A 461,373-nucleotide genomic window follows, 5' to 3' on the forward strand; every position below is an offset into this window, starting at 1 on the left:
GGAAGAGAATATTTTTTAGGCGGTATAAGGCATGGGTGATGAAATTTAGTGATTCTAAATAAATCAGCCATAACGCTATAGCGGCAAAAAATATTCCTACCCCGAAGAGTTATGGTTGAAATTCCCTCACTCTTCGTTATGAAACTTAGTAATAGGGTCGCTATTACTTTCGTTTCATGCCTTGATTGATGAAATTTTAGCCTATAACGCAACCCAGATATAAAGTGTCAACAGACCCTTATACAGTTTAAGGAATTTTTATGAGCGATACATCTGCTCCTCAACACCTTCAGCGTCAGCTCGGAGCACGTCACCTGAATATGATTGCCATTGGTGGATCTATTGGTACAGGCTTATTCCTTGCCTCGGGTTCGACCATTGCAACAGCAGGTCCTGGTGGTGCATTATTGGCCTATGCCCTCATTGGGATCATGATTTATTTCTTGATGACCAGTTTAGGCGAACTAGCCACACATAATCCAACCTCTGGCGCATTCTTTACCTATGGCAATCGCTATGTCGAAGATGGTTTCGGCTTTGCCTTAGGTTGGAACTATTGGTATAACTGGGCAATCACTGTTGCTTTTGAACTGGTCGCAGTTCAATTCATCATGAAATTTTGGTTCCCCGATATTCCAGGGTTCTACTGGAGTGCAATCTTCCTTGCGATTATTTTTGCGATTAATGCATTGACGGTAAAAGGCTTTGGTGAAAGTGAATTCTTATTTTCTTTGATTAAAGTGATTGCAATCATTGTGTTTATTATCATCGGTATCTGGATGATTGCTAAAATTATGATGACACCGAATGTATCAACCTTTCAACACTGGCATTATAAAGATGCACCGTTTGTTGGCGGCTTACAAGCCCTGATTGGTGTTGCCATGATCGCTGGGTTTTCCTTCCAAGGAACTGAAATGGTTGGTGTTGCAGCAGGTGAATCTAAAGATCCAAAGAAAACGATTCCTTTAGCCATTAAACAAATCTTCTGGCGTATTTTACTGTTTTATATCTTATGTATTTTTATCATTGGTACATTGGTGAGCTATGATGATCCGCTTCTATTAAAAGCTGCACAAAGTGAAGATATTGCACTCTCACCATTTACCTTACTTTATGAAAAAGCAGGCTTTGCCTTTGCTGCAAGCTTGATGAATGCAGTTATTCTCAGTGCGATTTTATCTGCAGGTAACTCTGGAATGTACTCATCTACACGTATGCTGTTCGATATGGCAAAAGAAGGACGAGCGCCAAAATGGTTCTCAAAACTTGATGCTCGTGGTGTACCCATGAATGCACTTTATGCAACCACTGCCGTTGCTGCTCTGTGCTTTTTGACCACATTTATCGGCGAAAAACAAGTATTTAACTGGTTATTAAATATGTCTGGGATGTGTGGTTTTATCGTTTGGTTAGGAATTGCAATTTCACATTATCGTTTCCGTAAAGGTTATATTGCTCAAGGTTATAAATTAGAAGATTTGGCTTACCGTGCCAAGTTTTTCCCATTTGCGCCATGGTTTGCCTTTATTCTGTGTTCAATCATTATTTTAGGACAAAACTATCAAGCTGTGCTAGGTGGTAAAGTTGATTGGTTAGGCTTAGTTTCAACCTATATCAGTATCCCATTATTTTTGGCGATCTGGTTGGGCTATAAATGGAAGCACAAAACTAAGTTGATTGCATATAAAGACATGAACGTGAAAGAAGGCGAATAAAAAACCAAAAATTCACTTGACCCTTAACTAAATATCAGTAGAATTAGTAGCTCATATTTTCAGCTGCACTATTATATAGGAGTACGACATGATGCCAGCACTACAAGGAACAACACTCTAAGATTTGGCATTGTCGACTCACGGACAAGTGTACAAATCCAATCATCACTTGTCCGAATGCTCTACTTAACCTAGCATTCGCTAGGTTTTTTTATGCCTATTCGGACGCAATATTAAAATACCCGAGAAAAGAAAATGGGCATACAAAAAATACTTAATGCTGATGCTGAATATGGCGTTCCAGTAAAAATATTCACGACTGATATTGATAGCGACAGCATTGAACAGCTAAAAAAAATGGCACAACTGCAATTTGTTTATTCACATATTGCTGTTATGCCTGATGTACATGTTGGCAAAGGTGCAACTGTAGGCAGCGTCATCCTCACAAAAAATGCAATTATTCCAGCTGCTGTCGGTGTTGATATTGGTTGCGGCATGAATGCAATTCGACTCAATCTCAAAGCATCACAGTTGCCAGATAATCTCGCACCTTTACGTCATGCAATTGAACGTAAAGTCCCTGTGGGTTTTGAGTTACATAAACAAATTAAGGCGAAAGCCTCAAGTATTATTCCACTGGAAAAACGCTTGCAACCCATCATCAAAAAGCATTCTGGACTGGTTCGGATGCTGCGAAAATTTGATGCGACATGGCAAAAACAACTCGGTACCTTAGGCGGTGGCAATCACTTTATCGAACTCTGCCTTGATGAAAACCAAGATGTTTGGGTCATGCTCCATTCAGGCAGCCGCGGCTTAGGCAATGTAATTGGGACTTATTTTATTGAACTGGCAAAGAAAGAAGCTCAACACCGTTTTGGACATGTGCCAGATAAAGATTTGAGCTATTTTGCTGAAGGTTCAAATAGCTTTGATGACTATGTTGAAGCAGTTGAATGGGCACAAGAATACGCTTTTGAAAATCGGCGTGAAATGATGCGCTTGATTTTAGAGGCTATTCGCCCTCTACTTCCCCCCTTTCAAATGACCAAAGAAGCAATTAATTGCCACCACAATTATGTCAGTCGAGAAAATCATTTTGGCGAAGACCTTCTGATCACACGTAAAGGTGCAATTCGAGCAGGTTTGGATGAATTTGGAATTATTCCTGGCTCAATGGGGGCACGCTCTTATATCGTGAGAGGCAAAGCCAATCCCGAATCCTTTTGCTCATGTTCACATGGTGCAGGACGAAAAATGAGCCGTAGTAAAGCCAAATTACTCTTTGGTCAAGAGGATTTGATTCAGCAGACCCAAGGTATTGAATGTCGTAAAGACAGTGGTGTAATTGACGAAATACCAAGTGCATATAAAGATATTGATCAAGTCATGGCAAACCAATCAGATTTAATCGAAATCGTGCACACCCTTAAACAAGTTCTATGTATAAAAGGTTAAATAGATGAAACTTAAAGCAATGCCTAAAATCAAAGTTCGTAATCCTGTTGCACTCTCCCCTTTACTACAAAAAGGAGGAATCCATGAAACGGAAAAACCTAGAGCTCAACACCGTCGTGAAAGACAAAATACCAAACAACAGCTTAGAAAAGAAGTTTGGTAAATTCTAGAAAATATTAATCAAACACATCAGTCAAATCATTTTGCAGGAGTAATCAAAATGTTTATATATTCAAATCACTTGTATACAAACCCATATAAAAAAGCGACTCATCAGAGTCGCTTTTTTATTCAGTTCAAAAACTCAAATTATTGAGCTTGTTGACCTGGTTGTACTAGAACAGTACGGCTACCAGTGATCGCAGCAAATACGCGACGGTTCATAGCACGACCTTCTTTAGTTTTGTTGTCAGCAATCGGTTGATCCCAAGCAAAACCTTGAGTCGTCAAACGAGTTGCATTCACGTTGTATTCATTTACAAGTGCAGACTTAACAGAGTTAGCACGCGCTAAAGATAAACGTTCGTTTAACTTACGTGGACCAGTGTTGTCAGTGTGACCTTCAATACGTGCAGTCGCATTCGGATATTCAGCTAATTTCTCAGCTACTTTCGCGATTTCAGACTTGTATTGTGGCTTGATGTCAGACTTGTTCGTATCAAAGAATACGCGAAGTTCCATGTTAAGATCTTCAGTCAACTCTTGTGGTTGTGGAGCAACTGGAGCAACTGGAGTTGGTTCAACTGGAGCAACTTCTACAACTGGAGCAGCTGGCTTCAAATGACCACCAAGAACGACATTTAAACCAGCAAGTGCTGTATAGTTCCAGAAGTTTTCATCGATGTTATAAGTACCACGAGCTTCTGTACGAAGAGATAAAGCATCATTTAAACGCCAGAAAGCACCAAAACCTGCATTACCTAAAGTACCTTCTTCTTTGTCACCACGAACACCGCGGTTAACATCATCAAAAGTATATTTATAATGACCAGCACCTAACAATACATATGGCTTAATTTTGCTGTCATAGTTTTTAGTGATTAAATCAGAAGTAACATAGAAGTTACCATTGATTTGCTGTTGTTTGTATTCAGCATTAGGACTAACTGCGTCTACATCACCTTTCACTTGGTTATATTCAGTTTCAAAACCTAACCATGGAGTCAATTCAACACCAATAGCAGCCCCAACGAATAAATCGTCTTGGATTTCAGGGCCATGTGTTAAATTTTCTGTGCTGTTGTTGTGCTTAGAATCTTGGAATGTGTAACCAAGCATTAATGGAGTTACTGTTACACCCGCATTAGCAGCAGCTAAAGGAGCAGCAACAAGCATAGCAAGTGCAATACGACTCAATTTCATGGATATCCTCCAGAGATAACAATTGTTTGTTGTTCAAGCTTAGCCTATGAGTTTTGGCCCTGCGAACATAAAAATGTTTACAGTATTATTTTTAAGCTATTCACTTCACTTTGAATCATACAAACACTTGATGAATTTTCCAAGTGCTTGATAACTTTAACCCCGCAAATTATTGACAAAATTTCTTACAATTTCCGTTGTAGTTCAGTAAATTTTCAATTCAACTTTAAAGTTCGAATAGCTTATTGTTCGCTTTCTTCAATTTTAGCAGTATTTGCTTGATGAAGTAATGGTTAGTTTTTCTAATACTAAACTTAATTTAATAAATACAGTAATTACTTAACACTTTGTTAATAAAAAAATTACAAAATTATCAAAAGGTAAAAAAATGTTAAAAGTTAGAGGATTCACTCTGAGTGAATTAATGGTCACACTTGCTATTTGTGCGATTCTAGCGTGCCTCAGTTTACCTTATTTGAATCAATTATTGATTTCAAATGAAGTAAATCATATGAAAAGAACACTCACAATTTACATACAAAAATCCAAATCTGACGCACAGATTCATCATACAAATGTGACTTTGTGTGCAAGTAAAGACTTAACTAGCTGTGATTCTGATTGGAACAGTGGACTAATTGGGTTTCTTGATTTAAATGCTAATCGGCAACGTGATTCAAATGATCCTTTATTGTATTCCACAGCATTTAATTATAAGTATGGGAGATTAGATTGGAGAGGTACATTAAGAATAAATTCACTTACATTCCAAGGTGATACAGGGCTCCCGAGAGGCTCAAATGGAAGCTTCTTTTATTGTATGAATGATTCTAATCAGCACACTCAACTCATTCTCAGCAATATGGGACAAATACGTAGTAAGGAAATTACCACGTGTTAAAAACTCTTCAGTCTAGCTTAAACGACGTAAAATACTTTATTCGCATGCTTTTTTTAATATACTGCATAGGTTTTGAACATTCTCTGCAAATTATAAGTCTGGAGACACACAATGACTGACATCGTAATTGTCAATGGCGCTCGTACAGCAATGGGCGGCTTCCAAGGCGCATTATCAAGCGCAACTGCACCAGAATTAGGTGCAATCACAATCAAAGAAGCAATTGCTCGTTCTGGTCTACAGCCAACTGACGTAGAAGAAGTGATCATGGGTTGTGTTTTACCAGCAGGTTTAAAACAAGGTCCAGCTCGCCAAGCTATGCGTAAAGCAGGTTTGCCTGATTCAACTGGTGCAGTAACCATTAACAAACTTTGTGGTTCAGGCATGAAAGCTGTGATGCAAGCTGCGGATATGATCAAAGCTGGTAGTGCTGAGATCGTCGTTGCGGGTGGTATGGAATCCATGACCAATGCTCCTTATGTTTTACCTAAAGCACGTGCAGGTTATCGCATGGGTCATGGTGAAATTAAGGATCATATGTTCCTTGATGGTTTAGAAGATGCAGAAACTGGTCGTTTGATGGGATCATTTGCACAAGATATGGCAAATAAACGTAGCTATACACGTGAACAAATGGATGATTTCGCTATACGTTCTCTACAACGTGCACAGAAAGCAATTACTGAAGGTTATTTCAAAGATGAAATCGTTCCAGTAACTGTGTCTAGCCGTAAAGGTGATGTTGTTGTTGATCAAGATGAACAACCTTTAAGTGCAAAAATTGATAAAATTCCATCGCTAAAACCTGCTTTTGCAAAAGACGGTACAATTACTGCGGCAAATGCGAGTTCAATTTCTGATGGTGCATCTGCGCTTGTATTAACCTCAAGTGATGTTGCTGCTCAACGCGGTTTACAGCCTTTAGCGAAAATTATTGCAACCGCATCAAATTCTCAACATCCTTCTGAATTTACGATTGCTCCTGTAGGGGCAATTGAAAAAGTTTTGAAAAAAGCTGGTTGGGATGCACAAGATGTTGATCTTTGGGAAATCAATGAAGCTTTTGCAATGGTTACAATGTGCCCAATTGATGACTTCAAATTAGATGCAGAAAAAGTGAACATCAATGGTGGTGCTTGTGCACTTGGTCATCCTGTTGGCTCTACGGGGTCACGTATCATTCTTACATTAATTCATGCACTTAAACGCACTGGTGGTAAAAAAGGTGTTGCGGCGCTTTGTATTGGTGGTGGTGAAGCAACAGCAGTTGCAATTGAATTGATCTAAACATTAATTCGATTAACTAAAAATCCTGCCAAGTGCAGGATTTTTTATTTTCATAATTACAAAAAATAATGCACCTGTTATTAAAATCCCGATAAGTTATGCACTGTATAAAAAAACAACAAGGAGTTCCCTCATGCAGCTCAACCATTATCTAAATTTTAAAGGACAAGCTGAACAAGCATTTATTTTTTATCAATCTGTTTTTGGCGGTGAATTCACAATAATCAGTCGCTATGGTGATATGCCACCTACAGAAGGGGTTATGTTATCAGAAGCAGATAAATGCTTAATTCTGCATGTTTCCTTACCTATTAATGAATATACCGTACTCATGGGTTCAGACGTTAATGATCAGTTCTGCTCTCCGAATAGTGTTTTCACCCAAGGCAACAATCATTATATTTCAATCAATATTGAACACGATGAAATGGAGGCACGACGTTTATTCAACCAGCTTTCTGTACGTGGTCATATTGAAATGCAATTAGAAAAAACCTTTTGGGGCGCACTGTATGGTGCTTTCACTGATCAGTTCGGAATCAAATGGATGGTCAATTGTCAGCTTGAAGAATAAGATAATTTTGTTGATGCAATATAAAGCCTATATTGCATCAACCACATCATTCACTTAAAGACTTCCGAGTATTTTCTTGACGTCTACATCTTCAAAAATCTCAGAATATTGCTTCATAAAAACTGGCAATTGCTGTTTCATTTGGTCTTTCTGAATCACTGTCCATCGTGGCGGATAGATTTCATAACTTAGAAACTGTAGACGGCATCGTAAATGATAATAAAAATCCTGCTGATCTTTTTCTGTCTGTATATATTCTTGTTGAGTAACAAACCAATATAGCTGATCCCATAAACTATAGCCTTGTGTTAAATCGAGTCTCTGCTGTAATGACAGATTATCTTTAACTAAAGATAAGTACTGTTTGAGTTCATCCAAAGTTGGTTGAGTATCACTACATACCTTTGCTTTAATAAAGTTGTGCGGTAATAACTTCTGTTGGGTTAATGCAAAATAATCTAAATACTGGTGAAATTGAATAAACTTTTGCTTTAACGCAAACAAAACCAAAGCATTCGCAATCGGTTTAATTTCAATTTTTTCAATGATCTCAAAAAACTGTGCTTGCTCCCCTTTAAATAAAACCCATTGATATGCTCGAATTTTCACCTGCTGTGGACTGAGCAACTCGATCGGATACTGATTAAAATAATTTTCAAAATCAAAATTTTGTTGTCTTAATGCAAAATAAGCATAATCCATAACGGATAAAAAACGACTATGCCATAATTCAATAATATCATCAGTATTTAAAATTTTTCTTTGATATAAAACATCAAATAAATAATATTGAACATCTCTAAATTGACTATGTTTTAATTCAAATAATAATGTTTGGTCTGATTCATTTTGAGCAATATGATCTAACCAAAATTTACGCACGATTTGATCTTTCGCAATTTTAGATAATTCAAGTAATTGCTCCTGCTTAATCCATTGATTTTCTACAATATAATTCAATAGTACACGAGGTAATTGACCTTGTTCAGAAATAACGGTGCGCTGCAAATAATCTTTATTTTTCGCTACAGTATTCAGTAATAAATTTTCAATTTCAGGGACAGTACGTACACGTTGTTGTACTGCAGCAATCTGTAAAAAATGATCTATACACAATTGAGTAAATTCAGGACGCTGACTCCAACATTGAATATGTTGTGCTGCCAACTCTCGATTGATTTCCACATAATCACTTAAACGAAATAATAAGGCAGGAAACAGTTCTTGTTCGTAGCAATCCTTTAAATGTTCTAATGTTCGTTGTCGCGCATAACCATCATAATCTCTCAGTAACCATATCAACTCATCCAAACTCTTTCTAATAAATGGAATGTCTACGATTTCTGGTTCAGGCTGAGGAATATTCGATATACGTGTTTGTTCAAGCGCTTGGCGTTCTGCCAATATTTCGGCTGTATTTATATATGGCTCAGATGAACAAAATATCTTTTTTAAAAATTTAAACATGTTCTTTCTAAATAAATGTTTTAATTTTTTATAACAAATTTAAAAATAGCTGTCATTCTATATTCATTATTAAACATCAATATTTGAATACTGGGCAATAATCATTAATCCTATTGTAATAAATCCAATCCCAACCCACCCTGCTACATCAATATGCTGTCCTAAAAAAACTTTTGCTAAAGCAGCTGTCGCAATAACACCTAGTCCAGACCAAAGCACATATAAAATCCCAGCCTGCATATATTTCAATGCAATCGCAGCACAAGTAAAAGAAACAAGATATAAAACCAAGGCGATTCCTTGATCGAGCTTATTCACTAATCCATTTGCTTTGGCAGAATAAAAAGTTGAGAGTACATCCGTTGCGATGGCGAAAAGCAGCCAAATCACCCCAGGATTTATTTTTGTAATAAAGGTCAGCATTGTTATTCTTCAATCTATATTAATACGCAATAAAAAAGCTGAACCTGAGTTCAGCCTTTTTAATTAAATAAGCTTAAGCACCTGTTTGGTAACTTGCTTGTGGCACAGCCGTGGATGCTTGATAAGGATTGGTAAAATCTTGAAGTCCAGCAGCGGCTTCATGAATGTCTTTACCTTCTTTAACCACAAAACTATCAAAGCCAGAACGTTTTAAATAATTCAAAACATCCTTGAAGATATCACCAACAGCACGTAACTCGCCTTGATAACCTTGACGGCGTAATAATGCTGCAAATGAATAACCACGTCCATCATTGAAACCAGCAAACTCTATGAAGATTGTATCCAACTCATTCAATGGAAATTGATGAGTTTCAGGTGAATCATTGACAGTAATGTATAACGCTTTTTTAGCTTGTACATTTGCCAACTGATCAAGTTGAGCAGTTGTTACAACCACATCACCTTGTGGAATCACGCCATCTTCAGCAATCACTTGATAAGTATTATCAGCAATCGTGCCATCTTTGAACAGCACTTGTAGCGATGTATTAAGCATAAGCACGCTCCTTAAATGGTTGGATACCTACACGGCGATACGTATCAATGAAACGCTCACCTTCAGTGCGTAGATCAAGGTAAGTATTGAGGATTTCTTCAATGACATCAGGTACTGCATCAGCAGCAAAAGATGGTCCTAAGATATCACCGATAGATGCATCATGATTCGCGTTGCCACCTAGCGTGATTTGATAGAATTCTGCACCTTTTTTATCTACACCAAGGATACCAATGTTACCCACATGGTGATGACCACAAGCATTCATACAGCCTGAGATATTCAGATCAAGTTCACCAAGATTATAGATGGTATCTAAATCATCAAAACGACGGCTAATCGCTTCTGAAATTGGAATTGATTTGGCATTTGCCAATGAACAGAAATCACCGCCTGGACAGCAAATAATATCGGTAATAAAACCAATATGCGCACGTGCCATATTGTTCTGTTCTAAGGTTTGCCACAATTCAAATAAATCTTTTTGTGGGACATCCACTAGTGAAATATTTTGTTCATGTGTGGTACGGAACTCACCAAAAGTATACTTATCCGCTAAATCCGCAATTAAGTTCATTTCTTCAGTGGTGACATCGCCTGGAGCTACCCCTGCACGTTTCAAAGAAATCGTCACAATACGATAACCTTTGACTTTATGTGCATTGGTATTCACGTTGAACCATTGTTTGAATTTAGGATATTCAGCAAACAATGCTGTGAAATCTTGATCTTCTAAATCTTGATAATCAAATGGAGTGAATTCTTCATCTAATTTTTTCAAGATCTCAGGCTGAATCTTCAATGCTTCACGTGTGTGTTCAAATTCGGCTTCAACTTTTTCAGCAAATACTTGTGGCGTTAATGCTTTTACCAAAATTTTGATACGTGCTTTGTATTTGTTGTCACGACGACCATGCAAGTTATACACACGTAAGGTCGCTTCTAAATAAGCAATCAAATCTTCACGTGGTAAGAACTCACGGATTATACTACCAATAATTGGAGTACGACCTAGACCACCACCCGCCATGATTTTATAACCGATTTCGCCTGCTTCATTGCGAACGATATAAACACCAATATCATGGAATGCAGTTGCAGCACGATCTGTTTCTTCTAAAGCAGAAACTGCAATCTTGAACTTACGTGGTAAGAATGCAAATTCAGGGTGGAACGTACTCCACTGACGAATTAATTCACATGTTGGACGTGGGTCAGCAATTTCACCTGCAACCACACCTGCAAATTGGTCAGTCGTTGTATTACGAATACAGTTACCAGAGGTTTGTACGGCATGCATTTGTACTGTTGCTAGCTCAGCAAGAATATCAGGTACATTTTCTAAAGCAGGCCAGTTCAACTGAATATTTTGACGAGTTGAAACGTGGGCATAACCACGATCATATTCAGTCGCAATTTCAGCAATTTTTCTAAGTTGTTTAGTATTCATCAAGCCATACGGCACAGCGATACGGAGCATAGGTGCATAACGTTGCACGTACAGACCATTTTGCAAACGTAATGGACGATATTCGTCTTCGGTCAATTTTCCTGCTAAATAGCGTTCTGTTTGATCGCGAAACTGGGCAACACGTTGGTTAATCAGTTGTTGATCGAAATCCGTATATAAATACATGGCGTATGGCTAGTCATTCATTATAAAGGCGACTAGCATAGCGAGCTTTTATTCATCAACAAAATGCTTTTTTTGCATATTTAATAACGATTTTATTGATAAGCCTATCTAATTGCCACAAATAGAAAAAGCTCAGATAAATCTGAGCTTTTACAATCATTTTCTAAATGAAATTAGTTCTTATCTGGCAATGTGTAAGCGACTAAATAATCACTCATTTTAGTCCCAAATGAACCATGCCCACCCGCAGGTAAACGTGCTTCCCATAACTTATCGCTATTTGAAACATTGAATGCACGAAGATAATTATCTTGGGTTGCTGCAACGAACATCACTGCGCCTTAGTATCTTACCAACCTAGAATTTTATTGAGATCGAAGTGTGTGCCTAAAGCCAATTGCCCAGTAAATTCATTACCGTGACTAGAAGACTGTTTAGCATCTAAAACTCCTGCAAATTCACCTGTGTAATCCGCAGAAAAGCGATAACCCTATTCTTGTAACGCAGTGCGTTGACCGTTCCAATCACCAAACAACCACTGACCCTTTGGATCAAATGCTGAAGTTGCTTGAGCATGTTGTACAACTAAACTTAATGATAGAAAGGATAAACAAGAAACAATCTGAACGTGAGAGATTGTCATGTTTATGTAACCTTTTATATTCTTATTTATAAAAGGTTACTCTGATTTTTTTGATAACAATTTATTTAAAACGTTAACAAACTGTACGACATCTTAACAATCAGTGATAAATATCACATATTATCTACCACTTACCCTCACCTAGACCCTGACCAATAAAGGCATATTTAATTTGTGAACGTGAGAATTTAATTGGACATGCCAATTGCGCTTCGGTTTGTTCACTATTTTCAGATAATGGTACATCCACAACCCAACCACGTTGTTCAGCAATTGGAGAAACCAATGCTTCGTCAAGGCTCAAAACAGGTTCCACACAAATATCTAAGGTTTTAAAAAGTTGCTGCCATACTACAAAATCTTGGGTTTTAAACTTTTCTTGTAATGCTTGTTTCACCGCTTGGCGGTCTTCTGCATCAAATGATGTGCCTTTGGCAAGAAGTAATGGTAATTCTAAAGCCGCAGCCAAACCTGCCATAAATTGTGGTTCTAAACTACCGACTGAGAAATAACGCCCATCTTGAGTCTCATAATAATCATAGAAACTTGCACCATTGAGCATACCCGTTTCAGGGGCTTGTGGTGTTTGCCCTGCCAAACTTGCAGAAGCAGCCATACTATTTAAACTTGCCACACAATCTGTCATGGAAATATCAATATATTGTCCAAGACCACTACGTTGACGCTCAACAACCGCAGCTAAGATACCAATCACCGCATGCAAAGAGCCACCTGCCACATCCGCAATTTGAATTCCAAGTGGTGGTGGGCCACTATCTTGACGACCACTATGACCAGAAACACCCGCAAGTGCCAAATAGTTAATGTCATGTCCTGCCCGATCTTTATAACTTCCCGTTTGACCATAACCCGTAATCGAGCAATAGATGAGACGCGGATTAATCTCTGCCAAAGTCTCATAGTCCAAACCTAAACGGCGCATGACATCAGGACGGAATTGTTCAAGCACAATATCAAACTCAGAAATTTTATTTTTGATCAGTTCAATATTACTTGGATCTTTTAGATCAAGTGCAATCGACTGTTTATTTCGATTCAGATAACTGTGCGCAGTGGCTTGCCCATTGGCATAGGGTGGCATAATTCTCACGAGATCTGGACGCGTTGGTGATTCAACATGGATCACTTCTGCACCCATGTCAGCAAGATACATACTTGCAAATGGTCCAGGTAATAAAGTAGAAAAATCGAGGACTTTCAATCCTTTTAAAGCAGATGGCATAATAATTTTTACTCAATTTGTTTAAATTTTCTTTTATACTAGGTACTGATAAACACAAAAACAATGTCATGTTCAGCCATTTACCTTGATAGTTTCGGCAATTTAACATGTACGTATTGAGCAATTATTTTTCTTGTCAATTGCCCAATTTGATATTTTAGACGGTTATTTAGGTCAATTATCGTGAATAGTAAAGAAACTGAAGGATTCAATATGAGCCGTGATACGATCAGCATCCACTTCGTGAATGCGGCTTTAACAGGTGTGAAACGCCTAGGCATGGACGTTGAAACATTACTTTCACATGTCGGCATAGAAGCAGAACTGTTACGTCAGCCAAAAGCGCGTATCTCTCCCGAACAATATACCCGCTTTGTTAAAATGTTATGGATGGTCACTCAAGACGAACATGTGGGTTTTGATGTACAACCCCGCCGTTTAGGTACATTTGCCATCATGTGCCAATTGATCATCCACTCCAAGACGCTTGGGCAAGCACTCGAACTTTCCTCACAATTTTACAAATTATTCGGTGATGAATGGTCTGTAAGTTTAGAGCGCGATAAACACGAAGCTCGTTTAGTGCCTCACATTCCTAAAGCGCTTGACCCTGATCATTTCATTACTGAAAGCATGCTGATGATTTGGCATGGACTTGCTTCATGGTTAATCGAACGCCGACTACCTTTGGAACGTGTACATTTTGGCTATGAACGCCCTAACCACGCCGATGAATATGATGCGCTATTTTTTGCGCCTGTGATGCAATTCGATGCACCACGTACAGAAATCACTTTTGCTGCTGATTATCTCGATTTACCGATACGCCAAGATGACAAAACCTTAGAAGAATTCTTAAAAGCTGCGCCTGCACAATTATTGGTAAAATTTAAGAATACCAACTCCCTAACTTCACGTATTCGTGATGTGTTGAAAAGCCAAATTGGCGAAGAAATGCCAACACTGAATGATGTTGCATCAATGTTGTATTTATCACCACAAACGTTGCGCCGTCGTTTAGCTGCGGAAGGAAAAAGCTATCAAGGTGTGAAGGATGCGTTACGTCGTGATGCTGCAATTCACTTATTACTCACCCCTAATCTCACCCTTGAAGATGTCGCTCAACAAGTCGGCTTCAGCGAAACCAGTACCTTCCACCGTGCCTTTAAAAAATGGACGGGAGTTACGCCTGGTTTATATCGCCAACTGCATGGACAGCATTTGTAAATCAAATGTTCTACTAGATAGTCTGAAAACTCAGGCTATCTATTCTGATGATTGAGCAAATAACCATTGCTCTATCCCTTTGGGATAAACAGGAAATCGGCTAAATTCGATCTGCTCTCGGCTCAGCCATTGCGCAATGTATGTGAAGCCATTGGTTTCGTGACCCTGTATCTCGGCTTCGTTATATAATGCGGAGTCCACAAATTCAGCATCATATACAAAAACAATTTCATGCCCTTGTTGACCATCAAAACTGAATAGATTTTCCAGTACGCAAATAAGTTTAGGCTGAGCAATCTGTTGCTGAATTTCTTCTAGAACTTCTCTTTCAATCGCTTGTACAGAAGTTTCGCCAAACTCTATTCCACCGCCAATTGGTCTGAAAAAATATTCATCCTTATTAGGATCATAGCCTTTGGCAAGTAGTACCTTATCCCCATAACGAAATAAGCAAAGGGCTTTTGCTCCTATACGTGTCATTGTACAACCTTAATTTGCTGTAAAAATTCTGCTGCTTGTTTCGGTGAAGTTAGATGAATAAATTGAATATGTTGATACTTTTGATCCTGCATCATCATTTGATATTTTGTTTTATTTCTAGGATATTGCTGAATCAACCAAATAAAAATTGATTGTTTAGAAAACAATAGCTTTAAACTCTCCCGATTATTAGAGTTTTCCCATAATTTTCTTTGGCTTATAAGATTGAATAAACTCCGTTTCATTAAATGAAAAAAATTTCTAGAAAACGAGTAATCCAACCAAACTATGGTATCTATTTTCACCAATTTTAACGACATAGTACGAGTATAATTACCATCCAATACCCAACCACCTGGAGTACGATCCATTTTATTTTTTAATTTTTCAAAAAACACCTCATCCGTTGGTTCTTGCCAATCGTCTAGCCAAAACAAATCATCCATTTCGATGTATTGTAATTGTTGCTTTTGGGCCAACAGACGAGCAAATGTCGATTTACCTGAACCAGTCGTACCAATGACATTGATAAACTTCATTTTTTATGAGCACACTAAAAATGGCAGACAAGTTTAACGAACTTGCATCTGCCCGTGAAGGATCAGATGCAAGTTATTCAAATTATTATCTTTCTCGTGCAGCTTGAATAAGTTTCCCTGCATTTTCACCTGCCACTTGCCAAGTCAGACAACGTACACTACCTCCCATTGGACAAACACTTTCCGCATTGATCGGAATCACTTTCTTCGAGGTATTTTGCTTAATAATACTCAATGCTTTTTGGTCATGTGGCATATTAAAAGTCGGTACATAAATATTGTTATGCGTGACCGTGGCATTCAGATTCACGCCACATGCCGATTCAAAACCATCCCACTGACCTTTTGGATTGGTCTTATACTCAACAGGCACTTCCACAATTTTTGCACTTGGAAATGAAGTTTTCAACTCATCCATCACCGTTGTTCTAAATGATGGTGTTTTTGAATAATCATTCACAAGCAACGTGTTTTTATCAACCCAACTCACCATCCCATCTGAATGTGCAAGTACCTCTTCATCGGGTTCTAGGATGGCAACTTCTTTCGCACCTAAAACCATTTTTAATTCTTGTTTCGCCTCATCATAACTCAGCTCATTATCTTCCATAAAACGAGTAGTGGTGATCACTCGACCTGCATAATCATCAACCAGATTGCCGCCATCAATCATCAGATCAGTTTTCGCTCTTTGAATTTGATAACGGCCTGCAAAACGACTAAAACTTTTCTGCACTGCTTTACTTTGCTTCTCACTCATCGAAGCCCATGTATAGATAAATTGTACAGGTTTAATTGGATTGACTGTGGTGAAGTCACGCATCCAAATATCTCGTACATCATCCACCAATAAAATGTCTTCAGGAACTTTACCCGTGAAATAAGGCTTAGTATCTTCATCGACCAAAATCACCACATTATCATTGCCGAGAATGGATTGAGCATAATTAATTTGAAAGTCCACAATCCGTTGAAAAGCGGGTTTATAGTAAAGATCATGGATAGAGGGTGCAGACAAAACTAAAAGCATTTTGTCATCAGCGGGCTGATTTGAGTAAGTTTGGCTCACTTTATTTTTATCCTCTACTACTTTGTTATTTTCAATATTCCGTCCAGATGAATCGCATCCACAAAATGGCAGCATGAATGCTATCAGGGCATAGTAAGACTTTGGTTTTATCATGTGCTTTCGCCCATCTTTTCTATCAATCATTTCCAAACATTAGTCTAATCGAAGATGTCGCTAGACATGTAAAAGAGCACCAAAGTTAACAATTTGATGGATCACTTGCTTAACCCATCAAATTGGCGAAAAACATCAAACTTGCCAATGTTTATCATCATTGCACTGCCACTTAAATTGAGTACACTCGAAGCACAATGATTTTTAATTTAAGGCAATACAAGGAACAGCTATGAGCGAGGCCTATATTATTGATGCCATTCGCACACCACGCGGAAAAGGAAAAAAAGACGGCTCATTACATGAAGTAAAACCAATTACTTTACTCACAACATTATTGAATGAATTACAACAACGTCACCAACTCGATACCTCTAAAGTCGATGATATCGTTTTAGGTTGTGTTACACCAATTGGTGATCAAGGTGGCGATATTGCCAAAACTGCTGCGATTGCCGCAGGTTGGAATGATGATGTTGCGGGTGTACAAATCAACCGTTTCTGTGCTTCCGGTTTAGAAGCAGTAAACTTGGCGGCACAAAAAGTTCGCTCAGGCTGGGAAGATGTTGTGGTTGCTGGCGGTGTAGAGTCCATGTCGCGTATCCCGATGGGTTCAGATGGTGGACCGTGGGCGCTTGATCCTGAAACCAACTTAAAATCTTCTTTTGTGCCACAGGGTGTGGGTGCAGACTTGATTGCAACCTTGGATGGTTATAGTCGTGCAGATGTCGATGCTTTTGCAGTTGGCTCACAACAAAAGGCTGCTGCTGCTCAAGCAAATGGTTATTTCGATAAATCAGTTGTGCCTGTGAAAGATCATGCAGGTGTAACAATCCTAGAAAAAGACGAATTTATCAAAGGAACGACCACTGTTGAAGGTTTGGCAAAACTGAATGCTAGCTTTGAAATGATGGGTCAAATGGGCTTCGATGCTATTGCTTTACAGAAGTATCCTGAAGCGCAAAAAATTAACCATGTGCATCATGCAGGCAACTCATCAGGCATCGTCGATGGTGCTGCGGTGGTGTTATTGGCTTCTGAAAAAGCAGTCAAAGAACAAGGTTTGAAACCACGTGCAAAAGTACTTGCAACTGCATTGGTGGGTACTGACCCAACCATTATGTTGACTGGTCCTGCTCCTGCTACACGTAAAGCATTAGAAAAAGCAGGCTTAAGCATCGACGATATTGATTTATTTGAAGTGAATGAAGCTTTTGCTGCTGTGGTGATGCGTTTTATCACTGAATTGAAAGTTCCTGCCGAGAAAGTCAATGTCAATGGTGGTGCAATTGCGATGGGACATCCTTTAGGCGCAACGGGCGCTATGATTCTAGGTACGTTATTGGATGAATTAGAACGTCAAGGCAAGAAGCGTGGTCTAGCAACATTATGTGTGGGTGGTGGTATGGGCATCGCTACCATTATCGAGTTGGTGTAAATCACTCAAAACCTCCCTGAAATATGAGACTCGGAAACGTCATTCGCAACCTGCATAGTATCTACAATATATTGTTTCTGCGATAAATTGTATAAATGAAAGAATTGAACAGGTTTTGCGAATGACAATGGTTTTGCCTACTTTTGACGAAACAAAAGTAGGTCGAACCGAAGGTTTATCCTAAAACTAGATGAGAGCTTAACAAGACGCTGCGATGCTTATATTTACTTATGCAGGTCACTTACGATTAAGCTCATAAAATATTGGACGATGATGTATGAGCGCTATTAAATACGAAAAAAACGCTGACAATATTGTAATTCTTACCCTTGATTCATCGGGTCAATCTGCAAATACCATGAATGCAGAATTTCGTGACTCACTCAATGAAATCAGCCAAAAGCTGAAAGCTGAAACTGATCTAAAAGGCATTATTTTCCGTTCTGCGAAGAAAACCTTCTTCGCTGGTGGTGACTTGGATGAACTGATTCAAGTGCAACCTGAACATGCGACTGAATTTTTCAAAATGATTGAAAAACTCAAAGGTGACTTACGCACGATCGAAACTTTAGGCGTACCTGTCGTTGCCGCTTTAAACGGTACAGCACTTGGTGGTGGTTGGGAAATCGCTTTAGGTTGCCATTATCGTATTGCGATTAATGATCCAAAAACCAAGTTTGGTTTACCTGAAGTGACTTTGGGCTTACTCCCAGGCGGTGGTGGTATCGTCCGTATGGTACGTTTGCTTGGCTTACAAAATGCATTCCCGTTCCTCATGGAAGGTAAGCAATTTGGTGTCGATAAAGCAAAATCACTGGGTTTGGTACATGACACGGCTGAGAATGAACAAGAGCTTTTAGAAAAAGCGATTGCTTGGGTGAAAGCTAATCCGAAATCACAGCAACCATATGATGTGAAAGGCTACAAAATCCCAGGTGGCAGTCCAAGCACTCCTGCGGTTGCACAAGTGCTTGCGATCGCCCCTGCCATGCTGCGTGACAAAACCAAAGGCTGTTACCCTGCGCCTGAAGCAATTATGGCTGCCGCAGTTGAAGGTGCGCAAGTCGATGTGGATACCGCTTTACGTATCGAGTCACGTTACTTCACTCAACTGACTGTCGGTCAAGTTTCTAAAAACATGATCGGTACATTTTGGCATGGTCTCAATGCTATTAAATCAGGTGCCAGCCGCCCTGCTGATGTTGCAAAATGGCAAGTCACCAAAGTCGGAGTGCTGGGTGCAGGCATGATGGGTGCAGGGATTGCCTACTCAACCGCAATCAAAGGTATTCCTGTCGTACTCAAAGATGTGTCTGTGGAAAATGCAGAAAAAGGCAAAGCTTATTCACAAAAACTTCTTGATAAGCGTGTTTCACAAGGTCGTATGTCAGCGGAAAAACGCGATCAAGTGTTAGCAATGATTACTGCAACAGCGGATGCGGCAGATTTGCAAGGCTGTGACTTAATCATTGAAGCAGTATTTGAGAATCAAGAACTCAAAGCTAAAGTGACTCAAGAAGCTGAACAATATTTAGTTGAAGGTGGTATTTTTGCTTCAAATACCTCAACTTTACCAATCACAGGTTTGGCAACTGCAAGTAAAGATACCAAGAACTTTATTGGCCTACATTTCTTTAGCCCTGTAGACAAAATGCAATTGGTAGAAATCATCAAAGGTAAAGAGACTTCTGCTGAAACATTGGCTAAAGCCTATGACTTTGTTCAGCAAATTGCCAAGACTCCAATTGTTGTCAATGATAGCCGTGGCTTCTTTACCAGCCGTGTCTTTGGTACGTTCATTCAAGAAGGTATGCGTCTTCTTGCCGAAGGTGTTCATCCAGCGAAAATCGAAATGGCAGCGCTCAAAGCAGGTATGCCTGTGGGGCCTCTTGCGATTCAGGATGAGGTTTCTTTAACTCTCACTGAGCATGTTGCAAGCGAAACCCGCAAAGCGCTACAAGCTGAAGGGAACGACTTACCAAAAACCCCTGTAGATGAAGTGGTTCACACCATGATTCACGAGCTGAATCGTAAAGGTAAAGCAGCAGGTGCAGGCTTCTACGACTACCCAGAAAATGGCAAAAAACATTTATGGGATGGACTCAGCCGTTGGAGCAAAGACAATCAGATTCCTGAACAGGACATCATTGATCGCTTCTTGTTTGTGCAGGCACTCGATACCTTACGCTGTTATGAAGAAGGTGTTTTGGAGTCTGTCATTGATGCCAATGTCGGCTCGATTTTCGGAATCGGTTTTGCGCCGTGGACAGGTGGTGCGATTCAGTTCTTGAATCAAAATGGCGTTGCGAAATCGCTACAACGAGCAGAGGAATTAGCAGCTAAGTACGGTGAACGTTTTACAGCACCTAAGTTACTCAGAAAACATGCTGAATCAGGTGAAATATTTAAATAGTATGACGCTTTTACACTAAGCTGTTTGTATTTCCTCCCTCTTTGATCAAAGAGGGAGGAATATTTATTTTAGACTTTTAAAAATTAAGGTTTAACCTAAGAACCAAACTCTTTGAGGCTCAGGTCTTTCGACCACTTTTTTAGGTTGTTCCGCTGCGGCAACAGGCGCTTTCACGATATTAAAAGACCGTGTTAAATGATTTACATGACTTTGCAGTTCGGTATCATCAACTGTTTTTGCATAATCAATTAGGTGCTGAGCATACTCTTGATTTTCTACCATATAAAGAACATCAACCACACGCCCTGTTACTCGTCTTAAACGTACATAAAATTGTGTAACAGCTGCAAAAACATCCGTATCTGTTGAATCCAAAATCATTTTTTTCTCCATCATATTTTGTTTTTCATCAATCTTGTTATGACCTTCAAAGTAGACCATTATCCTGATACTGCTCAGCTTCTTATCTACCTTGAAAGAATCTGTCTTCATTGGATTGAATACTCTTCCTATTTTAACAATCTCATAATGCAATCCATATTCGACAAAAGTCGATTTTTAGCAGAGTAATTAACATCTACACAATCAGTTGATAATATTTTTATGTTATAAGGCTATTTATTTTCTCTCTTTAGGAAAAATCCTATGTCTGAAAAACTCTGTCCAGAAACCTCCCCTTGGGGGTGGAAAGCACTCATTATCACATGTATTTTAAGTTTTCTTTTTATGGTGATTTTTTACTTGGCAATGAATAACGAACCAGATTATATGCCAATGAATCAGAAGAAAGCAGCAGCTCAATCTGAAATGTCAGAGTCATCGATGACAACCGAAACAATGCATGCTGAGCATGAACATCATCACTAAAATATTATTGTCGATCATGATGAATCCGTGTTAAACAGGGATTTATCATGTTATTCGAGATTTTCAATGCTTCACCAAAATCGTCAGGCACTGGTTGTTGAAGGTGGTGGAATGCGTGGTGCATTTACCAGCGGTGTCTTAGATGCATTTTTACAGCAACAATTTAATCCTTTTGACCTTTGTGTTGGTGTTTCTTCTGGTTCAACCAATGTCGCAAATTACTTAGCTGCTCAGCAAGGTCGTACTTTGCAAATTTATTTAGACCACTCACTTCGTTCTGAATTTATTCAATATGGTCGTTTCTTTAAAGGTGGCGATTTACTGGATTTAAAATGGATGTGGGATGTAGTTGAAAAAGAATATCCTTTAAATCAGACACATCTATTTGAAAATCATCCTGAATTTTATATGGTGCTCACCCATGCAATTTCAGGCGAAGCTACTTATATCAAGGCATCTAAAGACAATATTCTAGATGGATTAAGAGCATCTAGTTCGATTCCAGTTTTGACACGTCAAGCAGTTGACGTATTTGGTGAACCCTATTTTGATGGTGGTGTTGCAGATGCCCTACCCGTACATTGGGCAGCTCAACAACATGATGTTTCAAAACTCATGGTACTGCGAACACGTCCTCAAAATTATTATAAAGCTAGCAGCAAAGGTGATCAGTTACTCGCTAAATATATGTTTCAACAAAAGCGTGGTTTTGCAAAAAGCTTACTTTCAAGAACTCGACGTTACAATGATTCTGTACAATTTGCACGTTCAGCATTAGGACAAAAAATCCTTGAAGTTTGTCCACCTGATTTAAAAAACATGGCTGGTCGACTTTCTAAAAATAAAGCAAAAATCCGCTATAGCTATGATGTCGGGATCGAAACCGGCTTAAAAGCAATTGAAGATTGGAAAAATCTTTAAATAAAGTAACAACCAAGTCTTGAATGACCCAAATTTAAGACTTGGCTTTCCCACCCACTTGATCAAATCATTTACTTTCTGTGATTTTTTATCTTAGATGGAATTCAAAGCACTGACTTTTGTAAATCCATGCTTTTAATTCAGTCAAAATATAAATGGATAAACGCCACTCAAATGAATCAGAAAGCCATATAATATTTAAGGTTTTATTAATTTTATTGATTAATGCTACAACCTTAAAATTTTAATTTTTGGAATTTATGATGAGCAACCAACCATCACCACAAAAAAACTCAAATGAAGAAACGGTATTAGGATGGAAGTTTGTCATCATTGTCGGTGTACTAAGTACGATTTTTCTCAGCTTTTTCTATCTAGCGATGTCTCAAGAGCCTGATTATATGCCGGGTGCGCAACGTAAAGCCCAACAACAAAAAGAGCTTGCTCAACATGAACCTGCTTCTGCTGCATCAGAAGTTATTGAGGATAAGCAACAAAAGTAGCATCAGAATATGGGCTTACATGATCTTGATCACACTCCATAGATAAGCCCTTTCAACACGATTTTCATTTATAAAGTATTTAGATTCATCGTCATTTCAATATGCGGAATTCCGCACTCATCATATTCATCACCTTGCACGATAAAACCAAGCTGTTGATAAAATGAAACTGCATGGATTTGTGAGGAAAGTCGCAGATGAGATCGAGCCTGTTGTTGTGCATAGGCAATAATCTCTAGCATGATCATTCGTCCAATGCCTTGCCCCCGATAGGCTTTAACAACAGCCACTCGCCCTACACTGTGATTCTGCAACAAACGTCCTGTGGCAATCGGCTGATCTTGATCATAAATCACAAAATGTTGTGAAATGGCATCGTGATCATCCCATTCCTCTGCTTCAGGAATCTGTTGTTCAACAATAAAAACCTGTGTTCGGATCAATTTGGCATCTTGCTGTAATTGATCCCAACGTCCCTGTTTAAAATGATACATCTTATTCTCAGAGTCGATTAACACTTACAGCCCAAATTTTCGATCGGCATTTGATCTTGCAACAATAATTCTAGACTTTGTTTTTCAATGCCATACATCGCTTTTAAAGCTTGGATTTGCTGCATGATCTGAGGATCTGGTTGCTGAAGTTCTTTACGTTTGGTCGCCAAAATCATTTTATTTTTACTGGTATGCTCCAAAGCCACAAACTCAAAGACTTTTGTTTCATAGCCATACGCTTTCAGTAATAAAGCACGTAAGGTATCGGTCAACATTTCCGCTTGTTGCCCTGCATGGATACCAAATTGCAGCATCGGTTGTAATACTTCTGGGCTGTGCAATTGGGGACGCAGCTCTTTATGACAACATGGCGCACACATAATCATGGATGCATTGAGGCGAATACCCGTATGAATCGCAAAATCCGTGGCGATATCACATGCATGTAGTGCAATCATCACATCCAATTTCTCAGGCTGATAGCTACGTACATCACCTTCAAAGAAATCGAGATGATTAAAGCCTACCTGATCGGCAACATTTTGGCAGAACTCAACCAAGTTTGAACGTAATTCAACTCCCGTAATCAACGGTGTTTTCTGTTGTGCTTGTAAATAATCATACAACGCAAAGGTTAAATAGCCTTTACCTGAACCAAAATCGACAATATTCAATTCTTGTTGTGATGCATCAATCTGCTCATACGCATGCGAAAAAATTTCAATAAATTTATTAATCTGTTTCCATTTCCGCGCCATACTTGGGACAATCTGCCCTTTTTCATCAGCGATACCCAAATGTTTTAAAAATGGACTGTGCTGCTGTACATAGCGTTGCTTTTCACGATCATGTTGTTGCTTTTCAACTTTAAGTGTTGTGGCTTGCTTTTTTTGGCGATTCAACATGGCTTTCTTTTTATTCTTCTTGAGCTGAATATCTTGATCTAAGCTAAATAAATTGGCTTGCTTAGACAATTGCAAAAGCTCGGCAATTTTTTCCAAGCCCTCCGCAATGGTATAATTTTTGGTAATATCTTGGGTCGTATAATGGTACAAACAAGAGAGTGTTGCCTGTCCTTGCAATGCAATCACCCGAAAAGTCATCTTTTCTAATTCTACCTGTTCACCTTTGTATTGACTGATGATCAGCCGATCAAAGCCTTTATTTTCAATAGATTGCTGAATATCCAAGAAAAACTGCTGTTCTTGTTCAAAAGAAAAGTTTGGCGCAAACATAATGAAAACCTAGCAAATAGAAACTAAATTCTAAAGCGTCTTACTTTAAAAGGGAAATTGCATTACGATACAGTTGTATTTTTATGCAAACTATAAATCTGATGACTGCAAATACCCTCTTAAGCTATGACCCCAAAGAAGAACTCATTAATGCCTATAGTCATGGTATTGGGGCGGTATTAGCACTGGTTGCCTCTATTTTACTGATTATTAAAGGGCAAGATTTAGCACTAGGGCAATGGATCAGTTTATGGGTCTATGGATTTAGCTTAGTCTTATTACTCAGTAGTTCAATGCTCTATCACTTTGCTCAAGATCAACGCAAACGCTATTGGTATAAAAAATTAGATCATACTGCAATTTATTATCTGATTGCAGGGACATATACCCCCTTTCTCAGTATCGCAATTCCAACTGCCAAAGCACACTATTTACTGATCGCTTTATGGGTGATTGCACTGATTGGCACGCTGTTTAAGCTCGTTTTTATCCATCGCTTTCAAAAAGTTTCATTGGCAGCTTATCTCTTGATGGGATGGCTAGCGGTTTTGGTCATGGATGATATGCAACGTTATCTCTCTAAAGATGCGGTACAACTCTTGATTGCAGGTGGACTCGCCTACACTGTCGGCACATTGTTTTATGCGTTAAAAAAGGTAAGATATACCCACGCAATTTGGCATGTTTTTGTGCTATTAGGGGCAGGTTTACACTTTTTAGCGATCTATTGTTATGTATTATAAGGTAATACATCACATCAGGTTTGTTAAGTAAACCCCGCATTTGAAAGGGCTTTTCAAGGTCGTGATCGCTCTGCATCTTGAATAAATAAAATTAAGGTTATGTATGTCGTCAAGTACTACGACAGTCACTACAACAGTGGCTAGCAACTCAAAAGTACGGGTATTATTTGCCAGCCTTGTGGGCACTACGATTGAGTTTTTTGACTTTTATATCTATGCCACTGCCGCTGTACTGATTTTTCCACATCTCTTTTTCCCTGAAAGTAGCGATAGCGCTGCGGTACTCAAATCACTGGCAACTTTTGCCATCGCCTTTATTGCTCGTCCAATTGGTGCAGCAATTTTTGGGCATTTAGGTGATCGAATTGGGCGTAAAGCAACATTGGTTGCAGCCCTACTCACCATGGGAATTTCAACCGTGTGTATTGGGCTATTGCCAACCTATGCACAAATTGGACTTGCAGCACCACTACTGCTCGCCTTATGTCGTTTAGGGCAAGGTTTAGGTCTGGGTGGTGAATGGAGTGGTGCTGTTTTACTTGCCACTGAGAATGCCCCTGAAGGCAAACGTGCTTGGTATGGCATGTTTCCACAATTAGGAGCCCCTATTGGCTTTATCCTTGCAACAGGCTCATTTCTATTACTGAATGCCTTTATGTCCGAGCAAGATTTTATGGCTTGGGGATGGCGTATTCCATTTATTTCCAGTGCTGTATTGGTTCTTGTTGGTCTCTACATTCGTTTGAAACTGCATGAAACACCAGCCTTTCAAAAGGTGCTAAATAAGCAAAAAGAAGTCAATGTGCCATTTAAAGAAGTCATGACCAAGCATCTACCGATGTTAATTCTCGGTACGATTGCGGCAATCTGTACTTTTGTGGTGTTTTATCTCACGACAGTATTCGCTCTAACATGGGGAACAACTCAATTAGGCTATACACGAGGTGAGTTTTTGCAACTACAACTGGTTGCAACCTTATGTTTTGCAGCCTTTATTCCTGTCTCAGCAATCTTAGCAGAGAAGTTTGGACGTAAAACTACATCAATCGCTGTCTGCGTATTATCAGCACTATTTGGCTTATGCTTCGCTCCATTGCTTGGTTCGGGTAGCCCGATATTGGTCTTCTTGTTCTTATGTATCGGACTCTCGATTATGGGGCTCACCTATGGGCCTATTGGAACCGTGCTTTCAGAGATTTTTCCAATCTCAGTCCGTTATACGGGTTCAGCATTAACTTTTAATTTAGCGGGTATTTTTGGCGCATCCTTTGCACCATATATCGCCACTAAACTTGCAGAAAGTTATGGTCTAGGCGCTGTAGGCTTATATCTTAGTTTAGCGTCAATTTTATCTTTGATTGCATTTTTACTGATTCGTGAAACCAAAAATGATGATGTAAATAACCAAATTTAATCACACCTCTTATTCTCGGATGATTTACTTAATTAATCATCCGAAAACCATTTATCGGGCAATCTCAAGCCTTTTACACTTGGTCTAACAACATTCTGCAAAATATTTTTTATGCTAAAATAGCTCCCTCCTATTTTTTAGACGACTGTATTTATGTACGCAGTGATTATCGTTGCCGTATTTTTAGTCAGCTTCCTATACACTTATTATCGTGGCAAGGAACGATTAAAAGCATCTCGACAATTATTCGACCATTCTACATTCCTAGCACCAGTGAACATGTTTATGACTGGTTTCTCTAAACTGCCAAACCAACCGTTCTTTGATGTGGCACAGTTCCCAGAACTGAAACCATTACAAGATAACTGGCAAGTGATTCGAGAAGAAGCGATCCAACTTCAAAATCAAATTAAAGCTTCAGAAAAAAATAATGATGCTGGTTTTAATACTTTTTTTAAACGTGGCTGGAAACGCTTTTATCTGAAATGGTATCAAGATAGCCACCCATCAGCACAACAACTCTGCCCTAAAACAGTCGCTCTGTTGGAAAGTATTCCTTCAGTAAAAGCAGCCATGTTTACTGAACTACCATCTGGGAGTTATCTTGGTAAACATCGTGACCCTTATGCGGGTTCTGTCCGCTACCACTTAGGTTTAGTCACCCCGAATAGCGATGATTGCTTTATTGAAGTCGATCAAGAGCGTTATTCTTGGAGAGATGGCGAAGCAACTGTTTTTGATGAAACTTATGTCCATTGGGCACATAATCAAACTGATGAAACTCGTATCATCCTGTTCTGTGATATTGAACGCCCGATGAAATGGGGTTGGGCGCAGAAAATAAATCATTGGTTTGGACGCAATGTCATGTCTGCTGCAAGCTCACCCAATGATGATCAAGATAAAACGGGGTTCATTAACCGTATCTTTAAATATGGTTATGCAGTTCACCATTATGGTCGTGGATTAAAAGAGCGTAATCGCCGCTTGTACTATGTTTCTAAATGGCTCTTATTCGGTATTATTATTGGCTTAATTCTACTTCCAAGTTTTTTATAATCAGATTTTTACATAAAAAAAGAGATGCTAAGCATCTCTTTTTTTTGATATTAAATATTTATTTAGGTGCTTGAACACTGGCTGTTTGTACCGCAGCTTCGCCAATCAGCGCAACTTTGGCTTTTTCTTGGCTTCTTGCCGACAATGCTGGATTTGATGCCACGATACGATTGATATTGGCAGAATTTGCAGGGGCAATTGCCGCTGTTTGCAACACAATTGGGCGATTACCTGTATCACCTAAAGTATAGCGAATACCTGTGCGTGGACTAATGACGGTAGTCACTTCACGTTTCACTTGAGCTTCAGCAGTAGTCGCTCCTTTTGCTGCAAGAACTTTATCGACCGTAGTCGTTTGAGGAACGTTGTCTGCAAGTGCAACGCCAGATAATGCAGCACTCGCTAAAATTAAAAGTTGTAATGGCTTTTTCATTGTCTTCCCGCTTTTAATGCGAATCCAATCAAGGAGGATAATTCTCATAATAAAACTACAAAGTTGCTCTAGACACAAGTTACTTCTCGTAAAAAAGCAGAGCGAATGCTCTGCCTTTCATTTGAATATAAACTAAGTCAAAATTTTAAATCTTACCGTGGCATTGTTTATATTTTAAACCTGAACCACATGGACATGGCGCATTACGGCTTTCTGGTACTGGAAATACTGCATTTCCAGATAAGCTACCACTCTCTTCAGAAATCGTCACTTCACCAGTTAAACCATCAACATCATCATGTTCAAAAGAAAGACGCATAGATTCAGCTTGACGTTGTTGTTGAGCTTCTAATTCAGCTAACTCTTCTGCTGTCGGTACGTGAACGCGGGATAGATCAGTTACAACATCTGATTTAATAATACCCAGCATATTCACAAACAAATTAAACGCTTCTTTCTTATACTCTTGCTCAGGATTTTTCTGAGCATAACCACGTAAATGGATGCCTTGACGTAGATAATCCATCGCAGCTAAATGATCTTTCCAATGACGATCAAGTGAGTTCAACATAAAGTGACGTTCAAGCATTGCAGCAGACTCATCACCCATTTGCTCACGGCGTTGACGATAACGTGCAATTACTTCATCAGAAATACGTGCGACCAAGCCTTCCTCGTCTAAACGACGATCTTGATCAAGCCATTGCTGAACAGGAAGCTCAATACCTAGATCTGTACGTAGTGCATTTTCTAGACCTTGAATATCCCATTGATCATGAATTGATTCAGGTGGGATAAAGTTAGCAATCACCCCTTTAATAACTTCATGATGCATTTCTTCGATATAGTCTTGTAAGGTACTTTCTGCCAAGACTTCATCACGTTGAGTATAAATAATCTTACGTTGTTCGTTATTGACATCATCGTACTTCAATAAGTTTTTACGAATATCAAAGTTACGTGCCTCAACTTTACGTTGTGCATTTTCAATCGAGCGGCTCACCATTTTATGTTCAATGGCTTCATTTTCTTGTAGGCCCATTGCACGCATCATGGCAACCACACGATCACCCGCAAAGATACGCATCAAATCATCTTCAAGTGATAAATAGAAGCGTGATACACCTGGGTCACCTTGACGACCTGCACGACCACGAAGCTGGTTATCAATACGGCGTGATTCATGACGTTCAGAACCGATGATATGTAAACCACCAGAACTTAAAACATCTTCGTGGTCTTTTTCCCACTGCGCCTGTAAACGAGTTTCATCTTCAGATGTTGGATTTTCAATTTTGGCAAGTTTCGCTTTCCAGTTACCACCGAGCAAAATATCCGTACCACGACCCGCCATATTGGTTGCAATCGTGACAGCATTTGGGCTACCAGCTTGTGCAATAATATCTGCTTCACGCTCATGTTGTTTTGCGTTTAAAACTTCATGATGGATGCCTGCTTGCAGCAATTTTGAAGATAAAATTTCACTGGCTTCAATCGTCGCAGTACCAATCAAAATAGGTGCAACACCTTTCTGACGAATATTGCTGATCTCTTCAATGATGGCATTGTATTTACCATTACGATTCAAATAAATTAAATCGTTATGATCTTGACGTACCATCGGACGATGGGTTGGAATTAACACCACATCTAAGCCATAAATTTCTTTCATTTCCGCAGCTTCAGTATCAGCAGTACCTGTCATCCCTGAAAGCTTTTTATACAGACGGAAATAGTTTTGGAATGTTGTGGTTGCCAATGTCTGGTTTTCTGGTTGAATTTCCATGTTTTCTTTGGCTTCAACCGCTTGGTGCAGACCTTCAGACCAACGACGACCTGGCATAGTACGACCAGTACTTTCATCCACAATAATGACTTCTTCTTTTTGAGTCTGTGGATTTACGCCAATAATATAATGTACGTTCTTTTGATATAAGTAATGCGCGCGAATTGCAGCAGTCACATGGTGAACCAAATTCAAGTTGGTTGCTGAATAAAGGCTTTCACCTTCAGCCAACAATCCCATACGAATTAATTCTTGTTCAACAGTCTCGTAACCGACTTCCGTCATTTCAACTGAACGTTGTTTCTCATCTACCCAGAAATGCCCACCATCAGCTACTTTTTCTTCTTTCTGTGGGCGTAATGTTGGAGGGATACTGTTAATCAGCTGATAAAGATGAGATGAATCTTCACTTTGTCCAGAAATGATGAGTGGTGTACGTGCTTCATCAATCAAGATTGAGTCAACTTCATCGATGATCGCATAGCTTAAGCCACGTTGTTTTTTCTCTTGTAGAGAAAATACCATGTTGTCACGTAGATAATCGAAACCAAATTCGTTGTTGGTACCGTAAGTAATATCGGCGAAATAAGCTTCAGCTTTTTCGGCTGGCATTTGCATTGAATAAATCACGCCAATGCTGAGACCTAAAAATTCAAATAACGGACGATTCAGCTCAGCATCACGTTGTGCCAAGTAATCATTCACCGTAATCACATGAACGCCTTGACCACTCAATGCATTGAGATAGCATGCCAAAGTACCCATGAGGGTTTTACCCTCACCTGTACGCATTTCAGCAATTTTACCTTCATGTAAGGTAATACCACCGATCAACTGCACATCATAGTGACGCATACCCATGACACGTTTCGCTGCTTCACGGCAAACCGCAAAGGCTTCAGGCATCAATTTATCTAAACTTTCACCGTTATTAAAACGCTGTTTGAATTCTGGAGTTTTTGCAGAGAGGTCTGCATCGCTAAGAGCAGATATCGTCGGTTCAAGCGCATTAATTTGTTCAACAATTTTACGCATGCGTTTGAGCTCACGCTCATTTTTTGTACCGAAGATACCTCCGATCAGACTTGCCAACATGAATAAACTCTCTAATCCTGTTTGTTTAAATAAGTAATTTTTTCTTAGGTGTTATTATGGAGTCAGAAATAAGAACTACAAGGGCTTTGCATCCAAACAGGTAAAAAAACTGCGAGGCGACTCTGACATCACACAACTAAGCAGCGTTAATGTAGCAAATTTGCATTTAACTTACACGGCTTTACATGTGAATTTATGATCAATTTTTTAGCTTCACTTCATTCTATTATCTTAAATCTTCATAACAAAATGAAAAAACAATAATTTTATTTATAACGTGATTCCTGCATATTGAATATACACAGAAAACATTAAGAATATATTGAGGATGAATCATGACACTTCGTTTAGGCGACATTGCCCCCAATTTCCAACAAGACTCAAGTGATGGCTCTATTGATTTTTATGAATTTTTAGACAGTGATTGGGGGATTTTATTTTCACATCCAGCGGATTTCACCCCAGTTTGTACCACTGAGCTTGGTTTTACCGCTAAACTGAAAGATGAATTTGCAAAGCGTGGCGTAAAGGCAATTGCACTTTCTGTTGATGATGCTGAATCTCATAAAAGCTGGATTCAAGATATTAATGAAACACAAAATACTACCGTTAATTTCCCAATTATTGCCGATAAAGACCGTAAAGTTTCTGAGTTGTACGGCTTCATTCATCCGAATGCCAGTGAAACCTTAACGGTACGTTCGTTAGTGATCATTGACCCCAATAAAAAAGTCCGCTTAATTATTACCTACCCTGCGTCAACAGGTCGTAACTTTAATGAAGTACTGCGTGTTGTTGATTCATTACAGTTGACCGATAAACATAAAGTGGCAACACCTGCCAATTGGCAACATGGCGAAGATGTCGTCATTGTACCGTCGTTGAAAGATGAAGAGGAAATTAAACAACGTTTTCCTCAAGGCTATACCGCAGTGAAACCTTATTTACGCCTAACACCACAACCTGAGCAAGATTGAAGCCGACTAAAGGCTTCAAGCGCAGCGCAAGACAAACGAAGTGCGTCGTACACAAAACGAGCAACGCTCGTTACGAACGCAAGTCGAACAGCGATGCTGTGAGTTAAAAGATTGAAGCCGACTAAAGACTTCAATCACAGCACAAGACAAACGAAGTACGTCGTATTGAAACGATCCCTTAGATTCAATCAAATTTAGGGGATTTTTAATCTTGGTATTTTCACATCAATACGTTATAAAAATAATTATCTTCAAAATAGAATAACAATCACGATGATCTATAACATCCATCATCTCCATTGCGGAAGCTTCTGCCCTGTTTGTGCGCCCCTATTTGGACAGAAAGGCTGGAAAGCACATCTAGTTTGTCATTGCCTACTTATTGAAACTGATCGAGGTCTGGTTTTAATTGATACAGGCTTAGGTACACAGGACTATTTGCACACTGAACAACGTCTAGGTTCATTACTGACTCAATTTGGTTCGATTGTGCCCAATCTCAAATTAAGTGCCATCGAACAAATTCAAAAATTAGGTTTACGCCCTGAAGATGTGCAACATATCTTTGTCACACATCTTGATTTTGATCATGCAGGTGGTATCTCAGATTTTCCTAATGCAACCGTGCATATTTTAGCTTCTGAGTTTAATGCAACGCAATCGCTCTCTGCTAAAGGAAAGCTCCGCTATAAAACAGAACAATTTAAACAACATCGCCATTGGAATTTTGCCGAACATACAGATGGTGAGGCGTGGTTTAATCTACAAAAAGTCCAAGGTCTTCCTTTTTTCCAAGATGAAATATTGATGATTCCATTGATTGGTCATACTGCTGGACATTGTGGTATTGCAATTAAAAAAGCTGAAGGCTGGATTTTATTTTGTGGCGATGCGTATTACACCCATTTAGAACTCAATCCAAAAAACAAATTGAGAGCCTTAGATCTTACTGAACGTTTATTGGCAGAAGATAATCGACAAAGGTTACATAACCTTAAACAGTTACAATATCTTGCTCAACATGAACCGAGTATTGAGTTAATTTGTGCGCATGATCCTGTTGAATTTGATCGTTATCAATAATATGAAAAAAGTGCTTACCACCGTTGTTCTTTTATCAACGCTTAATGTTTCAGGGTGTATGCAGCATTCGAGTTTAGAAAAAGACCAACGTCCTCAAAATTGGGGAACTCTTATTTCTAACAGCCATAATTTTTATCAAATTAGTTCAGATGTTTTTCGTAGCGAACAGCCGAATATTGATTTGATCCCAAGCCTTGAAGCTCATCAAATTAATACGATTATCAATTTGAGAGCTAGAAATGAAGATGCCAAAGTTTTAAAAGATCAGCCTTTTAATATGGTACACATTCCAATCAATACTTGGGCAATCAATCGTAAAGACTTGTTAGAAGCAATGCGTGTTATTCAAACTGCTAAACAACAAAACCAGAAAATCTTAGTGCATTGCTATCATGGCTCAGATCGAACTGGTGCCACAATTGCGATGTATCGAATTATTTTTGAGCATTGGGCAATTGAAGATGCGGTTAAAGAAATGAAACAAGGAGGCTACGGCTATCATATCATTTGGAAAAATATTGATCAGCTCTTTACCCCTGAAAATGTAAAATGGATTCAACAACAACTTTCGAATCCAGCACCTATTTAGTTTGCGAGATGAGCTTTAGATTAAATCCAATTTTTAGAGAGATAGATGTTGGACGTGTAAGATCTGTTTCTTTAATTTTTGGATTTTATACATTTTTTATTGGGCTTTAAAAACCCTAATTTTATAAGTTGAATGGTAAGCCAAGAAATACGAACTAACTTGAAGAATTTGCAAAAACAGAGTTACTAAGTAATATTTTAAAAACTTCAGAATCACCACCATCGCTATCCGTGACCAATAAAAATACTTCACCATCGGATGTTGATTCTAGCCAAGTAATCCCTTCTACTTTAATAGCAAGAGTTTGTCCTTTCGTATCTTGAATCAAATGCTTATATAACGTTTCACCCTCAGGTGAGATCAGTAAAATAAAACTGCCTAGCACCGTGCCATCATCATACGTATTTAATGTTTGCTCAACCGCAGCGGTGGCGATAATTAGATTTTTCTCCACCAGAAAATAAGCATCAGAAATACCACTTGCTGCCCCTTCAAGCTCTGGTAATGTCAGATTGAATGAATTTTTCAGCGCACTTTCTAATGATTTTCCATTTTGAAGTTTTATTAAATCAAAGACTAAAACACCATGAAAGCGATTAATATTGCCACGTTGAAAAATGTATAAATTGTTTTGATCTGAACAAACTGCTTCTATATTGAGATCAGTGCCACCTGTCAACGCCAAACAATGTTCTAAAAAATGGTAATCAGCGGCATCTAGCAAAATTCTAATTTGATGATTGACTGGATTATACAATAATGCCTTTTTTCGATTTTCTGTAGAACCCGACCCCATAACTAATAGCTGGGGTTGTCCATCAAAAATGATCAAGCTTAACGCTTCAAAGTCTGGCTTAGCTTCTTTACTAAATGCACTCAGTGATATTTGCTTAGATGATTCAAATAATGGAATTTTTTCAAAAACAGTCGCACGACTGATATTATTTTTTTGATTAGTTTTGAGTAAGTAACCCACATCATCTCCAACCAAGTAGAGATCATTTCCCACACAAGCCGCGCCAGAAAGCGCACTAACGTTAGAATCCTCTGAAAATATAAAGTGTTCTAAGATCTTAAAGCCGCTACTCATTTTGTACTCACTGCCTGTAGAAGATAGAACACTTGTAATAAGATCAAAACCAGACGCTTTCCAGTTTTGATCTCGTCGCCTATCTTTTGTTATCGCTGATCAAGCGGAACCCAATCAATTACCCAAGCGGATTTCATGTTTAGACTTTCATCAGAGGTAATTTTCTTACGTGCTGCATCTGCAACATCTCGGTCCTTCGATGGCCCAACCATGATACGAACTCCTTTTGAAGTCGGGCTTGTTGTAACCTTATAGCCTTTAGCACGCAATTTAGATACAACTGCATCTGCATTGGCTTGGTTGGCAGCCAATGCCACTTGTACCATCCACTTTTTATCTCCATTTTCCATGAGATCACGAGCCTTTTCAGCTTCGGCTTTTTTCTCAGCGTCAGCTTTACGCTTTTTCTCGTCAGCCGCTTTTTTATCAGCTTCTAGTTTATGCTTTTTCTCGTCAGCCGCTTTTTTATCAGCTTCTGCTTTACGTTTATCTTCGGCAACTTTCTTATCTGCCTCAGCTTTACGCTTTTCTTCTAACGCTTTTTTATCTGCTTCAGCTTTACGTTTATCTTCCTCAGCCTTTTTTTCAGTTTCAGCCTTACGCTTCTCTTCGGCTAACTTTTTTTCAGCGTCTACCTTACGTTTATCCTCAACTAACTTTTTTTCGGTCTCCATTTTCTGCTGATCTACTTTTTGTTGTTCAGCTTTTTTCTTTTCTTCAACAAGCCGTTGTGCTTTGGCTTTATCATCTTCGCCAAGCTCTGGAGGAATGTTATCAGAGCTTTCCTGTTCGGCTGTACGGCGTGCATTAATTGCAGCATATTCTTCCGCAGCCTTGCGTGCCGCAGCTGCTTCTGCTTCTTGCTGCATTTTTAGAAAATCAGCTGCACGTGCTTCTTGTTCAGCAACGGCTTTCTCACGAGAACGGCGTTGTTCTTCAAGCAATCTTTTTTCTGTCTCGACATCTACGGCTAATGGTTGTAATGAAACCATTTCACCTTCTTGGGTCGATTGAGCTGTTTGAGTTTTAGGTTCTGTTTTAGGAATTGGGTGTGCAATTGCCGTTTGTGTTTTGTCATGTCCTATTTCGTCATTACCTTTAAGGAGTAATGCTGCCAATAAAACACCTCCACCCAATAGAACAACGCCTCCCATCCAGCGTTGTTTGTTATTCATTGACATTGTTCTAAATACTCCCAAACCGCTTCTAAGGTATGAAACGATCCACAGACTAAAATCAGCTGATTGTTATTACTTTGCTTCAGCACATCTTCAAAGGCTTGCTGGATATTACCGTACTCATGTACTTGTTGACCTTGTAATGCATCATGCAACTGCGACAACACTGCTGCTCTAGGTACATTTAAAGGAGCAATAAACCAATCTTTTACGGTTGTTTTAAGTAAATCAGTGACAGATGAAATATCCTTATCTGCCAGCATTGAAAATACTGCGACAACATCTGTGTACTGTTTATTGTATTTTAAGAATTTTCGCAACTGATTCAATAGAAATTCGACACCATGTGGATTATGTCCAGCATCAAAAATAACTGTTTTATCTTGAATTTGCCGTATTTCAAAACGACCTTGCAAACGTGCTTGCTGAATACCTGTTGCAATCGCTGCCTGAGAGACCTCAATACCACTCACCAGTACCGCTGCAACAGCAGTCGAAATATTATCTAATGCAAGCTGACCGATTGGCAGTTTTAACGTTGTGCCAGAGGATGCAAATGACCATGTTTGACCATCGTCATTAAGTTGATAAAAATAATCTCGATTCAGCGCATATAGATCTGCTTGAGTTTCAGCTACTTTAGCTTGAATCGCTTGGGGTAATTGTTGTTGACCCGCAAATACCACTGGAATATTCGGACGAATAATCCCTGCTTTCTCAAAGGCGATTTTTTCTATCGTGTCACCTAACCAATCGACATGATCTAAACCAATATTGGTAATCACAGCAATATCAGGATCAATCACATTCACGACATCCAGACGACCACCTAAGCCAACCTCAAGTACCCAGACATCACATTGTTTTAGTTTAAAAATAAGAAAAGCAGCCAAAGTGGTTGCTTCAAAGAAAGAGAGTGATAAACCACATTCTCGACGGGCTTGATCCACCAACACAAAGGCATCAACTAAGCTTTGATCATCAACTTCCAATCCTGCAAGTTTTACCCGCTCATTAAAACGATAAATATGCGGTGATTGGTACAAACCGACTTTATAGCCTTGCGCATTTAAAATTGCAGCCAAAGTCGTTGTGGTTGAGCCTTTGCCATTGGTTCCTGCCACAGTAAAAACTTTTGCTTGAGGTTGCATAACTCCCAACTTTTCAGCAACGGGAATTACGCGCTCTAAACCTAAATCAATGCCTGTAACATGAACATGGCCCCAATAATCGAGCCATGTTATTAATGTATCTGTAGAATGTGGTGCGTCCAGTTTCAAGGTAAATTCATCAGTTTAGCTACGAGTCGATATACAGTATCACGTAATGCATGACGATGAACAATTTGATCGACCACGCCATGATCAAGCAAATATTCTGCACGTTGGAACGGTTCTTCCAACTTCTCGCGAACTGTTTGTTCAATGACGCGTTTACCTGCAAAACCAATCATCGCTTTCGGTTCAGCAATATGTACGTCACCTAACATTGCTAATGATGCGGTTACACCTCCATAAACGGGATGAGTCAATACAACAAGATATGGAACACGAGCTTCTTTCATTTTTTGAATCGCAGCAGAGGTACGTGCCATTTGCATTAAAGACAACATGCCTTCTTGCATACGAGCACCACCTGAAGCAGCAAAACAAATTAACGGTTGATGTAGTTGAATTGCTCGTTCTGCCGCTTGGATAAAACGATCCCCAACAACAGTACCCATTGAACCACCCATAAAATCGAACTCAAATGCGCAAGCCACCAAGTCCAAACCTTTCAATGAACCTTGCATTACAACTAATGCTTCAGTTTCACCTGTTTTATCTTGTGCTTCACGCATACGCTCTGGATAAGGTCTGCTATCCACAAACTTCAATGGATCTTTCGCGCTAAATTCTTGACCTAACTCTGCATTGACTTGATCAAAGAACCAATTCAAACGATCACGTGCACGCATACGCAAATGCTCATCGCATTGTGGGCATACATAGGCATTAAATGACATTGCCGTACGTGTTACTAAGGCATGACATTCAGGACATTCAATGGTTGGTTCCGTAAATGTTGCTTTGAATGTTTGTTGTTCATTCGCAACTTGAATACCAGGAACTTGACGCTCTGTCCAAGGCGTTGATGGGTTCAGAACCTTCCCTGCTGTTAACTCTTGACTCATACTAACTCATCGAGCGCGGCTCGAAGCTCCTTCACTTTATTCACCGTCTGTTGCACAGCTTCGTCTGCTGGCAATGTCGCAAAAGATTTAACGAAAGCACTTCCTACGATTACGGCATCAGCAACTTGACCCATTGCTTTTGCAGAAGCTGCATCACTAATCCCAAAACCAACCCCAACAGGAACGTTGGTCATGCTCTTAATTTTCGCAATACGAGCTGCTGCTTCAGAGGTATCTAGTGTTGCTGCACCTGTCACACCTTTTAACGACACATAGTAAACAAAGCCACTGGCTTGATTTACAACATGCTGAATACGTTTATCAGTTGATGTTGGTGCGAGTAAGAAAATTTGATCCATCTCATTTTGTTTTAAGACATCACCAAATTGCTTTGATTCTTCAGGCGGTAAGTCCACCAAAAGTACACCATCAACACCACAATCTTTCGCATAAGCAACAAACTTTTCATAACCAATCACTTCAACAGGGTTTAAATACCCCATTAAAACAACGGGTGTCGTTTGATCTTTTTCGCGAAATTCTTTCACCATATTCAAAGCATCGAGTGTGCTCGTTCCACCTGCTAAAGCACGTTCAGCAGCTAAGGCAATCACTGGACCATCCGCCATTGGGTCTGAGAATGGCAAACCCAACTCAACCACATCAACACCTGCTTCAACCATCTGGTGAAGCAATGGAACCGTGACTTGTGGATGCGGATCTCCTGCCATAACATAAGAAACAAGCGCTTTACGGTGCTGAGATTTAAGCTGTTCAAAACGAGTGGCAAGACGTGACATAGGATTATGCTTTCCTTGATTTATATAAATTGAGGAGTTGTTTGTAGTCATACAATAACACTGCATTGTAACGCTATTTTTTGTTCATTGAACAGAGTTTGACGTGATTGCAACAGTGAATGTTGCTACTTACAACTGCCCTGCTACATTTATCTATATTTTCAGCTTTTTCTCAATGATCAAAGCTTCCTAATTTTAGCTTCATCGAGGCTGATTTTAGAAATGAGCTCAGCTCCTTTATACTACCCGCAATTTTTAAGTTTTCTTTTTATTTTTATGTCTGCCCACACTCAGAAAAAAGTACAAAGCAATGCCCTTGCTTTGCTACCACTATTGGTATTTTTGATCATCTTTCTCGGGAGTGGTCTCTATCATTCGATGATCGGGACAGAATTTGCATTCTATCAAGTCAAAGCACCTATCGCAGCAATTCCAGCCGTTATTCTGGCATTACTACTTTATAAACAAAAACTAAATACGGCGATTGAAGAGTTCCTACAAGGCGCTAGCCATCCAAATTTGATTTTAATGTTTATGGTATTTATGTTGGCAGGTGCTTTTGCCAGTGTATCCAGTGCGATTGGTAGCGTGGATGCGACAGTACAGTTGGGACTTTCACTGATTTCGCCTGAATTTGTGTTACCCATGTTATTTATTATTGCTGCATTTATTGCAACAGCAATGGGAACATCTATGGGCACCATCGCAGCTTGTGCACCAATTGCATTCGGTTTTTCCCAAGCAACAGAGATAGCACCTCTCTATGCCATAGGTGCAGTCGTGGGAGGTGCAATGTTTGGTGATAATTTATCCATGATCTCTGACACTACGATTGCGGCAACACGTAGCCAAAATGTTGAACTTCGAGATAAATTTAGAGTTAATGTCTGGATTGCATTCCCCGCGGCTATCATTACTTTAATGGTTTATATTTCAATGAGCCATCAAGCAGAAGCCATTCAAGCAAAGCCTTATGATTTATTGCTTATTTTGCCTTATTTAGCTGTTTTTTTTCTTGCCTTTACACGATTGCACGTACTTGCTGTATTAATGATTGGTGTTATTTTGTCAGGTGTGATTGGTCTTATTGAAAAACCTGAATTTGATTTATTAAAACTCAATAACTCAATTTATGATGGCTTTGTTGGCATGTTTGAGGTGGCATTACTTTCCATGTTGCTAGGTGGTTTGTCTACTCTGATGCAAAAAGAAGGCGGTTTGCAATGGCTTATTCAACGTATTTATACGATTACGCGTCTATTCAAATTTGGCAAACAGCGTGCAGGTGAATTAGGCATTAGTTTTCTGGTCATATTCTCAAATTTATTTGTCGCCAATAATACCGTTGCGATTATTTTATCTGGAGATATGGCACGTGAAGTAGCAAAAGAATATGGTGTTGCCCCTAAGCGAAGTGCAGCTTTACTTGATATTTTTTCTTGTGTGGTTCAAGGGATTATCCCCTACGGCGCACAATTGCTGTTGGCCTGTTCGATTGCCAAACTCTCACCCGTTGAATTGATTGGCAATATTTATTATTGCTGGATTCTTGCGATTTGCGCAGTCCTTGCCATTGTCTTTAATTATCCACGTTTAAAAACACGCTAAAAGTAATCCATAAATCTCTTTAGTTTGCTTTAAAGTTAAAGAGATTTTAAAAATTGCTTGGGTGTAATGCCTGTCCAGCGTTTGAACGCTCGCCCAAACGCACTTTGATCTGCATAATTCAAGCGTTCAGCAATTTCAGAGAATGATTTCCCTTGTTGCAAATACAGTTTACTTTGTTCCAAACGATACTGATCTAAAATATCTTGAAAATTAAGCTGATAGGTTTTGAGTTGGCGTTGTAATGTTCGTTCTGAACAATGCAAACGCTTTGCCACATAGCTGAGCAGTAGTTCTTCTTGCTGCAAAAGCCCTTGTTCAATATGCGTTTGTATTTTTTGACGGAACTGTTGTTGCTGAATCTCAAAAGAAGTAATGCTATTCAGTGATTGCTGAGCTTGAGTAGAGAGTACATAGTTTAATTGTTGGTCTGCCGCGATACTTTTTGCTTTTAAAATTTGATTTGAAAAGCGAATGGCATATTGCCCAGCTTGAATTTGAATCGGACAGCCATAAAATTTTTCAAAGTGATATAAAGCTGTATGTGGTGCGTAACCAAATTGAATCATCTGTGGCGGAACGAGGGCATCTTGCACAATTGACTGCGCAATTTTAAAGATCAGCGCTAAATTCAGCTCATACATTTCCCGATAATCACTATAAGATGCTCCCCAAACAATTTGAATATATTCAGAAAACTGCTGAACATTCAGTTGTTCTAAATTGGTCTGTTTAAAAACCAAAGAATAATAACGTTGTAAAAGCTGTAACGCCTGTTGCAGATCTAAACTGGTTGAAGCCAAATATCCCATTAAACCCAAATCTTGCAAATTGGCATGTTCAGCCAATACTAATGTAATCGGTCGAGGGAAATAAGCTTGTGCCGATTGCAAAAGCAATGCATAACGTTCGACATCAAAATCATGCTCATCTGGATTTTCCAAGCAAGTATGAAAAGCTTGCCAAAGCTCAGGCGCAACAACTTTAGACAAATCAATTTGTTCTTGTTGTAAAACACGATTAAATAATCGCAGGTATCCAATAATAATTTTAACTGACATATGCCGATCTCATCCTGATCTGTCGTTATTTGTATAAAACTTGGCTGTAACTGTCAAAACATTTCATCGAACTTTTTTCATACTGAGTTTAAGAAAAGACAAGGAATGGTAAAAATGAATGCACACGTTTCCTATCAAGTTGAACCTGTTGTAAGAACAAAATTAGATTTTCATTTAGATCAGGCACCACGTTTTTGGTTTGGTGGTGATCCGTTCCGTACTCGTATGTTTGATGCGTTGAGCCTAACTTTCCCTGATGGCGAACGCTATTTTATTGAATGTGTGCGTTTATTCCGCGACAAAATTAATGATCCTGATTTGCAAGAACGTGTGGCTGATTTTATCCGTCAGGAAGCACAGCATGGTATTGCACATGACAAAATGAATCAGATCATGAAAGAGCAAGGTATGCCTGTAGATCAATTCACTGCTCGGTTGAAAAAGATTTTTAGATTTGAATTAAAAAACCGTTCAGCTCAATACAACATTGCCATGACCGCAGCCGCAGAGCATTTAACCGCATTAATGGCAGATACCTTTTACAGTAAAAAGGAAACTTTAGCGGAAGCCGATCCTTTTGTTCGTGCGTTATTTGCTTGGCATGCGATTGAAGAAATGGAACATCGTGATGTGGCTTTTGATGTGATGCGCGAAGTCGGTGAAGTACCTGAAGCAACACGTCGCTTTGCACTCGTTTTCACTACCGTGATGATGTTTGGCTTTACCTTATATCGTACTGATGTGATGCTCAAAACCGATGGTTTTAACCTAAGACAACGTTTTGACATGGCACGTAAAGGTTTGCCTTGGTTCTTTGGTCGTAATGGTATTTTGACTGCGAAAAGATCTCAATACAGTGATTGGTTTAAAAAGGACTTCCATCCAAATCAACATCCTGTTATTCGTCAATACGATGTCTGGATTGATACTTTAGCCAAGACCAATGATCCTATTGCTGCGGGTGAAGCTTTTTGGCAAGCGGGGCTTTAGTCCACTTTAAATAAAAATCTTCTGAGACGTTCCACTGCGATTGATCTGCTATGCAGTGGAATGTTGCGGAATAATACCCTTATGGTTAGCATCTGATTGATAAAAAATATCTTAAAGACCCAACCCAATTAACTAAAAAAACCCTTACTCTATTTTCTTCACGATGGAGTACCAAACTGGCTTGAGCAAATTAAACAAATCTCATTTAAAATCATATCATCAACCAGTTTGACATTACGCCCTACAAGAGCGCTACGAGGTATATTCCTCATGGTTAATATTTAACTCACCTACAATTGCACTTGCTTATACGTTTGCTCTTTTGGTGAAAAAAGATATAACTTGTTCATTTTATACCTAAAAAAATACCTATCTTTATTAAAAAAACCAGCTTTAATGTATTTATTCCTGAACTCCTTATTATTTAAATTAAAATAATAATTATATTCCACCTCCTTATCAACAATAGAGATCATAAACCCATCTCCTTTTACCTTATCAGTAAATAAATCATTTAGTTTTACGTCTAATTTAGAATTTGGAGCTACTTTAATAAAAGCACCATCATCCTCATGGATATATATATTATAATTAGATTTATTTTCCAACTGCACATATTCCAAAGAATCCATACAGCCAGTTAGTAAAATAGTGATCAAAAATACCATATATTTCATTATATCCTCCATCCCTATCTACTATACTGTAGGATACCAACTACTTGATTTTATATCTTTTATCCAATCAACCTAGATATAAAATATTAAACAGACTCATATTCTAATAATCACCACTTTGCATAATGCTGTTCTAACAACCCATATTCGTTGTTCAATAACACCAATTCAACATTTTCATGTTCAATCGTACCACTGACTTTCGCTTGCCATTGATTAAACTGGCTGCCAATCAAGCGTAGGTTAATATTCTCAAAACGACACCACCCAGTTTCAACTAGCAAATTTAATCGCTCATCTAAAGAACGAATTGACCAACAATTTTCATTTTGTTGCTCAAATAAAATATCAGTGAGTGGATATAAACGACCATCGACCCACAACGCATTTTCATTACCAAAACTTTCATTCACACCTGAAGCTAAATTCAAGCCAATACGGCGATCATTTGCATCACGGAACTGACAAGATAACCAAAACCAAGCCGTTTCAGGTCGTAAAAAACCACAGGTATCATCGAGTGCAGCGAGACTATGCGCATTAAATTCGATCTGCTGTTGATCTGGGCTAATGAAAAAGCCTTCTACTGCCAAAGTGGTTTGTTTTTGTGTATATGTCCAACCATTAATCCCAGTTGGGCTACATAAACTGAGTGCATCCGTACCTGCACAGAAAATCCGTGCTTTCAGTTGCACTTCACCATGTTTGGTCACTTGGAGATAACGCACACCATTGGCGTGTTGCATATCAAATTGATAAGCCGATTTTTTAAAATAGCTTTGACTAAATAAAGGTTGTTCATCGAGTTGAGTTTTCAACGCCAATGGCTGAATCGCATTCCATTCGATTACTTTTTCAGAAAGGTGATCATAAACATAGAAAAAGCCATGCCCTGCCCATGATAGATCGACAATCGCAATACCAATACTGTAATGCTCATGTTGTAAACCACAAAACTTAAATTTTTTATACTTAAGTTGCTTACGCCAACCTTTTAGCACCTGACCATAAGGTGTTTTATAAATATAGTCATCTAGATTAATTTTTGAGGGTATCTGATCAAAACGCCCATAACGAGGCTGACCATTCTCTTGTATTAATTTCACAATATTCCCCAAAATAGATTAACGTGCATGGACTGTTCTGACCTGATTTTTACCATTATGTTTGGCTTCATATAATGCTTTATCTGCTTGTTCAAATAAACGCATATAATCAAAACCGCTATGAACTGTACTACTTACCCCAAAGCAAGCTTGAACATAAATAAATTCCGTTTCATTAACTTCAATTGCACTTTGCTCTAATGCTTTACGACAGACTTCTGCTACGGCAACCGCATTTTCAATTAAAGTAAATGGCAATAAAATAACAAACTCCTCACCACCATAACGTCCAATCACATCACTAGCTCGCAAATTTCTTCTTAATATATCGGCAACATGCCTTAAAACCAAATCACCTTGATGATGTCCATATTGATCATTAATTTTTTTAAAATTATCAATATCGACCATAATTAATGATGTTTCACGATGAGTAATTTTTGCCTGCTGCATCTGTAAATCAATAATTTGATTCACCCCACGACGATTAAGCAGACTCGTTAATTCATCAGTGCAACTCAGTTTTTCTATTTTTGAGTTATATCTACGCCAACGCTCTACACTAATATCAAATAAAGTAATCGTAAATGCTGCATATAATGTTGTATAAAACATGGAATAAATGATCTGAGCATTTTGCACATCTTTATGCATCAAGGTATAAGGTTTATACGCAATTGCATAATCCAAATACCCAGCAACCGTTAGTCCTGCTAAAAGATAATATACAATGATGTAAGAAATTAGACCGAAATAAACAACAAAACGAGGAAATAACAATAATGCCGTGAAGGCAATCCCCATAAAAATAATTCCATTAAGAATATTGAGCAAACCAATACCAATCGGCAAGCCTAACAATGAAAATGGGTAGTAAACAGATAAAAATAATACATAATACATATGGGTATTTGGCTTATTTTTAATAAAAAAGCCAAACAGAATTAAAAATGCATTTAAAAAAAATATACTAGGATACAACCACTGAAATTTAGTTAATAACTCAGTATTTGCTAAAGGATGATACATATATTTTATTTGCATAAAATAGATGATCACAGCAGTAAAACTAGCATAAAGTAATATAGATTGGGATTTTTTAACTAAATCCCAATCCAAAATGACAAGAAAAACTTTACTTATATATTTGGGTAAGGAGTATTTCATCCCCTACAATCCTGTATGATTATTATCGTGTTATACGTCCATGTATAGCTAGTCAGCGCATAAAAATCAATGCTGCTTTAGCACACTATTTATTCAATAATATCACACAATATTCAGTTTTATAAGTCGACCATCGGAATACCATCAATTTTAGCAACGGTCATCAAGTCTTTATCGCCACGACCTGAAACCGTTGCAATAATGATTTGATCTTTCGACATCGTTGGCGCAAGTTTAGTGACATAAGCCATCGCATGTGAACTTTCAAGTGCCGGAATGATGCCTTCAATCTGAGTTAAATCACGGAAGCCTTGTAAGGCTTCATCATCTTTAATCGGAACATATTCAACGCGTTTCATATCTTTCAAGAAACTGTGTTCTGGTCCGACACCTGGATAATCCAAACCTGCTGAAATACTGTGTGTTTCAATGATTTGACCTTGTGCATCAGACATAAGGTAAGTACGGTTACCATGCAATACACCAACATGACCTGCATTCAATGGAGCAGAATGTTTGCCTGTTTCAATACCGTAACCAGCAGCTTCAACGCCATACATTTTGACATCTTGATCATTCAGGAATGGATAGAACAAGCCCATCGCATTTGAACCACCACCGACACAAGCAACCAAGGCATCAGGAAGACGACCTGCTTGCTCAAGGATTTGGCGACGCGCTTCGCGTCCAATAATCGACTGGAAATCACGTACAAGCTGTGGATATGGGTGTGGCCCAGCAACCGTACCAATGACATAATAAGTCGTATCGACATTGGTTACCCAATCACGCATCGCTTCATTCAATGCATCTTTTAATGTTTTTGAACCGCTTTGCACAGGAACTACCGTCGCCCCAAGCAAACGCATACGATATACATTCATCGCTTGACGCTTTACGTCTTCAGCACCCATGTACACCACACATTCCATACCCAAACGTGCTGCAATGGTAGCCGTCGCCACACCGTGCTGACCTGCTCCTGTTTCTGCAATGATACGTTTTTTACCCGATAGTTTTGCCAATAACGCTTGACCAATGGTGTTGTTGACCTTGTGTGAACCTGTATGGTTCAAGTCTTCACGTTTCAGGTAAATTTGCGCACCGCCGAGGTGCTGAGACCATCGCTCAGCATGATAAAGAGGACTAGGACGACCAACATAGTACGCGAGATCACGGTCAAACTCTGCTAAAAACTGAGCATCATTTTTCATACGACCATAAAGACTTTCTAAGTCTTCAAGTGCAGCCATAAGCGTTTCTGACACAAAACGCCCACCATGAATACCAAAATGCCCCTGAGCATCTGGAAACTGGGTGTAGTCAATCGCCTGATTTTGTTGACTAAGGTTTTGCTGATCCACGTTGGACTCCTTGCATAAATTTTTCAATGAGTTGTTGGTCTTTTATACCTTTAGCGGACTCTACGCCTCCGCTGACATCCACAGCAAAAGCTGCTGTAGTATCAATAGCGTCACTCACATTTTCAGGGGTTAAGCCCCCTGCCAAGATTAGTGGAATATCAAGTTTTGGAAATTTTTTCCAATCGAAACAGTGGCCTGTTCCACCTTTTAAATCAGGATGCCACGCATCAAGTAGAACCGCACTGGCTCCCACAGCTTGATAGCGTTGAATTTCGGTCAAAATGTCTAAATCGGGTTTAACCTGAATGGCTTTATACCAACGGCGTTTGCAATACAACGCAATTTGTTGGCATTGTTCAGGTGTTTCATCACCATGTAGTTGTAATACATCCAACGGAACTGAATCAAGCACTGTTTGGATTTCTTCTGCGCTTGCATTTACAAATAAACCAACCAACTGAACATAAGCAGGTACTGAGCTTGCCAAGATTTGCGCTTGTTCAATACTGACATGACGTGGGCTTGGGGGAAAGAATACAAAACCAATTGCATCTGCTCCTGCTTGCACAACAGCATCAATATCTTGAGTCCGAGTGATTCCACAAATTTTGGCACGAGTTCGGAGTTGGGTTTGGCGCATTTGATGTCCAATCTGAGATGGCTATTTACTACTCTTACATTGTAAAGCAATTTGACATACTTTGGTCAAAGTTCATTTCCAAATGCAATTGTTTAAAAAACGTGAACACTCTATACTTCGCGTCATCTCGCAACAAGTCTAAAGCAAATTCTTTTGCTTATAGGGAAGTTGGTGTAAGTCCAACACTGCCCTCGCAACGGTAACACCGAATTATTAATCTTAGCTAAGCGCCAAATCACTGCATCTGAATGATGTGGGAAGATGATTAATAGCATCACCATTGTGATGATATAGTGAAGTCCGGAGACCTGCTTGTTGTTTATTTCCACTTTAACATTCACGACGGGTGAATGTATGGAGCGACATCATGTCTACTATTTTTCAACCGACACGCTTAGTTGGTGCTATCGCTATTGCGATGGGGTTTTCTTCAACTACTTTTGCTCAAGATCAATCAAGTACTAAAACTGCGACGCTAGATACGATTGTTGTAACGGCATCTCGTACTGAACAAAAAGTCAGTGAAGTTCCTGCTCGAATCAATATTATTGAACCAAAGATTCTAGAACAATCTCCAATTGCCTCTTTACCACAATTACTCCAAACCGATGCTTCGATCAACATGGTACAAAGCGGCGGATATGGACAAATGGCATCTATCTTTTTACGTGGTGGTAATTCAAACCAAACGCTTGTTTTAAGAGATAGCGTCCGTCTAAATTCAAATACTTCTGGTACAGCATCATTACCATTTATTGATACAACTGATATTAAGCAGATCGAAGTATTAAAAGGTCCTGCATCAGTTTTATATGGTACTGATGCAATCTCAGGTGTAGTTCAATTGATTTCTAAAACACCAGAGAAAAGCGCTGCTTTTGTAACAGGTGAAATTGGTGAAAATAAAACTTATAAATCTGTAGTCGGTGCAGATCTGGCTGAAAATGGTTTCTATGCACAGATTCGTGGTCAACGCCTTGAAACTGATGGAACACCTGTCAAAGATATAAAAAATGCAGCCGATGCCTCATTTGATCAAAAAGGCTATAGCGCAAAAATTGGTGTAGAAAAAGAACAGTACGCAGCTTCTGTTGATTATAGTGAGAACCAAGGTTATAGCGATTACGATAGCTCTGGCAAACTCGTTTCTCAAGATTTTAAAAATGAAATCATTAACATTAAAGGACGTTTAAATATTCTTGAGAATTTAGCTCTACATGCCCGTTTTTCTCAATTCAAAGATGAAATAGATCAAAATAATTCAACAGATTTTGTCCATAGTAAAACGCAAGAATCTGAAATCTATGGTCAATGGGGCTTTACACCAAATCAAAAGCTTCTAGTTGGTGCAACACATCGAAATATTGATGGTGATGTGATCTCCTATGGAACACCATATCAAGAAGATATTGATTCAACAGGTTATTATATCCAACACAAATATGATCAAGCAGGATTAAACACTCAGGTTGGTATCCGTGTAGAAGACAATGAAAAATTCGGCACACATACTGTTGCTCAAGGATCTGCTCGTTATCAAGTGCTACCTTTAACCAGTGTTTATGCAAATATCGGTTCAGCATTTAAAGCACCAACTTTAAATGATATGTATGCTTTTGGTGGAAATCCTGACCTTAAACCAGAAGAAAGCTTGTCTTATGAAATCGGTCTAGACCAAAAACTGGCTTACAATATTTCAACAGGTTTATCTCTTTATACAACAGAAGTAGATAACCTGATTGCTTTTGATGGCGTTCTGAATCAAATGAGTAACGTTGAAAAAGCTAAAATGGAGGGTAGTGAGCTATATGTGAAATGGCAAGGTGAAAACCTATTTACAAATTTAAGTTATAACTATGTTCGCGCTAAAGACAAGAAAAATGATGAAGATTTAAGTCGTCGCCCTCGTCAGAAAATTTCCTTGACTGCTGGTTGGGCAGATGAACAATATACTTTCTCGACCACAATGTTAGCGAATGGTGATTATGACAACAGTGCCTTTGACAATGTTCAAATCCCTGGACACTTCCGTGTAGATATGCATGGACAATATAAAGTGAATAAAAATGTAGATGTTTTTGCGAACATTCAAAATGTCGGCGATTCAAAATATCGTACAGCCTATGGTAGCGGTAGTTACTACATCAACGGTGGTCGCCAAGCTTCTGTAGGTGTCACTCTTCGTTATTAATCGTGCAATCTAGACAATAAAAATATTTTCTTAACTCCAATTTCGGGGTAATGTTCTGACCGACATTATCCCCTTTTTATTTATAGGACAGCTTGATGGGACATCGTTTAAGTAAAATCTATACGCGCACAGGCGATTCAGGTACAACAGGTCTTGGGGATGGCTCACGTGTCGCTAAAGATGACTTACGAATTAATGCGCTAGGTGATGTAGATGAACTCAATGCCACGATTGGCGTGCTTCGCGCACAAATCAGCACATCTCAAATTGGAAACAAAGCTGATTGGGATAAAAGTTTAAGCTTGATTCAACATTGGCTGTTCGATTTAGGCGGTGAAGTTTGTATTCCCAACTACCACTTACTCCAACCGATTTGTATCGAGTTTCTCGAAAAAGAAATTGATCACATGAATGAATCTCTGCCAATGCTCAAAGAGTTTATCTTGCCTTCGGGTAGCCTAGCATGTAGTTATGCACATCAAGCTCGTGCTGTATGCCGCCGCGCAGAACGCACTTTAATGTCAGTGCACAATCGTGATCAAAATATTCAATCTACTGCATTACAACTCTTGAACCGTTTATCCGACTGGTTATTTGTTGCCTCACGTGCTTTGCAACGTGCAGAAGGCGGTAGTGAAGTGCTTTGGCAAAAAAACATTAATGATAGTATTGATCAAGCATAATTATTTTAAGGTAATCAAAATGCGAATCATTGGTCATCGTGGTGCACGAGGCGAAGCTCCTGAAAATACGTTAGGAGGCTTCCGTTACTTGCATGATTTAGGTGTACGTGCAGTTGAGTTTGATGTGCGTCAACTCAAAGATGACCAATTGGTTGTGATTCATGATGATGATTTTGTTCGTACTACGGGTAAATCACGTCATGTTGAAAGCTGTAATTTATCTGAAGCTCAGCAATTTGATCATCGCCATCAATGGCAGGCGTGGGGATTTGAAGAATACACTCCTAGCCTGCCCCAAGTAATGGGTTGTTTAACTGATTTTGAACATATTGAAGTTGAAATTAAAGCAGTTGCAGATGAAGCAGCGGCTGAGCGTTTAATTCTGCAATTACATCAAGATTTACTCGACTTTGAACAGGCTGCTACGATTACCAGTTTTGATGTGAAAATTTTAGCGGCATTGCAACAACATCAAAGTCATTTTAAACGTGGCTTGTTAGTTGAAATTCCGATTGGGGAATATGCCATCGAACTCGCACATCAATACGGATGCTGCCAAATTGGTTGGAAAGATCAACTGGCAACCGATCAAATCATTGAGTTTACACAGCAAGCCGAACTTGCTGTGAGTGTTTGGACAGTTAATGACGTTGAACGTGCCAAACATCTACAACAATTGGGCATTCAAGGGTTAATCACTGATTTCCCGAGCACCATGTTGCAACATCTAACTTTATAAAAGTATGGAATTTATTCCGGCAACTAATTTTATTTTTTAGATTGCGCCTGAATTAAACGCTGTCCTTTTGCATCTAATAAATACAAATTCGTCCCTTCAATTTGAAAACGTTCAATCCGCTGCATCGCATCCATCAGATCTGCTTCTTGTGCTAATGCTTTATCACAACTAAAGTGCTGCGCTCTCACATCAAAATTCATTTTCCTTTGGCTAAGATCATATTGATACGTCCCATAAATAATATTGCAGCCTGTATGACCTGAAACGGTTTTAGCAATAGAATTCAGCGAAAAACTTGGATATTGATTGAAGAATAAAGCACGTTTATTTTGAATCATGGTAATTTGCCAACTTACATCTTGAACGCCATCGTTACTCTTGCGAATTTGCATGGGTGGCAATTGATTTACACGCTTTGGCTGTAGGCTATTTTTGTTGACTTTAGTTGGTTGGCTTTGACATGCAACAAGCATGAAAGCAACAGATAATATTAAAGTTTTGTGAAAAAACTTATTCAAAGAATAAATTGTATTTTTCACGCTTATTTGTTCTGACATTGATTTATTTCGCCTTTTAATTTATTGATTAATTCAACAAACGAATTCTGTTACTGTTCTTTCAGTACAACTGTAGAATAATACTAGTGTTATCTAATATGAGCATGCTAATATCGAGCATAAAATAGCAATATATCGTCATGATTGGTTTTGCTATCTCGTTTGGTTTTTATATCTTGTGTAAACAAGGTTTTTAGGAGCGCTGACGGATATGACTTCCGCCCCACTCAAGAAAGCACCCATTAATTGGATTGCAATTTTCGCATTGGTATTTTTACCAGTTGTTGCACTCATTTCGATTCCAATTTATACCTATTATCATGACTTTAGTATGGGCGCATGGATTAGCATGTTTGTCTTACTAGGTGTAAGCAGTTTAGGTATCACTGCTGGCTATCATCGCTTATGGGCACACCGTGCTTATGAAGCAACCCTACCTTTAAAAATCATTCTTATGATTATGGGTACTTTTGCGGTTCAAAATAGTATCTTATTTTGGGCTTCAGGTCACCGTACCCATCATCGTCATGTTGACGATGTAGACCAAGATCCATATTCGATTAATAATGGTTTCTGGTACGCACATATGGGTTGGATGTTACGTAACTATCCTGCCGCTGAGCCAGATTATAAAAATGCGCCTGATTTGTTGAATGACAAATTAGTCATGTTCCAAGATAAATATTATGTTCCCTTAGTCATTGCTGTTCATGCAGGTATTTTATTACCGATTGGATGGTTAGTGAATGATATTTGGGGCGTGTTGCTTTTAGGCGGTTTAGTTCGTCTATTCCTCAGCCACCATGTCACTTTCTTCATTAACTCACTCTGTCATATGTGGGGTAAACGCCCTTATACTGACGAAAATACTGCACGTGATAATTTCATCTTAGCCATCCTCACTTGGGGCGAGGGTTATCATAACTATCACCATATTTTCCAATACGATTATCGTAACGGCGTAAAATGGTGGCAATATGACCCTACCAAATGGCTAATTTGGACAAGTTCAAAGTTAGGCTTAGCGAAAAACTTACGTCGTATTCCAAGCTTTAATATCCAAAAAGCAGAGCTTGCGATGAAGTTTAAATATGCTGAACAAGACCTCGCAATTTATGGCCACGATGTGAACACTGATATTGCTCAGATGAAACAACGTATTGCTCAAGAATATGAAGCTTTTACATTGACTCTAAACGATTGGGCGAAGTTAAAAGAGCAAGAACTACAAGCAAAAAAAGCGGCAATGGCTGAAAAAATCCATCAAATGGATCATAAACTTAAAGTTGATTTCCAACTGCTTGAACATCGCCTTGCACACCATCGTGAATGTCTAGAAACTTTAGTGCGTAATATCAAAAAAGCACCAGTTTCAGAATAAAAAATACTCAATAAAATGGTCTCTTTAGAGGCCATTTTTTATGCCTATTTAAAGACTCAGTTCATAATCACAATTCACTATTTTAGACTTATCTTTGTTATAGTCATCATTCAGCTTCTTGCCATGATATTGACCTATGCATTTCAATCCTCGCTATTCATCTCTCAATTCAAAGCTTTATCACCAGCAACAGCCCAGCCCTTTACGTGGTGCAAAGGCAGGTCACTTTAACGAAGCGTTAGCTGATGAATTGCAATGGAGTGATGAAGACAAAGCCAATTGGGTCGAGATTTGTAGTGGGCAAAAAACTTTTGCTAAATTCACGCCATTAGCAATGGTGTATGCAGGTCATCAATTTGGTCAATGGGCAGGTCAATTAGGGGATGGGCGTGGTTTATTGATTGGACAAATTCTAAATCAACATGGACAAACCATTGATCTACATCTGAAAGGTGCAGGTTCAACGCCCTACTCTCGTATGGGTGATGGTCGTGCGGTACTGCGCTCAGTGATTCGTGAATATCTAGCAGGTCATGCACTGAATGCGCTTGGCGTAGCATCTAGTCATGCAGTCGGTTTCACTACATCAGCACAAGGCGTACAGCGTGAGACTTTAGAACTTGGCGCAATGCTATTACGCACTTCGGATTGTCATATCCGTTTCGGGCATTTTGAGTGGATCAATCAATATGCACCTGAACTTTTAACTGAATTTACGCAAAAGTGTATCGAATGGCATTATCCAGAATGCCTAGAAGCTGAGAACCCTGTTCTGGGTTTCGCTAAAGCTGTCATTGAACGTACAGCAATCATGATCGCCAAATGGCAATTAGTCGGTTTTGCGCATGGTGTAATGAATACCGATAATTTAAATATTACAGGCTCAACCTTAGATTTTGGTCCTTATGGATTTATGGAACGCTTTCGACCAAACTGGATTAATAACCACTCCGATTACCAAGGTCGTTATACCTATCAAAACCAACCAAGTATTGGACATTGGAATTTGTGGACATGGTTAAACAATCTCATATCGTTAGCCACACCTGAGCATAAAGAACAATTCAAACAAGATTTAGCGACTTGCTTAGAACAATTTGAACCAATCTTTTTACATCATTATGGTCAAGGACTCTGCGAGAAGATGGGACTCCCCCATTTTCATAAAGACAGTTTAGATTGTAGTTTTGCATTCTTGCGAATTTTGCAAGCGGAACAACTCGACTATACGCAAAGTTTTATTCGCCTACAGAACAAGGAATATAAAACACTCCGTGATGATTGCTTAGATCTACGTCAGTTTGATGCTTTTCTCCATCAATATCAGGAAATTCGCAAAACTCAAGATACAGATGAGTTAGATCGAGTTATGCAAAGCGCTAATCCTCATTATATTTTACGCAATCACATGGCACAAAAAGCGATTGAACAAGCTGAACGTGGTGATTTTAGTGAAGTTGATCGTTTATTTAAGCTACTCAATCAGCCTTATCAAAAACAGCCTGATTTGGAAACTGAACAAGATACTGCACCTTTACCAAGTGATGTGCCTGAGGTGATGGTAAGTTGTTCATCTTAATTCCGAATAATTTTGATTTACTTAGTGCCGCTATCGCGGTTCAGGTAAGTTGTTTATCTAAAATAGATTGATAAAGCACATCACCCTTACTCAGAATTCATCAGAAATTACCCACAATTTCTGTGGATAATGTTGTGGTTATCCACAGGATAAAGTAAAACTACTTACTCATCAGGATATTCAAAACGATAACCTACGCCATAAACCGCCTGAATCCATTCATGACGATTACCTGTTTCGGCAGCTTCAGTAATTTTCCGACGAAGATTTTTAATATGACTGTCAATTACACGATCTGCCACATCAAAACTATCTGGGTTAATATGATCTAATAATTGGGCACGTGAATAGACTTGACCGAGATGCTCCAAAAATAATTCCAATAAACGGAATTCAGTCGGTGTTAAAGTTAATGCTTTTTGTTGATACCAAATACGTTGCTGTGCTTTATCGATACGAAATAAATCATTTTGATCAGGTTCTGCCTTACGCTCTAAACGACGCAAAACAGCTTGTACACGTGCAACCAACTCTTTCGGACTAAATGGTTTACAAATATAGTCATCTGCTCCCATATTTAAACCTAAAACACGATCAATTTCTTCAGTACGCGCAGTTACCATAATAATCGGTAAATCAGATTGTTCACGTACTTTACGGCAAATGGTTAAACCATCCATACGAGGAACCATCAAGTCTAAAATCATGAGACTAGGTTTACGTTGTTGAAACTGGGTATAAGCATCCTGACCATCATGAAACATACTGACTTCAAAACCAGCCGCCTCTAAATAATCACGAACCAACTGCGCTAGTTCAACTTCATCTTCAACCAACATAATATGCTTCATGGTTTTCATCCTATCCATCGTCCTCAAGCAAAGAGGATCAAAAAAGTTATTTAATTAATTTTGGGAAAGTCAGCACACAACGCAATCCACCTAAAGGTGAATGATTAAAAGTAAGTGAACCACCTAAAGCCTGCGCAAGTTTACAAGACAAAGCCAAACCTAAACCCGTTCCGCCAGTGCTACGTGTGCGTGAATCATCCACACGATAGAAACGCTCGCCTAAACGCGCCAACTGCTCATCACTTACCCCAAATGGGCTATCATCCACATACAATATCCATTCATGCTCATTTTGTTGAGTATGAATCTGTATTTTTCCACCTTGTTCTGTGTAACGTACACAATTTCCAAGCAAGTTAACAATGATCTGTTTAAAACGATCTCGATCTAAAGATAGGCTTATTCCTTCGCCTGAGAGTGAAACATCAAACTGCTTTTGTTCAAATGTAGGTTTAAAATTCTCAACTTCTTGCAGTACGACATCCCATGGATTGACTTCAGCAAAATAGCATTTCAACTGCTGCGCATCTGCCTGTGCTAAATCAGCCAAATCTTGTGTTAGCTTCTTTAAACTACTCACTTGACGCATCATTGCATCAAGATGCTCGGGTGTTGCTTTACGAATTCCATCCTGCATTGCTTCAATCTGTGCTTGTAACACAGCCAAAGGCGTTTTTAATTCGTGAGAAGTATCTGCGACCCATTGACGGCGAGACTCTTCATGCTGATGCAAAATATCAGCCAAATGATTCAGTTGATTCGATAAATCTCCCAATTCATCATTTCGCTTAATCACAACCTGATGTTGGTAATTTCCACGCGTTAATTCCAAAGTCGCATTGAGCAAACGTTGAATTGGCTTTTTAAAATAAGTTGCCATCAATAATGCCGCCACCAGACTAGAAAGCACGGTTAAGGCATAAACTAAAAGTAAATAACGCTTTTGATTACTAAAGAAATTAATACTCGATGCATCATCTTGATCCAATACGGGTTTTAAGCCGAGATAACCCACAACTTTTTGATCGACCAGAATTGGACGGTAGGCTATTTGATCAGTTGCAGGTTCACCCACAATAAATTGGTGTTTTTCATCATATAAAGACAGTCTTGAACTTAAACCTAAACGATCTGGAATTGATACAAAACGCTTTTTAACGTGTTCAGATGATGAACTAGATTTGGTCTGTTGCTTGTCATCTTTCGCATCTTTCTTTAACCGAAATTGGCTCGGACTCAAAGGAAAACGTAAGCCTTCAAAGGGTTGATATTCTGAGGGTAAATTTTGTTTAAGAATCTTTAATTCTTCATCGTTAAAAATCTGACGATTTTTTATTTCGGTGTTGTTTTGAGCTAAAGTGGGGGAAAGCGTTAATAAGGTATGGTCATTAAAATAACGTTGTTGTAAGGCAATATCATACTGACGGCGCAACCACCACTGAGACAAACGATCATAATCGTCAGGTGCTGCGTTCCCTTCAATTTGTAAAATCTGCGCCTGAATGGCATTCCCCCAGTCATGATAAACCGTATAAACATTACCTAGATTCGCAATCAAACGATCTAATTTTTGCATTTCCACATCAGCAACATAACGTGCGAAGTTCTTTTGCATGGTCCAATGCAATACTCCTAAACTGATTGTTGCAATCACTAAGGTAGTCAGTAATACCGTTAAAAATAAACGTATGGCTAAAGGCATGCGACGAACATTCAAAAGCGAAATCTCAATAGTGTTCTATTTGTGGATTGTAACCAACATGGTTCAAAAAAACTCTCCATTCTTTCTTCATCTTTATTATCTAATCTTTAACAATCGAATCTTAACTGACTAGGCATGATAAAATAATGAACAAGACAAAAATCGTATTAATGACAACGCTTCTCGGTTCTGTTTTAGGTTTGGCTGCCTGCCAAGTAACACCTTCAGAACAAGCAATGAATCATGACCGCCACCACCACGAAATGCAACGTCAACCGCTAACCCATGAACAACGTGCAGAATGGCAAGCTAAACGCGAACAACGTGAAGAACAACGAGAACAAATGCGTGAAGAACATCGACTACAGAGAGCACAGATTGAGAAAGCCTGTCAGGGTAAACGCATCGGTGAGCGTGTGAATGTTCAGTGGAATAATCGTGTAATTGAAGGTACTTGTGACGTTCGCTTTACACCAGAAAAATCACAATTCAAACGTTAAACCTATGTAAGAACATAATATTATTTCGTTATCTAGGCGCTTCAAGCGCCTTTTATTTATTTGCCGAATCAATTATTTTTAATTACACAGCTGCTTACGATTTTTTGCATATTATTACGAGCGAATTCAACGCAAACTGCCTACAATCAATACGCTTTAAAATAATTTAAGCATTATCTTTGACTTTACAGTCACTAAGAAATGCCCTGTTAAAGCTTGTACGGAACTATAACTTGTTGCACGATTAGCAACACAAAATGATACCCTTTGGGTATATTTACTATTGACTAAGATTATAACTCTGGTTTAACCAGTATTGAGGAAAATGCTATGCCACAATACAAAGCACCCTTACGTGATATGCAGTTCGTATTGCACGAATTATTAAATGCTGAAGCACATTACGCAAAACTTCCTGCATTTCAAGGCACCGTAAGCCGCGAATTGGTTGATCAATATTTAGAAGCAGCAGCTGATTTCTGTGAGAATGAACTTTCTCCTATCAACCAATCAGGCGATCGTGAAGGTTGTACTTGGAATGACGGTGTTGTTACTACGCCTACAGGCTTTAAAGAAGCGTATCAAAAATATATCGAACTTGGTTTCCCATCTCTTTCTGCTGATGAAGAATTTGGCGGTCAAGCATTACCAAACTCTCTAGGAATCACAATTTCTGAGATGGTTGGTACAGCCAACTGGTCTTGGGGTATGTACCCAGGTCTTTCTCATGGTGCTGTTCGTACAATTGAACACCATGGTTCTGATGAACAAAAAGCGACGTATATGCCAAACCTTGTATCAGGTGTTTGGACAGGTACAATGTGCTTAACTGAATCTCATGCAGGTTCAGACTTAGGTATTACCCGAACCAAAGCTGAACCAAATGATGATGGTAGCTATGCAATTTCTGGCGAGAAAATCTTTATCTCTGCTGGTGAACATGACATGGCTGAAAACATCATCCATATCGTACTTGCTCGTTTACCTGGCGCACCTAAAGGTACTAAAGGTATTTCGCTGTTCATCGTACCGAAATTCAATGTAAATGCAGATGGCTCTATCGGTGAGCGCAATACTGTTCGCTGCGGTTCGATCGAACACAAAATGGGTATTCATGGTAACGCAACTTGTGTGATCAACTTTGATAAAGCAAAAGGTTACTTGATCGGACCAGAAAACCGCGGCCTAAACTGCATGTTCACATTCATGAATACTGCACGTATTGGTACAGCCGTTCAAGGTCTTGCTGCATCTGAAGGTTCTTTCCAAGGTGCTTTAGCATATGCGAAAGATCGTTTGGCAATGCGTTCACTTTCAGGTCCTAAAGCACCTGAAAAAGAAGCAGATCCAATTATTGTTCACCCTGCTGTTCGTAATATGCTTTTAACTCAAAAAGCATTTGCTGAAGGTGGTCGTGCACTTGTTTACTTATTGGCTCAGTATGCAGATATCGTTGAAAAAGGCGAAACTGAAGAAGAGCGTAAGTTTGCTGACAACATCTTATCTTTGTTAACGCCAATTGCTAAAGCATTCTTAACTGAAACTGGTTATGAATCTGCAAACCACGGTGTGCAAGTATTTGGTGGTCACGGATTTATTTCTGAGCACGGTATGGAGCAAATCGTACGTGATACACGTATTGCTTGCTTATACGAAGGAACAACTGAAATTCAAGCACTTGATCTTTTAGGTCGTAAAGTATTGCAAACTCAAGGTGCAATGTTGAAAGACTTCACCAAGATCATCCATAAATTTGTTGAAGCAAACAAAGACAATGTTGCAATGCAAGAATTCCTTGCACCATTGGCTGCTGCAAACAAAGAATGGGGCGATATCACGATGCAAATCGGTATGCGTGCAATGCAAAACCCTGATGAAGTTGGCGCAGCTGCGGTTGACTACATGTACTTCTCTGGTTATGTAACACTTGCATTCCTATGGGCACGTATGGCACTTGTTGCTCAAGAGAAATTGGCTGAAGGTTCAACAGAAGTTGACTTCTACAATGCGAAAGTAGCAACTGCTCGCTTCTACTTCAAGAAGATCTTGCCACGTGTTCGCTCGCACGTAGATGTACTTTCAACTGGTGTTGCACCATTGTTTGAACTTGATGCGGAACACTTCGCGTTCTAATCATAGATTAGAATGAGATGCAACGTTCATCACAGAAAAAGGACTGGTCAGTTTTGACCGTCCTTTTTTTGTTTAATCAATGCTAAATTTACACTATTCAATTTATTTGTTCGTTTTATTTGATCACTTTGCACATGACCTGTGCGTAAAAAGGAACGATTATGCCAATTTACAATGCACCTTTAGCAGACATGAAATTCATCTTAAATGATGTATTTAAAGCTGAACAATTTTGGCAGTCTAATGAGAATCTTGCTCATGTAGATGCTGCAACAGCTGAAGCAATTTTAGAAGAAATGGCTAAATTTGCTCAAAACGTAACTCACCCACTTAACCGTACTGGTGATGAAGAAGGTGCGCGTTGGGTTAACGGTGAAGTTTTCACGCCAGCAGGTTTTAAAGAAGCATTCCGTCAATACGCCGAAGGTGGTTGGATTGGCTTAGGTGCTGATGAAGAATGGGGCGGTCAAGGCATGCCAAAAATGCTGACAGTATTGTCAGATGAAATGCTCTTTGCCACCAACCCATCATTCTTGTTGTATCCACTACTGTCTGTCGGTGCAGGCATGGCGTTAAGCAGTTATGCATCACAAGAACAGAAAGAAACGTATTTACCTAAAATCTACTCTGGCGAATGGTCAGGTACCATGTGCTTAACTGAACCGCATGCAGGTACAGATTTAGGGATTATTAAAACTAAAGCTGAACGTAACGAAGATGGTACTTATAACATTACAGGTACTAAGATCTTCATTACAGGTGGTGATCACGATCTCGCTGAAAACATCATTCACTTAGTTCTTGCAAAAACACCTGATGCACCTGCGGGTTCACGTGGTATTTCTTTATTCATCGTACCGAAATACATTGTAAATGCAGATGGTTCTTTAGGTGAGCGTAACCCTGTTGGCCCTGGTTCAATCGAACATAAAATGGGGATCAAGGCATCTGCAACTTGTGTCATGAATTTTGATGCTGCAAAAGGTTATCTCGTTGGTAAAGAAAACGAAGGTCTTGCAGCAATGTTCGTAATGATGAACTACGAACGTTTATCAATGGGTATCCAAGGTCTTGGTGCTTCTGAATTTGCTTACCAAAATGCAGCTCAATATGCGACTGATCGTTTACAAGGTCGTAGTGCTTCTGGTGTTAAATCTCCAAGCAAACCTGCGGATAGCATCTTAGTTCACGGTGATGTTCGTCGTATGTTATTGAATGTACGTGCAAATAATGAAGCATCTCGTGCATTTGCAGTATATGTAGGTCAACAGCTTGATATCACTAAATTCTCTACTGATGCAGAAGCAGTGAAAAAAGCCAATGACCGTGTTGCGCTGTTAACACCAATTGCAAAAGCTTACCTCACAGATACTGCATTCCAAGCAACTTTAGATGCGCAAATGGTATTTGGTGGCCACGGTTATATTCGTGAATGGGGTATGGAACAGTGCATCCGTGATCTTCGTATTTCTCAAATTTACGAAGGAACAAACGGCGTTCAATCTCAAGACTTAATTGGTCGTAAAACGATTAAGTGTGGTGGTGCTTTCATCGCTGAATATATCACTGAGATTCGTGATTTTGCCAATGCATTAGACACTGACTTAAACTTCATTAAAGATGCGACTTTAGATGCTGCAACTGAAATCGAAGCAATCACTCAGTTCATCATTGAACAAGCGGCTGAAAATGTAGAGTTCCCGAACTCTACTGCAGTAGATTACTTAAGCGCAGTTGGTCTACTTAGCTTTGCTTATATGTTTGCTAAGATTGCTGCTGCTGCAAAAGACAAGTCTGGTGACTTCTACCAAAACAAACTTGCTTTGGCACAGTACTTTGTTGACCGTATTTTGCCAGAACTTGATTCTCGCCTTGCGAAGATCAAAGCAGGTTCTGACTTAATCATGAACTTCAGCGAAGATTATTTCACAAACCAAGCTTAATTCTAGTTCGGTTTTAAAAACTGCCTAAATCAGTTGGTTTAGGCAGTTTTTTTATGGCTATAATAAAATCAGCATAAAACTTGCATAACATTTTAATGATCATGTTGAGAATATAAGTCGGTATGTCAAACTCCAAAGATAAACTCGAAAATTTACAACGTTTATTTGACCGTCTAGGTCATTATGCGGTTGAAGCCTTTCACTATTTAGCTCTGTTTATTATTGGCTGTATGATTGCTTGGTCAGCAGTACATACCGTCATTGAAATTTTGACGGTTAAACAATACGCTACCATTGATGACATCCTATTGTTGTTTATCTATTTAGAACTAGGGGCAATGGTTGGTATCTACTTTAAAACCAATCACATGCCTGTACGCTTCCTCATCTATGTGGCAATTACTGCACTAACTCGTTTACTGATTGCTGATATTCAACACAATCATAAAGCCTCTATGGATTTGGTCATCATTACGGGCTCTATTCTGATCTTAGCTTTGGCAATTTGGGTGGTACGTTTTGCTTCATGGAACTACCCATCTGTTATCCGAGGTAAAGACCATGAACAACAACTCCCTGCAAATAAAACACCAAGACCACAAGATGATGAACTAGCATAAATAAAAAAGCAGGCGAGATGCCTGTTTTTTATTACTTAGTTTAAGCCACTCTCAACACGCGATATTTCGAGTCGACTAAAACATATTTACCTTGTACCTGCATCCAGTTATAGCCGCGTGGTGGTTCATACAAACGGTGAATCCGATAGTTAGAAATCACATAGCGGTTACTACGGAATTCTGACGGTAAACGCTCGCCACGTTTAAGGCTGATACGTTGACCATAATGATGACCACGGTCGCCATTTGACCAGCGTGGTTGTTCACGATGATCGTAACGGTGATCATAGCGATCTTTATGATCTTGATTCCAACGATTTGAATCTGCCATTGCTGAAGCAGATACACCAAGTATCATCGTTGATACCAATAACACGACTGTCTTCTTCATTGTTTGATCCTCTGTTTTTCGATCTAAAATTAGATTAAGAAAAACTCAAGGAGAAAGCATGAATAAAACCCACGACATTGCAAAGCTTTGTAATGAAAGCCAAGAAATTATGGAGATTTCTATTTTGAATAAAATTCAAAAAAACATTTAAAATCAGCGAATAATTTCAATCCTAAAATTATCATCTGTCACTAAAAGATAACGACCATCAACGATCACCCAGTGCCGACCTCTTGGTGGTTCACGCAATGAATATGAATCCCAATCTCGAATCACATAACGCTCACTTCGAAATTCACTAGGTAACTCATTTCCAACCACAAAAGACTCACGGCGATAGCTATGCTCATATTGAGTTTCGGGATAGTATTCAATACGAACACTGGGTCGATGGCTCGGATAAGGATAATAATTATTTTGATTCGGTTGATAATAATAGCCTTTCGGCGGTGCAGTCGGCGTGTAGCGCTGATTTGAAAATGCAAAAGGATCTTGTGCGGGTGGCTGATAAGTAGGTGTTTGGGGATATGAACGTCGTTCGACACCACTATACCCTCCCCATGTATTATCGGCATAACTCATGATAGGGAGATAGCCCAAAAGACCTGCCAAGCCATAAATATACAATTTAGATTGCTTCATCCTTATCGCCCTAGATTATCAGAGTATTTTTATATTTTAGAATAAAAACTAAGCATGACTGTTGTAATAATATTTTTTCAGATCAATTGTTCTTTTCCCTCGACCGATTACATCGGCATATACATCCAAAGAGATATGTTAAAATAACTTTTTTGGTTTTGAGACAACATCTGTGGCTGAAATGAATTTTGATCGTCTTTATCAATTCTTCTGTAAAGTGCCAAGTGTGCAAGAGGCTCGTATCGTTGCACATGGTACAGATGGTCAACATGCGTGGTGGTTTAAATTTAATATTGATGTTGCTCATCCACTTGCATGGCAAACCGTTCAAGAACTTGGTCATGTGCTCAACTATTTGTCTACCAATGAGCGCTTACCCACTCAATTCTTCCCTGTCTCTCCTCCTCCTTATATGAATGGTGAAGCGAAAGACTTTTTAGCTTGGGTAATTCAATGTAATCATCCTGAATTTAATCCTGATACAGTGTGCGATTGGTTAGAAGCTCGTCTGCCTAACCCAGTCGAGGATAAAACTCAGTGGAAAATCAAAACAGATTTAAGTGAACTGGATCAGATGGCTGATAAAGATTTAGATCAGTTGATTCCACCAAATCCGCAATAAAAAAGAGGCTTAAAGCCTCTTTCTTTTAGAAAGTAGATAAACCCGACCATTCCATAAAGCGATAGAGCCAGTATTTCACGTTTGACTCATCCGCATATTTTGCATAATCAACCGTGATCTGACGACCGTTTGCATTAGTCCATGACGAGTTAAAATAAGTTGTTGCATCTTGAAACACAGGCGCTTGAACGGAACCAATGACACGCATATCCGTTTCAAGATTATAATTTTTAAGATTTCGTGCAGTAAAGTTTGCTGAACCAAGCATCAGCTCCGCTTGTTGAGCATTATATTTCAACAGCATTTTACTGTGACACTGTTCACCACGCGTATCACACCAACGAATTGGAATCCCTGCGGCATTGAGTTCTGAAGCTACTTGACGGTTTGGAATACCATTCTTTTGACGACCAAATGCATCTTTATTTGGATCAAGCATGATACGGATACTTACACCACGCTGTTTAGCCTGTTTTAATGCCTCAATAATATTTCGCTCCGACAGATAGAACATAGCTATGTCCAAATGCTCTTCACTTTTTGCAGATTGAATCATCTTCAACACAGCGTCATAAATGGCTTTTTCAGTCAGTAGCTGTACCTGTGGCAAGCTTTTATCTTCAGCCAATCCCCCCATGATCACAAATGGGCTTGAACCTTGTGACATATTGGCAACGGTTTGCTCAGTTTGTAATACATCAATCGCGGTTGGGCCATCCACGATCAGTGCAACATTACTATGATGTGAACTTCCATCATGAGGATTCGCTGAGGTCACTAAACTCTTCCAACCTTGAGCCGTATCTACCACCAAGGTTTTACGATGATTGGCTTTAAAATTGAGTAACTCCAAATAACTCCGTATTGTTACTTTATCTTTTCCAAAAGGATTATTTAGCCAACCGCCTTCTGGATTATTGCCTAAATTTTGACAGCAGATATACCAAAAACCCGACCACAATGGATTTGAAGCACGCAAAGGTTTTAAATCTGTTTCAATAACATCTACACCTGCTTGGCGAAGCTGACGATAGTGCTGAGGCGTTATACCACCATAAACTGAATTAATTGGATCGGTAATCACCACAATTTGAACTGTCGGATAAAGCTTCCGTTTCAGAATCAGTGCATCTGTTAATTGCTGCGTCAATGGAAATTGCTTAACCTTAGACGCACCCACTTCCTGATTAAATAAGAACATATCCAACACAATCGTGGTCTGTGCTTCATCAATCAATTGAAAAATTTCTTTGAAAATGTGTTGATCAACTTGCTGTTGACCTTGTGCATCAAGATAGGTCTGATCGGCCAAAAATTTCACATTGGCATGGCGAAGTTGCCCCGTAAAATCCAGTCCTTTTGGGAGTGGTTTTACAGTGTGATAAATTGCAGAAGCAATATACCCAATCGCAAAAATACTCAATATGACTGCCATGTAACGTCGACCTGACCAGTTTAATTTTTGATGAATTCTTTGGAAGATACGCATATAAACAGAAAAAGCCCTAGCCTAATGGACTAAGGCTAGAGCTTATACTTTGATTTTTCAATAAGATTTGAGTGACAAATTAGAAACTAAAATTCACACCAACTGTAAAGTTACGTCCAACTTGTGGAATCGTCGATAAGAACGATGCATGTTGATAAACCTGATCATCCAGCAAGTTATTAGCATTTAGGAATACACGATAATCACCGACATTGCCATAATTACTTGAATACGCCACACCCAAATTTAACATGTTATAACTTTGTGTATCTGTTTCATAAGCAGCGATCTTATCTTGTTGGAATACATGATAATACTCAGCTGAACCGCTAAAACCATCGCCAAAGTCTGCATTCACTTTTGTACCTAAACGGCCCGCTGGTACACGTGGTGCATTGTCATTGTCGATCTTGCCGCGTACATAATCACCAAATGCACTGAGTTTATAAATTGAAGAGACTTGATAACCTACTTCTGCTTCAGCACCGTAGAACTTGGCTTTATCTTGTGCATACTGAACCAAACGAAAATCTTTATAACGATCTAAGGTTTGGGCATAGATGTAGTCGTCAAACCAGTTGTGGTAGACATGTACATGGTAATCAAACTTGTTATCATCGTAATGAAAACCAAGTTCGACATTATTTGACTGCTCTTTTTTAAGCTGATCATTCCCTAGTTCATAGGTATTGGTGGCGAAATGGCCTCCATTGGCATATAACTCTTGTGCTAAAGGTAAACGCTCTTGGTGTGACGTAACCAAAGAAAGTTTGTAGTTCGGTGCAAACTCCCAATTGGCGGCACCAGAAACAGAAAAGGCTGAACCGTCGAAATCTTTTTTCGTTGCATCATCAATATTAATTTTTTGCTGTTCTGCACGAGCAGCTAATTCAACATGCACATCATTAAATTGCGCATGTTCTAATGCAAACACGCTCCATTTTTTAGTGGTGTTTGGTGCTAAAAATGCCTCTTCACCTGTAAGTTTTAATTTTTGTTGTCCATATTGTGTACCAATGACCCCTTCCCATGCACCCAGCGGGTTGTGTACTAACTCTAAGCGTCCATCATAACCTTTATTTTTAAAACGAGTCGCGATGCTCTCTTCTTCAATCTCATCATGTTGATAATCGGTATAACTGGCTTGCGCACGTAAAGTTTTAAAACCTGCAAATGGATTATCTAACTCAGTACGAACATCATAACGCTCCGATTTTAAATCAATCCAAGGACCTGCATCATGTGCATGCTCATGTTCCTCATGGTCATGATCATGTCCATCATCTGGATCGTGATCACCACAATGTAAATGTGGTCTACCACTCAAATGTGCATCGCAGCTTTCATATTCATGGCTATGTCCAGGCAAGCCATACTGATCCTGACGATTGCTATATGAAATTCCCGTAAAGCCACGATCATAAATCCAAGACAAACCAACATTCACCGTTTCACCTTTGGCAAAAGTATTATCGACTCGACGTTCTTTTTCGCCTTCATGGAAATAATCAGATGCAATATAATCATTGGCTTCACGTTTGAGCCCTTCAACACGTAATGCCACTTGATCACCTAAGCCAACAGTAACACCCGTGCTTGCTAATTTTTCATCACTACCCGTGTTATAGCGTAGCCCAACATTTCCCTCATAACCATTTTCTGGCATCTGTGTCGGAATTTTGCTGTCTGTGACATTAACTAAACCACCTACAGTACCAGCACCGTACAATAAAGTAGATGGTCCTTGAATAACTTCTATTTTCTTTGCTAATAATGGATCAACCGTGACCGCATGGTCGGGCGATAATGTTGAGACATCAATATTTTCAGAGGCATTTTGTAAAACTTTGACTCGGGCACCATCTTGTCCACGAATGACAGGTCGACTTGAGCCAGCGCCAAACTGATTGGTATGTACACCAACCTCACCGCTCAAAGCATCTCCTAAAGTTGCACTTCTTTCAGCTAAATCCTTTTGTTCAATTACATGATCTGCGACAGCAAAATCGGCCGCATTTCGCTCTAAAGGGTGCGCTTTAATTTCAATCGTAGCAAGTTGTTGAACCTTTGCTTGTTCTTCTGCAAAGGTAGCGCTGCTCGCTACTGCTAGAATAGATAAAGTCAAAATATTTTTAGGAAATGACATGCCACGTCTCAAATTAGCTTAAACATAATTTGTTATATTATAACGTTTCAATCATTTTGCAATAAAAAACATCTCAACAAAAAACATTTGCTACACTGCTGATCCATTATTCAATATTTATAACGCTCCAAGAATATGCCATTTACTCTTTCTCACGCTGTTCTTGCACCACCTCTATCAAAATTGAGTAAAGGTCATTTGCCTGTCGCAGCGCTTGCAATCGGCTGTATGACCCCAGACCTGCATCGTTTATTTACTCAAGAAACAATTGCATTAACACATCAGTGGTCTGGCATATTACTCCCCAATCTTCCGATTGGATTATTCTTTTGTGTATTGTGGTATTTGATCTATCGACCTGTTAGTTATCGCTTTTTGGGTATAAAAGACCCCATAAAGATTAGCAATTTTGATGATGCAGTGGGCTTTATTCTTATGAATTGCTTTGCGATTATTCTAGGCACAGCAACACATTTAATCTGGGATGGATTAACCCATCTGGACTTTCGGACCTTCGCTTTTAAAGATTTACTCGCACAAGATATTTCTCTCTTTGGTTTGCATTATCCATTACATTTCATTTTGCAGATTGGTTCATCCATTTTTGCCTTACCTTTTATCTTCTGGATGTGCAAAAGCTATTACATCAAACATAAACTAGCTCAACCTGTACCGATTAAAATCAAAGGATTTATCACGACAAGCTTAATCATTTCAACAGTTGCTGGATTGTTGTCGATTTGGGACTATAGTCGTCATATTTCATCAGAACTCTGGTACACCGAACGATATTTTTTTATTGGTAAATCAATTAACGAATTTACTCAAACAGCACTTTGTGTTTTTACAGCAGCATGTCTGTTGCTACTATTATTTGATCGAAAAGGTCAAACAAGATCGTTTTTTTAAAAAAGCGTCGCTTTAAAATTCTGTTGAAAACATTAAGACTTGAGACAATATGTTCAACAAGGCATAATCTCCCCTTCATTGGTGATGCGCTGTTTACGCATTCACCTTCTAGCCAATATAGTTTGGATAAATAATTCAATATGATGCGCACTCATTACTGTGGCTCTTTAACTGAAGCCCAAATCGATCAAACAGTTACTTTATGCGGATGGGTTCATCGTCGCCGTGACCATGGTGGTGTAATTTTCCTTGATATGCGTGACCGTGATGGTTTAGTTCAAGTCGTAATTGATCCTGATACACCAGAAGCTTTCTCAACTGCGGATAAAGCACGCTCTGAATTTGTGTTAAAAATTACAGGTCGTGTACGTCGTCGCTATGAAGGTACTGAAAATGCCAACATGGTGAGTGGTCAAATCGAAGTTTTAGCGAAAGAAATCGAAGTTTTAGCTGCTTCTGAAACACCTCCATTCCCATTAAATGACGAAAATACTAATATTTCAGAAGAAATTCGTTTGAAATACCGTTTCTTGGACATTCGTCGTCCAGAAATGTTAGATCGTTTACGCTTCCGCTCTAAAGTTACAAACTTAATTCGTAACTATTTCGAAGATCACGGTTTCCTTGACGTTGAAACACCGATCTTGACTCGTGCAACACCTGAAGGCGCACGTGATTATTTAGTTCCAAGTCGTGTTTCAAATGGCAGCTTCTACGCGCTTCCACAATCACCGCAATTGTTCAAACAGTTGTTGATGGTCGGTGGTATTGATCGTTATTACCAAATCGCGAAATGTTTCCGTGACGAAGATTTACGTGCGGATCGTCAGCCTGAATTTACTCAAATCGACGTTGAAACATCGTTCATGAGTGACGATGACATCATGGATTTAATGGAAGGCTTAACGGTTAAGATGTTCAACGAATTATTGAATGTAAAATTCGATAAATTTGAACGTATGACCTATAACGATGCAATGCGCGACTATGCTTCTGACAAACCAGATATGCGTATTCCATTGAAACTTGTTGACGTTGCAGACTTAATGCAAGACGTTGAGTTCAAAGTATTCGCTGGTCCTGCAAAAGATCCTAAAGGTCGTATTGTCGCTTTACGCGTTCCTGGCGCGGGTTCATTGCCACGTAGTGCGATCGACGAATATACTAAATTCGTAGGTATCTACGGTGCGAAAGGTTTGGCTTACATCAAAGTCAATGAACTTGAAAAAGGCATCGAAGGTTTACAATCACCTATCGTTAAATTCATCGAGCCAATCGTACTTGATCTACTCAAACGTGTTGGTGCTGAAAATGGCGACATCGTATTCTTCGGTGCGGATAAAGCTAAAGTTGTAAATGATGCGATGGGTGCACTTCGTGTAAAAATCGGTCATGACTTGAATCTTTCAACTTGTGAGTGGGCACCACTTTGGGTTGTTGATTTCCCAATGTTCGAAGAAACTGATGATGGCAAATGGACTTCTGTTCATCACCCATTCACACTACCAAAATCAAGTGTTGAAGATGTGAAGAACAATCCAGGCGCTGCTCTATCAGTTGCATATGACATGGTATTGAATGGTACAGAAGTTGGCGGTGGTTCACTGCGTATCTATACTTTAGAGATGCAAAAAGCAATCTTTGAAGCATTAGGTATTGGTGAAGAAGAAGCAGAGGAAAAATTCAGCTTCTTACTCAATGCATTACGCTACGGTGCTCCTCCTCATGGTGGTTTAGCATTTGGTCTTGACCGTTTGATCATGTTAATGACAGGTGCATCGTCGATTCGTGATGTGATTGCATTCCCGAAAACCAAGACGGCTGAATGTCCATTAACTCAAGCGCCAGCGCCTGTTGAAGCGAATCAATTACGTGACCTCGGTATTCGTTTACGTGAAAAAGCAAAAGCTGAAGAAAAGTAATTTTTTCAATTGATTGCTGAATAAAACCCTGCTTAATGCAGGGTTTTTTTATATTACATGGTTTTACTTTGCGATCATGCAGCGTAATGGCATAATAAGCTGCTTTTTTATTGAGAGGTCAGTCTTATGGCAATGCGTCCTGATGTACGTCGACACACAATTGTGATTATTGTGTTTTCACTTGCTCAATGGTTTTTTATGCGTTACATCTTGGCAAATGAACTTTTCAATATGACCACCAATCAACGTATTTTATATTTCTGCGTCAGTAGTCTTGTAGGTGCGTTATTGATTTTTGTAGCACTGATTTATATGGTGCTCAAAGGCAATACAGATAAGTAAGATTAATTGCGATGTCGTTTTACAGTACTTTACTCCGTATTCTCCCTCTAACATTTTTGCGTAGTATTGCAAAAGTGGCTGCCTACTTTATCAATCAAAATCCTGATAAAAGTATGCTTTGGAAAACCATAATTAATATTGGTTTAGCCTACCCAACACTTTCTTCCGAGCAAAAAGAACAGCTTGCTCGAGAAAGTGTGACCAAGCAATGTTTGAGTTATATTGAATCAGGGAAATGCTGGGCAATGCCTCCTGAATGGAGCATTCAGCAAATTCGTACTGTACATAATTTAGAAGTATTAACAAATGCTTTAAGTAATCCGCGTGGTGCTTTGATTATTACTCCGCATTTGGGTACATGGGAAATGATGAATGCATGGGTCAATCAATATGGTAAACCTACCATTATGTACAAACCCATGAAAGATTCAGGATTTAATGCATTTGCTTTGCATGCTCGCCAACGGTTAAATGCCACCTTAGTTCCAACGGATGCAAATGGTGTAAAAGCCTTGTTTAAGAATCTAAAACAAGGTGGTTTTAGCGTAATTTTACCTGATCATGTCCCTCAACCTTCAGGCGGGGTTGTCGTTCCTTTTTTTGGAATTCCCTGTTTAACCAGTACACTTGCAAGCAAAATGGCGCAAAAAACGCAATGTCGTCTGGTGGGATTAAGCTGTTTCCGTCGTGAAGATGGTGAAGGATTTGAGGTGTATTGCGATGATTTGAATGATCCTCAACTCTATGATCGTGATATCGAAATCGCAACAACAGCGCTTAACAAAGCCGTTGAGAACATGATCAACCGCTTTCCTGCTGAATATATGTGGGGATATAAGCGGTTTAGAGGGGCTGATCATACAACGTTTTATGAGTGACTATTTTTTATTTTATCGATAAACAATATAAATTTTAGAAAGTAACTTTTTAAATAATTTATGAATTTAACCATTTAAATTATTGAAGGAAAATATTTTATGCGGATTATAGTTACAGGTGGGGCTGGATTTATTGGTTCAAGTGTCATACGTCACATTATTAAAAATACAAATGATGAAGTTCTTAATATAGACAAACTTACATATGCGGGTAATCTAGAATCACTAAAAGAAATTGATCAGAATCCACGCTATCAATTTCAACAAGTTGATATTTGTGATGCTTCAAAACTAGAACAGATTTTTGAACAGTTTCAACCTGATGCAGTCATGCATTTAGCTGCCGAGTCACATGTTGACCGTTCTATAGATGGGCCAAGTACATTTATTCAAACCAATATTGTGGGCACATACACCTTATTAGAAGCAGCACGTAAATATTGGCAGCGATTAGACGAAATTAAAAAAGTAAATTTTCGCTTTCACCATATTTCAACAGATGAAGTTTATGGCGATTTGGATGGGACTACGGATTTATTTACTGAAGCAACTCCATACGCACCAAGCTCACCTTATTCAGCAAGTAAAGCCAGTTCAGATCACTTAGTTCGGGCTTGGCAGCGTACTTATGGCCTACCCACTATTGTAACAAATTGCTCTAATAATTATGGTCCATATCACTTTCCTGAGAAATTAATTCCTTTAGTGATTCTGAATGCCTTAGATAGTAAAGCACTCCCTATCTATGGAACTGGTAATCAAATCCGTGATTGGTTATTCGTTGAAGATCATGCAAGAGCCTTATATCAAGTTGTCACTCAAGGTTCGGTTGGAGAAACTTACAATATCGGTGGGCATAATGAAAAACAGAATATTGAAGTGGTGAAAACAATTTGCAGAATTCTGGATCAATTAAGACCACAAAATAATGCTCAACCTTATGAAAACTTAATTACTTTTGTAAAAGACCGTCCAGGACATGATTTACGTTATGCAATTGATGCCTCAAAAATAGAAAATGAACTTGGCTGGAAACCTTTAGAGACATTTGAAACAGGTATTCGTAAAACAATTGAATGGTATTTAAATAATTTAGAATGGTGTCGCCACGTTCAAGATGGCAGCTATCAACGTGAAAGATTAGGGGTAAATCTATAATGTCGACGAAAGGTATTATTCTTGCTGGCGGTTCAGGTACTCGTCTCTACCCAATTACCAAAGGCGTTTCTAAACAGTTACTCCCAATTTACGATAAACCGATGGTGTACTATCCACTTTCAGTATTAATGTTGGCAGGTATTCGTGAAGTTCTCATTATTAGTACACCTGATGATATTGACGGATTCAAACGCTTACTTGGTGAAGGTTCTCAATTAGGGATTGAACTGAGTTATGCAATTCAACCTAACCCAGATGGCCTCGCCCAAGCCTTCATTATTGGTGAACAATTTATTGGTAAAAGTAATGTATGCCTTGTTCTTGGCGACAATATTTTTTATGGTCAGGGCTTTACACCGATGTTACGTCAAGCAGTTGCTCGTCAAAAAGGTGCGACCGTCTTTGGATATCAAGTTAAAGACCCTGAACGTTTTGGTGTGGTTGAGTTTGATGAACAAAAACGTGCCGTTTCTCTGGAAGAAAAACCTAAACAGCCAAAATCACATTTTGCTGTAACTGGTCTATATTTCTATGATAATGATGTTGTGGAAATCGCAAAACAAGTTAAACCATCTGAACGTGGTGAATTAGAAATCACGACTGTGAATCAAATGTACTTAGAGCGCGGCGACTTAAATGTTGAGTTACTTGGTCGAGGTTTTGCTTGGCTCGACACAGGCACACATGAAAGCTTACTTGAAGCAGCACAATTTGTCGAAACCATTGAAAAACGTCAAGGCTATAAAGTGGCATGCCTTGAAGAGATTGCCTTTAATAATGGCTGGTTAAGCAAAGAACAAGTTCTACAAATCGGCCAAAGTATGAATAAAAATGATTATGGTCAATATTTGATTTCTTTGGTGAATGAAATATGAGCTTAAAGAAACTAATTGATTTACCAAACTTAGGTGATGAGCGTGGAGGGTTGGTTGCGATTGAAGCCAATCAGCACATCCCTTTTGATATTAAACGTATTTATTATATTTTTGCTGCATCTAAGGATAAGCCTAGAGGATTCCATGCACATAAAGATTTAAAACAGCTTGCAATTTGTCTGCATGGGCAATGCCGCTTCATTCTAGATGATGGGCACAATAAAGAAGAAGTTATACTCAACTCAGCAACGCAAGGCCTGATCATCGAAAGTATGACTTGGCGTGAAATGCATGACTTTTCAGAAGATTGTGTATTATTAGTGTTAGCAAGTGAACATTATGACGAAAGCGATTATATCCGAAGTTATGATGAATTTCTCAGCGTTATAAATCGTCCATTTATCCATCCTTTATCCGATGTACACAGCACCCACATCGGTCAGAATACACGAGTTTGGCAATATAGTGTGATTCTAAAAAATGCAGTGATTGGTGCTGGATGTAATATTTGTGCCCATACATTAATCGAGAATGATGTCCAAATCGGTGACAATGTCACCATAAAATCAGGTGTCTACATCTGGGATGGCATTACCCTAGAAGATAATGTGTTTATTGGTCCATGCGTCACTTTTACCAATGACAAAAAGCCACGATCTAAACAGTATCCTGAAAGTTTTGCCAAAACTATTGTGGAACAAGGTGCAAGTATTGGAGCAAATGCTACGATTCTACCTGGTGTTCGTATTGGAGCAAATGCATTAATTGGCGCTGGAGCTGTAGTGACTAAGGATGTTCCAGAAAATGCAATTATGGTCGGTAATCCAGCAAAACTTAAAGGTTATATTGAGCAATGATCCCTTTTCTTGATCTAAAAAATGTTAATCAACAATATCGTGAACAATTGATTGAGGCTTGTGCTCGGGTAGTCGACTCTGGCTGGTATATTGGCGGTAAAGAACTTGAAAAATTTGAGCTCAACTTCGCCAAATTTTGTGGTACGAAATACGCTATTGGCGTCGCGAATGGTTTAGATGCTCTTATTTTGACATTAAAAGCTTGGAAAGAGTTAGGTAAATTAAAAGCTGGTGATGAAGTTATTGTTCCTTCAAACACTTATATTGCCAGTATTTTAGCCATTAGCGCTAATCAGCTTAAACCTGTCCTTATTGAGCCTGATCCAGATACTTTTAATCTTGATCCTACAAAAATTGAAGCAGCTATCACAAATAAGACAAAAGTTATTTTACCAGTTCATCTATATGGTCAGCTTGCAGCAATGCCTGAAATTATGCAAATTGCAGATCAATATGATTTGTTAGTTTTAGAGGATTCTGCTCAAAGCCATGGTGCAGAAGTTAAAGGTAGAAAAGCTGGGAATTGGGGACATGCATCCGGATTTAGTTTTTATCCTGGTAAAAACCTTGGTGCATTAGGTGATGCTGGCGCAATAACAACGAATGATCTAGAGCTTGCCAATATGCTTAGAGCATTACGCAATTATGGTTCACATGAAAAATATAAAAATCTTGTACAAGGTGTAAATAGTCGTTTAGATGAAATTCAAGCCGCTATCTTGGATATTAAACTTAAATTTCTAGATCAAGAGACTTTACACCGTCGTAAGATTGCAGCACTTTATTTAGAAAGTATTAATAATTCTTTAATTCAACTTCCTAAAACGCAAATTAATGCTTTAGATGATAAGCAACATGTTTGGCATTTATTTGTGATTCGAACCGAACATCGTGAAGCTTTACAAAAGCACTTAACTGAACATGGTATACAAACTTTGATTCACTACCCTATTCCCCCACATAAGCAACAAGCTTATGAGGAATTGAACAACTCAAGCTTTCCAATTTCAGAAAAAATTCATTCTGAAGTATTGAGTCTACCTATGGGCCCCACCCTTAGCTTAACGGATGCTCAATTCATCATAGATGTCTGTAATGGATTTAAATTATCATGACATCAATGAATACCACGCCTTTAGTAACAATTGCTATTCCTTGTTATAACCATGAGCAATATGTTCAAGATAGTATCCAAAGTATTATTGATCAATCTTATTCAAACATTGAACTAATTATTATAGATGATGGTTCTAAAGATAACTCTGTATTAAAAATACAAGAATTAATTTCAATTTGTACAAATAGATTTAGTCGATTTGAATTTAGATATAGAGAGAATAAGGGGTTATGTAATACTCTAAATGAAGCATTAAAATGGGCAAATGGAGAATATTTTTGCACATTAGCTTCTGATGATATGATTCAACCTGAAAAAATTGAATTACAAATTCAGGCTTTGCATGAATATCCTGAAGCTATTGCTTGCTTTGGAGGTGTAAATATTATAGATAAACATAACAAGATTATAGACCAACGTGTCAGAAGTTTTAAAAAAACTTGCTTTAGTGAGATCTTTTTAAATCAGCATGATCTACCTGCTTCGTCGCAAATGATAGATACTGCAACTCTTCAAAAGGTAGGTGGATTTAATCCTCAAACAAAAATTGAAGATTGGGATCTATTATTACGTCTATCGAACTTGGACAAAGAAATTATCTACATCCCTTATCCGCTTGTAAATTATAGATCTCATGAAGAAAATATGAGTAAAAATCAAGATATGATGTATGAAGAAATGTTAAAAATCGCAATGCAATATCGAGATCATAAATTATATCCATCCGCTGTTTATACCATACAAAAAATAATAAAAATTAGGCCACTAAGAAAAGAAAGTACTATCAAATCATTAATGCTTCGTTGTAAATATTATTTGATTTATCTCCAAAATAGATATTTTTCAAAACAAAGTTAATCTATAGCAATATTCTTGACAATTTTTGCAGGTATACCTGCAAAAATTGTCAATGGCGACACATCTTTCACAACAATTGCGCGATTTGCAATGAGTGCACCTTGATCAATCATTACACCTTTCAGTATTTTCACATCAGATCCAATAAAACATCATCTCCAATTTCTACTGGTAAGCATTCATAATTCCCATTGGTTCTATTATTAATAGCCAAGCCATGAAAATCTGAGTCAGTGACGAAAAAATTAGTACGGTAATCCCCCCTAAAAATAAAAGGATTTAAAAGTAGAATTTTCTCTTAAGATACAAGCAGTAGTATTTCAAGCTTCTATACACGCCTCTCCATTAAGACAATATGGAGATGGAAAACGCCTAACTCTAGATTCTAAGCAAAATATCTCCAGTTCCGATAAATTGTGTAGCTTGTAATATTTCCCCCGTAAATTTCAATTTACGAATATTAGAAAATATTTTCTATAGAACTATATTCTTAATTTAGTATTGCAATACATAAATTTCATGAGATCACCTTAGTTCAAACTAAATATTATCTTTTAAATAATTATAAAAAGAGTTCTGGGGCGAATTAGCAATATATGTCATTTTATGAATATTAATTAGACTAAGAATTCTATTAAATTCAGTCTGATCATAAAAATTATTGGCTTTAGATTGTAATAAATGGGGCAAAGTATCGTCTAAAACTATAGATTGTTGATCTGAAAAATACTTATTTATTAAAACATCAAATAAAATTTGGAAGAAAAAGTAATGAGGAATATTATTTTGCGTTTTCCAAAAATTCAACAATAGATCTAAACATGTATGTATAACAATATTTCCTTTTTTCCCAACAATAAAACTATTTAGAACATTAATACGGTGATTAATATCCCAACCAAAGTAATCAGAATTATACTCAGACCAATAACGTTGATTTTTAGCTTCTGATGATCTTTGAAACATAAAAAAATCAGAATTAGCAATATTTTCTTTAATTGGAGACGTTAACATAATAGTTGCATCCAACCAAATACCCCCATAAACATCAAGTAATGCTAATCGAATTAAATCCGCAAAAAAAGCATGTTTAAATTCAGGGTTCTGTTTCTTTAAATATACAAAGTCAGGCAAATCCAAATAATCATTTATATTACTATCATCCAATCGGATAATTTTATAATCAGCACAGTATTTATCTACTGATTTAAAGCATAAATTAACAATTTCAGGTAGATGACCGTGATTAACACCTTGGGCCCAATATTGCCAAATTATTTTTTGATCCAGAAAGGCCTTCTTTGGTTTTAGTTGAAAATGCTCAACTTTATTATCTTGATACAGATTAATTATTTTCTCCCAAGCATCAGCCACTGATGCTTGTTTAGATCGGTCTGCTATCAGATTATATTTCTTTCTTAATTTTTTTGGGATGAATCCAAAGTACAAAATTCGCCAAGGCTTTTTATGCAACTTATAGATTAAACGAACAAAATCAGTCTCATAAGAAAAGAGATTTGATAAATTGTTTGAATCTAACTTTGTAGAATTTTGATTGTTTTGTGTTTGCATTTTCCCATTCTACCTGACTAATTTTATACTCACTCTCACCACGTAAATATGCATGTCCGCCAAATCGATAATGTGATTTGTCTAGGAATACTACTTTTGATGTTTTTTTCCAGTATTCATACTCACCACGACTAAAAATAGGTGGTAAAATTTTTACATCATCACGGTTTAATGCATATTTATTTAAATGACTTTCATCATGCCATAACGCAATAACGTCTTTCTCTAAATCAGATTTTATATTCTGATTTAATTTTTCACACATTTCTAAGTATGCTGATGTCCTTCCCCCATTAATCCCACCCATAAAATAATATTGACCTTGACCGTTTGGAATATAGGCTGAAGATTCAGGATTTCTATCATATGTAAATTTACGTTTGGATAAATGAAACATATGTGGCTGATGAGCAAATACTAACTTTTGATCTTCTCTTAATGGTAGTAGATCATCCGAAGTGATTTCAGATACTATTTCAGAATTTCCATTAAAGAAAAATACATAATCAAATGCTTCTAGCTGATCCTTAATCGACAAAAAAATATCAAAGCGCATTAATGTATCATAAGGCCAGCCTAATTTATTTTGCTGTATACAAGTAACATTACCTTTACTTTTACAAGCAATATCCTCTGAATTATCTGTAAAAACAAAATAATGCTTTAAACAGTTATTTAATAAATTTTTCTCAGCAGATTCATAGAAATATTTCCAAAAAACAGTGTATCGTCCAGTTGCGATGTATAAGACGGCTACAGTTTTTTGATTAATATCATTCATAATTATATTTCTCATTATTTAAACTTAATAGTTTTATAAGCAATAATGCTAAATAATTGCATATATATTCGATAAATTTCTAATTTTATTTTAGACCACCCTTTCTTTTTATTATTTTTCATTCTTTGTTGACGCTCATTATATAAATCACTAACCAAAGAGGTTTTGCTCTTTTCAGGATATAAAATCATTTCCTGAATACATAGCGCTGGATTCATTTGATAAATATTATTTTTTTTATTTAAAATATACTGATTAAACATCAATTGATCCAAAGGTATTAATTCAATAGATTGAATGTATTCTAAATATTCTTTTGCACCTTTTATAGAAAGTATATAACCAGCCGTACCTAAATTACAGCTTTTTAATTTAGATATAGACCGACTCCCCTTTTTCAATTGGATATATGGTTTCCCGATCAAAACACGCTCATTAAATGCTTCAATCTTTATTATATTCCAATCTGGATCAATCCAGTCATGACTATTCAAATAAAAACTTGCATCATCACCTAAATAGATATCATCTTCAAAAATTGCCATATAACTAATATTTTCATCGAGCATTTTTTGCCAAAGCGCAACGTGGCTCATAAAACATGCTAATTCAGTTTTCGCTAAAAATTTTTCATTTACATTTAATTTTAATTTATCAGCCATGGTTGCCGCTAAATCTGGCGTTAATGCGTTAAAAAATTGATATTCAACTTGATGATGACTAAATTGATTTTCAATATGCTGTCTTCGATCTGTGGCTGTTTTTAAACTTATGACATAATTTTTCATCGTAAAATAACCTAACAAATCTCCAGCATTATTGTAGATGCAGTGTATTCAATATCATTTGAGTATACAATGAATTCGTCCTACAATCACAAATATCTACAATCATATTGGCTATGAACTGTTCTGGAGAATGATCGTTGAAAGCACAAGATATTACACTTTGCCTTACTATTGGCCGACGCCCAGAACTATTACGTCAAACTCTCGAAAGCCTATTCAACCAGATTAGTTTTGAACATATTATTGCAATCAATGATTTTCGTGATGAGGAAACCAATCAAGTTTTTCGAGAACTATGTCCTACAGGGATACTGATTAATCTTGCAGAACAAGTTGGACATCACAAAGCCGTGGATGTAATGTATGCTCAAGTTAAGACGAACTACATTTTTCATTGTGAAGATGATTGGCTATTTGATCAACCTATTCAAATTGAAGAATATATAAATATTTTAAAAAATGACTCTTCAGCAACCTCTATTGTATTAAGAAAGTTATCTGACTTTTCTTTTACAGAGGAAGAATTTAATAAGATCCAATTTATTCAAAATAGTGATATAACTACTGCAAAACTTACTAAACTGCATGATCAATGGCACGGTTTCACTTTTAACCCCCATATTTCACCGATTACTATGTGGAAAGCAACACAAGGATTTAAAAACTTTAAAAAAGAACGACATATTTCACGTTGGTTCCGAAAAAGAAACCAATATAATCTTTTCTTAAAAAATGGTGTGTGTCACCATATTGGCTGGGAAAATAGCTTAGCGAATCCACCTAAAATAACATGGTGGCAAAAAACTAAAGCAAAAATTTTTGGTTAATCAAATCGCTTAGGTTCAACCTTAATTTCTCTTTTGACAGCACCTTTACACATAAATAAGAGATAATAATAGCCCAAAATAATTTGAGCTATTATTCTTCTGTATTTAAATTGAATTTTTTCTATTACAGATAATTCAAAAGAAACTGTATTTTTAACTTGCCCGATAATTGAATGCATATCGTCCATCGGCTTGACACCATAAATTTCACATTTATCGCTCTGAAGTAAAACTGCTGGCTCAATTTGATAAGCTTCTAATGATCTACAACTATAAATAAACTCATCAGCTAAACCAACTGCTCTCTTTTCCATGAAATCTAGAAGTTTTTTTGCACCACTTGGGTACAGAATATATCCCCCTGTTCCACTTCTATCTTGATATAAACTAAATAATCGAAAATGATCATCAGTTAAATCAAATGTAGCAGATTTTGCAATTAACTTTTTACGTCCATGCACCTCTAAATTTATAAAATCGATATTTTCCAAATTAGTTACTACATTAATAATTTGTTTAAATTCTCGTACTAAAACAGCATCGTCCTCTAAAACAACACAAGGTTCATTTAATGTAACAACGTACTCCCATGCTTTTTTGTGACTCAAAAAACAAGCTAACTCAGATTGTTTCATTGGTCTTTGACCATTGAAAGCTAATTTTTGATAATCACCTTTGCTAAAATCAGCAATTGAAACTGCAGGTAAACGCTCAAATACAACTTTTAATTTATCAAATTGTTCATTTTGCTGCTGTAAACGATCTTTGGAACCATCTAAATTGATCATTAAAACTTTCATTTTTAATACCCTAATTCATTTCTCTAAAAGTTTTTTACATGCATTCCATTTATTCATCCACATCCGTTTCTGGCGAGGAAAAAAACGATCTGCACGTAAACTCTTTTGCTGATTTATTAAGGTTCCAGCATCAATATCACTCTCCGAACCATTTTGTAGTACTAATGCAGGGTAAACTGATAAGCCTTTACCATTTTTACTTAGCCATGCTTGTAACTCTACATCAATGGGCATAAAAATAGGCTGATCATTAATCTTTTCTAAAAAATCCTGTGCACCTTTTCTTGACCAAATTAATCCTATAGCTAATATTGGAAAATAATAAGCATTTAATAGCTCATAGTTACCGAATTCAGCAATTTTAGATGTTAGTTTTTTCTTTTTTGCACCTAGGTTAATAACATTCCAATCTGTATATTTATTATTTTCCAGCCATTTTATAATTTCTATAACTTTTTGATTAAAATCCTCATTTAATCTTAAATCATCTTCTAAAATGACACCATAATCTGAACCAGACAATAAAAAATTTTCAATTGCTTTTTTATGACTTAAATAACAACCTATTTCAGCACCTATTAAATCTCTTCCAGTAAAAATATGAGATCTTTTACTATCATAATTTGAATATGAGGAAAGTTCGAGTTTACGTCCATCAACAGCTGAAATACGAGTATAATTAATTTTTTGTTTACTCAATTCTGTATCTGCTTTATCTAAACGTTCTACACTTGAATCCAAATTAATTAAATAAAAAGAAATTTTCACGATTTGACCTAATATATTAATAAATGTACAGATTATCTAATTACTGCCAAGCATCTTTAATCCAGTCAGAGGGCAATACATAACGATACCATTTACCACCACCACCATTTACGGCATCGGGCGGATTAATTTCGCCATGGAAAATAATAATTTTTGCACCTTTCGGTTTTACTGGCGGCTTCACATATGCTAATGGAATCTTTTGTAAACAATGATATTTATAACTTTTACACCAATCTTCGTTCCAATAACTCAAAGTTCCATGTGCATCAACGAACCATGATAAATAAGCTTGCTCATTACGAAACTTTTGACGAATCTCATCAAAATGCTCACGGAAATACGGTAAAATTTCAGGAAAACTACCTAATTTAAACCGATAAACAGAACTATTGCCCGTGATACGCCAAGGTCGCTTCCAATCATGAATAATTAAAAACTCGCCTTTCTCTTGAAAAAAGCAGTCAATATTATCCACAATCACAACATCAAGGTCTAAGAATAAAGCATTACCTTTTAAACCATATAAATCTGGTTCAAAAGTGGAAAGTTTGTTCCAACCACGTTCTGGGCTACCCGCAGGCAAATCCAAAGGCGGTATCGGAAAGCACTGCACATTTGGATCAATACCCTCGCTACGATCTGTCAAACAAACCATTTTAAAGGGTAAAGTCAGATGACGTTTGACCATGTTATAGAGACGATTAACATATTCTGGACCGTACTTCGTTCCCCATTTCATGCACAAAATAATATTGTCTTCATGAGTTGCTGAATCTTGTTGAATGTCTGCCATCTGATAACCTTAATGCCTTAGATATTATTTTCGCGTTGCGATTTTCGTACCAAGCGTTTTAAAACAATATGCACTGAATATTGGGCTATCTTAGCATAGGCATTATCAAAAAAATTATTATTAATTCACCAAACCAGGAGGATTGTTTATAGTTTTGTTTAACAATTACAGCTCTAATTTATTCCAAATAAATCTCGTGTATATATTTTTTCCATGACATCACTAAACATCGGTACCATACGATTGACAATAATCAAATCAGAGATTGCTTTAAATTTTTGTAGACTCGACACCAAAGGATGACCGAGGTACGCTTTTGCACCCAATGTTGGTTCATAGATCACGATTTGGATTCCCGCATCAGCCAAACCACTCAGCACATCATGTACAGCAGATTCTCTAAAATTATCTGAGTCGGCTTTCATGGTCAGTCGATAAATACCAACACAAGTGACATTCCGACTCAGAATATCTTCAATAATCGCTTGCTTACGAGTCTGGTTAGAACGGATAATTGCCGAAATCAACTCTTGTGGTGTGTCATGATAATTGGCTAAAAGCTGCTTGGTATCTTTTGGCAAACAATAACCGCCATAACCAAAGGATGGATTGTTATAGTGATCACCAATACGTTGATCTAATCCTACCCCTTTAATTATATCTAAAGCACTCAACTTATTTTTTAGACAATAGGTATCCAACTCATTAAAAAAAGCCACTCGCATCGCCAAATAAGTATTTGAAAACAGCTTAATTGCTTCTGCTTCCGTTGAGTCAACACATAACAGTACCGCATCTTTTTTTATGGTTGCTTTCAAGTAAAGCTTGGCAATTTTCTCAGCTCTCTTTGACTTTTCCCCTACAATAATCCGTGACGGATATAAATTATCTTGTAAAGCTTGCCCCTCTCTTAGAAATTCAGGAGAAAAAATCAGATTTTTTAACGCAAGTTTTTTAGAAAGTTCCTTGGTATAGCCGACTGGAACTGTAGATTTGATCAGCATCAACGCTTTAGGATTTATTTTTTGAATATCATGAATAACGGTTTCAATACTCGATGTATCGAAGTAATTTGTTTCAGGGTTGTAGTTGGTGGGTGTTGCGATAATGACCAATTTAGCATATTGATACGCCTGTTCTTGATCACAAGTCGCTTCAAGATTAGATTCAGATAAATAGCTTTGAATACAGGTATCACTCATCGGGGATACGCGCTGATTAATGTTCTTTACGCGTGTTTTATCAATATCGAAGACCATCACATCATGTTGTTTTGAAAATAATAAAGCATTGGATAAGCCGACATAACCTGCACCTACGACAGTAATTTTCATTGCTTCTCTATTGTTTTAATTGCACTTAAAGTTCACCGTAATCAAGTTCAATGAAAGATTGATGATGATTTAGTTGCAATCTATTGACAGCTCAGCAATAAAAAAGCGAAGCCTGAGCTTCGCTTAATTGATCTGGTTTGATCTTATTTTACGTAAGTCAACCAATGTGCATATTTATCGTTACGACCTTGTACTGCATCAAAGAAGGTTTTTTGAATAACAGTGGTAATCGGGCCACGTGAACCACAACCGATTTCACGATCATCATATTCACGAATTGGCGTTACTTCCGCAGCAGTACCGGTAAAGAATGCTTCATCAGCGATGTAAAACTCATCACGTGTGATACGACGCTCAACAACTTCATAACCAAGGTCTTTAGCAATGGTAATTACGGTTTGACGGGTAATCCCTTCTAACGCACCGCCTGCCAAGTCAGGTGTATGCAAAACACCATCTTTGATTAAGAATACGTTTTCGCCTGCACCTTGACAAACAAAGCCTTGAGGGTCAAGTAACATTGCTTCGTCATAACCTGAACGCGCAACTTCTTGGTGTGCCAAAATCGATACGGTATAGTTACCACATGCTTTTGCTTTACACATCGTCACGTTTGGATGGTGGTGCGTAAATGATGATGTTTTAACACGAATACCACGTGCCATCGCTTCTTCACCAAGGTATGCACCCCATGACCAAGCCGCTACAGCAGCATGGATGGTATTGTCTGTTGCAGCAATTCCTAGTTTCTCAGAGCCAATCCAAATGAGAGGACGCAAATAAGCTGATACCAATTTATTTTCACGCACGACATCAATTTGTGCCTGCTCTAAAGTCGCTTGATCAAATGGTACATTCATTTGATAAATTTTTGCTGAATTTAATAAGCGTTTAGTGTGGTCTTGCAAACGGAAGATTGCTGTACCATTTGGGGTTTCATAAGCACGGACGCCTTCAAAAACACCCATACTGTAATGTAATGTGTGTGTTAAGACGTGAATTTTTGCATCACGCCAATCAACTAATTTTCCATCTTGCCAAATAAAACCATCACGATCAGCCAAATTCATGGCACATACTCCAAATTTTTACACAATCATTCACTTTCCAATGCTATTGCAGTTGGATCAATTAACCTTTGCCATAACTTGCAAACGATCTCTCGGGTATCGTGCCAATCCGCAGCATTGACTTGCATAGATTGATTTGCAAGCGCTAAACGGTGGCTCTCAGCTCGTTCACGGAGATAAGCATGGATGAGTGCTGTGGCATCTTCACTGGATAAGCAGCCTGCTCGAGCAGCATCTTCAAGAATTCTTACGTTATCAGAATAATGGGCGAGATCTGGATTCGTCCCGCCCCATGCAAGCACTGCATACTGTGCCATAAATTCGATGTCAACGATACCACCTGCATCCTGTTTTAAATGAAAAATGCCATGTTTTTTTTGTTCAGAAGACGATCCTAAATGGTCTTTCATTTTTTGACGCATTTTCAGCACTTCATCACGTACAACATTTTCATCACGGGTTTGGGTCAAAATTTGGCAACGGATTTTTTCAAACTGCTGACATAATTCTGCCTCACCTGCGATTGAGCGCGCACGAACTAAGGCTTGATGTTCCCATAACCACGCACTTTTTTGTTGGTATTGTTCATAGGCTTTTAAGCTAGTGACTAACATGCCTGCTTCACCCGATGGACGTAATCGAGTGTCAATTTCATAAACTCGCCCATCTAAGGTTTGTGTCGTCATCAAAGACATAAACTTTTGTGCCACACGAATTGCAAACTCAGCTCCGCTAATGCCTTTACGACCATCAGTTTCACTATGCTCTTCAAAAGCATGGATAAAAACCAGATCTAGGTCTGAACCATAACCTAATTCGATTCCTCCAAGCTTGCCATATCCAATCACGGCGAAGCCTTTGTTATCTAAACTGCAGCGCTGACCATTATTCCCCAAAGGATAGCCATGGCGCTCGGCAACCGCTTCATAAGCTAAATTAAGAGTCGCTTGGACGCTAACTTCAGCAATATCCGTCAATGCATCTGACACTTTCATTAATGGACTTTCAGCTAAGACATCGCTTGCAGCAACAGTTAAAACATTGCTCTTTTTAAATAGACGCAAAACCCGCATTTGATCTTCAACTTGATCAATTTCGATGCGCAATAATTGTTGACGTAATGAATCTTCTAAGTCTTTACGCTGCGGTAAACCAAAATCCATCGATAGAAATTCATCTAATAGCACTGGATATTGTGCTAACTCTTCACAAATCCACGGACTAACCGTCGCCATCTTAACTAATCTTTGTAAAGCACCACGGCTTTCCATGAGCATGACCAAATACACAGTACGGCGAAGTACAGATTCAATCAAAGGCATTAATCGCAACAAAGCAACTTGTGACTGATCTGACTGTAAAATCGCTTCGATCAAGTGTGGCCAGAATTTCTTTAAGCGCTCTAAAGCACTCGCTGGAATTTTTCTTAGTGCTTGTCCATGCCAAAAGTTTTGAATTAGATTCTTTGCACCATCATCCAATACAGTATTCAGTTTTTGCTCAAGTTGAACAAAGTCATCTACAGGCTCAGCAAATTCCTTTTCCTGAATAAGTTGTTTAAACTGAACTTTAACTTTGTCGCGTTTTTGATTCAAAACCGCTAAGAAAGCAGACCAATCGTTAAATCCTAAAGTATCTAACATGCGTTGTCTTAATTCAGGTTCTGTCGGCAGAGATTGGGTTTGCTGGTCATTGAGTGCTTGAATCGCGTGCTCAATCCGTCTTAGAAATAAATAAGCATCTTCAAGATCAATTACAGCCTGTTGGTCAAGTAATTGAGCATTTCCCAAATGATGTAGACTTACCAAACATTGACGATCTTGTAATTCACGTTTCGAGCCTCCGTAAATTAACTGAAAAACTTGAACAATAAATTCAATTTCACGGATGCCACCCGCACCCAATTTAATATCATCTTCAATATTACGGCGCATGACTTCACGCTCAATCATCGCTTTCATTTCACGCATCGCAGCGAAAGCAGAATAATCGACATAACGGCGAAAAACGAATGGACGCGACATTTCCATGAGTTCTGCGCCAGCTTTCTCACCTGTAATCACACGTGCTTTAATCCAAGCATAACGTTCCCATTCACGCCCATGCTGACTTAAATATTTTTCTAACCCGCTGTGGCTAATCGCTAAAGCTGAACCATCGCCCCACGGACGTAAGCGCATATCGACACGGAATACAAAACCATCTGCAGTAATGTGATCAAGCAGATAAATCAGCTTCTGCCCCCATAGAATGCAGAACTGCTGTACATCAATAGATTTACGACCATTGGTTTCACCTTGCTCATCAAAGGCAAAAATTAGATCAATATCACTGGAAAGATTGAGTTCCTGCGCCCCCAGTTTCCCCATACCAATCACGATCAAATCTTGAAGCTGACCTGAATAACCCATTGGTTCGCCATGTTTGGCTAAGAGAGGCGGTAATGCAAAAGCCTTTGCAGCGCAAATACTGGCATCAGCAAAATCTGAAAGTTCACGTGTTAATGTCACCACATTGGTCAGTTGATTAGCATCTTGCCAAATCCAACGAAACATCAACTTGGCACGCAAAGCACGTAATGCTTTCATCCAAGCGTGCTCATCTGTTACATCGGCAACAGCTTGTTGAACTTTTTCATGAATACTTTCAGTAGAAAGTGATTGGAGAAATTGATCTTCGCAATAATCTTGTTCTAATTGTATTTGATATAAATTTAAAACTTGTTCAGCATATTGACTGGCGACTAAAGTTTTCTGTAGCTGTTCGGCATTCATAAAAAGGCTCGACTGATGTCATCTAGATTAGTTATATCAGTTACAAGCTTATCTTTAAAATCTCTTTAGGCTAATTTCGCTTTACTTTTATGCTGTTCTACACATAAATCTATTGGTTCATTTGCAGCAGGCAATACAACTTTAAAGATTGTGCCCTCACCCTCATTCGAGCTAACACTAATTTCACCATGATTTAGATCAACGAATCGTTTACATAAGCTCAACCCTAAACCAGCACCCTTTTCTCCAGCAGTGCCTTTAAAGCTCATTTTAACGCGAGGTTGGAACAAATCTTTGATTTGCTCTTGGGTCATGCCCAGACCCGTATCTTTAACATAAACCTCAATATAAGTCCCTTTGTTTTGTGCTTGGATATAGACTTTCCCAGAGCCATCAACATCAGTAAATTTCAGCGCATTCGAGACTAAATTTTGAATGACCGAAGTGATCATATTCATATCAGCATAAACTTTAAGATTTTCATCAACTTCATTGATCAACTGGATATTTTTCTTGATCGCTAGTGTTTTTAAAACATCTGTAACAATATTGGTAATCTGTCGTAGCTTAAAATTCATCGGGTGGTAAACAAAGCGCCCACCTTCAGCCATCGACCAATTTAATAAACTTTCCAACAAGTTATAGGTCGACTGAGAAGTATCGTAAAGATAGTCCGCTATATTCTGAATGCTAGATTCATCCAAAGTGTCACGCTCTTTTGCCAATATTTCAGAGAAACCTAATAGACCATGAAATGGTGCTCGTAGATCATGAGATATTATCGAAAAGAATTTAGTTTTACTAAAGTTTAATGCAGCTTCTTGCTCGTATAGTTCTTTCAATTCGTCATGATTGACCTTTAACTCCAGTTTCTGCATAAAACTCATACAGTGCTCTTGAAGTAATTGTTTTTGTAATTCGCTGAAATCTTGTGCAACATCATCAAATAAAACCAGATACCCTAATGAAGTTTGATCTGGATGCCTTAAGTGTATTGCAATTGCAGTTTGTATTTTACGTTTGAATGGCGCTAGAAAGGCCAATAAACTCTGATACTGATATTGAGGGTGTTGTTGATCGATCAAATCACAATTTACAAATAATGTATTTAGACTTTTACTAATTTTTGAAATATCAATTGCTTGCAAATTTTCTGCACAACAATGCCAAAGGTAGGGTTCCTGATGGAATGCGAGCAAAGCAGTATCTACTTGCATCAATTTACGGTTAAACTGTAAAAATTGTTCAAGTAAATTTTGCTCAGAATTCAAGCCTAAAGAAAGCGAAATTTTACAAGCACTTAACTTATCGGCTTGCTCTAATTCTAATAATTGAATAGCCATGCTCGCCTCTCGTATATTATCGTTATACGGTTATTTACAAATCACTAAGAAAAATGTCAAAACCATCACTTACTCTTAACAAACTTTAACATAAAAGGCAATCCATTATGGAACCAATTCGCAACAAAACGTGAACTTTCATGAAATTTAAACTTAAATTAAATTTCAAGATAAGGGTTAGTTTCTAGGGACATACTGTACTTTTAAGTCATCATAAATCTCAATCAATGCATCCACGCTCAAAAATAATATTCCTGAAATAAAAGCTACGAAAATTCCAATAATAAGTGCCGCCAATATTGCTTTTTAAAGAAGCCAAGAATCAACATTAAACGCTTTAGAAACAATTATGATTTAGAATATCTAAAGAATTCAAAATTATAAATGCTTCTAATATAAAATCTAAGATTCAACTCCATGTTATCCTTTATTGTTAATAACATAATTTTTAATTAAAAAATTATAAGCATTAAAAAACCCCAAGCCTTTAGTACTAGCTTGGGGTTTTTGAATCTTGGTCCCGAGGGTCGGACTCGAACCGACACGTCATCTCTGACAGCGGATTTTGAGTCCGCCGCGTCTACCAATTTCACCACCTCGGGAAGAGTGCGATGCTTTGTGTTGCGTATCATAACCTGTTTGATTTTATTGTCAAACACTAACTATCGCTTATTGCTCACTTTTAAATCACTCAGATATTTTTCTGCTTATAAACACGTGAACTCAGCGATAAAATACAAAAAAGACTATACTACACCCAATTTTTTGCAATGTTTTAGATGTATGCAACTCTCCGACTTTTCATTTGATCTTCCTGATGAACTTATTGCTCGCTACCCACTAGATAGTCGTAGCGCATCTCGCCTACTCCATATTGATACTCAAGGTCAGTATCACGATCATGTTTTCACCGATATTATTGATTTACTTGAAGAAGGTGATTTGCTGGTACTGAATGATACTAAAGTCATGAAAGCACGCTTAAAAGGCAAACGCGCTACAGGTGGCGCAATCGAAGTACTGGTTGAGCGCATGCTGGACACCCACACCGCACATTGCCATATCAAATCAAGTAACTCACCTAAAGCAGGCGCAGAACTGTATATCGGTGAAGATGCCGTTCCTGTCACCGTACAAGGTCGCCATGAAAATCTGTTTGTGGTGAAGTTTTCACAACCAATTTTGTCGGTACTGGATCAATACGGTCAACTCCCTATTCCACCATATTTCAACCGTGAAGCCGAAGAGATTGATACTGAGCGTTATCAAACTGTATTTCATGATCCTGAAAAAATTGCCAGTGTTGCTGCCCCGACTGCAAGCTTACATTTCGACCAAGACTTATTAGAAAAGTTAGCCGCTAAAGGCGTGCAAAAAACGTTTGTGACTTTGCATGTGGGCGCAGGAACTTTTATGCCTGTTCGTACCACGGACATTAGCAACCACATTATGCACAGTGAATGGTGTGACGTACCACAAGCCACGATTGATCTCATCTTAGAGACCAAGGCACGTGGTAATAAAGTGATTGCGGTGGGAACAACTGCGACCCGTGCCTTAGAGAGTGCTGCACAGGCCAATCAAGGACAAATTGCAGCTTGGACAGGTGATACGCAAATCTTTATTTATCCAGGTTATCAATTCTGTATCGTAGATCGTTTGATTACTAATTTCCATTTACCAGAATCAACTTTGCTGATGCTAGTTTCTGCATTATCAAATCGAGACCACATTTTAGCGGCTTATCAACATGCTGTTGAACAACGCTATCGTTTCTTTAGCTATGGTGATGCTATGCTAGTGGATAAATTAAACAACTGATTTAAATAGAACAATGCCGATCGATACTGTAGAACAAGCCTTACATATAAGACGAAAAAAAAATGCGCAGGTTTTCCGCAATATTGCTCGGCTTTGGGATATAGGGCAAAAATCACATAGTGATCAAGATTTGCTGGATGCTTTACATCCGTGGCGTGATGATCATAGCTTATGCTTTTTTAATGTATTGCCTTTTATTTTAGGCATTGTGAGCGTCTGCACATTAGTATTTGGCTATTTTTTTCACCCACATATTCAGTATATCTTTAGCCTTCTCGCTGCCTTTTTGACTGGCTTTTTAGCGTATTTACTGTATGAGCCGAAAGAGCCACTCACACAGGTCATTACATATCTCGAACAACGCATGACCGTCTTACGCTATGGTCTGCAATTTCAACAGCTACCCGCTTATTTACCCATTCAAGCACAACCATTATTGGTGATCAGTAAATTAAAGCAATTCTTTCCATTGTTTAATCGTGGCACTGAATCTAACGAAATCACCCAATTTGCTTCAACTACATGGCATGATGGTACGACAGAACATCAAGTTTTATTGTTTCAATATCACTATGTCAGTGAACTACCCATTTTTCAGGAAGAAAATAGCAATCAGAAAATTGCCAAAGAAATTCACAAAGATCTATGGGGCGCTTTTATTTTTCAAATACCTGCTTCAGGAATCGCAGTCAGCAATAAACGTTCACGTTTTTTTGAACCATATACCAGTTCATGGCAAAGCAGCGATATTTTAATTAATCAAGAATTGAATATTTTTGGGGTCGATCAACATCAGTTGGCAAAAGAAATTAGCCCGAGTTTGACCTTAAAGCTACATGATTTTTTTCAACATTTTACTGGTGATTTAATTTATCATCATGAAGAGCAAATTTTGTGTTACCTCGGCGAACAAAACCTTTTCCAAACCGCCAGTAAACGTAGTGAAATCCATGATATTTCAGCATTACGTGGACATTTACGTACCATGACCATGCCGCAATATCAAAAGTTTCAACAGCTCATGCTGAATTTAATTAGCTAATCATTTAGCGATAACAATAAGGGGAATAGCGATGACAGGTTTACTGATTTTTTTGGGAATTTTTGTGGTGCTGATCGTATGGGGCGTTTCTATTCGCAACAACATCGTACGGTATTTTAATGCCACCAAACGGGCATGGTCAGAAGTTGCTAACTTTGAGCGTCAAAAAGTAAAGACTTTAGAGGCATTGGAAGCAACATTAGATCAATATACTCAGTTTGAAAAATCAACTTTGGAAAAAGTAACTGAATTACGCCAACAAATTCTGAATCTGAATGTCAATGATACCGATATTTCTCAATTACAACAGATTGAGAAAATGAGTAAGGAACTGATTCGTAGCCTCAATGTAGTGGTGGAAAACTATCCTGAACTGAAAGCTGATGCACTGTATAGCAAAATGATGGATGATATTCAGGAGCAAAACGAAAATGTTGGTGCAGCAATCACGATCTTTAACCGCAATGTTGAGTTATTTAATAACCAAATCGAAGTATTCCCAAATAACTTGATTAACACCCTAACCTTATCTAAAAAAGCCATTCGCCCATTTAAGGATAATCTTGCAACTGAAAATTTTGACTATAAACCGAATTTTTAAATATCAAACAAAGCCCTCCTCTTATCGTCATAAGGTATTCGCTATCGTGAAGCGGCATGGATGCCGCTGGTAGGGCTGCTGTATATGGATATACCGTCAGCCCTACAAAGGATTTTTGTTACTTTTCATCCTTGAAAAGTAAGGTCTACCTATACAAAAGATATCTTTTCTTGGAAAAATATTGAGGTTATGCCTTTTTTTAATTATCGGAAAGAAAATTAAAATTTTATCAATTTCATTTCTAGCTACATTTAGTAGTAGAACTACACGCCATAATCAAGGAAAATAGCCGCTTTTGATCAGCGAACTGTTTTTTCGCCTTGATGGATAGTGTCATGAAATTTGAAAAATTAGGTCAGTCGGGACGTGCCCGTCGTGGTCGACTTACGTTAGAGCATGGTGTGGTTGAAACACCTGTGTTTATGCCAGTGGGTACTTACGGTACGGTTAAGGGTATGTTACCTCGTGACATTGAAGAAATTCAGGCACAAATTATCTTAGGTAACACCTTCCATTTATATTTACGTCCAGGCTTGGAAGTGATTAAAGAGCATGGCGGTTTACACGAGTTTATCCAATGGGATAAACCAATTTTAACCGATTCAGGCGGTTTCCAAGTATTTAGCTTGGGTGCAATGCGTAAAATCAAAGAAGAAGGTGTTACCTTCCGCTCTCCTATTGATGGCTCAAAAGTGTTTTTGTCTCCAGAAATTTCAATGGAGATTCAACATGTACTCAATTCAGATATCGTGATGATCTTTGATGAATGTACCCCTTACCCTGCAACACATGAAGAAGCGCAAAAATCTTTGCAACTGTCTTTACGTTGGGCAAAACGTTGTAAAACCCACCACCATGATGAGCTTAAGAATAAAAATGCCTTATTCGGTATTATTCAAGGCGGTATGTATGAAGATCTTCGTGATGAATCACTTAAAGGTTTATTAGAAGTTGGCTTTGATGGCTATGCAATTGGTGGCTTATCGGTGGGTGAACCCAAAGATGAAATGATCAAAGTACTTGATTATTTACCAAACAAAATGCCACAGGACAAACCACGTTATTTGATGGGTGTTGGTAAACCAGAAGACATCGTTGAGGCAGTTCGCCGTGGTGTCGATATGTTCGACTGCGTCATGCCAACCCGTAATGCACGTAATGGTCATTATTTTGTCACGGATGGTCTGGTAAGAATCCGTAATAGTAAATATCGCCATGATAAAGGACCTTTAGACCCTCATTGTGATTGCTACACTTGTAAAAACTTTACGCGTGCCTATTTATATCATTTAGAGAAGTGTGGTGAGATGTTGGCATCAATGCTCGGCACTATCCATAACTTGCGTTACTACCAACGCCTCACACAAGGGATGCGTGATGCATTGGATAATGGCACATTTGATGAATATGTTCAGGACTTTTATGCACGTCGTGGCTTAGACGTTCCAGCGTGCCCTGAAGACTAATGTGAATGAATTGCATCAAGATTTGCGCCTGATCGCAAGACAAGGTACATTGCAAAACGAATTGGGATTTATTATTAATTTTTGACTTTTTAATTTTAGGAAATCGAAATGAGCTTTTTAATTTCTACTGCTCACGCTGCTCCTGCGGCAGCTCAACCTGCTGGCGGTATGGCAATGCAATTTGTCATGATTGCAGTATTTATCGCAATTTTCTACTTTTTGATCTGGAGACCTCAAGCGAAACGTGCCAAAGAACACCGTTCTTTAATCGAAAGCTTAGGTGTGGGCAGTGAAATCGTATTTGCTGGCGGTTTGATGGGAAAAATCACCAAACTTGATGGTGACTTTGCAGTAGTTGAACTCAGCCGTGGTGTCGATGTAAAAATTCAACGTGCGAGTGTCATTTCAGTATTACCTGAAGGCACACTAAATAACCTTTAATCATAAGATAGTCGTGCCTCAGCACGACTTTTTCATTTAAGAAGAAAGCGAATGCGTTACCCTGCATGGAAATATTTACTGATCCTTGTGGTACTTGTGATCAGTACGTTATATGCACTTCCTAGTTTGTATCCAGATGAACCTGCTGTCCAAATTTCAGGCGCGAAAGCAGGCACAAAAATAGATCAAACCATTGTGCAAAAAGCGGAGCAGATTTTAAAAACTGCCAACATTAGCAGTCACGACAATAGCTTCACCAATAATGCGGCATTATTACGATTAAACTCTTCAGAAGCACAGTTAAAAGCCAAAGAAGTGTTGCGCCGTGACTTAGGTGATGACTATGTGGTTGCACTCAACCTTGCACCAACAACACCAGAATGGTTGCGAAAGATTGGGGCTAAACCGATGAAACTCGGTTTGGACTTACGTGGCGGTGTACATTTCTTGCTTGAAGTCGACATGGATAAAGCGATTGGTCAGCGTATGGAAACATCTGCGACTGATTTGCGTCGTCAATTTCGTGACAACAAAATTAAATTTAATAACCTTGCTTTAAGTAATAACACCATTACGATCCAATTTGCTGACAATGCAGATCGTGATGCCGCGGCAGATTTTTTACGTCGTAACGGTAATGAGTTTACTCAACAAGCCGTTGCAACGACATCTGGCGCGACTCTAAAACTGAATTATACAGATACTCGTCGTCAAGAAATTCAGTCTTATGCAGTCAACCAAAACTTAACTACATTACGTAATCGTATTAACGAACTTGGTGTAGCAGAAGCATTGGTACAAACGCAAGGTAGTAACCGTATCGTGGTTGAGCTACCGGGTGTCCAAGATACTGCTGAAGCAAAACGTGTATTAGGTCGTACCGCGAACTTAGAATTCCGTTTAGTTGCTGACAGTAATGATCAATATATTGATCAATACACTGGCAAATATAATGGTCAACCACTTCCACCGGGTACTGAGGTTTTTGCTTACCAATCTCTAGACAGCGGTCGTCAACTTCTTTTACAACGTAATCGTATTTTGACAGGTGAGCGTGTTCAAAATGCAAGCTCTGGTTTTAGTCAAGATTCTGGCGGTGCTGAAGTAAATATCACCCTAGATACCGCTGGTGGTAAGCTGATGGCTGATGCGACGCGTGGTGCTGTAGGCAAGCGTATGGCGGTATTGTTTATTGAAAATAAACAAAAAATCTCTTACGTTGCCGATCCAAATACAGGTGCACAAACTGAGGTTCGTACACCATATACAGAATCTGTGGTCATCAATGCGGCAACCATTCAAGCTGTATTGGGCTCACAATTCCGTATCACGGGTCTTGACTCACCTCAAGAAGCTGCTGAACTTGCATTAATGCTACGTGCTGGTGCATTGGCTGCGCCAATGTACTTTGTTGAAGAGCGTGTCGTTGGTCCAAGTCTTGGTCAAGAGAATATTGATAAGGGTGTGTTATCAACTCAAATCGGTTTCTTACTCGTTGCGATTTGGATGATCGTATTCTTCCGTCTCTTTGGCTTAATCGCAAACTTTGCCTTGGTGTTCAACCTTGCCATGATTTTGACTTTCATGTCATGGATTGGTGCTTCCCTCACCTTACCAGGTATTGCGGGGATCGTCATTGGTATTGGTATGGCAGTCGATGCCAACGTACTAATCTGCGAACGTATCCGAGAAGAAATGCTCTGGGGTGCATCACCGAAACAAGCCATTATCGCGGGTTATGATCGGGCCTATAACACCATTTTTGACTCGAACTTAACCACTTTCATCGTGGCATTTATCTTGTTTGCGATTGGTACTGGCCCAATCAAAGGCTTTGCGGTTACCTTGATGATCGGTATCGTATGTTCAATGTTTACTGCGATTACTGTGACACGTGCTGTCGTACAGCTCATTTATGGCAAACGCCGTAATTTGACTAAGTTGAGTATTTAAGGAGATTCACATGACTGATCTGACTCAACAAGACTCAAAACAATACGGTCGCCCAGATGATCTAAAAATCATTCCATTTATGAAGATTGCTAAGCCTGCTGCAATCTTCTCAATCTTGATTACCCTTGCGAGTGTTTTCTTTATTGTGACCAAAGGCTTAAACCTCGGTTTGGACTTTACAGGTGGTGTGTCTGCCGAGTTGAACTATAAACAAGCAGTTCAACCAGCTCAAGTTGCTCAAGCACTCGATAAAGCAGGCTTTAAAGATGCCGTTGTACAAACATTAGGAAGTAATAAAGACCTGATTGTACGTATGCCAGTGCAAGAAGATCTTAAAGTTGAAGATCTAAACGATACCATCACTAAAGCAGTCCAATTGCCAAATAACCAAGCAGAAGTTCATAAAGTTGACTCTGTTGGCGGTCAAGTAGGTAATGAGCTTTATATCCGCTCTGCAGGTGCGCTTGCACTTGCTTTGATCTTAATGCTGATCTACGTCACCATTCGTTTCGAGTTTAAACTTGCAATGGGTGCCGTAATTTCATTATTTCACGATATTGTAATTATCATCGGAACGTTTGCATTGTTCCAATGGCAATTTGATTTAACCGTGCTTGCAGCAATACTTGCGGTAATGGGTTTCTCACTCAACGATAATATCGTTGTATCGGATCGTATCCGTGAGAACTTCCGTAAAATTCGTGGAGCAACACCACGTGAAATTGTAGATATCGCATTAACAGAGACCTTGCGTCGTACAATCCATACCTCAATGACTCTATTACTTGTGGTTCTTGCCATGATGTTCTGGGGAGGTGATGGTTTACATTGGTTCTCAATTGCTATGTGTGTAGGTGTCTTTATCGGTACGTACTCATCTATTTATATTGGTACTGCATTTGCTTTATGGCGTGGTTTAAATCGTCAAGATTTTATTGTCCAAGTTAAACCTGAATTTGATGAAGAAGAAATTCCTTAAATCTAAATCATCGTAAAGTTCAAATCAAAAAAGCCAGCATAATGCTGGCTTTTTTGATTAAGATTAGAGCATGGGGTTGTACGTTCTTCATTTATCAATGTTGAATAATTTGAATCTGTGGAAACTGAAATCCGCGACAAGACTGCTCTGCACGCCATGCGATAGTCAGCACGATCTTCTGATTTAAAACAAAATTTTGATAAGCAAATGTTCCAATCAAAGGATGAGTACACATTCCACCATCATTTGATGGATGAACTTGTGTATTTAGACTATTTAAATCCAGTCTAATTCCAAAACCTGATGCCTTTAAAACCGCCTCTTTAGTGGTCCATACACGTAGCCAATATTCCGGATCTTGATCTTGTTGCTGCCAAGTTTGATATTCTTCAGGATGAAAGGCATGTTGAGCCAAGGCATCAAAACGGACTTTACGATCCAGCTCTTCCACATCAACACCAATCTCTTTCATACGTTCACTCATCGCCAAAGCATAGTATTGCTGACTATGTGAATGGTTAAATTCCAAGGTATGAGAGCTTAAAAATGGCTTGCCATATTCATGTTTTGAAAACTGTAAATCCTTAGTTAAACAATTTAATTGATCTGCCAAAAGTTGATTGCGATAGGCTTTGATCTGTTGTTTTTGATAATCATTAAACGATCTAAAATCTGAGAAATCTGCTTTATCTCGTTCAAGAAGTGAAGCCAATGCTTGAACATGGATCTGAATAATTCGTGCAGCCATCCCTATCATCTCTTATAAAAAAAGCCCAACGTAACGTTTGGGCTTTTGATATCAAAATCAGCTTAACGCTTGAATTTTTTCTCAGCCTTTTTAAACTTCTGTACATAACGACGTTTACGTGCTGCAACACGCTCATCAACTTGAGATTTACGACCTTCAAATGGGTTTTCTGAGGTTTTAAAATCAATACGCACAGGTGTACCTTCAAGCTTGTACACTTTACGGAACACATTTTCCAAATAGCGACGGTAATCAGCAGGGGTTTTATCCACTTTGTTACCGTGAACCACGATTGTTGGTGGATTTTGTCCGCCCATATGTGCATAACGCATTTTAATACGCTTACCACTAATCATAGGTGGTTGATGCGCGTCAGTCGCGTCATTCAAAATCTGCGTTAATTTTGCTGGTGAAACTTTTAAATGCGATGAATCATAAGCACGATGGATAGTTGGGTATAAATCACCCACACCAGTTCCATGTAATGCAGAGATTAAATGTACTTTCGCCCAAGGAATAAAGTCAAAACGACGATCAACATCAAGCTTACATTGCTTACGATCATATTCGGTCATGTTGTCCCATTTATTAATGGCAATCACCATGGCACGACCAGCTTCTAATGCATAACCAATTAAATGTAGATCTTGCTCAACGACCCCTTCACGCGCATCGAGCACAACAACAATCACGTGAGCATCTTTGATCGCTTGTAATGTTTTCACGATTGAGAACTTCTCAATCATTTCATCAACTTTACCTTTACGACGTACGCCAGCGGTATCAATCAACGTATATTGACGACCATCACGCTCATAAGGAATATAAATTGAGTCACGCGTAGTACCAGGCTGGTCAAATGCAACTACACGCTCTTCGCCAAGCAAGCGGTTGACTAAAGTCGACTTACCCACGTTTGGACGACCAATAATCGCCAAACGCAAACCTGTATTTTTGTTATGTTCTTCAGGATTTTCATCTTCTGGCACTTCAGCTAATACTTCCTCAAGCATTTGCTGTACACCACGACCATGGCTGGCTGCAACTTGAATAGGTTCTCCCATACCAAGTTTATAGAATTCAACTAGCGCGGCTTCTGCATGAACACCATCAACCTTATTGGCAACTAAATAGACTTTCTTACCTAAGGTACGTAATTCACGAGCAATCTGTTCATCTGATGCCAACAAACCTGCACGCGCATCCACAACAAAAACAATAATGTCTGCTTCATGGATGGCAGTTTTTGACTGCTCCGCCATGTATGAGTCAATACCACCTTCATTCTCACCAATACCGCCCGTATCAACGACAATAAATGATTTATTTTGATACACCGCATCGCCATATTTGCGGTCACGAGTTAAACCAGCGAAGTCAGCAACCAAAGCATCACGACTTTTAGTGATTTGGTTAAATAGCGTTGATTTTCCGACGTTTGGACGACCAATAAGCGCGATAACGGGTTTCATAAATTAACCTTAATTCAGACGAGCCATCGTTGATGACATCGTATCAGAAACAGTATGGAAGATTTTGGTGATCAAATAATCACAATAAAAATTCGGGGTTTTGTTCAAACAAATACCCCGATCATTCTTTTATTAGCATTTGCTAATTAAACATTTTACCACAAGCTAAGGCAAAATTAACGATTCTGCCAAATGCTTAATGCACCTTTTCGAGTTGCAACGTAAAGCTGATTATCAATTACACGCAGTGAACGGACTTCACCACTGGTTTTCGCACGACCAATCAACTTCCCTGTATTTGGATCAATCAAATGAATAACTCCATCTAAATCGCCAACCACAAGGTTCTGTCCAAGCATCACAGGATTACTCAATTGACGGTTAAGTAATTCCTCATTCTGCCAAAGAAGTTCGCCTGTCGCTAAATTATAAGCTTTCAATTTTCCATCTGCAGTCGAGATAAAAACTTTATCACCTGAAACTTCAGCGCTATTGGTACTACTTGCTTCCTCACTCCACACCACACGCTGTGTTGCAAGATCAGTAGTTGTGACTTGTCCTTGGAAACTGGTTGTTACCAGATATTGGCCTGCAACAACTGGGTCACCGACAACATCAATCAGACGTTGAATATCCGAACGACCATCACTTACTGCAACTCGACGTTGGAAACGCGGCACGCCACTAATTACATCCAATGCATAAACATAAGCATTCGCGGATGCAACAACAACAGTGCGTTCATCTAAACGAACGGGTGCAGGTTGACCACGTAAACTAAACTGAACATTTGGTAATTTATATGCCCACACCTGCTGTCCAGTAACAGCATCATGCGCAAATACAGTCCCGTCATTTGCAATCGTAATAACCCGTCCCGATTGAATGAGTGAAGGAGACAAAATCGCACCAGATAATTTGGCAGACCATTTTTGGCTACCAGTAGCCTGATCTAAAGCAAATAACTCACCTTTACGATTACCAATAATGACAATACCCTCACCCGCTTCTACACCGGCAGTGAGTTCTTGCTTAGTAACCTTACTTTTCCAAAGACGCTGCTTATCTTTATAAGCAGAAACCTGACCATCTGGATCAATCGCAAAAATTACACCGTTATCTGTATCTAACTGCAAGCGCAAAGCTTCTGCTGCATTTGTTGACGAAACACTTTGAGAAAAGACCAGATTTAAGCCTTGCTGTTGCGTAATTTTTGGCAACGGATTCGGTTTCACTTCTTTTACTTTATTGGTTGAACATCCAATTAATAAAGCTGAAGCAATTGCAATTGCCAAAGGTAATTTTAGTTTGTTCTGCATTAAGACTCATCCACTTTGGTATCTAAGATCGGGCGCTCAATTTCAGGATCATCTACTAAAATACCAACGCTTTCGAGTTTAATTTGTAAAAGCTGACGCTCTTGTTTACGTTCAATAAGGCTATCCCAAGCACTTTGATATGCTTTTCGCGCCGATGCAGTATCTTTCTTTGCAACAAAAATATCACCACGTAACTCTTCTGCAGTTGCTTTAAACGCTGGTTCAGTCACGTTTGATAAGGTTTTCAGCGCCTCATCATATTTCTTTTGTGCTAATTGTGAATCCGCTAAACGTATTTTTACAATTTGCAGCAAACCCGCATCTTTAACTTTTGAGTTTTCAACTTTCTTTAATGCTTTTTCAGCTGCAGCATAGTCTTGTTTATCATAAGCAAGCTTCGCCAAGATAAATTGGGTCTGAATCGCCTGAACCGAGTTAGCATCATCTTTCACAATTTTATCTGCTGCTTCAGATACTGTAGCGAAAGCATTTGGTTGACCTGATGCAGCCTTAGCTTCGTCCATCAATTTTTGTACTTTCGCCGTTTGGCTCTGTGCCTCAGCTAAATTTTTCTTTTGCCAATATTCCCATCCGAAAAAGGCAATCAAGGCAATCAGAATCCCGCTAATCATGGCAGAACCATATTTTTTGCCAAAAGACTTTAATTGGTCGAGCTGTTCTTCATCACTTAAACTCATGTGATTGTCCTTTCCCTAAATATTGTGCAATTTATTGTTTAAATTTTTCGATAAAAAAAGATGTCAGCTCAGTTAAAGCGACCTGCGCCTGCTCACCCGTTGCTAGCTTTTTGACCAAAAGCTGTTGTGATTCCCACTCGCGCTCACCCAAAATCACTGCATAGATTGCACCCGATTGATCAGCCTTTTTCATTTGGCTTTTCATACTGCCTTGTGAACCTGTTTTCAGACGAATTGAGCTGTTTGCTGCTTCTAACTGGTCACGGATTTGTTCTGCTAATACTAAAGCTTTAGCTTGAAATGCAGGCTCAGCCAATAAGAAAACTTCACAATCACGTACTTCTTGGGCTTGTTCAACCTGCTCAAGCAACAACAGTAAACGTTCCATACCCATTGCAAAACCAACTGCAGGTACAGATTGATCTGCTTTACCTTTCAGTTGTCCTACCAAGCCATCGTAACGACCGCCTGCACAAACCGTTCCTTGTGAACCCAACATGGTTGTCGTCCATTCAAATACAGTTTTGTTGTAGTAGTCCAAACCACGCACTAACTTCTGATTAATTACAAACTCAACGCCTGCATCAGTGAGGTACTGTTGTAACTGTTGGAAATGATTGATCGAATCTTCTTTTAAGAAATCATGCAACTTTGGTGCATTTTCTAAAATCTTTTGTGTTGATTCAATTTTAGAGTCTAAAATACGTAATGGATTAGTACTTAAACGGCGTTGTGAGTCTTCATCTAATGCATCTTTGTGCTGATTTAAAAACTCAACCAAAGCAGCACGATATTCCGCACGCTCATCCGTCTCACCTAAAGTATTGAGTTCTAGACGAACATTTGCTGCTACACCCATACGTTTCCATAGGCGAGCCGTCATTAAAATGATTTCTGCATCAATATCTGGCGTTGCCACACCAAAAGTTTCAACACCAAATTGATGGAACTGGCGATAGCGACCTTTTTGTGGCTTTTCATAGCGGAACATTGGACCCACATACCAAACACGCGGTGTTGCGCCACGCAATAAGTTATGTTCCAACATCGCACGCACACATCCAGCCGTACCTTCTGGACGCAAAGTTAGCGATTCAGGCGGAGTACCTTTATCAAAAAAGGTATACATTTCCTTTTCAACGATATCGGTTGCATCACCAATGGCACGCTTAAACAAACCCGTTTGTTCAACGATCGGTAAACGGATTTGTTGATAGCCATAAGCATCCATTAAAGATGCTAATTGTTGTTCCAGACTTCTCCAAGCAGCAGTTTGTGTTGGAAGGGTGTCATTAAAACCTTTGATCGCGACAATTGAACTCATGATGAACTACGAATAATTTCTTTAGATTTAGCTTCTTCAAGCTCTTGAACACGTTGACGAACCATTGTTTCAATTTCATCAACCAACTGATTTGTGTCAATTAAATGACTTTTTTCACCATTACGATAGACCAGTGAACGTGGTGATGCGCCAACGATACCGATATCCGCCTCTTTAGCTTCACCAGGACCATTCACTTTACATCCAATCACAGATAAATCCATCGGTGTACGGATATCTTCTAAACGCTCTTCCAAAGCCTGCATCACTTGAATCACATTAAATTCCTGACGTGAACAGCTTGGGCAAGCAATAAAGTTAATCCCATTTGAGCGTAAGCCCAACGATTTTAAAATATCAAAACCGATTTTAATTTCATCCTCAGGTTCAGCCGCGAGCGAAATACGCATGGTATCGCCAATGCCTTCCATCAACAGTCCGCCCAGGGCAATTGCTGATTTGACTGTACCCGTACGGTAAATACCTGCTTCAGTCACACCAAGATGCAGTGGATTATCTATCTGTTGAGACAGCAAACGATAGGCGTCCATGGTTAAAAACACGTTTGATGCTTTGACGCTGACTTTGAACTCATGAAAATCTAAACGATCTAGAATATCAATATGACGCATTGCAGATTCAAGCAAAGCTTGTCCTGTTGGCTCACCATATTTCACTTGTAAATCTTTTTCCAATGATCCTGCATTCACACCGATACGAATGGAAATACCATGATGTTTTGCCGCAGCAACAACTTCACGTACTTTCTGATCCGAACCAATATTGCCTGGATTAATGCGCAAACAATCTGCGCCATAGTCCGCAACTGCTAAAGCAATACGATGATCAAAGTGAATATCGGCAACTAATGGTACAGAGACTCGTTTTCGAATTGCCCCAAAAGCTTCTGCTGCTTCCATTGACGGTACAGAAACACGCATGATATCCGCACCTGCATCTGCACAGCGCTGGATTTGCGCTACAGTTGCATCCACATCACAGGTTTCAGTATTGGTCATACTTTGAACACTGATCGGGGCATCACCACCGACATACACTGAACCAACACGAATTTTACGTGTCGGACGGCGTTTAATTGGATTCACAATCATCGTATAGCTCTACTCTTTGGCATTAACGAGACAAACGGAATTCTGCTTTTCCATTAACCGTATATGGAGACAAAGATATTTGCTCCTGATTCAAGGTCAAGGATACAGCTGTTGCATCATCTAAACGAATTTGGAATGGTGATTCACCACTCAAAGTTAACGTAGATGCTTGACGACCTGTTGCCAATACTTTACCTGTTGCATCAACAATATGCACAGATGTTGGTCGACTAAAGTTCAAAACTAACTGATCGCCAGAAGTTGGGTTCGTTGTGGTTCCCATCGGTATAATTTCGACATCAGAACTTTTTGCTTTAGGCGCTTCAACTTCATCATCTTTGTGGCTAGATGTCCAATTTTGTACAGCCATCACTGCCAACCAACCCAAAACTAAAACAGCAGCTAAAATAGCAATACGCTTCAACCATTTACGGTTACGTACACTTTTCGAACCAGATAGTTTACCCATGATCTTGATAGGAGAATTATTCAAGGCATGGTTTGCTTTAAGGCCAGTATCATTAACATAAATTTCATCAAAACGCTGAATAATCACACTTGCGTCTGCATGTAAATATTTTGCATAAGCTCGATAGTAACCTTTGATAAAGGTCGCCTCAGGTAATGATTTATAATCATCTTGCTCTAATGCCGTTAATGTTTTAACGGGCATATTCAATACGCTTGCAATTTCTTCAAGTTCTTTCTTTTGTGCAATACGAATTTGACGCAAATACTCACCAGGTCGTTGAATATTTCCTAACGTTGACGATGGCGAGGTTGAGCCAGTTGGCTGATGTGAATTTGGATTTATTTCCATACGGCCTCAGTACTGTACTGTAATTGCAAATAACGTTGATATTCTGGACTATCAGGAAATAATGCTCGTAATTGATTCACTAACACTTGCATTCCTAATTGATCCGCACTCGATCGAGCAATGCGTATACCAATCCAAAGTGCACGCGCACCTTGGTTTTTTTGCCCCACATTACGAACATACTGTTCGTATAGTTGCGATGCATCTCTATTATTCTGTTGCAAATAGAAAATTTCTGCCAACTCTAACATTGAAATAGTTGCGTTACGATTTGCTTGTAGCGCTTGTTTGAATGCTTTTTCAGCATTCGCAACATCGCCTAACTTTAAATAGATTCGCCCTAAGTTTTCCAACGATTGAAATCGCTGTTCATAACCTAAGGTTGCACCTGCACGGGTAAATTGCTCAATCGCTTCATTATAACGTTGCATTTGATACAAATATGTACCGTAATTATTACGAGCTTGTGCATTATCTGGTTCTGAAGAAATCGCACGCTTAAAATAAGCATCTGCTTTTTCCATATTGGACTTACTGCCTTCTTGTTGCAGTAGAATCCCCATCATCATATTGGCGTTTGCATCACGCGAATCAATATTTAAAGCTTGATCAAGAGAACGTTTAGCGGAATCCAAATCACCTGTACGAATATATTCAGCAGCCAGTTGAGAACGAACTTGCACTGCCTTTTCTGGATCTTTTTTTAATCCTGTAGCAGATTGGCAAGCAGTTAACCCTAGTACTGTAAACACAACAGTTGGCACTATAATCGTTTTTAGTCGAGTTGTATTCAACGCTATATCCCCAAGTTTTATCCTTGTGTGCGCAAAATTTCTTGTCGTTGCGCCACTTTCTTCTTCCACTGTTCCGCACGACGCGTACGGTCAGCAACCTGTCCTACCAATTGACCACATGCAGCATCGATATCATCGCCACGTGTCTGACGAATCGTACACACAAATCCGGCGTCAGACAAAGTTTTTTGGAATGCAATAATTCGATTACGACTTGAACGCCCATAAGGTGCATGTGGAAATGGATTAAATGGAATCAGATTGATTTTACTTGGCAAGTTTTTCAATAATTTTAATAACTGTTGTGCATGCTCAGGGTGATCATTTACACCCTCCAACATCACATATTCAATCGTGACATGGCGACGTGAGCTTTCATTACCATCTTTAGCTAAATAACGTTGGCACGCAGCAATAAGTTGCTGTAATGGATATTTTTTATTAATTGGAACAAGTTCATTACGAAGTTCATCATTTGGTGCATGCAGTGAAATTGCCAATGCAACATCAATATCTTGTGCCAATTGGTCAATTTTCGGAACAACACCAGATGTTGATAAGGTCACACGGCGTTTAGACATTCCGTAGGCAAAATCATCTAACATTAACTGCATTGAGCTGAGTACTGCATCGTAATTAAGTAAAGGTTCACCCATACCCATCATGACCACATTGGTCACGGTACGTTCTCGCTCAGCAACAGGCACATCTTCCATATAAGAATAATTTGCCATCCATAACTGACCGATGATTTCTGCTGGCGTCAGATCACGCTGAAAACCTTGCTTACCCGTCGAACAGAATGAACAATCCAGTGCACAACCCACTTGTGATGAAATACACAAGGTTTTACGTGCACCTGTTTTATCTTCTGCAGGAATCAGTACCGTCTCGACTAAAGAGCCTTCACCTTCACCAACACGGAACACCCACTTACGCGTACCATCTTTAGAATAATTACGGTGTACCACTTCAGGCGCTTTAACTTCACAAATCTTTTCTAATTTTTCACGTAACTTGCCTGAAATATTACTCATCTCAGCAAAATCAGTGACGAAAAACTGATGTATCCATTTCATGACTTGACTCGCACGAAACTTCTTTTCGCCTAAGTCTTCAAAGAACTTTTCTAATTCAGCTCTAGACATGCCAAGTAAATTTACTTTCTTATCGGCAGCTTGAACGACAGACGTAGTTAAAGACTGTTGTTTTTCATCGACATTCTCAGATGAAACGACCACTACAGAACTCATGTATATTTACCTAAACGATATCAGCGCTAGAAAATGCTGTGCAGTTTTCACACAACTCAATCTATAAAAAATAAAAAACCAGATAAGTAGTATACCACTTATCTGGCTTGAATACTTTGGATTAACGAGTGCGTGGGCAGATCTCGTTATCAGCAAAGAAGTAAGCGATTTCACGCTCAGCAGAAGCAACTGAGTCAGAACCGTGAGCAGCATTTTCATCGATGCTTACAGCGAAGTCAGCGCGAATTGTACCTGGAGCCGCTTCTTTAGGGTTTGTAGCACCTAAGATTTCACGGTGAGCAAGAACTGCGTTTTCGCCTTCAAGAACTGAAACAACAACTGGACCAGAAGTCATGAATGCAACTAAGTCACCAAAGAAACCACGTTCTTTGTGCTCAGCATAGAAACCTTCAGCATCAGCTTGAGAAAGGTGTTTCATTTTAGTCGCAACAATTTTTAAACCCGCTTTTTCAAAACGAGCAAAAATGTCACCAATGTGGTTTTTAGAAACTGCATCTGGTTTTACGATAGATAAAGTACGTTCAATCGCCATGATTGACTCCTATTTATGGTGTAAACTAAAAAATTTGCCGCATTATACCGATGTCATCGCTAATAATCAGCTTGAATCTGTAAAAGTTCAGTGATTTCTGATGTTTTTTTAACGAACTTCATCCAACCAAGCCATTTGAATCGCTTCAAGCAAACCTTCAGTCGACTTATTTGGGTCATCATTAAAGTCTGGTAAAGCACAAACCCAAGCATGTAAATCAGTAAAACGAATCCATTGAGGATCTACATCTGGGTGTGCTTCAGTAAGTTCGATTGCGATATCAATCGTATCTGTCCAACGTAAGCCCATTTGATAACCTAATTAACAGTTTGTGATTGAGCGTACTTTAACAAATCCCAAGATTTAAAAAATAGTCTTCTATCATTAAAACCCGTTAAATTATTTAAAGAATGATATTGAAGCTTGGTGCCAACAAAATAATACAGCTAGCAACGGATGCACCAATCACAGCACCCACAATCACATCACTTGGATAATGTAATCCTAAAATCATGCGGGACAATGCAACCAGAATCGTAAATGGCAACATCAAAATTAATAACAACGGTTGGATATAGCCTAATGTAATGGTAACCATGACCGCATGCAAAGTATGACCTGATGGGAAACTAAAATGATCCAATGGTCGCTCGCCCAGTACAATCACTTGGTGAACTTGATAAGGGCGTGGTCGAGTCGTTTTATGTTTTAAAAACTTATAAATCCCTGTACCAACAGAACCTGCAACGAGCAAATATAGAATTTGCAAACCGTATGCCAAACCTTGTGCGATCCATACTGATAACAACATGGCATACCAAAATGGTCCATCACCCAAACGACTAATCGTTTTAAAAAATAAGGCAATGCGTTGTGACTGGGAGAGATGATTAAGGTATACACACCCTTTTAGATCTAAATCGAGCATTTTTATTTTTGCATTTTGAAATTTCATACTTTTCTCCTTTCTGAGGATACTTTAGGTAGAGTTCATAAGAGGTTCCTTCACTACCTGATAAAGTGCTTGTTCTAATTGTTGTACAGGAAACTGCCAACTGGTTTCTTGCACACTTTCACTCGCCATTTGCCCCATTTGCCTCAATTGTGGCAATTCAGGAAGATCGCAAATGGATTGAATTAATGCATCAGTCTGTCCGAGTGGCGTCAACCACCCTGTCACGCCTTGCTTAACATGCTGATGCGCGCACACATAATCATAGGCAATCACAGGTAAACCACTCGCTATTGCCTCTAAAACCACATTACCAAAAGTGTCTGCTTGGCTTGCAAAGGTAAATACATCTGCGCTTGCGTAAGCCATTGCAAGTTCACGACCGCTCAGGCTTCCTGTAAAAATCACATCATGAGATGTTGTCAATTTGCTCAACCGAACGCGATCAGGCCCATCCCCGACAATCAAAAACTTAATATTTGTACCTTGTTGTGCCTGTAATGCATGGAAGCCTTTGATTAATACATCCACTTCCTTTTCTGGTGATAAACGTCCGACATACAGCATTACACGGGTATCAGCATCTACACCCCATTGTTGGCGTAATTGCTGTGAACGATGTTTTGGGGAAAACTTCGCAGTATCAACACCCCGTCCAACAACAACTAAAGGACAAGTCACACCAAATCCACGTAGTGCTTGTTCCGTGTATTGACTGGGTACACACGTGACATCTGTACTATTATGGAACCATGTTAAGTAACGTTGAATCGGTTTGACTAAAAAAGCCAAGTCAAAGAAACGGCTAAAATCTTGGAAAGCTGAATGGAATCCACTCGATACTGCGATTTTTTTTGACTTTGCAGCTTGTAGCGCTGTTAAACCTAATGGACCTTCAGTCACTATATGCACCACGTCAGGTGCGAACTGTTCAAATGCTTTAGAGACTTTAAGATATTGTGGCCAACCAAATTGAACACTTGGGTATTTTGGAATAGGCTGAGACATCACCAAGCATTCTTGTTCAGGCAAAAATTCTGTACAAATCGCTTTTTGTATAGGTCTGACCAATAGAATTTTATGTCCAAGCCGCTGTAGCCCCTGACATAATTGCATCATAGATAATGCTACACCATTAATTTCAGGTGGCCATGTTTCAGTGACGATTGCAATTCTTAAACGTGGACGAACTAAATCACGAAGTTCAGCCAATTCATTTTGTTTATTTTTAAGTTGTTTCCTTTTAAAATAAAACTTAAAACTTTCTGGAAACGGTTCTTGCTTTAATAGAGATGTCGCGTATGTACTTTGCATATCGCCATCCATTTGTGTCGTTATTTTCATGCTTTTAGCTTATAAGTATTTTTTGACACTTTAATGATCAGCACATGACAGTTTCATGAATCAAATGATATGATTTATTGCTTTCGGCAAAAATAAAAAGATTTTAAAATCATGCAAATATTAAAAGCTCAGTCACGTTCTGAATTAGCAGACCGCCTTCGCCCCACTATTAAATATAAAAGCAAAGCTCTTGTTGCTTATTTTGTATTTTTTATCACTTTTTGTCTTTTGTTTATAGTCTTTCTCTATCTGTTAGGCTGGGTAAGAGGTCAACCCTATCAACTACATTGGGGCTATTTTGCTTTGATCTGTATTTATGCAATTACATTTCCAATGGGATATAAATTCAGCGATTATCGCATCCCCTTTTTTTCATTTGAAAAATATTTTATTGACCCAGCATTAGTTCAGGATTTAAACAAACGAGAATATATAAAAGCAACAGCAACAATTATTGATGTTCAAATTCCATCAAAACAGTTTTTTAAACCTACATTGCATACTTTAACCCTACAATTGGACGAAACAAATGAAGTCATCACGGATACGTCTGTTCATTTAAATCTATTATTTAGAAATATTTATTTTACCAATTCAAATTACACTCAATTTTATGCTGATCCAGCATGGATTGGTACAAAAGTAGAATTTTGTTTTTTACCCAAATCTAAGCGCATCATTCAATTGATTGCGGATACTGATCAACATGATTTTCAAGATTTGACCACTGAATCTGTTAATAAACTCACATTACATACAGTTCCCTCTCGTTTCACCCAAGAGTTGTTTGCGGTTCAAAGTATTGAAGCTATACGCTCAACAAACAGTACATGGCAATATGAATTAATCATCACAACAATATTTCACAATCAATATCATATCCCTGCTAACAGTCAGGGCTTTGCTAAACTAGAACAGATACTCTCAAATCGAATTGATTTTTTAAAATACCGTCAGTTTAAGCAAAACTCATCAATCAGGTCGGAAGTTGTTTATCGACCTAAAATAATTAAACCTCAACAGTTTCTACACAAAATTATGTCAATACCCTATAAAGTTTTTCTTTAAACCAAAGGATTATCAACCGCAAATAACTGTTGATCTTCTAAACGATAGGCCACCAATTGTTGCCCCCAAACACAACCACCATCGACATTTTGAATTTTCTGGCTAATGGTTTTACCCTGCAACGCAGCCCAATGCCCAAAGATCAGTTGATGGGTTTGGGCTGCTTGGCTTTCAAACTCAAACCATGGCTTAAACCCTGTTGGCATCGGTGCGTCTAACGCATCTTTAAATTCAAACTCTAGCCGCCCATCAACATCCGTCAAACGCATACGTGTTAAATAGTTGGTGATACAACGTAAACGAGCTGAGCCTGTTAAATCATCCGACCACAAATCAGGTTGAGCACCATACATTTCAACCAAAAATGCATCTAAAACAGATAAATCCTCATGTCCTACCGCGTGTTGAACTTCCTGAGCAAGCGCAATAGTTTTTTCTGCATTCCAAATACATGGAACACCTGCATGGGTAATCAAAGTTTGTTCATTTGGGGTTAGGCTTAACGGCTGTTTACGCAGCCAATCAATCAACTCATCGCCATCAATCGCATCGATCACGTCCTGAGTACGATCTTTGGCTTTGGCTTTCTTAAATCCACGGGCGCAAGCAATCAAGGTCAGGTCATGATTACCCAGTACAGTTGCAGCAGCGCCACGATCAGCCAGTTTTTTAATAAAGCGCAATGCACCGACCGAATTTTCGCCACGTGCAACCAAATCACCCGCAAACCATAAAAAGTCTTGGTCTGGGTCAAAACGTATTTCTTTCAATAATGCTTTTAATGCCTCGAAACAGCCTTGCACATCACCAATGACATAGTTATAGCGTTTAGACATTAAGACACCATCTGATCAGAAAGTGCGACAAAATCAGCCAAACTCAAGGTTTCTGGTCGTGCCATCGGATCAACACCAGCTTTTTCAAAACCATCTTCAGCCAACATACCTTTTAAGCTATTGCGTAAAGTTTTACGACGCTGGGTAAAAACATGTCCAACCAAGCGAGCTAATGCCTTTTCATCTTTTGCTACGATCGGTTTAACGTCATAAGGTTCCAAACGAAATACGGCTGATGTCACTTTTGGTGGCGGATTAAATGAACCTGGTGGCACTTCAAATAAGAAAGTTGGTTTACAGTAATACTGGATCATCACCGATAAACGACCATATTCTTTCGTATTGGGTACAGCCGTAATACGATCAACCACTTCCTTTTGCAACATGAAATGCATGTCTTTAACTTTGTCGCCAAACTCCAAGAGATGGAACAACAAAGGCGTAGAAATGTTATAAGGCAGATTACCAACGACACGAAGTGGATGACCGTCTTGAAATAATTGCGTGAAATCGTATTTTAATGCATCAGCTTCGATAATGGTTAGACGTTCAGGATGTGGCACACGACCTGGTAAACCTGCTGCTAAATCACGGTCAAGTTCAACCACAGTCAGAGCGTCACACTCGCCAATTAAAGGTGAAGTCAATGCGGCTAAACCCGGTCCGATTTCGACAATATTCTCGCCCGCACGCGGATTCACTGAACGTACAATTTTGGCAATCACACGTTGATCATGTAAAAAGTTTTGACCAAAACGTTTTCGAGCCTGATGCCCTTCATCTTTAGGGTTTAGGGCATTAATTTGATACATAATAATTCCAACGTGAATAATTTACCCGCCCATTACTGACGGGCTAAATCAAGTGCTAAATCCACTGCAACATGCAAACTTGATGCTTTTGCCTGTCCAGTGCCTGCAAGAGAAAGTGCTGTACCATGATCGACCGAAGTTCGAATAAATGGCAAGCCTAATGTAATGTTTACTGCTTCACCAAAGCCTTGTGATTTTAACACAGGTAAACCTTGATCGTGATACATTGCTAAAACAGCATCCGCATCTTTTAGATTTTCTGGGGTAAATAAGGTATCTGCAGGCAAACAGAGACTCATCCCTATACCTTGTGCACGATAGCTTTCTAGCACTGGATTAATCACGTCGATTTCTTCTCGACCTAAATAACCATCTTCACCTGCATGTGGATTTAAGCCACAGACTAGAATGCGTGGTTGTGCGATTTTAAATTTGCTTTTTAAGTCTTGAATCAGAATATCAATCACTTGATGCAAACGCTCTTTAGTAATCGCATCAGGTACATCCCGCAACGGTAAATGTGTGGTTGCCAACGCAACACGCAATGTTTTAGTCGCCAACATCATTACCACACGATCCACACTTGCAAACTCTTGGTAATACTCAGTATGTCCACTAAATAGAATGCCTGCATTATTAATAATCGACTTTTGCACTGGCGCTGTAGCAACCCCTACACTCCGCCCTGACAAGGCATAGTCAGCTGAACGGCGTAATTGCTCTAACACATAAGCTGCATTGGCTGAATCTAACTGACCTAGAATAACAGGTTTTGCTAAAGGCACATGCTCAACGAAAAGCTGCCCTGCTAAATTCGACTTTTTCTCGCCTTGAAATGGAATGAGTTCAACATCAATATTTAACTGTTTGGCGCGCTGTTGCAACATCTGGATATCAGCCAGAATAACGATCGGTCGCTCATCAACACGGTTTGCTAGACTTAGACAAATATCTGGTCCAATTCCAGCTGGCTCGCCAGAAGTGACATACAAAGGCAACATGACTCACCAATTCTAATTTAAGTATTACATTATAGTTTACCGAAAGTTTTTTATTTAGAAAGTTTTGCAAATGTATACCCATAAGATTGGCTAAATATCCAATAGACAAACCAACACCAATAAAAAACAATCCACTAAACATATAAGCAAAAGTTTTTGAAAAAATATGAAGTAAAATTTACAAGCTGACAAACAATAAATTTATTTTTATCAACAAATACAACAACATAAACTATAAAAATAAAATTTAAATACGAATAAAGAAAATAAATAGGAATAACATTAGAGCGATTAGATGCCCAACATAACGCTGATGAAGCACTTGAAATAATTATTCATCAAATTCTACTCTCGCTCAGCACGCCCCTCCTACATAAGAAACAATAAACAAAGAGAATAAAATTAAAATACTGAACAATTTAAAATTTTTAAGGCTTTTTCGTTTTAGGCAAATTTTCAGGCACTAGATTAGAAGGCACAAATTCAACTTGACGAGTCCACGGGTTAATTTTTGGTTGTACCTTTTTCTCAGGTTGAACAACCGCTATCTCTTGTTTCTTTTCTACCGCAACAACCACAGCACTACTCGGCTTCTCTACAAATGGATTTGCAATCGGCTCTTTTTTGTCTATAGGTTGCGGCTGCTGTACGAGTTGTGGTTCTTTCTTCTCTGGTAATGGAGCTGTATTTACTGGATGAGAAGTATAAGGAGAAGCGATTGCACCTTGTTTTACCACAGTCTGCGATGATTGTTGATGTACTTGAGGATTTGGCTGAACCGACGAACTTGGTGATTGAGCTAAAGGGTTCGTCTGATCATCAGGAATTTCAATCGCTTTCATTTCAGCAGTCACCATCATGGCGGGATCAACATGCTCGCCACGACTTTCCAAGACTTCAACTTTACGACTTTCCCCCTCTTTAGGTTGAAATTCTGAATAATTGGTCACACTCCCCTGATCGACCCATTTATATAAACGTCGTGCGTTCGCTTGTGTAGAACTAACACCTATTAATATGACAACTACAACAATTTTTGTAGAAAACGATAAATTCATCAAATTCCCCAAAAGAAGAGGTAAATACTTCTATTTATTTCAAATAATTGATTCAAAAATAATAGGTCAAATACCACCGCCTCTCAAGCCAAAAAATGTAGCTCAAAATTAACGGTTATATAGTTACAAAATCAGTCACATTGCAGCAAAATATGACATTAACAATGAATTGTTCTTGTATGGTTTTAGAAATTCATATAGAATTCGGTCTCCTTTTGTTTGGGCGATTCCTTGCTCAAACCAACTATAATAGGTAGTGGTTAATGAAAACTCTCAGCGCTAAGCCTGCTGAAGTTCAACACGACTGGTATGTTGTTGATGCTTCTGGCAAAACTTTAGGTCGCCTTGCGACTGAAATCGCTCGTCGTTTACGCGGTAAGCACAAAACTTCTTATACTCCTCACGTTGACACTGGTGACTACATCGTTGTGATCAATGCTGAACACGTTCAAGTGACTGGTAATAAATCACTTGATAAGAAATACTATCGCCATACTGGTTTCCCTGGTGGTATCCGTGAGACTAACTTTGAAAAGTTAATCGCTCACAAACCTGAAGCAGTTTTAGAAAAAGCTGTTAAAGGTATGTTACCAAAAGGTCCTCTTGGTTATGCAATGATCAAAAAAATGAAAGTGTACGCTGGTAGCGAGCATCCTCATACTGCTCAACAGCCACAAGTTTTGGACATCTAAGGGATACAGCACATGGCTACTAATTATGGTACAGGTCGCCGTAAGACCGCAACTGCACGTGTTTTCTTATCAGCTGGTACAGGCAAACTCGTAATCAACAATCGTACTTTAGAGCAATATTTCGGTCGTGAAACTGCTCGTATGGTTGTACGTCAGCCTTTAGAGCTTTTAGAAGTTACTGAAAAATTTGACCTTTACATCACTGTTAAAGGTGGTGGTATTGGTGGTCAAGCTGGCGCTATCCGTCACGGTATTACTCGTGCATTGATCGCTGCTGACGAAACTTTAAAACCTGCTCTTCGTCAAGCTGGTTTCGTTACTCGTGATGCTCGTGAAGTTGAACGTAAGAAACTTGGTTTACGTAAAGCTCGTAAACGTCCTCAATTCTCTAAACGTTAATCGTTTTACGAATTGGACAAAAAACCTCGGATTTATCCGAGGTTTTTTTATTGACCTAATCATCATATTAAATTTCTACATAAATCTCATAAACACACTTCAATTGATCATGTTGCCCAGTCTGCTCATCTATACTTTTCAATTCTTCAATATAGTATGAGATGTGAATTTCCTTTCCGACTCGATAATATTTTTTTTGCGACTTAACATTTAGATGCATCCATTCCATAAAAATCTCATTCGACCCATCGACTTTGATATCAATAACATTTGGTTTACGGCATCCATCCATATTATTGGTTGCATAAACTCTTACAATACGCCCCATAATTGTCTGTCGTGGAATCACACCCTTCTTGAGATTAGATATCCACACGTCGGAACCAAATAAACCAAAAGTGCCTTTTAAGCCCACGTCAGGAAATTCAGGATCCAATGTTAATTCTTGGGCACCTTTCACATATTCAGGATCCTGCTCAATACAGGGAATAGCTGAATACAGTTGTTTTATTGTTTTTGACATGTTTTTAATTGGCATAAAATTTATCTGAGTATAATTTTTTATCACTCAAAATTATAGATCAAAGAGATATAGTCAAACCACTTTATTATCCATACATGATTCGAAAAAAACTCGAAATAACTCATCGACTGAGTTGTATTAGTTTTATAATGATTTGACTATATCATTAAAGTCCCAGTGATTTTACTGCTCAGTTTTAGTATTCTATCCGATTGACTCAGCTCAATTTTGGTAAATGAACATCGAAAATACGCCTATTCAAGGCATTACGCTTTACAGTCATGCAGATGATTTCCGCTCACACTGGATTCGTTTCTTATTAGCAGAAAAACAAATTAAATATCAGCTCATTATCACTGATCATGAAGATGAAGATTTGGCTGATCTCAACCCTTACAATCAACTTCCTATGTTGATTGAACAAAATCTAAAACTTTTTTCAACAAATATCATTAGTGAATATCTGGATGATCGCTATCGTCAAAATAAGCTTTATGCGGATGCTCCAATGGCCAGAGCGGAGCAACGTCAATATATTTGGCGTTTTGAACAAGATTGGTTCAAGCTTGCAGATCAAATGCTTAGACATGCCGATACGCTGAACCCGCAAGAAAAACAAAAAGCCCAGAAAGAACTTAGAGATACGCTTATTTCACTTACCCCATTATTTCAACATTTTCCTTTTTTTATGTCTGAGACATTTTCAATCTTAGATTGTGTACTGGCACCAATTTTTCTCAGATTAAAAAGTATGGGAATTGAACTTCCACCGCAACATTGCCGACCTATTTTTTTATATTGTCATCGTGTTTTCAGTCGCCCATCTTTCATTAAATCAATGACAGCTCAAGAAAAAAACAGCTACAATGATTTAATTCCTATGATTAAATAAGCTTGTAAATTATGTCAGATCAATTAAATGTTACGCCCACACGCCCTTATCTTGCACGTGCCATTTATGAATGGATTTGTGATAACCAATTGACGCCTTATTTACTCGTTGATGCAACACAACAACACACAGATGTTCCTCAACAATTTGTAAAAGATGGACAAATCGTTTTAAATCTAGCACCACATGCAATCCATCAATTTCATATGGATAATGATGCTATTTCATTTTCTGCTCGTTTCGGTGGGGTCGCAAAAGATATTTATGTACCTATTCGCGCTGTTTTAGGGCTCTATGCTAGAGAAAATGGACAAGGTTTATTTTTTGATCCAAGCGAATATGGTGATATTCAAGAGACTATAGAAACTCCAATAGAAGATAAAAAGCAAGAAGCCGAACCAAATAAGAAAAAACCTTCTCTCAGGATTCTAGATTAAAAGCGAGGAAATGCACGATGGCATTTGACTTAGTTCAATACTTTTCTGAACAAATTAAACTCCAAAAACCACAGCTCTTTGATCAATACTCATCAAAAGAAAGACTTTATTTTATTGATGAAGTGAATATGCTTGCTCTTGGACAGTTGGTCAGTCTTTGGAAAAAAGATAATAAAAAACTTTATCAGGAAATAAAAGCATCTGATCCCCTTTATATCCAAGGAATAGCTAGACATCTTACAACCTCTGCATATAATCAATCCGCTTTAAGCGCTTCTGAGTTAGAGTCAAGTATTTCAGAAATACTCACTTTACAATTCGTAGAATTAAATCAATTAGACCAAACAGGTAGCTTTGGTCAAACAGGTTTAAGTGAGCTTCTCTTAGGTCAAATAGAACATCTATCTGGACAAGCAGAAGATTGGGTTTGGTCAACCAACCAACTCACTGAACTTTTAGGTTCAAAACCAGTCATACAGCAAGAAGTTTCTCTAGAGACAACGATACAGGAATTTAATCAAATGGTACATCAAGCACAACATACTGAAGAAATTTCAACTCCAGAACCAACTACACCGACATGGTCTTTTATTATTGCACCTATAACAGCACTTATTATTTTATTATTTTTATATTGCAGCTACATTCAGCTGACGACTATTTAAACATATTAAAAATGATAAAGAAAGTATATTACTTTCTTTATCAAGTACTTAAATATATTTAAATCATACTAAAATAACAGAAACTATATAATTATAAAGATTTACATTTATTTACAATCAAAAAAATAATTTAAATCACCCTATTTTTGTGACAAAAATCACTTTTTTTGTTTAAAATATAGTTTTATATACGTTTTTGATTTATTTTTTTGACAAAAACTGTCATTTATTACCAATTGTATTATTTTAAGTCTGTTTAAGTATTATTGATTTAATAAAAGAGTTTCCTATAATGAGATCAACTGCTTTTGAAAAATAATCTAAAACAAAAGCAGGGAATATAAATTCATAAACAAAGATGCATAAGTAGAGATAATATCATGGCTAAAATTTCACTAGAAAGCTTGACAAATATTGATGGTTTTGTGGCAGCGGCATTAGTAGACACTGAAAGTGGCTTAGCGCTTGCAACTCAAGGTGGGGGCGCAATTGACTTAGAATTAGCAGCAGCAGGTAACACTGAAGTGGTTCGCGCAAAACGTCGTGTTGCAAACTCACTCAAACTTAATGATGATATTGAAGATATTCTAATTACACTTGGTAAAGCATATCACCTAATTCGACCATTAGAGAGTAACGGAAATTTATTTCTTTACCTTGTATTAGATCGTAGCAAATCAAACTTAGCAATGGCACGCCACGAATTAAAAACGTTCGAAAAAGAATTAGACTTTGCTTAATTAAAATCTTAAGTTTTTTTAAATTAGACTTCTTATATTTATTTTAATTATAAAAATTAGAATTATATAAGAGGTCTTTTATTATTCTTAAGTAAAAGTATAATTTCGTTCAATGCAATATTTTATAAAACATTAAAGTGATACTATGAATGGACATTGCATTAATATCGCAATTTCAGGTATAAGTTTAAAAGTTTCAGATGAACTAAAAATAGAACTTAGAAAAACAATACCTAATGAGTTTGGCATCAACTGGATCAATATTTCAGACCCAAATCTCGATTTATTATTAATAAATGAAAACTTTTTTGATACTGAAGGTATCCAACGTATTATTCAACAAAAACAATTACCATGTTTAAAAATTTCTAAGGGGCAAGGTTCTTGCCAAATCGACGAGGACAACACACTCTACCTTCCCTTTCAACAAACCGATGCCTTAAAGAATTGGATACAACTTAGATTGCTAAGTTATATTTCTAATCAACAACCTAAAAATGATTTTCTACCTAATCACAACCCTGTAAGTGAAAAGTTTTTAAAGGATATGCTAAACCCTGAAAATGCTCGTCTTCATCTTTTTGATGATCATGGGACTTTAGCGATCATTGATACGCGTAGTCAGATTGCATGGTTAGAACCAACTCGCATACACACGCAAACCAATCATAGCTTTAAATATGAATTTGCGACCACTTTTGATTGCACAAAAGTTTCTCGTAAAGTTGAATATGACTTACAGGATTGGTTATGGAATTTATTTTGGCATTCTTTAGATTTTCAAAGACTTGCGCCGAATGAAAATGAATATTTTAAAATTGAACATTGGCCTCAACCTAGTCAAAGTACGGATCGAAAAATTATACTTTTGCTTTCAGCATGTTTTATACAAGGAGCTCAACTTTCACAAGTGGCAACGCAATTAAAAATCCCAATTCAAACGGTTCAACAATTTATTGCTGCCTGCATCATTTCAAATAATGGAGACATTATTCCAGCAACAGAAAGTCATTATTTGAAATCAGAAGCAGCCGAACAGCCTGTTGAAGAACACAACTTTTTTAATAAATTTTTCGGCAAAATTAGACGCCGATTTGGGCTTTAAGGAATTATATGATTTTACAACAATATAAGATTGTATTTGCTGGAAGTATGGGTGCTGGAAAAACTGAAGCGATAAGATCACTTTCTGAAGTTCCAGTACTCGCAACTGAGGCATTCAATACAGATAGCCAGGCTCATAATAAAATGCAAACTACGGTTGGCATTGATTATGGTGAAATTACCTTAGATGATGGTGTCAAAATCGGACTATATGGCACACCAGGTCAAACCCGTTTTGATTTTATATGGCCAGTGATTTGCCAAGGTGCTCTTGGTGTTATTATTTTAATAGATCATAATAGTAAACTCCCACTTGATGAACTTGAAGGGTATTTAGATACATTTAAAGACTATACAAAAAATATATCAATTGGTATTACTCATATTGATGAGAACAAAGGTCAAACAACTTCAATTTATAGAGATTGGTTGATTCAAAATGAATATCAATACCCTTTGTTTTTTATCGATGCCCGAAAACAAGAACACATATTGCTGATGGTTGAATCCTTAATTGCAGCATTGGAAGTCAATCTCAAAGCAACGAACTAAATGACTTAATAACTTTAATAAAGAGAAAAATTATGTTCAGTATCCCAAGCCAACAACGCACTGCGCCAAAAGAACTCATTCAATTAGCAAAAACACAGGCGAATGACATTTTAACGAATATCCGTGGTATTGATTACATTATGCTTTGTTCTACGGATGGCTTTGAATTGGCATCAATCTATAAAAAGAATCCTTATAACAGCACCAAGTTAGCTGCTGTAAGTAGTTCAATTTTAGCAATGGTTAGTGCATTTTTAAATGAAATTCAATTGAATGGATGTCAGAGTATCACGCTTGATGCTGAAAATGGTAAAGCAATCCTGACTTCGATTCCTGCACCACACCATCCAATGGTGATGGTGACATTAAGTAATAAAGATGTTCTTTTAGGACAGTTACTTTATAGCTTAAAGCAGGCTAGTGCAGCAATTATGGATGCAGATCAAGCTTAATTTTTCTTCTAAAAAATCTGAAAGTGAGATGCACTTTCAGATTTTTATTTTCAAAATCGAAAATACTTGCCTCACTCGCCTACTCTATCCATATGATTAAAAAATACCATTGATAAATTTATGCATTCACTTGCTTAATTTTTAATTATATATTTTTATAAAAATTTTTTTCATAGAGATAAAAAATACTATTTTTTCAATAAATAAAAAAATAGCACCAAAATAAATCATTTTTTTAAGCACTTATTTGATAAAAATCACATTTATATAATTTAAAATGAATCAATTATCAATAAGTTCAGATAAATGGTTGGTTTTTTACATGCGTTGGCAATATATTTTCATTATTATAAATTTCGAACAAATAACAATCATTAAATTTTCGAAAATGAATGTTTTATAATTATTGATTGTCCTTTGTTCATTTATCATTATGCACTATGGAGAGATGTATTATGGGGCTGAGAAGCTTAAAGTTTGGCGCAGGGTTTGCACTACTTTTAGGAGGTCTTGCTTCGCAAGATGCAGTTGCTGATTCTTATGTATTTGTAACCAATACCACACCACAAACTGTTTCTGTTCAAATTAATCAAACAGGGACACATATTTTACAACAAGGAAATGAATGGGCACAGGAAGCAACACAAATTGCCCCATACGAAACTAAACGCGTACTTCGTATCAATCGCTATACGGGTCTAAAATCAGGAAAAACCTATAATTTCGATACAGTTGTAAGTACAGGTAATTCACAAGTCACGTTGAAACAAACAATGACGGGAACTTGGTCAGGTAGTACGATTAAGCATGGTATTCAAACGGCGACCACCACATCTCCTTGGTATTCAGACCGTGATATTCATCGAATCAATACAACTTACGCTGGTTTATCTGCACAAGCCGCAGTAAAAGCTGAATATACTGGAGGCTATGATGATTTCCATTACACCATTCATCAAAATACAGTACAAGAACCTGTTTCAAGCAACGCCAATGAACTAAAAGTACTGACTTATAATGTATATGCTCTGCCAATGGTTGCAAGCAAGATCAGTGAACGTTTGGCTGAGTTACCAAATCATTTAAATGGCTATGATGTGATTATGATGCAAGAAGCTTTTGCTTCTTCTCGTACAGGTATGCTGAATCAATTAGCACAACAATATCCATATCAAACTCATATCCCTGTTGGTTCAGGTTATAACTTATTTGATAGTGGTCTCGTCATCGTCAGTCGTTATCCAATCGTCAAAACTGCACAATTGATCTATCCAGATTGTACAGGAACGGATTGTTTTGCTGATAAAGGCGTGTTGTATGCTGAAATCATTAAAAATGGTAAAGCCTATCATGTGACTTCAACACACACTGCATCATTTGATACCGATGAAGCACGTGCCCTTCGCCAAGTCCAATTCAAGCAAATTCGCCAGTTAGTCAATCAACAAAATATTCCAAGTTTTGATGCAGTGTTGATGGGCGGTGATTTCAATGTCAATAAACTGTTATGGCCTCAAGATTACCAAAATATGCTGACTAATCTCAACGCAACAGCAGCTCCAAGTACAGGTTATACCGCATCGACATTTGATCCACGTGTCAATAAATTAGCAGGTGCGGCTGGTTCAGGTGGCACTGCCGTTGAATATTTAGATTATGTGGTGGCTTCAAATACACATCGCCAACCTACACAATCTCGTAACGATGTGCGTATTTTACGTACCACAGCAGATCCTTTGTATATGACTTGGGATCTCTCAGACCATTTCCCAGTCATGGGACAATTTAATTACAGTCCATAACAACGGAACGCTGTATGAACAAAAGACTATTGCTGACAATTATTATTGTTTTAGTGGTCTTGGTCGGAATTGTAGTTTGGAAGAGCACCGCCTCTTCCGCTGCAATTCAGCAAACCAAATCCACCTCATCATCTGAAAATTCATCTATACAGATGAACGATCCAAATATCTCAAATAAAAATAAGGATGAATTGCTGCAAGACGCTTTATTAAAGCAACTGAAAGTATTACAGCAGCAGCCTGGCAATATCACAGAATTCCTTAATAATTTTAAGGAGAATTGTACAGTGACTGATTGTAATGCAGCTTTAGCAAAAGCCTTAGCGAATTACCCTGATCAGAAATTTGCGCATTTGGTTGAAAATTTATTAAAGCGTATGCCGCAATATGAGCAACAAATGCAGAGTACGGTCTTATCGACTTCTTTATCGCCTAAACAACGTTTCGAAGCATTGTGGAAACTCAGAGAACAGACTTTAGGGCAAGCCGAAGCGATGCTTGGTTTTGGGCAAGAACGTCATTATGCAGACTATCGTTTTGCCTATAATGATTTGGCTCAGAATCAAAGATTGAGTGCGGAACAGCGTCTAAAAGCTTTTGAGGAATTACAGCGTCAATATCCTGATGCAACGAAACAGGAAAGCAAAATGGGGCTTTATGAACAAGCGATTCAATTACTGAATCAAAGTTCAAATAATCCTGCTGAGATTGCAAGTTTGAAACAGAAATTGCAGCAGCAGTATTTAACCGAACAAGAACGACAAGATATTCAACTTCGTGATCAACGTGAAGTTCAACAGCAGCAGCAGGTCAACCAATATCAGCAAGCCGTGCAACAGCTCCAACAAGAAATGCAGCCATTAAAATTGCAGCTTTCTGATGCAGAATGGCAAAAACAATATGAAACCCGTTTGCAAGATTTACGTCTCAAAATGTTTTCTTAATCATCATTTTTAAAACCATCTGTATCATGAACACGGATGGTTGAATATACGTTTTAATCAAATATTGTGGTATTTATAAGAAGGAAAACTAAGATTATTGATGGAAATCAAAGGAATGAACTATCCAAAATTTCAACATGACTTAAATATTGCACTGGAATCAGAAATCTTAGGAGAATTAATTTTTCTGAATGCTGCTCAACATGCTCGTTCCATAGAACAACAGCAAAAATGGAAAAGATTGGCACAACTGGAAACTCAAACGCTTCAACGGCTGAAGAATTTCTTAGCGCAACAGGGTCACACTGCTTCAATTCGACCACACATTAAGTTGCAAGCGAAAGTATCAGGTATCGCGATGGCAAAGCTTCCTTGGAAAGTTGCGATGCATTTACTCAAACAAGGTACAAAACCTTTTATGGAAACGTTTGAGCGAATGCATCAACATGCTGACGCAACGACTCAAGAATTTCTTCGATACTTATGGGTACATGAACAAGCATTAGCTGAATTTGCAACCCAAGAATTAAAGGGAAATTCCTCACACTCACTCGTCGCGGTTGAAAAGCTATTAAAAAGCTAGGCGTAGATCCTAGCTTTTTAATTTACACATTTTTATGCAATCGCGACATTTAACAGTAATTGTCGTTTTTTCACTTGTTGACCGACTTGACCAATCAGCTCATCCACCACGCCGTCAACATCCGACTTGATTTGTTGCTGGATTTTCATGGCCTCCAAGATCAATAAGGTTTGTCCCTTAACAACTGTGTCTCCAGCATTAACCAATAGATTCACAATCGCCCCATCCATCGGCGCACGGATTTTACCATCCCCTACCACTTCAGCAGCTTCAGGTGCGGCATAGGTGATATTTTCAATCACTAAATTACCATTCGCTGTATCTAAATAGAGTTGATTTTTATCAAGTACATAACTCAACTTTCGACGCACACCATCAACGTTATAAATGATCTGAGTATCAGTTATTTCTACAACCTGAATCGTACAGTGTTGATCACATAATCGCACGGTGACTTGCTGTTGATCCATTTCGACTTGTAGTGACAGTTGTTGATCTGCACATTTCAATTTTAATGGTAGTGGCGTTGCAATACCTGTTTGCCATGCCGTTTTTGAAGCCTTGTATTGCGCAAATAGTGTTGCTGCAATCGCTAGACTTTCAAGAGTTGGAACTTGTTGATGTAGGCTGACGTCATCCTGAAAATGCTGCTGGATAAATGCAGTATTGGTATCACCCGCCACAATAATCGGATGACGCAATAAATTTACCAAAAATTGTTTATTGCTATTTACACCAAGCAATACACAATCATCAACAGCACGCGCCAATAGACGAATGGCATCTTCACGGGTTTTACCATAGGCAATCACCTTCGCCACCATTGGATCGTAGAATGGGCTAATTTCGCCCGCCTCTAACATGCCATGATCAATACGGACATTCGGCAACGCCGCAGGCTGCCAACGTAATACTTTTCCCGTTTGTGGTAAGAAATCCTGACGTGGATCTTCTGCATATAAGCGCACTTCGATCGCATGTCCATTTAAACTAAGTTCATGTTGATGCAATGGCAAAGTTTCACCATTAGCGACACGGAGTTGCCACTCGACCAAATCTAGTCCCGTAATCATTTCTGTCACAGGATGCTCAACTTGCAAACGAGTATTCATTTCAAGGAAATAAAACTCACCTGATTGATCAAGTAAAAATTCAACTGTACCTGCGCCGATATAATCACAGGATTTTGCCGCTGCAACGGCTGCTTCTCCCATTTTTTGGCGTAATTCAGGTATCATCACTGGACAAGGTGCTTCTTCCACCACTTTTTGATGACGGCGTTGAATTGAACAATCTCGTTCAAATAGATAAACATAGTTACCATGCGTATCACCAAAGACTTGGATTTCCACATGACGAGGAGCAATTACCGCTTTTTCAATGATCAGCTCACCTGAACCGAAGGCATTTTCAGCCTCTGAGCGTGCGGTTTTTAAAGCTTCGAACAAATCAACAGACTGATGCACCAAACGCATACCACGTCCACCACCACCAGCAGATGCTTTGACCATCAATGGAAAACCAATTTTTTCCGCTTGCTCAGCCAAGTATTCAATATCTTGTTGATCACCCTCATAACCAGGTACACATGGCACACCTGCCTCAATCATGGCAATTTTAGATAAGCGCTTGCTGCCCATTAAATGAATCGCAGCGGCGTTTGGCCCAATAAAGGTGATACCGTTGTCGCTACAAGCTTGGGCAAAATCGGTATTTTCAGACAAGAAACCATAACCAGGATGGACCGCATCTGCGCCTGTCTTTTTGCAGGCTTGAATAATATTGGTGATCGACAGATAGGATTCTGAAACTTTGGACGCACCGATGTAAACTGCTTCATCTGCAACCTTAACATGGCGGGCATTGGCATCTGCATCCGAATACACGGCTACCGTCTGATAACCCATCGCTTTGGCCGTTTGCATCACACGAACTGCGATTTCACCACGATTTGCGACTAAAACTTTTGAAAATTTCATTTTTAAATCTCCCCTAGCCCCTCTTTAACAAAGAGGAGAACAATGGTACTTAATCAAATCCCTATTGTGGGAGATCTCAGTTAAACCAACTCGGATTACGTTTTTGAATAAATGCCATCGTGCCTTCTTGACCTTCTACGCCGCCAACCGCTTGAGCAAACTGCTGTGCAGCATCATCAAGTAAAGAATCTAGAGGCTCATTTAACGTCCGATGTAGCAATGCTTTGGTATTTCGAGATGCCAACGGCGCAGCACGTTTGATCTGTTGAATAGTATCCGTAAGCAATTGCTCAAGCTCAATATCATCACGCACAACTTCGTGTATCACACCTAACTTCTGTGCAGTCTCACCATTAAAACGTGAACCTAACAATGCCAAACGACGCGCTTGGGTCAACCCAATCCGTTTCACTACGAACGGTGCAATTTGTGCAGGTAATACCCCAAGACCTGTTTCAGGTAGACCAAATTGAGCATTATCACGGCTAATCGCAACATCCGAGACACAGGCTAAGCCAAAACCACCGCCGAGCACTGCCCCTTCTAAAATTGCAACAACCGTTTGCGGAGCTTGATCAACTTGCTCAATCATCGCACCAAAACGGCGGTTAAAATCCACATAGGGTTGCAAGCTACCTACATTGGCTGCTTCGACACGCAATGCCGCCATGTCCTTAATATCACCACCTGCACAGAAATGCCCGCCTTGACCACGCAAAATTACCGCACGAATAGACACATCATCAGCAATAACAGCAAAGACCTGTTGAATCGCATTGACCATGTTTAGACTCATGGCATTACGGCTTTCAGGTCGATTCAGCCACAGCGTTAAAATACTGCCTTGTTGTTCAAGCTGGATACTTTCATCTACTTGTAAATCAGTAAGAGAAGTTGAAAGTGTCATTTTTCTTCTCCTATCTTATTTCTGTTTCTTCGGCAAAATATCCATCAATTTACAGATGATCCCGAGCATGATTTCGTCTGCACCACCGCCAATCGAGCCAAGACGACCATCACGATACAACTGTGATGCGGGGTTCTCCCACATAAAGCCATTTCCACCCCAATATTGTAGGCAGCTATCAGCGACTTCTCGAGTTAAGCGGCCTGCTTTGAGCTTTGCCATCGAAGCCATCATGGTGACATTTTCACCTGCAATATGTTGTTCACATGCTTGATAAGTGAGTGCTTTTAGCGCTTCAACTTCAGTCATCAATTCAGCAAAACGGAAATGTACATATTGGTTATTGATGAGTGGCTGACCAAATGTCGTCCGTTCTTTAGTGTAATCAATGGTTTGTTGAATCACATTTTCCAAACCACCGACAGCATTTGCACATGCCCACATACGTTCTTCCTGAAACTGCATCATCTGCATCATGAAGCCCATACCCTCAGCACCTACAAGATTGCGCTGTGGTACACGTACGTTATCGAAATAAACTTGAGCCGTTGTGGTGGAGCGCATTCCTAGCTTATTCAATGGTTCTGAGAAACTAATGCCTGCGGTTTTAGCAGGAACAATAATCATTGATTTATTGACATGCGGTTTGTCATCAGAGGTATTGGCAAGTAAGCAGAAGAAGTCCGCTTGCAGTGAATTGGTAATCCACATTTTGCTGCCATTAATCACATAATCATCGCCATCTTTTTTTGCTGTGGTTTTGACTGCTGCAACATCTGAACCTGCATGTACTTCTGAAACTGCAATTGATGCAACATATTCACCACGAATCGCAGGATTCAGAAACTCTTCTCTCAGTTCCTTACTACCAAAACGAGCAAGTGCGGGTGTTGCCATATCAGTTTGCACACCAATCGCCAACGGTACACCACCACATGCTGCACGCCCTAATTCTTCTGCCACCACAAGGTTATACGAATAATCTAAACCCAAGCCGCCATTTTCTTCGGGCTTACAAATACCTAGCAAACCTAAATCTGCCATTTTCTTAAAGACTTCATGAATCGGAAAGCGTCCTGCTGCTTCCCACTCAGGAATGAATGGATTAAGTTCGTTTTCTACAAACTGACGTGCGGTACGGCGTAATGCTTCATGCTCTGCGGTAAATTTCATTATTTTTTTCCTTAAATTTAATCTCCCCTAACCCCTCTTTGAAAAAGAGGGGAACTCCTCCCTTTTAAAGGGAGGTCGGGAGGGATTTTTAAAATCTAGACACACCAAAACGAGTTGGATTTAACTCACGTTGCTGTGCTTCATAAATGGTTTGTAACAAGAAGATCAATACTTTACGCGTGTCTCGTGGGTCAATGATGCCATCGTCATGCAACATCGCTGTATTAAATAAAGCGGTCGATTGCTGTTCCAATTTCATCGAAGTACTTTGTTCTAGAAAATCCAACATCTGTGGATTCGGTTCCATGCCTGAAGCTTTCTGTTTACCCTCAGCTACGATACGTAACACTTTTCCTGCCTGTGCTGAACCCATCACCGCCACATGTGAATTTGGCCATGCAAAGATAAAGTTAGGCGACAAACTACGGCCACACATGGCGTAGTTACCTGCTCCATAAGAACCAGCAACAATGATCGAGATTTTAGGTACAGTCGCGTTGGCAACTGCTTGGATCAGCTTAGAACCATGCTTAATAATGCCGTTTTGTTCAGCATCCGTTCCGACCATAAAACCCGTGGTGTTATGCAAGAATAAAAGTGGACGTTGGGTTTGTTCACAAAGATGAATAAACTGTGTGGCTTTCACTGCACCTTGTGGTGTGATTGGTCCATTATTGGTGATAATTCCAATATGTACCCCACCCATTTTTGCCCAACCGCAAACAGTAAGCGCATCATATTCTTGTTTGAATTCTAAAAAATCTGAATCATCAATAATCCGCGCCACGATTTCTTTCATATCCAAAGGTTGCTTTGGATCTTGCGGAATAATACCTAACAATTCCTCGGCTGAGTAACGAGGTTCTTTATAATCCTGATCGAGACTTTTGGTTTGTTCTTTCCAGTTCAAATGCTCAAAAATTTCACGAGCAATACGAATGCCATCAGCATCATTTTCAGCTAAATATTCAGCTACACCAGAAACCTGAGTATGCATTTCAGCACCACCGAGTTCCTCAGCCGTTGCCACTTCACCTGTTGCTGCTAACAATAATGGTGGACCAGCCAATAACATTTCTGTTTGCTTACGGACGGCAATCACATAGTCAGATAGACCTGGTTGATATGCACCACCTGCGGTGGCATTACCATGCACAACTGATATTTGTGGAATCCCTGCCGCAGACATTCGTGCCTGATTGGCAAAAGTCATCCCACCATAAGTAAACACTTCTGCTGCATAATTTAAATTTGCGCCACCACTTTCGGTCAATGTCACAATCGGCAACTTTTGCTCAAGCGCAATCTTTTGTAAGCGTAAGGTTTTTTGTACACCCATCGGTGACATGGTGCCACCTTTGATTGCACTATTACTGGCAGTGACCAAAGCACGAACACCACTGACAAAACCAATTCCCGCAATAATACCCCCACCCGCTTCAGAGCCATCTTTATCATCATGCATGTTGTAGCCAACGAGACTACATAACTCCACAAAAGGTGAATCAGCATCGAGTAGTAACCGCACACGTTCGTGTGGAAGAATTTTGCCTTTCTTATCAAACTTCGGTTTTGCTGCATAAGACTTATCAATGCCTTTTTGCTGTACGGCACGCACCTCTGCAATTTGGCTTAATAAAGCATCTCTATTTTGTTGATATTGTTCACTACCGACTGCAATTTCAGATTGAAGAATAGTCATGATTTAATCCTTATTTGCATCTTGCGCTTGGGCAGATTGTTGCTCTGCTTTTTCAATCTGATCTTTGAGTACATCGGGAATAAATGCACGATGGAAGCCATTAAAAGACTGGCTATTCGTTGCATCTGCTAGCGGATACATTCGTGTTCCTTGAGAAGCAGCGCCATCAACTCTTAATGTCACTCCAGAAACAAATGCAGCAGCATCAGAGAGTAAATAACAAATCGCTGAAGAAATTTCCGACTCTGTCCCCATCCGTTTTAAGGGCACATTACCTGCCAAACTTGGAATAATAAATTTGGCAAAGTCACCACTGTAGTTATCCATACCAGAAGAAATAATCCAACCCGGTGCGACACAATTGACCCGAACGCCTGAACGCCCCCACTCAACTGAAGCGGTTTTAGTCAGGTTATCCACACCTGAACGTGCTGCACCAGAATGCCCCATTCCTGGCATACCGCCCCACATATCGGCAGCCATATTGACAATACTACCGCCGTGTTTTGCCATCCATTGATTATAGGCTTCACGCATCAGGTAAAAAGTTGAATGCAGGTTATTACGTACTACAGCATCAAAGCCATTGGCAGAAATACTTTCAAGTGCAGATGGAAATTGCCCCCCTGCGTTATTCACTAAACCATCCAGTTTGCTGAACTTTTCAATCACTTCAGCAATCATGTTTTTGACTTGTTCTTCATCACGGTTATCACAGACGATGAAATGGACTTTGCCACCATCTTCTAAAATTTCTTGGCTAACTTTTTCTAACTTTTCAATTTTGCGGCCAGTGATCACCACCTGAGCGCCTAAAGAAGCCAATTCGTGTGCGGTACAACGGCCAATACCCGAACCTCCGCCTGTCACGATAATCACTTTGTCAGTAAATGCATCTGCCCTGAAAATTGATTGGTAAGCCATTTTGATAAGATCCATTCATGTATTATTTTTGAATGCCTATACACTACCAAGCAAGTGCTTGGTTTGTAAAGTACATATTGTGACTTAGCGTAGAAGTCGTAGTATTTTAAGTAATTGATTATTTTTGATGCTAAGATATTGTTCAATCTAAGATTTTTAAAATTTAAAAACTCACAATGAATACAAGTTATTATCAAAGTTCGATAGATTCTTTTTTAAACGAAAATAAAAATACAATTTTTGGACAACTGGCACGCCATCATCAACATGATTTAGAAGATTTGCAGAAAAATGCTTGGCTAGAACAAATTGAATTTCTACAACAAGAGCTTAATGATGTTTGTGGACATTTATATTTCGAGTTTTCTATCCCCAGAATGGGAAAACGAGTAGATAACATTTTAATTATTAATAATTTGATTTTCGTAATCGAGTTCAAAGTAGGTGACAGAAGTTATTCAAACTATGCTCAGAATCAAACAATCGACTATTGCCTCGACTTACAGAATTTTCATGAAGGCAGCTATAATAAAACGATTGTCCCCATTCTTATTGCTACAAATGCTCCAAGTAAACCCTCTAATATCAATGATTCATTGAACCTGACAACTTGCATTTTATGTAATAAAGAAAATTTCAAAGAGATATTGCTTCAAATTTTAGACCAAGCAAAAACTACGGAAAGCTTAGATATTCATAGTTGGGAAAATAGCGTTTATAAGCCGACACCAACGATTATTGAAGCTGCTCAAGCCTTATACAAAGGCCATAGTGTCAAAGAAATTTCCAGGAATGATGCAGGTACAATTAACCTAGCCAATACCTCTCATTTAATAAATAAAATTATCGAAGACTCTAAAACCCAACATAAAAAATCAATCTGCTTTTTGACAGGTGTTCCCGGGGCTGGGAAAACTCTTGCGGGTCTAAATATCGCGAATGAGCGACTTAAAGCAGATGAATCAGAACATTCAGTATTTTTATCTGGCAATGGTCCGTTAGTAGATGTGTTGAGAGAAGCTCTAACCAGGGACTCTGTAGAATCTGCTAAAATAAGGGGCCAGAAAATTTCACGTACAGAGGCTGAACGGAAAGCAAAAGCTTTTATTCAAAATATTCATCATTTTAGAGATGATAATTTAAGAACAGATAATGCCCCGATTGAAAAAGTTGTTGTTTTCGATGAAGCACAAAGAGCTTGGCAGAAAGAACAGGTCTCTAAGTTCATGCAGCAGAAAAAAGGAATCCCAAACTTTGATATGTCTGAACCCGAATATTTAATCAGTGTGATGAATCGACATGATGATTGGTGCACAATTATATGTTTAATCGGCGGTGGTCAAGAAATTAATACTGGTGAAGCTGGTGTCTCAGAGTGGATCAAGTCGCTAAAAACAAAATATCAAGCTTGGAATATTTATTACTCCGATAAGATTTTGGCTGAACCAAATACCTACCTAAATGATTTAGATTTATCAAATTGGGTCAGAGAACACGGGCATCAAAGAAGTGATCTACATTTATCGACATCTATCCGCTCATTTCGAAGTGAAAAAGTTGCGTCATTAATCCAATCTATTTTAGATAATCAAAATGATCAAGCTTCTAAAATTTATCAAGAAATTAAACATAATTATCCAGTTAAAGTCACTAGAGACTTAGCCAAGGCAAAAACCTGGTTAAGAAATCAAGCTAGAGGTACTGAGCGAATTGGGCTTATCGCAAGTTCAGGCGCTAAAAGACTAAAAGCAGAAGGCATCTATGTTAAGAATGATATATCTCCAACTGATTGGTTTCTAAATCATCAGGATGATACTCGATCCTCTTATTACTTAGAGGATATTGCAACTGAGTTCGATATCCAAGGGCTTGAAATCGACTATACTTGCGTAACTTGGGATATTAATCTTTATTATGATGAAGGTTGGCAATTTCAAAACTTTAAAGGCTCAAAGTGGCAAAACATTAAGAAAGATGCTACGAAAAGTTATCTTCTTAATGCTTATAGAGTGCTATTAACCCGAGCCCGACAAGGTATGATTATTTTTATTCCGGCTGTAGATGGAACAGACCCTACAAGACCTCAAAAACACTATGACTCAATCTATAACTATCTCATTTCTTGTGGACTAGACATACTATAAAAAGACATACTGATTTCGCTTGCAGTGTCTCATGCAAGCGAAAATGTAGGCTAAGCGAATGTGATCAAACTATTAGTTTTCTAGGTACCTTCACTGGCATATCCAATAATTGCTGTGCAAATGCCTTACCTTGTGGATCAATCCGCAGACTGGCAATCCCACCACCACCTAATGCATTTTCAAGCATAAAGTTCAGTGCATGCATGGCTGGCAGTTCATAACGAATGACTTTTGATTTGTCTGGATCAAGTACATGCTGCATATAATCAGCAACATTTTTCTCAGTTAATGCTGCTCGAATCCAAGGTAAATACTCAGTCTTTCGGGCAATCACCCCGATATTACTGTGATTGCCTTTGTCGCCACTGCGCGCATGTGCCACCTCGATCAAAGGCACTTCAATTTCATCACCTTGATAGATTGCAACTTCACCCACTGAATGCAGGTTAATATCTTGTGGAGTTAAGCCAGTTGGAATCTCAACAGCATGACGTTGCCCTGCAAAATCGACCTCAACCTTGATTTGATCTTTATCAATAAGGAAAGAGAAAAGCTTCACTACTGCCGAAGCTTTAGGACGACCACCAACAATCCCCGCCAATGCAGGTGCCATACCTGTGGAGGCTTGTGCAATTTCCGAGGCAAAGAACATACAAGCTTCTTTAAACATATGTTTCACAGCAATTTTGACGACCACCTCACGACTATCTTTCACTCTGGCATGCGGGCCATAAGTACTTTCGATACCCAGAATTTCAATTGATTTTTCACTAAATGGAGGAACAGAACGTAAAGCCAATACACGCTCACATTTATTGATAATGGCATTGGCAATGGTTTGTGCTTTCTCTGGTGCTTCTCGACCTGCGATCAAGAAACTGACTAAAACACGATAACCATCGGCATAAGTGGCGCTGACTTTGTATTGCTGCGTTGGTGCACGACCTTTTGCACCTATCACTTTTACTCGATCTTCACCGACTTGCTCTAAATGAACTTGACTAAAATCAGCCGTCACATCAGGAAGTAAATAAGCTTGAGGATTACCAATCTCATAAACAATTTGTTCTGCGACTGTTGCTGTTGAAACCAAACCACCTGTACCTTGTGGTTTAGTCACGATGAAAGAAGAATCCGCACTGACTTCCACGATTGGGAAACCCATATTGTCAAAGCCCTGTACTAAGCGCCAATCCGTAAAATTACCGCCTGTACATTGAGCACCACATTCAATCACATGCCCTGCCAATGAGCCTTGAGCCAACTTATCATAATCATCGAGTGACCATTTATATTCATGCAGTAATGGTGCAAGTACCACAGCCGAATCAACCACTCGACCTGTAATCACAATATCCGCACCTAAATCCAAGGCATCACGGATCGCAACCGCCCCTAAATAGGCATTACTGCTGGCTACATGATGTGGTAAAGCCTCACCATTAAACATTTCCTGAACATTTTGTTTCAGTAACTCAGCATGTTGAGGTAATACATCATCCCCAAGTACCACAGCAACTTTTAAATCTAATCCTTTTTCATCAATGATTTTTTGTAAAGCATCACGACAAGCGAGAGGATTAACACCCCCAGCATTACTAATGACTTTGATTTTTTTCTCAGCAATTTTCTTAATCAGTGGCGACATCACACGGCTAACAAAATCTAAAGCATAACCATGATCTGGATCGGTCATCATTGCCTTTGCCATGATCGACATAGTAATTTCTGACAAATAATCAAAGACTAAATAATCAATATCACTCAGATGCACCAACTGAAAAGCGGCTGTGTTGGTATCCCCCCAGAAACCTGATGCACACCCAATTTTGATTAGCTTCTGATCATCCTGCTTGACACTTGTCATGAGTTTTCTCATTTTTATTTCTAAGTTGCTCCAACATTACCAAGCAAGTGCTTGGTTTGTAAAGTGCATAATGATATGCTGTATTGACAAAAACAGAAAAAATCAAGCAAATGCTTGTTATAAAAAGATAAGACAATTCATGAAATGAATTTTGTTACAATGCTCACCAAATTTAATAGGATAGACGGACTGGCATGATCGCAACTTCAATTGAGCAAATACCTAAAATTGTATGTTTTGACGATAGTCCACGTGGGCGTTTATTGCTGGGTGCTGCTTATCTATTTTATAAACAAGGTTATGACAAAACCACGGTTCGACAACTTGGTGAATTTATTGGTATTCAGTCAGGTAGTCTTTTCCATCATTTCAAAAGCAAAGATGACATTTTAGCGACTGTCATGGAACAAACCATTATTTATAACTTTGCCCGCTTAAAAGAAGCAGCCGAACGTTCAAATGAGCCAGAACAACAATTACGTGATTTAATCAAAGCTGAACTGATTTCGATTACTGGGGATACAGGTGCAGCAATGGCCGTATTAGTCCATGAATGGTTTGCCCTATCTAAAGAGAAGCAAGACTATCTTTTAAAGATGCGTAATGAATATGAGCAAGTTTGGCTGAATGTGATTGAAAAATTACGTGCTCAAGGAAAAGTTAAACATGATGCATTTATTTGGCGTCGATTAGTTGGTGGTTCTATTTCTTGGTCGGTCACGTGGTATAACCCAGATGGTAAAGTCAAAGTTGATGAACTGACTGAAATGGTTTGGGAGATGGCACTGAAATAATGAATAATTTCCTCTTATATTTTTGAGCAAAATATATGCAACGAACATTTATAATCTTACTTTCCAGCCTAATACTCGGTTGTACAGATGATATCGTTACAACCAAATTTACAGATTTGCGGCATGCGAAAGTTGAACATGCTTTTGAACGCGGTTGGTTACCTCCAATTTTACCGCCCAGTACAAAAAATATTGTTGAAACAAATGATCTAGACTTGAATAAAGGTAACGGCTCTTTTACTTTTTCACCAACAGACCTAAAGTATTTTAGCGATCAAGGTGCAATTCCAATTAAAATAAGTACTGTAAATCATGGTACAAAAAAGGAAATGCAGGATCAGGGGTTTCAAATTTTCGTATATGCTAAAGATTCATCACTTTGGTATATAGCAGTTCATCCAGAAGGGAAAGGAAACTATTGGATTGAGTTAATAAGATAGTCTCCCAAATATAAATATCTGTAACCAGACTGTTTACTAATCAAGTCTTTGATAATTTCTTCAGCGCTACCGCCACTTATATATTCAAACTATCAGCAATACATGGTTAAAATAATTCAGTTAAATGATGACTTTTACTTTAATAAAACAAACGACACAACTTAACGCCTAACCATTTTCATCTATTCTCGTTCAAATTAAAAACTGCTATTCTGCTAAACATGAAACGATTATAAGAATCATTAAAATGAATCCAGTCCAACATGCCAATATTTCGGTGAAACGTCGCGGGGGCGAGCTTGAAGATTATATTGATATTCATGCGCTCATCGACAGCACTAAAATGCTCTGTACCGACAATCGCCATCGTATCCTGCATACTTTTTGGGGCGTTCAAGAGGTGATCATTCCGATTTTTGGACATCACTTTGAAAATAGTGCGGGAAATAGCATTGAAGTTAAAGACCTTTGTGAAAAGGATCATCTGTTAGTGGATTTCCATCACCGCTTTATTCCAACGATAGGAGACTTCGTTGCTGCAATGCAGGATATTCCGACTGATGGACTGGCTAAACGCCTCGAAAAATTCCATTCAGATGTGATTGATGACCCAAAGCTATCAGCAACACTACTCTCTCCATTATCAGTGACAGGACAACTAAAATCTTTACTGATCACTCACAATAGTTGGTTTATCAATACCATTCTTCCCATGATGGGAAAAAGCGAAGCTAAATTTATTGATTTTGATATTAGTCCAGACTTTTTTTTCAATCCAATGCGTTTTGAACTCTGGATGGACAATGGGATGGCCGTCCCGCCAAGTGCAGCCAAACTACAAGACTTAAAAATGAAAATCGCTTAATTTTAAGGGGAAATAAAAATGAGCAATATCCAATACGTGATTCGTCAAAATGACTTTGCATATAATGATGAATGGCATCTGACCAATTGTGTTTCAACTGGGGCGATCAAGCAGATTTATACAGATAAAGCTGAAGCTGAAAAGGCATACAAATCATTAGTCGTTGAAGGCTTATACTATGATGAATTATGTAACTATGATATTGGCAACGGTGAAGCAGATGATGAAATCTACGAAAAACTTGAAGCTTTAATTTTAGAAAAAACAGGAAAAACTTTTAATATAGATGATGGTGAAATTCCTAAATTGAATGAAGATGATGCTTTTGAATTTGCTAAAATCTCAGGTATTGTCTGGTACCAATTATTGGAAGTTGATGCATCACAACCCTGCTATGTGCTTTGGATCAACTCTGAAGAAGACTATTTTAGTGGCTATGAAACTGGTAGCATCATTTCAAGTCAAGATGAAAACTTTGGTGATGTTTCTTGGGAGTCCAATATTTATGCGATGGACTATGAGTTTGAAGCTTTGATGGACAAACCACTTGCAGAATTAAGCGATAGTCCACTGTTATTCAAACAATTTATCGAACAAACTCCAGATATTCGTTACGATGCTGAAAAAGACAGCATTGAGGGTATTGCCCTAGATAATATAAAATTTATCGATATAAAAACTTTGAACTCATTTTTGAAACAACCTATATTTGAAATCCGCCAAATCTCTTTAGAAGAATTAGCTGAACTCGAATAAATTTGAAAATAAAAAGTGCGGAAATTAACCGCACTTTTTATTCGCCATGAAGGTATTAATAGCCTAACTGCTTACTAATCAAATCCTTCATGATTTCTTCAGCACCACCGCCAATCATATTCACTTTCACTTCACGATAAATTCGTTCGGACTTGGTTCCACGCATAAAACCCATTCCACCCAAAGTTTGCACAGCAGCATCCGCACAAAATTGCATGGTACGTGTCGCTACATTTTTTGACATCGAAATTTGTGCAATGAGGTCTGCCCCTTGCTATGCGCATCGACCAATAACATAGAAATCCCTTTGGCACCTTGGGCATTCTGATCCGTCTTTACAGCAACCGTATAATAATCAGCACGAATCCCTGAGGTAATAAAGGTCTTTTCACCATTCAAAATATAATGATCTCCTTCTCGAACTGCTTTGGTTTTAATTGCAGCTACATCAGAACCGCCACTAGGCTCTGTAATTGCCAAGGCTGAGATTTTTTCACCTGCAATAATCCGCGGCATAACTTCATCACGAATCTCAGGTCGAGCAAAATGATGAATGGGTGGTGTTCCAATACTATGAATCATAAGCGAAATATGTACGCCACCAGATCCAGCTTTTGCCATCTCAATTGCTGCCAACATGACATAAAATGCGTCTGCATCAGGAATACCACCATGTTCAGCATCATAACCTAAGCCCATTAAACCGATATTTGCAGCCTTTTGATAAAGTTCTCGTGGAAATGATCCTGCTTCATCCCATTCATTCACATAAGGTGAAATTTCTTTCTCTACAAAACGTTTGACACTGTCTGCAAAAGCCCGATGTTCAGATGTGTAATAAATCGGGTTAAGTGATAAACCATCCATGCTATTTTTCCTAAATTATTATTTAACTAATTGTTCTTTTATAAATACAGCTTTAGACCAATCTCATAATGATCTAAAGCCTTAAAATTTCGCTTAATAACCGAGTTGGCGGCTGGCAAGGTCTTTCATAATTTCCTCTGCACCACCACCAATCATGTTCACTTTCACTTCACGATAGATACGTTCAGATTTTGTACCACGCATAAAGCCCATCCCTCCTAGAGTCTGCACTGCGGCATCAGCACAGAATTGCATGGTTTGTGTAGCCACATTCTTGAGCATACAAATCTGAGCAATCAGTTCATTACCCTGCAATTCTGGTTTTCCTAAACGATAGGCTGTATCTTCCAATAACGCACGAGTTGAAGTTAAACGTGTCGCCATATCTACTAGCTTATGACGAACAACTTGATGATCAATCAAACGCTTACCAAATGTTTGTCTCTGCTTTGCCCAATCCAAAGCCTCCTCATAGCAAACCAACGCATAACCATAGCTACTGGCTGCAAGAAAAAATCGCTCCATGTTAAAGTTGTTCATGATGACGAAGAAACCCATATTTTCGGCACCAAGTAAATTTTTGGCTGGCACTCGTACATCATCAAAGTGCAAATGCGCTGTATCCGATGCCCACCAACCCATTTTATCTAGCTTTGATTTTGTAATGCCTTCACTATGCGCATCAATCAACAGCATTGAAATACCATTAGCACCCTTCGCATCGGGATCAGTTCTTACTGCAACAGAATAGTAATCCGCACGAATACCCGATGTAATAAAGGTCTTTTCACCACTGACAATATAATCGTCACCATCCCGAACCGCTTTGGTTTTTAAAGCTGCTACATCAGAACCTCCACTCGGTTCAGTAATTGCCAATGCTGAGATTTTCTCTCCAGATAAAATTTTTGGTAATACTTCAGCTTTTACTTCTTCTTGAGCAAAATGCTGAATTGGTGGTGTCCCAATCGTATGTGAAAGCAATGATGCCGCCAATCCACCTGACGCACACTTCGCTAATTCAACAGAGGCAAGTAAAGTATAAAATGCATCCGTTCCCGCAATACCACCATAATTTTCATCGAAGCCAACACCGAGCAAGCCTATATCAGCTGCCTTTTTATAAAGCTCACGAGGAAAGGTTTCCGCTTCGTCCCATTCATTGATAAAAGGACTAATTTCCTTTTCAGTAAAGCGCCTAACACTCTCAGCAAAGGCTAAATGTTGCTCAGTGTAATATAAAGGATTGAGTAGCATGCTTACTTCCTAGTAATTATTGATCATTGTTTTCGAGTATTTAGTGAGAACTAAGGTATCAAAACCATAAAAACCAAGCAAGCGCTTGGCATAATTTAAAATTAAAAAATTTTAAAAGCTTGATATAAAATACAAAATTATATTTTTAGTCGGCCACGAAAACCACGAGTCGCATAATAAGACTGTGCACCATTGTGGTAAGTAAAAACTTGTCCATAACAACAATCACAAAAAATAGCTCCTCCTTTTTCCCGAATATCATCTGGCGTTTTCACCCAACTCGAAGTCTTTAAATCAAAATATTCAACAGACTGTAATTGTTTATATTGCTCTTCTGTTAGCAATTCAATTCCTATTGTCTCTGTAACCTCAACTGCATTGTTTTCTGGCTTATGTTCTTTACGTGCATCCAAAGCAGCACGATCATAACAAAGGCTTCTACGCCCTTTTGGTGTTTCTACAGCACAATCATAAAAGACAATTTCTGATAATTTTGAGTCAAACGAAACGATATCTAGCTCTCTGCCTGTCTCTTCCATTTGATTCAACCCCCATAGCTTTTGAGGTTTCTGTTTCAACTGATCTTCAATATCCACCCAATTTAAAGCTTGATGCCGATACATATTTTCTTCAAAACGTTTTTTAGGATCTCGAACAACACCATCATCTGTTCAGCATTTAATTGCTTTTTCTTGGTCATTTTTATTCTCTAAATTTAAGCGTTAAACCGAACGACCATCAAAATGATTAATTTTAATACTTTCTAAATCTTTGATACATCTGATATTAATGGCATACATCTAATTGGCTTTTGGGTCAATACCAGTTGCATAAGGATGGATATTGTAGATCTTACAAAAATGATGGTCGATCACATGCTTATTAAATTGGTAACGAGTTAAAATATCTTCTTGAACTGAGATATCAATTTTATCTGTCGGTAAGAACCACAATAAAGAACCTTTTCTTTGGCAGATCGAGCAGTTACACGACATTGCTTCAGTCAAATCACCTTGTGCAACAAAAGTGATTTTTCCACAATGACAACTTCCTTTATATTCCATCTTATTGTCCTTTTTCTTTGTACACGACAAATTTCACAGAACCCTTATCCTATCAGGATTCTGCTTTCTTAAAATTGCCAAAATTTCCTTAAACTCTTCTTTTTTCCCAAAACCAATTAAACGCTGAATCGCCATTTGAACATAGTCTAAACCATAGCGAAATAAACTCATTGAGAGTCGTCCATGCTTCTTTATTATTATCGCTTTTTTTTGATTATGTTGCCATTCACCCGTTAAGTAACACCAACAGAAGCTTATAGCTAACACCGCAATCAATTTTTTCACTCGTCTAGGGTCTGTCAAGCGCGTATTTTCAAGATTAAACCCGCGTCCTTTGAGACAACTGAATAAGGTTTCAATTTCCCAGCGTAATGCATAATCCTGAATAGCATTGGCATTAAACTGAGGAGAAACGACGAGTAAAAGCTCTCCATTTTCTAACTGTAGTGCACTTATATATAGTTTCACCCGACCAACCAAAATCCGTCGTTTACGACATTCAATTTGACCAACTTTAAGATGGCGAAATAAATCACTAATTTTATGATTCTTTCCTAAATGATTGGTGACAATGAAGTTTTTTTAACACGAATGCAGAAGTTGATGTCTTGTTCAATTAACCATGTAAACCACTGCTCACCGATAAACTCTCTGTCTGCGAACACATTCACAATACGGTCTTTACCAAAAATGGCTATAAAGCGTTGAATCAAAGCAATACGCTCTTTCGTATCTGAATTTCCACGTTTATTAAGCAATGTCCAAAGGATAGGTATCGCTATTCCACGATAAACGATTGCGAGCATCAGGATATTAATATTTCGTTTTCCCCATTTCCAATTGGTTCTATCTAAAGTCAGTTGCACTTGGTCGAATGAAAACATATTGAAAATCAACTGAGAAATTTGACGATAATCAAAATACTGACCTGCAAAGAAGCGCTGCATACGTCGATAAAATGATTGTGGTAAGCACTTGATGGGCAAGGCTTTAGATGCAGAAGAAAGATTACATGTTTGCTTTAAAATGATCACAAGCATGATGAGCGCAAAGCACTTTAAATGTGACTTGTTCCATTTTAGAGATTTGTTTAAGATAAGATATAACTCATTGAGATGTGTCATAGTATTCGTCGTTAGAAAACAATTATTGTGACATTATTTCAATGAGTTATCTATTTTTGTCGTGTACAGAGGTCCTTTTTATAATGTTCTACTGTATTAAACAAAGCTGGTTAAATGATGTCCACTTAATTTAGTTATTTCTTTAGCAATACGAAAATGTAAGTTGATGCCGCCATTTATATTCCAATCGAGCTAAAGCACCAACAAAGACAGCCTCTCCAGCAATATGGATCACTGCAAAGATTGTCATTTCCTGCCAGAATCGCCAAAGCATAACCAGACAAGCCAAGAGCCAGATGCTATTTGCAATCACCAAAATATTGATGAGGAACAGTGCGCGTTTTTTATAATTGGCGAGTGTAAATGAATAACATGCGTATAAGAGATTCACGCAACCCACAAAAAAATAAACCCTTTGAGTAAATGATAAAGTTGACTTAACCATGGTGCAGCAAGCAATACAATCAGCCCAGCAAATGCAGCCGCAGTGCAATCTACCCATAAAATATTTTTCTGAATATTTATAACTTCAATGCTCTTTTTATTTTAATTTGAGCATATACAGATCATTGGTGATTTAAAACATCTTGCTGATTTGCTATACGACATTAACTCCAGAAATGCTGGCACTGCCGACACTTCATTCCATTTTTATAAGAAAAGAGCGGAAAACTCAACAATAGGAAAACCACATAAGCGGGGCGTTTACTTTCTGTATAAGGTTGTATATCGGTACTGCCACACTTAGGACAGCTTTCACTTGCTCCAAATTGTTGTTCTACTTCTTGGCTAAAATCTTGAGCCAGTAATGCTTTAGCCTCTTCTGCATAGCTTTCAGGAACTAACAGTCGAACACCACCTAAAGCATTGGAGTAAAGCCAATCCATATTAATAGTATGTTCATTTTCAATACGTGCTGGAATTTCAGCTGCTTCTAACTGAGTTTTAGCAATTTGAGCTTCATATGGAAATGAAAAGCTTTGTACTACGATCCAAGTCATATCAGAAAGTTCTTAAATAAAGACCAGTATATAAAACTCTGGATGATAAAAAACACCCCTCAACCGTCAGGTTAAGGGGTGTTTATTATTTAAAAGCTGGCGATGACTTACTCTCACATGGCAAACGCCACACTACCATCAGCGCTAAGAGGTTTCACTTCTGAGTTCGGGAAGGGATCAGGTGGTTCACTCTTGCTATTGTCGCCAGCAAACTGTTTATGGATACTTGCTTTGGTCTTATCTATGCCAAGGCTTTTTCCAAATGAGTTATTAACGGATTAGATATTGAGTCTAACTTTGTGTTCAGCATTTTAACTAGTTTTCACACTAAATCAAGTTATGTATTGAATTTATCTTGAATACAACAACTGTTTGGGTGTTGTATAGTCAAGCCTCACGAGCAATTAGTATTGGTCAGCTTCACACGTCACCGTGCTTCCACACCCAACCTATCAACGTCCTAGTCTCGAACGGCTCTTTAGAGGAATAAATTCCTAGGGAAATCTTATCTTGAGGTAGGCTTCCCGCTTAGATGCTTTCAGCGGTTATCCCTTCCGAACATAGCTACCCGGCGATGCGACTGGCGTCACAACCGGTACACCAGAGGTTCGTCCACTCTGGTCCTCTCGTACTAGGAGCAGATCCTCTCAAATTTCCAGCGCCCACGGTAGATAGGGACCGAACTGTCTCACGACGTTCTAAACCCAGCTCGCGTACCTCTTTAAATGGCGAACAGCCATACCCTTGGGACCTGCTTCAGCCCCAGGATGAGATGAGCCGACATCGAGGTGCCAAACACCGCCGTCGATATGAACTCTTGGGCGGTATCAGCCTGTTATCCCCAGAGTACCTTTTATCCGTTGAGCGATGGCCCTTCCATACAGAACCACCGGATCACTAAGACCTACTTTCGTACCTGCTCGACTTGTGGGTCTCGCAGTTAAGCGCGCTTTTGCCTTTATACTCTACGCGTGATTTCCGACCACGCTGAGCGCACCTTCGTACTCCTCCGTTACTCTTTAGGAGGAGACCGCCCCAGTCAAACTACCCACCAGACATGGTCCTCGCCCCGGATTACGGGGCAGAGTTAGAACCTCAACATTACCAGGGTGGTATTTCAAGGACGGCTCCATTGGAACTAGCGTTCCAACTTCAAAGCCTCCCACCTATCCTACACAAGTAAGGTCAAAGTTCAATGTCAAGCTGCAGTAAAGGTTCACGGGGTCTTTCCGTCTAGCCGCGGGTACACTGCATCTTCACAGCGATTTCGATTTCACTGAGCCTCTGCTGGAGACAGCGCCGCCATCATTATGCCATTCGTGCAGGTCGGAACTTACCCGACAAGGAATTTCGCTACCTTAGGACCGTTATAGTTACGGCCGCCGTTTACTGGGGCTTCGATCAAGAGCTTCGCTTACGCTAACCCCATCAATTAACCTTCCAGCACCGGGCAGGCATCACACCCTATACGTCCACTTTCGTGTTTGCAGAGTGCTATGTTTTTAATAAACAGTTGCAGCGGCCTGGTTTCTGTGGCTGCCAATAGCTCAGGGAGCAAGTCCCATCACCGTCAGCAGCGTACCTTCTCCCGAAGTTACGGTACCATTTTGCCTAGTTCCTTCAGCAGAGTTCTCTCAAGCGCTTTGGTCTACTCGACCTGACCACCTGTGTCGGTTTCGGGTACGATTCCTGTGTAACTGAAGCTTAGAGACTTTTCCTGGAAGCATGGTATCAGCCACTTCACTGTACAAGTACAGCTTGCTATCAGTTCTCAGCATAGAGTACCCCGGATTTGCCTAAGATACATGCCTACAACCTTCCACCTGGACAACCAACGCCAGGCTGACTTAACCTTCTCCGTCCTCTCATCGCATTACACAGAAGTATTGGAATATTAACCAATTTCCCATCGACTACGCCTCTCGGCCTCGCCTTAGGGGTCGACTCACCCAGCCCCGATTAACGTTGGACTGGAACCCTTGGTCTTTCAGCGAACGGGTTTTTCACCCGTTTTGTCGTTACTCACGTCAGCATTCGCACTTCTGATACCTCCAGCATACTTCTCAATACACCTTCATCGGCTTACAGAACGCTCCCCTACCACTTGACTAATGTCAAATCCGCAGCTTCGGCACATAGTTTTAGCCCCGTTACATCTTCCGCGCAGGCCGACTCGACTAGTGAGCTATTACGCTTTCTTTAAAGGGTGGCTGCTTCTAAGCCAACCTCCTAGCTGTCTATGCCTTCCCACATCGTTTCCCACTTAACTATGATTTTGGGGCCTTAGCTGGCGGTCTGGATTGTTTTCCTCTTGACTACGGACGTTAGCACCCGCAGTCTGTCTCCCGGATAGTACTCATTGGTATTCGGAGTTTGCATCGGTTTGGTAAGTCGGGATGACCCCCTAGCCGAAACAGTGCTCTACCCCCAATGGTATTCGTCCGAGGCGCTACCTAAATAGCTTTCGGGGAGAACCAGCTATCACCAGGCTTGATTAGCCTTTCACCCCTATCCACAAGTCATCCCCTGGCTTTTCAACGACAGTGGGTTCGGTCCTCCAGTTAGTGTTACCCAACCTTCAACCTGCTCATGGATAGATCGCCTGGTTTCGGGTCTATACCCAGCAACTAAACGCCCTATTAAGACTCGATTTCTCTACGGCTCCCCTATTCGGTTAACCTTGCTACTGAATATAAGTCGCTGACCCATTATACAAAAGGTACGCAGTCACCGAACTAGTCGGCTCCCACTGCTTGTATGCATGCGGTTTCAGGATCTATTTCACTCCCCTCACAGGGGTTCTTTTCGCCTTTCCCTCACGGTACTGGTTCACTATCGGTCAGTCAGGAGTATTTAGCCTTGGAGGATGGTCCCCCCATATTCAGACAAGGTTTCACGTGCCTCGCCCTACTCGTCATCATTGTGTGTGCCCTTTCGTGTACGGGAATATCACCCTCTACGTTCGCACTTCCCAGAGCGTTCCACTAAAACACACACAACTTAATGGGCTGCTCCCCGTTCGCTCGCCGCTACTAAGGGAATCTCAATTGATTTCTTTTCCTAAGGGTACTGAGATGTTTCACTTCCCCTCGTTCGCTTCATAAGCCTATGTATTCAGCTTATGATACCCGCCTTATAGCGGGTGGGTTCCCCCATTCAGAAATCTCCGGATCAAAGGATATTTGCCGCCTCCCCGGAGCTTATCGCAGGCTATTACGTCTTTCATCGCCTCTGACTGCCAAGGCATCCACCACATGCACTTAATTACTTGACTATACAACCCCAAACAGTCGTTAACACATACAAGTCAGTGTTAGCGTTGCAAACTTAATTGCTACTATTCGTTGTCTGTGAACTTAATCACCATACAGCTTCAATCTAAATTCATATACCAAAACGCTTGATTCAGTGTTTTTGCTAGTTCTCAGATTAAATATTAATTTAACAATTACTTGTTATCTTCCTATTTAATCGAGTTTGAACAATTTATTTCAGACTCAAATTCTAATCTGTTAATGATTAACTACAGCCTCGTCAGCTTGCAGTAAACTGTGATAAATCACAGAGATTAATAAACCAGTCAAATTAGACTGTATTCACTAAACTCTATAATCTTCTTAGCTTGTACTCTGTAAAGTACATGGTGGAGACTAGGAGAGTCGAACTCCTGACCTCCTGCGTGCAAAGCAGGCGCTCTACCAACTAAGCTAAGTCCCCAGCTTATCACTTAATGAACGATATATCTTTCAGATTTGGTGGGTCTGACAAGACTTGAACTTGTGACCCCACGCTTATCAAGCGTGTGCTCTAACCAACTGAGCTACAGACCCTCAGATACATCTTCGAAGAACAACTTGTTGTGGATTCTTACCGATCGTCAATCTTTCGTTAAGGAGGTGATCCAGCCGCAGGTTCCCCTACGGCTACCTTGTTACGACTTCACCCCAGTCATCGGCCACACCGTGGTAAGCGTCCTCCTTGCGGTTAGACTACCTACTTCTGGTGCAACAAACTCCCATGGTGTGACGGGCGGTGTGTACAAGGCCCGGGAACGTATTCACCGCGGCATTCTGATCCGCGATTACTAGCGATTCCGACTTCATGGAGTCGAGTTGCAGACTCCAATCCGGACTACGATCGGCTTTTTGAGATTAGCATCCTATCGCTAGGTAGCAACCCTTTGTACCGACCATTGTAGCACGTGTGTAGCCCTGGCCGTAAGGGCCATGATGACTTGACGTCGTCCCCGCCTTCCTCCAGTTTGTCACTGGCAGTATCCTTAAAGTTCCCATCCGAAATGCTGGCAAGTAAGGAAAAGGGTTGCGCTCGTTGCGGGACTTAACCCAACATCTCACGACACGAGCTGACGACAGCCATGCAGCACCTGTATCTAGATTCCCGAAGGCACCAATCCATCTCTGGAAAGTTTCTAGTATGTCAAGGCCAGGTAAGGTTCTTCGCGTTGCATCGAATTAAACCACATGCTCCACCGCTTGTGCGGGCCCCCGTCAATTCATTTGAGTTTTAGTCTTGCGACCGTACTCCCCAGGCGGTCTACTTATCGCGTTAGCTGCGCCACTAAAGCCTCAAAGGCCCCAACGGCTAGTAGACATCGTTTACGGCATGGACTACCAGGGTATCTAATCCTGTTTGCTCCCCATGCTTTCGTACCTCAGCGTCAGTATTAGGCCAGATGGCTGCCTTCGCCATCGGTATTCCTCCAGATCTCTACGCATTTCACCGCTACACCTGGAATTCTACCATCCTCTCCCATACTCTAGCTGACCAGTATCGAATGCAATTCCTAAGTTAAGCTCAGGGATTTCACATCCGACTTAATCAGCCGCCTACGCACGCTTTACGCCCAGTAAATCCGATTAACGCTCGCACCCTCTGTATTACCGCGGCTGCTGGCACAGAGTTAGCCGGTGCTTATTCTGCGAGTAACGTCCACTATCCAGTAGTATTAATACTAGTAGCCTCCTCCTCGCTTAAAGTGCTTTACAACCAAAAGGCCTTCTTCACACACGCGGCATGGCTGGATCAGGCTTCCGCCCATTGTCCAATATTCCCCACTGCTGCCTCCCGTAGGAGTCTGGGCCGTGTCTCAGTCCCAGTGTGGCGGATCATCCTCTCAGACCCGCTACAGATCGTCGCCTTGGTAGGCCTTTACCCCACCAACTAGCTAATCCGACTTAGGCTCATCATTTAGCGCAAGGTCCGAAGATCCCCTGCTTTCTCCCGTAGGACGTATGCGGTATTAGCATTCCTTTCGGAATGTTGTCCCCCACTAAATGGCAGATTCCTAAGCATTACTCACCCGTCCGCCGCTAAGATAAGGTGCAAGCACCTCATCTCCGCTCGACTTGCATGTGTTAAGCCTGCCGCCAGCGTTCAATCTGAGCCATGATCAAACTCTTCAGTTTAAAATCATTAGTAGCTTATGGCTACAAATCTTGGCTCATCAATTTTCTGACTAAAAATTCGCTCAAATAAACTTCGAGAAATTTCTACCATTCAATCAATGAAATATTTTCGATTGATCAACCAGTAAAAATCCACACAAGTTGTTCTTCTATTCTCTTAATGATCTTCTCGATGATTCGTCATCATCAAGCTAGGTCGGCTATGTTACTCTAATCTAAACTAAAGTCAACAGGTAATTTCGATATTTTTAAAACCTATCAATCAACCCAAGAATCCAACCCTTCTAGCCAAATCCTTGTTTCTCAACAAGTTTTTATCTGCATCACCGCCGATGGATGTGCATTCTACAGCATTTCACATCAGGTGCAAGCACTTTTAGAAAATTTATTTCACTTATCGCATCAACCGATCATTTTTTACACAAATAAGGCTGAAAATGTGCGATTTGGTCGATTATTTGCTCAGTTTTATTTTTTTCTTGCCAGTGTAGAGGTCTGCAATCGATATATTCACAGTATCCAGTGCCCTCATAACGTTCATTGTTCCAGAAGAGTTGATAGTGAAAGCTGCCCACATAACCTGCTGCCAAACCAAATTTATAATCACCTCGACTTTGTGCTGTTAGTTGAAAGACAACCGCATCCTTTTCTGAATATTGCCAAATGAATTCCCTAGGTAAATACATATCACGACCATTAGGTGTCTGAACTTTTGGATAAACACGGCTGACATCAAAAATGACTTCATCATCATAAAGTCGAGATTGCTGTTCATTCGACTGAATTTCAATGCGAGAAAAAATAATGCTATTCCACTGATTTCTGAGTTCGGACAAAATAATTTGCAAATCTGCATTAATCTGAATGATTTGATAGGTAAAAAAATGGAAAGCTATAAAAGGCAAATAAATGGCTCTAGCATGTTTTAAAATACCCTGTGCTTCAATTTGATACTTTTGTTTTTTATAGGTGATTTCCCCTTCACATTGGCAACGCACATACCAATAATCGCCAACTCCCCATTGTAAAGCTGAATGATTTTCTATTTCAGAACCAATATTCACTTTGAGTTGACAACTGAGCTCCTCATCATCACGCTTAAAATAATAATTTGGGAAATCAACTTGGATTTGATCTACATCTAAAAACTGATAACGGTCTTGTTCTAATTGACAATGCTCTTTGGCACTATAACTTTTGAGATGCCCAACAGTTGATACACTACTACTGACCAAAACTGTCGCAGTATCAATTGCCGTCGTAGTAATAGCACTGGCGTTATAACAAATCGGAATGCGAGGTTGACCGATTAGACTAATAAAATTTAAGTAATGAAAGGGCTCAGGTAAATTCGGCAGAATTAAAGCTTGATAAACAATTTTAAATAAGCCTTTTGGCGGATAAAATGTTAAAGCTTCTGACTTATTGAGGTTCAGCCGCTTTAATTGATTGTTATTCATCAATATTGGCATACTGAACCTCTCTTTTCTAAGTTATTATTTTTGCTTCATTCTTTTTTGCAAATAAAGTCGTTACAAAGCCTGAAAGTACATAAATAATGCATACAATCAAGATTCCTACTGGAATGTTGTACGTGATTGCGGCAAAAATCAAGACCACAGGTAGCATCACAACAAAAGGTACACGTTTACGATCCATTTGTTTAAATGAATAGTATTTGATATTTGAAATCATAAGTAAACCAACACCAACCATCACAACGGAGTTGATTACTTGAATCACAATATCTTTTAAATCAAAAACAAATGGGAAATCACGACCGACCCACACCACTGAAATCACAGTAACAGCAGCTAATGGGCTCGCAATTCCAATAAAGTAACGCTTATCCACCACACCAATTTGTACATTGAAACGTGCTAAACGAAATGCAGCACACGCGGTATAAATAAAACAGCAGGCTAAACCGATACGTCCAAGGTCATGTAAACTCCAGCTATACATCAGAATCGCTGGTGCAACACCAAAAGCTAATAAGTCAGAAAGTGAATCATACTGCTCACCAAATGCACTTTGTGCACCGATTGCGCGTGCAACTCGACCATCTAATCCATCAAGTAATGCAGCTAAAAAGATTGCGTAAATCGCCTGATTAAAATTGCCATTCATACTCGCAATAATGGAGTAAAAACCAGAAAGTAATGCTGCTGTAGTAATAAGATTAGGCCATAAATAAATACCACGGCGTTTTACTTTTTGCCCTTCATGCGTTTGTTCTTCTTCTTCTACTTCAAAGGTGATGCCATCAAAAGAATGATCTTCTTTATTTAAATCAGCATCAGGTTTAAGAGAATTTGTCATTATTTTCAATTCCTCGAGAATATTTTGACTTCTTTAGTGGCGAGATGGGTTATTCACCCACCAACCAACGCACAGCGGCATGACCACCATTTTCACTCATACGTAAATGCGGAAATAGCCATTGTAAGGCTTGGTCTGCATCTTCAGAGAATTTCCAAGGCGGGTTAATCACAAGTAGACCACAACCATTCAAGCCAACTGGCGTGTCATCAGGCCAAACACAAATTTCACAAATTAATTGGCGACGAATTCCTGTTTTGAACATTTTCTTTTCAAAACGTTCAATCATGGCGCGATCTTTGATTGGATACCACACTGCAAATACACCCGTCGGCCATTTTTTATGAGCGGCTTGAAGTATTTCAACCAATTGCGGAAAATCTTTACGCTCGATTTCGTATGGTGGGTCAATCATGACCAATCCACGTTTTTCTTTAGGCGGAATAACACCCATCAGACCTTCATAAAAATCACGCTCATGCAAGCCTGCACGTTTATCGCGAATATTAAAATACAATTGTTGAAACACATCACGCTGCATTTCAAATATAGTTGCTTTATCAATATCACGCATGCCTTCAAGCGCAAACCAAGGTGAACCTGGATAAGCGCCTTTACCTGAACCTGCACGCATATCTTCAACAATTTTAAGATATTGTTTTATGCCTTCAGGTGCATTACGTTTAATCGAATCATCAAGCTTGACCAAACGGTGGATACCCGTTAAAAACTCACCTGATTTTTGTGCTTCAGACGTAGATAAATCATATTTACCTGCACCACCATGGGTATCGATATATCGATAAGGTTTATCTTTAGCATTTAAACGAGCGAGCAGTTGAAGCAAAAGTACATGCTTCATAACATCGGCAAAGTTACCCGCATGGAAATGGTGACGGTAATTCATGTTGACAATTATTCCTCAATTCAAAGGATAGTTTAACATGAAAGAAAAAAGTATTCTTTAGCGTTGATGTGATCATCTAAAATTGCACTGTAATCAACTTATTAATGAACTGGAGTTCTATGCAACAAACCTCTTTCACAAGTTCATGGAACTTAAATCAAATTTTAGATGATTTAAATGAATTTGGTTTTGCTCTAATTGATGATGTCTACTCGGCTGAATATGTGGAATCTCTAGTACAAGAATGTAGCACCCATCTTGCTGAATTCAGAGCAGCAGGAGTACAAAACGGCGTTGTCAGTCATATCCGTAGTGACCATATTCTATGGATTGATGGTCAGTTACCGATTGCCCAACAGCATATCCAAGCTTTAGAAGAGTTCTCACAAGCGTTAAATCAGGCGTTTTATCTTGGGATTAAAGAAGTAGAAGCACATTTTGCCTGCTACAACGCGGGTGAATTTTATGCTTTACATCGTGATAATCCTCAACAAAAAAATGACCGAATGATTTCGACCGTTTTTTATCTACATAAAGATTGGCAGGAAGATTGGGGTGGACAATTACGCTTACAGGACAAAAAAGATCAGTGGCATATTATTCAACCAATATCAAACCGCCTTGCAATTTTCCAAAGTGACTTATTGCACGAAGTTCTGCTTTCTAAACAACAACGTCTATCGATTACTGCATGGTTACGCAGTGGAGGCTCAATCTGGAATCAGGGCCAAGCCCTTTAAATTCCTGAAAACAGCCTTATATAACTAGGCATAACTGATGATTCTGGATCAATACATGTCAAATGAGACGAAACAAGTCATTGCACGAATTGGTGAAACTGACCAACTCTTTTTAGAGAACAACCGTCCTGAACTTGCTTTAGAGCGTGCTGACCTGCGTTTACAGCTGGTCGTACTCAGCCATGTACGTCAGGAACAATTACACTTCTTACAGGAAGCAATCGTACTGTTGGAACAAGCACGAATTGAATACGACGAAATGCCATTAAGCTTGTATTTGAATTTGTCTTTATGTTTAGCTAAAGCATATATGATTTACTTCGAGCTCACTAAAGAGCAGCGTTTTGCTTTAATTACACAGCAAATTCTTAAACCTTTGGCATATACAGAACACCTAGAGATTTATTTCTTCTTGGCTTACGCTTCAGCTGCGAAGCAAGAACCAGCATTAACACGGTATTGGCTAACGAAATACGTATCTTGCTTAGAACATGATTTAGAGTTATTGCAGCTTCATCCTGCTTTTGGTGAAGTCCGCAAAGAAGAATGGTTTAGTACCCTATTACGCAATAAAGCTCACTGATGTGAGCTTTATTTTTATTGAATCATTACTTGGTACTGTCTACATGCAACTGTTGATTCAGTTCATCAATCACAATGGCCCATTCATCATCTTTGCCCCAATGACTTTTTAGAAAATCTCGCTGACCCGCGCTCCAGAACTCAGCTTCATGCAATTTCTGATCAGCACTAAGCTGATGCGTTTTCACAAAACTTTCAATTGCAGCATCATCTGCCCCAAGCCCTAATTGTTCAAATAAAAGCTCCAATGTCGGTTGTTGTTCAAACATTATTATTCTCCAAGACAAGTTACTTAATAGAAATAATTTAACAGTAATACTGCTAACATACAGAAAGATGCCTATATTTTCTTGTTGTTTTTTGTGTGTTCTTAGCATAAAAAAAGCACCTTATGAAAGGTGCTTTTTCAATCTATCAAACTGATAAATTAGTTCAACATGTCTGCAATTGCAGCACGTTCTTCTTCAAGTTCATTTAACGTGAAGTTGATACGCTCACGGCTGAACTCGTCGATTTCTAAACCTTGAACGATTTTGTATTCACCGTTTTCAGTTGTTACAGGGAAACCAAACATAACGCCTTCTGGAATACCATAAGAACCGTCAGAAGGAATACCCATAGTTACCCATTGACCATTTGTACCTAATGCCCAATCACGCATATGGTCGATTGCAGCATTTGCAGCAGAAGCAGCAGAAGACAAACCACGCGCTTCGATGATCGCAGCACCACGTTTACCAACTGTAGGAAGGAATACATCTTTATTCCATTCTGCATCGTTGATTTTGTCTTTTAAGCTTTCGCCATTTGCAGTTGCAAAACGGTAGTCAGCATACATTGTTGGAGAGTGGTTACCCCAAACGGTCATTGTTTCGATATCAGAAACAGCAACACCCGCTTTTTGAGCAAGTTGAGTTAACGCACGGTTGTGGTCAAGACGTAACATTGCTGTAAAGTTTTTCGCTGGAAGATCTGGAGCAGATTTCATTGCAATATAAGCATTTGTATTTGCAGGGTTACCTACAACCAATACTTTAACATCACGGCTTGCAACTTCGTTAAGTGCTTGACCTTGACCAATAAAGATTTCGCCATTTACTTTTAATAAGTCAGCACGTTCCATACCAGGACCGCGTGGACGTGAACCAACTAATAAAGCATAGTCAGCATCTTTAAATGCAACTTTAGGATCATCAGTCCCGATCATGCCTGCCAATAAAGGGAAAGCACAGTCATCAAGTTCCATCATTACGCCTTTAAGCGCTTGTTGAGCTTTCTCAAAAGGAACTTCAAGCAATTGTAAAATTACAGGTTGATCTTTACCTAACATTTCACCGCTTGCGATACGGAATAATAAGCTATAACCAATTTGACCTGCAGCGCCTGTAACGGCAACACGAACGGGTTGCTTCATGTGATATTCTCCAATGAGATGCGTTTGCACAATTGAACGCTAAAGTGGTTCAATCGAATTATCATAAACGGCAAATATTGTACTCTAAAGCAAACACAGATGCATTTAAAAGAGAATGGATTTCAACAAAAGTCTGATAGAAAATACAAATTAATTGAAGAAAAAGCTTAATAACTGCCTTTAATTGTAAATTCATTTGGACATCCCGTCACAATATGACTTGCACATTGTTTGTATTGCCCATTTTTTTGATAACACACCCGAATCTCAGTCAAAATAGAATCAAATTTTGAAGACTGACAAGTAAAGCGAATTCCTGTAGGAGGTAATGAGGGGTTTAGTTTCATGAATTGTTGTCGAAGGTTTTCTTTTTGAACTTCAATGGTATTCGGACTCGTTAAATCAGCAGGTACTTTTAAGCGCTCAGCAAAATTAATAATCGTTCTAAAATATTGACTAGCATTCATCGACATACATCCTCCAACATCTTTCCAAAGTTGCACACGTGCATTTTCATCGGGCATTACACGCGCCACAACTTTAGCTTGCAAGGGAGATAATTTCGCAGAAGTTTTAGTGGAACAATCCCGATTTAAAGGAACTTCTGGCAATAAGCTTGCGATAGTAAGAGAATAACCCTCTAAACATTTACGCTGTTTTTGTCTTGATGAATCAAAGGAACAAGCTGCGGGAGTCATTTGAACATGCATCACATAACCCGAAATATCAGGGTTCTCTGCAGCATGTAACGGAGCAGCAAGTGACATAACCAAGTAACAGATCAAGATCTGCAATGATCGAACTAACCGTCCCTTGAATAAATTCATAAATTTCATCAAATATAAAAACTTCATTATTTCAAATTAAATGTCTTTGCTTCTTTAAGGTTCATTGCGCACTGGTATTGTCCCCATCCTTTTTTCTAAGGATTGCGCGCCTAACCCTAACACAACACCATAATGCGTCGCATTGGTCATCACATGTTTGACGTAATCACGTGTTTCCAACAATGGAATAGTTTCTGTGTATTGATCAGCCGCCATGGTTTGAAAATCTGGCTGCCATCGTTTTGCACGATTTGGGCCAGCATTGTAACCTGCTGTTGCTAATACAGCATTGCCACTCAGCTGGCTTTGAATCATTGACAGATAGTATGTCCCATAACGAATATTGATATTCATTTCACTGAGAGCCGCTGGGTTATAAGTTTCACCCATTTGTCGTGCAACTAACTTTGCAGTATTCGGCATAATTTGCATTAAACCACCTGCACCCACATGTGAACGTGCTGATGTAACAAACCGACTTTCTTGGCGCATTAAACCATATGCCCAAGCTGGATCAATACCAGCATTGTAACTGTGACTCGTGACATTACTACGGTGTGGTGTTGTATAACGGTAAGTATCATTATGGCGCGAGGTTGTACGGTCTGCGGCATAGATTGCTCGGTCATACCAACCAATATCATGCGCTTGCTTAGCGGCAGCTAAAAGTAAACCATCATCATGCTGCAAATACGCTTGGCGGACTGCCCAATTCCATTCGCGATTAATGTAATTTGCTGGTGCATCAATATTTTTTAACGCGAATGCACGTTTAAAGTGGATATTTTGGTTTAAACGTTGAATATCTTGTGAACTTGGTTGCTCGTTATAAGGCTGATGATTATAACGTTCACCTAAACGATCTTTGGCTAGCAAGTTATGATAATCATCTCCACTTTGTGCCAGCTTACGGTAAATCTGTTGAGCAGCTTGCTTTGAAGGAGCATCTGAGCGCTGCTCAGACGCACGAGCAAGCCAGTACTGCCAACGATCTTCTTGTTTCTGCGTGATTGACATCGCATCAATTGCACGAATTAAACTTTCCCAAGCACCAAAACGAATCGCTTGGCGCGCATAAATTTCTGCTTCTTCTGGACTAAACGGATAACCATAACTTTGATCATAGGCATTTAACACTTCTCGGTTAAAGCCATTCTTCATGACCGTCGTTCCACCCACATAACCTATCGTACGATATAAATATTTTTGTACAGATTGAGGAGTATCTTGTGCAACACGCTGAATATTTCCTAAAGCATTGGTGAAATCACTGTCTGCGACACGTCCCAATGCAAAAATTAGATATGCATAATCAGTATCGCTAGCTTTAGGAGCATTCCATAAATATGCCAATGGATTCGCTTGGATCTGATTCAACTGAGCCAAGGACAAATCCAGACCTATAGTTTGAGCAGTCGCAATCGCTAAACCAGATTGACCTGCTCTTAGTTGTCCCCAAAGTCGTTGTTGACGATCTTGAGCAGTCATCAGAGGACTAGATAACATCAGTCGCCCTAAACCATTACACGATTCAGGCTGTGTACTTGTCGTTAACCAAATATCTTTATATTCAGCAAAAACCAGACTATCACCCGTTTTGGCACGGACTTGTGCAACCGCACAACTCTCTTCTTGGTCAGGATTAGTGACATAGCTGAGTACAGGTTTTACTTCATTAAAACTGGCTTGTTTTACTTTTTCCTCGACATAATCTGCTGCTAATTTTTCAGCCATCGCTGATTGCGGATAACGTTGCGCAAAAGCGATAATTGAAGATGCGGGTTGTAATCCAAGATTGTTATTGAGTTTCCAATATTCTGGATAATAGCCTAGCGCATCATTTTGCATTTCATATTGGTATTGATCGAGCAATGCAACATTGCCAGAACTTGCAGCACGTAGAGCATCATTAAATTGTTCGTCTAGAGCATATACTGATGAGCAGATCACCACACCTCCCATCGCAACAAGTCGACGGAAGCTTTTCTTATTATTCACTTTATTGCTAACCATTGTTATAAATTGGGGATGTTTATTCATCTTCATCAATACGTTTGCTCAATTTTGCCCGCCATTATAGTGTAATAAGTCTAAGTTCCAACTATTGTTGTGTTATGTAACTTACTGATTCATATTCATTAAAATTTATCCATTTTTATTCACAAACTGTCCATTTTTGTCAGTTTTTTATTCTCTGCGTTCTTGTAAAAATACTGCTATAATCCGCGGTTTGTTTAAATCCACCTTGTTTAGGAGCCTGCATGACGGTTCAAACATTCATTCCAAGTGCTGTAAAAGCTGCTTCAGAAAACACTGTTACCCAGCCAACGCACACCACTGATGTTTCAATTAAAAAGTTATATATTGAAACGCAAGGGTGTCAGATGAATGAGTATGACAGTCATCGTATGGCAGACTTATTGGGTGATTCACATGGTTATGTACTCACCGACAATCCAAATGATGCAGACATTCTGCTCATGAACACCTGCTCAATTCGCGAAAAAGCACAAGAAAAAGTGTTCAGTGGCTTAGGTCGCTGGCGTAAGCTGAAAGAACAAAATCCTGATCTGGTGATTGGTGTCGGTGGCTGCGTTGCCTCTCAAGAAGGTGACAACATTCAAAAACGTGCACCATACGTCGATATGGTATTTGGTCCACAAACCTTGCATCGTTTGCCACAAATGTTGGATCAACATCAAGCTCAAGTTGAAAAGCCAAAGAAAGAAAAAATCAAGCTGGTTGATATTTCTTTCCCAGATATTGAAAAGTTCGACTTTTTGCCTGAGCCACGTGTGGAAGGCTTTAAAGCATTCGTTTCAATCATGGAAGGTTGTTCGAAATACTGTTCATTCTGTGTCGTACCTTATACTCGTGGTGAAGAGGTTTCTCGTCCACTCGATGATGTATTGGCTGAAATCGCGGGCTTAGCTGAAAAAGGCGTGCGTGAGATCAGCTTGCTTGGTCAAAACGTGAATGGCTATCGTGGTGAAACGTTTGAAGGTGAAATTTGCACTTTCCCTGAACTGCTGCGTTTAGTTGCAGAAATTCCGGGTATTGGACGTTTACGCTATACAACTTCTCATCCGCTTGAATTTTCTGATGATTTAATTCAATGCTATCGTGATTTACCACAAATGGTTTCACATTTACATCTGCCAGTACAAAGTGGTTCAAACGATGTACTGCAAGCCATGAAACGTAACCACACCATTGATGTCTACATCGATAAAATTGCCAAATTACGTAAAGTCCGCCCAGATATGCATTTATCGAGCGACTTTATTATTGGTTTCCCAGGTGAAACAGATCAGCATTTTGCTGAAACCTTACAGTTCATTAAAGATTTAGATTTCGATCATTCTTATAGTTTTGTGTACTCAAAACGTCCAGGTACACCAGCTTCTGACCTACCTGATAGCACCCCTGAACAAGTCAAAAAAGATCGTTTAGCACAAGTACAGCAAGTGATCAAACAATCTAGTATTGATAAAACAGATGCCATGCTCGGCAAGATTGAACGTGTGCTGATTGAGAAAGTTTCGGATAAAGATCCAAATGTATTGGTTGGCACAGCAGACAATACTCGTTTGGTTACATTTATCGGTGATGCGACATGGGTTGGACGTTTCGCAGAGATCGAGATCACTGAAATTAAAACTTTAAATTTAGTTTATGGTGAACTCTTGAATCTTGAACCTGACGTGGCGTAATGTAAGGGTATTCTTACAAGTCAACAAAAAGGGTTTCTCTTGACTGCAGCGATTCGACGTACAGTAACGTTCCCTGAAATTTCCATGGAACGTTTGAAAAGCATGCTCGGTGCGTATAACGGGCATTTAAAACAAATCGAACAACGTTTAGATGTCAAAATTACTCACCGAGGCGATGCCTTTTATCTAGACGGTGATATAGAAACAGTTGAAAGAGCCGAAGCACTATTGCAACGGCTTTATCAAGAATCAGAAATTTCCTCACAAATCAGTGCCGATGTTTTACATTTGATGATCCAAGGTTCACAGACAGATCGTGATTTCATGGATGATTCGGAACAAGAACATACAGGCTTAGATAGCGTTTGGTTACAGACCCGCAAAGGGCGAATCAATCCTCGTGGTGCCAATCAAAAGCGTTATGTACAACGTATTTTACAAAGTGATATTTCCTTCGGTATTGGCCCAGCAGGGACAGGTAAAACCTATCTAGCAGTTGCTGCTGCTGTTGATATGTTAGAACGTAATGAAATCCAACGAATCTTACTGGTTCGTCCTGCGGTTGAAGCTGGCGAGAAACTTGGTTTTCTACCGGGTGACTTGACCCAAAAAATCGATCCCTACTTACGCCCACTTTACGATGCTCTATATGAAATGCTGGGTTTTGAAAAAGTGGCCAAACTGATTGAACGCCAAGTGATTGAGGTTGCTCCGCTTGCCTACATGCGTGGACGCACGCTGAACCATTCATTCGTCATTTTAGATGAAGCACAAAACACCACACCAGAACAGATGAAAATGTTCCTTACCCGTTTAGGTTTTGGTTCACGTGCCGTGATTACAGGTGACGTTACACAGGTTGACTTACCGCGTGGGCAACAATCGGGCTTAGCACAAGCATTACGTGTACTGGAAAATGTTCATGAAATTCATATCACCCGTTTCCATTCACGTGATGTGGTTCGACACCAATTGGTACAAAAAATTGTTGAAGCTTACGAAGGTTGGGACAGTGAACAGCAACGCCTGTCTGCTCAAGCTCGTGCTGAACGCAAAGCCAAACAAGAAGCACTGATTGCAGAAAATGATTCTGCGGCAGATGCACAACACATTTAAAAATCCCCCTCACTCCCCTTTTTATAAAGTAGTGCTGGCAAGTTCTTATAGAACCTCTCTCTAAGTCTCTCTCCTAAAAGGAGAGAGACTTTTACGAATCCAATGATTATATGATTCGTGATGTTCCCTCTCCTACAAGGATAGGGTTAGGGAGAGGTCTGAAATTAAGCAAACTTAGAACTTGATAACCTTACTTTTTATAAAGAGGGACGATTTTAAGGATCTATTTTGAAAATCAATTTAAGTCTTCAGCAAGACTTTCAAGCGAATGAATTACCACTAAAACGTGGTCAAATTAAAAAGCAGATTGAAACCACACTCCGTCATGTCGGTTTCGACGTAGACTGCGAAATCGGAATTGCCTGCGTCGACCTCGCAGAAAGCCATGAGCTGAATCTGCAATATCGTGAAAAAGATAAACCGACCAATGTGTTATCTTTCCCAAGCGACATTCCTGAAGAAATGCTCAACTTACTGGATGCTGAACCTTTAGGTGACTTGGTGATTTGTATCCCTGTGGTTTTACAAGAAGCCTCTGAACAGCAAAAAACACCTATTGATCATTTCACCCATTTACTGGTTCATGGCGTTTTACATTTACTTGGCTACGATCATGAAACCAGTGAAGCTGAAGCTGAAGAAATGGAAGCCTTAGAAATTGAGATTCTAAAAAAACTAGGGATCGCCAACCCTTATCAAGCAGATGAAAGCTAATTTAAGACACTATGTATATCGTTATTTTTAAAGCTACGATCAAACAACTTGATGCAACTTACTCTGAAATGGCACAGAAGCTGAGAAATAAAGCCTTGAGTCAATTTAACTGTGTCAAATTTGAAGTGTGTAGTGAAAATGGTTTTGAAATCGCGTTGTCTTACTGGAACAGTCTTGAAGATATCAAGCAGTGGCAACGCGATGCAGAACATTTAGTTGCTCAGCGTTTGGGCAAAGAAAAATGGTATCAGGATTTTAGTGTGGAAATCTGCACAGTTGAACGTGCTTATTCAAATCAAAATAGCTTGTGAATAGATGCAAACTTATCCACATCTTCAATAAAAAACGGCTGAATTCAGCCGTTTTTTTATTTCTCAAGATAATTAGAATTGGTAGCGTAGCGTCAAAGTCACGTTACGAGGTGAACCATAGACCATACTGTTACTCCCAATACCCGTATAATATTTTTTATCAAATATATTATTCAAGTTAACCTGCGCTTTGATATTTGAATCAATATCATAGCCCACCATTAAGTTTACTAAAGCATATGCATCTTGGCTAATACGTTGACTGCCTTCTCCAGTATAAAATTTGCTCTTATAGTTTAGCCCACCACCAACACTCCATTTATCGAGCGTATATTTGGTAAAGAGATTGGCACTGGTTCTTGAAGACATAGTTTGAACTTCTTCACCTTTTGCATCTTTGGCATTGAAATGTGCAACACCAAAACTCAGGTTCCAGTTATCTCTAATTTCCCCATCTAATTCAAACTCAACCCCTTTACTTTCAACACCATCCACACTGCGATAAGCTTTTTCATTGGTAGGGTTACCATTTGCATCGGGTACAAAAACACCATTAATCTCTTCTGCAACATTATCTTGTTGAGTTTTAAATACTGATAGAGCTGCATTCAGCTTCCCATCCAAAAACTCGCCTTTTAAACCAGTTTCATAGCTTTCACCTTCTCTTGGATCAAGGTATTGGCGATTAACATCTCTTTTATCTTCTGGCTTAAAGATACTGGTATAACTTGTATACCAAGAATAATTATCAAGGAAATCAAAAACTAAACCTGCATACGGCGTGACTTCATTATTAAATTCTCGATTGCCTACACCATCGTCACTTTCATATTTCCAATTAGATACACGAACACCTGTAATTAACTTCAATGGCTCTAATAAGCTAAACTTGCCTGCAAGATAAGCACCTGTTTGTGTGGTCTTATTTGGAGGTTGATACAAGTTATTATTCTGAATTGCGCCAATTAATGGAATATTTGGATGATCAAAATCGAGTACAGCACCTGATCCAATCGGCGGCGTTCCTGAATACCACTTATCTTTCTTGCTTTGGTTATACATAAAACCTGCAACAATTTCCTGCTTTACCCCCCCCAGCATAAAAGGTGCTGAGAGATAGGTATCAATATTATTTTCTTTGGTCTTTGTTATATCTGACCAAGTCATCAATGAACCAAAACCCGTATTGGTTGCTTTATCTACTCGCCCAGAGTTTGGAACAACGTTTCCGTCACTGTCATAACTTGAACCTAGATATAATAAAGCCGTGTCTTGTTTTACTTCGCGGTAAGCGTAGTTCACATTCAAATTGATATCGTTAAATAGATTCTGCTTCAATGTCGCAAAAGCCGTGGTGGTATCCGTATCCCAAAACGTCCAATCAGAAGAAACTGTTTTCGAACGGTCAAAATTAGTTCGTGTACCATCGGTATAGAAAGCTGGTAACCCTCCCCAACGTACACCATCCCTCTCTAGGTTTTGATAACCAGCACCTACAGAAACATAGGTTTTATCCGTGATATCAGCATCAACCACCACATAAGCAACATTATTAGTTTTTTCGTAGCGATCCATATACGAATCCGTATCCTCGTGCTTCACGACGACACGACCACGGACACTGCCATCGGCATTTAATGGTGTGGAAATATCTGCTGAACTTGACCATGCATTCCATGAGCCCAAAGAAGTGCTGACATTCCCTGTCAACTCTTTCGCATTAGCATGTTTTCGAATCATGTTAATTGCAATTGCAGGATTCCCAGCACCTGTCATCAAACCATTTGCGCCTTTCACCAGTTCAACCCGATCGTACATGGTTAAATCAGGATCATTGGCTTCCATTCCAACATTGCTTGGAACACCATCAAACAGATAATAGTCAACATCAAAACCACGTGCTGTTGGGTACTGACGTTCATCCCACTGGTTCACAGTCACGCCTGTGACGTTATTTAACAAGTCCTGAAACGATGTAATATTTGCATCATCCAAATACTCACGGGTGAGAACTTTGACCGATTGTGGTGTTTCTCTAAGCGATAAATTGAGTTTGGTCGACGTATTGGTACTTTTAGCTGTATAACTTTTCTTTCCTTCAGTTACAGCAAAAGCCCCTTCTTCTGCTTTGATGGTAATCGTTGGCAATTTTGCATTTTCTTTAGCTTCTTCTTCTGCAAAAGCCAATGAAGGTAACAGGATCGCAGCCATTGCCAATACCAGTGGGCGGGCTTTAAACAGGTTTAAAGTTGGAGGTTGATGCATGAAATATGTCCTTATTGCAAGGGAACGGTCTTGAAAACATGCATCTCATTCCCCCGATAAATTTAAAGAAGGATGCATTCATTTTCAAAAGGAGAATTAGCTCAAAATATAATGCAAATGATAATTGTTTTTGTTATCAATTCAAGCTCTAACGATTAAACTCAATTATTTGTTTTTTATCTAATAATCTAAATTATATGTTTTTCTAAAAATTAATACATTGATTTTTATTATTTTATTTATTTTTATAAAATACAACAAAAAAGAAGTACACTCTTTTAATGTACTTCAAATTCCGCATCGACAGGATCAAAGCGCCATGTTCGAATAATTCGTAATTCAGAAATGTCCTTTTTCATATTGTTATCAAAGGGTCCAAAAGGTGCTCCACGGCGCACCGAAGCTTTTGCCGCTTCATCTAAAATGGGATGTCCAGAACTTTCTATAAGACGAATTGCTCGAATTCCACCTTCGGCATTCAGAATGACCATTAAACGCACTTCACCCGATAAATGTCGTTGTTTCGCTTCATCTGGATAATAACGATTACCATATAGTTCAACTTTCTGACGAAATTTATCAAGATAAGCTGCTGATGCATCTTGTTTTGCCTGAATCCCATCTACTGTTTTAATACGTTGTTTACGACTAAAATTTTGCTGATGTTGTAAATATTGTGCTTCCAAGCTCGCAACCATCGCGGCTTTGGCTTGAAATTGACTCTGTAACTCATCTAAGGTTTTTTTACGTTCAGTTTGCTCTGCTTGCTTCTGCCAGCTTAAAACCGTCATGAGCACTTTTTCTTCAAATTTTAATTCTCGTTTTTGCTGGACTTTCTCTAAACTCTCGAGCTCTGACTCTCCTGTTGTCGCATCTGCTTCCATCGGAGCTGGCATATCACTCGACATACGATGTGCTTCACGAAAATCACCTGAACCTTTTTGATCAGCTTGCGCCAAGAAGTCGGCATCTTTGACTTTTTCTTGACTTGTACGAACCGTAACTGCGATTTCTTTGGTTGATGTATCTGTAGGTGATGGCATTGCGAACTGAATTGCAAGCACAGCACCATGTAGAAGCATCGCTAACGCAACTGCCCCGATAAAAATTGGATCTTGCCACCAGTAAGGGGACAGTACTGAACGAAAATTTCTTTTATTCCACATGGCATTCAAGCGACAAAATATGTCTCATCCCCAACAGCAATCACCGTATAAAACCAAACTAATATTCAAAATATTAAAAAAATGTGATCCACTTATAGTCACAGTGTTTCCGTACCATCATTTTATGAAAATGTATCAATTAATTTTGCTACACTGCAAGTCAGAAATTTATTTTTATTTTTTAGCTAATACAAAGATCGTGGTATTGCCGTCAGATTTATTGATGATTGAGTTCGGTTAGAAACATCAAAAAATCTATAATCAATTCACTTTCTGGAACAACTTTTATGCAAACGCTAATTTCATCCGTTGTTAAACGTCTACGTAAAGTTTACCAAAAAGCAGAAGAATTCATTGAAGAAGAAAGAGAATTTGCACTTTCACAAGTTTTTGTCAATGCGACAATGGAGCGTTATGTCACAGAAAAAGTTGGAATTATTCAAGACCTACACGCTGATCTATATGATGGATGGCTACGTTTATATGCCACGATTGATGTCAAAGGGCTGCATACCACCTTATCCGTTGATTTAAAACTTATTCAAATGGAAATGAATAAAGATGTTCAACTGATGGTATTCGAACAAATTAGTAATACACAAGTGATTGAAGCATCATTTAAGAATATTTTCCAAAAATGGGGATTTTATATTGCGATTTGGTATTACCAAAAATTTCGTGATGAAGATCCTCTAGGAAAAATCTTAGAGCATTTTGAAGTTGTTTCAGTCAAAGATGAATTGCTTTATTTAGATTTAAATCGCTGGTTTAAAAAGAAAGCAAGTATTATTGAAACACTGAGTAAAGTTCATGTGAACCGCGCGAGAGTCCGTCCAGCCGAACTGATTGTTTGGGGGAACGTCAATTTGGCTGCCATTTTGTATCCGCCAAATGAAGATGACTTTGATGAAGAAGGATTAGATGACACAGAAGTCACGCCAATTCAGCAAAAAGACACTAGAAAATAATCGTATTGAACAGGGTGGTATGAATTTAAGATTTATGCCACTTACTCAAATACCATCATGATTTATACGAAAAATTAACAAGCATTGAGTAAAAAACCTGATTTTTTCTTCATAATCTACAGGCATAATAATCACAAATCTTAATGATAAATGAATGATTGCTCATTGATGATCATTCAAAGGATATATAGCGTGATGACAAAGAAATTATTGAAAGTAGTGAGTATTACGTCGGCTGCCCTGTTCAGTGTCAGCATGTCTAGCCATGCTCTAGCAATGGCACCTTTCCAAGCAAGCTATCAATTTAGCTACAACAACAAAAACCTCGGTTCAGCGACACGTACACTTTCGCAACAAGGAAATAATTGGACCTATCAGTTTAGTGCAAAAGCAGGCGGAATTGCTTCAGCCTCGGAAACAAGTCAATTTAGTTTTGCGGATAATAAAATTACTTCACAAAAATTTAGCCGTAGCAGTAAAATTTTAATTCACAACAACACCATGAGTATTAACTTTAATCCAAACACTAAAGTTGTGAATACGAAAAAAGATGACACCGCCCGCTCATTCCCATGGCAAGCAGGTGCGTTAGATGAGTTGAATGCTGAATTGCAAATCCGTGAGGATTTAAAAAGTAATTCACTTAGAACCAAATATTTAATTGCTGATGCAAAAGCCTTAGATGAACGCCGTTTTGTTAAGCAAGGCACTGAAAACATCAAAACCAATTATGGGACGTTCAGTACCATTAAAGTCGTTATGCAACACGATAAACCAGAACGTAATACCGTATTTTGGTTAGCACCAAAACTGGATTATCTCCCTGTAAAAATGGCACATAATGATGGGAAATCTTCTTATGGCTTATTATTAACAGGCTATTCAGGTAAAACCAACTAACCATCTGGTCAATTTTAACTTGCAATTTTTTAGATGCTTTTTAAAATATGCCTTTGCTTGAATAAGCATCCGTTTAGAGGATTCTCCCGTGTACGCTTTAGAACAGAAAATCTTAAATGAAGGTATCGTTCTATCTGATCAGGTTTTGAAAGTCGATGCTTTCTTAAATCACCAAATTGACCCTGTGTTAATGCAACAGATTGGTAAAGAGTTTGCTGCCCGCTTTAAAGATGCTGGCATTACTAAAATTATTACCATCGAAGCATCAGGGATCGCACCTGCGATCATGACAGGTTTAGAACTCGGTGTTCCTGTGATTTTTGCTCGAAAATACCAGTCATTAACACTCAAAGATGATCTTTACCGTTCTAAAGTGTTCTCGTTCACCAAACAAACTGAAAGCACCATTGCGATTTCAAACAAGCATCTTAACGCAACAGATAAGGCGCTTGTGATTGATGATTTCTTGGCCAATGGTCAAGCGGCATTAGGTTTAATCGACTTGATTCATCAGGCAAATGCTGAAGTTGTTGGTGTAGGTATCGTGATTGAAAAGTCATTCCAACCTGGTCGTGATGTATTACTTGAAAAAGGCTATCGTGTTGAGTCTTTAGCACGTGTTGAGTCTTTGACTGATGGCAAAGTTACTTTCATCAGTGAATAAGTTTTTAAAATAAAAAAGCGGATGAGTGATCATCCGCTTTTTTATTTAGTAACAATCCCAGTTATACAATACTTTAGAAAAATCTCGCTTCTTTAAGTCTTCAGGGTGAATAAAGAAATTCCCAACACCTGAATCTCCCCACATAATCTCATTCTCTGCATCTTCGCTATCCAACTGAAATAGTAGAATATAATCCTGAATATTTGCATTATATTGACGTGGATCAGTTTGGGTAAAAAATGGATAACCGCCTAAACGGTGCCCACTTGCAGATAAAAGTTCATGATAAGGTTCAATGAAATCATTTTCAAAATCACCACCCTCAAATTGATCTTCAAAACCATAAAGGTCTTCAGTCCCTAAGATTTTCGGCGCAAAAGCGAAATCACCCAAACTGATTGGTTGCTTGGTTAAGGTAAATTCAATCGAGTATTGTCCAGTAAAAGGTAAATAATCCTCTTCGCCCAACTCAAACTCAGAAAAGTCCTGTTTTAATTGTGATGCATCCTCAATCACTTGATCAAAGTACAAAACCCTAAAACCAGATTGCTGCTGTTGGTCGTCGAAATTCATCCCGTACAAATCATCTGCAGCAATATAGAACTGTAAAATTCCCTTGTCTGGGAAATTAGGTAAACTTGGAATTTCCGCAAAATTAAACTGAGCCAATAAAGCAAGAGGATTACCATTAGAATCTAAAGGATAAGCAGTATCCAAAGGTAAGTACGGTTCTCCCCCAATCTTACTTTGCCATACAGTCAAGGCATCGTTTGAACTGAGCTGTAAAGTTACTGTTGGCAAAATAGTAGCTGAAATTTTTTCTAAGAATGGCTGCAAACTGTTCGGCAAACTTTCTGGTTTAAAATTCATTGTATTCATTACCCATGTCGTTATTTATAGAATCTAATATAAAACAATCGGCTATACTCGAACAGAGCATAAAGATTCGACTGCGACAATCAATGTCGCCAAATTGAAAAGATATTTATCACATAAATTCTGATAAAATCAGCGCGTTCAAAAGCAAAGATAGGCGTGAAGATGCAAACATACCTGAACCTCTTACAACATATCCTCGACAATGGTGGCGATAAAGGCGATCGTACAGGTACGGGTACACGTTCAGTATTTGGTCATCAAATGCGTTTTGATCTTTCTAAAGGTTTTCCACTATTAACGACCAAGAAAGTACACTTTCGCTCTATCGTGATTGAACTACTATGGTTCCTGAAAGGTGATACCAACGTTCAATATCTCAAAGATAATAAAGTCAGCATTTGGGATGAATGGGCAACCGCGGAACAAACTGCACGTTTTGGTCGCCCTGAGGGTGAACTTGGTCCTGTTTACGGGCATCAATGGCGCAACTTTGGCGCAACCCAAAATGAAGATGGTAGCTATCAGCAAAATGGTTTTGATCAGATCCAATGGCTTGTGAATGAAATTAAAACTAATCCAAATTCACGTCGTTTGATCGTTTCAGGTTGGAACCCAAATGAAGCTGCTAAAGTTGCTTTACCACCTTGCCATACCCTGTTTCAGTTTTTCGTACAAGATAACAAACTGTCATGCCAACTGTATCAACGAAGTGCTGATGTATTTCTTGGTGTGCCATTTAATATTGCCAGTTATGCCCTACTTACACATATGATTGCTCAAGTTTGCGGCTTAGGTGTAGGTGACTTTGTTTGGACAGGCGGTGATACTCATTTATATGCCAATCACTTTGAGCAAGCACAATTACAACTTACCCGTGAGCCTCTGCCTTTGTGTCAATTAAAGCTCAATCCTGAGATCACTGATATTTTTGACTTCAAATTTGAGGATATCGAAATTATTGGCTATGAGTCATACCCTGCTATTAAAGCACCCGTCGCAGTTTAAATAGATCAGAGAGAATACAAAATGGCATGGCAAGGTCTTGAAGTTGTACACGTAGTCGCAATGGATAAAAATAACTGTATTGGCAAGGGCAATGCTTTACCGTGGCATATCTCCGCTGATCTCAAACACTTTAAGGCAATTACCCAAGGTGGTGTTGTGATCATGGGGCGTAAAACCTTAGAGTCAATGGGACGCGCACTTCCAAATCGTGTGAATTGGGTCATCACGCGTGATTTAGATTGGCAATTTGAGGGTGTTAAAGTAGCACATAGTATTGAAGATGCTTTAACTCATGCACTTACAGACGTACAACACTCTGAAAAAGCATCTTTATTTATTATTGGAGGTGGAGAGATTTTTACTCAAACCCTTGCGATTGCCGATCGTCTTGAATTAACCCATGTTGATTTAGATGTACAAGGCGATGCACATTATCCAAAAATCTCTGAGGATTTTCGCAAAGTAAACTCAGAACAACACATTGATGAAAAATCAAATATTGCTTTCGAGTTTGCGACCTACCAAAAATAAAAAATGGATCGCGCGTCATCATGCATAATATTGGATCACGTGAGTTTTTACTGGCGTTAGGCATTGGGCTATTACATAGTTTTTTTGCCTTATTTGTGATCCTCTCCAGTATCTGGTTATGTCTGGCATTCTGGATTCAACATCCTTTTGGAACAATCTTTAGCCGAATCATTATCATTTTTTGGGCACTGTTTGCACTCAGCCTACTTGGTGTTTATGTCAGTGGGCATATTTTTAGTCGCCGCACTGATATTTTAATTTACTGTGTTGCCTTTGCCTGTTCACTGGTCTGGTATTTTTCATTAGAGGCTCGCCAAGATCGTGACTGGAACCCTGAAGTCGCTGAGCAGCTTACTTACCAAAAGCAAGGCAATCTAGTACAGCTACATAATGTGCGTAATTTTAATTGGCATAAAGACGGCACTTATGACATTCGCTGGGAAAATCGTACAATTGACCTAGATAAAATTACAGGCGTCAATGTCATCACATCCTACTGGATGGGACCTCAAATCGCGCATACGTTGGTGAGTTTCGATTTCTCAGATCAAAAACCTTTGGTTTTTTCTATCGAGATTCGCAAAGAAAAAGGAGAAGAATTTTCCGCGATTGGTGGCTTTTTCCGTAAATATGAACTCAATTTAGTGGCTTCTGATGAAAAAGATTTGATTTATACGCGAAGTAATATTCGTCATGAACAAGTTTATTTATTTCCAATAAGAATGCCTCAAACCGAACGTAAAGCGTTATTTATCGAATATCTACATAAAGCAGATGAATTACGTGCTGAAGCAAAATGGTACAACACGCTTACAAGTAATTGTACAACGCTCGTTTTTGACATGATCCAAGCGATCAACCCACAAACTTTACCTAAAGATTATCGTTTACTGGCTTCAGGCTATTTACCCAACTATCTTTTTGATCTAAAAGCACTTAATCAAAATTATAGTATGAAAGAATGGTATCAATTGGCATGGATTAATACACGTGCTGAAAAATATGAACAACAACCAGATCAATCCAGTGAATATTTTTCGAAAATCATTCGACATGGATTACCAAAAGCAAATTAGTCCATTTCGCTTTTTTAACAAAACAATACTCAATCTCCTTCTATAGTCCATCTTGATTGATTTAAATCAATCAAGATATATGCATTCACTTGATGATCACGAATCCACAATAGCACTCGCAAATTATTGCAAGATCGTGGATAGAAATGCCACATCATGAATACATAGGAAAATATGCTAAGGCTTAGGTGAATTTTTATGAAATTTATAAGGGATACTGAATCAGTTATTTGATTTTGTGACATAAAAAGCTAAATCTCTGATTGATAATGGGCTTTTACTTTTCAGTGACTTCGTATACTTTATTAGTATTCTTAGAATTAAAAATTGGGAAAATTTATGCAACAAGCATTATTCGGTGGTGGTTGCTTTTGGTGTGTAGAAGCTGTTTTTCTACAACTAAAAGGCGTCGAAAAAGTTGTGAGTGGTTATGCTGGTGGTATCGTTCACAATCCAAGTTATGATCAAGTTTGCCAAGGTAATACTCAACATGCAGAAGTTGTATTGATTGACTTTGATGAACAGCAAATCAATTATACTCAACTTCTAAATGTTTTCTTTACCACCCACGATCCAACTACGTTAAACCGCCAAGGTAATGATATTGGCACTCAATACCGTTCTGTTGTCTATTATTTTAATGATGAACAAAAGCAGCAAGCGGAGAAAATTATTCAAGATTTAGAAAATGATGGTCTCAATATCGTAACTGAACTTAGCCCAGCACCAACATTTTACCCTGCTGAAGAATACCATCAAAATTTTTATGCCCGTAATCCATCACAAGGTTACTGCAATTTTAGCATTCCCCCAAAACTGTCAAAATTACGTTCAAAATATCTCGAACTACTCAAAACAGAGTAAGCATAAAAAAAGCAACTCACTGAGTTGCTTTTTTTATGAAACAAATTTTAGTTTTCACTCACAAATGCAATATCACTCAGCCCTGCTTCACTCGCCCGTGACATGACTTGCGCTACTGTGTCGTATTTTGATTCTTTATCAGCACGTAACTGTACTGTCGGTTTTGTTTCTGCTTTTCCTGCTTCTTGGAAACGCGTCTGTAACTCATCCAAACTAATAATTTGAGCATCCCATGCCACTTCACCTTTTTCATTAATACTGATGGTGATTGCTTTTGGTGGTGGATCTACAATGTCAGCGGTCGTTTTTGGTAAAGCTAATGGAATTGATGGGTTAGCAACCGTTGCTGTGACTAAAAAGATAATCATCAATACCAACATAATGTCGATCAGAGGAATGAGATTCATCTCATTCATGCCACTGTCGTGGTCTTCACCCAATTGAAAGCCCATCTTAAGCTTGACCTCCAACTAAACTTTGTTGAGTCGCTTTAGTTTCTGTCTTTACAGGTGTTTCTTGCTGCAACATCGTATCAATTAACAAGCTATGTGCTTGATCTTGTAAATCATGCGCTAAACCACGATTAAAACGTACACAAATGTTGTAAGCCAATACCGCAGGAATCGCCACAGATAAACCCAAGCCAGTCATGATCAATGCTTCACCAACAGGAGTTGCAACTTGAGCTAAACCCGCCTGACCACTTGTACCTACCGCAACCAATGCATGGAAAATACCCCAAACTGTACCAAATAAACCCACAAATGGCGCAAGTGAAGCAATCGTTCCAAGAACAGATACACCTTTTTCTGCTTGAGATTTTTCTGCCGAAATTTGGCGAAGCAATACTTGTTCAGCAACTGCTTTACGTTGTTCAAATGATAAAGGCTGTAACTTCGCTTTAAGTGTCGCCAAAGCTTGAACAAGTTGACCATACGCCTGTTGCTTTAATTGGCGTGTTCCTAATAGACGTAGAATAAAGATCGTCCACGTTGCAATAGACATTGCTAAAAGGATGAAATACAGTGTTTTACTTACTGCATCTGCATGTTGCCAATAAACTGAAAAGTTCATATACGAACTCCTGATTTAATCTGTCACTAGGACGCAAATTTATTAAGGATTAAACTCAAACGGCTGCTCTGTTTTGATTGGATAAGCAATACCATTTTCCATATACGGTTTAAATTTCGAACTTCGTATCGCACGCAAAGTTTTTTCATCAATATTAGGCAAACCACTACTACGTGTAATACGTACATTCGTGATTTTGCCTTTCTCATCAGCCTCAATATACACACTAATTAAACGAGTTTGATTCTCTAAATCTTTAGGTGTAAATGATACTTTTGGAGATCGACTCCACTGAATACCTGACCCACCAATTGAAACTCGTTTTGGCGAAGAATCAGCAGCTGGCTGTGCTTTTGGCACCTCTGGTTGTACAACAGGCTGTGGTTTTTCCACTGGCTTTTCTGTCACAGTTGTATTAACAACCTTCGTTTCAACTTTGGATTCGACTTTAGGTTCAGTCTTTTGCACTACTTTTTTTGGTGTTTCTGCTTTGACCTGTTGTACTTTTTCAACTTTTTTTGGTGGCGGAGGGAGTTGTTTTTCAACGATTTTAACCTCTTTCACTTCTTTTTTAGGTTCAGGCTTCGGTTTTTCCTTCGGCTTAGGTAATTCTGGTTTAGGTGGTTCCGTAATTTTAACGAACTTGACCTTAAGTGGTTCTTTCTCAATTGGTTTCAACTTAATCGGTTTCATGTGGTTAAGTGTCCACAAAACGCCTACGTGTCCAATCACAACCGCAACTAAGGCAGTGATGATTTTATTTTTCATCGAGTGTGGCATGTTGAATATCGCAGGAGATTGACTCATAAGAATCTAAGTACCTATATAGATGGTGACGTTTTACAAAGTAAAAACGATTTCACGCATCGGATAGAACAATAAAAGTGGCATAATAATAAATGAGAAGTGTTTTCATTTGCAACTGGTTTTTTGTGAATCATGCTCAACAAATTGATAAATATACACTTAATAAAATAAAATGTTATAACATAGCAATATCAATGTAAAAAAAGCATGCTTTAAAGCATGCTTTTTTAAAAATTCTATTTGATTTAGAAAACAACCGTTTTATTACCATCCACAATAATACGATCTTCCAAATGCCATTTTACAGCGCGAGCCAATACGTTACGTTCAACATCTTCACCTAGCTCACGTAATTGCTCTACATTGTAATCGTGGCTAACACGTTCAACATCTTGCTCAATAATTGGACCTTGATCAAGATCAGCAGTCACATAATGTGCTGTTGCACCAATCAATTTCACCCCTTTCTCATACGCTTGCTTATATGGATTTGCACCAACGAAAGCAGGTAAGAATGAATGATGAATATTGATAATCTTCATTTCCCACTTGGCAACAAAGTCTTCACTCAAAATCTGCATATAACGCGCCAAGATCAATAGATCATTGCCCTGCATCATGTCATTAATTTGTGCATAAGCTTCGACTTTATTGTCTTTATTGACTGGTACTACATGGAATGGAATACCAAAATTTTCAACTGATTCACGCAAATCTGGATGGTTTGAGATGACTTGGGTAATTTCACATGGCAATGAGCCACGTGCATGGCGCCATAATAATTCCAATAAAGCATGGTCCACTTTAGAAACGAGAATACCCACTTTCTTTAGTTCACCCACAAAAGTCAATTTCCATTGCATTTCATAACGTTCAGCAACGTTGGCAGCAAAGGTTTGCATCAATGCTTCTTTACGAGAATGTAAATGATCAAGTTCAAACTCAACACGCATGAAATAACGTCCGCCTTGAGCTTCTGTAGCATACTGATCAAGTGCGGTAATATTTGCTCCCTGATGATACAAAAAGCTCGATACGGCTTGCACGATTCCTGGCTTGTCTTCGCAAGTAATCAATAATCGTGCAGTGTGGGCGGTCGTCGTGTTCATGTGGTTAATATCACTTATTGGAATCAAAATTAAAAATCAAGCCGAGCATTCTAGCTCTTTTTTGCTTGTGACTAAATACCTATCACTTATTCATCACTATCATTTTTCAGATTAGATAAACTCGCAAATAAGTCAGATGGGCCTAAAGACTTTAATAATTGTTCATACGTTTGACGACTTTCACCCATTAAATACGGGCCTTCCAAGAACACCATTTGTCGTAAAGCTTGCCATACCCATTTTTCTTCCAAATGGTTGTTATCACTGATATGCCCTGACATATACAAAAAGTTAGTCCAGTTGGTGAGTACAATCCACAAGTTGATAATCAACGCTTCAATTTCCGAATCGGTCATTTTCATCAAACCAGCATCCACAAAGGCACGATAAATTTTTTGCCCTTGCTGCATCACCTGCCCCGCAAAACGCGGATATATTTTTCTGAAGTCTTCATTATTTTCAACAAGGTGATAAACATCACGGTGAATAAAGCGATAAGCCCACAATTGATTGCTTAACACTTGAAAATAACTAATTTTATCATTGGCATTTAAAGGTCGATCTGTTGGTAATGCCAGCATTTCCAAGGTTTCAGCCTGATACTGCTGTGCTAATTCTTTAATAATTTCCTGTTTATTACGGAAGTGATAGTACAGATTGCCTGGGCTAATTCCGAGTTCAGCAGCAATATGATTGGTTGTGACCGAACGTTCTCCACGCTCATTAAACAACTGCAAACTGATTTGCAGAATTCTATCTTTTGTTTTATTCGGTTTAGCGTGCGACATTGAGTTTAACCATCTATAACATTATCAATAGGTTATAAAACAAACCTATAAAGCGACTTGACACTTTAGAGTATTTACTCTAAAAATTAAAAAATAATAAGCTTTCTTTTGGTCCACTCCTATGAACAGTCAAACAAAAACAACCGCTATGACACCTCATGTTGATGTGAAACGGCTACATGATTTGCTTGAACAGCAAAAAGCAGCTTACCAACGCCATCCTGTGCCAAGCGCCAAAGAACGTATTGAACGCTTAGCTCGACTTAAAAATATCTTGGTAAAATATCAAGATCAATTTGCTAACGCAATTAGTCAAGATTATGGCAATCGTGCCATTATGGAAACCAAAATTGGCGAAGTTCTAACATGTTTAGAACATATCAAATACTATAGCAAGAACTTAACTGAGTGGATGAAACCCTCTAAGCGCCATATCAGCATGTTACACCAACCTGCAAAAGGCTGGGTACAATATCAACCATTAGGTGTCATCGGAGTCATTGCTCCGTGGAACTATCCATTATTGCTCTCTGTTGGTCCACTGATCTGCGCATTAGCTGCGGGTAATCATGCCATGATCAAGATTTCGAGTGCATCTTCTCAGTTTGGTGCTGTATTGGAAAATGCACTTGCTGAAGTGTTCCCTCAAGAACTGGTTACGGTTGTCAATGGTGGTGGCGCAATTTCAGATGCATTCAGCCACTTAGCATTTGATAAATTAATTTTTACAGGTTCAACGTCTGTCGGCAAAACCGTGATGGCAGCAGCATCACAGAACTTAGTCCCTGTGATTTTAGAGTTAGGTGGAAAATCGCCTGCTCTTGTACATTCGGCAATGAATATTCGTGATGTGGCACAACGGATCGCGGTAGGTAAACTTTGGAATGCAGGGCAAACTTGTGTTGCGCCAGACTATATGTTTATTCCGAAGGGTAAAACAGCGGAATTCACCAAGCATTACAATGACTTTGTCAACACGATGTATCCAACCCTACGTGATAACAAAGACTACACTTCAATTGTGAACGATAAACAATACAATCGCTTACAAGGCTATTTAGAAGATGCACGTGAGCAACGTGCAACGATTGTAGAGTTGAATACCAAGAAAGAATCATTAACTGAAGTTCGTAAAATTGCGCCAACCTTACTTACAGGCGTAACCACTGAAATGGAAATTATGAAGAATGAGATCTTTGGTCCAATTCTTCCTATTTTAGAATATGAACATATTGAAGATGCTATTCAGTTCATTAATAGTCGACCACGTCCACTGGCATTCTACTATTTTGATATTGACATGGCTCGTGCTGATTATGTTGCAGGACGTACCCATTCAGGGCATTTTGGTATTAACCAAACCCTCACTCATGTAGCGCAAGATGATCTCCCATTTGGTGGTATTGGTGCATCGGGTATGGGCAAATATCATGGTAAAGAAGGCTTCTTCAGCTTCTCTCATGAGCGCTCTATGATGTCAAACCCTGTAAGCCCTAAACTCTACAGTTTAAAATTCATTCTACCACCGTACAACAAACCAACACATAAACTGCTTTTGAAAACACTATTCCGCTAAGCTGATCAAGGCATGATCTATCACACCAGATCATGTCCTGTTTTTACCAAATTCGCTTGTCTTTTAATCGTATTTTTGGTATAAAACGCCCCTTGAATGATTTCATCCGTTTACTTGAATGGCTAGTTGCACGAAACGGTGCTATATAAACTAGCAATGGAGTTCACCATGTCTAAGGTTTGCCAAGTTACCGGCAAGCGTCCTATCGTTGGTAACAACGTATCGCACGCAAACAACAAAACCAAACGCCGGTTCGAGCCGAACCTGCACCACCACCGTTTTTGGTTAGAAAGCGAAAAGCGTTTTGTACGTCTTCGTTTAACCACTAAAGGTATGCGTATTATTGATAAATTGGGTATTGAGAAAGTTGTTGCTGATCTCCGTGCTCAAGGTCAAAAGATCTAAGGAGTCTGAACAATGCGTGATAAAATCCGCCTCGTTTCTACAGCTGGTACAGGTTATTTCTATACCACTACTAAGAACAAACGTACTATGCCGGAAAAAATGGAAATCAAAAAATTTGATCCAAAAATCCGTCAACACGTAATCTTCAAAGAAGCTAAAATTAAATAATTTTAGTTTTCTTAAAAAAACGACTTCAACTGAAGTCGTTTTTTTTGCTAAACAAAATGTTTTAGCTAAAATAAAATGAATCACTATCTCATAATTTTTTTTGATAAATAAAAAAATTGTCATCAACAAATCCGATTTTACTTGTTACAATTTATTCGCTGTTTTCTTGGCATGTTTTATGCTGAATTATTTGTACCTTAACCGCAATGATTAAGGAGTTTCAATGCCTCATGATGTTGATTTAATTATATTACTTGCCGTCGGTTTCGGTATAGCACTTATTTTTGGCTATATAGCCGCACGTTTACGTCTACCACCATTAATTGGTTATTTGGTAGCAGGTATTATTATAAGCCCTAACACCCCAGGTATCGTGGCAGATATACATCTCGCCAATCAACTTGCCGAACTCGGGGTAATGTTCTTAATGTTTGGCGTAGGGATGCATTTTTCCCTCAATGATCTATTACAAGTCCGCCGTATTGCGTTACCAGGTGCAATTCTACAAATCGCCGTCGCAACTTTACTTGGTATCGGTGTGTCTATGTTTTGGGGCTGGAGTTTTGGTTCAGCACTCATTTTTGGTTTAAGTCTTTCTTGTGCCAGTACTGTTGTTTTACTTAAAGCCTTAGGTGATCGCGGTCTACTCGACTCTGTAAACGGTAAAATTGCTGTGGGTTGGCTGTTAGTTGAAGACCTCGTTATGGTCTTGGTCTTGGTACTGTTACCTGCAACAGCTGTTTTACTTGGCGGACATCCATTAGCGGGGGCTGACCCATCTCAAAATATTTGGATTACTATTGGACTGACATTACTGAAAGTAACAGGCTTTATTGCCTTTATGCTGATTATTGGTAAACGTCTCATACCGATGATTATGCAACGTGTTGCTCGTTTAGGTTCACGCGAGTTATTCACGCTCACAGTCGTTGCGTCAGCTGTTTCAGTTGCTTATGGTTCTTATGCTGTTTTCGGCGTTTCTATGGCATTAGGTGCATTCTTTGCAGGCATGGTGGTGAAGGAATCTGATTTTAGTCATAGAGCAGAAGAAGAGACGCTTTCATTACGTGAAATCTTTGCGATCTTATTTTTTGTTTCAGTGGGAATGTTATTCGATCCAAAAATCTTGATTGAACAACCTTTACATATTTTAGCTGTCGTTGCCATTATCATGATTGGTAAGACTTTAGCAGCGATGGCTTTAGTTTTATTCTTCCGCTACCCAATTAATACAGCTCTCACTGTAGGCGCTAGTTTGGCACAAATTGGTGAGTTTTCATTCATTTTAGCAACATTAGGCTTGTCACTCGGTCTACTCACCCTAGATGCACAAAACTTGATTCTTGCTGGCGCATTATTTTCAATAACTTTAAATTCATTTGTATTTTCAGCGATTGAACCCGCTCAACGCTGGATACGAGAACGCTCACATTTAGCTCGCTTATTAGAACGCAGTAGCGACCCGCTTGCCATGCTTCCAGATGAAGTTGATCAAGCTTATTTACGTGATCAGGTAGTGATCATTGGCTATGGTGGTGTAGGACGCCGCATTAGTGAAAACCTGATGCAACAGAATATCAAGGTCGTGATTGCTGAAGAAAATCGTGAGATTGTTGAAAAACTGCGTGCCCAAGGAATGGCTGCTGTAAGCGGTGAAGCGACTGAACCTTATGTACTCATACAAGCCCATATTCAACATGCTCGTTTATTGGTTATTTCCCCTATGGATATTTTAGATATTCATCGTATTGTCGATATTGCAAAGCAATTGAATCCTGAGATTCAGGTCTTGATCTGTGCTGAAAGCAAGGAAGAGGCTGCTGTTATTCGCGATGAAAATATTGGTGAAGTTTTCTATGCGAAAGAAGAAATGGCGAAGAATATGAGCCATCATATCTTGAACCAAATTGAGCTTGCTCATCAAAGTACGTTACATTAACAATCTATTTTCAAATTAAAGCATCTAATACCAATTATTCAGATAGTTGGTATTTTTATCTTTTAAATTTCAGTCTTATGATTTAAAGCTAAAATCCACATACTTAATAACATTTAACCCTCGTATTTGCTAAACGCTTTTGAAAGCTGGCGAAGTGTTTTGATTTGTTTGCCATAACGGCGACAAGAACGACAAGCAAATAAATGTAATTGTAGATTGCTCTGCTCTATAAACTGAAGTGGTCTATCCTGTTTCTCGGATATTAACTGTGTTGCTTGTCGGCAAGTTAGCATGAGCAATCCTCCTTAAGTAACCATTTATTTTCTAGACATTCACGTAATCTAGTTCGGCTTCTATACATCAAGACATTAAAATTTGAGACAGTAATCTCTAGCCTTTCGCAAATTTCATCTGAACTGAGTTCATTTACTTCTCGTAACATAAACACCTGCGCATATTTAGCAGGCAAATGATTCAAACAAGCATCAAAAACAATCCAAAAATCTTGCTGTTCCATCATTTCTTCAGGGCTTTGCCACGCTTTAGGTGCTTGATATTTATGCCAGTGGCCCGAAGCATCAAATAACTCGTCGATACTCAACTCATTATCTTGTTCATCAAATAATTCAGTCATCGTCACCAATCGAGACTTTTGTCGGATCAGATCAATGATCTTATTTTTTAAAATCGCAAAAACCCACGTTTTAAACGCCGCTCTTCCTGAAAAAGAGTCTAGATGTTGCAAAGCACTCACTAATGCTTCTTGAACCACATCTTCAGCTTGCTGAAATGAGGACAGTTGTAAAACAGTAAACTTCAACATCTGTTGTCTTAAATCCATTAGAAATTCAGGATTTTCAAGCTGATGCAATATCTCTTGATTATTATTCAATTCAGCCTCAGACATGATCACTTCCTATTACTGTTCTGAGAATGATTTAACAAACCTAAATTCGTGAGTGTTGCTGCCAACTGATGCAGTTGTATTGTAATCTCTTGCTCAGAAAAAGTTGGTGCAATTAATTTAATTAAGTCATGAAGCTCAAGCTCTGAGTATATCTTTAGGTTCATTTGCTCAATCAACATCGCAAATAAGGGAGACAATCTTTCCAAACAAATCTTATCCTGATGGTCTCGCCAAACCATAATTGCGCTTGGCATTACTTCAATATCTGTCAGCGTTGTATCAACCGTCCAAGCATAAACAGGATATTGATAGACCAAGATCCACACTTTATGTCTGAGTTGCCAACTTGTCTTTTCAACAATGTTAATGTCTTCAATTTCAAGCGTATCTAAATACAACTCCAGCCACTCAAACTGTAACAACTCTTCTAGCCAAGGATATTGGCTTAAAACTGGATGTCGGTTTTCAGTCAAATAATCTCTAAATTGCAACGAAATATCATTATAGAAAGGTGACTGGCATTTAGCTTTTTGAAAAAATTCTTCCAATAAAAGCTGCCATTGATCCGCAGGTAAAATAGAACGAGCTATGGGATAAACTAAATTTATAAATGAACACATATTGTTGAACAATAAATCTCGATAAATCTGCATTCGCTCAAGATCACATATTTTAGTGTGTTCAGCATTTGGTACACGAATCCAATTACAGAATTGCTGCTGAGTGGTTTGGAAAGTGCTTTCTTTGAGCACCATAACCGTTCTCCTGTTGCTGCATCGTTTTAATTGTTGTCAATTCTTGCTGTAATTGTTGCCATGATGGAATATTAAAATCTCTTTCCAACAAGGTTGGTTTAACGCCACAATGTTGATAACTAAATTGCAATAGCTGCCATACAGGATCACAAATTTCGGCACCATGCGTATCAATCAATAAGCTTTCATTCATTTGTTCATGCCCAGCAATATGCATATAACGTATGCGTTCTTTAGGCATCGCTTGGATAAAGCCATGAGCATCACTGCCATGATTGATACTATTCACATAGACATTATTAACATCAAGTAATAATTCACAATCTGCTTGCTCAAGTACTTCACAAACAAACTCAGCCTCACTCATTTCTGCATTTGGCATTAAATAGGTAGATACATTTTCAATAACGAGGCGCTGCCCTAAAATGTCTTGAACACGTAAGATACGCTCAGCGACATATTTGACCGCAGCTTCAGTCATCGGTATCGGTAATAGATCATATAAATACCCCCCATCAGAGGTATAACTGAGATGCTCAGAATAGATGGAAACTTGATACTGCTTTAAAAATGCTTTGATCTGTTGAATAAATTCAATATTTAAAGGATGAGGTCCCCCAATAGAAAGGGACAGACCATGACACACCAAAGGTGATTTTTCAGTACATTGAGCCAACAACTTGGCATGTCGCCCACCAAAACCCATCCAATTTTCTGGTGCAACTTCAATAAAGTCTGGATGTGATTCCGCATTTAAAAAGGTATCAATAAAATCACGCCTTAAGCCTAAACCAACACCATTCAATGCAGTCATGCTGTTTTCCTTTTTGAATTGATACCGACAATTTGAAATATATCGGTATCATTCGGCTGATCTAAACTATTTAGCACCACACTTGCCATCTGCAACTTTTTTATCTGCACCACATTTTGCATCAGCAGTTTTCTTAGCTGCCCCACACTTCCCTTCTGCTGATTTTTTATTTGCCCCACATTTTGCATCAGCAGACTTTTGTTGTTGTTTTGCCTTATTTGCACCACATTTGGCTTCGCCACATTTCCCATCAGCAGCTTTCGATGCATGAGACTCAGTTGTAGTCGTGGTTGGTGCAGCAGATACGTGAGTGATGCCTACAGCAGATAAAGCCAATAATGCAGCGACTGATGTGATTGAGTTTAATTTATTCATTTTTGTATTCCTTGTAAGATAATTGCTCGGTTTGTACGGAGGTACATTAAGTTAGACGGAGTAAAAGACGATTTATTACAGATCAAATGAAAAAAATATGTAAGAAGTTCCATGTTCATCCGACTAATAACTATTCAACAGTACTCAATGTGAAATTCCCATGAAAAACTTTATTTATTTTCTAACACAACATTATCAAAAAATTTCTCACTGTATAAAACATTTCGATGGAATTGCTGCACTAGCACTCAGATTATATTTAGTCCCCATTTTTTGGATGGCAGGAAGCAATAAACTCATGCATTTCCAAGACACGATTGAATGGTTTGGTAATCCTGATTGGGGGCTCGGTCTACCATTCCCGACATTGATGGCAGCTCTAGCAACCTCAACAGAATTGGCTGGTGCAGTATTATTAGGATTAGGTTTATTCACTCGCTTTATCAGTATTCCACTCATCATCACAATGTTGGTAGCAATTGTAACAGTCCACTTACCCAATGGTTGGCAAGCCATTGCCGATCCAAATGCACCATTTGCAAATGCCCAAGTTCTCGCATCCGCTGAGAAGTTAGAAAAAGCCCATGAGATTTTACAAAACTATGGTAACTATGATTGGCTCACTGCCAGCGGATCATTTGTCATTTTAAATAATGGTGTTGAATTCGCAGTGACCTATTTAGTGATGTTACTCGCTTTAATCTTTATCGGTGGTGGGCGTTATATCAGTTTAGATTTCTGGATGAAATATCATTTAACCAAACGCTTATAAGCCCTATGAAAGGCTTAGAATATTCAATTGATTTCATGTATTCGAATATTCTAAGCCACAGAGCTTATTTATGTTTCCAAGGTACTGCTGGTGAGCCAATCCATGCTGATTTGGCAGGAATATTTTCACCTTTCATCACTAAAGTTAATGGTCCTAACACCGCATGATGACTGACATTGGCATTATATAAAATGATACTTCTCGCATTCACGACCACATCACTTCCAACATTTACTTGACCGATCTTCATAATACGATCTTCAAATAAATGTGTCTGTGGACCTGAAAAACTATTAAATTCAGCGCGATCTCCAATATCAACACAGTCGAATTCTGTAATATCTGCAGTATCCATATAAACGTCTTTCCCTATTCGAACCCCCAAAATACGCAAAAAGAATGGCAGCATTGGTGTTCCTCTTAAATAATTCAGGAAATTTGGAATCGCGACTGATTCATATAAACTTGTAATTCCTTCACTTAACCAAACAAACATAGTCCACATTGGCGCTGAACGAGCTTGGTAGCGTCCAATTAAAATCCACTTCAATAAAGCCACGATGATAAAGCAACCCACACCATATAATAAGCCTGCGAGAGTTAAAGCCAATAATCCCATTGGAATCGTATAGTTATTAATGACATCTATCACTTCTAGCACAATCATATACCCCACACCAATCGCAAGCGCTGCGGGTAATACAATCCGTAGACCCTCAATAAAAGCACGCATGGAACGGCGTTTGTGACTCGGTTTAAAAGTAAGATGATCTGGGTATTTCTCTGCGGCTTCTCGTGCTGGTAGAAGTAGCGCTGGAGAACCCAACCAAATTTGTCCTGAATACATTTCTCGATTATCTGGCGTTTTAGACTGCACACCAATTAAAATATTATCAGGTAATACCGTACCATCTGCGATATAAGCGCTGTTCCCAACAAAACTACGATGACCAATTTTTGTTGATTTTAATGACATCCAACCGCCTTTGATCTCCTCATCACCCAACATCACCGCATCAGCAATAAAACTTTCTTCACCCAAGCTGAGCATTTCAGGAATAACGCCTATTGCGGTTGATATTTCAGTATTTTTACCAACCTTTGCGCCTAACATACGAAACCAAGTTGGTGCATAAATTGTTGCAAATAGACCATGTAGCGTTTGTAAACTGGTTTCTAAAATTTGGGCTGCGAACCACTTCCGATAATACGTAGCACCATGAATCGCATAAGTACCCACCTCTAAACGAGGTAATACTATTTTACGTAAAGCTGAAGAAATCAAGGCGGTAATGATCATCATCATCGCACTCGCAGGAATGGCCAATAGGAAATAATAAAGCGCTGTTTGAATATGGTTGTTCGGGTCAATATTGAAAACATTCACATCTAACCAATCAACCAATAAGAAACTCGGAAAGATTGGAATAAAGAAAATACAAGCGATAATTAATGCACTCACTCCATAGTAAACATATTCTGAAACTTTACGCATTAAAGAAAGTTTTGGGCGCGGTGCCAATTGTTCTAACTGATCCACATGACCAATCTTCTTCGCAGGCGTGCCATCCCAAATTTCACCAGCAGGCACAGTCGTATCATATTCAATCGCAGTCAAAGCATTGACATGAGCAGTTTGTTCTAACACAGTATTTTCTTCTAATATCGCATAAGAACCCACATAACTATCACGTTTCAAATGAATTGAACCTAAGACCAAATGCCCATGTTCAACTTTAGCATTCTCTAAATTCACCTGAGAACCAATACTGACACCATCTTCAATCGTCAATAAAGATGGCATACGAATATGCACTGAACTAATTGAAACATCATGTCCAATTTTCGCCCCAAGTGCTTTGAGATATAAATTCAGTAAAGTTGAACCTGATAAGAGATAAACAGGTGAAATACTACTCATCCGATCAGCCAACCACCAACGGAAATAAGTCATTCCCCATAACGGATAACGACCCGCATCCACGCGAAACATTAGCGCCCGTTTAACCGTGATAGAAAGGGCAAAACTAGCAATAATGACACTGACATAAACCAATAAAGAAAGCAAAATTGCAGAAGGAATACTGTCTCGTGCGCCGCCAGTAAAATAATGATAGGTAAAGAATGGAGCGAGCCATTGCATAATGTTAATTGAAATCAACACTGGAATTGTGACTACCTGCGCAATACCGCAGAGCCATTTATAGGTTTGATTCCGTGGATTGTCTTGACCAATTTGGCTATCAAATAATGATGGTTCAGGTTGCTCAAGCATCAAGGCAGCAATTGCTCCCACTCTCCGTGCTTGGTATAAACTTTGAATCGTGAGGTGACTATATTCAGGATGTTCACGTAAATTTGAAATTAAAACTGCAGCTAATAAAGAATGTCCACCCAAATCATCAAAGAAATCGGCATCCAATTTAATCGGAAGATTCGGAAACAGTCGATTTAAGATTTCAAATAAAATTTCTTCAGCTTCATTTTGAGGTTGATCTGATTCACTCCGATCGACCACACTTGTTAAAGGTCTTGCTTTTAGTGCTTTTCGATCAATTTTCCCAGAAAGTAGTCTCGGTACTTCTTCAATAATTTCAAAACGATTAGGTACCATGTATGGCGGTAAGCGCTGACCAAGATGATGCCGAAGCTGTTTAATTTCTATGGATTGTTTTGCATCAATTTCTGCGGCTATAAAGGCGATCAACTGATCAATACCATCTTCATTACGTAAAATGACAGCAGCTGTGCCAATACCATCGAGATCACATAATGCAGCTTCGATTTCGCCAAGTTCTACGCGGAAACCTCGAATTTTTACTTGATCATCCGCACGTCCTAAACAATGCACTTGACCAAATTCATCGATTTTAGCTAAGTCACCCGTCCGATATAAACTTTCTTCATCAGGACTCGTTGCCCATGGATTCTGAATAAACTTATCCGCTGTTAGATCTGGGCGACCTAAATAACCTTGTGCCACGCTTGGCCCAAAGATACACAATTCTCCCGTTTCGCCTTGTGCCAATAGCTCTCGATCAGCATTAATCACCAACATACCGTAGTTAGGTAATGGTTTGCCAATCGTGACAGGCTTACCCTGCTGTAACAATTCAAGACTCGCAGAGACTGTGGTTTCTGTCGGTCCGTAAGTATTAAACATTTGATGGTGTGGCAATGCCCAACGCTCAACCAATGAGTCTGGACACATTTCCCCTCCTAAATTGATGATGCGTAAATTAGCAACATCTTCAGGGAACAAAGCGAGCAAAGTTGGTACAGCATGCAAAACGCTAATTTGCTCTTGTTGCAAGGTTTTACATAACCGTTCTGGATCACTAACCAAAGATTTTGGTGCAATCCATAAAGTTGCTCCAACCAAATAAGACAACCAGATTTCCTCGAAAGACATATCAAATGCAACTGAGAAGCCTTGATAAACTTTGTCTTGTTCTTGGATACCTAAAATACTGTTTTCACTGCGCAGAAAATGACAAATATTCTTCTGAGTAATGACAATACCTTTGGGTTTTCCTGTTGAGCCTGAAGTATAAATAATATAAGCAGGTTGCTCAGGAGTCGATTTTGCCAACTCGACAGTTTCATGTAGCGTTTTTTGTAGTTCGGTATTGGTCCATTTGCTTTGTGGCACTTCCAACACGTGCTCATACCACTCATCAGTGGTAATCATTCCTACAGCCGCTGCATCTTCAAGACAAACTGCGATTCGATCTGCGGGGGTATCCATGTCAAATGGTAGCCAAGCAGCACCACTTAAGCAGATTGCTAATTGAGACTTTAATAATTCAATACCACGTGGCAACCACAATCCAACGATTTCGCCAGCTTTAACGCCTTTGATGGTTAAATGTTTGGCCATAAGTTGAGCTTGCTGATATAACTCACCATAGCTAATCGTTTGATCTGCTTCGATTAAAGCTATTTTTTCTGGTAGGCGTTGTGCTGTCTGAATAAAAATATCGGTTAAAACTTCATTCTGCAAAAACTCAGGGTGGTGTTTACCACGAATAATATTTTTTGCGTTCATCACACATTGGTTCATTTTTATACTCTCTTTAATGTTCTGATTTCGCTAGAATTTAGACCTATCTTAATTTCTGCTTACGAATCAAATTTAGTCGTTATGCTGTAAGTTAAAGAGCTGAACTTAAAAACAGATTAAATTGAACTCATGAGAAAAGTGAATATAAGTAACGAAGTGGACAAAAAGAGATTTTAAAATATGGAAATATAATTAAATCAAAATATTAAAAATGAAAAACTGAACAACATTTAAACAAATACTCTTCACAGAAAATAAATCATACAATTATTTCTAAATCCACAAAATGCTATGGTAAATTTCCTATGGTTTAAACACGGTCGTTATTTAGGGAAGCGATCACAATGTATCGCTCGTTTTTCACACAAGTCATCTATCAATTTATAGATCTACAGCTTGTACAGTAATCGGTTGCTTTGATTTTGAAATAAATCGTTCAGTCAAAATATTGACGCTGAATACAATTAGAAAAGCCACAATAAAAGAACCTAATACATCAAAAGGAAAATGAACTCCCATATAAATCCTTGACCATCCTACAACCAAACTTACAAATAATCCGAAAACACCAATTTGACGATACTCAGACATCAGAAATGAAAATGCGATAATTGCAACAGTGAGTGTATGTTGGCTAGGCATAGACGAACTGGAACTGTGGTGAATCAAGGTGTGCCCTAGTCCAAGATCGAAAGGTCTAGGATGATGATAAAATGCGTGTAATAACTTCACAACAAATGAAGATAGAACGACCATTACTACGGTTTTAAAATACTGAAATTGATATTTTTTATCCTTAAATAGCAATAAAACCGTTAGAAAAATCAGAAAAGTCCCTATCAGATTATATGATGAGAACATAGCGACTTTCGCAAAAAATGAGTTTTCTATAGCACCAGAATTAATCCAGTTAAATATACGAATATTGATCTCTTCAATAGACATTGCCTATCAATCCATAAGGGCTTTATGCGAGATAGACTAAAAACACGAACTTAAACCAAAATTAAGTCTTATCAAATAGATGAAAATAGAAGCTACGCCCACCCTAGACACAATTAACAGAATTAAAGACGCTCTAATTAGTTAACACCTGAACGATGCTAAATAGCATTTAAAAAAATCTCAACGGGTGTGCGGCATCAATACCGTCCGAAATGTATAGATTAAATATTTGTGGTAGTATTGCGCGCGATTGGAAATCTCTTAATCAAGCTAGAAGAGTTTCGTTCTTTGATGCTCACTCTCAATGTATCCCAATATTTAGTCATAGCGTCTGTTCGATCAGATCAATCGGTTGCGTTTTGCCTAAAAATGTTTGGACATACATCAGTGATGAATTCTTGCTTTAAGTTTATTTCCCACTATTTGTCATAAATAGTCTATTTTCTAATCCGCTCCATCATTTCATTAGTTGTTTAACACTGAATAAAGGCATGATTTTTTATGAATATTGAAAAAACTCAGACACCACGAATCAGTGTTGCCCCGATGATGGATTGGACAAGTGAAATTTTCTTTAAAAAATAAATCAAAAACTTATCAAAAAAATTTAAATTTTTAGGCGTAAAATAGGCGCAAATAACGTCCATATTTTGTCCAATTTTAAGTACCTATTATTTTTATTTCAATTGGTTATTTTTCATCCAAATCAGTGGCTCATTTGGGATTGAGCCGCCTATTGAGTCGCCTAGCTTCATAAACTCAATCTATATCTTTGCTTCGGACTTTTTGGTTTGTCTGGAATGGTACATTCAACCAGCCCTGCCACTATTGCTGGATTAAGGTAATTCTGTTGGATAGTGGAATAAGCCCAGTAAAGACATTAATTCTATCAAACTATATTCTCTCTGCTCCATAACCACAATCTAACGTTGAGCATGATCACCAGCTTGTACGGTAGCTTGATCGGTATCATGTACGGTGACTTGATCGGTTGCTGATGAATTCTAAAATGACATCAAAAATCATTTTTCAATCCAAGCCCTTAATAAGGAGCAGAACAACCTACTCCTTAACCTTATATCAACTTGTCCAAGCATTAGATAACATTTCAGCCTGCTTCATAACTAACTCAATAGCCTCTGCCGCTTTGTCAGGTGGATACTTCCATCGCTGTAAAGTACGACGTACCAAGATTTTAAGCTGAGCACGTACACTATCTCGAACTTGCCAATCCACAGTTGTCGATTTACGTAATTTCTCAGTGATTTCACGTGCAATTTTTTTCAACGTATCATCACCCAATTCACGCACCGCACTTTCATTATTTGCTAAAGCATCATAGAAAGCGATTTCATCAGGGTTCAAACCTAGCGAAGCTTCACGTTCCATTTCAGCTTGGAACTCTTTCGCCATCTGGATCAACTCCTCAATCACTTGGGAGGTCTCAATCGCACGGTTGTTATATTTCCTTAAAGTTTCCTGCAAACGATCAGAGAAACGTTTTTCCTGTACGAGATTATTCCGTGTTTTTGCCTTGATACCATCATTCAATAATTTTTCTAATAATTCGACCGCCAAGTTACGATATGGCATTTGTCGAACATCTTCTAAAAATTCATCTGACAGTAAACCAATATTTGGTTTATCTAAACCACATAGCGCAAATACATCTGCCACACCATCAGCAACAACAGCATTATCCAGAATTTGTTTAAGCGTACTATCCTTTTCTGCTTGCGATAATTTACGATCCACAGAAGTATGCTTACTAATGACTGCTTTAATGGCTGAATAAAACGCAATTTCCTTATGCAATGTCTTGGCTTCATCCAACGTACCACACAATGAAAAGGCTTTATTGACTGCAAGTACTAAATCCAAGAAGCGTTTTTTGCCATCTTTCAAACTCAGCACATAGTTAGCTGCTGGGATAATCAATCGATGTGCTTGTGTTTCATAACTGCTTAAATCCAACCCAGTTTGGTCAGTGGTCTTGGCAAACATCCCACGAATGGCATCCATTTTTTCAGCAAGCACGGCATAGGCTTCTTCCGCACGTAAGGTTGGCTCACCTTTTCCTTTGGCATCAGTATAAGTTTTTAATGCCTGCTTTAACTCATTGGCAATCCCAATATAATCAACAACCAAACCACCTTGCTTGTCTTTAAAGACACGGTTGACTCGTGCAATCGCCTGCATCAAGTTATGACCCTTCATTGGTTTGTCGATATACATGGTATGGGTACACGGTGCATCAAAACCTGTCAGCCACATATCCCGTACAATCACCAACTGCAAAGGGTCATTCACATCTTTAAAACGTTTCTCTAAGCTTTTCTTCACTTGCTTATTGTAAATATGAGGCTGTAGCAATGGCTTATCCGATGCTGAACCCGTCATCACAATTTTGATTTTTCCTTTTTTCGGGTCATCATCATGCCAATCTGGGCGCAAAGCAATAATTTCATTATACAAATGCACACAGATTTCACGGCTCATAGTCACAATCATACCTTTGCCTGCTGTGGCTTCGGTACGAGCTTCAAAGTGTGTCACCAAATCCACAGCAATCTGTTTCAGGCGTGGTGTTGCACCAACCAACTTCTCTAATCGACTCCATTCACCCTTTGTCTTTTCACGACTACCGACATCTTCCTCATCTTCTACCACTTCATCAACTTGATCAGAGAGTTCCTCGATTTCAGCCTTATTAATATCCAATTTTGCCAAACGGGATTCATAATAGATCGGCACAGTTGCGCCGTCCTCTACCGCATCTTGGATATCGTAAATTGAAACATAATCGCCAAAAACGGCTCGAGTATCTTTATCTTCACTGGAAATTGGCGTACCTGTAAAGCCAATGAATGCCGCATTCGCTAAAGCATCACGCATGTGCTTGGCATAGCCAAATTTATAAGTCCCATCATTCGATAGTTTGGCTTTGAGTCCATATTGGCTACGATGGGCTTCATCAGACATCACCACAATATTGTGTCGACCATTCAGCAATGGATGTTCAGTTTCTCCATCAAGCAAAGCAAACTTTTGTACCGTGGTAAAGATAATTCCGCCTGATTCACGTTCAGCAAGGAGTTGTCTCAGCTCATCACGATTATTGGCCTGTACTGGCGTTTGCTTTAATAATTCTTGTGCCTGACTAAAGGTTTCAAATAGTTGTCCATCCAAGTCATTACGGTCAGTCACAATCAATAAGGTAGGATTCTGCATGGCGGGTTGTTGTAAAAGTTTACCTGCATAGCAACACATTGAAATACTTTTACCTGAACCTTGGGTATGCCAAACCACGCCTGCTTTTTTATTACCAATTGGATTAGCTGCGGCAATAGTGGCTTGAATAGCTTCACGCACTGCATGAAACTGGTGATAACCCGCAATTTTTTTAATGATTCGTTCACCATCAATTTCAAATAAAATAAAGAAACGGATGTAATCGAGGAATAACTCACGATCAAAGAAACCTCGAATAACCGTTTCGAGTTCCCATTCTAACTGTGGTTTATCATCTTCATTTTTAATGGTACGCCACGGCAAAAAGCGTTCCTGATTCGCCGTCAGTGAACCGACACGGGCTGTTACACCATCACTGACTACCAATGCTTCGTTAAAAACAAACAAATCAGAAACTTCTTCTTTATAGGTTTGTAATTGATTAAACGCATCCCAAATATCTGCATTTTCATCGGTAGGGCTTTTTAACTCTAATACTGCAAACGGAATACCGTTGATAAAGCAGATAATATCAGGTCGTCTGGGTTGCTTTGTACCTTGAATGGTGAATTGATTGATGGCGACAAAGCGATTTTGATACACATGATTAAAATCGACCAAAAACGCATGGTCATTCACCCAGTCATCTTCTTTTTTATAACTGACGGGCACACCTTCCAGTAACATGTGGTGAAAAGCACGGTTATTGGTGATTAAATCCAGACTTTCAGGTTTACTGAGTTTCTGTAAAACCTGCTCAAAACAGCTCACTGGCAAATGTGGATTTAAGCGTTCAAAGGCGGTTTGCAAGTCCGCTTCAATAAGAACTTGCTTATAGTCTTTACGTAAAGGATTGTTACTGTCAGGTGCAATATCGACACCATGAACAACTTCCCAGCCATTTTCAGAGAACCAGTCTAGGCATAGGTTTTCGAGTTGTGTTTCATTCATTTTTATTTCCTACACCTTTGCCCGACCATTTGCACAATCAATCGCAAAACTTAACAATTGTTCTAATTGAATATGATTTTGCGAACCATCCACATTCCAAGCGACTTGATACCAGATAGGTTTAATATTTGCTCCAGAAATTAAAGTTTCTTTGTGAACTTTAGCTCCCCCGTCAACTTCAGGTAAAAATGCAAAATGATTTGGTATATCAAATACATTAGAGTTTACAACATCTAAAAACAATTCTAATGTTCTATCTTGTTCTAAACTACACCCAATAAATACCAAAGAATGGCTAATAAAAATTTGTCTTAAAACTTTAGCTAAGGGTTTAGTATAATCTAAACAGCCATGACCATAAGCATCGTCATATTGCTGCTTCGAAAAAATATATGTTTCATTGGCATCAAATGTACCATGAAGTTTTAAAATACAACGGGAGCCCTGAACAAGTTTGGATGCAAAACTACTATGTAGTTGTATACCATGCATAAAACCCTGAAACGGTTTATGTCTCACTTCAAAAACAGTTTCTAGTAATTTGTCAAAGTTAGTTGTTATTACACATCCATCGGTGAGTTGTGGTACTAATTCAAGAATTCCTTTTAGAAGCCGATGTTCTGCGCCATCAAATTTAGAGTTAATCGTATTGTCTACAATTACTTTATTATGTTCATATAGTTTCTGAACAGTCGCTATATAATCTTTTTGAGCAAATAATTCTTTAATTTCGTTTAAACTGTTATTTATAGGTTTGCCTGCTTTCTCTTCGGATGCTGAAATTCCCTCTAATTTTTTTATAATGTCGTGAATCGCTTCGCCCCACAAAGGATAATTATAAGGTTTAGAGACACCTGCACCTATAAATGGAGCTACTCTTTTTTTCTTTAATACATCGACAAATCTATTAAAAATATTAATTTGGTCTGATTCATGCAGATAATCTTTGATCGCTGAATGTTGGTCTAGAATCTCTTGCCCCATCCAACGCCCTAATTCATCAAGATAAGCTGTAGGATCATGCCAAAATAAAATATCACTTGGATCAACAAAATATTCATTCGCTTCATCTTGCATGGTGGTTAAACCATGAAAACCAATAGGAGATTCTCCATTTAAGGCTTGATGAAATTCAGCATTATTTTTATCTAAGACGTCTTTCAAACTTGTTTTGAATTTTTGAACAGTAGCAGCCAATCCCTCCAATTCTTTAGTCATCAATCGTCTCCTGTAAAACCTAAAAGATCAATCTCACCCGACAACAACTTTGGTAATAAAGTATCTCTTAAATTAATTAAATTATGATTTTCTTTTGCCTTTGAGCTAATTTCATCATAAAGCGGTTTAACTATTTTCGTATAACCAGCAACTATTTTTTCATCGGGACAAATAAAATCGATTTCTCTAAAATTTTTCTTACTTATTTCCTGAAATGTTGTACCTGATGCTCGTCCTTTAATTTCGGACATATTAGCTTCACACCACTGAATCAAATATTCAGCCGAATATTTTGTATTTGGTAAAATTGCTATATAACCTTGGTTAATAGCTACTTCAATTTTCGCCAAAGCCAAATAACCAACTGGCGCACGAGATGACATCAATACAGTATCTTTTGGCAATAAACCTGAGCTGATTTTCTTTAGCCCAGCATCAGTTATTTTTCTGTCTGTATTTAACAAAATTTTATTGGTTAAATTGGATAAATCTTTAGGTGTTGTCCAATTGTGTTCTCCATTATCCCAAAATTCAGCATTTTTAGTTGATGGTGTTGCTCCACCTACTGTTTGAATTTGATCACCAACTGTCGAGACTCCCCACCCCTTCGGTACTTCCCCCAATTCACTTTCAACCAACTCATCAGGAAACAGTGCAGCAGTTGCGTGTAACTCTGCAAAATCTTCTTTAACCATTTGTTCAAGTTCGGCTTCACTTTTTCCACTAATCGCACACATCGCAGCACGTTCAGGGTCTTGCCCTGTTTGTTTTGCTGCAATTTTGGCACGCACAGGTTCAAAGTCGATAAACCAACTTTTAAAAATGGCTTGAGCAATAGATTCTAGGGTTTGGTTGATTTGGTTGTTGAGGTGGATTTTATCATCTAGGTCAGAAAGGATTTTTCCAATACATTTTTGCTCTGCAATTGGAGGAATAGGTAAAATAATTTTTCTAAGCTCTGACTGCTTAATTCCCTTAACAGTTGAACCAGTCGCTCTTGCTTCTAATTGATTTTGTACAAAATCAGATTGCATTAAAAATAATAAAAAATCATTCTCTAAGAAATCAACTTTTCCACGTAAAGTAACTATTCTCTGTGCTAAAGCAACATTTGCATTCTTAATTTGTGCAACTTCACCTAATGGTGCTTCTGTCGTTACAACAATATCACTTACTTGAGGAATACCTCTGACCATCCAGCTTTCATAATCCTCATCAGCAATAAATTCATCCATTGGCAATATTCGACCAGATTTGACAACCTTAGCGGTAATCAAGGGAATACCCTTATCCACTTTTTTGGGCGTTTTTCCCCTGTAATCGATTAAGGCATCTAAAGCATCTTCTAAAACTACTTGTTTCCAATTTTTAGGAAAATCAATGCTCACACCTCACCCCCAAACTCTTTCTTAATCGCCCAATAGCCACGAGTTCCACCGATACGCTCAAGCCAGCCTGCATCTTTTAAATGATTCAGATGCTTTTGTAAGGCAGATTGATTAATACCAAGTTGTTCTGCCAAAGAACGATAAGAAACTTTCGGATTACGCTGAATTAAAACTAAAATTTCCTGTTGGCGTTCAGTGAGTTGGCTTACTTCGATTGCACCACCTAAATCATCTATTACACCACTTGAATGATCAATTGCACCACCTATTGCACCACCTTCCAAATCAATCACAGGACGATATAACTTCACATCAAAAAAATCACCTGTTTCCACAAATTCAGGTGTTAGCAAACTCTCTGCTTCACACATTTGCTTGATCCTTTGCAGACCACTGCCCCAATGCTCAATATAACCTAGCTCTCGAAACACACGAGCCAATACCCGATTCCGAATTTCCGAACGCCCCTGTAACAAGTCCGCTTCGGTTAAACCATTTGGTAATCCACCTGGGGAGACGATATTGACCAAATCATCATACACAGCGACTTTGATATTCCGCCCAAAGTTACTGTAATCACGATGTACATAGGCATTGACTAAAGCTTCACGAATGGCATTTTCTGGAATTTCTAAATAGTCATAACGCTTTAAGCCACGAATTTCTGCACGTAGTGACAAATGATTTTTAATAAAAATTTCGGCTTGCTCAATTTGTGCAAACAAGTCACCTGTATATTCTTTACGATCTAAAAACACACTCATATTGGTGCCTTTAAATCGGGCACATTGGGTCATCACATGCTCATATTGACCGAGTAAGATCAATAAACCGTGACTGGCATAACGCTGTCCCTGCTCTTCAATCACTAACTTTAGATTCAACATCTTTTCTAAAGTCAGTGTCTTATCAGCAGCTTTGAACGCTGCTTCCAAAACCGTTAAATCGAGCTTTTTCAATGGATATTGATAATTGGCTAAGGCATCAAAACTTACATTCAGCCGTTGCAATTCCAGTTGTTGAATATGCTCAGGCGATGCCACACGGTTACTTGCACCTAGACGGATATATGTGCCTTGCTCACGTCCTACAGATTTAAGGTAATACGGAAATAAACTACCTCGTGCGACCTCCACAACCAATAGCTCAACACCATCTATATTCTCAATATAGATTTGTGCTGCAAGTTGTGGGGCACACAACTCATAAATCATCGAAGTGATTTTATCTTGCAACTCGAAAATATCATCTTGAATCCCAACCAACTGCCGATCATCAGTGACACCAACGATCAACTTACCGCCACTACCGTTTGCAAAAGCAATTAATGTTTTAGCGATCTGCTGTCCTTTCGGTAACTGCTGTTTAAACTCTAGCGTTTTGCTTTCGCCTTTTTGAATCTCAAGCAGCAACTGTTGATCAGAACTCATAACCTAAGCCTTTTAAATTCTTTTTGATTTCAATTTCCAGTACAGCACTTTCAGCAAATTGCTGTTTCAGTTGTCCTGTTAAGCGTGTCATCTTCTCAGCAAAAGGTTCTCCATCATCTTCCTGCTCGACTGCACCTACATAACGCCCTGGGGTCAGTACATAATCATGCTTTTGAATATCTTTTAACTCAGCCGAGAAACAAAAGCCTTTTTCATCGTGATAAGCTTCACCTTCAAAATTTTCTCCTTGTTGCCAAGCATGTAAAGCATCGGTAATTTTGGCAATGTCTGCATCGGTAAAGTCACGCAGTACACGATCTTTCATATAGCCCAAGTTGCGAGCATCAATAAATAAAGTCTTGCCTTCACGATTGGCTTTCTTTTTATCTAAGGACAAACCATTCTTTTTGTCCTTGGTCAAAAACCAAATACAGGCAGGGATTTGCGTATTGGTAAACAGTTGCCCTGGCAATGCAACGATACATTCCACCAAATCTGCTTCAATCAGATTTTTACGAATTTCACCTTCATTGTTGGTATTGGAACTCATCGAACCATTGGCAAGTAAAAGTGCCATACTGCCTGTTGGTGAGAGATGGTGCAGCATGTGCTGCATCCAAGCAAAGTTGGCATTACCCTGTGGCGGTGTGCCATATTTCCAACGTACATCACTTTCCAGTGAAGCGTGCCACCAATCCTTAATATTGAATGGTGGATTTGCCATGACAAAATCAGCACGTAAGTCTGGATGCTGATCATCTAAAAATGTATCGGCATTCTTTTTACCAAAGTTAAAATCAATGCCACGAATTGCCATATTCATGGCAGCAAGTTTCCAAGTAGTTGGGTTGCTTTCTTGTCCGTAAATCGAAATATGCTTTTTCTGTTCAGATGCTTTGTAATGCTTTTCCTGTGCATGTTGTTCGATGAACTTTTCACTGGAAACAAAGAAGCCACCTGAACCCATTGCAGGATCGTAAACACGACCTTTATAAGGTTGCAGCATTTCTACAATCAAGGTCACGATACTTTTAGGTGTGTAATACTGCCCGCCTTGTTTACCTTCAGCTAAAGCAAACTGCCCTAAAAAGTATTCATAGACATGCCCAAGAATATCTTTGCTATGCAGACTCAGTTTTTCGCCGTTGTATTCAGGTTTAATAAAACTGGTATCTGAAAAAGTATTGATCAAATCAAGTAATTTGTCATTGTCGAGCTGATACTGACCTATTCGATTCAAAATGCCTTTTAGTTTGGGATTGGCTTTCTCAATTTCATCAAAAGCATTATCGACCAACCAAGAAACAGAGCGCAATTTTACATCTTGCCCTTGCTCATCCTGCCAAATAATCGAGCCAATCGCTAAGGCTGCGGTATTTTGGAGGGTGATCCAACGTGCTGCTTTAGGCACCCAAAACACATTTTTTTCTTGATAATAATCAATAATTTCTAATTCATCAGCGATTGCTTGTTGATATTCTTCTTCTGTGTCGTATTGATCACGAGGCATGTAATAGATGTTGTGATCATCCGCTTGTGCAAATAAATCCTTGAGTTCAGACTGACGTTCATCAAAAGCATCTGATACATATTTTAGGAAAATTAATCCAAGCACAATATGCTTGTAGTTGGCAGCATCTAAACTACTACGTAATTTATCAGCGGCTTTCCAAAGCTTATCATCCAAGTCATTTAGAAACTTTTGTTCCAATGAGTTCATTCTTTATCCTCGATCAATGGTCAACCGCTGTGGTTTTATACTTAATGTTCAATAGTTTATTACGTTAGCACATCTAAGACGAATGAAAAGTCGTGTACTACACAAAAAATAAAGATAGATACTATTTTATATTTTAATCCCCTACCAAAGTACAAAGCTAGGCACCCTTGGATAGGTACGACTATATATGTCGCTGACAGGTATAATAACTTGTAATTAACCAAAAAAATAAGAGAACTATAATTCTCTTATTTTATCTCATTGATATTATTAGCTTGGTACTCATTACAAAACCGAGTTCTGTATTTTTCTGCCAATTGGTTTGGGCTAATTTACAGCCCTTACACTTTGTCTCAGACTCTGTTTTATCTCCGTGGCATCATTGACCGCTTGAGCAATCGATGCTGCTGATACGACATCAGACCTCACCTCAACAGCATTTTGCTGATCACTATAAAACTCCTCAACAATATCCAGTCCCTCTTCACCGCCAACCTCAAAACTGGCATTAGCATAGCCCTGTCGTGCCACATGATCCAGCGCCTCCTGATAAAATCCTGCTGCCTTGCTCTGTTCATCGATCTGTTTGGCTGAGCTAATCGCATCTTTTAGATTTGTGCCATCACGTAAAGTTAAATCCACATAATAAATTGGAGTGCGGTAACTCTGTGTTGTGCTTTTACCTCGTAAAGTCAGTTGCAATGGTAAACATGAAAGCAAGTCACCTGATGCCGCACTGTAATAACGTAGTCGTGCTGCCAGAGTACGGATGCTATTAAAGCCTGTGGTTCTAAAGATAAATGTACCAAACTCATCGGATTCATCTAAATTGACGTAGAGTCTGCCATAGGGTTTACATAATCCACCTTGCGCCAATGGACATAAGTCAGGAGATGGGCATGGATGTTGTTCAATACCGTTTTGTCCGAGTCGCTGGCAGGTTTCTCCATTACCTGAACAGATTAAACGTCCTGTTTGTCGATCAAATAGGCTGTACTCTGCCCGTAGATTCAGTTCAGGATCATTAAAAATCATGCGAACTGGAATGCTTCTAAGTTTTTGGTTCGGTGCTTTGGCTCGTAGCTGTTCATCTAATGGATGCCGAACCCATCCATCTTTTCCTTGAATTTGGCTGGTAATCGTAAATTGATCATCCTTTTCAGGCAGACGTTTCCCATTCTTTTCGACAATTTTGCCAATACTGATACGACCCAACACAGGTGGGGTAATAGCTAAACCTTTAATCATGGTGATGTCCTCTATATAGAAGTTTAAAATTTTGGGCATAAAAAATCCCATACCTGTTGCGGTATGGGATCGGTTGGTTTTGGTGTTAGTTGATTTGATACGTTTGTTTGAGAAATAAATGCTGGATATGCGTTTCTGCCTTATCCACCATTCGGATAAATCTGAAATCTTCGTGTTCCCACTTTTGTCTGTGGAAACTGCTGTAGATATTCAGGGTGCTGTTTAAGCAGGGATTTACTGTCTAGGCTGATGGAATCCTGTGATTTCTTCCATGTCACTGATCCCCCTGTAAACACTGCTCGTTCTGCTTCTTTCATCATCATTTGTAGTTGATGTTTGAGTTCATCGAAATACTGTTGGTGTTGTTCAACCTTATGTCGCTCTTCTAACAGTTGGTTAAATAAGTAGTTGGCTTGTTCGTTTTGGCTGAGGTCTTCTACCTGTAATGGAATCTGTGCTGGATAAAGTTGTTGCAAGGCTTTGGCTGCTGAATCCGAGGCATCGACACTCGGCGGAATATCCGATTCCACACATTGCCAGAAGTGTCGTTCAGCATTAATGATGTGCTGAATCACGGTTTCATTACGGGTCACTTTAAAGATTTTGCTTTCATGCCCACAAACCAAGGCACAGATATGCGCGGCTTGTTTACCTGTGACTGCAAGTTGATGTTGCACTTGGCAGAGGACATAAAGCGGTACGCCATCCCGCCAGAGTTTTGAGCCATATTCCCCTACGGTTTTGCACTCCAAGATTTGAACTTCGCTATTTCCCACCACGGCATAATCCAAATTGGCGAGCATAAAGTGTTTATCTTCATCAGGGTGTTGTAACACTGCATTGACTCGACGCACCTTATTATTGGTGTGCATGCTGTAGTATTCAGCCACCAATGGTTCGAGTTGCTTACCCCAATATAAAGGTGCGTAGCCTGCACTTTCGTCCTCGATGTTTTGTTGCATCCGACCTGTTTTAATCATCCACAGTTCCAGCATTGACATATACGGATTGAGTCCACAAGCGGTGGCTGCATCACTACTACCAATGCCCTGTTTTCTGACTTCGAGCCATTGTTGGTAATTCATCTGTTTGGTGTTGGCAAGTCGTTTGGCGGTGAGTGGCTTGGTTTTGCGTGGCTGTTTGTTTGGTCGGTCTCGTTTGGTTCGAGTTCCTACTTCAACCTGCTGAGTCGGTAAGTTTTGGATGGTTGGATTCAGGTTGAGTGAATACGGCTGTAGCGGTGGATGATTTAAGGCATTTTGAATTTGAGTATGACTATTCATTGCAATTATTCCTGTATGAGTAAAATCGTAAAAGCTGAATTTTGGGCATAAAAAAAGCCGCATCTGAGGGTGCGGCTAAAGGTGTTGCTGTGCTTGTACGGTGTTACCGTATTCTTAGGCTAAATGGATGAGCTTAAATAAAACTGAATGAATGGTATGCTTTTCTTAACTAACCATTCTCAATGCCTGTTCTAAACCACGTTGCTTGATTACTGCCCCTGCACCAAACCAAGCTGAATCAAGTCTGTGATCAGTACTCATAGCACGACGTTCGTGGTCGGTGAATTCCGTAATTGCGCACAGTAAACCATAAGCCGTATCTTTCGCTGAGCTGAGTTCTGCTCCTCGCCCATGTCCATTGAACATGGTCATCACTTTAGACATGGCTCGCCCATTCGGTTCTGTTTTATTGTCGGCTTTGGTTGTTGTGTTGATGCCTTGATTCGGCATGGCTGCATTGCGATAGAATTGAATAATGCTTTCATCCTGTTCCGCACTACTCAAGTTGGTGTTGTTAAATACCGCATCAAAGTAGGCTGCCGCTTCTTGCTGTGTCACTTTACGTTGACTCAGTTGCTTCATTTCATACATGTGCTCATCCCATGCACGAACTGAAATACCGAGTTGCTGTTTAACTTTATCCGCATCGAACTTGGTACTGTGTGGGACTTTAACCACACCTGAACTATTATTCTGTCCTTTGAGTGCAATGGCTAAGGTGTTGTTACACACCACGCGAATAGAAGTGAATTGAGCAGTGGTGGCGAGTGTGCCATCACAAGCCGTGGCAAGAAGAATATAGCCATTACTGACATCCTTACCCTTTAGAGCGGTGCTTTGTCCTGTCTTCGCCAATGCCCAGAATTTCTTACCGCCTTTGAGTACCCCTGCGGTTTCCAGTTCAAAGCCTGATTGCTGCGTCAGGTCTTTATAGAAGTGTAGGATTTCCATGGGTTGGACTTCCTGAAAGCGTTGACTCACCACAGATAAAGGCTCGTGCGTGTCTGAGCGATACAACACTCGTTGCTCTTGATAAGGCAAGATCAGGTTTTGTTGTTTATGGTTTTTAGCCATATAACTGACATCCGAGGATTCAATCCGCCAGTCCATGCCTGCCTGTTTTGCCCAGACCTCAATCGGTTGGTTTGGGGTCAGTTGGTTGCCTAAGCCATGCCAAGGGGTTTGTCCAACAAATGCCATTGTTTCAACTAAATGCGCCATAGAAATAATTCCTCTATAAAAGTAAAAATGTTTAAAAATAAAATTGAGTGAAGTCAGGTTGTATAAATCGACGATTGGGTAATGAAGCTTAAGCAGCCACTGCAAAGTCCTGTCCGCATTGCAGACAGCGGTAATGTTGAGCGGATTTATAATGGCGATAGAAATAATGCTGACTGACTATGATCAGTGTTCCACCGACCACTACCCCAATCAGCCCACCGATATACGGAGGGATACCTGCTTCTTTTGCCAGTTTGATACCCAGTGCAGCCATCGCAGGCGGGGAAAATGCGTCTAGGATTTTTTCAAAATACTGTGGACCATTCGGTTGGGATTCTCTAAGAATCACCTGTTCTGAATGGCAATAAGGACAATGTACGGTGCTCATCACGAAAGTCCTGTCAGTGGAGGTGAATATTGATTTTGATGTCCGAATCTTGAGATTTTCAGGCATAAAAAAACCATGCCCGTATTGGGCATGGTCTGTGTCTTTGTAGTGCGTTGGTTCAGTCTATATTTGGGTTTTAGCCTGCTTATTTAAAGCTATAACTTGCTGCACCTTGATCAGTCTCAATATCAACCTTCACCACAGCATCGTAGGAACATCGCAAGTAAAGCTGTAGGGATTGTCCAATCTGGAAATAGGCAGGTAGCTTGATTGGATCATTGTATCGACCTGTATAACTACAGCGCCCATTATTTACATCGACTTTATTTAGTGTGATCGGTTCAGAATCCAGTGAACGTAATGTCAGAATCACATAGGTACGGTCATACAATCCCCCTTGACTGTATTCAGTATTAAGGTTGACTTCCATGCGATCAGGGTTAAAACCTGAACCACATCCAGTCAACATCAGTGGTAGGGTAATTAAGGCAGGTAGTATCAATTTCATTAATCGTTTCACAATTATTTTTCCTTATTCGGTTTAGCTTCTTGAATGTTAATCAGCACCACATCAGCTTGTGTCTTGGCTGGGTACTGGGTCTTCACAGAGGTAATATGTATTTGAAATTTCTTTATTTTGATTCAATATTCCCTGCTATAAATGCTGGGAATTGCGCAAGAATGCTTGTGGCAGTTGCTTGATCAACATTTAAAGCGGTACTGATCTGAAAGAAATGGTTCCGTGCTGTTTCAACTTCAAAGTTCCTTTTTTCCATCAACATCAACACTTCCTCAAGCAGGTTGTGACATAGTTGGGGTGGCAGGCTGTTTTGAATCGCAGTGACTTCATCAAGGAGGTCAAAAAAATCAAACTGCTGATCTTGTTGCATCAATCGTTCTAGAAATGCCTGATCCTGTGGATTGACAAATTCACGGTCGAATAACTGTTGCATCAACGCCCTCACCTGATTGCTCCACTCACCTCGCCAGCCCAATAATAAATAGGCATACAGTTTGATGATCGGTTGTAAGTTTGGGATCGTTGTGGCTTGGCTTTGTTGATATTGTTGCTGCGTAGATGCAGATGACAATGAATCAGTCTGGGCTTTCTGAAGCGCACAATATTGGTTTAGAAAATCTGCCAATAGCCGTAGCCCTGCTTTTTCAGGCTGAGCCAAGGTCACTTTAACTGTGCCATTGATCACCAACTGTTTACTGAGCATTCCCATTGAATAACCTACAGATGTAATAGCTTTCATTGGATAGGTATTTGCATTGGCAAAGGCTTCCTTGAAATAGATGCCTTGGGTAGTGAGACACAATCCATTCTTGCCATGACCAAATATGGTTTCATCCACCAAGATCAATACCTGTTCAGGTTTGGTTTGGGGAGGTAGATAACTCATCGCCCCCAGGATCTTGTTCATGGGAATTTGGGGTGCCAAGAAAATGGCAGGATCAGCCTGTAATAGATCCAGTTGCGGAAACTGTTGTTTAAATTGATTAAAGTCCATCATTATTTTTTCACTCTTGGGCAAGTTAAGGCTTTAATCAAAAAATAAATTTCAATAATTGGAACGGCTACATCAGGGCACGACCGAATAGATAGGCTGCAATTGGACCGCTGTCTTCAATACGCCATAACAGACTGAACCAATACAACACCGCGATACTGAGGTAAGGGATTACAAATTCTTTTTTCATGTTTGGTTATTCTCTTCATCTTTGTGATGGCGCTTAGTTCGATGCAAGCAATTGCCAGCCTGTCTCTGAGTCATAGGGACGTAAATCTACGACCTGATCTTTGAGAAAGGATTGCTTATATTCACCATCAAAGCGTTCAACCGTGATCTGACAGCGATAGAGATCGTATTTGGAACTTGTCCCTTCTTGCCCTGCAAACAGATTCCCGACCTGACATTGCTGTAACTTGATCTGAATCACTGAAGCATCTTGAGCATGTAAGAGCTGAAGCACCGCATCTGCTTTGGGAAGTTCAGTTGGCATATCCTTATTGCCACATCCATACAGGCTGCCAAGGAACAACAGACCACACAAAAATTGGATGTTTAGAACGGATTTATTTTTAAAGAGCTCTAACATTTACAGTGCCCCCTCAACATCACTTGCCCCAGCATTTAGGCTAAGTTGTGTCAGTTCTTCTTCAGTTGGTGGTCGAACTTCGAGTTCAGGCTCAGGTGGTTGCTGTTCAGGATTACGGTAATGCTTAAGACCAAACTGGAAAGGCAGTTTTTGGTTGAGTGGGTATGGCTGTTCAGCATTGAGATTCTTGTTTGACTCATCTGCATTTAATGGACGCGTGCTCAAATACAGTTGTGAGGGATTGATGGTGGCTAGACGTAGGTAGCGATCATCATTGTTATTGTGCTGATATAGGATGGCTTGTTCTAAAACCAATTGCCCTTGCTGCATACTCAAGATAAAACCGAGATAATTCCGCTTGTCTCGTTCATCACGTAGATTGCCTAGGATTATTTCAGCATCTTTGGGTGATGCACTAAATACTAGATTGAGCTTAGATACGGTTGAATCGTAGTAGCCCGCAGGGTTGCTAATGGATACCTGCACTTGTATATGCATCACCTGTCGATCCGCATCATACTGGGCTGAATCCTCGCTGGATGGGTTGAGTACATTAATGGGGATTGGATAAGCCAAATAATTTAAGGCATCTTCCAGTCGTCCAAGATCAACATTGAGATTGGCTGTGGCTTTTTTTAAAGTGCCTTGTTCTGCCTGAGTGCGTTGCTGGTATTGCTCAGTCGTTTCAAATTCGCCTTTGCTCTCTCCTGCAATTGGAGTCTTCAACATTCGGGCATGGTTAATCACCAAATCGTTGGCACTGGCAAATAAGTCATTGTTTGGAAATTCCAGTAAGGATTGCTGACTTGTTTTTTCTACCCCCAAGACCAAGATTTGATTCGGTTTGAGTTGCAGTTTGTCTCGGAATTGTAGCAATGCAGATCGATTGCCTGCTTGGCTATGCAGATAGTCACGGAAGCCTGAGACATCGGCTTCGGGCAGTTGTTGTAGATTGATAAATGGTTGTAATGCTTTGGCTTCGACCAGAACTGGTCGATGTGTTGGTTCAAGTCGTTGGCTGAGTGCTGCATTTTCGTCAGGGCGTAAAACTTCAGTGGAAGCATTTTTATTTCCACAGCCGATCAGTAAAAATGATCCGAGCACACAGACAAACAGAGGATGGATATCCTTCATTTGTTTACCCCAGATAAAATTATTGTTTTATGTATGCTGTTATTGGTCTAGTGATGACAAAGCCACACACAGCACTGGGTTATAGAGAAGAACGGGAAATTAAGAATTTGTAGACGCATGATGTCAACTCCTTGGAATCAAAAAAGAAGTTCTACCGAATCACTGTCAATTGATTATGGTGGCAGAACAAAAAGGGGGTTGACAGACTAGGATCCAAGGAACTAGCACGCGTAAAGCGTCCCCCTTCTTGCCCTACCATAAAGAAAAAAGGGGACACAAGGGTGCTAACGATTTATAGAAATCTATAAACCGCCATGGATCTCGGTCTGTCAAAACCGACTGGCAATGTAGGCCAGCATCGAAAGGATAGCCCCCACTCTGTCTGCCGTCAAGCCAACTATATTAAATAAAATTCTATATTTATTAAAAATTAAACATATAAATTAAGATTAAAGAAGACCTTCAAATAAAAAGTTTTTGCTTTAGCAAAGGTCAAACTTAAATATGGATTTTAAAATTCATTGACCCTTTTTTTAAATAGTCATAAAAATTCTATCAACTGGACTTTAAGAAAAATAAATCATGTATCTTATTACCATCTAGATGATATATTTATCGAATAAATTTTTGTTATTAAGCAGATCTTCTGCTAAAGAACCTCGCTTAAAAGTTATCACTTTAATGAATTTTTTACTATTTAGGAGTAAAAGTAACCAAACACAAGCTTATCAGACTAAATTTTAAAAATCATTTTAAATTCAATACGAAACTATTAAGTCTGTGCTCTAGAAAGTGGCAAGTCCGTTATTGTTCCTATACGGTTTCTTATAATTTTTATATGGTGCGTTCCATTAAGGAATAAAGGTATGACTTCTGAAAATAATTTTGTGCCCTCACAAGCTGAGCTTATTAAAATAATAGAAAGTTACGTGATCTTCAATATCACTAACTCCTTTACCTCTCCTCATCGTTTCAATCCAAAAATCTATAAAGCAATAGATGAGATAACGCTTAAAGCAGCTATCTATCAATTACACGATGCAGGTGATTTCAGAGAACCCGAAGAACAAAGAATTAAAAGATTAGATAATAAACCTATTGTGATTCGTTCTGCTGAAGAATCAATGAGTGGATTTAATGATCAATATGAGAAAGACTTGTCTCATTATAAACCCACTCATTATCATGAAGTACTTACATCCATTCGTCATTTTTGGAATGCATTTGAATTAAAAAATGAAAAGAAAACCAACATTTTTTTCAATGAAACTCTTTCAATTTATGCTAAGCATTCTGATTGCAATAATCCAAAGATTTTTTTATTTGAATTAAAGAGTTTTCTCGAAAAGAAAATTGGCTTGGAAAAATTAACTGAACTCACAGAAGAGAGAAACGTCTCTAACACAATAGCTTCATCAAATTTAGCACGATGGCTAAACTTGTTGGACAAGAAAGAATTAAAAAAATTGCTCGTTCTCATAGAAAAGAAAAGCTTATTAAGTTATGAAGAAATGCAAGACATGTATGGTCTATTAGATTTGTATTCTCGAATTCAGAAAAAACATGCGAGATCTACTACTGATTACAGCTTCAATCGAATTTTTAAACAGCCTTTCTTTGATTTCGTAGAAAATTTCATAAGAACAAACAAAAATAAGTTTTATAGAGTCGGAGACTTACACAAACACCTTAATGAGTGTTGCCACCCAATTATAAAAAAAAATATTAAAAGCGAAATAGAACGGTTAGAACAAATAGAAAAAAATATTGGTGTAAATATAAAAAATACAAATGAGTTAATTTCACTTAATCAAAAAGATAGAACATCTCCCTTACAGTCTCACCCAATATTGAATATTTTTGAACCTACTCCCTCTCATCATATTGATGAGTTAAAAAATATTCTCAGATCGCAAAATTATCAATTAGAAAATTTGATAGATACAAGGATAAATTTAGAGAATCAATATAAAAAATTCGACAATGGAATTGATATTGTTAACGATGCAGGGGAAATCATTGGATGTGAAATCCGAGAAGTGAGAAGTCGCCAATGGTTAGAAGATAGGCCTGATTTAGCGCAACAATTAAAAGAGCTATTTATTATAAAAAAATCAAAAATTTAAGTTTTTTTCGCCGTGGGCGAAATTTTCACTATCACTTTTTTATTATTTTTGTTCCTACCGCAACCAAAGCGGTTTGTTTAACCACATTAAACGTAGGTAGGATCTATGAATACGTTATTAACACAACATCAAATGATTAGATGTCCTGAGCTTGAACAGCTCACAGGTCTTTCACGATCATCAATCTATGATCGCCTTAATCCGAAGTCTGATCGTTATGATTCATCTTTTCCCAAACAAATCAAACTTGGACATTCTACTCGCTGGAGATTGAGTGAAGTTCTTGAGTGGATTGAATCCAAAGCAGCATTACGAAATTAGCCTGATTCGGTGAGCTAACTCTGTGTTTTAACACTTCCAAAATCTCGCGCTGTTCTGCAGCTTTTGGGCTTTAGCTTAACAATGATCTCGTGATACTGAATAAAGGTCTTATATCATTTATGTTTAAATAATATTTAATATATTAATTAAATATACTAAATAACAACCAACTGATGTGCTGGTTATCGATTAATACCTATTCAGTCACTCACTGATTGGTAGATGCAATGTGTACTTGATCTCACGGTATCCCTGCTCTCCAATCCGTCATACGTCATCAACATATACTCCTTTGTGGACACTGCCTTAAACAGTGTCTTAGGAAAAGCTATGCCTAATTTCTGTGCTGATCATGCGACTCTCCTAATAGAGGAACATACGATGAATATTAAACGTAACCCTAAAATCAAACTGAATCAAACTCAACCCGCTCATGAGCCTTTAGCTCATCTAGCTTTGCTCAATCAAATCGAAGAAGATCAGCAATTCGTCACTTATAGCGATGATGCCCAACAAGCACTCATCCAATGCCATTCTGATTATTGGACTGGGCAAATCATCAAAGCCGTTGAAATAGTTTTTAAATGGCAAAATCGTGAGGACGATGTGATTCGTATCAGAGAGCATCATCTTTCTCCTCACAAAGTTGTCCACCGCTTGGAATGCGACCAAGACACCCAAATACTTCTCAGACATTTAAGTGAACTTATGTATTACATTTTGCCTGCTTTCTTGATTGGTGGTGTTGAATGGTCTGCTTTTGAGTCAGCCCGCAGCCAACTCACAGCAGAAGAAATTGAAGTCATTCATCGGGGTGGAAAATCTATACATCCCGAAGATCAAAGTGGCTTAGAGTGCTACGTAAAACTCGTAAACCAATTTGCTCATTCAATTCGTCGTTATATGAGCGATCCCATAATCAAGCGTAAGCTTCGGGACCGTGCCGCAAATTGTCAAGAAAATAAAGTACGCTGTATTGAGCTTACTCAATCGATTTTTGACAACTACTCCAAAGTATTGGTTTTACGCATGGACTTTGCACTTAAACGCGATCCAGAAACTTTACTCAAAAATTTTTATCGTATAGATGAAATTCATTCGAAAGATGACCTTGCCTACCTCAAAGAGTGTATTCAGAAGCTACTTGAAATGAAACGCTACAATCACATTCTCAAGGAGGTGATTGGTTATATCTTCCGTTTTGAGTATTCAGTACGCACAGGCTTCCACATACATGGCTACCTATACTTCAATGGGAACAAACATCGTGAAGACATTACGCTTGCGCAGGGAATTGCCGAAATCTGGAATGAAGACATTACCAAGGGACAAGGGACAACTTATATCTGCAATATGAAGAAAGATTCATACCGTCGTTGTGCCATAGGCATGATTCATCATTCAGACAAAGTAAAACAGGAATACTTATTTCAAACTTTTGATTACATCTGTAAAGCCGATCAGTTCTTCATCTTTTCAAATCTCAAAGGTGCCCGACGTTTTCAGTCTAGTGAAATTCTTGGAGAAAAGTCCAAGCTGGGTCGCCCACGTAAAACATCACAATCACAAGACGATAAATCTTCCGTGAATAAAAAAAGCGGAGGTAAATAATATGTTTAAGAAAAATGATGCTCCGCTGCTACATTCAGCGTATATGAGCAAAATTGCTAGAATCACTCAACCACACCCAAGCCCAGTTGAGATCGGACAAATTATTAACGAATTATCGAAAGTTCGTTTGCCCAGTCAACCTGTGTTCCCAGCGTACCGTTTGCCCCCTCAAACTTTACCTGAAAATGTAGATAAACTAATAAAGTCAATACAATGGGTACATCACTTACCATGGGTGAATGGTGTCATGAAAGTAATGCTACACCCCCAACTAAATCTCGGAATTGGATTAGCAAAGCGACATGGGTTAATTGATCAACAGCACTCTTGGAAAACTGATCCTATAAGAGGCTCTAATTTCATTCGTGAATTTCAAGATATTCTGCTAACTCATCATTTTAAAGAGTTAAAAGAAGGTTGGGATGATGCTCATAAGTTTAGTGATCAAGAGCTTAACGATGCCCTAAAAGCAGTCCAGAAAGAATCAAATGGGTTCGCATTCTATGAGTTCATATCCGTAATGGATTCATCTTACCTGCATTCTCCTCAATTAGATCAATTTATTGAGGATGTAAAAACTGGCTTCATCAATAATCTGGATAGTGAGCAATTACTGGCGGTTCTTTTGAAAAAAGAACCATTACCCAATAGACAGATGAAATTACGATTCATCATTCTTTTCAAACGTGATTTCTTGGACAGTCCTGCGCACCTGACAGACTTAAGTTTTTTTGAAAAAATAAAACTATCTGTTGAACAAACTCACGGTTACCAAATCTTCTATGACCCATCGCTGTTAAATGGCTATATGCAGAGTAACCTTTTTCACAAAAAAACTCAGTCATTCAAAGAGCAGATAAAGCAATTGAGAATTTACCTTACAGGGACTGATGCTCTATACAGGATTGGGAGTGTAGAACCGACATTTAGTGTTTTGTATACGAAAGTCAAAGTTCAAAGTTTGGAGGGTTTGTAAGATGGGTGCATTCCAGCTTAATACAGCTGACTATCTATTTATGAAATATCGTTCAATGACAGTTCTGCTAGATGAGATAGTACGAGACTACTACCCTCACCTCAGCAAAATAAAAGTCCTAGAAAAAGCGCGTAATCAGGAATTTCCTTTTTCTTGCTTTAAATTGGATAAAAGTCAAAAGGCGCCATATTTTGTTCACATCCAAGACCTAGCAAAGGTCTTGGAGCAACGATATACATTAGCTCATAAGGATCACGTTACTCTTCACCTATAAAGGGTAATACTTCTGCTAGCTCTATCGTCTTTTTCCGTTTCTTAACAGAAACATATCTTTCCAAACTTCCCCACGAATCATGCAGGCTTACCCGCTGAATCTGGGGAATGGTAAAGCCCTGTTCTGCAAGACGTGTACACCCCTCATGCCTTAAATCATGAAATCGTAAATCGTCAATACCCAGTAATTTACAGGCATTTCTAAACTCACCACCGATGGTTCTAGGGCTAAGTGGTATCAATAAATCCTTATCGTATCCCCTTTTAAGCATACGTTTCCTGACATCTTTACGTTGCAAAAGCTCAATCATCTTTCGACATGGTTCAAGGACATTAAACTCTTTATGATTTCCTTTGGAGCCCTTGGGATTCTTTAGGTCTCTAACTTTCCAAACTTCATTATCCACATCATGATCAGCCAGAAGCATCTCTGTGATTTCCGCCTCACGACGACATGAAAATATAGCAAACCACATGATCAAGTGCATGGGATAACTATATACAGGGTTCTGCCATTTTCGATAAAAGTACTCAGTCAGTTTTTTTAACTCCGCCGTGGTCGGCAATCTGTCACGCTTGCCACTGGAGGAAATTTGCCTTGTTTTTCTTAGTTGAGCTGTAGCCTTATCAAAGCCAGCCAAATCCACATTCACATCCCACATGACTGAGGCATGGGACAATACACCACGAATATGTAATAGCTCATGTTGCAAGGTGCTGGTTGCAATTGGCTTTAAATCCAGTTTGTCATAGCCATTCTTACGCAAAGCAACATGATCTGAAATATCTGCTGGTTTTATTTTTGTGATAATATGCTGCGCTATTGGAAATTTCTGAATTAGGCGAAGACAGTAGGTTTTAGTACGACCATATTCATTGCCAACTTCATCAAGATATTTCTCTATGGCATTGGCTAAAGTGATGTTGGTCACATCCGATCTGCCTAATAGAATCTCTGGATTTTCTTCGATTTCCTCTTCACGCATTGCTAACCATTTTTGGGCAAGTCGCATTGAACTAAACGTTTTACTCTCTTTGAAATTTGCAAGGCCTTTACGGCTTATTCTAATTTCAGCTCGAAAACGTATTGTTCCATCCGCCAATTTGCGTTGTGAAATTGTCCCCATAATTTACGCCTTATCTCTTTCCAAAGACCATAATGGCGTAATTTGGTGTAAATTTCAAAAATAATGGTGCGAAATGAGGCGTAAAAAATCGAAATAGTCCAAAATATGCAACACTGTAAAGGTATGTTTTTTAATATGAATATCAAAAAAACCATTGAAAGTACGAAAGAACCTCGCATCAGTGTTGCCCCGATGATGGATTGGACCACAAAAGACTATCGTTTCTTTGCCCGTTTATTTAATCCCAATGTCGTGTTGTATACCGAAATGGTCACTACAGGCGCGATTATTTACGGTGGTGCTAATCGCCATCTCGATTTCAATCAGCAAGAGCATCCAATTGTGCTACAACTTGGCGGCTCAAATCCACAAGAGCTTGCTACCTGCACCAAAATGGCCGAAGACTGGGGTTATAACGAAGTTAATCTGAATGTCGGCTGTCCAAGTGATCGCGTGCAAAACAATAAAATTGGGGCTTGCTTAATGGCTGAACCCAATTTAGTTGCAGAATGTATTCATAGTATGCAAAAAGCAGTATCGATTCCTGTAACTGTAAAGCATCGTATCGGGATTGATGACATGCAATCTTACGAAGAAATGCTGCATTTTGTTGATACGGTGGCATCAACAGGCTGCACACATTTTATTGTACATGCACGTATTGCGATCTTGCAGGGCTTATCGCCGAAAGAGAATCGCGAAGTTCCACCATTACGCTATGAAGATGTCTATCGTTTAAAGCAAGAACGCCTACATCTAACCATTGAGATTAATGGCGGTATCAAGACCTTTGAAGAAACACAACAACATTTACAGCATGTTGATGGAGTCATGATTGGTCGTGAGGCATATCATAATCCGTACTTATTGGCGGAGATGGGTGACCTTTGGAATTTGGAAGCACCTAATCGTTTTGAGATCATGCAGCACATGATGCCTTATATTCATCAACGCGTTGCTGAAGGTGCTCCACTTTCGATTATCACTCGCCATATTCTAGGTTTATTTCAAAATCTACCAGGCGCACGTAAATGGCGTCAGGCTCTCAGTGGTGGAAATGCCAAAACGATTGCTGACATTGAAAATGCAATCATCAATATCCAAACAGCGATGCAACGTACTGAAGATTACGTTCGAGAACATCAAAGTTAATTTGATGTTCTACGCATAACTTTTGCACATCGGAATATAGCGTAATCCGAAATTTTCATAAACGGGCTGTGCATAACAACTAGAATTCACAGTAATTTTTGAATGTTGCTGAGAAAGTTTATCTTCTAAAAACATCCAAAGCTGACGACCTATTCCTTGCTGTTGTGAATCCTGCTTAACAAAGAAATGAATCAAATGAGAAGGTTGTTTATAAGCAATCACACCAATAATGGATAACTCTTTCTCGAAAACAAAATATTCAATGCTTTGCATTTCAAGTAATTTCTTAATCATATCCTGACTAAATTTTGCTTCACCCTCTGCATTCAGTGCAAAATCTTTTATATATGGCTGAATTAATTCTACTATTTGCTTGATATCTGTTGCTTGTGCTGGACGTATCACTTGTTATTCTTTCCATTTTTCACTTTAATAAACAATAGTTTATTATTTTTTAAATCACAAAGCTTTGTTTCTTTGAATCAGCGCTTGCGTATATTTTTCAATCAAAAAAGAAATATAATCTTACAAATCATTTTATTCAAACTAATTAACAACTAAATTCATGATAATAAAAAAGATTCTTTATGTGATTTTTACGCTAAGTTCCTCACAACACCCTCGAAAAGTTACATTATTACATTGCAAATAAGTTTTTTTAAGATTTATCGCTTAATATCTGCGAGCCACGGAATTTGGCGACCGTTTTAAAGTTGTTTTAGGATTGGTTGAGATTGAACTATGATTTATGATGCACCCTCATTAGATTCGATGATGCATGCACAGACTCAAAATGCAGTCATTATGCTCAGAGAAACTCCCGCAGATATTACACCGCCATACGCATTATCCAAGAATTCGCAGCAAATTAACTTACAGAAGTTTTCAGATAAACTTTCTCGTGTTTCCTCATTTCATAGTTCAGCAAAGTGTGCCAAATCAATTCGTATCGCATTACAAACAGCGGGCGCGAAAATTGCACAACATCCTATAGCAGCCTCAGATTGGGGTGGAACGCTACAAAAGATTGGCTATAAGCAAATAGACCCTGCTTTTGATAACCCAATGCCAGGTGATATTTATATTATTCATCGCACCAAAAAACATGTGTATGGTCATATTGCTGGTTTTACAGGCTCACAATGGGTTTCTGATTTTAAGCAGACTAGCTATGACGTTTATAAAGACAAAAACGTCACTTATACTTATTACCGCCTTGGTTAATAAAAGACTGAATCAAAGCCTAAACGAACATTATGTTTTAGGCTTTTTAGCATCTAATTTTTTCAGCACTTCAGCCACCGCCACCATCGCAAAGCTTGAAGTCACCACCACCGCAGAACCATAGCCGCCACAGCGCAGACCCGCACTTGGACAAACATCTGCACTGGAAAATGGGTTATCGATCGAATACACGCAAGTGATTCCGAATTTCTCTTTTGGTTTTTTACAAATCCCTTTTGAACGCAGTTGCGTGCGTAACTTTGCCAACATTGGATCTTGTTCGGTCTTGGACAAATCTGCCACGCGAATCTTCAGTGGATCGAGTTTTCCTCCTGCACCACCCGAAACAATTAACGGGATTTTGTTAAAACGACAATGCAGCATTAAGGCAAGTTTGGCTTTGACGTCATCAATGCAATCCAGAACAATGCTGGGTACTGGATTTAAAATCTCTTTGACATTATCAGGCGTCAGATAGTCATCAATCACATTCACTTTCATGCGTGGATTGATCTGGCGACAACGCTCCGCCATCACTTCGATTTTTTCTTGTCCGAGTGTCGAACTCATCGCAGGTAATTGACGGTTAATATTCGATGCTGCTACCACATCCATATCGACCAAAGTCAACTCACCGATCCCTGTACGTGCCAGTGCCTCAACCGCCCAACTGCCAACGCCACCAATTCCAATCACCATGACATGACTTTGTTCATAATGCGAAAATGCATTTTCTCCATAAATTTTGGCAACACCAGCAAAACGGCGCTCATATTCATCATTTACAGGAACATCGGTCATCACAGTCGTGGTCTATCTTTTAAATCAAAGCACTATTTTACCGTGTTTAACTGGTTTTAGGTTAACCCGCTGAAACTTTACTTGAAGGTTGATCTCGGCGAATTAAAATCACCAACAAGATAAAAACGATCAGACTCATGCATAGAGCCAACAGGTTTGCATTGATCCATCCGAGACTACTCAAAATCGGTGCAGGTAAAAATGCCCCTAAGGTCGCAAATAAGGCAATTCCTGTTTCATTGATGCCTTGGACACGATGTTTTTGCTGCTCGTTAAGACCTGCTAACAAGGTTGATGCACCTGAATAAGCAAAATTCCAGCCCACGCCCAACACGATCAAGGCAGCATTAATATAGATGCCGACCTGTCCAAACATTGGAATTAAAGACGATAACATCAACAAAGCAAAACCAACATAAATCGTGGTGTATGTGCCCCATTTTTGAATCAGTTTAGAGACAAAGAAGGATGGAATAAACATCGCCAATACATGTAGCTGAATCGATATCGAAGCATAATGAAATGAGTGATGCTCCTTGAGATGCAAGGAGGACATAATCATCATGACATTCATAATATAGTAGGCAAATGCACCGCTGATTACGGCAGCAATAATTAAAGTGCTTGGCAGTTTGCTACGCTGGGTTGGTTCAATCAGCACTTGCTGTATCTGCTGGCGTTGGAATTTTTTGTTCCATAGATACAAGATCGGAGAAAGCAACAAGGCTAAGACACTAAAGATGAAATAGATCGCAGTGAAATCGGGTAAACCTGCTACCTGCTGAAATTGGATTGCCAACATGGGTGCAATAACCGCAGCAACCACACCACCCGAAATGACCATCGCGGTGGCTTTCGGAATTAAATCTGTTGCTAGCCGATCAGAAGCAGCAAAGCGATAAAAATTCGCAGTTGAGATAAATAAACCCAGTGAAAAATGGCTCAGGCATAATAGATAAAACTGTTGCTGCTGTAGAGCCAGATAGCCCCAAATACCGGCCAAGAATAGGCAGACACAACCAAATTGAAATACCACATGCCGACCAAACTTTTTCATTAAAAAAGAAAAAATAAAGGTGGTCAGTAACATCGCTAAAAACTGCAAACCATACGGAACCGTAGCCAAAGCCTGTGTTGGCGCTAATTTCAATCCCACAATTGCAGCTACAGTAACAGACAGAACAGCAGCAATTAAGTTAAATGCCTGCGCAGCCAAAAGGTAATAAACATAGCGTGGTAACTGATTCAAAGCCTTTATCCAATTTAATCGGGCTTGACTACCTTAACGCTGAATGCTTGAAATTCAAACAAAAAAAGATGAAAGACCAGCTTTCATCTTTGATTTAAGAGTGTGTTTCTTTATGCAGCAATCAGATTGCGTAATACATAATGCAAGATACCGCCTGCTTTAAAGTATTCCACCTCATTCAAGGTATCAATGCGGCATAACACTTTGAATTGGTCTTGACTGCCATCTTCTCGTAGCACCTGAATATCTAGCGTTTGATGTGGTTGGATATCATCAGATAGGCCATGAATCGACAGTACTTCACGGCCAGTGAGGTTCAAGGATTGACGGGTTTGACCATCTATAAACTGCAATGGAAATACGCCCATGCCGACCAAATTAGAACGGTGAATCCGTTCAAAACTTTCAGCAATGACCGCTTTAACACCTAAGAGATTAGTCCCTTTTGCAGCCCAATCTCGTGACGAACCTGTGCCATATTCCTTACCTGCAATAATCAGCAACGGTGTTTTCTGTTGCTGGTACAGCATGGATGCATCATAAATCCCCAGCTTTTCACCTGTTGGAATGAAAATGGTACTTCCACCTTCTTCACCACCCAGCATTTCGTTCTTAATTCGGATATTGGCAAAAGTTCCGCGCATCATCACTTCATGATTACCACGTCGAGAACCATAAGAGTTGAAATCTTTCGGTTCAACTCCCTGCTGCTGTAAATAACGTCCTGCTGGGCTATCTTTTTTGATATTCCCTGCTGGAGAGATATGATCGGTGGTGACTGAATCGCCCAATACCGCCAAGATGCGTGCCTGTTCAATATTGCGAATGGCCTTCGGAGGCTGATTAATTTCTTCAAAAAATGGCGGATGTCGAATATAAGTCGAATTATCCTGCCACGCATAAGTTTGGCTTTGTGGAATCTGGATCGCCTGCCAAGTTGCATCACCATCAAACACCGCTGCATATTCTTTATGGAACATGTCAGTATTCACTTTTTGCAGTACTTGATCAATTTCAAACTGACTTGGCCAAATGTCTTTCAAATAAACATCTTGTCCATTTTGGTCTTGCCCAATCGGTTGTGTGGTTAGATCAGTTCTGATATTCCCTGCTAAACCATAAGCCACGACCAAAGGTGGAGACGCCAACCAGTTGGTTTTTACCAATGGATGGACACGTCCCTCAAAGTTACGATTGCCTGAAAGTACGGAAGCAACATTTAAGTCATGGCATTGAATCGCTTCTTCGATGGGTTCAGGTAAAGGCCCTGAGTTACCAATACAGGTGGTACAACCATAACCAACCAAATTATAACCCAACTCATCCAAATACGGCGTTACACCTGCAGCAGCTAAATAATCAGTGACCACTTTAGAACCCGGCGCCAATGAACTTTTCACCCATGGTTTACGTTGCAGACCTTTTTCAATTGCTTTTTTAGCCAATAGCCCCGCAGCTAACATCACACTTGGATTAGAGGTATTGGTACATGAAGTAATCGCGGAAATCACCACATCGCCATGATTCAATGGATAAGATTTACCTTCAATGCTGCAAGAGGGTTCTTCATGCGCTAAATTCGCTTTCTTGGCTTCAACAGCCGTACCTCCGCCGCCTTCATTCTCTAAACGTTCTTTGGCTTCTTTCGCAGGTTTTAAATTCAGCTCCATCAATGCATTAAATGTTTTCGGAACATCACCCAACAAAACCCGATCTTGTGGACGTTTTGGCCCAGCCAGACTGGCTTGTACGGTACTCATATCCAGACTCAAGGTATCGGTAAATACAGGTTCATCGCCTGCATGACGCCACAAGCCTTGTTGTTTACTATAGGCTTCGACTAAATCGATACGTTCTTGTTTACGACCAGTTAGGGCTAAATACCCCAATGTCACGTCATCAATCGGGAAGAAACCACAGGTTGCTCCATATTCAGGTGCCATATTGGCAATGGTCGCACGGTCAGCCAATGGTAAATCAGCCAATCCATCACCATAAAATTCAACGAATTTACCCACCACGCCTTTTTGACGCAGCATTTGGGTAATGGTCAGAACCAAATCGGTCGCAGTAATACCTTCATTCAACTTGCCTGTGAGTTTGAATCCAATCACTTCTGGAATCAACATGGATACAGGCTGCCCGAGCATTGCTGCTTCGGCTTCAATACCCCCCACACCCCAGCCTAAAACCCCTAGTCCATTGATCATAGTGGTATGTGAATCTGTTCCAACTAAGGTATCTGGAAAGGCAAACACCTGACCTTCATCATCACCTAACCAGACAGCTTGCGCTAAATATTCTAAATTGACTTGGTGGCAAATCCCTGTACCAGGTGGCACCACACTAAAATTATTAAAGGCAGATTGTCCCCAACGCAGGAATTGATAACGCTCACCATTCCGTTGCATTTCAATTTCAACATTCTCGGCAAACGCATTTTCATCAGCAAAATGATCCACCATCACCGAATGGTCAATCACCAGATCCACAGGAGATAAAGGATTAATCAGATTGGGGTCACCGCCAGCCTGTGCCATTGCGGCACGCATCGCAGCCAGATCGACCACTGCTGGAACACCCGTAAAATCCTGCATCAGTACCCGTGCAGGTCGATATTGAATTTCTTGATCTGAACTTTTGGTTTTCTGCCAATCGACCAAGGCCTGAATATGCTGCACTTTTACACTTTTTTGGTCTTCAAAACGAAGTAAATTTTCGAGTAAAACTTTTAAAGACTTTGGCAATTTATCAATATTGCCAAGTGTTTCGGTTGCTCTAGCTAAACTATAAATTTGGTAGGATGTCGAACCAACGGTGAGTGTCTGTAATGCATTAAAACTATTGATTTTGCTATATCTAGCCATTCGGTTACCCTCCCAGTATTGGCGAGTTTATTTATTATGATGTTCTTCCTTTAATGTAAGCCTGTTTAGAAAAGAGTGTGTTCCCTTTTGGTTATCTTATTTTTAACGAGATTATTTGCTTATTCTCTTAAAATTTAAGTCGCAACGCAGTCAGTGAATTTTGCCAAAGTTGTGCAGCCAGCTGTAATTCAGGCTGGTTAAGGGACTGAGCCAAACTCTCCAGCACATAAGGTAAATTCACAGGGGTATTACGGGTACGATGCTCGCTCGAAGTTTGGCAACACAACGGTGTCATATCTGGACAATCGGTTTCGATCACCAGATTTTCACTGCCTATCGCTTGTAGCACTTGATGCAGCTTTTTGGCATTCGGATTGGTGATTTGTCCTGTCACCCCAATTGCAAAGCCCAATTTAACCAAGGCTTTGGCTTCTTCGACACCACCACTAAACGCATGGGCAATGCCACCCAATTTGAATTTTTGTGTTTTTAAAATGGCAATCGTTTCTGCATGCGCCTTACGGATATGCAATAACACAGGCTTTTGATATTGTGTTGCCAATGCCAATTGCTCACTAAAATAGTGCTGTTGCTTGGCAAACAGTTCGGGTTGTTTATGTTGTTTTAAAAAAGTATCTAAACCGATTTCACCTACAGCCACACAATCATGCTGCTGTAGGACTTGCTCAAGCCGCTGTAAATGTTCTGGCTGATGTTGTTCAATATAAAATGGATGTAAGCCAGGCGCCAGATAAGAACATGGCACATTTTCCCAAGCGTGTAATTGTTGATGGGTGTGGATCAGTTCATTGAATCGTGATTCAACAAAACCGATTAGCACTAAAGCATCGACACCCACCCGTCTTGCTTGTTCGGCTAGATGTTGCCGATCATGATCAAAATCGGCAACATCAAAATGGGTATGGGTATCGAACAGTTGCATTAACTTTGACTTGGCGTACTTGCAGCAGGGGTAGACGCTGCTGGCGTATCAATTTTTGGCAAATATTCAGGTTTTAAAACACCCTGCAATTCACTAAATGGAATCACTAACCGCGGTAAACCGACCACATAAGGACCAATCTCATATTCGCCATATTGCAGAATTAAACCCTGTTCACCCAATAAGAAATTATCAGTGACTTGGAATGGCCAAGCCTGTTCATATTCTTTTGGATCAGTTGCTAGTTTTGAATCGACAATCCACATTTTAAAGGCTTCGTGCGCCAGTTTGTCTAAAGTTGCTTTTTGCTTCGGTAATAATAGGTCATGCAATTGAATCTGTTTTTGGTTCGCTAAATCAAAGTTATAGTAGCGTTGTGAGGTTGAACCATGCGCTCCACCCAAATAACTGCTGCTATTTAACACTACAGTTGCCAGCTTGCCTTTCGGTTGCAAAATTTTAGGCTTAATCATCAGACTGATCTGATGACTACTACTGAGCGCTTTTAACTCTTCATCAATCTTTACAAAAGCATTCGCATAGGCTTGTGCTTGAGTATCTAAACCTGTTTTTTGTTCAGCCGTTTTGGGTGCGGATGCTGCTGCGGTATCAGCATCAACGACATCGAGCATTTTACTCAGTTGATTGAGAATCTGTTGATCCAGTAACTGATCAATAAATGGGAAATTACTTTGTAATCGTTCAACTGTGAAATCTGGACAAGTATTGCCTTTACATTCAGGTAAATTTACCTGCAATTTCACGGTTTCACCACGCAGAATTGGCTCAGCAGTTTGCTGTACCACTGGCGGATCTGTCGGTTTATCCTGTGATTCTTTCGGCTCTGATTTCGGCTGGCAAGCAGCAAGCAAAATCGCACCTGCAAGAATGCTATATTTATAAAATGCTTTCATTTAAAACCTATCAGTATTGTTATTACACAAGATTTTTAAATGCTATCGAAGTTAAAGCAAAACCGCTATAAGCGCATGCAATTTCTATACGAAACTCAAGCAAGTAGATTAAAACATTTGCTGATAAATTTCAGGTTGTAGCATCTGTTTGCTTTGTTCGGTCGTTAAATAAATATCTAACTGCGGTGCATCTTTACTTATTTCATTGGCACGATAATGCAAACCGATTCCTTCTCCATCGAAGAACCAATCTGCCTGCCCCCAATACAGTTTTTTAGGAACTTGTTTCTTCACTTCTGTACTTTGTTTTTCAATCCATTGTTGATAGTGTGCTTGAATAATATTATTTAATTCATTTTGCTGATTTTTCTGTATCACATCGAGTATTGTTAGATTTTTCTGTAACTTACGATCAGCAACGAAAAAGTAAAATCTGTCTTTAACCGCAATATCTTCTTGCTGTGTATCAACGCCAATTTGCAACAACACATACTGATTACGCTGTGAAGCAATACGTGTCGTTAAGCGCAGCTCATACGCTTTATTTTTAGAATATTTATCTTGCCATTCATCTGACTTTTTCACATAAGCATTCACGGCTTGCTGTAAGGTTAAATTCTTGTTTTGCTCAATTTGTTGTTGAATCACATTGGCCTGATTTTTTGCAATCCATGTGTTAAGCCACGCATCTTGGGTTTTGATAGTTTGAATATCAACATCAATACAGTTCTTCTTTTCACAGAACGGTAAGGCATAATCGGCTTTGGCTTCTTGCATATTGAGGTATGGCAGGACTTCGGCTTTTTCAGTATGAGTTGATACTTGATTTTTGTTTTGAGCTGTATCAGTCTCATTGTTTTTAGGATGATCGCATGCCGTTAAAGCCATCATTCCAATCATTATACTGACAGCAAAAAGTGGTTTTAAAGTATTCATCTCATCATCCTTTATTTTAATCCCTCCCTTACGCTGCTACAACCGCAGCTCACCCTTTATAAAAGGGAGGAGCATCACGAATCTAAATAGTTATAGAACTCATGAAAAAGTCCCTCTTTTATAAAGATGGGTGAGGAGCGTTAAAGCTACGCAAGGGAGATTCTAGTGTTCTCGTGTGTTACGGAACTGAATATCTGGCCAGCGTTCTTGCATTAACTGCAAGTTTACACGGCTTGGTGCAAGATAAGTCAGATGACCACCGCCATCTACCGATAACTGATCATGCGCTTTTTTCTTGAACTCATTGAGAATTTTTTCATCATCACAATGGACCCAACGTACCGTATGAACACTGACAGGCTCATAAATACAGTCAACTTTATATTCTTCTTTCAAACGATAAGCGACCACATCAAACTGTAACACACCGACTGCACCGACAATCAAATCATTACTAATTTGAGGCATAAATACCTGTGTTGCACCTTCTTCAGATAACTCTTTCAAACCTTTTTGCAATTGCTTAGATTTGAGCGGATCACGTAAACGAACTCGGCGGAACATTTCAGGTGCAAAGTGTGGGATACCTGTGAAATGTAATTTTTCACCACTGGTAAATGTATCGCCGATCTGAATCGTACCATGGTTATGCAAACCGATAATGTCTCCAGGCCAAGCTTCTTCCAAATGTTCACGTTCACCCGCAAGGAAGGTTAATGCATCGCTAATACGTACATCTTTACCGATACGCACATGATTCATTTTCAAGCCTTTTTCATATTTACCTGAGCAAATACGCATAAAGGCAATACGGTCACGATGTTTCGGATCCATATTGGCTTGAATTTTAAAAACAAAACCAGTGAAACCCTCTTCATTGGCATCTACTGTACGTTCTTGTGTTGGGTGTGCTTTTGGTTCTGGCGCCCAATTGATAAATGCATCAAGCACATGATCTACTGCAAAGTTTCCTAAGGCCGTACCAAAAAGTACTGGCGTTTGTTTACCTTGTAAAAATAATTCACGATCAAGTGGTTCATTGGCCATTTGAACTAACTCAAGTGATTCTTCAAAAGAAGCCCAAGCTAATTCACCCACTTTTTCACGAATATCAGCATGATCATAACCATCACGCACCTCAATGTCAGTAATCGTCGAGCCAAAACCTGCTTTATAAACATATAACTTGTTTTCAAGTAGGTTATAAACCCCTGCAAAGTCACGCCCCATGCCTAAAGGCCATGTAATTGGGACACAGCGAATATTCAAAACGTTTTCAATTTCGTCAAGCAATTCTAGAGGCTCGCGAATTTCACGGTCCATCTTGTTGACGAAGGAAATGATCGGTGTGTCACGCATTCGACACACTTCCATTAATTTAATGGTTCGTTCTTCGACACCCTTAGCACCATCAATCACCATTAATGCAGAATCCACTGCAGTCAAAGTACGATAGGTATCTTCAGAGAAGTCTTCGTGCCCCGGTGTATCAAGTAAGTTGATAGTGTGACTTTTAAAAGGGAATTGCATGACAGAAGTGGTAATCGAAATTCCACGCTCTTTTTCCATTTCCATCCAGTCAGATGTCGCAGCACGATCCGACTTACGACTTTTAACCATCCCAGCAACCTGAATAGCTTTGCCCCATAACAGAAGCTTTTCGGTCATCGTGGTTTTACCCGCATCCGGGTGGGAAATGATCGCAAAGGTACGTCGTTGGGCAACTTGTGCCGCTAATTCGTCTTTAAAACTCATGAGAAAAATCTTCAATATGTACACAGTTACGTACACATGACTCGATATGTACCATAACTGAAAAGTGAGAATTCGAAATTGGCACAATTGTAGCAGATTTAGTGAACTTGTTTATTGATTGTTGATATGTACCAAGTTATCCACACAAAGCTTTATTTGTTAACAACCGAATGGCTTTGTTGTACAAAGCTATTCTTGAAGGCTTCATCAGCAATATAATTTCTAGATGAAGAAGTCTGCACCTAAAATCTACCGTACAACCAATTGGTCCTCGTATAACCAAGCTTTAATCAAGCGAGGAAATATTTCAATCTGGTTTGATCCTAAGACCCAATGGTATGCACAGCCACAAGGCAAATACGGACGAAATCAAACTTATTCCGATACAGCGATTCAATGCTGTTTAATGATCAAATCTCTATTCCGTCTTTCTTTACGCATGGTCACAGGCTTTGCTCAAAGCCTGATTAAACGCTGTAGTTTGAATTGGACAGCACCAGATTACTCCACCCTCTGTAGACGACAACAGCATATTGATATTGCGATAAGCTATCAGAAAAGTCGTGATGGGTTACACCTACTCGTCGACTCTACAGGGTTAAAATTTTTAGGTGAAGGCGAACGGAAGCGTAAGAAACATCAGCCTGAATATCGTCGCTAATGGCGCAAACTTCATATCAAATACGAGCATTCCAGCTCACAACAAACAATGTGAGTAATTCACAGGTGCTTGATGATTTGCTTGATCAAATTCCGTTGGATGAACGAATTGATTCAGTCGATACAAATGGTGCTTATGACACAAAGCACTGCCGACACGTCATTTTAGATTGAGAGGCACATGCAGTCATTCCACCTAGGAAGAATGTAAAGCTTTGGAAAGATAAGAAATTGAGATATTTAGAGAGAGGAATGAATTATTAAAAACAGTCAAACGGCTAGGTAGGTCACTTTGGAAAAAATGGTCTGGTTATCATCATCGAAGTTTAGTGGAAACCAAAATGCATTGCATCAAATTATTAGGTGATAAATTAACAGCAAGGAGTTTTCCTAGTCAGGTGAATGAGATTTATGCACGTGTAGCAGTTTTGAATAAATTCACAGTATTTGGTCGACCACATACCCAAGTTGTGACTTGAATTTAGCTCAATTACGGTAGCATTGTCTTTCAAACCTTTGTGCAACAAAGCCTATGTACGACGACAACTTATTTGTACATAAGGCCTAGACCTAAGTTCTCTCTTCTTTTACCTCCTATCCGACAAATAGTTGACTTATCAATTGAATTTGGGATTAAGAATCATTACTATTCTCACAATTTTTCTCATATCTGAGTGAACGATTATGTCTTTTATCAAATCACGTAAGAAATTAGTATCTTCCGCAATTGCATCTTCACTATCTGTGATTGCAGTACCAGCCATCGCTCAAGATCAGCCAGTACAACTCCCAACGATTCATACGCAAGCACAACAAGAACAAGGTTTAAAAGTAGACCAATCATCTAATAGTAAATTCGTTGCTCCTCTTTTAGATACCCCAAAATCAGTTTCAGTTATTTCAAAACAATTGATTGCGGATACCCAAGTAACGACTTTAAGCGATGCACTTCGTACAGTTCCAGGGATTACTTTAGGTGCTGGTGAAGGTGGTAACCCAAATGGTGACCGTCCATTCATTCGTGGCTATAACTCAGAAAGTTCAATGTATGTAGACGGTGTCCGCAACGCAACTTCTCAAAACCGCGAAATGTTTGCTGTTGAACAAGTTGAAGTCACCAAAGGTTCTGCTTCCTCTTTAGGTGGTGCTGGTTCTGTTGGTGGTAGTGTGAATATGATTTCTAAGGTTGCTAAAAAAGGCGATGCTTTAGAAGGCTCGATCTCAGGGGGTACAGATAATTATGCACGTATCACTTTAGACGGAAATAAAGATTTCGGTAATGGTATCGCAGCACGTGTCGTTGTGATGGGTCATCAAAACGAAAAAGCAGGTCAACAAGATGGTGCTGAATATAAACGTGCAGGTATTGCACCAAGCATTACCTTTGGTCTAGATGGTGATACAAGAGCAACTCTAAGCTATTACTATTTAAAATCCGATGATACGCCTGACTCTGGAGTACCTTATAATTATGATGCTATAAAAAAAGCAACAGTAGGCAAACCAGTAAATGTTAAACAAGGTATTTATTATGGTTTACATAGTCGCGATTTCCAAAAACAAGAAAATCAAATTGGTACTATTAAAGTAGAACATGATTTAACAGACAACCTAACGCTAAGTAATACGGCTGTTTTTAACAAATCAACTAATGACTACCTTTGGACTCAACCAGATGATTCTAAAGGTAATGTATTAAATGATAAAGTTTGGCGTCGCATTAACTCACGTATTACCGATACTGATATTTTTACTGATCAGCTTTCTTTAACTGGTCGATTTAATACTGGTGCAATCAAGCATAAATTTAGTACTGGCGCGGAATATAGCGATCAAAAATCAGATAAAGGTAGCTATACAACAAAGTACCCAGGTTATACAGGAACAACAACAGGTGGTTTTAATAGTGATTGCAAAATCAATGATGCATGGTGTACATCTTTAACAAACCCTAACTCAAAAGATGAATGGTTAGGTTCTATTATTGCAAACCGTAATACAACAACGACCACAACTAAAGTTACATCTATCTACTTATTAGATAATATTGAATTTAGCCCACAATGGTTACTTGACTTGGGCGCACGTTGGGATAAGTTCGATACCAAACAAGTAACTAATGCAACTGGTGCGAAGATTGAAAACAAGAAAGATTTTTTTACGTATCAAGCTGGTATCACTTTTAAACCTGTTGAAAATGGTTCGATTTATACAAGCTATGCAACATCAGCTAACCCTGTAGGTGTTGATGGTGGTGATGGTTCTGAAGCTATCGGCCAAGCATATATGGATTTGAAGCCTGAAGAAGCACGTACCATTGAATTAGGAACGAAATGGGATCTTCTCAGTGATCGTTTAAACCTGACAGCTGCAATATTCCGTACCGAAAAGCAAAATACACGTATTCAACTTGATGCTGGTACTTATACGAATGGTGGTGAAAGTAAAGTTGATGGTATTGAACTTACCGCAACTGGTAAAATCACTGACAAATGGGACATTACTGCTGGATATTCTTATTTAGACAGTGAAATGACCAATCCAGGCCCATCATGCACCCGTACTGGTGTATGTACTTATCCAAACCCAGCTCAAGGCAAACAATTACCAAACGTTCCAAAAAATAGCGCGACGCTTTGGACAACTTATAAAGTATCACCTCAACTAAGCCTAGGTGCTGGTGCATTAGGTATGGATAAAGTTTATGGTGATACAGCTAATACTAAATATGTGTCTGGTTATGTTCGCTATGATGCAATGGCACGTTATAACGTAAACAAGAATGTTGATTTACAGTTAAATGTAAATAATTTATCTGATAAACGTTATTTCACTAAAGCTTATCAATCACACTATGCAACTGAAGCAGAAGGACGTAGTGCAGTATTATCAATTAACTTCAAATACTAAAACCTAAAAAGTCCATCGTTTAACGATGGACTTTAATGAAAAAATAGCCTCATGATGAGGCTATTTTTTTAATCACCATATAATGGATAAACATTATAAATTGCGTTGATTGACACGTTTCGATAACGCTTCAGCAGATTCTTTTCGTTCAGAATAACGGTCTGTGAAATACTGACTCTGCCCTCGCGTCAATAGCGTGAATTTATACAGTTCTTCCATCACATCCACGATACGATCATAGTAAGACGATGCTTTCATACGACCATCTTCTTCAAATTCTAAAAATGCTTTTGGAATTGAAGACTGATTCGGGATGGTAATCATGCGCATCCAACGTCCTAAAATACGCATTTGATTGACACTGTTAAAGGACTGCGAGCCACCACTGACTTGCATCAACGCCAAAGTTTTACCTTGTGTTGCGCGAATCGCACCACCTGCCAGTGGAATCCAATCAATTTGCGATTTGAAGATGGAACTCATCGAACCATGACGTTCAGGCGAACACCACACCATGCCCTCTGACCATGCTAACAACTCATGTAATTCTTTGGCTTTTGGGTGTTCCATATCCGCATCTTCTGGTAAGGGTAAACCTTTAGGATGAAAGATTTTTACTTCCGCCCCAAAATGCTCCAAGATGCGCCCTGCTTCCATCACGGCTAAACGACTATACGAACGCTCACGGTTAGAGCCGTACAGCAATAAAATACGTGGTGCATGATTCAAGGCTTGTGCTTGCACTTTTTCTAAAGTGGGTTGATCAAGCAAATTCATATCTACATTTGGAAGAGTCATCACAATTACACCGACTTAAAATACTTTTTTCTGAGCCATAAAGACACACTGACCAAAGCAATCAGCACAGGCACTTCAACCAATGGGCCAATCACTGTGGTAAATGCCACAGGTGAAGCTAAACCAAAGGTTGCAATAGCGACCGCTAATGCCAATTCAAAGTTATTCCCAGCAGCAGTAAACGAAATTGCGGTGGTTTTAGGATAATCATTGCCCATCCATTTACTCATAAAGAAGCTGATGAAGAACATCACAATAAAGTAGATGGTCAAGGGAATTGCTATACGAATCACATCGAAAGGCAAGCTCACGACATCAGCACCTTTTAGGCTAAACATCGCAACGATCGTAAACAGTAATGCCAACAAACTTAAAGGACTGATCTTCGGCAAAAAGACATCTTGATACCAAGCGAGACCTTTGGCTTTCACTAAAATCAATCGCGTCATGAAACCAAGAAAAAAAGGAATGCCCAAGTAAACCAGCACCGCATGGGTAATCGTCCAAAAATCTACATGAATGACTTGTCCTGCAATACCCAAATAAGGTGGCAAGAAAGTGAGGAATAGCCAAGCATAACTACTAAAGAATAAAATCTGGAAAATACTGTTAAAAGCCACCAATGCCGCAACATATTGGTTATCACCACAGGCTAAGCCATTCCACACCAAAACCATCGCAATACAGCGTGCTAAGCCAATCAGAATTAAACCTGTCATGTATTCTGGATAGCTGTGTAGAAAAATAATCGCTAATACAAACATCAAAACAGGCGCAATAATCCAGTTCTGAACCAAAGATAAAGTTAAGGTTTTTTTATCTTTAAATACCTGTGGCAAAGCCGCATAGTCAACCTTTGCTAAGGGTGGATACATCATCAAAATCAAGCCAATCGCAATTGGAATATTGACGGAATCCACACTCATTTTGTCTAAAGCAACAGAAGCTTGAGGTAAAAACACACCGATCGCAATTCCCATCCCCATGGCAATAAAAATCCATAGGGTTAAGTTACGATCTAGAAATGACAATCTTTGCTGAGCCATGATGTTCTCATTCAATATCTGAAATGTGATTGATTGCAGCAATCAATTCAGGACGAGACATCTTGGCGGTATCCAATGCAAATAGAGCATCTAAACGGCGGTTGATATGATCTACAGTCACTTGGAATGCTTGTAATTTTTCTGGTTTAGGTAAATCTAAATGTGAAGGATCAGCCAAGCCCCAATGTGCTTTGATTGCACCACCTAAATAAAGAGGGCAAGCTTCCTTAGCCGCAGAATCACAGACCGTAATCACCACATCCGCTTGATATTGTTCACAATCATCAATGGTTTTACTCCACAAACCATCGGTTGAAAGGCTTAATTTTTCAAGCGTTTCAATCGTCAATGGGTGAACCTGTCCAGAAGGCTTACTGCCTGCGCTATATGCTTTCCAATTTTCAGGTGCACGACTGTTAAAAAGTACTTCGGACAAAATGCTGCGACAACTATTTCCAGTACATAGGAAAATAAATTTCATGCGGTATTACTCACAATAACTTTTAATTTGGAGAGGCTGGGATTGGCTACTTGCGAAGCTTTGTTCACGTACCAAGATATTGAGTAGTTCATGACACCAAGCAGGTAATTGTGGATTAATGCTGTAGTAGACCCACTGGCTTTGTCGCCTATCTTGCAATAAACCTGATGAACGTAATAAAGCTAAATGTCTAGAAATCTTGGGTTGACTGAGTTGTAACTTCTCAGTCAAATCACAAACGCATAACTCTTTGTGCTCGGCAACTAAAGTGACGATATTGAGCCGTGTTTCATCTGATAAGCATTTAAAAAAATTAACTCGATCCATCTTCACTTCCCATCTGCTTATTTGAATATGCAGATCATCATATATAAAACCTAAATTTTTAATTTACTCTTTTTCCATTTTCATCAATCACCTGCTCACCATCCTCTTTGGTAAAAGCACCCTGCTGTGCCAATGGCAAAATATCCAAGACAGCTTCGGATGGACGACTCAAGCGAGTTCCTAACGCCGTCACCACAAATGGTCGATTAATCAAAATAGGATGCTCAAGCATAAAACTGATTAGTTGCTCATCCGTCCAATCTTCACGATCCAGTTCTAGATCACGATAAGGATCTACATTTTTACGAATCGCTGCTCTGACCGTTAAATTGGCATCTTGAATCAGTTGAATCAACTCACTACGCGTAGGCGGTGTAATCAAATATTCAATAACATTTGGCTCAATGCCTGCATTACGAATCAAAGCCAATGTGTTACGTGAAGTTCCACATGCTGGATTGTGATAAATCGTCACATCTGATGAAGTTGTCATCGAATTAAGCCTTTATTGCTATCTTTTGATTCTTTATATATGAATTAACATATATATGCAATTCCACATATTAATAAACTGAAGAAATGAGATGAGTCGATAAACTCATTTTCTCAGCTTTTTAGCAGAGCTTAATCCTCCATATTCGGGGTTATTGTCTTAAGTTGATCATTTTGGAATATAAGTTAAGCAAATGAGTCACTGAGCTTAGGGACTTTTTCTTCTAATATGCGGCTACACAGTTGTAACCATAGAGTTCTTGCACGATGACTCAATTGCCTAAAGTTAAAAATACCTTTGTTAACGCTAAAACAGCCCAATCAATCTTAAAAACGCGTGCGGGTAAGCAAGCTGCACAAGTATTTTCAAATGCGGCAGATCGTTTCTTGAGGGGACATCAACTGGCATTGTCAGGAAAGACACCTTTTGAAGTCGTTTATGAACGTGAAATTATTAGCTTACGGTTTTACAAGGCAGATGTAGAATCAGGTGAAAATAAACACCGTGTACCACTCGTTATTATTCCCCCATTAGCAGCGAATACCTTAGTGTTCGATTTGTTTCCTGATCGTAGTCTCATTCGTTACTTTCAAAGCCAAGGTTTTGATGTCTATATGATTGACTGGGGCACACCAAGCCGTAAACAAGCTAGATATAATTTCGGTACATATATCAAAATTTTTATGCCCGACTTTATCAGCAAAATTCGTGAACATAGCGGACAACAACAACTATCACTGTATGGCTGGAGTCTCGGTGGAGCTATCTCACTTTGCTATACCTCATTATTTAAAGACAAAAATATTAAGAATTTAATGATTTTGGCATCACCAATTAACACTCATCAATCAGGTTATATTGGCAAGCTTTATCAAAAGTTAAACACACCAGCACAATGGGTGCGGACCAATACTAATTTCCGAATCCGTCAAATTCCGAGCCGCTATTTCCATATTCATGGTTGGCAAAATACGCTTGGATTTAAGCTCACAGATCCAGTAGGTAATTTTAAAAATTATTGGCAATTACTGAAAAATTTGAACGATCGACAGTTTGTCATTAATCACGCAACATCAAGTTCGTTTGTTGACAATATGCTCGCCTATCCTGGCGGTGTAATGCGCGATATTATTTTACGCTTCTGGATTGATAACGAACTTTCGACAGGTCTCGTTAAATTTGGAGATCAAACTGCTGATTTTAAAGATATTGAATGTTCAGTACTTGCGATTGGTGGGGATACTGACATTATTGTGACTGCTGAAGCTGTACGACCATTAATGGATTTGATCAGTAGCCAAGATAAAACCTTTGAAATTGTCTCTGGTGGTCATATGGGTTTGGTTTCAGGTAGCCAAGCACCACAAGCAGTTTGGCCTGTAGTTAGCGCATGGTTACAACAGCGCTCAAATTAAGTGCTTATAATTGCTAAAATAATCAAGGCTGTGAATCTCTTTTACTTGAAAAGATATGAGCAGCCTTTTTCGTGAATAGATGATATAGATATCGTTAAATCAAAATAAATTAAGCAAAGTTGTGACGATTCAACACTAAATTTTCAACATTTACAGGTATACCCAATAAATAACCTTGTAATTGATTGCATCCTAAATTCGTTAAAATATCAGCTTGTTGCTGTGTTTCTACACCTTCAGCGGTGACGATTAAGCCTAACTTAGCGGCAAGATGAATGATACTTTCTAAAATTGCTTCTTCTTTCGAGTTTGGTTGTAAATCTATGAGAAAACCGCGATCAATTTTAAGTTCATCAACAGGCAGATCTTTTAAATATAAAAAGCTTGAGTAACCAGTTCCAAAATCATCAATGGCGATCCGAATACCCAACTTACGCAAACGTTCTAAAGTACGAATACTTGAATCAATATGATGCATTGCTGTTGATTCAGTGATTTCTAAAATAAGATTGTGGGGTTGAATTTGATATTGTTCTAAGAGCTGTTCTAATACGCTAAAAAGTTTTTTATTTTCAAATTGTAATGCAGATAAGTTGACGGCAATCGGGTAGAACGGACTATTACTTCGTTCCCATTTTTGAATCTGCTGACAAGCTTGCTCCAATGCCCAATAGCCCATTGGAATAATTAACCCTGTTTTTTCAGCACCTTCAATAAACATTTGAGGAGTCAACAAACCTAAACTTGGATGCTTCCAGCGAATGAGCGCTTCAACACCACAAACTTGATAATTCGCAGTGAATTTAGGCTGATAAAATAAAACAAATTGCTGCTCATCTACCGCTTTATACAAATCATTAATTAATTTGGATTGACTACGGACATCTTGCTGATCTGTAACGGAATGGAAAACCGTAAACGTATTCCGCCCCTGTTCTTTAGAGGCCAACATTGCTACATCTGCATTAATTAATAAGTCCTGAACATTCGTACCGTGCTCAGGATACATCGCGATTCCCAAACTTGCAGAAATATTAATTTCTTTTGTCGCGATCAGATATGCTTCTTGAATAAAATGCAGAACTTCTTCTGCCAGTAACATCGCTTCATTAAGATCAGTGTTTTCAGAGACCAGTACAAACTCATCACCACCAATACGAAATAGCTTATGGCTTGAACTTAATTTTTCATGTAACCGATTAGCCATTTGAATTAAAAGTTGATCACCAATATGGTGTCCAAAAGCATCATTTACCGATTTAAAGCGATCTAAATCTACATATAAAAATGCTGCTTTTTCTTCTCGTAAACGATGATGGCTGAAGATTACTTCTGCATAATCTGTCAAATATAATCGATTCGGCAACTTTGTTAATGAATCATGTAGTGACTGAGTTGCTAATTCTTTATTTATTCTAACTAATTGTTGATTACGCTCTTCTAATCGGGCTTCTAAAACTGCGACAGCAAAACCAGCGACAAACACTAAACTGGTAATAAAAATAATGGTAAATAATAAAACGGCTTGCTCTGTTTGTGCTGAACCAAGTGCTTCCACAAATCCTGTATCAAAATAAGTGGCTGCCATACCCGTGTAATGCATACCTACAATACTAAAAGCCATCAATATTGCAACGACAGCCTTTAATGCAGTTTTATATTTAACAGCGGTTTTATATTTAAAAACGAATAAACAGCTCAAACCAGAACCACATACAGCGATGAGTACTGAACAAATCACGAGTAATGGATCATATCTCAATTGATGGTGCTCAACTGAAAGCGCCAACATCCCCGTGTAATGCATTCCAGATATCCCTAGCCCTAAGAATAATGCACCTAAAATCAGACGTGGCATAGGTAAAGTAGGTCTAGTCGTTAGCCAAACAGCAAATACCGAAGCAGTTGCGCCTATCAAATATGAAAGCACAGTCAAACTAATATCAAAATGATAGCCTTCAGGCAAATGGCTCGCAAGCATTCCAATAAAATGCATTGCCCATATTGCCAAGCCTAAAGTCAACCCACTCGTTACTAAAATGCTTTTCTCAAACTTTTTATAAGCAGCTTTAAAAACGAGTTCTTCCATTGAAACTGCAGCATAACAAGTCGCTACTGCAACCAAAATGGAAACGATGACCCATGTGCTATCGTAATCAACGTGAACCATAAAGGACTTCCATGATTATTCAGTACTTTTTTTTATTTGTTGAGCGAATTGCTCGAAATCAGAACGATCCTTAACACTCAAAAAAGATACAAATTGTGTATTCATAAACTTTCCTTAACAATAACATCATCTAGCATAAGGTCAAGTCTTTTTCATTTTATAAATCAATAGAATAAAAACATGTAATCATTTCAAACCAATGAAAAGACTTGCTTTTTTATTGTACTTTTTTACCGAAAGACCAATTTATTTTTGCTAGGTGTTTTAGTATTTAAGTAGTTACTTCTTATTTGTTTTAAACTGCACGATGAACTTAAGTCTCATTGCAGTTTTGTTGTTTTTGTCATGTATTAAGTACGATGTAAACTGCTTATTTGAGATACATATTAAGCCTTTTTTAATTTTTATACTGTTATAACTCTGTTATCAGCAGCATTAAAAAACTTCATTTATCAACAAGAGGGTTCTTTTAACTCAGAGATAAAACTTAGTTTTCTCTTTGTCTCCGATTTTGTTCGCTTGAATCCTGAGTAGGGTCTCCTACGCAAGGAGCAGGGAAATAGAAAAGCATCGCTTTTCCCCTGTGCAAGAGTAGAGCTATGTTTAACCAATGCGTAACATTAGAATAATCCAATAAAAAACCCTTGTAAAAACAAGGGTTTTTTTAAAGATTAAACTAGAACTTAGTTTTTCTCTTTATCAACGATCTTGTTCGCTTGAATCCAAGGCATCATCGCACGTAACTTATTACCCGTTACTTCGATACCATGCGCAGCGTTTTGACGACGACGAGCAGTCATAGATGGGTAATTTAACGCACCTTCTTGAATGAACATTTTTGCATATTCACCAGATTGGATACGTTTCAATGCATTACGCATTGCTTCACGAGACTGTTCGTTGATTACTTCAGTACCAGTCACATATTCACCGTACTCAGCATTGTTAGAAACTGAGTAGTTCATGTCAGCGATACCGCCTTCGAACATTAAGTCAACGATTAACTTAAGTTCATGTAAGCATTCGAAGTAAGCCATTTCTGGTGCATAACCAGCTTCAACTAAAGTTTCGAAGCCCATTTTAACCAATTCAACCGCACCACCACAAAGAACTGCTTGCTCACCGAATAAGTCAGTTTCAGTTTCTTCACGGAAAGAAGTTTCGATGATACCTGTACGACCACCACCTACACCTGAAGCGTAAGAAAGCGCTACGTTACGTGCATTACCAGAAGCATCTTGGTGAATTGCGATTAAGTCAGGAACACCTGAACCACGTTGATATTCAGAACGTACAGTATGACCTGGTGCTTTTGGAGCAACCATGATTACGTCTAAATCTTTACGTGGAACAACTTGGTTATAAAGAATAGAGAAACCATGAGCAAATGCTAAAGTCGCGCCTTCTTTAATATTCGGCTCAATCACATCACGATAAAGTTGAGATTGGAACTCATCTGGAGTCAAAATCATCACTAAGTCAGCTTGAGCAACAGCCGCTGGAACTTCAGATACTTTAAGACCAGAATTTTCAGCTTTTTTCCAAGAAGTAGAACCTGCACGTAAACCAACAGTTACGTCAACGCCAGAGTCTTTCAAGTTAAGTGCGTGAGCATGACCTTGTGAACCATAACCAATGATTGCAACTTTTTTGCCTTGGATGATTGATAAGTCACAGTCTTTATCGTAAAAAATTTGCATCTGTTTTCTCCGCTAAAATTTTTGTCATTTCCCTTGTTTTACAAGGATAGATCCTTTGAAACTTCCCAATTCTTGCATTTCTATATGAAGAATTGGGGAAGCGATTAAATACTTAAAACTTTTTCACCACGTGCGATACCAGACACACCAGAACGTACAACTTCTAGAATGGTATTTTCAGCAAGTGCATCAATAAAACCATCAATCTTTTCAGTTGTACCTGCGATCTGAATCGTATAAGTGGTTGGTGTTACATCAACGATTTGGGCACGGAAAATATCAGCTGTACGCTTAATTTCCGCACGAGCGGCACCTAAAGCTTTCACTTTAATCAACATAAGCTCGCGCTCAATATGTGCACCTTCTGACAAATCAACCACCTTAACCACTTCAACTAATTTATTCAGTTGTTTTGTGATCTGCTCGATTTTGTGATCATCGCCATAAGTTGTCAGCGTCAAACGAGATAAAGTTTCATCTTCAGTTGGCGCAACGTTTAAAGTCTCAATGTTGTAACCACGTTGAGAGAATAAACCGACCAAACGAGAAAGCGCGCCTGCTTCATTTTCTACAAGTACAGAGATAATGTGTCTCATGCCGTGCGCTCCCCTTTACCTAACCACATATCTTTCATCGACTGACCTGCAATCAACATTGGATAAACATGTTCTGTACGATCAACCATGACATTAATGAATACACATTTATCATTAATTGCCATTGCTTCAGCCAGTTTAGATTCCAATTCATCTGCATGATTGATTTGAATACCTACATGACCATAAGCTTCCATCAATTTTGCAAAATCAGGTAAAGAATCTACATAAGAGCTTGAATGACGCCCTTCATAGTTCATGTCTTGCCACTGCTTCACCATGCCTAAAGCTTGGTTATTCAAGCAAAGAATTTTTACATTTAAGCCATATTGCTTACATGTTGATAATTCTTGGATACACATCTGAATTGATGCTTCACCTGTAATACACACGACTTGTTGATCTGGGAATGCAAGCTTCGCTGCCATTGCATACGGTAAACCAACACCCATCGTGCCTAGACCACCCGAGTTAATCCATTGGCGTGGACGTTTGTATTTGTAGTAGTTTGCACCAAACATTTGGTGCTGACCTACGTCAGACGTAATGATCGCTTCACCATTGGTCACACGATCAAGCGCTTCCACCACTTGTTGTGGTTTCATTTCACCATTTTGAGCTGCTTCATAGCGTAAGCCATGAACTTTACGCCACTCATTAATCTGAGACCACCATTCAGCAATTGCTTCAGGATTTGGCTTAGACACATTCATTTGTTTAAGCTGAGCTAACATTTCTTGAAGAACTGGCTCAACGGCACCCACAATTGGAATGTGCGCCATGATCGTCTTAGAAATTGTTGCTGGGTCTACATCAATATGAATTACTTTCGCATTGAGACAGAATTTTGCAGGGTTATTAGTCACGCGGTCATCAAAACGTGCACCAATGGCCAAAATCACGTCTGCATTATGCATTGCCATATTGGCTTCATAAGTACCATGCATCCCTAACATACCCACAAATTGTGGATCATTACCTGGGAAAGCACCTAAGCCCATCAATGTATTGGTTACTGGATAGCCTAATAAATGCGCAAGTTCAGTCAATAGTGCAGAAGCATTACCTTGAACAACACCACCGCCCGTATAAATCATTGGCCGTTTAGCAGTGATCAGCTCATCAATTGCTTTGCGAATTTGACCTGAATGTCCACGTGAAGGCGGTTGATATGAACGCATCTTCACTTTTTCAGGATATTCGTAGGCAAATTTTTCTGCTGGATTGGTGGCATCCTTAGGAATATCAACAACCACTGGACCTGGACGGCCAGAAGCTGCGATATAGAATGCTTTCTTAATAATTGCAGGAATTTCGCTGGCATGACGCACTTGGAAACTGTGTTTTACGATTGGACGAGAAATACCAACCATATCTGTTTCTTGGAATGCATCTTCACCAATTAGGTGACTTGCAACTTGTCCTGACAAAATCACCATTGGGATTGAGTCCATATAGGCAGTTGCAATAGGAGTAACAGTATTTGTTGCACCTGGACCAGAAGTCACAAGAACAACACCTGTTTTACCAGTTACGCGCGAGTATGCATCTGCCATATGACCAGCAGCTTGCTCATGACGTACAAGGTAATGATTAATTTTGTCTTGTTGAAAAAGCGCATCATAAATATGTAAAACTGCGCCGCCTGGATAACCAAAAACATGCTCTACGCCTTCGTCCGCAAGCGCACGAACGAGCATTTCACCACCAGATAAAAGTTCCAACGTGATTCACCCTAGTGTTAGTACAATTTATGGGAGACATAAATTGTATTTTCATTCATTAACTTATGCACTTTTCTAAGTGTGCGTATTCTACTCGTTTTTGCTGCAATAGGAAAAATTTTCTGACTCATCAGCCGTATAAGCTGTTATTACATCTCGAATCAAAACATGTTGGGATAAACATATTTCAAAAAATCATTCTCTCGGCTAGAAAGAATGTCCATTGCAAACCATGACATTTATTCGAAGGGTGATCAAATAAGCGCATATAAAACTAAGCAAGCATTTTTGTTGCTTTCATACACAAAGTCAAGAATAAAGAAAAGGTTTTTTTAGAATAATTTTTAGCTGTTGTTTTTTTAATCTCTCAGTTCAAGGTGATTTATCGATCCAAATGCCCATTTATCAAAAAACTATTTTCTTTTTATACAAAAATAGGCATTGTGATTGGCTAATTCAAACATTTTGATCGAATATAGACGGAATTCTTTTGGGGAGATCAAATTATGAAACCATCATATTTAAAAACAAGCTTATACGCTGCCGCAACTACAACTCTGCTTCTTTTTTCTAGCCAAAATTATGCTCAGCAGTACTACAAATGGATGGATGCTAATGGTTCAACCCATTACACCACAACACCTCCACCAAAAGGAGCAAAACGATTAGATAAAATTTCCACTTATGGAAGTAGCACTCAAAATACAAACCCACCGAAAGCACAGCAACCTCAAAACGAAAATCAACCATCTGAAAGTCAACCCAATCAAAATATGACTCGACCACCAATAGATGAAATACCTCAAGCTCCTGCTGCTGCACCACCTATTCAAACACCTGTCACAGCGCCAGTGAGAGTAAAACCAAATCTTTAGACTGTTTTAGTCGGTTCAAACAAGGTGACTATTTTAGATTTGCCACCTTGTTTGGGTAAAATAAAAATATTATTAAAAAACAAATTAATATATCAATACTGTTTCAATATTTACAGATTATTATGAGGGCTGTATTGAAAGCATCTTCATCTAAAAAAGAGAGCCTTTAACAAATTCAAAGATACTCACTTTTTAAAAATACCCCAACTGGTTTCCACTCGCATCATTTAGAAGATAAAATCCTCAGCTAAAAACTGACATCCCGCCCTATTTTGCGCTATGCTGTGCAGCAATCTTAACTTTAATTTTTGTTGTATCGCATATCCCTATGACGACTTCTCACATTGACTCCGAATATCAAGCAAGTGCCATTGAGCCTCAAGTTCAACAAGACTGGGACAATCGCAAAGTTTTTAAAGTTGCAGACACTGTAGAGGGTAAACATCGCTATATCCTGTCGATGTTCCCTTATCCGAGTGGCAAACTGCACATGGGGCATGTGCGTAACTACACCATTGGTGACGTGATCAGCCGTTTTTATCGTTTAAAAGGTGAAACGGTATTACAACCTATGGGTTGGGATGCGTTTGGTTTACCAGCTGAAAATGCAGCAATAGCCCATCAAGTTGCACCTGCAAAATGGACTTTTGAAAATATTGCCTACATGCGTGACCAATTAAAAAAGTTGGGCTTGTCTGTGGATTGGGATCGCGAATTTGCGACCTGTACACCAGAATACTATCACTGGGAACAATGGTTATTTGTTCAGCTTTATAAGAAAGGCTTGATCTATCGTAAGCTTTCAACCGTAAACTGGGACCCAGTTGACCAAACTGTACTTGCGAATGAACAAGTTGAAAATGGTCGTGGTTGGCGTTCAGGCGCATTGGTTGAAAAACGTGATATCCCAATGTACTACTTCCGCATTACCGACTATGCACAAGAATTATTAGACGATTTAGACACCTTAAAAGACGGCTGGCCACAACAAGTTTTGACCATGCAACGTAACTGGATTGGTCGTTCTACAGGGATGGACATTACTTTCCCTTCTGCAAATACTGAAATTTATGCTGATAGTTTAACTGTTTATACCACGCGTGCTGATACCTTAATGGGTGTGACGTATGTTGCGGTTGCAGCAGAACATCCAATGGCACTTAAAGCAGCAGAAAATAATCCTGAACTTGCGGCATTTATTGAAGAATGCCGTATGGGTTCTGTTGCAGAAGCTGACTTGGCAGTTGCTGAAAAGAAAGGTATGGCAACTGGCTTATATGTGAAGCACCCAGTGACAGGTGAAGACCTTCCTGTTTGGATTGCCAATTACGTGTTGATGTCATACGGTTCAGGTGCGGTGATGGCTGTTCCTGCACATGACGAGCGTGATTTTGAATTTGCTAACAAATTCAACTTAGCCATCAAGCAAGTGATTGATGCCAAAGGCACAGACGATGCTGAATACTCAGCAACTGAATGGCAAGAATGGTATGGCTCTAAAGAAGGCAAACTGGTTAATTCAGGCGAGTTTGATGGTTTAGATTTCCAAGCCGCTTATGATGCGTTCCTTGCTAAATTGGAACCACAGACTTTAGCAAATTCTAAAGTTCAATTCCGTTTACGTGACTGGGGTGTTTCTCGTCAGCGTTACTGGGGATGTCCAATTCCAATGATCAACTGCAATACTTGTGGTCAAGTGCCAGTACCAGAAGATCAATTGCCTGTGGTATTACCGACTGACGTCGTACCAGATGGTTCTGGTAATCCATTGAACAAAATGCCTGAATTCTATGAAACCAAATGTCCAAGCTGTGGTGGCGATGCTCGTCGTGAAACAGATACCTTAGATACCTTTGTAGAATCATCTTGGTACTATGCTCGCTATGCATCTCCAGACTTTACAGGTGGTATGGTAAAACCTGAAGCGGCGCAAAGCTGGCTTCCTGTGAATCAATATATCGGTGGTGTAGAGCACGCAATTCTGCACTTACTTTATGCACGTTTCTTCCATAAATTGATGCGTGATGAAGGCGTAGTACAAGGCAATGAACCATTCACCAACTTGCTCACCCAAGGCATGGTGTTGGCAGACACCTTCTACCGTGAAGCAGAGAGTGGCAAAAAAACTTGGTTTAACCCTGCTGATATCGAATTAGAACGTGACGAAAAAGGTCGCATTCTATCTGCGAAATATTCAGGTGATGGTCAGGAAGTTGTGATCGGCGGACAAGAAAAAATGTCTAAGTCGAAAAACAATGGTATTGATCCACAAGCCATTATTGATCAATACGGCGCAGATACTGCTCGTGTCTTCATGATGTTTGCTGCACCACCTGATCAATCATTAGAATGGTCAGATGCAGGTGTTGAAGGCGCAAACCGTTTCTTGAAACGTGTCTGGCGTTTAGCAGCGGGTTTCCTTGAAAAAGGCAATCAGGCGACTGCAATTGATACAGTAAACCTATCGAAAGATGCGCAAGATTTACGTCGCAAAACCCATGAAACCATCCAAAAAGTGGGTGATGACATCGAACGTCGTCATGCGTTCAATACTTCTATTGCAGCATTGATGGAATTATTGAATGCGACCAACAAATTTGAAGCAAAAGATGACAATGATGTAGCTGTTACACGTGAAGCAATTACAACTTTATTGACTTTACTTGCACCATTTGCACCACATTTAAGTCAAACACTTTTAGCACAATTTAGTATTGATATTAATACGACACTGTTCCCACAAGTGGATGAATCAGCGTTAACCCGTAATACGCAAACGATTGTTGTACAAGTGAATGGTAAACTTCGTGGTAAGTTAGACGTCGCAGTCGATATCTCTAAAGATGAGTTATTGGCTTTAGCAAAAGCACTGCCAGAAGTGCAACAATTCTTAACTGGTCCAACCAAGAAAGAAATTGTCGTTCCGAATAAACTTGTTAATTTAGTGGTTTAATTTTCTGCTTAGACTCCCTCTCCTCTCAGGAGAGGGCTAGGGAGAGGTTATTAGCGTCATCCTAACCCTTCTTTAAAAAGAGGGGGGATTAAAAGCAATAAACAAAACCTCATCAAAGCCCGCTGTTATTCAACGGGCTTTGATTCTAAAATGTGGTCAATTTATCAAGATTAAATCTTCCATATTTGTTGGAATATCATAAGGACAAAGCATGCATTTAGTTCAACGTGTTGCAGCAGTTGTATTAACTTTAGGTCTAAGTGCAGGCTTAGTTGGCTGTGGCTTTCATTTAAAGGGAAGCTATCCAACGGCAACACCATTGGTTTATAACAAACTCACTTTGGTTTTACCTGACAATACCGATGAACTCGAAAATCGTTTAAGTATCTATCTTAGTGCTACAGGCGTACAACTCAGTAATGCCAATGATGCCTATGTACTTCGTATTTTAGATTACACGCCTCGTCGCCAGTTATTGAATGGTAAATTGACTGAAGTGCTATTGCGTTTAACCGTGACTTTCCAAATCGAAGATCGCCAAGGTAATAAAATTACTGAACCACGCACACTCACCGCATCACGTACTTACCAATATGATGTGGCAACAGTAAACACCGATAACCAACAAGAAGCTTATTTGAATCGCATCGTGATTGATGATATTGCTCAGCAAGTGACACGTCAGATTGCAGCCAATCGTTTACCCAAAGCTCAACCATAATTACTTTTTATGAAGTTAGATTATGTTCAAGCATTAAAACGTATCAATGAAGCCCGTGGTGCATGGATCATTCATGGGCAAGAACCTTTGCTTGAGCAAAATCTACTTGATGCATTCCGTAAAAGTTGGCAACAACAAGAAGTTGAACGTCAGCGTCATGACATTAGCAGTGTTAATGACTGGAAGAATGTCTTTAATGCGCTGAATAGTTTATCGCTATTTTCACAACAACTCGCCATTGAAGTACATGGCAATATCAAGCCTGATGCCAACGGCCTAAAACTGCTGAAAAACTATATTCAACATAATGAACATAACTTATTGCTGATCGTTTTGCCTAAACAAGACAGCAGCAGTTTAAAGTCTGCCTTTTTCCAAGTCGTGGAGGCCAATGGTGTTGTAGTTTCTTTGACCGCAACCTATCCACAAGACCGACAAAAAATCTTAAATTTAGAAGCAGAAAAATTAGGCATTCAGCTGAATCATGATGCTTGGCAATGGCTGATGCAGCACCATGAACATAATCTATTGGCTGCGAAAAACAGCCTAATGCGTGTGGCAGATACCTTTCCTGATATACAAAAAATTCAGATTGAACAGCTATATGCTTGTTTGCAAGATCAGTCACGTTATACAACTTATGATCTGAGCGATGCACTACTTGCTGGTAACTTGGCGCAATCCATTAAGATTTATCAATATTTAATTGCGGCTGGTGAACCTGACAGTCTAATTTTGTGGACATTAAATAAAGAAATGCGTCTTTTGATGCAACTCTTTGAGCAGCCCCATAATGCGATACAAATTGGTATTTGGAAAACTAAAGTATCACAATATCAACAAGCTTTACGTCGGCTGAATCCAAGACAGTTCTTGCTTTGGCCTGAACTGTTGTTACGCATTGATGCTGCAATTAAAGGGATGTCTAAAGAAAACTCAGAGCATCTTATGCTACAGGCGGTCGGAGAGTTATGTGGCAACCGCCTGTTTCCATCATAATTTTAGCTAAATATACGAGAGAACCAGCTCTTTCCTTTGGTTTGTTCTTGGGTGCGTAAATATCGAATCATATTATCACGCACAGCATCGACATAATCCTGATCATCATGCTGTATATGATTAATCAACCATTTTGAGAGTAATCGATATAAATCATTTTCAACTGCTTCCCCTTTTTCAAAGCGTTGACGATAATCATTCAGTCTTTTGACAAATAAATCATGTATACCTTTATGCGAAGGTAAATATTGATAATTAACCTGCATTAATAAGTTTTCTTCAAAGCTAAAATGTGATTGCGTGTAATCAATTAGATCTTCCAATACTTCTTGAATCTTGGAGCGATGACCACTCACCCGAATTTCTTCTAATCTATTGATATAATCTAATATTTGGCGATGCTGATGATCAATTACATCGATACCAATATTAAAGCTTTCTTGCCATTCCATTTTATTTCCCCTGTGAATTTTCCTATCAAATCACTTGTACTTATTTGCATATTTTTTATGACTTTATTACTTAGATTAAAACCATAAAAAAAATATGGCATTAGATCTTACAATTTTTACAATCTTAAATCCATAAAAAAATTAAGGTTTTATTAAATTTATTTACCTCATATTAAAAATAAATATAAGAAATTGAAATTTATAATTATTATTTTAAAAAAACTATCCTAATAAAAATATAGGGGGTGAATTAGAGACCTAACTCATTTTGAATGAATGATATAATTCAACCTACTTTAAATACATAAACGTGATCTTTTCTGAATCAAGATCGTCTCATCTATAGAACTCAATAGGTCATCAATCACCGTTAGATCAATCATCAGCAGTAAGTCAAAATTCACTCAATATTTCTCAATTTTTAGGGTAAATTATGCTGAGATCATCTCAATAAAATATAATGACATAGGATAAGAATACTGATCATGCAGCAGCTCAGCCCCATCGAAATTGGAAGAATTAAAAGTTTATTCTCAAAAGCCGATAGCCTAATTATCAGTGCGGGTGCAGGTATGGGCGTTGATTCAGGTCTGCCCGACTTTCGAGGCAATCAAGGCATGTGGCGAGCTTATCCAGAACTCGGTAAACAACGTATCGACTTTACCGAAATAGCCAATCCAGCAGCATTTAAATTTCAGCCACATTTAGCATGGGGTTTTTATGGACATCGTTTGGCACTATATCGTCAAACCATGCCACATCAAGGTTTTAATTTACTCAAACAACTGGCTGAAAGGTTAGCACTACCCTACTTTATATTTACTTCGAATGTTGATGGGCAGTTTCAAAAAGCAGGTTTTGATCCAAACCAAATTTATGAGTGTCATGGCTCTATCCACCATCTTCAATGCTCAGAACCTTGCCAACTCAAAACATGGTCAGCAAATGAATTAACGCCTGAGATTGATCATCAAAATTGTCAATGGCTAGGAAAACTTCCACTATGTCCACATTGTGGAACGTTATCCCGTCCAAATATTCTGATGTTTAATGATTATGCTTGGGTCAGCCAAAGACATACTCAACAAGCAAGACGCTTAGAAATTTTTTTAGAAGCCCACAATCACCCTATCGTCATTGAAATAGGTGCAGGTACAGCGATTCCAACAGTCCGTTATTTTAGTGAGCGTTTCGCACCACAACTCATCCGAATCAATCCTCGTGAAGCAATGCTTCCATCCAAGGGAGGAGTCTCAATCGCAGAAAATGCAGTCATTGGTATTCAAAATATTTATCAGATTCTAATCAAATAATTCCAATAAAATTTGATAATAATTATCATTCTAGATTAAAAATATCCACGTTTTATCCTTATTTCGCTTTTATACTGGTTTGAGTTTCTAAATCTCGATCTGTTGCCATGCCAAAAACAAGTTCTAAAAAAATACCATTCAGTAAAATAATAATGATCGCTATCGGTGTCGCGATTATTGCAGCCGTTGCATGGTTTTTCTTTAAACCTAAAGATCAAGCACCACAATATATTAGTGCTGAAGTCTCTAAAGGTGATATTGAAAATTCGGTATTGGCAACAGGTGTGCTTGAAGCAACCAAAATGGTCAGCGTCGGCGCACAGGTTTCAGGTCAAGTGAAAAAAATGTATGTACAGTTAGGCGATCAAGTCAAACAAGGTCAACTGATTGCACAAATTGACTCGATTCGCCAAGAAAATGAGTTGAAAACAGCCAAAGCCAGTATTCAAAATCAACAGGCTCAATTGGCGGTACAACAGGCCAATCTAGCCAAAGTTGAAGCTGAATATAAACGTCAACAAGCCATGTTTAGCCAAGATGCAACTTCACGTGCAGAACTTGAAACAGCACTAGCGAACTTTAAAACAGCACAAGCTCAAATTGCAGCAATCAATGCGCAAATTGAACAATCTCGTTTAACCCTCGCAACTGCGCAAGAGAATTTGGGTTATACCCGTATTGTTGCTCCGATGGATGGGACAGTGGTTGCCATTGTGACCGAAGAAGGTCAAACGGTGAATGCCAATCAAACAGCACCAACGATTGTGAAATTGGCAAAGCTCGACAACATGACCATCAAAGCCCAAATTTCTGAAGCCGATGTGATGAAGGTTGAAAAAGGTCAAACGGTTTACTTCACCACATTAGGCAATAGCGATAAAAAACATTACGCACAGCTACGTCAAGTTGAGCCTGCACCAAACTCAATTAACACCGAAACAACCAATACCAGTTCATCTTCATCAAGCACAGCCGTGTATTATAATGCTTTGTTTGATGTTCCAAATGAAGACGGTAAGTTACGTATTGATATGACTGCACAGGTCTATATTGTTTTAGCTGAAGCGAAAAATGTGCTGACGATCCCTGCTGCTGCGATACAAACCAAACGTTCAAACAAAAAAGACAATAGCAATAATTCAACGGCGACAAATCAAGCGAAAACTACCAATACTCAAAAAATACAACAACCGAAACGTCTCGATTTAACTGAAGCTGAAAAAGCCTTGATTGCTCAAGGTAAAGCATCCACAGGCATCGTACGAATCTTACAAGCAGACGGGACTGCTCAACCTCAACCTGTGTTAATCGGCCTTAACAATCGTGTGACTGCACAAGTGCTTAGAGGTTTGAAACAAGGCGATCAAGTGGTGATTGCAGATGCAACTGATAGCTCAAACGAATCAGCAAAACGTAGCAATCAACGTGCAATGAGAATGTAATATGACCCAAGATCAAATACGTTCTTCACAACCATTACTTGAAGTCAGCAACCTCACTCGTGAATTTCCCGCGGGCGAAGGAACAGTACAAATCCTCAAAGGCATTAATTTAAAAATTTATGCCGGTGAACTGGTTGCAATCGTCGGGCAATCAGGCTCAGGTAAATCGACCCTCATGAATATCTTGGGGTGTCTCGATAAACCAACGGCAGGCAGCTATCAAGTCAGTGGTCGAGAAACACGTCTACTCGAAGCAGATGAACTAGCACAACTTCGCCGTGAATATTTTGGCTTTATTTTCCAACGTTATCATTTACTCGGTGATTTAAGCGCCGCAGGTAATGTCGAAGTTCCTGCGATTTATGCAGGCGTAGACAGCCAACTTCGCCAACAGCGTTCGGCTGAGCTACTCTCAGAACTAGGACTTGAAGAACGCTTACATCATCGACCAAGCCAGCTATCTGGTGGTCAGCAACAACGTGTGTCGATTGCACGTGCGCTGATGAATGGTGGTGATGTGATTCTTGCCGATGAACCCACAGGTGCATTAGATAAGAATAGCGGTGTCGAAGTGATGCGCATTTTGCGTGAGCTGAATGCCAAAGGCCATACCATTATTCTGGTCACGCACGATCTCAATGTTGCCAAAAATGCGACCCGTATTATCGAGATCAGTGATGGTAATATTATTTCAGACCGTGCCAACGTACCTGAAAATGCAGATACCGATTTAGAACATCAAACCCTGCAACGCTCATCACAAAAGAAAACCTCGGCTTGGCGGTCTTTTTTCGATCGTCTCGGTGAAGCATTCCGTATGGCACTGCTTGCCATGAATGCCCACCGTATGCGGACTTTCTTGACCATGCTTGGGATTATTATCGGGATCGCATCCGTGGTCTCGGTGGTTGCGCTTGGGAATGGCTCACAAAAGCAGATTTTAGAAAATATCAGTAGTTTAGGCACTAACACCATTAGCGTTTATCAGGGTCGTGGCTTTGGTGACAATTCACGTGCCTCCCAAGTGAAAACACTAGTGCCTGCCGATGCGGATGCGCTAGCTGAACAACCTTATGTCGATGGGGTCAGTCCATCCGCCAATACCAGTGTGACGCTACGCTACAAAGATACCGAAGCATCGGCAACCGTAAATGGTGTCAGTGCTGATTTTTTCTATGTCAAAGGCATGACCTTTAAGTCGGGACAAGCTTTCGATAAAGACAGCGTCACACAACGTGCGCAAGATGTGGTGATTGATACCAATACTGAAAAGACTTTCTTTGCAGATGGTACTAATCCTGTTGGTCAAGTACTGCTGTTAGGTAGCGTACCAAGTCGAATCATCGGCGTGATTGATGCTCAACAAGGCTTCATGGGTAGTTCTGACAGTTTGAATGTTTATTTACCTTATTCAACAGTGATGAGTCGCATGTTGGGGCAATCCAATGTTCGTAGCATCATTGTTCGCATTAAAGATGAATATCCAAGTAGTGCGGCTGAAAATGCAATTCTAACCTTGCTGGAACAGCGTCACGGCGCACAAGATGTTTTCACTCAGAACTCTGACAGTATCCGTGAAACCATCCAGCAAACCACAGCCACAATGACCCTGTTAATTTCTGCAATCGCCGTGATTTCTCTTGTGGTTGGTGGAATTGGCGTGATGAACATTATGTTGGTCTCTGTGACTGAACGAACCCAAGAGATTGGGGTACGTATGGCGGTTGGCGCACGACAAAGCGATATTTTGCAGCAATTCCTGATTGAAGCAATTCTGGTCTGCTTATTGGGCGGTGTACTCGGTGTGCTGCTTTCTTTAGGGATTGGGCAAATTATTGGACACTTTGCCAAAGGCATCATTGAGATGAGTTATTCAACCACCTCAATCATAGCGGCTTTTGTCTGTTCTAGTCTGATCGGTATTGTATTTGGCTTCTTGCCAGCACGAAATGCAGCACAACTCGACCCAGTTGCTGCTTTAGCGAGAGAATAAAAATCTCCCCCTACCCCCTCTTTTTAAAAGGAGATTGGGAAGGATTTTTAAGAATAGATCAAGACGATAATATTTTTCAAATTATTAAAGGAATGACGATCAATGTTATTCAAACAACATAAAATCGCACTTGCACTTTGTCTCAGCACAACACTCGTTGGCTGTTCTGCTGTCGTCAAAACGCCCTATAACGCCCCAACAGCCCAAGTGCCACAACAGTTCCAATATGATACGCAAAAAAATAAGAATGTGAATCTCACCGATCAATGGTGGACGCTATTTAATGATGCTCAACTGAATCAATTGGTCGATCAAGTGTTGGCTAAAAATAGTGACTTAAGTGTTGCAGGAATTACCCTTCAACAGGCTCGACTACAAGCAGGCTTGGCTGAAAATAAACAAGGCATTCGTACCAGTTCGAGTGTTTCCACAGGTCATAACTATGACCTCCGTTCAGGCAATGGAAATGATCGTGGTTTATCGAACAGTGTTGGCGTTAGCTATGAACTCGATTTATTTGGCAAGCTCGCCAATCAAACCGAAGCAAGCCGTTGGGAAGCCTTAGCCAGTGAACAAGACTTGCAAGCCACCGCACAAAGTCTGGTTGGTACCACAGCAAAGCTATATTGGCAACTTGGCTATCTGAACGAACGCTATCAAACCATTCAGCAAAACTTGGCTTCGACCCAAAAGATTTATGCTTTGGTACAGTCGCAATATAAAGCGGGTGCGGTTTCAGGTTTAGATTTAACACAAGCGGAACAATCGGTACAAAGCCAAAAAGCCAGTTTAAGCCAAATTGAGCAGCTTCGTGTTGAAACGCGTACTGCGATTGCTGTATTGCTACATGAACCTGTTCAACAACTGAATATTCAAGAGCCTACACAACTACCTCGCAATACTCTGCCGAATATCGCGGTTGGACTCCCTGCTGATATTTTATCGCGTCGCCCTGACTTACAAGCTTCTGAATTACGCTTGCGTAAGACTTTAGCCAATAAAGATGCGACCAAAGCCAGTTACTACCCTTCGATTAATCTCACAGGTAATCTAGGTTCTTCGAGCACTTCATTGACACAACTGTTAAAGAACCCTGCTTTAACTTTAGGTGCGAGTTTAAGCCTACCCTTTCTTCAATATAATGATATGAAGAAAGAGATTGCGATTAGTGATCTTGAGTATGAAAAATCCATTACTCAATATCGCCAAACGCTGTACCAAGCTTTTGCCGATGTAGAAAATGCCTTGTCGAATCGCACTCAACTGAATCAGCAAGTAGAATTGCAACAACGCAATGTCGAACTTGCGAATAAGACCGAAAGATTGACCGAAGTTCGTTATCGCAATGGTGCAATCACATTAAAGAGCTTACTCGATGCGCAAGAGACTACACGTAATGCACGACTCAGCTTAGTTGAAACCAAGCAGAGTCAATACAATGCTTATGTGACTTTAATGCAAGCACTAGGAGGAAGTCCTGTGAAAGAACTACCTGAGCAATAACACACGAGTTGCTATTGTTTACTCACTTACAGTTTTTGGCTCATTTTTAATGAGCTGAGAACTTTCGATTTTACTCATCAACCGCTTTATATTGATTTAACTATTACGGTTTTATATGCTGATCAAAATATAATTATACTGGGTAAGCACAGAATTGCTTATATGGCATCTTAATTTTGGTTATGCGTCAAATATGCCTTGTAACTATAATTATGCAATTCATAAAAAGGAGAATTCATGGCAATTTTTGACCTGTTTTCAAAGAGGCAAAAAGCCTTGAGGGGAGACGTACCAGATGTTTACACCTACGATAACTTACCAAGTGCTTTGAGAGTGCAAATCGTTCATATTTGGTCAGATGCACTTGGAAGTAATGAAAACTACTACGAAAGTTACGGGTGTGGCCCTCAAGTCAAATCCGCATATAAGTTTATCGTGGATACTCTTTGCAGAGAGTATGGAATGTTTCAGCTTCCCACAGCAGAAAAGCATGGCCAGAGAATGTACATAAATGAACTGGCAAATTATTTGTTGCAGGTTGACGATGTCGAAAAGCAATTAGATGTAGTCGAATTAAGCTTTAGGTATATTGATCGACTTACTCGAAACTATGAATACCTGCATAAACAAAATGCTTCGAAAAGCGTTGATGATGCAATTGAAGAACTGAACGCTAGATTCAAAGAACATGGAATAGGCTTTCAGTTCATCGAAGGAGAAATTGTTAGAACCTATCCAGAATATTTTCTATGCAAAAGTAGCCTTAAAAAGGCTAAATTAATGAACTGCAGGCTCGTATTTAGGTGCTTTTCACAGTTTTTCCAAAGCCTTCTACATTTTTCTAACCAAGCAAATGATCTTTCCACAACCCAGCGTTGTGGTATGACTGCAAATTTATGTAATTCACTTCGTTTAGCAACTTCAACTCGCGCTCTGATTAAATCATTAACAGCCAAAGAAAAGGGTTCGCCTGTATAACCACCATCAACAAGTACAACCTCTACATTTTGTAAGGTGTCTCTATGTAAAGTTATGGCATCTAATGCACCTTGACGATCTGTTTTATCTGCTGTCGTAATAAATATTCCATGAGGCAGACCTTGAGTATCAACAATGATATGTCTTTTAATCCCTGAAACTCTTTTACCAGCGTCATAGCCTTTATTACGTGCGGTATCTGTGTTTTTTACACTTTGTGAATCAATGATGATAAAGCTCGTTTGTTCTTTCCGTCCATTGTTGATACGGGCCTCGCCAACCACATTTTTTTAAAGCCTGCTCAAGTATGCTAGGTTCAGTTTCTGATGGTTTTCTATTCCAAATCGAGAAGTAATAATGCACAGTGCTTTTAGGTGGAAAGTCTCGAGGAAGCATACTCCATTGACATCCACTTTTTAGAATATAGAGCAAGGCGCAAAACACTTCATAGACATCAACGACTCTTGGACGTGTTTGTTTTCTTCCGCTCAATAGTAACGGTTCAATTTCTTTAAAGGCTTCTCGACTAATGTCGCTGGGATATGGTTTTCTCATGGGGGAGAATTTAACAAATTATTTTTCCAATTGCCAAAAAAGAATGAAATTAATATTGGATAGGTTCTTAGAGTTGATTCTGAGCTGCTTCACTCAGAAGCAGTAAAACCAGCTTTGAGACTTCTAAATGAGAAAAACTATCAAGGTGCGCAGCAAGAGTTTCTAAGTGCTTATGAGCATTACAGACACGGTAAAAATAAAGAAGCACTCAACGATTGTTTGAAATCGTTTGAAAGCACTATGAAAGCTATATGTAATAAAAGAAATTGGTCATACCAGCCTAATGCTACAGCAAAGACTTTGATTCAAGTGTGTTTTGATAATGATCTCGTCCCATCTTTTTGGCAGCAGCAATTAAATTCATTGCGTAGCATGTTGGAAAGCAGTATTCCCACTGGACGAAACAAATTGAGTGGTCACGGGCAAGGAACAAGTCCAACAACTGTGCCAGATTATCTAGTTGCATATATGCTGCACATGACGGCCTCAACATTGGTGTTCTTAACTACCGCAGAGAAAAACCTTGCATAACAAGGTGCTGCTAGGGGCAAACTTGCGCTCTGGTTCGCCCCAGAGCACTGCGTTATAATTTACTCCCTCCTAAAAAAAGCCGCTATAAAAGCGGCTTTATTAAATAATTAGATTAATCTAATTATTCATCATCCATCATTGACTGGCTCATACCAACCGTATTAAAGCCACCATCAACATAAAGGATTTCACCCGTAATACCAGAAGCCCATGGTGAGCAAAGGAATAATGCTGCATTACCCACTTCTTCAATCGTCACATTACGTTGTAATGGAGCGATTTTTTCATTGGCATCCAACATTTTACGGAATGATTTAATACCAGAAGCTGCCAAAGTACGGATTGGACCCGCAGAGATCGCATTCACACGAATCCCCTCTTTACCCAAGCTTAGTGCTAAATAACGCACACCCGCTTCTAACGATGCTTTTGCCATGCCCATCACGTTATAGTTTGGCATCACACGCTCAGAACCTTGATAAGTCAAGGTTAATAAACAACCTTTACGTGCTTGTAATAATGGTTTAGCCGCACGAGCCATCGCAACAAAGCTATACGCGCTAATGTCATGTGCAATTTTAAAACCGTCACGATCCGTCACGTCGGTAAAGTCACCATCTAGCGTATGTGCAGGTGCAAAACCAATCGAATGCACAACACCATCTAAACTATCCCAGTGTTTTGCTAACTCAACAAAAGTATTGTCAATTTCGGCATCAATTGCTACATCACAAGGGAAAACGAGGGTTGAACCAAACTGTGCTGCAAAGTCATCAACACGCTTTTTTAGTTTTTCATTTGGATAAGTAAATGCTAACTCTGCGCCTTCGCGGTGTAATGCTGCCGCAATACCGAAAGCAATTGATAATTTACTTGCAATACCAGCAATTAAAAAACGCTTACCAGCTAAAAGTCCTTGTGACATCTTATTCTCACTCGAAAAATTTTCACCACATCATGCCAACATTCCAGATTTTTCGGAATTGCATAATCCACCTTTTTACAATCTTGCATAAAAAAATCGCCTGATAAAAGGCGATTTATATTTTATTTCAGTTTTGACTTAGTCATCACCTTGAATCAGGCTCAATAAACGCATGAATGAATAATACATCCACACTAAAGTCGCAAGTAAAGCAATCGCACAGACCCATTCAAATGCTTTAGGAGCGCGTTGTTCAGCTGCATTTTCAATAAGATCAAAATCTAAAATCAGATTAAGTGATGCAATTACTGCAACAAATGCAGCAAAACCAATACCTAACCAATTGCTTTCAAAAATATAAGGAATACTTGAACCGAAGATCAAACTCAAAACAATTTGAACAACGAAAACCAGAGCAATCGCGACAGAAGCCGAAATAACGACAGCCTTAAATTTTTCAGTCGCACGAATAATTTGGAATTTATATAACGCAAATAAAACTAAGGTTGTAACAAAGGTCGCAAGCAAAGCTTGTAAAGGAACACCAGGAAATTTCAACTGAAAAATAAAAGACACACCACCTAAAAATGCGCCTTCAAATAAAGCATAAGGAATTGCTAAAGCTGGTGCAGTATTTGACTTAAACGTGGTAATCAAAGCGAGAATAAGACCACCAATTGCACCAATGATTGTTGCAGCATAAGCAATTGAAAGATTAGCAGTGATTGCACAATAGAAAAATAGTGCCATTCCCAATGCGGCTGCAATCACTGTCAATACCACTGACTTTTGAATCGCACCTTGAATGGTCATAGGCTCGGATAAATTACTATAGGTTTCAACCCGAGTTAAAATTGGATTATTACTTTGCATGTAAGCTCTCTTTTTATAGTAAGCAAATAAAAATTGAGTTTATGATATTTTTTATTCAATCCCAATATTTTTTACATTTAATAAAGCTTTAATTTTTTTGCAATTTATTGATAGCTAATCCATTAAAAATATATGAAACAAAGTACTTGATTGCAAAATTAAAGCACATTTTATGGCTATAACTTTCATTTCGTAGCGAGAACCATAAGCTTTTATTTACAATCTAGATCTCTTTATACCAAGTGAATTAATTGTAATAAAATCTGAAAATCTGTATTCATCTAAGTCACATAAGCAATAAAAAAAGGAGTCGCATTTTAGGACTCCTTTTTAAATCATTTTTAGATTAGAGTGAAATATTACAGTCCTTTTAGCTAAAGTGCTGCGGTTGCTCATCAATAACTTCTGCTTGTAACTGATTCATCTGTTTTTCCAACAAACCAAATAAAGCGGCTTGGATCATATGCTGTGCAACGGTTGGTGTCTGATCACCCAAAATCTTTTTAACATCTTCACTAAATTGAATTTTAACCAAAGGCTCTGCTTCCGAACCTGCATTACGCAAGGCAAGCTCTCCGCCTTCAAGTTGAACTAACTCGAGAACGGCTTCTTGGCTACCAAATAACTCTTTTAACTGTTGCATTGACATACAATTACTCCATGTTTCTACATGGTGGCAAAGCGCTACTGCTCTTTGCAATCTCACGTCTTATTTATATAAGTGCTATTCACTCATATTTCAAGTCTATGTTCTACTCGAATTAAAACTCAACCATTTCATTACGAAAACCATCTATCAAATGGCTTAAATCTCTATGCCATTCTCGTAATATTTTCGCATCGGGTAACCATGCTTGCGGGCTTTGAGTCACCTTAATAATCAAATTCGATGAGGTCTCATTTTCAGGCTCTGGTGCTGTTGGTTCTGGTGCATACTGACATAAACGATACGCACGTTTGAGTTCTGCAATAAAACCATCTTTAGCAAGTTGCTGTAATACTGAAACTTCTGGTGAGACTTGTCCTTTAACTGCCATCTGCTCTTCAATCGACTTAAAGGTCGGTTGCAAATCATTTAAACGATAATAGCGTACCAATTCTTGTAAAAACGCTAAAATTGCCCCGTGTAAATGAAATACTGCTGCCTCACGATATGCCTGCGCTTGTTGAATATGGTCTGTTTGCTCAGCTTGTTGACATGCAAGTCGGGCAAAATACAATTTTTGATTGGTACGATCAGCATGGTAGCGAGCAACACGAGACATAATAAATCCCTTTTTCAGTTCATTTAAATCAAGACTGATTGTAAAGCGAATTGATGCTGAAACAAATAGCACTCACAATATCAATTCAATACGATAAAGTTTACGTTTTGCTATTGTATGTAGTGGTTGGGCGAAAGGGCGAATATTACTGATGAGCCAAGCAAAATAGCCTTAAGTCCAATAAGAGGCACATGCAATTTCCACTTCATGTGCTTGCCAAGGACGTACCACTTCGATATCAACCAAAGCAACCGCCCTCCCCATTTCTTCATCCCCATCCTTTGTTAAAAAATTCAAATTTTCAACAATGACCAGATTTTTCAGTGGCAACATTTCAGGTTGCCATGAGCGAACTTCAAGCGTTTTAATTTTCTTGGCTATTCGCTCGGCATTTGGCGCAACAATTGATAAAGCTTGATATTGCTTTGACACGAGGAGTTAAGCTTTATCTTCTGCTACTTTTACTTTAATGCCAGAACTTTTGACTTTTAAAGTATTTAGTCCTTTAACTGCCTTAATTGCTTCACGTGGATTTGGCATTTCAACAAAACCAAAACCTTTCGATTTACCCGTTGCTTCGTCTTTGACCACGACACAAGACTCAACTTTTCCATATGCTTTGAATAAGTCGAGAATTTCCGCATCAGTCACATTACGGTCTAAATTACGAACTAAAATTTTCATGCTAAAACCTAAAAGATGATTCATTGTAGAATCAATGAATCAAAAGAAATTGAATCTGCCTAGTTTAATCGAAATCAATCCCAAAACCTAAATTGATTGCAGCCGTGCGAGAACGATTGCTTTGGCCATAGCCACGTGGAATATCTCGATGAATCTGAACATCGACTAAATGTTGAGGTAAATCATTGAGGAAGTAACTTTCTATTTTTCTTCCTAGCTCATCATATTGATCTTGTGACCATAAATTTAAATTCTGTTTGGTCAAAATCAATTCATCTTCTGCACGTGTTAAGGCCACATACAGCACACGACGCTCTTCTTCAACATCATCAAAATCGCCTTGTGCACGTGCATGAGGATATTGATTTGGAGAAACATGTGGCACATAACAGACTTTTTGTTCAGCACCCTTGGCTGAATGGATGGTAATCAGCGTCACTAAATCTTGGTCAGGCGTTTTATCAATTTCTGAGATAGAAATTGGATCAAGTACGTATTCCTCTAAGAACTCCCCAAGAGCACTGTGTTTACGTGCCAATTGCTTGACCAAATCAAAGTCTTTAACACGGCGTGACCAATCTTTAGTTTTATAGTTATTTTCCAGCTGTTCATTTAGCGCATCCAGTGCAAGGCCTATACAAGCTTCAACATGCTGCTGCAATACATCGAGCTGCATCAAAATTAAAATCGCCTGTTGTGGTACTTTGCCATGTCGCTCTAAACGTTGGCAACGGGCTTCGATATCAGGCAGTTGAATCAGTTCTTGCGCCAATTTACTCGCACCCACATCACCCACGCCATCCCAAAGCGTCAGGAAGCGCATCCACGCTAAATCATCCTGAGGGTTAACACTCACCCGCAGTAAGCTCAATACATCTTTAACATGCGCAGATTCCAGCAGTTTTACCCCACCAACAAAACGATAAGGGATATTGGCTGCAATCAAAGCACCTTCCAAATAACGCCCACTAAAACCTGAGCGCAGCAACACCATATGTTCTGCCCAAGCCGCACCTTGCATATGACGACGATTCAAGTCCTGAATAATCCAATTGGCTTCTTCAAACTCATTGCTCAAGATATGCAGTTGTGGCTTTAACCCTTTGCCCCGATAAGCCTGTAGATGCTTGTCATATTCAATTTGGCTCTGCTCCAGCAGCCAATTGGATAAATCTAAAATACCTTGGGTCGAACGATAATTCATTTCCAAAGTCAGCACGTCTGCATCGGGTACACGTTTTTTAAAATGATGAATATTTTCAAAATCTGCGCCACGAAAGCCATAAATGGATTGTGCATCATCCCCTACGCAAAATAGTTTCACCTTGCCAACTAAAGGCTGAAGCAAAGCCCATTGCAGTGGATTGGTATCCTGCATTTCATCAACCAATAAGGCAGAACAAAAACCAGTGACCCACTTCACTAACTCTGGTGAACTTTGCAAATGCACGGCAACAATAGATAGGATGTCATCATAATCTAGAAAATTACGTTCTTGCTTGCGTTGCTCATAGGCTTTCATCAATTCAGCAATTTGAGCTTTATACTCAAGCGCTTGGGGTAACTGCTCAACCAATGCATCTGACAATTTGGTTTTGGTATTACGCGCATAGGAATAGAGATCACACAATTCTGCAGCCTTCGGCAACACATTGCCCTTGTCTTTACCCCGTAACAGACGGAACATCAGCAACTGATCATCTCGATCAATAATACTGAATTGGCTCAGCCCAAAAGCACGTGGATTACGGCGCAATAGATACATACAAAAAGTATGAAAGGTTGATGCACGTAAACCTTTGGCCTGTGCGCCCATATGTTGTTCAACACGCGTGACGATTTCACTTGCTGAACGTCGGGTAAAAGTTAGAATCTGAATTTGTTGTGCTGGCAAACCTTGATCAATTAAATATGCTGCTCTTGCCACGATGGTTTTGGTTTTACCACAACCTGCTCCAGCCAAGACCAAACAATTTTGTGCCGTGGTTGTGGCTGCTTGTTTTTGTTGTGGATTCAGTTCATCAATTAGCTTGGCAAGCGTCATACAATCGGTCAATTAAAAACGAAATGCTATTCTAGCAGACTCAAGCGATTGAAATGTTTTCTGCTACAAAAACAAAAAAGAGCATGTGTATTACATGCTCTTAGTTTTAACTTGATCGCTTAAACTGTGGTTGAGCTATGTGGTAACTGTTTAATTGCACCAGCAAAAGTTAAATAATTAATCCCTTGGAATAAAATATCAATTGCAAGGAATATCCCCAACACCCAAAACGGTGAATCAGGTGATGATAAAATCAGAACCCCAGTTAATAAAGTCAAGATGCCTGAAAACAGTACCCAACCCCAACCAGAAATCGGTCTAAGAATAAATGCATTTGCAGTTCGGATCACCCCTGCAATAATAAGCGCAATCGCTAAGAAGCTGGTTAAGACCACCGCAGTAATCACAGGTGTGGTAAAAGCAAAGTAACCAGCGGCTAGATATAGCACACTAAACAAAGCCCACAACCAACGTGTGCCCCCTTTAAATACCATAAATGCGGCAATAAAATGTAAAATGCCACCAAGCATCATTAAGACACCAAATAAAAGTACAGCAGATAAAGTTGCGAATGGTAAAGCTGCTAAAAGAATTAAACCGAAAACAACCAATAACACACCCAATAACAGATACCATTTACGGTCAGCGTGGAGCTGATTACGAATCAAATCATTACCCACGGTTTTCATCATTATTTACTCTTTTATCATCAATGTTCTATTTATATTTTGAGCGTCTTTGAAATGTTTTTCTGTATAAGGCATGTTGATAATTAATGATGGAATGTCAGAAAAACATGTGTTTTATTTCATTATTTTTCTTTTAGTAAGTTATGCGATCCCATGTGGGTAAAGTTAAACTTATCCACAATTTATTTGATCCAGCCGATTTCTTTTGCAGTCAGCACACTGATCACGGTTTGTTCTAAATCATTTGGCATTTTACTTTTATGTTCTGATAAAGCAATTCTACCGCCCATAATTTCAGCTTCAGTCTGTGGATAGAGCGGCTGTTTATCTGCCTGTGCATAGCCAATCGGAAAAATAGGTTCACCATTGGCTACGTTATATTTATCGGTCGCGCCAAAACCGTGCAATAACTCATGCACCAACACTACATTATTTTGCTGTGTCTGTTTAGCTGAGGCAAACAGATTGACTGAACCAATTCGTCCACGTTCCAGCGCAGTTGAGTGCTTGAGTTCCCGACTCTGCTTCGGATCATAGTAATTTAGATACAGGGTTAAACTTGGTGATCCATCAACCGACTCATGCTGTTTCCATGCATAAAATCGGAACGTGAGACTCCATAGAATATTATCCAGAATATTCGCCTGCTCAGACATTTTCGGCGGGGTTTGTTTTAATTCGCGTCCAATCTGGATCATAAAATCACTACTTTGCCCTCGATATTGCTGGCTATTTTTTTCTAAATATTGCTTGACCTCGGAAAAGTTATCTTGCTGTAATTGTTGAATATACTGCTGTGTTGTAGCTAAACCATCGGCATTAATCGGATGCAACAATACATTAATCGGCTGATTCCAATCCTGATTTTGATCACGATAAGTATTGATCGCAACAATTAACAACACCAGCAATAAGCATGCAACTCGGATATTTTTCCACATGAACTTCTTCCCCAACCCAAAGTCATTATTATTTTTCTTTACTCAATAAAAAATGCCAGCAATTGCCAGCATTTTCTTAACACTTAAATCACTAAGCTTCTACCCATTTCCCATCTTGGAACACTAGACTCCACTTGGTTTGCTTGCCTTCAGCGGTTTCAGAACCTACATACTGTGCTTGGTTCTTACGGCTGAATTTCACTACCGTTGGATTACCTTCTGGATCGACATCTGGTGCTTCTAACAAGAACTGATATTTCGGATCAAGCTGCTCAGCAACACTACGTAATTCAGCCACTTTCGGTGCACGTGTTTCACGAATTTTCGGAAATTTGCTGGCTGCTAAGAACAGACCTGCCGCACCATCACGTAACACGAAGAAATCATCATGCTTGGCTGAACGTAAGTGTTCCATTTTGATTGGATCAACACGCGGCGGTGCTGGTTGACCGCTCTTTAATACTTTACGGGTATTGTCACAGCTTGAACAAGCGAAGTACGGACCAAAACGACCTGTCTTTAACTGCATATCACCATCACATTTATCACATGGAATGGTCGGACCATCATAGCCCTTGATCTTGAACTCACCTTCTTCAACTTCGTAGCCATCGCAATCTGGGTTATTACCACAGACATGCAATTTACGACCACCATCGACCACATAGCTGTCCATTGCGGTACCGCACTTAGGACAACGATGTTTCGACATCAAATCAGCAGTTTCAGCCCCATCATCATCAGACAAGGCTGCCAAAGACTCCACTGGCGTTAAGTTAAGTGTGCCTTTACAACGCTCTTTCGGTGGCAGGTTATAACCCGAGCAACCCAAGAATACCCCTGTCGTCCCCGTACGCACTTGCATTGGGCGTGAACATTCAGGACAAGGCACATCAGGCACTTCGACAGGTTGATTACGGCGCATACCGCTTTCACCCTGTGCATTGGTCAAACGCTTTTTAAAGTCACCATAGAAGGTATCGAGTAACTCTTTCCAGTTCCGCTCACCCATAGCGACACGGTCTAACTGGCCTTCTAAATCAGCGGTAAAGGCATAATTCATCAGGTTATTAAAACTTTCATCCAGACGATCGGTGACAATCTCCCCCATCTTCTCAGCAAAGAGACGGCGGTTTTCCAGTTTGACATAGCCACGTTCTTGAATGGTCGAGATAATCGCAGCATAAGTCGATGGACGACCAATACCTTTTTTCTCTAATTCTTTGACCAAAGACGCTTCTGTAAAGCGTGCAGGTGGTTTGGTAAAATGCTGGCTTGGATCAAGCTTTTCTAACTTAAGCACTTCACCCACTTTCACTGCAGGCAATAAAATATCATCGTCCGATTTATTGGCACCACGCACACGGGTAAAGCCATCAAATACCAAAGTACGGCCTTTCGCCTTTAACTCAACATTTGACGCTTCAACAGTCAAGGTTGATGATAAGTATTCTGCTGGCGTCATTTGACAAGCCACAAACTGACGCCAAATCAAATCATATAAACGCTGCGCATCACGCTCAACCCCAGCCAGCTTATCCCCCGTCAAAGCAACATCAGATGGACGAATCGCTTCGTGGGCTTCTTGTGCCCCCGCTTTATTGCCATAACGGTTTGGTTTGGCTGGTAAATATTTATCACCAAAGTTTTGCTGAATATGATTACGCACCATATTCACTGCGTCATCGCTCAAGAAGGTTGAGTCGGTACGCATATAGGTAATAAAACCACCCTCATACAAACGCTGCGCCAACATCATGGTTTTCTTTACAGAGAAACCTAAACGTGTACTCGCTGCTTGTTGTAAGGTTGAGGTGATATACGGTGCACTTGGATTAACTTTGGTTGGCTTATCTTCGCGTAACGCAACTTTATATTCAGCATCTTTTAATACGCTCAATAGCGCATCAGTTTCTGCTTTATTTTTCAGTTTAAGGGTTTTGCCTGCTTGCTTAACCGCTTCGAGACGAATGTCATCTTTCTTGGAAATGGTATCCGCAAACACTTGCCAGTATTCTTCTGGAATAAAGGCACGAATTTCACGCTCACGCTCAACCACCAGTTTCACTGCAACCGATTGCACACGACCAGCCGATAAACCACGGGCAATCTTTTCCCACAGTAATGGCGACACCATAAAGCCCACCACACGGTCAAGGAAACGACGTGCTTGTTGTGCATTAACACGGTTTAAATCGAGGCGTGTCGGCTGTTTAAAGGCTTCCTGAATGGCATTCTTGGTAATTTCGTTAAACACCACACGGTGATAACGACTGTCATCGCCACCAATCACTTCTCTTAAATGCCAAGCAATGGCTTCCCCTTCTCTATCCAAATCCGTTGCGAGATAGATAGCGTCAGCATCTTTGGCGAGTTTTTTAAGTTCGGCAACCACATGTTCTTTGCCTGGAAGCACTTCATAATGGGCAATCCAATCATGTTCTGGATCGACACCCATACGATTAATCAGTGCAGACTGAGCTTTTTCAGCTTTCTGTTGATCTGTGAGTTTGGCACGGGTTACCGGCTTCTTTTCTGTAGATTTCGCCCCGCCTCCTGTCGGTAAGTCACGCACATGACCCACCGATGACTTCACCACATATTGTGAACCCAAATATTTATTAATTGTTTTCGCTTTTGCAGGCGACTCCACAATCACTAAGGCACGTTTCTTTGCAGCAGATGCGGGAGCTGCTGTGCTTTCTGAAGCAGAGCGTGGAGTATTCGCCATAATAAATCGTTTTTCCTATAATTAATCAAATAATTAGCGCTGAGCTAATTCATGTAAATATGCTTTCATTGCTTCAAGCTGAGTGGCTCTTAAATCAGTTTCTTCATCCCAATATAGCCCGACACAGTTCGCCTGCATATCAATAGCATAAACTCCTGTTAATGCAATGGGTGAATCATTAAATTTCTGATCCCCTTGAACAACTTGAAGTTTGCCATCCACGACTCTTGCACGCATTAAAGCTAAACGACCTTCTGGAATCAGTACACTATAATAAGCCACCATACTGGCACGCTTTTCAGAAGCCATTGGAATTTTTGTCCAGTCAGGTGCGACGATTAAACGTGGATGTAATCCCATTTTCCGAGCCTGATCACGCATCATACCTAACGCTTTTTCTCGAGGACTCACACGCAGACCAAAAATTGAGCCTAATACAAATAATACAATCGCAACTGTAATCCAAATTCCAACATTACTCATAAACTAGCCCAAAACTTTCTTTTATTAGCGTTACATAACTTGAATCAAAAACGCAAGTTTTCCTTGCTATTCTATTCAGAATAAGAAGTTAAACCTGACGATATAATCGTAATTTCACGTTGTTATTCTGAAATTTAAAAATATTTTTCCCTAAGAGCATGACTAAGTTTTAACTCAGATCCTTATTAGACCTCTTGCAAAAGTCAAAAAATAATCAGATGTAAGTATTGATTTTATTAAGTTTGATCAATTCTAAAATCATTGAAAATAGCACTTACGCAAGAGGTCTAATCAATAATGCGGTGGTTTATTACTCATTGGATCAAAAGGCGCAATCCCTTCCGATAAATCTGATGATTCAACTCGACGATATAAGAGTTGCATTTGTTTTTTTAAAATTGCAATTTCTTGAGTCTGAATCGCAAGCTGTTCATTCAATTGTTCAACTAAATCGTCTAAAAATGCAATTCGGACTTGCAAATCTTCAATGGGTGCGGACAATGACGCGTGATCATCACAATTTTGTTGTTTAGTCATTTCAGACCTCATCTGAGCTTTTAGGAAACATTATGGCCTATATTACTTTAAGGGATGTCCACCTCGCATTTGGTGGGCCTGCCCTACTCGATGGCGCACACTTTAACCTAGAACGTGGCGAACGAGTCTGTTTAATCGGTCGTAATGGTGAAGGTAAGTCTACTTTACTTAAACTGATTGAGGGAAGCTTATTGCCTGATACAGGTGAAGTTTCAATTCAAAATGGTTTAACTGTTTCAATGTTAGCCCAAGATGTACCAATGGACTCAGGTAAAGTGGCTGATATCGTGGCAGATGGCGCAGGTGAAGCGGCGGCTGTACTTAAAGCGTATCACGAGGCAAGTGATGCTTGTGTGTTGGGTGATATGGAAGCCTGTGATCATATGGGAATGTTACAACACAAGCTTGATCAGCTTGATGGTTGGGCATTAGAAAATAAAGTAAATTCGATTCTCAGTAAAATGGGACTTGATCCAAATGCCGATCTTGCAGATTTATCGGGTGGTCGTAAACGTCGCGTATTATTGGCGCGTGCCTTACTGACTCAACCAGATGTACTATTACTCGATGAGCCGACTAACCATTTAGATGTTGAAAGTATTGAATGGCTAGAGAAATTCCTGCTTGATCAAAATAATCTAACCTTATTATTTATCTCACATGACCGTTCATTTGTAGACAGCATTGCAACCCGTATTGTTGAACTAGATCGTGGTATTTTACGTAGCTATGAAGGTAACTATTCACGCTATTTAGATCTTAAAGCACAGCAAATGGAAGCAGAAGAAAAACAAAATGCTTTATTTGATAAAAAATTAGCTGAAGAAGAAGCATGGATTCGTCAAGGCATCAAGGCTCGTCGTACACGTAATGAAGGTCGTGTTCGTGCACTAAAAGATTTACGTGAGCAATCTAAAGCTCGTCGCTCGCAACAAGGCAAAGTCAGCATGGCGACCCAAGATGCCAATCGTTCAGGTAAATTGGTATTTGAAATTGAACATTTAAGTGTCACCTTTGGTGATAATGCGCCGATTATCAAAGATTTCTCAGCACTGGTTCTTCGTGGAGATCGTATCGGTTTAGTGGGCGATAATGGTGTCGGTAAAACCACACTGATTAAAGCTATTTTGGGTGAAATCGAACACGCAGGTTCAGTTAAAACAGGTACTCAATTAGAAGTTGCTTATTTTGATCAACTACGTAACGCCTTAGACCTTGAAAAAACAGTGATGGCCAACGTTTCTGAAGGTTCTGATTTTGTTGATGTAAATGGTAACCGTCGTCATATCTATAGTTATTTACAAGACTTTTTATTCTCACCAGAGCGTGCACGTACACCAGTGAAAGCACTGTCGGGTGGTGAGAGAAACCGTATCTTATTGGCAAAACTGTTATTGAAACCATCGAACTTAATCGTGATGGATGAGCCTACCAATGACTTAGATATGGTGACACTTGAGTTGCTTGAAGAGATGTTATCTGAGTATAAAGGCACTTTGTTATTGATCTCACATGACCGTGCCTTTATGGATAATGTCGTGACTTCAACGTGGGTTTTTGACGGCAAAGGTAATATTGATGAATACGTTGGTGGTTATCAAGATTACTTAGAACAACGCCCAGATGACAAAGTTGTCGATCAAAAAAGTGATGTTAAGAAAGCGCAAGCCAAAGCAGAAGCGGCTGCCGCCGCGGCATCAGCGCCTAAAAAAGTCAAACTCAGTTATAAAGACCAACGTGAGTTAGAACAACTTCCTGCTGAAATGGAAAAACTTGAAAAAGAACAAGCAGAACTTTCAGCAAAGCTTGCAGATGGTTCTTGGTTTGTCTCTGACGCTAATGCTGCAACTTTGGCGAGTCAACGTTTAGCAGAAATTGAAGAATCTTTGCTTGAGAAGTTGGAACGTTGGGACATCTTAGAAAATATGTCGAAAGGCAATTAATCAGATGATGAGCATCTATCCATAAATGATAGATGCTCTATTAAAATCCAATGAGTGCTTAGATTTCAAAATCATCTTTTAATGAATGATAAATATTAAAATTTTCATCATCAAAACAAACAAAAATTACTTCTTGGACTGACTGACTTTGTTTTAACTCGTCATTAATCACTGTAAAAGCGATTTGAGCAGCACGCTGTTTAGGAAACCGATAAATTCCTGTTGAAATATTTGGAAAGGCGATTGTTTTTAAACCCAGATGATCAGCGAGTTTAAAACTATTACGATAAGCATTTTCTAATAAAATTGGTTCGTTTTTCTCACCATTTAACCATGTTGGTCCAACAGTATGAATCACATATTTTGCTGGTAGATTCCCCGCGGTGGTCATGACCGCTTCGCCAACTGCACAACCACCTTGCTTGGCACGAATCTTTTGACAATCTGCCAAAATCGCTACACCACCACGACGATGAATTGCACCATCTACACCTCCACCACCTAATAGTGAAGTATTGGCCGCATTAACAATTGCATCTACCGTGATTTGGGTAATATCTCCTTTCATTATTTTTATACTTTTCAAAATCTTCTCCTCTTTATCAGAGCTGTTTAATGGCTGATTTACGCTACAACAACTGCGGTTTTATTTAACATTTAAATTACTAAACCGACTTCATGCTACACTGCTTCAAAATTCAACGTTATTCATATTTCGAGTTTATGAGTCAAAAGCAGTCTTATATCCCTGGCGAGTTTCAATGGGAATTTTTACTCCCTAAGTATTGGAAAATCTGGATCGCCATCACTTTTCTCATGCTCTTAGCAATCTTACCTTGGGCAATTCAATGGCGCTTGGCACATGGTTTAGCCTCATTATGCTGGCACTTGCTCAAATCACGTCGAAAAACCACAATCAGAAATCTGGAAGTTTGCTTCCCTGAATGGTCTCCTGTTGAGGTTGAAGTACAAGCAAAACAAGTGTTTGTCGACATGATGTTGGGTGTATTTGAAACATTAAATGCTTGGTATTGTCCAAATTGGTTTAAAGGACGCCATAGTATTGAAGGTCTAGAGCACATCAACTCAGCCAAAGCACAAGGCAAAAGTATCTTATTGCTAGGTACACACAGTACTTTATTGGATGCAGGTGGTTATATTTGTGCTCAATATTTTGAGCCTGATGTGGTCTATCGTCCACAGAATAATCCGATGTTGGATATGCTGATTTATCGTTGTCGCGCAACCATTTATCAACAGCAAATTGATCATGATGATATGCGTGGCTTGGTTCGTCGCTTAAAAGATGGCGGTGCGATTTGGTATAGTCCAGACCAAGATTTTGGCTTAAAACAAGGTGTCATGGCGCCTTTTTTCGGTGTTCCTGCTGCCACTGTTACTGCACATCGTCGTCTATTAAAAATCTCCAAATCTGTTGCAATCCCGCTTTATTTTTATCGTTATGGTGATGTTCGTAATCCACAATACAAAGTTCTGATTGAGCCTATTGTTGAAAATATGCCCAGTGAAAATGAACTCGATGATGCAATTCGGGTGAATAGAATCATTGAGGCTCAATTGCGTATCGCACCAACTCAATGGATGTGGTTTCACCGTAGATTCAAAACCCGAGCAGAAGGTTACGAGAAAATTTATTAATAATTAGAGAAAATTAAAACCCGAGTTTCGCATCCTGCAAAACTCGGGTAAATGAGGTTGTGCTTTCACATCATTTTTTATTATCTTGCTTCCATCTCATGCATCATATCCATAATACGTTTTTCCATTTCAGCGTCGCTATCCTTAATCGGAAATCCTTTCCTGCATCCTTGTGCTGATGTATTTAGAATAAACCTTTTGATCAAACTCGACTATTCGCCGTAGACTTAAATCAATGTACGATATTGCTTACATCACGATATTTGCCATTTCATTCTATTGAGTCACTTATAAGGCTGAGCCAATTCATCAACAACTTGCTTGTGCTCTTGTTCTGCTTTTTCTATACCATCCCGAATCGCTTCTTCAGCCTCTTGCTCATCTTCAGCGCTTTGTTCTAGTTCTTCCTGCTGTTGCTCAAAAATACGACCCGTCTGTAAAACGACATATATTGGAAAATGATCAGAACCTATATGAGATAATCGTTTCATTTCCACTAAGCCAAAGTCGGTACTATGAAAGATATGGTCTAAAGACCAACGTAAAAGTCGATAGTCTGCGTGAAAAGTATTCATGAAATAGCGACCTACCCGTGGATCTAGCAAGCCACTGATTCGTTGAAATAATCGCGTGGTGCGTGACCATGCCACATCATTAAGATCTCCCATGACAATACAACTTTCATCTAAATCTTTAATTCGATCACCAACCATTAAAAGTTCAGCATCTCTTAGAGTTGAATCTTTGGCTTCAGTTGGGCTTGGTGGTTTAGGGTGCAAACAATATAACTGTACTTGGATACCTGAACGTAATGTTACCGAGGCGTGTATAGATGGAATTTCATCGCTTAAAATAAATTTAATTTCAGAATCATCTAAACGTAAACGGCTATACAAATGCATGCCATATAAATTATCCAATGGCACTGCAACACGGTAAGGATATTGTTTTTCTATAGGCTGTAATGCATCTTGCCAGTTTTGATCCGACTCTAATGTCAGTACTAGATCTGGTTGTAAATCATCAATATGTTTCAACAATAAATCATATTGATGATTAGGTGTAAGCACATTAGCAACCAACAAAGAAATTTGCTGCTCTGGATTTAATTGCCCTTGTTTCACCTGCTGAACTTGTTTACGCCATATTGGCGTGTAAGGCAAAACCATTTTTAATTGGAATGCGACCGCTGCGATAAGCCCCAAAAGTAGTACTTCTCGCGTTAAAGTCCATTCTGTTTGCATAAATAACAAACCCAATAGGGCGATTATTCCTATTGCCAATATTTGCAAACGAGGAAAATCTGCACCGCGAAACCACCATTCATCACGAGGAATCAAAGACCACAGGCTCAGCCAAATAACCAGTACCGCACAAAATTCGATCCATATCATGTTAATTGTACTCTTAGGGTTATCTTGGATTTTTTAAAGAAGTTATAGCTTTATCAATTTTTTATCTAATACAAACAAGTTATTCCACTCAATAAAATTATCGTTTTATTTACGTAAAGCTTGCAGTTGTGGTCGCTTTTGATACACTCAAACCCCTTTAAAGTTTTTTACATACCGAGGCACAATGACATGAAAGTAGGTCTGGTCGGTTGGCGTGGGATGGTTGGTTCTGTCCTCATGCAACGTATGGTTGAAGAGAATGATTTTGCTCACATTGAGCCATTCTATTTTTCTACCAGTAATGCAGGTGGCGAAGCACCTTCATTTGGTGGTAAGACTGCACCAGCACTTATGGATGCGTCAGATATTAACAGTCTGAAGCAAATGGATGTCATTTTAACCTGTCAAGGTGGTGATTATACATCTGAAATTTTCCCTAAGCTAAAAGCTGAAGGTTGGGATGGTTACTGGATTGATGCAGCATCTACACTACGTATGGCAGATGATGCGATCATCGTACTTGATCCGGTCAATTTAAACGTGATTAAAGATGGTTTAGTCAACGGCACTAAAACTTTCGTTGGCGGTAACTGTACCGTTTCTTTAATGTTGATGGGTTTAGGTTCTCTGTTCCAAAATAATTTAGTGGAATGGGCAACTTCGATGACTTATCAAGCAGCTTCTGGTGCGGGCGCGCAAAACATGCGTGAATTGATCACTGGTATGGGTTATTTATATAACAATACTAAAACGTTATTGGATGATCCAAAATCTGCAATTCTTGATATTGACCGTCAAATTGCCGAGTTGCAACGTGGTGAAGGTTTTCCAAAATCTAACTTTGGTGTGCCATTAGCGGGTTCATTGATCCCATATATCGATAAACAGCTTGAAAGTGGTCAATCAAAAGAGGAATGGAAAGGTCAGGTTGAAACCAACAAGATCTTAGGCAATCAACAGATTGTTCCTATTGATGGTCATTGTGTTCGTATTGGTGCAATGCGTTGTCACTCTCAAGCCATTACTTTGAAGTTGAAAAAAGATGTTGCGCTTGATGAAATCGAAGACATGATTCGTCAATCAAGCCAATGGGCGAAAGTGGTTCCAAATACCCGTGAAGCCTCTATGACTGACCTTACTCCTGTTGCTGTAACTGGTACTTTAACTGTTCCAGTTGGTCGTTTACGTAAGCTCAATATGGGTAAAGAGTATTTAGGCGCATTCACTGTGGGTGACCAATTACTTTGGGGTGCTGCTGAACCTTTACGTCGTATGCTTCGTATTTTGGTTGAATACAAGAACGCTTAAGCAAAAACATTTAAAAAACAAAAGCCGATCACATTTGATCGGCTTTTGTTTTTTATCAAACATGAATATTTTACAATTCATTTACATCACGGTAATGTATACTTTTGAATTGACTAAAACATCACTTTTTCATGGATCGAGATGACTGTTTATAACAAATTAAAAGTTGCCATTTTAGCCATCATTTCTTCGCAACACCTTTATGCGATTACACTCGATCCATTGCAAATCCAATCTGCACCTGGTGAATTACTCTACGCAGAAATGAGTTTTCATCAAGCCGATCCTACCGCAAAATTAGATGTAGGTTTAGCAACACCTGAAGATCTTTTAATGATGGGTGCTGCTCATCAGCCTCCGAGTGGCCTAAATTTTTATACACGCCGTAATTCACAAGGTGAAGGGGTGATTGTGATTACCTCTACACGTCCAATGACAGACAGTGAACTTAATATTATTCTTAAAATACAAGAAAGTGGTGCAGCACATTTAAAGCATATTAAGCAGCCTATAGGACAAAGTTCAAGAGCGATATCCGCTAAAGCAGCTGCAAATGAAAAAACGCTTTCACCTAAATATATTGTCAGTGAAAAAGATATTGCACTCAATTTGCCCGAAAGCACTCGCTTCAGTTCACCAATTGCAACAAATGCAAAAGAGCTTAATTTAAAGCAAGAAAATTTATTAAATGTCTCCTCAGCTTTACCACCAATATTAAATAGCTCACAATCAAAGCAAAGCTCTCCAGTAGCAATATCTGTTGTTACAACGCCGATACCAAGCCAAAATCAGGACACTGCAACTGCAAAAATTAACCCTAGAATCGAAACAAATAATATAAATACGACTGCACCAGTAAAAATTGAATCAAATCCAACGCCTACCATGACTAAACAGCCTATTGTTCAAGTCGCAGCTCAGCCAGTTCAAACTGCGAGCCAACCACCTACACCAATCGAAAAAGAATCAAAACCACTCGACAAAAAACCAGTTGAACCACAAGAAAAAATTAAGAAACAACAACCTACGCAAGATACACAACAAGTTAAAAAGAAAGTACCAGCCACAAATAGCAACTCCATGACTGCATCTAATAACTCAGCTCAACAGCATGTCGTGCAGCGTAACGAATCTTTATGGAGTATTGCGCAACAAATCGCATCACAAACACAACAGCCTGTTGCTAAAGTTATGAATCAGATCAAAGCACAGAATAAGCATGCTTTTATTGGTGGTAATGCAAATCGTTTAAGACAAGGGTCTCGCTTAAATTTCAATCTAAATACAACACTATCCCGTCAAAATACAGCAATAAATCAAATAGCAGCACAAGCAACACATCCTCGATCAGGTCAAGCCAAATATCGCCTACAGCAAGCTGAAATGTCACTAGTCGCTGAAAGTAACCAAGATTCAAGCAATGGAAGTGCGAAAAAAGACACATTACAGCAAAAAACCAGTGCAGATTTATCATTAAAAGTTATGACAGCACGAGAAAAAACCGTTACATTACAAAGAAACGTAACACAGTTAGAATTGGCATTACGTAACAAGGAACAACGTATTCAGCTATTAAATGCTCGGCTTGCAGAGTTACAAGATCAGTTGAAAGTGCAGCAGGAAACTAAAAAGCCAACACGCTAGGTTACGAGAAGATTCTCATAAATTTGCACCAAAGCGGCTCTATCTTTAAGGGGTATAGATCATGTCAACTATAATAATTGTACTGCTAATCGTTGCATTAGTTGTTGCAATCGTTTTAAAAAAACGCAGTGACAACCAAAATACTGCAACACCTAAAAAAGGTGCTACAGCAAAATCAGCGAAAAAAGCAGCGACAACTAAAACTTCACGTACGACATTAGCACGTGAAGAACAGGAATCTGTTCCAGCCGCCGCAACCGCGATTCCAGAGTCTTTACGCCAGAAAATTGAACAGCAAATTCAAAGTGGCAATTTTCAAGGCGCGGAAGCACAAATCAATCAGATTTTAAAACAAGATAACTCCCAACATGAGTTATATTTATTTCTCCTTGATATTCACTTAGCTCAAAAAGATGATTTTGCAATTGATCAATTGATCAAACATATTCATGCTTTGAAACTTGATGATATTGCTGAAGCTGCTGAAGCAAAGCAACGTGAATATGAAAAAAATAAACAACCTGATGCAATTGAGTTCAATTCAGGCTCAAGCCATTTCCAGCAAACCAGTACATCAGATAGTTTAGCAACAGAGCAAAACAACGCAGATTTTGACGCATTAGCGGCATCAAAAACGTCACAATCATTTGATGACTTACAATCTGGATATGTTGCACCAGCAGAAGAAGTTAAACCAGTTGAACCAGTCCCAGAAGTTCAGCCATTAGATTTTAATTTTTCCTTTGAGAAAAAGGAAACAACCGAAGCTACGCCAACAATCGAGCAACAAGAGAATAAAGAGCCTGCTCCTTTAGAATTCTCATTCAATTTAGATGCTGCACCTGCAACTCCTCCTGTAGTTGAAGAAGCAAAGCCTGAATTAGATTTCAATTTTTCAAACTTAGAAGTTACAGAACAAAAAACTGAAGCAGCACCAACGTTAGATTTTAGTTTTGAACCGACAGAAAACAAGCAAGTTGAAGTTACAGAAACAGTTACGGAATCAGTTGTTGAACTTGAACCTGTTCAAACCACGCCTCAAACTACATCTGTTGCAATCAACGACCCTCTTGTACAATCATTTCCTGATTTACAACAACTTGATGAAGCACAGCTCAATCTAGAACTTGCTGAGCAATATATTGAATTGGGCGCTTATGATTCTGCACGTGAATTATTAAAAAATAGCCCGTCATTTAATGCAGAGCAACAACAACATTCACAAAGTTTACTGAATAAAATAGCTTCCTGAATTTGATCGGTCTAATATAAGCAGTCTCTCAGACTGCTTTTTTTATGATGAAAAAAATCGCTTTAATTTATATGGGTGGGACGTTTGGTTGCGTTGGTGAACCATTGATGCCGATGCCAGAACAGGATTTTCTACCTTTACTAGCTAAGATCATTCCACATCATTTACAGGTCGAATGTTTCGCTGCGCCTAGTATCAAAGACAGTAGTGCCTGCACCGCAACGGATTGGCTAAAGTTGGTACAACAAATCCAGCAATTGCAACTCAATGGTTTTCAACATTTTGTCATTATTCATGGGACAGACACTTTAAGTTACGCTGCAGCAACACTTGCTCGTTTCTTGGGACATTCTTGTCATGCCATCATTACAGGTAGCCAATATCCATTATTGAATGTTGAAGGCAATGATACCCGTGAATTTACAGATGCCACAGGCAACCTATATTTGGCATTAGAGCAAGTCCTCTCTTTGCCAACTGGTGTTTATCTGGCATTCCATGAACAAGTTTTTCACGCACAAACGACCTTAAAAGCACATACCACTGAGTTGGATGCTTTCGTCGGTGTTAAAGCAGATCAAAGTTGTCAAACCACAGCAGATTTTCTTGTTGTTCAAAATGAATATATTCAGCAAGCAACTGAACTCAGCATCTTAAATTTGATGTTGCAGCCGATTGCAAAAGAACAACTCATTCTACAGTTAAAAAATATTCTGCTTAACCCACCAAATTTCTTGATTCTACAAGGATTTGGCACAGGCAATATTGCAGTAAATGACGAAATTCTGATGTTGTTTGAGCAACTGTATCAAAAAAAATGTCTGCCTATTATCAGCACCCAAGTGACCTTTGGGCAACTAGATCAACGTTATGCCGTCAGTTCATGGATTCAATCTGCCAAAGTTTTAATCAATGATTGCCATAGCCATGCTGATTTATATGCAAAAGTCTTGCAAATCTATTTAAAATATCCGAGCCACGAACAATGGTTCGCGAATTGGCATCAGCATTAATATTTGAGGTTAAAACATGCAACGTTATGCAATCGGTATTGAATTTTGTGGCACGCAATACCGTGGTTGGCAAACTCAGCAGGCTGGTGTTGTAACTGTTCAAGAAACCATCGAGAAAGTGCTGAGCCGTATTGCCAATGAGCCCATTATTTTGCATGGTGCTGGCCGTACGGATGCGGGTGTGCATGCAACCAATATGGTGGCTCATTTCGACACCGAAGCCATTCGCCCAGAACAAGGTTGGATTCGTGGTGCCAATAGTCAACTTCCAAAAGATATTTCAATTCAATGGATTAAACGCATGGATGAGAATTTCCATGCACGGTTCAAAGCGATTGCTCGACGTTATCGCTATGTCGTCTATAACGCACCCACCCGTCCTGCACTATTGTATAAACAAGTCACTCATCTTTATCAAAAATTAGATGTACCGAAGATGATTGTCGCTGCATCCAAATTTGAGGGAACGCATAACTTTGAGACTTTCCGAGCTGCTGCATGTCAATCCAACCAACCCATACGTCATGTAAAACACTGTCGTCTATTTGAACATGGACGCTATTTAGTATTAGATATTCAAGCCGATGGATTTTTACATCATATGGTACGGAATATCATGGGATGCCTGCTTGAGATTGGGCAAGGTATGTACGATATTGATCATATCGATACCATGTTTGCCGCAGAAGACCGTACCGCTGCAGGCATTACCGCCCCACCTGATGGTTTATATTTTATTCAGTCCTATTATCCTGATGAGTTTGATTTACCACAGCTGCCTTTAGGTCCCCAATGGTTAAATCTGCCTAAATAAAAAAAGCCTTATCGAGAGATAAGGCTTTTTTCTTAGAAAAATTAGCGCTGTTTACGCTTACGATATTCGACAGGGGTTTCATTCGTCCAACGCTTAAATGCACGATAGAACGTACTTGGTTCAGAAAAACCCGTTAAATACACAATTCTTTCTACACTTTCATTGGTATTCGCCAATAATTTCTTCGCTAGACGGCAACGATAATCTGAAAGGATTTGCTGGAAGCTCGTATTCGCCTCGCTAAGCTGTGTTCTTAAGCGGCGTGGCGTGATGCTTAATTGAGCTGCAACTGTTTCTAACGTAGTTTCACCACTTTCTAAAGTTGAACCAATCGCGCGGCGAACTTCACCAACCAAATCATACCGCGCAAGCTCTTGTAGTTTCTCAATCGCTAGTTGTTCATGTAATTGTAATAGTTCTGGTTCAGCTTGCCACAAGGGGTAATCAAGCACTGCCACATCAAAATAAAGACGTGTCGCTTTTTGTCCTAAACTAACAGGACAACCATATACTCGGAAATATTCATCATCATCAGCACCATCACTAAAATTAAAGTCGATGTAAATTGGCTGAAACTGACCTTCAGTAATAAATTTAAAGAAACGTAAGATGCCTGACATAGCACATTCAGAGAAATGGCGATTGACTAAATTATCTGACCAAAACTGTTCACCGTTGGTGAGATAACAACGACCATCTTCAACTACGAGTTTTGCATCAAAAGCATCACTGATCAGACGCTGATAAGCTAAAGCTCGTTTCAGGCCCTCACCAAATGTTTCACTACTAATAAATAGATGCTCAATCACCTGACCACGATAGAGTGGTAAATGCTCACCTAAATGCAATCCAATATCAGGATCATTGCTGACTTCCTGTGCAGCAATCCAAAATGCATTTTGCGCACTTAATGGCGTTCTGGCATTGGTATCAATTTGATTTAGCGCTACCCCTGCTTTTGTTAGAATCTCTTCAGTTGGCAATCCTGCTTTACGAATTGCCTGATAACCAAAGCGCAATACAACTGATGCATCTGTTAACTGACCCACTCAGTGCCCTTCCCTGTAGATACGTTCTTGTAACAATAACAACAATTTTAGATTAACGTTGATTGACCAAACTGACAACAATATTCTGCTTCTTTTGTTAAAAAAAATTGTCAATTGTCCGACAGTTTTTATGAATAAAGATCTAAAAGGTTTACATACGCTTCACCTTGTAAAATTCAAATAAATTGACTATAATTTGCCCCTTTCCAATTTGATCATCAGGTAGGCTATGGCCAATAAAGAGGAACTCATTGAGTTCGAAGGCGTTGTCACCGAAACGCTTCCTAATACGATGTTCCGTGTACGTTTAGAAAACGGTCACGAAGTTATTGCTCACATTTCTGGTAAAATGCGCAAACACTATATCCGTATTTTGACGGGCGACAGTGTAAAAGTAGAAATGACACCTTATGACTTAACAAAGGGTCGTATCACTTATCGCGCGCGCTAAGAGATTCGTGAATGCAAAAAAGCCACATTTTGTTTGTGGCTTTTTTTATGCTTGATTCTTATTACTCACTCAAACGTGTTGTTTTACACCCTACCGTTTGACACTCACGCAATCTTTCCTCTAACCAATGATTACGCTCTTGTGTCGTCGTAAGTCTACATTGCACGCTTACGCTATTTTTTTGATCATCAGTACATTCTGCATCTCGATGATGAATCCATGCGAGCTGAGACTTTTTAAGAATCTTTTGTTGTGTCTCATCGAGTTGGTGACGTAATTGCTGGTAATTTTTATTTAAATCAGCATCAGCACTCGCATAAATTTTATTCGTGCAATAAATATCATCATACGTATTGCGTGCCTTATCACAATTATCTGCATGACTGAATGTTGCTAAAATGCCACACATCAGTCCAAATATAAATTTGTGCATCAAGTTTTCTCAATCGCTTAATATGCTATCTATCTAAGCATATTTGAACTCAATTGAATATTGCCTAAAAATAGACTAGTTTGTATATTTTTATCAATTCACACAAATGAACTCGACACCAACATAATTTAAGGATTGAATAAAAATAGATGAGAGGATAAGGATTGATCAAAATTAAAATTTAAGTATTTGTTATTTATAATTATATTATCTTTATAAGCATGTACCACAGCATACCAAAATCGAACCAGCCTACCTGATTATTTACAACTTTTTATTGGGCAATCTGCAACCATAATCCAACAGCAGTTCGATTTAAAACCTCTAGGTTTTCAGACTATCGCCCAACCAATCAAACAAAGCAATCAGCTGATTTACACTGTCATTCACCCAATTCCTATTGCTCAATCGGCTGAACTTAGTGTTCAAAATATACCAATTCAAAGTGCTGGCAATACAGATAGTACTTATGATCTCAATTTAAAATGTCACATCATTTTTGAGCTAGACCAACAGCAAATTGCTCACTCTATTCGCTATGAAGGCAAGGCTTGTTAGTTCGCCCATATACATTAAGTTATAAAAAAACGCAGCCTAAGCTGCGTTTTTAATTGGCTATAATTCTTAGTTAAGTGCTGAAACTACAGCTTCGCCCATAGCATCTGTACCAACTTTTGTCATGCCTTCAGACATAATATCCGCTGTACGTAAACCTTGATCTAATACTTGACCTACAGCATCTTCAATTGCTTTTGCTGCAGTTTCTTCACGGAAGGTATAACGTAACATCATCGCAACTGAAAGAATAGTTGCCAATGGATTAGCAACATTTTGACCAGCAATATCTGGTGCAGAACCATGACATGGCTCATACATGCCTTTGCCATTTTCATCTAAAGATGCAGAAGGCAACATGCCGATCGAACCTGTCAACATTGCTGCTTCATCCGATAAGATATCACCAAATAAATTACCTGTAACGATCACATCAAACTGCTTTGGTGCACGCACTAACTGCATCGCAGCATTGTCAACATACATATGTGAGAGTTGAATATTTGAATATTGTGCTTGCTGTAAATCAGTAACCGTTTGCTTCCACAATTCAGTCACTTCCAATACATTGGCTTTATCAACCGAGCATACTTTGCCACCGCGCAAGCCTGCTAGCTCGAATGCAACTTTGGCGATACGCTTGATTTCACTTTCAGAATAAACGTCGGTGTTATAACCTTGTTTCTCACCATTTTCTAATTCACGAATACCACGTGGTTGGCCAAAATAGATCCCCCCTGTTAATTCACGAACAATGAGGATATCCAAACCAGCAACGATTTCTGGCTTCAAACTTGAAGCATCAGCCAATTGCGGATAAAGAATCGCAGGACGTAGATTAGCAAATAAGTTCAATTCACTACGAATTTTCAATAAACCACGTTCTGGACGAATCGAACGTTCAATGGTATCCCACTTAGGACCACCAACCGCACCCAATAAAATAGCATCTGCATTTTTTGCTTGTTCGCTTGTTACAGTTGGATACGGTTCACCGTGAGCATCAATTGCTGCACCACCCAGTAAACCTTGTTCCCATGTCAAACCTAAATTAAATTTTTGATTCACCTTAGTTAGTACTTGCTCAGCTGCACCAACAATCTCAGGACCGATACCATCGCCTGCTAAAATTAAAATATGTTTAGACATTTATTCTTCCAGTTTCATATATGCAGCGTTCATACTGCAAGCCGATTAAATTTTTTTCTCAACAAACTCACCCAAACCTGTGCTCACATCATATGGGCGACAGAATCGACGAATCGTATGCTGTTCTTGTTGCAAATCTACACATAAAGGTTCAGGTATAGAAACATTGAGTAAACTACCCGAACGATATGCACGGTCTCGGTACATTTTAAAGGTATAGCTTTGATGCGGCTTGAACGCATGAATCACATGGAAGGTTTCAGCTCGGTCTGGTGAAATAGGATAAAAGCGAATGACTACTTCATATTGTTTGGCTGGGACATTTAAGTAGACTTGTTGATTTCTACTAAAAACCGAACCATGCAATCGTACAATCCCTCGCTCCATCGCCTGTTGGCTAATACGGTGCGATTTGGCATCGATCACGGCAATATCATTGATTCGTTCAAACTCACAATTTTCGACGCCAGAACAATACAAAGTTGCATTTTCCGCTTTATTGCCTACTGTATTTTGGGCAATACGAACCTGATCAACCATATTCGTAGAATTCTGACATGCGGTTAATGTCATACCAACACCTAAACACAGCAAAATACTGCGAGCGAGTCTTCTTTTCATTGTTCAAGCCCAGTCCTATATCATGCAAACATGCAAGCGAATATATCTACTCGCATGTTAACAAGACTTCCATGTCTGCGCTATGGCTATATTTAAAATGTACTAAAACATTAAGCTATGCTTATATTGATGAAATATAAATAAAACTTAAGCTTCTATCTCTTGAAACACCCAAGGACGTACTTGTTTTGCCTTGGCTTCAAAAGCGCGAATATCATCTGCCACTTGTAAAGTTAAGCCAATATCATCCAAACCATTTAATAAGCAGTGCTTACGGAATGGGTCAATTTCAAATTTAAATGCTTCACCTGTTGGCGTGCGCACTTCTTGTGCTTCTAAATCAATCGTAAGCTGATAGCCGTCTTCAGCACATTCTTTGAATAACTGATCCACGATCTCTTCAGATAAGATCACAGGCAACATGCCATTTTTAAAGCAGTTATTAAAGAAAATATCTGCAAAGCTTGGAGCAATCACCGTACGGAAACCATACTCATTCAAAGCCCAAGGTGCATGCTCACGGCTAGAGCCACAACCAAAGTTCGTGCGTGCCAATAAAATCGTTGAACCTTGATAACGCGGTTTATTCAACACAAATTCACGGTTAATTGGACGTTTGCTAATATCTTGCCCTAAATAGCCTTCATCTAAATAACGCAATTCATCAAATAAGTTATCGCCAAAACCTGTGCGTTTAATTGACTTCAAAAACTGCTTTGGAATGATTAAGTCGGTATCAACATTGGCACGATCTAAAGGTGCAACAATACCTTGTTCTACAGTGTATTTTTTCATGATCTTGCTCCTTTAGAATGAACGTACATCAACAAAATGACCTGCAATTGCAGCCGCTGCAGCCATTGCTGGGCTCACTAAATGTGTACGACCACCGTTACCCTGACGACCTTCAAAATTACGATTCGAAGTAGATGCACAATGTTCACCTGGTTGTAATTTATCAGCGTTCATTGCTAAGCACATCGAACAACCCGGTTCGCGCCATTCAAAACCTGCTTCTAAGAAAATTTGATCCAAACCTTCTTGTTCAGCTTGTTGCTTCACCAAACCTGAACCCGGGACAATCATCGCCTGTTTAATACTAGATGCAACTTTACGCCCTTTCACGACATCTGCCGCAGCACGAATATCTTCGATACGAGAATTGGTACATGAACCAATAAAGACACGATCCAATTGAATATCAGACAATGCTTGACCAGCAGTTAAACCCATATATTGATAAGCACGTGTCCAGTCATTACGTTGCACATCATCTTTGGCTTGTTCTAAAGTTGGTACAGCTTGTGAAACTGGAATCACCATTTCAGGAGAAGTTCCCCAAGACACTTGTGGTTCAATCTCTGCACCATTTAAGACGACAACCGCATCAAATACTGCATCTTCATCCGAATGTAAGGTATTCCAGTATTCTACGGCTTGATCCCACTGCTCACCTTTCGGTGCATAGTTACGATCTTTCACATAAGCAATGGTTTTGTCATCAACAGCAACCATACCTACGCGAGCACCCGCTTCGATTGCCATGTTACATACGGTCATACGACCTTCAATCGACATATCACGGAACACTTGACCGCCAAACTCGATGGCATAGCCTGTACCACCAGCTGTTCCAATCTTGCCAATAATCGCCAACACTACATCTTTCGATGTCACGCCATTGCCTAACACGCCATCAACACGAACCAACATGTTTTTTGATTTTTTCTGTACTAAACACTGCGTTGCCAACACATGCTCAACTTCAGAAGTTCCAATACCATGCGCTAAACAACCAAAAGCACCATGTGTCGCAGTGTGTGAATCGCCACATACCACGGTCATACCCGGCAAAGTTAAACCCTGCTCTGGCCCTACCACGTGGGCGATACCTTGACGAATATCATTAATACCAAATTCAGTGATATTAAAGGTCTTACAGTTATCATCTAAAGTTTGAACTTGGATACGAGACGTATCATCTTCGATTCCAGCAATGCCTTGCTCACGCTCTTTTTTAGAAGTTGGAACGTTATGGTCAGGTGTTGCGACATTGGCACTTAAACGCCATGGCTGACGATCAGCAAGTTGTAAGCCTTCAAATGCTTGAGGACTAGTCACTTCATGTAATAAATGACGATCAATATAAATCAAGCTTGAACCATCATCACGTTGCTTAACTAAATGGTCATCCCACAATTTGTCATATAATGTCTTGCCTGCCATGTCGTCGCTCTCCAACGTGCTTGTCATAGGACTGGGTAACTAAATCTTAAATTTATTATAGCAATGCTTTCACATAAATCTAATTTATCATTTTTATTAGTTATCAAACTTTTTGGAATGATTTTATTGATAAATTTTAATGTGCTTTATATAGATCAACCATTAGATAAAATGCACATGCGTCTATAATAACTCATAAAAATAGTTAACCCCGAAATAACTAACTTTGTATAATCCTTCAGAAATTTATAAAACAACTTACGCTTTCAGGATACAAAATCAATGCAAAAACTTATACTCCCATCTTTTCTTATATTTGTAGCCCTATCGACTGGATGTGCAAGCACCCAAACTCAAAAACTTAATATAAATGCTGTAAAAGCATCAAATCCCACATCCGTGATTATCTCTAAACGAGAGAAACCATATTTCTTAGCAACTACGGCATTAAATGTACAGTTTGGTCTTCTTGGAGTAGCTGCTCAGATATCTAGTGGCAATAAGATCATTAATGAAAATCAAGTAGAAGATCCTGCGATCTATATCGCCAATGAACTAGCAAAAACACTAGAGAATCAGCTAGGAATAACGCATATCACAACAAGCACATCTATGACGAATACGAATAATGTTAAAACACTTGCTGAACAATACAAAGGTGCAGATATTTTATTAGATGTTCAAACAACCTACTGGCAGTCTATTTACTACACTTCAGATTGGAATAACTATCGAGTTTTATACGCTGCAAAACTAAGACTAATTGATACCAAAAGTCAAAAAGTCCTTGCTGAGAGCAGTTGTTCAAAAAACCAAGATGACAAAAAAAATTCACCATCTTATGACCAGTTAATTGCAAATAATGCTGCTGTATTAAAAGCTGCACTTAAATCACATGCAGATGAATGTATCAGCGAGTTTAAAACAAATGCTTTAAGCTCAATCTAAAATTTCATATTAAAACTAACCCAAAACACGCGTTTGGGTTAGCCTGTTACAAGTAGAATTAAATTTTCCTTAATATAAATGGTTTTCCATATTCATTTTTTATAAGACGACTCAACAAGGAATTGCTAAATATGGGTATTTATAAATATTACCTCTCTTGATGCATTCGTAAAAGTCATGGAAACAGGTTTGATCTCCATTACAACAGAAAAACTGTTTATTCCCCAGTTTACGGTTACTAAACGTATTCATAGTTTAGAAGCATACTCTGGTGCAAAATTATTTGAATCTGCAAGTCTAGGCACGTAATCCACTCTCTATTGCCTAATAGGTAAAGTTTAACAGAATAAACAAGGTGAAATTCAGCTTATCCACTCTCCCACTTCAAATGAAAGATCTAATCTTTCACCATAAGTATTTAGTGACTCATCTCGTTATTTATAAATCCAATCATCATAAATCGAAATTTCCTTTTTACATTTCAAATGATAATGATTATTATTTATATAAATAAAATTTATTTGGTGAGCATCATGTCAAACATCCAGCAATTTGTACTCAACAATCAACGAACGTTAAAGAAAACCTTGAGTTACTATATTCTCCATATTAGTGTTGCCATGTTGGTCGCCTATGCCATTACAGGAAACTTGCTCATGTCTGCAACCTTGAGCTTACTTGAACCGACCGTACAGGCATTTGCTTTTTTCTTCCATGAAAAGATTTGGAATCGTTTTTAGTTGAATCTCACTCAATAACGACTTACCTTAAATTTTAGAATGCTCTTGGATAAATCAATATGAATCTCGCTGCTTTTGAAGCATTTGTCAAAGTCATGGAAACCAGTTCAATTTCTTTAGCAGCTGAACAACTTTTTATTACTCAACCTGCGGTAACCAAACGCATTCATACGCTTGAAGAATATTTTGGAGTAAAACTATTTGAATCCGCAGGACGCGGTATTCAACCGACCCATGCAGCACATTCTTTATTACCGAAAGTGAGAACATGGCTCAATGAACTGGGCGAAATTCACCATACTCTCAGCCATGAGCAGAATCAGGTACAGGGTCGTTTAAAAATTGGGACGAGCCATCATATTGGACTACATCATTTGGCAGAACCATTGAAGAACTTTGTGCAATGTTTTCCACAAGTCAGGTTAGATGTGCATTTCGTTGATTCAGAGCAAGCCCATGAACTAGTTTTAGCAGGTGAACTCGAATTGGCATTTTTAACTTTGCCGCCAGTTGGAGATGATCGCCTCAACTATTTGACAATATGGAATGACCCTTTGGTTTTTGTCGCATCACCCTTTCATCCATTGGCTCAACAAACACAACTCACATTAGAAGATTTAATCGCTTATCCAAGCCTCTTACCCGCCGCACATACCTATACCAGTCAGATCACATTGGCTGAATTTGAAAAAAAAGGCTTAAAACCTAAAATCAGCATGAGCAACAATCCTTTAGAATCAATCAGGATGTTAGTTTCTATTGGTTTAGGTTGGTCGGTATTACCTAAAACATTGGTGAATCAAGATTTAAAACAACTTGATCTGAATCTCGATATGCAACGCCAACTGGGTATGGTGTGGCATCCTGCACGGATTCAATCTAAAGCGGCGGAAGAATTAATTAATATGATGCAACTTGGCTAGGCTAGCTAAAGCTAAGTTAATCACCGCCTCCGCCACAACTGCTACAGCTACTGCCACAACTGGATGAAGATGATGATTGATCTTGCATATATTTTGCAAAATCTTTGGTCATTTGCGCCAGTTCAAACGATTGTCCATTTTCCCAACCCAACACCTGATCAACCGTAAATAGTCGTGGCAATTGCATTGTATTGCTTGGATTATATCCATGTAACATACAGCTATATTTCCAAGCTTCAAATAATTGCTTTGCTTGTTCTTCTGGTCTCGTTGTTCCGTCATAAGGGCTATGATTCAACGTTCGACCTATGGTTTGCTCACATAATTGCTGATATTGGATCGGATATTGCAACATCACATGCCATAAAGCATCGACTGCATGTGATGGCATGGCATAGGCTTGTTTTTGCATCACATGTAATGCTAAGTAATCTTTAAATCCAAGTTCAATCAGTCGACGTTGTTTTAAGCTCAGTTCGGGATACTGTTGTTTTAATTTATTCCAAAACATCGGATCAATTTTGAGTTGCTCAATCCTCTCTAATTTGTCTCGTCTCGTTCGAGCAATTAGCGCCTGATTCACAACAATCACGGTCCAAATGAATGGAATTAACACCCAAGCCGTAAAAAATTGCTGTTGCCAGCTATACATGACCAATAAGACTAAGATGGGTAACATGATCCAGCGTGTTTTGATCGTAGGTTGCTGGCGTTTTAATTTGAGTAATGCATCAAGCATATTGGAAGTCTGTTCTTCCTGATTTGTTTTTATTTTCATACTGTCATCTTAAGAACAAAAGATGACAGTTATATGACATTAAAACCTCCCAATAATTATGGGAGGCATCGATGATATAGATTATCCTATTTTTAACAAACGGCGAATTTGTTGCGTCACTTGATCCACATCTAATTGCTGATTTGGAAGTGTCATTGTCAATAGCTGATCTGAACGCAAGGTTCGATCCACTTCTAACATCACATGCGTTTGATGTGCTTCTGCAACAAATGACACTTCAACCTCATTAAAGCCACTAAAAAGATGTGAAGAAACAAACTCTAATTCTTGGTAGCAACCAATCGTTGATCGAAAATTACGTGCCGTGAGTTGTCCTTTTTCTACATCTACACTCGATAAGACAAAGCCACATTGTTGCATTGCTTGTAAAAACACTTGCATGGTTGGTGTTGGTAACACGCTTAAATAATCACGATCAGTTGCATCTAGTCCCCAATCAACATCCATATGTGTATTGATCCAAACGCGAGTCCCATTACGGCGACAAGATACCTCTGTTATCGGCGTCTCCTCAGGTAACTGCATCGTAAATGGAATATGATGGGATTGATGTGCAGCTAATAAAAAATTTGAACTGATTAACCACTGATCCAAGATCAAAGGCTGATTAAATTCATGATCTCCTGACTCAACTTCGGCGATGGTCATCAATTGTAAATACAAACTATTGATTTCTTTATCAGATGAGCCGCCTTTAAAACTAATTTCCCCTTCTAATGTTCCACCCGCTTGTAAAGTTGGATTATGCAAACGTGTTTCCACAGTCACACCTTGCACACCCAAACCTGACATAATTTTATTAAACATCTTCTTAAACCTTTTAAATTATTTCGATAAATCTATAACTGGCTACTTATTTTTAAAGTGCTTCATCCCCAGCGATTTGAAGCTTGCCATCTGCTATCTCGTTCATAAATTGCTGATAATCATTCAAATTGCGCTCTGCATATTGTGTTGCATACTGTTGTAAGACTTCTACAATGGTGCTTCCCTCACCGAGATAACCCATCAAAACATCAGCATTTCCTGCTTTTGCATGCGCATGCGCTAAAGCTAAGCCACAACTTTCGGCATATTCATAAAAATAGTCATCATCCATATCCGCTAAATCAACTGAGATTTTCATATCACGGAGCTGACGCACATGGAAATGTTTTTCTAAGGTAGAAAAACCGAGGAAAATGTCGCTTGCCGCTTGCATCAACTGCTGACCATGTATGACACGCTCACCTTCATGTTTCACTTTTTCAAGGAATAAAGGGCTCAAGATTGAAGGATTAGCTTCTTTCATTTGCAAGATCAAAGGCTCTCGATCTGCATCCTGAAATAAAGCAATCGCCGATCGTGTTCCAACACTCCCCACCCCAACCACTTTGAGTGCAACGTCTGTACGTTGATAACGATCAAGTAAAATTTGTCGATCAAATTTCAATGAATCTCGATAACATGAAAAGAATTGATCAAGATTGTGGGCAAAAGGTTCATTTGTCTGAGGGTGCCATAAAAGTGGTTTGTCATCAATAAAATGCCTAAAACCTGTATCCTCATTTTTTTCAGTTAACTTTGGCAAAACCGAATGTGCATTTCTCTTTTGTGCTGAATCAAGATGCTTCTCTCTTTTCTTTCTGAGCTTTCGGCATTCCGTATTCTCTAGTAATGTCGTGGCATCGACCTTGTCATACCAAACTTGTAGCGGTGATAATTCAGTATTTTGCAGTAGATGTTGGCGATAACTATTCAGCATGGTTTTAATGGCTTTTAAACCCACTTTATCAGCAAGATCAATATCACGTGCTGCAATCACAAAACTGGTTGCTAAACGTTTTAAATCCCACTCAAATGGCGCAACTAAAGTTTCGTCAAAATCATTAATTCCAAATAACAGATTACGTTCAGGGCTAGCAAAACCACCAAAATTGCTTAAATGACAATCCCCACAAATTTGCTGGAATAAACCTGAGTTAAACTGCTCCCATGCTTGATCAAACAACATTAAAGAAGGCATACCACGATAATAGGTAAATGGAGAAACACTCATACGCTTGGCACGAATTGGTTTAAGTTGCTCTAAACGTCCTTGGTTACTCCAATCATAGATATTTAAAGCCGTTAGACCTTTAGGTCGTTGCGATAGTTGTGACAACTGTTCACGTGAAACTTTTTGACGTTGCGCTTTTCCTAATTTAAAACCTTCGGTTTTTGTCAGTAACTTACCTTGATAACTATGCCGAGTAAGATCGATGCAGTCTTCTGTCCAAAGTTGTTTTGGCAGTTTAATTTGTTGTTTTTTCATAACACCCCCGACATAAATTCAGTAGTGTTATAACAATAAATTGAATGGATCAGATAAATAATTTTTATTTTTCACTCAATTTATGATTTTTGTCATGTGCATTTTGTTTTTGCACATACTTTTTTGCTGCATAATAAATCAGCATTGCAAAAGGTAAAATTAAAAATAATGCGCCGACACCAAAAACAATATAAGCAAAATAAACATTGGCGATGAGAAAAAAAGCGCCGTATGGTAGAAGTTGTCCCACCAATTCACCAAAAAATGCTGCGCAAACCTGTTTACATTTTGGCTGTTTGCTAGGTTCGTTTTCCTGTGGATGATCTTTCATTTTTTATATCCAATACATTGTTCTTATTTACTATATTAAACATATCGAACAGCTCAATATGTTTAACATTTTTTATATTCTTCGCTTAAATCGACCAGTCTTGAATATCCCAATCTTGATCTTGCGCCAATTTTTCTAAACGATCATCAGGATTCACTGCAATTGCATGAGTTGCATATTCAAGCAGGAAACGATCATTGATTGAATCTGAATACGCCCAAGACTCATCAACTGCTCTTCCCTGTAACCATTGATCTAAACGAGCAAGCTTACCTTTCTGATAACAAGGTAAACCTGTCACCTTACCCGTATACTTCCCATCAAGAACTTCGGCATTGGTGGCAATAATTTCAGTAATACCAAATTCACGAAAAATCGGAGCCGTAATAAAATCACTGGTTGCAGTAATCCCAACAATCGCATGACCTAAATCTTGATGCTTTTTAATTGCATCAAAACCTTTCGGACGCATTTGGGGACGAATCACTTTTTGCATAAACAACTGGTGTAGTTCAGTTAAATAAGTATTGTCATGCTTGGTCAAAAATTCAAAGACAAATTCATTATAGGCAATCGGATCAAGTTGTCCTGCCTTATAGTCCTCGTAGAATTTATCATTCATTTGACGATGATGAACTGGATCAACCAAACCTTCATTCACTAAAAACTCACCCCATGAGTGGTCAGAATCGGTATTTAACAGGGTGTGATCTAAATCAAACAAAGCCAATTTCATATAAATACTCATTTAAATGCAAATTAAAGAAAAAAAACGTAAATCTATTTCCGTAAGTCACTAAAAATTCGTTAAGATCATAGCAATTTTAAACATTTTACTTTGACCTTTTTCGAGTTGGACGTGAAGAGTGACTGTCCCCGAGATCAAAGTCAACGATATAGACAAAATTTAGGTAGCCAAATGATCGACTCAGAAGGTTTCCGACCCAACGTCGGGATCATTTTGGCAAACGATGATGGACAAGTCTTATGGGCAAAGCGCATTGGTCACAATGCCTGGCAATTTCCACAAGGAGGGATCCAGTTTGGAGAAACCCCTGAACAGGCACTTTATCGTGAACTGAGAGAAGAAGTCGGTTTATTGCCCGAACACGTCCAAATAGTAGCGCAGACTAAAAGTTGGCTGCGTTATCGTTTGCCACATCGGTACATTCGGTCAGATTCTGATCCGGTATGTATTGGACAAAAGCAAAAGTGGTTTTTACTGAAATTAACGGCATCGCCGCATCATATTCAGTTAAATCTATCAGACCCACCCGAGTTCGATCAATGGCAATGGGTGAGTTACTGGTATCCATTAGGTCAAGTAGTGAACTTCAAAAGAGATGTTTACCGCAGAGCCATGATGGAATTGTGTTTACAATTACCGTAGCGTTAATCGTCAACAAATCATCACTTTAAGCAATGATTTTTGATCATAGAGCTGTTATAACTAGACCGATAACGATTTATAAATTGGAGTAAACATCCATGTCAAACATGCAACTCGACACGCTTAGACGCATTGTGCAAGAAATTAATGCGTCCGTCAGTTTGCATGATTCTTTGGACATTATGGTCAATCATGTAGCTGAAGCGATGCATGTAGATGTATGCTCCATTTATTTATTGGATGAACGAAACAAACGCTATGTGCTCATGGCTTCAAAGGGTTTAAAACCTGAAGCTGTTGGACACGTTTCTTTGAGTGTTGGTGAAGGCCTCGTCGGTTTAGTCGGTAAACGTGAAGAAATTGTAAACCTAGATAACGCACCTAAGCATGAACGCTTTGCTTATTTGCCCGAAACAGGTGAAGAGCTATTTAACTCATTTCTTGGCGTACCCGTGATGTATCGCCGTAAAGTGATGGGCGTTTTAGTTGTTCAAAATAAAGAGTCTCAAGACTTTAGTGAAGCGGCTGAATCATTTTTGGTCACCTTATGTGCGCAACTCTCAGGGGTAATTGCCCATGCGCATGCGGTCGGAAATATTGATGTTTTCCGCAAACCGACCAGTGGTTCATCTTACAAAACATTCCAAGGGGTTTCAGGTGCTGGAGGGATTGCATTAGGTCGTGCCATCGTGCTCTATCCCCCAGCCGATCTTGCTGCAATTCCCGATCGTGAGGCTGAAGATATCAGTGATGAACTTGACCTATTAGATCAAGCGATTGCAGCAGTACGTTTAGATATCCAATCTCTAGATGAGAAAATGCAAGATTCATTGATGTCAGAAGAACGCGCATTATTTAGCGTATTTTTACGAATGTTAGATGAAAATGTATTGCCAAGTGAAATCAAAGATCATATTCGTGCAGGTAGTTGGGCACAAGGTGCGGTTCGTAAAGTCATTGATAAGCATGTAGCGCTTTTTGCACAAATGGAAGATGATTACTTACGTGAACGCGTCTCTGATCTCAAAGACCTCGGTCGCCGTATTTTAGCCTGCTTACAAGAAAATGATTCGAGTCACCGTGAACTTAGCCCAGACAGTATTTTAATTGGTGAGGAAATTAGCACGGCGGCTTTAGTTGAACTTCCTGTTGATAAAATCGCTGCGATTGTGACTTCTGAAGGTGCAGCGAATTCACATATGGTGATCGTTGCACGTGCGTTAGGTATTCCAACTGTTGTCGGTGTGACTGAGTTACCCATCACCACGCTTGATGACATTGAAATGATTGTCGATGCTTATCAAGGGCGTATCTTTGTTAATCCACCACGTCGTTTGCGTCAACGTTATAAAGAAGTCCAGAAAGAAGAAGAACAAATCGCAAAAGATTTAAAGCAATACGAAACCAAGGATGCAATTACACCTGATGGTGTTTCTATTCCGTTGTTCGTCAATACAGGTTTGATGATTGATGTGGTTCGTGGGGTGCAACGTGGTGCAAAAGGCGTTGGTTTATATCGTAGTGAAATTCCGTTCATGCTACGCGAACGCTTCCCAGGTGAAGAAGAACAACGTGCCATCTATCGTCAGCAGTTGAGCCATTTTGCCAATAAGCCCGTGATTATGCGAACTCTCGATATCGGTGCTGATAAAGATTTGCCTTATTTTAGTATTGAAGAGGAAAACTCGGCATTAGGTTGGCGTGGTCTTCGCTTTACTCTGGATCATCCTGAAATTTTCTCAGCGCAAATTCGTGCGATGCTAAAAGCCAGTATTGGTTTAAATAATTTACATATCTTATTACCCATGGTCACCAGCGTCAGTGAAGTTGAGGAAGTTCTTTATTTATTAGAACGTGACTGGATTGCTGTTCAAGAAGAAGAGCAAGTCAAAATCACTAAGCCTAAAATTGGGATCATGGTTGAAGTACCGAGTGTACTTTTACAAATTGGTGAGTTTGCGGAGCTGGTCGACTTCTTTTCAGTTGGTTCAAATGACTTAACCCAATATTTATTGGCTGTTGATCGTAACAATCCTCATGTTGCTAACGTATATTCGCACTTTCATCCGTCTGTATTACGTGCTTTAAACCGTTTGGTAGAAGATTGCCATATCTATCAAAAACCAGTCAGTGTCTGTGGTGAAATGGCAGGAGATCCATTATCTGCCATTCTACTGATGGCGATGGGTTTCAATACACTTTCCATGAGTTCTAGCAATATATTAAGAGTTCGTAAAGCGATTTGTCATGTCCCAATGAGTGATGCAAAACAACTCTTAGATGATGTTTTACACATGAATAACCCTCTGGTCATCAAAAGTTGGCTTGAACACTACTTTAAAACTCATGGCCTTGCAGATATGGTCAAATCAAATCGTTTAGTCAGTTAACATGATTGTAGAAAATAAAAAAGCGATCATCATTTAGTTGATCGCTTTTTTATTTTTCAGTATTTATTAATTCTGTCGTAAATAGATCTGTTGTTTGGTTTTATTCAGGCTAACCGCTGGGAATTTACGATCATAATCAATTGCAATCAGATCTTTACCAGTTAAATTTTTAACATCAGGTTCCCATGTAATATAGTAATTCAATTCTGTATTATCTCGAACTGATGGCTGAATAGTTTGACGATGATTTGCAGGAATATTCAAATCAACTGTAAAAGGCACCTGAGATACTTGTATTTTCTTTTGTGTGATTAAGGTCGCTGGAACATCTGCCATACGGTTTTCAACCGCATATAAACGAACCGTACCTTGTTGTTGCACAACGTTATAAGTACCTTGTCCCACAAATTCAACACTGAGTGATTGAGCTGCATCCGCTTTAGTTTGATCTGACTGCGGCATAATAGATGTACATCCTGCTAAGACGGTTAAAGATAGCCCTAAACCGAGCACTAATTTCTTCATTTGTTTTAATCTCTGCAAAATTAAGCTCAAAATAACATAGCAAATTTTAATATCATGGGGTTTTACATATCTCCAACCGAGTTTATGTTCTTAGATATCAAAACTGAATATAAAAACAGGTACTAAATCGGCTCATTTACGTCAAAAAAGATTAAACGAACGCATTCTCAAATGGCTATTTTTAGGTGATTTTACATAACTCCAACATGGCAAAGATGTCTCTGAATGAAAGAAATTAATCAAAGCTTGTTTCTGAATGTCAGCTTTTTTCCTACTTCTAGTTAAAACCTAGCAATCCAGTAAGTCTTTATTTTTCCATTATCTTTTATCTATTCTTAACAAATTTCATATCTACAAAAACTCAGTTGATCTTTAAGCTTTAAACAGCTTCAATCGGATAAAGCATTTATGACATCAACTTTAATCCATTGGAAAAAAAACTTTCATCAACCTAGAGTAAAAATACAAAGGATGTAAACCTCATCATTAAAAATCAATTTAGGCATCTTCATTTTTGATACCCATTTTGTAGCTGATACGGTTAAACATTCATATCTTTGAACGGTCAAACAGTTCGGATGACCCAGCTCACAGGTCATCTTGATGGAGATAGAACATGAGCCAAGACGATAAAAAATGTCCTTATAGCCACTTAACCACTGATTTTGGTGCACCCGTGGTGGATAATCAAAATAGTATGACAGCAGGTGCTCGGGGTCCTTTATTAGCCCAAGATTTATGGCTAAATGAAAAACTTGCCAACTTTGTCCGTGAAGTGATTCCTGAACGTCGTATGCACGCTAAAGGTTCTGGTGCATTCGGTACATTTACAGTTACCCATGATATTACTCAATATACTCGCGCTAAAATCTTTAGCGAAATTGGCAAAAAAACAGAAATGTTTGCTCGTTTTACCACTGTTGCAGGTGAACGTGGCGCAGCAGATGCTGAACGAGATATCCGTGGTTTTGCCTTAAAATTTTATACTGAAGAAGGTAACTGGGATATGGTGGGTAATAATACCCCTGTATTTTTCTTACGTGATCCACGCAAATTCCCAGATCTCAACAAAGCAGTAAAACGCGACCCAAAAACCAATCTCCGTAGTGCCACCAATAACTGGGATTTCTGGACGTTATTGCCAGAAGCCCTGCATCAAGTCACGATTGTAATGTCAGATCGCGGTATCCCTGCTAGCTACCGACATATGCATGGTTTTAGTAGTCATACCTATAGTTTCATTAATGCAGCCAATGAACGTTTCTGGGTGAAATTCCACTTTAGAACGCAACAAGGAATTAAAAACCTAACCGATGCAGAAGCAGGTGAATTGGTCGGTCAAGACCGTGAAAGCCATCAACGCGATTTATTCGATGCCATCGAACGTCAAGACTATCCAAAATGGACGCTTTTCGTACAAGTCATGCCAGAGCAAGATGCAGAGAAAGTGCCATATCATCCATTCGATTTAACTAAAGTTTGGCCTCATGGCGACTATCCACTGATTGAAGTTGGTGAGTTTGAACTCAATCGCAACTCTGAAAACTTCTTCCTAGATGTTGAACAGTCGGCTTTTGCACCAAGTAACTTAGTGCCAGGTATTAGCGTTTCACCTGACCGTATGTTACAGGCACGTCTATTTAACTATGCGGATGCGCAACGTTACCGTTTAGGTGTGAACTATCAACAAATTCCAGTGAATGCTGCTCGCTGCCCTGTTCACAGTAATCACCGCGATGGTCAAGGTCGCATTGATGCCAACTATGGTGGTTTACCACATTATGAACCCAACAGCTTCGGCCAATGGCAAGAACAGCCGCAGTACAAAGAACCACCATTGGAAATCAATGGCGATGCAGATTTCTGGGATTATCGTGAAGATGATCATGACTATTTCAGTCAGCCTCGTGCTTTGTTTGAATTGATGACATCTGAACAGCAAGATGCCTTATTTGGCAATACTGCACGCGCGATGGGCGACGCGTTGGACTTTATCAAGTATCGTCATATCCGCAATTGCTATACATGTCACCCTGCTTATGGTGAAGGTGTTGCAAAAGCACTTGGTATGACTGTTGCTGATGCGCAAGCTGCCCGTGAGACTGACCCTGCTCGTCACTTACCAAGCTTTCTTTAAACCCTAAAACATCCAAATAAAAAGCTATCTTCGGATGGCTTTTTTTATGAACTTGGGTAACAATTTAGTCAATTTCTTAAGAAAAATAATCATGTCAAAACAATTAGATCAACTCATCCAAAGCTATAATCTGATCTTATTCGATGCGAAATGTGTTCTTTGCTCAGCATGGGCAAATTTTATGATCAAGCATGATCCACGTTATCAATTCAAACTCGTTTCTGTGCAATCAGATTTGGGGCAACAGATCTTAAAAAAATATCATTTTCCAACTGACTATTTTGAAACCATGCTCTTACTTGAGAAGGGACAATTATTCACTGAATCAACGGCTTTCTTACGTGTGATGGAATCCCTTGATTTTCCTTACAATACATTACGATATGGCAAGTTTGTTCCAAAATTTGTACGTGACTTTACTTATCGACGTATTGCCCTTAATCGTTATCAACTTTTTGGTAAGACTGAAGATTGTTATGTGATTCAAGCGAGTGATAAACAGCATTTCTTATTGGATGATGTTTTAAGATGAGAAATGCTGAACTTACAATTGCACAGATTTTAAAATTCTGTCAGCTGATTATTGCCTTTCTTTGGATTTATCAAGGTTTAATTCCTAAATTAATTTTTCAGGTAGAGGGTGAACAATACGTTTGGCAACAATTACATATTCCTGATGTGTATATACCATGGTTAGTCTCGCTTTCAGGGATTGGCGAGATCATTTTTGGTATTCTCTTTCTGTTTATAAGACATCAATATTTGCACTGGCTCAGCATTTTGAGTTTAGTTGGGTTATTTATTTTGATTCTATTCATTTACCCAAATCAAATTTACCAAGCATTTAATCCCGTCGTGATGAATATTGCATTAGGGAGTCTTTCGCTGATTTCAATCTGGTGTCTCAACGCAAAGACTCACACTAAGCCCGAATGAAATGTCCTTCACGAATACAATAAAATGGATTGACTAATTTAGATGAGGATTTCATTGCTTGTTGTAACTCATGTTCAGGAGCATTGCGGTCTTCATCAGTAAGTTGGAAAGTACGAAAATGAATGGCCAATGAACGATGCGCATGTAAATCTAAATGAGCGTGAAAAGCATCTTGTGGATTCATATGCACATATCGCATTAACTTTCGTGGCTCATAAGCACCTATGGGTAATAATGCAATACGTGCATCACCATAGCGTTCATGAATTTTTTTGAAATGCCCTGCGTAACCTGTATCACCCGCAAAGAAGCAATGTCCTGTCTTTGCTAGAAGCGAAAAACCACCCCACAAAGCTCTATTTTGATCCCGTGCTCCACGTCCAGAAGCATGTTGTGCTGGGGTATAGGCTATCTTGATTTCGTCATGAAAAGGAATTTCTTGCCACCAATCCATTTCAATCACATGTAAATGTTTTGCTAAGTAGTAACCATTACCTAAACCCGTATAAATCGGCATTTTAAATTTCTGATGCAGCCACTCCAACGTAGCCAAGTCCATGTGGTCATAATGATTATGGCTTAATAGTACTGCATGAATCGTTGGAAGCTTTTCTAAAGCGATCCCTGCTGGGCAAACTCGTTGCGGGCCTTGACCTTGCTTTGGGCTAACATAGTCACACCAAACAGGATCGGTTAAGAAGTTGTAAGGGCCTATTTGGATCAGAACCGTTGCATGTCCTACAAACCAAATCTGCCAATTATTTAAATCTGCGTGTGGTCTATTCTGTGGTAACTCAAGCATTTGATTACGCAAATTAGCTTCATGCGCACGATCAACATTCCAAGTATAAGATTTTCGTGTCGCTAGCCATTTAAATAAACCCTTACGATCAAAAGGCGTGAGCGGTTTTTCCAAGTTATAAAAGCGATCAATGCCACAATGGTCAGAAGACTCATGCGGAAATGGAGGTTTTCCCCAAGTATGGCTCAAGCAAGATTTGGTCGGCAATTGATAGGTTAATGTCGGCTTATCTTTCATGTACTTCTTCTTTGCTGGAATTAAATCGCACAAAATTCCGATAGAATTGGGATAATGAGCAGTCCTTTACTCTAACTTTTAAAATCAATCTAATTGTATGATTTTTTTAGAGGGTTTAACCACCTCTCAACAATCGAACTTGATCCTAACATAAGCTTGTTAGTTATGCTGATTTTATCTAGTCGAGTCAATACAATTTTAGGGTACATATCAAACTTTTCCACTATTTAGCTTATATAGTTTTTTTATTTTTCTAATACATTTTTTATATTTTAAGATAAAGTATATTGTTTACAAAAACAGCTATTATATAATGGACATCGAGAAGTACTTTCTAACACCCATACTTTACAATAATAGTAAGACATATTTGGATCAGTCTAATGGAATTACGTCATTTACGCTACTTCATTACGGTTGCAGAAGAGCTTAGTTTCAGCAAGGCTGCACTAAAGTTACATACAGCTCAACCCTCTTTAAGCCAACAAATCAAAGACTTAGAGGATGATATTGGTGTTCAATTATTTTATCGCACCAAACGTAAAGTTGAATTAACTGAGGAAGGTCTGGTTTTTTTAGAACAAGCACGCTTAACCTTAACCCAAGCGGACAAAGCCATTACTATGGCGCGACAAGTTGCGGCAGCAAAAGTACAATGCCTAAGAATCGGATTTGTACCTTCTGCTGAAATTAGAATTTTTCCCTACATTTTCCCTAGGTTACGTATAAAAACCCCTAAACTGCAAATCAACACATTAAACTTAAAAGAAAGTGATCAAATCGCAGAATTAAAAAAAGGTGATTTAGACATTATTTTTATTAATCAAGACTTTCAAAATGAATATTTTGCCAGTCAATTGGTTTTGAAAGAACCGTTAATTTTTATCTTGCCGAAACAGCATCCTTTAGTGGAGTTTAATGCATTAAATATTGAACAACTGAATGGATTGGAACTGACCATTCTATCACATAAAATTTCTCAACCATTGGCTCAAACGATTCTGAAATACAGCGATCAGCATCGAATTAAATTTAAATCGGTCAACGAAACCAACACGATCGCTGAATGTATTCAAGCAGTACATAGTGGTTTGAGTTGCGCGATTTTACCTTCTTATATGCAAGCACTTGCGACGGATCAAATCGTTGTTCGCCCATTAAACTACCCTCTGCCGAGTCTCGATGTATTTATGAGTTTCCATCGAACCTCACCAAGCCAAGCAGCAGAACAATTTTTGGAAGAAATTAGACAAGTTTTCGAGCTAGAACAGTTAGCACTTTATGCAAGCTAAGAAAAAAGCCGATTTAAATCGGCTTTTTATTTGTCTACTTAGGCTGGATCACTAAAAAACGCTACAAATTTTTGATAACTTTCACGCTGTTTTACATTTTCTAAATATTGTTCTATTACGGGATGAGTCTGTATTTGACCAATTTTCAACTGCCAAAATAACATTGCTGCAACCATCACATCTGCTGTGGTAAATTGTTGCCCACATAAATATGGATCAGCCTCATTTAAGCCCTGAATAAAGGCATGATAAGCTTCTTCATAATCACCATAACCAACAAACATTTTCTGATCAGATTTTATCTCTACACCCAACATTTTGTTGGTCGATGCTGCTTCCCAAGGTCCAGAAATAAACATAAGCCAACGATAGTACAACCCTCGCTTAGGATCATTGAGTGCTGGTGCTAAGCCCTTATCCGCGAACTTATCTGTCAAATATGCACACACTGCTCCAAGCTCATAAATCACTATATTTCCATCGACTAGAACAGGAACTTTTCCAAAAGGGTTTATTTTTAAATATTCTGGTGCCTTCATTTCTGTCTGGTAAGCCACTTCTATTCGCTCACAGGCAACCCCCAGTTCTATGAGCAACCAATCAACAACCATACCGCGAGACTGAGTATTTGTATAAAATTTAAGTGCCATTTTTCATATTTCCTTGTTTATTGGTGTTATTAAAATTTAATCGTTCTTATTGTCAGTTTTTGTCAGTAGTCGAACGGCATACTTCCTGAGTCCACCATTGTTGAAAAAGTTGTTGTTTGAATTGTGGATAGAGCTCTTGGCTTAAACCTAGATTTTGCATACGATCAAGTCGAAAATTTCGAAAAGCATTGCGTAATTCACACCAAGCAGCGAGCACAATCTTGTCATTAAAATACCCAAGTGCAAACGGCCAAACGGTTCTCGCACTGGTACGTTGCTGTTCATCAACATAATCAAAGAAAATTTTAACTTGAGATCGAATCGATACTCTGACTTGCTCAACCAATATTTGATTGACAGGTAGCCATACGTTAAAGGCTCTTAATGTGGTTTGCTGCAATAAATTTTGCCGATGTTCAGGTAATACCGCATTTAATTTTGCTAACACTGAAATTGATGCTTCATTCAAAGCTTGGTCAGGAATACTTTTGAGCCAATATAGGGCTAAAAACATGGCTTCAATTTCATTTTCATTCAAGGTCATTGGAGGAAGCAAAAAATCTTCTTTAAGCTGAAACCCCAATCCTGCCGCTGCATCAATTTGAACGCCTTGTTCACGCAAAGTTTCTATATCACGATAAACGCTACGCTGACTAATCTGCAAACGCTCAGCCAAAACTTGTGCGGTGACTGGATAACGATATTGTCGAAGTAGTTGTAATAAATTCAGTAATCGAATAGAACGACTCATGCTATCCCTATTGTTATTATTGATGATGAGAAAATCAGCTTTCTCACCATCTTATCTTTGCAAATAATGTGAATCGCTTAACTTTCAGTAATCGCTGCGCGTTCCAATATACTTTGCAAATAAGCATGTAAATCCTGCACATTATGAGCAATCGTTAAAGGCTGGTATTGTTGCAAAGTTTCAATACTATGCACCCCATAGCTGACGCCAATACGTGGCATATTCAGATTTTCTGCCATTTCTAAATCGTAACTGGTATCCCCCACCATAATGGCGCATTCAACTGCTACATCCAACTCAGCAAGAATCTCCTGCAACATCAATGGATCAGGTTTAGACTTGGTCTCACTAGCTGCACGGGTAATATCAAAAATCTGATGACTATTGGTTTGACTTAATACACGATCTAAACCTTTACGACTTTTACCCGTCGCAACTGCAAGCTTGATCCCTTGTTGTTTTAAGTCAGCCAACAACTCTGCCACACCACTAAACCATGCATCGCCTTTTGAGTTTGCAACATAATGATCTGCATAGCATTGCAAAATATCTTGCTGCAAATCTGGAACCTGCGGAAATAAGATTTGCATCACTTCAGGTAAACCCAAGCCAATGATACTTTTTGCAGCTTCATTCGTTAAAGGCTGCTCAAACTGCTGCGCCGCATATTGCAAACTCGCCACGATTTGTCCAACCGAATCGAATAAAGTGCCATCCCAATCAAAAATCACCAATTCGATATTTTGACTCATTTCTGCTTTCTCAATTCATTGATCACTTGTTGCATATCTTCTGGCATTGGCGCTTCAATGCTTGGATAGTTTGGAATGTCTAAACGCATGGCATGTAGGCATAAACGACGTGCTTCAGGACCTTTATAGTCTGTATTGTGTCCGTATTTATCATCACCAACTAAAGGATGACCAATACTTAAACCATGTACACGGATTTGATGGGTACGTCCCGAAAGCGGTGACGCATGCACCAAAGTCGCTGTCTTAAAACGTTCAACCACTTTCCAGTCAGTCTTACTCGGCTTACCGTCTTTGGTCACACGGACACGACGTTCGCCATTCGCCAGTTCATAACGCAATAAGGGCGCATCAATCAATTGCTGATCCAAACTGACTTGTCCTTTGACAATCGCCGCATACGTTTTTTGAATTTTATGCTCGCGTAGTAAATCCTGAAGCAGTTTTAAGGTACTACGTTTCTTACTGATCATAACCAAGCCCGAAGTATCTCGGTCAATACGATGGATCAGTTCCAAATATTTTTTACCTGTCGCAGCACGCAAGGCTTCGATTAAACCATATGCCACACCACTGCCACCATGGACGGCAATACCAGACGGTTTATTCACGACCAATAAGCCTTCATCTTCGTAAACCACACGACTAAGCAGGCTTTGCGCCACGCCATCACTCACTGGTGCCGCGCTTTCATCCTTTTGTTCATAACGAATTGGTGCGACACGAATCTGATCGCCAATATTCAAACGTGTTTCCGCTTTTATTCTTTTTTTGTTTACACGTACTTGTCCTTCACGAATCAAACGGTAGATTCGACTCTTCGGTACACCTTTTAATCGGGTAAATAAAAAATTATCTATTCGCTGCCCGTCTTGATGCTCATCCACGTCAAACCAAGTGACACTTTGCCATTGTTGTGTAGAATTCATACGCTCGATTAATCCAAGATTTGCTAAATATGATTAAAAATTGATCATTTAGCTAAGTTATTTCACAAGAAACCTAAACTTAGCCCATAGGCAGATGCCGCAAGGTTTGATATATTCAGCGCACGGATACCACCGTAAGTGAGCATCAGATCAGAAATTTTATTTAGATAAAATTTTAAATCGACGAGATATTCACCAACAACTCGGATAGGTCCTAAAGAATTATGCCGACGCCGAAGGCTTATTATATCGGCAAAATGGCAAACTGTTGCGTTTAATTGTGCATCAGCACATACAGTTTGTTCAGAAAAAATATGTTGCCAACAAATTTGTTGGTTATTAAACGTAAACTGATCCACATCAGACAATTTGCTCCCTGATGTCGCATTCAGGCTAAAGCGTTGATGCATTGGAACTGCTAAGCAGAGATACGATGATCATTCCGTATCACGAGACTTCCAGATGGATCGACTTCAATGCTTAATGACAGTGAAAGTCACCATCCAATGCACCGCTCACCCGCCAGTGAAGCGTCTAGGAACTTTGATTATGCTGGGTCTAACGATATTTCACAGATGCAAAACATGGATGAAATATCATTAGGCTGAAGATTAAGGCACTATTGCTGACATCGAAATAAACGTATCAAAGCACAAACTGAATATTTACAGTCAGTGGTTTCAGAGCATCATATACAAAGCTGCTTCTGAATCTTGATCGCGCCAATTTGATGTTTGCTCAAAAGTATCGGGCTAGTTGTTTGTGTGCATCACTATTAGGTGTCACACCCATGAAACGTATGTTGATTAATGCAACCCACGCCGAAGAAGTTCGCGTTGCACTGATTACTGGTAATCGTCTTTACGATTTCGATTTAGAAAATCGTACTCGTGAACAAAAAAAATCAAATATTTATAAAGGTCATGTCACTCGCGTTGAACCTTCTTTAGAAGCAGTTTTCGTTGAGTACGGCGCACAGCGTCAAGGCTTTTTATCTATGCGAGAAATTGCAAACTCGTATTTCAAAGCAGATCCTCGTCAAACTTCAAATATTCGTGAACTCATCACTGAAGGCACAGAATTATTGGTTCAAGTTGAAAAAGAAGAGCGTGGCAACAAAGGTGCTGCGCTTTCTACTTTTATTTCTCTTGCAGGTCGTTATTTAGTACTTATGCCTAACAACCCGAAAGGTGGCGGTATTAGCCGTCAGATTTCAGGTTCTGTGCGCGAAGAACTCAAAGAAATTCTATCTTCTTTAAATGTACCTCGTGGCATGAGCGTCATTGTTCGTACTGCGGGTATTGGTCGTACACAAGAAGAATTGCAACTTGATTTGCAACATTTACTTGACCTTTGGGCTCAAATCCAAGGTTCAGCAGGTTCTGGCCCATCACCAATGTTAGTTCACCAAGAAGCAGGTGTAGTGACACGTGCGATCCGTGATTATTTACGTGATGATGTTGCAGAAATCCTGATTGATAGTGAACAAGCCTACAACGAAGCGTATAACTTCGTAAAAGCAGTGATGCCACGTCAGTTAGACAAATTAAAAACTTATACCTTGAATGAGCCTTTATTTGCTCATTTCGGCATTGAAAGCCAAATCCAAACCGCTTATGAACGTGAAGTTAAACTTCCATCTGGCGGTTCTATCGTGATTGATCAAACTGAAGCTTTGGTTTCAATCGATATTAACTCGGCGAAATCAACGCGTGGTCATGATGTCGAAGAAACGGCTCTAAATACCAATTTAGAAGCAGCAGAAGAAATCGCACGCCAACTTCGTTTACGTGATATCGGTGGTTTAGTGGTCATCGACTTCATTGACATGACTAAAGACCGCAACCAACGTATGGTTGAAGCGAAACTACGTGAAGCGACACAAAGTGATCGCGCGCGTATTCAGTTCGGTCAACTGTCACGTTTTGGACTCATGGAAATGAGTCGTCAACGTTTACGTCCTTCTTTGGAAGAAGCAACAGGTTATGTCTGCCCACGCTGTCATGGCACAGGTATGGTACGCGACTTACGTTCGCTGTCACTTTCAATCATGCGTAAAGTGGAAGAAATTGCTTTGCGCGAGCGTCAAGGTGAAGTTCAAGTTGAAGTTCCAGTTGAAATCGCAGCATTCTTATTAAATGAAAAGCGTCACAGTCTGGTATATCTTGAGCAAACATCAAATGTTCGTGTGACCATATTGCCTCACCCGCACTTAGAAACCCCACATTATCAAATCCAGTACAATCCTGATGGCTTTGCACCATCAAGCTATGAACGTACCGAAGCAACACGTTCAAGCGAAAAAGAACTCGGCTATGAGTCTTCTGACTGGCATTTAGAAGAAGCAGAGCACACGCATGCTGCACCTGCACAAAACAATGCCGCAGCGCAGCAAAAGAAAGCTGCACAACAGCAAGCAGCTCAACCTAAACAAACACAACAAGCAGTTGCACAAAAGTCAGCTAGTCCTTGTGCTTGGTTAGAAAATTTATTTGTTCAAAAGCAAGCGCAAACCACTGATCAATCACGTTCAGCACAAAATGCAGCAGCATCAATTGAACAAATGATTAATAACGGTGCGGTAAGCCGTGGTCAATTTGGTCAGGTCAAACCTGTTACAACGACTGAAGCAGTCGCACCCGTTGCAAATAATGCTTATATTTCACAATCACCAGTGAAACAAGAAGCACGTGAATCATTTGAGAAGGATGAGAAATCTCATCGCCCAAATCAATCGCAAAATCCGAAGAAACGTAAGCATAAAGAACAACGTGAACATCATTCACATGCACATGAGCAACAAAATCAAGTGCAGGAAGAAAATGTTCAAGCTTCTTCTCGTCAAGAGCAACCATCACGCCAAGAGCAACGTGAGTTAAAGCGTCAGCAAAAACGCCAACAACCACAAGAACATCAAAACCAACAGCAACATCATGATGCTGTACATGGTAATGATACAAACGCGTTACCACGTCGTGATCGTAATAACCAACAGCGTCCAAATCGACCAAACCGTCATCGTGACCAAAGTGTTTTAAATGAAACTGCTGCGGTTACACCTGAAACTGTAGTGAATCCTCAACAAATTAAAGTTGATGTGATTGATGCACCTCGCGCAGAACCAATGAACACAGCATTGATCGTAAATATTGATCAAGGTCAGAGTGAAATTGTTGCATTAAACCAACAACAGGCTAATCCAGTTACAAAAACTGAAACAGCACCTGTTGCTGTAGAGCAAGCTGAAGTCCTTGAACCTGTTCAAACAGAACAAGTGGCTACAGAAGTTGAAGAAGTGACATCAACTGAAGCTGCTCCAGCACCTGTAAAACGTGCTAGCAATGATCCACGTTCACGTCGTCGTCATCGTGATTCGCAATCATCGCCTAAAGCCATTGTGCCTAAAGTTGTACCGTCACAAATTCCAACGTTAGCTCAGTACACGATGAGTAGTCTGATTCGTCATGTATATGGTGAAGACTGTACTATTTTGATTGAGCAATTCGGCTTAGTGACAACATTTAATCGTGCATTACAGAAGTTTGCTGAGCAATATGCAAACACTTTAGTGGTTGAAGCTGTTACTGAAGAAAAACGTCCCGTAACCCGTGATGCTGAACTTCCAACTCAAAAGCAAACTGAAGAAGTTGAACCTGCACCTGTATTGGCACTAACTCCACCTGAAGCACCTGCTACTCGTGTTGCAAATGATCCTCGCGAACGTCGTCGCTTGGCTAAACTTGCAGCTGAACAAGCTAAGGAAGCTCATATCGCTGCAAATACGACTGCTGCACCTGTTGAAAGTACTGAATCGAAAGAAGAAGTGCCAGAAACAGTCGTTCATATTATTGCAGATGAAACAGTAGCGACCACACCAGCGCAACAACCACTAGAACTAGACAGCACTGATGTTACGCCAGCAGAAGCCGCACCAGTTGAAGTTTCTGAGCCAGTAACATCGACTGAAACAGCTGAAGTTGAAATTGTAGCTGAAACGGTTTCTGAAACGACTGAAACTGTTCAAGCGGTTGAAAAAGCTGAGCCAACTGAAGCAGAACTAGAGGATGAAGCAGCGAAGGCAGAAAAGGAAAAATCTAGCCGCCCTCGTCGCCCTCGTGGAAGACCACCTAAAAAGAGCACAACTGGCAATGAATAATTTGCTAAATTGCACTCAATAAGGCAAAGCCTAGTCATTTCGATGACTAGGCTTTTTTGTTATTTTGTCAGATTAGGTTGATTGCTCTAGGAACTTACCAGTAAAAATAGCATTAACAACAATGATGTTAATGGTTGTGTTCTAACAGATAGCCATTTTTGGACTAATCGAAAAATAAAACAGGATTGATATGAGCCAAACTACGCAGACCGATATTATTACCCTTAGTGATGTCGCTACTAGACTTCCAAACTTCATCACCAAAGTACCTCATATTCTCAATGGACTTAAACAAGCATATATACGAACGCCAACTTCACCTGCTGGTTTAGGCATTGCCTTTGAAAAAGCAGTCAAGCGTAACCCTCAAGGCATCGCTCTGTTATTTGAAGATCAAAGTTACAGCTACCAAGCACTGAATGAATGGGCAAACCAAATTGCGCATTACTATTTATCGCTTGGCGCTAAAAAAGGTGATGTAATTGCAGTGATGGTTGAAAACCGTCCTGAACTGATTGCTACGATTGTTGCTTTAGCTAAAATTGGTGTCACGATCGCACTCGTAAACACATCACAAGTCGGTAAGGTCCTTGCTCATAGCATTAATTTGGTTAATCCAATTGCAGTGATTGCAGGTGAAGAAGTCCGTGCTGCGATTGATGAAGCTCGCCCAGAATTAAAAGTGCCACAAGATCGTTTCCACTGGTTTGCTGATCTAGAAACACGAAAAAATGCAGGCATTGCACCTAAAAGTTATGTCAATCTGGCGCAACAAATTGATCAATTTCCTAAATTCAATCCATCTACCACACGTACAGTAACGGGTAAAGATGGTTTATTTTATATTTATACCTCTGGTACAACGGGCCTACCAAAAGCTGTTATTTTCACACACAGCCGTTGGACTCTAGCTTACGGCACGTATGGACATATCCTTAACCTCGGTAAAAATGATGTGATGTACGTTACCTTACCGCTTTACCATGCAACGGGAGTGGTGGTGTGCTGGTGTGGTGTAATTGCAGGTAGTGCAACGCTTGCTGTACGTCGTAAATACTCGACCAGTGCATTTTGGAAAGATGTTCAAAAGTTCAATGCTTCGGCAATTGGCTATGTTGGTGAACTCTGCCGTTACTTAATTGATGCACCAGTCACCGAACAAGATCGCGCTCACCGTGTCACCAAAATGATTGGTAACGGGATGCGTCCAAATATTTGGGGTAAGTTCAAAGAACGATTTGGTGTAGAAGAAGTACTTGAACTTTATGCATCAAGTGAAGGTAATGTAGGTTTTAGTAATATCTTTAACTTTGACAATACAGTTGGCTTCTCTCCTACTCCATATGCAATTGTTGAATTCGATAAAGAAAAGAATGAGTTGGTTCGCGATAAGAAAGGCAACTGTAAAAAAGTCAAAACAGGTGAAGTCGGCTTACTCGTCGGTAAGATCACTAGCCGATCACCCTTCGATGGCTATACAGACCCAGAGAAGAACAAATCTGTTATTTTAAAAGATGTGTTTAACAAGGGCGACTCATACTTCAATACTGGAGACTTGGTTCGTGATATCGGCTTCCGTCATGCGCAGTTTGTAGACCGTTTAGGCGATACTTTCCGTTGGAAAGGTGAAAACGTTTCTACAACTGAAGTTGAAAACATGGTCTGCGAATATGACAAAATTGTAGAGGCAGTGGTGTATGGTGTTGAAATTCCAAATACCAATGGTCGTGCAGGTATGGCAGCAATCACGTTGGTCGATGGCGCAGAACTCAATGATGCTGATCTAAGCGCTATGGTGAATGTATTTAAAAAATGCTTACCATCTTATGCAATTCCAGTATTTTTACGCATTCAAGCAAAAGTTGAAACCACTGGTACATTTAAATACCAAAAGAATAAACTTAAAGAAGATAGCTTTAACCCAAGCAAAACATCTGAACGTTTATTGGTTTTATTACCAGGTACAAACAGCTATAGTGATGTAAATACTGAAATCTTTGATAACATTCAAAGCTATCAGTACCGTTTCTAGTTTATTTTTTAGCTAAACAAGAGGAAATCGTGCTTTTTATAAACAATCATGCAGATGTTTTTAAATTTCCTCTTGTGTTAGCTGAATAAGTTGCTAGAATACGCAACATCAAAACGAGATGGGTCGTTAGCTCAGCTGGTAGAGCAGCGGACTTTTAATCCGTTGGTCCCGCGTTCGAATCGCGGACGACCCACCATTTAATGTTTTGAACCCTTATCGGGTCGTTAGCTCAGCTGGTAGAGCAGCGGACTTTTAATCCGTTGGTCCCGCGTTCGAATCGCGGACGACCCACCAAATTCTAAAAAGCCCCATCATGAATGATGGGGCTTTTTATTTTGTGCTAAATACCTTTCTAAAAGATGACAACAATATTTACTTACTTTAAGCGTCCTTGCTCAAAGTAAGCTTGTACTTAAATTACAAAAAACTTTCCAACACCGAATTTAAAAAGATATGTCCCTGCTCTGTGCAAGCAATTCGATTTACATCATCGACCAAAAGTTTTTTGTCACGTAATTGATTCAGCGTCTCACTGATATCTTGTAAATCAAGCCCTGTGCGTTGAGTATAAAATTTCGCATCTACCCCATCATTTAAACGCAAAACATTCATCATAAATTCAAATGGCAATTCATCTGCATCAATACGTTTCATTTGTACATGATCAGCAGGCACTTTGGCTAAATAATCTTTCGGCAAACGGGTTTTCTGAAAACGATAAATACCATCAGGGCGTGTTACCTTACCGTGCGCACCTGCACCAATCGCTAAATAATCACCAAATTTCCAATAATTCAAATTATGTGCTGAGGGTTTTTCTTTACGCCATGCTGAGACTTCGTAATTGATATAACCATTCGCTTTTAAATAAGCCTCACCCAATTCTTGGATATGTTCTAAAACTTCATCTTGTGGCAATACGGGTTGGGTTCTAAAGAACACCGTATTTGGCTCAATGGTCAGTTGATACCAACTAATATGTGTTGCACCCTGTTCTACAGCTAATCTAAGGTCATTTAAAGCCTGTTCTTGCGTTTGCTGTGGTAAACCATGCATGAGATCAACATTAACGCGCTCAAAGCCTGCTTGACGCGCTTGTTGGATTGCATCTAAAGCATTATTCGCTGTATGAATACGACCCAGTCGCTGTAAATGCTCAGGATCAAAACTTTGTACACCTAATGATAAACGGTTGATGCCAACGGCAAGATAATCCGCAAATGGATCATGTTCAACCGTTCCAGGATTGGCTTCCAATGTGATTTCACAATCTACTTCAAAGTCTAATCGCGCATTTAATTGACTAAATAACCACTGATAACCTTGTGCTGAAATTAAAGACGGTGTTCCACCACCAATAAATACGCTATGAATTGACCGACCTTGCGCCATTTCAATTTGAGTCTCAAAATCAGCCACCAGTGCCTCAAGATATTGTTGCTCTAAATCCACAGACAATCCCCCATCAGGAACAGCATGTGAATTGAAGTCACAATAAGGGCACTTACGCACACACCAAGGCATATGGATATAAAGTGAAAGTGGAATATTTGCTGGATTTAAATGACTCAAAATGGAAGCTCAACAACAGAACCCTTTTATTTTAACATGACTCTATCAATCCGCTTATTATCATCACCTCGCTATTCGGTTAGACTGAGACAATGAAGAACAATTAGATTGATAAAATGATCAAAATTACCAGCCAATTGCTATTTATTCTTCCTCTTGCATTAGGTGTTGGTATTGCAATGGCATTTCAAACTGCAATTAATTCACAACTTAGAGAACATTTGCACTCACCTCTTCAAGCTGCCTTACTCTCTTTTTTGGTAGGGACAATTGTGCTTGCATGTATGGTTTATTTTCAAAGCACAGCAAAACCAAGCTTAGGGGAACTGGCTCAAATTCCATGGTTTCTGTGGATTGGTGGCTGCCTTGGGGTTTATGCCATCAGCATGAGCATTTATACTGCACCCAAACTAGGATTATTGACTTTTTCAGGCTTAGTTATTTTCGGCCAATTGACCATTTCAATGTTACTTGACCATTTCGGCTGGTTAGGTACAGAAAAAACACCTGTCAATTGGCAACGTCTTGTCGGCAGTATTGTCATTTTTATTGGTGTTATATTCACTCTACAACGCTAATTCTCCCTCAATTCAATAAGAGTATTTTTTGTGTCTCACGCGACAACCAAGCGGTTTGAACTTAAGCAATTATTTCATTTAATGTTTCCGATCTTGATCACCCAATTTGCTCAAGCTGGGCTTGGTCTTATTGATACCATCATGGCAGGTCATCTTTCTGCTGCTGATTTGGCAGCCATTGCTGTCGGTGTTGGTTTATGGATTCCAATTATGTTGTTATTTGCAGGAATCATGATCGCAACAACACCTTTAGTCGCTGAAGCACGCGGTGCAAGAACACCAGAGAAAATTCCGACTATTGCACGTCAATCCTTATGGGTCGCGGTCATCCTCGGCATCGTTGCTATGTTGATTTTGCAATGTATGCCGATGTTTTTACCCCTCTTTGGAGTACCTGAAAGTTTATTACCCAAAGCAAGCCTGTTTTTACATGCGATTGGCTTTGGTATGCCTGCGGTAATGATGTATGCAGCATTGCGCAGTTATTCAGAAGCCTTAGGGCATCCACGACCTGTGACTGCAATTAGCTTAATTGCATTATTGGTATTGATTCCACTGAACTTTATTTTTATGTATGGCTTTGGACCTATTCCAGCCTTAGGCAGTGCAGGCTGTGGTTTTGCAACCGCAATCCTACAATGGCTGATGTTTATTACACTCGCGGTTTATATTTCAAAAGCCAAGGCTTATCAACAAGCGCCCATTTTCACACAATGGGAAAAAATTGACCCTGTATGGGTAAAACGCATCTTAAAGCTGGGTCTACCGATTGGTCTAGCTGTATTTTTTGAGGTGAGTATTTTCAGTACAGGCGCGATTGTGCTGAGTCCACTCGGTGAAAATGCGATTGCGGCGCATCAGATTGCAATTTCTGTGACTTCACAATTATTTATGATCCCATTATCTCTTGCCATTGCACTCACGATTCGTGTAGGTACTTATTATGGAGAGAAAAATTGGTATGCGATGCGCCAAGTTCAAAAAGTGGGGTTGATTAGTGCAACCGTTTTTGCTGCTTTGACCATGACACTGATTGCTGTAGCGCGCCCCTATATCGTGGCAATCTATACCAATGATATTCACGTTATCCCAGTCGCCATGTACTTGCTCTGGTTTGCGATGGCATATCAATTGATGGATGCATGGCAAGTCAGTGCCGCAGGCTGTTTACGGGGTATGCAAGACACCCAAGCACCGATGTGGATTACCTTAATGGCATATTGGGTGATTGCTTTCCCAATTGGTTTATATCTTGCACGTTACACAGTTTGGGGTGTTGCAGGCGTTTGGCTCGGATTGATTATCGGTTTAAGCATCGCCTGTATATTCTTGATTGGTCGTTTATATTTAAACAATAAACGATTAGCACAAATGATCAGTGCTAAGTTATAAGAGAATCAAGAAAATTTACGAGGGGGAACATCGTTCACCCTTACCACCCTAATGAATAGACTAACAAAACGACATTCTTTACATGATTGATCGCATTTAAAATTGATCTTTGAGTAATAACCAATCAGCCCAGTCAACGCCACTTACTCGGATATGATTACCCATGCTTTTACTTAAAACGGCACTGGGATCATCATTAATATTGCCATAGATACTCCAACCACTCCCTAAGCGTTGACCAAGTGCAATTATTTCCAACACAAGTTCCGACCAAGAATAGTTTTCGTCATGTGCAAGTTCCAACGTTGCCATGTAACCGCCTTTATTATATTTTTCAATCTTTAAGCTTATTGGTACTCTTTCAAATACATCTATACATTTCTGTATGATCTTTTGAGCAGAACGTTCTGATGTCGCATTTAAATGTAATTTCCATATGGATTTTGGCATTTTATCTCATAGACCTAGAGCTAAATATTTTAACTATATCCGATTATATTCTTACATCACTTAACATTATTTGTTATAGGCAATTTAAGTTTTGTCACCTATGATCAGGGTATCACTTTGAAACTGAATCGAATGAGGTCAAGCGAATATGGCAAAACATGCAAGCTCTCCCAGTAGACGTTTTTTAAAACTGGCTGGTATGACCGCAAGTATTGCCAGTAAAAGCGTTGCCAACTCCATTCGTAATCTCACCGCAGATGAAGAACAAAAAGACGCAGCACGCAGCCAATTGTTCCAAGACATCGGTCTACAAATTGCCGATACATTGGGTGAAATGAAAGGTGCTGTGATGAAAGTCGGGCAAATTGCCTCACAGTATAAAGATATCTTTCCACCTGAAGTCGCCAAAGCAATTGCCAAACTACAACGCCAAGCCCCTGCCATGCCTTTTGCTGCGATCCAACAACAAGTTGAAAAAGAACTGGGAAAGCCCTTAAACCAAATTTTTAGCTCTTTTGAAACCGAACCATTTGCAGCAGCTTCGATTGGTCAAGTACATCGTGCGGTACTTCCAAATGGGCAAGCAGTTGTGGTGAAAGTACAATATCCAGGGGTTGACCAAGCCTGTGAAAGTGACTTAAAGCAAGTCCGCCTCGCATTGCGCTTAATGGGCGTACTTAAGATTGATAAGAAGCTACAAGATCAACTATTTCAAGAAATTCAGGACAGCCTTTCTGCTGAATTGAACTATGAAATCGAAGCACAAAATCTTGAAGTCTTTAAAATCTTCCATGAGAAATTAGATGCTCAAGTCATCATCCCAACTGTTTATAAAGACTACTCATCTCGTCGCGTACTGACGCTCAGTCTTGAACAAGGCGATTCGATTGAAACCGCAAGTACATGGTCAGTTGAAACCCGTAATCAAATCGGTCGTCGTTTGATTCGCGCTTTAGGACAAGAAATGTTTTTCTTGAAGCGTTTTCATTGTGATCCTCATCCGGGCAACTTCGCTTTCCGTGAAGATGGCAGTGTGATTATTTATGATTACGGTAGCGTCAAAACACTATCCTCTGAAATCATTCAACACTTTAAAGCATTGGTCAATGCAGCTCGCCAAGAGGATATTGCTCAGGTTGAGGATTTATTGGTTGCACTGCATTCGATTGCTGAAAAGCAGAAATTTCCAACAGAACTGTATACGCAATGGATTGAAATCCTATTGCGCCCATTAAGCACGCATTATGACTTTGCCGAAAATTCATCGCATCACGATGGAATGCGACTTGTTAAAAAATCGCTTAAATATTGGGATGTATTTAAACCCTCCCCAGATACACTTATGGTCAACCGTACGATTTCAGGACATTACTGGAACTTGATTCACCTTAAAGTTCACGACAACTTAAATGATTTATTTGAAGAGCTTGTTCCAAATTACTAAAAACCACCCCCTTTATTTTGAATAAAGGGGGTGAAATATTTTACCTACAATTTATAGATCACTCACTTGAAAGCAGTAGAATTGACTCCATATATTGTTATGTTATAACATACCCTAAAAATAGGAGTCATTTAAAATGCGTAAAGATATCCATCCTGCTTATCAACAAGTCTTGTTTCATGATACCAATGCTGATGCCTACTTTTTAATTGGTAGCACACTACAGACCAAACAAAGCAAAGAATATCAAGGAAAAGTCTATCCATACGTTACCCTAGATATTTCAAGTGCATCGCATCCGTTTTATACAGGTGAAGTACGCCAAGCAAGTAATGAAGGTCGTGTTGCCAGCTTTAACAAACGCTTTGCACGTTTTAATCGCAAAGGTTAATCTTGTTTTAAGTTTCATTCATTAAGCTATTAATATTGGAAGTCTAAGGTTATATCTCCTCCGCTTAGACTTCTTTTTTTATGTCTAGATTCTATAGATCCTAGCGATCAGTTGATTTACCCACCATGCCAAACTCAATCGGTGTTTTCACATAAAATAAAGAAATCTCTTTACTATTCAGATAACTCAATAATTCGATTGCCTGTTCAGAGCTTACTGCAAATTGAATTTGTATAGGTCGATCCGCTAATTCAAAGAAACGAGCAGAATGAAATAAACCCTGATAATCAACACCTTCCAAACCCGCTAATACTGTCGCCCCACGCAAATTCATTTGACTTGCGACTGCCAACAGCCATTCGCTAATCGGTTTTCCCTAAACATTATGGTTTTGTGTCGTATAAAAAGTAATTAAAAATCCATTCATTTCATCACTCCTTGGCTATCTATGTAGCACTAAGCCATTGATGCAGGCTCATACCTAAGATGGTAAACAGCAATGATCCAAGCACATGAATCAAAATCGCAGCACAGGCATAACCCAATTTACCACTTTGTAATAAGGTAATAATCTCAGCCGAAAATGTTGAGAACGTGGTCAATGCACCACAAAAGCCCGTGATCACGAACAGTTTGTAATTGGGACTCAATGAGCTTTGAGAAAAATAGGAAATTGCAAAACCAATAATAAAGCCACCAACAAAGTTGACGGTGACCGTTCCTAAAGGAATATTGGGAAAAATAGGATTCAGCTTTAAACCCAAAAACCAACGTAACCATGCACCGAGTACCGAACCTAAAGCAATCGAAAGTAATGGATAATACATAACTTACTCCAAACCTGAGGTTGGAGGTAAACAGACATTAAACATAGATTGATAAATATTTTTCTGAAAATTTGTCATCTGCGAACTCCAAAAATGAGAACAGAGCACGCACAAACCTACGCCCCCTGTTCAGGGTAACGTAGGCATCATTAGCCAAAACGGCGGTTTGTAATAGGAGGAATGCCATCTCCTTTGCTCTAAAATAACATAATTTTTAGACAACTCAACTGCTGTGTATAAACACAAAGTTATCCACAATTTATTGAGATTCTGGCAATACTTTTTCTCCCACCACATAAAAATCCAGTTTAGGAACCACAAAAGTGAAAGCTGCGGCATCATCATCTAAACCAAATTGTTGCAACAATTGAGGAGCCTGTAATTTATCAATCTCAGCAGCCTGAATTTGTTGAAATTGCACAGGCATGTTGATATCCCCTTGCGACATCCGAGTCGGTTGGTCAATCCATTCAGCCCACGCATGATCTTGATCCACCAAAAATTGAACGGCCTCCTCCCATGAGGAAAATAAGCTTTGCCAAGCCGCAGTTAAACGTTTCTGCGTGGTGATGTGTATATCACTACTAAAAGAATAATCTTCATCCATACGAATACAAGTATGAATCACGTTTTCATCTCGTTGATGCTGAAAATGTGATGCATATTGTGCAGGCATCACATCACTGGCGAGGCGACCACCGATCGCATACAAAGCTTGATCAACGATCACTTGTTCAAAGATTACGGTCTTGGGCTTTGATTCATTTAAATAAAAGCGCCAATTACTTTGCCGAGGTGAAGGCATTAGTTGGCGTAGTATTCCAAGAAAAGTAAAGCCAAAATGCTGGTGCTGATAAGTTAAAATAGTAAAGATGGTTTTGCCCTGCTTTTCCCACAACACAACAGGATCTGGATAACGCTGGCGAACTTGCTCAACATCCACCAACCAAGACAAATAAACCACATTGCTCACCTGACTTTGTAAATGCATAAAAGGAAGTGTGCGCATCATCATACGACGGAGTTGCAAGATAAAACGACAACTTAATATCGGCGCGAAAAATCGCAATACAGACCTTGATGAGGACCACTTTAAACGGTGTCTATTCATTATTATTTAAAAGATTCATGCTCGCTTTGAGCATAAACTGCCAAGATTACAACGTCCAGTTCAAATGCGATGCTGTATTTTAAATGTTATGATGCCCGCATTACTTCATCAAACATGGAATTTTGAAATGGCTCAAAGCTTATTGGCACAACTTAAAGATGGTTCAGCAAAGTTTGCAGACGTATTGGCATTTATTGAAGCGCGTTATCAACATACGCCAACAGCCTTTCAAAATGGCGCACAATCAAATGCTGAAACCGAAAACCAAGGCAGCGCAAAAGTACTCAGCTTTGCTCAAATCGAAGGCTTAAATCAAGCGGATACGCTCAGTTTATTTGCGGAACATTATGCATCTGTATTGGCGACACCTGAAGCAACAGATCATCAAAATATTCGTCAGTTTATGCAAAATGGTTGGGATGGCGTGAAGTTTGAAGGTAAAGCACTGACTGCAAAATAAGATAAAGGAGGTCTTTAACCTCCTTTTTTATCATCATTTTCTATTGTAATGTTGGGTCTAACTAATTTAGATAAATCTGTCGTTAAACTATAAAAATCGCCACCCATTTTCCCAACACTATCGAGTTGCTGTTGATCAATCATCTGTCCATCCCATAACCTATCATCAACATAAATCGATTTGACATCCAGCAATACGACTGTACCTCCAGATGCTAAGCTACTGAATTGAATGACTTCTCTTAATTCGCATTCATATCGCACTGGTGCATATTTTACTGCCAAGGCTGCGACTGCATGGCTCGGTTCAAACTCAATCTCAGCAAAATCAAACTCACTTTGCTCTGGTGGCAATAAAGCACAAGATAAATTCATCTGTTCAAGTAGTTGTGAATTTACAATATGAATCGCACATTGTTGAGTCTCGATTAAATTTCTCAAAGTGTCTTTATCTTGCCCATTTCTTGGATTGACTTGTGAATACCAAAGGATGGGAGGATTACAACTCGCAACGTTAAAGAATGAATAAGGGGCTATATTGGCCACGCCACTAGCAGAGATTGTACTGATCCATGCGATGGGTCTAGGCGTAATTCCCCCAACCAACAAACGATAGATCTGATTGGCATCTAACTCAGAGGTTTCAAAAATCATGATGCTTGCACTACCTACTTATGGACGTTCAGTATATTGTGGTAAATCATCTGTAATGCAGTCCCATTCTGCTTTTGACGCCGCGAAAATATGCATGCTTGGTTTTTGCTGTAAAGGTGTATCTAATGTACCAATTCTTAAACGATACAATTCTGGCTGCGCATCACGTGAGCTAATGAGTGGTGAACCACATTCGCCACAAAACCAGCGATAAACACCTGAAACAGCAAATTTTTTAACGAGGTGTTCACCTTGTACAATTTTAAAATCTCTACTACTAATCGGTGCATTAGTGGCATAAGCCGTCCCGTTAGCTTTACGGCAACGCTGACAATGGCACTGAACTATCTCACCAATTTCACCCTGAATTTCGTAGCGAATGCCCTGACATAAACAACTCCCTTGATATACTGGCGATTGTTCAGACATACCATCATGCATCCTATATTGATTAACTACTCAAAACTAACACTATTCACATATCAAACAAAGTACAAAAAAGCGTATTTATATGCTTAAAAAATGTTGTACGCCTTGCCCTGCTGCTCGCCCTGTGGCAAAACAAGCCGTCAGCAAATATCCGCCTGTTGGTGCATCCCAGTCCAGCATTTCGCCACAGCAAAACACATAAGGATTAGATTTCAATTGCAATTGTGGAGATAAAACATCTTGCTTGACCCCGCCCGCACAGCTAATTGCCTCTTCGATTGGACGGAAGCCATCTAAAGAAATACTGAGATGTTTGATCTGCTGCACTATTTGCTTGGCATCTGACCATAAGCTTTTATCAACGATTTCCCGAAGCAGATTAATTTTGACCTGATCCAACCCTGCTTTACGCCAAAGATTGGTGAGAGACTGCTTTTTATTGGCTTGTAGCTTCTTTTCTAATTGTTCAATACTGATATCTGGAAGTAAGTCTAGGTGAAGTTTTAGGTTTTTCTTTTGGCTCAGCTGTGTTCTTAAATCACGCCCCAGCTTATAAATCACACCACTCTCAAAACCATAATGCGTAATGATGATATCGCCATGTGTCTTTCGCTCAGATGTAACCCACGCATCAACTCGTTTGAGTGGCTGACCAAAACAATCTTGCATAAACGGCGACCATTGTTTCAAAACCCCAGCATTGCTAGCCTGAAATGGTTCAATCTCATCGGAAGGAAGCCATTGCTGCCAAGCGCCATCACTGCCTAATTGTGACCATGACACTGCTCCACAGGCCAACACAATCGCATCATAAGTTGCACTAAATTGCTGAGTCTGATTCTCTATCGTGAGTTGATTGTTGGATAAATCCACACAACGATGACGATAATGAAATTTTACGCCATCATTCATCAATCGCTTTAACCAAGCACGAAGTAAGGGGGCTGCTTTCATTTCTACAGGAAACACACGCCCCGAACTTCCCACATAGGCATCAATACCCAGACCTCGCATCCAGTTTTGAATCCATTGAGCATCCCATTGTTTCACCCACGGGCTCAACCAATCCACACGATCATAGCGCTGTACAAAAGTCTCTACAGGTTCAGCATGTGAGATATTTAAACCCGTTTTTCCCGCCATAAGAAACTTACGGGCAGCCGAAGGCTTTTGTTCAAACACATCAATTTGATAGTTGTATTGACTCAACACTTCAGCAGCCATCAAGCCCGCTGGACCTGCACCAATAATCGCAATGCGTTTAGACATCAAGGTTCTCTTGAATATTCTGCCCTTGCAAAGGTGCAAAATCATCAAAACGGGTTCTATAGCCTTCTGGTTTTCGAATGATCAGTTGTTGGCACAACTCGCCACGTTCTAAGTACTTAATTTCAAAATGAGTACGTGCAGAATCTGCTGCAATTTTTTGTTTTTCATACGGTAATTTCCACAGCTCAAGCAACTGCTGTTCTGCTTCATCAATATATTCAGGAATATTGCTTGCGAGCGTAATAGACCCATTGGGCTGAAGACGAGAAAGTAGGAACTCAAAGAATGGCATATTCAGCCAACGTTGTGCAGGATTATGCGGTTCTGGATTTGGATAGAGAATAAAAAATTGTTCGACCTGTGCAGGATATAAGGCATGCACAATCCAAGGTAAAGCATCGGCATGAATCGGATTGAGATATTCACGCGATTCTAGTTGATGCTGTTTTTGCATAGCCAGAAATTTTTCTTTGGTTCGTTCAATCGCATACAACGTGGTGTGTAGATTTTGCCCTGTAAACAACAAGGCATGTTTGCCTTTTCCAGCACCAATTTCGACACAAATCGGCGTATTAGGAATGGCAATAAAATCACGAGGGGCTTGCATACGTTGTGCTTGAAATTGACGAATCGACATAATCTCATCAAACTATCTAGAAATCGGCATAAGTCTAACAACTCACTTTACTTTTGCCTAATCTATTTGTTTTATGTTTTAGGAATTTTCTATGCCACGTACATTTCCCTGTCCTCGTTGTGGTGAAGCCAGCACTTGGGAAGCTAATGAATTTCGTCCTTTTTGCTCAGAGCGTTGTAAATTGATCGACCTAGGTGCTTGGGCAAGTGATGAATATAAATTACCGACTCAAGATGCTCCTCAAGCAGGCTTACAACGCCAAGAAGATGATTATGAGGACTAACCTGCTTTGCTTGCAACAAATGGGTTAAATTGCTTTTCATAACCAATAGTACTGATAGGTCCATGACCTGAAATAAACTGAGTTTCATCAGGCAAACTAAAACATTCACGTTGAATTGAATCCAGTAATTGCTGATGATTACCTTTTGGAAAATCAGTACGCCCAATCGAACCTTTGAACAATACATCACCGGTCCAGAGCAAACCATGTTTGGCATTATAGAACATCACATGACCTGGGGTATGACCTGGTGCAAAACGGACTTCAAATTCATCTTCACCTAGTTTCAACGTTTCGCCCCCCTCTAACCACTGATCAACTTTGACAGGTTGTGGGATCGGGAAACCATAGCGTGCTGAGACTTCTTGGATCATATCAAGCCAAAACTGATCTTCTTTATGCGGCCCAATCACTGGAATATTCCATGTCTTAGCCAGTTCACCTACCGCACCTGCATGATCAAGATGCCCATGTGTTAACCAAAGTGCTTTAACATTTAAACCGAGTGCTTCTACTTGTTGTTTAAGTACAGCAGCATCACCACCTGCATCAATCAAAACAGCATCTTTACTTTCACTATCCCAAAGAATAGAACAATTTTGGGCAAATGCAGTAACGGGTACAATTTTGACTTGCAACATAAAAAACCTCTGGCGAAATAAAACGTCAATTTAACGATGGGCTAAGGTATGAGTGAGAGCGTCAAGATTAGCCTGAACCAGACTAGCAAGCAAATCAATATGCGCTTGATCGCTGTTCAAAGCAGGAATATAAGCATATTCCCCACCACCCGCATGTTGAAACAGTTCTTTATTCTGGATGGCCAACTCTTCCAATGTTTCTAAACAATCCGCCGAAAATGCAGGGCTCAACACTTGCACTGATTTAACTTTTTGCTCACCCCATTGCTGTAAAATCACATCTGTATATGGCTTAACCCATTCCTGCTTACCAAAGCGAGATTGGAAACTAATAGCCCATTCTCCTTCATTTAAATGCAAGGCTTCAGCGACGAGTTTCGCTGTCATACGACAACGATCAGCGTAGGGATCACCCTTATCCGCATACGGCTGCGGAATACCATGAAAAGACATCAATAATTTTTCAGGTTTACCATATTTGGCTTGATAAGCGACAACACTATCCGCCAATGCCTGAATAAACATGGGATGTTGATAATAATCTTTGATTAACGTCAGACCGGGTAAATGGCGTTGTTTAGGAATCCATTTTGCAAAAGCATCATAAAGGGGTGCTGTTGATGTTGCGGAATACTGCGGGAATAAAGGTAAAAGGATAACGTGCTCTTGTGGATTTTTTTCAAGTTGCTCAAAAACACCATATATGCTGGGTTGCCCATAGGTCATAGCAGGAACAACCGTCAAGTCAAAATGCTGATTTTCCGATTGTAAGCGTTGCTTCACCAATTCAGTTTGCTCAAGCACAATTTCTCGCATTGGTGAATCTTTTGACCATACGGAAGCATAAGCTTCAGCCACTCTTTTAGGACGGAATGTCAATACAAATAAATGTAAAATAATCCACCAAATCGGTTTCGGGATTTCAATTACACGTGTATCGGATAAAAATTGTTTTAAAAATCGACGTACTGCTGGCACAGTGGCTTCGTCTGGCGTACCTAAATTTGCTAAAACCACAGTCACTTTTGGTTTTGGTGTAGCTGACATAGATCGCTTCCGCTATAGCTGAATTTCTTCAATTACTTTAGCAGCTTTATGATTATTTTTTAAATTGAATTAATGCATAGTCTTAAATTGAAAAACCCGATTACTATCCAAAATATTACTTTCTAATAACTTCTGCCCTTTTGAGGTCAATTGCCATAACATCCGTTGACGATCATCACGGCCAGTTGGAATGATCCATTCATTTTGACGCATTTGTGTTTTAATTTCATGGAGTGCACGAATATTGATTTGCGCGCGAGAAACAGCATGCGCTCTTGGCATTTCTACACGTGCATCATCGAGACCTGTTTCATTTAAATATTCATTCATACGTTTAGAAAAATATTCTTCAGGTGTAGGAATTACAAATGAGGCACCTAAGACATTCAGTAATTGTGCCCATGTCATTTTACGGAATGGTTTAACTTCTTTGAAATTACCATCTTGATAAGCATGCATACGATATTCAAATGAATAAATCTCATGCATTGATACCTTTGGAACAGTTGCAATCGGATCGACTTCTCGACTTCCAACTTCAGTTTCAAGTTGTTTTACTTTTGCACGCAAACTGTCAATTTCATCTTGTAAAACTTGGGTATTTTGCGGACGCACCCAACCGACTACAGGATAACGTTCTAACATTTGCGGCATATTCGAACGTACCGCAAGTTCTAAATCACGCAAAGTCCGATAAGTAAAAACTTGATCAACTTCATGTTGAAGCTGTTTTCTAAACTCTTTGAATTTTTCTCTTAATTCTAATTTATGATCATGTAATACAGCATCACGTGATTCAGGATCTTCATGCATGAATACAATCACGGGTTTCTGCTTCGTCATGGCGTAAATATATTCCAAATGCATGTAACCAACACCTGAAACGGATTGTTCGCCATACTGGCTACCTAATAAGATTACGACGTAATCACAGTCATCTATTTGACGACGAGCAATAGAGGTACTTAATGGTGTGCGCTGTTCTAAGCCCCACGAAAAGAACCCCATCCCAACCAAAGTTTGAGTCAAGACTGCTCGCTCTGGTTGCATTTCATTGCCAGACGTAGAAATAAACACTTGATAACGGGTATCTTGCATAGGCTAAGCCTCAATTCACTGATCAATAATTTTAAGCTATTTTGCTTAAATTTTATTAATAGATAACCTAGATAAAACCACAAATATGATTAGATTTTACGCAATTAAGCAGTAATTTCATCCAAATTGCGAATCGTCCATGTTATTTGTTCTGGTACTAGATGTTTGAGCACTAATGATAACTCAATCGCATTATTACCACTGACATAACATTCAATACGTGTAATATTATGACTTATTTTGTCACATAATAACCTATTTTTTATCAAAATGTATGCTGTTTGTCGTGCAACCGCTTGCCCAGAGTCAATTAACTTTAACTTTTCACCAAAAACCTGACGAATCGCATCTTTAAGGAAGGGATAATGGGTACAACCCAACACTAAAAAGTCCGCACCTTGAGCAACAACAGGCTGTAAAATCTCTTGCAATACATTCAAACAACCTTGACTCATTTGCTGGCCTGACTCTACAAAAGGTACAAGTTTTAAACTGGTTACAGCGAGAACTTTCACCCCAGCAGGTTCAGCAAATTTGAGCATGACATCTTTAATCAATTGACCACGAAAAGTTGCTGGTGTTGCTAACACTGCTACAACTTTAGATTGGGTTTGGATCACAGCAGGCTTCAACGCAGGAACTAAACCTACGATTGGAAAACGTTCGCCATAATAATCTCGCAAATAATCCAAACTAAAAGCTGAAGCAGTGTTACAAGCGACAACTGCAATTTTGCAACCTTGTCGATACAACCACTCAATTGCTTGAGCAGTAAGCTTGCGAATCTCTTGATCTGAACGCGCACCATAGGGAACATGTGCTGTATCTGCATAATAAAGAATGCGTTCATTCGGTAAATGTTGTGCAATTTCTTGTGCAATCGATAATCCACCAATACCCGAATCAAAAACCCCAATTGGCGCATCAGCAGATGCGTGTGGCATAGGATCCAATAAGAGAGGCATAGGTTGAACAGCTGTCATACACACGTGAGCACTAATTTATCTAATCTTTTAAGCTTAAACCTCAGGTGCTCAAATGCAAGATCAAATCACCACTTTTTAACGTTAAAACAGCCTCACCTTGAGCATTTTCAGACAAAGAACCATAGTTCACGAGATGATAAAAACTTTGTCTCTGGATTAAAGCATTGATACCGAAACGTATATGTACATATGGGCGTAATTCACCTGCATATTCACGCATAAAAATAGGGTGTGTTTCATCCAGAATCACGACGTCCTGATTGGTTGTAGAGACTTGCAAATAAGATTTTCCATCGATTTCAATTTGATCCACATGATTGATTAATAAAGGCTCATCTTCCACCTCAATTTCAATCTGCTCTACAGGTGTTTTAAGATAAAATTTATCCTCTTCTTTCCAAAGCACTTTAGTAAACAAATCCAATAGCGCCTGCCGCTTGATCAATTGACCTTCGTGCCACCATTCGCCATTGGCTTTTACTTTCAAATCCATTTTGCCACAATGCTTTGGATGCCATTGGTCTAAAGGTGGAATTGACCTTTTGTGACTTTGCTGTACATCTTTTAAGTATTGTGAAATGTTCATTAAGTTTCTATCATCAGGAAACACGATTTTTCCCTGATTTTCTAAAGGGTTTTGTGAAGAATCATTTTCATTTATCATAGTTTATGCCTTGCTGACGAGAAAATATGACCGCTCAGCCAATTGGCGAGCCCAAGGTTTAAAACTATACTATCCCAAACGTTTGCAAGCACAATAGTAGCATTTGTGTTTGGCAATTCAGAACACTCATGGCAGCACCGAATCGCAATATTACGGTTGCCACCCTTAAAAATATGAGGAGTCCTACATGGAACACATCGAACGTGAAGCGATGGAGTTTGACGTAGTGATCGTAGGCGCAGGGCCTGCGGGTTTATCTGCTGCGATTAAAATTCGTCAATTAGCGATTGAAAACAACCTACCTGATCTTTCAGTGTGTGTTGTTGAAAAAGGCTCTGAAGTAGGTGCGCATATCCTTTCTGGTGCTGTACTTGAACCACGTGCCATGAATGAATTGTTCCCGAACTGGAAAGAAGAAGGTGCGCCACTCAATGTACCTGTAACGGGCGACGAAACCTATTTCTTACTTTCTGATACGAAAGCACAAAAAATGCCGTATTGGATGGTACCAAAATCAATGCACAACGAAGGGAACTATGTCATTTCCCTCGGTAACGTTGTGCGTTGGTTAGGTCAAAAAGCTGAAGAATTAGAAGTTTCGATCTTCCCAGGTTTTGCTGCTTCTGAAGTGCTTTACCATGAAGATGGTACTGTGAAAGGGATTCAAACAGGTGATATGGGGATTGGCAAAAATGGTGAGCCAACACATAACTTCACGCCTGGTTATGAACTCCATGCAAAATATACGCTATTTGCTGAAGGCTGCCGTGGTCACCTCGGTAAGCGCCTAATTGCAAAATATAATCTTGATAAAGATGCTGATCCGCAACATTACGGTATTGGTATTAAAGAACTTTGGGAAATCGACCCAGCGAAACACAAACCAGGTCTAGTCATGCATGGTGCGGGTTGGCCTTTATCTGAAACAGGTTCTGCGGGTGGTTGGTGGTTATACCACGCTGAAAACAACCAAGTGACTTTGGGTATGATTGTGGATTTATCTTATGAAAATCCAAATATGTATCCATTCATGGAAATGCAACGTTGGAAAACTCACCCAACCATTAAGCAATTCCTTGAAGGTGGTAAACGCATTTCTTACGGCGCACGTGCAGTTGTAAAAGGTGGCTTTAACTCTTTACCTAAACTGACTTTCCCAGGCGGTTGCTTAATTGGTGATGATGCTGGTTTCTTGAACTTTTCAAAAATCAAAGGCTCTCACACTGCAATGAAATCAGGTATGTTGTGTGGTGAGGCTGTTTTTGAAGCAATCGCTGCTGGCGTAGAAAAAGGTGGTGATCTTGCAATTGCTCGTGTCCTTGAAGGTGACGATCATTTTGCTAAAGAGTTAACTGCTTATACAGATAAGTACAATAATTCTTGGTTAAAAGAAGAGTTATATCAAGCACGTAACTTTGGTCCAGCAATGCACAAGTTTGGTACTTGGATTGGTGGCGCATTTAACTTTATCGATCAAAATATCCTTAAAGTCCCATTTACGTTACACGATTTAAAACAAGACTTTGCTGCGCTTAAAACTGTAGATGCATCAACGTTCAAACCAAACTATCCAAAACCAGATGGTAAGTTGACCTTTGACCGTTTATCTTCAGTCTTCGTGTCGAATACAGTACATGAAGAAAACCAGCCTGCTCACTTAAAGCTAACCGATCCATCAGTGCCAGTGAATGTAAACTTACCGAAATGGGATGAGCCTGCTCAACGCTACTGCCCTGCTGGTGTTTATGAAATCATGGAAAATGATGATGGTTCTAAGCGCTTCCAGATTAACGCAGCAAACTGCGTACACTGTAAGACTTGTGATATTAAAGACCCTTCACAAAACATTACGTGGGTAACGCCTGAAGGCGGCGGCGGACCGAACTACCCGAATATGTAATTAGTATCCAAACATGTAATCTATTACATAGTCATTACTCAAAGCCCTGATTGAAAGATTGGGGCTTTGTTACTTTTAACATTCAAGCTAAAATCAATGCAATTTTTTCTTTTTATGGATATAAAGGAAAGGTGTTTAAGCAACTCAAACATCAGAATATTCAATGGCGTGAAATTACTGAGATAGCCAAGTTGGAAAATTTGCTTAAAAATAGCCTGATCAAGGAAGCATAATAAATATATCACCCTGTCCCAAAATGTCAGAGCTTATTCATAGCATGACTATATATTGGCCAATAAAAACTCATAAGTGGGGCTTCCATATTGCCAAAGATGACCAAACTCTCTCCAGTAAACAAATGCCTGATCTTTCCCACCCACAGTGATATATCCCTCCTCAAATTCAGCAGGTTTAGGATGACGTTTTTTCTTGAGTTCTCGAGCAACCAGTGGAAAAGCGGCTTTTGCTTCAGAAAATGTGGCTTTAGCTCTATCGATATCTTGCTGCATTAATGCAAACAATACTTTTCCATATAAAAATTCAGGGCTATGGTCTTCTGGATACTTGGTATCCAGCCATTGCAATTTTAATTTATTCTCTGTTTCAAGAAAGCGTTTTAATAACAGATAGCGTGCTCCCTGATTATCATTTGGGGATATCTTCACTAATCTTGTAAAAATCTGCTCCGCTTCAACAGCCATCGGTGTATCAGCCATGTGTAAAGCTAAATTAAAGCAAGCCCTTAAAAATGGGCGGTTCTCAATAAAGCCCCATTCCAATAAATCTTTATCCCAGTTAAATGTAGTGGGAAATGCTGCCAGTCCAATACGATGAGCCTCACGCAAAGCGAGATAAGATTCCATTTTTCGACTAGAATATTCATAAACCAACCCAAGATGAACCCAAGCATCAATATGTTGGGGATACTCAGAAAGTAGCCTAGTTAGAGTCAACTCTGATGCAAGTAAACTGCCTTGAGACAAGTACTCCAATGCTTCATCAAATTGCTGCTCTATATCCTTATCAATCAAAGTTTCAAAAACCCACATGTGTTTTTCAAACTGTTTTAATTTCACTGAACCATTTCCTCAAATTTAATTCAATATCCAGACTACCCTTTCTGCACTAAATATCGATATTCAGTATTACTGTTTTCATCCAGACTTTCTTCTTTTAATACCAACTCATGCCCAAGATGCATACAGAACTTTGGAATATCCCATGATGTTGATGGATCTGTAGCTAAGACTTCAACAATATCGCCCGACTTGGCTTTGCGAATGGCTTGATGCAACATCATTACAGGCTCAGGACAACGTAAACCTCTAGTATTAAGTTGAACAGTGGGAAGTTGAGGTCGTTCGGACATCATCATACTCATATATTTTAATATTCACATTTTAACATAAAGTAAGTCGATAAAAATTATCAACAGCTTTTTGAAAAACTGTACATTTTTCGCATCGTTTTATTGATGCATATCCGCTTTTTCTTCGGTATGATGAAAATCATCTAATTGATATAGAGAGTCTTTAGGAAAGATCATGGTCGAGGAATCCAGTCCGTCGTGGGGTATGCGTGGCTTAAGAAAATGGTTAGGTACTGCACCTGAAACCCGCGATGAATTACTCAAGTTAGTTCAAGACTCACGCCGCTTTTTAGAGCCAGATACCGTTGCTATGCTTGAGGGTGTACTTGATCTCCCAGCAACAAAGATTCGAGAAGTAATGACGCCACGCACAGCGATTATCAGCTTACAAGAGGATGATCAACTGTTAGATATTTTGGATGTACTGATTGATTCTGCACATTCACGCTTCCCTGTGTTTTCAGCAGATCAAAGCGATAATGTGGTCGGTATTTTATTAGCGAAAGACCTTTTACCTTTCCTAACCGAGCGTAATGTCAAAGTTGATATTCATTCACTGATGCGCCAACCTGTCTTCGTGCCTGAAAGTGCTCGTTCAGATCAAGTCTTGCGTATGTTAAAAAATACACAAACACATATTGCAATTGTCATCGATGAATATGGTTCAACTTCTGGCCTAGTCACCCTTGAAGACATTCTCGAAGAGATCGTCGGTGAAATTGAAGATGAACACGATATTGCCGATGAAGAAGCGCTATATATCGTACCTGACAATGATCCAACTACAGCCAATACATGGGTTGTGCAGGCACTTACACCAATTGAACATTTCAACACAATTTTAGATGCAGATTTTTCTGATGATGAAGTTGAAACTATGGGCGGTTTACTGCTGCAAGAGATTGGTTTAGTGAGCGATTTACAAGGTCAAACCATTGAGCTTGGAGATTGGCAATTTACCATTATTGAAGCAGATGCACGCACTATTCATCTGATTCGAGCTGTACGTCAATGAGAGCCTATTTTGAAAAGCTGTTAAAAACTTCTCAACCGCAAAAACAGTTACCCTTTATTTTTCCCCTTTTGATTGCACTCATTTCAGGTGCAATCTTTAGTTTAGCTTTAGCACCTTATTATTTTTGGTGGCTGGCGATTCTATCACCAGCTCTGTTATATGCTGTATTACGTCAACGTAGCCCACGCCAAGCTTTTGCGCTAGGTTGGGCCTATGGTTTTGGTTTATGGTTTGTCGGTGCGTTCTGGCTCTACACCTCTATCCATACTTATGGTGATACCAATGCATTTTTAAGCATTTTGATGATTGCATTTATGGCGGCAGCCATGGGTTTATTTACAGCTTTTCAAACATGGCTGTACCGTCGCTTTTTCCCAGAAACACCGTTAACCTTCGCCCCACTTTGGGTGTTATTTGAGTGGGCGAAAACTTGGGTATTCACAGGTTTTCCATGGTTATTTGCAGGCTATGCTTTCACTGAACGCTTACTCGATGGCTATGCCCCTTTATTCGGTGTCTATGCAGTTTCTTTCGTCGTCATAGTATTGGCTTGTGCATTAGTCGAAATTTTAAATCGTCGCTGGTTTTGGGCTATTCCTTCTGCACTACTGATAGTGGGTGCATGGGGTGCTGGGTTGATTCAATTTGTGCATCCTAAAGCAGCTAAACCTCTGAGTGTTTCACTGATTCAAGGGAATATTCCACAAGACCTGAAATGGTTGACTGAGTATCAAATTAAAACTTTAGAAATCTATGCCACTTTAACCCGTGCGGAATGGGGGCGTGATCTGATCGTTTGGCCTGAATCATCTATTCCCTTATTTCAAACGGATATTCCAGACTTTTTAAAAGCAATGGATATTCAAGCAAAAATGGCAGATAGCGCTTGGGTGACTGGAATCCCTTATTGGGATATGCCAAAGTCTCAACAAGTGGGTGAACCCTTGTATTACAACAGTATTATGGCATCAGGCAGTGATTCGCATGGCTTGTATAAAAAACAACGTCTTGTTCCATTTGGCGAATATATTCCTCTTTCAGGAATGCTCAAATGGGTTTTACCTGCGATGCAAAATGATATTAGTATGAGTGGTTTTTCACGTGGGGAATCCAATCAAAAGCCTCTAACCATCAAAGGACATGCGCTTGCAGCAGCCATTTGTTATGAAGTCGCTTATCCTAATCTGACCCGTCGTAATGCGATGAATAGTGACTTTTTAATTACTGTTTCAAATGATGCTTGGTTTACAGGTACAGCAGGTCCTTGGCAACATTTACAAATGGTACAAATGCGTGCCAAAGAAAATGGTCGTTGGTTTATTCGCGCGACTAATACGGGTGTAACTGCATTTATTGATCACAATGGGCACATTGTGAAACAAGCTCCTTTAGATCAGGAATTTGTATTACGTGGTGATTTACCTGCCATGCAAGGACAAACGTTATACAACCGTTTAAGTGATTATCCAATCTTGATTTTCTCACTATTATTGTTAGTAATGGGATGGATTTATCGCCCACGTAAAGTTGATATTTCGTTTAAATCACGGCGGTAATTGTTTAATAAATTAAGATAAGCATTTGGATGAATAATAGATTTAAGTGCTTGTTTTATTAATATTTTTACAGAATAAATCTAAAGAAAAGACTTTTTCTAAGTACAGGTCTCCTTAAATGGTTCAGCCACGATTTGAAACTGATCTTCATATACAACATACCCTGGTCGTTCTGTACTCAAGATTTCTACATTAATCCCATGCGCTCGAAGAAGATAAGTAACTTCATACATTTTTGATATATGTTCATCAGCTGTGTCTTTAAACCAACTAAGAGCAACATTCTTCGCATGGGGTTTAGATGATCGAGCAAAGCTATCTGGTTTCTTTAGATTTTTTCTAAACCAATCATATATTTCATCATAATAAGTTTGTTCATAATCATACAATTCACCAGACTCTTCTAAATCTGACATTGCTTGAAACAAGCCCTGCCTCTTATTTGAACCCTCATCCTTTACATGAATAATAAAACGGATAAACATCATATACCCTAACTAAAATTATTTACATCAAAGTACCATAGATACTTGCACCGATAAATAAGCCACGAGACTCGATAAAAACAGCATCGGAATATAGCGATAGGCTTTAAATACAAGCTGCTCATATTTAGAAATCAGCTCATGGTTATCCCAGACACTGGTTTTTAAGGCACTTAAAAAACACAATACAAACCATGCGCTCAACATACTCAGTGCAAAGAAGCCGATCATGATTTGGCTACTACCCTCAGTCGTTTGCCATAAGGACAAAGCACCTTCACTCATCGGTAATAGGCTTAAAATAAACAACACAGATTTCAGCATTGCCCAATGAAACTGATTGAGTTCATCCAACATAAAGAATGCTTTCATCTGATTTCTCCACATCTTATTTTTCAAAGGCTTGAATTTATTATGCAAAGCTTTGATCTAAAGAAATAGTCTATTTTTCTGCATAATTTCTTTTTGTTGTAACTATCAAATATGGGAATAATTCTTATTATAACTCTCACATATTCAATATTTTATTCATTTTATATTTTTCAAATAGTTATGCTATTTTATTTAATTAAGAAATATTATCACTTCACTTTCTATTTATTTAATTCAAAAGTGAAGTGATATTTTATTCAAACATTATGGCTGATAATAAATATCCGCATCATTGCCTTCGCCACCTTCTTTACCATCCGCGCCAAACGAATATAAATCAAATGAACGACCTTCACGACCTGGAATCACATATTGAACATCATTTTCCCAACTGTCTTTTGGATAACCACCTTTAACATAACCACCTGGCAACCAGTTTTTAGCGGCCGCAGGTTTGTTGACCAAAGCATCTAAACCACCATCTTGCATGGATGGGTAACGACCATTATCCAATTTATACTGATCCAAAGCGCCAGCAACACCTTTTAGCGTAATACTCGTCGTATCAACTTTGGCTTTTTCACTTCTGCCCATTACGCTAGGAACAACTAAAGCGGCCAAAACACCTAAAATTACAATAACAACCATCACTTCAATGAGTGTAAATCCTGAGACCCGATTAAACCGAGCAACGCTCGGTCGGGTCGCAAGACGAGAAGCTATGCTTCGAGTGGCAGGATTAAGATTATACTCGAACTCTGAGTTGCAAGATTCCGCAAGGGTAGAAGCATTCAAGCTACGTCCAGCATTTTGTTTATCTATTAAATTATTCATATTCATCTCTTACATCTTACTCATCAGATCATATTGTTCATATTAATAATTGGCAACATTACCGCAATCACAATCACCAATACAATTGCTGCCATAAAAATCAGCATCAAAGGCTCGAGTAAAGCCAATAAAGTTGAGATAAACGTTGTCACCTCACGATCTTGCATGGTTGAAGCTCGATCTAACATTCGATCTAATTCACCAGAAGCTTCACCACTTCGAATCATTTGTACCATCATTGGGGGAAAATAACCGCAACGCTCCAATTGTGTTGCCAAATTACCACCTTCTGTTACACGCTCCATCGCCACTTCAATCGCATCACGAATCACCCAGTTATTACTGACTTCAGCGCCAATGCGTAAGGCTTCAACCAAAGGCACCCCTGAACGAGTCAAAATAGACAAAGTACTGGCAAAACGTGCTGCATTTATACCACGCGAAAGTTTACCAAATAGTGGCAATCTGAGTGTTAATCGGTCAAACGCATAATGCCCTGCGGTTGTTCTTAGAAAGCGGGTAAATAGAATGATCGCAATAAAAGCGAGAATCAGCATAGCAATCCAAGTATGCCGAATAAAAGCACTGGCTTTCATGAGCGCTACGGTAATCCAAGGCAAGGCTTCTTTACTTTGCTCAAAAGTCTTGACAATTTCAGGCACGACATAGGTCATTAGACCCATGACAATTCCGAAAGACATCAACATCAGTACGATCGGATAAATCATCGCACCCTGAATTTTCTTTTGCATGGCAAAACGATTTTCGGTGTAATCCGAAAGCTGATCTAGAATCAGATCAAGATGACCTGAACGCTCACCCGCAGCAACCGTTGCAATATACAGCTCAGGAAATCGCCCCGACTGCTGCATACTTTTCGCCAGTGAGTGTCCTTCCAAAACCTTGGATCGTACGGCGATTAATAAATTTTGGACATGTGATTTTTCACTTTGTTTACTCACTGCACGCAGTGCTTCTTCAAGTGGAATTCCTGCAGCGACCAAGACTGAAAGCTGACGGGTCATCAGGGCAAGATCATAGGCGCTAAAGCTTTTTTTAAACCATGAGCGTTGTTGCTGTTTGTCTTTTTGCTCAACAGCATCAACCGCAATCGGTGTCCATGCTTTATCGCGTAACTGTTGACGAATTTGGCGTGCGGAATCCCCTTCCAGCACACCTTTATGTTGCTTTCCAGAGGCATCAAGCGCGGTAAATTGATAAGCAGGCATGGTTCTGTTCTAATTGTCCCAAAATAGTTGTTGTTACAGTTGCATCCGTGTTTGAAATGAAACCTGATACTTTCACAAGAAATTCATCGACATAACACTTTGCACTTTAGCATAATTCCATGACATGCAGTCATGCCATTTTACTCATGAATGAAGCCTATATGCCTAGCCAAAATTCTAACGCTATTTTGTACCGTATTCGAGTTGCAATACCCGTTTATGTGTATGACACGTTTGACTATACGGTCAGTGCTGAGCAATACGATCAAGCACAGGTTGGCGCACGTGTTGCGATTTCATTTGGACAGCAAAATCTGATTGGAATCATTACTGAAAAAGTTGATCCCAATGACCTATTCACAGGGCAATTCAAACTTAAGGCCATCACAGAATTACTCGATCAGGAATCAATTCTAGATCAACAAGTTTTAACTTTGTTGACATGGTCAGCCCAATATTACCAATTCCCGATTGGTGAAGTGATGCAAAGTGCCCTGCCCAGCTTATTAAGACAAGGGCGCGCCTTAGACATTCTGTTTCATTTATGGAAAATCATCCCATACGATGACCCAAATGCCTTATTAAAACGCTCTCAAAAACAATATGATGCCTATCAGGTTTTAAAGCTTCATCCACATGGTTCTACGGAGAATGTGCTCAATCTTAGTGGTGTAGAAACCTCAACTTTAAAGGCATTAGAAAAAAAGGGCTTGGTTGAATGTTGTCTAGAACCGCATGATTTCACCCCAACGCCTGTGCAGCTGGCTCAAGTGCCTTTGACACCAAACAAAGATCAAAAGAAAGCCATTCAACAGATCCTCAAAGCACAGCATCACTATCAAGCATTTTTACTCGATGGTTTGACTGGTAGTGGCAAAACTGAAGTCTATTTGCAAGTCATGCATGAGGTGCTAAAACAAGGCAAACAAATATTGGTACTGGTACCTGAAATTGGCCTAACCCCACAAACGGTCGCCCGTTTTAAATCACGGTTTCATTGCGATGTGGCTTTACTGCACTCAGGCTTAAATGACTCAAAACGTTTACAAGCATGGCAACATGCACAAACGGGCAAAGCTTCCATTATTATTGGCACACGTTCAGCAATCTATACCCCACTGCCGCATTTGGGCTTAATCATTCTAGATGAGGAACATGATCTTTCGTATAAGCAGCAAGAAGGTTTCCGTTACCATACCCGTGATGTGGCGTTGTATCGTGGTCACTTGCAAGGCTGTCCCGTCATTCTCGGTTCAGCCACCCCAAGTATCGACAGTTATCATTTGGTAGAATCGGGCAAGTTACATCTACTTGAGTTGAATCAGCGTGCGGGCATCGCTGTACTGCCGAAAATGTATGTGGTGGATTTAAAAATCGCAAAAAAGAAGCACGGACTCAGCCAAACACTCATCGAACAAATCAAGCATACGTTAGAACGTAAAGAACAAGTACTGATCTTTTTAAATCGACGCGGTTATGCGCCAATTCTGATGTGTGAAAGCTGTGGCTGGCAAGCCAACTGCCCACACTGTGATGCGCACTTTACCCTACATTCACAGCCTTATCATTATTTACATTGCCATCATTGCGGTACCATCAATCGTCTGCCCGATCATTGTCCTGCATGTCAGAAACAAAGCTTAAAAACTATTGGAGCAGGAACAGCAAAACTTGAAGAACATTTACAGGAGCTGTTCCCACATCATGAAGTGATTCGGGTCGATCGTGACAGCACCAGTCGAGTCGGTAGCTGGCAAAAAATCTATGATCGCATTCAGCAAAATAAACCGAGCATTTTGTTGGGCACACAAATGCTGGCAAAAGGTCATCATTTTCCGCATGTTACCCTTGTTGCGATTTTAGATATTGATGCAGGACTGCTCAGTGTTGATCCACGTGCACCTGAGCGAACCGCACAGCTGATTGTGCAGGTCGCTGGCCGTGCTGGTCGTGGTGAGCATAAAGGCAGTGTTTATTTGCAAAGTTTGCGTCCAGATCATCCGATGCTGACCACATTGATTGAACATGATTATCGTACTGTCGCCAAACAAATGCTAGCTGATCGCAAAGTTGCCCTGCTACCGCCTTATCGTTATGCAGTATTGGTTCGGGTTGAATCTAAAGATCGCGACTATAGCCAACAATTTTTAGCTGATATTGCCCAACAATTGAGAGTGATAGCAGGCGATATCGTGGATATTTGGGGGCCCATTCCCGCACCGATGGAACGTAAAGCTGGTCGTTATCGCGCGCATATGGTGATTTTATCAACTGATCGCGCCAAGCTGCACTTTTATTTACGTCAATGGTGGCAACAAGTGGTACATTTACCACGTCAGCATTTGCTCAGACTCTCGATAGATGTTGATCCACAAGAGTTTAGTTAAAGCTAAACGTCCGTTGATTCAAATGACCAAGGGCGTTTCCGAATATCATCTTTGCAGATCATATTTTTACAGGCGCTTCATTTGAGTTAGTCTAAATAAAATAGAAAAATTGAGGCATTCAATGTCTTTACTGCTCCCGATTATTTTTTTACTGGCTGCGGCTTTAATTTTTGTTCCTTTGACAAAACGCTATGCCTCCACCACTGTTTTAGGTTATCTGATTGCAGGGATTTTGCTTAGTTCAAGCGTTTCTGGTTTGATTGAAGATCCTAAACTGATTAATCAACTGCTGCATTTCGGTATGATTGCCGTGATGTTCTTTATTGGCTTTGCTTTTCGCCCGCTACAACTGTGGGGAGAACGCAGAGGCATCTTAAAAAATAGTGGCCTACAATACTTCATCATCACGATCCTTCTAGTTGGAGCATGTTTCTTACTGGTTAATCAAGTGTTGCACAGTCTGATTCTCGGATGTACTTTAGCACTCTCCGCGTTGATTCTTCCACAACAACTACTCCAACAAAAACAACAGAGCAACCATAAATTAGAACAAGCTACTTTAGCCACCTTACAATTTCAGGCTTTTATTACCGTCATTCTGATTGCACTCTTTCCTTTACTAGAAGATACAGCCTCTACTCGACATGGAATCGCCTATTTTGCAGCGCTCATCGCTACGATTTCAGGCCTATTTTTAGCCAATCGTTATTTAGTTCGTCCTATATTTCGTTTCTTGGCGCATAAAAACAGTCTTCATCTCATTCCTGTACTCAGCATATTCATCCTGCTTTCAGTCATCCTGATTATGGATATTTTAAATCTTCATATTTTGATTGCTGCATTTTTAGCTGGACTTTTACTTGCTGAGAGTGAATTTAAAGTTGAGGTGGAACGTATTGTCGAACCCTTTAAAGATGCGGCGACAGGCTTGTTTTTTCTGGCGATTGGCTTAGGTCTTTCATTGACACCTTTAAGCCAATCTCCACTCTTGATTCTAGGTTTAATCTTTGCACTGGTCTTAATTAAAGCAGTTGTGATAGGTGCGATCAGCTATTATCAACAACGCAATACCAAATTTAGTACCTTATTTGCCGTAAGCTTGGCACAAAGTGGTGAATTTAGTTTTATTCTGCTCAAGCTAGCTGAAAGCGAAAATTTACTGAGTACAGAATTATTAGCACCGACATTTCTCATTATCTTGGGTTCGATGCTATTCACACCTTTACTTTACGCCCTGTTTAATCGGAAAATTTTACCGATGCTGCAAAAAAATAAAGTCGCTGTGGCTGATGCTGATATCCCACAACATCCAATCCTCATTATTGGATTCGGCCGTTTTGGGCAAGTCATTGCACGTGCTTTACATGCGCAAGGGAAACACTTTAACGTGATTGATAGCAACCAACCTGATGCTGATTTTATTGAACAATATGGACATCGTTTTATTGATGCCGATGTTACACAAATCGAAAACCTACGGGCTACAGGTATTGAATACTGCAAGTTACTGATTATTGCGATTGATGATGTCGAGGACAGCATGAATCTAGCACGACATCTGCGTTTAAATTATCCAGAGTTAACCATTTTGGTTCGTGCTCGAGATCGTCATCATGCACGATTACTTCATGATTTAGGGATTTCACAGATTTGGCGTGAAACCTACGCATCTGCGTTAAGTATGGCGCAGCAAGCCTTAGTTGAAACAGGTCTTTGCGAAAATGAAGCACAAAATTTGATGATGCATTTTAAACAAGAAGATGAACGGCTTATCCAGCAACATTGGAATTCTAATCAACAAGAGATCATTAAAAATCATCCAAGTGCTATTGCCGAGCTTGAGTATTTATTTGCAAATACAAAAACTTTGATTTTAGATCGTGCGAGCAATGATCAAAACACACAAAGTGATGCAAAATCACTCAATGAAACATCTTGAGTTTTGGCAAACTGACACCATTATTGACTGCATAACCATGCACCTCTTTATAAAGTCTGAAGTGCGTTACAAAGCAAAGCGTTGCTTTGCGCTCCCTCGAAGGAGCACTGGAGAAAAATATGTCTGATTTACGCCAACGCTTTTTTATCGAAGACTGCCCTGTTCGTGGTGAAGTGGTTCATTTGGAAGAAGCACTACAAACCATTTTGGCGCAACGTGAATATATGCCTGCGGTACAAAGTCTCTTAGGTGAAATGCTGAGTGCAACCGCCTTACTTGCAAGTACACTCAAGATTCGTGGTCGTATTAGCTTACAAATTCAAGCAAGTGGAACATTTAAATGGGCTATGGCTGAATGCAATCACTTAGGTGAAGTTCGTGCGCTCGCAGATTACGAAGAAGATCCGCGCTTCGCAGAAGGTAAAGATAGTCGTACCGTGCTTGCTGCCCTGACCAACCCTGTGCTGTTCATCAATATTGAACCTGAACACGGCGAACGCTACCAAGGTATCGTACCATTTGATCAACCGACATTAGCAGGTTGCTTAACGCAATATTATGATTTGTCTGCACAGATTCCAACACATATTGTATTGGCAACTAATGGTCAACGTTCAGGTGGTTTATTAATCCAACTACTCCCTCGTAATAACGAAGAAGAACAAAAGTTGGTTGATGAAGACTTGTGGCCTCGTTTGACCATGTTGACTGAAACCCTTAAACCCGAGGAATTGACGGATCTTTCAGCCAATGAAATTCTCTATCGTTTGTATAACGAAGAAGAAGTTCGTCTACCTGAAGTTGAGCAGTTAAAGTTCGGTTGTACTTGTTCGAAGGAACGTTGTGCCCACGCTTTGATTCAAATCGGTGTGGATGCAGTTCATGAAACACTAGAAGCACAAAACCCGATCCAAATGGATTGCCAATTCTGTAATGCACGTTATGAGTTTAGTGCAGAAGAAGCTTTAGGCTTATTTGGTGAACATTTAAGTTAATTGAAAAGTAAAATAAAAAAAGACGGGCTTCCGTCTTTTTTTATTTTGTATTAAGGTCTATCAGATAGAGCAATTTTCAAATCTCCCAATAACATAGACCTTAATTTTGACTTATGAATTACTTTGAATATTTCTTATTTATTATTAGCGTTATTGTCTTGATTGCTACCCCAGGCCCCGTAATGATCTTAGTGGCGAGCGCTGGTCTGAAAGGGGGTTATAAAAAAGCATTAGAAACTATTTTTGGTACCAATTTCGCTTCTTTAATCCTGATTTTTATTTCTGTACTCATTCTCAAAGGCTTTCTCACCATTGATGAGAACTATCTAAAAGCCATTCGTATATTAGGTTGCCTTTATATTGCCTATCTAGGCTATAGCATTATTAAAGAAGTGCTTCAGGCACCACATCCAACTGCCATTCAAACCTTATCCACACAAAGCGGAGGCTTTAAAAAAGGCTTTCTAGTGGGAATTTCCAATCCAAAAGATATTATTTTCTTTTCAGCTTTTTTCCCACAGTTTATTAACATCTCACCGAATATCAATTTCAGTTTAAGCTTACTTACGGTCACATGGATCATTTTGGACTTCTTAACCTTGTCTTTAGTGTATCTGTTCTTCAGTCGTCTCTCTCAAAGCAGAATCTATCCAAAGATTCTAGGTCTGTGTGGTGCTCTGCTCGTGTTGATTGCACTCTATGGGCTGATTGAAACCTTTATCTAAAGTGATCTTAGAAAACCGAAAGTACCGATACGTACTCTAAGCTTTTAGCTAAACAAAACAACTCTTATACAATCGAATCCATTGAAATCTCTTGGATTCGTTTCATAATGAAAGAAACAGCTCATTATTATATTTAAGATCATGGCAAAAAATTATTATGAAGAGCTAGGTGTTTCAAGAGATGCCTCAGCAGATGAAATTAAAAAAGCTTATCGAAAACTAGCACGTAAATATCATCCTGATGTGAGCAAAGAAACCGATGCGGAAGCTAAAATGCAGGCGATTAATGTCGCCTATGACACCTTGAGTGACGCTACAAAAAAAACTGAATACGATCAGATGTTAGATCATCCACAAGGTTTTTCTAATTTTGGACAAGGCAATCCAAATGGGTTTGACGGCTCACAGTTCTATCGCCAAAGCTCAGGTGAAGGCGCTGACTTTAGTGGCTTTGAGGATTTATTTGGTCGATTTGGCTCAGGTTTTGGTGGCGGGCAACAACGTTCGCAACGTCAACAACGCAGCTATCGGGGTGAGGATCAACATGCCAGTATCCAAGTCGATTTAGATATTGCCTATCACGGTTCAACAGAGCAAATTACGCTTCAAATTCCAACCTACAATGTTTATGGTGAACCTGAAGTACAGCGAAAAACTTTGCAGGTTAAGATTCCAAAAGGAATGAAAGAAGGTCAGCAAATTCGCTTAAATGGTCAAGGACAAAGTGGTATCAATGGCGGTGAAAATGGTGATCTTTATATTGAAATCCAATATAAAGATACCGACCGCATTCGTATTGAAGGGACTGATGTCTATCAAACTATTGATGTGAGTCCGTGGGAAGCTGCTCTAGGACAAAGCATTGAAGTCAATACTCCCGCAGGACAACTCAAGGTCAATTTACCTAAAAACGCTAAGAATGGACAACAACTACGTCTCAAAGATAAAGGGATACCAAACAAAATCGCAGGGCATTTATATCTAATTATTAATATTGTTTTACCACCAACACACAGTGAGCAAGAGCAACAGGCTTATCAACAGTTTGCAAATGCTTTTGCTTCATTCAGACCTCGTGCCTCATAAGGAGTAAGATCATGACAACTATTCAATACAAAGAAATTCAATATGATGGTCACTGCCAAGTTGAAATTATTGATGAACAATTGGCACTTGATCTCGAACACTTTGCAGAAGCATGTGGCCAAAGTACAGATTGGGTTTTAAAACTGATTGATTATGAAATTTTACAAATCCAAGTCGATCCACAAAGTTATCAGTTTATCGGTGAAGATGTAGCCCGAGCACGTCGAGCTTATCGTTTACAACGTGACTTCGATGCTAGCTTATCAGCAGTTGCGGTGATGTTGGATCTGATTGATGAAGTACAGCAACTGCGCAAACAGCTCAAACATTTTCACTAAGGTAACATCCATATATATGACTAAACGCTTTATTTAAGTTTAGTCATTTTTTCTACTTCTTTGAGTGTTTGCTTAATTGGTTCATAGTCTAAGAACCAAAGTAAATTTACATTTCGTTGTTTATGCTGTTGTGCCAATAAATCAATTACGCTCCGTTCACCACGCCCTACTAGATGTTGCTGGTAAAAATAGTACAACAGTGCCACCGTGCTCATTAACATGACTGCAAGCATAATCCAAAAACCAACAGGTGACTTTAACCCTGGGATAAATTCAAAATTCATCCCATAAATCCCTGTTAATAAGGTCAACGGGGCAAATATTGCCGTAATAATTGCTAAAATACGCATATTTTCATTGGTTTGATTCGCAATAGCTGAAAAATGTAAATCAATGGCCGATTGAATCGCATTTCTTAAACGCAAGGTATGTTTTTGAACACGCTCTATATGGCTCATTAAATCATTGAGACGAACCAAGAGAATGTCTTGATTCTTATGCTTATGCTCCCCCATCACATGATGATAATTATCAACTAACTCATCTCGAAACTCCTGTAAGGTCTCTATTTGTTCCTCACATAAATTTTCGATTTGTTGGAATGCCATATCTTCATGAAAGAGTTGATGCCACTGTTTAAAACGGCGGTTGCCCTGCAAAAGTTGCTGTTGCCAATATTCAACACGACGTGTCAGTGGTGTACGCAAATTCAAATAGCCATCAATCATGCTGTTCAGCAAACGTAAGCATAAATCGGCAGGTGTGCTGGCTAATTTTCTCGGTTTATTTTGTTCAGCAATCGGACGACCCATAATTACTTGAATACGTTGAATATAGCTTTCGATTGCTTTATTGCCCTGCTCCCTCACACTCACCAAAATATTCGGCGTTAGGATAAAACTCATCGGTGTAGTCGCTAGGCCAAAAATACTTTCATGAGATTCTAAAGCATTGTCACTTTCATAAATTTGATCGTCTGGACTGATCAATTTCCGCAATACTAATAGGTCATATTCTTCAACTGTATCAAAAGCACAAGGATGTTCAATATTGAGCAAATCACGCATATGAAATTCGTTAAGCACTACACCCGTATGCTCATAAATATTTTTTTGCCAAGAATCGGTATGATTAACCAAATCCTGTCTCAAACTATCAACCCACAAAAACTCAAGCGTATGTTCTGTTTGTTGTTCCACGCTAATAAAAATCGTATTTTCACTGTTATGACGATAAAAATAATAAAGCTGCATAGAGTCGAGATAAGTTTGAAAATCTATAGAAATGCTGCCATGAAGCACAATAAAAAGCTATGTTTATTCTATTATCAAAATCAAATGACATGAAAAAGCCTCGTATGCGAGGCATCGAGGCTTTTTCAAATTAGGCGGTATTAAACTTCTTTGTTTAGTACCACGCCATGTTTTAAGGCTTGGTCGAGTTGCTCTTTATCTAATGCCTTATCCCATTTTGCAACAACAATTGTTGCGCAAGCATTACCAACTAAATTGGTTAAAGCACGGCATTCAGACATAAAACGGTCAATACCAAGGATCAACGCCATCCCCGCAACTGGAATCGCAGGAACAACCGAAAGCGTTGCTGCCAAAGTAATAAAGCCTGCGCCCGTAATCCCCGCAGCCCCTTTAGAACTGAGCATAGCCACCAATAAAATTGTCACTTGTTGAGTGAGTGTCAATTCAATATTACATGCTTGTGCAATGAATAATGCAGCTAATGTCATGTAAATATTAGTACCATCTAAGTTGAATGAATACCCTGTCGGAATTACTAAACCCACAACCGATTTTTCACAGCCTGCTTTTTCCATTTTCGCCATCAATGATGGGAGTGCTGCTTCTGATGAACTTGTACCAAGAACCAACCACAGTTCATCTTTGATATAACGAATCAGGTCGATAATCGAAAAACCGTTATATCGAGCGACTGCACCCAAGATAACGATAACGAAAAGTAATGCGGTGATGTAGAAGGTTGCGATTAATAACATCAAGTTCCCAATTGAACTAATCCCATAAGCACCAATGGTAAATGCCATCGCACCAAATGCACCAATAGGTGCAAACTTCATTAACATACCCACTAGAGTGAATACAGGATTGGTTAATTGTTGCAAGAAATCAGTAATTGGACGGCCTAAATCGCCTGATTTAGCAAGTGCCAAACCAAATAAGACTGCGACAAACAAAACTTGAAGAATTTGACCTGATACAAATGGACTCACCAATGTATCTGGAATGATATTCATCAAGAAACCTGTAATAGTTGATTCATGTGCTTTAGCTGCATATTCATCAACTTTAGTACTGTGTAATGTACTTGGATCAATATTTAAACCATGACCAGGTTCAATTAAATTACCAACAATCAGACCAATGATCAGCGCAAGTGTTGAAAAGGTCAGGAAGTAAATCATTGCCTTACCTGTAACACGACCCACACTGCCAAGATTTTTCATCCCTGCAATACCAGTCACGACAGTCAAGAAAATCACAGGCGCAATAATCATTTTCACCATTTTAATAAAAGCTTCACCAAGCGGCTTTAAGCTTTCACCAAACTCAGGAAAGAAATGACCTAATAGTATCCCCGCAACAATTGCGAAGATCACTTGTACATAAAGAATTTGATAAAACTTGGGTTTCTTTGGTGGCTGCTGGTCATCTTGACCTGCGGCTACATGGTCGACGTGCATGTGCGATATTCCTTCATATTGGGATAACAAATAGACTTCCGACTGTCTATCTAAAACCTTATAAACACAGGCAGGAGCGGAAATTTGGGGAATTCTACGTTAATTGTAATCCTCACAATTTAAGCACTCGACTAATGTCTAATATAAAATAATTTTATGTTTATTGTTTCGCCAATTTATATTTATAGTTTTCATCTAGTTAATAAAAAAGCGCATTGTAAAAACAATGCGCTTTTTTTAAGCAAAAGTATTGCTATTATTGAGCTTGCTCAATATCTTTCATTGTCAACTTAATACGACCACGATTATCGACATCAGCAACTTGTACTTTTAGTTCCTGACCTTCTTTTAACACGTCGGTCACATTCGCAATACGCTCATTTGAGATTTGTGAAATGTGAAGTAAACCATCCGTACCAGGCATGATATTTACGAACGCACCAAATTCAACGATACGAATCACTTTACCGTCGTAGATTTTTCCTGGCTCAACTTCAGCAGTCAGTGCTTGGATTTTTGCAATCGCAGCACGAGCAGCAGCTTTAGTTTCACCAAATACACGAACTGTACCATTGTCTTCGATATCAATCGCAGCTTTGGTCTCTTCTGTAATGGCACGAATGGTAGCACCACCTTTACCAATCACATCACGAATCTTATCTGGATTGATGTTAATCACTTCGAAAGTCGGCGCATTCGCACTGATTTCTGCACGCGCACGTGAAATGACTTTATTCATTTCATTCAGGATATGCATACGACCAGCAAAAGCTTGGTTTAATGCAACTTCCATGATCTCTTCAGTAATCCCTTCGATCTTGATGTCCATTTGAAGCGCAGTAATACCATTTGCAGAACCTGCTACTTTAAAGTCCATGTCACCAAGGTGGTCTTCGTCACCTAAGATGTCTGAAAGAACTGCAAAACGCTCACCTTCTTTTACTAAGCCCATTGCAATACCTGCAACTGGTGCTTTAAGCGGAACACCTGCATCCATAAGTGCAAGAGATGCACCACAAACAGACGCCATAGAAGATGAACCGTTTGATTCAGTAATATCAGATACGATACGAAGTACGTAAGGGAAACGATCAACAGGTGGAAGAACCGCTTGTACACCACGACGTGCTAAACGACCGTGTCCAATTTCGCGACGCTTAGGACCTGATTCACGACCCGTTTCACCTACAGAGTAAGCTGGGAAGTTATAATGCAACATGAAGTTGTCAGTTTTCGTACCCGCTAAGGTATCAACCATCAATGCATCACGTGTGTTACCTAAAGTTGCAGTTACAAGTGCTTGTGTTTCGCCACGTGTAAACAATGCTGAACCATGAGCACGACCTAATACACCCACTTGAACGTCGATACCACGAACTGTTTTGGTGTCACGACCATCAATACGTGGCTTACCAGACAAGATGTTGTCACGTACGGTACGGTATTTAAGATCTTCGAATAAGAAATCAACTTCATCAGCGATGCCATCAACATCTTCTTCAGGAACGAATTGCGCTTTTGCTTCTGCATAAAGTGCATCTAAAGCTGCATAACGTTCTTGTTTTACCGCAATCGTATACGCTTCTGAAATTTTTGCTTCAAATGCTTCTTTTAATTTAGCACGTAATTCTTCATTGTGCGTTGGAGCAACCCACTCAGATTCTTTCGCGCCAACTGCAGCAGCAAATTCTTTGATTGCTTGTACAGCAATTTGCATTTCGTCATGACCGAAAAGTACTGCGCCTAACATTTGGTCTTCTGAAAGTTCTTTCGCTTCAGATTCAACCATTAACACTGCTGATTCTGTACCTGCAACGACAAGATCAAGATCAGATTGTGCAAGTTGTTCTAACGTTGGGTTAAGAACATATTCACCATTGATCAAACCAACACGTGCACCACCAATTGGACCACGGAAAGGTGTGCCCGCAATCGACAATGCAGCAGATGTACCTAACATCGCAGCAATATCAGCATCCATTGTTTTGTCAGAAGAAACAACTGTTGCTGTGACTTGGATTTCGTTGAAATAACCTTCTGGGAACAATGGACGAATCGGACGGTCAATCAAACGAGAAATTAAAGTTTCAGCTTCAGACGCACGACCTTCGCGCTTGCCATAACCACCAGGGATACGACCCGCCGCATATTGTTTTTCTTGATAGTTAACAGTTAACGGGAAAAAGTCTTGACCCGCTTTTGCTTTTGGCTGTGCAACAACCGCAACAAGCACAGTTACACCACCCATGGTGATTAAAACTGTATTTGCTTGACGTGCAACACGACCCGTTTCTAAAACAACTTGGTGCTGACCAAATTGGAATTCTTTACGAACGATATTAAACATTGACATGTATTATATTTTCCTAGTTTTATTCTAGTGAGACCCCTAAGGTTTGGCATTCAGACTACAACTCATGTGTAGATAAATGACAAAGCTTAGAAGCCATCGCACTAGATCAAAATTTTTACATAAAAGTTAAACACAAAGAAGGAGCGAACAAGCGCCCCTTCTAAAATCACCTAAACCAAATCAGGTGAAACTCTCTTTTCAGCGATAAAGCATTGCAACATGCGAAATAGCGAAAACAAAGTAAAATCGAATTAACGACGTAAACCTAATGCGCCGATCAAAGCAACATAACGACCGTGATCTTTACCATTTAAATAGTCAAGTAATTTACGACGTTGGTTAACCATACGAATCAAACCACGACGGCTGTGGTGGTCATGTTTGTGTTCTTTAAAGTGACCTTGCAAATCATTGATTTGAGCAGTCAATAAAGCAACTTGTACTTCAGGTGAACCAGTGTCGTTTTCTGCACGAGCAAATTTAGCAATGATCTCTGCGCGATCTGCGTTAGTTAAAGCCATTCGATTTCTCCGAGATGCTTAAAAAATAAAATGATAATGATCAGTTGCAAGCAACTGACTGCCGTGCATCACTACAGCAAGTCGCCTATTTTAAGTGATCTATCACCATATTGCAAAAATGTTTTAACTTTGCTGGCATTTCGGCAGCTGACAGCATTGAACAAAATAGGCACACTATCGTATATCTGTTTTCAATTTATGACAGAGACGAAAGAAAACGAAAATATTGCGAGGGAATCGTGAAAATTTTATCAACCAATACTTGTTATGTACCAAATGACTTAAATCAAGTGATTCGCTCAAAAGATGAAGTTGCAGCTGAATTGGGTGGAATGACTGAAAAGCAGATTCAAAAGATCTGGAATAGCGTTGAATGCCTGTATAAAACAGGAAACTATCCACTTGTTACATTATGTTTGCGACGTCAAGGACAAATCTTACTGAACCGCAGTATTGGTTATGCACAGGGTAACTCTCCAGATGGCTTAGCCGCGGATGCAAAAATTGGTACGCCTGATACGCCTGTATGTTTGTTCTCTGCATCAAAAATGGTTACAGCAATGCTGATCCATATGTTGGATGAGCGCGGTGATTTAAATCTGCTCGATCCGATTAGCTACTATATTCCTGAATATGGGGTCAATGGTAAACGTCGTGCGACTATTTTCCATTTGCTTTCTCACCGTGGCGGGATTCCACGTATTGATACAGAAGTCACACCAGAACTTTTATTTAACCAAGAAGAAATCTTAAAAGTACTTTGCGCAGCTAAACCTGTTTCGCCATCAGGGACACATCTTGCTTATCACGCTGTTACCGCTGGTTATATCCTAGGTGAAATCGTTCAGCGTGTAACTGGACAAAGCGTACGTGAGTTTTTGGCTGAAAATATTGAAAAACCAATGGGGCTAGATTATTTCAACTATGGTTTGAAACCAGAATATCGAGACAATGTTGCACTAAACTATGCCACAGGAATTCACCCAAGCTTAGGTACAGACCATTATCTTAATCATGTACTCGGTGGTGGTTTACAACTTGCAGTGGATGTCACCAATGATACTCGTTTCATGGATACTATTTGTCCTGCTGGAAACATTTATACCAGTGCTGAACAAGTTGGTCGCTTTTTTGAAATGTTACTCAGCGGTGGTGAATATCAGGGTAAAGAAATCATGAGCGCAAAAACTGTATTTCGCTCAACCCTACCAACATCAGGAACAAGCCTAGACCGTACTCTACTCGCCCCAATGCGTTATGCGTTAGGTCCAATGCTTGGTAGTAATCCAGTCGGTTTATTTGGTCCAATGACTGGTCAGGCTTTTGGGCACATTGGTTTTTCTAATATTTTATGTTGGGCAGATCCAGAGCGTGATGTTAGTGTATCGTTGCTTACCACAGGAAAATCTGTCGTTGGGACACACCTCCCTGCTCTTGCCAAAACATTATATCAAATCTCAACAAACTGCCCTAAGATTCCAAAGAATCAACGTCGTTCATTATTTGCAACAGATCGACACGAAGCAGACATCGTCTAATTCATTTGATCGCAGCAAAAAAAAAGAGCCCAAGTCAGACTTGGGCTTTTGCGCGTTATTCAAGGTTCTTTTCAGTTTTCTATTATTATTCTTTATGTTTCTTATTAAGCTACTTTCAGACCCTCTGAACGTATTTTACACATCACTTTTTATGTTTTTGCTTTGAGTGTGTATCTTCTTTATACGGACTATTCTGTCAGAACTAATTATGGAGAAAAATAGCATTTTTCTTATCTCTATGTAAGCAAAAACGTACAGGTCTGTATAACATTTAACTTAATAATACAGGAAAATTGTCAAACAATCATATTTTTAATTTAAACTTTTGGTTCTCTGTACACGACAAAAATAGATAACTCATTGAAATAATGTCACAATAATTGTTTTCTAACGACGAATACTATGACACATCTCAATGAGTTATATCTTATCTTAAACAAATCTCTAAAATGGAACAAGTCACATTTAAAGTGCTTTGCGCTCATCATGCTTGTGATCATTTTAAAGCAAACATGTAATCTTTCTTCTGCATCTAAAGCCTTGCCCATCAAGTGCTTACCACAATCATTTTATCGACGTATGCAGCGCTTCTTTGCAGGTCAGTATTTTGATTATCGTCAAATTTCTCAGTTGATTTTCAATATGTTTTCATTCGACCAAGTGCAACTGACTTTAGATAGAACCAATTGGAAATGGGGAAAACGAAATATTAATATCCTGATGCTCGCAATCGTTTATCGTGGAATAGCGATACCTATCCTTTGGACATTGCTTAATAAACGTGGAAATTCAGATACGAAAGAGCGTATTGCTTTGATTCAACGCTTTATAGCCATTTTTGGTAAAGACCGTATTGTGAATGTGTTCGCAGACAGAGAGTTTATCGGTGAGCAGTGGTTTACATGGTTAATTGAACAAGACATCAACTTCTGCATTCGTGTTAAAAAAACTTCATTGTCACCAATCATTTAGGAAAGAATCATAAAATTAGTGATTTATTTCGCCATCTTAAAGTTGGTCAAATTGAATGTCGTAAACGACGGATTTTGGTTGGTCGGGTGAAACTATATATAAGTGCACTACAGTTAGAAAATGGAGAGCTTTTACTCGTCGTTTCTCCTCAGTTTAATGCCAATGCTATTCAGGATTATGCATTACGCTGGGAAATTGAAACCTTATTCAGTTGTCTCAAAGGACGCGGGTTTAATCTTGAAAATACGCGCTTGACAGACCCTAGACGAGTGAAAAAATTGATTGCGGTGTTAGCTATAAGCTTCTGTTGGTGTTACTTAACGGGTGAATGGCAACATAATCAAAAAAAAGCGATAATAATAAAGAAGCATGGACGACTCTCAATGAGTTTATTTCGCTATGGTTTAGACTATGTTCAAATGGCGATTCAGCGTTTAATTGGTTTTGGGAAAAAAGAAGAGTTTAAGGAAATTTTGGCAATTTTAAGAAAGCAGAATCCTGATAGGATAAGGGTTCTGTGAAATTTGTCGTGTACAAAGCTTTTGGTTAAAAGCTTTTATAGAAAAATTAATGTTTACTTCACACAGTCAGAGGTAGATATTCTTCATTAAAATCATTTTGATTAAAATAAATACAATAACTATCATGATGTTAGTAAGATTAAAAATAAAAAAGCCCTGTAGTCTCTCCCAAAACTACAAGGCTTAGCGGCTGTAAGTTTCCTCTTTTATCACTTACCTCACTGTAAGTTCGCTGTCTCATTGACTTTATTATTATATTTGTGCGATTTACCTAGCTTTCCTTGCTAGGCTCTTTGTGTGTACATGATCTCAAAAACAGTTATTTCACTCTAGCGACAATATCTCGAATTCGTGTAAGCTTTTACTTACAAAACAGTGAATTTTAAAGAATAAGTTCATAATCACCCTAAATTGATCTTTTGCACTAAACCACTACGACGAACGGTTCTAGTAATCAATGACTGTTGTAATGCCTTCCGATCAGACAGAATACTCACTACTTTTTTAGCACGTGTCACTGCGGTATAAATCAATTCCTGACTCAATAGTTTCTCGGCATGTGCATCTAAAACAATCGCAGTATGGGTAAATTCCGAACCTTGTGATTTATGAATGGTTAAAGCAAAAGCGGTTTGCATACTGCGTGGGAGTCGGTGCGCTGCAATCCATTTATTTAAGCTCGGGAAAAAGACTTCGAATTGTTGTGACTGGGTGCGATGCTTAAAACAGATGCCGATATCACCATTAGAAATTCCAAGCTGATAGTCATTATAGGTCATCATGACAGGACGTCCGATATACCAGTCTCCAACAGCGATTTGTTTGAGTTGCTGATTGAGCCAATGCCCCGCATAACGATTCAGTTGCTCAATCCCCAATGACCCATGTCGAACTGCCGTTAAGATTCGATAATCATCAAAGGCTTGAACCACATGCTGGATTTGCTCAGCAGACTCATCTGCCTGTATATAATGTTTTAAAGCCTCGATATAGCCGTGAAATCCTGCCATTAGCTTCTGCTGATAAGGCTCAACATCAACCTGCTGTTGCTCGGGTAAATATTCCAGCTGAATCAGGTCTGGCATATCCTTACTCAAGGAAATTGTTTGCAAAGGTGCAGCAGGAACAATGTCCATCTCTAGTTTTGATAAGACTAAATCGGGATCGCTTAGATCTTGCTGGGCCTGAATAAATCGTGCGAATTGCCCAATCTTGGCTTCACCAGAGAAACGGCGGCTAGTCTGTAGCTGGACTCGGTTTTCAGCCAATCCCTGTACTTGCTGTAAATCAGCCAAAACCGAGCCGACATCAACCGAAGCCAACTGATTGGCATCACCGAGCAAAATAACTCGGCATTGATCTGGAACTGCCTCGAATAACAGGGTTGCCAAATTCAAATCCAGCATGGAGGCTTCATCCACCACAATCACGTCATATGGCAGAGGTTGTTTGAGATGAAAGCGTGGTATTTGTCGATTGCCCATGCCCAGTAAACGGTGCAAGGTCTGTGTGGTTTGATTACGCAACTCATCGGTGATGAGCCCTGATTGCAATAATTTTGGATCATTAAAAGAGTTTTGTAATGCTTCCTGCATACGCTGTGCGGCTTTGCCTGTCGGTGCTGCCATGGCAATACGAATATCAAGTATGGTCTGGTTGAGGGCTGCAATAATACGTGCCAAAGTATAGGTTTTACCTGTCCCTGGCCCGCCGGTAATAATGCTCAGACCTTGTTGCAACACCATTTTCAGTGCAGCCTGCTGGTGTTCATCACTGAGTAAGTCTTGATAATGTTCGGTATCAACAACCTGAATCGTTTGTCGCTTTAATCGACAAATCTGCTGTGCAAGGCGTTGCTCTAAGTACCAATATCGGTATAATGCCAAGCCCTGCTGATCATAGACACATGGGGCAACCTGTGTGGTTGCGATTTCGCTAGAAACAGCCAAATCACCCAATGCTTCAAGCTGTGTCGTATCGACTTCGATACAACTGTCACCTTGCAAGCTGGCTTCAACCAATTGCTGTAAAATATGCGCAGCGTTAACTGCTTGAGCAGAGTGAGAAAAGGGTGCTTGTGTGAGGTAGTTACTCCACATATTCAACCAAGTCATTTGTTCTGACTGACCACTGATTAGCTTGTCCACAGAGTTATCCTCAAACTTACCCACACGATTGTCCACAAGGTTATAAACACTCTTATCCACATGATAAGTTTTTGTTTAATCTAAAATCATCTATTTTATCTACACTATTTTTCCTACTTTATCCTCAGCGAAATATCCAAGAATCGCATCTAAGCGTAAAATAAACTCATCCTCAGGTTTCCAGTAAAAATAACCCTGCTGCGTCTGCCCATTCATGCCGCGCAAATACAAATAAGATGCGCCACCCAAATGCAGTTGCATATCATAATCCTGCAATTTGACTGACAGATAACGATGCAATGCCACTAAATATAAAGCGGCTTGTAACCAATAGCTCGACAGCGACATACTTTCTGCAATCTGAGCAGGCTGATAATCCAGTTGCGCTGCCCCCAAATAATTACTCTTATAATCGGCAATATGGTAACGCTGTCCATCGAAGTAGACTAAATCGATTGAACCATTTAAATAACGGGCAGATTTAGCTTCAAGTAACTCAGGCATTTCGATGCCATATTCCTCAAATAGCTGCTGTACACGCTGCATCGCCAGCACTCGATCAGATAACGCCAAATAAAATGGACATTCCGACAGATATTGTCCTGCAACTAATTGCTTTAACTGAAAACCCTGATTCAGTGGCGTGTGTAATACTTCACTAAGCCAATCAGCAATCCATTGATAGAGTTGCTGCTCAGCATTTTCTTGTTCAGGGAAATGCTGTTGATATTGAAATAGTAGCTCTGACCATAAACTTTGATAGGTATTTTTAAAACGACGGCGAATTTCTTCTACCCACATGTGGGGTTGCTGAAAATCAATCTGCTCAAAAATCTCATGTAAGAAATTGCCCGCCAAAGTCCCTTTCGGGAAATACTGTTTAATCCAGGCAATCGGCTGGGACGTGGTTTTATTTTCCAATTCTGCAAGATTCAACTCATCTTCTGCTTGCTCAAAATCGGTATCGATATTAGCCAAGCGATCAGCCCGAGTCGCTTTGTGCTTTAAATGTTGTGCCAAATAGCTAAAACTGGTTTTTCCGCGTGCATAAAAACGTTGTGTCGGCAATGCTTGGGCCAACAGTACGCGCTGTTGTTGAGTTTGTTGCATCTGTAAGGCTTGTGGTCGCGCTAAGATCAGCGCAGCATCGGCACTATAGGGATGTTGAAAGTTATCGCCCTGATTCTTCCAAAAAGCCAAACCTGAAAACTTATTCTTATCGCCTTTTTCCGGTTCAAACACAGCATAAACACGGTGACTGGCACGTGTTAGTGCAACATACCACAAACGATTTTGTTCCGCTAAAGCGCGTTGCTGATGTTGATCCAGCTCAGTTTGCTGTAAAAAATTTTTATCCGCCACGGCTACCACCCGTTGCGTCCGTATTTGGCCTGTCTCAGGCAACTGGATTTCAGTGGTAGAAAAATTCAGTGTTTTCTGTACTTCAGTAAAGGCCTTATTCGCCCCCAGTAAAAAGACGATTTTAAACTCTAAGCCTTTGGACTGATGAATGGTCATCAGTTGCACACCCGCCTCACTGGACAGCTTGTGCTCAAGCTCCCAATCGCGATCACTTGGTGAATTTAATTGTTTTAAATACCAGTGATACAGGTTTTGCATCCCTTGTACATGTTCACTGTGCTGACTCAAGAGATCTGTGAGGTGGCGTAGGTTCACCACGGCACGTTCATTGTCTTTACTTTGTGTAGCCACCAGTTGCTGCCAAAGACCAAACTGATTTAGGCAACGCTGCCATGCCGATAAAAAGCCCTGATTCAGCCACATTTCGCGTATGTCATCAAACTGCTGAATATAATCACTCAAGCCTGCTGCACTTTGTTCTAAGGCCAACAGTCGAGCCAGATCAAAGCCAAATAAACGGCTGAGCAAAGCCCGTTTGAGCTTGGCTTCGTCATAAGGATGAAGCAACGCCGTCAATAAGGCCCCCACATCCTGTGCAATGGGGGAATCAAACACACTACGTTTCGACGGTCGGTTGACCCGAATTCCCATACGTTCCAATACATATTGCACTTCATCCAGTTGGCGATGGCTACGCGAAAGAATAGCAATATCATCTTCATCAATCGCAGTCGGGACATCACCTTCTAAGTACAATTGCTTTAAATACGATTGATTGAGTAAGTGCTGAATCTGCCACGCCACTTGTGTGGCCTGTTCATTGCCCTCTTGCAAATGCAACCAGCGTAAAGGCATTGGATTGGGTTGGGCATTTTCAATCAAGGCAGGGTGCGGACGTGAACCCGATTGAATCGGGTCATAGCTGACCTGCTCACCAAAATCGATCTGGCGCTGAAATAGCACATCCACCACTTCAACCAGCTCTTTCACCGAACGGTGGTTATGTACCAACTTATACTCACGCCCCTGTTTGGCCATAATATCCTGATAGGCATTCAGGAAGGTCAACATATCTCCGCCACGGAAACCATAAATCGCCTGCTTACGGTCGCCCACCATAATCATGCAGCCTTTTTGGTAACGCTGCGGATGGCGCCAGATACTGGCCAACATATCGTCTTGGTCTTGGTTGCTATCCTGAAACTCATCCACCAGAATCAATGGATAGCGTGACTGTACAAATACCGCAAAAGATTGTCCTTGCTCACCTTTTAAAGCTTCAGACAACGTCTTAATTTGCTGAGCAAAGGTGGTCTCCCCTTTTTGCTGTAACATTTGCGGCAAACGCTTTTTGACTTCAACACACAAATAAGCTTTTAAATAGACCTGTAACTGCTCAAATTCTTGCTGAGTCTGCTGTACAGCTTGAAACAGCTTTTGCAGTTGCAGCACGCATGGATGTTGATAGAAGCCTTCGGCAATTTCCGCAGGACATTTCTTAAAAATTTTTTGTGCTTCGAGTTTGTCTAAAAACTTAAATACCGCATCACGTGCATCGGCAAAATAGGCATCAAAGATCTGTATATTCTCAGGACTGTTGAGTGCAGTTAATAATGGTGGCAAGGATTCTGTAAACAGTTTATGAAAGGCATTGTTACGGAAAGAAGCACCATTGATATGTGCATAATAGGCGCCCTCTAACTGAAAGTATTCAGCCAAGCTGCTCAGGTCAATCTGCTGCGCTTGCTGTTGCCACTGCTGCAACTGATCCAACTCAATTTCAGGCATGACAGGCAGTTTAAATTGTGCCGAACTAAAATTCAGCGAGCTTTCCACCATCCCGACAAAATGATCGACACTCTTCAGTCCACCCACGCTATACATCGCATTGATCACTTGCTGGGGTTGGGTCTGAATCCATTCCCGCAACACATCATGAATCAATTGACGGGTATAACTTTTAGCATCCTCTGTGATTTCTGCGCGTTCAATTTTGCCACTTTCAAAGGCAAACTCTCGCAATAGCTTTTGGCTAAAACTATCCAAGGTTCCAACAAATAATTCATCCAATTGATCGATGACCAATTTTAGCCGTTCACAGGCATAGGCAATTCGTGGCGCAAAGTTTTGTAAGACCTGTTGTTTTAAGGGATCAGACTCTTGTAATGCTTTGGCATGAATATCTTGTTCTAATACATCACGAAAAGGCTCCAAAAACTCAAGGATTTCGACCAGACGCAAACGAATACGCGTTTTGAGTTCTGCGGCTGCGGCACGGGTAAAGGTAGTGGCAATCACCTGATTGGGTAGATATTTTTCTAAGAAAATCCGCACCATCAAACTAGAAAGTGTATAGGTTTTCCCCGTTCCTGCTGAGGCTTCGATTAAATGCAGCCCTTCAAATTGAATATCACTAATCGGCTGATAAGACACTGGGTACTTTGAGTTCATGTCTTACTCCACCCGTAAAAATTCAAAAATCGGTTGATACAAATCATAAGAATAATGATCACAGGCATATTGTAATAAAGCGGTTGCATCTTGTTCCTGCAAAATGAATTGCCAATCACGGTGCAATTTACAAGCTTCATTCTGGGTCATATCAAAACCCGAGAAATCCCCCGTATCATTCCAGTCCTTCAATACTTGCTTTTGACTCTCTTCAGTTAACACCTGAGTTGAATCCAGCTCAATCCACTCATATTGCTTGCCTTTTTCCAAAGGCTTTAATACTAAGGCCGCAGGCAAAACCACAGGCTGCTGCTGTGCATCGTGCCAAAGCTGTAACCATGCATTTAAATAATGTTGTGCCTGTTGTGAATTTAATCCTTCACAAATCACCGTCTGATCGCTAAACACCACAATTCGGCGCTTCGTTGTGACAGTCTCACTATTCAATACCGCCAACCAAAGCAAGTATTCCAGCCAGACTTTGGCAAAGCGCTTGGCACGTGCACTGGAAGCATCCAAACTGACCCAATCTTGGCTCAGTTGCTTCGGGGTCACACAGGCGATTTGTAATTGTTTCGAGACCCGCCAAACCCGTTGCGTGGTTTCAGTCGGCGCTGGGGCATACTGCTGCAAGCGCTCCAGCAAACGCTGCTGCTCTAAACGACTTTGCTGCCAAGCACTGTGCTGAACTTTGCCAACGGGCAACTGATCTTGCAACAGACTTGGAGAGAGCTGGTCATCCTGCTGCTGTAAAAAATGCCGAATGGCATATTTACCGAGACCATCGAGTAATAATGGTTCAGCTTGATCAAGCGATGCTTGTGCAGTTAAATTTTCCACACCTAAGGTCTTTAAATACAACCGTGCAGGGAAACTAATATCCTGAATCCATTGCTGACTCTCCAAAATAATCATTTCATTTTGTTCAACGGGATAGGTGATATTGGCCCACGCCTGTCGCTCACCCTTCACCTGCTGAATCTGTGAGGCCACCTTAAACCATTGGTCTTGAAAGCGCACAGGACGATCCGAAATAAAGCCGAGTGGATCGAACGGTTGTAACCGATGTAAATGATACAGTGGATAAACCTGTGGCGGGATTTGTAATGCATACAATCCAGCTAAATCCACTTCTGATAAAGGAAGACTATCTTCGCCGCTAGTCGGTTTTACAATCAAAGCCAAATGCTCGCGGAAGCCCTGCAACACACTGGATGGTTCTCTGACTTCGCCATCATTAAGATCAAAGCCATTATAAAACAACCAAACTTGTTCTTGCGCCAGCAGGACTGCATCTAAAAATGCTCCCTGATCATCTTCCAAACGAGAGCGATCACCTAATTGCTGACGTAGTGCATCCATCAAGTCAAACGGAATATGACTGTCCCGATTTGGAAATTTACCTGTATCCAAGTTCAACATCACGATCAAACGATAAGGAATCGGGCGAATTTGTCCAATCTGACTAAAGGTAATTTGTCCTGTCGGTTCAACTTGCGCAGACTGACTTTCCAATGTGCGCTGAATTTCTTCAATAATATAAGGCAAAGGTAAGATAATTTGGCGCAACTGCATTTCTGCATCGTCATAATAGCTGGCCAGAGTCAGCATCCGCTCCTGCTTCTGAATAATTTCACGGATTGCTTTTAATGCCACCACATCGGCTTGTTCAAACTCTTGTACATCCTGTTTGATCCGTTGCAACCATACCTCAACAGGCAAACGCTGTCCTTGCTCATGTGCCACCAGCCAATCTCGTCGCGCTGCTAAATCTTGATAGATCTGAATCAGAATACCTATCAGTTCAAAATCACTTGGCTGCACCAAGGCATAACTAAGCATATCCTGCACCATTACATGGGCAGGCACAGCAATTCCTAAAGCCAAACGGTCCAAAGCAAATTTAAAACTATAACGATAGTCTTGATCATCGTCACTCAAACTTTGCTTTAAGTGTTGTTCGTCTAAACCACGCTTAAAGCCAGCATCATCGAGTAAACTCAGAATCCGTTGTACCTGTGTATAATCCAAGCCATAACGTTGTTGCGTCGCGGAAAGATTGAGCCAATCCGCAAAATCATCTTGATTAAATCGCCCTTGTGTCAGTTGCAAACGTCCGAGTACAGCACGCCATGCATTTAACGCATCTAATTGCGCAACGCCAGCAATTTTAACAGGTAAAAATATCTCATGTTCATTGGCAACCGCTGGAAACACACTACGGATCAAAGGCTCTAGTTCAGCTAGGTTCGGAGCCAAGATCAATACGTCATTTGGACGACGTGGCTGACCATCCGCCTGAGATAGCCAATACAGTAACTGTTCTTTTAAAACTTCGAGTTGCCGCACACTGGAATGGCAAACATGGATCTGAATGGATTTATCCTCAGATGCAAGTTCATATTGCTGGGGCTGAGGTTCTGCCAAATAGAAAATATCTGACTGAATTTTACCGAGTAGCGTTTCAGGGAAATGCTCTACAAAGGCATCGACCCACTTTCCTTCTTCTCCTGTCGCCAGTTGCGACAACAGCGAAAAGTGGTCACGCGCTTGCTTACCTAGACGTGTCAGCAAAGGATGCCGAGATTCTCGATTTAAAGCATTAAAGCCCAAACTAAAACTGTCAAAGAATGCAGCAATGTCTGCATCACTGGCATGGGGATGTTTGGCGATATAGCGCTCTTTCACGCCGAGGTCATAACGCTTTTTCCAGAGTGGATCGACACTGTCGGCCCAATATTCCTGCGATGGGTTATAGTGCAGAATCACCACATCTAAATATTGTCCCAAACGACGTAAAAATTGCAGTTGGCTCGGTGGTAAATCTAAAATCGTAAATACAATCACCTGATTCGGCAGTTGTGCCAAAGCTCGGGATCGTGTCTGCTCATTGTCTAGAAGCTGCCAGAAATCAGCATCAATGCTTTGTATTTCAACAAAATCATCATGAAAATAGTTTTGCCACAACCAACGCTGCCAAGCTTCCAATTGTTCGGTTTGTTGTAAACTAAAGGCTGAAGTTTGTTGATCTGTTTGAGCAATCAATTGTTCGATATTTAAAGCTTTATTCTGCCCCCAAGTCGATAGCCAATTACTGCTACAGGTACAATTGCTTTGGCAGCCACGTTGACAATGACCGCGATAAATCATGTAGTTATTAAACAGTTGTGAAACCTGTTCCGCCACCCAATACAACATACTTTGTTTTTTAAGTTGTTTTTCCGTGCCTTGCTGCAGTTGATCAGCACTAGCATAAATCCGTTGCACAATCGAATATAAAGGGTGTTCTTGTGCAAGGCTATTCTGTTCAGATTGAATAAAAGGCTGTAAAGCTTGATGAATACGCCACTTTAAAATCAAACGCGGAATATTGGCTTTACGCACTTGTTCTTTATTTTCTAATACTTGCTGGTATGCATACCACTGAAAACCACGAATGCGTTGATGATATTGATAGTTGGCAGTCATGCCTTGTTGTTCGGCAATTTTCTGCGTCAACCATTGTTCTTGTGCAGGACTGGGAACAATAAAATGCTGAGTTTTAAACACCTGAAATGGAGAAGAACTCGGTTGGGTGATTGATGCCATCACACCTTGTAATAACACTTCAAGGCGTTGACTTTGAATAACATGAATACCCATCTACGAATATGACCTCATCAGGAATGCTTATTGTATTGCACGAAAACGTACATATTTATCACTATACAACTTCATATAACTATGTCACGTTAAACACACAAGGAAATAAATAAATTGTTTTGAAATTCACCACTCAATACGATTGAATGTACTATCGAGGGATAGACTTTAGGTATAACTTTATGAAAATTGAAAAAATTCCTGATTCGATTGATCCAAGCTTAAATTTGGAGCAAATTCGCGAAGAGTGTTTGGCACTTACCAAAAATCGTGCATATTGGTCTGCAGGCGCAGCGATTGTACCCATCCCATTTTTTGATGTGGTCGTTGATTTGGGGATGCTCACTCAGATTATTCCTTATATTAATGCGCGTTTTGGTTTAGCACCTGAACATATCAGTGTCTATGATCCTGAAACCAAAAAAGTGCATTGGGATGAACTACGTAAACGTGGTTTCGAATTTTCAGGTTTTGTGGTGGCGCGCACTGCAATGAAAAAATCTTTTAATGGCTTTTTCACTAAAATTGCCACCAAGCAAGTGACGAAGTTTATTCCTTTAGGTGGACAATTGGTTGCTGCAAGCCTTGGTTATTTCATGATGCGTAAAATTACTGAAGCACATATTCAAGATTGCTATAACCTTGCTAAACGAATTCAACAAAAAAGTCGCAATACTATTGTGGCTTAATAATAATATTTGATGACGACAAGGCGGTTTAATCCGCCTTGAGTTGTTTTAAAATCGCCTTTAAAACTTCGATTCGTGCTGTATTTTTATCATCGGTAGCGATTACATACCATGGTGCATAATCTGTGTTGGTTCGTTCGAACATATCTGCAGCAGCTTTTAAATAATCGTCCCATTTATCACGATTACGCCAATCTTCTTCAGTAATCTTGAAACGCTTATGTGGGGTTTGTTCACGATCTTTAAATCGAACTTCTTGTTCATCCTTACTGATTGCAAGCCAAATTTTTACAATCACGGTTTGACTATCAACCAAATTTTCCTCAAACCGATTAATTTCATTATAAGCACGTTGCCATTCAACGACTGAAGCAAAACCTTCGATCCGCTCAACCAAAACACGACCATACCATGTACGATCAAAAATGGTAATTTTCCCGCCATCATTCAGCTTATTCCAAAAACGCCACAAATAAGGACGGCGTAATTCATAACGTTCAGGTGCAGCAATACTATGAATTTCATATTCACGTGGATCTAATTTTTTAACAATTCTTTTTATCGCTCCCCCTTTACCTGCAGCATCCATACCTTCAAAAGCAACAATCACTTTTCGTTCATCGTAACGTAATGCATCAGCAACTTTTTTGGTTAATTTGTTCAATTCCTCTTTGTAGTCATCTTTATCTAAGCTTTGTTTTGAAGGTTCTAACAGTGCTGTGGAAATCTGTGCTTGTTGCCATTTTTCCGTGACTTTAGTTTGATGGTCAGGCAACTCTTGCAAGGTTTGTAATATGTATTGAGCAAAACATTGATCACGTAGAGCTTCATCTTCACCGTCAATCACAAACCAATCATCGGTAAATCTTTGGCTTAACTCCTGCAAAGTATCGTATTGTTTTTTATTGCGCCAATCTAAACCATGTAATTTATGCCAATGTTGTTCGGACGCATCGATTTGGTCTAAGCGTTTTTGTAAAGACTTCCAAGACAGATCAAACCAAACTTTGACCACATGTACATTATTATGCTGTAAGTCATGTTCGAATGAACGCATCTGATCAATATAGGCATCAAACATTGTTTCATCCAATGGTTTTGACACATGCATCGCGGTTGAAAGCAAGTCACTGTACCAATTCCCAAACATCACCACGATCTGACCTTCGGCAGGAATAAAACGCGTATAAGACTGCCAAAAGGTTTGATAGGTCGTTAATAACCGTGGTGCATCTGCTTTAACTCTTAAATAGCGTGGATCTAACCATTCACGTAATTGCTTAACCGCCTCGCCTTTCCCTGCTAATTCAATCCCACTTACTAAAATCAGAACACTTTTTGCATTTTTTTTATCTTGGCTATCTTTTAAGGCATATTGTGCTTCAATCAAATCTAAAGAAAGCTCATCTTCATCGCGCAATTCAAATTTTGGTTGTTGTACACTCATGTTCTGCTCTAAATGGCTCATTATTAAGAATAAGTATAGTGAAATCTATTTCACTGAATGCAAAACCCTTGTACAGTTTCTGTAGAGAAAAATCAGTGTATAAACATACTGACCGATTGTTAGACATTTAGGGTTTAAGCTGTCATGGTTCTTGGTTATGATGCAGCCTATGATTTTCTGGTTTTATTTTCTTTGAGTTCGAATATGTCAAAACTCGCTGCATTTGATTATCTTTTATTACAATACCAAACTCTGAATTACCACCAAAATCCAGCACTTAAGCAACGTCTGCATGAAGTACAAGCGTGGATGAAAGCACGCATCGCAGAAACCCATAAAGATTTTTTTGCTCTGCCTGAAAATCAACTGATGGCACAATATTTTCTCAATCGCTTGTATGGTGGTCCTGATTTTGATGCAATTGCACAACAAATCGAACGCCTGTTGAAATATGCACATAAAGCAGAAAGCTTACTCCCTGAAAATGCAATTAAAACAGGAACAAAATCGGTCAGTCTTGCTGTACTTGCCACTCAACTTGATGAACAAGTCGCAGAACAACTACTCAAAGATTATCCTTTAGAAACACCACTAACTGATGAAATCATGCGCCAGACCTTAGTCAAACTCGATCAAGGCGATGCACGTTATGAACAATTACAATTACTTGACGAGCTTGGTCTCACATTAGATAAATACATGCGCTCTACGATGATGTATGCAGCTTTTAAAATGTGTAAAGGCATTGCAACCAAATATCAATTTGAACGTATGTACGAGTTTATCCAAGAAGGTTTTGCAGCAATGAAACCAATGAAGTCTGCTGCAACGTTTATCAAAACATTTACGGCAAAAGAACGTGAAATCATCGAAAAAGTGCACGCTGGTCACCCAAACCCATTTCGTGACTAAATTGAATTGATCGCCATCCCTCTTCGTGTTAGGAGGGATTATTGAATTCAAAAACAAAAATTAAAAATGCTTTTGAGCGTGTGACTTTCTGTATATTATTCATAACAATGATATGCTAAACCCTGTAAAAAAATACAAAATCTGTCATCATGCTTGCTGATTCGTGCCGCTAGAGCGAAAGTTTAGGAGAAAACAATGTCTAACGAAAACCAACAGCCTACCCCAGAAGTTGAGCAAAACCCAAGTTCAGACAAAGTCAGTCCTTTCCTCAGTTCTCCACTTCCTCAAGGAGCACCTCAAGGTCAACAGCAATCGTTACAACAAGGTTCAACATCAACACCGAATACATCAGTACCGAAATATAATTTGCCACGTGGTGCCAACACGGGAAATGTTGGAGCAACCACTCACTTTGGCTATCAAACCGTCAGTAGCGATGATAAAGCACAAAAAGTTGCTGAAGTTTTTCATTCGGTTGCAAGTAAATACGACATTATGAATGACCTGATGTCATTCGGTATCCATCGTATTTGGAAACGTTTTGCGATTAATATGTCAGGTGTTCGCCGTGGTCAACATGTACTTGATATTGCGGGTGGTACAGGTGACTTGGCTAAAGTATTTAGCCGTGAAGTCGGGCCACAAGGTCATGTCGTACTGTCAGATATTAACGAATCTATGTTAAATGTAGGTCGTGATCGTCTGCTTGATGCAGGCTGTACCAATGTTGATTTCGTACTTGCCAATGCTGAAACTTTAGAACCCTTTGCCGATAACAGTTTTGATTTAGTGACCATCAGTTTTGGTTTACGTAACGTGACCGATAAAGATGCCGCACTACAAGCCATGTATCGTGTACTTAAACCAGGTGGTCGTTTATTGATTCTCGAATTCTCTAAACCTGTGTTCGAACCATTCTCTAAGCTTTACGATCTTTATTCATTCACTGCATTACCAATCATGGGTAAACTCGTTGCAAATGACTCTGAAAGTTACAAGTATCTTGCAGAATCTATTCGTATGCATCCAGACCAACGTACCCTCAAAGGTATGATGGAAAATGCAGGCTTCCAAAGCTGTGACTACCATAACCTCACTGGTGGTATTGTTGCAGTTCACCGCGGATTCAAACTTTAAGGCTTAAGATATGTGGTCGATTTTAGCACTCGGTGCAGTCGAACGTATCATTCATCATGTGATTGATTTGGATGCGATTACACGCATTCAACTCAATCAACTGCAAGGGCAATTATTACGTGTTGTGATTGATAGCCCACAACTCTCAGTTGATGTTTTTTTTGATGAAAATAAAGTTCGCCTAGAACCTACTGTCACAGGACAGGCTCAAACGCCTTCAATTTTCGAACAACGTCCTTTCGATAATCAAAATAAGATTACCGATGCTACTGCGACTTTAAAAGTTGCGAATGTAGTCGAGCTAATAAAGCTGCTGTTGAGTGATATGGATCAGATCGGTAATATTCCTTTACAGGGTGATTATCATCTTTTGCAAGACATTCAAAGAATTATGCAACAGGTCGAGCCTGATCTTGCGGCGCATTTATCCCCTTGGATTGGTCCACAACTGGCACATGAGTTGGGCAGAATTCAGCTTGCACCTCAACAAATAAAACGCTCGTTGCAAAGTCATTTGTTCTTTGTCGAAGATGCACTTAAAGAAGATAGTGGTTTATTTGCACCACGTTGGCAAATGGATGATCTGAATCGAGAAACTCGCCAGCTCAATCAAGAGCTAGATCGCTTAGAAGCTAAGTTTCAGCAATTACAGGCTTCTTTCAACCCACAAAAACAATCCTCTCAAGACTAGGTAAGATTTTATATGATTCCGCATGTTACACGGTTACTCGAACTCTGGCGTATAGCAGCACACTACCGCCTTGACACCTTGTTCCCTGCGGAAGAATTACCAGTTAAAGCACGCCATGCCCTAAACATTATCAAAACCCACCCTGCGGCATGGTCAAGCCGTGAGAAAAAGAATCCGCTCAAGCTCAAAGAAGCTTTAGAGGATATGGGACCCTTAGCGATTAAACTGGGTCAGTTGCTTTCTACTCGTCGTGATTTGATTCCACCAGAAGTATTATCACAATTGGTGTTGTTACAAGACCGTGTCAAACCCTATGACACCCAATTGGCAAAACAACGCATCCAAAAATCGCTCAAAGCAGATGTATCCACATTATTCTCTCGCTTTGATGAGCAACCCCTTGCTGCGGCATCGATTGCACAAGTCCATACTGCTGCCTTACACGATGGTCGTGAAGTAGTGGTTAAAGTCACTCGCCCTGATATTCGCAATCAAATTTTACAAGATTTTGAAATCTTGGCATGGCTCGGTGACTGGCTTGAAAATCGTTTAGAAGCAGCACGTGCGCTGCATTTATCTGAAATCATTCAAGACTATCGTCAAATTATCTTGAATGAACTTGATTTGAGTCTAGAAGCGGATAATACCCGCCGTATGCGTCATTACTTTACAGGCTCAAGCATGATGTACGTGCCTGAAGTCTATATGGACAGTAAAGATGTCATGGTAGCCGAACGCATCACAGGTGTGCCTATTTCAGATATCGCAACCTTTGATCGTTTGGGTATGGATCGTGCTGATTTGGCTGAAAAAGGTTTAACCATCTTCTTTACCCAAGTGTTTCGTGACAATTTCTTCCATGCCGACATGCATCCGGGTAATGTGTTTGTTGAAACCATTAACCCAAGCAACCCACGCTTTATTGCGTTGGACTGTGCCATCATGGGTGAATTGTCTAAGCATGATCAAATGACGATTGCACGGATGTTGCTTGCAGTGATGAACAGCAACTTTATGCAATTGATTCAGATTGTACATCAAGCAGGTTGGATTCCGCCGGGGACTGACCAAGATGCCTTGTCGCGTGAAATGCGCCGTACCGTTGGTCCGATGGTTTCAAAACCAATGGATCAACTGGATTTCGCAGGAATTTTAATTCAAGTCATGGATATTGCGCGTCGTTTCCATTTAGAAATTCCACCGCAATTGATGTTGTTACTCAAAACCTTGGTACATGTTGAAGGCTTAGGCACAGATCTTTACCCACAACTTGATATTTGGAAACTGGCAAAACCGATTTTGACCGAATGGGTCAAAGCCAATATGAACCCAGTTAAAAATATCAAAGAACTCGGGCAACAAATCCCAGACTTGTTATTAGGCGCTCAAGACTTACCGACCCTACTGATCGACAGTTTAAATGGTTTAAAAAACCAATCCGCATGGCAGGACAAACAACTCCGCGAAATTCAGCAAATGCGTTTGCAAATGCAACAACAGCAACGCCGTAGTTGGATGTTTGGCAGTACCATGTTGATTTTACTGACCATTGCCATCATCAGCCCTTGGTTTGTCTCAGTGGTCTTGATTGGATTGAGTGCGCTGATCGCACTTTGGCGAATTATGAAATAAGTTCTAAATCCCTTGTACTGACAAGGGATTTTTTATAAGCAAGATTTATTTTCAGAAATTGCCGTGATTCAATTAAGATCATAGCTAAACAAATTTATAGATCCTTAAAAAGAATAAATAATGAAAACACCACACTTTGCCATTATTGGTGCAGGTACAGCGGGACTGGCGACTGCGATTTTGCTCGCACGAGAAGGTCATCAGGTCACGATTTTTGAACAGGTTGAAGAACTATCGCCTGTTGGCGCAGGCTTGTTACTACAACCTGCGGGTTTGGCTGTTTTTGAACATTTAGGCATACTCGATCAGGCATTAAAACTCGGGGCAAAAGTTACAGGTTTAGAAGGACAACTTGCAAATAAACGTCTATTGGTCAATAGCCACTATCATCAGGCAGGCAACAACCTTTATGGTCTCGGCATCCATCGTTCTACGTTGTGCTATATCCTCACTCAAAAACTCGCTGAATATTCAAGTCATGTCACGTGGCGAATGAGCCATCATATTGAACGCATTGAAGAACAGCCGCATGAAATTCGATTATTTGGCACTGATCAACAACACAACTTTGATGACTGTTTCGATGCTGTACTAATTGCCAATGGCGCGCGCAGCCAACTTCGCCCTAAAGCATGGGTCAAAGTTGATCAAGCTTATCCGTGGGGTGCAGCATGGAGTATCGTGCCTGAATGCCTAAATTTAAATCCTGAGATCCTGCATCAATTCTATGATCGTTCTAAAATCATGATGGGCGTTCTGCCAACAGGTGCTATCCCAACTGCTCCTCAGCAACGACTTTCCAGTGTGTTTTGGAGTTTACCAACATCACAACTGCAATCATTCTTAAAAACTGAACAATCAAAACAAGATTGGTTAAAGCAAGTATCAGATCGTTGGTCTGATGTCGCTGAATGGCTAGAACAACTTTTATTGGATGAACACAATCAACCGCAATGGTTGTCTGCTCAATATCGTGATGTGGTGATGTCTCGATACGGACAAGGTCGAATCGGGGTGATTGGTGATGCTGCACATGCCATGAGTCCACAATTGGGACAAGGTGCGAATATGGCACTTTTAGATGCGTGGGCTTTTTCCCAATCATTACGCGCCGCTCAGAAAAATCAGCAAATTGACTGGTCAATGTTATGGCAACATTATCATCAACAGCGTCGTTCCTCGACTCAGTTCTATCAATTCCTTAGTCGTTTACTGACTCCACTTTATCAATCTGATCATTGGTGGGCGGGTGGCATACGTGATCTTACTTTTCCTTGGATGTATCAAATCCCCTATTTCCGTAAAGAAATGGCGATTACCATTTCAGGTTTAAAAACAGGTATGTTCCAACATATGAGCTATCAAGAGATTGCGACATATCCGCACAATCAAAATGTCTTGATTCAAAACAATCAATCATTGCCTGAATATGACTAAGATCAAAAATAGGATTTGAATTAAAAATGAAAATAAGTTATTTAGATCATTTAGTTCTGACAGTCGCTAGTATTGAAACAACTTGTCAGTTTTATCAATCTGCTCTGAATTTTGAAGTGATTACTTTCGGTGAAAATCGTAAGGTACTTCAATTTGGTCATCAAAAAATTAATTTGCATCAAGTTGGCAAAGAGTTTGAACCTAAAGCACTTCGTCCGACTGCAGGTTCTGCGGATTTATGCTTTATTGCTGAAACACCTTTAAAGGACGTGATTGCACATCTTCACGCATTAAACATTGAGATCATTGAAGGCCCTATCGAAAGAACTGGGGCAATAGGAAAAATTCTTTCGATTTATTTACGTGATCCAGATCAGAACTTGATTGAAATATCGAACTATCTCAATACTTAAAAATTAAAATTCATCAATAAAAATAGGGTTAGACATGAAATATAGTTTTCTATGGGCTTTGTATCGGCAGGATAAAGGCAAGGCGATTCGAAAAGGATGCTGGTTTTTATTTCCTAGCCTTTTTAACTTGTTTTGTTTTCTAAATTTTCACCATCACTTTATTGAATGGCAAATAAATCCTAAATCAACGATAGGACGATTGGTGATCAGCCCTCTATTTCCGTGGGTGATTTTATGGGACAGCTTGCCCTTTATATTTCTTCTATTGATCCATCAAAAATATTTGCCTCGAATTTTAAACATTTGGCTTTATATCACAGGCGCTTATTTTTTAGTTGATGCTTGGTTTTGGTCAAGCTATCCTTGGGGTATGCTGATCATTGTTGCTTCTGCATTACCCTTTCTCGAAATAGAAAACAAAAAACTCATGGGTACTTATATCCAACCAAGCACCTAAAGCATTTTTTACCCAACAAGCATAGCCAACCCTAGTCACAACCGCTACACTAACGGCTTTCCGCTCAATGGATTTTTCACTCATGTCAAACTGGTTAGATGAAGTTAAATTTGATTCCAATGGTCTTGTTCCTGCCATTGCACAACATCATCAAACTGGTCGAGTGTTAATGGTTGCGTGGATGAATCGTGAAGCCTTACAACTGACTGCTGAAAAAAATCAAGCTTTGTATTACTCACGTTCACGTCAAAAATTGTGGCACAAAGGCGAAGAATCAGGGCATTTCCAAACAGTGCATGAAATTCGTTTAGATTGCGATGCTGATGTGATTATTCTGCAAATTGAACAGCATGGTGGAATTGCTTGCCATACAGGTCGTGAATCTTGTTTCTATCGCAAACTGACCCCTCAAGGTTGGGAGATTGTAGATGCTCAACTGAAAGATCCAACTGCAATTTACGGCGCATCTGCAAAAGTCGAAGCACACGATCATGGTCAAGCTGAACAAGTTGACGTACTCAGTCACTTAGGGCGTTTGATGCAAGAACGTAAAAAAGCTGAAGCAGATAATTCTTATGTTGCCAGCCTATACAAAAAAGGCATTAATAAAATTTTAGAAAAAGTCGGCGAAGAAAGCATCGAAAGCATTATTGCAGCCAAAGATTATGCAGCACATGCTTCTTTAGAAAATAAGCATGATCTGATTTATGAAGTTGCAGATTTATGGTTCCACACGATTGTAATGCTCGGCTACTTCGACCTTGATCCACAAGAAGTTCTAGATGAACTGGCTCGTCGTCAAGGTCTTTCTGGTTTGGTTGAAAAAGCCAACCGTAGCCAAGAAGCGTAACCCCTGCCTGTGTCGAATATCGAGAAACCCAAAGCCACCTATGAGCAAGCGATTGCGATAGACAATGCACGTTTAGGTCAGTCCTTTAAAGTGATTGCGTATGCTGGCACAGGTAAAACCACGACTTTACAAATGATCAGTGATGCCATGCCCGAACGGCGTGGTATGTATTTGGCTTTTAACAAAGCCATTGCAGCTGAAGCACAGAGTAAATTTCATGGCAATGTAAATTGTCGTACCTTTCACTCTCTTGCCTTTCGTAGCGTACCGCGTGGAGTGACTGATAAATTACGACTACCTCGCTTAAGCCCAAGTTTTATTGCTAAAGAATATCGTTTAGAGCCTATTACGCTCCGTCGTTTAATGGGTGGACGTTACGAAAAATATGTATTGATGCCAAGTCGTCTTGCGAGTTTGGTTGCCAATGCCGTCAGCTATTTCTGCTCGACCAGCTCACAATACCCTGCCCCTCGTCATATCCAAGCACCTAACTGGTTGCATCAAGATGATATTGAATCGTTACAACAGCACTTATATCCAGCAGTTGAACGCCGTTGGTTAGAGTCGATTGATCAAAATCATCAAGCAGGCATTGGTCACGATATTTACCTCAAACTTTGGGCATTATCAGAACCCAATATTCCAACAGATTATGTTCTGTTTGATGAAGCACAAGATGCTGACCCATTGATGCTTGGCATTTTACTACGCCAAAAAAGCACACAAGTGATTTATGTCGGTGATGCACATCAACAAATCTATGCTTGGCGTGGCGCAGTCAATGCCATGCAACAAATGCCATTACATGAAAGTCGCTTAACCACCTCTTTCCGTTTTGGCGATGCAATTGCTGATGTTGCCAATAGTCTGCTGGGTGCATTAAACGAAACTGTTCCGCTACTTGGCAATCCAAATGTTAAATCGAGTGTGGTGAATAAACCGCATACCAAAATGCGTGATGCAATTCTATGCCGTACCAATGCAAGAGCAATGGAACTATTACTCTCAGGTTTAGTACATGGTGACAAAGTCGGTTTGCAAGCTGATCACCAAAAACTCAGTCGTTTTGTTGATGCAGCCAGTTTACTCAAACAAGGCAAACGTATTACCGATGTACCCGAATTGGCTTGGTTCAACTCTTGGCATGATGTGCATGAATATTGTGAAACCAATGATGGTAGTGATATTAAGCCCTTAGTTAAACTGGTTGATGATCACGGTACTGAGCCACTCAAAAAAGCGCTTGCTAAAATCACGCCCATTGAACAAGCAGATTATGTGATTTCCACCGCACATAAAGCCAAAGGCTTGGAATGGAATCGTGTGCATATCGAAGATGATTATCAATTTAAAATCAATGGACTAGAACACAAAATTACAGATGAGGAATTAAGATTACTTTATGTTGCCTGTACTCGTGCTAAAGTAAGTTTAAATATTCATCATCTTTACGATTTGATACAACAATTAAAACGGGGCGCTCCCTCAAGTCTTCGCCAGTCCGTAGGTTAAGCGCTTATGTTCAGGGGGAGCTTATGCAACTTGAATCAGTGCTATTTAAACATGTTGGGATGTTTCGAGATTTAACCATTGAATTTCAACCTGCAAAACGTCCCATCACGCTTATTTTAGGTGAGCAAGCCACAGGCAAAACTACAATTTTAAGAAATATCTATCAAGCCTTAACGTGGTTCTCCGCACGTTATAAAGATATTCGCACTGCTGGTGTTGTGATTGCTGATCAAGATATTTTGTTGACACGCTTACAAGCCAAAGTTCAAGTCCAAGTTAGAATGAGCAGCGAATTAAATCATCATCTACCAGAAAGTAGCTCTGCACAAATGACTGACACTCAGAACTGTAGTTGGAAATTATTTAAAACATTTAACAGTCAAGGCGTGGGCATTAGCCAAGTTGAAACTCAACAATTGGATCAAATGGTGTCGTTGTATCAAAAAACCAGTCTTCAAGACCCGTTATTTGGTTTACCGTTCATTGCCTACTATCCTGCTGAACGTTTTGTGCAAGAAGTCAATTTACAAAGTAAGAATGCACCAGGAACATTACAAGATATTGCTGCCTACGATTTAATGGCGATTCCATACACAACTTTTGCGCGTTTCTTTGAGTGGCTACGAGAAATTAGTGATGTTGAAAATGCTCACTCTGCCCACATTGTCAGACGTATTATTGGCAACGATTTCAGTCAGCAGAATCAATCAGAGGTTTTGCAGCAATTACAACAAGAACTGATGAATCATCCTAAACAACTTTCAGCACCTAATTTATATGCGCTGAAAAAAAGCTTACATACCATTTTTCCAGAATTGAATGATATCTATATTCAATATATCCCTAAGCTTCAATTAATGGTGCGTTACAAAGATCAGACCATTCCATTTCAGCAATTATCGGCCTCTCTTAAATCATGGATTGCATTGGTAGGTGATATTACACGTCGTTTATGCTTGCTTAATCCACATTGTTTCGACCCTTGTTTAGAAGGTGAAGGCATATTATTAATTGATCAAATTGAGCATCAGTTAGATCAAAATATGAGTGCTGAAATTTTAGAGCGTTTACATCAAGCATTTCCAAGACTGCAAATTATTGCTTCAGGCAATCGCGATGAATTATTAGAACATGCTTTAGAATATCAATGCTTAAGGTTAGGTGATAAAGAAATTTATGAGATTAATCTTGAGAAATCTCAACAACAACTTTCACAACTCTATAATGAGTTAAGTCAATCAGAAAGCATTCTCTTGCAGCAGAATCAACACTTATTAGAATCAGAAACTTTGATCAGTAAAGTTGATGAACTCTTTCATCAAATCCAAGCGCTTGATGAGCAAGAAAAGAGTAATTTGCTTCATCTACTTAAAATTGATGATACCCCTCAAGAGACATCACTTTAATATTGGGGTTTAAGCTTGATTGCATCATTAATCCTCATAAACTAGAGATCAATTTTTTCTTTTGAATAGGTCTTATATACCTGAACACTAGATTGTAGGGACAAGCATTTGATCCAAGACCAGATCTCTATCCCTCTTATGTATACAGATAATTGAATGGAAAATATTCAATTAAATAGCGAACAAAAAACATTGATAGACAAGTTTTAGCGACAAAGATGTTGTTATTTTCATGTAATAACATCAGATTTTTGTTGATTTTTTATAGTAAAATAAAATTCATTTTTTACTTTCAAGTTGTGCAATACAACTTGCCCTTTCCGTTAACTTGATTGGGTTTCGAGACTTGAAAATTTGGCTTTCTCTTTGAATGCCTTAAGTCTTGGAAGAAAATCCACCATTAGGTCTCTCTCGACCTAAATCATCGACATGGATATCAGTGTGCTACCGATTATTATTTTATTACCACTCATACTTGGCACAACCCTTGTCTCACAATTGCAACGTATTTCACGGGGTATGACGGCAATTGGAGCAATTGGCATTAGCCTGAGTTGTTTTATTTTACTGCTTAGCCAAGCTGAAACGGTTTTACAGGGTAATGCCCTGCAACAGAGTTGGGAATGGCTTCCACAACTAGGCATCAATCTTAGTTTTCGCCTTGATGCGTTAGGATTATTATTCGGCTTACTGATTAGTGGGATCGGCACACTGATTTATATTTATGCCTATTATTATCTCAGTCCCAAAAACTCACTCAGTAAACTGTATCAGTTGCTCATGCTATTCATGGCGGCTATGCTTGGAATTTCACTCTCCAACAATTTGATTATCTTACTGGTATTTTGGGAACTGACCAGTATTTCTTCATTCTTGCTCGTGGGCTATTGGAGTCAATATGATGCCGCCCAACGTGGCGCACGTATGGCACTCACCATCACAGGGATGGGCGGTTTGGCGATGCTAGGGGGCTTTGTCCTCTTAGGACAAATCACGGGTACTTACCAGATTGACCAATTGGTGTTAATGAAAGACTCCATTCAACAACATCAGTTATTTATTCCAACGCTACTTTTAATTTTATTAGGTGCATTTACCAAAAGTGCGCAATTTCCTTTTCACTTTTGGTTGCCAAATGCAATGGCAGCTCCCACCCCTGTTTCAGCCTATCTACATTCAGCAACGATGGTAAAAGCAGGCATTTTCTTATTAGCACGTTTAGCCCCTCTATTTATTGGTGCTGCGCTGTACCACAACATTGTGACCTTTGTTGGTCTATTTACCTTGTGTATGGCAGCAGGTTTCGCCATATTCAAAGAAGATCTCAAAGGGCTTTTAGCTTATTCAACCATCAGCCATTTAGGTTTGATTGTTTGTTTACTCGGCATTGGTTCACCACTCGCTGTTGCAGCAGCAATCTTTCATATCATTAATCATGCAACATTCAAAGCTGCTCTTTTCATGATTGCAGGCATTATTGATCATGAAACAGGAACACGTGATTTACGTAAGCTCAGTGGTATCTGGCAACTCCTTCCGTTCACAGGTACCCTAACCATGATCACCGCTGCTTCGATGGCTGGTGTACCGCTGACCAATGGCTTTATTTCCAAAGAGATGTTCTTTACGGAATTACTGGCAAACCTATCAGGCCCAGTAATGATAATTGCAGCCACCGTAGCAACTTTATCCGGTATTTTTGCTGTTACTTATTCTATTCGTTTGGTACATGGTGTGTTCTTTGATGGTGGGATTGGTAAACACATTCCTAATAAAGATGCGCACGAACCACCTCTCGGAATGCGCTTACCAGCGATTATATTAGCGACATTATGTATTCTGGTCGGTATTCTGCCTGCACTATTGGCTGGAACAGTCGTGAATAGTGTAATGCGTGCGAGTTTGGCTCAACCTGAATTTGAGGGTGTTCACTTAGCGATTTGGCATGGTATTAATGCACCTTTAATCATGAGTCTGATTGCATTGATGGGTGGTGGTTTATTTTACTTTAGCCTCATTAAAAATGAGCGTTTACGTAAAATTGACTTAGACCCTTATTTAGGTAAATTCCAAGGCAAACTTTTATTTGAATCATTCCTGAAGCATCTCTTACTTACCAGTCGAAAAATCAAACAAAAGACAGAAACTGGTTCTCTACAAAGTTATCTTCTTTGGATTGTTTTCTTTAGCATCATCATGGTGGGTTTACCCCTATTCAATCAGGGTTTAACAACTGGCACACGTGAGCTTACCCATGCTCCATGGATTGCTGTGGTCTTATGGCTCACATTATTCTCTGGCTGTTGGATGATGTTGTGGTTCCACCACGAACGGATTAAAGCTGTTTTAATTAGTGGTGCTGTTGGACTTGTTGTCACCATGGTGTTTGTCACCCTATCTGCACCAGATCTTGCACTTACTCAGATCACAGTTGACGTTGTTACTACTGTTTTATTGTTGATGAGCTTATCGTTATTACCGCAGTTAACCCCTTACGAATCGAGTCGTCCACGCCGCTGGCGAGATGCAAGCTTAGCAATCGCAGGTGGTATCGGTATTGGTTGGATTACATGGCTAATACTAACACGAGAACATAATTCAATCTCATGGTTCTTCTTACAACAATCCCTCCCATTAGGCGGTGGTTCAAACGTCGTCAATGTCATTCTTGTTGATTTCCGTGGTTTTGATACCTTCGGTGAAATTACAGTATTGGGTATTGCAGCAATAGGAGCACTGTGTCTCATGGATGGTATGCGTGCGCATGGCACTACCATGACACAAGGTTTATCTTATCGTTTTAACCCTTCACCATTGATGTTACGTATTTCAGCCTCATGGGTACTTCCTCTTGCCCTTGTCGTCAGTATCTACATTTTTATGCGTGGGCATAACTATCCCGGGGGTGGATTCATTGCAGGTCTGATCACGGCAATGGCACTCATCATTCAATATATCGTATTGGGTCAAGATCAAGCTGAGCAATTGATTAAAGCAAAATCTGGTCGCTTATATGAGATTTGGATTGGCTCAGGTTTAGCAATTGCAGGTTTAACGGGTATTGCAGCTTGGTTTTGGACACGCCCATTCTTAACAACAGCACATATTTATATAGAACCACCATTATTGGGGAAAATGCATTTAGCTTCGGCTGTCTCATTTGATCTCGGGGTTTATATGACCGTTGTTGGCGCGACAATGCTGCTAATTTCAGTCTTAGGTGATTCGCGTCACTCAAGTATGTCTGGACCTGTTCCAAGTGGAGATAAATAAAAATGGTTAGTATTGAATTTTTGCTCGCTTCGGGAATTGGTCTTCTAACAGCAACAGGCATCTATTTAATTTTACGTGCCAGAACCTTTCCTGTCGTACTCGGTCTGGCCATGATCGGTTATGCCGTAAATTTATTTTTATTTGCAGTCGGTCGTATTCAAATTAATGCACCTGCAATCATTACAGAAACAACTAAAGTAACAGATCCGTTACCGCAAGCGTTGGTACTGACTGCGATTGTGATTGGTTTTGCAACAACCGCTTTTATTGTACAGCTTGCTTTACGTAGTCGCTATGAATCTGGAACAGATCATGTTGACTCCAAAGAAGAACCAACGGTAACTTATGACCCACGTGAGGATGAGCCATAATGTTTGATTTCAATAATTTTTGGCATGCTCATACTCCTATTTTAAGTATTTTGATTCCAGCATTTACGAGTTTTTTATTACTTTTATTAGGCAATCCTGGTTCCGGTTCTCTAAAACAGGATTGGCGCCAACCTTGGCGACGTGGCATTAGTTTAGGTTCTGCACTTCTAGGCTTAATCACAGCAATCAGTTATTTGATGATCGCCAATACAGGTCAAGTTACCGTTTACCAACTTGGTGAATGGTCTGCTCCTTTTGGAATTGTTTTAGCTCTCGATCGTCTCGCTGCATTCATGTTGGTGCTCACTTATGCACTTGCAGTGCCTGTCATTTGGTATGCAAGTGATAACTGGGACACACGTGGGCGCTATTTCCACACCATGTTCCATTTTTTATTAATGGGTATAACGGGTGCATTCCTGACAGGTGACTTATTTAACTTATTCGTGTTTTTTGAAATCCTGTTAATGGCATCTTATGTATTGCTATTACATGGTCAAGGGCGACCGCGTTTCCAGCTAGGCATACATTACGTCACGATTAACTTACTCGCATCAGCGCTATTTTTGATTGGTTTAGGGATGATCTACAGCAGTGTTGGTAGTTTAAATATGGCTGATGTGGGTCGCCTTATCCCAACCCTAGACAGCGATCAACATAAACTTGCTATCGCGGGCGGCTTGTTACTGTTTGTAGTATTTGGAATCAAAGCAGCAATGCTACCTGTCGGCTTTTGGCTACCAAAAACCTATGCTGTTGCAAGCACACCCGTTGCTGCAATTTTTACTATTATGACCAAAGTTGGTATTTATGCCATTCTACGTGTCAATGGTACTGTTTTTGATGATGCAATGGCACAGAGTATTTTCAAAAACTGCTTATTAATGATTGGTTTGATTACTTCATTATATGGTGTAATCGGCGCAATTGCTGCTGAACGCTTACGCCGTTTTGTTGGCTTTATGGTGTTGTCATCGATTGGAACATTACTCATCGCTATTGCCATGTTTAATACCCAAGCATGGTCAGCAGCCTTGTATTATTTAGTACATAGTACGCTGGTTGCCGCTGCATTCTATTTATTCTGTGGTTGGATGACCTCACAACGTGGTTCTTTCAAAGACCACTTAAAAGTTGCACCTAAAATCAAACAGGAAAAAGCGGCTGCTTTTACTTATTTTACCATTGCACTCATGATGGCAGGTCTACCCCCTTTCAGTGGTTTCTTAGGTAAAGTTTTTATCTTACAGGCTACTGCTGAAACGCCTTATAAAGGTTGGATTATTGCTGTTATTCTGATTGTTAGCTTACTCAGCATTATCGCATTCACACGTGTTGGTTTTATCCTTTTTTGGCGTGCTAGCCCACCCGAAGAAAATCCTAAAGAATCAGCATATATCGCTTATCAATCACTACCTGATACAGCACCTAATCGGAATGACAAAGCAATCTATATATTACTGACTGCTTTGATAAGTTATGTTGTATTTGCAGCACCAATTCAGAGTTATACAACTTCAACTGCACAACAAATTCAAAATCATGCGCTTTATCAACAAGCGATTCTAAAACATGATAGTCAAGGTCGTGCCATTAGCGTGCAGCCATTTGATGCAGCGTATTTGCCTGAAACTAAATATGGTGGTGAGGTTGAGGATCATAATGCGGTATTAATTCCAGATGTTATCTCAAAACCGACGTTACAAGGCGAGCATATTTCGGAATATAAACAACGTCAAATTGCAGAGCAAACTTTATCAAATCCAACTATTCCAAATGCTACACAATTAAAACCGATGGAGGAACACTAATGCAAAAACGTGCTTTGCTTGATCGTTGGTTTCCCCACCCCTTTGTGTCATTTTTAATTTTCGTGACTTGGCTCATGCTGTCACATAGTTTAGACATCACAGATATTTTTATTGCAATTCTATTAGGTATCTTTGTTTCACGTTTGGTAAGCCCTTTTATTGCACATACACCACATATTCATTGGTTTCCTGCAATCAAACTTTTTTTTGTGGTGTTATGGGATATTGTGATTTCAAACTTTCGTGTAGCTAAAATGGTACTTGGGCCAATGGATGAGTTGCATCCAAAATGGTATCGCGTGCCATTAGAAACTGAGCATGAGCAAGTAAATACTTTACTCGCAATGATCATTACAACGACGCCAGGTACGGTATCCGCAGGGATTGATCAAGAGCGAGGAGATATTTTAGTTCATGCACTCAGTACCGATAATGCTGAATTAGATATTCAAGACATCAAAAATCGTTATGAGCTACCTTTGCTCGAAATCTTTGATGTAAAGATTGCAGAAGGAGCAGCGAAATGACCATTTTACCTTATGCACTTGCGATTAGTTTAGTGGCAATCACGATCTCCATGTTTCTTTGTCTCATCCGCATGATCATTGGACCATCTGTTGTTGATCGCTTGTTAGCACTCGATACTCTTTTTCTTAATGCAATATGCCTGATTGTGGTGTTAGGTATCTATTGGGCAAGTAACAATGTATTTGAAGGTGCTTTATTGGTGGCGATGCTCGGTTTCGTTTCAACTGTTGCACTGGCTCGCTATTTTACCACTGGACATGTGATTGATTAAGGAGAGAGGTTATGCAAATAATTTTTGAGATTATCATTTCGTTCTTTTTGATCTTTGGTGCATTTTTTATGCTCGTAGGTTCAATCGGAATGATTCGCTTACCCGACTTATTTATGCGCCTACATGCACCGACTAAATCAAGTACGCTAGGCTTAGGGAGCTTTTTAATTGCGGCTATGATATTTGGAGCGACTCAAGGTCATTTCGGTTTTGCTGAATTATTGATTACTTTATTTGCATTTATTACTGCCCCAGTATCTGCAAATTTGATGGCACAAGCTGCAATTCATTTACGTTTGCGTTCAACCAGTGGTGATGTTCCAGAAGCTTTAAATCGTCCGCTACCATGGCAACGTTATCGTCGTAATGCAGAAAAGAAAGATCAACTTTAAGTTGGTCTTTTTATTGAGCTCAATGTGTTTTTAAGTTTCAGAAAGCCTAAACTAATTAACTAGCTGAAAGATATAATTTTAATAGAAAAAATCATATCAATCACAATGATCTATAGCACAAAAGAAAGCCACCCGAGGGTGGCTTTCTTTTAAAACTTATTCTTTATCGTCTTGCCCTTGTTCAGGCAGATCCTTCACAGCTTCCGCGATCAGACCAAACATATAGTTACCATAGGCATTGGTTTTATCGTAATGGAAACGCAATCTTGGCGTAATACGTGTCTTGATACGACGGCTCAACTCATGACGCAAGAAACCAGAAGCTTTATTCAATACATCTAAAGTTTCTTTATTTGCGACTTCACTTTGCTCATCACCAAGTTCACGTCCCATCACAGTGACATAAACTTCAGCATAACCCATGTCTGCACTGACTTTCACCGCAGAGATGGTCACTAGACCACCTAAGCGAGGATCTTTAAGCTCTTGACGGATCAGCTCAGACAACTCACGTTGTACTGAATCCGCCATCCGCTTTAAGCGTTGGCTACCCGCCATTAAAGACTCCGTTTAATCAATTGAACATCATAGACTTCGATCTTGTCTTTGACTTTGATGTCTTTATAGCCTTTCACCGCAAGACCACATTCCATACCGGCACGAACTTCTTCAACCACTTCTTTATAACGACGAAGAGATTCAAGTTCACCTTGGAATACAACCACGTCATCACGTAATACGCGAATTGGTTTATTACGGTGTAACATACCTTCAAGTACCATACAGCCTGCTGCTGCACCAAATTTACTTGAGTGGAAGACTTCACGCACTTCTGCAACACCTAAGATCGTTTCACGATGTTCAGGTGCAAGCTTACCGCTCATTGCAGCTTTTACATCATCAATTAAATGATAGATGACGCTGTAATAACGAATATCAATGCCATCTTGATCAGATTTTTGACGAGCAGTGTTATCTGCACGGACGTTGAAACCTAATAATACTGCTTCTGAAGATTCAGCTAAAGTCACATCTGACTCAGTGATTGCACCAACACCAGAACCAATGATGCGGACTTTAACTTCATCTGTAGAAAGTTCGTCAAGCGCAACATGTAATGCTTCTAAAGTACCACGCACATCAGTTTTGAGTACGACATTCACATAAGGAATATCTTTTTTACCCATAGATGCCATGATGTTTTCAAGACGCATTGCACTGGCACGCTCTAGACGCTTATGACGCTCACGGTCAGAACGAGCATCAGCAACTTCACGTGCTTTCTTCTCATCATTCACTACAAGAACTTCATCACCTGCCATTGGTGCATCAGGTAAACCTAAAATTTCAACTGGAATTGAAGGACCTGCTGAAGTGATACGTTGACCATTTTCATCAACCATCGCACGTACACGACCATAAGATGAACCCGCAAGAACCAAGTCACCAATGTTCAATGTACCATTTTGTACAAGAATTGATGTTACCGCACCACGACCTTTGTCAACACGTGCTTCAATTACTACACCTTGCGCCGCACCTTCTGCTGAAGCTTTAAGCTCCATCAGTTCAGATTGGATCAAGATAAGATCAAGTAACTCATCAATACCCGCACCAGAATGTGCTGAAACTTTAGCGATAGGTGTATCACCACCCCATTCTTCAGGTACGATTTCTTTATGTGCTAATTCGTTTAATACGCGATCGACATCCGCAGATTCTTTATCCATTTTGTTGATAGCAACAATAATTGGTGTACCCGCTGCACGTGCATGGTCGATTGCTTCAGCAGTCTGTGGCATTACACCATCATCAGCAGCTACAACAAGAACCACGATATCCGTTGCTTTTGCACCACGTGCACGCATAGACGTAAACGCTGCATGGCCCGGTGTATCTAAGAAAGTAATAATTCCTTTCTCAGTCTCAACGTGATAAGCACCGATATGCTGTGTAATACCACCCGCTTCACCCGCTGCCACTTTAGAGCGACGAATACGATCCAGCAATGACGTTTTACCATGGTCAACGTGACCCATGATTGTTACTACTGGTGGACGAGTCGTTTGTTCACCACGTGCTTCTTCAGCTGCTTCTAATAAATTATCTTCAGCTTGTGTATCAGAAACTAATACTGGGTTATGACCCATTTCTTCTACAACGAGTACCGCAGTATCTTGGTCAATTGCTTGGTTTTGAGTGACCAACTCACCCATTTTCATAAGTGTTTTGATAACTTCACGAACTTTAATCGCCATCTTTTGTGCAAGATCGGCAACTACAATTTTCTCACCAATTTCAACATCATAAACCTGTTTTTTAACAGGTTTTTCAAAACCATGCTTGTTTGCCTGACTGGTTTTCAAGCCGCGCTTATTATGGCTCTTACTGAAGCTTTGCTCAGACTGAGCATCGCCACCACGACCACCTTTCTTACCAGCACGAGGATTTGCAGTTGCGCCCCCACGTTTGATTTCACGGTCTTCTTTATTGAAAGAATCTTCGTATGCCTGACCAACGAGACCCGCAGCCAAAGGCGAATCATCAATAACACGAATCGTTGTCGTTGCATCATCACTTGAATATTTTGATGCCATCTGACGCATTTGCTCAAGTGTACGCTGTTGCGCTTCTTCAGCTGCTTTACGACGCACTGCTTCTTCAGTTGCTTTCAACTGAGCTGCTTGTGCTTCACGTGCTTTTTTCTGTTCAGGGGTTTCTGTAGGCTTAACAACAGGTGCTTTAATCACCTTGTCACTACCACGTTTTTTCACCACAACAGCCGTTTTAGCTGGTGCTTGCGCTGCACTATTAGACGTATGCGCTGCACGCATTGCATCTAAAGTTGCATTGGCTTTTTGTTCAGCTACATCACGTGCATTTTGAACAGCTACATCACGTGCATTTTGCTCTGCACGTACTTTAGCATCTGCTTCTACACGTGCTTTCGCTTCTGCTGCAAGTAATTCTGGATTCGGTTTAGCAAAAACTTGTTTCTTGCGAACTTCAACATTAATGTTTTTTGCTTTACCCGAGGTACTTGTTACTTTAGCAGTACTGGTTGTTTTACGTTTCAACGCAATTTTTCCTGTGTTACCACTGTCCTGACCATGTACTTTTTTCAAATGATTGACCAAAGTATTTTGTTGTTCAGCGGTAATAATGTCATCTGCTTTACGCTGTGGTAGACCTGCTTCGCGAACCTGCTCTAGGAGTTTCTCTACAGGACGTTCTACGCTGAGCGCTAACTCTTGAATCGACTTGTCCGTCATCTATTATCTCCTAGTTAAACCATGATTCACGTGCTTTCATGATCAATTGACCTGCTTTGTCATGACCTAAACCTTCGATATCTGAAATATCATCAGTCGCTTGATCAGCCAAATCATCAATTGTAATCACACCACGCGCCGCCAATGCATAAGCAATCTCAGTGGTCATACCATCCATACCGAGAAGTTCTGCACTTGGCTCTTGAATATTTTCTTGCTGTTTCAGTGCATCAGTTAAAGCAGCTTCTTTCGCACGGCTTTGAAGCAATTCAACTAAATCTGCATCTAGTTCAATTTCATCAAATGTTTCAGCTGGAACATAAGCAATCTCTTCTAATGAAGTAAAGCCCATTTCCACCAATGCCATTGCTAAATCTTCTTCAATATCGAGACGTGTAACAAACATATCTAAATACTGTTGTGCTTCATTTTGCTGACGAGCACGATACTCTTCTTCTAACATCATGTCGAGTTTATAACCCGTCAATTCCGATGCTAAACGAACATTTTGTCCTTGCGAACCAATCGCACGTGCTAACTGATCATTGGTTGCGAAGATGATATCTGCACTGCGTGCATCTTCATCTAGCACAATACCTGATACATCAGCTGGTTCTAATGCGCTTGCAATATATTGTGCTGGATCATCAGACCACACCACTACATCAATACGCTCACCGTTCAACTCTTGTTGTACTGCTTGAATACGTGTACCACGCATACCAATACATGCACCAACTGGGTCGATACGATGATCATTGGTTTTCACTGCAATTTTAGCACGAACACCCGGTTGACGAGCAGCTGCTTTAATTTCGATGATTTCTTCAGAAATTTCTGGAATTTCTTTTTTCATCAATGCAATTAACATTTCAGGACGGGCACGAGACAATAATAATTGTGCGCCACGACCTTCGCGGTTTACGCTGTATAAAATGGCATTGATACGTTGCTTAGGACGCAAAATTTCTTTATGAATGGTTTCTTCACGCGCTAAGTAAGCTTCAGCATTGTCACCTAGATCAATGATAAAGCCATCTTTAGTTTGCTTTTTCACTTCGCCGTAAATCAACTCACCCACTTTAGATTCATAAGCATCTGCAACCAAAGCACGCTCAGCTTCACGAATCTTTTGCACAATGACTTGTTTCGCAATTTGAGCAGCAATACGACCAAACTCAATTGACTCAACTTCTAGCTCACGCACATCACCGATTGACCATTTTGATGGATCAACATCTGAGATTGCATCTTGGCAAGCTGGCATTTCATGATCTTCATCCGCCACAACTGTCCACTGACGGAAGGTGCGATAATCACCTGTTTTACGGTCAATCTCAATACGAAGCTGTGCTTCTTCTGAATGTGTTCCTTCGTAAAACTTTTTCTTCGTTGCTGCAACAAGTGCTTGCTCTAATGCTTGGAAGATCGCCTCACGACTAACACCTTTTTCATTACTAACCGTTTCTGCAACGGTAAGAATTTCGCGGCCCATAAGTCACCTACCGATTTCTTATAAAATTAAGTTAATATTAGTCTTGATAGATTAAATTTGCTTTATCAATATTATTACTATCAATTTCAAGCACATGTTTAGCTTCCACTTCAACTTGAATGATTTCATTTTCTAAGTCTACAGAAAGTAATTTCGCTTGAAACTTACGACGATTTTCGACGGCAGCAATTAATCGTAAAGCCACTTGTTGCCCAACATAAGCAGGCAATTGATTGAGTTGAAAAAATGGACGATCCCAGCCTGGTGAAGAAACTTCTAAAGCATATTCACCTGAAATTGGGTCATGAACATCAAGCATTGCACCCACTTGTTGTGTCACTAAAACACAATCTTGAACGCCAATACCACGCCCTTGTTCAACTTCGCCATCTTCATTTAAGATAGGTTCAACATTCTCATCAACTACTTTATCAATATAAATACGTAATAAAGAACGTTTACCTTGAGGTAGGAATTCAATCCCCCATAGATCTACACCACACGCAGCTACTGCTGGCGCGATTAGATCATGCAATGCTTGAGATTTATTTGATAATTTCATTTACTCTCGTCGCTCTCATGCGAGCCAATCAATCTTAACCGTATAGTGAAGCACGACTATTTGACCAATTGATGTCGAACACTACACGATAGCTAAACAACCAATAAAAAAGGGCGTAAATCGCCCCTACATTACACAGAAAACCGAAGTCCACTGTGCAAAAAGGCCCACCTTATCGTGAGCCTCTTTTAGAAACTTGGTAGCGGGAGCTGGATTTGAACCAACGACCTTCGGGTTATGAGCCCGACGAGCTACCAGACTGCTCCATCCCGCAACAACGTGCAAAAATTATATACAAATATGAAAAAAAGTCAATTTAAGTTTTCTTCACACCTGCTTGATTAAGTTGCACCTTAATCAAATGGTAGCGGGAGCTGGATTTGAACCAACGACCTTCGGGTTATGAGCCCGACGAGCTACCAGACTGCTCCATCCCGCAACAACATATACACTGCATACACCAAACTTACTGGTTATTAAGCTTGGTGCGGAAGGGGGGACTTGAACCCCCACGCCCTAAAGCACTACCACCTCAAGGTAGCGTGTCTACCAATTCCACCACCACCGCAGCTTTGTGGGACGCATTCTATTCCTTTAAATATAAAAAGGAAAGCACTAATTCAACTTATTGAGTTGTTTTAGGTGCGTTTGATGAAGTTTCAGGCGATGTTACTGGTGCAGAGGTCGTGGTTTGAGCGGATTTTAAGCTATACGCATCCGCTGTTTGTTTTTTTGCAAAAACAGCCAAAGTTAAACTCGTAGCAAAAAACAAGGCTGTAAAAATCGCGGTTAAGCGTGTTAAAAAGTTACCCGCTCCAGAAGCACCAAATACCGTAGCAGCACCACCGCCACCAAACGACGCTCCTGCTTCAGCACCCTTACCTTGTTGCACTAAAACCAATCCAATAATCATAATTGCTAAAATGATATGTACAACGAGTATAAAACTATACATTTCTACTTCCTATTATTTGCTTTGAGCAAATGCTTTTGCAATTTGATAAAAAGATTGTGCATTGAGTGATGCACCTCCAACCAAAGCGCCATTAATATCAGGACATGCAGCCAACTCAACAGCATTGTCGGCTTTGACACTACCACCATACAATATAGCCATGTTTGTACCGAATGATGTAATTTGTTTTAAGCCTTCACGTATTTTTGCATGCATTGCTTGAGCATCCTCAGGTGAAGCTGTCTTCCCTGTTCCAATCGCCCAAATCGGTTCATACGCTATCACAATATTTTGCCATTGTTCAGCTTTAACGACCGATGCAATATCACAAATTTGTTGTAATACCACTTGCTCAGCAGCGCCTTGCTCACGCTGCTCTAAACTTTCGCCAACGCAATAGATCACGGTCAAACCTGCATTTAATGCATTTTGCAGTTTTGCTTTTAAAATATTGACGTTGTCACCAAATAATTCACGGCGCTCAGAATGTCCAATCAATACATATTCAATCTGGCTATCTTTTAACAGTTCCGCACTCACCTCACCTGTGTAAGCACCAGTACCGGCCACACGAGAAAGATCCTGAGCCACAGTATAAACAGCTCTGGTTGCATCTTTTAACTGAGCGTGAACACCAGTCAACGCAATCGTTATTGGCGCTACACCAATATGACATTGCTCAGGAGAAATATTGTCCTGTTGTAGTAACTGCTTAAATTCTTCTATTAATTGGAAAGCATTCGCATGCATTGGATTCATTTTCCAATTGCCAATAACCCAAGGGGTAATCGCCGAATTCGACATACTTCGCCCACCTACGACTAATTTATAAAAAATGCTGCATATTTTACACGTATTTTTATAAAATTCAGTTTTTCTTTTCAGTTTAAGTTTCAACCAAAAGAAAATAGATCTAAAAAACCATCAACTTTTTTTACATGTATATGTCGATTTTTTACAATCGTTTGCTTTATTTCTAGCGAACGCTACTCACTGAATCTGAAATTAATTTGTAAAAAAATCGATCAGTTCAAGTTTTTCAATATGAACCAAGTAAAAAACAACACTTTCTATAGTGGTATTTTTACGTAACAAAAGTATAATTTTGAGGATAGCTATTATAACCATATTGTCAGTAAGGCGGACAGATGTCAGGATTACATACGTCTCCAAAGTTTTCGGGGTTCATTCGACGTTTAGTTGAAGATGGTCATATGACTGCTGCAAATATGCAGAATGCAATTGATGCAGCCAAGAAAGCCAAACAAGATATTGTTGCTCATTTGATTGAACAACATCGTCTTTCTCCACTTACCATTGCAGAAAGCATCTCCGTAGAATTTGGCGAACCACTTTTTGATTTGGCGGTTTACGATGTTGGATTATTACCTCGAGAATTAACCGACAATAAACTCATACAAAAACATCGTGTTGTTCCGTTAATACAACGTGGACAAATTTTGTATGTTGCTACGAGCAACCCAACCAATATTGATGCATTAGATGCAATCCGGTTCAATACGAAACTTAATATTGAACCAATTATTGTTGAGCATACGAAACTTGAAAAGTTAATCGAACAACATTTCGGTGATTCAGGTAGTTTCGATTTTGGTGACAGTGAAGACTTCGATTTAGATATCGATGTTAATCAAGATTCTCCTCAAGAAAATGACGATAATTCATCTCAAGGTGATGAATCGCCTATTGTTAAATATATTAATAAGCTTTTAATTGATGCAATTCGCATGGGCGCATCAGATTTACATTTTGAACCTTACGAAAAAACGTATCGTGTACGTTATCGTGTAGATGGCGTTCTACGCCAAATTGCTACCCCACCATTACAAATGGCAAATCGCTTGGCTTCTCGTTTAAAAGTTATGTCCCAAATGGATATTTCAGAAAAACGAATGCCTCAAGATGGTCGTATTAAACTCAAGTTATCAAAAACCAAAGCAATTGATTTCCGTGTTAACTCTTTACCTACTTTATTTGGAGAAAAATTAGTACTACGTATTTTGGATCCATCAAGTGCTATGCTCGGGATTGAAGCATTAGGTTATGAAGATGATCAGAAAGCATTATTCATTGAAGCACTTGAAAAGCCTCAAGGAATGCTATTGATTACAGGTCCAACAGGTTCTGGTAAAACCGTATCGCTATATACTGGTCTAAATATTCTAAACACTGAAGATACCAATATTTCAACAGCAGAAGACCCTGTTGAAATTAACTTGGAAGGCATTAATCAGGTCAACGTGAATCCAAAGACGGGATTGACTTTCTCTGCTGCATTAAAGGCTTTCTTACGCCAAGACCCGGATGTAATTATGGTCGGTGAGATTCGTGATTTGGAAACAGCCGAAATTGCAATTAAAGCAGCGCAAACAGGTCATATGGTGATGTCAACACTACATACCAACAGTGCGCCAGAAACTTTAACTCGTTTACGCAACATGGGTGTACCTTCGTTTAATATCGCAACATCAGTTAATCTTGTTATCGCACAACGTTTAGCACGACGTTTATGCTCACAATGTAAAATACCTCTTAATGTACCTAAGCAGAGTCTCATTGAACTAGGATTTACTGAACAAGATTTAGCCAATCCAGATTTACAAATATTTCAGCCTATTGGATGTCCTGAATGCCGTGAAGGGTATAAAGGGCGAGTAGGTATTTATGAAGTCATGAAGGTCACCCCTGCAATCTCTAAAATTATCATGGAAGATGGAAATGCACTGCAAATTGCAGCAGCATCAGAACAAGCAGGGTTTAATAATCTCCGGCGTTCTGGTTTGAAAAAAGTAATGCAAGGAATTACCTCATTGCAGGAAATTAACCGAGTAACAAGTGAATAAAATTAATAATAAGGATTAATAATCATGGCAGTTAAAAAAGCGCAAATGATGCCTACTTTTGCCTATGAAGGAATAGATCGTAAAGGGGCTAAAATCAAAGGGGAAGTTCCAGCACGCAACATGGCTTTAGCCAAAGTCACGTTACGAAAACAAGGAATTACCATTAAAAATATTCGAGAAAAACGCAAAAATATTCTCGAAGGTTTAATGAAGAAAAAAGTATCAACATTAGATATTACGATTTTTACTCGTCAATTAGCAACCATGATGAAAGCAGGCGTACCCTTAGTACAAGGCTTTGAGATCGTCGCCGAGGGTTTAGAAAATCCCTCTATGCGTGAAGTTGTACTAGGAATTAAAGGGGAAGTTGAAGGTGGCAATACATTTGCTGGCGCGCTAAAAAAATATCCCCAACATTTTGATAATCTATTCTGTTCATTAGTTGAATCGGGTGAGCAATCGGGTGCATTAGAAACTATGCTAGATCGTGTTGCGATCTATAAAGAAAAAAGCGAATTATTAAAACAAAAAATTAAAAAAGCCATGAAATATCCAATTAGTGTTCTTATTGTAGCCGTGATTGTAACTGTGATTTTAATGGTTAAAGTCGTTCCAGTGTTTCAAGACCTATTTAGTTCCTTCGGTGCAGATCTTCCAGCATTTACTCAAATGGTTGTAAACATGTCCAATTGGACACAGAAATACTGGTTTATCTTAATTATAGTAATTGCAACATTAATTGCCTGCGTCTTAGAAACAAAAAAACGTAGTAAAAAATTCAGAGACTTTTTAGATAAAATGGCACTCAAAGCACCTATTTTTGGTGATCTAGTCTATAAAGCGATTATTGCTCGTTATAGCCGTACACTTGCAACCACTTTTGCCGCTGGTGTACCACTGATTGATGCTCTCGAATCTACAGCTGGTGCAACGAATAATGTTGTTTACGAAGAAGCTGTGATGAAAATTCGTGAGGATGTCGCAACAGGTCAACAGCTACAATTTGCGATGCGTGTGTCAAATAAATTCCCGTCCATGGCGATTCAAATGGTTGCAATTGGTGAAGAATCTGGAGCATTGGACACGATGTTAGATAAGGTCGCAACACATTTTGAAAATGAAGTGGATAATGCAGTCGATGGCTTAACATCAATGATGGAACCACTGATCATGGCGGTATTAGGTGTACTCGTGGGTGGTCTAGTTATCGCGATGTACCTTCCTATTTTCCAAATGGGATCAGTAATGTAATGCATCAATTTTTATCTTACTTTATAGACAACCCAACTGCGTTATATGTCGCAGTTGGACTTTTAAGTTTATGCATTGGTAGTTTTTTAAATGTCGTCATCTATAGAACACCAAAGATGATGGAACAAGAATGGCATCATGAATGCCAAATGTTGTTACACCCAGAACAACCTATAATAGACGAAACTAAATTAACCTTAAGCACCCCACCATCTACATGTCCAAAATGTAAATCTGCTATTCACTGGTATCAAAATATTCCTGTAATGAGTTGGTTAATGCTTCGTGGCAAATGTGGTGCTTGCCAAAATCCAATTAGTATTCGCTATCCACTTATTGAACTATTAACAATGATTTGCTCATTAATAGTAGTTGCTATATTTGGTGCGACCGTACAAATGTTATTTGGCTTAATACTCACTTGGGTCTTAATCACATTAACGTTTATTGATTTCGACACACAGCTATTACCCGATCGCTTTACCTTACCACTTGCCGCACTAGGCTTGGGAATCAATAGTTTCACTATTTATACTTCTGCTGGTTCAGCGATTTGGGGCTATTTGATTGGCTTTCTATGCTTATGGATTGTTTACTATATCTTTAAACTCGTCACAGGCAAGGAAGGTATGGGCTATGGTGATTTTAAACTACTTGCAGCTTTAGGTGCTTGGATGGGACCATTGATGCTCCCCCTAATTGTGCTACTCTCTTCAGTTGTTGGTGCAATTATTGGAATTATTTTGATAAAAATGCGTGGTGAAAACCAACCATTTGCATTTGGTCCTTATATTGCAATTGCTGGCTGGATTGCATTTTTATGGGGAAATCAAATTATGAAAATATATCTAGGTGGATAATATGAGTTTTATCTTGGGCATTACTGGTGGCATTGGTAGTGGCAAATCCGCCGCGACACAATGGTTTGAATCCCAAGGAATTGTTGTAGTCGATGCAGATATTGTAGCTCGTGAGGTGGTTGAGCCGGGTCAACCTGCTTTGAAAGAAATTCAACTTTCTTTTGGAGACTGGGTATTATTAGAAGATGGCAATCTGAATCGACGTGCACTTCGTGAACACATATTCCAGTTTCCAGAAGCGCGAGAAACACTCGAAAAGATCACTCACCCTGCTATACGCCAATCCATTATTCAACAATTACAACAAGCAGAAAGCCCTTATGTCATTTTAGTTTCACCTCTTCTCTTTGAAACCAATCAACATGAACTTGTGCATCATACCCTACTCATCGATGCAAATGAACAAACACAACTACAACGTGCAAGTCAAAGAGATGGACAAAATGAAGAACAAATCCGCAAAATTATCGCGGTACAAATGCCTCGCACCCAAAAGCAATTACTCGCAAATGATATTGTTATGAATGATGGTTTACTTGAGCACCTTCATCAACAACTAAAACCATTACATCTAAAATATCTACAAACTGCTGAACAGGCATTTTAATCCTGCTTCTGTTGCGCGAGTCGTTCACTCAGCGTGTCTTTTTTAAACCAGCGCCATGGCTGTAATGCACCAATACCCATTCCTACTAAACCACAAGCAATCGCTGTATTTAAAGGCTCATCAAGCAGTGGAACAGCAATCACAGCGGCAATAAAAGGTGCCAAAGTAACAATACTACCCGTTTTAAATGCACCTAAACGCTCAATCGCAGCAACATAGGTCAAAGTTGCAATAATTACGACCAATACACCATGAAATAAACCTTGAATGACTAAATGAATGGGTTCTGCTTCTTGAAAATGTTTTGGAACAAATAAAATATAGACAGGTAAATAAATAATCGCCGACCAAATTGCCACGCTTGCCATGGAATGCCAAGCCGATAATTTCCATTGTTTAAGCAATACTGTAAAAACTCCCCACCAAACAGCACTGATAAAAAAAAGTAAATCGCCTAAGCCAAAAGCGGCCGCTTGATCATGCAGCATCAGATAGCTCATTAATACAAGCGCACTTAACATGATGCTAAGACTTAACCAAGTATGTTTATCAAAAGGCTGTTTAAACAATAAATAAGCAGCAACCGCCGTACATAGAGGAATACAGCCATTTAAGAAAATTGCAGCATGAGCTGCTGGTGCTTGCAAAAAAGCCGTATAAACGGTTAGACAATAGGCTAAACCACCTGTTAAGGCTAAAATGACTGGACGTGGATGCCATAAAAAAGCTAAATCTTTTTTATAAATGAGCACAGGCATTAAAATAAGAAAGGCTATCGCAAAACGCATTGCCACCAAATCCCATGCACTCACATGCCAATGTAAATTTAAACGGGAGAAAATGGTAAATCCCCCCCAAATACACATTGTAATTAAAACAAATAGATAACCTTGTGTACGAGCAGTCATTTAAGATTACATTGGCAATACTTGCATGAATTATACAACACTACGCTGGCGACATGCTTCATAAAGTGCCATACCAGTTGCGACACTCACATTTAGACTTTGTAAATCACCAGACATCGGAATATATACCGTGTGATCACATTGAGACTGAGTAATCGGTCTTAAACCTGTGTCTTCCGCACCCATAACAATGACAACTGCACCCTTAAAGTCACATTGCTGAATTGGCAATGCTTTTTCATCTAGCATTGTGCCAACAACACGTGTATGTGTGGTCTCTTTTAAATGAGCTAAGGTTCGAGCTAAGTTAGTCACTTGAATGAACTTAACTTTTTCCGCCCCACCTGCTGCAACTTTACGTGCCGTCGGGGTTAAACTAGCTGAACGATCACGTGGCACAATCACCGCCTGAACACCCATCGCAGCTGCAGTACGAATACATGCACCGAGATTATGCGGATCAGTCACTTGATCTAATGCCAGTAACAAAGCGTCCGGTGACTGCTGCATCAATTCGTCTAAATCTTTTTCATTTAAGGTTGGATGTGGTCGAACTGCAGCCACTACACCTTGGTGAAAAGGTAAGCCTGCAAGCTTTTCCAAGCTATCCCGACTCGCCTTTTGGACGCTAATACCAAAAGGTTCTGCGAGTTGCAAAATCTTTTGTAATCGCTGGTCATCACGACCTTTTAAGGTAAATAAAGTCAAAACGCGTTCAGGCTCTAACTCCAATAATGACTCAACCGAATGAACGCCATAATAATATTCAGGTTTTGCCATGAACGACCTCTTGCAGTATTCCCGATCTATAAAGGGAGATTTTGAAAAATAAAAATCCTGCAAAGTAGCTTTACAGGTGAGGAGCGAATAGCTCCACAAGGGAATTTAATAAAAAAATCCTGCAAAATGAATTTACAGGATTCTCTTTAGGTATAGTGTACCCGATTTAAGAAGCGATCAGTTAACCTTCTAAATGACATACATAATCAAGTACTTCATCAGTCTCGATGTGGAAAACACTATTTCCTGGGACATAAAAAGACTGACCTGCGCGGAATAACTCACTTTCTGTACTATCTGCGATTTTTACACGACATTCACCAGAAATGATTTCCATACGTTCTGGCACATGTGTTTCAAAAGTTAATGCCTGTTCAGTAGGTAAAATCACACCTAATGTCTTTTTAGTACCATCTTCAAATTGTACAGTATGGCTGATACATGCCCCACCAAAATATACATTTGACTTTTTAATGACCGTAACATGATCAAACTGCACTGAACTCATGCCTACTCTCCAAATAATGCAGCATTTATATTAGGTTATGATGGACGTAGTTTAATTGTGCCTGCGTCACTAATCAATCCATTTTTATCATGCTTTAACAGCAATTTTTATGCCTTTCTACTAAAGTAATGTTCAACTCACAAGCGCTTTTAGATCAAAGCATCCGATCTAAACTACAATAGAAAAAATCTTATAAATTGATAGATAAGCTTTACATCACTAAATTATTCAAAACAGCTCCAAAAATAAAACATGATTTCATCAACACAACGCTGCTCCTCTTGTTCGATTAGCAAAATTTCTCTATCTTTAAGCAAAAGATTACGTGCACTGGATGCATATATGCTCACCCATTTAACTTTAATTAATTTTGCACTTGCAGACCATTTAGCTTTAGATATTGAACAAGGTTTCAATGTTTTGACTGGGGAAACTGGTGCAGGAAAATCGTTATTGTTAGATGCACTGTCTGCATGCTTGGGTGAACGTACCGATACCAACTATGTCCGTTATGGTGCAGATAAAGCAGACGTCACTGCTGTGTTTAGTTATCAAGCTGAAAGTGCGGAAGCAAAATGGCTTACAGAACATGAACTAGATGATGATTCTGGTGAGATTCATTTAAGACGTGTCATATTTGCGACAGGTCGAAGCAAAGCATGGATCAATGGGCGCCCAAGTAGCTTGTCTGAGTTAAAAGAAATTGGACGCTTACTGGTACAACTTTATAGCCAGCATAGCCAACAGCAATTACTTGAGCCCCCTTATCCGAAGCACTGGTTAGATCGTTATCATAATTTTGCCGAACCAGCAGATGCAGTACGTGAAGCGTATAGCACATGGCAAAAAAACATTCGCCAACATCAAGCCGCTTTAGATGCGCAAGCCACACGTATTCAAAAAATACAAAATTTAGAATCTCAAATTGAAGAACTTGAAGAGATTGTCCAAACGGATTATCGAGAGATGGAACAAGAGTTTGATCGTCTCAGCCATCATGAACATATTATGCAAGACTGTAGTTACAGTCTAAATGTCTTGGATGAGGCGGAACAAAATATCACTCAAGAAGTTGCTTCAATCATTCGTCGTTTAGAGTCTCATGCAGGACGCAGTGAACAGTTATCAAATATTTATAATTCGTTACTCAATGCGCAAAGTGAGATTGAAGATGCAACCGCGAGTTTACGCCAATTTATTGATCGCCAAAGCTTTGATCCTGAAAGAATGGAACAGCTCAATACAACCTTAGAAATTTTCCATCGTCTCGCGCGCAAACACCGTACCCAACCTGAATTACTCAAACAAGAATATGAAACTTGGCAACAGGAATTAGAGCAATTACATCTATTAGAAGATCCTGCAACCTTAGCGGAACAAGTAGAAATTTCTTATCAAATTTTTATGCAAAAAGCTGAACATCTAGATCATATTCGTCGTGCAGCCGCAGTTCCATTGGCGAAGCAATTGACTGAACAAGTGAAGCCGCTTGCTCTACCAGAAGCATATTTTGAATTTAAATTCGAGCCAATGGAAGCAAATGCCGAAGGCCTCAGCTTTATTCAGCTTCTTTTCACTGCCAATAAAGGGATTCCTGCACAACCGCTGGCTCGCGTTGCTTCTGGCGGTGAACTCTCTCGTATTGCACTGGTCATGCAAGTGATGAATGCCGAAAAAACAGAATCCGAAGTTTTGGTCTTTGATGAAATTGATGTCGGAATTAGTGGCGGTACGGCCGAAGTGGTTGGTCGTTTACTCGCCGATCTAGCTCAGCATGTACAACTACTCTGTATCACCCACCAAGCTCAAGTTGCTGCACAATCTGACCAACACCTATTGGTCAAAAAACAACAAACAGATCCAGCAAGCAGTACTATTATTGAGTTAAATGAAGAACAACGTATTCTAGAACTAGCACGTATGTCTGGCGGCGTTGAGATTAGCGAAACCACCTTGCAACATGCCAAACAACTGCGTCAACTAAAATTTCAATCCGCTTAAAACGCATAACAAAATGTGAGAAAAAGATTGGCGAAATCCGATTAACTCTTGTATGTTGATAAGAAGAACCTATATAGATAGATCAGCATAATATTTTTGATGGAGAATCGCCTAGGTGACGAAACAATATCTAACTCACCGTTGTCTCATCGCTCCACCAGACATAACAGATGACTTCTTTGCCAATACTGTTATCTATGTGGCACGCCATGATGAAGATGGTGCACAAGGCATTATTATCAATCGCCCTTCTGAGTTACAGATCAAAGAATTATTGAATGATTTAGAGATTGATGCAGATAATGTACAACCTCATGCCGTGTTGCAAGGTGGACCATTACGCCCAGAAGCAGGTTTTGTCCTACATACAGGTCAACCTACTTGGCATTCATCAATCGCAGTCGGTGAAAATGTTTGCATTACCACCAGTAAAGATATTTTGGATGCAATTGCACATAACGAAGGTGTCGGTCGTTACCAAATTGCCCTAGGCTATGCCAGCTGGGGCAAAAATCAGCTTGAAGAAGAAATGGCACGTGGTGACTGGCTGATTTGTGACTCAGATATGGATTTAATCTTTAATCTACCTTACGGCGATCGTTGGGATGCGGCATACAAAAAAATGGGGGTAGACCGTACATGGTTTGCTTCAGAGATTGGTCATGCCTGATTTTAAAACTTCGCAATCTATTATGGCCTTTGATTTTGGTACTCAAAAAATGGGGATCGCAATTGGTCAATCAACTATTGAGAGTGCTAATCCTTTGCCATTATTCGTCATGAAAGATGGTATCCCTGACTGGAACCAGCTATTAAAACTCGTCAAAGAATGGCAACCCAATCTTTTTTTAGTCGGTTTGCCATTAAATATGGATGATAGTGAATCTGAACTCTCCGCTCGCGCACGAAAATTTGCACGACGTTTGCGTCATCAAACCAATATTGCAACGTGGATGGTGGATGAGCGCTTGACTACACGCGAAGCGAGAGAAGAACTTGAGTCTTATCAAAACAAAGGCCAAGCAAAACGATTATCGGCTGATAGTTTCGCAGCTGCACTACTCATTCAAAGCTGGTATCGTGATCCTAATGGAATAACACCTTAATCATTTATATTTAAGCGCTTTATCACGGTATAGCACACTGATGTACCGTGATAAAATCAGATCCAAATGCTCAAAATAACTGCTTTAGCACGTCTATAACCCAAACCATTTGAATAAAATTTAGAATGCAATTCTTAAAAAATAAATCAGCTCAGACTATGCCTGATTATTTCTCAATAATTCTCACGGTTGCAGTTCGCCCTGAAACAAAAGCCAATGGATTCTGAGGTTGTTCATCTAAAACAATTTTTACAGGCACACGTTGCGCTAAACGTACCCAACTAAAAGTAGGGTTTACATTTGCCAATAGATTAGAACTACCAGAACGCTCACGATCTTCGATCCCTGTTGCAATACCTTGAACATGACCACGAATTAACTGGCGATCCCCCATCAACTGTACCGTTGCAGCATCACCGACATGAATACGATTCAATTTGGTTTCTTCAAAATAGCCCACGACATAAAGCTGACGACGATCTAGCAGCGCAGCAACCGCTTGCCCAACTTTAACATAATTCCCAACACGTAAATCAAAGTTAGCTAAGGTCCCATCCGCAGGTGCAACGACTGCCGAACGACTCATATTGAGCTGAGCTAAATGTAAATTGCTATTCGCCACTTCGATCAAAGCTTGCTGTTGTTGAATAGCAGCCTCGGCCTGTTCAATACTCGCTGCTAGCTGCTCTTTTTCCGCAATCGCCTGATCGCGTGTAGCAAAAACCTGATCTTGCTCTTGCTTAGAGATTGCACCATCCATCAAACTGGCATAACGTGCTGCATTCTTCTCAGCCAATTTCATATTAGCTTCAGTCTTGACCAAATTTGCCTTTGAACCGACTAAGTTTGCACGCGCCTGAGCCAAACCAGCATTGGCTTTTGCTAAATCAGATTTAGCTTGTTCAACATCAAGCGCTTGACGTTCAACATCAATCTTGAAAAGAACTTGTCCTTTCTTTACCGTTTGATTGTCCTGTACCAGAACCTCAGTTACTAATCCATTCACATCCGAAGCCACTTGAATCACATCACCACGCACACGACCATCACGTGTCCACGGTGCAGCATTGTAGTAATTCCATAAATGCACGACTGCATATATCGCAATCAAAACCGAAAGTACTAATACAATTGGACGTATGACTTTTCGTACATCAAATGCATTCATGTTCATCACCTTTACCACATATTTTTAAATCATTAAATTTCGGAGAGAGCTACTTAAAGGCTTGTACCTTGTAAATAAAGACATAACCAATGCATACACAGCAACAATCCCAAGTACAAACACAAGTTGAAAATGTTCGGTAGTACAACCCAACCTCTCATAACTAAACGATCGATCAGTGGACTCATCAGCTTAAAAAGCACGTAGGCGATGATGGCTTGCACCAAAAGAATTGGAATATAGATTCCATAAACGTTAATCTCACCCATGCAATACACCTAAATCATATATTTCTGAATCCATCTTTTGTGTTGAGACGTGCCCTATGCTTTCACGAATATTATTCAGAGAAATCAACATTCTTTGAGCGAGTTGCTCATCTTCAATTTGCACTGTAATCCGCTGTAATAGATCAATCTGCTGTACAATTCGAATTGGAAAATGGTTTAGAGAAAGTTGTTTCTCCTGCATTTGAAAATATTCTGTCAGTTGCTGTTGCAGTACATTGACTTCATTTTTCAAACTGACCAATTGGGGGAGTTTTTGGCTGATTTCTTGCAATCGGACTAAGTCAATAATTGAACTACTTTCAATCAGAGCATTCTGAATCGAGATCTTAACTTCAGGATTTTGAACCATTTTGGTATTCAATACTCCAACTCGGTCCAACATACTGCGTAGATGAATTTTGAACTCACTACCATAAGATAGATTTAATGCCTGACGCATCGCCTGATAATGTAAAGTTAAAATTCGCGTTGCACTGGTATCAGGTGAAACAGCTCGAACTAAATCAATCACAATGAGTGAAACCAATACGCCCAGAACCATTGCAAATGAACTATCTAAATAAGAAACAGCATCCATGCTGTATTTATTATGCAGATTCAGTCCCATCATGGTGTTAATCCCAAGTACCATTCCTACAGGCATTAACATTTGATTTGCCATCATGCTGACAGCCACTAAAAACACAGGGAATAGCACCAAAGCCAATTGCCAAAAATGAGTCACATGCGGAAAAATACCAAATGCATATAAGAATACTAAGCCTGCGGATACAATACTGCCCCAAATAAAAATCCGCAGCACAGGTACTGGGTTATCCAAAGCCGTTAAGATACACGCCGTAATTGCACCCATTTGCGCCATCATAAAACCCGCTTTCCAACCTGACAGAATCCAAGCTGCAGTGACAATAAAAGTAATCAGTACCGCACTAATTCCACCTCGTATCGCAATACCATGATCACGATGTAAACTTGGATATTTCGTCGTAATGGCTGTAATTTCTATTGGAATCTCTTTATTGCCTTGTTGAATTTGTTGCCAAAGTAGTTTTACTGCCAAGATATTGGCTATAAAATGACGAACATCCATCTTTAATGCAGCCAATACAACTTTCTGTTCAGACGTTACTTTAGAAATCAGCTCAGCGAAATCCTCTTCAAATCCAATTGGCAAAGTCTGTAAATCAGCAGGTACTAAACTTTTCTCTTGTTTTAAAAATGTCAAAGTATGCTGACGAATCATATCCAAATGCGAAACAAGATTAACTAAGTGCAAATGTTCGAGTTGTTTCACACGTTGAGACAATGCAACCAAATTCGCAACCACCAATGACACTTGATGTAGCATTTCTTGTAAAGGTTTGGTCATGCCTTTCAACTCACCTTTCTCATAAGCCAAATGTACAGCTAAGGCATGAATATCAGAGGCATCACGAGTAATCACAGATAAAAATTGCGTGTAATTTTCAGGTGTTTCTTGAACTGCAATCAATTTTTCAAAGGTTGCTTCTAGATCGTTTAACGTTTTATTGACACGTTGCTTAATCATTGCGCCAACATGAACTGGAAAAAAAGTTGCCGAAACAACGGCGGAAGAGACCACCCCAACAGAGATTTCAAGTACACGTGCAACAGCGATATCAAAAATATTGTAGGTATCGATATAGGTAATTGCATTGTAAACAATCATGGCAGTTGAATATCCTGCCAACATAAATACGTAGCTACGCGGCGTGCGGTCTAGTAATGACACATATAAAGCAAAGCCCACCCAGAGAGATAAAATAACCGTAAATAGCCACGGCGTATTAATAAAATGTGGGGTCAATAACAGTGCTATGACTGCCCCTGCTACAGTCCCAATCAAACGATACACACATTTCGAAGACACCATTCCCGAATAAGGATTGGCAATAATCATGACCGTTCCAATCGACCACATCGGATTAATCAAATCTAATTCAAAAGAAATAAACAGCGCCAGCATGCCTGCTACAAAGGTTTTACAAGCAAAAATAAGATCAAGTCGGCTCGGTCTGAAAGCTAACAGCTGTTTAAGTAACATGAATATGTCTCAATTCTAAGTCAGCCTGATCTAATGACACATAACAATGTGGCACGAAGTTAGACCGATTTGGAGTATTAAATCAGTTGACAAGAAAAAGCTGATTATGGGGAACAAGGCATAGTGTCTAGAGCAAATGGAGATAATTTAACTAATTTCATTATCCAATAAAGACACTACATCTATAATTTTTTCAAAACAAAGCAAATTAGTCAACATAAATTATCACTATTTGATAATTTTTCATTTTAATTTAAAATATTTTCAATAAAAACCATATCTTTTCTCAATTCAATGCCTAATTGATTGAGCAAAAATATTCCGACCTAAAAGTCCATACACGATCTCGGGCTTTTCTGTTATAAAGCAATAAAAGTTCGATTTTCACGTTATTTTTAAGGAGTAGACAACGGATCATGGCAATTTCGAGTTTTGGTAAAATTCTCACCGTGCTGGATTTATTTTCAGTTTCACGTCCGATTATCAATGTCGATATCATTTGTGATGAGCTTGGTCTGTCAAAACCCACAGCCTATCGTTATCTTAAAGAACTTGTTTCAACAGATATTTTAAAACGCATTAGTGGTACATCAGGAGACTACACTTTAGGGTCTAAAATTGCCGTTCTTGATTATATTTCTCATAGTACAGATCCATTGGTTCAGATCAGTATTCCTTTTATGCGTGATATCGTAGATCGTACTGAACTCTGTTGTTTATTAACCTATTTAAACCATGATTATTGTATTGATTTACACCATGAAACCTTTAAAGAAGCAGAACTTATTTCTTACGGAAGAGGTTGTCCACGCCCTGTTTATGTAGGTGCTTCACCCAAAATTGTGATTGCTCATCTCTCGAAGCAGCATATTCAAGCTTATTATCATCAGTTTACTCAGGAACTTGCTCAGGTAGGCTTTGCCCATAGCCTCGATGAATTTATGCAGCAAATGCGGAAAATTAAAAAACAAGGCTTTTATTTATCGCAGGGTGAGATTGATCCAATGGTATGTGGCCTTTCCGTGCCGATTCGCTTTTCTACTAAAGAAGCGCCGATTGCACTCACGCTAGTAGCATCAAAAAATCGTTTTGATTTCTTGAATATTCAAAAACTGATCGAGATCTTGCAAAATAATGCAGCGCAAATTGAGCATAAATTTGCAACACTTTCCGAAAATCAGTCAAACTGAATTGAGAATTTTAAAAAATATTTACATTTTTATCCGTTGTAAATAGCAATATATTCTCATATTATGATTATGTCCTTCAGCATGCTTTCCCAAAGAGCGTGTATTTCCTCAGAGAACTAAGCTCATCTTTGTATGGGCTTTTTTCTTAAGCGCCATCCAAAACTCTTAATTAAAATAACTTATAAACAATGAGTTAGAATAAATTTATTGAGTTAACACATAATTTTATTGATTAACTTTGCTTCAACCAACATCTGTTCAGTCTGATCAGTCGACATTGCAACCAAATATTTACCATTTGAATAATAAAGCGAACCATCCTGATTCAGGGCATAGCCTAACACCCCTCTTTTCAGAACTTTCTGCTCCCCATTCGTTGCATATTGAATCAGTTCCCAATTACGAGGGATCACACCCGCAAATTTTTCACCTGCACTTTGATTTTGTTGCAAAGTTTTCTGAGCTTTAATCAAATTACCTTCAACAAATAATTCTTCTTCAGATTTTTGTTTAGTCTTAGCAGGATTTGCACCTGAAGTCGACTTAAGTGATTCCCCAGTATAACGTTGCGTAAAAAAGTCTAACCAACCAATCACAGCACGAATAATTTTGAACGGCGCAAATATAATATCTTTGAGTGAATTGCCGCTGTGATGCTGATTTTTATATGGACGCTTAAGGAAATAAAGCTGCCCCGCCGTATCAATTTTTGGTTTATAAAAATCAAACTTCGGATCAGCAATGATTGTTTCTAATTCACCTGTTTTTAAATTTAAGCGACAAATCTCTTTCGGTCCCACACTGATATTACCTTGATGGTCATAAGCAAAACCACAACTATCATAATAAACAATATCAGGATCTTGAGGATCAAAACTTGGATGTTCGTCTTGACAGTCACCTTCTGTAATATATTGGATGTGATTCGAATCTAACCCCAAAACACAAAGATGCCTTTCATAAGCATAACCTTTACTTGCAGATAAAATTAATCTTTGTTTTTGCGCTGCATAATCAAGATGATGAACAATAAATTCATTGTTTCTAAGAACCAAAGCTTCTGGCTGTTGTAACTCAGTTAATGATTTCATATAAATTGCGCAACCATCTTGTAGTCGCGCCGCATAAATCATCTGTTGATTATCAGTCAATACCGCATCAACTGGAAATACATAGGCTAATTCATTTGGATCATCTTGACGGGTCAACCCCATAAATTGCGCGCCAGTCCCAGTGGTTTTCCATTGTTTGCGCTGCTTAATTTCTTGTAAATTTTTCTTGTACTGACTGACCGCATGACAATCTATAGTCTGTGTTTTTTGATTTTGTAATAGATACAACTCTTGATTTGATAAATATAATAAAGATGACATGTAACCGTGTTCCTACGTTATCATTTTTAACATTCACTATATTTCACAAATTTTATAGTGAATGCTTTGATTATCTAGATTTTTATTAAATTTAAATAAAATAGTGATGGCAAATCATTTTAAGGCTGTTTTAAATATGGCCAAGCAGCTTTCATATAAATAAACATCGACCATAAAGTCAAAATAACGGCGGTATACAGTAAAGCATATGCCCAGATTTCGAGTGGTTTCCAGTTTAATAAGAACACACTAATCGCAATCATTTGAAATGCTGTTTTGTACTTTCCTACCGTAGAAACTGCAACGCTAGTACGTGCACCTAGTTCAGCCATCCATTCACGCAATGCCGAAACAGTAATTTCACGCGAAATAATCACAATTGCAGCAAAAGCCATTGAGATCGTCGGTTGCCATTGCACCAATACAATTAATGCAGCTGCAACCATAAGCTTATCGGCGACTGGATCAAGGAAACGCCCGAAAGCAGAAGTCTGATTCAAAGTCCGAGCTAAATACCCATCGAACCAATCTGTCACTGCTGCAAGAACAAAGATTGCAGTCAATACCAAATGTCGCATCATTCCCCCATGATGCTCAGCAATTCCAATTGCAGGTGGCCAATAGGCAATTGCCAAAAATACAGGAATGAGGGCGATACGCGCCAAAGTTAAAATATTAGGAATGTTCAGGATTCGCCCTGTGCTCATAAACACCGCCATGTTGTTCGCATCAAATATGCATGTCGCACAAAGGATGTGCCGAGATTGTATCCATGTGTAAGCAACTTTATACGAAATGCACGGCAGTGTCGACTAGGCAAAAACGGCAACTGTTTGTCGAAGTACCGCAATCAGTCGATTTTCATCATCCCAAAGATAGGCATACTCGGTTGAATAGCCATGTTCAGCATATTCAGTCACTACTTTATATTTGAACCAATCCTGTACTTGATGAGCAATCGGCTGCAAATAGGTAATCTGCCATGTTAATGAGCTTGCTGGTGCAGGGGTTTTAAACATCGGTAACACACCTGGTGGCCAGACATCCATCAATCCAAATAGATCGGCCAATTTCATTTCACGATTTGGATGCAACTGAGGAATAAAACGGCACCATCCGCCAAAGTCAGGCACTTTGCTGCCAGCCATTGGATAATTACCTTCAGCCCAACATAGTTCAAACTGTTGCAAACACTGTGGCATTAAGCCTTCAATATAAGCCGTTTTTTCCAACTGTGCCGGCAGTGGATAATCAGGAATTTGCGGTAGATTTTGCACATGAATCCGAGATTCACGCTGAGAACCAAAACTCGCAATTAATATACTTTGTACAGTATCAGCTTGCCATAACCGCACTTCTAAGGTTGTAACCGATTTACCCTCTCGCAACACCTCCGCCGTGAGTTTAGCCTGCCCTTCTTGTACAGGGCCAACAAAGGTCACATTACAACTCAACAACTGCTTTGTTGTATCATGAACCACACTCTGCGCCTTTTGGATTAATAATCCTGCAACTAAACCGCCAAATACGGTGCGACCTTGTAACCATCCTAATGGAATATCAATCCACTCTTGATGTTCAACCTGTTGATATAGCGGAAGCAATGACATTATCTTTCCTTAATCGTCAAACCATCTTATCTTTAAATGTTTTTATCTTTTTGTGAATGATCATTGACGCATCAGTCATTGACAGATTGAGCCAATCGGTCAAGTTATTCATGCAAAATTTTATAAATCGTTCTCGCCATGACTTCACCCAAACCCGGTACAAGCATCAACTCTTTTTCTGACGCTTTTAAAACACCTTGTATACCACCAAAATGAGTGAGTAGATCACGACGGCGTTTTGGTCCTAGCCCAGGAATAGCCTCTAAAACAGAACTACTACGGCGTTTATCACGCTTAGCTCGATGTTTGGTAATGGCGAAACGATGCGCTTCATCTCGCACTTGTTGGATGAGGTGTAAAGCTTTATGGTCTTCGGGTAATTGAATCTTAGTCCCATCGGTAAAATGTAGCGTTTCTAACCCCGGTTTACGTCCCTCACCTTTAGAGACACCAATCATAAAAGCATCAAGCGCTAATTCTTGCATAACCTCCATCGCCATATGCAACTGCCCTTTACCACCATCAATCAAGAGTAGATCAGGTAACATATTTTTTTTATAACGGCGTATCAATGCTTGGCGCATCGCCGCATAATCATCACCGCCCGTAATATCCTGAATCGCAAACTGACGATAATCTCGCTTTCTTGCACCGCCCTGATCAAAGACTACACAAGAAGCAATCGGTGCTTCACCCATGGTATGACTGATATCAAAGCATTCAATCCGATCAATAGGTCTTCCAACCATTTGTTCAAGTTGATGAAAGCGCTCGTTTAATTCCAAGTGATTACTCAGTTTACCTTTAATCGCATGTTGCACATTCATTTGCGCCAACTCTAGCCATTCAGCCCGAGTTTCTCGCACTTTATGTTTGATTTGAACTTTCTTATTGAAGGTGTGTTGTAATGCTTCTTCTAATTGTTTTTGGTCGGGAATATCTACATTTACAATCAATTCTGATGGCACTTCATCCGCCACTTGGAAATAGAAATTCGCCATAAAATCATTCAGCATTTGCGCCAAATCATCTCCCAACATATCTGGAAAATAACTTTTACCACCCAGCATCCGCCCATTACGCACATACATGATTTGCACACAGGTCACACCCGCTTGATAGGCAATCGCCAAAATATCGGCTTCGCCTTTGATCTTAAATACTGCTTGTTGTGCTTGAACCTCGCGCAATAACGCAAGACGATCACGATAAAATACGGCTTTTTCAAACTCAAGAGCTTCCGCAGCCTGTTCCATTTTTCCAATCAACTCTTGATTGAGTTCTTTGGTATCACCCTGTAAAAAACGAATTGAATTATCCACATCTTCCTTATAGTCCTGAGGGCTAATCAGACCGACACAAGGCGCTGTACAACGTTTAATCTGATACTGTAAACAAGGGCGTTTACGTTGTGAAAAATAACTGTTTTCACATTGGCGGACATTAAATAATTTTTGTAATACAAGTAGTGTATCTCTAGCACTATAAGCACTTGGATATGGACCAAAAAACTTGCCAACTTGATGTTTACCTTTGCCACGGCCACTAGCAATACGTGGGTAAGGTTTATCTGCTGAAACGAAGATATAGACATACGACTTATCGTCACGCAACATAATATTGTATGGCGGACGATGTAATTTAATCAGATTTTGTTCAAGTAATAATGCTTCTGTTTCAGAACGAACAACTAAACTTTCGATGTCATAAATTCGCGCCACTAAAGCCTGTGTCTTAGGATGATCAATCGTTTTAACAAAATAGCTGGATACACGATTCTTTAAGTTTTTGGCTTTTCCGACATACAGTAACTCTCCATCTTTGCCAAGCATTTTATAAACACCAGGCAATTGAGTCATATGAATCAATATTTTTTCAATGTGTTCACGCGCGTTTGGATTCACAGCAGACTTTCATCATCAGTAATGCTTTCGATGATGTAGTCTGCATAAATCAATTTCAAGTCAATTGAGCCAAAATTCATCAATTCAACAACTCAAATAACACCAATTATTTAAAAACTCGACTCAATACTTGATCAGCGCTCTTAAATGCAGACTCATTAAAGAAATCATAGGCTAGTTCATTTGTTGGAGCGATTGGATTAACTTCTCTAGTTGTATGGTAAAAACCCCAATATTCACGAGACTGATGACGAATGCGTGTATCTGCTAAATTAAACTCAGTATTAGGTGTAAATGCAGTCCAAGCTGCATTTTGCCAAATATCTTGGCGGATAATACTGCCTCCTATACTTACATGTGACAGATTTTGAGTTGGATATGACTCAATATAATCTTGAGTACTCAACTGAACTTGTTTTTGCCAACATTAATAAACAAATAAACAACCAAATCATCGCTATCAAAAAAAGCCCTTTCGGGCGTTGATCTCATTCAGATTTAAAATACATAAGGCCGAATAAAAATTAAGAAAAATAGCCCTAACATGATGAACCATTTCAAAAAATAATATAAACCACGATTGCTTGCTTTTAAGGCTTTGGCTTTTAAACGAAACTGATAAATATATCCAAAAAGCTTATTCAACCCACCAGTTTGATCACCCGCTTCATTGGGTGAACTGGCTGCCGTCATGACACTTTTACCAAACCAATGATTAAACTTTTCTATAAAACGGGTTTTTAATGGGCGTTCTACATCAGCGAAAAAGATAATACGATTCTGGTCAGTGGTGTTTTCCGCATAATGGATATAGGTTTCATCAAACACTACACTTTCACCATCACGCCACGAATAACGCTGACCATCGACATCAATAAAACAGCGATCATCATTTGGTGTAATAAGACCTAAATGGTAACGCAATGAACCCGCATAAGGATCACGATGGCGAACTAAACGGCTATCTGGTGCTAACTCAGTAAACATCGCAGCTTTAATTGTTGGAAGGGTTTTTAATAATGCAGTTGTTTTTGGGCAAAGTTCAGCGGCAGATGGATGCGCAGAGTCGTACCATTTCAAATAGAAACGTTTCCAACCTGTTTTAAAGAAAGAGTTGAAACCGAGATCGTCATAACTACTTGAAGCTTTAATCCCACCTTTGTCATATAAAGCTTTGGCTTCGTCTCGAATCATTTCCCAATTTTCATCTAAAACTTTTAAATCTTTAAAATACTGAGTATCAATATAAGGTTGATTCGGTACTTTAGAAAACATGTACATTAAAAAATTTATAGGTGCAAGAATCGTTGAGTGATCAAAAAATTGACGATAAAACGAATGCTTTACTTTACCGCGTCGCTGAATGTACAAAGCTGAAATAATGAAAATCGCTAAAATGATCCATTTAACCATTGAAAAAATCGACCAAAAAAATGAATCTCGGAATTTTATCATCGTCTTTTTTAATTTCTAGCCAATTTTGGTTCAGCAATTTGTTCTACTTAATTCATTAGAAAAAATAAACAATAAATATCATGTATATATAAAAACAAATCTTTCAATGAAAATTGTTATTTTTTTATTTTTTGCTGTTTTTTGACCAAATACATTTTTGCATCAGCTTCATGAATCAAAGTAGATGCATCTAAGTAGCCATCAACATGATCTGTTTGTTTTGCACCGATACTCAAAGTAATATTCGGCTCAATTTGATAAACATACTGTAGTAATCTCGGAACGAAACTTTCGAGTGCCTGTGCTTCAGTACAACGCGGAAATACAATACAGAACTCATCTCCACCACATCTAAAACAATGATCATCCAAACGTGCAACGAATCGAATCGCATCCGCTACAATCTTTAAGATTTGATCACCTTTAGAATGCCCAAAATTATCATTAATTATTTTAAAATCATTGATATCAATAAATACGACTGTAACGGGTTCTAAACTTCGTTCAGCCGCATAAATTGTCGAATTTAAAATACGATTTAAATGTCTCACATTTAATAGTCCTGTGAGCGGATCAGTTTGAGATAAAGCTTCCATTTGCTGAGCACGATCTTCTAACACAGACGCATATTGCTCAATTTTTTCTTTAGATGCCTTCAACTCACTGACCAAACTCCATACATAAGTTTCTACAACCAGCGAAATATCAAACATAAATAACTTTTCTAAAGTAGAACGTATTTGATGAAAATTCTCTGTATCGCCTAATTGTTGTTGAATCATTGATATCAGCATGGTTTTGAGATGATAGACAGCGGATAAATATAATTTGGGTTCGACACCAATTCGTTTATGCACTAAACCTATTCTCAATCGATTATTGACATAATTGGCATCATAATTACCTGAAAAAAGTTCTATCAAGTATTGGCGTTGTGCATGTTGTAACCGTGATAAAGTGTCTATATCGCCAATCAGTGAAGCTATCTCAGAAATCGAGGTTTGCTGTTGATAAAAGGTAATCACAACTTGGTCAAGTAGATACTCAAGATCGATTTGTTCCCCTAAGTCAACCAACTGCTGTAATTCTTGATGACTTAAACTAAGCAAAGATCGTCGATATTCAATTTCTTCAATCGAAATATGCATTTGTTTCATCAATGTTTGGTCTGTTGGTTTCATCCTTTACCCAGCCTTCCCTAAACAGGTTTGTTTTTTTATTCAGCTTCTCAACCACATCATCAACAAATAATTATTTTTCTATACGTTTTCACATAAACCCTAAAAATAGCTATAACTAACATTTTTTGTCATAAAATCAAACCATGTCTCATTTTAAAAACAAAAAAAATCTTTCAAAATCCTTTTTTCAACAAAGAGTTAACAATAAAACATTGCTTTCTCTATATCTATAATAAAGCAATAAATAAGCCATAACTTTATCAACTTAACTTAAATATTAGATTAAATATGCTAATAAAAAAAAATATGAATTTAAAATGATTTATGGCTTGCTTAATACACTTTTTACGTTTAAAACCGATAATCACATGACTAAAATCAATCAACTTTTCACTGTTTTTAAAGGAAAAAATAGCTTTCTATTTTTATACAAGCCTTAGAAATAAATTCTTTAAAAGAATAGATGACCCTAGCGTCACGGCTTGATACAACTTGTTATGTCCTTTTTGGATATAGTTATCGTAAGATTAGCGAAGCATTTTGTGTGCGCTAACGCATACACGCTTTATGACATCAACTCAGAATCCTCCACAACAAGGGAGATCAGGCATGATCCACGCTGGCAATGCCATTACCGTCCAAATGCTTGCGGACGGAATTGCAGAATTCCGCTTTGACTTACAAGGTGAGTCGGTTAATAAATTTAACCGTGCAACCATCGAAGACTTCCAAGCAGCAATTGCTGCGGTTAAAGCCAATAACGACATTAAAGGCTTAGTTGTTACCTCTGGTAAATCAACATTTATCGTTGGTGCAGATATTACTGAATTTGGCGACAACTTCGCTGCTGGTGAACAAGCAATTGTTGATTGGCTTATGCCTGTACATGACGTCTTCAATAGCTTTGAAGATTTAGACATCCCTAAAGTTGTTGCTATTAACGGTACAGCGCTTGGTGGTGGTTTTGAAATGTGCTTAGTGTGTGACTACCGTGTCATGTCTGAGCAAGCACAAGTTGGCTTACCAGAAATCAAACTCGGTATCTATCCTGGTTTTGGTGGTAGCGTACGTTTAAGCCGTGTAATTGGTATCGACAATGCTGTTGAATGGATGGCAATGGCGAACCCGAAAAAACCAGCTGCTGCACTAAAAGATGGTGCTGTAGATGCGGTTGTTGCTGCTGACAAACTTCAAGAAGCTGCGATTGATTTGGTAAAACAAGCCATTGCTGGTCGTTTGAACTGGAAAGCAAAACGTCAAGAAAAATTAGACGCAATTAAATTGAACCCACTTGAACAAATGATGGCGTTCAATACAGCAAAAGGTGCGGTACTTGCAAAAGCAAACCCTGCACAATACCCTGCGCCAAAATTGTTACTTGACTCATTACAAGCAGGTGCAAGCCTTACACGTAATGATGCATTAAAAGCAGAAGCTCAAGGTTTTGCTAAAGCAGCAATTACTCCTCAAGCAGGTGCATTGATTGGCTTATTCATCAATGACCAAGTTGTGAAGAAAACTGCGAAGAAATATGAGAAAGGTGCTCACCCTGTTAACCAAGCAGCTGTATTAGGTGCGGGTATCATGGGTGGTGGTATTGCTTACCAAACGGCAAGCAAAGGCACACCAATCATCATGAAAGACATTGGTAACCCACAACTTTCACTTGGTATGAAAGAAGCGAATGGCTTACTGACCAAGCAAGTTGAACGCAAAAAAATGAAACCTGCGCAAATGGGTGAAACACTTGCTCGCATCCGTCCAACTTTAAGCTACGATGAGTTTAAAGAAGTGGATATCGTGATCGAAGCAGTGACTGAAAATCCAAAAGTAAAAGAAATGGTACTTGCAGACACTGAGAAGAATGTTCGTGAAAACACGATTATTGCTTCTAACACGTCTACGATTTCAATTACGCGTTTGGCGAAAGCATTACAACGTCCTGAAAACTTTGTTGGTATGCACTTCTTTAACCCAGTACACATGATGCCATTGGTAGAAGTGATCCGTGGTGAGAAGACATCTGATGAAGCGATTGCAACTACTGTTGTTCTTGCTCAGAAAATGGGTAAAACACCTATCGTTGTTAACGACTGCCCTGGTTTCTTAGTTAACCGTGTATTGTTCCCTTACTTTGGTGCATTCGACCTTCTTGTAAAAGATGGCGCGGATTTCCAACAAGTGGATAATGTCATGGCGAAATTCGGCTGGCCAATGGGTCCTGCATACTTGATCGACGTTGTTGGTATCGATACAGGTGTTCATGGCGCAGAAGTAATGGCTGAAGGTTTCCCTGACCGTATGAAGCCAGACTACAAAGGTTCTATCGAAGCGATGTACGAAGCAAAACGTCTTGGTCAAAAGAATGACGTTGGTTTCTACAAATACGTGTTAGATAAGAAAGGTAAGAAAGCGAAAACTGTTGATCCAACAGCTTACGAAATCATTGCGCCTTTCGTGACTGGTGAAAAACGCGAGTTTGACAACCAAGAAATCATTGACCGTATGATGCTTGCTTTCTGTAACGAAACAGTTCGTTGCTTAGAAGACAACATCGTTGCAACTGCTTCTGAAGCAGATATGGCGATGATCATGGGTGTAGGTTTCCCTCCATTCCGTGGTGGTCCATGCCGTTACATCGACCAAACAGGTGTTGCTGAATACGTTGCGCTCTGCGACAAATATGCACACTTAGGTAAGGCTTATGAAGCGCCACAAATGTTGCGTGACATGGCTGCTAACAACAAAAAATTCTACGGTTAAGGAGCAACGTGAATGGCTACTTTAAATCCACGTGACGTTGTAATTGTTGATGGCGTTCGTTCAGCAATGGGCAAATCACGTAACGGTATGTTCCGTAATGTACGTGCCGACAGTTTATCTGCTGAATTAGTACGTGCACTTGTTGCTCGTAACCAGTTTGATACCAATGAAGTTGAAGACATCATTTGGGGCTGTGTAAACCAAACTTTAGAGCAAGGTATGAACATTGCTCGTAATATTGGTTTATTGGCTGACATTCCAAAAACTGCTGGCGGTCAAACAGTAAACCGTCTTTGTGGTTCTTCAATGCAAGCAATCCACACTGCGGCAGCACAGATTGCAACGAATCAAGGTGATGTATTCATCATTGGTGGTGTTGAGCACATGGGTCACGTAGGTATGATGCACGGCATCGATCTTAACCCAGAAGCGTCTAAACACTACGCGAAAGCATCGAACATGATGGGCTTAACAGCTGAAATGTTAGGTCGTATGAACGGTATCTCTCGTGAAGAACAAGATGCTTTCGGTGTTGAATCTCACCGTCGTGCTTGGGCTGCAACTCAAGAAGGTCGTTTCAAAAATGAAATCGTTGGTGTTGAAGGTCATGATGCAAATGGCTTCAAAATCTTGTGTGACATCGACGAAGTAATTCGTGCTGATGCAAACCTTGAAGCATTCAAAGCATTGAAACCTGTTTTCGATCCTAAAGGTGGTTCAGTAACAGCAGCAACTTCTTCTGCTCTTTCTGACGGTGCATCTGCAATGTTGTTGATGTCAGCTGAACGTGCTGCATCTTTAGGTTTAAAACCTCGTGCTGTGATTCGCTCTATGGCGATTGCAGGTTGTGATGCTGCAATCATGGGTTACGGCCCTGTTCCAGCAACTCAAAAAGCGCTTAAACGTGCTGGTTTAACGATGGCGGATATCCAAACTATCGAATTAAACGAAGCATTTGCTGCACAAGGCTTATCAGTAATGAAAGGCTTAGGCGTTTATGAGAAACAAGACATCATCAACTTGAATGGTGGTGCGATTGCATTAGGTCATCCATTGGGTTGTTCTGGTGCGCGTATCACAACAACATTGTTGAACGTGATGGAACAACAAGATACGCAAATCGGTCTTGCGACCATGTGTATCGGTCTTGGTCAAGGTATCGCGACTATTATCGAACGTGTTTAATCGACACTGAGATAAAAAGAAAATCTCCGCTATACGCGGGGATTTTTTTATGTGATAGAAATTCATTTCATCGTTGTATCGAATCTTTGAAATACAAATATCCACTGTAGACAGAACAATACACGACAAATTATTATCAAATTCCAAAAACGATAAGGTTCTAACAATGTTTAAAAATATGGCAGCTGATCTAATGGGAACCAGTGATATCGGTAAGATTATTGAACCTAGAGATTATGATAAGACGGATATTGATGACTATATTTTCCATGAAGACAATGAAAAAATTTTCTTTTTGATCAAAGCAAAAACCGACGAATACTGCTTTACCAATACCGCTTTCATTCATCTAGATGGTACAAGTGCGGTCAGCAAAAAACGGACGTTGAATCGCTATCCATATAAACACTATCAGATTAGTCGGGTGCTTCTAGAAACAGCAGGTACAATTGATCGGGACGTCGAAATCAAATTCCAACTTGGTGGTGCAAGTTATTCAATTGATATTGAAAAATCACAAATCGAAAAGGTACGAGATTTATATAAAGCTCTATTTAGTATTGGGGAAGCGTGTAAAGAAATTGAACGTCAAATAAATTCGCTAGTCATCACTCAACAAGCTGTGAATAACATGTTTTCTCTGCGTGAATTACCAGAACAAGTGTTGTTAAACCTCCCTGATATTATTTCTCAGACCACCATTCAAGTTGAAAATAAGTTTACTGAACGTCGTAAACAAATTGAGAACTATGATTTCTCTGCAATTTTTGAGCGTTACCTAAAACAATAATAGAAAAAATCCCCACTAGATATGCGGGGATTTTTATCTTAATCAATGATATAAGCTATGGTTGTCTAAAATCTTTTAAACCATTTTGAATTTGCTGCTGTAATAGCAAAATATCATTCAAATTGACTTTAATCGAACCATCACGAATGCCATCAATATTGTTGCGATTTATATTAAGTGGCTCTAATATTTTAAATACACCATTAGTTGGATCAGATGATTGAAAACCTGAAGCCACCGCTAGAATATACTCTTGTAACCCAGGTGAAACTTGAGATAAGCCTGACTGCACCTTTGGTTCAAATTCAACTGCACTAATATTCTCAGGAATTCCTGCATTCTGCATATCAGTATGGGTTTTATAAATACGATGCTGAAGTGCTTGACGTACCTTTTTATCTTCTTGAAATGGAGTAGGTCCTACGACTTCTTCACGTAATTCAGATTCAGCCATAATACGAATGGTTGGTAAAGTTGCAACCTCTTCGGCATGTACTGCTGAAAATCCAACTAAAGTAAATGCCATCATCAGCGCTGATCGTTTTAGAAAGTTCATCACTTGCTCCAAAAATCATTCACCTTAAACATTGAATAAAAATAACTATAAGCTTAAGCCTACAACAAAGTCACACTTGATTCAGTATGGCTCAGATAAACGGTAAATTTCACCAAAATTTTAAACGAGAAATCAAATCTATCCGTATTAGCGATCATGTTTAATCTTTGTAAAGATCGCCATACTTAAGAGAAAAGTCCTCGCTTCTACTTAGATTTTTCATTATGGTCTTTTAAATATTGTATGAATATCAATTATTTTTTTAAATTTTAAACTTAAATCATTAGGAGAACTGGATGTTTTCAACTCTAATTAAAATGACTACAGCGATATCAATTACAGCATTATGTTTAACGGGATGTGCAACCAAAACACTGATTAAGAAAGACAACAAAACCTATACTCGAACAGAACGTGTCACTTTAGTTGAAGACAATGTGGTTGCTTTTGGGCGACCTGCGCAAACATCGTCAAATTTACCCAAAGACAGTATCGTGATTGCAGGGAAAAAAAACAGCTATATTTTGACTCAAGGTGGTTCTCAATTTGTGAGCTTGATCAGTAAACTTGATGCTAAAAATATTCAAATAACACGGGACTTGAGTTTTTATTCTGAAAAGAATGATGGCAATTTTTCAGGTACATTGCCACTTTCCTATATAAAACTTAAAGAAGATTTAAGCAAAAAAGATCTAGAGTTCTTTATTGAAAATGGCGCAAAAGAATGTTCATCCTCAAGTGATGAGCGTATGTATGCACAGCGGTTCTGTTTTGATATTAAGCTTGCTGGTGTCGTATACCCTGCTGCAAATAATCTCACCTCATTAAAAGCATTAAGTAAGCCTTACCAAGTCTCTATCTATACCAATAAAGAAGAAAGTTATAAATCAAAATCAGGTATGAATCCTTTAGAAAAACTGGTTTTACTGCCTTTTGCTGTAGCGATTGATGTGGTGAGTTTACCGTTCCAAGCAGCGGAAAAGATTTTCGACTAAAGTTGATCTTACAATCAAGCAATGATTCACAGGCTGAATCATTGCTTGATCGAACTACAATTCTTCATCTAATACTTCAACATTACTTTTCTTAATTTTTTCCATCTTCGCATTTAGCCTGAGTACATCCTGATATAAGTTATTAAAATTTTTCACTTGTATTGTTTCTTGAAAAAGAATCATTTTGTCTTGTTTCTGCCATGGGTAGGTTCTCAACATATCGAACATTGCCTGTGCTTTTTCTATAATTTTCTGTTCAATCGGGAAAATATCATGTGCTTTATCTACTTTAAGGTTATGTTCTAATTTAACTTGTAAGGATTTTCTCATTTCATTATGAATAGCCAAACTTTTTGCTTGTTTAAGTGAATCGGTCTGTATTTGTTGCCGTTTTCGTTCATATTCAGCCGATATTTTCCGAACCTCGCGAAGCATTTGTTCTGTTTCTTTATAAGCTTGCTGACGATCTTGATCCAAACGCTCTACATCTAAAAAAGTATCCCAATTTGCTGCTTTGAGTTGCCTTAAATAATGATTTCGCGCTTCAACATTTTGCATCCAATAACTAAGTAGAAACTCGGACATCAACTTATAATCACCTGACAAACGATCATCATGTACATTCAGTTGCACAGGTTTTGACCAATCTTGCGCTTGGTCATAGAGCTCACGCATTTTTTCAGCCATAACAATTTCAAACATTTGTTCAGTATTGGCTGCTTTTTGCTGCACACGATATTGATAGAAAAAGAAAGTACTTATACAAATTACAATGACTGCAAGGAATAATAGAAAACGGCGCATACAGCCTCCAATCTTAATTATATTTTTTATGTTCTGAATTTAAGTTTAATCAATCAAACATAGGCTGTTAATTGATTTTTATTTCATTTCTCGTAACGGAGCATTACATTTTCATCGCTTTAAATTTCGTACTTACGCCCCTATTATCAAACCAACTAAAATTGTAGAGATATACCATGCGCGTAGATATTTGGTCAGATGTGGTTTGCCCTTTTTGTTATATTGGGAAAAAGCGTCTTGAACATATTGCTGAACAAGCAGGAATTGAGCTTGATATTCATTGGCATAGCTTTGAACTCGATCCAGATGCTCCAGCTAAACACGAGACTTCAAATACGGAGCGCTTAGCAAAGAAATATGGGCGTAGCTTTGCTGAAATGGAAGAAATGGAACGTAATGTCGCTGCTATGGCAGCAGTTGAAGGCATCGACTTCCAATGGCAAAAAGCCAATTCAGGCAATAGTTTTAATGCTCATCGGATCATTCATCTTGCTCAAAGTAAAGGCTTAGGTAACGAAGCAAAAGAAGCCTTTTTTCATGCTTATATGACTGAAGGTCTTGCAATTGGTGAACGTGAAGTGGTTGAAGAAATCGCTTCACGGATTGGTCTAGACCATGCTGAGGTTGAGTATGTGCTGGATTCAGATGAGTTGGCAGATTTTGTGCGTCACGATGAAAAAATTGCACGTGAGCAATTGAATGTTACTGGCGTGCCTTTTTTTGTCTTTGATCAAAAACTAGCACTTTCAGGTGCACAACCGCGTGAGATTTTCTTACAAGCATTACAACAAGCTCAATCAGCATCTACACAAGAAATCGAGCAAACCAATGCAGCTCAATGTAACGATGATCAGTGTGACATTCATCCCTAACTATTTTTACTAAATCACAAGCTTCAAGATTAATTTGGAGCTTGTTCAGGACATTTTCAAAAACCACAATTCTTATGCCCTCACCTATTATCCCAAAAAGAATACCGCTTATCTGAGCAGAAAATCCTGTAACAAAGTAACCATCTTTATTGATCAACTTTTAACTCAACAATATGCGACTTGAGTCACATATTGATGATATATTTATAGATATGTTTTCGCATAACTATCTATTTATCCGATTTATTGTTTTACGGTGTTGATATTTTGAAAGCCAAAACATGATCAAAATCTCTATTTGGAATACCTAAATGAGATTTTTTACTAACTTGCAGTCTATAGATTTTGCATAGTTTTCTTCTATAATCGTCATAAAGTGACATTCTTTTGTTATGAAAATTCAAGAGTTACAAGCCCTAATAAATGGTCAGATTCAACCCGAACAAATATGCATTGAGCAACTTGTAGCTTTGGCTAGACAGCATAATTTGACGAATACACCTGAATACAAACTGTTAGATGATGCTGTGAATATTGTACTTATTTATTATTTAAAACAGGCTCAAGCCTATCTCTAAGGAAACTATCAATGGACGTATTAGAGAAAGCATTATTGGTTGATGAGCTCAAACATCTGATTGTTGGGCTAAACAACGATAAAAACTCACTTTTTGAGATTGCAAAATCAAAGCAACGTATTAAGGATATTTGTTCTTCTTGTGACGATCCATTGTTTCAAGAACAACTCACTCCATTTAAAGAATTTATTCAACAAGAAGAATTTCCGGCTGAAGAATTAGAAAGCTTTGGGTATGCACTCACTTATCGCGGAACATTTAAATTTATGGGGCGTGTTGAACATGCTTTATTTGCATCAGGCGACATGGGATGGGCAGCTTTACGTCAGTCACAGCATTGGCAAATTTGGGTTATTCGCCCTGCATTGTCTTTTATAAAGAGCCCTTGGTTTACATCTACTCGACAAGCACTTGAATGGATTCAAACGAGCACAAGTGATTATATAAAAACAGATGATGAACTCAAAAGCCTTATTCCTGTTTTAGAGCCAATTCATCAAAGTTCAACAAATTTATCATTAGATTCAAATCAGACAATTCACAAGGACAGATTATCTGCTATGAGAGAAGAAACTGCGAATTTTGAAGCACAACTCGAAGCAATTATTCAGGAAAGAATTCAATCTGTACCCAATACTCCAACACCAAGTATTCCAACGGTCGCAAAGCCTAAACCAAGTTTTAGACAAAATGTGCGTCCTGTTGCAAATCTAAATAAAGCTAAACCTGTTGCGCTAAAAGATTTTAATTTAGATGGACTCGTATGTCGCTTAGAGCGTATCGATCCTAAAACATTTCCATCTTTATATCGTGTAGAGCTACACGATGAGATTGATCAAAATATTAAAATTGATTGGTTATATTTAAAAGCTGAGAATGACGTTCAACCTGTTTGGGAAACAGCTCAAATCTTTGTTGCGGAACAGCTTTATGCTCAAGGACAGTTTTCACATTATGTCGTACTTATTGGTACTCATAGTGTCGAATATGCTGCAACAATCTTACAAGCTTATACAGACCAACGTCATACTCAAACAAGCTCGATTCATCAAACAGACTGGGTTATTTTTAAACAACATTACCACCAACATGAAACACTATTTAATGAATGTATCATGAATGGTAGTCAAGTTTGGCAGCGTAATGAGCGATCTTACCCTTATATTCCTGCTGCCTTTATTAACACGCAAAAGTTTATTCCTTTTGAAGAAACAGCAGCGACTTTTCTGACGCCAGTCATCCTACTCAAAGAGCGTCAAAAAATCAGAGTGCTACACGGCGCAGAACGGGTAAAATTATCGAGCGAAGATCAAGCTTATCCGTATCTATTGTTAGATCGTGCAGACGGCTATACATGGCAATTAATACGTCAAGTGATTAGCCGTCTCCCTCAACCAATTTCAGTTCATGATCTCTATCAAGCACTCGAAAATGCAGATGTTTCAGCGACCTAAATATCCATTTTTAAGATACATCTAATCCACCATCAAACTTGTGATTGCTTATTGCAAGTTTCATGGTGGACTTTCATAAATACTCATTCAAATTTTCAAAAGCATTGTTAAATTGCTGTTTTTTGTGTCTTTAGCTTGATTTTATTGCTTGAATAATCAAAAGTTAAATGAAGAACAATATATAAGTTTTAACTATGACGACTTTAAATCAAACGGTACCATCATATATTTTATATACGCTCATTGTACTTCCATTCGGTTTATCAACAACTGTTAGTGCAGCAACTAAACTGGTTGAACAAACTGAGAATAATATTCCCAAAGCGGAAACATCAAATCAAGAAAACTTCTTAGACTATATTCCTAAATGGGTAGATGCGAGCCCCACCATTCTTCCTGAACAATCTGATCAATCTATTGTTCCTCCAACCGCTGAAACTGAGAATAAAACATGGGTTGATCGTAAACAGCGTGATATTCGCAACTGGGCTGATCGAACCTCGGTTAAGATTGATGACTGGTTTGGTGATGTCGACCCTGAAAAACCAGCTTCAGCAACGATTCGTTTTATGTTGGACAATTATTGGAATGAATATGATAACTATGAAGTTAAACCTCGTATTCGAGGAAAAATCAAACTTCCAACTTTAGAAAAAAAACTTAGCTTAGTTTTTGGTGATGATTCTCTAGATGACGAATTTCAAAATAATATTGCCAATACCAATACACAACCAAATCAAGATCCAAATAAAAAACTTGATTCTAAACAAACACGTGACAGCAATGGCTCTCTTGCATTACGTTGGTCTAATTTTTCCAAAAAACTACCATTTGATACAGATGCAGATATTGGTATTCGTTCTGGTGATGATGTTTACTTACGTCTAAGAGCTGAGAAGCACTGGGATTTACACAATGATTTCCACTTTAATGCTGAACAAATCTATCGATATGGTAGTCAAAGTGAGAACTATTTGCGTACAAATTTAGAATTGATACATGCTCGACCCAACCAACCTTTTCTTTCAAATCAATTCAGTTTAACTTACGCTGACAAGCAAGATGATGATTTGTTATGGGACAATCGAATTTTCCGCCAACACAAATTCTTTGCGCATAACAATTTTAATTACGGTCTCTATACAGGTGGCTATTACAACAATAATGACTTACGTCTAAATAGTTGGGGGCCTTTTGTTTCTTGGAGACAACCTTTATGGCGTGAGTGGTTCTATGTACAAGGTGATCTCAACTATTTCAATGATCATCGTTCAGATCGCAGTCATTTCGTTAGTACTTTCGTTCGTCTTGAAACCCTATTCTAAATTCATTTAAATGATCTAAATGCTCAGTTTAAATTTAGATTGAGCATTTTCACTTTTAAACAATCTTATAAAATAAATAATTAATTAAGCTTTGATTGTTATTATTTGATTCTTTAATTTTTCTTTTATGCATGAATCATCGATACGCCATACTTGTGTATGTTTTGATTATAGGAAATCTATATTTAGCTTACCTACTGCTCCCCTTTTTTCCTGTTTTGAGCCCAATCAATAGACATCATACGCATCTTGCTCATCAATCTTTTTTACAGCCACATTCGCAAATACATCGTGTTTTAAAATGTAATGCTGTGATTACAGATGAAGCTCAAGAAGTCATCAACAATCAACAACTTGCCGATGAACTTATGCAGGTTTTTGGTCATGACACTTTATGGCAACGTGCTCAACAAACTCAACCGCCTAAAAAACTAGGCAAAAATACCAAGCACAATGCCCACAAAACAATTCCCACGCCGAATCCACTCAGCGCAAGCTGGTCAACCATTTCTAATTTATTGCCCTTTCATAATGATCTAGATTTAGGGTCAAATTCAGATACAGATATTTATGTCCAATTTCTAGCAAAGAAAAGCTGGATCTTGCATTCAGGGCTACGGCTCAATACAACTCAAATCTTTCGTTACGGTTCAAGCAGTAAAAACTTTGCCGAAACCTACTTAGATTTAACCCAAAAATTTCAGCAAAAAGCACAAATTTCCACGCAATTTAACTTTTCTAAAACTCAAGACTCAGAATATGTATGGAGTAATCGCACTTTTCAGAAATTAGATCTGTTATCTCAAAACAATCTCAGCTATGGAATTTTGAGTACAGGTGATTATGAAAACAAGGCGCTTCGTGTGAATGAGTGGGGGCCATATTTTTCTTGGAAAAGACCAATTTGGCGTAATTGGGTCTTTATGCAAAATGACATTAATTATGTAAACATGCCAACGAGTGAACAAGGATATTCTTTCAACTATCAAATGAAGTTTGAAGCACAGTTTTGATCAAAAGACCAACACAACTGTGGATAACTTAAATGTTATCCATAGATATAAAAAACCTCTGCCGAAGCAGAGGTTTTTAGGTCAAATCACTTATTGTAATAACAAGCTGTTGATACGTTTTACATAGGCTGCTGGATCTTCTGGTAAGCCACCTTCAGCAATTACCGCCTGATCAAAGATCACATTCGCAAGATCATCAAACTGTGCAGAGCTTTCTAATTTTTTCACCAATGGATGTTCTGGATTGATCTCTAAAGTCGGCTTGATTTCTGGCACAGCCTGTCCTGCTTGTTTCAGCATACGGATCAGTTGCGGAGAAAGTTCACCCTCACTCGTTACCAAACATGCTGGTGAATCAACTAAACGCGTCGTAACACGCACTTCTTTGGTTTTGTCTTTTAACGATGTCGTTAAGCGGTCCACCACAGGCTTGAACTGCTCAGCCGCTTGTTCTAAAGCCTTTTTCTCTTCAGCATCCTGTAAGTCACCAAGATCAACAGTGCCTTTAGAAACGTTTTGTAGTGGCGTACCATCAAACTCAAAGACAAAGTTCATTGCCCACTCATCCACACGATCTGCCATGAGCAATACTTCAATACCTTTTTTCTTGAATACTTCAAGTTGTGGCGAATTTTTCGCGGCTGTAAGGTTATCAGCAGTCACATAGTAAATCGCTTTCTGCCCTTCTTTCATACGTGCTTTATAGTCGGCAAATGAAGTCGAGATTTCATCATTGCTAGAAGTTGCATAACGCAATAATTTCAAGATACGCTCACGATTACCCGTATCTTCGCCTAAACCTTCTTTTAATACCGAACCAAATTCAGTATAGAAAGCTTTAAATTTCTCTTGGTCTTTCTCATCTTCCGATTTTGCCAAGCCATCCAGTAAGGTCAATACACGACGCGCATTACCTTCACGAATGGTTTTTACATCACGGCTTTCTTGAAGTAATTCACGACTGACATTTAATGGTAAATCAGCACTATCGACCACGCCTTGTACAAAACGTAAATAGTTTGGAATGAGGTTGTCTGCTTCATCCAAAATGAATACACGCTTCACATACAATTTGATGCCCGCTTTTGCTTCACGTGTAAACAGATCTTGTTTGGCTTGACTTGGGATATACAATAATTGCGTATATTCAGTGCTACCTTCCACGCGGTTATGCGCCCATGCCAAAGGCTCTGCAAAATCGTGGCTCAGGTTTTTATAAAACTCGATGTATTGCTCATCAGTGATTTCACTCTTATTACGTGTCCATAACGCACTTGCTGAGTTAATCGCTTCCCATTCATCCGTCTGCACCATCTGACCGCCTTTCGGTTCTTCACCTTCAGCGACTTCTTCCTCTTGCCACACTTCTTTTTGCATTTCGATTGGCAAACTGATGTGATCTGAATACTTATTGATGATTTGTTTAACTTTCCACGACTCTAAATAGTCGAGTGCATCATCACGTAAATGCAAGATGATATCGGTACCACGGGTTGCTTTCTCAATCGTTTGAACTTCGAACTCACCTGTACCGCCACTGATCCAACGCACACCTTCAGCAGTCTCTAAGCCAGCGCGGCGTGATTCAACCGTAATTTTATCGGCTACAATAAATCCAGAATAAAAACCAACACCAAATTGACCAATTAACTGTGCGTCGGCTTTCTGATCACCACTTAACTTTGACATAAAATCTTTAGTGCCCGATTTTGCAATCGTACCAAGATTCTCTATCGCCTCTTGTTGGCTCAGGCCAATACCATTATCAGAAATAGTTAAAGTTTTATTCTCTTTATCCAAGCTCACACGAACATGCAAGTTGGCATCATTTTCATAATATTCAGGGTGATTAATCCCTTTAAAACGTAACTTATCGCAAGCATCCGAGGCATTTGAAATCAGTTCACGTAAGAAAATTTCTGGGTTGGAATACAGCGAATGTGTCACCAAATGTAATAACTGAGCAACTTCAGCTTGGAAACTATAATTTTGTGCGACTTGTTCACTCATAAATCACTCCTTATCTTGAGGTTTATATATTTGGAATGATTTATGAATGGTGCATATCTTGAATATTTCAATCCTTGTGTTTTATTTTTTCAGTTAAAAAATGCACAAAAGAACAATTAGAATGGTCCTTGGCTCAATATACGTGTTTGTAGAAGTTGATCCAATTGCTGTTGTCTTTGCGCATAAGCACGACGAAGACAGGGAGTATTTGCTGCACATGAATTACGCTGTTTCAACCATTGGAATTGCTTATCTTTTTCTGCATCACGTCCTCCCATAGGGAGTGCGTGCAAAATAATCTGGTAAGTTGTTGCCAGTTTTACATCTGCATCATTTAAACCAAGATCGTTACAAATCTGTTGTTCCGATTTTAATTTTGCAGCTTTGCATGGGAAACTGGCGGCATGGGTTTGAGATAAAATGAGTAATGGCATAAGAAATAATGCTGAGCTGAATAATTTTTTCATCACCGATCACAACTTATTAAAAACTAGTTCTTAGCTTACCGCACGCTCTGTTTCAGGCTTGTATCTGTTTTATATTACGATTGCAAAATAAAAAACCTCACGTTAAGTGAGGTTTTTATTAGGATCTAATTTAGAACTTATAACTATAACCCAAGGTATAAACTACAGGGTTAAGATCTAAATCAAATTTAGTTCCATCAATTAACTTCACTTCAGGACTGATGTCTGCATAACGGACATCCATATATACACCCCAGTTTTTCGCATCTGCTGGTTGGAAGTTAAAACCCAGTTGACCTGCAAATCCATAGGCATTTTTCACATCATCAGCAACACCCTTTTCATGCCATGCAATGAATGCTGTACCACCAACGCCAATATATGGTGTAAAACGACTTGCGTTTTTAAAGTTATATTTTGCTGTAATGGTTGGTGGCAACTGGCGAACACTCGCCACTTTTTCACCATTTAATAACACATCATGATTAATTGGATTTGCTAATAGAATTTCCGCTGAAAATGGCGTATCTCCAAAGAAATATTCAACCGACGGTGTAAATGCAAATTCATAATCACCTTTGACTACCGCATCTGCTTTTAGAGTTGTATCTGCCGTTGGATCAATTAAGCTCGCACCGACCTTAACCTGAAAACCACCTGCAAACGCAGTTGATGATAACCCCAATAATGCAACAACTAATACATTTTTTAGCATTTAAACAACCTCTTTTAAAAAATTATGTTCTTGTTCAACATAATAAACACGTGTTTTTACATTATGCAATACATATTAATTCCAACCTTTTTGATTGATTTTGTAATATATTGAATAATAAAAAAATATATTTGTTAAAATATGTAATAAAAATAATTCAGACCAATTTAATCAACTTAAATCATTATAAAACCTAGTATTTTTATCAAGATTTATTATTTAAAATTTAGCTGAAGTTTTTAAAAAAATAAAATTAAGATTAATTTAAAAATTAAATTACATATAAATTTCTATTTAGAATATATTATAAAATTAGATTAAAAAACAGACAAAAAATGTCACTTCTTGATATTTTTTACACTCAACAAAAAAGGCTCATATTGAGCCTTTTTATTATAAAACCATTGCTGCGATCCAGCCAAAAATAAGTAGCGGGATATTAAAATGTATAAATGTTGGCACTACAGTATCCCAAATGTGATCATGTTGACCATCTACACCTAGTCCTGCTGTAGGTCCTAATGTTGAATCTGAAGCAGGTGAACCTGCATCACCTAATGCAGCAGCAGTGCCAATCAATGCAATTGTTGCTAAAGGTGAGAATCCAAATTGTACGCAGAGTGGCACATAAATCACTGCCAACACAGGCACACTTGAGAAAGATGAACAAATACCGATCGTGACAAACAGGCCAATAAATAGCATCAAGAACGCAGCTAAAGCATGATTATCACCAATAATATGTACAACGCCATTCACTAGATGAGCAATGTCGCCTGTATGCGTCATGACTGAAGCAAAACCTGCCGCAGAAATCATGATAAAACCAACTAAGGCCATCATCCGCATCCCTTGCACAAACACATCATCGGCTTCTTGCCATTTAAAGATGCCAGAAGCGGATAACACAGCAAAACCAACAAGACCACCTAAAATCATCGAACCTGAATACAACTGTGCGACTAAAGTTAAACCGATTGCAAGTAAAGCCATGAGCATGGTTTTTTTGGAAATATAAGGTACATTTTCAGCTTCATGCTTCAACTCTTCAGCATCCACCTTGAGGTCATATTCAGCTTGTGTTGTTGCTCGTAGTGGTTTATCCAAATCAATGCTTGTAACAGGTGAAATTGATCGATCAACATATTCACGCGGCTTACGATAACTAATAAACACAGCGACTAAAGTACCTAAAACCATACCCAAAACAGGTATCGCCATGCCCATAGGCATCATGCCACGTTCTACATGCAAACCATATGCAGCCCCAATCTTATTGATATTTCCCATCAAAATTTGTTCAAGGAAAATGGCACCAAAGCCCACAGGTAAGAATATATATGTTCCAACTAAACCCAACGTCAGTACACATGCTGCCGCACGTCGATCAAGCTTGAGGTGATTCATCACTTTTAACAATGGCGGAACCAATACGGGAATAAAAGCGATATGAACTGGGATTAGATTTTGAGAAAAAATTGCAGCGATGAGTAAAATCGTTAATAAAAGATATTTCACTTTTTTTTCTTGATTTTTACTGGCTTCCATTCCTAATAAACCAATCAATTTATGTGCAAGTAAATCTGGTAAACCAGATTTAGATAATGCTAAGGCAAAAGCACCTAGAACAGCATAAGCCAAAGCAACTTCAGCACCATCTCCCAATCCTGCATTAAAAGCTTCTACAGTTTGAGAAAGGCTCAGTCCAGCAACCAAACCACCAATAATGGCTGATATGACCAAAGTGAGAACAACAGAAACGCGTGCCAGTGATAAAATAAACATCACGGCAATCGCAATTACGACAGCATTCATGGACAAAATTTAGGAGCAAAAAGAAAGGCGACATTCTAGCAGATTCATTGTATAGAAGCTGAAAATGTCGCCAAATTGCAATCTGTTTTAAGTGATTTTTATTTTGATTAATCCGCTAAAGCCTTAAACAGTCTGGCGTTTTACAAAATGACGGATTAGTTCAGCAATTTTGGTTGGCTGACTTAGAACTGCCCAGTGATTGGCATCAAGTTCAACATATTCAAAGTTTTCAACCCATTTTGGCATCGATTCTGTAATGTACTCTGGGCTAACAAATGCATCGCGTTTTAATACAATTGCCTGTACAGGACATTGAGCATAGCGTTGGCGTGGTTGAGTCAGTGAAGGAATAAAGTTAGCACGATACAGATTAATACCGTATTTACCATCTGACACAATATTTGCATTTAATGGCAAGTTTTGTTTTTTCTCTAAGCCACTTAAAATCTTCCCCCACTTTTCTGGACTAAAGAAAGTCCATACAGTTGGTGCAACTAATGGTAAATGGAAAGCACCAATGTACCAAGATTTAGTCAGCATTTTCAGTACATTACTTGGCGCAGATTTAAACTTTTCACGCAAATATAAAGAAGCATGATCCAAGCAAGGACCTGAGATTGTTGTATAAGATAGTAAACGGCCTTTTAACTTAGGTTCAGTTGCTGATTCCCAAGACTGTAAAGAACCCCAGTCATGCGCTGCCATATGGAAATTGCGGTTGGGTAACACTTCATCAACGACTTCTTGCAAATCCAAAGATAAACGCGGTAATCGATAGTCTTTAATACGCTTTGGAATTGATGACAAACCTGCACCACGTACATCGTAAGTAACGACATAATAGTCATCAACCAATTGCTCAATAATCGGCTCCCATACTTCCTGATTATCGGGATATCCATGTACTAACACCAATGGTGTTTTCTTTTCATCACCCCATGTTTTGACACAGAGGCTTTGTTGGTCAGAAGTGGTTACTGTTTTTACTTGTGCTTGCATAATTCTTTCCCATTTTATTTTCTATCGGCTTGGTTATAAAACAGCCATTGCCAGCGATGCACTAAAAATGATACTTATGGAGTATGAATAGAGTTGCAAGAAAAAAAATTGACCATGAAAGACTTTTTCAAAAAAATTCGAACCATTCCAGCGATTTCTAAATTTATGCTGAATCACTATTCCCCTTATCGTGGGGCAGGCATTGCAATCGAAACATTTGATCTTGATCGTTACTTCATTCGTGTCAAAATGCCGCTGACTAGAAAAAATCGTAATATTGTCGGGACACATTTTGGCGGCAGTTTATATTCGATGGTTGATCCCTTTTATATGCTGATTCTCATGCATCATTTAGGGCATAAATATATTGTTTGGGACAAAAGTGCTTCTATTAATTTCCTGTCACCTGGTCGTAGTGAGGTCGTTGCCGACATTAAACTGAGTAAAAATGAAATTGATGAAATCAAACGATTATCAGAAAATTATGAACCTGTTTTACGTCATTACACACTCAATATTTTAGATGATGCAGGAACACGAATTGCAGAGGTTGAAAAAATTTTATATATACGCCGGAAGAAGCCCAAAGCAAGTTCTTTGGGATGAACCTAAATATAAAATGCCTGCAAACCATAGCAGGCATTTATTAAAACTTTAATTCATATTACTTTTTCTTTTCTTGGATTGCAGCTCCTGCGCCACCACCGATTGCACCACCAATCGCTGCACCAGTATCGCCACCAAAAATAGACTTACCAATTACAGAACCAATACCTGCACCAATTGCACTACTTGTGGTTGAATTACTACTACCACCCTTGGCATTTGCACCTACACCAGCACCTGCTGCTGCACCTACACCCGCTCCTAAGCCACCACCTACATGATTACCAACACCACCACCAACTGCACCACTCAATGCTGCTGCACCAATACGCTGATCAGATGCGCTCATGTTTTGGCAGCCTGTAAACATTAAAGTAGATAATACTAATGTTGAAATTAAACCAATTGTTTTTTTCATATCCAAAACTCCTCAATTTTATAGTCTAAGCATAATCTGATTTTTGTTAGAAAATAATCAGATTATGTAATTGCTCTAAGTGCATTCTTTTCTTTTTGTAATAAAATAAACTAAATGGAAGAATATTTGATCAATACAGTACTACACTGTTGATTGAATTAGGTTATTAAAAACGAAGTCAAAGTTCCAATCTAATCAGCATGAAAACAAAATGTGTGACTCAATGTAGAAATACAATTTAACAGGGGCGAAAAAATGACAAGATTTATGCTATCCATGTTGATCTTGATGAGTTTGAATTCAGCAACTCAGGCAAATTTTTTCAAGTTCCAAACATTAGCAAAAGTAGAATCACTTAAAAATATTGCTTACGGTCATGATTCCCAACAAATGATGGATATCTATTTCCCATCTAAACCACACACCGATAATAATCTAGCTCCAATCATCGTTATGGTGCATGGTGGTGCTTGGAGTATCGGTGATAAAAATAATGCTGCTGTAGTGAAAAATAAAGTCGATTATTGGGGTAAACGAGGGTGGCTTTTGATCTCCGTTAATTACCGATTAGTTCCAAATGCAACCGTACAGCAACAGACTCAAGATATATCAAACGCTTTACTCTATATTCAAAAACATGCAAATGATTGGCATGCAAACTCAAAACGGCTTATTTTGGTAGGACATTCTGCTGGTGCACATTTAGTTAGCTTGGTTACTGTACGGCCCTCGTGGTTAACTCCACAACCGCAACCTTGGCGAGCAACCATTGCCTTAGATAGTGCTGCTTACGATATCGAAAAGATCATGCAAAATCGGCATGCTCGATTTTATGATCGAGCCTTTGGTCAACAACCTGAGAACTGGAAAGCCCTATCTCCGATCTTACAACTACATCAAAGTTTACCTGCATTTCTCGCTGTTTGCTCAACCACTCGCCCTGATCAACCCTGTATACAGGCTCAACAATTTATTCAGCAAGTACAAAAACTTGGGACATCCGCACAATTATTATCACTCCCACTTTCACATCGTGAAATAAATAGATCTTTGGGAGAAGATAATAAATATACACAACAAGTGAATCACTTTATAGAATCCCACTAATTTATACCTATGAAAACTTAGTTTCGTTTTCTAAATACAATCATTTTGCTATTTTCAAACATAAAAAAGGCACCCTAAGGTGCCTTTTTTAATTCGTTAAGACTTAGAACTGATCTGAGTTTAATGCTTGACTAAATGCTTGATCAACTTCACTGAAATCATTGTGAAGTTCAAATTCAGCAGCTTCAGATTCTTGACGACGACGTTCTAAATGATACGCAAGACCCGTACCTGCTGGGATCAGACGACCTACAACAACGTTTTCTTTCAAGCCGCGTAAATCATCTTCTTTACCTGTTACAGCAGCTTCAGTTAACACGCGTGTTGTTTCCTGGAACGATGCAGCAGAGATGAATGAGTCAGTAGAAAGCGACGCTTTGGTGATACCCATCAATTGACGTTCAAACTTCGCTGGGAACTTGTTCTGAGCCAAGACAGCTTGGTTCTCTTGAACAACGCGGATGTAATCCACTTGTTCGCCTTTGATGAAGCTTGTATCACCGCCATCAGTGATATCAACTTTACGCAACATTTGACGTACAACAACTTCAATGTGCTTATCGTTGATTTTTACACCTTGGAGACGGTAAACGTCTTGAACTTCGTTCACGATGTAGTTGGTTAATGCAACTTCACCTTTCAAACGCAAGATGTCATGTGGGTTTTGTGGACCATCAGAAATGGTTTCACCACGGTTCACATGTTCACCTTCGAACACGTTAATGGTACGCCATTTTGGAATCAATTCTTCGTAGATCTCAGAACCATCATCAGGGCTAATCACTAAGCGGTTCTTACCTTTAGTCTCTTTACCAAAGCTCACAACACCTGATACTTCTGCAAGAATCGCGTGTTCTTTCGGTTTACGTGCTTCAAATAAGTCAGCTACGCGTGGAAGACCACCGGTAATATCACGGGTACGTGAAGTTTCTTGTGGTACACGACCAAGTACATCACCCACACCAATCGTTGCGCCATCACGAACGGTTACGATCGTATTTTGAGGTAAGAAGTAGAATTGTTCGCCACCATCTGTTGTATCCAACACAATTGCAGGACGTAAATCTTTACCAGAAGCAGGACGAGCTGTTACAGGCAAGATTTCAACAGTAGTCATACCCGTTGCATCATCAGTTTTCGATGTTGCAGTTACGCCATCAGCGATCTGGCTGAAACGCGCTTTACCAGCAACTTCGGTAACAAGTGGATGTGTATGTGGATCCCAAGTCGCCACGATACCGCCAGCTTCTACAGCTTCACCATCTTTCAACAAGATGCTTGCACCGTAAGGAAGTTTATAGCGCTCACGCTCACGACCTAAATCATCCGCAATACCGATTTCACCTGAACGTGAAACTGACACTAAGTGACCTTTGGCATGTTGTACAGTTTTCACGTTATGGAAACGTACAGTACCTTTGTTACGTACTTGAACACTGTTTGCAGCAGAAGTTCGGCTTGCAGCACCACCCACGTGGAAGGTACGCATCGTTAACTGTGTACCTGGCTCACCAATTGATTGTGCAGCCATTACACCCACTGATTCACCTGGGTTCACCAAGTGACCACGTGCAAGGTCACGACCATAACAACGCGCACATACACCGAATGTCGATTCACATGCAATTACTGAACGTACTTTAACTTCATCGACACCCGCTTCTTCAAGCTCAGCAGCAATTTTCTCGTCAATTAACGTACCACGTGGAAGTACAACTTCATCATCAGATGCACGACGTACATCTTCAGCAGTTACACGACCCAATACGCGATCGCGTAATGGCTCGATCACGTCACCACCTTGAATGAATGGTGTCATCACTAAGCCACCCGCTGTACCACAATCAGATTCAGTAATAACTAAATCTTGTGCTACGTCTACAAGACGACGAGTCAAGTAACCAGAGTTCGCAGTTTTCAATGCGGTATCGGCCAAACCTTTACGCGCACCGTGTGTTGAGATGAAGTACTGAAGTACTGTCAAACCTTCACGGAAGTTTGCTTTAATTGGGGTCTCAATGATCGAGCCATCTGGCTTCGCCATCAAACCACGCATACCAGCAAGCTGACGAATCTGCGCCGCACTACCACGGGCACCCGAGTCAGACATCATATAAATTGAGTTGAATGACTTCTGTTTCTCGTCTTCACCTTGTTTGTTTTTCACAAGGGTATAAGACAAGTTGTCCATCATCGCTTTCGCAACTTGGTCATTGGTACGAGCCCAAATATCGACCACTTTGTTATAGCGCTCACCCGCAGTAACGAAGCCTTGTTCAAACTGTTGTTCGATTTCACGAACTTCAGTTTCAGCTTTGTCGATAATGGTGTGCTTATTTGGTGGAATCAACATATCTTCCATACCGACTGATACACCTGAACGCGTCGCTTGACGGAAGCCCAAATACATCAATTGGTCAGCGAAGATAACGGTATCTTTCAAACCAAGTTTACGATAGCAAGAGTTGATTAACTTCGAGATGTTTTTCTTGGTCATCTCAAGGTTGATCGATTCAAAGCTTAAACCTTGTGGAACAACTTCCCATAACAAGCAACGACCTGGTGTTGTATCAACAATGATGGTTTGCTTTTCATGGTTACCGTTTTCATCAATAACAGTTTGGTGTACACGTACTTTTACACGCGCATGGATCGCAACTTTACCCGTTGCCAACGCACGGTTAACTTCGTGTGTATCCGCAAACACCATGCCTTCACCTTTGGCATTTACCGCATCACGTGTGATGTAGTAAAGACCCAAGACAACGTCCTGAGAAGGAACGATGATTGGCTCACCGTTTGCAGGTGACAAGATGTTGTTGGTTGACATCATCAACGCACGCGCTTCTAACTGTGCTTCAAGTGTCAATGGAACGTGTACCGCCATTTGGTCACCATCGAAGTCGGCGTTAAACGCAGCACATACGAGTGGGTGAAGACGGATCGCTTTACCTTCAATCAGAATAGGTTCAAATGCTTGAAGACCTAAACGGTGAAGTGTTGGCGCACGGTTCAACATGACTGGATGTTGACGAATTACAGAAGCAAGAACGTCCCAAACTTCTGGGGTTTCACGCTCAACCATTTTCTTCGCAGCTTTAATGGTTGTTGCCTGGCCAGATGCTTGTAGTTTCGCGAAAATAAATGGCTTGAAGAGTTCAAGTGCCATCTTCTTCGGAAGACCACATTGGTGAAGACGTAAAGTAGGACCTACGGTAATTACCGAACGACCAGAATAGTCAACACGCTTACCAAGTAAGTTTTGACGGAAACGACCTTGTTTACCTTTGATCATATCTGCCAAAGATTTCAATGGACGTTTGTTCGAACCTGTAATCGCACGACCACGACGACCGTTATCAAGCAACGCATCAACAGACTCTTGTAACATACGTTTTTCGTTACGTACGATGATGTCTGGCGCAGCAAGGTCAAGAAGACGCTTCAAACGGTTGTTACGGTTAATCACACGACGATATAAATCGTTCAAGTCTGAAGTCGCGAAACGACCACCTTCAAGTGGTACAAGCGGACGTAAGTCTGGTGGAAGTACTGGCAGTACGTTCATCACCATCCATTCAGGCTTATTGTTCGAGTCTTTGAATGCTTCCATCAATTTCAAACGCTTAGACGCTTTTTTAAGTTTCGTCTCAGACGTTGTTTGTGGAATTTCTTCACGTAAACGCGCAATCTCAGCTTCAAGATCGATATCTTTTAATAAATCCTGAACTGCTTCTGCACCCATTTTCGCAGTGAATTCATCACCGTGTTCTTCAAGTGCATTGTAGTATTCTTCGTCTGTTAAAAGTTGATACTTTTCAAATGGAGTCATACCAGGATCAGTAACAACATAAGATTCGAAATACAATACGCGCTCGATATCACGTAGTGTCATATCAAGTAGTAAACCGATACGGCTCGGTAATGATTTCAAGAACCAGATGTGTGCAACTGGAGAAGCAAGGTCAATATGACCCATACGCTCACGACGAACTTTTGCAGTTGTTACTTCAACGCCACATTTTTCACAAATGACGCCTTTATATTTCATACGCTTGTATTTACCACACAAGCATTCATAATCTTTTACTGGACCAAAAATTTTGGCACAGAACAAACCGTCACGTTCAGGTTTAAAAGTACGGTAGTTAATGGTTTCAGGCTTTTTAACTTCACCGTGAGACCATGACTTAATCATCTCTGGTGACGCAAGACCAATACGGATACGGTCAAATTCAACAGGTGCATGACCTTCTGAATCCGTTTTCTTACGCATGATATCGAGCAAGTCTTTCAATTTTTTTCTCCGTGTGTCGAGGAGCTACGCTCACCCGACTGGGTCACAAATATTGTTTTTACTGAACAATCCTCCCTCAATCCCTCCTTTTTCTAAGGAGGGAAGCTCCTACTCTTTTAAAGTGGGAGCTCCCCCTTTCTCAAAGGGGGTTGGGGGGATTAAATGGAACTAATTAGTCACCATTTTTCAGTTCAATGTTGATACCTAAAGAACGGATCTCTTTGGTCAATACGTTGAACGATTCAGGCATACCCGGATCCATATAATGGTTTCCATCTACAATATTCTTATAGATGCGTGTACGACCTTCGACGTCATCCGACTTCACTGTAAGCATTTCTTGGAGCGTATATGCAGCACCGTATGCTTCAAGTGCCCATACTTCCATCTCACCGAAACGCTGACCACCGAATTGTGCTTTACCACCAAGCGGCTGTTGAGTCACAAGTGAGTAAGAACCCGTTGAACGCGCATGCATCTTATCATCAACCAAGTGGTTCAATTTGAGCATGTACATGTAACCTACAGTTACAGGACGGTCAAACTGTTCACCTGTACGACCATCAAACAATACTGTTTGACCTGTACGAGAAATGTCTGCCAATTCAAGTAAGTCTTTGATCTGGCTTTCTTCAGCACCATCAAATACAGGAGTCGCTAATGGAACACCAGCACGTAAGTTACCTGAAAGCGCCAAGATTTCTGCGTCAGTCAAGCTATCAAGCTCTTCCTGCTCACCACCAACCTTGTTATAAATCTTGTCTAAGAATTCACGCAGTTCAATCACTGTACGTTGTTCTTTCAACATTTTTTCGATCTTATCGCCAAGACCTTTCGCCGCCATACCCAAGTGAGTCTCAAGAATCTGACCCACGTTCATACGTGACGGTACACCTAGTGGGTTCAATACGATGTCGACTGGTACACCATTGGCATCATGTGGCATGTCTTCAACTGGCAAGATGTTTGATACAACACCCTTATTACCGTGACGACCCGCCATCTTATCACCAGGCTGGATACGACGTTTAACTGCAAGGTAAACCTTAACAACTTTCAATACGCCAGTTGTTAACTCATCACCTGTAGAAAGTTTACGCTTCTTCTCAGCAAACTTCTCGTCAATCTCGTAACTCTTCTCTTTCAAGAACACTTGAATTTGAGTTAAACGCTCAGCAATTGCTTCATCATTTGGCTGGATTTCAAGTAAATCAACAAGCTCTAAACCAGACAATACGTCTTCAGAAAGTTTATCACCGCGTTTAGTTGAACCACCACCGTTAGATTCTTGACCTTTCAACAAACGAACAATACGTTCACGTGCTGCTTCTTCGAAGATTTTGTATTCTTCTTTCAAGTCTTTACGGTATGCGTCAAGCTGAGCTTTCTCAATTGCTTGAGCACGTTCATCTTTTTCTAAACCATCACGTGTGAAGACTTGAACGTCAATCACCGTACCTTTGGTACCAGACGGAACACGTAAAGACGAGTCTTTTACGTCAGCCGCTTTTTCACCAAAGATTGCGCGAAGTAATTTTTCTTCAGGTGTTAACTGAGTTTCACCTTTAGGCGTTACCTTACCAACAAGGATGTCACCTGCAGTCACTTCAGCACCGATATAAACAATACCTGACTCATCCAATTTAGACAGTGCAGCTTCACCAACGTTAGGAATATCGGCAGTAATTTCTTCTGCGCCTAACTTAGTATCACGTGCTACACATGACAATTCTTGAATGTGAATTGACGTTAAACGGTCTTCTTGAAGAACACGCTCAGAAAGTAAGATCGAGTCTTCGTAGTTATAACCGTTCCATGTCATGAACGCGACGCGCATGTTTTGACCAAGCGCAAGTTCACCCATGTCAGTCGATGGACCGTCAGCCAAGATATCGCCACGAGCAACTTTGTCACCCAAGTTTACGATAACGTTTTGGTTGATACATGTATTTTGGTTTGAACGTGTATATTTGATCAGGTTATAGATATCTACACCCGCTTCACCCGCGATCATTTCATCTTCGTTGACACGAATAACGATACGAGATGCATCAACATATTCAATCGCACCACCACGGTCAGCGATCACACACACACCAGAGTCACGTGCTACGTTTGCTTCCATACCGGTACCAACAAGCGGCTTGTCAGCACGCAAGGTAGGAACAGCCTGACGTTGCATGTTTGAACCCATCAATGCACGGTTCGCATCATCGTGTTCAAGGAATGGAATCAATGATGCTGCTACAGATACAACCTGTTGAGCAGAAACGTCCATATGCGTTACGCGCTCAGGCGACATACGAACGAAGTCACCTTGATGACGTACAGAAACCATTTCTTCAGTTAAAGTACCATCTTTATCCACTGCAGAATCGGCCTGTGCAATAACAGTCCCTACTTCTTCAATTGCAGATAAGTATTCAACTTCATCAGTCACACGACCATCAACAACTTTACGATATGGTGTTTCCAAGAAACCGAAGTCATTCGCTTTTGCATAGACAGAAAGCGAGTTGATCAAACCAATGTTTGGACCTTCAGGCGTTTCAATTGGACAAACACGACCATAGTGAGTTTGATGTACGTCACGTACTTCGAAGCCCGCGCGTTCACGTGTCAAACCACCAGGACCAAGCGCAGATACACGACGTTTGTGTGTAATTTCAGACAATGGATTGTTTTGGTCCATGAACTGAGACAATTGGCTTGAACCAAAGAATTCTTTGATTGCGGCAGCAACTGGTTTCGCGTTGATTAAATCTTGCGGAGACAAGTTATCTGTTTCTGCTTGGCTTAAACGCTCTTTCACAGCACGTTCAACACGAACTAAACCAACACGGAATTGGTTTTCTGTCATTTCACCAACAGAACGTACACGACGGTTACCCAAGTGATCGATATCGTCGACTTCACCTTTACCGTTACGAATTTCTACTAATGTACGTAATACATCAATAATATCGTCGTGTGACAGAATACCTTCAACTTCACGTGACTTCTGGTCAGTACCGACTTCGTAAGGACGACCCAAACGACGGTTGAACTTCATACGACCTACTGGAGAAAGGTCATAACGCTCAGAAGAGAAGAATAAGTTGTTGAATAAGTTTTCAGCAGCTTCTTTCGTTGGCGGCTCGCCTGGACGCATTACTTTATAGATTTCAACAAGTGCTTCTTCACGACCTGTTGTTGTATCCGCACGCAATGTATCTGCAACGAAAGGACCACGATCGATGTCGTTCGTGAACAGGATGTTAAACTGTTTAACACCACCTTCAGCGATCTTCACCATGATGTCATGGCTAAGAACGGTATTCGCAGGAATCACATCACCACTTTTCAGTGTGATATCTTCAGCTGTAATACGCTCATATAAATATTCATCAGGTACAGAAAGCTTGGCTAAGTTCGCAGCTTCCATTTGACGTACGTGACGTGCATTAATACGTTTACCTTGTTCAACGATCGCTTTACCATCATTGTCTAAGATATCAAATTGTGCCATTTCACCACGTAAGCGATCTGGAACAAGATCAATTTGATAGCTACCCATATCAAGATATACAGGTACTTTTTCATAGAACAAATTCAAGATTTGTTCATTGCTGTAATTCAAGGCACGTAGAATCACCGTTGCAAGCAGCTTACGACGACGGTCAATACGTACGAATACTAAATCTTTAGCATCAAATTCAAAATCTAGCCATGAACCACGGTAAGGAATAATACGTGCTGAATACAACACTTTACCACTTGAGTGGGTTTTACCCTTGTCATGGTCAAAGAATACGCCTGGTGAACGGTGTAATTGAGATACGATGACACGCTCAGTACCGTTGATAACGAAAGTACCGTTATCAGTCATGAGCGGCATTTCACCCATGTATACTTCTTGTTCACGCACGTCTTTAATTGATTTCGTTTCACGATCTTTAATGATCAAACGAATTTTTACGCGCATTGGTGCTGCATAAGTTGAACCACGTAAAATACATTCACGTACGTCAAACTCAGGCTTACCAAGACTATACTCAACAAATTCTAAAGCAGCATTGCCAGAATAACTTTCAATAGGAAAAACTGAACGAAATGCGGCTTGGAGACCGATATCTTCGCGATTTTTTGGAGTTTTACCGCCTTGTAAGAATGTACGGTACGAATCGACCTGAATCGACAGTAAGTACGGTGCTTCCATTACGTGGGGCAATTTACCAAAATTCTTACGGATCCGTTTCTTTTCGGTATATGAGTATGCCATCTGGAGTCCTCGGAAAGTAAACTAAACCCGCCTGCAGAACGGGTCTAGAAGGAATTACGCAGGCCGATATGGCCACCACTGTTTACAAATGCTGCAATTTTTAGTGGTATTAAAACGCTTAACAATATTTTTATAAGCAAAAAAATATTGGTAAGCGTTTGATTTCATGAATTTTGTTTAAATAATACGCACAATAAACGTAAAACTATCAAAAAACGAGCCGATTATTGTAACGCAAAAAGGCTGATGACCCAAGAGCCATCAGCCATTTTTTGGAGCCGATTTTGAAAAAATCGACTCCCTACAGCATTACTTAAGTGTAACTGTAGCACCAGCTTCTTCAAGCTTCTTCTTAAGTTCTTCGCCGTCTTCTTTAGAAACGCCTTCTTTAAGAACTGCAGGAGCGCCTTCAACAAGATCTTTAGCTTCTTTAAGACCAAGGCCAGTAGCTTCACGAACTGCTTTAATTACAGCAACTTTGTTAGCACCGAAAGAAGTCAACTCAACGTTGAATTCAGTTTGTTCTTCAACAACAGCAGCAGCAGGACCAGCAGCTACAGCTACAGCAGCAGCAGATACGTTGAAACGCTCTTCAAATGCTTTGATTAAGTCAACAAGTTCGATAACTTTTAATTCAGCAACTGCGTCTAAGATTTGTTCGTTTGTTAAAGCCATGAGAATAACTCCAAATGGATATTGAATGGTGTGAAAGTAGATTTAAGCTTAAGCAGCTTCTGACTCGTTTTTCTCTTGGAGCGCTGTAAGTAAACGACCCAATTTCGAAATAGGAGCTTGAAGAACAGAGGCAAGCATAGTAAGCGCTTTTTCGTGGTTCGGAAGGTTCGCAATAATACTAACTTCTTCACCTTGATAAAGTTTGCCGTCAAATGCAGCAGCTTTTAATTCAAATGCTTTGTTAGTTTTAGCAAATTCTTCGAACAAGCGTGCAGCTGCACCCATATCGTCTTCAGAAGTTGAGAATGCTAAGATTGTTGGACCAACAAGATTGTCATTCAAGATAGAGAATTGCGTATCTTGAAGAGCACGTTTAGCTAAAGTATTACGTACAACACGTGTAGCAACACCTAGTTTACGAGCTTCAACACGAAGAGCAGTTAATTGCTCAACCGTTAAACCTTGGTAGTCAGCAACAACGGCAGCGAACGCTGTAGAAGCAACTTCAGTTACTTCAGCAACGATCTGTTTTTTGTCTTCGATAAGAAGAGCCATCGTAAAACCTCCTAACGGTGATTTATGTACCTACACAGGTACACTCCCAATTCGTAAGTCTTTCGACTTACACGCGGAGGAGCAACAAATCACACCACCGCGTCTACTCAGACTGGTATTTTAAGAAGCAAATCCTAAGAACTGCCTCGCCTGAGGTCTTTGACGCTGATAAACCTTCATTTATCAATTCAAAGTTTGCCTAAAAACCCCTTCTCCCTCAGGGAGAAGGTAGGCATGAGGGTATAAAACCTCTCACCAACCCTCTCTTATAAAGAGAGGGAGCCTTTCAGGGCTTTAAAATTCTTTCTAATTACTTAGAAACGTTGTTTACGTCAACGATCAAACCAGGACCCATAGTTGAGCTCAAAGTGATCTTCTTAACGTATACACCTTTAGACGTTGCAGGTTTTAAACGTTTTAAATCTGCAATTAAAGTTTCAACGTTTTGACGCACAGCTTCTTCGCTAAAGCCAAGTTGACCGATTGCAGCATGGATGATACCACCCTTGTCTACACGGTAACGTGCCTGACCAGATTTAGCATTTTTAACTGCATTAGCAACATCTGGAGTCACTGTACCCACTTTAGGGTTTGGCATTAAGCCACGTGGACCAAGAATTGTACCCAACTTACCAACAACACGCATTGCATCAGGAGCAGCAATTACGACGTCAAAATCAAGGTTTCCACCTTGAATGCTTTCAGCAAGATCATCAAATCCAACAACATCAGCACCAGCAGCTTTCGCAGCTTCAGCAGCAGCACCTTGAGCAAATACTGCAACACGTACAGTTTTACCAGTACCCGCAGGTAAAGTCGTCGCACCACGAACAACCTGATCAGATTTACGTGGATCAACACCAAGGTTTACAGAGATGTCTAATGATTCTTTGAACTTCGCAGCTGGAAGGCTGTTAAGAACCTGTACTGCTTCTTCCAAAGTATAAACTTTGTTTGCTTCTACAGCAGCAGCAATGGCTTTTTGACGTTTAGTTAACTTTGCCATGTCTTATAGCTCCACTTCCAAGCCCATAGAACGTGCAGAACCAGCAATGGTACGCACACGAGCGTCTAAATCAGCACCAGTTAAATCTGGTTCTTTAGTAGTCGCAATTTCTTCTAATTGAGCACGAGTCAACTTACCAACTTTAGTTTTGTTAGGTACAGAAGAACCCTTTTGAATACCAGCAGCTTTCTTAAGAAGAATAGATGCAGGTGGAGTTTTCATGATGAATGTGAACGACTTATCGTTGTACACAGTGATCACGACAGGAATTGGCAAGCCAACTTCAAGTTTTTGTGTAGCAGCATTGAATTCTTTACAGAATGCCATGATGTTTACACCACGTTGACCTAAAGCAGGACCAATTGGTGGAGATGGATTTGCTTTACCAGCTGGAACTTGCAGCTTGATATAGCCGTCAATCTTCTTAGCCATTGAAAATTACCTCTGGGTACAGCGCCGCTAGGCTCCCCAAAAAATTAAACAACACCGAAGTGTTACAACAACAATGCCCGATCAAATCGGGCGCTTACCAACCAACTCAAATTAAATCGTTTTTTCGACTTGTCGAAACTCGAGTTCAACTTGCGTTGGTCGATTAAATACATTAATCGTCAACGTTAAACGTGACTTTTCGTATTGTACTTCCTCCACGACCCCTTTAAAGTCAGTGAACGGACCATCAACTACAAGTAATTCTTCACCAGGCTCAAACATTGTCTTAGGACGAGGTGCTTCACCTGTATTACGTACACGTGCAAGAATTGCATCAGCTTCACGTTGAGAAATTGGCGCTGGTTTTTCTGGTGTACCACCAATAAAACCTAGAACCTTTGGACACTCTTTAACGATGTGCCAAGTATCATCATTCATTTCCATTTCAACTAATACATAGCCAGGAAAGAATTTACGCTCAGACTTACGCTTCTTACCATCCTTCATTTCCACTACTTCTTCAGTAGGAACAAGGACTTCACCAAAACTATCAGCAACAGTGCTGCGCTGGATTCGGTCATTAAGTGAACGCATCACTTGTTTTTCAAAACCTGAATAGGCATGAATAATATACCAACGTTTCATCGCACTCTTACCCGATAATTAACTTAATAAACCAACCTAACCCGTAATCGAAACACCATAAAACCAATGATGCAACAACCACAACCAAAAGCACCTGCCACGATGTCGTGATCGTCTCTTGTTTTGTTGGCCAAGTCACTCGACGCAGTTCAATTCGCGCATCTTGCAACAAACGCACAAAGCCTTTGCCTTGATGGGTGGCGTATAATAAACCTAAAGCGACGACGACACAAGCCAAAATTACCCCAACGCGCACCCAAATATCATTTGCAGGTGCCCAATAGGCTGGTAAATGTTGATTTACCAATGCTGAACCAACTAACAAAACAATTGCAATTAACCACAAGACAATATCAAGCGGAGAACTTGCATTTATAACTTCTGCAGCATTATTTCTTTGAGGGATTGGCGCGTCGCTTAATGCGTCACGCGATTTATCATTCGACATTTTTTTACTCGTCGTAGAATTCGCGAATTATTATATGACAACTTAGCCAGAATTAAGCTTTTTTATTTAAAAAAAGTGGCAGGCCAGGAGGGACTCGAACCCCCAACATTCGGTTTTGGAGACCGACGCTCTACCAATTGAACTACTAGCCTATGAAGCAAATCGAAAGCCGAAGCTTCCGATTTGAATGTAATACAATATTGGGCTTATGCAGTTACTTTAGCAACAACACCAGCACCTACAGTACGACCACCTTCACGGATCGCAAAACGTAGACCTGGGTCCATTGCGATCGGGTGGATTAATTCTACTGACATTTCAACGTTGTCACCAGGCATAACCATTTCTACGCCTTCTTGTAACTTGATTGCGCCAGTTACGTCAGTTGTACGGAAGTAGAACTGTGGACGGTAACCGTTAAGGAATGGAGTATGACGACCACCTTCTTCTTTAGAAAGTACGTATACTTCTGCATCGAATTTAGTGTGTGGCTTGATTGTACCTGGTTTAGCAAGTACTTGACCACGTTGTACGTCTTCACGCTTAGTACCACGTAGAAGAACACCACAGTTCTCGCCCGCACGACCTTCGTCAAGAAGTTTACGGAACATTTCTACGCCAGTTACAGTCGTTACAACTGTGTCACGGATACCAACGATCTCAACTGTTTCACCAACTTTAACGATACCAGACTCAACACGACCTGTTACAACAGTACCACGGCCAGAAATAGAGAATACATCTTCGATTGGCATTAAGAATGCTTTGTCGATTGCACGTTCTGGTTCTGGGATGTAAGAGTCAAGCGCTTCAACAAGTGCAAGAACTGATGCTTCACCGTAAGGACCATCATTACCGTTTAACGCTTGAAGCGCTGAACCACGGATGATTGGAGTGTCATCACCTGGGAAGTCATAAGTAGAAAGAAGTTCACGAACTTCCATTTCTACTAATTCAAGTAATTCTTCATCATCAACAAGGTCACACTTGTTAAGGAATACAAGAATAAATGGTACACCAACCTGACGTGAAAGAAGGATGTGTTCACGAGTTTGTGGCATTGGACCATCAGTCGCAGCACACACAAGGATCGCGCCATCCATCTGAGCAGCACCAGTAATCATGTTTTTAACATAATCGGCGTGACCAGGACAGTCTACGTGAGCGTAGTGACGGATTGGAGAATCGTATTCTACGTGTGAAGTATTAATTGTAATACCACGTGCTTTTTCTTCAGGAGCTGAGTCGATTTGTGAGTAATCTTTCGCTTCACCGCCGTAAGTTTTTGCACAAATAGTTGCAATCGCAGCAGTTAAAGTTGTTTTACCATGGTCAACGTGACCAATTGTACCCACGTTTACGTGTGGTTTATTACGTTCAAACTTAGCCTTAGCCATTTGATTTTCCTCGTTTACGTCGACACCAGTTTAGAGAAAAACAACCCTGAAAAACTTTCTTTATCGACATTCGCCTAAAAAACTAGACACCCAATACTTGAAAAGCAGACTATAATAGCCTGCTTCTTTAAAAATTTTGTAGAAATTCTACTAAGCTGTATATCTGGAGCTCTTATCGAGATTTGAACTCGAGACCTCTCCCTTACCAAGGGAGTGCTCTACCACTGAGCTATAAGAGCGACATCTTCGATGGAGCGGGAGACGAGGATCGAACTCGCGACATGCAGCTTGGAAGGCTGCCACTCTACCAACTGAGTTACTCCCGCATGTTGGTACTTACCACTTCAATCGAAGTTAGATGGTGGTGAGAGAAGGATTCGAACCTTCGAAACTTTCGTAGCAGAGTTACAGTCTGCCCCCTTTGGCCGCTCGGGAATCTCACCATATCACACTTACACAGTGCTGTTCCTTACTCTATACTACCACACTTTTAAGATGGTGCCGGCACACGGATTCGAACTGTGGACCTACTGATTACAAGTCAGTTGCTCTACCAACTGAGCTATGCCGGCTCTTTCTTAGTGTTTCGTACGTTTCGTATCGGAACGGTGTGCAGTTTAGCAAAACTCTGAATCGATGCAAGTGGTTTTTTCAAAAAAACCGTTAAAAACTCATAAAATCAATCCGTTTGATGATAATTCAACCGCTTTGATCACTGCGCGAGCTTTTATTTGGGTTTCATTCCACTCTGATTCAGGATTTGAGTCTGCAACTAAGCCTGCCCCAGCCTGTACATAGACCTTTTTATCACGAATCACACAGGTACGAATCGCAATCGACATGTCCATTTCACCATGCCAGCCTAAATAACCTACAGCACCACCAAATACACCACGTTTTACGGGTTCTACTTCATCAATAATTTCCATAGCACGGATTTTTGGTGCACCTGAAAGTGTTCCAGCAGGAAAGGTTGCTTTAAACACATCTAAGGCATCCACATCATCACGTACTTCACCCTGCACATTAGACACGATATGCATAACATGAGAATAACGCTCAATCACCATACGATCAGTCACTTGTACTTTACCAATTTTAGAAACTCGCCCAACATCATTACGCCCAAGATCAATCAACATTAAATGTTCAGCAATCTCTTTTTCATCTGCGAGTAAATCTTGCTCCAAGGCAAGATCTTCTTCCTTAGTTTTACCACGTGGTCGTGTTCCAGCCAAAGGACGTACTGTTGCAATACCATTTTCTAAGCGTGAAAGAATTTCTGGCGAAGAACCCACAATATGAAAGGGCTTTTGATCCGTCAGGGTTTGTCCTTGCACTAGAAACAAATACGGCGATGGATTGAGATGGCGCAATGCACGATAAACTTGTAAAGCCTCACCATCAAAGTCAGATACCATACGTTGACCAGGCACAACCTGCATCACATCGCCTGCACGGATATACTCTTTTACTTTCTCAACGGTTTCTAAAAACTTTTCTTTACCCGTAATGGATTCGAAATATGGTGCAGTATGAGGTTTCGCTTGTAAGCTGACAGGCGTAGCGAGCAACTGCTCAAGTTGATCCAGCTTCTGCTGAGCCTTATTATAAGCATCAGGCTCACTCGAATCTGCATGATGAATTAAAAACAAAGTATCCTTTAAATTATCAAACACAATCACGGTTTGAGACAACATTAACCAAAGATCTGGCAAGGTCACAGGATCAGCTGAGGGAACGTTTTTAAGTTTTGGTTCAATATAACGTACCGAGTCATACCCCAGATACCCAACCAAGCCACCAGTAAAACTTGGTAACTCAGGCAATTCAGCTTGAGTTGGCACTTTGAATTGACTTTGAAAATCGCGGATATACTGAAATGGATCAGCGCAGTCTTGCTGGCGAAGCGAGCCATCAGCTTGCTGAATGGTCAATACACCTGCATTACAGGAAAAAACAATCGACTCCCCTAAACCAATCATTGAATAGCGCGCCCAATTCTCGCCCCCTTCAACGGACTCAAAGAGATAAGCTTGTTTTTGTTCTTTAAAACGTGCAAAAACAGAAAGTGGGGTTTCTGTATCTGCTAAACGTTGGCGATACACAGGAATGGTGTTATAGCCTGCTGATTTTAATTGCTCAAATTGTACTAAGGTCGTCATGAATCTTCTCTATGGTTTTAATTTCTGCGCGTTTTTTCAGTAGTGCCTTTTCAAGCCCGCCATCGAAAAACCATAACAAACTTCATGCTTGTCTCCTGACTAAATCATATTCTATCAATTCTGCCAAACTATCGACCACTTGCTGTGGCTGACAGTCATAGATACTTTCCCCATGATTATAGCCATAGCTGACCACAATACAATCAATACCTGCACGTCTGGCGGCTTCCACATCATTACTTGAATCACCAATCATCAAAGTTTGTGAGGCTATAATATTTTGCTGCTGCATACAGTGTAGTAAAGGCAATGGATGGGGTTTACGTTCAGCTAAACTATCACCACCAACCACCATCTTAAAATATGGACTTAACTGCAAAATATTGAGGATACCTTGCGCTAAATGCTCTGGTTTATTAGTTACGCAAGCCATCGTAATATTATGCTCTTGGCAGTAATCCAAAAATGGTAAAACACCTTCATACACTTTGGTGTTTACACATAATTCTTGTTCATAAATCTCAACAAAAGTATCAAGCAACTGCTTCTGCTGCTGGGCATCAATCTGCCCAAACAAATGCTCCAAAACAGTCTCACATAGTTTAGCCGCACCCTTGCCTACCCAAGCTCGAATTTGCACCTCTGTTACGAATGGTAATGCCAGCTTTTCCAAACTGAGATTCATTGCTCGATATAAATCAGCTGCCGAATCCACAAGTGTCCCATCCAGATCAAATAAAATTAAATTTCGTTGTTGTAACTGAGCAACAGACATTGATTTCGACTCAAGAAATAAAAAGGCACGCCCATGTGAGCATGCCTTGATTGTAAAAGCTTAATATAATTATTTAAAGAATAACCAAGCAATCACAGCTAAAATGATGAGCACAACAATTGAAATTAAACCAATCGATGCATTTTTTTGCTGTTCAATTTCTTGTTGGACACGAGAAATAGGTTCTTCAATCGCGATCGGTTGCTGTTCAGCAGCAGCCTGAACATCAATACCTTCAGGAATTGGTGCCGGTTTTGGAATGCCAACTTGTTGCGGCATACCATCTCGATTAATCGAAGTTTCCGAAGCTCGCTCTGCAAGCGTTGGCATGCCCGCATCGTGCTTCGTTGCCGTTACTGGCTCAACTTCAATTTCTGGTAGCTCTGTAAGTGTTGGCACAATTGCCAAAACTAAAAATACAAAACTCGCGAATTGTAAAATATCGCCATCATTTAAAGCAGCTTCTTGTTCAACACGGGTATCATTAATAAACGTACCGTTTGAAGAATTTAAATCTTGCACCCACAACTGCTCTCCTTTGAGTAGCAGTGCTGCGTGACGACGCGAAATATCCGCAGATTGCAATAAAATATCTGCATCCTGATGTCGCCCCACCAACATATCACGCTCAACACTAATCTCTTGCCCTGTAAATTCACCTGTAATGGCTTGTAATTTCCAAGTCATAGATGTTTATCCTTATCATAATTTCTTTCAATCATAACATTGTGACATAAGCGCTTCTGTGCATCTACTGTGAAGACGCAGGACGAATCGTCGTGGTTGTCACTGTATTTTTACTGCGTTCAGTTGCTTTGGCTGGAAGCTGCACCGTTTTTCTTTGTATTTGAGGCTCGACCACAACGACAGGCTTTGTGATAACCACAGCCTCTTTTTGCGTTGTTGTTGGAACTTTTTGGTATGGTGAGCTACTTACAGCAGGTTGTGGGCGATAAATATCCGCAACATTTTCAGGTAATTTTGCAAAATTACCATTTTTATCCATAGACAATTGGAGGCTGTATAGCTGGTTGTAACGTTGTTGAGATATACGTTGCACATCCTCAGCATCACCCACTATGGTTGGATGGATAAATACAAGTAAATTACGTTTTTGATTGCCACGACTATCTGAACGGAACAAACGACCAAGATAAGGAATATCCCCAAGAACAGGCAAACTTTGACGACTAACATCAGTCTGATCGGTAACCAAGCCACCTAACACGACAGTTTGCCCATGATCTGCGAGGACTGAAGTTTTAATCGCTCGTTTACTTGTCACCAAATCAGTAGCCTGACCCTTACTATTTTCAACGTTTGAAACTTCTTGCTCCACTTCAAGTCGAACAGAACCACCTTCACCAATATGAGGGATCACCTTTAAAGTAACACCCACATCTTTACGTTCAACGGTTGTGTAAGGATTCACCGTACTGTTTCCATTCGTCGCAACCGAGCCGGTCACAAATGGAACATTCTGCCCCACTACGATATACGCTTCTTCATTATCCATTGTCACGATAGATGGTGTAGACAATAAATTTGATTTTTTATTTTCTTTTAGCGCTTGAATGAGAGCACCATACAATTTACGCGAGCCATTCGCACCTTCCTTGTATTCACCCAAGATAATGGATGAACCTGTACCAAGTGCGGAACCAACACCAGCCGCCCCACCTGTTAAATAACCTGCTGCGAGCTTAGAAATACTAGAGCCAACATTCGAAAAGTTAATTAATCCAACGCCGCTATTGAGATCACCTAATGCCCATTGCACACCAAGTTGATCAGCATCACTACCTACAATTTCAATAATAGCAGCCTCGATCAAGACTTGCTGACGTCGAGTATCTAACTGCTGAATGGCTGCCTCAATTTCACGCATCAATTGCGGATCAGCTTTAACAACCAAAGCATTTTGAGTGCTATCTGCAATAATACTCACACCAGCACTATTAAAGCTTGTAACACCACTATTTTGGCTATTATTACTGTTATTGTTAAGATTAATTGACGGCGTGGAAATTGAAGAGGTTGAAGTTCCCGTCGATGAACTCGAATTTTGATTATTTGAAACTAGATTGCTAATTGAGTTTGATTTACTAGCACTAGAATTTGATGAAGACGAAACTGACTGCCCTGTGACTAAACCTTGTAGAATTTCAGCTAAGTTCTTGGCACTCGCATATTTCAAACGGAATACTTTCAAACCACCCAAGCGATCTGCCGATGGAACATCGAGCATTTCAATCATCTGGCGTAAACGTTTGCGTGAATCAGGATCACCCTTAATTAAAATACGATTGGTTCGATTATCTGCAATAATTCGCACACGCGAACCAATAAAATCTTTAGAGGCACCTGTTGCACTCATGGTTTCGAGCAAACCAATAACTTCTTCAGCCTGACTTGATTGCAAACTGATCGCTTCAATATCATTTTGCCCTGTACCATCCAAATTACGGATAATATTTTCAAGTTGATAAATATTCGTGGCACGATCTGAAACAATCAAAGCATTGGTGCCAGCAACAGCAGCCAAATGTGCAAATTGCGGCATCAATGGTCGTAACGCAGGAATCAAATCATTTGGATTCGTATTTTGTAACCAAATGACGCGAGTAACAATTTGATCACCACCTGCACGACTTCGTGCATCGTAAGGAATCCCTGAGTTTTTAGCATTGCTATCGGGGACTAACTTGACCGTATTACCTGATGGAAGTGCAACTACACCATTAACATTCAATACACCTAAAAATAGGTCATACACCTCATCTTTATTGAGAGGTTTATTGGAAATAACAGTAACGTTCCCGCGCACACGAGGATCAACTGCAAAGTTCTTACCCGTAATATCAGCGACTTCATTAATAAATGCTGTTAAATCCGCATCACGTAGATTAATCTTCCATGTTTGTGCTTGCACATTGGTACTGATGGTCGCAACCAAAGGTGCGGCAGCAAGTAGTGCCCAAAGTGGACGTTGATGATTCAAGAAAGCCATAACCTGCACTTATTCCTAACTAATGTGATGACGTGTTATCACTAAAAACTTTGTTGTATGGTCATCACTTGATCACCACGTTTTATTTCTATTTTGGCATGTCCTTCACGACGTACTTGCTCTAATAATTGCACTTCGCTAAGACCCTGCCCGACTGTCTGACCGTTGATCGATAGAATACGATCACCAGACCGCAAACCCAAGGTATTTTTTAAATTCGTTGGTGTTCGATCTGAGATTTCGTAACCGTCTGAACCACCACTCACTCCCATATTTTTTAAATACTGCTCACGATTTTCCTGCATTTGTTGGATCGCTTGTCCTAGTGCAGATTGCGATGAGTTTTGAGGAGGCGCAGGTGTTTGAGGTGTTGCAGCTTGAGGGTTTAATACAGGGGTAATTGGCTGGTATAAACCATTATCTAAACCCTTAAATTTAACTTCTCGTGTTGCACCATTACCCTGCTTCAGAATGACATGGTCCCAATACACTTCCGCCAGTTGATAGGAAGTTGAACCGATGGTTTCACCAACACGATAACGTTCAGCAGTATCGTTTAACTTAATAACCGCCGATGACAAATAGCTTGGATAACCCAACAGTACGCCCTGCAACTCCACATTGACATTATCTTGTGCTGTCGTGGCAGCAGGTTCATTAAATAGTGCAAAAGAACTAATATTAGGAACTTGCGCCTGTTGTGAACCTAATGCAACACGATCAAACTGCATCGGCTGAGGTGGAGCCACCACCCACCAAAATAAAGAAGCTAACTTCCAGCACAACCATAAAATTAGTAAGGCTAGGATAAAAGCACTTGTTTTATCGAATTGCTGCCAACGAAACTGTTGTAGTTTTTGTGCTATTGTTTTCATTAAAAACCACCTTGCAACAATGGTTGGCGAGAACTAATCACATAAGTGTCGAGTCCCGCTTTACCTTGATAAGATGGTACATTTAATAACATCCGCTGTGTCAATTGAACATCGAGCATAAGATTCGGGTCTAAACTTAGATTCGCCATTTTCTGACTTTGCTGATCCCGAACATCTATTTGCAATTGTCCATTTTCATCTTTCATTTCTGCAGTTAATGAAGGCATATTCATACGATCTTGGCGTTGACCAAAGGTATAATTCAACTCACCACCACCCCAGTGCAATTTACCTTGAGTTGAAGTAAAGCCTTTTTCTTTTTGATAATTAAATTGCACATCTTTAAGTTGAATTGAATTCTCAGGCCACTGCCAATTGGCAAAATACTTTAAAGTCTCTGGTGCAATTTCACCTTGCAAATCTTTGATCAAAATCTTTTGACCTAAACCGTAACCAAAAATGCCATTAAATTGGGTATTCCCGCTGTGAATATCGAGATTTGCACCAAGACGCAACATTAATAAATCTAAAGGACGGGTTTTCCAATGCACAGAACCACGTAACTGACCTTTTTGCCAATCCGCTTGTCCCTGCCAAATATTGCCGCTAACATTATGTAAGATTTGATTATCTTTAGAAAATTTCGCAATTAACCATGTTGCTGGAATTTGTAAAATAATAAAAATTAAAAATGCAAAAATGGCAAAAACCCACCACTTCCATTGTTTGGTATTTTTCTTCATTCCACCCTTACCAAATGCAAAATATCATCCTTTTAGAGACACTCGCCCCTGAATGACATTATGCATACTTTTTCAACATCGCCAATTCTCTCATATAAAAAAACCAAGCTTTTTAAGCTTGGCTTTAATGAAGCATAGAATCATCGTATGACAAAACGATGACGACTAAAACTTGTTTAGATTAGAAAATCTTCAAGTTTTGCGCCTTTTTCTAATTCAGCAACTAACCAACGTGGCTGTTTACCACGACCAGTCCAAGTTTCTTCTGTATTATTTTTATTACGGTAGCGTGGTTCTACTGCTTTGCGCGTTGTTTTCTTACGCTTTTGCTCACCTAACTCTAATAATTCTTCAACGCTAAAACCAACGGCTTCAGCAATCGCAATAATTTGATTATAAGCATCTTCAATTGCTTGATCTTTTTTACTTAAAATTAAAGCTTCTGCTTCTACCTGTAAACGTTTTAAATCTTCCACAGATAAATCACTAATATCTGGTTTCATGAGAACCACTCCAACTCAAAAAGAAATATATCACTCAAAATAAAAAATGAATTCAAAGATTCAATTCTATATTAATTTATATACAATTAAATAATCAATATTAAATTAGTCAAATTAATCACAATATAACCATAAATCATCTTATATTTACAATAAAACAAAAAATATCAGCATTATTTGATCAATCAGGCTCTATTTAATTTCAATTCGATTATAAAAAACAGTTCTTACCAAATCTTATCAATATTAATTTTTTCTTAATTTTTGATGGTTTTATGACAATAAGTTTCATATAAAAAGCTTATCTTATTTTTAAATCAATCCTTAAATAAGCAAGCCAATTATATAAAACCAAGCCTTTAATGAATCAATATAGACATAATAGTCTTTATAAAAATTATTTTAATGCAAGATTATTTCCAACACTTTGTTCAATAGCAATAATATTTTGTTTAATCAATTCAGGAATAGCTTGTTTATTGGACGTTAATTTATCAAGATAAACCATCACCGCCTCTCCTGTTGCAACGATTTGGTTTTGTGTTTCACTCCATAAACTATAATGCATTCGAAAAGCACTATTTCTGAGCTCTTCAATACGTGCACCAATATGCAGCAAATCAGGATAAAATACTGGCTTTAAATATTTACATTGACTAGAGGCTACCACCGTCACTATATCTTGATCAAAAATATTTAATGCCATTAAATAAGCAATTCGTGCACTTTCAATATAACGATAATACTGCACATTATTTACATGCCCAAAAGCATCCATATCTCCCCAAGCAATTGTTTGTCGATATACAACAGGGTAGACAGACAGTTCTTTCATATTCCACTCATATCTTAAAGTTTAAAAAATTAACATCATTTTCAAAGATTAAATTCAACTGTCTGATTAAATCCAGATTATCTCCAAGCGTTGATTTAATCCGCAAATAGCTCATTAATATATTATCAGGATATAAAGTTAATAATTGCTCAGCTTCTTCTGAACGTTGAGTTGCAACATAAATATGCCATTTTGCAAAGGTCAACATTGGAACACTCGTGTAACGCTGTTCTAGCTGAATAATACGTTGCTCAACATAGCTATAATCGGGAATTTGCTTCAGTAGTTGCTGTTGGAACCAAAGATAAAAAACCTCTGGATCGAAATTTTCTTGCAATAAATGCAATGCAAGATCCTCATGCTGCAATCCCATTTCTGGCATACGTGCTAATAATTTCAACCACAAAACCTTACTACTATATGGTCGTGCTTGAATTTCATTCTCTAGAGCAATATATCGCTGTTGCAGTGCAGCTAAGTCATCCACAGATGCTTGATCAAACTGTATGAGTAATTGTTGCAACCAAAGATCGCGATGTTCTGCACTTAATAAACCATGCTGAATTGATTGTAAAAATAACCAAGGCTGTTGTAAGGCAAGTTTGCCCCACAAAACAGTAATACGTTGTTGGTAAGCAGTTTCAATCTCAGCCAACCAAGGTGAAAGTTGATGCTGTGCAAGGAATTCTAAATGGGTTAATGCTTTTTCTGTTTCATGTTGTTCTAAGAAAATATCGATCCGCTGTAGTTCTGCAAGCTCAAAGGCCATCGGTGCTGATTTCTCTAGTTTCTGCAAAGCGAGTTGATAGTCACCATTTTTATAATCAAATTGCGCATCAACAATATTACTCAATAAGCCTGATTGAGTAAAAACACGCTCAATAAATTCTTGCTGTTCTTTTGCCGCATCAAGCAGCCAGACTATACCGAGCTGTTCATATGGATGTAGATCTTTAAATTGTAAAATATTTTCTTTCTTACGCTGTTCTCGCGCAAAATATCTGCGACTCACAAACCATAACAACTGTGCGAATAAACTAATCACAATAAAAAGTGCGATTAAGCCCCATAAACTGCTTTGGAACTGCCAATCGCGCCAGTAAATATACACATAGCCATTACCGTAGCCATAGCTCAGCATGGCAAACATAGCAAAAAATAATAGGCTTACAAGTAAATAAATGAGCACCAATTGTTTCATAATTACATTACCCCAGCAAACCAAGGGTCATTAATTTAGGTGTCGGAATAACCGAAAGATTTAACAGCTTTTCTAATTTTTGCTTGATCGTTTGACTGTTTTGATCAGGTAAAATTGATAATAATCGAATTACCTCTTGAACGGATTTGCGATACTCAGATGCCTGCCCTTGATGTAAAGTCTGCGAAGCAAGCAGTAACCGTAACTGGGCTTCCTTTAAAATGAGATGACGATTGATTAAATCAGGCTGTGTACGTTGCACCTTTTCAAATTTGAACCAAGACCACCATGAAGAAGCTTCAGCTTTTTGCATTTTAATAGTTGGGTTATGCACTTCTTGTAAAAGCTTTTGATCCAACTGCTGCAATAAAGTATCAATCTGTTGCTGCTGTTGGGTTTGGATAAGCACATAATGTTGAATAGCTTGTTTATCCTGTTCGATCGCTTTCATCAGACTATGCTGTAAAGCAGGAGAAACCGTATATTGAACAATATGCTGCTGTACTTGATTTAATTGATCAATCGCATAAATGAACTGTTGTTGATCTATTGCGAATTGAACTAACTCTAATTGCTGTTTGATTAATATAACAGGAGCAACACCCGTGACCATACTGGGTAAGCTCGAAGCTTCTGAAGGGTCAGATAAATGAGCATCTTGCAATTGTCGCTGCACAGCGACAAATTGATCATTCAGCAAAGAATAACGTTGCTGCTGCTGTGTAAGCTGTTGCTGGAGTTGAGGAACGATCTGAGAATATTGTGCTACGTCATAACTAAGTTTGGCTAACCATAATAAACTTAGTAATAAAATCAGGTAAACAATCTTTCTCATATACGTCCTTGCCAAGCACCGATACGTTGAATAATCTCTGATGTAGATAAATTATCAAGCTGAATAATGTTAATCTCTTGATGTGTTTGCAACCGTGCATTTTTGAGTAGCTGTGCTAAACGCTCACCTAACGCCAAATATACCCATTGCGCATCTATATTATTTTGACCACAAAGCTGCTGCCAATTATTCCAACTCGCCTCACTACTAATCAACACCATAACAGGTTGACTTGGCACTATTTTTTTTAAAATTTCTGAAAAAAGCGTAACACTTTGAATTGGGCATTGGCGACGATAAAGAACAAAATTAAGAATCTCGACACCTTGCTGTTGCAACCGCTGCATCATAAACTGCCGCCCCCCAAGACCACGCCAAAAAGCAACTTTATCCAAATGCACGTGTTGATTTAATATCGGGAGATCTAGCATACCTTCCGAATTTTCAACCTCGGGGATGTGGCTGTCTACATTAAATTTTGCGAGTGCTTGGGCCGTTGCTTGCCCCACTGCGATCCATTGCACATGCTTGAGTTGATCTAAGGATATCTTTTGTTGTTGTAAATATTGCATACCGACATCAACGGCGGTCGGGCTGACCACAACAATAACTTGCACCTGCTCAAGTTGCTGATACAGTTCACGTAAACTCAACGAAAAAGGTTCAGCAACAAGTTCCAATAATGGCAGATTGATAACTTGATGACCCACTTCCAACAATGCTTGCGTTAAGTTCACAGCACGGTCTTCAGGGCGCGTATTAATAAAAAGCATTAATAAAGCGCTTTTAATAATTCACCTGCACCTTGCTCCAATAAGCATTGTGCAAGTTGTTCACCTAATTGTTCAGCATCTTCTGAAGTTCCAACCAATTGTTGTTTTAGTAAAATTTTCCCATCAACACTTCCCACACGACCTTCTATGCATAGCTGATCATTGGCTAAAGTTGCATACCCTGCGATTGGAACTTGACAGCCACCTTCTAGATAGGCATTAAACGCACGTTCTGCACGTACACAAATTGAGGTTTCTTCATGCTGTAATGGTTGAATGATTTTTAATAATTCCACGTCATCTGCACGGCACTCTAAGCCCAATGCACCCTGACCAACAGCAGGTAAACTTAAAACAGGCGCTAAACAATGACGAATTCGATCCGCTAAACCTAAACGCTTTAGACCTGCACTGGCTAAAATAATGGCATCATATAGACCATCATCAAGTTTTGATAAACGCGTCCCCACATTGCCACGTAAGTCAATAATCTCTAAATCAGGACGTATTTGTAAAATCTGGCATTTGCGACGCAAACTAGATGTACCTACTTTGGCACCTTGAGGTAACTCATCAAAACTTTGGTAATGATTTGAAACAAAGGCATCAAGTGGGTCTTCTCGCTCACAAGTGACAGCGAGCGTTAAACCTTCTGGTAAGTGCATTGGCACGTCTTTCATTGAATGGATCGCCAAATCAGCGCGACCATCTAACAAAGCAGCTTCCAGTTCTTTAACGAATAATCCCTTACCACCAATTTTTGCCAAAGGTGTATCTAGAATTTTATCACCCTGCGTCACAAACTTAACCAACTCAACCGTTAAATCTGGATAAAGCACGTTTAAACGGGAGCGAATATGCTCCGCCTGCCAAAGTGCAAGTGGGCTTTGTCGAGTCGCAATTTTTAAGGTTTTCATAAATTCAAGTTAAGCATGGATCAAAACAATTGTTTCAAACTTAACTTGCTCACCTAAAATTGCAAGCAAAAACTGATTTTTCATCTGACTTAAGCTCAATATTTTATAATTGATGCATACATTCTCTTAAGCTTGGTAAATGACGGCGACTCACAGATAAGCGCTCATCCAACTCACGTAATCTAACCTGATACTGACCCGCCGCAATCAGTTCCAATCCTTCTAAATAATCAAGAGAAACTAAAGCATTACGATGAATTCGAATGAAACGATCTGAAAACTCAGATTCTAGATCTTTTAAAGTTTCATCAATTAATACACTGCCATTCCGATGACGAACAGTGACGTATTTCTGATCTGCTAGAAAATAGTAAATATTCTCTATTGGAATAAGTTCGACCCCGCGATAAGTTTTCGCAGCAATTTGATGGCGTTGAGTTTTAGTATCGTACATATCGTCTTGTTGTTGTAAACCAGTCATTTGTGCTTGTGTAAGTTGCGTCAGACTATTGAACACCTGTTGTAAATCTTGCTGTGCAATAGGCTTGAGCAAATATCCCTGTGCTTGAAACTTAAACGCTTCCAATGCGTGTTGATCATATGCCGTACAAAAAATAATAGCTGGACGAGGGCTAAGATGACTGATCTGCTCAGCACACTCCAATCCGTTCATTCCAGGCATTTGAATATCTAATAGAACAACATCGGGCGAATCATTTTCAATATGGTTTAACACATCCTGCCCATGATGCGCCGTCGCAATCACTTCATGACCCATTTGGGTCACTAAACGTGACAAACGCTCTACTGCGAGAGGTTCATCATCAGCAATCAGAACTTTCATCCTCTCCTCCTTGTCACCGTTAACTTCATCCGTCATTTTTATGGTTAACTTAACTTATTATTTTACTCGATAGTGATAACTTACCACCGTGGTATATAACGATACTCCCCCATAAACCTGAAACTTCACTGTCTGTCCGTAATAGGCTTTTAGACGTTGCTTCACATTTTCTATTGCAATACCATTCCCTTGTCTCGATTTTATTGTATCGTGAGAATAAGGGTTAGTAATGACTATACTGACTTGATTTTGCAATATTTCAACCAATACACTAATGGTTGAGGGTTGCAAAACTTTTTCTACCCCATGAAAAATACTATTCTCTAGCAAAGGTTGCAATGTTAATAATGGGATTGTGACCCGTTTTAATTCTATAGGTGTTGCTTGTATATTCCATTCTACCTGTAAACGGTCACCTAAGCGCATCTTTTCTATACTTAAATATTGCTGGCATAAATCAATTTCTTCAGCCAAATTAACCAACTTTAGCTCTTGGAAACTGGCTCGAAATAAACGTGACAGACTAATCAACATGTTTTCTGCTTTGTCAGGATCAATTGAAATCAAACTCACGACACTATTTAAACTATTAAACAAGAAATGAGGATGAATACGTGCTTGCATGGCTTGAATCCGCGCATTCAGCTCACTATATTGCTGATTCATCCATTGCTCTCGCATATAGAGATAACGCAAACAGAAAGCACCAAGCAAGATGCCATACCCCAAATGCAGACTTACACCTTGAAATAAGATATCTTCAGAAAACTCATTGGTTGATGAACCCCAATATTGAATTATATTAATGACACAAGTCGTAAATAAAACAATAAGTTGAAGAAAAATAAAACCTAAAATTAACGCCATTTTCTGACTAAATTTGGCAAAAAACTCTTGAAAATAGTCAACAAAAGCAGAAAACGATAAAATTATCCAGTTAATAAAAAGCATGTATTGAAAAACTCGGATACTTTCCACTGCTTGCCAAGAACGAGCTTCTGCAAGTGCGAGTACCATTGCCAAAACATTACTTGCTACAATTAATTCCAATAAGTGTTGCGATTGCCTTATTTTCGTAAAAAAATAGGACCCTGCTGGACTCATTTGACGTGTTTTCGATAACTTCTTGCGTCGAATTTCAGCAACTACGTTTGGATTTGCTATACTCTTTTTTATTTTACTGAGCCGCCATGACCACATCTTCTCAATCCTCTTCTTCAGCAAGCCCTAATCAAACCTCTGGAATGTGGGGCGGTCGCTTCTCTGAAGCAACAGATGCATTTGTTGCAGAATTTACCGCATCTGTGCAATTTGACCAACGTTTTTATAAACAAGATATTGCAGGTTCGATTGCACATGCAACCATGCTTGCTAAAGTTGGTGTACTGACTGAGGCTGAACGTGATGATATTATCCAAGGTTTGAATACAATCAAAGCTGAAATCGAAGCGGGTAATTTCGAATGGCGTATTGATTTAGAAGATGTACACATGAACATTGAGTCTCGCTTGACTCAACGTATCGGCATCACAGGTAAAAAATTACATACAGGCCGCAGCCGTAATGACCAAGTTGCAACTGACATCCGTTTATATTTACGTGATGAAATTGATGACATTTTAGGTTTATTACTACGCCTACAAAAAGGCCTACTCAGTCTGGCAAGTCAAAATACACATACGATTATGCCTGGTTTTACTCATTTACAAACAGCTCAGCCAGTAACATTTGGTCATCACCTATTGGCTTGGTTTGAGATGTTGGTTCGCGATACTGAACGCCTTCAAGATTGCCGCAAGCGAGTTAATCGCATGCCACTCGGTTCAGCAGCCTTAGCAGGAACAACCTACCCGATTGATCGCGCATATACAGCAGAATTATTGGGTTTTGAAGCAGTTTCTGAAAACTCACTTGATGCTGTTTCCGATCGTGACTTTGCCATTGAATTTAACGCTGCTGCATCATTAATCATGATGCATTTATCACGCATGTCTGAAGAACTGATTTTATGGACTTCGGCACAATTCAAATTTGTGAACATCCCTGATCGTTTCTGCACAGGCTCTTCAATTATGCCGCAGAAGAAAAATCCAGATGTACCTGAACTTGTGCGTGGTAAATCAGGTCGCGTGTTTGGCGATTTGATTAGTTTATTGACCCTAATGAAAGGCCAACCATTGGCATATAACAAAGACAACCAAGAAGATAAAGAACCTTTATTTGATGCAATTGATACCGTTCGTGGTTGCTTAATGGCTTTTGCAGACATGGTGCCTGCACTCGTTCCAAACATTGAAATTATGCGTGAAGCAGCACTTCGTGGTTTCTCTACAGCAACTGACCTTGCTGATTACCTTGTGAAGAAAGGTGTTGCTTTCCGTGATGCACATGAAATTGTAGGTAAAGCAGTTGCGCTTGGTGTGGCTGAAGAAAAAGATTTATCTGAATTGACACTGGAACAGCTTCAACAATTCTCTGATTTGATCGAAGCAGATGTATTTGATAAAGCCTTAACTTTAGAAGCTTCTGTGAATGCGCGTGATCATATCGGCGGGACATCACCAAAACAAGTTGAAGCAGCTATTACTCGTGCACACACTCGCCTAGAACAGTTGTACGCTTAAGGATAAATCATGACTAGACAAGTATTTTGCCGCAAATATAAACAAGAGCTTGACGGTTTAGACTTTGCGCCATTCCCAGGTGCAAAAGGTCAAGAGTTCTTTGAAACCGTTTCAAAACAGGCTTGGCAAGAATGGTTAAAACACCAAACCACGCTTATTAATGAAAAACGACTCAATGTATTCGAACCCGATGCGAAGAAGTTTCTTGAAGAGCAACGTGAGAAGTTCTTCAACAATGACGAAAGTGTTGAAAAAGCAGAAGGTTGGACGGAACAAAAGTAAATCATTTCAGCTAACACTACTGAATAAAAGAGAGCTGAATATAGCTCTCTTTTTACGTGACATTTACATAAGCAATAAAGGATTACAGAGTATACACAGTTGTCTACATGACAGATCGACACTCTCCGCTTATATTGAATAACAGAAACACAAAGAGATAGTTAGATGTCTCAGGCAACACATGATATTTCTCTCCCAGACTTTCCCCCGAAGTCTGGGATTTTTTTATTTGTATGATATAAATTTATATTCGCGATTATATTGGGACAATACATTGCCTCAGCAACATTGTTCAAATTACGCCTATCCTACAATAAAAATACCTTAGGATTTTGAGAAATTATTGGATGACTACTCTTGAAATTTACCTAATGATTACTTCATTTCCGATGACTTTATGCAACGTATCGGGATAAAAAAAGCTGCTCATTATGTAGCAGCTTTAAATCTTTATTTGGTGATTATTTTTGATTCACTTTTTGTTCAATTTCTTCAATACTGGTATGACGTACATCCATACCTTTTGCCATATAAATCACTTGCTCTGAAATATTACGGGCATGATCGCCAATTCGCTCTAACGAACGTAGCACCCACATTACATTAATCACACGTGAAATATGGCGTGGATCTTCAATCATATAGGTCATTAAAGTGCGCGTTGCCGACTGATATTCACGATCAATGTCTACATCCGCCATCACCACTTTTAAAGCCTGATCAACATCTAAACGCGCGAAAGCATCCAGAGCATCGTGAATCATCACTCGTACTTGGTTACCAATATGGCGTGTTTCCATATAACCGCGTGGTGACTGACCTTCTTCACATAAATTCTGAGCAATGCGAGCAATCTTTGCTGCCTCATCACCGATACGCTCTAAATCGGTATTGGCTTTACTCATGGCGATTACCATACGTAAATCAATTGCAGCTGGATGACGACGAGCTAAAATTAAAGTTAAGCCTTCATCAATATCACGTTCATATTGATTAACAACGTTATCTTTAAATTGCACATCAATCGCCAAATTTTCATCCGTGTCTAATAAAGCATGAATTGCATTCGCAACCTGTTGCTCTACCAAACCACCCATGGTCATAAATTTAGTATGTACATCTTGTAAGTCTTCATTAAATTGTGAAGAAATATGGTGACTTAAGACAGGATTGCTTGGACTCACAGTATGCCTCCACTAGACACATGGGAAAATGATTGGTGATTAAAACACAGCAATGATGAAACTTTTATGACAATAACACAGCTGAGTCAAAAGTCGATTGGTGTGAATTGATAAAACAAAAATCTAAAAATCTGTTAGTCTAAATATATAGCTTGACGGAGCGCAGTTAATTAACTGCTGAGATTATCTTAATCGCAAGATTTAAAGATGAGTACCGTTGAACCTGATCAGGTTAACACCTGCGTAGGAATCAAGCCCAACAAAAGCCTCGCCTTTATTTATCAAAGAGATAAATTCGCTATCGTTTTTGCTCGTGCTTGATTCGTTAATGTAATACATAAGGATCATGCCATGAACCAATTAACGAATCTTCCCTCTGCTGATATTTCCGCTCAACATGAGCAAGATGCTAAAGATTTAACCCGTATTTTACCTGCTTCACGCAAAGTTTATGTTGAAGGTTCTCGCCCCGATATCCAAGTTCCATTTCGTGAAATTAGCTTGACAGAAACCCCAACAGGTCTAGGTGGTGAATATAATCCTCCTGTTATGGTTTATGACACATCAGGTGTTTATACCGATCCTGATGTACAAATTGATTTAAATCAAGGTTTACCTTCTGTCCGCCAAACTTGGATTGAAGAACGTGATGATACCGATGTACTCTCAAGTTTAAGTTCTGATTTTGGTCAAGCCCGCTTAAAAGATATTCGTACGGCTGACATTCGTTTTGCTCATATTCAAAACCCTCGTCGAGCTAAGGCAGGGAAAAATGTTACGCAAATGCATTATGCGAAACAGGGCATAATTACGCCTGAAATGGAATATATTGCAATTCGTGAAAATCAACGCCAAGGTGACGGCGTAGACATGCGTCAGCATGCAGGACAAAACTTCGGTGCGCAAAATCTAAGAGAAATTACGCCTGAATTTGTGCGTCAAGAAGTTGCCGCAGGTCGTGCGATTATTCCTGCCAACATTAATCATCCTGAAATTGAACCAATGATTATTGGTCGTAATTTCTTGGTTAAAATTAATGCCAATATTGGTAACTCTGCACTTGGTTCTTCAATTGATGAAGAAGTCGCTAAGATGACATGGGCAACCCGTTGGGGCGCTGACACCATCATGGACTTATCAACAGGTAAAAATATCCATGAAACCCGTGAATGGATTATCCGTAACTCGCCTGTTCCAATCGGTACTGTGCCTATTTACCAAGCTTTAGAAAAGGTGGATGGGGTTGCCGAAGATTTAACTTGGGAAATCTTTAAAGACACTTTGATTGAGCAAGCTGAACAAGGTGTTGATTATTTCACCATTCATGCAGGTGTATTACTACGCTATGTCCCAATGACCGCAAACCGCTTAACAGGAATCGTATCTCGCGGCGGTTCAATCATGGCGCAGTGGTGTCTAGCCCATCATGAAGAAAATTTCTTGTATACACACTTTGATGAAATCTGTGAAATCATGAAAGCCTATGACGTATCATTTAGTTTAGGCGATGGTTTACGTCCAGGTTGTATTCAAGATGCCAATGATGAGGCTCAATTTAGCGAGCTTAAAACCTTAGGTGAACTCACACATCGTGCTTGGGAACATGATGTACAGGTCATGATTGAAGGTCCCGGTCATGTGCCTATGCATATGATTAAAGAAAATATGGATCTACAACTTGAAGTATGTAAAGAAGCACCATTCTACACACTTGGTCCACTCACCACCGATATCGCACCGGGTTATGATCATATTACTTCTGCAATTGGTGCTGCAATGATTGGATGGTATGGCACAGCAATGCTCTGTTATGTCACACCGAAAGAGCACTTAGGTTTACCAAATAAGAAAGATGTTAAGGATGGCATTATCACTTATAAGATTGCAGCACATGCAGCAGACTTAGCCAAAGGTCATCCGGGTGCTCAAGTTCGTGATAATGCATTGTCGAAAGCACGTTTCGAATTCCGATGGGATGACCAGTTCAACCTCAGCTTAGACCCTGATACAGCACGTAGCATGCACGATGAGACTTTACCCAAAGAAGCACACAAATCTGCACATTTCTGTTCTATGTGCGGACCAAAATTTTGCTCGATGAAAATCACGCAGAATGTGCGGGATTATGCCCAAAATCAGCACAATGCCAAACAATCAAATGATGCTGAAACAGATGTTGAAGCAGGTCTCAATGCGATGAAAACCGCTTATCAGGAACATGGTCAAAAACTGTACCACAAACTGTAAATCGACTAAAAAAAGATTTGCCCACGAATCATTCTCGGTTAGGATGAGATATGTACAATCTCATCCTGATTGAAGATGAATATTCTTGACCACGCCAGCTATTCAGCATCCGACGTTACGATAGAATCTCGAGAGTTTTTATTCCGAGGATTCATTCAAGTTGAGAAAGTGAATCTTACGCACCGACTATTTCATCGATCTGAATATTCACCAATTATTCAGCGTGAACTTATACATCGTCCAGAAGCTGCTGGCGTTTTACTTTATAACAATCAGCAACAACGTTTCGCACTGATTGAACAATTTCGTGTTGGTGCATTAAATGACTCCGAGTCAGCATGGCAACTTGAGATTATTGCTGGTGTACTGGATGGAAATGAATCTCCAGAAACCTGTATTCGTCGTGAAAGTCTAGAAGAATCAGGCTGCGAAATTAATGAATTGCAGCATTTATTTAGTTTTTATCCTTCTGCTGGCGCATGCGCTGAGTTTTTTCATTTATATGCTGCAGAAGTTGATTTACCAAGCAGTGGGGGCATCTTTGGCGTTCCAGATGAAGGAGAAGATATTCAACTCCATTTGTTTGATTACGCTGAAATCACGATGTTATTCAAAAATAATCGCTTGAAGAATGCCCCTGTCATCATGGCATTACAATGGCTTAGTCAACATATACAACGACAATAAATCTGAAAGGGGTAAGACGGTGACTTTTCAAGTCTCAAAATTATCACAAAAAGATTTTGTGATTATACAAATTACTGATACTCATCTATTGGAGTATCCGCATTTAGAGTTTGTCGGGATGCACCCTGAACAAAGCTTTCATGCAGTAATTGACTTGATGCGCCAACAACATCCGCAGATCGATATGATTGTACATACTGGGGATTTAGCACAAAACCCAACAACTGTGACTTATGATCGCTATCTTAAGCATATGCAGAGTATAGGTATTCCCTTTTTTCAGACGCCTGGCAATCATGATGATGTATCTCACTTCCCTTTTCATGGAGCAGATCCACATCAACCTACTGTGGTAGAAATTGGCGATTGGTGCATTATTTTACTTAATAGCGCACAGCCAACAAGAATTGATGGCAAAATTGCAGTGGCTGGCCTTGAACAATTAACAGAATTATTAAAAAAACATCATGATCGGCATATTATGATTGCCTGCCATCACCATCCTTTTGCGATGGAATCTGCTTGGATTGATCAACATAAACTAAAGAACTCATCTGATTTACTCGAAACGATTCGACCTTTTTCAAATATCAAAGCCATTATCTGTGGTCATGTCCACCAAGACTCTATTAACACATGGCAAGATATTCAATTTTTATCAACGCCATCAACCTGCATACAGTTCAAACCTAAAAGTGATAAGTTTGCACTTGATGAAGAACATCCCGGTTACCGCTTTATTAAACTCAAAGCAAACGGAGAAATCGAAACTCAGGTCTATCGTTTATCAACTTCACAGCGAATGAATAGCTCTGAAGTCTTGGGATATGACTAAACTTTTGATTACAAATTACATTATCGTTTTCTCACAAAATCTGGACGGGAATGACTACCATCTTGCTGAAAAACTCTATATGATGTCGACCCTTGATGGAAAAAACCATCTTAGGTTTCTATAAAAACACTTGCATATCACCATATTTTTTGCGTATAGATAGTACGTGTAAGATGAGGAATGCCCTATATGGCGAATGACAACCAAAATCAAGTCTTGGACGAACAGACAGAAGTGATCGACGATCAAAAATCGGCTGTGAAACGCGTACGTAAAACCAAATCAAAAGCTTCAGAAGGTGGTACAACTGCAAGCTTATTTGGAATTGCACCTTATCAGCCGAAGAAAAATGAAGAATATATGTC

General features: G+C 39.4%; 413 protein-coding genes, 13 tRNA genes, 3 rRNA genes, 13 pseudogenes and 3 riboswitches (1 of these 445 cut by a window edge). Of the genes and pseudogenes, 185 read left to right on the top strand and 257 right to left on the bottom strand.

Going from position 1 to position 461,373, the window contains the following annotated elements; genetic code table 11:
* The first annotated feature begins 260 nt into the window (after positions 1 to 260).
* The 3 genes from ACN19N_RS12195 to ACN19N_RS12205 all read left to right on the top strand — a co-directional run bounded on the left by ACN19N_RS12195 (position 261) and on the right by ACN19N_RS12205 (position 3,342).
* On the top strand, positions 261 to 1,718 hold the full coding sequence (locus ACN19N_RS12195; RefSeq protein WP_420001420.1) for an amino acid permease: 1,458 nt from the start codon (positions 261 to 263) through the stop codon (positions 1,716 to 1,718).
* Positions 1,719 to 1,973: 255 nt separating this feature from the next.
* The gene (locus tag ACN19N_RS12200) at positions 1,974 to 3,179 is read left to right on the top strand and encodes an RtcB family protein (protein WP_420001421.1); all 1,206 of its coding nucleotides are present in this window, start codon (positions 1,974 to 1,976) and stop codon (positions 3,177 to 3,179) included.
* Between the two features lie 4 nt (positions 3,180 to 3,183).
* Positions 3,184 to 3,342, top strand: coding sequence for a hypothetical protein (locus tag ACN19N_RS12205; RefSeq protein ID WP_005162067.1), 159 nt, complete (start codon positions 3,184 to 3,186; stop codon positions 3,340 to 3,342).
* A 146-nt stretch (positions 3,343 to 3,488) separates the two neighbouring features.
* Here ACN19N_RS12205 and omp38 read toward each other — a convergent pair whose 3' ends face one another.
* A complete protein-coding gene (gene omp38, locus ACN19N_RS12210; protein ID WP_269228601.1) occupies positions 3,489 to 4,541 on the bottom strand; it encodes an outer membrane protein Omp38 in 1,053 nt (350 codons plus the stop codon).
* Positions 4,542 to 4,929: 388 nt separating this feature from the next.
* Between omp38 and ACN19N_RS12215 the strand changes: the two genes are divergently transcribed.
* The 3 genes from ACN19N_RS12215 (at position 4,930) to ACN19N_RS12225 (ending at position 7,303) form a co-directional block, all read left to right on the top strand.
* The gene (locus ACN19N_RS12215; protein WP_269228602.1) at positions 4,930 to 5,442 is read left to right on the top strand and encodes a GspH/FimT family pseudopilin; all 513 of its coding nucleotides are present in this window, start codon (positions 4,930 to 4,932) and stop codon (positions 5,440 to 5,442) included.
* A 111-nt stretch (positions 5,443 to 5,553) separates the two neighbouring features.
* The gene (locus ACN19N_RS12220; RefSeq protein WP_269228603.1) at positions 5,554 to 6,729 is read left to right on the top strand and encodes a thiolase family protein; all 1,176 of its coding nucleotides are present in this window, start codon (positions 5,554 to 5,556) and stop codon (positions 6,727 to 6,729) included.
* Positions 6,730 to 6,862: 133 nt separating this feature from the next.
* On the top strand, positions 6,863 to 7,303 hold the full coding sequence (locus ACN19N_RS12225) for a VOC family protein (RefSeq protein ID WP_420001422.1): 441 nt from the start codon (positions 6,863 to 6,865) through the stop codon (positions 7,301 to 7,303).
* Positions 7,304 to 7,357: 54 nt separating this feature from the next.
* Here ACN19N_RS12225 and ACN19N_RS12230 read toward each other — a convergent pair whose 3' ends face one another.
* The 7 genes and pseudogenes from ACN19N_RS12230 to ACN19N_RS12260 all read right to left on the bottom strand — a co-directional run bounded on the left by ACN19N_RS12230 (position 7,358) and on the right by ACN19N_RS12260 (position 13,274).
* A complete protein-coding gene (locus ACN19N_RS12230) occupies positions 7,358 to 8,770 on the bottom strand; it encodes a hypothetical protein (protein WP_420001423.1) in 1,413 nt (470 codons plus the stop codon).
* A 69-nt stretch (positions 8,771 to 8,839) separates the two neighbouring features.
* The gene (locus ACN19N_RS12235) at positions 8,840 to 9,193 is read right to left on the bottom strand and encodes a DMT family transporter (protein WP_269238419.1); all 354 of its coding nucleotides are present in this window, start codon (positions 9,191 to 9,193) and stop codon (positions 8,840 to 8,842) included.
* A gap of 73 nt (positions 9,194 to 9,266) precedes the next feature.
* Positions 9,267 to 9,752, bottom strand: a complete 486-nt coding sequence (locus ACN19N_RS12240) for a DUF934 domain-containing protein (protein WP_241334958.1) — start codon at positions 9,750 to 9,752, stop codon at positions 9,267 to 9,269.
* Positions 9,745 to 11,388, bottom strand: a complete 1,644-nt coding sequence (locus tag ACN19N_RS12245; RefSeq protein ID WP_004664717.1) for a nitrite/sulfite reductase — start codon at positions 11,386 to 11,388, stop codon at positions 9,745 to 9,747. Before ACN19N_RS12245 ends, ACN19N_RS12240 begins: the two co-directional genes overlap by 8 nt.
* Positions 11,389 to 11,561: 173 nt before the next feature.
* Positions 11,562 to 11,729 (bottom strand): annotated as a pseudogene (locus tag ACN19N_RS12250) (hypothetical protein); the annotation flags it as partial.
* Positions 11,730 to 11,740: 11 nt separating this feature from the next.
* Positions 11,741 to 12,031 (bottom strand): annotated as a pseudogene (locus ACN19N_RS12255) (carbohydrate porin); the annotation flags it as partial.
* A gap of 124 nt (positions 12,032 to 12,155) precedes the next feature.
* A complete protein-coding gene (locus ACN19N_RS12260) occupies positions 12,156 to 13,274 on the bottom strand; it encodes a CaiB/BaiF CoA transferase family protein (protein ID WP_420001424.1) in 1,119 nt (372 codons plus the stop codon).
* Positions 13,275 to 13,487: 213 nt separating this feature from the next.
* Here ACN19N_RS12260 and ACN19N_RS12265 point away from each other — a divergent pair, with 213 nt between their 5' ends.
* Positions 13,488 to 14,501: an AraC family transcriptional regulator gene (locus ACN19N_RS12265; protein WP_269230468.1), complete on the top strand. Its 1,014-nt coding sequence runs from the start codon at positions 13,488 to 13,490 to the stop codon at positions 14,499 to 14,501.
* A 39-nt stretch (positions 14,502 to 14,540) separates the two neighbouring features.
* On the opposite strand, the gene ACN19N_RS12270 is transcribed toward ACN19N_RS12265, so the two are convergent.
* The 3 genes from ACN19N_RS12270 to ACN19N_RS12280 form a co-directional block, all read right to left on the bottom strand.
* The gene (locus tag ACN19N_RS12270; protein WP_269228609.1) at positions 14,541 to 14,981 is read right to left on the bottom strand and encodes an NUDIX hydrolase; all 441 of its coding nucleotides are present in this window, start codon (positions 14,979 to 14,981) and stop codon (positions 14,541 to 14,543) included.
* Positions 14,978 to 15,520, bottom strand: a complete 543-nt coding sequence (locus ACN19N_RS12275; RefSeq protein ID WP_420001425.1) for an adenylate kinase — start codon at positions 15,518 to 15,520, stop codon at positions 14,978 to 14,980. Before ACN19N_RS12275 ends, ACN19N_RS12270 begins: the two co-directional genes overlap by 4 nt.
* 85 nt (positions 15,521 to 15,605) lie before the next feature.
* Positions 15,606 to 16,703, bottom strand: a complete 1,098-nt coding sequence (locus ACN19N_RS12280; protein WP_420001426.1) for an agmatine deiminase family protein — start codon at positions 16,701 to 16,703, stop codon at positions 15,606 to 15,608.
* A 232-nt stretch (positions 16,704 to 16,935) separates the two neighbouring features.
* Here ACN19N_RS12280 and ACN19N_RS12285 point away from each other — a divergent pair, with 232 nt between their 5' ends.
* Both ACN19N_RS12285 and ACN19N_RS12290 read left to right on the top strand, forming a co-directional pair.
* Positions 16,936 to 18,141 carry an acetyl-CoA C-acetyltransferase gene (locus ACN19N_RS12285; RefSeq protein ID WP_420001427.1) on the top strand — a complete coding sequence of 402 codons (1,206 nt, stop codon included), beginning with the start codon at positions 16,936 to 16,938 and terminating at the stop codon, positions 18,139 to 18,141.
* A 277-nt stretch (positions 18,142 to 18,418) separates the two neighbouring features.
* Positions 18,419 to 20,554: a 3-hydroxyacyl-CoA dehydrogenase NAD-binding domain-containing protein gene (locus ACN19N_RS12290; RefSeq protein WP_420001428.1), complete on the top strand. Its 2,136-nt coding sequence runs from the start codon at positions 18,419 to 18,421 to the stop codon at positions 20,552 to 20,554.
* A 90-nt stretch (positions 20,555 to 20,644) separates the two neighbouring features.
* Here ACN19N_RS12290 and ACN19N_RS12295 read toward each other — a convergent pair whose 3' ends face one another.
* Positions 20,645 to 20,995 carry a hypothetical protein gene (locus ACN19N_RS12295; RefSeq protein ID WP_269228614.1) on the bottom strand — a complete coding sequence of 117 codons (351 nt, stop codon included), beginning with the start codon at positions 20,993 to 20,995 and terminating at the stop codon, positions 20,645 to 20,647.
* A gap of 204 nt (positions 20,996 to 21,199) precedes the next feature.
* Here ACN19N_RS12295 and ACN19N_RS12300 point away from each other — a divergent pair, with 204 nt between their 5' ends.
* From ACN19N_RS12300 to ACN19N_RS12310, 3 genes are all read left to right on the top strand, one after another.
* A complete protein-coding gene (locus ACN19N_RS12300) occupies positions 21,200 to 21,421 on the top strand; it encodes a hypothetical protein (RefSeq protein WP_004664735.1) in 222 nt (73 codons plus the stop codon).
* Positions 21,422 to 21,487: 66 nt separating this feature from the next.
* The gene (locus tag ACN19N_RS12305) at positions 21,488 to 22,342 is read left to right on the top strand and encodes a patatin-like phospholipase family protein (protein ID WP_420001429.1); all 855 of its coding nucleotides are present in this window, start codon (positions 21,488 to 21,490) and stop codon (positions 22,340 to 22,342) included.
* Between the two features lie 263 nt (positions 22,343 to 22,605).
* Positions 22,606 to 22,845 (top strand): hypothetical protein, encoded by a 240-nt coding sequence (locus ACN19N_RS12310; RefSeq protein ID WP_420001430.1) that lies wholly within the window; start codon positions 22,606 to 22,608, stop codon positions 22,843 to 22,845.
* A 68-nt stretch (positions 22,846 to 22,913) separates the two neighbouring features.
* Here the strand turns inward: ACN19N_RS12310 and ACN19N_RS12315 are convergent, their stop codons facing one another.
* Positions 22,914 to 23,339, bottom strand: coding sequence for a GNAT family N-acetyltransferase (locus ACN19N_RS12315; RefSeq protein ID WP_420001431.1), 426 nt, complete (start codon positions 23,337 to 23,339; stop codon positions 22,914 to 22,916).
* 17 nt (positions 23,340 to 23,356) lie between these two features.
* Entirely contained in the window at positions 23,357 to 24,574 is a 1,218-nt protein-coding gene (locus ACN19N_RS12320) for a class I SAM-dependent methyltransferase (RefSeq protein WP_420001432.1), read from the bottom strand.
* A gap of 101 nt (positions 24,575 to 24,675) precedes the next feature.
* On the opposite strand from ACN19N_RS12320, the gene trhA reads away from it, so the two are divergent.
* The 3 genes from trhA to lpxO (ACN19N_RS12335) all read left to right on the top strand — a co-directional run bounded on the left by trhA (position 24,676) and on the right by lpxO (ACN19N_RS12335) (position 27,790).
* Positions 24,676 to 25,317 carry a PAQR family membrane homeostasis protein TrhA gene (gene trhA, locus ACN19N_RS12325; protein ID WP_420002390.1) on the top strand — a complete coding sequence of 214 codons (642 nt, stop codon included), beginning with the start codon at positions 24,676 to 24,678 and terminating at the stop codon, positions 25,315 to 25,317.
* Between the two features lie 103 nt (positions 25,318 to 25,420).
* Positions 25,421 to 26,731, top strand: a complete 1,311-nt coding sequence (locus ACN19N_RS12330; protein WP_269238428.1) for an MFS transporter — start codon at positions 25,421 to 25,423, stop codon at positions 26,729 to 26,731.
* Between the two features lie 153 nt (positions 26,732 to 26,884).
* Positions 26,885 to 27,790: a lipid A hydroxylase LpxO gene (gene lpxO / locus ACN19N_RS12335; RefSeq protein ID WP_269228619.1), complete on the top strand. Its 906-nt coding sequence runs from the start codon at positions 26,885 to 26,887 to the stop codon at positions 27,788 to 27,790.
* Between the two features lie 58 nt (positions 27,791 to 27,848).
* On the opposite strand, the gene ACN19N_RS12340 is transcribed toward lpxO (ACN19N_RS12335), so the two are convergent.
* Both ACN19N_RS12340 and secA read right to left on the bottom strand, forming a co-directional pair.
* On the bottom strand, positions 27,849 to 28,223 hold the full coding sequence (locus ACN19N_RS12340; protein ID WP_269228620.1) for a hypothetical protein: 375 nt from the start codon (positions 28,221 to 28,223) through the stop codon (positions 27,849 to 27,851).
* A 145-nt stretch (positions 28,224 to 28,368) separates the two neighbouring features.
* Positions 28,369 to 31,104 (bottom strand): preprotein translocase subunit SecA, encoded by a 2,736-nt coding sequence (gene secA / locus ACN19N_RS12345; protein WP_269238430.1) that lies wholly within the window; start codon positions 31,102 to 31,104, stop codon positions 28,369 to 28,371.
* A gap of 335 nt (positions 31,105 to 31,439) precedes the next feature.
* Between secA and ACN19N_RS12350 the strand changes: the two genes are divergently transcribed.
* The 3 genes from ACN19N_RS12350 to ACN19N_RS12360 all read left to right on the top strand — a co-directional run bounded on the left by ACN19N_RS12350 (position 31,440) and on the right by ACN19N_RS12360 (position 33,753).
* Positions 31,440 to 32,081: a peroxiredoxin gene (locus ACN19N_RS12350; RefSeq protein WP_269228622.1), complete on the top strand. Its 642-nt coding sequence runs from the start codon at positions 31,440 to 31,442 to the stop codon at positions 32,079 to 32,081.
* Positions 32,082 to 32,354: 273 nt separating this feature from the next.
* Complete coding sequence (locus tag ACN19N_RS12355) at positions 32,355 to 33,164, top strand: MBL fold metallo-hydrolase (protein ID WP_269228623.1); 810 nt, start codon at positions 32,355 to 32,357, stop codon at positions 33,162 to 33,164.
* 1 nt (position 33,165) lies between these two features.
* On the top strand, positions 33,166 to 33,753 hold the full coding sequence (locus tag ACN19N_RS12360) for a dual specificity protein phosphatase family protein (RefSeq protein ID WP_269228624.1): 588 nt from the start codon (positions 33,166 to 33,168) through the stop codon (positions 33,751 to 33,753).
* 154 nt (positions 33,754 to 33,907) lie between these two features.
* Here ACN19N_RS12360 and ACN19N_RS12365 read toward each other — a convergent pair whose 3' ends face one another.
* The 5 genes from ACN19N_RS12365 to trpA form a co-directional block, all read right to left on the bottom strand.
* Entirely contained in the window at positions 33,908 to 34,843 is a 936-nt protein-coding gene (locus ACN19N_RS12365; RefSeq protein ID WP_420001433.1) for a DUF6929 family protein, read from the bottom strand.
* Positions 34,844 to 34,932: 89 nt separating this feature from the next.
* A complete protein-coding gene (locus tag ACN19N_RS12370; RefSeq protein ID WP_420001434.1) occupies positions 34,933 to 36,024 on the bottom strand; it encodes an SPOR domain-containing protein in 1,092 nt (363 codons plus the stop codon).
* Positions 36,015 to 37,301 carry a bifunctional tetrahydrofolate synthase/dihydrofolate synthase gene (gene folC / locus ACN19N_RS12375; RefSeq protein ID WP_420001435.1) on the bottom strand — a complete coding sequence of 429 codons (1,287 nt, stop codon included), beginning with the start codon at positions 37,299 to 37,301 and terminating at the stop codon, positions 36,015 to 36,017. Before folC ends, ACN19N_RS12370 begins: the two co-directional genes overlap by 10 nt.
* Positions 37,298 to 38,194, bottom strand: coding sequence for an acetyl-CoA carboxylase, carboxyltransferase subunit beta (gene accD, locus ACN19N_RS12380; RefSeq protein WP_004664767.1), 897 nt, complete (start codon positions 38,192 to 38,194; stop codon positions 37,298 to 37,300). The genes folC and accD overlap by 4 nt, the downstream gene beginning before the upstream one ends.
* On the bottom strand, positions 38,191 to 38,994 hold the full coding sequence (trpA, locus tag ACN19N_RS12385) for a tryptophan synthase subunit alpha (protein WP_269228628.1): 804 nt from the start codon (positions 38,992 to 38,994) through the stop codon (positions 38,191 to 38,193). The genes accD and trpA overlap by 4 nt, the downstream gene beginning before the upstream one ends.
* A 276-nt stretch (positions 38,995 to 39,270) precedes the next feature.
* Between trpA and ACN19N_RS12390 the strand changes: the two genes are divergently transcribed.
* Positions 39,271 to 40,602, top strand: a complete 1,332-nt coding sequence (locus ACN19N_RS12390) for a Na+/H+ antiporter NhaC family protein (protein ID WP_420001436.1) — start codon at positions 39,271 to 39,273, stop codon at positions 40,600 to 40,602.
* 35 nt (positions 40,603 to 40,637) lie between these two features.
* Here the strand turns inward: ACN19N_RS12390 and ACN19N_RS12395 are convergent, their stop codons facing one another.
* Complete coding sequence (locus ACN19N_RS12395) at positions 40,638 to 41,660, bottom strand: AraC family transcriptional regulator (RefSeq protein ID WP_241283038.1); 1,023 nt, start codon at positions 41,658 to 41,660, stop codon at positions 40,638 to 40,640.
* Positions 41,661 to 41,774: 114 nt separating this feature from the next.
* Here ACN19N_RS12395 and ACN19N_RS12400 point away from each other — a divergent pair, with 114 nt between their 5' ends.
* On the top strand, positions 41,775 to 42,650 hold the full coding sequence (locus tag ACN19N_RS12400; protein ID WP_420001437.1) for a metal-dependent hydrolase: 876 nt from the start codon (positions 41,775 to 41,777) through the stop codon (positions 42,648 to 42,650).
* Between the two features lie 290 nt (positions 42,651 to 42,940).
* Here ACN19N_RS12400 and ACN19N_RS12405 read toward each other — a convergent pair whose 3' ends face one another.
* From ACN19N_RS12405 to ACN19N_RS12425, 5 genes are all read right to left on the bottom strand, one after another.
* A complete protein-coding gene (locus ACN19N_RS12405) occupies positions 42,941 to 43,327 on the bottom strand; it encodes a hypothetical protein (RefSeq protein WP_420001438.1) in 387 nt (128 codons plus the stop codon).
* Between the two features lie 110 nt (positions 43,328 to 43,437).
* Positions 43,438 to 44,433: a DUF2804 domain-containing protein gene (locus ACN19N_RS12410; protein ID WP_420001439.1), complete on the bottom strand. Its 996-nt coding sequence runs from the start codon at positions 44,431 to 44,433 to the stop codon at positions 43,438 to 43,440.
* 18 nt (positions 44,434 to 44,451) lie between these two features.
* Positions 44,452 to 45,477, bottom strand: a complete 1,026-nt coding sequence (locus ACN19N_RS12415; protein ID WP_420001440.1) for a GGDEF domain-containing protein — start codon at positions 45,475 to 45,477, stop codon at positions 44,452 to 44,454.
* A 242-nt stretch (positions 45,478 to 45,719) separates the two neighbouring features.
* Positions 45,720 to 46,964, bottom strand: a complete 1,245-nt coding sequence (gene trpB, locus ACN19N_RS12420; RefSeq protein WP_420001441.1) for a tryptophan synthase subunit beta — start codon at positions 46,962 to 46,964, stop codon at positions 45,720 to 45,722.
* Positions 46,945 to 47,604 (bottom strand): phosphoribosylanthranilate isomerase, encoded by a 660-nt coding sequence (locus ACN19N_RS12425; protein ID WP_420001442.1) that lies wholly within the window; start codon positions 47,602 to 47,604, stop codon positions 46,945 to 46,947. Before ACN19N_RS12425 ends, trpB begins: the two co-directional genes overlap by 20 nt.
* Positions 47,605 to 47,721: 117 nt before the next feature.
* A riboswitch (cobalamin riboswitch) is annotated at positions 47,722 to 47,935 on the top strand.
* Between the two features lie 36 nt (positions 47,936 to 47,971).
* Here ACN19N_RS12425 and ACN19N_RS12430 point away from each other — a divergent pair.
* The 3 genes from ACN19N_RS12430 to ACN19N_RS12440 all read left to right on the top strand — a co-directional run bounded on the left by ACN19N_RS12430 (position 47,972) and on the right by ACN19N_RS12440 (position 51,217).
* Complete coding sequence (locus tag ACN19N_RS12430; RefSeq protein ID WP_269228637.1) at positions 47,972 to 49,795, top strand: TonB-dependent receptor plug domain-containing protein; 1,824 nt, start codon at positions 47,972 to 47,974, stop codon at positions 49,793 to 49,795.
* Positions 49,796 to 49,890: 95 nt separating this feature from the next.
* Positions 49,891 to 50,478 carry a cob(I)yrinic acid a,c-diamide adenosyltransferase gene (locus ACN19N_RS12435; protein ID WP_420001443.1) on the top strand — a complete coding sequence of 196 codons (588 nt, stop codon included), beginning with the start codon at positions 49,891 to 49,893 and terminating at the stop codon, positions 50,476 to 50,478.
* A 19-nt stretch (positions 50,479 to 50,497) separates the two neighbouring features.
* The gene (locus ACN19N_RS12440; protein ID WP_420001444.1) at positions 50,498 to 51,217 is read left to right on the top strand and encodes a glycerophosphodiester phosphodiesterase; all 720 of its coding nucleotides are present in this window, start codon (positions 50,498 to 50,500) and stop codon (positions 51,215 to 51,217) included.
* Between the two features lie 29 nt (positions 51,218 to 51,246).
* Here the strand turns inward: ACN19N_RS12440 and ACN19N_RS12445 are convergent, their stop codons facing one another.
* Positions 51,247 to 51,774 (bottom strand): META domain-containing protein, encoded by a 528-nt coding sequence (locus ACN19N_RS12445; RefSeq protein WP_420001445.1) that lies wholly within the window; start codon positions 51,772 to 51,774, stop codon positions 51,247 to 51,249.
* A gap of 211 nt (positions 51,775 to 51,985) precedes the next feature.
* On the opposite strand from ACN19N_RS12445, the gene ACN19N_RS12450 reads away from it, so the two are divergent.
* Both ACN19N_RS12450 and ACN19N_RS12455 read left to right on the top strand, forming a co-directional pair.
* Positions 51,986 to 53,155: an acyl-CoA desaturase gene (locus ACN19N_RS12450; RefSeq protein ID WP_420001446.1), complete on the top strand. Its 1,170-nt coding sequence runs from the start codon at positions 51,986 to 51,988 to the stop codon at positions 53,153 to 53,155.
* A gap of 136 nt (positions 53,156 to 53,291) precedes the next feature.
* Entirely contained in the window at positions 53,292 to 54,734 is a 1,443-nt protein-coding gene (locus ACN19N_RS12455) for a protein adenylyltransferase SelO (RefSeq protein WP_420001447.1), read from the top strand.
* 164 nt (positions 54,735 to 54,898) lie between these two features.
* Here ACN19N_RS12455 and ACN19N_RS12460 read toward each other — a convergent pair whose 3' ends face one another.
* Together ACN19N_RS12460 and baeS are read right to left on the bottom strand one after the other, a co-directional pair.
* The gene (locus ACN19N_RS12460) at positions 54,899 to 55,585 is read right to left on the bottom strand and encodes a response regulator (protein WP_004664800.1); all 687 of its coding nucleotides are present in this window, start codon (positions 55,583 to 55,585) and stop codon (positions 54,899 to 54,901) included.
* 46 nt (positions 55,586 to 55,631) lie between these two features.
* Positions 55,632 to 57,302, bottom strand: a complete 1,671-nt coding sequence (gene baeS / locus ACN19N_RS12465; RefSeq protein ID WP_420001448.1) for a sensor histidine kinase efflux regulator BaeS — start codon at positions 57,300 to 57,302, stop codon at positions 55,632 to 55,634.
* 131 nt (positions 57,303 to 57,433) lie between these two features.
* On the opposite strand from baeS, the gene ACN19N_RS12470 reads away from it, so the two are divergent.
* The 4 genes from ACN19N_RS12470 to ACN19N_RS12485 all read left to right on the top strand — a co-directional run bounded on the left by ACN19N_RS12470 (position 57,434) and on the right by ACN19N_RS12485 (position 62,483).
* A complete protein-coding gene (locus tag ACN19N_RS12470; protein WP_420001449.1) occupies positions 57,434 to 57,787 on the top strand; it encodes a heavy-metal resistance in 354 nt (117 codons plus the stop codon).
* Positions 57,788 to 58,117: 330 nt separating this feature from the next.
* A complete protein-coding gene (locus ACN19N_RS12475; protein ID WP_420001450.1) occupies positions 58,118 to 59,920 on the top strand; it encodes an acyl-CoA dehydrogenase C-terminal domain-containing protein in 1,803 nt (600 codons plus the stop codon).
* Positions 59,921 to 60,081: 161 nt separating this feature from the next.
* Positions 60,082 to 61,863, top strand: coding sequence for an acyl-CoA dehydrogenase C-terminal domain-containing protein (locus ACN19N_RS12480; protein ID WP_269228649.1), 1,782 nt, complete (start codon positions 60,082 to 60,084; stop codon positions 61,861 to 61,863).
* Between the two features lie 122 nt (positions 61,864 to 61,985).
* Positions 61,986 to 62,483 carry a phosphate-starvation-inducible protein PsiE gene (locus ACN19N_RS12485; RefSeq protein ID WP_269228650.1) on the top strand — a complete coding sequence of 166 codons (498 nt, stop codon included), beginning with the start codon at positions 61,986 to 61,988 and terminating at the stop codon, positions 62,481 to 62,483.
* Positions 62,484 to 62,523: 40 nt separating this feature from the next.
* Here ACN19N_RS12485 and ACN19N_RS12490 read toward each other — a convergent pair whose 3' ends face one another.
* Both ACN19N_RS12490 and ACN19N_RS12495 read right to left on the bottom strand, forming a co-directional pair.
* Complete coding sequence (locus ACN19N_RS12490) at positions 62,524 to 62,874, bottom strand: RcnB family protein (protein WP_420001451.1); 351 nt, start codon at positions 62,872 to 62,874, stop codon at positions 62,524 to 62,526.
* 153 nt (positions 62,875 to 63,027) lie between these two features.
* Positions 63,028 to 63,516, bottom strand: a complete 489-nt coding sequence (locus ACN19N_RS12495) for an RcnB family protein (protein WP_420001452.1) — start codon at positions 63,514 to 63,516, stop codon at positions 63,028 to 63,030.
* Between the two features lie 181 nt (positions 63,517 to 63,697).
* On the opposite strand from ACN19N_RS12495, the gene ACN19N_RS12500 reads away from it, so the two are divergent.
* Positions 63,698 to 64,138, top strand: coding sequence for a hypothetical protein (locus ACN19N_RS12500; RefSeq protein WP_420002391.1), 441 nt, complete (start codon positions 63,698 to 63,700; stop codon positions 64,136 to 64,138).
* A gap of 25 nt (positions 64,139 to 64,163) precedes the next feature.
* Here ACN19N_RS12500 and ACN19N_RS12505 read toward each other — a convergent pair whose 3' ends face one another.
* Positions 64,164 to 65,627: a phospholipase D family protein gene (locus ACN19N_RS12505; RefSeq protein WP_420001453.1), complete on the bottom strand. Its 1,464-nt coding sequence runs from the start codon at positions 65,625 to 65,627 to the stop codon at positions 64,164 to 64,166.
* A 79-nt stretch (positions 65,628 to 65,706) separates the two neighbouring features.
* A complete protein-coding gene (gene znuD / locus ACN19N_RS12510; protein WP_420001454.1) occupies positions 65,707 to 67,773 on the bottom strand; it encodes a zinc piracy TonB-dependent receptor ZnuD in 2,067 nt (688 codons plus the stop codon).
* Between the two features lie 135 nt (positions 67,774 to 67,908).
* On the opposite strand from znuD, the gene ACN19N_RS12515 reads away from it, so the two are divergent.
* From ACN19N_RS12515 to ACN19N_RS12555, 9 genes are all read left to right on the top strand, one after another.
* Complete coding sequence (locus ACN19N_RS12515; protein WP_420001455.1) at positions 67,909 to 68,682, top strand: DUF4184 family protein; 774 nt, start codon at positions 67,909 to 67,911, stop codon at positions 68,680 to 68,682.
* Positions 68,683 to 68,822: 140 nt separating this feature from the next.
* Complete coding sequence (aspS, locus tag ACN19N_RS12520) at positions 68,823 to 70,604, top strand: aspartate--tRNA ligase (protein WP_269228703.1); 1,782 nt, start codon at positions 68,823 to 68,825, stop codon at positions 70,602 to 70,604.
* 126 nt (positions 70,605 to 70,730) lie between these two features.
* The gene (locus ACN19N_RS12525) at positions 70,731 to 70,946 is read left to right on the top strand and encodes a hypothetical protein (RefSeq protein ID WP_420001456.1); all 216 of its coding nucleotides are present in this window, start codon (positions 70,731 to 70,733) and stop codon (positions 70,944 to 70,946) included.
* An 11-nt stretch (positions 70,947 to 70,957) separates the two neighbouring features.
* On the top strand, positions 70,958 to 71,824 hold the full coding sequence (locus ACN19N_RS12530) for a lysophospholipid acyltransferase family protein (protein ID WP_420001457.1): 867 nt from the start codon (positions 70,958 to 70,960) through the stop codon (positions 71,822 to 71,824).
* Between the two features lie 99 nt (positions 71,825 to 71,923).
* Positions 71,924 to 72,982: a dTDP-glucose 4,6-dehydratase gene (rfbB, locus tag ACN19N_RS12535; RefSeq protein ID WP_420001458.1), complete on the top strand. Its 1,059-nt coding sequence runs from the start codon at positions 71,924 to 71,926 to the stop codon at positions 72,980 to 72,982.
* Positions 72,982 to 73,857 carry a glucose-1-phosphate thymidylyltransferase RfbA gene (rfbA, locus tag ACN19N_RS12540; RefSeq protein WP_420001459.1) on the top strand — a complete coding sequence of 292 codons (876 nt, stop codon included), beginning with the start codon at positions 72,982 to 72,984 and terminating at the stop codon, positions 73,855 to 73,857. The genes rfbB and rfbA overlap by 1 nt, the downstream gene beginning before the upstream one ends.
* Positions 73,854 to 74,714, top strand: a complete 861-nt coding sequence (locus ACN19N_RS12545; RefSeq protein WP_420001460.1) for a WxcM-like domain-containing protein — start codon at positions 73,854 to 73,856, stop codon at positions 74,712 to 74,714. The genes rfbA and ACN19N_RS12545 overlap by 4 nt, the downstream gene beginning before the upstream one ends.
* The gene (locus ACN19N_RS12550) at positions 74,711 to 75,829 is read left to right on the top strand and encodes a DegT/DnrJ/EryC1/StrS family aminotransferase (protein WP_420001461.1); all 1,119 of its coding nucleotides are present in this window, start codon (positions 74,711 to 74,713) and stop codon (positions 75,827 to 75,829) included. The genes ACN19N_RS12545 and ACN19N_RS12550 overlap by 4 nt, the downstream gene beginning before the upstream one ends.
* Entirely contained in the window at positions 75,826 to 76,689 is an 864-nt protein-coding gene (locus tag ACN19N_RS12555) for a glycosyltransferase family 2 protein (protein ID WP_420001462.1), read from the top strand. The genes ACN19N_RS12550 and ACN19N_RS12555 overlap by 4 nt, the downstream gene beginning before the upstream one ends.
* Here ACN19N_RS12555 and ACN19N_RS12560 read toward each other — a convergent pair.
* The 4 genes from ACN19N_RS12560 to ACN19N_RS12575 form a co-directional block, all read right to left on the bottom strand.
* Positions 76,686 to 76,823, bottom strand: a complete 138-nt coding sequence (locus ACN19N_RS12560) for a hypothetical protein (RefSeq protein WP_420001463.1) — start codon at positions 76,821 to 76,823, stop codon at positions 76,686 to 76,688. The genes ACN19N_RS12555 and ACN19N_RS12560 overlap by 4 nt on opposite strands.
* Before the next feature lie 406 nt (positions 76,824 to 77,229).
* On the bottom strand, positions 77,230 to 78,261 hold the full coding sequence (locus tag ACN19N_RS12565; protein ID WP_420001464.1) for a capsular polysaccharide synthesis protein: 1,032 nt from the start codon (positions 78,259 to 78,261) through the stop codon (positions 77,230 to 77,232).
* Complete coding sequence (locus tag ACN19N_RS12570; protein ID WP_420001465.1) at positions 78,191 to 79,042, bottom strand: family 6 glucosyltransferase; 852 nt, start codon at positions 79,040 to 79,042, stop codon at positions 78,191 to 78,193. The genes ACN19N_RS12565 and ACN19N_RS12570 overlap by 71 nt, the downstream gene beginning before the upstream one ends.
* A gap of 14 nt (positions 79,043 to 79,056) precedes the next feature.
* A complete protein-coding gene (locus ACN19N_RS12575) occupies positions 79,057 to 79,830 on the bottom strand; it encodes a glycosyltransferase family 25 protein (RefSeq protein WP_293745369.1) in 774 nt (257 codons plus the stop codon).
* 137 nt (positions 79,831 to 79,967) lie between these two features.
* On the opposite strand from ACN19N_RS12575, the gene ACN19N_RS12580 reads away from it, so the two are divergent.
* The gene (locus ACN19N_RS12580) at positions 79,968 to 80,657 is read left to right on the top strand and encodes a glycosyltransferase (RefSeq protein ID WP_269238463.1); all 690 of its coding nucleotides are present in this window, start codon (positions 79,968 to 79,970) and stop codon (positions 80,655 to 80,657) included.
* Here the strand turns inward: ACN19N_RS12580 and ACN19N_RS12585 are convergent.
* From ACN19N_RS12585 to ACN19N_RS12620, 8 genes are all read right to left on the bottom strand, one after another.
* Complete coding sequence (locus tag ACN19N_RS12585) at positions 80,654 to 81,457, bottom strand: glycosyltransferase family 25 protein (RefSeq protein WP_269238464.1); 804 nt, start codon at positions 81,455 to 81,457, stop codon at positions 80,654 to 80,656. The two genes, ACN19N_RS12580 and ACN19N_RS12585, sit on opposite strands and share 4 nt — an antisense overlap.
* Before the next feature lie 15 nt (positions 81,458 to 81,472).
* Positions 81,473 to 82,225 (bottom strand): glycosyltransferase family 25 protein, encoded by a 753-nt coding sequence (locus tag ACN19N_RS12590; RefSeq protein ID WP_293745371.1) that lies wholly within the window; start codon positions 82,223 to 82,225, stop codon positions 81,473 to 81,475.
* A 40-nt stretch (positions 82,226 to 82,265) separates the two neighbouring features.
* Positions 82,266 to 83,021: a glycosyltransferase gene (locus tag ACN19N_RS12595; protein ID WP_269228718.1), complete on the bottom strand. Its 756-nt coding sequence runs from the start codon at positions 83,019 to 83,021 to the stop codon at positions 82,266 to 82,268.
* 173 nt (positions 83,022 to 83,194) lie between these two features.
* Entirely contained in the window at positions 83,195 to 84,355 is a 1,161-nt protein-coding gene (locus tag ACN19N_RS12600) for a nucleotide sugar dehydrogenase (RefSeq protein WP_420001466.1), read from the bottom strand.
* Between the two features lie 143 nt (positions 84,356 to 84,498).
* Positions 84,499 to 85,425: a branched-chain amino acid transaminase gene (locus tag ACN19N_RS12605; RefSeq protein WP_004664837.1), complete on the bottom strand. Its 927-nt coding sequence runs from the start codon at positions 85,423 to 85,425 to the stop codon at positions 84,499 to 84,501.
* A 26-nt stretch (positions 85,426 to 85,451) separates the two neighbouring features.
* The gene (gene glnE, locus ACN19N_RS12610; protein ID WP_420001467.1) at positions 85,452 to 88,199 is read right to left on the bottom strand and encodes a bifunctional [glutamate--ammonia ligase]-adenylyl-L-tyrosine phosphorylase/[glutamate--ammonia-ligase] adenylyltransferase; all 2,748 of its coding nucleotides are present in this window, start codon (positions 88,197 to 88,199) and stop codon (positions 85,452 to 85,454) included.
* Between the two features lie 65 nt (positions 88,200 to 88,264).
* The gene (locus tag ACN19N_RS12615; protein ID WP_420001468.1) at positions 88,265 to 89,542 is read right to left on the bottom strand and encodes a sensor histidine kinase; all 1,278 of its coding nucleotides are present in this window, start codon (positions 89,540 to 89,542) and stop codon (positions 88,265 to 88,267) included.
* A gap of 515 nt (positions 89,543 to 90,057) precedes the next feature.
* Positions 90,058 to 90,144, bottom strand: a tRNA-Leu gene (locus ACN19N_RS12620).
* Positions 90,145 to 90,325: 181 nt separating this feature from the next.
* Here ACN19N_RS12620 and queA point away from each other — a divergent pair.
* From queA to secF, 7 genes are all read left to right on the top strand, one after another.
* Complete coding sequence (queA, locus tag ACN19N_RS12625; protein ID WP_420001469.1) at positions 90,326 to 91,363, top strand: tRNA preQ1(34) S-adenosylmethionine ribosyltransferase-isomerase QueA; 1,038 nt, start codon at positions 90,326 to 90,328, stop codon at positions 91,361 to 91,363.
* 13 nt (positions 91,364 to 91,376) lie between these two features.
* Positions 91,377 to 92,405 carry a hypothetical protein gene (locus ACN19N_RS12630; RefSeq protein ID WP_269228771.1) on the top strand — a complete coding sequence of 343 codons (1,029 nt, stop codon included), beginning with the start codon at positions 91,377 to 91,379 and terminating at the stop codon, positions 92,403 to 92,405.
* Between the two features lie 31 nt (positions 92,406 to 92,436).
* Entirely contained in the window at positions 92,437 to 93,006 is a 570-nt protein-coding gene (locus ACN19N_RS12635) for a LemA family protein (RefSeq protein WP_005193124.1), read from the top strand.
* A 335-nt stretch (positions 93,007 to 93,341) separates the two neighbouring features.
* Positions 93,342 to 94,472: a tRNA guanosine(34) transglycosylase Tgt gene (tgt, locus tag ACN19N_RS12640; protein ID WP_269228772.1), complete on the top strand. Its 1,131-nt coding sequence runs from the start codon at positions 93,342 to 93,344 to the stop codon at positions 94,470 to 94,472.
* A 108-nt stretch (positions 94,473 to 94,580) separates the two neighbouring features.
* Complete coding sequence (yajC, locus tag ACN19N_RS12645; protein ID WP_269228773.1) at positions 94,581 to 94,913, top strand: preprotein translocase subunit YajC; 333 nt, start codon at positions 94,581 to 94,583, stop codon at positions 94,911 to 94,913.
* 51 nt (positions 94,914 to 94,964) lie between these two features.
* Positions 94,965 to 96,866 carry a protein translocase subunit SecD gene (gene secD, locus ACN19N_RS12650; RefSeq protein ID WP_420001470.1) on the top strand — a complete coding sequence of 634 codons (1,902 nt, stop codon included), beginning with the start codon at positions 94,965 to 94,967 and terminating at the stop codon, positions 96,864 to 96,866.
* A gap of 10 nt (positions 96,867 to 96,876) precedes the next feature.
* Complete coding sequence (gene secF, locus ACN19N_RS12655) at positions 96,877 to 97,845, top strand: protein translocase subunit SecF (RefSeq protein WP_269228775.1); 969 nt, start codon at positions 96,877 to 96,879, stop codon at positions 97,843 to 97,845.
* 94 nt (positions 97,846 to 97,939) lie between these two features.
* On the opposite strand, the gene ACN19N_RS12660 is transcribed toward secF, so the two are convergent.
* The 13 genes from ACN19N_RS12660 to ACN19N_RS12720 all read right to left on the bottom strand — a co-directional run bounded on the left by ACN19N_RS12660 (position 97,940) and on the right by ACN19N_RS12720 (position 110,204).
* A complete protein-coding gene (locus tag ACN19N_RS12660; RefSeq protein WP_269238474.1) occupies positions 97,940 to 98,593 on the bottom strand; it encodes a 4'-phosphopantetheinyl transferase family protein in 654 nt (217 codons plus the stop codon).
* A gap of 62 nt (positions 98,594 to 98,655) precedes the next feature.
* A complete protein-coding gene (der, locus tag ACN19N_RS12665) occupies positions 98,656 to 100,065 on the bottom strand; it encodes a ribosome biogenesis GTPase Der (RefSeq protein WP_269228777.1) in 1,410 nt (469 codons plus the stop codon).
* Between the two features lie 176 nt (positions 100,066 to 100,241).
* Entirely contained in the window at positions 100,242 to 101,384 is a 1,143-nt protein-coding gene (gene bamB, locus ACN19N_RS12670) for an outer membrane protein assembly factor BamB (RefSeq protein WP_269228778.1), read from the bottom strand.
* Complete coding sequence (locus ACN19N_RS12675; RefSeq protein ID WP_269228779.1) at positions 101,384 to 102,082, bottom strand: YfgM family protein; 699 nt, start codon at positions 102,080 to 102,082, stop codon at positions 101,384 to 101,386. Before ACN19N_RS12675 ends, bamB begins: the two co-directional genes overlap by 1 nt.
* Positions 102,083 to 102,113: 31 nt before the next feature.
* Positions 102,114 to 103,406 carry a histidine--tRNA ligase gene (gene hisS / locus ACN19N_RS12680; RefSeq protein WP_293743625.1) on the bottom strand — a complete coding sequence of 431 codons (1,293 nt, stop codon included), beginning with the start codon at positions 103,404 to 103,406 and terminating at the stop codon, positions 102,114 to 102,116.
* The gene (ispG, locus tag ACN19N_RS12685; protein WP_004664888.1) at positions 103,403 to 104,518 is read right to left on the bottom strand and encodes a flavodoxin-dependent (E)-4-hydroxy-3-methylbut-2-enyl-diphosphate synthase; all 1,116 of its coding nucleotides are present in this window, start codon (positions 104,516 to 104,518) and stop codon (positions 103,403 to 103,405) included. Before ispG ends, hisS begins: the two co-directional genes overlap by 4 nt.
* A 22-nt stretch (positions 104,519 to 104,540) precedes the next feature.
* Positions 104,541 to 105,338, bottom strand: coding sequence for a helix-turn-helix domain-containing protein (locus ACN19N_RS12690; RefSeq protein WP_269238477.1), 798 nt, complete (start codon positions 105,336 to 105,338; stop codon positions 104,541 to 104,543).
* Positions 105,329 to 106,132: a type IV pilus biogenesis/stability protein PilW gene (gene pilW, locus ACN19N_RS12695; protein WP_269228782.1), complete on the bottom strand. Its 804-nt coding sequence runs from the start codon at positions 106,130 to 106,132 to the stop codon at positions 105,329 to 105,331. Before pilW ends, ACN19N_RS12690 begins: the two co-directional genes overlap by 10 nt.
* Before the next feature lie 17 nt (positions 106,133 to 106,149).
* The gene (gene rlmN, locus ACN19N_RS12700) at positions 106,150 to 107,385 is read right to left on the bottom strand and encodes a 23S rRNA (adenine(2503)-C(2))-methyltransferase RlmN (protein WP_293743619.1); all 1,236 of its coding nucleotides are present in this window, start codon (positions 107,383 to 107,385) and stop codon (positions 106,150 to 106,152) included.
* A 121-nt stretch (positions 107,386 to 107,506) separates the two neighbouring features.
* Positions 107,507 to 107,938, bottom strand: a complete 432-nt coding sequence (gene ndk, locus ACN19N_RS12705; protein WP_003654870.1) for a nucleoside-diphosphate kinase — start codon at positions 107,936 to 107,938, stop codon at positions 107,507 to 107,509.
* A 108-nt stretch (positions 107,939 to 108,046) separates the two neighbouring features.
* Complete coding sequence (iscX, locus tag ACN19N_RS12710; protein ID WP_004664895.1) at positions 108,047 to 108,247, bottom strand: Fe-S cluster assembly protein IscX; 201 nt, start codon at positions 108,245 to 108,247, stop codon at positions 108,047 to 108,049.
* Positions 108,248 to 108,341: 94 nt separating this feature from the next.
* Positions 108,342 to 108,893, bottom strand: a complete 552-nt coding sequence (locus ACN19N_RS12715; protein ID WP_269228784.1) for a phosphatase PAP2 family protein — start codon at positions 108,891 to 108,893, stop codon at positions 108,342 to 108,344.
* A 24-nt stretch (positions 108,894 to 108,917) separates the two neighbouring features.
* Entirely contained in the window at positions 108,918 to 110,204 is a 1,287-nt protein-coding gene (locus tag ACN19N_RS12720; protein WP_420002392.1) for a glycosyltransferase family 4 protein, read from the bottom strand.
* 141 nt (positions 110,205 to 110,345) lie between these two features.
* Here ACN19N_RS12720 and ACN19N_RS12725 point away from each other — a divergent pair, with 141 nt between their 5' ends.
* Entirely contained in the window at positions 110,346 to 111,302 is a 957-nt protein-coding gene (locus ACN19N_RS12725) for a hypothetical protein (protein WP_420001471.1), read from the top strand.
* Here the strand turns inward: ACN19N_RS12725 and ACN19N_RS12730 are convergent.
* From ACN19N_RS12730 to ACN19N_RS12745, 4 genes are all read right to left on the bottom strand, one after another.
* Positions 111,299 to 112,138 carry a symmetrical bis(5'-nucleosyl)-tetraphosphatase gene (locus tag ACN19N_RS12730; protein WP_420001472.1) on the bottom strand — a complete coding sequence of 280 codons (840 nt, stop codon included), beginning with the start codon at positions 112,136 to 112,138 and terminating at the stop codon, positions 111,299 to 111,301. The two genes, ACN19N_RS12725 and ACN19N_RS12730, sit on opposite strands and share 4 nt — an antisense overlap.
* Positions 112,138 to 112,950, bottom strand: coding sequence for a 16S rRNA (adenine(1518)-N(6)/adenine(1519)-N(6))-dimethyltransferase RsmA (rsmA, locus tag ACN19N_RS12735; RefSeq protein ID WP_269228787.1), 813 nt, complete (start codon positions 112,948 to 112,950; stop codon positions 112,138 to 112,140). Before rsmA ends, ACN19N_RS12730 begins: the two co-directional genes overlap by 1 nt.
* Positions 112,951 to 112,982: 32 nt before the next feature.
* On the bottom strand, positions 112,983 to 113,951 hold the full coding sequence (gene pdxA / locus ACN19N_RS12740; RefSeq protein WP_420001473.1) for a 4-hydroxythreonine-4-phosphate dehydrogenase PdxA: 969 nt from the start codon (positions 113,949 to 113,951) through the stop codon (positions 112,983 to 112,985).
* 428 nt (positions 113,952 to 114,379) lie between these two features.
* On the bottom strand, positions 114,380 to 115,009 hold the full coding sequence (locus tag ACN19N_RS12745) for a hypothetical protein (RefSeq protein ID WP_269228789.1): 630 nt from the start codon (positions 115,007 to 115,009) through the stop codon (positions 114,380 to 114,382).
* A 263-nt stretch (positions 115,010 to 115,272) separates the two neighbouring features.
* On the opposite strand from ACN19N_RS12745, the gene rplM reads away from it, so the two are divergent.
* Both rplM and rpsI read left to right on the top strand, forming a co-directional pair.
* A complete protein-coding gene (gene rplM / locus ACN19N_RS12750) occupies positions 115,273 to 115,701 on the top strand; it encodes a 50S ribosomal protein L13 (RefSeq protein WP_004664909.1) in 429 nt (142 codons plus the stop codon).
* Positions 115,702 to 115,713: 12 nt separating this feature from the next.
* Positions 115,714 to 116,100 (top strand): 30S ribosomal protein S9, encoded by a 387-nt coding sequence (rpsI, locus tag ACN19N_RS12755; RefSeq protein WP_004640839.1) that lies wholly within the window; start codon positions 115,714 to 115,716, stop codon positions 116,098 to 116,100.
* 67 nt (positions 116,101 to 116,167) lie between these two features.
* Here rpsI and ACN19N_RS12760 read toward each other — a convergent pair whose 3' ends face one another.
* Positions 116,168 to 116,638 (bottom strand): hypothetical protein, encoded by a 471-nt coding sequence (locus ACN19N_RS12760; RefSeq protein ID WP_269228790.1) that lies wholly within the window; start codon positions 116,636 to 116,638, stop codon positions 116,168 to 116,170.
* Between the two features lie 220 nt (positions 116,639 to 116,858).
* Here ACN19N_RS12760 and ACN19N_RS12765 point away from each other — a divergent pair, with 220 nt between their 5' ends.
* The 10 genes from ACN19N_RS12765 to ACN19N_RS12810 all read left to right on the top strand — a co-directional run bounded on the left by ACN19N_RS12765 (position 116,859) and on the right by ACN19N_RS12810 (position 124,794).
* Complete coding sequence (locus ACN19N_RS12765) at positions 116,859 to 117,515, top strand: glutathione S-transferase N-terminal domain-containing protein (protein WP_269228791.1); 657 nt, start codon at positions 116,859 to 116,861, stop codon at positions 117,513 to 117,515.
* An 11-nt stretch (positions 117,516 to 117,526) separates the two neighbouring features.
* On the top strand, positions 117,527 to 117,952 hold the full coding sequence (locus ACN19N_RS12770; protein WP_004664913.1) for a ClpXP protease specificity-enhancing factor: 426 nt from the start codon (positions 117,527 to 117,529) through the stop codon (positions 117,950 to 117,952).
* A 17-nt stretch (positions 117,953 to 117,969) separates the two neighbouring features.
* Positions 117,970 to 118,617, top strand: coding sequence for a hypothetical protein (locus ACN19N_RS12775; RefSeq protein WP_269228792.1), 648 nt, complete (start codon positions 117,970 to 117,972; stop codon positions 118,615 to 118,617).
* 380 nt (positions 118,618 to 118,997) lie between these two features.
* Complete coding sequence (locus tag ACN19N_RS12780; RefSeq protein WP_087544648.1) at positions 118,998 to 119,357, top strand: hypothetical protein; 360 nt, start codon at positions 118,998 to 119,000, stop codon at positions 119,355 to 119,357.
* A 145-nt stretch (positions 119,358 to 119,502) separates the two neighbouring features.
* Entirely contained in the window at positions 119,503 to 120,462 is a 960-nt protein-coding gene (locus ACN19N_RS12785; RefSeq protein ID WP_420001474.1) for a hypothetical protein, read from the top strand.
* Between the two features lie 8 nt (positions 120,463 to 120,470).
* The gene (locus ACN19N_RS12790) at positions 120,471 to 121,013 is read left to right on the top strand and encodes a GTP-binding protein (RefSeq protein WP_420001475.1); all 543 of its coding nucleotides are present in this window, start codon (positions 120,471 to 120,473) and stop codon (positions 121,011 to 121,013) included.
* 32 nt (positions 121,014 to 121,045) lie between these two features.
* Positions 121,046 to 121,465, top strand: a complete 420-nt coding sequence (locus ACN19N_RS12795) for a roadblock/LC7 domain-containing protein (RefSeq protein WP_004664921.1) — start codon at positions 121,046 to 121,048, stop codon at positions 121,463 to 121,465.
* Positions 121,466 to 121,920: 455 nt separating this feature from the next.
* Positions 121,921 to 123,267 carry a sphingomyelin phosphodiesterase gene (locus ACN19N_RS12800; RefSeq protein WP_269228796.1) on the top strand — a complete coding sequence of 449 codons (1,347 nt, stop codon included), beginning with the start codon at positions 121,921 to 121,923 and terminating at the stop codon, positions 123,265 to 123,267.
* A gap of 14 nt (positions 123,268 to 123,281) precedes the next feature.
* On the top strand, positions 123,282 to 124,211 hold the full coding sequence (locus tag ACN19N_RS12805; RefSeq protein WP_420001476.1) for a lipase secretion chaperone: 930 nt from the start codon (positions 123,282 to 123,284) through the stop codon (positions 124,209 to 124,211).
* A gap of 115 nt (positions 124,212 to 124,326) precedes the next feature.
* A complete protein-coding gene (locus tag ACN19N_RS12810; RefSeq protein WP_293745343.1) occupies positions 124,327 to 124,794 on the top strand; it encodes a hypothetical protein in 468 nt (155 codons plus the stop codon).
* 32 nt (positions 124,795 to 124,826) lie between these two features.
* Here ACN19N_RS12810 and ACN19N_RS12815 read toward each other — a convergent pair whose 3' ends face one another.
* From ACN19N_RS12815 to ACN19N_RS12835, 5 genes are all read right to left on the bottom strand, one after another.
* A complete protein-coding gene (locus tag ACN19N_RS12815) occupies positions 124,827 to 126,773 on the bottom strand; it encodes an acetyl/propionyl/methylcrotonyl-CoA carboxylase subunit alpha (protein WP_420001477.1) in 1,947 nt (648 codons plus the stop codon).
* Positions 126,774 to 126,849: 76 nt separating this feature from the next.
* Positions 126,850 to 127,680 (bottom strand): enoyl-CoA hydratase/isomerase family protein, encoded by an 831-nt coding sequence (locus ACN19N_RS12820; RefSeq protein ID WP_420001478.1) that lies wholly within the window; start codon positions 127,678 to 127,680, stop codon positions 126,850 to 126,852.
* A 15-nt stretch (positions 127,681 to 127,695) separates the two neighbouring features.
* The gene (locus ACN19N_RS12825) at positions 127,696 to 128,853 is read right to left on the bottom strand and encodes an acyl-CoA dehydrogenase family protein (RefSeq protein ID WP_241282861.1); all 1,158 of its coding nucleotides are present in this window, start codon (positions 128,851 to 128,853) and stop codon (positions 127,696 to 127,698) included.
* Between the two features lie 88 nt (positions 128,854 to 128,941).
* Positions 128,942 to 130,555 (bottom strand): acyl-CoA carboxylase subunit beta, encoded by a 1,614-nt coding sequence (locus tag ACN19N_RS12830; RefSeq protein WP_420001479.1) that lies wholly within the window; start codon positions 130,553 to 130,555, stop codon positions 128,942 to 128,944.
* A gap of 3 nt (positions 130,556 to 130,558) precedes the next feature.
* Complete coding sequence (locus ACN19N_RS12835; protein ID WP_420001480.1) at positions 130,559 to 131,479, bottom strand: SDR family oxidoreductase; 921 nt, start codon at positions 131,477 to 131,479, stop codon at positions 130,559 to 130,561.
* A 176-nt stretch (positions 131,480 to 131,655) separates the two neighbouring features.
* On the opposite strand from ACN19N_RS12835, the gene ACN19N_RS12840 reads away from it, so the two are divergent.
* Complete coding sequence (locus ACN19N_RS12840; RefSeq protein WP_420001481.1) at positions 131,656 to 133,623, top strand: DUF2075 domain-containing protein; 1,968 nt, start codon at positions 131,656 to 131,658, stop codon at positions 133,621 to 133,623.
* 64 nt (positions 133,624 to 133,687) lie between these two features.
* On the opposite strand, the gene ACN19N_RS12845 is transcribed toward ACN19N_RS12840, so the two are convergent.
* A complete protein-coding gene (locus tag ACN19N_RS12845; protein WP_420001482.1) occupies positions 133,688 to 135,490 on the bottom strand; it encodes an acyclic terpene utilization AtuA family protein in 1,803 nt (600 codons plus the stop codon).
* A gap of 194 nt (positions 135,491 to 135,684) precedes the next feature.
* Here ACN19N_RS12845 and ACN19N_RS12850 point away from each other — a divergent pair, with 194 nt between their 5' ends.
* The 4 genes from ACN19N_RS12850 (at position 135,685) to ACN19N_RS12865 (ending at position 138,345) form a co-directional block, all read left to right on the top strand.
* Positions 135,685 to 136,284: a TetR/AcrR family transcriptional regulator gene (locus ACN19N_RS12850; RefSeq protein WP_004664116.1), complete on the top strand. Its 600-nt coding sequence runs from the start codon at positions 135,685 to 135,687 to the stop codon at positions 136,282 to 136,284.
* Between the two features lie 35 nt (positions 136,285 to 136,319).
* Positions 136,320 to 136,724, top strand: coding sequence for a hypothetical protein (locus ACN19N_RS12855; protein WP_004762126.1), 405 nt, complete (start codon positions 136,320 to 136,322; stop codon positions 136,722 to 136,724).
* Between the two features lie 247 nt (positions 136,725 to 136,971).
* A complete protein-coding gene (locus ACN19N_RS12860; RefSeq protein WP_241340101.1) occupies positions 136,972 to 137,589 on the top strand; it encodes a DUF6915 family protein in 618 nt (205 codons plus the stop codon).
* Positions 137,590 to 137,607: 18 nt separating this feature from the next.
* On the top strand, positions 137,608 to 138,345 hold the full coding sequence (locus tag ACN19N_RS12865; protein ID WP_420001483.1) for a hypothetical protein: 738 nt from the start codon (positions 137,608 to 137,610) through the stop codon (positions 138,343 to 138,345).
* 55 nt (positions 138,346 to 138,400) lie between these two features.
* Here ACN19N_RS12865 and ACN19N_RS12870 read toward each other — a convergent pair.
* The 15 genes and pseudogenes from ACN19N_RS12870 to ACN19N_RS12940 form a co-directional block, all read right to left on the bottom strand.
* A pseudogene (locus ACN19N_RS12870) lies at positions 138,401 to 139,212 on the bottom strand (acyl-CoA dehydrogenase family protein).
* Between the two features lie 93 nt (positions 139,213 to 139,305).
* Entirely contained in the window at positions 139,306 to 140,469 is a 1,164-nt protein-coding gene (locus ACN19N_RS12875; RefSeq protein ID WP_269228809.1) for an acyl-CoA dehydrogenase family protein, read from the bottom strand.
* Between the two features lie 137 nt (positions 140,470 to 140,606).
* Positions 140,607 to 141,169: pseudogene (locus ACN19N_RS12880) on the bottom strand (DUF4256 domain-containing protein).
* Between the two features lie 22 nt (positions 141,170 to 141,191).
* A pseudogene (locus ACN19N_RS12885) lies at positions 141,192 to 141,533 on the bottom strand (GFA family protein).
* A gap of 33 nt (positions 141,534 to 141,566) precedes the next feature.
* Positions 141,567 to 142,657 (bottom strand): IS4-like element ISAba1 family transposase gene (locus ACN19N_RS12890; protein WP_100222571.1). Its coding sequence is split into 2 segments (ribosomal slippage): positions 141,567 to 142,117 and positions 142,117 to 142,657, totalling 1,092 coding nucleotides; the frame shifts between segments, so codons are not numbered across the junction.
* A gap of 142 nt (positions 142,658 to 142,799) precedes the next feature.
* Positions 142,800 to 143,182, bottom strand: a pseudogene (locus ACN19N_RS12895) (hypothetical protein).
* Between the two features lie 83 nt (positions 143,183 to 143,265).
* Positions 143,266 to 143,658 (bottom strand): DUF2007 domain-containing protein, encoded by a 393-nt coding sequence (locus tag ACN19N_RS12900; RefSeq protein WP_269228810.1) that lies wholly within the window; start codon positions 143,656 to 143,658, stop codon positions 143,266 to 143,268.
* Positions 143,659 to 143,752: 94 nt separating this feature from the next.
* Positions 143,753 to 143,867 (bottom strand): 5S ribosomal RNA (rrf, locus tag ACN19N_RS12905).
* A gap of 174 nt (positions 143,868 to 144,041) precedes the next feature.
* Positions 144,042 to 146,932, bottom strand: a 23S ribosomal RNA gene (locus tag ACN19N_RS12910).
* Between the two features lie 367 nt (positions 146,933 to 147,299).
* Positions 147,300 to 147,375: transfer RNA gene (locus tag ACN19N_RS12915), tRNA-Ala, on the bottom strand.
* A 36-nt stretch (positions 147,376 to 147,411) separates the two neighbouring features.
* Positions 147,412 to 147,488, bottom strand: a tRNA-Ile gene (locus tag ACN19N_RS12920).
* 59 nt (positions 147,489 to 147,547) lie between these two features.
* Positions 147,548 to 149,084 (bottom strand): 16S ribosomal RNA (locus ACN19N_RS12925).
* Together the 16S, 23S and 5S rRNA genes with 2 tRNA genes alongside form the textbook arrangement of a ribosomal RNA operon.
* A 410-nt stretch (positions 149,085 to 149,494) precedes the next feature.
* Positions 149,495 to 150,556: a DUF6670 family protein gene (locus tag ACN19N_RS12930; RefSeq protein WP_420001484.1), complete on the bottom strand. Its 1,062-nt coding sequence runs from the start codon at positions 150,554 to 150,556 to the stop codon at positions 149,495 to 149,497.
* A gap of 16 nt (positions 150,557 to 150,572) precedes the next feature.
* Positions 150,573 to 151,406, bottom strand: coding sequence for a CDP-diacylglycerol--serine O-phosphatidyltransferase (pssA, locus tag ACN19N_RS12935; RefSeq protein WP_420001485.1), 834 nt, complete (start codon positions 151,404 to 151,406; stop codon positions 150,573 to 150,575).
* Positions 151,407 to 151,455: 49 nt separating this feature from the next.
* Positions 151,456 to 152,313 (bottom strand): 23S rRNA (adenine(2030)-N(6))-methyltransferase RlmJ, encoded by an 858-nt coding sequence (locus tag ACN19N_RS12940; protein WP_004658904.1) that lies wholly within the window; start codon positions 152,311 to 152,313, stop codon positions 151,456 to 151,458.
* Between the two features lie 119 nt (positions 152,314 to 152,432).
* Between ACN19N_RS12940 and ACN19N_RS12945 the strand changes: the two genes are divergently transcribed.
* Together ACN19N_RS12945 and ACN19N_RS12950 are read left to right on the top strand one after the other, a co-directional pair.
* Complete coding sequence (locus ACN19N_RS12945; protein WP_269228813.1) at positions 152,433 to 153,053, top strand: 2OG-Fe(II) oxygenase; 621 nt, start codon at positions 152,433 to 152,435, stop codon at positions 153,051 to 153,053.
* Positions 153,054 to 153,108: 55 nt separating this feature from the next.
* Positions 153,109 to 153,636 carry a hypothetical protein gene (locus tag ACN19N_RS12950; RefSeq protein WP_420001486.1) on the top strand — a complete coding sequence of 176 codons (528 nt, stop codon included), beginning with the start codon at positions 153,109 to 153,111 and terminating at the stop codon, positions 153,634 to 153,636.
* A 25-nt stretch (positions 153,637 to 153,661) separates the two neighbouring features.
* Here the strand turns inward: ACN19N_RS12950 and ACN19N_RS12955 are convergent, their stop codons facing one another.
* From ACN19N_RS12955 to ACN19N_RS12970, 4 genes are all read right to left on the bottom strand, one after another.
* Positions 153,662 to 153,904, bottom strand: a complete 243-nt coding sequence (locus ACN19N_RS12955; protein WP_420001487.1) for a DUF2789 family protein — start codon at positions 153,902 to 153,904, stop codon at positions 153,662 to 153,664.
* Between the two features lie 158 nt (positions 153,905 to 154,062).
* Positions 154,063 to 155,049 carry a malate dehydrogenase gene (locus tag ACN19N_RS12960; RefSeq protein ID WP_269228814.1) on the bottom strand — a complete coding sequence of 329 codons (987 nt, stop codon included), beginning with the start codon at positions 155,047 to 155,049 and terminating at the stop codon, positions 154,063 to 154,065.
* Positions 155,050 to 155,216: 167 nt separating this feature from the next.
* On the bottom strand, positions 155,217 to 155,903 hold the full coding sequence (locus tag ACN19N_RS12965) for a ribonuclease I (RefSeq protein ID WP_420001488.1): 687 nt from the start codon (positions 155,901 to 155,903) through the stop codon (positions 155,217 to 155,219).
* 27 nt (positions 155,904 to 155,930) lie between these two features.
* Positions 155,931 to 157,838, bottom strand: a complete 1,908-nt coding sequence (locus ACN19N_RS12970) for a transglycosylase SLT domain-containing protein (protein WP_420002393.1) — start codon at positions 157,836 to 157,838, stop codon at positions 155,931 to 155,933.
* Between the two features lie 299 nt (positions 157,839 to 158,137).
* On the opposite strand from ACN19N_RS12970, the gene miaB reads away from it, so the two are divergent.
* The 4 genes from miaB to ACN19N_RS12990 all read left to right on the top strand — a co-directional run bounded on the left by miaB (position 158,138) and on the right by ACN19N_RS12990 (position 161,730).
* Entirely contained in the window at positions 158,138 to 159,589 is a 1,452-nt protein-coding gene (gene miaB / locus ACN19N_RS12975; protein ID WP_420001489.1) for a tRNA (N6-isopentenyl adenosine(37)-C2)-methylthiotransferase MiaB, read from the top strand.
* A gap of 39 nt (positions 159,590 to 159,628) precedes the next feature.
* On the top strand, positions 159,629 to 160,705 hold the full coding sequence (locus ACN19N_RS12980; RefSeq protein WP_420001490.1) for a PhoH family protein: 1,077 nt from the start codon (positions 159,629 to 159,631) through the stop codon (positions 160,703 to 160,705).
* Between the two features lie 228 nt (positions 160,706 to 160,933).
* Entirely contained in the window at positions 160,934 to 161,419 is a 486-nt protein-coding gene (gene ybeY, locus ACN19N_RS12985; protein ID WP_241340123.1) for an rRNA maturation RNase YbeY, read from the top strand.
* An 11-nt stretch (positions 161,420 to 161,430) separates the two neighbouring features.
* Positions 161,431 to 161,730 carry an antibiotic biosynthesis monooxygenase family protein gene (locus ACN19N_RS12990; protein WP_269239069.1) on the top strand — a complete coding sequence of 100 codons (300 nt, stop codon included), beginning with the start codon at positions 161,431 to 161,433 and terminating at the stop codon, positions 161,728 to 161,730.
* A gap of 72 nt (positions 161,731 to 161,802) precedes the next feature.
* Here the strand turns inward: ACN19N_RS12990 and ACN19N_RS12995 are convergent, their stop codons facing one another.
* Both ACN19N_RS12995 and ACN19N_RS13000 read right to left on the bottom strand, forming a co-directional pair.
* Positions 161,803 to 163,995, bottom strand: coding sequence for a TonB-dependent siderophore receptor (locus tag ACN19N_RS12995; RefSeq protein WP_420001491.1), 2,193 nt, complete (start codon positions 163,993 to 163,995; stop codon positions 161,803 to 161,805).
* A gap of 278 nt (positions 163,996 to 164,273) precedes the next feature.
* On the bottom strand, positions 164,274 to 165,161 hold the full coding sequence (locus ACN19N_RS13000; protein WP_269228818.1) for an energy transducer TonB: 888 nt from the start codon (positions 165,159 to 165,161) through the stop codon (positions 164,274 to 164,276).
* A gap of 287 nt (positions 165,162 to 165,448) precedes the next feature.
* Here ACN19N_RS13000 and ACN19N_RS13005 point away from each other — a divergent pair, with 287 nt between their 5' ends.
* From ACN19N_RS13005 to ACN19N_RS13015, 3 genes are all read left to right on the top strand, one after another.
* Positions 165,449 to 166,129, top strand: coding sequence for a hypothetical protein (locus ACN19N_RS13005; RefSeq protein WP_269239067.1), 681 nt, complete (start codon positions 165,449 to 165,451; stop codon positions 166,127 to 166,129).
* A 195-nt stretch (positions 166,130 to 166,324) separates the two neighbouring features.
* Entirely contained in the window at positions 166,325 to 167,029 is a 705-nt protein-coding gene (locus ACN19N_RS13010; protein WP_420001492.1) for a DUF3108 domain-containing protein, read from the top strand.
* Positions 167,030 to 167,117: 88 nt separating this feature from the next.
* Positions 167,118 to 167,693, top strand: coding sequence for a xanthine phosphoribosyltransferase (locus tag ACN19N_RS13015; RefSeq protein ID WP_004658926.1), 576 nt, complete (start codon positions 167,118 to 167,120; stop codon positions 167,691 to 167,693).
* A 45-nt stretch (positions 167,694 to 167,738) separates the two neighbouring features.
* Here ACN19N_RS13015 and ACN19N_RS13020 read toward each other — a convergent pair whose 3' ends face one another.
* On the bottom strand, positions 167,739 to 168,563 hold the full coding sequence (locus ACN19N_RS13020) for a YwqG family protein (RefSeq protein ID WP_420001493.1): 825 nt from the start codon (positions 168,561 to 168,563) through the stop codon (positions 167,739 to 167,741).
* A 171-nt stretch (positions 168,564 to 168,734) separates the two neighbouring features.
* Between ACN19N_RS13020 and thyA the strand changes: the two genes are divergently transcribed.
* The 4 genes from thyA to msrA all read left to right on the top strand — a co-directional run bounded on the left by thyA (position 168,735) and on the right by msrA (position 172,048).
* Positions 168,735 to 169,577, top strand: a complete 843-nt coding sequence (thyA, locus tag ACN19N_RS13025; protein ID WP_420001494.1) for a thymidylate synthase — start codon at positions 168,735 to 168,737, stop codon at positions 169,575 to 169,577.
* A 21-nt stretch (positions 169,578 to 169,598) separates the two neighbouring features.
* A complete protein-coding gene (locus tag ACN19N_RS13030; protein ID WP_018677325.1) occupies positions 169,599 to 170,108 on the top strand; it encodes a dihydrofolate reductase in 510 nt (169 codons plus the stop codon).
* A gap of 20 nt (positions 170,109 to 170,128) precedes the next feature.
* Entirely contained in the window at positions 170,129 to 171,184 is a 1,056-nt protein-coding gene (locus ACN19N_RS13035; protein ID WP_269239066.1) for a DUF4105 domain-containing protein, read from the top strand.
* Between the two features lie 339 nt (positions 171,185 to 171,523).
* Complete coding sequence (gene msrA, locus ACN19N_RS13040; RefSeq protein ID WP_046738247.1) at positions 171,524 to 172,048, top strand: peptide-methionine (S)-S-oxide reductase MsrA; 525 nt, start codon at positions 171,524 to 171,526, stop codon at positions 172,046 to 172,048.
* A gap of 47 nt (positions 172,049 to 172,095) precedes the next feature.
* Here the strand turns inward: msrA and ACN19N_RS13045 are convergent, their stop codons facing one another.
* The 5 genes from ACN19N_RS13045 to ACN19N_RS13065 all read right to left on the bottom strand — a co-directional run bounded on the left by ACN19N_RS13045 (position 172,096) and on the right by ACN19N_RS13065 (position 175,826).
* Positions 172,096 to 172,500: an ExbD/TolR family protein gene (locus tag ACN19N_RS13045; protein ID WP_046738246.1), complete on the bottom strand. Its 405-nt coding sequence runs from the start codon at positions 172,498 to 172,500 to the stop codon at positions 172,096 to 172,098.
* Position 172,501: 1 nt separating this feature from the next.
* Complete coding sequence (locus ACN19N_RS13050) at positions 172,502 to 173,122, bottom strand: MotA/TolQ/ExbB proton channel family protein (protein ID WP_420001495.1); 621 nt, start codon at positions 173,120 to 173,122, stop codon at positions 172,502 to 172,504.
* Positions 173,123 to 173,164: 42 nt separating this feature from the next.
* Complete coding sequence (locus ACN19N_RS13055; RefSeq protein WP_420001496.1) at positions 173,165 to 173,929, bottom strand: TonB family protein; 765 nt, start codon at positions 173,927 to 173,929, stop codon at positions 173,165 to 173,167.
* Positions 173,930 to 174,174: 245 nt separating this feature from the next.
* Positions 174,175 to 175,038 (bottom strand): formyltetrahydrofolate deformylase, encoded by an 864-nt coding sequence (gene purU / locus ACN19N_RS13060; RefSeq protein WP_269228825.1) that lies wholly within the window; start codon positions 175,036 to 175,038, stop codon positions 174,175 to 174,177.
* A gap of 86 nt (positions 175,039 to 175,124) precedes the next feature.
* Positions 175,125 to 175,826 (bottom strand): TetR/AcrR family transcriptional regulator, encoded by a 702-nt coding sequence (locus tag ACN19N_RS13065; protein ID WP_269228826.1) that lies wholly within the window; start codon positions 175,824 to 175,826, stop codon positions 175,125 to 175,127.
* A 121-nt stretch (positions 175,827 to 175,947) separates the two neighbouring features.
* Between ACN19N_RS13065 and ACN19N_RS13070 the strand changes: the two genes are divergently transcribed.
* The 4 genes from ACN19N_RS13070 (at position 175,948) to ACN19N_RS13085 (ending at position 179,914) form a co-directional block, all read left to right on the top strand.
* Complete coding sequence (locus ACN19N_RS13070; RefSeq protein WP_420001497.1) at positions 175,948 to 177,402, top strand: coniferyl aldehyde dehydrogenase; 1,455 nt, start codon at positions 175,948 to 175,950, stop codon at positions 177,400 to 177,402.
* A gap of 168 nt (positions 177,403 to 177,570) precedes the next feature.
* Positions 177,571 to 177,807, top strand: a complete 237-nt coding sequence (rpmB, locus tag ACN19N_RS13075) for a 50S ribosomal protein L28 (RefSeq protein WP_004649871.1) — start codon at positions 177,571 to 177,573, stop codon at positions 177,805 to 177,807.
* Positions 177,808 to 177,819: 12 nt separating this feature from the next.
* The gene (gene rpmG / locus ACN19N_RS13080) at positions 177,820 to 177,975 is read left to right on the top strand and encodes a 50S ribosomal protein L33 (protein WP_003654787.1); all 156 of its coding nucleotides are present in this window, start codon (positions 177,820 to 177,822) and stop codon (positions 177,973 to 177,975) included.
* Positions 177,976 to 178,198: 223 nt separating this feature from the next.
* Positions 178,199 to 179,914 (top strand): cation:proton antiporter, encoded by a 1,716-nt coding sequence (locus ACN19N_RS13085; protein WP_420001498.1) that lies wholly within the window; start codon positions 178,199 to 178,201, stop codon positions 179,912 to 179,914.
* Between the two features lie 113 nt (positions 179,915 to 180,027).
* On the opposite strand, the gene ACN19N_RS13090 is transcribed toward ACN19N_RS13085, so the two are convergent.
* From ACN19N_RS13090 to ACN19N_RS13110, 5 genes are all read right to left on the bottom strand, one after another.
* On the bottom strand, positions 180,028 to 180,207 hold the full coding sequence (locus tag ACN19N_RS13090) for a zf-HC2 domain-containing protein (RefSeq protein WP_050041726.1): 180 nt from the start codon (positions 180,205 to 180,207) through the stop codon (positions 180,028 to 180,030).
* Positions 180,201 to 180,821, bottom strand: coding sequence for an RNA polymerase factor sigma-70 (locus ACN19N_RS13095; protein WP_269228829.1), 621 nt, complete (start codon positions 180,819 to 180,821; stop codon positions 180,201 to 180,203). The genes ACN19N_RS13090 and ACN19N_RS13095 overlap by 7 nt, the downstream gene beginning before the upstream one ends.
* Before the next feature lie 2 nt (positions 180,822 to 180,823).
* Positions 180,824 to 181,576 (bottom strand): DNA-binding domain-containing protein, encoded by a 753-nt coding sequence (locus tag ACN19N_RS13100; RefSeq protein ID WP_420001499.1) that lies wholly within the window; start codon positions 181,574 to 181,576, stop codon positions 180,824 to 180,826.
* Positions 181,527 to 182,390, bottom strand: coding sequence for a DUF692 domain-containing protein (locus ACN19N_RS13105; RefSeq protein ID WP_269228831.1), 864 nt, complete (start codon positions 182,388 to 182,390; stop codon positions 181,527 to 181,529). The genes ACN19N_RS13100 and ACN19N_RS13105 overlap by 50 nt, the downstream gene beginning before the upstream one ends.
* Before the next feature lie 66 nt (positions 182,391 to 182,456).
* Positions 182,457 to 182,765, bottom strand: coding sequence for a hypothetical protein (locus ACN19N_RS13110; RefSeq protein WP_005218272.1), 309 nt, complete (start codon positions 182,763 to 182,765; stop codon positions 182,457 to 182,459).
* 160 nt (positions 182,766 to 182,925) lie between these two features.
* Here ACN19N_RS13110 and ACN19N_RS13115 point away from each other — a divergent pair, with 160 nt between their 5' ends.
* Positions 182,926 to 183,537 carry a DoxX family protein gene (locus ACN19N_RS13115; protein ID WP_269239060.1) on the top strand — a complete coding sequence of 204 codons (612 nt, stop codon included), beginning with the start codon at positions 182,926 to 182,928 and terminating at the stop codon, positions 183,535 to 183,537.
* Between the two features lie 64 nt (positions 183,538 to 183,601).
* Here ACN19N_RS13115 and posA read toward each other — a convergent pair whose 3' ends face one another.
* From posA to ACN19N_RS13195, 16 genes and pseudogenes are all read right to left on the bottom strand, one after another.
* Positions 183,602 to 187,600, bottom strand: coding sequence for a delta-poly-L-ornithine synthetase PosA (gene posA, locus ACN19N_RS13120; protein WP_420001500.1), 3,999 nt, complete (start codon positions 187,598 to 187,600; stop codon positions 183,602 to 183,604).
* Between the two features lie 381 nt (positions 187,601 to 187,981).
* Positions 187,982 to 188,545 (bottom strand): phosphatase PAP2 family protein, encoded by a 564-nt coding sequence (locus ACN19N_RS13125; RefSeq protein WP_420001501.1) that lies wholly within the window; start codon positions 188,543 to 188,545, stop codon positions 187,982 to 187,984.
* Between the two features lie 751 nt (positions 188,546 to 189,296).
* Positions 189,297 to 189,574, bottom strand: a pseudogene (locus ACN19N_RS13130) (Fic family protein); the annotation flags it as partial.
* A 51-nt stretch (positions 189,575 to 189,625) separates the two neighbouring features.
* Positions 189,626 to 192,727, bottom strand: coding sequence for a type I restriction endonuclease subunit R (locus ACN19N_RS13135; RefSeq protein WP_420001502.1), 3,102 nt, complete (start codon positions 192,725 to 192,727; stop codon positions 189,626 to 189,628).
* Between the two features lie 9 nt (positions 192,728 to 192,736).
* Positions 192,737 to 193,945 carry an SIR2 family protein gene (locus tag ACN19N_RS13140; RefSeq protein ID WP_420001503.1) on the bottom strand — a complete coding sequence of 403 codons (1,209 nt, stop codon included), beginning with the start codon at positions 193,943 to 193,945 and terminating at the stop codon, positions 192,737 to 192,739.
* Entirely contained in the window at positions 193,945 to 195,333 is a 1,389-nt protein-coding gene (locus ACN19N_RS13145) for a restriction endonuclease subunit S (protein ID WP_420001504.1), read from the bottom strand. The genes ACN19N_RS13140 and ACN19N_RS13145 overlap by 1 nt, the downstream gene beginning before the upstream one ends.
* The gene (locus tag ACN19N_RS13150; protein WP_420001505.1) at positions 195,330 to 196,763 is read right to left on the bottom strand and encodes an ATP-binding protein; all 1,434 of its coding nucleotides are present in this window, start codon (positions 196,761 to 196,763) and stop codon (positions 195,330 to 195,332) included. Before ACN19N_RS13150 ends, ACN19N_RS13145 begins: the two co-directional genes overlap by 4 nt.
* A complete protein-coding gene (locus ACN19N_RS13155) occupies positions 196,753 to 198,483 on the bottom strand; it encodes a type I restriction-modification system subunit M (protein WP_420001506.1) in 1,731 nt (576 codons plus the stop codon). Before ACN19N_RS13155 ends, ACN19N_RS13150 begins: the two co-directional genes overlap by 11 nt.
* A 327-nt stretch (positions 198,484 to 198,810) precedes the next feature.
* A complete protein-coding gene (locus ACN19N_RS13160) occupies positions 198,811 to 199,731 on the bottom strand; it encodes a hydrolase or metal-binding protein (protein WP_420002394.1) in 921 nt (306 codons plus the stop codon).
* A 140-nt stretch (positions 199,732 to 199,871) separates the two neighbouring features.
* Positions 199,872 to 201,014 (bottom strand): YqaJ viral recombinase family protein, encoded by a 1,143-nt coding sequence (locus ACN19N_RS13165; RefSeq protein ID WP_420001507.1) that lies wholly within the window; start codon positions 201,012 to 201,014, stop codon positions 199,872 to 199,874.
* 165 nt (positions 201,015 to 201,179) lie between these two features.
* Positions 201,180 to 202,235, bottom strand: a complete 1,056-nt coding sequence (locus ACN19N_RS13170) for a DUF932 domain-containing protein (protein WP_420001508.1) — start codon at positions 202,233 to 202,235, stop codon at positions 201,180 to 201,182.
* Between the two features lie 88 nt (positions 202,236 to 202,323).
* Entirely contained in the window at positions 202,324 to 202,623 is a 300-nt protein-coding gene (locus ACN19N_RS13175) for a hypothetical protein (protein ID WP_420001509.1), read from the bottom strand.
* 145 nt (positions 202,624 to 202,768) lie between these two features.
* On the bottom strand, positions 202,769 to 203,143 hold the full coding sequence (locus ACN19N_RS13180) for a hypothetical protein (protein WP_420001510.1): 375 nt from the start codon (positions 203,141 to 203,143) through the stop codon (positions 202,769 to 202,771).
* A 112-nt stretch (positions 203,144 to 203,255) separates the two neighbouring features.
* Positions 203,256 to 204,140, bottom strand: coding sequence for a hypothetical protein (locus ACN19N_RS13185; protein ID WP_420001511.1), 885 nt, complete (start codon positions 204,138 to 204,140; stop codon positions 203,256 to 203,258).
* A gap of 220 nt (positions 204,141 to 204,360) precedes the next feature.
* Positions 204,361 to 204,726 (bottom strand): hypothetical protein, encoded by a 366-nt coding sequence (locus ACN19N_RS13190; protein WP_420001512.1) that lies wholly within the window; start codon positions 204,724 to 204,726, stop codon positions 204,361 to 204,363.
* Positions 204,727 to 205,860 (bottom strand): hypothetical protein, encoded by a 1,134-nt coding sequence (locus tag ACN19N_RS13195; RefSeq protein WP_420001513.1) that lies wholly within the window; start codon positions 205,858 to 205,860, stop codon positions 204,727 to 204,729.
* A gap of 866 nt (positions 205,861 to 206,726) precedes the next feature.
* Between ACN19N_RS13195 and ACN19N_RS13200 the strand changes: the two genes are divergently transcribed.
* The 5 genes from ACN19N_RS13200 to ACN19N_RS13220 all read left to right on the top strand — a co-directional run bounded on the left by ACN19N_RS13200 (position 206,727) and on the right by ACN19N_RS13220 (position 211,168).
* Positions 206,727 to 207,986, top strand: a complete 1,260-nt coding sequence (locus tag ACN19N_RS13200) for a hypothetical protein (protein ID WP_420001514.1) — start codon at positions 206,727 to 206,729, stop codon at positions 207,984 to 207,986.
* Between the two features lie 105 nt (positions 207,987 to 208,091).
* On the top strand, positions 208,092 to 208,307 hold the full coding sequence (locus ACN19N_RS13205) for a helix-turn-helix transcriptional regulator (protein ID WP_420001515.1): 216 nt from the start codon (positions 208,092 to 208,094) through the stop codon (positions 208,305 to 208,307).
* 381 nt (positions 208,308 to 208,688) lie between these two features.
* Entirely contained in the window at positions 208,689 to 209,918 is a 1,230-nt protein-coding gene (locus ACN19N_RS13210; RefSeq protein ID WP_420001516.1) for a hypothetical protein, read from the top strand.
* Position 209,919: 1 nt separating this feature from the next.
* Complete coding sequence (locus ACN19N_RS13215; RefSeq protein ID WP_420001517.1) at positions 209,920 to 210,894, top strand: hypothetical protein; 975 nt, start codon at positions 209,920 to 209,922, stop codon at positions 210,892 to 210,894.
* A 1-nt stretch (position 210,895) separates the two neighbouring features.
* Entirely contained in the window at positions 210,896 to 211,168 is a 273-nt protein-coding gene (locus ACN19N_RS13220) for a pyocin activator PrtN family protein (protein ID WP_151869626.1), read from the top strand.
* Here the strand turns inward: ACN19N_RS13220 and ACN19N_RS13225 are convergent.
* The gene (locus ACN19N_RS13225; protein ID WP_420001518.1) at positions 211,152 to 212,294 is read right to left on the bottom strand and encodes a site-specific integrase; all 1,143 of its coding nucleotides are present in this window, start codon (positions 212,292 to 212,294) and stop codon (positions 211,152 to 211,154) included. The genes ACN19N_RS13220 and ACN19N_RS13225 overlap by 17 nt on opposite strands.
* 135 nt (positions 212,295 to 212,429) lie before the next feature.
* Here ACN19N_RS13225 and dusA point away from each other — a divergent pair, with 135 nt between their 5' ends.
* Positions 212,430 to 213,446 (top strand): tRNA dihydrouridine(20/20a) synthase DusA, encoded by a 1,017-nt coding sequence (dusA, locus tag ACN19N_RS13230; protein WP_420001519.1) that lies wholly within the window; start codon positions 212,430 to 212,432, stop codon positions 213,444 to 213,446.
* A gap of 9 nt (positions 213,447 to 213,455) precedes the next feature.
* Here dusA and ACN19N_RS13235 read toward each other — a convergent pair whose 3' ends face one another.
* On the bottom strand, positions 213,456 to 213,851 hold the full coding sequence (locus ACN19N_RS13235; RefSeq protein WP_269228870.1) for a GNAT family N-acetyltransferase: 396 nt from the start codon (positions 213,849 to 213,851) through the stop codon (positions 213,456 to 213,458).
* A 336-nt stretch (positions 213,852 to 214,187) separates the two neighbouring features.
* On the opposite strand from ACN19N_RS13235, the gene ACN19N_RS13240 reads away from it, so the two are divergent.
* Positions 214,188 to 214,670, top strand: a complete 483-nt coding sequence (locus ACN19N_RS13240; protein ID WP_004658972.1) for a hypothetical protein — start codon at positions 214,188 to 214,190, stop codon at positions 214,668 to 214,670.
* Positions 214,671 to 214,700: 30 nt separating this feature from the next.
* Here ACN19N_RS13240 and ACN19N_RS13245 read toward each other — a convergent pair whose 3' ends face one another.
* The 7 genes from ACN19N_RS13245 to ACN19N_RS13275 all read right to left on the bottom strand — a co-directional run bounded on the left by ACN19N_RS13245 (position 214,701) and on the right by ACN19N_RS13275 (position 224,135).
* Positions 214,701 to 215,471, bottom strand: a complete 771-nt coding sequence (locus ACN19N_RS13245) for a tRNA threonylcarbamoyladenosine dehydratase (RefSeq protein ID WP_269239657.1) — start codon at positions 215,469 to 215,471, stop codon at positions 214,701 to 214,703.
* A gap of 61 nt (positions 215,472 to 215,532) precedes the next feature.
* Positions 215,533 to 216,720, bottom strand: a complete 1,188-nt coding sequence (locus tag ACN19N_RS13250; protein WP_420001520.1) for an MFS transporter — start codon at positions 216,718 to 216,720, stop codon at positions 215,533 to 215,535.
* Between the two features lie 110 nt (positions 216,721 to 216,830).
* Positions 216,831 to 219,587 (bottom strand): aconitate hydratase AcnA, encoded by a 2,757-nt coding sequence (gene acnA, locus ACN19N_RS13255; protein ID WP_420001521.1) that lies wholly within the window; start codon positions 219,585 to 219,587, stop codon positions 216,831 to 216,833.
* 127 nt (positions 219,588 to 219,714) lie between these two features.
* Positions 219,715 to 220,530 carry a TatD family hydrolase gene (locus tag ACN19N_RS13260; RefSeq protein WP_420001522.1) on the bottom strand — a complete coding sequence of 272 codons (816 nt, stop codon included), beginning with the start codon at positions 220,528 to 220,530 and terminating at the stop codon, positions 219,715 to 219,717.
* On the bottom strand, positions 220,530 to 221,444 hold the full coding sequence (locus ACN19N_RS13265; protein WP_420001523.1) for an RsiV family protein: 915 nt from the start codon (positions 221,442 to 221,444) through the stop codon (positions 220,530 to 220,532). Before ACN19N_RS13265 ends, ACN19N_RS13260 begins: the two co-directional genes overlap by 1 nt.
* Before the next feature lie 108 nt (positions 221,445 to 221,552).
* A complete protein-coding gene (locus ACN19N_RS13270; protein ID WP_420001524.1) occupies positions 221,553 to 222,380 on the bottom strand; it encodes a hypothetical protein in 828 nt (275 codons plus the stop codon).
* 162 nt (positions 222,381 to 222,542) lie between these two features.
* Positions 222,543 to 224,135: a peptide chain release factor 3 gene (locus ACN19N_RS13275; RefSeq protein WP_005218358.1), complete on the bottom strand. Its 1,593-nt coding sequence runs from the start codon at positions 224,133 to 224,135 to the stop codon at positions 222,543 to 222,545.
* A gap of 226 nt (positions 224,136 to 224,361) precedes the next feature.
* Here ACN19N_RS13275 and ACN19N_RS13280 point away from each other — a divergent pair.
* Both ACN19N_RS13280 and ACN19N_RS13285 read left to right on the top strand, forming a co-directional pair.
* Positions 224,362 to 225,274: pseudogene (locus tag ACN19N_RS13280) on the top strand (IS5 family transposase).
* Positions 225,275 to 225,479: 205 nt separating this feature from the next.
* A complete protein-coding gene (locus ACN19N_RS13285; protein WP_420001525.1) occupies positions 225,480 to 227,705 on the top strand; it encodes a TonB-dependent receptor in 2,226 nt (741 codons plus the stop codon).
* Positions 227,706 to 227,798: 93 nt separating this feature from the next.
* Here ACN19N_RS13285 and arsH read toward each other — a convergent pair whose 3' ends face one another.
* Genes arsH through arsC form a run of 5 tightly spaced genes read right to left on the bottom strand, consistent with a single transcriptional unit; the run spans position 227,799 to position 230,850 of the window.
* A complete protein-coding gene (gene arsH / locus ACN19N_RS13290) occupies positions 227,799 to 228,503 on the bottom strand; it encodes an arsenical resistance protein ArsH (protein WP_018677628.1) in 705 nt (234 codons plus the stop codon).
* A gap of 5 nt (positions 228,504 to 228,508) precedes the next feature.
* Positions 228,509 to 229,549, bottom strand: a complete 1,041-nt coding sequence (gene arsB / locus ACN19N_RS13295; RefSeq protein WP_420001526.1) for an ACR3 family arsenite efflux transporter — start codon at positions 229,547 to 229,549, stop codon at positions 228,509 to 228,511.
* A gap of 7 nt (positions 229,550 to 229,556) precedes the next feature.
* Complete coding sequence (locus ACN19N_RS13300) at positions 229,557 to 230,030, bottom strand: arsenate reductase ArsC (protein WP_420001527.1); 474 nt, start codon at positions 230,028 to 230,030, stop codon at positions 229,557 to 229,559.
* Between the two features lie 6 nt (positions 230,031 to 230,036).
* Positions 230,037 to 230,357 (bottom strand): metalloregulator ArsR/SmtB family transcription factor, encoded by a 321-nt coding sequence (locus ACN19N_RS13305; RefSeq protein ID WP_420001528.1) that lies wholly within the window; start codon positions 230,355 to 230,357, stop codon positions 230,037 to 230,039.
* A 58-nt stretch (positions 230,358 to 230,415) separates the two neighbouring features.
* Positions 230,416 to 230,850 (bottom strand): arsenate reductase (glutaredoxin), encoded by a 435-nt coding sequence (gene arsC, locus ACN19N_RS13310; RefSeq protein WP_420001529.1) that lies wholly within the window; start codon positions 230,848 to 230,850, stop codon positions 230,416 to 230,418.
* 266 nt (positions 230,851 to 231,116) lie between these two features.
* Between arsC and ACN19N_RS13315 the strand changes: the two genes are divergently transcribed.
* Positions 231,117 to 232,265, top strand: coding sequence for an alpha/beta fold hydrolase (locus ACN19N_RS13315; RefSeq protein ID WP_420001530.1), 1,149 nt, complete (start codon positions 231,117 to 231,119; stop codon positions 232,263 to 232,265).
* A 109-nt stretch (positions 232,266 to 232,374) separates the two neighbouring features.
* On the opposite strand, the gene ACN19N_RS13320 is transcribed toward ACN19N_RS13315, so the two are convergent.
* From ACN19N_RS13320 to ACN19N_RS13335, 4 genes are all read right to left on the bottom strand, one after another.
* Positions 232,375 to 234,435 (bottom strand): EAL domain-containing protein, encoded by a 2,061-nt coding sequence (locus ACN19N_RS13320; RefSeq protein ID WP_420001531.1) that lies wholly within the window; start codon positions 234,433 to 234,435, stop codon positions 232,375 to 232,377.
* A 683-nt stretch (positions 234,436 to 235,118) separates the two neighbouring features.
* Complete coding sequence (ilvC, locus tag ACN19N_RS13325) at positions 235,119 to 236,135, bottom strand: ketol-acid reductoisomerase (protein WP_004655853.1); 1,017 nt, start codon at positions 236,133 to 236,135, stop codon at positions 235,119 to 235,121.
* A gap of 104 nt (positions 236,136 to 236,239) precedes the next feature.
* Positions 236,240 to 236,731, bottom strand: a complete 492-nt coding sequence (gene ilvN, locus ACN19N_RS13330) for an acetolactate synthase small subunit (RefSeq protein WP_005162601.1) — start codon at positions 236,729 to 236,731, stop codon at positions 236,240 to 236,242.
* Positions 236,728 to 238,455, bottom strand: a complete 1,728-nt coding sequence (locus ACN19N_RS13335) for an acetolactate synthase 3 large subunit (protein ID WP_420001532.1) — start codon at positions 238,453 to 238,455, stop codon at positions 236,728 to 236,730. Before ACN19N_RS13335 ends, ilvN begins: the two co-directional genes overlap by 4 nt.
* A gap of 506 nt (positions 238,456 to 238,961) precedes the next feature.
* On the opposite strand from ACN19N_RS13335, the gene ACN19N_RS13340 reads away from it, so the two are divergent.
* From ACN19N_RS13340 to holA, 4 genes are all read left to right on the top strand, one after another.
* Entirely contained in the window at positions 238,962 to 239,330 is a 369-nt protein-coding gene (locus tag ACN19N_RS13340) for a DUF4124 domain-containing protein (RefSeq protein WP_420001533.1), read from the top strand.
* A 328-nt stretch (positions 239,331 to 239,658) separates the two neighbouring features.
* Positions 239,659 to 242,283 carry a leucine--tRNA ligase gene (gene leuS / locus ACN19N_RS13345; RefSeq protein WP_420001534.1) on the top strand — a complete coding sequence of 875 codons (2,625 nt, stop codon included), beginning with the start codon at positions 239,659 to 239,661 and terminating at the stop codon, positions 242,281 to 242,283.
* A gap of 211 nt (positions 242,284 to 242,494) precedes the next feature.
* Positions 242,495 to 243,004: an LPS assembly lipoprotein LptE gene (gene lptE, locus ACN19N_RS13350; RefSeq protein ID WP_269239043.1), complete on the top strand. Its 510-nt coding sequence runs from the start codon at positions 242,495 to 242,497 to the stop codon at positions 243,002 to 243,004.
* A gap of 9 nt (positions 243,005 to 243,013) precedes the next feature.
* On the top strand, positions 243,014 to 244,003 hold the full coding sequence (gene holA, locus ACN19N_RS13355) for a DNA polymerase III subunit delta (RefSeq protein WP_420001535.1): 990 nt from the start codon (positions 243,014 to 243,016) through the stop codon (positions 244,001 to 244,003).
* 2 nt (positions 244,004 to 244,005) lie between these two features.
* On the opposite strand, the gene ACN19N_RS13360 is transcribed toward holA, so the two are convergent.
* Positions 244,006 to 244,455, bottom strand: a complete 450-nt coding sequence (locus ACN19N_RS13360; protein WP_004659048.1) for a bacteriohemerythrin — start codon at positions 244,453 to 244,455, stop codon at positions 244,006 to 244,008.
* A gap of 485 nt (positions 244,456 to 244,940) precedes the next feature.
* Between ACN19N_RS13360 and ACN19N_RS13365 the strand changes: the two genes are divergently transcribed.
* The 5 genes and pseudogenes from ACN19N_RS13365 to ACN19N_RS13385 all read left to right on the top strand — a co-directional run.
* On the top strand, positions 244,941 to 245,768 hold the full coding sequence (locus ACN19N_RS13365; RefSeq protein ID WP_420001536.1) for an SIR2 family NAD-dependent protein deacylase: 828 nt from the start codon (positions 244,941 to 244,943) through the stop codon (positions 245,766 to 245,768).
* A 107-nt stretch (positions 245,769 to 245,875) separates the two neighbouring features.
* Positions 245,876 to 247,210: a MacA family efflux pump subunit gene (locus tag ACN19N_RS13370; RefSeq protein ID WP_420001537.1), complete on the top strand. Its 1,335-nt coding sequence runs from the start codon at positions 245,876 to 245,878 to the stop codon at positions 247,208 to 247,210.
* A 1-nt stretch (position 247,211) separates the two neighbouring features.
* Entirely contained in the window at positions 247,212 to 249,203 is a 1,992-nt protein-coding gene (locus ACN19N_RS13375) for a MacB family efflux pump subunit (RefSeq protein ID WP_420001538.1), read from the top strand.
* 102 nt (positions 249,204 to 249,305) lie between these two features.
* On the top strand, positions 249,306 to 250,706 hold the full coding sequence (locus ACN19N_RS13380; protein WP_420001539.1) for an efflux transporter outer membrane subunit: 1,401 nt from the start codon (positions 249,306 to 249,308) through the stop codon (positions 250,704 to 250,706).
* A 237-nt stretch (positions 250,707 to 250,943) separates the two neighbouring features.
* Positions 250,944 to 251,393, top strand: a pseudogene (locus ACN19N_RS13385) (AbiJ-NTD4 domain-containing protein); the annotation flags it as partial.
* Between the two features lie 44 nt (positions 251,394 to 251,437).
* On the opposite strand, the gene ACN19N_RS13390 reads toward ACN19N_RS13385, so the two are convergent.
* Positions 251,438 to 252,239, bottom strand: a protein-coding gene (locus ACN19N_RS13390) for an IS5 family transposase (RefSeq protein ID WP_269228195.1) whose coding sequence is annotated in 2 segments (ribosomal slippage) — positions 251,438 to 251,974 and positions 251,976 to 252,239 — 801 coding nt in all. Because the reading frame shifts where the segments join, the coding sequence is not laid out codon by codon here.
* 114 nt (positions 252,240 to 252,353) lie between these two features.
* Between ACN19N_RS13390 and ACN19N_RS13395 the strand changes: the two genes are divergently transcribed.
* A complete protein-coding gene (locus ACN19N_RS13395) occupies positions 252,354 to 252,770 on the top strand; it encodes an STM4504/CBY_0614 family protein (protein WP_420001540.1) in 417 nt (138 codons plus the stop codon).
* Between the two features lie 121 nt (positions 252,771 to 252,891).
* Here ACN19N_RS13395 and ACN19N_RS13400 read toward each other — a convergent pair whose 3' ends face one another.
* From ACN19N_RS13400 to ACN19N_RS13455, 12 genes and pseudogenes are all read right to left on the bottom strand, one after another.
* Positions 252,892 to 253,695 carry an enoyl-ACP reductase FabI gene (locus tag ACN19N_RS13400; RefSeq protein ID WP_420001541.1) on the bottom strand — a complete coding sequence of 268 codons (804 nt, stop codon included), beginning with the start codon at positions 253,693 to 253,695 and terminating at the stop codon, positions 252,892 to 252,894.
* A gap of 138 nt (positions 253,696 to 253,833) precedes the next feature.
* Positions 253,834 to 254,568: a Bax inhibitor-1/YccA family membrane protein gene (locus ACN19N_RS13405; protein ID WP_420001542.1), complete on the bottom strand. Its 735-nt coding sequence runs from the start codon at positions 254,566 to 254,568 to the stop codon at positions 253,834 to 253,836.
* Positions 254,569 to 254,938: 370 nt separating this feature from the next.
* A complete protein-coding gene (locus ACN19N_RS13410) occupies positions 254,939 to 255,217 on the bottom strand; it encodes a hypothetical protein (RefSeq protein WP_005162636.1) in 279 nt (92 codons plus the stop codon).
* Positions 255,218 to 255,329: 112 nt separating this feature from the next.
* Positions 255,330 to 255,833 carry a DUF6586 family protein gene (locus ACN19N_RS13415; RefSeq protein WP_420001543.1) on the bottom strand — a complete coding sequence of 168 codons (504 nt, stop codon included), beginning with the start codon at positions 255,831 to 255,833 and terminating at the stop codon, positions 255,330 to 255,332.
* Positions 255,834 to 255,905: 72 nt separating this feature from the next.
* Positions 255,906 to 256,265 (bottom strand): annotated as a pseudogene (locus ACN19N_RS13420) (ASCH domain-containing protein).
* A gap of 6 nt (positions 256,266 to 256,271) precedes the next feature.
* On the bottom strand, positions 256,272 to 256,517 hold the full coding sequence (locus tag ACN19N_RS13425) for an RNA recognition motif domain-containing protein (protein ID WP_420001544.1): 246 nt from the start codon (positions 256,515 to 256,517) through the stop codon (positions 256,272 to 256,274).
* A 64-nt stretch (positions 256,518 to 256,581) separates the two neighbouring features.
* Positions 256,582 to 258,561 carry an ATP-dependent helicase gene (locus tag ACN19N_RS13430; protein WP_420001545.1) on the bottom strand — a complete coding sequence of 660 codons (1,980 nt, stop codon included), beginning with the start codon at positions 258,559 to 258,561 and terminating at the stop codon, positions 256,582 to 256,584.
* Between the two features lie 119 nt (positions 258,562 to 258,680).
* A complete protein-coding gene (locus ACN19N_RS13435) occupies positions 258,681 to 259,253 on the bottom strand; it encodes an HdeD family acid-resistance protein (RefSeq protein ID WP_420001546.1) in 573 nt (190 codons plus the stop codon).
* A 179-nt stretch (positions 259,254 to 259,432) separates the two neighbouring features.
* Positions 259,433 to 260,191 carry a hypothetical protein gene (locus ACN19N_RS13440; RefSeq protein ID WP_420001547.1) on the bottom strand — a complete coding sequence of 253 codons (759 nt, stop codon included), beginning with the start codon at positions 260,189 to 260,191 and terminating at the stop codon, positions 259,433 to 259,435.
* Between the two features lie 91 nt (positions 260,192 to 260,282).
* Entirely contained in the window at positions 260,283 to 262,922 is a 2,640-nt protein-coding gene (gene topA, locus ACN19N_RS13445) for a type I DNA topoisomerase (RefSeq protein ID WP_420001548.1), read from the bottom strand.
* 33 nt (positions 262,923 to 262,955) lie between these two features.
* Positions 262,956 to 263,405: a hypothetical protein gene (locus tag ACN19N_RS13450; protein WP_004659081.1), complete on the bottom strand. Its 450-nt coding sequence runs from the start codon at positions 263,403 to 263,405 to the stop codon at positions 262,956 to 262,958.
* Between the two features lie 291 nt (positions 263,406 to 263,696).
* Complete coding sequence (locus tag ACN19N_RS13455; protein ID WP_420001549.1) at positions 263,697 to 263,942, bottom strand: SlyX family protein; 246 nt, start codon at positions 263,940 to 263,942, stop codon at positions 263,697 to 263,699.
* A 32-nt stretch (positions 263,943 to 263,974) separates the two neighbouring features.
* Here ACN19N_RS13455 and ACN19N_RS13460 point away from each other — a divergent pair, with 32 nt between their 5' ends.
* Complete coding sequence (locus ACN19N_RS13460; protein ID WP_293741558.1) at positions 263,975 to 265,885, top strand: ATP-binding cassette domain-containing protein; 1,911 nt, start codon at positions 263,975 to 263,977, stop codon at positions 265,883 to 265,885.
* 58 nt (positions 265,886 to 265,943) lie between these two features.
* Here the strand turns inward: ACN19N_RS13460 and ACN19N_RS13465 are convergent, their stop codons facing one another.
* Positions 265,944 to 266,471, bottom strand: a complete 528-nt coding sequence (locus ACN19N_RS13465; RefSeq protein ID WP_269228900.1) for an O-acetyl-ADP-ribose deacetylase — start codon at positions 266,469 to 266,471, stop codon at positions 265,944 to 265,946.
* Between the two features lie 137 nt (positions 266,472 to 266,608).
* Between ACN19N_RS13465 and ACN19N_RS13470 the strand changes: the two genes are divergently transcribed.
* Complete coding sequence (locus ACN19N_RS13470) at positions 266,609 to 267,544, top strand: lauroyl acyltransferase (protein WP_269239031.1); 936 nt, start codon at positions 266,609 to 266,611, stop codon at positions 267,542 to 267,544.
* Between the two features lie 284 nt (positions 267,545 to 267,828).
* Here the strand turns inward: ACN19N_RS13470 and ACN19N_RS13475 are convergent, their stop codons facing one another.
* Complete coding sequence (locus ACN19N_RS13475) at positions 267,829 to 268,938, bottom strand: endonuclease/exonuclease/phosphatase family protein (protein WP_269228902.1); 1,110 nt, start codon at positions 268,936 to 268,938, stop codon at positions 267,829 to 267,831.
* A gap of 189 nt (positions 268,939 to 269,127) precedes the next feature.
* On the opposite strand from ACN19N_RS13475, the gene asd reads away from it, so the two are divergent.
* From asd to truA, 5 genes are all read left to right on the top strand, one after another.
* Positions 269,128 to 270,246: an aspartate-semialdehyde dehydrogenase gene (gene asd / locus ACN19N_RS13480; RefSeq protein ID WP_004659097.1), complete on the top strand. Its 1,119-nt coding sequence runs from the start codon at positions 269,128 to 269,130 to the stop codon at positions 270,244 to 270,246.
* Between the two features lie 141 nt (positions 270,247 to 270,387).
* Positions 270,388 to 271,890, top strand: a complete 1,503-nt coding sequence (locus tag ACN19N_RS13485) for a FimV domain-containing protein (RefSeq protein WP_420001550.1) — start codon at positions 270,388 to 270,390, stop codon at positions 271,888 to 271,890.
* Positions 271,891 to 271,951: 61 nt separating this feature from the next.
* Positions 271,952 to 273,142 carry a FimV domain-containing protein gene (locus ACN19N_RS13490; RefSeq protein ID WP_420001551.1) on the top strand — a complete coding sequence of 397 codons (1,191 nt, stop codon included), beginning with the start codon at positions 271,952 to 271,954 and terminating at the stop codon, positions 273,140 to 273,142.
* Between the two features lie 44 nt (positions 273,143 to 273,186).
* Positions 273,187 to 274,155, top strand: coding sequence for an asparaginase domain-containing protein (locus tag ACN19N_RS13495; RefSeq protein WP_420001552.1), 969 nt, complete (start codon positions 273,187 to 273,189; stop codon positions 274,153 to 274,155).
* A 16-nt stretch (positions 274,156 to 274,171) separates the two neighbouring features.
* Entirely contained in the window at positions 274,172 to 274,969 is a 798-nt protein-coding gene (truA, locus tag ACN19N_RS13500; RefSeq protein ID WP_293741550.1) for a tRNA pseudouridine(38-40) synthase TruA, read from the top strand.
* A gap of 41 nt (positions 274,970 to 275,010) precedes the next feature.
* On the opposite strand, the gene ACN19N_RS13505 is transcribed toward truA, so the two are convergent.
* Positions 275,011 to 276,018, bottom strand: coding sequence for an AraC family transcriptional regulator (locus ACN19N_RS13505; RefSeq protein ID WP_004659105.1), 1,008 nt, complete (start codon positions 276,016 to 276,018; stop codon positions 275,011 to 275,013).
* A gap of 229 nt (positions 276,019 to 276,247) precedes the next feature.
* Between ACN19N_RS13505 and infA the strand changes: the two genes are divergently transcribed.
* Positions 276,248 to 276,469 carry a translation initiation factor IF-1 gene (gene infA / locus ACN19N_RS13510; RefSeq protein WP_001284370.1) on the top strand — a complete coding sequence of 74 codons (222 nt, stop codon included), beginning with the start codon at positions 276,248 to 276,250 and terminating at the stop codon, positions 276,467 to 276,469.
* 61 nt (positions 276,470 to 276,530) lie between these two features.
* Here the strand turns inward: infA and ACN19N_RS13515 are convergent, their stop codons facing one another.
* Positions 276,531 to 276,902, bottom strand: a complete 372-nt coding sequence (locus tag ACN19N_RS13515; protein WP_420001553.1) for a lysozyme inhibitor LprI family protein — start codon at positions 276,900 to 276,902, stop codon at positions 276,531 to 276,533.
* A gap of 189 nt (positions 276,903 to 277,091) precedes the next feature.
* Between ACN19N_RS13515 and ACN19N_RS13520 the strand changes: the two are divergent.
* Positions 277,092 to 277,460, top strand: a pseudogene (locus ACN19N_RS13520) (hypothetical protein).
* Positions 277,461 to 277,526: 66 nt separating this feature from the next.
* On the opposite strand, the gene leuB reads toward ACN19N_RS13520, so the two are convergent.
* The 4 genes from leuB to leuC form a co-directional block, all read right to left on the bottom strand.
* Positions 277,527 to 278,606 carry a 3-isopropylmalate dehydrogenase gene (gene leuB / locus ACN19N_RS13525; protein ID WP_420001554.1) on the bottom strand — a complete coding sequence of 360 codons (1,080 nt, stop codon included), beginning with the start codon at positions 278,604 to 278,606 and terminating at the stop codon, positions 277,527 to 277,529.
* A 45-nt stretch (positions 278,607 to 278,651) separates the two neighbouring features.
* Entirely contained in the window at positions 278,652 to 279,227 is a 576-nt protein-coding gene (locus ACN19N_RS13530) for a hypothetical protein (protein ID WP_269228909.1), read from the bottom strand.
* 147 nt (positions 279,228 to 279,374) lie between these two features.
* Positions 279,375 to 280,022 carry a 3-isopropylmalate dehydratase small subunit gene (leuD, locus tag ACN19N_RS13535; RefSeq protein ID WP_420001555.1) on the bottom strand — a complete coding sequence of 216 codons (648 nt, stop codon included), beginning with the start codon at positions 280,020 to 280,022 and terminating at the stop codon, positions 279,375 to 279,377.
* Positions 280,023 to 280,034: 12 nt separating this feature from the next.
* Positions 280,035 to 281,453, bottom strand: a complete 1,419-nt coding sequence (gene leuC / locus ACN19N_RS13540; protein ID WP_420001556.1) for a 3-isopropylmalate dehydratase large subunit — start codon at positions 281,451 to 281,453, stop codon at positions 280,035 to 280,037.
* A gap of 282 nt (positions 281,454 to 281,735) precedes the next feature.
* On the opposite strand from leuC, the gene ACN19N_RS13545 reads away from it, so the two are divergent.
* The 4 genes and pseudogenes from ACN19N_RS13545 (at position 281,736) to ACN19N_RS13560 (ending at position 284,064) form a co-directional block, all read left to right on the top strand.
* On the top strand, positions 281,736 to 282,401 hold the full coding sequence (locus tag ACN19N_RS13545) for a hypothetical protein (RefSeq protein ID WP_269228912.1): 666 nt from the start codon (positions 281,736 to 281,738) through the stop codon (positions 282,399 to 282,401).
* Positions 282,402 to 282,578: 177 nt separating this feature from the next.
* Positions 282,579 to 282,704, top strand: a pseudogene (locus ACN19N_RS13550) (helix-turn-helix domain-containing protein); the annotation flags it as partial.
* 230 nt (positions 282,705 to 282,934) lie between these two features.
* A complete protein-coding gene (locus ACN19N_RS13555) occupies positions 282,935 to 283,141 on the top strand; it encodes a DUF2061 domain-containing protein (RefSeq protein ID WP_018677362.1) in 207 nt (68 codons plus the stop codon).
* 59 nt (positions 283,142 to 283,200) lie between these two features.
* Positions 283,201 to 284,064: a LysR family transcriptional regulator gene (locus ACN19N_RS13560; RefSeq protein ID WP_420001557.1), complete on the top strand. Its 864-nt coding sequence runs from the start codon at positions 283,201 to 283,203 to the stop codon at positions 284,062 to 284,064.
* 16 nt (positions 284,065 to 284,080) lie between these two features.
* Here ACN19N_RS13560 and ACN19N_RS13565 read toward each other — a convergent pair whose 3' ends face one another.
* The 5 genes from ACN19N_RS13565 to ACN19N_RS13585 form a co-directional block, all read right to left on the bottom strand.
* Complete coding sequence (locus tag ACN19N_RS13565; protein WP_420001558.1) at positions 284,081 to 284,842, bottom strand: hypothetical protein; 762 nt, start codon at positions 284,840 to 284,842, stop codon at positions 284,081 to 284,083.
* An 81-nt stretch (positions 284,843 to 284,923) separates the two neighbouring features.
* Positions 284,924 to 285,670: a sporulation protein gene (locus tag ACN19N_RS13570; RefSeq protein ID WP_018677365.1), complete on the bottom strand. Its 747-nt coding sequence runs from the start codon at positions 285,668 to 285,670 to the stop codon at positions 284,924 to 284,926.
* A gap of 52 nt (positions 285,671 to 285,722) precedes the next feature.
* A complete protein-coding gene (locus tag ACN19N_RS13575; RefSeq protein WP_420001559.1) occupies positions 285,723 to 287,156 on the bottom strand; it encodes a DUF2252 domain-containing protein in 1,434 nt (477 codons plus the stop codon).
* Between the two features lie 64 nt (positions 287,157 to 287,220).
* Positions 287,221 to 287,487, bottom strand: coding sequence for a hypothetical protein (locus ACN19N_RS13580; RefSeq protein WP_420001560.1), 267 nt, complete (start codon positions 287,485 to 287,487; stop codon positions 287,221 to 287,223).
* An 85-nt stretch (positions 287,488 to 287,572) separates the two neighbouring features.
* Positions 287,573 to 288,223, bottom strand: a complete 651-nt coding sequence (locus ACN19N_RS13585) for an HAD family hydrolase (protein WP_298065319.1) — start codon at positions 288,221 to 288,223, stop codon at positions 287,573 to 287,575.
* Between the two features lie 183 nt (positions 288,224 to 288,406).
* On the opposite strand from ACN19N_RS13585, the gene ACN19N_RS13590 reads away from it, so the two are divergent.
* Positions 288,407 to 288,877, top strand: a complete 471-nt coding sequence (locus ACN19N_RS13590) for an RNA pyrophosphohydrolase (protein WP_005162709.1) — start codon at positions 288,407 to 288,409, stop codon at positions 288,875 to 288,877.
* A gap of 98 nt (positions 288,878 to 288,975) precedes the next feature.
* Entirely contained in the window at positions 288,976 to 291,267 is a 2,292-nt protein-coding gene (gene ptsP, locus ACN19N_RS13595; RefSeq protein ID WP_293743481.1) for a phosphoenolpyruvate--protein phosphotransferase, read from the top strand.
* Positions 291,268 to 291,333: 66 nt separating this feature from the next.
* Here ptsP and ACN19N_RS13600 read toward each other — a convergent pair whose 3' ends face one another.
* A complete protein-coding gene (locus tag ACN19N_RS13600; protein ID WP_420001561.1) occupies positions 291,334 to 291,792 on the bottom strand; it encodes a hypothetical protein in 459 nt (152 codons plus the stop codon).
* A gap of 616 nt (positions 291,793 to 292,408) precedes the next feature.
* Between ACN19N_RS13600 and ACN19N_RS13605 the strand changes: the two genes are divergently transcribed.
* From ACN19N_RS13605 to ACN19N_RS13615, 3 genes are all read left to right on the top strand, one after another.
* Complete coding sequence (locus ACN19N_RS13605; protein WP_420001562.1) at positions 292,409 to 293,929, top strand: catalase; 1,521 nt, start codon at positions 292,409 to 292,411, stop codon at positions 293,927 to 293,929.
* 91 nt (positions 293,930 to 294,020) lie between these two features.
* A complete protein-coding gene (locus ACN19N_RS13610) occupies positions 294,021 to 294,461 on the top strand; it encodes a thiol-disulfide oxidoreductase DCC family protein (protein ID WP_420001563.1) in 441 nt (146 codons plus the stop codon).
* Positions 294,458 to 294,865: a DoxX-like family protein gene (locus ACN19N_RS13615; RefSeq protein ID WP_420001564.1), complete on the top strand. Its 408-nt coding sequence runs from the start codon at positions 294,458 to 294,460 to the stop codon at positions 294,863 to 294,865. Before ACN19N_RS13610 ends, ACN19N_RS13615 begins: the two co-directional genes overlap by 4 nt.
* On the opposite strand, the gene ACN19N_RS13620 is transcribed toward ACN19N_RS13615, so the two are convergent.
* Positions 294,852 to 295,904 carry an MBL fold metallo-hydrolase gene (locus tag ACN19N_RS13620; RefSeq protein WP_269228924.1) on the bottom strand — a complete coding sequence of 351 codons (1,053 nt, stop codon included), beginning with the start codon at positions 295,902 to 295,904 and terminating at the stop codon, positions 294,852 to 294,854. The two genes, ACN19N_RS13615 and ACN19N_RS13620, sit on opposite strands and share 14 nt — an antisense overlap.
* A 383-nt stretch (positions 295,905 to 296,287) precedes the next feature.
* Here ACN19N_RS13620 and ACN19N_RS13625 point away from each other — a divergent pair, with 383 nt between their 5' ends.
* The gene (locus tag ACN19N_RS13625; protein ID WP_420001565.1) at positions 296,288 to 297,196 is read left to right on the top strand and encodes a LysR substrate-binding domain-containing protein; all 909 of its coding nucleotides are present in this window, start codon (positions 296,288 to 296,290) and stop codon (positions 297,194 to 297,196) included.
* A gap of 38 nt (positions 297,197 to 297,234) precedes the next feature.
* On the opposite strand, the gene ACN19N_RS13630 is transcribed toward ACN19N_RS13625, so the two are convergent.
* From ACN19N_RS13630 to ACN19N_RS13650, 5 genes are all read right to left on the bottom strand, one after another.
* Positions 297,235 to 297,846 (bottom strand): glutathione S-transferase family protein, encoded by a 612-nt coding sequence (locus tag ACN19N_RS13630; RefSeq protein WP_293743472.1) that lies wholly within the window; start codon positions 297,844 to 297,846, stop codon positions 297,235 to 297,237.
* A 52-nt stretch (positions 297,847 to 297,898) separates the two neighbouring features.
* Positions 297,899 to 298,597 carry a helix-turn-helix transcriptional regulator gene (locus ACN19N_RS13635; protein WP_420001566.1) on the bottom strand — a complete coding sequence of 233 codons (699 nt, stop codon included), beginning with the start codon at positions 298,595 to 298,597 and terminating at the stop codon, positions 297,899 to 297,901.
* A 77-nt stretch (positions 298,598 to 298,674) separates the two neighbouring features.
* Positions 298,675 to 299,349: an HAD-IA family hydrolase gene (locus tag ACN19N_RS13640; RefSeq protein ID WP_420001567.1), complete on the bottom strand. Its 675-nt coding sequence runs from the start codon at positions 299,347 to 299,349 to the stop codon at positions 298,675 to 298,677.
* Positions 299,346 to 300,278, bottom strand: coding sequence for an RluA family pseudouridine synthase (locus ACN19N_RS13645; RefSeq protein WP_087536311.1), 933 nt, complete (start codon positions 300,276 to 300,278; stop codon positions 299,346 to 299,348). The genes ACN19N_RS13640 and ACN19N_RS13645 overlap by 4 nt, the downstream gene beginning before the upstream one ends.
* Before the next feature lie 62 nt (positions 300,279 to 300,340).
* On the bottom strand, positions 300,341 to 300,688 hold the full coding sequence (locus tag ACN19N_RS13650) for a hypothetical protein (protein WP_050042107.1): 348 nt from the start codon (positions 300,686 to 300,688) through the stop codon (positions 300,341 to 300,343).
* A 380-nt stretch (positions 300,689 to 301,068) separates the two neighbouring features.
* On the opposite strand from ACN19N_RS13650, the gene ACN19N_RS13655 reads away from it, so the two are divergent.
* The 4 genes from ACN19N_RS13655 to ACN19N_RS13670 all read left to right on the top strand — a co-directional run bounded on the left by ACN19N_RS13655 (position 301,069) and on the right by ACN19N_RS13670 (position 306,760).
* A complete protein-coding gene (locus ACN19N_RS13655) occupies positions 301,069 to 304,434 on the top strand; it encodes an Rne/Rng family ribonuclease (protein ID WP_420001568.1) in 3,366 nt (1,121 codons plus the stop codon).
* A gap of 190 nt (positions 304,435 to 304,624) precedes the next feature.
* The gene (locus tag ACN19N_RS13660; protein WP_269239018.1) at positions 304,625 to 306,466 is read left to right on the top strand and encodes a long-chain-acyl-CoA synthetase; all 1,842 of its coding nucleotides are present in this window, start codon (positions 304,625 to 304,627) and stop codon (positions 306,464 to 306,466) included.
* Between the two features lie 120 nt (positions 306,467 to 306,586).
* A tRNA-Lys gene (locus ACN19N_RS13665) sits at positions 306,587 to 306,662 on the top strand.
* A 22-nt stretch (positions 306,663 to 306,684) separates the two neighbouring features.
* A tRNA-Lys gene (locus ACN19N_RS13670) sits at positions 306,685 to 306,760 on the top strand.
* A gap of 123 nt (positions 306,761 to 306,883) precedes the next feature.
* On the opposite strand, the gene hemW is transcribed toward ACN19N_RS13670, so the two are convergent.
* A complete protein-coding gene (gene hemW, locus ACN19N_RS13675) occupies positions 306,884 to 308,038 on the bottom strand; it encodes a radical SAM family heme chaperone HemW (protein ID WP_420001569.1) in 1,155 nt (384 codons plus the stop codon).
* 116 nt (positions 308,039 to 308,154) lie between these two features.
* On the opposite strand from hemW, the gene ACN19N_RS13680 reads away from it, so the two are divergent.
* Positions 308,155 to 308,616, top strand: coding sequence for a DMT family transporter (locus tag ACN19N_RS13680; RefSeq protein WP_420001570.1), 462 nt, complete (start codon positions 308,155 to 308,157; stop codon positions 308,614 to 308,616).
* Between the two features lie 30 nt (positions 308,617 to 308,646).
* Positions 308,647 to 310,008, top strand: coding sequence for an MATE family efflux transporter (locus ACN19N_RS13685; protein ID WP_420001571.1), 1,362 nt, complete (start codon positions 308,647 to 308,649; stop codon positions 310,006 to 310,008).
* A gap of 96 nt (positions 310,009 to 310,104) precedes the next feature.
* On the opposite strand, the gene ACN19N_RS13690 is transcribed toward ACN19N_RS13685, so the two are convergent.
* Positions 310,105 to 310,458, bottom strand: coding sequence for a hypothetical protein (locus ACN19N_RS13690; RefSeq protein ID WP_269228935.1), 354 nt, complete (start codon positions 310,456 to 310,458; stop codon positions 310,105 to 310,107).
* Positions 310,459 to 310,606: 148 nt separating this feature from the next.
* On the opposite strand from ACN19N_RS13690, the gene ACN19N_RS13695 reads away from it, so the two are divergent.
* Together ACN19N_RS13695 and ACN19N_RS13700 are read left to right on the top strand one after the other, a co-directional pair.
* Entirely contained in the window at positions 310,607 to 311,902 is a 1,296-nt protein-coding gene (locus tag ACN19N_RS13695; protein ID WP_420001572.1) for an ABC1 kinase family protein, read from the top strand.
* Between the two features lie 136 nt (positions 311,903 to 312,038).
* Positions 312,039 to 312,293 carry a type B 50S ribosomal protein L31 gene (locus tag ACN19N_RS13700; protein ID WP_005218504.1) on the top strand — a complete coding sequence of 85 codons (255 nt, stop codon included), beginning with the start codon at positions 312,039 to 312,041 and terminating at the stop codon, positions 312,291 to 312,293.
* 100 nt (positions 312,294 to 312,393) lie between these two features.
* On the opposite strand, the gene ACN19N_RS13705 is transcribed toward ACN19N_RS13700, so the two are convergent.
* The 3 genes from ACN19N_RS13705 to ACN19N_RS13715 form a co-directional block, all read right to left on the bottom strand.
* Positions 312,394 to 312,660, bottom strand: coding sequence for a DUF190 domain-containing protein (locus tag ACN19N_RS13705; protein WP_420002395.1), 267 nt, complete (start codon positions 312,658 to 312,660; stop codon positions 312,394 to 312,396).
* Positions 312,661 to 312,739: 79 nt separating this feature from the next.
* Complete coding sequence (crcB, locus tag ACN19N_RS13710) at positions 312,740 to 313,120, bottom strand: fluoride efflux transporter CrcB (protein ID WP_004659163.1); 381 nt, start codon at positions 313,118 to 313,120, stop codon at positions 312,740 to 312,742.
* Positions 313,121 to 313,253: 133 nt separating this feature from the next.
* A riboswitch (Fluoride riboswitch) is annotated at positions 313,254 to 313,320 on the bottom strand.
* Between the two features lie 59 nt (positions 313,321 to 313,379).
* The gene (locus ACN19N_RS13715; protein ID WP_420001573.1) at positions 313,380 to 314,231 is read right to left on the bottom strand and encodes a DUF2071 domain-containing protein; all 852 of its coding nucleotides are present in this window, start codon (positions 314,229 to 314,231) and stop codon (positions 313,380 to 313,382) included.
* A 127-nt stretch (positions 314,232 to 314,358) separates the two neighbouring features.
* Here ACN19N_RS13715 and ACN19N_RS13720 point away from each other — a divergent pair, with 127 nt between their 5' ends.
* Positions 314,359 to 314,691, top strand: coding sequence for a HopJ type III effector protein (locus tag ACN19N_RS13720; RefSeq protein WP_004659167.1), 333 nt, complete (start codon positions 314,359 to 314,361; stop codon positions 314,689 to 314,691).
* Positions 314,692 to 314,705: 14 nt separating this feature from the next.
* Here ACN19N_RS13720 and ACN19N_RS13725 read toward each other — a convergent pair whose 3' ends face one another.
* From ACN19N_RS13725 to ACN19N_RS13740, 4 genes are all read right to left on the bottom strand, one after another.
* Positions 314,706 to 315,344 carry a flavin reductase family protein gene (locus ACN19N_RS13725; RefSeq protein WP_420001574.1) on the bottom strand — a complete coding sequence of 213 codons (639 nt, stop codon included), beginning with the start codon at positions 315,342 to 315,344 and terminating at the stop codon, positions 314,706 to 314,708.
* Positions 315,345 to 315,362: 18 nt separating this feature from the next.
* Positions 315,363 to 315,773, bottom strand: a complete 411-nt coding sequence (locus ACN19N_RS13730) for a GFA family protein (protein WP_420001575.1) — start codon at positions 315,771 to 315,773, stop codon at positions 315,363 to 315,365.
* A 78-nt stretch (positions 315,774 to 315,851) separates the two neighbouring features.
* Entirely contained in the window at positions 315,852 to 317,042 is a 1,191-nt protein-coding gene (locus ACN19N_RS13735) for a TIGR03862 family flavoprotein (RefSeq protein WP_420001576.1), read from the bottom strand.
* Positions 317,035 to 317,679 carry an SAM-dependent methyltransferase gene (locus tag ACN19N_RS13740; protein WP_420001577.1) on the bottom strand — a complete coding sequence of 215 codons (645 nt, stop codon included), beginning with the start codon at positions 317,677 to 317,679 and terminating at the stop codon, positions 317,035 to 317,037. The genes ACN19N_RS13735 and ACN19N_RS13740 overlap by 8 nt, the downstream gene beginning before the upstream one ends.
* 91 nt (positions 317,680 to 317,770) lie before the next feature.
* On the opposite strand from ACN19N_RS13740, the gene ACN19N_RS13745 reads away from it, so the two are divergent.
* Positions 317,771 to 317,962 (top strand): DNA gyrase inhibitor YacG, encoded by a 192-nt coding sequence (locus ACN19N_RS13745; RefSeq protein WP_241334719.1) that lies wholly within the window; start codon positions 317,771 to 317,773, stop codon positions 317,960 to 317,962.
* Here ACN19N_RS13745 and ACN19N_RS13750 read toward each other — a convergent pair.
* From ACN19N_RS13750 to ACN19N_RS13770, 5 genes are all read right to left on the bottom strand, one after another.
* Positions 317,959 to 318,603, bottom strand: a complete 645-nt coding sequence (locus ACN19N_RS13750) for an MBL fold metallo-hydrolase (protein WP_269239004.1) — start codon at positions 318,601 to 318,603, stop codon at positions 317,959 to 317,961. The genes ACN19N_RS13745 and ACN19N_RS13750 overlap by 4 nt on opposite strands.
* A 30-nt stretch (positions 318,604 to 318,633) precedes the next feature.
* Entirely contained in the window at positions 318,634 to 319,650 is a 1,017-nt protein-coding gene (gene hemH / locus ACN19N_RS13755; RefSeq protein ID WP_293743937.1) for a ferrochelatase, read from the bottom strand.
* 69 nt (positions 319,651 to 319,719) lie between these two features.
* Complete coding sequence (locus ACN19N_RS13760; RefSeq protein ID WP_269228945.1) at positions 319,720 to 320,748, bottom strand: DUF4062 domain-containing protein; 1,029 nt, start codon at positions 320,746 to 320,748, stop codon at positions 319,720 to 319,722.
* Between the two features lie 104 nt (positions 320,749 to 320,852).
* Complete coding sequence (gene murI / locus ACN19N_RS13765) at positions 320,853 to 321,731, bottom strand: glutamate racemase (protein WP_269228946.1); 879 nt, start codon at positions 321,729 to 321,731, stop codon at positions 320,853 to 320,855.
* Between the two features lie 43 nt (positions 321,732 to 321,774).
* A complete protein-coding gene (locus ACN19N_RS13770) occupies positions 321,775 to 322,398 on the bottom strand; it encodes a DUF1285 domain-containing protein (RefSeq protein WP_420001578.1) in 624 nt (207 codons plus the stop codon).
* A 187-nt stretch (positions 322,399 to 322,585) separates the two neighbouring features.
* Between ACN19N_RS13770 and ACN19N_RS13775 the strand changes: the two genes are divergently transcribed.
* Positions 322,586 to 324,298, top strand: a complete 1,713-nt coding sequence (locus tag ACN19N_RS13775; protein ID WP_269239000.1) for an electron transfer flavoprotein-ubiquinone oxidoreductase — start codon at positions 322,586 to 322,588, stop codon at positions 324,296 to 324,298.
* A 281-nt stretch (positions 324,299 to 324,579) separates the two neighbouring features.
* On the opposite strand, the gene ACN19N_RS13780 is transcribed toward ACN19N_RS13775, so the two are convergent.
* Entirely contained in the window at positions 324,580 to 325,374 is a 795-nt protein-coding gene (locus tag ACN19N_RS13780; protein ID WP_269238999.1) for a hypothetical protein, read from the bottom strand.
* A gap of 35 nt (positions 325,375 to 325,409) precedes the next feature.
* Positions 325,410 to 325,667, bottom strand: a complete 258-nt coding sequence (gene tusA / locus ACN19N_RS13785; RefSeq protein WP_269239655.1) for a sulfurtransferase TusA — start codon at positions 325,665 to 325,667, stop codon at positions 325,410 to 325,412.
* Between the two features lie 175 nt (positions 325,668 to 325,842).
* On the opposite strand from tusA, the gene ACN19N_RS13790 reads away from it, so the two are divergent.
* Complete coding sequence (locus tag ACN19N_RS13790; protein ID WP_269238998.1) at positions 325,843 to 326,682, top strand: HlyC/CorC family transporter; 840 nt, start codon at positions 325,843 to 325,845, stop codon at positions 326,680 to 326,682.
* Positions 326,679 to 328,238 carry an apolipoprotein N-acyltransferase gene (lnt, locus tag ACN19N_RS13795; RefSeq protein ID WP_420001579.1) on the top strand — a complete coding sequence of 520 codons (1,560 nt, stop codon included), beginning with the start codon at positions 326,679 to 326,681 and terminating at the stop codon, positions 328,236 to 328,238. Before ACN19N_RS13790 ends, lnt begins: the two co-directional genes overlap by 4 nt.
* Positions 328,239 to 328,336: 98 nt before the next feature.
* Here lnt and ACN19N_RS13800 read toward each other — a convergent pair whose 3' ends face one another.
* The 4 genes from ACN19N_RS13800 to gspF all read right to left on the bottom strand — a co-directional run bounded on the left by ACN19N_RS13800 (position 328,337) and on the right by gspF (position 331,158).
* Positions 328,337 to 328,723 (bottom strand): hypothetical protein, encoded by a 387-nt coding sequence (locus ACN19N_RS13800; RefSeq protein WP_269228952.1) that lies wholly within the window; start codon positions 328,721 to 328,723, stop codon positions 328,337 to 328,339.
* 27 nt (positions 328,724 to 328,750) lie between these two features.
* Positions 328,751 to 329,095: a hypothetical protein gene (locus ACN19N_RS13805; protein ID WP_269228953.1), complete on the bottom strand. Its 345-nt coding sequence runs from the start codon at positions 329,093 to 329,095 to the stop codon at positions 328,751 to 328,753.
* Positions 329,096 to 329,359: 264 nt separating this feature from the next.
* Positions 329,360 to 329,929 (bottom strand): type II secretion system major pseudopilin GspG, encoded by a 570-nt coding sequence (gene gspG / locus ACN19N_RS13810; RefSeq protein WP_420001580.1) that lies wholly within the window; start codon positions 329,927 to 329,929, stop codon positions 329,360 to 329,362.
* 23 nt (positions 329,930 to 329,952) lie between these two features.
* Positions 329,953 to 331,158, bottom strand: coding sequence for a type II secretion system inner membrane protein GspF (gene gspF, locus ACN19N_RS13815; protein ID WP_269228955.1), 1,206 nt, complete (start codon positions 331,156 to 331,158; stop codon positions 329,953 to 329,955).
* Between the two features lie 146 nt (positions 331,159 to 331,304).
* Between gspF and ACN19N_RS13820 the strand changes: the two genes are divergently transcribed.
* The 6 genes from ACN19N_RS13820 (at position 331,305) to ACN19N_RS13845 (ending at position 338,628) form a co-directional block, all read left to right on the top strand.
* The gene (locus ACN19N_RS13820; RefSeq protein WP_420002396.1) at positions 331,305 to 333,545 is read left to right on the top strand and encodes a primosomal protein N'; all 2,241 of its coding nucleotides are present in this window, start codon (positions 331,305 to 331,307) and stop codon (positions 333,543 to 333,545) included.
* Between the two features lie 121 nt (positions 333,546 to 333,666).
* Positions 333,667 to 335,484, top strand: a complete 1,818-nt coding sequence (locus ACN19N_RS13825) for a cation:proton antiporter (protein ID WP_420001581.1) — start codon at positions 333,667 to 333,669, stop codon at positions 335,482 to 335,484.
* Positions 335,485 to 335,603: 119 nt separating this feature from the next.
* Complete coding sequence (locus ACN19N_RS13830; RefSeq protein WP_269228957.1) at positions 335,604 to 336,479, top strand: Hsp33 family molecular chaperone HslO; 876 nt, start codon at positions 335,604 to 335,606, stop codon at positions 336,477 to 336,479.
* A gap of 113 nt (positions 336,480 to 336,592) precedes the next feature.
* Positions 336,593 to 337,204 (top strand): LysE family translocator, encoded by a 612-nt coding sequence (locus ACN19N_RS13835; protein ID WP_269228958.1) that lies wholly within the window; start codon positions 336,593 to 336,595, stop codon positions 337,202 to 337,204.
* Between the two features lie 141 nt (positions 337,205 to 337,345).
* The gene (locus ACN19N_RS13840; RefSeq protein ID WP_420001582.1) at positions 337,346 to 338,290 is read left to right on the top strand and encodes a DnaJ C-terminal domain-containing protein; all 945 of its coding nucleotides are present in this window, start codon (positions 337,346 to 337,348) and stop codon (positions 338,288 to 338,290) included.
* Positions 338,291 to 338,301: 11 nt separating this feature from the next.
* Positions 338,302 to 338,628: a chaperone modulator CbpM gene (locus tag ACN19N_RS13845; RefSeq protein WP_004659218.1), complete on the top strand. Its 327-nt coding sequence runs from the start codon at positions 338,302 to 338,304 to the stop codon at positions 338,626 to 338,628.
* Positions 338,629 to 338,657: 29 nt separating this feature from the next.
* On the opposite strand, the gene ACN19N_RS13850 is transcribed toward ACN19N_RS13845, so the two are convergent.
* The 4 genes from ACN19N_RS13850 to rpsO all read right to left on the bottom strand — a co-directional run bounded on the left by ACN19N_RS13850 (position 338,658) and on the right by rpsO (position 344,218).
* Complete coding sequence (locus ACN19N_RS13850) at positions 338,658 to 339,881, bottom strand: magnesium transporter CorA family protein (protein ID WP_420001583.1); 1,224 nt, start codon at positions 339,879 to 339,881, stop codon at positions 338,658 to 338,660.
* A gap of 140 nt (positions 339,882 to 340,021) precedes the next feature.
* Complete coding sequence (locus tag ACN19N_RS13855) at positions 340,022 to 341,344, bottom strand: dicarboxylate/amino acid:cation symporter (protein WP_420001584.1); 1,323 nt, start codon at positions 341,342 to 341,344, stop codon at positions 340,022 to 340,024.
* 256 nt (positions 341,345 to 341,600) lie between these two features.
* Positions 341,601 to 343,691 (bottom strand): polyribonucleotide nucleotidyltransferase, encoded by a 2,091-nt coding sequence (pnp, locus tag ACN19N_RS13860; protein WP_171062387.1) that lies wholly within the window; start codon positions 343,689 to 343,691, stop codon positions 341,601 to 341,603.
* Between the two features lie 257 nt (positions 343,692 to 343,948).
* The gene (gene rpsO / locus ACN19N_RS13865; protein WP_004637724.1) at positions 343,949 to 344,218 is read right to left on the bottom strand and encodes a 30S ribosomal protein S15; all 270 of its coding nucleotides are present in this window, start codon (positions 344,216 to 344,218) and stop codon (positions 343,949 to 343,951) included.
* Between the two features lie 239 nt (positions 344,219 to 344,457).
* Between rpsO and ACN19N_RS13870 the strand changes: the two genes are divergently transcribed.
* Positions 344,458 to 345,756, top strand: a complete 1,299-nt coding sequence (locus tag ACN19N_RS13870; protein WP_269228962.1) for a serine hydrolase domain-containing protein — start codon at positions 344,458 to 344,460, stop codon at positions 345,754 to 345,756.
* A 402-nt stretch (positions 345,757 to 346,158) separates the two neighbouring features.
* Positions 346,159 to 347,249, top strand: a protein-coding gene (locus tag ACN19N_RS13875; RefSeq protein WP_100222571.1) for an IS4-like element ISAba1 family transposase whose coding sequence is annotated in 2 segments (ribosomal slippage) — positions 346,159 to 346,699 and positions 346,699 to 347,249 — 1,092 coding nt in all. Because the reading frame shifts where the segments join, the coding sequence is not laid out codon by codon here.
* A gap of 401 nt (positions 347,250 to 347,650) precedes the next feature.
* Here the strand turns inward: ACN19N_RS13875 and recD are convergent.
* The 3 genes from recD to ACN19N_RS13890 all read right to left on the bottom strand — a co-directional run bounded on the left by recD (position 347,651) and on the right by ACN19N_RS13890 (position 356,851).
* Positions 347,651 to 349,396 (bottom strand): exodeoxyribonuclease V subunit alpha, encoded by a 1,746-nt coding sequence (gene recD, locus ACN19N_RS13880; protein ID WP_269228963.1) that lies wholly within the window; start codon positions 349,394 to 349,396, stop codon positions 347,651 to 347,653.
* Between the two features lie 99 nt (positions 349,397 to 349,495).
* The gene (locus ACN19N_RS13885; RefSeq protein ID WP_420001585.1) at positions 349,496 to 353,209 is read right to left on the bottom strand and encodes a UvrD-helicase domain-containing protein; all 3,714 of its coding nucleotides are present in this window, start codon (positions 353,207 to 353,209) and stop codon (positions 349,496 to 349,498) included.
* Between the two features lie 3 nt (positions 353,210 to 353,212).
* Positions 353,213 to 356,851, bottom strand: coding sequence for an exodeoxyribonuclease V subunit gamma (locus tag ACN19N_RS13890; RefSeq protein ID WP_420001586.1), 3,639 nt, complete (start codon positions 356,849 to 356,851; stop codon positions 353,213 to 353,215).
* Between the two features lie 182 nt (positions 356,852 to 357,033).
* Between ACN19N_RS13890 and ACN19N_RS13895 the strand changes: the two genes are divergently transcribed.
* The gene (locus ACN19N_RS13895) at positions 357,034 to 357,540 is read left to right on the top strand and encodes a hypothetical protein (protein WP_046739338.1); all 507 of its coding nucleotides are present in this window, start codon (positions 357,034 to 357,036) and stop codon (positions 357,538 to 357,540) included.
* A 28-nt stretch (positions 357,541 to 357,568) separates the two neighbouring features.
* On the opposite strand, the gene ACN19N_RS13900 is transcribed toward ACN19N_RS13895, so the two are convergent.
* The gene (locus tag ACN19N_RS13900; protein WP_420001587.1) at positions 357,569 to 358,987 is read right to left on the bottom strand and encodes a phosphate--AMP phosphotransferase; all 1,419 of its coding nucleotides are present in this window, start codon (positions 358,985 to 358,987) and stop codon (positions 357,569 to 357,571) included.
* Between the two features lie 204 nt (positions 358,988 to 359,191).
* Between ACN19N_RS13900 and ACN19N_RS13905 the strand changes: the two genes are divergently transcribed.
* The 16 genes from ACN19N_RS13905 to ACN19N_RS13980 all read left to right on the top strand — a co-directional run bounded on the left by ACN19N_RS13905 (position 359,192) and on the right by ACN19N_RS13980 (position 376,080).
* Positions 359,192 to 359,899 (top strand): FFLEELY motif protein, encoded by a 708-nt coding sequence (locus tag ACN19N_RS13905; RefSeq protein WP_420002397.1) that lies wholly within the window; start codon positions 359,192 to 359,194, stop codon positions 359,897 to 359,899.
* A 195-nt stretch (positions 359,900 to 360,094) separates the two neighbouring features.
* Entirely contained in the window at positions 360,095 to 361,036 is a 942-nt protein-coding gene (gene ubiE, locus ACN19N_RS13910; RefSeq protein ID WP_420001588.1) for a bifunctional demethylmenaquinone methyltransferase/2-methoxy-6-polyprenyl-1,4-benzoquinol methylase UbiE, read from the top strand.
* A gap of 10 nt (positions 361,037 to 361,046) precedes the next feature.
* Positions 361,047 to 361,727, top strand: coding sequence for a ubiquinone biosynthesis accessory factor UbiJ (locus ACN19N_RS13915; protein WP_269228970.1), 681 nt, complete (start codon positions 361,047 to 361,049; stop codon positions 361,725 to 361,727).
* 12 nt (positions 361,728 to 361,739) lie between these two features.
* On the top strand, positions 361,740 to 363,359 hold the full coding sequence (locus ACN19N_RS13920) for an ABC1 kinase family protein (RefSeq protein WP_420001589.1): 1,620 nt from the start codon (positions 361,740 to 361,742) through the stop codon (positions 363,357 to 363,359).
* A 120-nt stretch (positions 363,360 to 363,479) separates the two neighbouring features.
* Positions 363,480 to 364,796, top strand: a complete 1,317-nt coding sequence (locus ACN19N_RS13925; protein WP_420001590.1) for an FAD-dependent oxidoreductase — start codon at positions 363,480 to 363,482, stop codon at positions 364,794 to 364,796.
* Between the two features lie 26 nt (positions 364,797 to 364,822).
* A complete protein-coding gene (locus tag ACN19N_RS13930) occupies positions 364,823 to 365,209 on the top strand; it encodes a VOC family protein (RefSeq protein WP_269238977.1) in 387 nt (128 codons plus the stop codon).
* A 34-nt stretch (positions 365,210 to 365,243) separates the two neighbouring features.
* Positions 365,244 to 365,666, top strand: coding sequence for a hypothetical protein (locus ACN19N_RS13935; RefSeq protein ID WP_269228974.1), 423 nt, complete (start codon positions 365,244 to 365,246; stop codon positions 365,664 to 365,666).
* Positions 365,667 to 365,748: 82 nt separating this feature from the next.
* Positions 365,749 to 366,516 carry a bifunctional phosphoribosyl-AMP cyclohydrolase/phosphoribosyl-ATP diphosphatase HisIE gene (gene hisIE, locus ACN19N_RS13940; protein ID WP_269238976.1) on the top strand — a complete coding sequence of 256 codons (768 nt, stop codon included), beginning with the start codon at positions 365,749 to 365,751 and terminating at the stop codon, positions 366,514 to 366,516.
* 9 nt (positions 366,517 to 366,525) lie between these two features.
* Positions 366,526 to 368,028 (top strand): UvrD-helicase domain-containing protein, encoded by a 1,503-nt coding sequence (locus ACN19N_RS13945; protein WP_269228976.1) that lies wholly within the window; start codon positions 366,526 to 366,528, stop codon positions 368,026 to 368,028.
* A gap of 23 nt (positions 368,029 to 368,051) precedes the next feature.
* Positions 368,052 to 369,434 (top strand): ATP-binding protein, encoded by a 1,383-nt coding sequence (locus ACN19N_RS13950; protein WP_269238974.1) that lies wholly within the window; start codon positions 368,052 to 368,054, stop codon positions 369,432 to 369,434.
* 429 nt (positions 369,435 to 369,863) lie between these two features.
* Positions 369,864 to 372,707 (top strand): monovalent cation/H+ antiporter subunit A, encoded by a 2,844-nt coding sequence (locus ACN19N_RS13955; protein WP_269238972.1) that lies wholly within the window; start codon positions 369,864 to 369,866, stop codon positions 372,705 to 372,707.
* Between the two features lie 2 nt (positions 372,708 to 372,709).
* Positions 372,710 to 373,078 carry a Na+/H+ antiporter subunit C gene (locus ACN19N_RS13960; RefSeq protein ID WP_050042068.1) on the top strand — a complete coding sequence of 123 codons (369 nt, stop codon included), beginning with the start codon at positions 372,710 to 372,712 and terminating at the stop codon, positions 373,076 to 373,078.
* Entirely contained in the window at positions 373,078 to 374,889 is a 1,812-nt protein-coding gene (locus ACN19N_RS13965) for a monovalent cation/H+ antiporter subunit D (RefSeq protein ID WP_420001591.1), read from the top strand. Before ACN19N_RS13960 ends, ACN19N_RS13965 begins: the two co-directional genes overlap by 1 nt.
* Positions 374,889 to 375,416, top strand: a complete 528-nt coding sequence (locus ACN19N_RS13970; protein ID WP_420001592.1) for a Na+/H+ antiporter subunit E — start codon at positions 374,889 to 374,891, stop codon at positions 375,414 to 375,416. The genes ACN19N_RS13965 and ACN19N_RS13970 overlap by 1 nt, the downstream gene beginning before the upstream one ends.
* Positions 375,413 to 375,688, top strand: a complete 276-nt coding sequence (locus ACN19N_RS13975) for a monovalent cation/H+ antiporter subunit F (RefSeq protein ID WP_420001593.1) — start codon at positions 375,413 to 375,415, stop codon at positions 375,686 to 375,688. The genes ACN19N_RS13970 and ACN19N_RS13975 overlap by 4 nt, the downstream gene beginning before the upstream one ends.
* A gap of 11 nt (positions 375,689 to 375,699) precedes the next feature.
* Positions 375,700 to 376,080 (top strand): Na+/H+ antiporter subunit G, encoded by a 381-nt coding sequence (locus ACN19N_RS13980; protein ID WP_269228981.1) that lies wholly within the window; start codon positions 375,700 to 375,702, stop codon positions 376,078 to 376,080.
* Between the two features lie 156 nt (positions 376,081 to 376,236).
* Here ACN19N_RS13980 and ACN19N_RS13985 read toward each other — a convergent pair whose 3' ends face one another.
* From ACN19N_RS13985 to tpiA, 9 genes are all read right to left on the bottom strand, one after another.
* A complete protein-coding gene (locus ACN19N_RS13985) occupies positions 376,237 to 376,638 on the bottom strand; it encodes a ribosome-binding factor A (RefSeq protein ID WP_004659268.1) in 402 nt (133 codons plus the stop codon).
* Entirely contained in the window at positions 376,638 to 379,352 is a 2,715-nt protein-coding gene (gene infB, locus ACN19N_RS13990; protein WP_269228982.1) for a translation initiation factor IF-2, read from the bottom strand. Before infB ends, ACN19N_RS13985 begins: the two co-directional genes overlap by 1 nt.
* A gap of 10 nt (positions 379,353 to 379,362) precedes the next feature.
* Positions 379,363 to 380,847, bottom strand: a complete 1,485-nt coding sequence (gene nusA / locus ACN19N_RS13995) for a transcription termination factor NusA (RefSeq protein WP_005218583.1) — start codon at positions 380,845 to 380,847, stop codon at positions 379,363 to 379,365.
* Between the two features lie 37 nt (positions 380,848 to 380,884).
* The gene (rimP, locus tag ACN19N_RS14000) at positions 380,885 to 381,409 is read right to left on the bottom strand and encodes a ribosome maturation factor RimP (protein WP_269228983.1); all 525 of its coding nucleotides are present in this window, start codon (positions 381,407 to 381,409) and stop codon (positions 380,885 to 380,887) included.
* Positions 381,410 to 381,606: 197 nt separating this feature from the next.
* Positions 381,607 to 381,683, bottom strand: a tRNA-Met gene (locus ACN19N_RS14005).
* An 88-nt stretch (positions 381,684 to 381,771) separates the two neighbouring features.
* Positions 381,772 to 381,848, bottom strand: a tRNA-Met gene (locus ACN19N_RS14010).
* A 44-nt stretch (positions 381,849 to 381,892) separates the two neighbouring features.
* Positions 381,893 to 381,977 (bottom strand) — tRNA-Leu (locus ACN19N_RS14015).
* 57 nt (positions 381,978 to 382,034) lie between these two features.
* Positions 382,035 to 382,364: a preprotein translocase subunit SecG gene (gene secG, locus ACN19N_RS14020; protein WP_005162938.1), complete on the bottom strand. Its 330-nt coding sequence runs from the start codon at positions 382,362 to 382,364 to the stop codon at positions 382,035 to 382,037.
* A gap of 12 nt (positions 382,365 to 382,376) precedes the next feature.
* Positions 382,377 to 383,168, bottom strand: a complete 792-nt coding sequence (tpiA, locus tag ACN19N_RS14025) for a triose-phosphate isomerase (protein WP_420001594.1) — start codon at positions 383,166 to 383,168, stop codon at positions 382,377 to 382,379.
* A 344-nt stretch (positions 383,169 to 383,512) separates the two neighbouring features.
* Between tpiA and pilB the strand changes: the two genes are divergently transcribed.
* The 4 genes from pilB to coaE are packed head-to-tail and all read left to right on the top strand — an operon-like array spanning position 383,513 to position 387,946.
* Positions 383,513 to 385,228 carry a type IV-A pilus assembly ATPase PilB gene (pilB, locus tag ACN19N_RS14030; protein ID WP_269228985.1) on the top strand — a complete coding sequence of 572 codons (1,716 nt, stop codon included), beginning with the start codon at positions 383,513 to 383,515 and terminating at the stop codon, positions 385,226 to 385,228.
* 24 nt (positions 385,229 to 385,252) lie between these two features.
* A complete protein-coding gene (locus tag ACN19N_RS14035; RefSeq protein ID WP_269228986.1) occupies positions 385,253 to 386,479 on the top strand; it encodes a type II secretion system F family protein in 1,227 nt (408 codons plus the stop codon).
* Positions 386,479 to 387,339, top strand: coding sequence for a prepilin peptidase (locus tag ACN19N_RS14040; protein ID WP_269228987.1), 861 nt, complete (start codon positions 386,479 to 386,481; stop codon positions 387,337 to 387,339). Before ACN19N_RS14035 ends, ACN19N_RS14040 begins: the two co-directional genes overlap by 1 nt.
* 1 nt (position 387,340) lies before the next feature.
* A complete protein-coding gene (gene coaE / locus ACN19N_RS14045; protein ID WP_269238964.1) occupies positions 387,341 to 387,946 on the top strand; it encodes a dephospho-CoA kinase in 606 nt (201 codons plus the stop codon).
* On the opposite strand, the gene ACN19N_RS14050 is transcribed toward coaE, so the two are convergent.
* The 3 genes from ACN19N_RS14050 to ACN19N_RS14060 form a co-directional block, all read right to left on the bottom strand.
* Positions 387,943 to 388,854, bottom strand: a complete 912-nt coding sequence (locus ACN19N_RS14050; protein WP_269238963.1) for a DMT family transporter — start codon at positions 388,852 to 388,854, stop codon at positions 387,943 to 387,945. The genes coaE and ACN19N_RS14050 overlap by 4 nt on opposite strands.
* Positions 388,855 to 388,884: 30 nt before the next feature.
* Positions 388,885 to 389,634 carry a 23S rRNA (guanosine(2251)-2'-O)-methyltransferase RlmB gene (gene rlmB, locus ACN19N_RS14055; protein ID WP_269238962.1) on the bottom strand — a complete coding sequence of 250 codons (750 nt, stop codon included), beginning with the start codon at positions 389,632 to 389,634 and terminating at the stop codon, positions 388,885 to 388,887.
* A 181-nt stretch (positions 389,635 to 389,815) separates the two neighbouring features.
* Positions 389,816 to 390,142: a pyrimidine/purine nucleoside phosphorylase gene (locus ACN19N_RS14060; RefSeq protein WP_004659291.1), complete on the bottom strand. Its 327-nt coding sequence runs from the start codon at positions 390,140 to 390,142 to the stop codon at positions 389,816 to 389,818.
* 342 nt (positions 390,143 to 390,484) lie between these two features.
* Here ACN19N_RS14060 and recN point away from each other — a divergent pair, with 342 nt between their 5' ends.
* The 3 genes from recN to ruvX all read left to right on the top strand — a co-directional run bounded on the left by recN (position 390,485) and on the right by ruvX (position 393,249).
* Positions 390,485 to 392,143, top strand: coding sequence for a DNA repair protein RecN (gene recN, locus ACN19N_RS14065; RefSeq protein ID WP_269238961.1), 1,659 nt, complete (start codon positions 390,485 to 390,487; stop codon positions 392,141 to 392,143).
* 115 nt (positions 392,144 to 392,258) lie between these two features.
* The gene (locus ACN19N_RS14070) at positions 392,259 to 392,813 is read left to right on the top strand and encodes a YqgE/AlgH family protein (RefSeq protein WP_269228992.1); all 555 of its coding nucleotides are present in this window, start codon (positions 392,259 to 392,261) and stop codon (positions 392,811 to 392,813) included.
* A complete protein-coding gene (gene ruvX, locus ACN19N_RS14075) occupies positions 392,806 to 393,249 on the top strand; it encodes a Holliday junction resolvase RuvX (RefSeq protein ID WP_269238960.1) in 444 nt (147 codons plus the stop codon). Before ACN19N_RS14070 ends, ruvX begins: the two co-directional genes overlap by 8 nt.
* A gap of 166 nt (positions 393,250 to 393,415) precedes the next feature.
* Here the strand turns inward: ruvX and ACN19N_RS14080 are convergent, their stop codons facing one another.
* The 3 genes from ACN19N_RS14080 to ACN19N_RS14090 are packed head-to-tail and all read right to left on the bottom strand — an operon-like array spanning position 393,416 to position 396,772.
* Positions 393,416 to 394,417, bottom strand: coding sequence for an HlyD family secretion protein (locus ACN19N_RS14080; RefSeq protein WP_420001595.1), 1,002 nt, complete (start codon positions 394,415 to 394,417; stop codon positions 393,416 to 393,418).
* 53 nt (positions 394,418 to 394,470) lie between these two features.
* The gene (locus tag ACN19N_RS14085; RefSeq protein WP_269238958.1) at positions 394,471 to 394,686 is read right to left on the bottom strand and encodes a DUF1656 domain-containing protein; all 216 of its coding nucleotides are present in this window, start codon (positions 394,684 to 394,686) and stop codon (positions 394,471 to 394,473) included.
* Positions 394,679 to 396,772 (bottom strand): FUSC family protein, encoded by a 2,094-nt coding sequence (locus ACN19N_RS14090; RefSeq protein WP_269238957.1) that lies wholly within the window; start codon positions 396,770 to 396,772, stop codon positions 394,679 to 394,681. Before ACN19N_RS14090 ends, ACN19N_RS14085 begins: the two co-directional genes overlap by 8 nt.
* Before the next feature lie 416 nt (positions 396,773 to 397,188).
* On the opposite strand from ACN19N_RS14090, the gene ACN19N_RS14095 reads away from it, so the two are divergent.
* The gene (locus ACN19N_RS14095; protein ID WP_004659301.1) at positions 397,189 to 397,962 is read left to right on the top strand and encodes an IclR family transcriptional regulator; all 774 of its coding nucleotides are present in this window, start codon (positions 397,189 to 397,191) and stop codon (positions 397,960 to 397,962) included.
* A gap of 212 nt (positions 397,963 to 398,174) precedes the next feature.
* On the opposite strand, the gene ACN19N_RS14100 is transcribed toward ACN19N_RS14095, so the two are convergent.
* From ACN19N_RS14100 to ACN19N_RS14130, 7 genes and pseudogenes are all read right to left on the bottom strand, one after another.
* Complete coding sequence (locus tag ACN19N_RS14100; RefSeq protein ID WP_293735069.1) at positions 398,175 to 399,335, bottom strand: hypothetical protein; 1,161 nt, start codon at positions 399,333 to 399,335, stop codon at positions 398,175 to 398,177.
* Between the two features lie 119 nt (positions 399,336 to 399,454).
* A complete protein-coding gene (pgsA, locus tag ACN19N_RS14105; RefSeq protein ID WP_004659303.1) occupies positions 399,455 to 400,042 on the bottom strand; it encodes a CDP-diacylglycerol--glycerol-3-phosphate 3-phosphatidyltransferase in 588 nt (195 codons plus the stop codon).
* Between the two features lie 105 nt (positions 400,043 to 400,147).
* On the bottom strand, positions 400,148 to 400,945 hold the full coding sequence (locus ACN19N_RS14110; RefSeq protein WP_420001596.1) for a thioesterase family protein: 798 nt from the start codon (positions 400,943 to 400,945) through the stop codon (positions 400,148 to 400,150).
* Between the two features lie 104 nt (positions 400,946 to 401,049).
* Positions 401,050 to 402,849, bottom strand: a complete 1,800-nt coding sequence (gene uvrC, locus ACN19N_RS14115; protein ID WP_420001597.1) for an excinuclease ABC subunit UvrC — start codon at positions 402,847 to 402,849, stop codon at positions 401,050 to 401,052.
* 106 nt (positions 402,850 to 402,955) lie between these two features.
* A pseudogene (locus ACN19N_RS14120) lies at positions 402,956 to 403,276 on the bottom strand (hypothetical protein); the annotation flags it as partial.
* Between the two features lie 71 nt (positions 403,277 to 403,347).
* Positions 403,348 to 404,262, bottom strand: a complete 915-nt coding sequence (lpxO, locus tag ACN19N_RS14125; RefSeq protein ID WP_269238953.1) for a lipid A hydroxylase LpxO — start codon at positions 404,260 to 404,262, stop codon at positions 403,348 to 403,350.
* A 158-nt stretch (positions 404,263 to 404,420) separates the two neighbouring features.
* Positions 404,421 to 405,485, bottom strand: a complete 1,065-nt coding sequence (locus tag ACN19N_RS14130; RefSeq protein ID WP_269229000.1) for a GGDEF domain-containing protein — start codon at positions 405,483 to 405,485, stop codon at positions 404,421 to 404,423.
* A 609-nt stretch (positions 405,486 to 406,094) separates the two neighbouring features.
* Here ACN19N_RS14130 and fadB point away from each other — a divergent pair.
* From fadB to ACN19N_RS14145, 3 genes are all read left to right on the top strand, one after another.
* Positions 406,095 to 408,248 carry a fatty acid oxidation complex subunit alpha FadB gene (fadB, locus tag ACN19N_RS14135; protein ID WP_269230478.1) on the top strand — a complete coding sequence of 718 codons (2,154 nt, stop codon included), beginning with the start codon at positions 406,095 to 406,097 and terminating at the stop codon, positions 408,246 to 408,248.
* A gap of 12 nt (positions 408,249 to 408,260) precedes the next feature.
* On the top strand, positions 408,261 to 409,433 hold the full coding sequence (gene fadA / locus ACN19N_RS14140) for an acetyl-CoA C-acyltransferase FadA (protein ID WP_269229001.1): 1,173 nt from the start codon (positions 408,261 to 408,263) through the stop codon (positions 409,431 to 409,433).
* Between the two features lie 166 nt (positions 409,434 to 409,599).
* Positions 409,600 to 410,223 carry a PH domain-containing protein gene (locus tag ACN19N_RS14145; RefSeq protein ID WP_269229002.1) on the top strand — a complete coding sequence of 208 codons (624 nt, stop codon included), beginning with the start codon at positions 409,600 to 409,602 and terminating at the stop codon, positions 410,221 to 410,223.
* A gap of 55 nt (positions 410,224 to 410,278) precedes the next feature.
* Here ACN19N_RS14145 and ACN19N_RS14150 read toward each other — a convergent pair whose 3' ends face one another.
* Positions 410,279 to 410,779: a hypothetical protein gene (locus tag ACN19N_RS14150; protein ID WP_269229003.1), complete on the bottom strand. Its 501-nt coding sequence runs from the start codon at positions 410,777 to 410,779 to the stop codon at positions 410,279 to 410,281.
* A 296-nt stretch (positions 410,780 to 411,075) separates the two neighbouring features.
* Between ACN19N_RS14150 and ACN19N_RS14155 the strand changes: the two genes are divergently transcribed.
* The gene (locus tag ACN19N_RS14155; protein WP_420001598.1) at positions 411,076 to 411,774 is read left to right on the top strand and encodes a hypothetical protein; all 699 of its coding nucleotides are present in this window, start codon (positions 411,076 to 411,078) and stop codon (positions 411,772 to 411,774) included.
* A 54-nt stretch (positions 411,775 to 411,828) separates the two neighbouring features.
* Here ACN19N_RS14155 and ACN19N_RS14160 read toward each other — a convergent pair whose 3' ends face one another.
* Entirely contained in the window at positions 411,829 to 412,578 is a 750-nt protein-coding gene (locus tag ACN19N_RS14160; RefSeq protein ID WP_420001599.1) for a hypothetical protein, read from the bottom strand.
* A 176-nt stretch (positions 412,579 to 412,754) separates the two neighbouring features.
* On the opposite strand from ACN19N_RS14160, the gene ACN19N_RS14165 reads away from it, so the two are divergent.
* From ACN19N_RS14165 to ACN19N_RS14185, 5 genes are all read left to right on the top strand, one after another.
* A complete protein-coding gene (locus tag ACN19N_RS14165; protein ID WP_269229006.1) occupies positions 412,755 to 413,450 on the top strand; it encodes a DsbA family oxidoreductase in 696 nt (231 codons plus the stop codon).
* Positions 413,451 to 413,842: 392 nt separating this feature from the next.
* The gene (locus ACN19N_RS14170) at positions 413,843 to 414,028 is read left to right on the top strand and encodes a hypothetical protein (RefSeq protein WP_269229007.1); all 186 of its coding nucleotides are present in this window, start codon (positions 413,843 to 413,845) and stop codon (positions 414,026 to 414,028) included.
* Positions 414,029 to 414,039: 11 nt separating this feature from the next.
* Positions 414,040 to 415,482, top strand: coding sequence for a hypothetical protein (locus tag ACN19N_RS14175; protein ID WP_420001600.1), 1,443 nt, complete (start codon positions 414,040 to 414,042; stop codon positions 415,480 to 415,482).
* A 194-nt stretch (positions 415,483 to 415,676) separates the two neighbouring features.
* Positions 415,677 to 416,807, top strand: coding sequence for a hypothetical protein (locus ACN19N_RS14180; protein ID WP_420001601.1), 1,131 nt, complete (start codon positions 415,677 to 415,679; stop codon positions 416,805 to 416,807).
* A gap of 131 nt (positions 416,808 to 416,938) precedes the next feature.
* A complete protein-coding gene (locus tag ACN19N_RS14185) occupies positions 416,939 to 417,820 on the top strand; it encodes a selenocysteine synthase (RefSeq protein ID WP_420001602.1) in 882 nt (293 codons plus the stop codon).
* Positions 417,821 to 417,910: 90 nt separating this feature from the next.
* Here the strand turns inward: ACN19N_RS14185 and htpG are convergent, their stop codons facing one another.
* From htpG to ACN19N_RS14210, 5 genes are all read right to left on the bottom strand, one after another.
* The gene (htpG, locus tag ACN19N_RS14190; RefSeq protein ID WP_420001603.1) at positions 417,911 to 419,830 is read right to left on the bottom strand and encodes a molecular chaperone HtpG; all 1,920 of its coding nucleotides are present in this window, start codon (positions 419,828 to 419,830) and stop codon (positions 417,911 to 417,913) included.
* 116 nt (positions 419,831 to 419,946) lie between these two features.
* Positions 419,947 to 420,297 carry a lysozyme inhibitor LprI family protein gene (locus ACN19N_RS14195; protein WP_420001604.1) on the bottom strand — a complete coding sequence of 117 codons (351 nt, stop codon included), beginning with the start codon at positions 420,295 to 420,297 and terminating at the stop codon, positions 419,947 to 419,949.
* 130 nt (positions 420,298 to 420,427) lie between these two features.
* A complete protein-coding gene (locus ACN19N_RS14200) occupies positions 420,428 to 421,012 on the bottom strand; it encodes an OmpW/AlkL family protein (RefSeq protein ID WP_420001605.1) in 585 nt (194 codons plus the stop codon).
* Positions 421,013 to 421,405: 393 nt separating this feature from the next.
* Positions 421,406 to 422,827 carry a Na+/H+ antiporter family protein gene (locus tag ACN19N_RS14205; RefSeq protein WP_420001606.1) on the bottom strand — a complete coding sequence of 474 codons (1,422 nt, stop codon included), beginning with the start codon at positions 422,825 to 422,827 and terminating at the stop codon, positions 421,406 to 421,408.
* A 123-nt stretch (positions 422,828 to 422,950) separates the two neighbouring features.
* Positions 422,951 to 423,826 (bottom strand): alpha/beta fold hydrolase, encoded by an 876-nt coding sequence (locus ACN19N_RS14210; RefSeq protein WP_269238943.1) that lies wholly within the window; start codon positions 423,824 to 423,826, stop codon positions 422,951 to 422,953.
* A gap of 114 nt (positions 423,827 to 423,940) precedes the next feature.
* Here ACN19N_RS14210 and ACN19N_RS14215 point away from each other — a divergent pair, with 114 nt between their 5' ends.
* Positions 423,941 to 424,432, top strand: a complete 492-nt coding sequence (locus ACN19N_RS14215) for a DUF4442 domain-containing protein (protein ID WP_420002398.1) — start codon at positions 423,941 to 423,943, stop codon at positions 424,430 to 424,432.
* Positions 424,433 to 424,490: 58 nt separating this feature from the next.
* Here the strand turns inward: ACN19N_RS14215 and ACN19N_RS14220 are convergent, their stop codons facing one another.
* The gene (locus tag ACN19N_RS14220) at positions 424,491 to 424,850 is read right to left on the bottom strand and encodes a DNA transfer protein p32 (protein WP_420001607.1); all 360 of its coding nucleotides are present in this window, start codon (positions 424,848 to 424,850) and stop codon (positions 424,491 to 424,493) included.
* A gap of 255 nt (positions 424,851 to 425,105) precedes the next feature.
* Here ACN19N_RS14220 and ACN19N_RS14225 point away from each other — a divergent pair, with 255 nt between their 5' ends.
* The gene (locus ACN19N_RS14225) at positions 425,106 to 425,957 is read left to right on the top strand and encodes an alpha/beta hydrolase (protein ID WP_420001608.1); all 852 of its coding nucleotides are present in this window, start codon (positions 425,106 to 425,108) and stop codon (positions 425,955 to 425,957) included.
* A 103-nt stretch (positions 425,958 to 426,060) separates the two neighbouring features.
* Here ACN19N_RS14225 and rpoC read toward each other — a convergent pair whose 3' ends face one another.
* From rpoC to ACN19N_RS14365, 28 genes are all read right to left on the bottom strand, one after another.
* Complete coding sequence (gene rpoC, locus ACN19N_RS14230) at positions 426,061 to 430,254, bottom strand: DNA-directed RNA polymerase subunit beta' (protein ID WP_269229017.1); 4,194 nt, start codon at positions 430,252 to 430,254, stop codon at positions 426,061 to 426,063.
* Between the two features lie 172 nt (positions 430,255 to 430,426).
* A complete protein-coding gene (gene rpoB / locus ACN19N_RS14235; RefSeq protein ID WP_004659349.1) occupies positions 430,427 to 434,515 on the bottom strand; it encodes a DNA-directed RNA polymerase subunit beta in 4,089 nt (1,362 codons plus the stop codon).
* A gap of 309 nt (positions 434,516 to 434,824) precedes the next feature.
* Positions 434,825 to 435,190 (bottom strand): 50S ribosomal protein L7/L12, encoded by a 366-nt coding sequence (rplL, locus tag ACN19N_RS14240; RefSeq protein WP_420001609.1) that lies wholly within the window; start codon positions 435,188 to 435,190, stop codon positions 434,825 to 434,827.
* A 48-nt stretch (positions 435,191 to 435,238) separates the two neighbouring features.
* Entirely contained in the window at positions 435,239 to 435,745 is a 507-nt protein-coding gene (rplJ, locus tag ACN19N_RS14245) for a 50S ribosomal protein L10 (RefSeq protein ID WP_004659354.1), read from the bottom strand.
* A gap of 310 nt (positions 435,746 to 436,055) precedes the next feature.
* On the bottom strand, positions 436,056 to 436,751 hold the full coding sequence (rplA, locus tag ACN19N_RS14250; protein ID WP_269229020.1) for a 50S ribosomal protein L1: 696 nt from the start codon (positions 436,749 to 436,751) through the stop codon (positions 436,056 to 436,058).
* A gap of 3 nt (positions 436,752 to 436,754) precedes the next feature.
* Positions 436,755 to 437,183, bottom strand: coding sequence for a 50S ribosomal protein L11 (gene rplK / locus ACN19N_RS14255; protein WP_004637639.1), 429 nt, complete (start codon positions 437,181 to 437,183; stop codon positions 436,755 to 436,757).
* Between the two features lie 111 nt (positions 437,184 to 437,294).
* Positions 437,295 to 437,828, bottom strand: a complete 534-nt coding sequence (gene nusG / locus ACN19N_RS14260; RefSeq protein ID WP_004659359.1) for a transcription termination/antitermination protein NusG — start codon at positions 437,826 to 437,828, stop codon at positions 437,295 to 437,297.
* Positions 437,829 to 437,835: 7 nt separating this feature from the next.
* Positions 437,836 to 438,276, bottom strand: coding sequence for a preprotein translocase subunit SecE (gene secE, locus ACN19N_RS14265; protein ID WP_004659360.1), 441 nt, complete (start codon positions 438,274 to 438,276; stop codon positions 437,836 to 437,838).
* Between the two features lie 76 nt (positions 438,277 to 438,352).
* A tRNA-Trp gene (locus tag ACN19N_RS14270) sits at positions 438,353 to 438,428 on the bottom strand.
* 54 nt (positions 438,429 to 438,482) lie between these two features.
* Complete coding sequence (gene tuf, locus ACN19N_RS14275; RefSeq protein ID WP_269229021.1) at positions 438,483 to 439,673, bottom strand: elongation factor Tu; 1,191 nt, start codon at positions 439,671 to 439,673, stop codon at positions 438,483 to 438,485.
* A 164-nt stretch (positions 439,674 to 439,837) separates the two neighbouring features.
* A tRNA-Thr gene (locus ACN19N_RS14280) sits at positions 439,838 to 439,912 on the bottom strand.
* Between the two features lie 11 nt (positions 439,913 to 439,923).
* Positions 439,924 to 439,999, bottom strand: a tRNA-Gly gene (locus ACN19N_RS14285).
* Between the two features lie 33 nt (positions 440,000 to 440,032).
* Positions 440,033 to 440,116: transfer RNA gene (locus ACN19N_RS14290), tRNA-Tyr, on the bottom strand.
* Between the two features lie 53 nt (positions 440,117 to 440,169).
* Positions 440,170 to 440,245: transfer RNA gene (locus ACN19N_RS14295), tRNA-Thr, on the bottom strand.
* A 99-nt stretch (positions 440,246 to 440,344) separates the two neighbouring features.
* Positions 440,345 to 441,838 (bottom strand): anthranilate synthase component I, encoded by a 1,494-nt coding sequence (gene trpE, locus ACN19N_RS14300; protein WP_420001610.1) that lies wholly within the window; start codon positions 441,836 to 441,838, stop codon positions 440,345 to 440,347.
* An 82-nt stretch (positions 441,839 to 441,920) separates the two neighbouring features.
* Positions 441,921 to 442,613 carry a phosphoglycolate phosphatase gene (locus ACN19N_RS14305; protein WP_420001611.1) on the bottom strand — a complete coding sequence of 231 codons (693 nt, stop codon included), beginning with the start codon at positions 442,611 to 442,613 and terminating at the stop codon, positions 441,921 to 441,923.
* A gap of 69 nt (positions 442,614 to 442,682) precedes the next feature.
* Positions 442,683 to 443,300, bottom strand: coding sequence for an FHA domain-containing protein (locus tag ACN19N_RS14310; protein WP_269229024.1), 618 nt, complete (start codon positions 443,298 to 443,300; stop codon positions 442,683 to 442,685).
* A 64-nt stretch (positions 443,301 to 443,364) separates the two neighbouring features.
* Positions 443,365 to 445,623 (bottom strand): type II secretion system secretin GspD, encoded by a 2,259-nt coding sequence (gspD, locus tag ACN19N_RS14315; RefSeq protein ID WP_420001612.1) that lies wholly within the window; start codon positions 445,621 to 445,623, stop codon positions 443,365 to 443,367.
* A 41-nt stretch (positions 445,624 to 445,664) separates the two neighbouring features.
* Complete coding sequence (locus tag ACN19N_RS14320) at positions 445,665 to 446,498, bottom strand: type II secretion system protein N (protein WP_420001613.1); 834 nt, start codon at positions 446,496 to 446,498, stop codon at positions 445,665 to 445,667.
* Entirely contained in the window at positions 446,498 to 447,241 is a 744-nt protein-coding gene (gene gspN / locus ACN19N_RS14325; protein ID WP_241306802.1) for a type II secretion system protein N, read from the bottom strand. The genes ACN19N_RS14320 and gspN overlap by 1 nt, the downstream gene beginning before the upstream one ends.
* Before the next feature lie 176 nt (positions 447,242 to 447,417).
* Positions 447,418 to 447,744, bottom strand: a complete 327-nt coding sequence (locus ACN19N_RS14330; protein WP_018679168.1) for an H-NS family nucleoid-associated regulatory protein — start codon at positions 447,742 to 447,744, stop codon at positions 447,418 to 447,420.
* 397 nt (positions 447,745 to 448,141) lie between these two features.
* The gene (locus ACN19N_RS14335; RefSeq protein WP_420001614.1) at positions 448,142 to 448,579 is read right to left on the bottom strand and encodes an acyl-CoA thioesterase; all 438 of its coding nucleotides are present in this window, start codon (positions 448,577 to 448,579) and stop codon (positions 448,142 to 448,144) included.
* 7 nt (positions 448,580 to 448,586) lie between these two features.
* A complete protein-coding gene (locus tag ACN19N_RS14340) occupies positions 448,587 to 449,780 on the bottom strand; it encodes a heme biosynthesis protein HemY (protein WP_269229028.1) in 1,194 nt (397 codons plus the stop codon).
* Between the two features lie 7 nt (positions 449,781 to 449,787).
* Positions 449,788 to 450,615, bottom strand: coding sequence for a hypothetical protein (locus ACN19N_RS14345; protein ID WP_420001615.1), 828 nt, complete (start codon positions 450,613 to 450,615; stop codon positions 449,788 to 449,790).
* Complete coding sequence (locus tag ACN19N_RS14350) at positions 450,612 to 451,388, bottom strand: uroporphyrinogen-III synthase (RefSeq protein ID WP_293743836.1); 777 nt, start codon at positions 451,386 to 451,388, stop codon at positions 450,612 to 450,614. The genes ACN19N_RS14345 and ACN19N_RS14350 overlap by 4 nt, the downstream gene beginning before the upstream one ends.
* Entirely contained in the window at positions 451,388 to 452,305 is a 918-nt protein-coding gene (hemC, locus tag ACN19N_RS14355) for a hydroxymethylbilane synthase (protein WP_420001616.1), read from the bottom strand. The genes ACN19N_RS14350 and hemC overlap by 1 nt, the downstream gene beginning before the upstream one ends.
* A 103-nt stretch (positions 452,306 to 452,408) precedes the next feature.
* Positions 452,409 to 453,149 (bottom strand): LytR/AlgR family response regulator transcription factor, encoded by a 741-nt coding sequence (locus ACN19N_RS14360; protein ID WP_004659382.1) that lies wholly within the window; start codon positions 453,147 to 453,149, stop codon positions 452,409 to 452,411.
* A gap of 57 nt (positions 453,150 to 453,206) precedes the next feature.
* Entirely contained in the window at positions 453,207 to 454,349 is a 1,143-nt protein-coding gene (locus ACN19N_RS14365; protein ID WP_420001617.1) for a sensor histidine kinase, read from the bottom strand.
* Here ACN19N_RS14365 and argH point away from each other — a divergent pair.
* Both argH and ACN19N_RS14375 read left to right on the top strand, forming a co-directional pair.
* Positions 454,340 to 455,773: an argininosuccinate lyase gene (argH, locus tag ACN19N_RS14370; RefSeq protein WP_269229034.1), complete on the top strand. Its 1,434-nt coding sequence runs from the start codon at positions 454,340 to 454,342 to the stop codon at positions 455,771 to 455,773. The two genes, ACN19N_RS14365 and argH, sit on opposite strands and share 10 nt — an antisense overlap.
* A 9-nt stretch (positions 455,774 to 455,782) precedes the next feature.
* Entirely contained in the window at positions 455,783 to 456,055 is a 273-nt protein-coding gene (locus tag ACN19N_RS14375) for an oxidative damage protection protein (RefSeq protein WP_004659388.1), read from the top strand.
* Positions 456,056 to 456,516: 461 nt separating this feature from the next.
* Here the strand turns inward: ACN19N_RS14375 and phoU are convergent, their stop codons facing one another.
* Entirely contained in the window at positions 456,517 to 457,239 is a 723-nt protein-coding gene (phoU, locus tag ACN19N_RS14380; RefSeq protein WP_269229035.1) for a phosphate signaling complex protein PhoU, read from the bottom strand.
* 146 nt (positions 457,240 to 457,385) lie between these two features.
* A riboswitch (TPP riboswitch) is annotated at positions 457,386 to 457,506 on the top strand.
* An 84-nt stretch (positions 457,507 to 457,590) separates the two neighbouring features.
* On the opposite strand from phoU, the gene thiC reads away from it, so the two are divergent.
* The 4 genes from thiC to dksA all read left to right on the top strand — a co-directional run.
* A complete protein-coding gene (gene thiC, locus ACN19N_RS14385; RefSeq protein WP_420001618.1) occupies positions 457,591 to 459,486 on the top strand; it encodes a phosphomethylpyrimidine synthase ThiC in 1,896 nt (631 codons plus the stop codon).
* A 75-nt stretch (positions 459,487 to 459,561) separates the two neighbouring features.
* Positions 459,562 to 460,173, top strand: coding sequence for an NUDIX domain-containing protein (locus ACN19N_RS14390; RefSeq protein ID WP_005163115.1), 612 nt, complete (start codon positions 459,562 to 459,564; stop codon positions 460,171 to 460,173).
* A gap of 19 nt (positions 460,174 to 460,192) precedes the next feature.
* Positions 460,193 to 461,008 carry a 3',5'-cyclic-AMP phosphodiesterase gene (cpdA, locus tag ACN19N_RS14395; RefSeq protein WP_269229038.1) on the top strand — a complete coding sequence of 272 codons (816 nt, stop codon included), beginning with the start codon at positions 460,193 to 460,195 and terminating at the stop codon, positions 461,006 to 461,008.
* 189 nt (positions 461,009 to 461,197) lie between these two features.
* Positions 461,198 to 461,373, top strand: the 5' portion of a protein-coding gene (dksA, locus tag ACN19N_RS14400) for an RNA polymerase-binding protein DksA (protein WP_269229039.1). Its footprint extends 358 nt past the window's final position; only the first 176 of its 534 coding nucleotides appear in the window; it begins with the start codon at positions 461,198 to 461,200; its stop codon lies beyond the right edge, outside the window.

Source organism: Acinetobacter sp. LF10, assembly GCF_048585715.1.
Lineage (GTDB): Bacteria > Pseudomonadota > Gammaproteobacteria > Pseudomonadales > Moraxellaceae > Acinetobacter.

Excerpts from the sequence above, each read along its gene's own strand:
- ACN19N_RS12195 (WP_420001420.1), top strand. The coding sequence starts at position 261 with ATGAGCGATACATCTGCTCCTCAACACCTTCAGCGTCAGCTCGGAGCA.
- ACN19N_RS12200 (WP_420001421.1), top strand. The coding sequence starts at position 1,974 with ATGGGCATACAAAAAATACTTAATGCTGATGCTGAATATGGCGTTCCA.
- ACN19N_RS12205 (WP_005162067.1), top strand. The coding sequence starts at position 3,184 with ATGAAACTTAAAGCAATGCCTAAAATCAAAGTTCGTAATCCTGTTGCA.
- omp38 (WP_269228601.1), bottom strand. The coding sequence starts at position 4,541 with ATGAAATTGAGTCGTATTGCACTTGCTATGCTTGTTGCTGCTCCTTTA.
- ACN19N_RS12215 (WP_269228602.1), top strand. The coding sequence starts at position 4,930 with ATGTTAAAAGTTAGAGGATTCACTCTGAGTGAATTAATGGTCACACTT.
- ACN19N_RS12220 (WP_269228603.1), top strand. The coding sequence starts at position 5,554 with ATGACTGACATCGTAATTGTCAATGGCGCTCGTACAGCAATGGGCGGC.
- ACN19N_RS12225 (WP_420001422.1), top strand. The coding sequence starts at position 6,863 with ATGCAGCTCAACCATTATCTAAATTTTAAAGGACAAGCTGAACAAGCA.
- ACN19N_RS12230 (WP_420001423.1), bottom strand. The coding sequence starts at position 8,770 with ATGTTTAAATTTTTAAAAAAGATATTTTGTTCATCTGAGCCATATATA.
- ACN19N_RS12235 (WP_269238419.1), bottom strand. The coding sequence starts at position 9,193 with ATGCTGACCTTTATTACAAAAATAAATCCTGGGGTGATTTGGCTGCTT.
- ACN19N_RS12240 (WP_241334958.1), bottom strand. The coding sequence starts at position 9,752 with ATGCTTAATACATCGCTACAAGTGCTGTTCAAAGATGGCACGATTGCT.
- ACN19N_RS12245 (WP_004664717.1), bottom strand. The coding sequence starts at position 11,388 with ATGTATTTATATACGGATTTCGATCAACAACTGATTAACCAACGTGTT.
- ACN19N_RS12260 (WP_420001424.1), bottom strand. The coding sequence starts at position 13,274 with ATGCCATCTGCTTTAAAAGGATTGAAAGTCCTCGATTTTTCTACTTTA.
- ACN19N_RS12265 (WP_269230468.1), top strand. The coding sequence starts at position 13,488 with ATGAGCCGTGATACGATCAGCATCCACTTCGTGAATGCGGCTTTAACA.
- ACN19N_RS12270 (WP_269228609.1), bottom strand. The coding sequence starts at position 14,981 with ATGACACGTATAGGAGCAAAAGCCCTTTGCTTATTTCGTTATGGGGAT.
- ACN19N_RS12275 (WP_420001425.1), bottom strand. The coding sequence starts at position 15,520 with ATGAAGTTTATCAATGTCATTGGTACGACTGGTTCAGGTAAATCGACA.
- ACN19N_RS12280 (WP_420001426.1), bottom strand. The coding sequence starts at position 16,703 with ATGATAAAACCAAAGTCTTACTATGCCCTGATAGCATTCATGCTGCCA.
- ACN19N_RS12285 (WP_420001427.1), top strand. The coding sequence starts at position 16,936 with ATGAGCGAGGCCTATATTATTGATGCCATTCGCACACCACGCGGAAAA.
- ACN19N_RS12290 (WP_420001428.1), top strand. The coding sequence starts at position 18,419 with ATGAGCGCTATTAAATACGAAAAAAACGCTGACAATATTGTAATTCTT.
- ACN19N_RS12295 (WP_269228614.1), bottom strand. The coding sequence starts at position 20,995 with ATGGTCTACTTTGAAGGTCATAACAAGATTGATGAAAAACAAAATATG.
- ACN19N_RS12300 (WP_004664735.1), top strand. The coding sequence starts at position 21,200 with ATGTCTGAAAAACTCTGTCCAGAAACCTCCCCTTGGGGGTGGAAAGCA.
- ACN19N_RS12305 (WP_420001429.1), top strand. The coding sequence starts at position 21,488 with ATGCTTCACCAAAATCGTCAGGCACTGGTTGTTGAAGGTGGTGGAATG.
- ACN19N_RS12310 (WP_420001430.1), top strand. The coding sequence starts at position 22,606 with ATGAGCAACCAACCATCACCACAAAAAAACTCAAATGAAGAAACGGTA.
- ACN19N_RS12315 (WP_420001431.1), bottom strand. The coding sequence starts at position 23,339 with ATGTATCATTTTAAACAGGGACGTTGGGATCAATTACAGCAAGATGCC.
- ACN19N_RS12320 (WP_420001432.1), bottom strand. The coding sequence starts at position 24,574 with ATGTTTGCGCCAAACTTTTCTTTTGAACAAGAACAGCAGTTTTTCTTG.
- trhA (WP_420002390.1), top strand. The coding sequence starts at position 24,676 with ATGACTGCAAATACCCTCTTAAGCTATGACCCCAAAGAAGAACTCATT.
- ACN19N_RS12330 (WP_269238428.1), top strand. The coding sequence starts at position 25,421 with ATGTCGTCAAGTACTACGACAGTCACTACAACAGTGGCTAGCAACTCA.
- lpxO (WP_269228619.1), top strand. The coding sequence starts at position 26,885 with ATGTACGCAGTGATTATCGTTGCCGTATTTTTAGTCAGCTTCCTATAC.
- ACN19N_RS12340 (WP_269228620.1), bottom strand. The coding sequence starts at position 28,223 with ATGAAAAAGCCATTACAACTTTTAATTTTAGCGAGTGCTGCATTATCT.
- secA (WP_269238430.1), bottom strand. The coding sequence starts at position 31,104 with ATGTTGGCAAGTCTGATCGGAGGTATCTTCGGTACAAAAAATGAGCGT.
- ACN19N_RS12350 (WP_269228622.1), top strand. The coding sequence starts at position 31,440 with ATGACACTTCGTTTAGGCGACATTGCCCCCAATTTCCAACAAGACTCA.
- ACN19N_RS12355 (WP_269228623.1), top strand. The coding sequence starts at position 32,355 with ATGATCTATAACATCCATCATCTCCATTGCGGAAGCTTCTGCCCTGTT.
- ACN19N_RS12360 (WP_269228624.1), top strand. The coding sequence starts at position 33,166 with ATGAAAAAAGTGCTTACCACCGTTGTTCTTTTATCAACGCTTAATGTT.
- ACN19N_RS12365 (WP_420001433.1), bottom strand. The coding sequence starts at position 34,843 with ATGAGTAGCGGCTTTAAGATCTTAGAACACTTTATATTTTCAGAGGAT.
- ACN19N_RS12370 (WP_420001434.1), bottom strand. The coding sequence starts at position 36,024 with ATGTCAATGAATAACAAACAACGCTGGATGGGAGGCGTTGTTCTATTG.
- accD (WP_004664767.1), bottom strand. The coding sequence starts at position 38,194 with ATGAGTCAAGAGTTAACAGCAGGGAAGGTTCTGAACCCATCAACGCCT.
- trpA (WP_269228628.1), bottom strand. The coding sequence starts at position 38,994 with ATGTCACGTCTTGCCACTCGTTTTGAACAGCTTAAATCTCAGCACCGT.
- ACN19N_RS12390 (WP_420001436.1), top strand. The coding sequence starts at position 39,271 with ATGTCTGCCCACACTCAGAAAAAAGTACAAAGCAATGCCCTTGCTTTG.
- ACN19N_RS12395 (WP_241283038.1), bottom strand. The coding sequence starts at position 41,660 with ATGTCAGTTAAAATTATTATTGGATACCTGCGATTATTTAATCGTGTT.
- ACN19N_RS12400 (WP_420001437.1), top strand. The coding sequence starts at position 41,775 with ATGAATGCACACGTTTCCTATCAAGTTGAACCTGTTGTAAGAACAAAA.
- ACN19N_RS12405 (WP_420001438.1), bottom strand. The coding sequence starts at position 43,327 with ATGAAATATATGGTATTTTTGATCACTATTTTACTAACTGGCTGTATG.
- ACN19N_RS12415 (WP_420001440.1), bottom strand. The coding sequence starts at position 45,477 with ATGCAAATAAAATATATGTATCATCCTTTAGCAAATACTGAGTTATTA.
- ACN19N_RS12425 (WP_420001442.1), bottom strand. The coding sequence starts at position 47,604 with ATGCGCCAAACCCAACTCCGAACTCGTGCCAAAATTTGTGGAATCACT.
- ACN19N_RS12430 (WP_269228637.1), top strand. The coding sequence starts at position 47,972 with ATGTCTACTATTTTTCAACCGACACGCTTAGTTGGTGCTATCGCTATT.
- ACN19N_RS12435 (WP_420001443.1), top strand. The coding sequence starts at position 49,891 with ATGGGACATCGTTTAAGTAAAATCTATACGCGCACAGGCGATTCAGGT.
- ACN19N_RS12440 (WP_420001444.1), top strand. The coding sequence starts at position 50,498 with ATGCGAATCATTGGTCATCGTGGTGCACGAGGCGAAGCTCCTGAAAAT.
- ACN19N_RS12445 (WP_420001445.1), bottom strand. The coding sequence starts at position 51,774 with ATGTCAGAACAAATAAGCGTGAAAAATACAATTTATTCTTTGAATAAG.
- ACN19N_RS12450 (WP_420001446.1), top strand. The coding sequence starts at position 51,986 with ATGACTTCCGCCCCACTCAAGAAAGCACCCATTAATTGGATTGCAATT.
- ACN19N_RS12455 (WP_420001447.1), top strand. The coding sequence starts at position 53,292 with ATGCATTTCAATCCTCGCTATTCATCTCTCAATTCAAAGCTTTATCAC.
- ACN19N_RS12460 (WP_004664800.1), bottom strand. The coding sequence starts at position 55,585 with ATGAAGCATATTATGTTGGTTGAAGATGAAGTTGAACTAGCGCAGTTG.
- ACN19N_RS12470 (WP_420001449.1), top strand. The coding sequence starts at position 57,434 with ATGAACAAGACAAAAATCGTATTAATGACAACGCTTCTCGGTTCTGTT.
- ACN19N_RS12475 (WP_420001450.1), top strand. The coding sequence starts at position 58,118 with ATGCCACAATACAAAGCACCCTTACGTGATATGCAGTTCGTATTGCAC.
- ACN19N_RS12480 (WP_269228649.1), top strand. The coding sequence starts at position 60,082 with ATGCCAATTTACAATGCACCTTTAGCAGACATGAAATTCATCTTAAAT.
- ACN19N_RS12485 (WP_269228650.1), top strand. The coding sequence starts at position 61,986 with ATGTCAAACTCCAAAGATAAACTCGAAAATTTACAACGTTTATTTGAC.
- ACN19N_RS12490 (WP_420001451.1), bottom strand. The coding sequence starts at position 62,874 with ATGAAGAAGACAGTCGTGTTATTGGTATCAACGATGATACTTGGTGTA.
- ACN19N_RS12495 (WP_420001452.1), bottom strand. The coding sequence starts at position 63,516 with ATGAAGCAATCTAAATTGTATATTTATGGCTTGGCAGGTCTTTTGGGC.
- ACN19N_RS12500 (WP_420002391.1), top strand. The coding sequence starts at position 63,698 with ATGAATTTTGATCGTCTTTATCAATTCTTCTGTAAAGTGCCAAGTGTG.
- ACN19N_RS12505 (WP_420001453.1), bottom strand. The coding sequence starts at position 65,627 with ATGCGTATCTTCCAAAGAATTCATCAAAAATTAAACTGGTCAGGTCGA.
- znuD (WP_420001454.1), bottom strand. The coding sequence starts at position 67,773 with ATGTCATTTCCTAAAAATATTTTGACTTTATCTATTCTAGCAGTAGCG.
- ACN19N_RS12515 (WP_420001455.1), top strand. The coding sequence starts at position 67,909 with ATGCCATTTACTCTTTCTCACGCTGTTCTTGCACCACCTCTATCAAAA.
- aspS (WP_269228703.1), top strand. The coding sequence starts at position 68,823 with ATGATGCGCACTCATTACTGTGGCTCTTTAACTGAAGCCCAAATCGAT.
- ACN19N_RS12525 (WP_420001456.1), top strand. The coding sequence starts at position 70,731 with ATGGCAATGCGTCCTGATGTACGTCGACACACAATTGTGATTATTGTG.
- ACN19N_RS12530 (WP_420001457.1), top strand. The coding sequence starts at position 70,958 with ATGTCGTTTTACAGTACTTTACTCCGTATTCTCCCTCTAACATTTTTG.
- rfbB (WP_420001458.1), top strand. The coding sequence starts at position 71,924 with ATGCGGATTATAGTTACAGGTGGGGCTGGATTTATTGGTTCAAGTGTC.
- rfbA (WP_420001459.1), top strand. The coding sequence starts at position 72,982 with ATGTCGACGAAAGGTATTATTCTTGCTGGCGGTTCAGGTACTCGTCTC.
- ACN19N_RS12545 (WP_420001460.1), top strand. The coding sequence starts at position 73,854 with ATGAGCTTAAAGAAACTAATTGATTTACCAAACTTAGGTGATGAGCGT.
- ACN19N_RS12550 (WP_420001461.1), top strand. The coding sequence starts at position 74,711 with ATGATCCCTTTTCTTGATCTAAAAAATGTTAATCAACAATATCGTGAA.
- ACN19N_RS12555 (WP_420001462.1), top strand. The coding sequence starts at position 75,826 with ATGACATCAATGAATACCACGCCTTTAGTAACAATTGCTATTCCTTGT.
- ACN19N_RS12565 (WP_420001464.1), bottom strand. The coding sequence starts at position 78,261 with ATGCAAACACAAAACAATCAAAATTCTACAAAGTTAGATTCAAACAAT.
- ACN19N_RS12570 (WP_420001465.1), bottom strand. The coding sequence starts at position 79,042 with ATGAATGATATTAATCAAAAAACTGTAGCCGTCTTATACATCGCAACT.
- ACN19N_RS12575 (WP_293745369.1), bottom strand. The coding sequence starts at position 79,830 with ATGAAAAATTATGTCATAAGTTTAAAAACAGCCACAGATCGAAGACAG.
- ACN19N_RS12585 (WP_269238464.1), bottom strand. The coding sequence starts at position 81,457 with ATGAAAGTTTTAATGATCAATTTAGATGGTTCCAAAGATCGTTTACAG.
- ACN19N_RS12595 (WP_269228718.1), bottom strand. The coding sequence starts at position 83,021 with ATGGCAGACATTCAACAAGATTCAGCAACTCATGAAGACAATATTATT.
- ACN19N_RS12600 (WP_420001466.1), bottom strand. The coding sequence starts at position 84,355 with ATGAAAATTACTGTCGTAGGTGCAGGTTATGTCGGCTTATCCAATGCT.
- ACN19N_RS12605 (WP_004664837.1), bottom strand. The coding sequence starts at position 85,425 with ATGAATTTGGCTGATCGTGATGGTTTTATTTGGCAAGATGGAAAATTA.
- glnE (WP_420001467.1), bottom strand. The coding sequence starts at position 88,199 with ATGAATGCCGAACAGCTACAGAAAACTTTAGTCGCCAGTCAATATGCT.
- ACN19N_RS12615 (WP_420001468.1), bottom strand. The coding sequence starts at position 89,542 with ATGGCTATTCAATTATTAGAATTAGAGCAAGCCGATAAGTTAAGTGCT.
- queA (WP_420001469.1), top strand. The coding sequence starts at position 90,326 with ATGCAACTCTCCGACTTTTCATTTGATCTTCCTGATGAACTTATTGCT.
- ACN19N_RS12630 (WP_269228771.1), top strand. The coding sequence starts at position 91,377 with ATGCCGATCGATACTGTAGAACAAGCCTTACATATAAGACGAAAAAAA.
- ACN19N_RS12635 (WP_005193124.1), top strand. The coding sequence starts at position 92,437 with ATGACAGGTTTACTGATTTTTTTGGGAATTTTTGTGGTGCTGATCGTA.
- tgt (WP_269228772.1), top strand. The coding sequence starts at position 93,342 with ATGAAATTTGAAAAATTAGGTCAGTCGGGACGTGCCCGTCGTGGTCGA.
- yajC (WP_269228773.1), top strand. The coding sequence starts at position 94,581 with ATGAGCTTTTTAATTTCTACTGCTCACGCTGCTCCTGCGGCAGCTCAA.
- secD (WP_420001470.1), top strand. The coding sequence starts at position 94,965 with ATGCGTTACCCTGCATGGAAATATTTACTGATCCTTGTGGTACTTGTG.
- secF (WP_269228775.1), top strand. The coding sequence starts at position 96,877 with ATGACTGATCTGACTCAACAAGACTCAAAACAATACGGTCGCCCAGAT.
- ACN19N_RS12660 (WP_269238474.1), bottom strand. The coding sequence starts at position 98,593 with ATGGCTGCACGAATTATTCAGATCCATGTTCAAGCATTGGCTTCACTT.
- der (WP_269228777.1), bottom strand. The coding sequence starts at position 100,065 with ATGAAACCCGTTATCGCGCTTATTGGTCGTCCAAACGTCGGAAAATCA.
- bamB (WP_269228778.1), bottom strand. The coding sequence starts at position 101,384 with ATGCAGAACAAACTAAAATTACCTTTGGCAATTGCAATTGCTTCAGCT.
- ACN19N_RS12675 (WP_269228779.1), bottom strand. The coding sequence starts at position 102,082 with ATGAGTTTAAGTGATGAAGAACAGCTCGACCAATTAAAGTCTTTTGGC.
- hisS (WP_293743625.1), bottom strand. The coding sequence starts at position 103,406 with ATGAGTTCAATTGTCGCGATCAAAGGTTTTAATGACACCCTTCCAACA.
- ispG (WP_004664888.1), bottom strand. The coding sequence starts at position 104,518 with ATGATTGTGAATCCAATTAAACGCCGTCCGACACGTAAAATTCGTGTT.
- ACN19N_RS12690 (WP_269238477.1), bottom strand. The coding sequence starts at position 105,338 with ATGGAAATAAATCCAAATTCACATCAGCCAACTGGCTCAACCTCGCCA.
- rlmN (WP_293743619.1), bottom strand. The coding sequence starts at position 107,385 with ATGAGTTCTGTAGTGGTCGTTTCATCTGAGAATGTCGATGAAAAACAA.
- ndk (WP_003654870.1), bottom strand. The coding sequence starts at position 107,938 with ATGGCGATTGAACGTACTTTATCTATCGTAAAACCAGATGCAGTTTCT.
- iscX (WP_004664895.1), bottom strand. The coding sequence starts at position 108,247 with ATGGGCTTACGTTGGACAGATACGATTGATATCGCAATCGAACTTACT.
- ACN19N_RS12715 (WP_269228784.1), bottom strand. The coding sequence starts at position 108,893 with ATGAAATTTCAAAATGCAAAAATAAAAATGCTCGATTTAGATCTAAAA.
- ACN19N_RS12720 (WP_420002392.1), bottom strand. The coding sequence starts at position 110,204 with ATGCAAAGTACATACGCGACATCTCTATTAAAGCAAGAACCGTTTCCA.
- ACN19N_RS12725 (WP_420001471.1), top strand. The coding sequence starts at position 110,346 with ATGCAAATATTAAAAGCTCAGTCACGTTCTGAATTAGCAGACCGCCTT.
- ACN19N_RS12730 (WP_420001472.1), bottom strand. The coding sequence starts at position 112,138 with ATGTCTAAACGCTATAACTATGTCATTGGTGATGTGCAAGGCTGTTTC.
- rsmA (WP_269228787.1), bottom strand. The coding sequence starts at position 112,950 with ATGTATCAAATTAATGCCCTAAACCCTAAAGATGAAGGGCATCAGGCT.
- pdxA (WP_420001473.1), bottom strand. The coding sequence starts at position 113,951 with ATGTTGCCTTTGTATGTCACTTCTGGCGAGCCAGCTGGAATTGGACCA.
- ACN19N_RS12745 (WP_269228789.1), bottom strand. The coding sequence starts at position 115,009 with ATGAATTTATCGTTTTCTACAAAAATTGTTGTAGTTGTCATATTAATA.
- rplM (WP_004664909.1), top strand. The coding sequence starts at position 115,273 with ATGAAAACTCTCAGCGCTAAGCCTGCTGAAGTTCAACACGACTGGTAT.
- rpsI (WP_004640839.1), top strand. The coding sequence starts at position 115,714 with ATGGCTACTAATTATGGTACAGGTCGCCGTAAGACCGCAACTGCACGT.
- ACN19N_RS12760 (WP_269228790.1), bottom strand. The coding sequence starts at position 116,638 with ATGCCAATTAAAAACATGTCAAAAACAATAAAACAACTGTATTCAGCT.
- ACN19N_RS12765 (WP_269228791.1), top strand. The coding sequence starts at position 116,859 with ATGAACATCGAAAATACGCCTATTCAAGGCATTACGCTTTACAGTCAT.
- ACN19N_RS12770 (WP_004664913.1), top strand. The coding sequence starts at position 117,527 with ATGTCAGATCAATTAAATGTTACGCCCACACGCCCTTATCTTGCACGT.
- ACN19N_RS12775 (WP_269228792.1), top strand. The coding sequence starts at position 117,970 with ATGGCATTTGACTTAGTTCAATACTTTTCTGAACAAATTAAACTCCAA.
- ACN19N_RS12780 (WP_087544648.1), top strand. The coding sequence starts at position 118,998 with ATGGCTAAAATTTCACTAGAAAGCTTGACAAATATTGATGGTTTTGTG.
- ACN19N_RS12785 (WP_420001474.1), top strand. The coding sequence starts at position 119,503 with ATGAATGGACATTGCATTAATATCGCAATTTCAGGTATAAGTTTAAAA.
- ACN19N_RS12790 (WP_420001475.1), top strand. The coding sequence starts at position 120,471 with ATGATTTTACAACAATATAAGATTGTATTTGCTGGAAGTATGGGTGCT.
- ACN19N_RS12795 (WP_004664921.1), top strand. The coding sequence starts at position 121,046 with ATGTTCAGTATCCCAAGCCAACAACGCACTGCGCCAAAAGAACTCATT.
- ACN19N_RS12800 (WP_269228796.1), top strand. The coding sequence starts at position 121,921 with ATGGGGCTGAGAAGCTTAAAGTTTGGCGCAGGGTTTGCACTACTTTTA.
- ACN19N_RS12805 (WP_420001476.1), top strand. The coding sequence starts at position 123,282 with ATGAACAAAAGACTATTGCTGACAATTATTATTGTTTTAGTGGTCTTG.
- ACN19N_RS12810 (WP_293745343.1), top strand. The coding sequence starts at position 124,327 with ATGAACTATCCAAAATTTCAACATGACTTAAATATTGCACTGGAATCA.
- ACN19N_RS12815 (WP_420001477.1), bottom strand. The coding sequence starts at position 126,773 with ATGAAATTTTCAAAAGTTTTAGTCGCAAATCGTGGTGAAATCGCAGTT.
- ACN19N_RS12820 (WP_420001478.1), bottom strand. The coding sequence starts at position 127,680 with ATGACACTTTCAACTTCTCTTACTGATTTACAAGTAGATGAAAGTATC.
- ACN19N_RS12825 (WP_241282861.1), bottom strand. The coding sequence starts at position 128,853 with ATGAAATTTACCGCAGAGCATGAAGCATTACGCCGTACCGCACGTCAG.
- ACN19N_RS12830 (WP_420001479.1), bottom strand. The coding sequence starts at position 130,555 with ATGACTATTCTTCAATCTGAAATTGCAGTCGGTAGTGAACAATATCAA.
- ACN19N_RS12835 (WP_420001480.1), bottom strand. The coding sequence starts at position 131,479 with ATGGCTTACCAATCAATTTTCAGGGCAGATGCATTTACTGACAAAGTG.
- ACN19N_RS12840 (WP_420001481.1), top strand. The coding sequence starts at position 131,656 with ATGAATACAAGTTATTATCAAAGTTCGATAGATTCTTTTTTAAACGAA.
- ACN19N_RS12845 (WP_420001482.1), bottom strand. The coding sequence starts at position 135,490 with ATGACAAGTGTCAAGCAGGATGATCAGAAGCTAATCAAAATTGGGTGT.
- ACN19N_RS12850 (WP_004664116.1), top strand. The coding sequence starts at position 135,685 with ATGATCGCAACTTCAATTGAGCAAATACCTAAAATTGTATGTTTTGAC.
- ACN19N_RS12855 (WP_004762126.1), top strand. The coding sequence starts at position 136,320 with ATGCAACGAACATTTATAATCTTACTTTCCAGCCTAATACTCGGTTGT.
- ACN19N_RS12860 (WP_241340101.1), top strand. The coding sequence starts at position 136,972 with ATGAATCCAGTCCAACATGCCAATATTTCGGTGAAACGTCGCGGGGGC.
- ACN19N_RS12865 (WP_420001483.1), top strand. The coding sequence starts at position 137,608 with ATGAGCAATATCCAATACGTGATTCGTCAAAATGACTTTGCATATAAT.
- ACN19N_RS12875 (WP_269228809.1), bottom strand. The coding sequence starts at position 140,469 with ATGCTACTCAATCCTTTATATTACACTGAGCAACATTTAGCCTTTGCT.
- ACN19N_RS12900 (WP_269228810.1), bottom strand. The coding sequence starts at position 143,658 with ATGACTTGGATCGTAGTACAAAGCTTTTCATTTCCATATGAAGCTCAA.
- ACN19N_RS12930 (WP_420001484.1), bottom strand. The coding sequence starts at position 150,556 with ATGCCAATATTGATGAATAACAATCAATTAAAGCGGCTGAACCTCAAT.
- pssA (WP_420001485.1), bottom strand. The coding sequence starts at position 151,406 with ATGACAAATTCTCTTAAACCTGATGCTGATTTAAATAAAGAAGATCAT.
- ACN19N_RS12940 (WP_004658904.1), bottom strand. The coding sequence starts at position 152,313 with ATGAATTACCGTCACCATTTCCATGCGGGTAACTTTGCCGATGTTATG.
- ACN19N_RS12945 (WP_269228813.1), top strand. The coding sequence starts at position 152,433 with ATGCAACAAACCTCTTTCACAAGTTCATGGAACTTAAATCAAATTTTA.
- ACN19N_RS12950 (WP_420001486.1), top strand. The coding sequence starts at position 153,109 with ATGTCAAATGAGACGAAACAAGTCATTGCACGAATTGGTGAAACTGAC.
- ACN19N_RS12955 (WP_420001487.1), bottom strand. The coding sequence starts at position 153,904 with ATGTTTGAACAACAACCGACATTGGAGCTTTTATTTGAACAATTAGGG.
- ACN19N_RS12960 (WP_269228814.1), bottom strand. The coding sequence starts at position 155,049 with ATGAAGCAACCCGTTCGTGTTGCCGTTACAGGCGCTGCAGGTCAAATT.
- ACN19N_RS12965 (WP_420001488.1), bottom strand. The coding sequence starts at position 155,903 with ATGAAGTTTTTATATTTGATGAAATTTATGAATTTATTCAAGGGACGG.
- ACN19N_RS12970 (WP_420002393.1), bottom strand. The coding sequence starts at position 157,838 with ATGGGAGGTGTGGTGATCTGCTCATCAGTATATGCTCTAGACGAACAA.
- miaB (WP_420001489.1), top strand. The coding sequence starts at position 158,138 with ATGACGGTTCAAACATTCATTCCAAGTGCTGTAAAAGCTGCTTCAGAA.
- ACN19N_RS12990 (WP_269239069.1), top strand. The coding sequence starts at position 161,431 with ATGTATATCGTTATTTTTAAAGCTACGATCAAACAACTTGATGCAACT.
- ACN19N_RS12995 (WP_420001491.1), bottom strand. The coding sequence starts at position 163,995 with ATGCATCAACCTCCAACTTTAAACCTGTTTAAAGCCCGCCCACTGGTA.
- ACN19N_RS13000 (WP_269228818.1), bottom strand. The coding sequence starts at position 165,161 with ATGTGGAATAAAAGAAATTTTCGTTCAGTACTGTCCCCTTACTGGTGG.
- ACN19N_RS13005 (WP_269239067.1), top strand. The coding sequence starts at position 165,449 with ATGCAAACGCTAATTTCATCCGTTGTTAAACGTCTACGTAAAGTTTAC.
- ACN19N_RS13010 (WP_420001492.1), top strand. The coding sequence starts at position 166,325 with ATGACAAAGAAATTATTGAAAGTAGTGAGTATTACGTCGGCTGCCCTG.
- ACN19N_RS13020 (WP_420001493.1), bottom strand. The coding sequence starts at position 168,563 with ATGAATTTTAAACCAGAAAGTTTGCCGAACAGTTTGCAGCCATTCTTA.
- thyA (WP_420001494.1), top strand. The coding sequence starts at position 168,735 with ATGCAAACATACCTGAACCTCTTACAACATATCCTCGACAATGGTGGC.
- ACN19N_RS13030 (WP_018677325.1), top strand. The coding sequence starts at position 169,599 with ATGGCATGGCAAGGTCTTGAAGTTGTACACGTAGTCGCAATGGATAAA.
- ACN19N_RS13035 (WP_269239066.1), top strand. The coding sequence starts at position 170,129 with ATGCATAATATTGGATCACGTGAGTTTTTACTGGCGTTAGGCATTGGG.
- msrA (WP_046738247.1), top strand. The coding sequence starts at position 171,524 with ATGCAACAAGCATTATTCGGTGGTGGTTGCTTTTGGTGTGTAGAAGCT.
- ACN19N_RS13045 (WP_046738246.1), bottom strand. The coding sequence starts at position 172,500 with ATGGGCTTTCAATTGGGTGAAGACCACGACAGTGGCATGAATGAGATG.
- ACN19N_RS13050 (WP_420001495.1), bottom strand. The coding sequence starts at position 173,122 with ATGAACTTTTCAGTTTATTGGCAACATGCAGATGCAGTAAGTAAAACA.
- ACN19N_RS13055 (WP_420001496.1), bottom strand. The coding sequence starts at position 173,929 with ATGAGTCAATCTCCTGCGATATTCAACATGCCACACTCGATGAAAAAT.
- purU (WP_269228825.1), bottom strand. The coding sequence starts at position 175,038 with ATGAACACGACGACCGCCCACACTGCACGATTATTGATTACTTGCGAA.
- ACN19N_RS13065 (WP_269228826.1), bottom strand. The coding sequence starts at position 175,826 with ATGTCGCACGCTAAACCGAATAAAACAAAAGATAGAATTCTGCAAATC.
- ACN19N_RS13070 (WP_420001497.1), top strand. The coding sequence starts at position 175,948 with ATGAACAGTCAAACAAAAACAACCGCTATGACACCTCATGTTGATGTG.
- rpmB (WP_004649871.1), top strand. The coding sequence starts at position 177,571 with ATGTCTAAGGTTTGCCAAGTTACCGGCAAGCGTCCTATCGTTGGTAAC.
- rpmG (WP_003654787.1), top strand. The coding sequence starts at position 177,820 with ATGCGTGATAAAATCCGCCTCGTTTCTACAGCTGGTACAGGTTATTTC.
- ACN19N_RS13085 (WP_420001498.1), top strand. The coding sequence starts at position 178,199 with ATGCCTCATGATGTTGATTTAATTATATTACTTGCCGTCGGTTTCGGT.
- ACN19N_RS13090 (WP_050041726.1), bottom strand. The coding sequence starts at position 180,207 with ATGCTAACTTGCCGACAAGCAACACAGTTAATATCCGAGAAACAGGAT.
- ACN19N_RS13095 (WP_269228829.1), bottom strand. The coding sequence starts at position 180,821 with ATGTCTGAGGCTGAATTGAATAATAATCAAGAGATATTGCATCAGCTT.
- ACN19N_RS13100 (WP_420001499.1), bottom strand. The coding sequence starts at position 181,576 with ATGGTGCTCAAAGAAAGCACTTTCCAAACCACTCAGCAGCAATTCTGT.
- ACN19N_RS13105 (WP_269228831.1), bottom strand. The coding sequence starts at position 182,390 with ATGACTGCATTGAATGGTGTTGGTTTAGGCTTAAGGCGTGATTTTATT.
- ACN19N_RS13110 (WP_005218272.1), bottom strand. The coding sequence starts at position 182,765 with ATGAATAAATTAAACTCAATCACATCAGTCGCTGCATTATTGGCTTTA.
- ACN19N_RS13115 (WP_269239060.1), top strand. The coding sequence starts at position 182,926 with ATGAAAAACTTTATTTATTTTCTAACACAACATTATCAAAAAATTTCT.
- posA (WP_420001500.1), bottom strand. The coding sequence starts at position 187,600 with ATGAACCAATGTGTGATGAACGCAAAAAATATTATTCGTGGTAAACAC.
- ACN19N_RS13125 (WP_420001501.1), bottom strand. The coding sequence starts at position 188,545 with ATGTCTATTGAAGAGATCAATATTCGTATATTTAACTGGATTAATTCT.
- ACN19N_RS13135 (WP_420001502.1), bottom strand. The coding sequence starts at position 192,727 with ATGAATGAAACACAACTCGAAAACCTATGCCTAGACTGGTTCTCTGAA.
- ACN19N_RS13140 (WP_420001503.1), bottom strand. The coding sequence starts at position 193,945 with ATGACTAAAGAATTGGAGGGATTGGCTGCTACTGTTCAAAAATTCAAA.
- ACN19N_RS13150 (WP_420001505.1), bottom strand. The coding sequence starts at position 196,763 with ATGAGTTCTGATCAACAGTTGCTGCTTGAGATTCAAAAAGGCGAAAGC.
- ACN19N_RS13155 (WP_420001506.1), bottom strand. The coding sequence starts at position 198,483 with ATGAACTCATTGGAACAAAAGTTTCTAAATGACTTGGATGATAAGCTT.
- ACN19N_RS13160 (WP_420002394.1), bottom strand. The coding sequence starts at position 199,731 with ATGATTAAAGGTTTAGCTATTACCCCACCTGTGTTGGGTCGTATCAGT.
- ACN19N_RS13165 (WP_420001507.1), bottom strand. The coding sequence starts at position 201,014 with ATGAATAGTCATACTCAAATTCAAAATGCCTTAAATCATCCACCGCTA.
- ACN19N_RS13170 (WP_420001508.1), bottom strand. The coding sequence starts at position 202,235 with ATGGCGCATTTAGTTGAAACAATGGCATTTGTTGGACAAACCCCTTGG.
- ACN19N_RS13175 (WP_420001509.1), bottom strand. The coding sequence starts at position 202,623 with ATGAGCACCGTACATTGTCCTTATTGCCATTCAGAACAGGTGATTCTT.
- ACN19N_RS13185 (WP_420001511.1), bottom strand. The coding sequence starts at position 204,140 with ATGATGGACTTTAATCAATTTAAACAACAGTTTCCGCAACTGGATCTA.
- ACN19N_RS13190 (WP_420001512.1), bottom strand. The coding sequence starts at position 204,726 with ATGTTAGAGCTCTTTAAAAATAAATCCGTTCTAAACATCCAATTTTTG.
- ACN19N_RS13195 (WP_420001513.1), bottom strand. The coding sequence starts at position 205,860 with ATGAAGGATATCCATCCTCTGTTTGTCTGTGTGCTCGGATCATTTTTA.
- ACN19N_RS13200 (WP_420001514.1), top strand. The coding sequence starts at position 206,727 with ATGACTTCTGAAAATAATTTTGTGCCCTCACAAGCTGAGCTTATTAAA.
- ACN19N_RS13205 (WP_420001515.1), top strand. The coding sequence starts at position 208,092 with ATGAATACGTTATTAACACAACATCAAATGATTAGATGTCCTGAGCTT.
- ACN19N_RS13210 (WP_420001516.1), top strand. The coding sequence starts at position 208,689 with ATGAATATTAAACGTAACCCTAAAATCAAACTGAATCAAACTCAACCC.
- ACN19N_RS13215 (WP_420001517.1), top strand. The coding sequence starts at position 209,920 with ATGTTTAAGAAAAATGATGCTCCGCTGCTACATTCAGCGTATATGAGC.
- ACN19N_RS13220 (WP_151869626.1), top strand. The coding sequence starts at position 210,896 with ATGGGTGCATTCCAGCTTAATACAGCTGACTATCTATTTATGAAATAT.
- ACN19N_RS13225 (WP_420001518.1), bottom strand. The coding sequence starts at position 212,294 with ATGGGGACAATTTCACAACGCAAATTGGCGGATGGAACAATACGTTTT.
- dusA (WP_420001519.1), top strand. The coding sequence starts at position 212,430 with ATGAATATCAAAAAAACCATTGAAAGTACGAAAGAACCTCGCATCAGT.
- ACN19N_RS13240 (WP_004658972.1), top strand. The coding sequence starts at position 214,188 with ATGATTTATGATGCACCCTCATTAGATTCGATGATGCATGCACAGACT.
- ACN19N_RS13245 (WP_269239657.1), bottom strand. The coding sequence starts at position 215,471 with ATGACCGATGTTCCTGTAAATGATGAATATGAGCGCCGTTTTGCTGGT.
- acnA (WP_420001521.1), bottom strand. The coding sequence starts at position 219,587 with ATGGCTAGATATAGCAAAATCAATAGTTTTAATGCATTACAGACACTC.
- ACN19N_RS13260 (WP_420001522.1), bottom strand. The coding sequence starts at position 220,530 with ATGCAACTGTTCGATACCCATACCCATTTTGATGTTGCCGATTTTGAT.
- ACN19N_RS13265 (WP_420001523.1), bottom strand. The coding sequence starts at position 221,444 with ATGAAAGCATTTTATAAATATAGCATTCTTGCAGGTGCGATTTTGCTT.
- ACN19N_RS13270 (WP_420001524.1), bottom strand. The coding sequence starts at position 222,380 with ATGAATACTTTAAAACCACTTTTTGCTGTCAGTATAATGATTGGAATG.
- ACN19N_RS13275 (WP_005218358.1), bottom strand. The coding sequence starts at position 224,135 with ATGAGTTTTAAAGACGAATTAGCGGCACAAGTTGCCCAACGACGTACC.
- ACN19N_RS13285 (WP_420001525.1), top strand. The coding sequence starts at position 225,480 with ATGTCTTTTATCAAATCACGTAAGAAATTAGTATCTTCCGCAATTGCA.
- arsH (WP_018677628.1), bottom strand. The coding sequence starts at position 228,503 with ATGACTCTTCCAAATGTAGATATGAATTTGCTTGATCAACCCACTTTA.
- arsB (WP_420001526.1), bottom strand. The coding sequence starts at position 229,549 with ATGGCTCAGCAAAGATTGTCATTTCTAGATCGTAACTTAACCCTATGG.
- ACN19N_RS13300 (WP_420001527.1), bottom strand. The coding sequence starts at position 230,030 with ATGAAATTTATTTTCCTATGTACTGGAAATAGTTGTCGCAGCATTTTG.
- ACN19N_RS13305 (WP_420001528.1), bottom strand. The coding sequence starts at position 230,357 with ATGGATCGAGTTAATTTTTTTAAATGCTTATCAGATGAAACACGGCTC.
- arsC (WP_420001529.1), bottom strand. The coding sequence starts at position 230,850 with ATGACAACTTCATCAGATGTGACGATTTATCACAATCCAGCATGTGGA.
- ACN19N_RS13315 (WP_420001530.1), top strand. The coding sequence starts at position 231,117 with ATGACTCAATTGCCTAAAGTTAAAAATACCTTTGTTAACGCTAAAACA.
- ACN19N_RS13320 (WP_420001531.1), bottom strand. The coding sequence starts at position 234,435 with ATGGTTCACGTTGATTACGATAGCACATGGGTCATCGTTTCCATTTTG.
- ilvC (WP_004655853.1), bottom strand. The coding sequence starts at position 236,135 with ATGCAAATTTTTTACGATAAAGACTGTGACTTATCAATCATCCAAGGC.
- ilvN (WP_005162601.1), bottom strand. The coding sequence starts at position 236,731 with ATGAGACACATTATCTCTGTACTTGTAGAAAATGAAGCAGGCGCGCTT.
- ACN19N_RS13340 (WP_420001533.1), top strand. The coding sequence starts at position 238,962 with ATGAAACCATCATATTTAAAAACAAGCTTATACGCTGCCGCAACTACA.
- leuS (WP_420001534.1), top strand. The coding sequence starts at position 239,659 with ATGACGACTTCTCACATTGACTCCGAATATCAAGCAAGTGCCATTGAG.
- lptE (WP_269239043.1), top strand. The coding sequence starts at position 242,495 with ATGCATTTAGTTCAACGTGTTGCAGCAGTTGTATTAACTTTAGGTCTA.
- holA (WP_420001535.1), top strand. The coding sequence starts at position 243,014 with ATGAAGTTAGATTATGTTCAAGCATTAAAACGTATCAATGAAGCCCGT.
- ACN19N_RS13360 (WP_004659048.1), bottom strand. The coding sequence starts at position 244,455 with ATGGAATGGCAAGAAAGCTTTAATATTGGTATCGATGTAATTGATCAT.
- ACN19N_RS13365 (WP_420001536.1), top strand. The coding sequence starts at position 244,941 with ATGCAGCAGCTCAGCCCCATCGAAATTGGAAGAATTAAAAGTTTATTC.
- ACN19N_RS13370 (WP_420001537.1), top strand. The coding sequence starts at position 245,876 with ATGCCAAAAACAAGTTCTAAAAAAATACCATTCAGTAAAATAATAATG.
- ACN19N_RS13375 (WP_420001538.1), top strand. The coding sequence starts at position 247,212 with ATGACCCAAGATCAAATACGTTCTTCACAACCATTACTTGAAGTCAGC.
- ACN19N_RS13380 (WP_420001539.1), top strand. The coding sequence starts at position 249,306 with ATGTTATTCAAACAACATAAAATCGCACTTGCACTTTGTCTCAGCACA.
- ACN19N_RS13400 (WP_420001541.1), bottom strand. The coding sequence starts at position 253,695 with ATGTCACAAGGACTTTTAGCTGGTAAGCGTTTTTTAATTGCTGGTATT.
- ACN19N_RS13405 (WP_420001542.1), bottom strand. The coding sequence starts at position 254,568 with ATGCAAAGTAATAATCCAATTTTAACTCGGGTTGAAACCTATAGTAAT.
- ACN19N_RS13410 (WP_005162636.1), bottom strand. The coding sequence starts at position 255,217 with ATGTCAATGCAACAGTTAAAAGAGTTATTTGGTAGCCAAGAAGCCGTT.
- ACN19N_RS13415 (WP_420001543.1), bottom strand. The coding sequence starts at position 255,833 with ATGTCTCGTGTTGCTCGCTACCATGCTGATCGTACCAATCAAAAATTG.
- ACN19N_RS13425 (WP_420001544.1), bottom strand. The coding sequence starts at position 256,517 with ATGAAAATTTTAGTTCGTAATTTAGACCGTAATGTGACTGATGCGGAA.
- ACN19N_RS13430 (WP_420001545.1), bottom strand. The coding sequence starts at position 258,561 with ATGACGCTTGCCAAGCTAATTGATGAACTGAATCCACAACAAAAACAA.
- ACN19N_RS13435 (WP_420001546.1), bottom strand. The coding sequence starts at position 259,253 with ATGATGAAAACCGTGGGTAATGATTTGATTCGTAATCAGCTCCACGCT.
- ACN19N_RS13440 (WP_420001547.1), bottom strand. The coding sequence starts at position 260,191 with ATGTGGAAAAATATCCGAGTTGCATGCTTATTGCTGGTGTTGTTAATT.
- topA (WP_420001548.1), bottom strand. The coding sequence starts at position 262,922 with ATGGCGAATACTCCACGCTCTGCTTCAGAAAGCACAGCAGCTCCCGCA.
- ACN19N_RS13450 (WP_004659081.1), bottom strand. The coding sequence starts at position 263,405 with ATGAGTAATGTTGGAATTTGGATTACAGTTGCGATTGTATTATTTGTA.
- ACN19N_RS13455 (WP_420001549.1), bottom strand. The coding sequence starts at position 263,942 with ATGACTAAACAACAAAATTGTGATGATCACGCGTCATTGTCCGCACCC.
- ACN19N_RS13460 (WP_293741558.1), top strand. The coding sequence starts at position 263,975 with ATGGCCTATATTACTTTAAGGGATGTCCACCTCGCATTTGGTGGGCCT.
- ACN19N_RS13470 (WP_269239031.1), top strand. The coding sequence starts at position 266,609 with ATGAGTCAAAAGCAGTCTTATATCCCTGGCGAGTTTCAATGGGAATTT.
- ACN19N_RS13475 (WP_269228902.1), bottom strand. The coding sequence starts at position 268,938 with ATGATATGGATCGAATTTTGTGCGGTACTGGTTATTTGGCTGAGCCTG.
- asd (WP_004659097.1), top strand. The coding sequence starts at position 269,128 with ATGAAAGTAGGTCTGGTCGGTTGGCGTGGGATGGTTGGTTCTGTCCTC.
- ACN19N_RS13485 (WP_420001550.1), top strand. The coding sequence starts at position 270,388 with ATGACTGTTTATAACAAATTAAAAGTTGCCATTTTAGCCATCATTTCT.
- ACN19N_RS13490 (WP_420001551.1), top strand. The coding sequence starts at position 271,952 with ATGTCAACTATAATAATTGTACTGCTAATCGTTGCATTAGTTGTTGCA.
- ACN19N_RS13495 (WP_420001552.1), top strand. The coding sequence starts at position 273,187 with ATGATGAAAAAAATCGCTTTAATTTATATGGGTGGGACGTTTGGTTGC.
- truA (WP_293741550.1), top strand. The coding sequence starts at position 274,172 with ATGCAACGTTATGCAATCGGTATTGAATTTTGTGGCACGCAATACCGT.
- infA (WP_001284370.1), top strand. The coding sequence starts at position 276,248 with ATGGCCAATAAAGAGGAACTCATTGAGTTCGAAGGCGTTGTCACCGAA.
- ACN19N_RS13515 (WP_420001553.1), bottom strand. The coding sequence starts at position 276,902 with ATGCACAAATTTATATTTGGACTGATGTGTGGCATTTTAGCAACATTC.
- leuB (WP_420001554.1), bottom strand. The coding sequence starts at position 278,606 with ATGTCTAAACATATTTTAATTTTAGCAGGCGATGGTATCGGTCCTGAG.
- ACN19N_RS13530 (WP_269228909.1), bottom strand. The coding sequence starts at position 279,227 with ATGAAAAGAAGACTCGCTCGCAGTATTTTGCTGTGTTTAGGTGTTGGT.
- leuD (WP_420001555.1), bottom strand. The coding sequence starts at position 280,022 with ATGAAAAAATACACTGTAGAACAAGGTATTGTTGCACCTTTAGATCGT.
- leuC (WP_420001556.1), bottom strand. The coding sequence starts at position 281,453 with ATGGCAGGCAAGACATTATATGACAAATTGTGGGATGACCATTTAGTT.
- ACN19N_RS13545 (WP_269228912.1), top strand. The coding sequence starts at position 281,736 with ATGCAAAAACTTATACTCCCATCTTTTCTTATATTTGTAGCCCTATCG.
- ACN19N_RS13555 (WP_018677362.1), top strand. The coding sequence starts at position 282,935 with ATGTCAAACATCCAGCAATTTGTACTCAACAATCAACGAACGTTAAAG.
- ACN19N_RS13560 (WP_420001557.1), top strand. The coding sequence starts at position 283,201 with ATGAATCTCGCTGCTTTTGAAGCATTTGTCAAAGTCATGGAAACCAGT.
- ACN19N_RS13565 (WP_420001558.1), bottom strand. The coding sequence starts at position 284,842 with ATGAAAATAAAAACAAATCAGGAAGAACAGACTTCCAATATGCTTGAT.
- ACN19N_RS13570 (WP_018677365.1), bottom strand. The coding sequence starts at position 285,670 with ATGTTTAATAAAATTATGTCAGGTTTGGGTGTGCAAGGTGTGACTGTG.
- ACN19N_RS13575 (WP_420001559.1), bottom strand. The coding sequence starts at position 287,156 with ATGAAAAAACAACAAATTAAACTGCCAAAACAACTTTGGACAGAAGAC.
- ACN19N_RS13580 (WP_420001560.1), bottom strand. The coding sequence starts at position 287,487 with ATGAAAGATCATCCACAGGAAAACGAACCTAGCAAACAGCCAAAATGT.
- ACN19N_RS13585 (WP_298065319.1), bottom strand. The coding sequence starts at position 288,223 with ATGAAATTGGCTTTGTTTGATTTAGATCACACCCTGTTAAATACCGAT.
- ACN19N_RS13590 (WP_005162709.1), top strand. The coding sequence starts at position 288,407 with ATGATCGACTCAGAAGGTTTCCGACCCAACGTCGGGATCATTTTGGCA.
- ptsP (WP_293743481.1), top strand. The coding sequence starts at position 288,976 with ATGTCAAACATGCAACTCGACACGCTTAGACGCATTGTGCAAGAAATT.
- ACN19N_RS13600 (WP_420001561.1), bottom strand. The coding sequence starts at position 291,792 with ATGAAGAAATTAGTGCTCGGTTTAGGGCTATCTTTAACCGTCTTAGCA.
- ACN19N_RS13605 (WP_420001562.1), top strand. The coding sequence starts at position 292,409 with ATGAGCCAAGACGATAAAAAATGTCCTTATAGCCACTTAACCACTGAT.
- ACN19N_RS13610 (WP_420001563.1), top strand. The coding sequence starts at position 294,021 with ATGTCAAAACAATTAGATCAACTCATCCAAAGCTATAATCTGATCTTA.
- ACN19N_RS13615 (WP_420001564.1), top strand. The coding sequence starts at position 294,458 with ATGAGAAATGCTGAACTTACAATTGCACAGATTTTAAAATTCTGTCAG.
- ACN19N_RS13620 (WP_269228924.1), bottom strand. The coding sequence starts at position 295,904 with ATGAAAGATAAGCCGACATTAACCTATCAATTGCCGACCAAATCTTGC.
- ACN19N_RS13625 (WP_420001565.1), top strand. The coding sequence starts at position 296,288 with ATGGAATTACGTCATTTACGCTACTTCATTACGGTTGCAGAAGAGCTT.
- ACN19N_RS13630 (WP_293743472.1), bottom strand. The coding sequence starts at position 297,846 with ATGGCACTTAAATTTTATACAAATACTCAGTCTCGCGGTATGGTTGTT.
- ACN19N_RS13635 (WP_420001566.1), bottom strand. The coding sequence starts at position 298,597 with ATGAGTCGTTCTATTCGATTACTGAATTTATTACAACTACTTCGACAA.
- ACN19N_RS13640 (WP_420001567.1), bottom strand. The coding sequence starts at position 299,349 with ATGAGTCAAAATATCGAATTGGTGATTTTTGATTGGGATGGCACTTTA.
- ACN19N_RS13645 (WP_087536311.1), bottom strand. The coding sequence starts at position 300,278 with ATGAATTCTACACAACAATGGCAAAGTGTCACTTGGTTTGACGTGGAT.
- ACN19N_RS13650 (WP_050042107.1), bottom strand. The coding sequence starts at position 300,688 with ATGCATCAACGCTTTAGCCTGAATGCGACATCAGGGAGCAAATTGTCT.
- ACN19N_RS13655 (WP_420001568.1), top strand. The coding sequence starts at position 301,069 with ATGAAACGTATGTTGATTAATGCAACCCACGCCGAAGAAGTTCGCGTT.
- ACN19N_RS13660 (WP_269239018.1), top strand. The coding sequence starts at position 304,625 with ATGAGCCAAACTACGCAGACCGATATTATTACCCTTAGTGATGTCGCT.
- ACN19N_RS13680 (WP_420001570.1), top strand. The coding sequence starts at position 308,155 with ATGATCAAAATTACCAGCCAATTGCTATTTATTCTTCCTCTTGCATTA.
- ACN19N_RS13690 (WP_269228935.1), bottom strand. The coding sequence starts at position 310,458 with ATGCCAAAATCCATATGGAAATTACATTTAAATGCGACATCAGAACGT.
- ACN19N_RS13695 (WP_420001572.1), top strand. The coding sequence starts at position 310,607 with ATGGCAAAACATGCAAGCTCTCCCAGTAGACGTTTTTTAAAACTGGCT.
- ACN19N_RS13700 (WP_005218504.1), top strand. The coding sequence starts at position 312,039 with ATGCGTAAAGATATCCATCCTGCTTATCAACAAGTCTTGTTTCATGAT.
- crcB (WP_004659163.1), bottom strand. The coding sequence starts at position 313,120 with ATGTATTATCCATTACTTTCGATTGCTTTAGGTTCGGTACTCGGTGCA.
- ACN19N_RS13715 (WP_420001573.1), bottom strand. The coding sequence starts at position 314,231 with ATGAATAGACACCGTTTAAAGTGGTCCTCATCAAGGTCTGTATTGCGA.
- ACN19N_RS13720 (WP_004659167.1), top strand. The coding sequence starts at position 314,359 with ATGGCTCAAAGCTTATTGGCACAACTTAAAGATGGTTCAGCAAAGTTT.
- ACN19N_RS13725 (WP_420001574.1), bottom strand. The coding sequence starts at position 315,344 with ATGATTTTTGAAACCTCTGAGTTAGATGCCAATCAGATCTATCGTTTG.
- ACN19N_RS13730 (WP_420001575.1), bottom strand. The coding sequence starts at position 315,773 with ATGTCTGAACAATCGCCAGTATATCAAGGGAGTTGTTTATGTCAGGGC.
- ACN19N_RS13735 (WP_420001576.1), bottom strand. The coding sequence starts at position 317,042 with ATGTCTAAACGCATTGCGATTATTGGTGCAGGTCCAGCGGGCTTGATG.
- ACN19N_RS13740 (WP_420001577.1), bottom strand. The coding sequence starts at position 317,679 with ATGTCGATTCGTCAATTTCAAGCACAACGTATGCAAGCCCCTCGTGAT.
- ACN19N_RS13745 (WP_241334719.1), top strand. The coding sequence starts at position 317,771 with ATGCCACGTACATTTCCCTGTCCTCGTTGTGGTGAAGCCAGCACTTGG.
- ACN19N_RS13750 (WP_269239004.1), bottom strand. The coding sequence starts at position 318,603 with ATGTTGCAAGTCAAAATTGTACCCGTTACTGCATTTGCCCAAAATTGT.
- hemH (WP_293743937.1), bottom strand. The coding sequence starts at position 319,650 with ATGTCAGCTACACCAAAACCAAAAGTGACTGTGGTTTTAGCAAATTTA.
- ACN19N_RS13760 (WP_269228945.1), bottom strand. The coding sequence starts at position 320,748 with ATGCAAGATACCCGTTATCAAGTGTTTATTTCTACGTCTGGCAATGAA.
- murI (WP_269228946.1), bottom strand. The coding sequence starts at position 321,731 with ATGACAGCTGTTCAACCTATGCCTCTCTTATTGGATCCTATGCCACAC.
- ACN19N_RS13770 (WP_420001578.1), bottom strand. The coding sequence starts at position 322,398 with ATGATAAATGAAAATGATTCTTCACAAAACCCTTTAGAAAATCAGGGA.
- ACN19N_RS13775 (WP_269239000.1), top strand. The coding sequence starts at position 322,586 with ATGGAACACATCGAACGTGAAGCGATGGAGTTTGACGTAGTGATCGTA.
- tusA (WP_269239655.1), bottom strand. The coding sequence starts at position 325,667 with ATGTCCGAACGACCTCAACTTCCCACTGTTCAACTTAATACTAGAGGT.
- ACN19N_RS13790 (WP_269238998.1), top strand. The coding sequence starts at position 325,843 with ATGGTCGAGGAATCCAGTCCGTCGTGGGGTATGCGTGGCTTAAGAAAA.
- lnt (WP_420001579.1), top strand. The coding sequence starts at position 326,679 with ATGAGAGCCTATTTTGAAAAGCTGTTAAAAACTTCTCAACCGCAAAAA.
- ACN19N_RS13800 (WP_269228952.1), bottom strand. The coding sequence starts at position 328,723 with ATGTTTATCCGTTTTATTATTCATGTAAAGGATGAGGGTTCAAATAAG.
- ACN19N_RS13805 (WP_269228953.1), bottom strand. The coding sequence starts at position 329,095 with ATGAAAGCATTCTTTATGTTGGATGAACTCAATCAGTTTCATTGGGCA.
- gspG (WP_420001580.1), bottom strand. The coding sequence starts at position 329,929 with ATGAATAATTTAATAGATAAACAAAATGCTGGACGTAGCTTGAATGCT.
- gspF (WP_269228955.1), bottom strand. The coding sequence starts at position 331,158 with ATGCCTGCTTATCAATTTACCGCGCTTGATGCCTCTGGAAAGCAACAT.
- ACN19N_RS13820 (WP_420002396.1), top strand. The coding sequence starts at position 331,305 with ATGAATGAAGCCTATATGCCTAGCCAAAATTCTAACGCTATTTTGTAC.
- ACN19N_RS13825 (WP_420001581.1), top strand. The coding sequence starts at position 333,667 with ATGTCTTTACTGCTCCCGATTATTTTTTTACTGGCTGCGGCTTTAATT.
- ACN19N_RS13830 (WP_269228957.1), top strand. The coding sequence starts at position 335,604 with ATGTCTGATTTACGCCAACGCTTTTTTATCGAAGACTGCCCTGTTCGT.
- ACN19N_RS13835 (WP_269228958.1), top strand. The coding sequence starts at position 336,593 with ATGAATTACTTTGAATATTTCTTATTTATTATTAGCGTTATTGTCTTG.
- ACN19N_RS13840 (WP_420001582.1), top strand. The coding sequence starts at position 337,346 with ATGGCAAAAAATTATTATGAAGAGCTAGGTGTTTCAAGAGATGCCTCA.
- ACN19N_RS13845 (WP_004659218.1), top strand. The coding sequence starts at position 338,302 with ATGACAACTATTCAATACAAAGAAATTCAATATGATGGTCACTGCCAA.
- ACN19N_RS13850 (WP_420001583.1), bottom strand. The coding sequence starts at position 339,881 with ATGCAGCTTTATTATTTTTATCGTCATAACAGTGAAAATACGATTTTT.
- ACN19N_RS13855 (WP_420001584.1), bottom strand. The coding sequence starts at position 341,344 with ATGCACGTCGACCATGTAGCCGCAGGTCAAGATGACCAGCAGCCACCA.
- pnp (WP_171062387.1), bottom strand. The coding sequence starts at position 343,691 with ATGTTTAATATCGTTCGTAAAGAATTCCAATTTGGTCAGCACCAAGTT.
- rpsO (WP_004637724.1), bottom strand. The coding sequence starts at position 344,218 with ATGGCTTTAACTAACGCAGATCGCGCAGAGATCATTGCTAAATTTGCT.
- ACN19N_RS13885 (WP_420001585.1), bottom strand. The coding sequence starts at position 353,209 with ATGAACTCAAAGTACCCAGTGTCTTATCAGCCGATTAGTGATATTCAA.
- ACN19N_RS13890 (WP_420001586.1), bottom strand. The coding sequence starts at position 356,851 with ATGGGTATTCATGTTATTCAAAGTCAACGCCTTGAAGTGTTATTACAA.
- ACN19N_RS13895 (WP_046739338.1), top strand. The coding sequence starts at position 357,034 with ATGAAAATTGAAAAAATTCCTGATTCGATTGATCCAAGCTTAAATTTG.
- ACN19N_RS13900 (WP_420001587.1), bottom strand. The coding sequence starts at position 358,987 with ATGAGTGTACAACAACCAAAATTTGAATTGCGCGATGAAGATGAGCTT.
- ACN19N_RS13905 (WP_420002397.1), top strand. The coding sequence starts at position 359,192 with ATGTCAAAACTCGCTGCATTTGATTATCTTTTATTACAATACCAAACT.
- ubiE (WP_420001588.1), top strand. The coding sequence starts at position 360,095 with ATGTCTAACGAAAACCAACAGCCTACCCCAGAAGTTGAGCAAAACCCA.
- ACN19N_RS13915 (WP_269228970.1), top strand. The coding sequence starts at position 361,047 with ATGTGGTCGATTTTAGCACTCGGTGCAGTCGAACGTATCATTCATCAT.
- ACN19N_RS13920 (WP_420001589.1), top strand. The coding sequence starts at position 361,740 with ATGATTCCGCATGTTACACGGTTACTCGAACTCTGGCGTATAGCAGCA.
- ACN19N_RS13925 (WP_420001590.1), top strand. The coding sequence starts at position 363,480 with ATGAAAACACCACACTTTGCCATTATTGGTGCAGGTACAGCGGGACTG.
- ACN19N_RS13930 (WP_269238977.1), top strand. The coding sequence starts at position 364,823 with ATGAAAATAAGTTATTTAGATCATTTAGTTCTGACAGTCGCTAGTATT.
- ACN19N_RS13935 (WP_269228974.1), top strand. The coding sequence starts at position 365,244 with ATGAAATATAGTTTTCTATGGGCTTTGTATCGGCAGGATAAAGGCAAG.
- hisIE (WP_269238976.1), top strand. The coding sequence starts at position 365,749 with ATGTCAAACTGGTTAGATGAAGTTAAATTTGATTCCAATGGTCTTGTT.
- ACN19N_RS13950 (WP_269238974.1), top strand. The coding sequence starts at position 368,052 with ATGCAACTTGAATCAGTGCTATTTAAACATGTTGGGATGTTTCGAGAT.
- ACN19N_RS13955 (WP_269238972.1), top strand. The coding sequence starts at position 369,864 with ATGGATATCAGTGTGCTACCGATTATTATTTTATTACCACTCATACTT.
- ACN19N_RS13960 (WP_050042068.1), top strand. The coding sequence starts at position 372,710 with ATGGTTAGTATTGAATTTTTGCTCGCTTCGGGAATTGGTCTTCTAACA.
- ACN19N_RS13965 (WP_420001591.1), top strand. The coding sequence starts at position 373,078 with ATGTTTGATTTCAATAATTTTTGGCATGCTCATACTCCTATTTTAAGT.
- ACN19N_RS13970 (WP_420001592.1), top strand. The coding sequence starts at position 374,889 with ATGCAAAAACGTGCTTTGCTTGATCGTTGGTTTCCCCACCCCTTTGTG.
- ACN19N_RS13975 (WP_420001593.1), top strand. The coding sequence starts at position 375,413 with ATGACCATTTTACCTTATGCACTTGCGATTAGTTTAGTGGCAATCACG.
- ACN19N_RS13980 (WP_269228981.1), top strand. The coding sequence starts at position 375,700 with ATGCAAATAATTTTTGAGATTATCATTTCGTTCTTTTTGATCTTTGGT.
- ACN19N_RS13985 (WP_004659268.1), bottom strand. The coding sequence starts at position 376,638 with ATGGCGGGTAGCCAACGCTTAAAGCGGATGGCGGATTCAGTACAACGT.
- infB (WP_269228982.1), bottom strand. The coding sequence starts at position 379,352 with ATGACGGACAAGTCGATTCAAGAGTTAGCGCTCAGCGTAGAACGTCCT.
- nusA (WP_005218583.1), bottom strand. The coding sequence starts at position 380,847 with ATGGGCCGCGAAATTCTTACCGTTGCAGAAACGGTTAGTAATGAAAAA.
- rimP (WP_269228983.1), bottom strand. The coding sequence starts at position 381,409 with ATGAAATTATCAAATAAATCTCAAGCATTGCATGATCTAATCGCGCCA.
- secG (WP_005162938.1), bottom strand. The coding sequence starts at position 382,364 with ATGTATAGTTTTATACTCGTTGTACATATCATTTTAGCAATTATGATT.
- tpiA (WP_420001594.1), bottom strand. The coding sequence starts at position 383,168 with ATGTCGAATTCGGCGATTACCCCTTGGGTTATTGGCAATTGGAAAATG.
- pilB (WP_269228985.1), top strand. The coding sequence starts at position 383,513 with ATGTCAGGATTACATACGTCTCCAAAGTTTTCGGGGTTCATTCGACGT.
- ACN19N_RS14035 (WP_269228986.1), top strand. The coding sequence starts at position 385,253 with ATGGCAGTTAAAAAAGCGCAAATGATGCCTACTTTTGCCTATGAAGGA.
- ACN19N_RS14040 (WP_269228987.1), top strand. The coding sequence starts at position 386,479 with ATGCATCAATTTTTATCTTACTTTATAGACAACCCAACTGCGTTATAT.
- coaE (WP_269238964.1), top strand. The coding sequence starts at position 387,341 with ATGAGTTTTATCTTGGGCATTACTGGTGGCATTGGTAGTGGCAAATCC.
- ACN19N_RS14050 (WP_269238963.1), bottom strand. The coding sequence starts at position 388,854 with ATGACTGCTCGTACACAAGGTTATCTATTTGTTTTAATTACAATGTGT.
- rlmB (WP_269238962.1), bottom strand. The coding sequence starts at position 389,634 with ATGGCAAAACCTGAATATTATTATGGCGTTCATTCGGTTGAGTCATTA.
- ACN19N_RS14060 (WP_004659291.1), bottom strand. The coding sequence starts at position 390,142 with ATGAGTTCAGTGCAGTTTGATCATGTTACGGTCATTAAAAAGTCAAAT.
- recN (WP_269238961.1), top strand. The coding sequence starts at position 390,485 with ATGCTCACCCATTTAACTTTAATTAATTTTGCACTTGCAGACCATTTA.
- ruvX (WP_269238960.1), top strand. The coding sequence starts at position 392,806 with ATGCCTGATTTTAAAACTTCGCAATCTATTATGGCCTTTGATTTTGGT.
- ACN19N_RS14080 (WP_420001595.1), bottom strand. The coding sequence starts at position 394,417 with ATGAATGCATTTGATGTACGAAAAGTCATACGTCCAATTGTATTAGTA.
- ACN19N_RS14085 (WP_269238958.1), bottom strand. The coding sequence starts at position 394,686 with ATGGGTGAGATTAACGTTTATGGAATCTATATTCCAATTCTTTTGGTG.
- ACN19N_RS14090 (WP_269238957.1), bottom strand. The coding sequence starts at position 396,772 with ATGTTACTTAAACAGCTGTTAGCTTTCAGACCGAGCCGACTTGATCTT.
- ACN19N_RS14095 (WP_004659301.1), top strand. The coding sequence starts at position 397,189 with ATGGCAATTTCGAGTTTTGGTAAAATTCTCACCGTGCTGGATTTATTT.
- ACN19N_RS14100 (WP_293735069.1), bottom strand. The coding sequence starts at position 399,335 with ATGTCATCTTTATTATATTTATCAAATCAAGAGTTGTATCTATTACAA.
- pgsA (WP_004659303.1), bottom strand. The coding sequence starts at position 400,042 with ATGAGCACAGGGCGAATCCTGAACATTCCTAATATTTTAACTTTGGCG.
- ACN19N_RS14110 (WP_420001596.1), bottom strand. The coding sequence starts at position 400,945 with ATGTCATTGCTTCCGCTATATCAACAGGTTGAACATCAAGAGTGGATT.
- lpxO (WP_269238953.1), bottom strand. The coding sequence starts at position 404,262 with ATGGTTAAATGGATCATTTTAGCGATTTTCATTATTTCAGCTTTGTAC.
- ACN19N_RS14130 (WP_269229000.1), bottom strand. The coding sequence starts at position 405,485 with ATGAAACCAACAGACCAAACATTGATGAAACAAATGCATATTTCGATT.
- fadB (WP_269230478.1), top strand. The coding sequence starts at position 406,095 with ATGATCCACGCTGGCAATGCCATTACCGTCCAAATGCTTGCGGACGGA.
- fadA (WP_269229001.1), top strand. The coding sequence starts at position 408,261 with ATGGCTACTTTAAATCCACGTGACGTTGTAATTGTTGATGGCGTTCGT.
- ACN19N_RS14145 (WP_269229002.1), top strand. The coding sequence starts at position 409,600 with ATGTTTAAAAATATGGCAGCTGATCTAATGGGAACCAGTGATATCGGT.
- ACN19N_RS14150 (WP_269229003.1), bottom strand. The coding sequence starts at position 410,779 with ATGAACTTTCTAAAACGATCAGCGCTGATGATGGCATTTACTTTAGTT.
- ACN19N_RS14155 (WP_420001598.1), top strand. The coding sequence starts at position 411,076 with ATGTTTTCAACTCTAATTAAAATGACTACAGCGATATCAATTACAGCA.
- ACN19N_RS14160 (WP_420001599.1), bottom strand. The coding sequence starts at position 412,578 with ATGCGCCGTTTTCTATTATTCCTTGCAGTCATTGTAATTTGTATAAGT.
- ACN19N_RS14165 (WP_269229006.1), top strand. The coding sequence starts at position 412,755 with ATGCGCGTAGATATTTGGTCAGATGTGGTTTGCCCTTTTTGTTATATT.
- ACN19N_RS14170 (WP_269229007.1), top strand. The coding sequence starts at position 413,843 with ATGAAAATTCAAGAGTTACAAGCCCTAATAAATGGTCAGATTCAACCC.
- ACN19N_RS14175 (WP_420001600.1), top strand. The coding sequence starts at position 414,040 with ATGGACGTATTAGAGAAAGCATTATTGGTTGATGAGCTCAAACATCTG.
- ACN19N_RS14180 (WP_420001601.1), top strand. The coding sequence starts at position 415,677 with ATGACGACTTTAAATCAAACGGTACCATCATATATTTTATATACGCTC.
- ACN19N_RS14185 (WP_420001602.1), top strand. The coding sequence starts at position 416,939 with ATGAATCATCGATACGCCATACTTGTGTATGTTTTGATTATAGGAAAT.
- htpG (WP_420001603.1), bottom strand. The coding sequence starts at position 419,830 with ATGAGTGAACAAGTCGCACAAAATTATAGTTTCCAAGCTGAAGTTGCT.
- ACN19N_RS14195 (WP_420001604.1), bottom strand. The coding sequence starts at position 420,297 with ATGAAAAAATTATTCAGCTCAGCATTATTTCTTATGCCATTACTCATT.
- ACN19N_RS14200 (WP_420001605.1), bottom strand. The coding sequence starts at position 421,012 with ATGCTAAAAAATGTATTAGTTGTTGCATTATTGGGGTTATCATCAACT.
- ACN19N_RS14205 (WP_420001606.1), bottom strand. The coding sequence starts at position 422,827 with ATGAATGCTGTCGTAATTGCGATTGCCGTGATGTTTATTTTATCACTG.
- ACN19N_RS14210 (WP_269238943.1), bottom strand. The coding sequence starts at position 423,826 with ATGCAAGCACAAGTAAAAACAGTAACCACTTCTGACCAACAAAGCCTC.
- ACN19N_RS14215 (WP_420002398.1), top strand. The coding sequence starts at position 423,941 with ATGAAAGACTTTTTCAAAAAAATTCGAACCATTCCAGCGATTTCTAAA.
- ACN19N_RS14220 (WP_420001607.1), bottom strand. The coding sequence starts at position 424,850 with ATGAAAAAAACAATTGGTTTAATTTCAACATTAGTATTATCTACTTTA.
- ACN19N_RS14225 (WP_420001608.1), top strand. The coding sequence starts at position 425,106 with ATGACAAGATTTATGCTATCCATGTTGATCTTGATGAGTTTGAATTCA.
- rpoB (WP_004659349.1), bottom strand. The coding sequence starts at position 434,515 with ATGGCATACTCATATACCGAAAAGAAACGGATCCGTAAGAATTTTGGT.
- rplL (WP_420001609.1), bottom strand. The coding sequence starts at position 435,190 with ATGGCTTTAACAAACGAACAAATCTTAGACGCAGTTGCTGAATTAAAA.
- rplJ (WP_004659354.1), bottom strand. The coding sequence starts at position 435,745 with ATGGCTCTTCTTATCGAAGACAAAAAACAGATCGTTGCTGAAGTAACT.
- rplA (WP_269229020.1), bottom strand. The coding sequence starts at position 436,751 with ATGGCAAAGTTAACTAAACGTCAAAAAGCCATTGCTGCTGCTGTAGAA.
- rplK (WP_004637639.1), bottom strand. The coding sequence starts at position 437,183 with ATGGCTAAGAAGATTGACGGCTATATCAAGCTGCAAGTTCCAGCTGGT.
- nusG (WP_004659359.1), bottom strand. The coding sequence starts at position 437,828 with ATGAAACGTTGGTATATTATTCATGCCTATTCAGGTTTTGAAAAACAA.
- secE (WP_004659360.1), bottom strand. The coding sequence starts at position 438,276 with ATGTCGAATGATAAATCGCGTGACGCATTAAGCGACGCGCCAATCCCT.
- tuf (WP_269229021.1), bottom strand. The coding sequence starts at position 439,673 with ATGGCTAAGGCTAAGTTTGAACGTAATAAACCACACGTAAACGTGGGT.
- trpE (WP_420001610.1), bottom strand. The coding sequence starts at position 441,838 with ATGACGACCTTAGTACAATTTGAGCAATTAAAATCAGCAGGCTATAAC.
- ACN19N_RS14305 (WP_420001611.1), bottom strand. The coding sequence starts at position 442,613 with ATGTCTGTTGCTCAGTTACAACAACGAAATTTAATTTTATTTGATCTG.
- ACN19N_RS14310 (WP_269229024.1), bottom strand. The coding sequence starts at position 443,300 with ATGACTTGGAAATTACAAGCCATTACAGGTGAATTTACAGGGCAAGAG.
- gspD (WP_420001612.1), bottom strand. The coding sequence starts at position 445,623 with ATGGCTTTCTTGAATCATCAACGTCCACTTTGGGCACTACTTGCTGCC.
- ACN19N_RS14320 (WP_420001613.1), bottom strand. The coding sequence starts at position 446,498 with ATGAAAACAATAGCACAAAAACTACAACAGTTTCGTTGGCAGCAATTC.
- gspN (WP_241306802.1), bottom strand. The coding sequence starts at position 447,241 with ATGAAGAAAAATACCAAACAATGGAAGTGGTGGGTTTTTGCCATTTTT.
- ACN19N_RS14330 (WP_018679168.1), bottom strand. The coding sequence starts at position 447,744 with ATGAAACCAGATATTAGTGATTTATCTGTGGAAGATTTAAAACGTTTA.
- ACN19N_RS14335 (WP_420001614.1), bottom strand. The coding sequence starts at position 448,579 with ATGAAAGAACTGTCTGTCTACCCTGTTGTATATCGACAAACAATTGCT.
- ACN19N_RS14340 (WP_269229028.1), bottom strand. The coding sequence starts at position 449,780 with ATGAAACAATTGGTGCTCATTTATTTACTTGTAAGCCTATTATTTTTT.
- ACN19N_RS14345 (WP_420001615.1), bottom strand. The coding sequence starts at position 450,615 with ATGAGAAAGATTGTTTACCTGATTTTATTACTAAGTTTATTATGGTTA.
- ACN19N_RS14350 (WP_293743836.1), bottom strand. The coding sequence starts at position 451,388 with ATGCTTTTTATTAATACGCGCCCTGAAGACCGTGCTGTGAACTTAACG.
- hemC (WP_420001616.1), bottom strand. The coding sequence starts at position 452,305 with ATGAAAACCTTAAAAATTGCGACTCGACAAAGCCCACTTGCACTTTGG.
- ACN19N_RS14360 (WP_004659382.1), bottom strand. The coding sequence starts at position 453,149 with ATGAAAGTTCTGATTGCTGATGATGAACCTCTCGCAGTAGAGCGTTTG.
- argH (WP_269229034.1), top strand. The coding sequence starts at position 454,340 with ATGACCACATCTTCTCAATCCTCTTCTTCAGCAAGCCCTAATCAAACC.
- ACN19N_RS14365 (WP_420001617.1), bottom strand. The coding sequence starts at position 454,349 with ATGTGGTCATGGCGGCTCAGTAAAATAAAAAAGAGTATAGCAAATCCA.
- ACN19N_RS14375 (WP_004659388.1), top strand. The coding sequence starts at position 455,783 with ATGACTAGACAAGTATTTTGCCGCAAATATAAACAAGAGCTTGACGGT.
- thiC (WP_420001618.1), top strand. The coding sequence starts at position 457,591 with ATGAACCAATTAACGAATCTTCCCTCTGCTGATATTTCCGCTCAACAT.
- ACN19N_RS14390 (WP_005163115.1), top strand. The coding sequence starts at position 459,562 with ATGAATATTCTTGACCACGCCAGCTATTCAGCATCCGACGTTACGATA.